This is a genomic window from Candidatus Leptofilum sp. (assembly GCF_965223525.1).
In the GTDB taxonomy this organism is placed as follows: Bacteria; Chloroflexota; Anaerolineae; order Promineifilales; family Promineifilaceae; genus Leptofilum.
Window position 1 is genome coordinate 230,687 of sequence record NZ_CBDCWX010000005.1, and the last position, 461,373, is coordinate 692,059.

A 461,373-nucleotide genomic window follows, 5' to 3' on the forward strand; every position below is an offset into this window, starting at 1 on the left:
GGACTATTTCGACCACAAGAGAAAATACGAGGAGTACAGACAAATCAGCCAAATACGATATTTCTGCACTAGCGGGACAGCAACCTCCTTCTGAAGGCATGGCGAAGTTGACACAGTTATTTGCCAGCTCTATGGAACCAATTAAAACTTCTACGGATGGATAGTAAGTAGTTCAGGAATATTGCAAACACAGCTATACAAGAGAATTTATGATGCCATACTCACAAATTGGAATCCCTCTATCAACCTTACAATTTAATAATGAAACTGGCCAGTTTGGACCACCAATTCCGCAAATTGGAGAGCCTGTTCCACCTAGCATCGAACAATATCCATTTATTCCACAGCTCGGAGAGCCCATTTCACCCGATTTTGAGTTCAATGATCATTCATGGCTAAGCCAAATTTCTCCAAGACCTCTAACACCACCTCGGCCACCTAGCGCTGGGACGGCATCATCAGGGATACCCCCGTCAGAGTCATCCAGTTTTGTGTCATCCGGTCTTGCACCGTCCTCCGCTGGGTCAGAAGCCGTAGAAGCATCGCAACAGCTTCCAGGGTGGCAAAACGCCCCTTTAGAATTGGAATCAATCGCTACAGAGGTTGGGTCGAGCGCTGGGGACATAGGGAATCTGGCGGAACTAGAGGAGTTACTTCCTCTAGCTGCTGCCTTGTAGACTTTTCTGAACAATATTTCGATCATGAGTAGGAAACGGTCAAGGGACCTCAAATAAAGGATCCAAATGGAGAAATGATGACAGATAGTGAACCAACCAGCCAAAAATTAAACGACTTTAGTAATTTGATAGCTCGCAATCTAAAAGTGGATGAGCTGCGTGAATTGATTCACCCCTTTGAGGTAAAGTATGAAGAGTTGCATGGGGATACGAAGGCAGAAAAAATGCTGCATTTCGTAATGGAACTGTACCATACAGAGGAAATGTCAATGTTGGAGGGGCTTATTGACTGGTTAAAAAAGTATCATTCAAATCACGATTGGCCTTCTCACAACTCGCTGTTGAATGATCCCACTGTGTCTGTAAAAGAACAACCACCTGCCAGTGCAAAGTACACACACGAACAAACCGGTCTGGAAATGATTCACATCCCGGCAGGAAAATTTCTGTATGGTGACGACAGCAATGATAATGCTGCCAAGCAAGAAATAGTGAAACTCAAAGAGTATTGGATCTCCAAGACACCTGTGACAAATAAGCATTACAAAAAGTTCAAGAAAACCCATTCTTATCCAGAAGATAAAGCCAACCATCCGGTCGTTTTGGTTTCCTGGCATAATGCCCAAGCTTTTGCTAAATGGGCAGGAATGGAGCTACCCACTGAACAAGAATGGGAAAAGGCCGCCTCTTGGGATTCAGATCAAAATGAGAAACTGCGTTATCCTTGGGGTAATGATTGGGATAAAGAAAACTGTAACACCGAAGAGAGTGGCATAAGGTCAACTACGCCAGTTAACCAATACGCTGGAAAAGGAGATAGCCCTTACGGCTGCCTCGACATGGTCGGCAACGTCTGGAATTGGACGAGTAGCTGGTTAGACAATAGTAAAACCCGGCAGTTGGTACGGGGGGGGTCATGGGGTCTCGATCAATACAGCGCACTTGCAGCGCATCGCAACCACGACACGCCTAACTACCGCAATCTATTTATAGGATTTCGGGTGGTATCGCGTCAGTCACCATCGAGTTAAGGAAAACGGGTTGAGAGAGGACAGAGAACTGTCCTGGCTACAATAACTTATCCCCCGAGCAAAACGACGACTTCTGAAAACGGCCGTTTCCCCGATCAGCCCGGAACCTGCATAGCAATCTGTCGTCTTTGGCTGAAACGGCCGTTTTCCACATCCCCTCCTCCAATTTTTTCCTTCCACCCACGTATCGTTTACAATTACTCATCTTTTAAAATCTGAGCCTATAACCATTATATTGGAGGGAGTTTTCATGCAAAAACCATTAGTAATCACCGCAACTGGTGACGACCGCGTTGGCATTGTAGATGACGTCACCAAAATCATTTTGGCGCATCATGGCAATGTAGATGCCAGCCGCATGGCTCGCCTGGGTGGGGTATTTGCCATGCTGATGCTCGTTTCCGTTGCAGAAGACCATCTCAACGAGTTACAAACTGCCCTAGACGGGCTTCGCAATCAGGGATTTGATCTGACCATTCGCGCCACGCAACGCGGCATCTCCCAAAAATTTAGAGGGTGGCATCGCTTTCAAATCAATGTCCGTGGTGCTGACCATGAAGGCATTATCCACGAAATCACACACCACCTAGCCCAGCAGGGTGTGAGTGTGGAAACGATAGATACCGGCACCGAAGATGCGCCCTTTGGCGGAACAAAGCTATTCGTCATGGATGCCACAGTGTTTGCCCCACCGAACTCATCTATTGAGAGTCTACAGGAAGAGCTGGATGCCGTTGGGAATGAACTGAACGTAGATATTGAGGTTGAGCCACTCGATAGTTGACCCTTTTTGACCTCACTCACGCAGATCAATCTGATGAATGTTGTACAGTTCAGACTCCTGCGTTGAGTCTACGCCAAAATTCAACACTTCTGGGCGAGCGGCTGCCACCCTCAAGCGCAAAAATAGGGGTAAGATCGGCAACTGTTCAGCAAAAATGCGTTGTGCTTCTGCATGGCCATCTCGGTAAGCGGCCGTTCCTGGAATACTCCGTATTGCTTGTAGACAGGCGTCATCAAATGCCTCATTTGTAAAGCCTGAATTATTTTGCCCAGTCCAATCATTTACCGCTGCTGGAATCTGGCTGGATAAGAAATATTGGCACGGCGGCTGTACGCCCGTGCTCCAGGCAAATTCGCTCAAGTCAAACCGTCGCCCAAACAGGGGGCCATTCGGTCCTGGCGCATATAAATCCCCAGAAAGAAAATAGCTTAACTGAACTTCGATGCCACAGGCCAATAAATCTTCTTTAAAATATTGAACCAGTTGGTTACGCATATCATTTTCCAGGGTAGTAATCAGCGTGGGTGAAAACGGTGTCTCAGTTGAGGGCGCTTCACGGATGCCATCGCCATTGTTGTCTAGAAAACCAGCTTCATCTAAGAGTGCACTGGCCGCAATGAGATCATGCGGCCATTCAGTAAGTCCATTAGCAAATAGTGGATGGCTGTTTGGAATGTACACATGCACCACCTCAGAACGGCCGAATAAAATATCATCTACCATTCGCTGCCGGTTGGTACACATAGCAATTGCCTGGCGCACCCGCACATCTTCATACCAATCTGGGCGTGTAACCGCATGAGCCGGTTCCGGGTTAATCCCAAAATCAATATGCTCCCAAACCGTCCCCGTCTGAAAGTACGGCACCAGCAGCCCATTGCTTTCTGCTTCTAACAAAAAAGGCGTGTGCTCACTGCCAAGCGCATCCTGCGTACCAATATCACATTCGCCACTTAGTAGCTGGGAAATCAATTGATTGGTTTCCGGGATAAATTTGTAGGTGAGGCTATCCAGGTGGGGCAAGCCTTCCTGATAGTAAAAGGGGTTGGGTACCAACTGAATTTGTTCTCCAGGAATCCATTCTTTAATGGCAAACGGGCCATCCCCAACAGGCAGACGGCGAGAAGCTTCTGTAACAAGCAATTCCGCAGCAGATAGTTCGCCCCAAATATGTTCCGGCAATGGTTGCCAAAAATTAGTAAAGTAGGTCGTGTCATAAAAACCAGGAACGCCCACCCAGCGTGTGGTCAAATTATCTGTTGCCACGTAACTAGCCGTGCGATTGATCGTGAACTTAGATTGTGGCGTGTTTGGATCGGCCACTAAATTGTAGCTGTACACTGAATCGTGGGCGGTGACTGGCATACCGTCGCTCCAGCGACGTTCTTTCATGGTGAAATCCACAATCAGTTGCTCCATTTCAATTGGCACACCGTCGAACATCGTCACTTCACCGTTGCTATTGGTTAGCGCAATCCCAGGCTCCACAATGACCAGATTCCCATCGGCCGCCACGGCAATATCTCCACTGTTCACTTCTATTGGCACAATTCTAGCATCTCCGTCTACCAAACTTGGTATTTTTTCCAAACCTTGTGCCTGGTAATCAAAAGACAAGGTGGTGATATTGTTTTCAAAGATGGCGTGCTGAACGGCCGTTGCTGCCAGAGTCGTGCTGCCATGCGGGTATAGGGAATCAGGCTCCTGACTCATGCAAACAACCAGCGCTTTGGGTTCGGTTGCAGGTACTGAGGTGGGTACGGCCGTAGGCACTTCAGCAATCGCTGTCACCACAATTTCGGTCACGATAGGCGTGGCTTCTTCTTCAATAGGTGGCGTTGGGGTTTGTGTCGCTGGTTCTTCTGGTGTGGTGCAAGCTATTAACAGAATGAAACAAAGCGCCACAAATGAGGGGACAGCTGCCCTTTTTTTTGCTTTTTGCATGGCAAAACCTTTCCTTTGCAGGTTATTTTACCCCCTATTGTAGGACGACCGTATCCAGAAAGAAAATTCTACGCCAAAATCAGCATCCAGCAGAAAAGGTCCTTCTATAAAATTGTGCGCCTTTCGCGTGAATTAAATCTGATTGGGGTTAATGTTGGCCGCTTGCAACACGGCCAGCACGGGGGGGGCATTCAAAAAGCATTGGCGCAGCCGCTCATCTTGCAGCGGTTCGGCCGTTTGGCGAATAAATTCAGCAGCGATATTCAAATGAACGGCCGCAATCTGCTCATTGTCAGTCACATGGCTCATGGCAGCGTGCAATTTCCAGAGAATACCTCGGTCAACGGCCGTTTGCGCTGCCAGCATTGCCAAATTCAGTTCATTCAAAGCTTCTGCTTGGCGACCCTGATGGAACAGCAATTCACCGTGGGCAAACGCCGCCAACGCCCGATAGCGGTCAGCATTCAACATTTCTGCAACGTGGGTCAGCGCCAACACAACTTGCACCGCCAACATATCATCCTCATGCTGCAAATAAGCCCGCGCCAACTGGTACAGCGTCAGCGCCTCGTGCTCCCGGTTGCCATGCTCCCGCGCCCCTTGCAGTGCAGCCTGCAAGTAAACCAGACCTTGATCGTACTGGCCAGATTCCACCAAATCTATGCCCAAATTTCGCTTTATTTCAGGGACAAGCAGTTTTGCCCCTGCCTCCGTGGCCAACTTCAGCGCATTTTGATGATGTTCATACGCTTTTTCCACATCGTACAAAGCCTGATGGCACTCACCAATATCATTCACTGCCTGAGCCACACGCCAACGGTCATTCACCGATTCCAGCAGCAGGTATGCTTCCCGATGCGCCGACAGCGCTTGCTGGTATTCGCCACGCGCCTGCCGCGTGCGTCCCAGGCTGGTTAGCACACGACCCTGCTCCCGCGTTTCGCCCCCCTGCCGGAAAATAGCCAATGCCTGCGTTAGCTGGCGCAATGCACGCTCCGTGTTCCCCTGGCGGCGATCCAGAATGCCTAAACCACGCCGTGCTCGACCAACTACCAGCAAATTTTCAGTAGAGGTGCCCTCCTGCAAAGCTGCCTTATACAAAGCAGCAGCCGCATCATATTCGCCGCGAAAATCGGCTAGCTCTCCTAACCGCACCCGTGCCCGTGCTTTTTGGCCAATGTTATCACTGGTCGTTAGCGACTCATTGTAATCTTTTTCAGCTGCCTTAAACTCGCCAATCAGCCAAAAACAAAGCCCGCGATATTCAAATACGCGGGCTCGGAACAAAGCAGGGAGGCGGTCGAACTCAAGCGCTTCCGAAAAATATTGAATCGCCTTGAGAAATTGTTGCTCGCTGGAGGCTTTGCGGCCTTCACGAAAGGCGGTTGCAGCAGCAGCCGAAACACCAGCCAGACTAAATTGACCAGAAGAGATGGTATCGGACATGAGCATATGATACCCCGGTGGCTGATTTTGACAATGAAGGTTACGTGAAACGTCTTTGGTGACCCGTAATCGGTAATCAGTGTTCGGTAAACCGTTTACCGATGACCGATTACGGATTACCGCTCGCCTCAGCGAGCAGCGCAGCAATGATCTTCCGGTCAGTGACGGCAAAGGCGTAGTTGTGGAGATCGGCAAGGGTGACCCAAGTGTGGTCGGCAACGCCGAGGTGCTGCGGACTGCCAGACAGATGGTGGGCGTGGAAGGCGTGGAGCGTGATGCGGAAGTGAGTATAGGCGTGCTTGATTTTGGTCACAAACTCTCCCACTTCAATCTGCATGGCCAGCTCTTCTTCAATTTCGCGCACCAGCGCCTGCGGCAAGGTTTCGCCATCTTCCTGCTTGCCACCGGGGAACTCCCATAAACCACCCAACAGGCCATCGAACGGCCGTTGCGCGATCAAAAACTTACTCTCAGGCTTACCCACAACCGCGTCTTTTGCCCAAATAATCCCAGCGACCACATCATAGTGGGGCGTGCGCTTGCGCGGCGGGCGGACGGGACGCTCTAGCTGAGTGCCGCGCTGCCGCGCTAAACAGTGCGCCGAAAGTGGGCAGAGCAGGCACATCGGCTTGGCAGATAGGCAAATTTTTTGTCCCAGTTCCATGAGTGCCTGGTTGAAGTCGCCGGGGCGGTCTGCGGGCACAAGCTGCTCCGCCAGTTGCCAGAGGCTGTTTTTGGTGGCGGTTTGGGTCACATCGTCGGGCAAATCGGTGAGGCGGCTGAGGACGCGGATGACGTTGCCGTCTAGCACGGGCGCTGGCTCATTGAAGGCAATCGAGGCGATGGCTCCGGCAGTGTAGCGGCCAATCCCTTTGAGCTTCATCAGGTCGGCGGCGGTTTGGGGGAGACGACCGTTCCACTCCTGAACCACCGTTTGAGCTGCCGCGTGCAAATTGCGCGCGCGACTATAGTAGCCTAGCCCCTCCCACAGCTTCAAAACGTCATCCAGCGACGCTTCGGCCAATGCTTGCACCGTAGGAAATCGTTCCAGCCATCGCTCAAAGTAGGGAATAACGGTGGCGATTTGGGTCTGCTGCAGCATAATTTCCGACACCCAAATGGCGTATGGGTCTTTGCTGCGTCGCCAGGGCAGGTCGGCATGGCCAGCATCCCACCAATCGAGCAAAGCGCCTTGAATCTGTTTTGGGTTTTCCATAGCTTGAAAAGTTAGAAAATCTGTTGATAAAAATGCTGGTTCTAGCTCATCTAGTTAAAATTATGCTTTTTGGTATTGGATAACCGGATGGTGTGTCTTTTGGATTTCGTCCAGATTGGCGGCGATGAGTTCTCCGCGCTGGTAGAGGTATTCAACGTGTGCGCCAGTTTCTTCCAGCGCTAGCAGCACATGGTAACTTTGCACATTGCCAAAGAGGTCGCGGCTGATGTCGGCCAGCGATTTTGGCTCGTTGCAAATCTCCAGGATTTTGTTGAGACGGTCATCGTGGGCGGTTTTGATGGCCTGGATACGGCCGTACACATCTTCCATCGGTTTTTCATGTCCACCCAACGCCAGCCGGACGTTCGGCACATTCTCAATTTTGGTCAGCGAATCAAGATAGTGACCTAGCCCCATGTTGTTAGTGATGCTCTCTGGAGCCTGGTGGGGCGTGGTGCGGCTGAGGACGTGATCGGCCGTTAGCAGCACATCATCCACTAACAGGCACACCTGCCCTGGACAATGCCCCGGTACGTGAAACACCTCGATGACCCCCACCGTCGGCGTGCCTTCTTCCAGTAAAAATTGCACTGGCGTAGATTGATAATATTGCTTGCCAAACAGATACACCTGCATCAACGCTTCGCGCCGCTCCTCAGAAACGCCCGCTCCTTCCAAAAAAGTATCCAGGCGGCTGGAGGCAAAGATGGCGCGTTCTTCGTGATTAGAAAGAACGCGACGCTCCAGTACATGCACACCCACGGGTGCCGCCGTGAACTGCCGAACAAAAGGCAACCCGCCAAAATGATCAATGTGGCCATGAGTGATGAGGATATGGGTGACAGCTTCCAGGCTGATGGCTTCGTTGAACTGTTGGGATACGGCCGTAACCCCCGCCAGCAGTTGGTCATTTGCCTGGGCAAAGCCAGAGCCGCAATCCACCAAAATCAGTGAATCGCCGTCGCTAATCAAATAAATATTGTTCACCAAGCTAGGGAACGACTGCACGGGAAAGGAGTAAATAATGCGCCCCGCCCCGGTTGTAAATTTTTGTGGCTGCTTCATGGGAGGATTTTATTGTGTAATTGGGTAATTGGGTAATTGGGTAATTGAGAGCTTATGTTCTCAGGTACTCAGGTTTTCAGGATAACACTTGAAAGCCTGAACACTTATTGCTCTCACCTGTAGAGATTGCGTTAAAAAATGGGGAGGGAGCGTAAATTTATGGGTTTTTGGCGGCGAGACGGCCGTTTCTGTGCCACAATCTACTTAAAAAGTGCCAGTCACGGTGCAGAACGATCCGCAGTTACCAGAACTGTCGCACCGTGACTGGCACTTAGGACATTAACTATGAAACGAAACTTTTTTTTACTAAGCGCATTTTTCATTTTGATACTGGAATTGCAAAGTGGAAAAAACGTGGAGGCTGGGGGAGAAACGGCCGTCTACCTCCCTCTCATCATAGACAGCACAGACCCACCCACCCCCGAACCCATGGCCGAATTTCGTGGCGTTTGGGTCAGCCGCTTCGACTGGACTAGCTACGGCCAGCCCGCCGACCCCGCCAAAATTGACGAAATTGTGCAAAACGTGGCCTCTGCTGGCTTTAACGCTATCTTCTTCCAGGTGCGCGGCATTGCCGACGCCTACTACCAATCTAACCTGGAACCGTGGGCCGACCGCGTCAGCGGCGTCTACGGCCAAGCACCAGACCCGCTGTGGGATCCACTAGCCACAATGATCGAAAAAGCGCATGCGGCAGGCTTGCAGGTACACGCCTACATCAACGTCTACCCAGTTTGGAACGGCGGCAGCTTTTGCGACACGCCGCCTGATGCGGAGGTGACGCCTACGCCACTCTACCACCAACTGCTCAACGAACACGGCAGCACAGACGACAAGCCCCACGGCCTACAATGGACCACCGATGATGAAGTTTACTGTGGTGCCTACATGCGCGGCACGCCCGCCTCCATCTTTTTAGATGACCATCTCATCGCTGTGGGGAAAGATTTGGTAACACGCTATGATATTGACGGATTGCATCTGGATCACATTCGCTACGGCGGTAGCAACACGTCTTGCGATCCAGTCAGCGAAGCACGATATGGTACGGACTGCTTTAGCGATGATGGCTATGCACAGTGGCAGCGCGATCAAGTCAGCGGCACGGTACGACGTTTTTACGAAGAGGTAGTGTCGCTCAAAGAAGGTCTTTGGCTTTCTGCAGCCGTTTGGCCAATACATGAGCTAGACCCCACCTGGGGCTTCCCCGGCTCGCCACAGCAGGGCAATGTTCATTATTATCAAGATTCCAAAGCGTGGCTGACCAGCGGCACCATTGACAGCATCTCGCCGATGATTTACCCCGGCAGCAGCTACAACGACTGCAACGCTGAAGGCAATTACGAGGAAGACCCCGATCCAACTTCGAATGATTATTGGATTCGTTCCCGCTGGCAGACGCTGGTAGAAGATTTTCAGATGGAGAGGAACGGCCGTTTCATCATTCCCGGCATCGGTGGTGGTTACTGCTCCTTTGCCGAAATCGAGGCCCGCATCCAAATGGCTCGTGACGCAGGCACGGCGGGGCATTCGCTATTTTCTTACAGCGGTTTATTGGCAAACGATTACTTTGATGATTTGGCAAACGGCCCTTATGCGGAAACGGCCGTTGTGCCAACCATCACTTGGCATCCCTAATAAATCTTACTCTTCGCCAATGATGGCGTCGTAGACGGCTTGTAGCTCTTCATCAGAGTAGTAGTGGATGATAACGCGCCCCTTGCTTTTGCCGCTGGTTTCGATGTTGACTTTCGTCCCCAGGCTGTCCTGAAATTGGGATTGCAGTGCTTCTAGCTCAACCGGCAAGCCAGAGCGTGGCTTTTTTGCTCTGGGCTTTTTGGCAGAGAGCAACGTGGTGACGCGTGCTTCTACCTGGCGCACACTGAGGTTGAACTTGATGATGTCATTCATGACGTTGGTTTGCATGGTGGCGTTGGGCAGGGGCAATAATGCCCGTCCGTGAGCGCCGCTAATACGGCCGTCTGCCACTGCCTGCTGAATATTGTCGGGCAAGCCCAACAATCGAATCAAATTGGTGACAGTGGTGCGCCCCCTGCCCATGCGCTGTGCAATCTGCTCATGGGTAAAGCCAAAATCTTCGGCAAGCTGCTGGTAAGCATACGCCTCTTCCAGCGGATTGAGATCAGCCCGCTGCACATTTTCAATGATGGCCAATTCCAGCATCTCTTGCGGGGTGGCTTCTTTAACAACCACTGGAACTTCTTGTAACCCTGCCAATTGGCAAGCCCGCCAGCGACGCTCCCCAGCGATGAGCGTGTAGCCACCATTGGCTGCCGTGACAATGAGTGGCTGGATGAGGCCATGTTCCAGAATGGAGTCAGCTAATTCTTGCAGCTTTTGCTCATCCATGACACTGCGGGGTTGGTGGGGGTTAGGAGATACGGCCGTTACTGGCACCATCTTTACACCACCTTCCTCAGCCGGAGCATTATGGTCGCTGGGGATGAGTGCTCCCAGGCCGCGACCTAGTCCGCGTTTTTTGCTCATGCCGCCACCCCCTGCGCCGTTGATTTCGCCGTCATGTCTCCCTTCACTAGCTCGGCGGCCAGCACTTTGTAGGCCACTGCTCCGGGAGAGTTTGGCGCATATAAATTGATTGGCTGGCCAAAGCTGGGTGCTTCGCTCAGGCGCACGTTGCGCGGCACGATGGTACGGAACACTTTGCCAGGAAAGTAAGTACGCACCTCTTCTACCACCTGGCGGCTGAGGTTGGTGCGGCTGTCGTACATGGTCATAATAAGTCCGCGTATGGCTAAATTGGGATTGAGGTATTTTTGCACCAGTTCGATAGTTTGCGTGAGTTGCGTAAGTCCTTCTAAAGCCAGATATTCACACTGAACAGGGATGATAATGCCATCTTTGGCAGCGGTGAGGGCATTTACGGTGAGCATGGAGAGGCTGGGTGGGCAATCTATGAGGATGTAATCGTAACGGCCGTCTATCTTTGCCAGCGCGTTCCGTAAACGGTACTCTCGCCCGATGGCATTAACCAGTTCCACTTCGGCACCAGCCAGGGCAGGATGTGCAGGCAGCAAGTCCAACTGGTACTCTTTGTGCTGAATGCGGATATCATCGAGTACGGCCGTTTCCAGCAAAAGGTCATACGTAGAGCTTTCCAGTTCGTACTTGTCGAAACCCAAACCAGAGGTGGCATTGGCCTGCGGATCCATATCCACCATCAGCACACGGCGTCCACTGGAGGCCAAATAAGCGCACAAATTGATCACGCTGGTGGTTTTACCCACGCCCCCTTTTTGATTGGCAATTGCGTAAATTTTTGTTGTCATCAATGAATTACCCAATTACCCAGTTACCAATTACCCAATTACAAAATGTCGTAATTGAGCAATTAAGTAATTGAGTAATTTTTCTCGTGTTGCAACGATTGAATCAAATCAATTTTGGCATCGAGGCCAATTTTTGTGACGGATTGCGCGGCAATGAAGTTAGCAAATTCGGCTGCTTGCCACGGGTTACGGCCGTTGCGAGCAAATTGAACCAAAAAAGCAGCCGCAAAAATGTCGCCTGCGCCCGTTGGTTCTACCTGGGTCACCCGCGGAGCAGGAATTTGGCGCGTTTCATCTTCGGCAAAAACGGTGCAGCCACGCAAATTTTCCGTCATGATCAGCAGCTTAGAAAGCCGCCGGTAGCGAGGCAGCATCTCATCATTCAGCAAATCTTCCTCGCTCAAAATCACCACATCGGCCAAGGGCAAATATTGCTCTGCCTCCGGCCATTCGGTAGCGTACACACGGCCGTCTACTGTCCAGCGGCGCAGCCAACCCTGCGGCGTCAGCCCGATGATGCTGTGGGGAAAGTGGCGCATGAAGGCCGGAGCAACCTCGTTGGTTAGCGGGCCAAGATGCACAACCGCAGGCTGCCGCCAGGCTAGCGGCAAATGTTCCGGGCGAATCTTGTCGGCGACGGTGTAGAGCATTTGCGTACGGCCGTCTTCCCCGTAAATATTCTCAAAGGTGCTGGTATTAGCAGCAGGAACAACCTCCACAGCCAGCGGTGCTAGCTGCTTCAGCCCTTCATACTCTGGTTCGCAGCTTGTGAGAACGGCCGTTTGGCAACCCAAAGCATCTGCCGCACGCCCAGAATAGGCCACCGTACCGCCAACAAAATCACCTGCCGGCGTCACATCTCTTGTGATATGCCCAATAACCAAATAACCCATCTGTTTCACAGGGGCGATTCTAACATAGCGTCGGATGATGGGCGAGTATGGAGCTGTTGTCGTGCCGTGCAAGAAGCGCAATTCAGAAGGGTTCTCAGACCTTTTTCAATAAAGGTCTCATGTGCTAGAAGCGCAAAAAATATATGCTGGGCTTGCATGCAAAAAAGTACTGTTTCCAGGCTCTTGTGAACTTCATGAAGAGGGACACCCCTGGGCGCGCCTGACACCTGAGCCTCCACCCTAATCTTTGGAGGTATCGGAATGTCTTTAAAAACAAAGTTGGCCCATTTGGTCGTTGCAGCGGGTTTGATGTTGGGATTTTTAGCCGCACCAACGGCACCACCCTCAACAAACGGTGATTGCTCTTCTCAAACATCTTCCTGCGGTGGTTCGTTGCCGGACTAACAAATAAAGAAATGCGCTGAACGGCCGTTACCTTTGGGCAAGCCGTTCAGCACATTTTGCTCTCTCCTCCATAAACTTTTCGGTCAGACTATTGGCCCAGGGATGGTTTGGAAAGTTTTTCAGTAGCGCCATCGCTTCATCATAACTGTCTACGGCCGCTTCCCACGCTTCATCCTTCATATAAGCTTCAGCGATAGTACCGACTGTATTTCCTTTTTGAATATCATCATTGGCCTGTTGCCAGAAAGTTTTGGCGCGGTTTAAGGTAACCTGTGCCCGCTGTATCTCACCCTTTGCCAACTGCGTATTGCCTAAGTTATGGGTCAATGAGCCCCGCAAATGGTACCAGCCAATTTTATCCCCAAATTCGCTTTCCCATTTTGCCGTCGCATCTCTAAAAACATTTTCCGCCGTATCAAAATCACCTAGCATATAGTAGACAGTGCCAAGCCCATTCATAGCCTTAAGCTTGTCTACTGCACTCGACGTATTGCCCAACGTCACTAAAGCATTCTCAAAGCACTTTTTGGCATCCTCCCAAATGTTTTGCTGAAAAAACAATACGCCCAAATTCTGATAGCTACGCGCCATATGCGTGTAATCTTTAAGGCAATCCCAAATTGCCAAAGCATCCCAAAAATAACCTTCAGCCCTCTTCAAGTCGCCCAAGCCCATAAAAACAAGCCCCAAAGAGTTATAGGCAGCAGCCAACGTTTCTGATGGTTTTCCAGAAAGGTATGTTAACGCTTGAAGTCCATGCTCCTTTGCTTTTACATGCTCTTCACGCCGCAAATATGTGTTCATGAGTCGGTGATAGGTTAACCCGGCAAGAGCCTTTAGCTGATGTTTTTCGGCAATGGTCAGGCTTAGATTCAGGTGGTGCAACGAATCATCAAAGTTGCGATTGAGCAAGTTAATGCGCCCTAAATTGGCATGCAAATAACCTTTTTGCTCTGGTGGCAAATCTAACCGTAGCGCTTCTTGCAAAATTTTTACGCAATCTGCCCAATGTCCCCATCGTTCAAAGGTCGGAAATAAATCGAGCAAAAATTGCACGGCCTCTGCCCGAATGTGGGCATGGCTCAAGCTTTCTTCAATCGTTTTCAGGATGGCCGCGTGTTGCGATTTGAGTTGGTCAGCCTGCTCCGGCGGGGCAAGTAGCTGATTTTTATAATGAGATAGCCCTCTGGTGATGGCTCCCGCAACGACTGCGTTAATATCAAAGGTCATTGTGTTCATCATTACTGCCCCCATTCATTAACGAGCGGAGGAAAAGTTCTGTGAGCCGATGAATACCATAGGTGCGATCCCACAGGGTGCTGCTTCTAATTTCTAGCAGTGAGCGACCAATCAGTTCGTTAATGGCAGGCCAAAGCCTGGCATCGGGCAGGTCGCTCAGTTTTGCGATTTGTTCGGCATCCATACCGTCTTCAGTGGCCAATGTCATCACGGCCAGGACGGTTTTGGCATCATTGCTAAGGCCAAGCCAGGTTTCCTTTAGGATGTGCTGATACATGCCGTTGCCGCTGATTAACGGCCGTTTACTTAATGAATCCAACAGCGATTTAAGGGGGCGGTGCATGGCCAAGTTTACCAAATGTTTCAGGCAAAAAGGGTTCCCGCCAACCAGCTTGTAGATTGGCAGTAGCGCTTCGTCATTTGCCTTTGCGGCCTCCTCAAAGCCAATTTCGTGAGCATAGTGCCGAATGAGTGCCAGACTGTTTGTTTCTGTTAGCTCCGGCAAGCTGATAGATTGAGAACCAGCATGGGGCGCGGGTTTGGTGCGCGAGGTCAACAAAAAGCGGCTAGGGTTAGCCAACGTCACTAATTCTGAGATTAGGTAAGCGGTATCTTCTTTTAATTCCAAATCATCAATAATGATGAGGAAGCGTTGGCTTTTGAGCAACTGTTGCAGATGGAACAGACGCTCTTGCTGCAATGTTTGGCTGGAAAGTGCTGGCAACATTTTTTGGCACAGTTGGGCAATGAGTTTGTCGAAGGTTTGCGGTGTGGGATACGGCCGTCCGCCTCTATCCACCTCAGAAATCTTCAGCCAAACCACATCGTGGTAATGCAGTTGTTCAATCACACGTCGCACGGTGAAGTTGGCTAAAGAAGTTTTGCCTATTCCCCCGATCCCTACCAAAGTAGCTACCCAGGGCGATCCTTCCGCAGTGAGCAGTTGAAAAAGATCGTCATGGAGCTTGTCAATCCCAAAAAGCTGCGTGTACCCCTTAGCCTCTAACTTGCTTTTTTGAGCAGTAATAAGCGCATTTCGGGCGGCAAACTCTAAATCCCAGATTATTTGAGCCAGCTCGCTAAATGCGTTGGACTGTTTATGTTTCACCCGATCAATCGAGGCAAACCCCAGTTCATCATTAACTTCGGCAAATGATTTTCGGTCCAAAAATCGCTTTCTGAGAATTTGCATGCCTTCAGACTGATAAATGCCTAGCTGCTTCAATCCCTTTTCCAAAACCACATTCACGCAATAACGTTTGGAACTTTGTGCTTCACTTTTTTCAGCCTCTTGCACCAACACCAGATTAGATAACATATTGTCTGGCGGGTCTTGAACGGTATGAAAATGTTTAAGCGCTTGGTGAATTTCTTTTTTTAGTTGTGCTGGAGGGATGCTTTTCTTCATAACTTTTCCTCGTGGAGTAGTGGCTAAATACATGAAAATGTGCCACGACCCCCAACTTTTTTGCACGGTTTGGCCCGTTTGAGCATATTTACAAAAAAGTTGCCTAAACTCGCCCGCTATTACGCGAAGTTGAGCGCGCTTTCTGCTACAGTGCCGGAGCGTAGCGTACCAGGTGGGGAAATTAGCGCAAGGTGGCAGGCGAAAAGCCTGCCACTTTGCCATTGTAGAGGATTCTTAATAATGAAGTCAATAAATAGCAACTGCTGCATATTAATTGCAGACGGGTTTGCTGAAAAAAGCGTTTCTCAAGCTGTAGATTTTTTCCTAAGGCAAGGCATTAAGCCCACATTTTTGAATCTTTTTGTTAGCCCTTTGGCTGATGAATTGTATACTAAATATGGTGTTGGTTCCGTACTCATCGGAGATTTTGAGAACTTGTCGCTGCCAGATGGCTTATTATTTGCTGGCGGTGCAGCTTGTGCAAAACATTTTCTTATTGATCCTCGCGTCTACCAATTGATTAGACAAATACACGAAGCAACGAAACCTGTTGGATATTTATACCCCGTTGCAACTCAGTTGGCAGAACGATTACGGCCGTTATCCTTAAACAAACCATTATTGCTGCAAGAAAGATTGCGTATTGACCAATTTTTGCATGATTTTTTGCACCGAATACAGTTATCATCCGCGATGTTTTACCAACAACCAACTTCTTTACTGGTTTTCTGAGGCTTAAATATGGGTATTCGCAGGCAAACAACTTTTGTGGCTACGCTGGGGGGGCAGCCACAAGTCATTTCGTTTGCCATAGACGCGCTACTGGCACGAGGCGTTCGTTTGGACAAGGCGTTGTTGATTCATTTAGGGATGAATGCGCCGCGATTGCAAACGGCCGTTCAAAAAATCACTGCCACCCTGAGCGAACCCCATTACAACAATATCAAATTGGCGTTTCACCCTATTGCCCACAATGGTGACCCCGTAGCAGACATCCGTGATGAAGCGGACGCCCACGCCACCTGGGAAGCGATCAGCCAACTGCTAATTGAGCTAAAAAATGAGCAGCACACGTTGCATGTGTGCATCAGCGGCGGGCGGCAGATGCTGGGCTTTATGACCATGTCGGCCGCCATGCTGCACTTTGGGCACGAAGACCGGCTGTGGCATAGCTACACGCCAGACGAATGGCTCTCCCCCACCCGCGACGGGGGCATGATGCACCTGCCACCAGATGCGGGCTTCCAGCTTATTGAGGTACCGATGATGCCCTGGGGCAGCTACTTTCCGGCACTGCGCCAGCTCACGCGCCCGGTCACGTCCGAAACGGACGTGTTGGCGGGGCCACGTCGGTTACTGGATGATTTAGAGGAAATGAAGCAAACGGCCGTTCACCAACAACTCACCCCCCGCCAAAATGAAGTGCTAGAGGCCTTTGCGAACGGTCTAACCCCCAAACAAGTTGCCGAAAAACTGTTTATCTCCTTGAAAACAGTCAACAGCCACAAAACCGTCATCCTGGCTGAATGCCGCAACGCCTGGGCCATGCCAGAAACTGCCTGGCTAGATTACCGTTTTATTGCTGAAAAGTTTATGGATGTTGAGGAGTAAAGGTATTGTTACAAAGTAACTATCCAAATATCCCTCGGCTGTCATACCCGCCTTCGCGGGTATCCATAATTGCCCAGAGTGGATGCCTGCCTTCGCAGGCATGACACTATTAGATAGTTTACCCCGTATTTTTTAGCCCGGAAGCAATCCCGTTAATCGTCAAGAAAATGGCGTGGAGAAGCTGCTGCGCTTTGGGGCTGTCCTTTTCTGGCAAGAAGCGCAGCCGCCGCAGCAGGGCCACCTGCACAAAATTTAGCGGATCCACGTAGGGGTTACGCTGCCGCACGGAACGCTGCAAAACCGGATCGTTATCCAGTAGCTCCCGCTGCCTTGTGACCCGCAAAATCCAGCTTACCGTCCGGCCAAAAGAGCTTTCAATCTCGCCAAAAATTTTGTTGCGGATTGCTTCATCCTCCACCAAATTGGCATATAGCTTGGCGATGCCCATATCTGCTTTAGCTAGGGACACTTGGGCATTGTCAATGACCACGCGGAAGAAGGGCCACTTTTTGTACATCTCTTGCAAACGCTGCAAATGCTTGGGCGATTGGTTGCCGTACGCTTCCAGTGCCTCGCCAACGCCATACCAGCCAGGCAATACGTGGCGGCTTTGCATCCAGCTAAAGCCCCAGGGAATGGCACGCAGGCTGTCAAAAGTAGCTTTGGCGGTGCGGCGCGACGGCCGACTGCCAATACGCATCTGGCTAATTTCGGTGATGGGCGTGGCCGCGCCCCAATATTCCAGCAGTTCTGGCGTTTCGTAGATGAGCTGACGGTACGTTTTGTAGGAAACGGCCGCTAATTCATCCATTGCTTCCCGCCAATCATCCTGGGGCTGAGTGGTACCGCCATGCCGGGGGTCTACACTGGCCATCAACGTGGCGTGGACCACTTGCTCCAGGTGCCGGCGTGCCACAGCGGGATGCCCGTAACGTTCATCAATCACTTCACCCTGTTCGGTAATGCGGATACGGCCGTTTACCGACCCCGGCGGTTGTGCCAAAATTGCCCGGTTGGCCGGGCCACCGCCACGCGCAATGGTGCCACCGCGCCCATGAAATAGCATGATGCTCACGTCGTGGTCGGCGCACGACCTGGCCAATGCCTCTTGCGCCTGGTACAGCTCCCAGTTTGCTGCCATGTAGCCCGCGTCCTTGTTGCTGTCTGAGTAGCCGATCATGATGGTTTGCTCACGGCGCACGCGTTCCAGATGGGGCGCATAGGCAGGGTGGTTGAACAAGTTGGCCATCACGTCCGGCGCGTTGCGTAAATCTTCACGAGTTTCAAACAGTGGCACAAAGGTTAGCCCCTCGTCCTCCCGGTTGGGATCCAGGCAAATACCGTGCCACTTCGCCAGCAGCATCGGTGCCAAAATATCTTCTGGGCCATGCGTCATGCTGACAATATAGGGGCCGATCAGTTCTGAACCGTAAAAATCGTAGGCACGGTACAAAATTTGGAAGAGCGCCAGCGTCTCCTCTGCTTCTGGCGACAAATCGGTAAGCTGACTCAATTCTGGATTGGGAGAAGCGAGTAAATTGGAGAGGATGTGGGCGCGTTCGGCTGGTTCCAGCTCGCTAAAACCGTCGTGGAGTTGGAGCTTGCGTAGGAGTTCGTCGAGAACGGCCGTATTAAAATCACTGTATTGGCGAATGTCTAAACGCGCCACATGCAGGCCAAACACCTGCGCCTGTCGCCGCATCCGGGCTAGCTGATCTGCCGCCAGGTCGCCCAGCTTGCTTTGTTTTAGCGTTTTGTCCATCAGCTTCAGCGGTTCCAGCAAATCTTTCATACTTTTCAGGCGCAGCGGTGGATTTGCTTCGCCTTTTAGCCGCGCCACCATGTTGCCAGAAGCGGCCGTTGCCAAATCTTCTGCCAATGCCGCTGCCCACAGACGATACGGTTCGTTGGGATACCGATCCTGCAAAAAGACAAGATGCTCAGACGTATTTTGTACCTCGGCCAGCGCATCCAAAAACTCTTGCTGGATGGGGGTGAGCGAATCGGAAACGGTTAGGGAGCGTTTTAGGCGCGTGGCGGCTTCTTCATGTTGCACCACAGCCAACCCGCGATGCAGCCGTAGCGTTTCGGCCGTCACATCCGCCGTCACATTGGGGTTGCCGTCCCGGTCGCCACCAATCCAGGAGCCAAAGGTGAGAAAGTTCCTGGGTGGGGTGAGGTTTGGGTAGTAGTCGGCAATGGCACGGGCCATGCTGGCGTATACCTCTGGCAAGGTGCCCCAAATCGTTGCCCCCATGTAGTAGAGCCCGGTTTTTACTTCGTCGGTGACGGTGATAACGGCCGTTCGCGTCCGGTTCGTCAGCCACAGTGCGGTCACCTCAGCCAAAACGCTGGCCATCAAATTGGCTTTTTCAGTAGGCAGTAAATCCCGTACGTGCAGGTCTGTAAGGGCAGTCGAGATGCGGCGCAGCTTGGAAAGCACCGTCCGGCGTTTGGCCTGCGTGGGATGCGCCGTGAAAACCAGCTCCACATGGAGCTTTTCCAGCAGCTTGCCCATCTCATACTCATCTACACCCATCTGGTGCAGTTGAGCAATGGCGGCGGTGATGGATTCTTTGAGCGGCTGTGGGTGTGCTTTTCTTTCGCGGTCACGCAGAACGCGCACCCGGTTTTGCTCTTCCGCCAAATTGACCAGCTCAAAGTAATTGGCAAACGCCCGCGAGAGCAGCTCTGCCTTTTCCACGCTCAGCCCATCCACAATTTGCGCCAGCCGAGCGTCAATTTCCGGGTTGTCATCCATGCGCCGCGCTTTGGAGAGTGCCCGCACGCCTTCTTCCAGCTCAAATAGCTCGACGCCCGCCTGACGACGAATGACCTGGCCTAAGATGTCACCCAGCAGGTGAATATCTTCGCTCAGCAATTTTTGGCTTTTTCTTCGTTTTGCCATGAGTTCTGCCTTTGATGGGACACTGATTAACACAGATTCACACTGATTTTTGCTTTTATCTGTGTCAATCAGTGTTTATCCATGTCCAATTTCAATCTAAGATAGTTTTCGTAATGGTAAAAGGCAGCAACGACGAGGGCGTGGGTGATACGGCCGTTTCCAATCAACCTTGCAATCTTCTCAATCGGGATTAACGCCACCGCGATATCTTCCGCTCCATCAAACTGAGGAGTTTGCTGCCAACGAGCGTTCAGCGCCAGGTAAGTATCGCAGCGGTTGTTCAAAAACGCGGGGTTGGGATGTACTGTGCCAATGTGGATGACTTCTTCGGCGACGTAGCCCGTCTCTTCCAACAACTCACGCCGAGCAGCCTTAGCCGGGTCATGTTCGTGTGGGTCTACCATGCCGCCGGGGATTTCCAGCGTGATTTCGGCCGTTCCGTGGCGGAACTGGTGAATCATCACCACTTGCTCGTCTGGCGTAAGGGCCACCACGTTCACCCAATCCGGCGATTCCAACACAAAAAAGCTGTGCTCTGCCCCGGTGCGCGGCGACCGCCGCCTATCTCGCCGCATTTTGAAGATGCGATAGTTGGCAACCTCTTCGCTGTTCAGCTTTTCCCAATCTTCTACCATAAGCAATGGTTATACGGCAATTCGCCTTCACTAACAACCGTAAAATCCAAACAAATCACGAATGCCACAAATTAACGAATTGTACGAATAAAAACGGTAAAACATTCGTGGGATTCGTTTATTCGTCTGATTCGTGATTCAAAATTTGACGAAATACCCAGCCGCGTTTAGACTGGTCAATTCGGTCAGGCACACTACACATTGCGTAAAGGAGGTGAACCATGATTGTGGGGATGGATTTCGGAACCACAAATTCGGGAATGGCTGTATATGACGGCCGTTCAGTCAATATCTTGCCCCTCGATCCAGCCAACAGCAACCCACACGTCGCCCGCACTGCCCTCTACATCACCAACGAGCAGCAAATCTACATTGGCCGCGATGCGCTCAATCGGTACTTTGAGCAAAACGTAGGGCGGCCTGTCAAAACCAAGAGGGTCTGGGTGGGCGAGATTGAAATTCGCGGGGCAGATATGCACTACGTGACTGATGTGTATGTCTACGTGGACGTTTTCTCACCTGGGCGACTGCTCCTTTCCATTAAAACCAGCCTGCGTGACAGCGACTACCCCGGCACCATCATCGGCCAGCATTATTACTCGCTGGAAAATTTAATCGCACTCTACCTCAACATCACCAAAACCCGTGCCGAGCAGCATTTAGGACAACCGCTAAACCAGGTGGTGCTAGGCCGCCCCGTCCGCTTTGCCACCGACCCTGAAAAAGATCGGTTGGCACAGGCGCGGCTGCTGCAAGCCGCGTTCCAGGCCGGGTACGAAACCGTCTACCTGCAAAAAGAACCTATTGCCGCTGCCTACAGCTACGAAGCCAGCATCAACGCACCGCAAAATGTGCTGGTGTTTGACTTTGGTGGCGGTACGCTAGACCTGACGGTGATGCGCCTGGGCGAGCGCACCAGCCAGCGCGTGTTGGCCACCGGCGGTATCCCGGTAGCAGGTGACGTATTCGACCAGAAGCTGGTGCGCGCCAAGCTGCCGCGCCACTTTGGCGAAGGCAGCTACTTTGGCCCCCGCCACAAAGCACTCACCATCCCTAGCTGGATTTACGACTCGTTTTCAAGTTGGCAAACAATTTTGGAGCTGCAAACGGCCGAAAACAAACGAATGCTGCGCGACATCGCCCAAACTGCCCAGCGCCGCTACCAAATCGAAGCACTGGAGAGTTTGGTTTCCAGCAACTACGGCCTGCAAATGTTCGATATTGTGGAGCAAGCCAAGCGGACGCTTTCTGAAAAGCGCGGCTCGACAATTACGCTTGAAGGGCCGGGCTTCAAGGTACAGGAATTTGTGACGCGCAGCGAGTTCGAGACAATCATCCGCGCCGAAATTCAGGCGATTGATGCCCACATTGAGGAAACGATGGCCGCCTCTGGCCTAAAGCCAGCACAGATTGATGCGGTGATTCGCACGGGTGGTTCCAGCCAGGTACCTGCCTTTGATGAGATGCTGCAGCGAAAATTTGGCTCAGAAAAAGTGCGGCGGGTGGATACCTTTAGCAGCGTCACTGCTGGGCTGGGCATCTTCGCACAGGGGCTGGAAGCAGGCACAGACCCTGCCCAGGCGTTTACGGCCGCCGATGTGGGCGCAGCCGAACCAGGCGAGACAAACCGGCCTCGGGTTAGCCCAGCCAACATCCAGACGCTGCGGCGGCGCATCCAGGTGCAGGAAGGCGTTGTTGAGGCAGAATCCACCCAATCGGACAGAGCGTTGGTGGTGCTGGGGGAGGGCAAAGTGGTTACGGCCGTTCCTCTACCGGAACTTTTTAGCCACAAAGAACACAGAGGAGAAAGAGATTTTGTGACTTTGGAGGAATTAGAACTGCCAACAAATGGCCAGCGTGCCATTACGGCTGATTGGGATGAGCAACTGCTGATTCTCACGTCCAAATACCGCTTTTTGCTGCTGACTCCGCGCCAGTTGGCCGAGCAGCAGGTGGCCAGGGTCACGCTCAACCAGGTGTTTCAGCTAGAAAAGCGGGAAGTGTTGAGTACGGTAGCACGCTGGCGAGAGATTAAGCAGCAGGAGAAATTGCTGCTGGTAACCTCGGCGGGGTTGGCACGGCCGTATCCCACCCGCGTCATGATTGAAAGCATCGAAGCCCCCGTGCCGCTGATGTTTGACCAGCCGCTGCCCGGCGTTCCGGTGTTTGCAGGCGGCTCAGACGAGCAGGAAACGTTGCTGCTTTTTACCCGCAGCGGCAAGAGCCTACGGAGCCAGGTGGGCAGTTTGCGGGGTTCTGGCAGCCAGCTCATGAATGTGGGCAAGGGGGACAGGGTAGAAACGGCCGTACTCAGCCAGCCCAACACCCCCATCCTGCTCATCACCAACGATGGCTACGGCCGTCAGCTCGTGGCAGACTGGCTGCACCAGCCAGAAAAAGCCAACGACAACGGCAAATCGGTCATTGCCCGGCGCAGCAACCTCATCGCCGCCATCCCCAATTCCGAGGCCCCCCCCCTTTATTTACTCACCTCACAACGACTGCTGCGGCTGGAAAACGGCCGTCCCCCCCTGGATGAAAGCAGCAAAACCACCCGCCTGCTCAAGCCGCACAAAGACGAGGCAGTTTTGACGGTAATCGGTAATCCGTAATCGCTTATCGGATCACCGATTACCGTTCACCGATTATCAAGCTTCCTCCGGTACACCCCGAATCATCATCTCCACCAACTCATCAGCCGTGAGGGAATCGCCCATCTTGGCCTGCATGCGCTCGGCAAATCTGGGTGAGACACCATGAATTTTCATGGAGATTAGGTCATCGGCTGTGAGCCCTTTACCCAAAACTCCCTGCATTCGCTCGGCAAACTGCGACCGTACACCGTGAATTCGCATTGTTACCAATGTTTCAGCAGAAAGGTCTGGCAAGTTTAGCGCCACCATGGTGGTGGCATAATGGGGGTCAACGCCATGAATTCGCATGTTAACAAGCTGCTCGGCATCTAAATCTGGCAGGCCAAAGGCACTCATTTGCTTGATGAAATCGGCCGTAACATGATGAATACCCATGTTGATGACGTTGTCCAGATCAAACGGACCCAAATTACTGTTTTGCAGTTGGTGAATAAGCTCTGGGCGAATGTTGTGGATGCCTAGCTGCACAATCTGGTCAATCGTCAGATCGGTCATGCCCATGCTGCGAATTTCTCGGACGAGAATCGGCCGTACTTTGTGAATGCCAAGCTGCACCACATCGTCCACAGTCAAATCATCCAGCCCCAATTCACGAATTTCCTGGATCATCTCCGGACGCACACGATGGATGCTTAATTGCACAATGTCATCCACGTTGAGGTCGGTGAGGCCAAGTGCCTGCACCTGCCGCAGGTAATCCGGCCGGACATTGTGAATGCCCAACTGCACTACTTCGTCTGTGTTGAGATGCGTTAAGCCCAAACTGCGAACTTCCACAATCAACTCTGGCCGAACGCGATGAATCGCCAGTTGAACAATTTCATCTACGTTCAGGTCAGTTAGCCCAGCCTCATGCAAACGGCGGATATAGCTGGGGCGAACATGATGAATTTGCAACTCCCACAGCTCATCCTCGGTTAAATCTTTTAGGCCTACCTGTGCCATCGCCTCTACAAATTGGCTGCTGATTCGTTGATGTTTGTTGTGAGAACCGCGCTCTTCCCAATAGGCTGGATTGGTAAAGGTGGGTGGCGTGACCAACTTCGGGGGCTTGACTGGCGTGGGCGGGGTGGGAGGTTTTTCGCTGATGGCCAGTGCTTCTAAAAGGGTGTTGGCTTCATCTGATGAGATTTTACCTTCGGCCAACATGGTTAAGATCATTTTGCGTTCTTCGCTCATTTTTATCTCCTTTAGCTAGTGGGTAGTGGCCAGTAACTGGTTACTTGTACCAACCACCACAACTAGCCACTATCACTACAGCAATTGAATTGTCTCTTTTAGCAGTTCTCCGTCTACGTCCTCAATGGCCATTTGGACGAAGGCATCGGCATCTAGCTCTTGTAGAAAGTCGGCCTCTTTGATTTGTTGAATGAATTCCTTTGTTACACCTTCGATGCCCATTAAGACGATGTGGTCGCCAGTGAGGGTAGGCATATGCAAATTACGAACGGCCGTTAAAAACTCAGGATGTACCCCTTCAATGCCCATCTGTACAATTTGATCACCGTTGAGAGACAAATCTTCAAGTTTGCTCACCGCTGTAATAAACTCTGGCTCTACGCCTTCAAGCGCCATGTGTACAATCTGGTCGCCAGACAGTGGGGCATCGTGCAGTTGGCGCACGGCGCGAATGAAATCTGGGTCGGCACCCTCGCGGTTAAGCTGGAGGATTTGCTCGGCGGTTAGTTTGGGGTTAGCCCTGGGCGGATTTATAGATTTCGGTGGTATGGGCGGCGTCGGAGGGACGGGTGGAACAGAGGGGGTGCTGTTGGCGGACGATACGGCCGTGTCCCCCAACGCTTCCAGCAATAAATCCGCCTCATCTACAGAGATTTTGCCATTTTTCAACATATCTAAAATGTGTGTGCGTTCTTCTTTCATTGGATTCTCCTTATTCTTCTGATTTTGCCAGGGCAACTTGTATTAGGCAGGATGCAACCTGGCTAGGCGCCCTGGACTGTACGGCCGTAGCCGATTTTCAAATTTTGTGCTGCGTTGGGTGTATTAGTATTATTCGTAATCGGTTGTCAAAGACCTTTACTGATAACCGTTTCTGACCACTGATTACCGGATCACGATTTTAGCGCTTTTAGGAGCTTCGCTGCTTCATTTACATCAATCTCGCCACTGTCTACACGAGCCAAAATTTCCTGCCGACTTTGGCGTCGCGTTTCTTCGGCAACGGCTGGCTCAACATCCTTGTTCTCGAAGCCAAGCGCATCAACTATTTCATTCAGGCGGTTGCGAATGGTCCAATAAGACATGCCAATCTCTCGCTCCATCTCCTTCACGTTGCCCTTGTTTTTGACAAACAGTTCCAAAAAGTGCAGATTTTCTGGCGAGAGTTTGGAGAAAATATTGGGGGTAAATTCCCCGACCACCATTGTGCCACAGCTGCGGCAGGTTTGTTGCGTCACAACCAGTTCACCGGCACAGGCTGGGCATGTCTCTAGCAATTTCCGCATGAATTAGTTCCTTTTATTATAGAAATACGGTTTCTTTGAGAAATTGTATTTCTGATGCTATGTAGCTAAAAAATTGAATGATGTGGGCAATATACACAAAAATTTTGGTGTTGTCAACAATATTTTTGGTTTTTTAGCAAAATTGCTCAATAATTTGCCAAAATTGTGCGTTTTTTTGCATTTGTCACCAAATTTGTGGGGTTTGGCTCTAATCTTTAGGAAGAAGTAAGCGTTCAGGTGACAGTCACTTATTCCAGAGGTGATGACAAAATCTAAACCGCTTTGAAGTGACTGTCACCTTTGGGACAATTACGGGAGGAAAAGGCTCAGTGGCAAAAAAGGGGCAATTGCTGCCAAGGGTGGACAGTCAGTTGAGGTTTGGGTTAAACTTATTTGTTCTGTTAGACGATTGTCTAACGTGTGGGGGAACGGCTGTTTCCCCGTGTATGTGTAAATCACAAAACGCATTTTGATGAAAAATGAGCCACGATATTGTGATTTACTTAGGCAAAAACCAAATGCGAGACCGCACAAATTCAAATTTCTTTTTGGTTTTTACCACATCTCTGGAGGATCAGTTATGAAACAAGATGCCGTCTACCGACGACTGCTGGGTTACCTAAAGCCATACCGCACTCAGCTATTCCTCGCCTATGCCTCGATGCTGTTTGCCACTCTGCTGAATCTATTTGTGCCCCAAATCATCAAAGATGCCATTGATAACGGGCTGGCAGCGGGCGAACCACGGGCGCTGTTTGTGGCCGGCGGCATCATTTTGGGCATTGCGGTGGTGCGCGGTTTAGCTGGGTTTGGCCAGCTATTTTTGGGTGAATGGCTCACACATCGCGTTTCTTATGATTTACGCAACCATTTTTACAACAGCGTTCAAGCCCTGCCATTTAGCTTCCATGATCGTACCCTAACAGGTGATTTAATGAGCCGCGCCACCAGCGACATCACCGAAACCGAGCGATTTGTGGGCATTGGGCTGATGGGGCTGATTTCTACCATGTTACTTTTGGTTGGGGTGATTGCCGTCATGCTGTGGGAATCTGTACAGCTTTCGCTGCTGGGGCTAATTCCCATTCCGCTGCTCATTTACGCAACCATTCGCTTTGGCAAAACCGTGCGGCCTATGTTCAAGCTAATTCAGGAGCAAATGGGCGTGCTCTCTTCCACCATGCAAGAGAGCATGACGGGCATCAAGGTGGTCAAGGCCTTTGCCCGTGAGCCGCATGAATTGGCTAAATTCGACCATGAAAATGACGAATGGTTTGATCGCCGCTACGGGCTGATTAAAACCTGGGCCGATAATTGGCCGCTGTTCACCTTTTTGGTCGCAGCTTCCATCTTTTTGCTGCTTTGGTTTGGTGGCCCACGCGCTTTGGACGGTGAGATTACGGTTGGAACTTTGTTTGCCCTAATCTCTTATATTCTTATGTTAAGTGCGCCAGTGCAGCGATTGGGCTTCCTAGTAAATTTGGCGGCGACGGCCGGAGCCAGCGCCAAGCGCGTATTCGACATCATTGATACGCCCAGCGAAATTCAGGAGCGGGACGATGCCATCGCACTTGACCGTGCAGAAGGGGCGATCACATTCAACAATGTTGATTTTGCCTATCGTGCGGATCGGCCAATTCTGGCAGACATTTCGTTCCATGCCGAGCCGGGGCAAACCATTGCGCTCATTGGGCCAACTGGCTCTGGGAAATCAACAGTTACGAATCTAATTCCTCGCTTTTACGATTCAACGGCCGGGCAAATTTTGGTGGATGGTGTGGACGTTCGTGATGTGCAGGTACAGTCGCTGCGGCAGCAGATTGGCATTGTGCTACAAGACCCGTTTTTGTTTAGCCAGACGGTAGCAGAAAATATTGCATACGGCCGTCCCGATGCCACCTTAGATGAAATTATTGCTGCCGCCAAAGCAGCCCGCGTCCACGGCTTTGTAACCGATATGCCAGATGGCTACGACACCCGCGTGGGCGAACGGGGCGTCACGCTCAGTGGTGGGCAAAAGCAGCGCGTGGCCATTGCACGGGCCTTGCTCACCGACCCGCGCATTCTCATTTTGGATGATTCTACCAGCAGCGTAGACACCGAAACGGAGCATCTGATCCAGGAAGCGTTGGCGGTGTTGATGGAGGGGCGCACAACGTTTGTGATTGCCCAGCGGCTGCTAACGCTTAAAAATGCAGATATGATTTTGGTGTTGGACAACGGCCGTATCGTCCAGCGAGGCACCCATGATGCGCTGTTGGCTGAAGGGGGCTTGTACCGTGAAATTTATGATTTGCAGCTAAAAGATCAGGAAGCGTTTGTGGCATTGGAAGCAGAAATGGGAGGGGGCGCATAATGAGTAATCAACAAAAACAACAGCAAAACGGGAGTAGCAACGGCCGTTCCCCAGAAAAAGAGTTCGATCCCAAAATGGGTATTGAGGAGCGTGAGCGGCAAGACCGTGAAGAGCGCATTCGCGCCCTGCTAAAAGAAGATGATGATGAACTGCTAGGCAAAGCGTACGACGGCCGTTTGGTGCGGCGATTGATGGGCTATATGCGGCCGTATTTGTCCCGCATGGTGGTTGCCATCGTGCTCATGATTAGCAGTTCGCTGCTGGCTGTCGCCCAGCCCACCATCGTAGGCCGCGCCATTGATGATGGCATTCGCGCTGGTGAATTTGACACGTTGCGACTGTGGACTGGCATGTTTATTGCCGCGGCCGTTGGCGAATGGATCACCAATCGGTTTCGCATTGCCATCATGGCTTACGTCGGCACCAAAGTGGTGGCCGACTACCGCAGCGAGCTGTTCCGCCACCTGCATACGCTGTCGCTCAACTTTCACAACAATTACAGCGTGGGCCGTCTAATGAGCCGCCTTATCAGCGATGTAGGCGTCCTGCAAGATTTCATCACCTGGTCCATTACCGGCCTCTTTCGCTCATTTTTTACGCTGACGGGCATTATCATTGCCATGCTGGTGCTGAACTGGCGGCTGGCGCTGGTTACCTTTGCCGTGCTGCCGTTGATGATTATTCTCACCAACTATTGGCGGGTGCGCGTGCGCGGCGCATACAGAGCCACGCGGCAGCGGCTGGCGCTCATCAACGGCTATCTCAACGAATCCATTTCTGGCATTCGTGTGACCAAAAGCTTCATCCGCGAGGCGAAAAACAGCCAATATTTTGACGATCTCAACTACTCCTACTTCAATGCCAACGTAGCTGCCAGCCGTCTCACGGCCACCTTCTTTCCTGGCGTGGATTTTATGGGCTCTTTGGCGACGGCTTTGGTAGTAGGCGTAGGCGGTTGGTTGGTGCTGGGCGATGCCCTCACCACCGGGACGCTGGTTGCTTTTGTGTTGTACATTGACCGCTTCTTTAACCCCATTCGGGAGCTGGCGCAACGGTACAACACCTTCCAGGCAACCATGGCCGCCAGTGAGCGCGTGTTTAACTTGCTGGATACCCAGCCAGACTTGTTGGATGCACAAAACGCAACCGAACTCCCCCCTGTGCAGGGGCGTGTAGCGTTTCGGGATGTAACCTTTAGCTATCAGGATGGCGTGCCAGTACTCAACGGCATCACGCTGCAAGCGGAGCCGGGGCAGCGGATTGCCTTGGTGGGCGAGACGGGCGCGGGCAAGAGCACCATCATTCGGCTCGTTGCCCGCTTCTTTGACATCACGGGTGGTTCGCTGACGATTGACGGGCATGAGGTGCGTCAGGTGACGCAGGCCAGCTTACGCAGCCAGCTAGGGATTGTGTTGCAAGATACGTTCTTGTTTACGGGCACGATTGAGGAGAATATTCGCTACGGCCGTCTCAATGCCACCGATGAAGAAGTAATTGCCGCAGCAACGGCCGTTGGTGCCGATGCCTTTATTCGCAACATGCCAGAAGGGTATCAAACGGAAGTGGGCGAAAATGGTGTGAACCTGAGTGTGGGGCAGCGGCAAATCATCTCCTTTGCTCGTGCCCTGTTGGCCGATCCGCACATTCTTATTTTGGATGAAGCCACCAGCAGCGTGGACACAACCACAGAAAAAGTGATTCAGCAGGCGTTGGATACGCTTATGGAAGGACGCACCAGCTTTGTGATTGCCCACCGACTGAGTACGATTGTCGGGGCGGATCAGATTGTGGTTTTGGATAACGGCCGTATCGTAGAACGCGGCACCCATGAAGAACTGCTAGCCCGAAAAGGACGTTACTACAACCTGTACACCATGCAGTGGGCTGCCCAAGAGGGCGAGGCCAGCCAGACCCATTTCAGCCAAAGCTAGGTTTTCAGGGGCGCGGATTAACACCGGACGGTTTGACGAAATTAAATGATTTGGACACTGATGAGCACTGATTTTCACGGATTTTTGCCCATATCAGTGTTCATCTGTGTTTATCAGTGTCCTAAATCTCCCCTTGAATTGTGATACTTTTCTCCAAACTGCGTCTTAACAGATATGAGCATCGTTCTTCCTTTTGGCAAACAACAAACGGCCGTCTCCATTGACTGGAACGCCCTGTATGCTGATCACATCGGGCGCATCTTTAACTTTTTTCGCTATCGTGTTGGCGATGAGGCAACGGCTGAAGATTTAACGGCCGTTACCTTCGAGAAAGCGTGGGTTAAACGCCAACAGTTTCGTGGAGATGCCGACTCGTTTGTCCACTGGTTGTATGCGATTGCTCGCAACGTTGCGAATGATCATTATCGGAAAAGACCCGACACAGTTGCTTTAGATGAAATTGTCACTCTAGCAACTAGCACAAATCTAAACGACGTAGTCGCCAAAAAAATAGAGTTCGCCCAGCTTGTTCACGCCATTAGCCAACTACCTGCCCGTGAGCGCGATGTTATCACCCTCAAATACGGTGCAGCCTTGAACAATCGCCAAATTGCCAGGCAGCTACGGCTAAGTGAATCAAACGTTGGCTCAATTTTACACTGCACCATTCACAAGCTGCGGCGGAAAATGGAGGATAAAGATGAATGACGATTTTTTGAAAAAGCATCGGGTTCGGCCAAACCCACACTTTGTCAGGTCGCTCTATCAATCAATTGAAAACCCAACCCGTAGGAGATTTACTATGTTTACAGATAGATTTTTCTCAAGAAATATGTTGCGCCCAGCGTTTTTGCTACCGTTGGCAATCCTCATTGTCAGCTTTCTCACCCTGGCGATTTCACCCACGGCGCGAGCGGCCGTTCAATCTTTACTCTCATTCAATGGTGTGGAAGTCACCGTTGATCCGGAAACGGGCGGCCTGCGCGCCGAAGGAAACAGCGAGGCTATCATTTACCAAGATGACAATACGGTTTTTGTGGTTAGTGAAGATGGAAGTACGGCCGTTGGTGTTAGCCATGGTGAAAGGGAACCCCAACTAATGTTATTGGACGAAGTTGCGGCTGCTTTCCCCGACTTTGAACTGCCTACCAATTTGCCCGATGGCTACACCCTTGAACCGAATGCCGACATCCTTTTTGGCAAGATTGTCACCGTTCGTTGGCGTAATGAAGCAGGAGATACCATCACTTATTGGTGGGGAACCGCACCTGCACAACCTGAACTAGCATCCTCGGCGGAGGAAGCTGCTCCTGTAGAGATTACGGCCGAAAACGCTCAACAAATGACGAGCCGTATGGAGCCGTACCAAATAATGCAAGGGCCAGACGGATCAGAAATTGCTGTCTTGCGAAGCGAGGAGGATGGTGCCCTCGTACAAGTCATCGCAACGGACACGGCACTTTCGGTTGAAACGCTTCAAGCGATCATACCTTAGCCTAAGGCTGATAGATAAAAAGTATGCGATAATGTGACAGTCACTTTGAAAGTGACTGTCACATCCAGGCAAGAAAATGAAAAAGCGCACTCTGTCTCGAGTGCGCTTTTTGCTTTTCAGGGGGGTGAATCCTCAATTTCCAACCTCTGAACTACTGACTGCCGGGAATCTCCAGGGTTTGTCCTACATAAATGATGTAAGGTGAGGTTAAATCATTGGCTTCAGCAATGGCTGGCCAAGCTACGCCATATTGCAGCGAAATGAGGAACAGCGTTTCGCCTTGTTTCACCACATGGGAGAATGCTGGCGCGGGGCCAGGTGCATCCACAGGAATTTTTAGCTCATCCCCAACCTTGATCAAGTTAGGATTTACCAGCCCGTTGGCTTCTGCAATTTGTACCCAGCTAATGCCAAACTTAAGACCTATGCGGAACAGGTTGTCGCCAGGCTGTACGATGTAGGTTGTTTCGGTTTGGGGTGAAGGTGTTGGTGTCGGCCCTGGGTCTGGCTGGGATGCACCGGGCAGCTTAAGTACCTGACCCACCGTCAACACATTGGGATTTGCCAGGTTGTTTTCATTTGCAATAGCCACCCAGGAAATGCCATATTTTAGGCCGATACGATACAAATTTTCACCAGCAGCCACTGTGTGCGTAGCTGGAGTTGTTTCGTCTGAATCGTCTTGGGCATCATCAGCTTCATTGCCGTCGCCAGTGTCTGACGCTTCTTCGTCGTTATTGCCTTCTTGCTCTGTGTTTTCTTCATCTGCGGAATCTTCTGCTGCATCATCTTCTGCAGCGTCACCCGTCTCTTCTTCATTGGCAGCATCATCACCCGCACCACCATTGTCCTCTGCAGCAGGATCTTCAGCCGTATCTTCGCTTGGGCTGTCTGTACTGTCTTCGCTGTTACCTTCTTCTGTGGCGGGGTCTTCCGTAGTGGCATCTTCTGTGGTCGCGTCTTCGGTGGAGCCAGCGCTATCATCTGTTGTTGCAGTATTGCCATCGGTACCGCCACCCTGGTTGACGTCCGTTACTTCACCAGCCGAATCGCCATCGCCGGGATCGTCTGTGCCGCCAAGCGGCCGTTCGCAAGCCACAGTAATTAAGGTAAGCAAAATGAACAATGTTATCAAACTTAGTAAACGCCGCTGGGAAACCATCTCATACCTCCACTAACATGACGATGTTCTCATTTGTCTCTACTCAAACGAGAGGGGTGGTTGTTGGCAACTTGTCTGTCAATAACCATACTTTACATTAACATAACCAATTTCAGGCTAACTATAGCACGTTATTTGCTTTACGTAAAGTTAAAATTGCCCCTTTTTGCGCCTTTACAGGGTTGCAAATCTTTAATTTGGTGAGTGCGCCTTAGGGTATGTTATAATCGCCTCAATGTGTAAAGGTGAGCACAAAGTGGGTCATTTGTTGTGCTGGTGCCGCTATACCGTATCTACCAATTTTTCTCTGGTCTGCCTGAAATGCACGTAATAGCGTGCGTAAGTTTTTTGCCCTAGTGTGGGAGCTAATTGACTGATTAGACAACTATTTGGCTAGACCTATCGGGGTGGAGGGAAACGGCCGTATCTCTAAACAGAATCAAGAAGACATTTCTATGAGCGGTGAGTTCATTCTCATAATTGACGACAGTCAAGAAATCGTGAAACATCTAACCGAAACGGTTCTGCCAAGCTTTGGGTACCATACCATGCACGCCTACGATGGCAAAACGGGTCTGGAAATTATTCGAGAGAAAGAACCCGACCTGGTAATGTTAGATTTTAACCTGCCCCAAATGACTGGGTTAGACGTGCTTCAGCAAATGGCGCAAGAGTCTTTGCGTACACCCGTTGTGTTAATGACGGGTTACGGCTCAGAACTAAGTGCCATTGAAGCCTTTAGGCTAGGTGCTAAAGATTATTTGATCAAACCGTTTACGGTTGATGAAATTGTGGGGACGATAGATCGCGCCCTGGTGGAAACGCGCCTGCTCCATGACAAAGCAAAGCTGGCAGAGCAGATTCGTTTGCTAAAGGTGGAGATGAGTCGCCAGAGCAACGAGATGCAAACGCTCTCTAACATTGGCAAGGCAATTACAACGTTGCTGAGCGTAGACGAAGTGCTACAGCGGGTTTTGGAAGCGGCAATTTATCTGACGAATGCAGAAGAAAGCACCATTTGGCTACCTGATGACGAGGGGAAACATTTACGGCCGTATGATCGGCAAACCTCTCACCGCCCCCATGCAGAAGCACCCATTCTGCCAATGGCCGACTCACCTGCCGGGGAAGTTATGCAAACAGGCCGACCCATTCGCCAATCTTCAATGAGTGGGCAGGGAATGAAGGTAAAAAGTGGCTACTTTGCCCACGCAGTGATCTATGTGCCGCTGCAACTGCGGGGCATTCCGCTAGGCGTGTTGGGCGTCAGCAATCGCTCCGCTTACCGCGCCTTTAGCAAGCAAGATGAATTTCTCCTTTCCTTCCTGGCTGATTTTGCAGCCATCGCTTTAGAGAATGCGCGTGTTTTTCAGGCTGCCGACCAAGCATTGACAGTTCGGCTAGATGAGCTAAATACGCTCATTCACATCACCCAAACCATTACCTCATCCCTTGACCTTCAAGAAGTGATTCGGTTGACAATCCAGCAGGTTCATGATAGTTGGGACATCGAGGCTTCTTCTTTGTGGCTATTGGATGAATCTACCCAAACGTTGCGCGTGCTAACAAATGTGGGAACGGCCGTTGAAGAGTTGAGCAAAATTGAGTTAAACATTGATCAGGGCATTGTGGGCCAGGTGGTTAGTACGGGCCAGCCCATTTACACCAACGACGTGTCCAACAATGAGCACCATTACCACCAAGCGGATGAAAAAACCGGTTTTGACACAGACACCTTGCTCTGTGTGCCGCTTATTTTTCGGGGCAAAGTTATTGGAGCCATGCAGCTATTGAACAAGCTGGATGGTGCGTTTGATGAGGCTGATTTGGAACGCGCCCGCGCCATTGCTGCCGCCATCGCCATTGCCGTGAACAATGCTTTGCTTTTTGATGAAGCTGAATCGCGCAAGCAGCAGCTTGAAACTGCTTTACACCAACTGGATAACGCGAATTTGCCCTGATGTGTAAATCACAATATCCCGGCTCATTTTTATCGAAATACTTTTTGTGATTTACATGTCACCTACCCACCTTTTGCTTGAACCAATCCGAAAGTTGCATGCTCGCATTCAAACGGCCGTTGTCGCCGCCTGTGAACAAACCTCCCTGGAAAATTTGTCGGCTGTGGCGCAGGAAGCAGAAGGGGATACCATCTATGCAGTGGATCGGGTGAGCGAGGCGGTGCTGATTGATTTCTTCCGGCGAGAAGTGGCCAGCCAAATACCCATTGTGCTGATTGCCGAGGGGATACCCCAGGGGCAAGTGGTTTTGCCAGAAGGCACACCAGAAGAAACGGCCGTCTGGCGCATCATTGTAGACCCCATTGACGGCACGCGGGGGTTAATGTACCAAAAACGAAGCGGCTGGATTTTAACGGCCGTTGCCCCCAACCGTGGGCCCCAGACAAACTTGCAAGATATTGAGCTGGCTGTGCAAACAGAGATTCCGCTGGTAAAACAACATTTGGCAGATTCTGTCTGGGCAGTGCGCGGCCAGGGCGCAAAGGCCGTGCGGTTCAATCGGCTCACCGGGCAAGAAGTCCCAATACGGGTACGGCCATCACGCGCCACCAGCATCGCCCACGGCTTTGCCATGATCGCCCGCTTCTTCCCAGGGGCACGGGCTGAATTAGCGGCAATTGATGAAGAAATTGTGCTAGGGGCCTTAGGGCCAGTTCAGTCCGGCAAAGCCCATTGCTTTGAAGACCAATATATTTGCACGGGGGGCCAACTTTATGAGCTAATGGCCGGGCGAGACAGATTTGTGGCAGATTTACGGCCGTACCTCGAACCCATGCTTGCCCAACAAAACCAAGCCCTGGGCATCTGCTGCCACCCATACGACATCTGCACCGCCCTCATTGCCGAAGAATTAGGTGTCATTATTACCGATCCCGCCGGACGGCCGCTCAACCAGCCGCTAAACGTAAGCACAAATGTTGGGTGGGTTGGGTATGCTAATCAACACATTCAGCGACAAATAGAACCATTACTGCAAAAAGCTTTGCGCCAACGCCAACTACTGCCAACTACCAAACCAAAGCCAGCATAAGCGCAACCAAGAAGCAGAACAGAAACCAAAACTGTGGAGGGTTACTAAAATCATGAATTTTCAAGCATTTTTAATAGGCCTGGCGATTGGCCTCGTTAGTTCCATCGTCGGTGCCGTTGTGGAATACCTTATTGTGCGGAAGCGTGGCAACCTATCAGAAGATACAGAACGGCTGCCCGGCTGCATGTTGCTTGTTTCTGGTGGGTTAGGCGGTGTGGGTATGCTGGCAATCGGCTTTTCGTTGCTCACCTCCGGGGAAGTGGTACGCATGTTAATCACCGGGTTGGGTGTTGGTGTCGGCTTTTTTGGCGGATTTGTTGTGATGATGTTGATTTGGTTTATTGCCAATCGGCCTGGTAGCGAACACGAACATAGGTAATTACAAACATAATTGCCCATTACAGCTGTTAATTTTCACTTTTTTGCCATGAATTGTTTACTTGAGCTGAGTTATCGCGTGGAGCACCCGGTCTACTTCCTCAAACGTATTGTAATGAACAAAGCCAATACGCACCAATCCCCCTTCATCTAGCAAGCCCAAACGCTCCATTACGGCTACTGCATAATAATGCCCGTGCCACACAAATATGCCCTGCTCACCCAGCTTGGTAGCCACAGCTTCGGCAGATAAGCCCTCTACACTAACTGCAAAGGTGGGCGTACGCTCTGCCAGCTGCTCTACGTCAGTTATGCCATACACGCGCAGGCCAGGCACTTGCACAGCCCCCGACAAAAAGCGTTGGCTCAATGCCATCTCATGCGCTTTGATTTGCCGCATTGCCTGCACCAATTGTTCGCGCCGCGTACTTGCTTTGCCACCAATTGAGGCTATGTAATCTACAGCGGCCGTTACCCCGGCCAAACTTTCAAAGCTCTGTGTGCCAGTTTCCCATTTGCCAGCAGGCTTGGCAGGAGCAGGGCGCACTTTGTAAGCCATTAGCTCATCCAGCAGTTCATATTTGCCATACAAAATGCCCGTATGAGGGCCAAAATATTTGTAAGCTGAAGAGATTAAAAAGTCACAATCCAAAGCCTGCACGTCAATAAGGCCATGTGGTGCAAAATGAACGGAATCTACAAGCACAATGGCACCAGCAGCGTGAGCCAATTCAACAGCTCGCCGCACATTGGTAATACTGCCCACAGCGTTGGCAGCATATGTTATGGTCAGCAGCCGCGTCTTCTCATTGAGCAAATCGGGCAACAAATCCAGGCGCAGGGTGCAGTCGGTGGGATCAAAATCAAGCCAGCGCACAACAGCACCACTGTCCTGGGCAGCAAGCAGCCAGGGGGAGATGTTTGCATCATGGTCTAAGCGTGTCACGATGATCTCATCGCCGGGTTGCCAGGTGCGGGCCAAGGCGCGGCTAAGGCTAAAGTTGAGGCTGGTCATGTTTTGGCCAAAGACAATTTCTTCCGGGCGGCGGGCGTTGTAGAAATCCATCATCGCTGCCCGGGCGGCATTGGTAATGTCATCGGTGTAGCGGCTGGTGAGGAAGGGCCCACCAGAATTACTGCCGCCGTGCTGCCAATAGCTACTCATGGCATCAATAACGCTTTGGGGAACCTGGGTGCCACCTGGGCCGTCGAGGTAAATGGCCGTTTCACCCCCAACTTCTAATTGGAGTGCAGGAAAGTGAGCTCGTAAAGGAACAGGGTCAAAAGGAGTGAGGTTTTTCATAGCGGCAGATTATACAGCAACTCAATGCACGAACGGTAAGGCATTTTCAGAAAAACAAATAGGAATTCAACCTGAAAATGCCTCAAGCCAATTCCGAAAAATAATATTATTTCACCCTCAGTATTTTTCGGAATTGGCCTAAACCGAATTGTCTACAAACCTTATTCCTGCTCAAAGTACCTACCTAATCCAGCCGGAGGATGACTACGTAAAAAGCCAGCCAATCCCCGCCGCAAATTCAACGGCAGATAGCTCAACACACGATCTAACGCACTGCTGTTAAAAATGATGAGCGTCAAGATCATCAGCGGGAACGGGAGCAAAGGAAAAACCTGTACCGGCACTGCCGGAAAGACGGGCTGCAGCGTGGTTGCCGCCGCACGGAGCAAGCCAAACAAGTATGCGCCAAACGCCACCCGCAGCGGATGCCAGCCGCCAAAAATCACAATTGCCAGGGCAATCCAGCCAAAGCCTTCTGTATGGCGATGCGCCCAACCCAATTTAACATGCAGCGAGAATGCCGCGCCCGAAAAACCAATGAGCGCGCCGCCCATCAGGGTATACATATAACGCAACCTGATTACATTCACACCGCGGGCAAAGGCAGCTTCTGGTCGTTCGCCTGTACCGCGCAGCTTAAGGCCAGGCTGTGTCTTGTAAAACCAGAGCCACATGCCAATAATCAGCAAAAAGCTGAGGTAGGTAATGATGTCGTGGTCAAACAAAAGTGGGCCGATAACGGGAATATCAACCAAACCGGGGATGGGCAACGGGCCGACGCGTGGCCCAGGCTGACGTACAAACGGTGCGCCAAGAAAAGAACTTAATTCAATACCCATGAGCGTAAGAACAAAACCAATAGCAACCTGATCTCGCTTGAGCGTAATGCTGCCAAAAGCAACAATAGCAGCCATCAGTGCGCCAACAACCATAGAAGCCAGAAAACCGACAATGACGCTGTCGCTACTTTGGGCGGCGGCAAAACCGACCATTGCGCCCAGCATCATTGAGCCTTCAACAGAGAGGTTAATAACCCCGGCGCGTTCGTTTAGCGTTTCACCCAAGCTGGCAAAGATGAGGGGAGCCGAGGCGGAAAGGACAGAGCTAATGGTGGTCACAGATAAGATAGCTAACAGTGCTTCTAACATTAGTCACCTCCCTCCGTAGCAACGGCCGTTTCCAGACCACGCCTCTCTTGCGCCCGCTGCCGCCACCCCTGTACCAACTCAAACGATAGCACAATGACTCCTTGCAACACCCCCCCTAAAGCTGAATCCAAGCCCAACCGTAGCTGGAGCGGCACAGAACCAATCCCCAGCACAGCAAAAAAGAAGGCAATCGGGGCAATCAACGCCCCACGAAAACCGGTAAGTAGGACAATTAAAATGCCTAGAAACCCGTAGCCGGAAGAGATGTTGGTGACAAGCTGATGCCGCACCCCGGTAACAAGCAAGCCGCCCACCAGCCCAGCACACAAGCCACAAACAATGTAGGCACTCATCAAAATGCGGTTGGTCGGCACACCCAACATCGCTGCGCCGCGCACATTGCGGCCAACCGCTTTAAGCTGCAGCCCCCAAACGGTGCCTCGCAAGGCAAAATAGATTGCGACGACCACTAATATCGCCAGAATGATGGAATAGACGCTAATCCGCAAACCTTCAAGCGTGGGCAACCACAGCGTGCGGGGTAGCAGCTCGCTCGTGCTGACCGAACTGCTCCCTTCCGGTTTCCACGGGCCAGCCACCAAATAAATTGTAAGACCACTAGCCACAAAGTTGGTTGCCAATCCGCCAAAAATTTCGTTGACGCCCCCATATATTTTGAGCAGCCCTACCAGAACGCCCCAAATTGCACCCAAAATAGTGCCGCCGATGAGCATCAGTGGGATGGCGATAATGCCCGGCGTATCCAGCAGCAGCCGAGACATACCCACCGCACCAATGGCACCCATCACCACCTGCCCTTCCACGCCAATGTTCCACTGCCCGGCACGGAAGGTTACGAGCAGCCCGGCGGAAACGATAGCTAGCGAGACCCAAATCACAAAGGTGTCGGCGATTTTGCTACTGCTACCAAACGCGCCAGAAATAAAGGTGTTGAATACGTCAATTGGTGATTGGCCTACGGCGATGATGATAACGGCCGTAAAAAACAGGGCAATCAGTACCGGAGTTAAAGCAAATAAAATGCGCTGAGCGGGGGATTGGGTTTGTTCATTCATGTCGGTTGCTCGTTAACGGTTCGCCCGGCAATAAGGTAGCCAAGGTCAGTAACAGAAGTGGTGGCAGTTGGTACAACGGCCGTTACCTGCCCGCCAAAACAGATGACAATGCGGTCACTATATTGCAAAATCTCATCCAAATCGGCCGAAGAATAGATAATTGCCGTGCCTTCCTCGCGGCGAGCCAACAGCTTCCCCCAAATGTACAGGGCAGATTCCACATCCAGCCCGCGCGTAGGATGCTCCATGATGAGCAGCCGCAGCTTCGGCGGCAATAGTGCCAGGAGCGTGCGCTGCTGATTACCGCCCGAAAGCGATTCAACAGTACTGTCTGGACGACCCTTGATGTTAAATTCCGCGATGTTGGCTTGCGCTTTCTGCTGGGCAACTTCAAAATCTATGGTTGCCTTGGTAGGTTGCCCCGCTTTCTTTTGCACCTGCCTCTGGGCCAAAATCATATGCTCGGCAATTGTTAAACCAGGCACCAGACCCTCGACCATGCGGTTAGCAGGCATAAAAGCGACGCCCGCGTCGGTAAAGCGCGTGTAGCCAGCATTGGTTAGCTGTTGGCCGTCAATGGCAATACGGCCGTGTGTGGTAGGCAACAAGCCCGCACAAGCCTGCATCAACAGTCGCTGCCCGGACCCTTCCAGCCCGGCAATGCCAATAACCTCTCCGGCGGCAACATCAAAATTAACATTTGCCATATCAAGCCGCTCATCACTAATGGTAAGCTCAGAGAGCCGCAACAACGGCGACCCTAGCGGCACAGACGGCCGTTCGCCCACTTCAAACACCTGACCAAACATCATTTCAATGAGGCCATCTGTATCAAAAGGCGCAGGCATACGTCCAGACACCGCCCCCTGACGCAAAACGGTTGCCTCAGCGCAAAGCTCCTGTACATCTTCCAGCTTGTGCGAGACAAAGATGATGCTTTTACCCTGGGCAGCTAGCTGTTTCAGCGTAGCAAAAAGTTTTACCTTTTGCGGGGCAGAGATGCCCGTTGTCGGTTCATCCAGAATAAGCCCCTGCACGCCCAACCACAGCAGGCGCACAATTTCTAGTTGCTGCCGTTCGCCAACGGTGATGTCGAAAACAAAGGCATTGGGATCAAGGTCAAAGTCAAATTGTTGGCACAGCTTGCGGAAATCAGCTTCGGCGGCGGCGCGACCCTGGGGTAAACCACCATCCTTCCCTGCAATGAAGTTATCCAACAAGCGCATGGGGGGGAAATCGAGCGGATCCTGATGCAGCATCCCAACGCCATTTTGGATGGCATCTGCGGGGGAGTTGAAGCTAACGGAACGGCCGTTCAATACAATCTCACCACTATCGGCACTAATAAAGCCAGATAGCACCTTCATGAGCGTACTTTTGCCCGCACCGTTTTCCCCCAGCAGCCCGTGAATCGTGCCGCCTTCCACCGTTAGGGTCACGTCATTGTTGGCGTGAACCGGACCAAATCGTTTATGAATCTGTTTGAGTTCAATTTTCACAAGAATTCACGCGGGGGAGTGACTGGTATTGGCTCCCACTTGGCCAATACCAGCCACATAAGGTTTCAATTATCGGGTTTTAGTTATTCAGATGCGCCAATGATACCTTCAAGTAGTTGTTCAGTGTACCAGATTTGCTCATCAGTGGCGGTTTCGCCGTCCGCTACATACGCAGAGCCATCCTGATAGTTCAGCGGCCCGGTAAACAGGTTAATGCTGCCATCTGCCAAACCGGCAACGAACGCATCCAGATTTGCCTGATTATCGCCCAAAGCGGGGCCGTTAACCCAACCAATCGCGCTCGTATCTTTATTGTTTAGGTCAGACCAGTCTGGGCCAACCCATTCCCAGGTTTGTTCCCAGTTGCCAGCTTGGATGCTTTGCACCTTGGCCAGATAAGAAGGTCCCCAATTAAAGAACGGCACACCCAGGCAGATTTCTTCTGCCTCGGCGCAGGCATCTTCATAGTCGTAGGGGATTGCTGTTACATTGTCGCCTGCGTCCGCACGTTGCCCGGCCACTACCAAACCTTCGGTTGTGTCAATACCAGAAATAATTACCTCAGCTCCGTTGTCTACAAAGTCGTTGGCAACCTGGGTGGGATCAAGGGTAACGCCGGGGATGTTGAACCAGAAGCCAATCCAGGTCACGTTGAAGACGATGTCGTCCGGGTTGCCATCTTTGTAGTTTTCCCAGCAGTACCGTGCGCCCAAATAGGTGCTGTTGACCAGGCGTCGGGTTTCAGCGTCGATCAGCGGCCCAAGATAGGCAATGTTGCCGCTATCACTGGACAAAGCAGCGGCGCAGCCAGCAATCATCTTGCCAAACTCCATCTGCCCCATGATGTTGCTCACATTATCGGGAGCATCGCCTGTGAGGGCATCATCACCGGAGGCGTGAATAAAGTACACATCTGGGTGAGACAGCGCAGCGTTGTTGGTGCCGTCTGCCATTTCAGCAGAATTGGTGATGATGAGTTGGGCACCTTGTTCAACCAGATCATCTGTCACCTGCTCCACGGTCAGATCGGGATTGTCGGCAGGGTTTAGCTTATCAAACCAAACCAATTCAGAGTTGGGCACGTTTTCCAAAATATATTGGGCTGCTTCCCAATGCGCCTGGTTCCAACCTCGATCTTCTCTAGGGCCAACCATGATAAGGCCAAATACAAATGGTTCCTCATCCATCGCCTCTTCGCCGTCTTCATCTGCTGAAGTGTCATCAGTAACGGCCGTATCTGCATCGTCACTGCTCGTATCGGCTGCATCCTCTCCACCACAGGCAGCCAAAACAAGAGCCAAAGCCATCATTGCTACAAAAAACAGCCAAAGGGTTTTGTTTTTCATCATTTACTCTCTCCTCAATAACAGTTTTCAGTTAAGTCGTTGGCTAAATTTCTATAAAAATTCAACCGATCACTCGTTGATAAAATATTCTGTTGTGTTTATGGGCTTGGGATCACCTCCTTGCACTACCTTGAAACAGTTAGGATGTCACAATCCTATCAGGTGTACAAAGTTTGGTCGAGTGTAAAGAGTAACTAAAGATTACCCCTGTTTGTTAGTGTGTCATTGCATCGGTATGGGGTGATAATGATCATGTTTTGGTAGGATAAGGTTCTGCCAACGGCCGTTCACCCGAATACGTAATTATTGCTCACGCACGGCCGTTTCTACTATGCAACACCTCTAATTCCCGCTGATATGCAGCCACCACCTTTTCGTCCCCGGCCGTTTGAGCCAGAGCAAGCGCCTGTTCGGCATCCTGGCGTGCCCGTTCATGCTGCTGTTGCCGCTGATGTGCCAGACTCCGCAAATGATAAAGTTGTGCTTTGTGAAGTGGGTTGCGGAATTCATCACTGACTGTAGAGGCGGCGGCGATAGCATCATCTAAATGCTGCAACGCAATCTGCGCCTTCCCGGTGTCCCCATAATATTGGCTCAACAATTGATGGGCGATCGCCCGGTGACGGGGAGCATCCAGGCCAAGATGTAACGCTTTTTCCAAATTATTGACGGCCGTTTTTGGCACATTGCGCTTGCCAGACGTTTGAAGAATTGCCAACTGCAAATATCCCTCGGCCATGTTTGGATTTTGGGCAAGAATTTGGGTAAGCACACGCTTGGCCTGCTGCGGCGCACCGCCAACACGCAACGCATCCACATATTTCAGTGCAACTTCCAGATTTTGCGGATTGAGCCGCCAATCCGCTGCCAATTGCTCAAACGTGGCCGCTCCGCTGCGATCTTTATGGCCCACCATCTCAAACCAGCCTCGTCGGTCAGCTCGCCAAAATAGTAGAAGAATGGCAATGTGAACAACGGCCGTTCCCCCACTCAGCAGCGGCGTCGTCCCAAAATCATAAATTGTGCGCCAATCACCAATGAAGGTGAAGGCAGTGAAAAGAGGGTAGTAAATGAGTGAGTAAAATAGCAGGGTACGCAGAGAACGGAAGCCAAAGTAGCGCAGGGATTGGCTTTGGTTCCGGTAAAGCAGCCCAAACAAAATGGCCGCAAACAACAAAGAACCCAGCGTACCGCCCAAACTAATAATCCATTCCTGAGCAACAGGGAAAAAGCGATCTGGCTGTACATACCCCCAATAAAAACCGTAGCCACAATTGACAACCCGCCCTCCAAACAGCCAAATAGGGATTGCATGAAACAGTTCATGCACAAATACAGAAGGCGGAATCGCTAGCAAAAACGCACCTTGCTCTACCCAAGCCATTTTTTGCTGCGTCAGCGGCGGCTGCTTAAAGCCAGACCACTCCAGCCGAATACGCTGGGCAAGCTGTACAGCACGGAACGCATACAGCAGCGACAAGCCGTAAAAAAGCAGCTCCAACGGACTGGTCAGATCAATTCGAAAACAACCCATGAGAAATAGTGGCTGGTAGGTTAGTGGCTAGTCGTCAAAAAGTAGCCACTAACCACCAAACTAGCCTGTTATCCAGGTGCCGGTTTCGTGCCGCATTGCTCTGCCGATGTTGTCTGGATTGGTGATGAGTGCCTGCTTGCCACCCTTGCCCAGGAAGTCCAGCACCGCCTCAATTTTAGGCCGCATACTCCCGGGGGCAAAATGGCCTTCATCGAGATATTGTTGCAGTTGAACGGCCGTAATCTCACCCAAATTTTCCTGCTGTGGCGTATTAAAATTGATGGCCACCTGCGGCACGCCCGTCGAAATCAGCAGCAAATCTACCTGCAGCTGCGCCGCTAGCAAACCACTGGCCCAATCCTTATCAATGACCGCCATTACCCCCTGAATTTCACGCAATTCCCCTTTGGGGTTTTGCACCACTGGGATGCCACCACCGCCAACGGCAATCACCACGCCACCAGCCGCCACTAGCTGCTGAATCGCCTCCTCTTCCACAATGCGAATCGGTTTAGGCGAAGCCACCACCCGCCGCCAGCCACGTCCAGCATCTTCCACCACGCGCCAACCCTGCTTCTCAAACAACCGTGCCTGCGCTTCTGTCATAAAGCCACCAATTGGCTTGCTTGGTGATTGAAATGCCGGATCATCTTCCTTCACCAAAACCTGTGTCACCACAGAAACCACCGGCACGCGCCGATTGCGGCTGAACAACTCATTGCTCAACGCTTGCTGCAGCATGTAGCCAATAGAGCCTTGCGTATCCGCCACAATAATATCCAGCGGCGTGGTGTGAACTTCATGGGCAGCTAGCTCATTGCGGCGCAAAATGTAGCCAACTTGTGGCCCGTTGCCATGCGTCACCACCAAACGCCAGCCATCCTCCACCATATCGGCCAAATGACGACACGTTTCACGCACAGCATCCCATTGATGCGGAAGATCGGGATTGCTTTTATCGGTAATCAAAGAGTTGCCGCCTATGGCGACCAAAGCAGTGCGGGACATGTGGGACCTCCGAATGTGCCAGTGGGATAGGCACAAAGTGAAAGACAAAAATCATACAGCAGAGGCACAGGTGCGGCAAAAAGTGGCACGAATGTTTGTTAAATCATTTCGCTTCCCTGTAAAATGGGTCTTGTGCCAGATTTTCAAAAAACTCATCACGAATGGACGAATTTTACGAATAAGGGAAAGAAGTATGAAAAAGGGGATCATTTATCCAGAGTTGTCATACAAAATTATGCAGGCTGTGTTTGCGGTTCACAATGAACTTGGCCCTGGATTTTTAGAGCGTGTGTACGAGGAAGCACTCGTCTACGAACTTCTGGATAGAGGTTTTCAGGTTGGCAGGCAGCATCCAATTCAGATTCATTATCGAGAGCAAATTGTCGGAACCCATCGTTTGGACATACTTGTTGAAGGGAAAATCATATTGGAGTTGAAAGCAGTTGCCGATCTACAGCCAATTTTCAAACAGCAAGTCCGCTCCTATCTCAAAGCGTCTGGCTTAAAGTTAGGCATTCTCATCAACTTTGGCACCAAAAGAATCCAATCTATACGCATTGCAAATTAAGAATTTTCGTCCCATTCGTTTATTCGTAAAATTCGTGTTTCGCTTCCCCTCGGCTGACGTGAGCCAGTATCCATGCTATAATGCTTTCCTACCGATAGGAACATCTGAGCTATGGCTAAGAAGAAAACAACTGCGTCTAGAAAACCCACAAAACGCAAGACACAAGCCAAATCTCGCACTACGCGGGGCGGGACGGGCAAGCGCACCCCGCGCAAAAAAAGCACCACCCGTCGCAAAACCAGCAGTCGTAAGAAAACGCGCAAACCCGTTAGCTTTAGCGTTGCTCAAAAAGCCCTCATGGTGGGCATCCTCATTATCTTTATTACCGTGATTTTGGTACTGAGCTTACTTTCGCCAAACCAGGGGCAGCTCACAACGGCGCTTGCAGGCTTGATGGGGCGCACGTTTGGCTGGGGTAGTCTACTACTGCCGATCATCACCGGGGGCATTGGCCTCTATTTAGTAATGTGGGGCATGGAACAGCCACCAGCACTGCCAGCTTATCGTTTAACCGGCGGGGGCTTGCTCTATTTTGCTTTTTTGGGGTTTGCCTCGCTGACTTTGCTCATGCTGGAAAATGATTATTTTGATCCGTGGACCATTGCCCGTGCTGAGCAAGGTGGCGGCTATGTGGGGGGGCTGCTTGCCTCGGTCTTACTAACGGCCGTTGGCAATCTAGGCGCAATCTTCACACTCACCGTGGTGGCCGTGTTGGGTACCATTTTAGTCTCTGGCGTTACGCGGGAAGATATGGGTCGCTTTTTGCAAGCGTTGTTTAGCAAACGGCCGTCCCTGCCCACCCCCGCCAGCCGCACCAATCGAGACATTCCCATCAACCCGCGCCGCCAGCCACGCACTCCCGTGACAGAAAGCGTGCAGCCTCGCCTTATTCCAGAACCACCAACGGCAGAAACTACCGCTGAACCGCCAAAGCCCAAAGCGGAACCGAAAAAGAAACCCGCACGCAAAGGACGTGGCAAACAGAAACCAGAAGTAGCCGATACCCCCACAGTGATCACACCAGTCTTCTTGGGCAATAGCAACGGCCGTTCCCAACAACACAACTGGAAGCTCCCCGCCATTGACGACATCCTGGAACCCGGCACAGACCAAGACCCCAGCGGCGCGATGATCCGCGAACAGGTCGAAATCATCGAGCACACGCTGGAAAGCTTCGGCGCACCCGCCACCGTGGTAGAAATTAACCAGGGGCCGACGATTACCCAATTTGGCGTAGAACCCAGCTTCATCACCATGCGGAACGGCAAGCGCACCAAAGTAAAGGTGGGCAAAATCGCAGGCCTGGCCGACGATTTGACGCTGGCATTGCACGCTCAATCCATCCGCATTCAGGCACCCGTGCCGGGCAAGGGGTATGTGGGCATCGAAGTACCCAATCCGGCCAAAGCATTGGTTTCATTACGCGACGTGATGGAAACCACCGCCTTTGGCAAGCTCAAATCCCCCCTCCGCATTGGGCTGGGGCAAGACGTAGCCGGGCAGCCCATCGTGGCTGATTTGGCTTCAATGCCTCACTTGCTCATTGCCGGGGCAACGGGTTCTGGTAAATCTGTCTGCGTCAATTCTATTATTGCCAGCCTGCTGCTGCTAAACACGCCTGATCAGCTCAAATTGGTGATGGTAGACCCCAAGCGGGTGGAGCTAACCGGGTACAATGGCATCCCCCACCTGGCCGCGCCCGTTGTTGTAGAAATGGACAAGGTGATTGGCGTGCTGCAATGGGCCATGCGCGAAATGGACAGTCGGTACAAAATGTTTGCCGACGTCGGCGCGCGCAACATCGTAGATTACAACAAAAAGACAAAGCGAAACAAAAAAATCGATCCGCTACCATACATTGTCATTATTGTGGATGAACTGGCAGATTTGATGATGCTCTCGCCGGAAGAAACGGAGCGGGGTGTGACCCGGCTGGCTCAGCTGGCGCGCGCTACTGGGATGCACATGGTGATTGCTACGCAACGGCCGTCTGTAGACGTCGTCACGGGTCTTATCAAGGCCAACTTCCCAGCCCGCGTCGCCTTCGCTGTGGCCTCAAGCACCGACAGCCGCGTCATTTTGGACGCCACGGGTGCAGAACGACTACTCGGCCAGGGCGACATGCTCTACCAAAGCCCGGATGCGGCGGCTCCAGTGCGTTCCCAGGGCTGCTTTGTCAGCGATGGGGAACTCAACAAGCTGATTGGCTACTGGCAAGCCGCCCGTCGTTTCAATTTGGTGTCCGCCGCCGACAGCGTGCAGCAAAAACCCGTCGAGATTCCCTCACAGCCAGTGGCTGCACTGCCGCCGCAAGCTACCCTGCCACCGCAGGCCGAACCAGAAGCTAAGGCAATGCCCCCCGCGCCACAAACCATTGAAGCCCCGGTTGTGAACATGGGCAAGTCAGAAGCCACTCCGGTAGATGATGATGCGCCAACCATTGTGAATCGGAAAACGGCCGCTTCCAAACCAAAGTCCAAGCCAAAAACCAAGCGTCCCACACCTCCGGCTCCTGCTAAAGAAGAAACCAAGCAGCAACCCCTGTGGGAAGCCCTGCAAGAGATGGAAAATGAACAGCCAAAGGTGGAAATTGACGACGAATTGATGCCCGAAGCGATTGCCATGGTGCGTAAATTGAATAAAGCATCCACCTCATTGCTTCAGCGTCGCTTCCGCATTGGCTACACCCGCGCCGCCCGCCTCATAGACGCAATGGAAGAAATGGGCATCATCGGCCCCCCCACCGGCACCAGCAAAGCCCGCACAGTTATGCCAATTGTTGGTGAAGCGGGGGATGATGGTGAAGATACGGCCGTTGACACCACAACAGATGAGCCTACCAGCTAACGTTTGTAGACAGTGCCGACACAAATTTGAGGGAACCAATGAAGCTTATCGGGCTTGATCACATTGTCCTGTGTGTAGCTAACGTTGATCGAACGATCACATTTTATGAAGATATTCTTGGCATGAAGCCGGTAGAGGAACGACCAGGAAAATGGTCGCTGCATTTCGGCGCGAACAAAATCAGTTTACAAGATGCCAGGAGTGCGCCTGACATAGCGCGCGATACAATTCCTGGCAGCGGCAACTTTTGCGTGTTGACAGAGGAGCCTGTGCAAAATGTGGCTAAAAAACTTCGAGACTTAGGAATCGCCATCGTTGCCGGGCCAGGTCAACGCGAGGGAGCGACGGGAAAACTGCTATCAATTTACTTGCAAGACCCGGACGGCAATCTGGTCGAAATAAGCAACCGATTATGATGGGGTGCATAAATGCACCCATCTAGCATGAAATCCCTATGAACTTGTCCACAACGGGCCTCACACTTGCCCCCGACGCGGCAATCGATCTGCAACTGCATACAATCTACAGCGATGGTAGCTGGACTGTGGAGGTATTGTTCGACTATCTAATGCGTGAACAGTTTGGTCTGGTGGCGATTACGGATCATGATTGTGTGGATACGGCCGTACCCATCCAACAACGCGCGCTAGAAAAACAGCTGCCCGTCCTCGTCGCCGTAGAAATGTCCACCAGTTGGCAAGGCAAGCTGATCGATCTGCTCTGCTTTGGCTTCAATCTCCACCACAGCCCCTTGAACGACCTGGCCCAAGACCTGATGCGCCGTCAACAAGAAAATATCAAAGAAATGGTCGCAAATTTGGAGCAGCAAGGATTTACTTTTTCCTCGGATACCTTGCCAACCATCTTGGCTAAACCAAGCGTTCAGCAAACAAACGCATTAGCCAGCCTGCTCAAAGAACATGGTTACGGCCAAGATAGAGCCTCAATCGGAAAACTTTTAAGAGATGCAGGTTACAAATTGATAACAAACGATCCAGCAGATGTCGTGGAAGCGACCCATAAGAGTGGCGGCGTTTGCCTGCTGGCTCATCCTGGTCGCACAGATGGCTTCATGACCTTCGATGCCCAATCGCTAGATGAATTCTGCCAGATAGCACCCATTGATGGTCTGGAAGCCTACTATCCGCTGCACACACCTGCCCAAACTACCTTATACAAAGAATACGCCCAGCAGCATAATATGCTCATCAGCGCAGGGTCAGATTCGCACACACCAGAGAAGCCACCCGTCAAATACCTGCTGAATTATGCCGAGCCTTGTTGGAACGGTTAGGCATCCAGATTGATTAAGCAACCCCCCGCAAGTTCGAGAATAAACCTGCGGGAGGATTTTCTGCAAGGAGAAAAATTATGCTTTCAGTGACACTTTATGACGGTACTCCCCTACCAGTGATAGGCTTAGGCACCTGGGCGATGGGGGGCCGCAGCTATCCCGATCCCAGCCAAGACGCCCGTGCTTTGAAAGCAATCCGGGCCGCACTGGAGATTGGCTACACGCATATTGACACGGCCGAAATGTACGCCAGCGGCCACACTGAAGAGCTCGTTGGGCAGGCAATTCAAGGCTTTGATCGAAGCAAACTGTTTCTCACCACCAAAGTGCGCCCGCCCAACCTGAGCTACCAGCGCACCCATGCCTCCATTGACGGTTCACTGCAACGGCTGGGCGTAGACACCATTGATCTCTTCCTCATTCATTGGCGCGATGGCACGCCGCTGGCCGAAACGTTTCGCGCCCTCAACGAAGCGGTTCGTGCGGGCAAAATCCGCTACCTGGGCGTCAGCAACTTTGATGTGGACGAAATGAAGGAATCCCAGGATCTTAGCGAAACGCCCATCGTTACTAATCAGGTGCCGTACAGCATCACTACTCGTCGGTACGTCACTAACGGCGTCATTCCCTACTGCCAAGCCAATAACATCGTGGTAACGGCCTACTCTCCCGTGGAAGAAGGGCGGCTCGGCGTACAAAAGATGTTGGCAGAAGTTGCAGCCACCCACGACGCTACCCCTTACCAAATTGCAATGGCCTGGCTGGTGCAGCAACCGTGGGTCATCACCATCCCCATGTCGCACAACCCGGTTCATTTGCAGCAAAATTGGGACGCTGCCAACATCACGCTCACACCGGATGAGATGGCACAATTAGAAGCGGCAGGGTAGGAACGACCGTTTCCCCTATAAAAAGCAAATCACAAATTTAACGAATAATCGAATAACACGAATTTGCATTAAAACATTCATGTTATTCGGCTATTCGTGTCATTCGTGATTATTTTTTTCACTCCGGCATTCTATGGACAAAATTCTCAAACATCCTATGATCAAGACCAAAACAACAGTAAGGTTTTGACCATGGCACACCTACAAGGACAAGAACGCGCACAATATGTGCAGAGCATGTTTGCTCGCATTGCGGGCCGCTACGATTTGATGAACCGGCTGATGACGGCTGGACAAGATATTAAATGGCGGCGGTATGTCATTCAGCAGGCGAATTTGCCAAGGAACGGCCGTATCCTCGACATCGCTACCGGCACAGGGGACATTGCCCTAGAGGGGCTGAACCAGGTACCCGGCCTGCAAGCCGTGGGGGGCGATTTTACGGTGGAAATGATGCAGGCAGGCAAGCAAATCCCAGAGCGGCAGCCAATCCAGTGGGTAGGTTCCGACACGCTGGCTCTCCCCTTCCCCGATGATTATTTTGACGCCGTCACCTCAGGCTTTCTGATGCGAAACGTCATTGACGTGCCGGGCGCATTTCGGGAGCAGATGCGGGTCACCAAACCAGGCGGGCGGGTCGTGGTGCTGGAATCCAGCCCGCCAAAGAAGAATTGGTTACGGCCGTTCATCCGCATCCACCTCAACCACATTATCCCCCTGCTGGGCAAGCTTATCACTGGCGAATCCGACGCTTACCGCTACCTGCCAGATAGCACCCAGCAATTCAAAGACCCAGAAACGCTAGCCGACATCATGCGCCAAACTGGCTTCCAAAACGTCACCTACAAGCTGTTCATGTTTGGCACGGTTGCCATCCACACCGGGCAAAAGCCGGAGATAGCCAATTTGTAAGCGACTTTCAGTAAAGTTTGCGAGTGGCAAGTGGGCGAGTAAACACGCCATTCACTCGCTACTCGCAAACTGGCACACAATAAAATGTCTAATTCACGTCTCACGCTCACCCCAATCTCCCCCCACGTCTGGATTTTGCCCCGCCATCCAGATAAAAACCGTGTGCAGGCCACCATTGGCATGGTCATAACGGGTAGTCAAACGATTATAATTGATGCAGGCAACAGCTTGCAGTTAGCACGGCAAATTCAAGCCGCACTCATGGCAATGGACGCGCCACGCATCAGCCATGTTATCTACACCCATCACCATTGGGACCACACCTTTGGCGCCTGTGTGTACGGCGTACCCGCCATTGCACACCGCCTGAGCCATCAGTTTCTAACCGAAATGCGCCAACAAAACGTAGGAGAAACCCACCTACGCACAAAAGTAGAGCGCAATCCCAAACTGATTTTGGACTGGACGGCCGAAGATTGGGCCGCCTTTGAAATTGTATTGCCAGAAATCATTTATGAAGGGCAAGAGCAATTCCAATTTGACGGTGTGACGCTGGAGTTACAGCACGTCGGCGGCGTTCACGCGGCCGATTCCACCGTGATCAAGGTGGTAGAGGATGGCGTGATGTTTCTGGGTGACTGTTACTATCCAGCCCCCCGCTACGAAAATCCCACAGACCAAATGCTGGACATGGCGATGCTAGAAAATTTGCTAGACGAAAATTACGATCATTACATTGATGGCCATAATGCGCCGATGCAAACGCGCCACGTACGGCGCATTTTGCGTTCGCAGGCATTGCTGGCCCGCCTCAACGAATCTCGTTCTTAACGCACGTTTCGCAGTGTAGATTTCAAAAGTCTCATATCTCTCTGGCAAATGGCGGGACTACCTGCAAGACTTTTGAAATCTCTTCACTGGCAATGCGTAACATCAGGTTTTAATTTTTGTGTAAGGTCTGTTACAAATTGCTGCGGTATACTTGGGGCATGAAACGATTTTTATGCCTTGCTACAATCCTGATTTTACTGATCGCCTGTACCCCAACCACAGAAACGGCCGTTACGCCCCCACCAACTTCCGCACCAGAAACAGCTGTACTGCCCACAAACACAGCCCCACCCCCTGCCGTTACCGTCGAGACGCCCCGTGTAGAACCACCGACGACCATACCCGAAACCGATTCCTCTGACAGTGAGGAAGTTACAGAAACAGCTACCTCTGCTCCAGAACCAACGGCCGAAGTTGTGGCGGAAGCAAGTATAGTAAGCGGCCGTACCGAAGAAGGTGCCTTCTTCCTGGGCGACCCCAACGCCCCCATTACCCACATTGACTACTCCGACTTCCTCTGAAGTAGCTGCCGTACCTACGTGCTAGGTACAGAGCCAGACATCATTGCCAATTACGTTGAAACCGGGCGCGTCAAGCTGGTGTTTTGGCCCGTGTTAAACCACGGCAACCCCAGCGTCTACTCAACCCTTGCGGCCGAATGTATGGGCCAGCAAGACCCGGATTTGTTCTGGGTCGCTCACCACTACCTCTTCGAGAATCAATCTGCTCTGTGGGGGGCAGACCGAGATTACTATGTGGAAACGGCCGTTGCCCTCGGCGCAGACCAAGCCACTTTTGAAGCGTGTTACGACGGCCCAACTGGTCTGGAAACCATTCTGGCACTAGACGACATTCGCCGCCAGCGCAGCGTCTTTAGCCAGCCCATCTTCGACATCAACGGCCAAATTTTTGTGGGCGCACAACCCTACGACGCTTTTGCGGCCGTTTTCGACGCCCTGCCGTAAGCGGTCATTTTGCCGGAGTAGTTGCCTTCTCACCCTTGGTGTATTAGTATTCTGCTATGCTCATAGGGAATGCAGAAGACACTACCGTCAAAATTCTAATCGTAGATGACAACATATCCATTTTACGTGCTGTGGAGACCTCTTTGCAGCGAGAGGCATATGTGGTGCATACGGCCGTTTCCGGTGAAGAAGCCCTCTCCGTCATTTCTCGTACAGGCTTGCCCCATCTGGCCATTATTGACCTAAACATGCCCGGCATGGACGGCTTTGAACTGTGCGAAGCTATCCACCAATTTTCCGACCTGCCCATCATCATGCTCACCGCCATCGACGATGAAGAGACCGTTGTTTTTGGTCTGGACAGATATGCCGAGGATTATATCGTTAAGCCATTCCGGGCGGCAGAGCTAGTGGCACGGGTACGCCGCGTGCTGCGCCGCATGGGAGATTTTGCGTACACTCTAGAGCCAATCATTAAAGTAGATGAGAATTTGCAGGTTGACTTTCCCAATCGCAAAGCATTTGTTGGTGAAAGACCCGTGCAGCTTACCCCTACAGAGGCCAAGCTGCTTTACATTCTCATGCGTAATGCGGGGCGAACCGTTACCAACGGCTTCCTGCTGCGCCGCGTCTGGCCAATGGACGATGCGTTTGAGGATCGGCTGCACACGCACATTTACCGTCTACGCCGCAAAATTGAACTTTCTCCTAAAGAGCCACATTACATCATTTCTGACTGGGGCACAGGGTACAGCTTCCTGGCACAGCCAGAAGCATAATCTCCCCCGCCCCACTTACAATCAATTGCCAAAGGCAGAAGATGAAAATTACCCGGCTAGACCATGTGCAACTGGCCATGCCCCCAGGTGGGGAAGAAGCAGCGCGGGCATTTTACGGCCGTATCCTCAACCTGCGTGAGCTAGAAAAGCCTGAACAATTGCGTGCCAAAGGCGGCTGTTGGTTCGCTGGCAGTGGGCTAGAGCTGCACTTGGGCATTCAGGCCGATTTTGTACCAGCCACCAAAGCCCACCCTGGCCTGCGCGTGGCTGATCTGGAAGTAGCACAAAGCCATTTGCAAGCTGCCGGCATTCCCATAATTGCCGATACATCTGGGGTACGCGTGCGGCGATTTTATATCAACGATCCGTTTGGCAACCGATTAGAATTTATGCAGGAAGGAGACTCATTCCAGTAAGTGGCCAATCATGAAAGCACCCAGGCTCCCCGTTCCTACCCCGCTGCATGGCACAGATACAGCATTTACCCAAGACTCCATTACCCGCCGCTTAACCAAGATTTTGCAACGCACCCTGGCAGAAAATGACTTGCCAGACACGGCCGTTGCCCAACTCACTGCCCTCCTCAACAGCATTCCACACGGCCGCATTGGCTATCTGCCCGATCACCTCGCCCCAGAACTAGACATTTGGCAAGCTGATATTCAGCCCTATTTGGGGCAAACCTGGCTAGAAGCCCCCTGGTTTTTTGTAGAAACCTATTTTTATCGGCGCATTGCCGCCGCTGTGGATCATTTTCGCAGTGGAATTGATCCCTTCGCGCATCAAAAGCGTCAAGGCCTGGCTGCAACCGTCACTCAGACTCAGGCACTACTCCGCCAAGCGGATAGGCTCATCACCAATGGTTGGCAGCCAAACGGCTTTCGGCAGATGCTTCTGGCAGCTCTTTGGGGCAACCAGGCGGACATGAGCATGTGGGCCGCTGGCGACGACGCCATGCCCAACCATGCAAAGGTGGATGATCAAACCACGCACTTACTTGTTGATGACACAACAGCCGTTGCCCAATTGCTGCAAAGCCCCGTCCGCCGGGTTGATTTCATTATGGATAATGCTGGCTTTGAGCTGATTGGAGATTTATGCCTTACCGACTATTTGCTAGCAACCAGGCAAGTTGGCACCGTATTTTATCACCTCAAACTGTTCCCCACCTTTGTCTCCGATGCCACCGCCTTCGACGTCGAAAGCACAGTTGCTTACCTCAACCATCATGAAGACCCCATTTTGCGAGAGGCCGGCCAGCGACTAATTTCTTATTTGGTAAACGGCCGTTTGCATCTGGTTACCGATCCATTCTGGACATCCCCACACCCGCTGTGGCAGCTACCCCCAACCATCAACCAACAGTTAGCCAACGCCAACCTCCTCATTAGCAAAGGCGATGCCAACTACCGCCGCGCTCTGGGGGATGCTCCCTGGCCGCACACCACCCCGTTTGCAGATATCGTCAGCTACTTGCCCACGCCCGCGCTCTTCCTACGCACCTGCAAATCTGAGGTTCTTGCAGGGTTAAGCACGGCCCAAGCTGCAAAAATGGCTCAATTGGATGAAGATTGGTTGATAAACGGCCGTTGGGGGGTCAACCAGCTAGCAAATAATAATTCAGACTAATCTGCGGCGTCAGCTTCCCAAAAAGAATCAGCCAATCGCACGCGGTACACGCCCTTAAAATCATCGGGAGGCACAGATTTACCTTTACGCAAAATCTGCACATGGCCAGCTTCAGCTAGATGCTTCACCGCCAGCCGAATGCGCTTGGTCAATGTTTGCCATTCTGGCTCATACAAAGTCATGGCAATCTCTTCAGGACGTACCGACTCATCTGGCCAAGCGGCCGTACACAGCTGAATAATTGTCTCAAAAACCGCTTCGTCACTAATGCGGAACTTTCTTGGTTTGGGCATTTAATTGATCTCGATTTCTTGATTGATACGGCAAGGGGAACGGCCGTTACTTGCCTGCAAGCGCCAATTTGCTCGCCTGAAGGTACGTGGGATTGTTTGCCGTCAACGCCAAAATCTTTTTGGCCTCATTTTCTTGCTGGTTAGCCACGAAAAGTAACCCCAACATAAAGTACGCCGCTGGCAGCTTCAAACCGCCGCGGATCGCCCGTTGATAACAGCCAATTGCATCATCAATATGGCCCCGCGTTTCAAAATCCATTGCTTGGCCTAGCAACGCATCCCGCTCCAGCTTACTCAAACTATTGGCATCTACTTCCGCCTCATCCTCATCCCGAAAAAGCTCTGCAGCCAGCTCTTCCTGAGCTAATCGGCGCGCCTTCTCAATTGGATCAGATAGCTCTTCCTGCTCTGCCACTGACTGCTCATTACGCTCCGCCTCAAAAATGGCAGCCATCTGACGCACTGTTTCAGTCAGGCTATCCGCCTCTGCCTGTTCTTCCGCCGACAGCCCGGTGGCAGGTTCAGATTCAACCGCTTCCTCCACGGGTTCCGCTAATGCCGCTTCACCATGACGGATGAGTTCAACGGCCGTTAGCACATCCTCATTTCCAGGATCCAACCGCAAAGCCGCCTGGCACATTTGCAAGGCCTTCTTATTTTCTCCACGCAGCTGCAAAATGCGGGCAATCGCCAAATACTCCCGCACTGCATCCCGCTTCCGGTTCAGCCGTTGAAACACCGTTGCCAGCCGTTTATGAGACCCTAACAAACTAGAGTCAAGCCGAATTGATCGCTCCCAATTCCCAATCGCTTCTTCCAGGTGGCGTTGCTTCAGCAAAATTTCACCAATTGCCAAATAAGTACGAGCCGCTTCTGCTAGCTGACCCTGTCTCTCCTGAATATCCGCCACGCTACGCAAATAACGAATATCCCCTCGTGAATACCGAGCCGCCAACTTAAAACAATCCAATGCCCGATCGAGCTGCTTCAACCCCAGGCAAGCCTCACCCAGCCCAGCATACGCTGCAGCATCGTGTGGAAACTCCCCAATTGCTACACGGAAGGCCGTAAACGCATCCTTCCACCGTTCTGCCTTGTTGTAAGCTAGCCCAACCTTTATTGCTTTTTGGTATTTCGCTCTATCTTTCGCCATGAACTTTCCTGCTTTTACACAAGCATCGTTAAAGCGTATATCAGTGTGATTGGATACGCAAGCAAAATCTTGAAAATTGCTGCGTCAACCAATGGGTGACTATACGTACATTTCCAATAATCCGCCGAAATAACAATCCAACTGGCAAATTAGTCCAAAAGTACCATCTATTTTTCCAAAATTTCACCCCACCTTAATTACAATCTTAAGTGTAAACATATATTATGTCACTAGGACTGAAGCAATCACAATCCACTAAATGTTTAGCCAGTTGCTTCAGTCAGCTACATTTTGTAGACACCCTGGGAGCCATTATTGAAATTGTATCAGTGAGGCGTCTAGCCAGATGACGCCAAAAGTTACACAAGCGAGGTTAACGCTGTTATGGAATCCTTTTCCTTCTACCAATGGCTAAAAACACAAACTGAACGTAAAGATGCCATTGGCGATTTTGCTTTCACAATGAGCCAATTCGATGAGCCAAAAGCCACCCGCAAGAAAGCAAACGGGCATATGATCTGGGCCACTTGGTTGGTAGACAAAAACGCTTCCCCTGCCGTCATCGAGGCCTTCAATACTGCTTGGCATGAATATCAATCCCAAGTACAGCCATCCTAAAATTATATCTCTTTCCTGAGGCAAAAATTCGGAAACAACCTTAATAAAGGCCGTAAGAAAACGGTACTACTTTATAGATACTCTTCCTATTTTACTTCTTCCCCCTTAAACTGTGGCGTCATTTAAGTTACCCGATTTAGATGGCGCCACCCTCCTTTTGACTCAACTTACTGCTGTTTTGGACGATATTGCAACGCCTCTGCCAAATGAGCAGGCTGAATGGATGTTTCTTCAGATAAATCGGCAATGGTACGCGCCACTTTTAGCACACGATGGAAAGCGCGGGCACTCAAATTCATTTGGGTCATAGCGCTTTTCATCAAGCGATTGCCCGTTTCATCGAGTTGACAAAGTTCGCGCACCTCACTAGGTCCCATGTCGGCATTGGCATATAAGGCACGCTCCCTAAAGCGATCCGCCTGAATTTGCCGCGCTTGCTCAACCCGAGCCTGAATTTGGGCAGAAGGTTCGCCTCGCTGCCGACTCGTCAGCTTGTCGTACTCGACACGGGGTACTTCTACGTGCAAATCAATCCGATCCATCAAAGGGCCAGAAAGCCGCTTTTGGTAGCGTGTAATCATCGCGTTTGAGCAGGAACAGGCATGGGTCGGATCGCCAAAATAGCCGCACGGGCAGGGGTTTTGGGCAGCTACCAGCATGAAGTTGGCTGGATAGGTTACGGTGCCAGAAGCACGAGAGATAGAAACTTCGCGGGGAATGCCTTCCAATGGTTGGCGCAACACTTCAATTAAGTTGGATCCAAATTCAGGAAGCTCGTCGAGAAATAAAACACCCCGATGGCTCAGGCTTATCTCACCTGGGCGTGGCCAAGCACCGCCACCAACCAACCCGGCATAGCTGATGGTGTGGTGCGGAGAGCGAAACGGCCGATTTCTCATCAGCGGCGTATCGGGCGGCAGCAACCCAGCGACGCTGTATATTTTGGTAACCTCTAACGCTTCCTCGACCGACATGCGCGGCAAAATACTGGGCATTGATTTAGCCAGCAAAGTCTTCCCTGCTCCTGGGGGCCCCGATAAAAGAATGTTGTGTGAGCCTGCTGCCGAAACTTCTAGCGCGCGCTTCACATGTTCCTGTCCCATGATGTCAGCGAAGTCGGCGGCATAGATGGGATCTTGGCGGAATTCAGCTTCTAAATCCACCGTGTACGGTGTAAGTGGTTTCAATCCAGTTAGATGAGCAACCAACTCACTCAGGTTGCGAATGGCAAATACCTCTACATCGGGTAGCAGGGCGGCTTCACCAGCATCATCGGCGGGCACAAAGACGCGGCTGAACCCCTGTTCGCGGGCCAGAGCCGTCATGGGCAAGATGCCTTTGGTGTGGCGGGCCGTGCCGTCTAGCGACAGTTCCCCTAAAAAGAGTGCCCCTGCCAGCTTTTCAGGCCAGATTTGTTGCGAAGCAGCCAAAACGCCCACGGCGATGGGCAAATCGTAAGCGGGGCCTTCTTTGCGTAGATCGGCTGGCGCCAGATTAACAGTGATGCGCTTGCCTGCAGGAAAGGTAAACCCACTGTTTTTGATGGCACTGTGCACGCGGTCTCGGCTCTCACGAACGGCTGCATCCGGCAAGCCAACCAGGTTAAACGCAGGCTGTCCTCGTATAATATCCACTTCTACTTCTACAACTTCTGCTTCTAACCCAACAATGGCACAGCTAAAAACTTTGGCCAGCATGGCACATCCTTCTTTCTAGTTAACAAATTCAGAAACTTCGCTTCTGGTCGGCAAATTATAACAGGGTGTCATCTTATTTACATGATTTGCACAATCTAGCATGAGAATTGACAAGCAAGTTACCGCTCATATAATGAATTGAATACCTATTCATATTACTTTGGAGAACCATGACCCAAAAACCCGCCACATCCATTGATGTCGCACAATTAGCAGGCGTATCGCAACCAACTGTCTCTCGCGCCTTTGATCCAAATGCCAGTATCGCGGCCGATACCCGCAGCCGTGTGTTGGCCGCCGCAAAAAAGCTGGGGTATCAGCCCAATGTTATCGCCCGCAGCCTCAGCACCCGCCGCACCAACATCGTCGGCCTGGTTATGGCCAATGTGGCCAACAGTCTGTTTTATCCAACCGTGCTAGAGAAAATGACAGATCGCCTACAGAAGATGGGCAAGCAAGTGTTGCTATTCAACGTGCCGCTAGAAAAGCCCGTAGATGATTTTTTGCCCCGCGTCTTGGGCTATCAGGTGGATGGACTCATTATCACTTCCACAACGCCGTCTAATGAAATTGCCGACGAATGTGCTCGCAACGGCACACCAGTTATTCTTCTAAACCGCTTTGTGGAAGGTTCCAGCGCCAACTCGGTTTGCTGCGATAACGAACAGGGAGGGCGGTTAGCGGCTGATGCCCTTTTAGATGCTGATCATGCTCAAATTGCTTATATTGGTGGGCCGCCTACAACCTTTACCAACATGATGCGAGAGGCGGGATTTGTTGGCAGATTAAAAGAGCGTGGCTATGAGAAAATTCTTCTTGAAACCGGTACGTTTACCTATGAATCTGGTCAGGCATGCGCGCGCCGCCTACTAACGTTAGCTACGCCTCCAGATGCCATCTTTTGTGCAGCCGATATCATGGCCATGGGTGTAATGGATGTGGCTCGGTATGAGTTTGACCTTCAAATTCCAGACCAACTATCCATCATCGGCTTCGACGACATCCCTATTGCTGGCTGGCCAATTTATAATTTAACCACGATTCGCCAACCCGTTGACGGGATGATTGATGCGGCTTTGGAACTGCTGGATAATCACGAAGATGGCATTCCTACGGCCGAATACAAGCTACTACTAGGCGAGCTTATCATTCGCGGCTCCACAAAAACGTAATATTTCGCCCTCCATAACCTAATGCTGATACAGCAATTCATATTGACAAAACCAGAAATATCAATAGACTTCTGAATACGTATTCAAAAGAGAAGTTGTTTGCGTTATTTAGGTTAAAGATAAACGTGGAAGTGATTGTAAAACTGGATGATTTTTATAGGCTGATCGACCTGCAAAGTACACTTGAGTTGGTCGCTGCGGGTTTTGATTTTGTAGAGGGGCCAGTTTGGCATCCCACGTATAAAAGCCTCCTTTTTAGCGATATTTTAGGGAACTCACTTTATAGTTGGCGGGCCGATGTTGGCGTAATGAAGCGCAATCGCCACAGCTACATGGCCAATGGCAATGCGTATGATCATGACGGCCGTCTACTCACCTGTGAACACGCCACCAGCCGCCTGACCCGAACCGATCTCACCAACGGCACCTATGAAGTTTTGGCAACCCATTACCAGGGTAAGCAGCTCAACAGCCCTAACGATGTGATCGTCAAACAAGATGGTACGATTTACTTTACAGACCCGCCTTCCGGGCGCAGTGCCGGGTACGGTATCCCCCGTGAACAAGAGCTTCCTTTTAACGGTGTGTACCGCCTAGACCCTGCCAACAGCGAACTTACACTACTCATTGATGATTTTGCCAAGCCCAACGGCCTGTGCTTCTCGCAGGATGAATCATTGCTCTACATTAGTGACACGACTCGGCAAAACATTCGTGTGTTTGAAATGTTGGCAGATGGTGGGTTGGGAAACAGCCGTCTCTTTGCCAATCTCGTTGGGGATAAACCGGGTGTAGCCGATGGCCTAAAAATTGACAGCCAGGGCAACGTCTATTCATGCGGGCCAGGTGGTATTCACATTTTTACTGTTAAGGGTGACTGCTTGGGCATTGTTGAAACGCCGGAACCAGCCGCCAACTTTGTTTTTGGTGATGACGATCTCTGTTCACTGTACATCACCGCCACAACCAGCCTTTACCGTTTGCGCGTCAACGTTCCTGGCGTGGCAACGTATTTACCAAAGCCTTCTGGCTAACGAAGAAATGAAAACAACCAACCTCCCGCAGGTTCCATCCGCAAACGGTATTCGAGAACAAACCTGCGGGAGGTTTATTTAGAGGAATCAAATGTCTGGCAGCAATCGTTCAATTTCAGCAGCCAATTTGCAAGATTTTTTAGGCAAGCTATTTAGCACCTCAGGAATGCCCCTTGCTGACGCAAATTTTTGCGCCAAAGCTCTGGTGCAAACTAACTTATGGGGCATTGATTCCCACGGCGTTTTACGCGCTCCCATTTACTTGCAACGGTTGCATAGTCGTGCCATGAATCCCACGCCGGCCGTTAAAAAAGTGCGCGGCAGCGGTGTTTTGGAAGTGCTGGATGGAGATGACGGCGCAGGCTTTGTGGTGGGTCGGGCAGCTATGAACCGAGCCATTGAATTAGCCCAACAGTTTAGCATGGGCGCGGTGGGGGTGATTCGTAGCAATCATTTTGGTGCGGCCGGACTGTTCGCGCGAATGGCTGTTGAACAAGGGCTAATTGGCCTGGTAATGACCAGCGTCATGCCCAACATTGTGGCGCCGGGCGGTAGTCGGCCAATCACGGGCAACAATCCCATAGCCATCGGCATTCCTACGTTTGGCGGCTTTCCTTTTGTGCTGGATATTTCATTATCCAACGTGGCTGGGGGCAAGCTGCTGTTGGCTAGCAAGAAGGGTGAGCAGATCCCTTTAGATTGGGCGACGGACAGAAACGGGCGTCCCACCTCTGATCCCGACGAAGCCTTTGCTGGTTTCCTGCTACCGCTGGGCGCACACAAAGGGTTAGGGCTTTCCTACGTGGTAGACATTCTTAGCGGTCTTATCACCGGTGGCGTTTTTCAGCACAGCCTGAAAAGCATGTACAAATATCCCGACGATCCCAGCCTGACCAGCCACTTCATGATTGTGATCAACCCGCTGGCACTCATGAGCCAGGACGAAATGCAGGCGCGAATGGCAGAATTCCAGCAAACCATCAAAGCGTCGCCCATGTGGGATGAGACGCAAGAAATGCTACTCCCGGGCGAGCTTGAACACCGCACCATGCAGCACCGTCTGGAAAATGGCATCCCCCTGCCACCTGCACTTGTAGCAGATTTGCAAAAACTTGGTGAAGAACATGGCGTTGCCTTTCCATTGACAGCGGCGGGCTAATTTTTTTACACAATCCGAATACGTATTCAGATTTTCATAATTCATCCTTCATAATTCATAATTTTCAGGGAGAAAACCGTGGAAACAGTTGTTACATCCCCAACAAAAGAAGTTGTTATCGGTGCGGGACGGCCGTTTGTCATTATTGGCGAGCGCATCAACCCCACCGGGCGTAAGCTGCTGGGCAAAGAGATGGCTGCTGGCAACTTTGACCGGGTACGCCAGGATGCCATCGCCCAGGTGCAAGCTGGGGCGCAGATGCTAGACGTCAATGCCGGCATTCCCATGGCCGATGAACCAGCCGTCTTGGCCGAAGCGATCCGCATAGTCCAATCAGTAACCGATGCCCCCATCGCCATAGATTCGTCCGTGGTTGCCGCCCTGGCCTCCGGTTTAGAAGCGTACCAGGGCAAGGCATTGGTCAACTCTGTGACGGGTGAGGAAGAGCGGCTGGAATCGGTGTTGCCGCTGGTGGCGCAGCATGGTGCGGCCGTTATTGGCATTGCCAACGACGAAACCGGCATCTCGCATGATCCCAACGTGCGCTTTGACGTGGCTAAAAGAATTGTTGAGCGTGCCGAATCATTTGGCATTCCTCGCGCCGACGTGATTATAGACCCGCTAGCAATGCCCGTGGGTGCAGTTCATGGCGCGGGGGCAACCTTTATTAAGCTGGTGCGGCGCATTCGCGGTGAGCTGGGCGTGAACACCACCTGCGGGGCTTCTAATATTTCATTTGGGCTGCCGGGACGGCCGTCGCTCAACGCCGCTTTCCTCGCCATGATCATCGGGGCAGGCATGACCTGCGCCATCACCAACCCCCTGGAAGCCGAAATGATGAAAGCCATCCTCGGTGCCGATGCCATCATGGGACATGACGAAAATTGCCAAGCCTGGATTGCCCATCATAAGACCCAAACCGCCAGCAATGGCACAGGACGACGAGTGCGACGGCCGCGTACCGCCAGCAGTGGTCAGTAAGCAGTAATCAGTTTTCGGTAAACGGTGATGAATTCTCATAATTCATCCCGCATAATTCATAATTTTCTAGTAAAGGAGAAATCAGAATGTCAGAAGGAAAAGCAGTTTGGTGGCAAGAGATGACAGCCGACGCCATTGTGGAACATGCCAAGAAGGACGACATTGCCCTCTTACCAATTGGAGCCATTGAGCAGCACGGCCCACACTGTCCCTGTGGCGACGACAGCTACAACGCCATCGGCATGGCCGAGCATATCTCCCGCAAAACCGGCGTGATGCTCCTCCCCTGCCCCATGTATGGCTCCCATCCCTTCCATCATTGGGGAATGCCGGGCAATATCCCGCTCACTTACGAAACCCACATCGGATTGATAACAGACATTGTGAAGGGCGCAACCGTTTCAGGGTTTAATAAATTCATCATCCTGTCCGCTCATGGACAAGTATCTTCAACCATCGTTGCCGTGCATAAATTGGGTCTGGAAGGCATTTTCACCCTGTCGCTGCACTGGTACGACTTTTTGCGTGACGACCAAGATGTGCTGGAGGATTGGATGTGGCACGCCGACGAAGCTGAAACCTCCGTAGCACTTTATCTCTTCCCCGAATTTGTAGATATGAGTAAAGCAGACAAAGGGGGCGGCGAACCATTGGTGGATCGCAAATTCATCATTGCCCCTGGAATGCGGCCACGCCCCGGCACAATGTACCATTTTGAAGGCACGTTTGCTCGCCCAGAGTACCGTGAGCTGAAAAACGGCATCATCGGCGATGCTACCAAAGCCACCCGAGAAAAAGGTGAGAAGCTTGTTACGCGCCTCACAGACCATGTGGCTGAACTGATTGAAGACATTCGCCAACGGTATGAGCCAGGCGTAAAGCCGCTGGAAACATGATCAATACAACTGATATGACAGTCACCTGTGAGGTGACTGTCATATTCAGTCTGGAGGGAAGCAGATGAAATTTAAGGACAAAGTAGTCATTATTACTGGCGCGACAAAGGGAATTGGTGAGGCTTGCGCCTATGAGTTTGCCAAAGAAGGGGCGAAAGTGGTTGTGACCGGCCGTTCGGTGGATTTAGGCGAGCAGGTGGTGGCTAAAATTGAAGCTGACGGCGGTGAAGCCCTCTTTGTGCGCTGTGACATCGGCCAAAAGGCGCAAATTGATGCCCTGGTTGAGGCCACCGTTGCCCATTTTGGCACGGTGGATGTGGTGGTAAACAATGCAGGGGTCAACCACAGTGCCGACTTCTTCGATATTTCCGAAGAAGATTGGGATTGGGTGATGAGCGTTGACCTGAAAGGTACGTTTTTTGTGAGCCAAGCAGCGGCCAAAGTAATGATTGAGCAGGGCAAAGGCGGCTCCATCGTCAATGTATCATCGGTGATGGCGCAGTTGGCCTTGGCGGATCAGATTCCGTACTGTGCGGCCAAGGGTGGCGTGAACCAACTGACCAAGGCGATGGCGCTTTCGCTGGTGGATCGAGGCATTCAGGTGAACTGCTGCGCCCCTGGCCCGGTGCTGACGGAGTTGATGGAGCGGGTGGTTCACAATGAAGCCAAACGGAAGCAGTTGATGGATCGGTTGCCAATCGGCCGTATTGCCACCTGCGAGGAGATTGCCCGCGTGATTGTCTTTTTGGCCAGCCCGGAAGCGGCCATGCTGGTAGGGCAGACAATCTATCCAGACGGTGGGCGCAGCATTCAGGCCTTCCCACGACGCATGGAAAAATGAGATGGTGGCTAGGTGCTAGGTGCTGGTTACCAGCCACTAACCACCAACCACTAGCCACAGGGGAAAATCATGTCACAACCTAAAATTGGTCTAATTACCTTTGGCGACCACCGCGCGCATGAGTGGGAGCATGTCTTTAAGAAGATGACGGAGCCGCGTCACCAGGAAGCGGTGGCTTACTTTGAGCAGCTTCCGGTGACGCTGGTGGCGCAGGAGGCGGTGGCGCGGGCGAAGGATGAGATTGATGCTCAGGTGGATGCGCTGCGGGCTGCCGGGGTTGAAGTGCTGGTCGCCCATACGCCCTGCTGGACATCGCCTAATTTGGTGGTGCGGGGCATTCAGCGGCTGAATATGCCGACGGTGCTGCTGGGCAATAAGCATCCGGGGACGCACAGCACGGTGGGTCTGCTGGGCGCAGGCGGTACGTTGAGCCAGATTGGCTACCCGCATATGCGTTTGCGCGAAGATTTTACTGAGGCTTTGGCGCAAAAAGTGATGCCGTATTTTATGGCAACGGCCGTAAAATCCCGGCTTCAGGGCAAAATGTTTGGTCTCTTTGGCGGCCGTTCGCTAGGCATTGACACGGGCACGTTTGACCCCATGCAGTGGAAAAAGCTGTTTGGCGTGGACACGGAGCATATTGACCAGCTAGAAATTATTCGCCGCGCCGAGCTGGTGCCAGAAGCGGACACCAAGAAGATGATGACCTGGCTGACGCGAGTGGTGGGCAGCGTTCAGTACAACGATGACAAATTTACCCCGGAGAAGTTGGCCTTTCAGGTGCGCTGTTATTTGGCAACCATGGAGATTATTGGGGAGATGGGGCTGGACTTTGTGGCGATTAAATGTATGCCTGACCTGACCACCCATTTTGTACCCCAATGTATTTCTGCCGCGCTGCTGCCCAGTCCTTATGACGCAGACGGCCGTCGTGACCCAATTATGATGGCCTGTGAAGCCGATGGGGATGCGGCCTTAACCATGGAGATTTTGAAGGAAATTTCTGGTGGTCTGCCAGTGCTGTTCATGGACGTGAGCTACATTGATGATGAGCGAGGACTGTTTTACTTCCCCAACTGCGGCGCGTTTTGCTCCTGGTATGCGGCTCGCTCGGATGATCCGGCTGAAAATATGAAGCATATTGAGCTGCGCCCGGCCAATCGGCCTGCGGGCGGGGCAATTACCTACTTCAACACCGCCCCCGGTGATATGACCCTGGCGCGACTGTATCGAGAGAACGGCCGTTACCGCATGGGCATCATCTCTGGCGAAACCGTCCACATCTCGCCAGAAGAGCATGATAACTTTGTCCAGGCCAGGGGAAGCCACCAGCTACCCACCGCCTTCCTAAAGCTGGACGTGGACATAGATAAATTGGTTAGCAATTTTGGTTCCAACCACGTCATGGGTGTGGCGGGGAAACGGGTAGAAGAACTGCTCCATTTTTGTGACCTGATGGAAATTGAACCCACATTTTTTAATTGACGATTTACGATTGACGATTTTCGATTGCTGTCTTCAATCGTAAATCTACGATCGTAAATCGTAAATCGAGTAGGATTTATGAACAGACGCGAACGATTCAAAAAAATCACCAATTTCCAAGAGGCAGACCGGGTGCCAATAGATTTGGGTAGCCATGTGGCGACCATTCACCGCTTTGCCTATGAAAAGCTGAAAGTGCATCTGCACAACGATCCTGATATTAAAAATACCGACTTGGTGTTGGACAGGATGGTGCAAAATGTGGTGCCAGACGAGAAGGTTTTGCGCCGCTACAATGTTGATTTTCGCTGGATTGCCCCCCACTGGATTGACGTGGTGGACGTGCGCGACGATATTTACCGCGATATGTGGGGCATCGAATGGCAATATATGCTGGATGCCTACAGCGTCTACTCCTCGCCCTTGAGTGAGGCCAAAACGGTAGCCGATCTGGAAAACCATCCCTGGCCAGACCCGTATGATCCCAAATTAGTCACCGGACTGGCGGAACGGGCTAAATGGCTGTATGAAAACACCGATTATGTGCTGGTGGCTGACGCGATTAAGGGCGGCATTCTCACCAAAGCCTTGCAAATTCGGGGCTACGAAATGATGTTTGCCGATCTAGCCAATAATCTGGAAATGGCCGAAGCCTTGATGGACAAGCTGCTTGATTTGTATAAAAAATTTTACAGTCATTTTCTCGACGCAGTTGGGCCGTATGTGCAGATGGTTTACTTTACCGATGATATTGGTGGACAATCGTCCATGATGATTTCGCCAGATACCTTCCGCCAGTTGGTAAAACCGCGCATTGCCAAGCTCATTGACCATATCAAGAGCGAAGCGGATGTGAAGTTTATGTACCACACCGATGGTACGGTAACGCCCGTGGTGGAGGATATTATTGAGATGGGCGTGGATATTTTGAACCCCATTCAAACCTCGGCATTGGGGATGGACACGGCCGTTCTCAAAGAGCTGTACCACGGCCGTTTGTGCTTCCATGGGGCGATTGATGTACAGCAGATGCTGCCTTTTGAATCGCCTGAGGGCGTTCGTTACGATGTCGCCCGGCGCATTTATGATTTGGGGCGCGGTGGCGGCTACATTTTGGCCCCCTGCCACAACATCGGCTCCGACGTACCCCCGGTAAATATTGAAGCAATGTATGAGGCGGCACAGGAATACGGCCGTTACCCCATCAACCTGGAACATATCCTGAAACCAGAACATCTACAAAAACCCACCGCCGAGCAAATTGCTGCCCAAGCAGCCCCGAAAAAGCTAAAACGGCGACCAAGACCAAGGAAATGATTGACGATTGAATAGTAAACCAATCGAAAATCGTCAATCGTCAATCGAAAATGGAGTTATGATGAGTAGGGCAGACGAAATCTTAGACGAACTGTACGATAACACTATTGATGGTGAGCGCGATCCGGTCGTGGCTCTGACGAATGAAGGGCTAGAATTGGAAATGGATCCGCTGGTCATCTTGTTCGACTCCTTGATTCCAGCACTGGAAGAAGTCGGCCGTCTTTTTGAGGAAGGCACCTTTTTTGTGCCGGAGATGCTGGTGGCGGCCAAGGCAATGTCTGGGGCGATGGGGGTATTACGGCCGTTGCTGGCTAACACAGATGCCAAACCCGTTGGCACCTTTGTGATGGGTACGGTCAAGGGCGACATCCATGACATCGGCAAAAATTTGTGTAACATTATGTTGGAAGGCGCAGGCTTTAACGTCATAGACCTGGGCGTAAACGTGGCCGAGGAAACCTTTGTCGAGGCCATTCGCGAACACAAGCCAGACGCGATTGGCATGAGTGCCTTCCTTACCACCACGATGCCGATGTTTATTCCCACCATCGAAGCCATCAAAAATGCTGGCTTCCGGGACGATGTCATCATTTTTGTGGGTGGCGCACCGGTAAACCAGGAATATTGCGATGCCGTCGGTGCCGATGGCTACGCGCCCAACGCCAGTGCCTTGGTGCGTGAGCTGAAAGCGAAGATGGGGATTGGGTAATGGTGGGTAGTGGGTAGTGGCTTGTGGCTGGTCATTCTACTAAAAACCAACAACTAACAACCAGCAACGAGAGACATTATGAGCAACGACACAACAACACAGCACCAACTCATCTTCATGCCGTCGGGCAGGCGGGGGAAGGTGGCGGCGGGTACGGCCGTACTCGATGCGGCCCGTCAGCTAGGGGTAGAAATTGAAAGCATCTGCGGTGGACGGCTAACCTGTAACAAATGCCGCATCCAGGTAGAGGCGGGTAACTTTGCCAAACATGGCATCACCTCCCATCCCGACCACCTTTCACCCATGACAAATGATGAAGCCTACCTGCTGGAGAAGCTAGACAGCCTCGACTGCCGCCTGTCCTGTCAGGCACAGGTGCAGGGGGATGCCCTCATCTTCGTGCCGGAAGAAAGTCGCGGCCAAAAGCAGATCATCCGCAAATCGGCCACGGAACGCGCCATTGAGATTGCTCCCGCCATTCGCCAAATTTATGTGCAGGTAGATAACGCCAAACTGGGCGAACATCGTGGCGATTGGGGCCGCTTGCAGGATGCCCTGGCCGCCCAAGAAGATTTGCACAATCTCACCATTGATTTACGGGCACTCCGCAAATTACAGCCCGCCCTGCGTAAAGAAAAGTGGGCGGTCACCGTAATTATTTGGCAAGAGCGCGAAGTGATTGACATACAACCTGGCTATGCCGAAGGCATTTATGGCCTGGCCGTAGACATCGGCAGCACGACGGTGGCTGGGCATCTGTGCGATTTGCGTACCGGCCACATTTTAGCGACCGAATCGGTCATGAATCCGCAAGTGACCTATGGCGAAGATTTGATGAGCCGCATCTCCTACGCCATCGAAAATAAAGATGGCGTGACAAAGATGCACGAGGCGGTCATTGAAGCCTTGAACAAGCTGGCCGCACGCGCCGCCAGAGAGGCTGGCGTTCAGGCGCGGCAAATCCATGAAGCCGTTTTTGTCGGTAACACCACAATGGTGCATCTGCTCCTGGGCATTCATCCGCAGGAGCTGGGCGGTGCGCCCTTTGCCCTGGCCAACCGGGACGGCATGGATATTCGCGCTCGTGAATTGGGTTTGCGCTTTCACCCAGGGGCTTACGTTCATCTGCTGCCTGCCGAAGCAGGACACGTCGGCGCAGACAACGTGGGCGTTTTGCTGGCAGAAGCCCCGCACAAGCAGGATGAGCTGATGCTGATCATTGATGTGGGTACGAATGCTGAAATCGTGCTAGGCAATCAAGAATGGCTAATGAGCGCATCCAGCCCGACTGGCCCAGCCTTTGAAGGGGCGCAAATTGAACACGGGATGCGGGCTGCACCGGGCGCCATTGAGCGGGTTCGCATCGATCCGGTAACAAAAGAGCCGCGCTTCCGGGTGATTGGTGAAGAAAAGTGGTCAGATAGCTGGAATTTGGCAGCCGATGCCCCGCCAGAAGATCAGCCGCAGCATTTGGCAGCAGGCATTTGTGGCTCTGGCATTATTGAAGCGGTTGCTGAACTGTATTTGGCACAGGTGTTGCTGCCAGACGGCCGTTTCAATCCCAACTGCCCCTCGCCACGCCTGCAATGGGAAGGCCCAAGGGGTTCCTACATCTTAGCCACAGAAGACGAGACCACGACGGAACGGCCGTTACGCATCACCCAAAACGATGTGCGGAATATTCAGCTAGGCAAAGCAGCCCTTTACGCAGGCGCCAAGCTGCTGATGAATCGGGCAAACATTACCGAGGTAGACAAGGTGATTTTAGCCGGTGCCTTTGGCAGCTACATTGATACCAAACACGCCATGGTGCTAGGGCTGATTCCCAACTGTGATTTGGCTAAAGTCCATGCGGTGGGCAACGCCGCCGGGGACGGGGCGCGGATTGCCCTGCTAAACAAGCAAAAGCGCGTTGAGGCACAGGATTTGGTAGAGTCGGTAAGGTATGTGGAAACGGCCGTAGACCCCGATTTCCAGGACGAATTTGCCAACGCTATTCACATCCCCCACGCCAGCGATTCCTTTAGCCACATCGCCGACATCTTGCCCCGGAAAACGGCCGCTTCGGCCAACGGTACAGCCCCCCAACGTAGAAGGCGACGGGCTGTCCTTAACCGAGAATAGAGTGTGTAATCTGCAAATAGTTTGATAGCATTGTAAGAATACAAAAGTCTCTTAAAGTTGAGTGAAAATCCAGAAGTAGCAAAGACTTTTGTATTCTGCGCTACGTAACATGAGCTTGCAATTGGGTAATTGACTGCTTAAATTACCCAATTACTCTAATACAAGACCCACAAATAAAGGAGACGAAAGATGGCAAAAGTAATTATTGTTGGTGATGGCCCTGGTGGTTTAAGCGCTGCCCTTCTTCTAGCCAAATTAGACACAGAGGTGACGGTTTTCGGTGTTGACGAGACCGATATGCACAAAGCAATGCTCTACAACTATCTGGGCATCCCGGAAATGACCGGCAGCGAGTTCCAGAAAGTGTCTCGCCAGCAGGTAGCCAGTTTTGGGGCCGATTTACAGAAAAAATTAGTAACTGGCATTGAAAAAACGGCCGATGGCTTTGTCGTCACCACAGAAGGCGGAGAACAGCACCAAAGTAAATATGTTATCCTGGCCGAAGGCAAAAAGGTCGCCTTGAGTATGGAATTGGGCTTAACCCAAAAGGCGCAAAATGTGCCGGTTAAGCGTGGCGGTTATACAGACATTGAGGGGCTTTTTGTCATTGGCCGCAGCGCCAACATTTTACGCAGCCAGGCCATCATCTCCGCTGGTGAAGGTGCTGCTACTGCGTTGGAGATCCTCTCGGCTGAATCTGGCAAAGATGTACGTGATTTTGATTCTGTGTAAGGATTGTTCGGGCGGTGCCAACAAAGTTTCAAGTTATTTATTGGCGGGATATTCCGGTGCAGGTGCGGGTGAAGAACGGCCGTAACCGCCACACCCTGCCTCTTTCTGACCGCTTTCAAAAGACCGTCCATCGCGCCGCTTACCGCGCCAAAGCGATTACTGGGGATGCCTATATCGAAGAGTGGCGGCCGTCTGAGTGGCAGGTGCGGGAAGGTGCGTTGGTTGAAGTGGCAACGGCCGTCGCCGCCGACCTAGAAGCAGCTTATCCAGACCAACTATTAGACACGCTGGCACGCAACAAAGGCTTCGCCGAAGGGTAAACACGGATTTTGATAGTGTCCCTAAATTTTTGCCACTCTAATTTATTTCGTATTGCGTAGCCAGAGTGAATTGACGGAATACGCAATACGAAATACGGAGCTAGTGAAAAACTTAGGATTCTACCGATTTTTCATAATTTTCAGAGGGGACAATTGATGGCAGTGAAATACCAAATCATTTATTGGCGGGATATTCCCGCGCAGGTAAAAGCCCGGGCTGGGCGTCAACGACTGTCGAAACCACTGTCCAAACGCTTTGAAGTCGCCATTGACGAGGCCGCCATGCGCGCAGGTAAAACAGAATCTGAGGCTTATTTAGCCGAATGGCGCAACGGCGAATGGCAAGAAAGTGAAGGTGAGCCAGAAACGCTGCTTGCCAAATTTGTATCCGAATTAGAAGCAGCTTATCCACCAGATAAATTGCGTACCTTGATCCGGCAAGGAGGTCTAGAGGGAAAGCAATAAAGCGGGCGGTGATGCTACTAAGTCTCGCCCACTTTTAGATAGTTCTTGACGCGGAAACGATTCCGGTATTCTTCGTGAAACTTGCGAATTTGGCCGTTATTAGACCCCTTTTCCAAATTATGCCTGTTACGATTGAAGATATTTCCAAACAGTTGGGTGTCTCCATCTCCACCGTTTCCAGAGCGTTAAACGGTAAGGCTGATGTCTCTGAAGCGACGAAAGAGCGCGTGCAGCAGGTTGCTCAAAAAATGGGCTACCAGCCCAGTGCCGCTGCCCGCAACTTGCGCCGCCAGCGTACAGAGAAGATCGGGTTTGTATTCAATGACGCTATTTCACACTTTAGTGATTACTTTGCTGAAATCATTGCGGGAGCTACAACCGAAGCCGAAGAAAATGGACACAATATTGTCCTTTATACGAATAAAGGTGATTCTGCCGACGGACTTTTGAATTTATGCAAAACCCGCGAAGTAGATGGGCTGATCCTGGTTTGGAACCATGTACCTTCGGCTATCATTGATCCCTTAATTGCCGAGGGGTTGCCTTTTGTCATTTTAGGACGGCGCGTGAATCATCCCCAAGCTTCCTATATTACTCCTGATAACTACAATGGAGCCATGGCCTTAATGCAGCATTTACTTTCATTAGGCCACACGCGAATTGGCTTTATTACACGCCCTTTAATGAAATTGACCTATGTGGATCGCTTTGCAGCATATACGGATGCACTAGAAAATGCAGGCATCCCCTTTGACTCCAGTTTAGTTGTTGAAACCGAAGGCGGTAAAGAATGCAACAGTTTAGCAACGAAGCAGCTGCTAGATTTGCCCGTCCCCCCCACGGCCGCCATTGCCTTTCATGACCTAATCGCTGTTGATGTTCTGACAGTTATTTTGGAACGTGGCCTGCGTGTACCCCAAGACATTGCCCTAGCAGGCTTCGATGGCTTAAATGCCTCCTTACTCGTGAAACCCTCGATCACGACAGTTAAGCAACCACTGCGAGAAATCGGTGAGCAATCTGTTCAGGCATTGCTCCGCTGTATTGAAAATAGCAAACAACCACCCATTCAAAAAACGTTACCTGTTCAATTAGAAATTAGGGAATCAACTAGTGGGTAGTCATCCTAATTTCCAAAGGAGACGACATGAGCGCAGGCTCAACCGTGTGAATGAAAATCGTATTGCGTATTCCGTTTTTTTACGCACCACGCAATACGCAATACGTTGAAGGAGGTGCGATGGCATAAAAACAAATAAAAAGAACCAGAAATATCGTCTTAAATAATCCTACAAGGAGAAGAATAAATGAAAAAGTTTAGCTTATTATTGATTAGCCTGTTGTTGTTTGGCATGTTGCTCGTTGCTTGTGGCGGTGGTGACGATGAAACGCCCGCTGAAGAAGATACCACAACTGAAGATAGTACCGTAGCAGAAGACAGCGGTGACGAAGAGATGGCCGAAGAAGACAGCGAAGAAGCGATGGCCGAGGAAGAGCTGCCCTATGGCCTAACCCCCGGCAAGCCATACGACGGCACAGAGATTAACTTCCTCATCTGCTGCCCCACAACGGCACAATTTGTCGCCTGGTCTGAACGCGCTGAAATGTTTACAGAAATGACGGGTATCACCGTAAACTTTGCCAATGAGCCTTGGGGTTCCTTCCAAGAGCGCATTGTCACTGAATCCATTGCCGGTACTGGTGCATATGATGCCGTTGTCTGGTTAGATGTCTGGGGTCCGGCATTCATTCAAACATTGGAGCCGCTGGAACCGTACATTGAGCGTGATGGTATTGATTATGCAGATGATTATCCACCTTCATTCATGCAAGCGGCCGTTCTTGACGGCACGCAATACGGATTCCCCGTGCGAACCCACGCTTTTGTCCTCCATTATCGAGAAGATGTTTTTGAAGAGCTAGGGTTAGAGCCACCGACAACCTGGAACGAGATGATTGAGGTCGGCCGTACCATCCAGGAAAACACCGATTTGGCCGGCCACGCCAACTATTATGGCGTGGGTACAGCCCAAAACCTGTTCATCTGGGCACTGCAGCTTTGGGGCAACGGCGGCGACATCTTTGACGAAGATTTCCGACCCATCTTTAACAATGCTGCCGGGGTCGAAGCGACCGAACTGTATGCCTCAATGGCCGAAATTGGCCCCGAAGCCCAGTTCTCTATTGGCGAAGGTGATGCGCGTCTCTCCGTCACCACGGGTGAATCGGCCATGATCATTGGCTGGTGGTGGTTTGCTCCCACCTTTAACGACCCCGAAGCGGCTGCCGAAGAGGTCGTTGGCAACGTTGGTCATGCGCCTGTACCTGCTGTTGAGGGTTCAGAACCCGTCAGCTTTGCTCTGTCAATCCCCGTTGGCATTTCTTCTTTCTCGCAAAACAAAGATGCTGCCTGGGAGTGGGTCAAATTCCTGTCTCATCCTCAATCGGATCTAGAGGTTGTTACGGATAAGAGCCGACCAGAGGTCAATACGGTTGTCGTCTCTCATTCATCGAACCTGGTTAATCCAGAGGTGAATGAAGTAAATGGTGGGCTGCATGAATCGGCCGCTCCCGGTCTGGCCAACTCGCGCATTATGCCGCTCATCCCCGAATGGGCTGAGGTCGCTTCCATCTTGGAAGTCGCTATTAACGATATTGCTCTTGGTGCTGATGTGCAGGAAACGCTTGACGAGGCTGCATCCGATGTCGAGGGCGTGATGGAACGCGCAGGCTACTACGAGTAAACAGTCGTGCACTGGTTAACGTGGCGAGCTAACGTCTCGCCTTGACAAAAGGCGCGAATAGTCACCTATTCGCGCTTTTTACACTTTTATCTTGCACTAGCTCGCCGAGCCAAGTTTAAGGATTTAAGGAAGGAGAAATCTAGCGATGGAAAGAGGAAAAGCTATGAAGTACGTCCTCATCGGGCCGACGCTGCTGATTGTGTTCGCTGTGTCACTCTACCCGATGATATTCGCCTTCGTCACGAGCTTTCGGGATTGGCGGCTGGCGCGCTCGCTGACCCCCGAAGAGTTCGTCGGTTTTGAAAATTACACCCGCGCCTTTCTGGACGAGAACTTTCTCAACAGCTTATGGGTCACAATGCGCTATGTTGTGATCTCCGTGTCCCTTTCTATCGTTTTGGGACTGCTGTTTGCCGTCATTTTACAGAGGCGGAGCGTACTGACGTCGGTGGCAAAGGTGGTGTTGGTGTTGCCGTTTGCCGTGGCGCCAGCACTGCGCGGCCTTACATGGCGCTTTATGCTCAATCCACAGTACGGTGCCTACGACAAGCTGATTGACACCCTGTTTCCCTTTATGGCTGACATTCAGTGGTTGTCCGAACCGCTCTGGGCGCTAATAATGATGGCGACGACCGAGGTTTGGGGCTGGTCGTCGCTGGTGGGTCTAATGTTTTTAGGGGCGCTAGGCACGATCAATCCGGAGGTGACGGAAGCTGCCGCCCTTGACGGCGCAAATGAGTGGCAGACGTTCTGGCGCGTAACCATTCCAATGATCTCGCCGATCATTCTGTTGGTGACGCTGCTTCGCATCATCTTCTCGCTCAAGGTATTCGATCAGGTGGTGACACTGACAGGCGGTGGCCCAGGCAACTCAACCGAGACACTCAACTACTTTGTCTACAAGGCTGGCTTCCGCTTCTTTGACTTTGGGTATGCGTCAGCACTGGGCTACATCTTGGTGGCGATCTTGTTTGTAGCGGCCTTCTTTTACGTCAGGATGCTACTGGGAGGTGAGCAAAATGCGTAAAATCAGTACCCGCAATATGGTGATGAGCCTGCTGCACACGGCAGGTGTTTTGTTCATTATCTTTTACATTCTGTTCCCTATCTTCTGGATCACGATCACGGCGTTCAAAACGCGCCGCGATGCGTTTACAACCAAGATATTTTTTACGCCAACATTCGATAATTTCTCCGTTCTGTTTGACGGTAACCCATACGACTTCACGCCGCTGATTCGCAACAGTGTCTTTATTGCGGTTACAACGGTCGCTATTGCCGTGCCGCTGGCGATTATGGCGGCCTATGCGTTTTCGCGCTACAAGTTTCGCGGTAAAAACAGCCTGTTGATCCTGGTGTTGTCTGCTCAGTTTCTGCCCGCCACCGTTGTCCTACTGCCCTACTTCATTCAGTTCCGCAACTTGGGCTTGCTTGATACGTTGCAAGGACTGCTCATCCTTAACCTGGCAGGCGCGATCCCGTTTGGCATCTGGTTGGTGAAGGGGTTTATAGATTCGTTGCCACAAGAGATTGAACAGGCGGCACTCGTTGACGGTGCCACCGAGTTTCAGGTGCTGCGCTACGTGACGATACCGCTGATCAGGCCAGGTATCATCGTGGCGGTTGTGTTTGCGTTTGTCGGCGCATGGAACGAGTTTCTATTCGCGTTTATTATGACCAGCTCAGAAAAGGCGCGGCCGATGATGGTTGGCCTGCTGTCGCTGGTGGAAGTTCAGGGCGTTCCGTGGGAGCTGATGTCGGCTGCTGGCCTGATCATTATGGTGCCGATATTCATTCTGGCTATAGCGATCCGCAAGCATTTTGTTGGCGGCTTGACAATGGGGGCTGTGAAGTGAGAGAGCGGGGGCGTATTGCGTATTGCGTGTTGCGTAAGGGGTTTCTGGGGGTTTTGCTGGGGGTGTTTGGTTGGTTGGGAACGGCCGTCCTCCAAGCCCAATCCACCACCCCAGACCCTTTTGTGGATGTGACGGCCGCTGTGGGAATTGCTGCAGAGCATACGGCCGTTTGGGATTACGAAGACGAGCAAGGCTACCTGGGCGTGGGACAAGCGTGGGGCGATTACGACAATGACGGCTGGCTAGACCTGTACGTCACGGGCAACCAGGCAGACAATGTTCTCTACCACAATCAGCAAGACGGCACCTTTGCCGAGTCGCCGCTGTCGCCCGTTTTAAGTTTGCCCCAAACCTTGAGCGGCGGTGCCATCTGGGCCGATTATGACAACGATGGCTGGCAAGATTTGTACGTGCTGGTGAAGGGAGCCAACCGCCTCTTCCACAATGATGCCGGGAGCGGCTTTACCGACGTCACGGGCACCGCAGGCGTAGGCGACACAGGCACGGGCGAATCCGCCGCCTGGGGCGATTACGACAACGACGGCTTCCTTGATCTGTACGTGGTTAACTGGACGTGCGAACCCAACTGCGACCCCATAGACTTCAATCAGCATCAAGATAAGCTGTACCGCAACAATGGCGACGGCACTTTTAGCGACGTGTCCGACAGCCTGGTTTACGACAAGCTGCTGGGGGCTGGTTTTGCCGCCAGCTTTATAGATTACGACAACGATCAGGATTTTGACATTTACGTTATCAATGACGAATACCAAAATCCCATTGGCAACGTGCTGTTTCGCAACGACGGCGCGGGCTGCGGCGGCTGGTGCTGGACGGACGTATCGGCCGTAAGTGGTGCCGATGTGGTCTTGAGCGGCATGGGCATTGCCGTGGCCGACTACGACAACGATGCTGACCTGGATATGTATTTTTCCAACATGCTCAACGCTTTTTCGCTGCTGCAAAATCAGGGGGATGGCACCTTTACCGACCAGGCCGAAGCAGCCGGGGTACATTTTGGCTGGACAAACACCGTCGGCTGGGGGACGGGCTTTTTGGATTACGACAATGATGGCTGGCAAGATTTATTCCTGGCGGCCACTGGCTTTGTGCAGCGCGATCTGAACGTTGATCCAGAAGGCATGATGTTTTCGCATCCCAACTACCTTTTTGCCAACAATCGGGACGGCTCTTTTACCGACGTGTGGGCTGGTAGCAAGATGCCCAGCATGGGCTTTGCCTACGCCGATTATGACAACGACGGCTGGATGGATTATGTAGTGGGCAACTGGAACGAAGGGTATCGCCTGTTCCGCAACAATGGCTTTGTGCTGGGCAACTGGCTCACCATTGACCTGACGGGCGGCGGGTCGGTGAACATGGATGCGGTGGGGACGCGGGTGGTGGTGACGACCACAGACGGCCGTTTCCAAACCAAAACCGTCACCTGTGGCGGCAGCTTGGGCGCAGGCCACGACATGCGGCTCCACTTTGGGCTGGGGCAGGCAGAGATTGATTCTGTTGAGATTGTGTGGCCCGATGGGGAAACGGTCGTGTTCAACGAAGTGGCGTCCAACCAACTGTGGCAAGTGACCTATGGGGATCAGGAAGCAGGCGGTTTGGGGGGAACGGCCGTAATTGTAGCTGGTGTGCTCATCGTTTTGGCAGTCGCGGGTTTGCTGCTAGCGCGGCGTTGGATGGCAAAAGTTTAAAAGTTAATTCGGAAATAGACGATTCATATTGCGTATTTCGTATTGCGTAGCGGCTTCTCATTACGCAACATGAAATACGTAATATGCTTTTGATTTATTCTCTGAGGAAGAGGAATCCATCATGGGTATGCAAAATTTTTCTCCCGAATTTGAAACACCCGAACAGTACATCATTGACATCACCTACATCATTTGGGAAGATGGCGATGTGGGACGCATCCGAGACTGGTATGCGCCCATCTGCCCGGTGCGGTCGCCGCATCGTGTTTACGATACGGTGCAGGATGTGATTGACGAAACGCTGGAAAGTATGCACGTCTTTACCAATAGACGACCTATGGCCGACGACGTGATTATTGGCGATAAGTCCAGTGGCTTCTACTCATCGCATCGGGTGCGTTCGGTGGGTTTGCACACGGGGGATGGCGCTCTAGGGTCAGCCACAGGCCGACCTTACCAGGGGTTGGGCATTGCCGACTGCCTTTGCCGTGATAATCGAATTATTGAGGAGTGGAAGCTGCGCGATCATGCCTCTTTTGTGCGCCAACTGGGGATAGACCCGGTAGAATACGGCCGCTCCCTCGGTACAAAAAACCCCAAAGCATATGCCATCGGCAATGAAGCAATGCGCCAGCGTTGGGTGGATGAGAACGGGTTAACCATTGTCGGCGATAACGACATTGCCCACAAAATTATTGACACCTACAACGCCATCTGGAACGAGAACCATTTGAACGTTTTCCATGAGCATTACTGGCGGGCTGTACGCTATGAAGGGCCAAATGGTCATTTAAGCTACGGCCAAGAGGGCGCCAAGAATCTATTGACCACTATTTTGGCTTCTGTGCCGGACGGCCGTTTTGAACCCCATCACCTCATCGTCCGCCAACGGCCGAATCGGGCTATCAATGTGGCTCTGCGCTGGTCTTACTGCTGCACGCACAGCGGCATGGGGCGATACGGCGTGCCAACTGGCTGTCCACTGACTCTGCTAGGCATCTCCCATTTTGAGCTACACGATGGGTTGATTGCCAGTGAATGGCTGGTAGTGGATGAAACGGCCGTATACGCCCAAATTGCGGCATATGAAGAGATTGGAGATTAGAGATTGGGTTGACGAATCTACAATCTCCAATTTCCAATTCAAACCAACCAAAAAAGGATACGAATCTATGGGTATGCAGAACTTCTCACCAGAATTCAAAACGCCAGAGCAGTACATCATTGACATCACCTACAAAATATGGGAAGAACAGGGCGTGGAGCGTATCCGTGAGTGGTACGCTTCTGATTGCCCCGTTCGTTCCCCCAGCGGCGTCTCCAACACCGTACAGGCGGTGATCGATGGAACCCTTTCCTCTATGAAAGTATTCCCCAACCGCGACCTGTTGGCCGAAGACATTATCATAGGCGATTTACCGGAAGGCTTCCATTCCTCCCATCGGGTACGCTCCGTTGGTGTCCATGCAGGTGACGGTTATTATGGCCCGGCCACCAACCGACCGATTACGACACTGGCTATTGCCGACTGTCTGTGCCGCGACAACAGAGTTGTTGAGGAGTGGGTTTTGGGTGATCAGACCAGAATCCTGACCCAGTTGGGCATTGATCCGGTGGCGTATAGTAAAAAAGTGGGGCAAGACTACCGAGAAGCGTACACGATTGGCAATAAGGCGATGCGCCAGCGTTGGGCCAACCCAGAAGGCTTAACAATCATCGGGGATCAGGCCATTGCGAACCGCGTGATGGATACGTATGCCGCCATCTGGAATGACAAGAACCTGACGATTATGGATGAGCGGTATGATCGAGCGGTGCGTTTTGAGGGGCCAGGGGAGCAACCATATTACGGCCGTATCCGCACCGCCAATCTTCTCACCAGCATGTTGGCTTCCATTCCAGACGGCCGTTTTGAACCGCACTATGCCATTGTCCAGCAGCAGCCAGAGCGTCCTGTGCGGGTCGCCCTGCGCTGGACGTTCTGCGGCACACATTGCGGACACGGCCGTTATGGGGAGCCAACCGGTTCACCAATTGCCATCTTAGGCATTTCCCATTTTGAGCTGCGCGACGGCAAGATTGTGAATGAATGGTTCGTGATGGATGAAGTCGCCATTTACGCCCAAATCGGGGCGCATGAAGAGGGTGAAGATTAGATCTGTCAGGTTTTCACCTCATGAAAGAAGTATCTCCAGGAAGAAACCTGACAGGTCTACGCAACAAAAGGAACCAACCACATGGGTATGCAAAACTTCTCACCAGAATTCAAAACACCCGAACAATACATCATTGACATCACCTACAGAATTTGGGAAATGCGCGGCGTGAATCTCATCAATGATTGGTACGCTGCTGACACGCCCGTCTACCGACCACACGGGGTCACCAACACCATAGAAGCAGTTATCCTGCACACCTTAGAAGCGATGTCTGAGTTCCCGGACGAAGAGGCACTGGCCGACGATGTCATCATTGGTGATAAACCCAGCGGCTTTTACTCTTCCCACCGGGTGCGCTCCCAGGCCACCCACCTGGCCGACGGCTATTTTGGGCCAGCTACCAATCGCTTCGTCAGCAATTTAACCATCGCCGACTGCCTCTGCCGCGACAACAGGGTCGTGGAGGAGTGGCTGGTGAGCGACGGCGCCAGCATGGCGCGCCAACTTGGGCATGATCCGGTGGCCTTTGGCAAAAATTTAGGGCAAGAAAATCCCGATGCGTACACCATCGGCAACGAGGCGATGCGCCAGCGTTGGTCTGATCCAGAAGGATTAACGATTGTGGGTGACAATGTCGTCGCCAACGGCATCATTGACACCTATGCTGCCATTTGGAATGACAACAACCTCACGATTATGGATGAGAAATATGATCGGGCTGTGCGTTTTGAGGGGCCAAACGGACATTTGTGTTACGGCCGTACCCGCACAGGCAACTGGTTGTACACGGTGCTGGCTTCTATTCCAGACGGCCGTTTCCAACCCCACCACATTATTGTTCGCCAGCAGCTAGAACGCCCGGTACGCATCGCGCTGCGCTGGTCATATTGCGGTACGCATAGCGGCATCGGGCGGTATGGCGACCCCACCGGAGTGCCTGTCGCCCTGTTAGGCATTTCTCAATTTGAACTGCGCGACGGCCAGATTGTGAATGAGTGGTTGGTGATGGATGAAACGGCCGTTTATGCCCAAATTGCTGCCCATCAAATGGCTGGCTGACCAAAACTTTCTGGAGGAAGAATGACAACCCAAGAAGAAATGCAGGCAAAAGAGTATTTGGATTATGAGCCTATTGACCAGGCGCAAAATATTGCCAACAAAGAGCGCATCGTGGCAATTATGGAGCAAATGCTCAACGCGCCGCTGGCCGAGATGGATGACGCCATCCGCGCCAGCTACCATGCCGCATCTCCCACCCCATCAACGAATTGGGCGATGCCCACGCCGTTGGGGAACAGTTTTGGCAGCCGCTGCGTCACGCCCTGCCTGATGTTGAACGCCGCACAGATATTTTGGCGGGCGGCCTTTATCGTGGGAAACATTTGGTGGGCTGTCTGGGGCATTATGTGGGTACGCTCCAGAACGATTGGCTGGGTATTCCGGCGACGGGCGGGGTTGTGGCGGTGCGCTATGCCGAGGGGCATATGCTGCGTGAGGGGAAGATTGCCGAGAGTTATCTCTTTGTTGATTTTCTGGACTTGATGCGGCAAGTGGGTTACTGGCCGATTGCCCCTAGTTTGGGTCGAGAAATGCAGTGGCTGTCTCCAATGACGCACGATGGCGTGATTTTGACACCACAAGACAATGCAATTTCGCAGCGAACCTTGGCGCGGATCTTCCGCATGTGGCACGGCTTGGATATTCATGAAGGTGCGGCAATGACAAACGACCTGATGGATATGATAGAAGCGGAAGATGCCCGGCATTTCCATCCTGACTTTTTGTGGTACGGGGCGGCGGGCATTGGCACAACTCGGGGGGTCAAAGGATTTGACGATTATCATGGCCATCCCTTTGTGAAGGCGTTTCCCAACCGGGGCGGCGGGGATAAAGTCCATTTCATCCAGATTGCCGATGGTAACTACGCGGTAACAGGCGGCTGGGGTTCCTTGCAGGGCACCCATACGGGCAGTGATTTTTTGGGAATGCCGCCTACGGGCAGACATATTGAAATGCGGGTGATGGATTTTTATCGCTGTGATGAGGTCACGATTTGTGAAAATTGGGTTCCCATTGACATCCCCCATATTTTGATGCAAATGGGGGTGGATGTATTCGGCCGTATGCGGCATCAGTTCCGGCAGAACGGAAAATTAAGTATAAGAAATTGGCTATTAAGGAGTGAGAGCTAACAATGGGCATGCAAAACTTTTCGCCAGAATTCAAAACACCAGAGCAGTACATTATTGACATTACCTACAAAATTTGGGAAGAGCGTGGCGTGGGGCGGCTGCACGACTGGTATGCGGCCGACTGCCCGGTTCATTCGCCACACGGCGAGGAAAACACGCTTATTGACGTGTTTAATCACACGCTAGGCACAATGCACCTCTTTCCCAACCGGGATATTTTGGCGGAGGATGTGATCATTGGTGACAAGTCCGACGGCTTTCTCTCTTCCCATCGCGCCCGGTCACCGGGCAGGCACTTGGGCGATGGCATTTACGGCCCAGCGACCAATCGCCCCATCGTCTCCCTGGCCATTGCTGACTGTCTTTGCCGGAACAACATGGTCGTGGCCGAATGGCTGCTGCGCGATCAGGCCAGTTTGGTACAGCAAATTGGGCTTGATCCGGTCGCCTTTGGGCAAGAATTAGGGCACAAAAATCCGGAAGCGTACAGCATCGGCAACGAGGCGATGCGGCAGCGTTGGTCTGACCCGGAAGGCGTACCCATCATTGGGGACGCAGCTGTCGCCAACCGCATCAACGACACGTACACCGCCTTGTGGGGCGACAAGCAGCTCAAAATCATGGATGAACAGTATGATCGGGCGATCCGCTTTGAAGGGCCTGGCGGACAGCTTTGCTACGGCCGTCCTCGCACGGGCAACGTCTTTTCCAGCATTTTGGCTTCGATTCCCGACGGCCGTTACGAGCCCCATCACATCATCGTCCGCCAGCAAGAAGCACGCCCCGTGCGCGTCGCCATCCGCTGGTCTTACTGCGGTACACAGAGTGGTGCTGGCCGTTACGGCGAAAAAACGGGCGTGCCCATTGCCATCCTGGGCATCTCCCATTTTGAGCTACGCGACGGCAAGATTGTGAATGAATGGATGGTGGTGGATGAGACGGCGATCCACGCACAAATAGCTGCTTATCAAACATCATAAAGGCAAAATGAGATGATAGCAGAACGGCTCGCGCGGTTGGAACGCGTCATGCAAGGGTATATTGACCGGCAGGAGTTGGCTGGCATTGTCACCTTGATCGCACATGATGGTCAGATTGCCCATTCAGCACAGTTTGGTTATATGGATTTGGTGATGAAACGGCCGATGCAGGCGGACACTATCCTCCGAGTTGCCTCAATGGCCAAGCCCATTACCTGTGTAGCAGCCATGATGCTGTTTGAGAGAGGTCATTTTCTATTGACTGATCCAATTTCGACCTATATTCCAGAGTTTAAGGAGCTGCCAGTTTTTGCCGGAATAAAAGATGGCAAACCAGAATGGCACAAACAAACCCAAGAAATCACGTTTTGGCATCTGTTGACGCATACATCTGGGCTGGGTTATCCTGAAAGTGACAATCAAAACGTCGCTGCTTTGTATCAAGCGGTCAAGCCCAATGCCAGTGCTTCTCTGGAAGACCTGGTTAACAAACTTGTGGCTCTGCCTCTTTTTGTTCAGCCCGGCAGCCGATGGCACTATGGTTACTCACAAGATGTGTTGGCTCGTCTGGTTGAACTGCTATCAGGGTGTGAATTTGGCGATTTCTTGGAAAAGGAGATTTTCCAACCACTAGGCATGGCTGACACAGCTTACCATGTCCCTCGGGGAAAAATCGCTCGCCTAGCATCAGCCTATACAACGAACGAATCAGGTAGATTGGAAGAGATAGACCCGATCACGGCCAAACATATGCTGCCGCCCGGTTTCAAACCGGGTGGGCATGGCCTTTTCTCTACAGCCCAAGATTATTTACGCTTCACTCAAATGATGTTAAACGGAGGTCAGCTGGATGGTATTCAACTCTTGAATCGTAAAACGGTTGCTTTGATGACGACCAACAACCTGCCGAAAAGTCTGCTTCCAATCCAATCTGCACCAACAAAACAATTGCTAAGATACGGTCACGGTTATGGTTTAGGGTTTGGTATTATTATGGATCCGGTGGCAGAACAGATTCTGGGAAGTGCGGGTAGCTTTCATTGGGGTGGTGCATATTGTTCTAATTTTTGGGTTGATCCTGAAGAGACACTCATTGGTATATTCATGTCTCAACTGCTACCGTCTGACCAGCATAAGGCACCGAAGCAGTTCAGAGCAATGGTTTATCAGGCACTTGATGATCTTTAGGTACCAGCCAGTTTCCAAATTGGAGGAAAAATGAATTACACAACCCTAAAACAAGAAGTTCCCGTTACCAAAGCCGATGTGCGCCAACTGCAAAACAGCGTGCAAGAGATTCTTAGCCGCGTGCAGGAAGAAGGGGATACGGCCGTTCGCTTTTATTCACAAAAGTTCGACAACTTTGCACCCGAATCTTTCCTGGTGACGCCGGAAGAAGCCGCCATCGCCGCCGAGGAGTTGCCCAAGCCAGTCATCGAAGAGCTGGACTACGCCATTCAGCAGGTGGGCGCCTTTGCCCAGGCGCAGCGGGAAAGCATGACTGAGTTTGAAAAAGAGATTGCTCCCGGAATGCGAATGGGTCAACGGATCATCCCCGTCGAGTCGGCTGGCTGTTACGTGCCTGCTGGGCGGTATCCTTGCCTCACGTCGGCCGTGATGTCGGTGATGCCCGCCAAAATTGCGGGCGTGAAGCGCATTGTGGCTTGCAGCCCGCCTGGGCCTGACGGCAAAATCAATCAGGGCATTCTCTACACCATGTGGAAAATGGGCGTGGATGAAATTTATTGCCTCGGCGGCATTCAGGCGATTGGCGCGATGGCCTACGGCACCGAGACGATTAAGCCGGTGGACATCGTAGTGGGGCCGGGCAACCAGTACGTGGCCGAAGCCAAACGGCAAATCTTTGGCACGGTGGGCATAGACTTTTTGGCTGGCCCCAGTGAATGCCTGGTGCTGGCGGATGAAACGGGCAATGCGGAATATATCGCCGCCGATCTTATTGCCCAATGCGAACACGATCCCCACGCCCGTGGCTGCCTGGTGACGACATCGGAAGCCGTGGCGCAGGAAACCCTCGTGGAGATTGAACGCCAGCTAAAAGAGCGCACTACGGAGGCTGTGGCGCGGGAATCCTGGGTAAACAAAGGCAGCGTTGTCGTGGTAGAAACGCTGGCCTATGCCGCCGCTTACGCCAATGAGTATGCCCCGAACATCTGGAAATCCACAGTAGCAATCCGCGAGAGGTGCTGCCGCTGCTGACCAACTACGGCTCCCTCTTCATTGGCGAAAAAACGCCAGAGGTTTACGCAGACAAGATTGCTGGGCCAAACCATATCTTGCCCACCGGGGCAGCGGCACGGTACACGGGCGGCCTGTGGGTCGGCATGTTCCTCAAGGTGATTACCCACATGGAGGTGGACGATGATGCCTCCATTGAGCTGGCGAAATATACCGTAACCCAATCCACTTATGAAGGCATGGATGCCCATCGCCACGCGGCGGCCATTCGCCTGCGGGATATGGCAGGCTCGTCATGACGCGCTTGCTGGGTATCTCTGCCGCGCAAGTCACGCCTGTGAATGGCGATCCGCAAGGCTCATTGGCGAAGCTGGAAACAGTGACGGAGGGCATTGCCGCGTCCATCGAGTGGGTAGATTTGGTTTGCTTCCCGGAACTGTTTGTGACGGGCTTGAACCAGTTTGTAGACGGCGATTCCCCAAAACAGTTGGCTGAACCCGTGCCGGGGCCGCTGACGGAGCGATTTAGTGCCCTGGCACGGCGCGTGAATCGCTGGCTGGTTCCCGGTTCCTTTTTTGAGCGAGAGGGCGAGGCGATTTACAACAGCAGCCTGGTTTTTGCCCCGGACGGCGAGATTGTGGCGCATTATCGCAAACTGTACCCTTGGGAGCCGCAGGAAAGCACGGCGGCAGGTGACAAGGGCTTTTGCGTCTGGGATATGCCTGGTGTGGGGCGGCTGGGGCTGTGCATTTGCTACGATATGTGGTTTCCTGAGGTGGCGCGTTCGCTGGCCTGGCTGGGGGCGGAGGTTATTTTGCATCCCAGCATGACTTCTACCTCTGACCGTGAGGTGGAAACGGCCGTTGCCCGCGCCAACGCCATCTTCAACCAATGTTTTTTTGTGGATGTGAATATTGTGGGGCAGTTTGGCGGCGGCCGTTCCCAAATTATTGACCCCGACGGCACGGTTTTGCAACTAGCAGGGGAACATGAATCGATCCTGACCCATCTTTTGGATTTGGATCACGTCAGCCGCACCAGAGAGTTAGGAACGCTGGGGCTAGCACCCGTTTGGCACTCGTTTCAGGAACGGCCGCTTGAATTTCCCATCTATTCTCAGCCTGCATCAGAAAGCCCTTTGCTGACAAAACTGAAAAAGTAATTTGGAGGAAACATGGCAACTGCTAAGAAAAAAACAACGGCAAAGAAAGAACAGGTTCATCTTTTACGGCCGAACGGCGAACCGCGCGTGATGCCCACAGATTACACCATCTCGCTGGGGGCAAAGGGCGGCACAGACCGACTGCTGGTGAATCCTGGCAGCGAACGGGTGCAATCCATGCGCGGCTTTGAAGAAACTTACGTAGACATTATTGATTACATCGTCCGCATCACCCACCGCATCTGGGAAGAAAAGGATATTGGCTACATCTACGACACCTATGCCCACAACTCACGGGTGGTGGATGGCTTTGGGCTGCAATACGGCCGTGACAAAATCGTCGCCGACACGGTACACACCATCAACGCCTTCCCCAACATTCGCCTCTTTGCCGATGAAATTGTGTGGGCGGGGGATGATGAGATGGGTTTCCACACCTCTCACCGCACCGTGATTAAAGGAACCAACACGGGCATGAGCCGCTTTGGCTTGCCCACGGGTCGCCCCATTGAGCTGTGGGTTATCGCCAATTGTGTCGCCTTGGATAATGAGATTTTTGAGGAGTGGGTGCTGTACGACAATGCCGACATGGTTCGACAGTTGGGCTTTGATCTGCGTGAGATGGCGCGGAAATTTGGCAACCTGCGCCTGGGCAGTGAACTGCCCCCCACTACTTTTGAGCCAGAGCGGCTGCCGGGGCAAGGCAAGCCTGTCCTTCGCGTTTATGAACCGGGTCAATCGCTAGACGTTGCCGATTTTCTAGAGACGGCCTATCACAATGCGTTGAATCGGCGCATGTTGCAGTCGCTGTACGACTCCCATGCGGCCAACGTGCGGGTGCTAAGTTCAAACGGCCGTCGCCTGTACGGCCGTGCCCAATTCCAAGCCTTCCTCCTCTCACTGCTGGCTACCTTCCCCGATCTCGCTTTCCAAATTGATGATCTCTACTGGATGGGCAACGATGACGAGGGCTACCGCACCGCCATGCGCTGGAGCATCGTAGGCAAGCACGACGGCTGGGGCATCTACGGCGCACCCACAGGCCGCCCCGTGCAGATGTGGGGCATTACGCAGCATGAGATTAAGGACGGCCGTATCACGCAAGAGTGGTTCATGTTCAACGAATTTGCGGTGATGCAGCAGATTTTTCACGATTGATCGTAGTGCGTATTGCATAAAGTAACGCAGCCACAACCAAAATCTCACGCAAAGGCGCAAAGACGCGAAGGAAGTGCAAAGGAAGAATGAAGAATTTGCATGAAAACGATGTAGCAAAAATTGTTGTTGATGTTTGTTATCACATATTTGCGTTTGACGAATAAACGCCTAGGCATTCTCGTCAACTTTAGCGGCTTTTTGCTTAAAAATAATATCAAGTGTGTTGCAAACGATCTAAAAGAGTAAACAACAAAAACCTTTGCGTCTTCGCGCCTTTGAGTGATCAGGTTTTAACGCTATTTTATTGGAGTAGATGTGCAAAAGCAGCAATTGTTAGTTGGGTTACCTCCAGAGTGGCCGGAGAGTTTGTTGGGGGAGATTCGGGTACTGGTAAAGGCGGACGGCCGTACTCTCGTTGTGCTGGATGATGATCCCACTGGGACGCAAACGGTGGCTAACATTCCGGTGCTAACGGAGTGGTCAATCGCCTCGCTTTGCGCTGAACTGAACAGCGACTTCCCCGCCTTTTACATCCTCACCAACAGCCGCAGTTTGCCAGAAGCGGAAGCCGTTCAGCTAAACCATGAAATCGGGCAAAATTTGCTGGCTGCCAGCCGCCAAACCGGGCGCGATTTTGCCGTGGTTAGCCGCAGCGACTCGACCTTGCGCGGCCACTTTCCGGCTGAACTGGATGCTTTGGAAGCTGTGCTGGAACGGCCGTTTGACGGCTGGCTGCTCATTCCCTTCTTTTTGGAAGGCGGCCGTTTCACCATCAATGACATTCATTACGTGCAAGAAGGGGAGGCGCTCATTCCGGCGGGGGAAACACCCTTTGCCCAGGATGGCACATTTGGCTACCAATCATCTAATTTGGGTGAGTGGGTGGTGGAAAAGAGTAACGGCCGTATCCAATCCCATCAAATCCATTCCATCTCCCTCACCGACATTCGTCAGGGGGGCGCAGCGCAGATTTCTCCTCAGTTGCAACAAATCTGCAATGGGGAACTGGCTGTTGTCAACGCGGTTTCTTACCGCGATTTGGAAGTTTTTACACATGGTTTGCTGTTGGCCGAAGCGGCAGGCAAACGCTTTCTTTACCGCACGGCCGCTTCCTTCGTGCCGATACGAGCAGGTTTACCGTCTGTGCCCCTGCTCACACCCGCCCAACTGAAGATGCCTGCCAGCGGCGGCGGGTTAATCATGGTTGGTTCTTATGTGCCTAAAACCACCCGCCAGCTTGAACACCTGCTGCGGCAAACGGCCGTCTACCCCATTGAACTCCTGGTTGAAGCACTGCTGGATGAAGCCGCGCAACCAGCCGAGGTGACTCGCGTAGCTGCCCTGGCCGATGAAGCCCTGGCGGCAGAGCAAGATGTGGTCATTTACACCAGCCGCACTTTGATAAAACAGCACAACGGCCATAGCGGTTTGGCCGTCGGGCAGCAAATCTCCCACAGTTTGGTGCAGATTGGGCAAGCATTGGCTCACCGTCCGCGTTACTTGGTCGCTAAAGGCGGCATTACATCAAGCGACATCGCCACCAAAGCCCTGAACGTTAAGCGAGCCATCGTCGCTGGGCAAATATTACCCGGTGTTCCCGTCTGGCAGTTGGGCAATCGCAGCCGCTGGCCGGGCTTGCCCTACATCGTCTTCCCCGGTAACGTTGGCGAAGATGATGCTCTGGCTCGGCTCATCAATCAACTCCGCTGAAAATTATGAATCATGAGGGATGCATTATGAAAATCTGCGGATTCAAAATATGAGGACAAACCTTGAGTAACGACAAAAATCAGGTGCGGTTAACGGCCGTTGAACAGTTCCAAACGGCGCGTCTCCAGGCAAAGTTGGAGCAAATCAAGGCGGCTCTCACGGGCAAATCGGCCGACCTGCTTTCTTATGAAGAGGTGCGCGAAAAAGTTCAGGCAATCGAAACTAACCGACGCGAATTAAAGGAAATTCCCTTGGATGCCATTGTGGGCAGCGTGGGGCGTTATAAAGATTTTACCCGCCACTTTTTGCCGCTTGTGGCCGAAGATGAGCATCGCTGGGCACGGGTTCACAGCCTCACCAAGAGCATGGAAGGCTTGCCCCCCATCGAGGTATACCAAATTGACGAAGTGTACTTTGTCCGAGACGGCAACCATCGCGTGTCGGTAGCGCGGGAACTGGAAGCGACGCACATCGAAGCCTACGTTACTTTGGTAAAAACGGCCGTTCCCCTGGAGCCAGACTTGCAGCCAGACGATCTCATTCTCAAAGAACGGTATGCTAATTTTTTGGAGCGCACCCGCCTGGATGAAACCTTCCCAGACTTGGACTTGAGCATGAGCGTAGCCGGTAATTATCGCGTGCTGGAGCAGCAAATTAGGGTGCATCAACATTGGGTCAAAGAACACAAAAACGAAGATATTTCCTATGCAAAAGCGGCCGTTCGCTGGTACGAATACATTTATTTGCCCGTCATCCAAATGATTCAGGAACGGGGCATGATGCGTGACTTCTCCAACCGCACCGAAACTGATTTATACGTTTGGATTGATAAGCATCGGCATGAGTTGGCCGAAAAGTTGGGCTGGACAGTGGATATGGAAACGGCCGTTTCTGACCTGGCCACAACCCAAACGCGAGACCCCAAACTGGTCGCCCAGCGTCTTAGCCAAAAGGTACGCGACGCACTTTTGCCCGCTGCCCTGGAGGCCGGCCCCATAATTGGTGAATGGCGCGAATCGTGGCTGTCTACCAAGCGAGAAGATCGCCTCTTCAACCATATCTTGGTCGCCGTAGATGGGCAAGAGTCGGGCTGGCACGCGCTGCGCCAAGCTATGCGCGTTGCCTGGCGCGAAGAAGGCAAAATCTTTGGCCTGCACGTTGTTGCCACGCCAGAAGCAGCCAAAAGCGACACCGCGCAAGCCACCAAAGCCGAATTTGAGCGTCGCTGTCAGGAAGCTGGCATTCCGGGTGAAATGACCATCACCATTGGCCCCGTAACAGGAACGATCTGCGACCGCGCCCGCTGGGCAGATTTGGTGGTAGTGAGCTTGAGTCATCCACCTGGCCCCCAGCCTGTGGATCGCCTCGGTTCTCAATTTAGCCAACTGCTGCGCCGCTGCCCGCGCCCGGTGCTGGCCGTGCCGCGTGTGCCAGCCCAGCTCAACCATTTGCTGCTTGCCTACGATGGCAGTCCTAAAGCAGACGAAGCCTTATTTGTAGCTACCTATTTGGCCGAGCAGTGGCAGGTGTCGCTCACTGTGGTGGTAGCTTTGGGCAAGAAAGTGACCCAAGCAACGGCCGATCATGTACAAAACTATTTAAACGGCCGTGCCCTGCAAGCAACCTTCGTCATCCAGGATGCCCCTCCAGCCACCCTGATCCTGGAAACCGCCAAGCAGCATGATTGCGGTTTAATTCTGATGGGTGGCTATGGCTTAACCCCCGTGATAGAAATTGTTGTTGGCAGTGCCGTTGACGAGGTGCTCCGCAGTCGCAACCGCCCCGTTCTTGTTTGCCGCTAAAAATCCTATTTGACGCGAAAACGATTTCGTAGTATTGTAGTACTATCCATCCGAAATCGTTTTCGTCATTTCAGGATTCCCATGTCCATTACCATTGAGCAGTTGTCCAAACATCTTGGTATCTCTGTTTCCACCGTCTCTAAGGCGTTGAATGGATATGCTGATGTTGCCCCCCGAACACGCGAACGTGTGGTCGCTGCTGCTCAGGAAATGGATTATCGCCCCAGCAGTGCCGCCCGCAATTTACGACGCGGCCGTACCGATAAAATTGGCTTCGTCTTCAATAACGCCTTTACCTTCATCAGAGATTATTTTGCAGAAGTGATCATAGGTGCCACCGCTGCCGCCGAGAGCCAAGGCAACAATGTTGTCCTCTACACGAATGATGGTCACTCTCCCGAAAGTTTACTGAGCCTGTTTCGCAGCCGAGATGTGGATGGTTTTGTCATTATCTGGAATCACGTTCCGGCCACTTTTATTGATGTTTTGCTAGAGGCAAATGTTCCGTTCGTCATTCTGGGTCGTCGTGTAGAGCATGAGCAAGCTTCTTTCATAGCCCCGGACAATTACAATGGTGCGCGTACCCTCATGCAGCACCTTATTTCGTTAGGCCATCGGCGGATTGGCTTCACGACGCGCCCAACGATGGGCCACACTCATGAAGATCGCTTTAATGCGTACAAAGATGCCCTCCACGAGGCAACCATCCCCTACGATCCCGATCTGGTTGTGGAAACGCAAATTGAATCCCGTAGCGGTTACCATGCTGCGAATCAATTGCTCGATCTGGCTGAACCGCCAACGGCCGTATTCGCTTTTCATGATTTTGTGGCCATAGACGCCCAGCAGGCCATTTTGGATCGGGGTCTGCGTATTCCCCAAGATATTGCCCTGGCAGGTTTTGATGGGCTGCGTACCTCTCTTTTTACCTCTCCCCCCATTACCACCGTCAGCCAGCCCTTGGCCCAAATTGGCCAGGAATCTGTTTTAACTTTGCTTCAACTCATCGAAGATGACACCCATCCCCCTATTCAAAAAACATTACCTGTAGAACTCATTATCAGACAATCAACCGTTGCTTAATCATTGTTAGGAAACAAACATTCAAATGACAAAAGAAAAAGACCAGACTCACAGTCCTGCTCTTGATGCAGACCTTACGCTGCACAGCAAAGGAAATTTAACACATCTCTTGTCCACTGATGGGCGCACCGAGCCTGCTATGCCCGGCTTTGCCCCCCAATTTCACGACATCGTTGATTACATTGTAAAAATAACGCATGAAATCTGGGAGGAGCGCGGCATCGGCCGTCTGTACGAATATTATGCCACCAACATGCGTATCCATACGTCCAATGGCGACATCTACACGCGAGATAAAGTCATCGAGGCCACCATTCAGGCATTGGCTGCCTTCCCAGATCGCCGCCTCTATGCAGATGAGGTCATTTGGGCCGGGGATGATGAACAGGGGTACTTTTCCTCGCATCGCCTAACGCATGAAGGGCACAACTGGGGGCATTCATCTTATGGGCCACCGACTGGCAAAAAAGTTAGCTACCGCGCCATTGCCGACTGTGCCGTGGTTGAGGGTGTCATCGTGGAGGAGTGGCTAGTGCGGGATGAGCTATCTTTGGTATACCAGCTTGGCTTTGATGTGCATGAAATGGCGCGTCAGTTGGCGCAGCAAGAGGCAGACGTTGGCCAACAATTTATGATTCCTTCTGAGCCAGAGCGGCTCAGAGGCCAGCTTCCACCCGAAGCCCCGCCTGCTGACTCACAAGCGTTTAACGTTGGCCGGTTTGTGGAGCGAGCCGTTCATGAAATTTGGAATTGGCGCTTATTGAACAAAGTTGATGATTACTATACTCCGCAATTTGTTTGTGAATCTGCATCGGGGCGGCGTTTGTACGGCCGTAACCAATACCGCAACTATATCCTATCCCTACTTTCACCCTTCCCAGACATGGCCGTCTCTGTAGACCACTTTTGCGCCTTGCGCGACGGTCCAAACCGCTACCGTACTGCTACCCGCTGGATCATGACAGGAACCCACACAGGCCCAGGCATTTACGGTGTGCCCACCGGCCAACAAATTCGCATTATGGGCATTAGCCACCATCTGGTGGAAGACGGCAAATTCATCCAAGAATGGACACTGTTTGACGAGTTTGCCCTGCTCAAACAGCTTTACAAGCCATCATCGTAACAATCTGTTCGCTTAAATCACAAAGGAGGTGATGCTGCTCAGAAACACCCATTTACAGAAGAGAAAGATGTTTTGCAAAAAATCCCATTTAGGAGAAGAAATTTCCATGAAAAACACACGCTTATTCAGTTTACTTTTATTGCTTTTTGTTGCTCTATTCTTTGTGGCTTGTGGTTCATCTGGCGATGAAGGCAGTGAAGACACAGCCGAAGACACCACATCAGATGCCGATGTAACAGAAGATGCTGATGAAGAAATGGACGAAGAAATGGCCGAGGATATGGGGGTTGAAGGCTGCCATATCGCTGCCCCAGCCGAAGATACCGAAATCAATATGATTGGTTGGTCCTTCCCCATTACCGATTATTATGCCGAAGAGCTAGAAAAATGTAACGGCGTCGAAAATCTTACCGTTAACACAAATCTGCTTGCCTCGGCCGATGCCCAAGAGCAGGTACGTTTGGCTCTTTCCTCCGGCGGCGATTCCCCCTTTGATATTGTCCATTCGGCCAATTCTGGTGTAGCAGAATGGGCTGGTGAAGGTTGGATGATGCCCTTGAACGATCTGGTGGATAAATATTGGGATGAATATAACTTGGGCGACATTCCTGAAAAAGCTTGGGAAGGTGCCACAATTGACGGTCAAATCTACGGTGTACCGATTGTAGGTAACACGCTTCACCTCATTTACCGTCAAGACGTATTTGATGAGCTAGGTCTGGAAGTGCCAGAAACGTATGATGAAGTAATTGAGGTATGCAACGCAATTGGTTTGGACAATACCGATTGGGATATGCCGTTTACCATTAACCTTTCTGCTGGTTGGGCTTGGGAAATTGAGTTCTTCCAAATGCTGCGAGCTTATGGTGGTGATTTCCTCAATGAAGACAGCACGCCGGCCTTTAATGGAGAAGCAGGTGTCAACGCGGTTAATAAAATCATTGAGGTTGCTGATGCCTGCATGGGTATAGATGGCTACACATTTAGCCTCAACGACCAAGAGGTTGCCTTACAGTTGGGCACCTTACCGTCCACAAACATGTGGGCCAGCCGAGCAGCCAACATGACCGATCCGGAACGTACCGATTTGGGTGATGTCATTGCTTATGCCCCGGCTCCCCGTGTTACGGCCGATAGCCCCCGTGCTGGCTCTGCCTGGAACGACTTCTACATGATTCCAGCCACAGCCACCAATGACCCCGATCTCATCTTCCGCATCATCATGGAAGCGGCTGATGAAGAAAGCCAGCAAGGTGCAGCTGCTGTGGGTATGACCACTCGCGTGGCGGTCGCCGAATTTGGCGGTCCTTATCTGCCAGCAGCCAACCAGACCCTGGCTGAAGGGATCGGCAGCTACGACAAAAATCCAGCGATCGGTATTGTGCGTGCCAAGCTAGGTGAATTCTTGCCGCTAATTGGTACGGGCGAGATGACTGTTCAAGAAGCACTTGATGCTGCCGCCGAAGCCTACATCGAAGAAGCAACAGCTCAGGGCTATATTGACGGATAACTAAGCTGAAGCATAAAGGAAGCAAGGGCTTCGCCCTTGCTTCCTATTTCTTTTAACAGAAATATCCAGCAGCTTTTCGATAATAATCTAGGAGGAGAGTATGAAACGAGATACGTTTTTCAGGTTTGCATCTCCCAGTATTCTTTTGATGACTTTGCTAATGGTTGTGCCACTGTTTATGGCCATTTGGTTGGGCATGAACTTCATGACCTTTACCAACATTACTGCGCCACAGTTTGTTGGCCTGCAAAATTATATTGACATATTGAATGATTCCCGCTTTTGGCAATCATTTCGCTTCACGGCTCTGTACGCAGCCATTGTTGTACCCGCAACTATTGTAGTGGGCTTTACCGTTGCCTTACTACTAGACCAGGTGTCGAGCTTTACCAGAGGCATTTACATGTCTATCTTTTTGCTGCCGTTCATTATTGTGCCAATTGTCGGGACGTTGATGTTTAAGCAGCTCTTTGAACCGTCGGGGCTCTTTACTTACCTTTATCAGACAATTTTGGAAACAAGATTTCGTTATACCGAAATAACTGTGAAGGTTTTGATTATTCTTTACGGTATTTGGTATGTGGCTCCCTTTGCCTTTGTGGTTTATTTTGCGGGTTTACAAACACTCTCTCAGGATCAAATTGAAGCGGCTTCAATTGATGGCGCAACCCGCTGGCAAAAAGTACGCCACATTGTCATTCCTCATTTGCGCTCGTTAACAATTCTGATTTTGCTATTTTCTATCATGGACACGTACCGCGTTTTTGATAGTGTATTTGTTCTTTCGGAGCTAAACCCAATTTATAAGGCAGATACAGTAATGACGTATACATTCCAAACGGCGATTACGGTACAGCGGCTGGGCAAGGCAAATGCAATGGCCATACTGACCGTCGTAGGAATTATGGTTGTCTTGATTCCAAACTTGATTCAAGCCTACCGTGAGCAAATTGAGGAGCGTTAAAAATGGAAAAGATAACAAACCCAATCGGCCGTACGTTTATTCATGTGGCTTTGATTCTGTTTGCCGTTTATAGCATTGTGCCTTTCTTTTGGACAACGTTACAGTCATTTAAGACGTTAAAAGACGCTAATTCGCGCACGCCACTCATCTTTTTTGAGCCAACTTGGGAAAACTATACAGAGTTATGGTTGCGCTCTGTGCCTGAGAACGGGGCAACAATTGGCTACTTTTTGTTGTTGGCTGTTGTGGTGCTAATTTGTTTACTTTTGTTTGCCCGCTACCTGCCGGTGCGTAACAGCATTGTTTACCTCTTTGTAGTAGGTGCGTTTGCTGCTTTGCTGTGGGCAATTCCGCAATTGGTGGATATGGCTAAATTTTACGACTACTTTATCAATACGATTATCGTAACGGTGGGGACGGTGGTTGTCTCGATTAGTATTGGCTGTCTGGCTGGGTATTCGTTGGCACGTTACATTGGCTTTGCCAGTGTCGTCATTTTGATTGCGGCACTTGCGTTCCGTGCCCTGCCTCGTTTGGCGTTTATTTTGCCATATTACTGGATTGGCACAGCCACGAATCTGCTGGACACGCATATTTTGGTCATCATCACGTTGGTAGCGGTTAATCAACCGTTTACCATTTGGATGCTTCGCAGTTTCTTCATGGACATTCCCAGAGAGCTTGAGGAGTCGGCTATGGTGGATGGTTGTAATCGCCTCACGGCGTTTACGCGAGTGATTATTCCTATAATGTGGCCGGGGATCATTTCAACGGCGTTGTTCTCATTGTTGCTAGCTTACAATGAGTTTTTGCTGGTGCGCTTGCTGACGCAAACAAATTGGACGCTGCCTGTGGCAATTTCGCGCTTTACCGGGGGTGAAGATCCACGCCATCTGACGCTGGCGGCGGCTTCGGCCGTTTCGGCCACGATTCCGATTGTGCTGGTCATTTTGTTCTTCCAGAAGAATTTGGTGAAGGGGTTGGCCGCTGGTGCAGTGAAAGGATAGGCACGGCCGTATCTTTGCAACGCATCTGGGTAGGTGAGGAGGTGATGCCTACAAGCAGACCCAAAGACAAATAGGTTCATGAAAGATTCGATAACTATAAACGTTTCAAGGAGAAAACAATAATGAAAATCAGACCGTTTTTTATCGTAATTGCTGCTGTTGCTGGCCTTCTTGTCTTGATAGGAATGCAGTCCAATGCGGCCGCAGGTGAAGCTATGGCTGTTCAGGCAGTAGAGCAGGCGCGTGTCCCTGATCTGGAACCGCCCGCCATTCAATCATTGCGGCAGCTTTCGATTGATGGCTTGCGGGGACGGACGTTCCGTTCATCCATAACCATTGAAGAACAGCTTGGTGATGCTAATGGCTCATCAGACTACTCTCAGTTTTATGGCGTGCCTTACTACAACACCTACATGGCCTCTTACCAATCTGATGGATTGAATGTCTATTCTCGCGTTGATATTCCCCCAACGGAAATGCCTGAAGATGGTTACCCCGTCATTGTTTTTGCTCACGGCTGGGTGGGTGCCAATGGTGCACCAGGCTACACGTTTAACTACGCCGCCAGCTCATACTATGGCGACATGCTGGATGCTTACGTGAAAGCGGGCTATGTTTTGCTCATGCCTGGCTTCCGTGGGCACGGTACGGTGAATGGTGTCCCTGCTGACGGCATTGAGTACATGCACGCCTATGACAATGGCAGCTACCTCTCGACGATGTTTTACGCCATTGATATTCTCAATTTGCTGGGTGGCGTTGATTCGCTTAATCACACAGATTGGGCAGCCTGGGGTGCGGGCGATGTTAAAATTGATACCAGCCGCATCTACCTGACAGCACATTCGCAGGGTGGCGATGCTGCCTTCACCGCGCTGACTGTATCCAGCAGCCCGAAATTGGATAATCATTTTGCCGCTGCTTCGCTTTGGGCCAGCAGCATTGAAGGACGCATTGAGCAAGGCGCATTCCTGGGGCCGCAAGAGTGGAGTTCCGATGCCTGGACAGACCCAGCTTACTTCCCGCACATGCCATCATGGTGGGATCCCGCCTGGTCTACCGCCACCATCGAGGATGGCCTTGCCAACCGCAAAAACACGATGTACGACACCGTGAATACGTACGTGGCTGATCAAGGGAATGCTGAGCCAGATACAAATTCTCTGGTAGAGATTATGGCTACGCTGGATGCGGCCAAGCATACGCAGTACATCACCGCACCGCTTGATCTTCATTATTCGGATATGGATCATTATTCAATTCCTGAGTGGAATGAGGGGATTATGCGAAAACTACGTATGATGGGCGGTTCTGGGAATACGTATCTGTATGCGGGAAATTCGCATGAATTCAGGGTGATTGATGGCTGGTCGCCTGTCGGCGCTGAGGCTGGGCGCGACCTAGCAATTGAGCGAACAATTGCACTCTTCAATGACACGCAATAACGTTCTTTACGTTTTTACAGTATGGTAAAACATGTAGAGTTAGCCAGACGGAACAAGCAGTTCACCCTGACATCCTGGCAGACCCAAAATGGCTGGCGGCCGGTTAGCATGGCGCGAGCCGACGACGTCTACTTTTGGGACGCCAACGGTAAGCGCTACCTGGATTGGTCGTCTCAACTGGTTAATGTCAATATCGGCCACAACAACCAGCAGGTAATTGAAGCCATTCAGGCTCAGGCGGCTAAGTTAACCTATGCTATGCCGTCACTCGCCACCGAACCACGTGCTCGGCTGGGTGAACTGCTGGCAGAGATTACACCGGATGGTTTAACCAAGAGCTTTTTTACGCTAGGCGGCGCGGACGCTATTGAAAATGCCATGAAAATTGCCCGGCTGGTAACGGGTCGGCAAAAAATATTGACCCGTTACCGGGCTTATCATGGGGGCACCTTTGGCGCGATGTCTGCTGGCGGCGATCCGCGCCGTCTGGCTAATGAACCGGGCGTCCCCTGGATTGTGCGTTTGCACGATCCTTATGCTTACCGCAGCCCGCTTTATGACGGCCGTACCCGCGACGAAGGCGATCAGGCTCTCATTGACCAAATGGCCGAGACAATTGAGTATGAAGGCGCAGACAATATCGCCGCCGTTTTGTTGGAAGGTTACAGCGGCACCAGCGGTATCATTCAAGGCGAGGAGGTTTATTGGCGGGGCGTGCAGCAGTTGTGTGACCAGTACGGTCTGCTGCTGATTATTGATGAGGTGATGAGTGGATACGGCCGTACCGGCAAATGGTTTGGCGTTAATCATTATCCCTGGGTCAAGCCAGACATCATAGTGATGGCCAAGGGGCTTACCAGCGGCTATGTACCGCTGGGCGCAGTAGTGGTTTCCGAGCAGATTGCGGCTCATTTCGAAGAAAATGTACTGTGGGCGGGCCTGACATACAGCGCACATGCCCTGGCCTGTGCCGCCGCCATTGCCAATATCCAGGTCTATCGCCAGCAAGATCTGATTGAGCGTTCAGCCAAAATGGGTCAGGTGCTGCGAGCGGGGCTGGTTGCTCTGGCCGAAAAACATCCCTCCGTGGGCGATATTCGCGGTACCGGGCTGCACCAGGTTATTGAACTGGTCAAAAATCGGGACAGCCGCGAGCCGTTTAGCCCCTTTAACCAGCCCATGACCGAACCGATGCAAAAGGTAGCGGCTTTGCTGCTAGCCAATGGGATGAGTACCTTTGTCAAATGGAACTGGATTTTCTGCACGCCGCCGCTCATCATCAATGAAGCTCAAATTGAAGAAGGATTAAGCATTATTGACAAGGCACTGATGCTGGCCGACGCCTATACCGAGGGCTAACTGTTCAGTTATGAACAATCAAGAAAACAAAAGAAACGTGTGGGACTTTTGGCAAAAATTGAACCATGTTGAACCTGATCCTTGAGGAGTATGAAGATTTTCATCAACGGCCGTGGCTGCATAGTTTTGGGAATCGCGGTCTCTACACCGCTGGGGGACGCTCACTTGGCATGAGCGATGTCCCATTTTCAATCCATCGGGGGAAGTTTCTGGGGATTCCGGCAACGGGGAAACTAATGACGATGCGTGATTTCGATTGGTACCGACTCCTAGAGGTGACAGTCACCCAAAAACGGCCTCGTTGCAGCAAACCCCTCTGGTCAAGGTGACTGTCACCTGAACAGTTACATTTGAGGAAAAAGCTCTTATGGCAGCAGAAAAAAACAAGCAGCTTGTTGACGATATGTACAAGGGCTTGAATGAAAATATATTGGGGCTAATGCACCGTTACTGGAAAGAAGAGATGGTTTGGGAAGGGCCAGCAGGCATTGGCACGATGAACGGCATTGATGAGTTTGAGCATGTTTATCGGAAACCCTTCATCAAGGCATTCCCAGACAAACATGCCACGGACATTGTTCGCATTGCGGAAGGGGATTGGGTGGCTGCGACTGGGTACCAAGACACGACTTTTGCCGAGGATTGGCTGGGCATTAAAGCCAGCGGCCAAAAAATTCGGATGCGTTACATGGATTTTTGGCGGGTGGAAGTAGATGAAGAAACTGGGAACCGAAAATTAGCAGAAAATCTGGTTTTAATTGATATTTTGGGTGTTCTTGAGCAATGTGGTTACGACATCAGCAAAGTTCTGCACTTCGTTGGCTCCAAACCACCAGAATTCTTTAACCAAATTGAGGAATGAGGGTCGGTTTAATGGCAGCAGAAGAAAACAAGAAAATTGTTGATGCCATGTATGAGAGTATGAACTTGAACCAAGTTGGCGCGATGAAAAAACATTGGACGCGCAATATGGTTTGGGATGGTCCGGCCGGAATTGGCAAGAAGCATGGTGTAGAACAGTTTGAGGAGGAAGTGAGACGGCCGTTTATTCACGCTTTCCCCGATAAAGTGGGCGAAGATATCGTGCGCCTCTTTGAGGGAGATTGGGTTGCTGGCACAGGATTTCAGGACGCAACTTTTGCCCATGACTGGTTAGGGATTCCAGGCACAGGGAAGCGTGTGCGCGTCCGCTATATGGATTTCTGGCGCATCGAAGAAGAAGACGGCGAACGCAAATTGGCAGAAAATTTCGTTCTGATCGACATCCTCGGCGTGCTGGAGCAGGCTGGATACGATGTGAAAAAAGTGTTGCAGTTTGTAGGGTCAAAACCCCCTGAATTTTTTGAAAATATAAGCACTCAGTCCCAGAGGTGACAGTCACCTAAAGACGGCTCCATTCTAGCAAACCCTTCTGAGCAGGGTGACTGTCACCTGAACGATTACTTGAAAATATTGAATAAATTGACATGACAGATATTCACCAACAAAACAAGCAGCTAATTGGAAAATTGAGAGCCGCCCTTTACGATATTGACAAAGGACAGCTAAAAAAACAGCTTAACGCGGTCTTTGCGCCGGATTGTGAGATTCATCTGGCCTTTCCATTTGAAGATTTGGCTGGGCCGGATGGGTTGTTTGACGTGTATCGGGGGTTGTTAACGGCCGTTCCCGACCTAGAGCGCCGCGACTTCATCTTCATGGCAGGGGAGGCGAACGGGAACAACTGGGTCGGCTGCGGTGGGCATTACCTGGGCGTGTTTGAGAATCATTGGCTCGACATTCCCCCCACCCAGCACCTCATCTTCATGCGCTACCACGAGTTTTTCCGCATCGAAGAGAACCAAATAGTCGAGATGCAAGCCCTGTGGGACATTCCCCAACTCATGATGCAGGCTAACGCCTGGCCGATGACCCCTAGCCTTGGCGTAGAGTGCGTCGTGCCCGGCCCAGCTTTGCAGGACGGCATCATCACCGCCCCCTATGACCAAGCAAAAGCAGATGCCAGCGTCAAGCTGGTGCTGGATATGGTGTCGGGCTTGAAAAACTCGCCGCAGGGCGCAGAAGCGATGGAATTGGATCGTTTCTGGCATCCAAAAATGAACTGGTACGGCCCCGCTGGTATTGGCTCTGCCCGCCGCTTATCCGGCTTCCGCAACTGGCATCAAATCCCGTTCTTAAAAGCAATGCCCGATCGCACCATCATTTTGGACAAAGGCGTTCTCTTTGGCGACGGCAATTACGTCGGCTTCACCGCCTGGCCCGTCATGTGGATGACGGTCAGCGGTGATGGCTGGCTGGGCATTGCGCCTGCCAATCAAAAGATAACGATGCGTAGTCTTGATTTTTGGCGTTGTGAAAACGGCCGTTTGCGGGAAAATTGGGTGTTGGTTGATATTTTAGACGTTTATAACCAGCTTGGCGTGGACGTATTCTCTCGAATGAAGGAATTGACCGTTGCTCGACAGCCAATTTAACCATTCAGTTTTCACACCACAAGGGGAGCACAAAAAGTTCATGAAGACCTTTAAATTTCAAGCCAGAACCAAACTTATTGCTGGCTCAGATTCCGTGCAGCAGCTTGGCACAGAAGTCAATGCTTTAGGCGTCAACCACGTTATGGTCGTAACGGATAAGGGAATTGTGGCTGCCGGGCTGTTGGATAGGGTGATACGGCCGTTGCACAAGAGTAACATCACGACAACCATCTTTGATCAAGTCGAACCAAACCCAACGGATGAGACTGCCCTGATTGGCGGCCGCCGGGCCAAAGAGGAAGGCGCACAAGCCATTGTGGCCGTAGGTGGCGGCAGTCCAATTGATGCCGCCAAAGCCATTGCCGTCATGGCAGCCAATGATGGCCCATTTGTGGATTATTGTGGCGCTGGGGGTGATCCATGGCCCAACACACCATTGCCTATCATTGCCATACCCACAACGGCCGGAACAGGTGCCGAGGTCAGTGCCGCCGGCATGATCAACCTGCCAAAACAAGGGCGAAAAGTAGACATCTTTGGCGCCTCTATTTTGCCCAAGGTCGCCATTGCCGATGCCAACCTGACGATCACGCTGCCACCCCATTTAACCGCGTGGACGGGGGTTGATGCGTTAAGCCACGCAGTCGAAGCTTACCTCTGCCTTGGTGCAAATCCTGTATCCGATGCCATAGCAGAAGGGGCAATAAGCTTGGTTGCCCAAAATATTCGTCGCGCTTATGAAGATGGCAGCGACCTGGAAGCACGACACAATATGTTGGTTGCCAGTGCCATGGCGGTCATCGCTGCCTCAGGCGCAGCGGGACTCGGCGTGATCCACTCATTGGCCCAAACCCTGGGTGGGTTTTACGACTTGCCCCACGGTCTGACTATTGCCGTCTGTTTTGCTGATGGACTGGCTTATAATCTACCTGCTTTGCCGGAAAAGTATGCCACAATCGCTCGTTTGCTAGGGGTAGATACCAGCAAAATGACAATGGAAGAGGCCGCAAAATCTGTGATTCCAGCAATCCGTCAGCTCAATGCAGACTTAAATATTACCGATACGTATGCCAGCATGAAGGTTCAGCGGGATGATATACCCCAATTAGCGGAGTATGCCTTGCTGGATGGGTGTACACCAACCAATCCCCGTCCCTTGACACACGAAGCATTTGTCGAGTTGTTTGAAGGCGGTTTTTATTAATTTGGTGAGACATATGAGCAAATATCAAACCACAAAAAAAATTGTAAGTAATTATTTTGAAGCGATGGAAAATGCTTCCTCTGAAACCGTTGGCGATGTGTTAGCTTCCTTCACCAGCGAAAACTACTATTGGCGGGGCGTATACCCCTTCCGGGAACTGCACGGAGCCGAAGCAGTCGCTAAAACCTTTTGGACACCCCTCATGCAATCGTTATCCCGAATGCAGCGTCGCCAGGATATTTTCATTGGCGGCACCAATGAAATTAGCGGCGAGCAGTGGGTGATGAGCATGGGCAACTTTATGGGGCTGTTTGATGCCGACTGGCTGGGCATTCCCCGCACTCGCAAAATCGCCAACCTGCGCTATGCCGAGTTTAACTGTGTAGAAAACGGCAAAATCAGCCAAACGGGCATTTTTATTGACATAATCAGCCTGATGGTTCAGGCAGGCGTTTATCCGCTTCCGCCCTCAACTGGCGTTTATTACAACTATCCTGGCCCACGCACCCACGATGGCCTGCTTTTTGAGGATGCGCCAGAGGGAGCGGGCGTTGTTACCTTGGCACTCGTCAACGAAATGATTCAAGATTTGAGGGATCTAAACGAAAGCGGATCAATGGGCTGCCCGCCAGAAATTTTGGAACGCACCTGGCACGACGATATGATCTGGTATGGGCCAGCCGGGATTGGCGCGACCTACACCATCCCCCGCTACCAAGAGCAGCATCAGCTCCCCTTCCGCCGCAATTTGGCCGACAAGAAGTTTCACGGCCACGTCTGCCGCTTTGCCGAGGGTAATTATGCTTGTTTTTTTGGCTGGCCGAATTTGTCTAACCGCCCGCTGGGTGGCTTTATGGGCTTGCCCCAAAGCGATGTGCAGGCCGAGATGCAGGTGGTGGATGTTTATCGGCGCGAGGGAGACAAGCTGGCTGAAAACTGGGTGTTTATTGACATTCTTTACTGGCTCAGACAGCAAGGGCTAGACGTACTTGGCCGTTCACAAAGAATAACGAACACATCGCTGTAATTATGCACCATGCACACCAAAGCCCTGCCTTACATTTTGCTGCTCAGTCTGTTTTGGGGAACCAATGTGGTTGCCAGCCGCTTTGGCATTGGCGAATTTGATCCCTATCTTTTCGTCACCCTCCGTTTAGCAATAGCCACCCTGTTTTTTGTACCCATCTTGCTCCTAAACCAGGGCCAGCTGCCGACAAACCGAGAATTATGGCAAAAAGCGGCCGTTAGTGGTGTGCTGGGGGTTGCCATTCCCATCCCCACCTTTATTTTGTCATTGCAATACCAATCAAGCGGCGTTGCCAGCATCTATGTGACCACTCTGCCCGTGATGATTGTCATTGCCGCTCATTTTCTACTGCCCGATGACCCCATAACGCGCCACAAAGCCTTGGGAGTGGCTTTGGCACTGTGCGGCGCACTCTTTTTGGCTTTGCGTGGCGAAAGCGGCTTGGCCGATGTAGGTCGTGCCAGTCCATTGGGCTTTCTTCTGGTCATGGTTGGTTTGGTTTCAGAAGTGTTCAATACGATATTTGTCCGCCTTCAGATGCAAAAGTTAGACCCGATGCAGGTAACGGCCGTTCGCCTACTGGTCGCTGCAATTATCGTTTTATTCGTCACGCTGCTGTTGGGTGATTTTTCACTTGCAAAAGTAACGTTAAATGGTTATTTCTCGTTGGCTTACGCCGCACTTATTGGTGCATTAGGTGGTCAATTTATGGCCTTCTACGTCCAGCGACGATTTGGCGCCACAGCCTTTTCTCTCACCTCCTTTATGGTGCCGGTCATCGCCACGATTTTTGGCGCACTCCTGCTTGGTGAAATTGTGACATGGGCAATGGGTCTTGGCGTTTTGCTGATTGGCAGCGGCTTGTATCTGCTCAATAGGCGTAACTTTGCTCACTAAATGCGCCTGTTAATCCTGTCTCGAGTTCCTTTTTTAACCTTGACAAGAAATCGTTTTCCGACTATATTTTTTGATGAATAGGAAATCGTTTTCCTATTTTCCTATGGAAGAGGAAGATTTATGGCTATAACAATTCAAGACATTGCCAATCACCTCAACTTAGCACCTTCGACTGTCTCTAAAGCATTAAACGACTATCCGCACATCTCACCAAATACACGAAGCCGGGTTTTGACGGCCGCACGAGAGCTGGATTATGTACCCAGTGCCGCTGCCCGTAACTTGCGCCGTCGTCGTACAGACAAGATTGGGTTTTCCTTTAGCTTTCCGTTTTCTGTAATGAGTGATTATGTTTCTGGTCTTATTGCTGGTGCGGTGACTGCCGCTGAAGAACAAGGTTACAATTTAACCTTGTACCCCCTGTTAGATGATCAAGTAAGGCAATTGACTCAAATTTGCCGTGCCCGCGAAGTGGATGGCCTGCTTCTGCTGGGTCGGCCGCAAATGGCGGAAACCACTCTGCCTTTGCTAAAGCAGGAGGGCATTCCTTTTGTTGTAGTTGGGCGCTGGGCGGAAGACCAAGACATCTCTTTTGTTAAGCCAGATGATCCCAGCGGGGCTGTAGCCGTAACCAAACATTTGATTGAGTTAGGCCATCAGCGCATTGGCTTTACTACACGGCCGTCTATGGGTATCACCAGCCGTGATCGGTTTGCAGGTTATAAGCAGGCGCTTGAGGAAGCAAATATCCCCTTTGACAAAACTTTGGTTGTAGAAACCAATTTTGAACCAGAAAGTAGCTACTTAGCCATGAATCAACTGCTTGATTTAGATGAGCCACCAACGGCCGTATTTGCCATTCATGATTTAGTTGCAGTGGACTGCTTACGAGCCGCAGTAGATCGTGGCTTACGCGTTCCCCAAGACATTGCCATTGCCGGGTTTGACGACTGGCGTATTTCCCTCACAACACAGCCACCATTAACAACTGTTCAGGCTCCGCTGGAAAAGATGGGAGCATGTGCAATGGACATTTTGTTAGCACAAATATCTGATCCCAGCCGCCCGCCTAAACGCCTGATTTTGCCCGTTGAACTGATTGTCCGTCAATCCACAAAAGTTAGCCGACTGTGAAAATTAGATATAGCTAAAGCATATTCTTGCGACGAACAACAAGATAATAGAAATACAAAGAGCCATTCTGCACCCTGGAAAAGTAAAGAATGGCTCACAAATACCAAAGGGTAGCGTTTACTACCGCTTGGCGGTTTCCAGTATAGCCCAAACAAGCCAAGAAGGATAGTTCATGTCGCCCAACGATTAGCTGAGGAGGTGATGTAACGATCCATTACATGAAGTGCTTTCCCGCAAAATTAGTTCTAAAAATATAGGAGAAGATTTATAATGAAAAACACACGCTTATTCAGTTTACTCTTATTACTAATTGCCGCCGTCTTCTTTGTGGCTTGCGGCTCATCCGGTGACGAAGGCAGTGAAGACACAGCCGAAGACACCACATCGAATGCTGAAGTAGCAGAAGACACCGATGAAGAGATGGACGAAGAAATGGCAGAAGATGCGGATGAAGACATGGCAGAAGATATGGGTGTTGAAGGATGCCATATCGCTGCCCCAGCCGAAGACACCGAAATCAACATGATTGGTTGGTCCTTCCCCATCACCGACTTCTACGCTGAAGAGTTAGAAAAGTGCAACGGTGTGGAGAACCTCACCGTCAACACTAACCTGCTGGCTGGAGCCGATGCCCAAGAGCAAGTTCGCTTGGCACTGTCCGGCGGTGGTGATTCGCCATTCGATATTGTGCATGGTGCCAATGGTCAGGTAGCTGAATGGGGCGGCCCTGGCTGGCTGATGCCACTCAACGATTTGGTTGATAAATATTGGGATGAATACAACCTCGGTGATATTCCTGAAACTGTTTGGGAAGGGGCAACAATAGATGGCAATATTGTTGGCATTCCAATGGTAGGGAATACGCTGCACTTTATCTACCGTCAAGATACCTTTGATGAGTTAGGTCTAGACGTGCCAGAAACGTATGACGATGTTATCGCCATCTGCAACACCGTCGGTCTGGATAATCCCGATTGGGATATGCCGTTTGCCATCGATTTATCGCGCTCCAGGGGTTGGGAGCTTGAGTTCTTTATGCTGCTCCGAGCCTACGGTGGTGATTACCTGGATGATGATAACATGCCAATCTTCAATGGTGAAGAGGGTGTTTTGGCAATTGAAAAAATTGTTGAGGTAGCGAATGCTTGTTTAGGTGAAGACGGCCTCTCTTTCAGCCTAAATGACCAGGAAGTTGCTATGCAGCTAGGTACGTTACCGTCTACAAAAATGTGGGCTAGCCGAGCAGCCAACATGAGCGATCCAGAAAGAACTGATCTGATGGATGTGATCGCCTACGCACCTGCCCCTCGGGTAGTTGAAGGTGGCCCACGCGCAGGGTCAGCCTGGAACGATTACTTCATGATTCCGGCCACCACAACAAACGATCCCGACCTGATCTTCCGTATCATCATGGAAGCAGCCGATGAGGCTTCTCAGCAAGAGGCGGCTACATTGGGCATGGTTACACGCACGTCTGCAGCTGAATTTGGTGGCCCTTATCTGCCAGCCGCAAATCAAACCATTGCGGAAGGTGTTGGTAACTACCAAATAAACCCAGCTGTAAACATCGCTATTACTAAACTTGAGGAGTTTTTACCATTAGTGGGCAATGGCGATATGACTGCCCAAGAAGCGCTGGATGCAGCGGCTGAAGCATACATTGAAGAAGCCACAGCTCAAGGTTTCATAGAATAGACGGCTAACATAATTAGTCATACAATTGAGTAACCAATGAGGAGAAGGCATCCTCAGATGCGTTTCTGGTAAATTAGCCATTGGCATTTGAGAATGCTCACTCCTCATTTTTTATTGGCATCTGCTTTTACAGCTTGGGCTGACAGCCCTCATTGGGTTTTTAGGTTATGAACCAACAGATTAAACAATTCGTCTGGGATTATTGGCAAACGATGGAAAATGGAGGTGATGCTCGCACTGTTTCTCACTATTTACATCTTGATGTCATTTGGCACGGCTTTCAACCGCTGCGCCATCTAAAGGGTGCATCTGAAGTATGGGCACAGTTTTGGAAACCCCTGTTTACGGCCATGCCAGATTTGGTGAGACGGCCGTATCTCTTCATCGGTGGCCCGTTTGAAGGGAATGATTGGGTGTGCGGCACGGGGGATTTCATCGGCACTTTTGCCACAGATTGGCAAGTGGGGGATATTGTCATTCCTGCCAACGGCCGTTCTGTTCATTTTCGCTTTGGCGAATTTTGTCGGGTAACAGATGGCAAAATTGCCGAAATTCGACTCATCATTGACCTAATTGATTTGCTAAGGCAGGTTGGAATACAGTTATTGCCGCCCAGCTACGGCCGTGACATTTGGATTCCAGGGCCGTTAGCAGGCGACGGCCTCTGCCTTGACCATCAAGACGAAGATGAATCACAAAAAACCTATGCGCTTGTCACCGAGATGATTTTTGGCGGACTGAACAAATACGACGGCGAAAATCAGGCCAGCCAGGGGTTAGAACGTTTTTGGCAACCAGACATGGTGTGGCACGGGCCTGTTGGCGTTGGGTCAGCCTATGGCCTGGCGGAGTTCAAACAGAACGCGCAGGGGCCAATTGTGCGAGCTTTTCCAGATCGCAAGGGGGTTGGTCACCAGGCACGTATTGCCGACGGCCGTTTCGCCGCATCAACCGGCTGGCCGAGTCTAGGCGGAACCCATCTGAACCCTTACCTGAATTGGCCACCAACTGGCGAACCCATCGGCTGGAACATTATGGATTTTTGGCGACGCGAAGGGAACAAACTGCAAGAAAATTGGGTCTTGATCGATCTGATTGACGCCGCTTTGGCCTCAAACGTTGATTTATTACAAGGGTTGCACCATGCTTGAAAATTCATTTGACCATATTTTTGTTCTCAACGACTCATGATGAGACGTTGAATGTAGCCGCAGCTTCTTACTGCGTTCCAGAAGCGCGGAAAGAATCCGCGGCTACACATCTCATTTTGCACTTGGCTTTGTGCGGGTTACCTACAGCAACGGCCGTCCGCCATCCACAGGCACAATATTGCCCGTCATAAAAGTGAGCTTCGTGGCCACAGCCCAAACCGTCTCGGCAACATCTTCTGGAGACGCGAGACGCTTGAGCGGCGTCATTTCTTCTTGCTGCCTAATGTAAGCTGGATCCATCTTTTTAGCGTACTCACCCAGCACCCAGCCCGGCGAGACGGACACAACACGAATTTTGGGCGCCAGCGCACGCGCCAAAGAGCGGGTCATTGAATCCAACGCCGCTTTTGAAGCACAATACGCCACATTGCTGCCAACCCCCGTCACCCCGGCAATGGATGATAAATTCACAATTGTGCCGCCGTCATCTGCCTGCAACAGCGCTTTGAAAGCCCGCACAGAAGCAAAAGCGCCCCGCCAGTTAGTCTGGAAAATCCGGTCAATCCATCCGTCACTCAACGCATCTAGGTCTTCATGCGGCACGGGCGTGGTGATGCCTGCATTATTAACAAGCAAATCCAGACGGCCGTACCGCCCTGCCACCTGTTCTGCCAAGCCAGCCAAAGCAGCACTGTCGGTTACCGAAGCCTGCGCCACCAAATGATCGCTTCCTGGCAATTGCGCGGCTACCGCTTCTGCCTGCTCCACGCTCTTGCGGTAGGTAATAATCACCTTTGCACCCGCCGCAGCCAGCCGCTGGCAAATGGCCGAGCCAATACCGCCCCCGCCGCCCGTAACCAGCGCAACCTGCCCCTGCATTGAACGAGCATTCATGGTTAACGGCCGTATCGTTCAACGCGCAAATCTGCCTGGGCTTTATGCGCCCAGAACCGCTCAATGGCACACAACCGCGAACAGTATTCACCAATCATTGCGCTGGCCTCATCCGTCTCTACACGTTGGTAAGTCACCGTTTTGATAAACTTGCCAACCCACAGCCCGCCCGTGTAGCGTGCCGCCAGCTTGGTGGGCAGAGTATGGTTGGTGCCAATCACCTTGTCGCCATAAGCTACGTTGGTGCGGGGGCCAATAAACAATGCGCCATAGTTGGTCATGTTGTTCAAAAAGTAATCGTCGTCGGCCGTCATAATTTGCACATGCTCACTAGCAACTTTATCCGCCTCAACACACGCTTCTTCCAGACTGTCTACTAAAATGATTTGCCCATAATCACGCCAGGAAACGCTGGCAATATCGGCCGTTTCCAGCGTTTCTAGCTGGCGACCAATTTCAACTTCGGTTTCCCGCGCCAGCTTTTCACTGGTGGTAATAAGCACGGCCGGAGAGGTAGGCCCATGTTCTGCCTGGCCCAGCAGATCGGTGGCTACCATTTCAGCATCCACCGTGTCGTCGGCCACAACCAGCACCTCTGTGGGGCCAGCCAGCAGATCAATGCCCACTTTGCCAAAAAGCTGACGCTTAGCTTCAGCTACATAGGCATTGCCGGGGCCCACAATCATATCCACTGGTTCCATCGTTTCTGTACCCAGCGCCATGCGGGCAATGGCCTGCACACCACCTAAAATGTGAATTTCATCCGCGCCACCGAAGTGCATGGCTGTAATGGTTTCAGCAGGCAGTTCGCCATTGATGGGGGGCGTACAGGCAATGATGCGCTTGACGCCAGCCACTTTGGCCGTTAGCACGCTCATGTGGGCGGAAGCCACCATGGGATATTGACCGCCGGGAATGTAGCAGCCTACGCTATTGACGGGGAGGTTTTTATGTCCCAAGATGACTCCTGGCAACGTTTCCACCTCAATATCGCGCAGAGCGTCTTTTTGATGCTGGGCGAAGTTGCGAATTTGCGTCTGAGCAAATTTAAGGTCTTCAATGGTTTGCGGATCAACAGAGGCAACAATTTCCTGGATTTTTGCATCGCTTAATTTGAAGCTGGGCGGATCCCACTTATCGAATTTAATTGAGAGGTCGCGGACGGCCGCATCCCCCCTCTGCCGAATATCATCTAAAATGCCAGCAACAATTTGCTGAACCTTCACGTCTGCGTCGTGTGCTGCTTCGGCACTAATGCCATGTTTTAATATTTTTGCCATTTTCCTTACTCCCTTTTGATGATTAAAAGGTAACTGTACAATCCCCCTCTCTAACCCTCCCCCAAACAAAAGGGGAGGGAACGGCTCTTACAGTTACATTTGTTTGATAATTTGTTCAGCGGCAGCCGCCAACAGGCGGGAATCTGCCGACAAGGTGATAAATTGATAACCAAGCTGCTTCATTTGCTGGCCGCGATCAGCGGTAGGTACCCAGATTCCAGCGATACGGCCGTTGGCTAATGTAACCTCAGCAATGTGAGCCAAGGCAGCCGCCAGGACGGGGTCACCCATGTCCATCCCCGTTTGCCCAGTGAGCGACAGTCCCAGGTCACCAGGGCCCACATAAACGCCGTCCAATCCAGGTGTGTCCAAAATGTCGGTGAGATTGTTCAGGGCTTCTTGGGTTTCTATCATGGCCAGGGTGAGGATGGAGTCATTGGCATGTTGGGCATAGTCTGGCCCGATAGAGAGGCGAGCACGGGTTGGCCCCAGGCTACGGTAACCCAGCGGCGCATAGTAACAGGCCCCCACAAACTGTTCTGCCTCTGCCCGGTTATTCACCATAGGGCAGATGATGCCCTGGAAACCAGCATCTAGCAAACGCATAATTTGGGCGGGGTCGTTCCAGGTGCTGCGTGCCAGGGCGATTGTGCTGGTTGTGTTGATGGCTTGCAGCATGGCAACGGCCGTTTCATACCCAGCCAGGCCATGCTGTAAATCAACCGTCACGGTGTCCCAGCCCGCGTGGGCCATCACCTCGGCAGACCATGTGCTGGGAATGTGCAACCATCCGTTAACGGCCGTCTTCCCCTCGGCCAAAATAGTGCGTAAATGATTCAATCGCATAGCTCTTTGTTCTCCTTACAAATAACGTAGGCTGCAATTGTATACGCATCATGAATACGTATGCAAAATTTAAACGACCAGCGCCATTTTGTCAATATGCAACTGGCAGTTTACCTACCCATTTTCCCGGTTGCCAGGTGAACGGCCGTTTGCCAGAATAGCCTCATCCGCAAAGCAAAAGGAGGCTTTATGAACAAGCAAAACAGTCCCGTTGAAGGCAAAGTGATTTATGTTCTCATTTTGGTGACGCTGGTGCAAACCATCTACCCAATTTCCATCAGTAACACGCTAGTGGCGCTCATTGGGTACCAGGTGCTGTACATGAGCTTGATGGTGGCGGGGATTTTGGTGGTGCGGGAACGGCCGTACTACACTTGGGCGCTCGTCTTTACCGGGTTGGTGTGGCTGGCGGCAGGCATCATTTACGCGCTCAATCCACTGGCGCAGTGGGCCAACATCATTAGCTACATCATCATTGCTATTTTTCAGGGATTGGTGGTGCGCGTACTGCTACACTATATCTTCACTACGCGGCGCGTCTCGCGGGATGTGTTGTACGCGGCTTGTGCCGTCTACCTGCTGCTGGGCGCTATTTTTGTGCCAATTTACGGCCTCATTGAGACGTTCACCTGGTTCCCAAAACAAACCAACCACGCTTTTGTAGATGGCCTAAACAGCTACGAAGGCGCACCGATTCCTTGGCAAACCTTTATTTACTACAGCTACGCCACGCTCACCACGCTGGGCTACGGCGACATTTTGCCCACCACCTTCTGGGCGCGGTCAGTTGCTTCGATAGAAGCGATCGTTGGCGTGCTATACATCACCATTATTATGGCACGATTAGTTGAGTTGTACGCAGCCCATGAGGGAGAGACAGAAAGGGTTTCGGCATGACGGCCGTTTCCTTTTCCACTACAATCTACCTATGACAATGATTAACCACGCACTCAAAGGGAAGAAAGTTTTGGTCACCGGGGCCACTGGCTTCATTGGTGGGCGGCTGGCCGAGCGGTTGGCCAGGGAAGAAGGAGCCATCGTCACTGGCACCGGGCGCAATCTGGACGCAGTGCCGCACGTTGCCGAAGCGGGCGTCACGCTAAAAAAAGCTGATTTGCTAGATGAAGCGTCCATGCGTGAGGCAATGCAGGGGCAGGAGATTGTGTTCCACGTTGCCGCCTGGCTGGGGCGGCACGGCGGCGAACAGCGTGCCTACGCGCTTAACGTGGCGGCCACAGCCCTGGCTGTGCGTCTGGCCGCCGAAGCAGGCGTACAGCGATTTGTACAAACAAGCTCCATTGCTGCCTACGGCCATCCGCCAAAGGCACTAAACGTGGGTGAAGATCAGCCGCTGGACACGGAGCAGGAAGTGATTTACGGCCGTACCAAAGCACTTGGTGAGATTCGGGCGTTTGAACTGGGGAAGGAGTTGGGGATTGAGGTAACGGCCGTTCGCCCCGGCCTGGTCTATGGCCCTCGCGCCCAAAGCTGGACAATCAACATGCTCAAGCTGGTGTGCAAGGGGATGCCGGTTATTTTTGGCGACGGCAAAGGACACGCCTACCCGGTGTTTATTGATAATTTGGTAGACGGGATGTTGTTGACGGCCGTTCATCCCAAAGCACCTAGCGAAGCGTACAATCTGTGCGATCCAGTGGTGAACTTCAATGAATGGTTTGGCTTTTACGGGCAGATGTGCGGCAAAAAACCGCGCCGCATTCCCTTTTGGACAGCACACGTTTTGATTGTGCTTAACCAACTGCTGAAACTCGGCCTACCGCTCAACCGCCCCCGCCTGCGAATGTATGCCCTCAAAGCAGAATTCCCCGCTACCAAAGCCCAGGAGGAACTCGGCTTTGTCTCCCGCATTCCCATTGAGAAAGGTATGAAAATTACCGAGGCGTGGCTGCGGGAAGAAGGGTATCTGCCCTAATGTCGCTTCGCGTACGGTGGTCGGTAAACGGTAATCCGTAAGCAGTAACCGATGACCGTTTACCGATTACGGATTACCGTTTACCAAAATGCACTGGATTGCAATTATTCTAACAACGGCCGTTCTCACCCTCATCCTCTACTGGTTACTCATCACCACAGAGGGGGTCTATTTGGGACGGCGGATTGTGGTGTGGCTGTACGACATCACCGCGCATAAATATGATGGCATCAAGGAGTTTGATGCAGAAGCAGAGCATTTTTTTTTGATACGGCCGTTGCTCGTCCGCCTGCGCCGTGTGCCAAACCCGCTGGTGCTGGACGTGGCTACTGGCACCGGGCGGCTGCCCCACTTCTTGCTAGAGGCGCCCACGTTTAACGGCCGTATCATTGGACTAGATGCGTCTGAGAAGATGCTGAAGCTGGCGAATGAGAAATTACGGCCGTATGGCCACCGTGCCAGTTTGGTGCAGCAGGTGGCTGACCAACTGCCCTTCCCCAACAATCAGTTTGACCTCATAACCTGCCTGGAAGCCCTTGAATTTTTCCCGTCGGATACGGCCGCTTTGCAAGAAATGATTCGCGTACTCAAACCGGGCGGCACGCTGCTCGTTACCCGTCGCAAGGGGCGGGAGGGCAAAGCATTCATCGGCCGTTACCGAACCGTGCAGCAGTTTGAAGCCCATCTGCGCCAGCTTGGGCTGGAAGATGTTCACACCAATCCCTGGCAGACAGATTACGATCAGGTTTTTAGTCGCAAACCAGCCTAAATTGCCGATTTTTGAAATTGGGGCTTGACAAATCTCATTTTCCCTAATACTATTAGGTAAATCTAATGATATTAGGATAAATATGGATAAACCCTTAACCAGACGACAGCAAATTCGACTCGACACAATTGAAACGATTCTCCGCATAGCGCGTGAGGAGATGCAGGCAAACGGAGTTGCGGCGCTGAGCTTGGGCGTTATTGCCAAGCGAATTGGGATGCGTACTCCTTCTCTCTACACCTATTTCGACAGCAAACACGCCATCTATGATGAACTGTTCCGGCGCGGCTTTTTGGAATTCGGACGGCGTATGGATGAACGGCCGTATCAAGACGGCACGTTACAAGAAAATTTAGAAAGTTCTATGGCCACCTACATGCGCTTTGCTCAGGAAAATCCTGATCTCTATCAGCTGATGTTTCAGCGGCCAGTGCCCGGATTTGTCCCATCAGAGGAGAGTATGGCAGTGAGCTTGGCACGTTTGAACATGGCCAGAAGCCAATTTGCCTACATTTGGGAAAGTGGCGAGATTGATACTGAGCTAACCTTTGAAGAAGCCCGCGATCTTTATATTGCCTTTCAGCATGGTTTAACCGAATTACATTTGGCAAACAATCCTGATTTACCGGTGGGTCAGGGGCGATTTGGCAAATTGATTACCCAGGCTGCACAAATGATTGTAGCCGCCTGGCAGAAAAAATAGTGAGCAAAATTTGGAGGTAAATAACATGACAATTTCAATTGGAGTAGATGCAATGGTGCAACAGGCAAGCGATATTCCTGCGCTGTCCCATGCCGAAGCCGGTAAGCTGTCGCAAACGGAATACGAGCAGGTGCTGGCGTTGTTGGAAACATTGGACGGTAGCGATTGGCAACAGCCCACCTACTGCACAGAATGGAATGTACGGGACATGGTTGCCCATTTGGCTGGCGCAGTAACAGGCAGCACCAGCAGAGCAGAGTTTTTACGGCAAAATGTGAAGCATCCTTATGTCAAGGAAGCGGCAAACGGAATTGATGGCACAAACAGGCTGCAACTGGAGGAGCGACTTACTAAAACCCCAGATGAACTGATCGCGGAATTTCGTCAAAACGGACAAGTGGCTGTGAATAATCGCCAAAAATTGCCCTGGCTGGTGCGCCAACTGCCTGTTCCTGGCGTGGGCAACTTCGGATATTTGATGGACATTATCTACCCGCGCGACCAATGGATGCACCGATACGATATCTGTGCCGCTACCGGCAAAAAGATGGTAGTGACGCGAGAACACGACGGCCGTCTCATAGACTTGGTTTTGCTAGACATTGCCAAAAAGCTGGTAAAACAGTTAGCCAGTCGCAACATCGTCCTGCGCCTGACTGGCGCACTTAGTAGCGATTATCAATTTGGCAACAAACATACGCCAGGTTGCACGTTGGAGATAGACTTTTTTGATTTCAATTTGCGCGCCTCTGAGCGAATTTCTGTAGCTGAAGCATTGCGTCGTACGGCCGTTACTGGTGATGAAGCCGCGGCCAAATGGTTCCTGACAAACGCTACCGTCCTGTACTAACCCTCGTTATAACCGCAAAATTGAATAGGGAAAGCACTGGCGGCAACGGCCGTATGGTTTATGCTGCCTGAAAGATAGTTGACCCCAGAGTTCACGGAGCACACAGAGAATGTTAAAAAATCTCTGTGTGCTCTGTGGTGAATTGTCATTCTCGTACCAAATGCCAGTACTTTCGGGCACACTACCTTGCGAGTTCCATCGTGGCGACGTAAGATGAAGCCGTAACTGTTGTCACAAACGGCCGTTTCCCGGTGTTTAAGGGGGCAGAAAGACAAACCAGCATGGCAAAAGGAACAGATGTGACCAGCCTCACCGACAATCTGCTGCTCGAACAAATTGGGCAGGGAGATGTGGCCTCCTTCGAGGCACTCTTCCACCAGCATTATGATCGCGTCTATGGCCTGCTGTTCCGCCTGCTGGGCAACCGGGATGAAGCGGAAGATGTGACCCAGGAAGTGTTTCTCAAGCTGCACGACCACGCCTTTAGCCACCGCTTTTTACAGCGCAACCGGGAACACAACCTCGGTGCCTGGCTATACCGCACCGCCACCAATATGGGCTACAACGCCATTCGCGGGCGGCAGCGGCGTTGGCAACGCAACACCCTACTGGTACCAGACCCACAAGGCAGCCCCGGTGCAGAAACAGAAGTGGAGCAAAAAGAGCGGGAAACGGCCGTTCGCCAAACCCTTGCCAAGCTACCAGAGCGTGACACCCAACTTCTGCTCATGCGGCAAATGGGCTTTAGCTACGCTGAATGTGCCGAGACCGTTGGCGTCGCCCCTGGCTCGGTTGGCACCCTACTCGCCCGCGCCGCCGCCGCTTTCAAACAAGCATATGAAGAGGTGGATGGTAATCGGTGAACGATTTTACAGATTACCGTAACAGGTGATGAGATGAACGAAGACAAGCAACTACAAGAGGTGATGGAGCAGCTATCGGTTTTGGAGCCGACAGCAACGGATGCGCCCCGCCCGGCGCGGCAAGCGTATGCCCGGTTGCAAACCAAGCTGCAAGCAGAGCAAACTCTGGAACGCCCCAACTGGCTGGCCCAATTGGGGCAATGGCTGTTTGGCCCACAGCGGCGTCTGGCAACGGCCGTTTCTCTTGCGATCACTCTGCTCATCATCAGCTTTAGCTTCCCCGGCGTGCGCGCTGCCGCCAGCGATTTACTCAGCCTGTTCCGCGTGCAAAAATTTGCCGCCATCTCCGTCTCGCCAGAACAGCTTGCCATTTTGCAGCAGGTGGCCGAACAAGGCATCATGCCCGGCGAATTGATCGTTGACCAGGAGCCAGGCGCATTGACACCGGCAGATTCCGTTGTGGAAGCTGCTAATCTTGCAGGGCTAACGGCCGTTTCTACCCTACCCACCCTCGGCGAACCAACAGAAATTTTTGTCGCTTCCGGCGGGAGTGGCCAATTCATCATTAACGAGGCCAACAGCCGCCAGCTAATTGAAGCCGCCAACCTCGACCCAAATTTACTGCCGTCCGGTATTGACGGGGCGCGGATCACTGTGGCGACGTTCAGCGGCGTGGAGCAACGCTGGGCCAACGGCACCACCTTGCTACAAACCGACAGCCCGATTGTGCAATACCCGGAATCGCTGGATACGGCCGTTTTAGGCGAGGCACTGCTCCAATTGCTGGGCCTAAATCCGCTGGAAGCCAGCCGCTTGGCTCAGCAAATTGATTGGACCAGTACCCTACTGTTGCCCATCCCCAGCAGTCTGGCGACTTTCCAGGAAGTGACAATCAACGGCGTCAGTGGCATTGGCCTCAACAGCATAGATGGCCAGATGAATGCGCTGGTGTGGCAAGTAAACGGCCGTCTTTATCTGCTGGCGGGTTCACAAACCGTCCCTGAACTAGCCGAACTGGCTGCTTCAGCCGAATAATTTCCATCAACAGATTTCGCAGATTAAACAGATTTTTTGTCTGCTCAAAATACTCTTTAGAAGCACCATCCCTCTGTCATTCCCGTGAAAACGGGAATCCACTACTCTCGACACAGATGGATTCCCGCCTGCGCGGGAATGACAAATGTAAGATGAGGTGGTTTCTGAAAGAATTGATTGCCTACCTAGATGAATGACCTTGCCATAAACGCCACCGGCTTGCGAAAACAGTTTGGGGAAAAAACGGCCGTTGCCAACCTCACGCTCCAGGTAAAACGCGGGGAGATTTTTGGCTTTTTGGGGCCAAACGGCGCAGGCAAAACCACCTCCGTGAAGATGCTGCTAGGATTAACTGCGCCGACGGCGGGCAGCGCCACATTGCTGGGCCAGCCGCTAGGCCACCGGGCCACGCGGGGCAAGATTGGCTTTTTGCCAGAGCATTTTCGTTTTCATGAATGGCTCAAAGCGGCCGAATTTTTGGATTTACACGGCCGTCTGCACCAGCTACCCAAGCAAATCCGCCAACAAACCATCCCGGAACTGCTGGAGTTGGTTGGTTTGCAAGGCCGGGCCCAAACGCCCCTGCGAGCCTTCTCCAAGGGGATGCTCCAGCGCATCGGGCTGGCGCAGGCGTTGCTCAACGAGCCAGAGCTGGTCTTTTTGGATGAGCCAACCTCTGGCCTAGACCCGCTGGGGCGACGGCTGGTGCGGGATGTGATCAACCAGCTGCGGCAGCGCGGAACGGCCGTTTTTCTCAACTCTCATCTACTCAGCGAAGTGGAGCAAACTTGTGACCGGGTTACCTTTATTCGCCAGGGCGAGGTGCTAGAAACGGTATCCCTGCATGAAATGAGTACGGCCGTTCCCGTCATTATTCGCGTGGGGCAGCCAAACGCCCAATTGCTGGCTGATTTGGCGCAGTTTGGTGAGGGAGCCTTCTTGGCTGGCAACGGCCGTATCCACCTCACCTTGCCCCATGAAGAAAAGTTGCCCACGCTGGCCAACTGGCTAATCAGCCAAGGCTATACGCTATACGAACTCACGCCGCAACCCATCACGCTGGAAGAACGCTTCCTGCAAATCGTCGGCGACCAATCAGAAGGATGAAATAGCCACAGAGAGCACAGAGATATAAGAGAAAACCCCTCTTTTTCCTCTGTGCTCTCTGTGGCAAAATATTATGAATACGGTTCTGATTTTTGCCGAACTAACCATCCGCGAGAGCCAGCGGCGCAAGGTGCTGTGGCTGGCGTTGCTGCTGGCAATCAGCTTTCTGACGATTTTTGGTCTGGGGCTACACTTTATTTACCGTGAAGTGGTGCGGGTGGGGATGCCAGCAGACGAAGTTGAGCTGGGGTTAGGGATTCTTCTTTCAGCGGGACTATACGTTACGAACTTCTTGGTGGTAGTGATGGCGGTGTTGATTTCGGTAACGGCCGTTTCTGGCGAAATTGATTCTCACACCATTGAAGCCTTGGTAACGAAACCAGTGCGTCGTTGGGAAATTATTTTGGGCAAATGGTTGGGCTTTGCTGCCATCCTCATGATTTACACAGTGCTGCTGGTGGGGGGCATTATTGTTCTTTACCGCTGGCGCACAGGCATCGCCGTACCCAATGTTGTTGAGGGGTTGAGCCTGCTGCTGCTCCAAGGGCTGTTAGTACTATCGGTCACGTTGCTGGGCGGCACGCGGCTTTCAACGCTGGCCAACGGCGTTTTGGCCTTTATGCTGGTCGGCATTGCCTTCATCGGTGGCTGGGTAGAGCAAATTGGTAGCCTGTTGCAAAATGAAACGGCCGTAGACGTGGGCATCGTCACCAGCCTGATTATGCCCACAGAAGTGCTGTGGAAACAGGCATTGGCACTGCTTCAGCCCCGCGTTTCAACCTCTCCCTTTGCGGCTGGTCCATTTGTCATTTTGTCACAACCGTCTGATTTGATGATTTGGTATGCGGTGGTGTACACGGCCGTTCTGCTGCTGCTGAGTTTAGTTAGCTTCTCCCGCCGCGATTTATAACAGCCTTCTTCACCCAACGTCACCCCAACAGACAGATTTTCACCATAGACTTGAATACGAAATAGGAACCGTACGTCTTTCTCAGTCGGGAGCCTCTACGGAAAGACGACCTGAATGTGACCAAAAATCATATCGCGGGTATTATATTGGATAGGAAGAGACTCCATGTATTTCAGTGATCAGGGAAAGCTTCACCGTAATGGTTTCTGCGTTTCGCACGCAAGGTATCGTTTATTGGAAGAGTTAAGAAGGGTATCTGTGAATCAATTTTCTTCAATTCATGCCCTGGAAGCGTGGTTGCAAAAACATGGCATCGGTTATGATGCTTGGGGCAAAGATAGCAACAAAAGTTTGCGTAATTTGTGGCAAGAGCTGGAAGCAGGTGAGGTTCAGCTAAAAGAATCACCGCCGCTGCGGGTAGTTGAAGTTGTGCAAATCATCATCAGACGCAATCATGAAATTTTGGTCGAAGCGGAGCAAGAATTTGCGAATGGCCAGCGCCGTTTTAGAAACCAACCCCCCTCAGAGAAAGTAAAACCGGGCGAATCTATTCAGGATGCTGCCCGCCGCTGTCTACAAGAAGAGCTTGGCTTAGAATTGGAAGCGATCACGCTGGATTTAACCACCCATCGGCAGCATCAAACCAACACTAACTCCATCTCTTATCCAGGGTTGCCTTCTCAGTACAACTTTCATCTGCTGGAAGCGACCGTTTCTGGCTTACCAGAAGGCGAATTTTGGCGTGAAAACGAGACGGAAGGCTCTGTAGACCCGGTGCTGCGGCATCGTTGGGCGTGGCGACCCAGAGAATCTATCAAATTTATTGCAAATCCGTAGCTTCCTCGCGTTGCAGCATCGCTCCAACCGACAGACCCGATTGAACCAAGCCCCACATTGCCAAGCCAATCATCCACACCATCTCCAGGATGTGCAGCAGCACCGCATAGGCGGTAAGTGCTACCTCATCAAAGCCCACTGCCGCCAGCGGCACCACGACAGACGCATGAAAGATGCCCGGTTGCGTGGGTGCAGAGGGCGGCGATAGTGCCAAGGCTCCCAGCGAAACGGCCAGCCGCTCCTCTGGCGGAAAGCCTTGCCCCAAGGCCAGCAGCGTTACGTAAAAGAAGCCCCAGAAACAACCCCAGGCCAGCAAGGAGGTTCCCATCACTCTGGCGAGTTGTTTGGGTTCAGAAACGGCCGTTAAATTATCTAGCAAATCTGTCAAGGTGCGGCGTGCCCCAGCTTCGGTAATGCGCGGCAGCTTGGCAAGCGCAGATGGCCACCGCGCCAACACGCGCTCCCGTCGCCGCACCAGCCACTGAATACCCGCAAACGCCGCCACCAGCACCGCCACCCCACCCAAAATGGAGCCGGGTGATAACGTAATGCCGGCACCTACGGCTACGGCCGTCACCAGTGCCAACAAACGCATCAACTGCTCAAACAGTCGCTCCACCACAAAGCTGGAGGTTGCCTCGGTGTAAGAGACTGCACCACCCCGCCCCAGCACCACAATTCGCATCGCTTCGCCTGCCCGAGCAGGCACAATGATGTTGCCCGCATGGCCAATGTTGCTGGCGTGGAACGTTTGCAGCAGGGTGGGCTTGTTGCCTAGCAGCAATCGCCAACGCCATGCGTAAAAGAGCAGCCCCAGGACTAGAAGTAAAGAAGCGAGGAGGAGATAGGTGGGAACGGCCGTTTGCAACACTCGTCCTACAGCCGCCAAATCCACAAACCAGACAAACAGCGCCACGATGATGCCAATCACCACCAGCAGCCCCACAATTTGCCAAATCTGCTTTCGACTCATGCTAACCGCGCATTTAAACTTTTGAAGTTTGCCCATCCCAAACTTGAACATCTTGGTCTAAAACTTCAAAAGTCTCTCAAAAAATGGATGCCCGTTTTCACGGGCATGACACAAAAAATCTCTGAAAAATCTGCGTTAATCCGCGAAATCTGCGGCTAACTCTACGGATTCATTCGGTTGAGCGTGCGAGGAAACGGGCTAGTTTGGCGAATGTGGTCAATGCCGCAAATCCAGGCCACCGTGCGTTCCAGGCCAAGGCCAAAGCCGCTATGCGGCACGCTGCCAAAGCGTCGCAAATCCACATACCATTGATAATGTTCCTGCGGCAGTTCGTGCTTTTCAATAGCCGCCACCAGCAAATCCGGGTCGCTCATCCGCTCACTGCCGCCGATAATTTCGCCGTACCCTTCTGGAGCTAGCAGATCAACGCTTTTGCACACTTCTGGCCGACCAGGCCAAGGCTCCATGTAAAATGCCTTCACTTGGGTGGGGTAGCCATACACAAACAGTGGCTTGTCAAACTGCTTCGTCAGCTCCGTCTCGTGCGGCGAGCCAAAATCATCCCCCCACTCAATAGCCAGCAACTCTTTCATCTCTGGGTCGTCAGTCGCATCGCGAATGGCATGGATGCGCTCAATCGCCTCGTCATAACTAATGCGTGGGAACGGGGCTGTCATGTTTTCTAGCGCGGTCACATCACGCTCTAACAATTCCAACTCAGGCCGACGCTTGGCCAGCGTGGTTTGCACAATGTATTCCACAAACCGCTCTTCAAAATCCATGAGATCATCCAGATCGAAGAAGGCCATCTCCGGCTCGACCATCCAAAATTCGGTCAGATGGCGGCGCGTTTTTGACTTTTCGGCGCGGAAAGTGGGGCCAAAGCAGTACACTTTGCCAAAAGCCATGATGTTGGCCTCGTTGTAAAGCTGACCAGTTTGAGCCAGGTACGCTATTTCATCAAAGTAACCCAGCTCGAAAAGGGTGCTGGTGCCTTCGGCCGCCGCCGGGGTGATGATGGGGGTATCAATGTTGAGGAAGCCTTCGTTGTCCAAAAAGTCTATGATGGCTCGCTTGATGGTGGTGCGGATTCGCATGATGGCCCACTGCTGGCTGGAGCGCAGCCAGAGGTGGCGATTGTCCATGAGGAACTCGACACCATGATCTTTGGGGGTGATGGGATAGTCAGCCACGTCTTGCACAACTTCTAGCTGCTCCACGCCAATTTCGTAACCACGCGGCAGGCCGGGAGCGCGATTATTTTCCCGAACCGTGCCGGTGATGATAACGGAAGACTCCTGCCCCAATCGTTTAAGTTCTTCAAACAGCTCATCGCCAACTTCGGGACGAAAGGCAACGCCCTGGGTCATGCCACTGCCGTCGCGCAGGCGCAGGAACATGAGCTTGCCTTTGCGGGTGCTGTTGTACAGCCATCCCTTAATTGTCACTTTTTGGTCAACGTAATTTGCTATGTTTTGGATGGAAATATGTGGTGCCATTGTTTTCTCCAGTTCTTAAATTTGGCAGCGGGGATTGTACCACAGTTAAGAATTGAATTGGGGTGATTTGTGCAACGGATACGGCCGTTGCCACGTATGGAAAGGTAGCGAAATCTGAAGTTGAACCGTGCGTGGAGGGATTATGAAACCAAAGAAACACGAGCCAACAAAGAAAAGTCGCCCATCACCGCTTGTGATTGGTATCGGCATTGGCATTGCCTTGGGTGTTGTCATTGGCATCACGATGAAAAACTTAACAATGGGTATTGGTTCAGGCGTTGCCATTGGCACAGCCTTGGGGCTGGCTTTTACATCTCAGGAGGAAAGTTAGCTTTCTTCCTGGCACTTTTTGGAGACATTGAAATGAAGCAAGAAAATCAGGACAAAGTAGGCAAAAGACTTGGTATTGGCATCGGTGTTGGCATTGCTTTGGGTGCTGGCATTGGCGCAGCTATTGGCAATGTTGGTGTTGGCATTGCTATCGGCCTGGCACTTGGCGCTGGCGTAGGCACAGCACTCTCCCAATCTCAAAAGAGCAAAGCCGATCAGGCAGACGATACCTCATCAGAAATTTAATGCTCGAGCATATCTCGCGCAAACGCTAAAATTTCTTGGGCGAGGCGCAAACGATCTGCCTGATTATGCATCATTGTGTTCAGGCAACACGTTTCCACTCCCAAATCATCACAGCTCCCCGCATCCTGCACATCGTACACAAAGCCATCAATCCGCTCGCCATAATATTCGGCGACAGTGCGGCTGGTATGCGGCAGCCCCAGCTCCTGCATCATTTTGGCGGCGGGGCCTTTTACCGCCTGCCCGCCCACAATGGGACTTACAGCAATAACCGCTTTGGGTAAATCTTCTAGCAGCGCAGTAATTGGGTAAACGTTCAAAATGGGGTCAATGCTCACAAATGGGTTGGACGGGGCGATGAGAACGAGATCGGCCGTTTCAAAAGCGCGAATGACGGAGCGGGTGGCGCGGACATCTTCTGGTAGCACCACTTGGGTAACGGGTGGCTGCCACTTTTCTTGCACAAACCAGGTTTGGAAGTCGTAAAGCGTCTCGCCGCTTTGGATTTTTGTAGGGGCAGGCTGGTTGCTCATGGGCAAGACGCTTACCTGGATACCTAGTTTTTGGCAGAGATGGTGGGTAACGGCCGTTAGCGACTCCCCCTCCCCCAATAAATGCGTCCGGGTCAGGTGTGTTGCCAAATCCAAATCACCTAGCTTGAACCAATCTGGCCCGCCCAGTGCCGCCACTTCGCCAATGGTGCGCCATGATTCGCCTGCCCGCCCCCAGCCAGTTTCATCATTGGCTACACCCGCCAATCGGTACATCACCGTGTCCAAATCAGGGCAAATAGTCAGCCCCAAATGCTCAAAATCATCCCCGGTATTGACAATGATAGTTACATCTTCCGAGGGCAAAGTGCGAGCAATGCCGTCGGCCAGCTTGGCTCCGCCGACGCCACCCGCCAAAACCACAACTTTCATTTCAACTCCCTTGCAAATAAACCTCCTGCAGGTTCCACCCGCAAACTGTGTTCGGGAACAAACCTGCGGGGGTTGCCGATTTCCATGCAAAAATAAGGGCTGCATTGTATCACATGGATACTTTGCAGCCCTGGCTGAGGGGTCTTTATTTTCTCTAATACTTTATGGCTTTCTTAGTAGCCGTTCGGTTCCAAAACCGCTAAGTTAAATCCGAACAGCTACTTTAAGCCCATTCGCCAGTTCCACATTTTATTTGCGAATGGGCACTTAGCGATGACCGTTACTATGCCCGTTGGGCATGACGTAGTTGGCAGCGGCTTCGCCCATGACGGCGACGCCGTCAATCATGGCGCGCTCATCAAAAGTGAAGCGGGGATGGTGGTGGGGGAAATTGATACCTGCTTCTTCGTTACTGGCACCGATGAAAAAGTAACAGCCGGGAACTTCATCCAGAATAAAGCCCATATCTTCGGAGGCCATCGTGCGCTTAGCGACGATATTTTCTGCCCCCATCACTTTGGAAGCGGCCTGGTAAACAACGGCCGTTGGCTCAGGTGCATTCACCACGGCTTGAACGATGGCGATGGTTTCCATGGTGGCAGTACAGTTCAGTGCTTCGGCCATACTGGTAGCCATCTCCAAAATGCGACGGTAAATCATACGGTGCAGGTCGTTATTATAGCTACGCACGGTTCCTTTCAAAATTGCTTTGTCGGGGATGACATTAAAAGTTGTACCCGCCGAAAGTTGCCCAATGGAGACGACAACGCTGTCTTGCGGGTTGACGTTGCGGCTGACAATGCTTTGCAGGGCAGCCACGATGTGCGCCGCAGCCAAAACGGGATCAATTGCCAAATGGGGTGCTGCGCCATGCCCACCTTTGCCCTGTACCGTCAGGGTAAACACGCTGGATGAAGACATGCACGGCCCATTGATGACGCGCACTTTGCCATACGGTTCGGGCGTCCACAAGTGCATCGCTAAAGCCACATCTGGTTTGGGGGTGTCTAGCACGCCATCGGCAATCATGGCGATGGCACCGCCTAACCCTTCTTCACCAGGCTGGAAGACAAATTTGAGCGTACCTGCCATCTCTTCTTGGTAGCGGGACATGATTTTGGCCAGCCCCAGCCCCATCGCCGTGTGTCCGTCATGCCCACAGGCGTGCATAACGCCTGGATTTTGCGATGCAAAGGGAAGCCCCGTTTCTTCCTGGATGGGCAGACCATCCATATCAAACCGAAGCAAAACGGTGGGGCCAGCTTTAGGCCCTTCCAAAAGGCCAACTACCCCGGTTTGTCCCACGCCGGGCTGTACCTCAAAACCGTACTCGTTGAGCCGCTCGGCAACGATGCCAGCGGTGCGGGTTTCTTCAAACCCAAGCTCAGGATGTTTGTGAAAGTCGCGCCGAGTGGCGACAAGCTCGTCAAAAATAAGTTCTGCTTCTTGTTTGAAATTTGGTGGGTTCATGGGTTTGCCAATACGTAATAATTTAATGTTTACTGTGCAGCATTATAGCTACAAAATCTGACTAATTGTGTGACGCGATCCGGCTCTTTACGGGCTGTTCACAATGGTTTCACACTCTATTTACTGAGGATACGGCCGTTTCTACTATATTCTTGTCTTACGCTTACATAAGCCATTACAGGGGTACTATAATTTTTGCAAGTTCAGTTGGAGGTAGTATCAGATGTTTGTCCCAATCGGTTTACTTGTTTCGTTGGTTATCATTTCATTTTTGTTAGGTATGGCAGCGGTACCGCTTTTAGTGCTAGTTATTCTGAAAACGCCAGTGAGAATGCAGCCCAAAACTGCCTCAGAGGCGCAAAATAATTCTGAATTGGCTCGCTTCAAATGATTGAAGTGAGCATTTTTCTTAAGGGCTAATTTCATTTAAGGCACCGAGAACGGCAATGGCCGTTTCCATTTGTTGCTGTTCCCGGCTTATTGTTGCGCTCCCATCCCCTAGTTGCGTGCCATAATAGCCAAACTGCGCGTGATTTCCCCCCACAATTTCCACATAGCTAGTCTGTTCCGGTAAAAATATTCGGTTTGCACTTACTTCTGCAACGCTGGCCAACCCATCCTCGGTGGCATAAATTTTGGTGATGGGAATTTGAGCATGAGCCAAGCTGTTTACCGCCTCTTTGGGATGGCTAGTGCCAATGAGGATTGCCCCCGTGAACGTGGTTTCATGCGCCAAAATGGTGCGGGAGGCAATGGCTGCCCCGCGCGAATGGCCCGCCAACACTCATTGTTGCACAGCATCATTTGTCGCCATGATTTCCTGGCTGGTTTGCCAAAGCTGTTCTTCGTGGCTGGCGAACGGGGCGTTGCGCCAAGGCAGTTTGACGATGACAACAAGATAGCCTGCTTCTGCCAAGTTGCGTGCAAGTGGGGCGTATGCAATCGGTTCCACCATCGCGCCGGGGTAGAAGAGCACGCCAGTAGCGGCTTGATTGCTAGTCGGCTGGAAAATGATGTGCGTGTTGACTTCGATGATGGCAACGGCCGTATCGGAATCCATCACCCCATCTGGGAGATTTTGCGCCTGAAACGATAGCCATAGCCACGCCGTAAACGATAATCCAGCCAGCGGCCACACAACGCGAATAACTTTGCGAAAACGGGACATGATTTCCTCCCAAAATAAAACACCCCTTCACCATTTTCAGGTTGAAGGGGTGTGATTGTTACCTGAAATGTTTGCTTTTAGAGCAAAGCAAATGCCAATAATCCTGCAATTAGCAGTTGTGCGATGAAAACAGCGACAACGGCTCGTCCAGCGGGGCTTAAACTTCTAAAGTTGTGCAACATGAGCTTGTCCTTTACTAATCACCGTTAACAGTACACTATACGGGAATTGTGAACGGCCGTTGCAAACCGAACATTACTTATTGGCTTCCCAACGCTCATAAAGCTGCGAGCCGAACGCCTCGTATTGCTCCTGACTGTCAAAAAATTTCTTTGGAATGGAATAAAAGCCTGTGCCTATCCAAATCATAAGATATTTTTTGTAATGCTTTATTGATCTTATTCCCTTCCATTTTGTCAAGGTCTCATTGGCCTCAGTTGCTTCAAACAAACCATCCTCTTTAAGAACAAATTTATGTTCTCCTAAAACACCTGGCAAGTAACCAACTGAGAATACCGAGACCACAAGGCCAAATAAGCAAAGAGCTAACATGATAAGCGTTGTCCCAATAGAAGCAACAATGAAGCCTGTAAGTATCGTACAAAAAGTACAGACCACATCTCCAGATTGTTCACGACTAAAATATGCTGGGAAAAACAGGGTTGCCCAAATTATAAAACCCATTACCCATACAGCTTTTGACCGTGGGATGAGGTAAAGTTGCAAATAAAGATGTTCGAGGCGCGAGTGATGTGTTGTGATTTCCAAAATAAGCCCCCTTGATGACTTGGTTGACTGGAATTTCTGCCATTTTAATCGAATAAAAATCCCTAATCAAGCGCGAATTGATTTGTACACCACATTGCTTGTGATACGATCCTGGGAATCAATCTGGTTTTAGCAGGAGGCTTTTATGAGCGCGACGATGATTTTGTATAACGGCCGTATCCACACCCTAAACCCCCAACAGCCCACGGCAACGGCCGTTGCCATCCGTGATGGAAAAGTGCTGGCAATTGGTTCTGATAATGAAATAAAGTCCCTGCTGGCTGCTGACGGAGAGTTGGTGAATTTGAACGGCCGTTGCCTCACCCCCGGCTTGGTAGATGCCCATGTCCACTTCCAACATTTCGCTCTCAGCCTCCAGCGCGTTGACCTACGCGGCAGCCAAACCCTCGACGAAGCCCTCCAGCGCATCCGCCAAAAACTTTCTACCGTTCCCCGTTCACCGAATACCGATTACTGGTTACTGGGAAGAGGCTGGCGCGTTAACGATTGGGGACAAACCATCTTCCCTACTGCCGCCCACCTGGATGCCATCAGCAGCGATGTGCCAATTTGCCTGCACGACCATAGCGGCCACGCCGCCTGGGTAAACAGCTGCGCCCTGCAACTGGCCAACATCACTGCCCAAACGGCCGATCCACCCGGCGGCCAAATTCAGCGCGATGAAAATAGCCAACCAACAGGCATCCTGTTCGAAGACGCAATGGATTTGGTTACCCAACACATCCCTGCTACCACCACTGCCCAGATTGCCGACGCCATGCGCGAAGCACAACAATATTGCTGGCGCGTCGGGCTTACCGGCCTGCATGATTTTGACGGCCGTGCCTGCTTCATCGCCCTGCAAAGCCTGCAGCAAAATGGGGAATTAGGCCTGCGCGTGGTGAAAAATGTGCCGGTCTACCGGCTGGAACACGCCATTGGCGTGGGGCTACGCAGCGGTTTCGGTAACGACTGGCTACGCATCGGCAGCGTGAAAATATTTGCCGATGGCGCGCTCGGCCCCCGCACTGCCGCCATGATTGCTCCCTACGAAGGGGAACCAGACAATTACGGCATCGTCGTCACAGACAAGGAAGAGATGCTGGAGAAGGCGAGTACCGCCAGTGCCAACGGCCTCAGCGTCACTGTCCACGCCATTGGCGACAAGGCAAATCATGACGTGCTGGATGTGTTTGAAGCTGTTCGCCAAGAAGAAACAATACGCAATACGCAATACAAATTACGTCACCGCATTGAGCATGTCCAACTTATCCACCCCGCCGACCAGCCCCGACTAGCACAGCTCAACGTCATCGCCTCTATGCAGCCCATTCACGCAACTTCGGACATGGAAACGGCCGTTCACCATTGGGGCAGCCGCACAAAAGATAGCTACGCCTGGCGCATCATGCTCAACAGCGGAGCCACACTTGTTTTTGGCTCCGATGCGCCGATTGAGAAGATTGATCCGATGTTAGGGATTCATGCGGCCGTTACCCGACAACGCCCCGACGGCAGCCCTGGGCCAGACGGCTGGCACCCTGAACAAAAGCTCACCATGGCCGAAACTATCCACGCCTTCACCACCGCCGCCGCCATTACCAGCGGGCAGGAAGCCACGCAAGGTAGCATTATCTGCGGTAAACTTGCCGATTTCACTATTTTCAGCCGGGACATCTTCACCATCCCGCCGGATGAGTTGCTGGATGTGGAAATTAGCGGCACGGTTGTGGGGGGCACCTTCAAGTACCGCACGTTTTGATCAAAAAAAACAAAACGCAGATTCACCTGGTGAAAAAGATCAGGGCGATTAGGTAAATTTGCGTCCTAATCTTGTAACCTCTCTGCGCGGAAAGAATCCGCGGCTACTGCACGGTTATTGGCCCCAAAATGTAGCGGTCACCATTCAAGTTGCCTTCGTGGTCAGAGATGTGCAGGCGACGGCCGCTTACCATTTCATACAATCCCACCTCAATAAAGTAGGTGCCGGGCGGCAGGTCGGGGGGAATCGTCAGGCGGTACGGGTCAATGAAGCGTTGGCCGGGCAGCCATTTGGGAATCCACAAATGGGTCGGCGCAGAGCCACCCAGCGGCGTGTAATCCAGAAAAACGTACGGCACATTGTTGCTGTCAATGAGATGGACAAAAATGGTGTAACTTTCTTCTGCTTTAGCCAGGGCCTCCCATTCCAGCGTCACGTTCACGATGTCGCCACGCTGGACAGTGTTTAGGTTTTCAACTGTCCAGGGGGCTGCGGCGCGGTCTCCGTTTACACGCGCAGAGGCACTTACCAAGCCCACCCGCTGCCGGAAGTTGGCCAGCAAATGCTCAGTTTCGGGCGGAGCGTCCACGGCGTTAACGCTTAGCGGCCCCAAATCTAAGTCAAGTGGAATTTCCTCGTTTTGGCTGAGGTTTTTCATATTGAGCCGCAGTGGATAAACGCCACCCGCTAAATCGTGCGGCAGCGCAAAGTCAAAACGCTCCACAATTACCTCATTTTCCCACCAGTTTGGGGTGATGAGATGGCTGTCGGTGGTAAATTCATAGCGGAGATCGCCCACGTACAGCACGGGAACGTAAAAATCTTGCGTGCCAGCAGGCGCACGCATGGCCAAAGTCAGGGGCACAAAATCACCAGTCGTGGCGTGATGTTCTGGCAAATCATAAGCTACAATTTCGATGTCGTTGGCAACGGCCGTTACCGCAATCATTCCCTCTGGCACCGTTGTGTCTCCAGGCTCTACTACTTGGTAAAAGATGCTAGACGGCCGTAACCGAAACTCAGTCCCCGCCAAAGCTCCCTGCCGAAAATTACTTAAATAAACTGGCCCAGCGGGCAAATTGGCAAAAATGGCATCCAACCACGGGTTTGCCGTACCAGCCGCTACCAACTGTGGCGTAACCACTGCCGGATTCGGCCAATTTCCATTGACATAACGCTCATGCCAAAGTGGCGTCATTCGCTCCCAATCACTCAATAGCACCGCCCCACTTTCCTGCCCATCGGCCCAATGCTCAACTGCTTCAATTACCGTCTGCCCCTCATCATAATCCCGCAACGAAACGCGCGGCATATTTTGCCACACCTGCCAAATCGGCCCCGCAATAAAGAAAAAAGCCAGCGCAAAATAAAACCCGCGTCCATCCACGTTCATCCGCGTCCCAATTACTAAAAGCCAAAGCAACCCCAGCCCCGCAAACAGCCCGACAATCAAAAATGGGCCAACCAAATACGCCATGCTGTCCTGCGCCCGCAAGCTAATGACGAAGGCATAGGTGCCGAGGAAAGTTAAGGCAAAGAGCGTAACAAGGTGGCCGGGGGACAAAGTGAAGGGGTGAGTACTCGTTTCCTTTTTACCTTGTCTCCGGCGATTGGCAATCGCATTCACCTTGTCAAAAATGGGCCAGAGGAGGCCGAACAGTGCTAACAAAATAACAGGCCAGCTAAACTGGAGACGCAGCAGACTCCAGAAAACGCGGGCGCGGTTGGGCTGGTCGGCCAGGCTAACATAGGGCAGCGAGTCGCTAAGGCCACGTGCCAGAATGTGATCCAGAAAGCCATTGAGCGTGTTCATAGTGGTGGGGCCAAAGCCGGGATCCATCGGGCTGCGAATAGGGAAGTAGAGCCAGACGGATAGCCCCAGCAGGGCAAATCCAACCATTTTTAAAACGGTTTGCCAGTTGTGCAGCGCCATGCGGCGGAGGCTAGAAATTACAGATTGGAGATTAAGGCACGTGTTCCCAGTCTCCAGTCTCCAGTCTCTAAACTCTTTGGTCAGCCAAACGCTCAGAATAAATAACGCATACGCCGGAAAGCCAAAGACGGTGAGCGGGTGGTGCGTCACGCCTAGTCCGGCGGAGAAGCAGAAGGCGCAGAGCCATTTGTTTGAAGGGGTGAGAGAATCCACCTCTTTAGCCCTTCGCCCCTTCACTCCTTCATTTTCTGCCCACCATTTTGTCAAAAAGAATAGATTGGCGGCGGTAAAGGTGGCGGTGAGGATGTGAGGGTTGGCGTGGATAGCGTGCTGCCAGTGGTTTACGGCCGTTCCCACCACAAAAGCACCAAAAAGCGCAGCCATCGTCCCCAAAAGTTGACCTTCTTGAAGAAGGTCAACTTTTCTTGCCACCGTGCGAATGATGCCAAAGACAAACCAGGCACCCAGCGAAGCAGAAACGGCCGCAAGCAAATGCATCCGCCAGGCCACCGTGCCAATGGGAATAATTGTCTGGAATAGCTTGCCCAACAGCGTGATAAACGCATAGCCTGGCGGGTGGGCAATGCCCAACATGTTAGCCACAAAAGTGTACTCACTAGGGTCGCCCAGCACGGGGGATTGTGCCAGGGTGAGGAGGTAGAGGGTGAGGAGAGTTATTAGTAAAAAGAGACTGGAGATTAGAGACTGGAGATTCGTTTTTAGTCTCCAATCTCCGGTCTCTAATCTCCTATTTTTTGAGTAATTGGTCATAGATGGCAATGGTTTCTTGCGCTGTGCGTTCCCAGCTAAATTTTTGTGCGTGAGCCAGGCCAAGCTGCTGGCGATGTTGATACTCTTCTTTGTCAGTGAGCAGGCGGTGGATTACGGCCGTCATCTTTTCCACATTTCTCGGATCAAAATAAGCGGCCGCGTTACCCCCAACTTCTGGATGTGGCCCAGCGTTGCTGGCAGCAACGACCTGCCCAGAAGCCATCTGCTCCAAAATGGGTAAGCCAAATCCTTCATACAAACTCGGTTGCACGCCTAAAGCAGCTCCGGCAAGCACGGCGGGCAAATCTTCATCTGGTACCCAGCCCAACACTTTTACAGCATCTTGCAAACCGTCAGTTTCAATTTTGGCGAAAAAGTCATCATAGAGCCATCCCTTGCCCCCAGCCAGGACGAGGGAGAGATTTGGAAGAGTTTGGCGGAGTGCCTTGAGGGCATCGAGCAAACGATTGAGATTCTTGCGTGGCTCGATGGTGCTGAGGTGAACAAGGTACCGGTCGGGTAAATCGTATGTCTGCTTAATTTGGGTTACCCTGGCCGGGGACACAGGTTGAAAATGGGAAGCCGGTGCCTCGTGCACAACATGAATCTTAGCCGGATCAATGCCAAATTGCGTGACGATGTCTTGCCGGGTTGCCTGCGAAACGGCGACGATGGCATCGGCGCGGCGGCAGTAAAGGGGCATGGCCACATTCAAATACCAGTAGTTGAGCTTTTTGTGGTAGGCAGGAAAAAGCTGCGGAATTAGATCGTGGATAGTGAGGACGGTGGGTACGCCGCGCAAGGGCAATAAAAGATGTTCTGTTGCATGAAATAGTTCTGCGTTAGGAATTAGCCGGTTAAAGCCTAACCGACCCATCTGCCCCAACAGCACGGCCATGCGCCACGGTTTGTACCCCCACTGTACCGATTTTTGGGGGATTTGGGTGGGAAGTGATGGTGGGAAACGGCCGTCCCGCCCCCGATTATAAAAAAGTCCAAACCGCTCTGGCTGTGCTTCGATGAGTGCCTGGGCCAGCTTTTCGCTGTACCGTCCCAGGCCGGCTCTGGCGTGAACGGCCGCAGAAATATCCACATAAATCATGAGCAGGATTGTAGCAGCAGGACACAGCTGTGGCTAAAGGCAGCAACCTACGCCTAAGCAACGATTGGCAGTCTCCGTTACAATGTGTGTGAGCAGAATTTGTTACGTTGGAGGCTTGATATGGAGAAAGTTCAGATACGGAGAGCCGTGCCGGATGATGCGGACAGGATGGCGCACTGTTTGGTGGCTGGGAATCGAGCGTCATTCGATGGGTTGGTTCCAGAGAAGTGCCTGGATTTTCCGGTGGAAGAGAGCAGCCGCAACTGGCGGCAAACCCTGGTTGAAAATGAAACCAGCCACATCTGGCTGCTGCTGGTGGCAGAATATGAAGCGGGGTTGGTTGTGGGCTACGCCATGTTTGGCACGGGCAGCCGCCAGTCTGAGTTTGGCAGTGAACTGCTCTCTATGGCCGTAGACCCCAATTGGCAGCAGCGCGGCATTGGGCGGCTGTTGGTGCAACGGGGGGCTGCGTTTTACCAAAAGCAGGGAATCCATTCGATGCTGGTGGGGGTCTTGGAGATCAATCCAAACGTGGCTTTTTATGAGCGGCTGGGGGCAAAGTATGTTGAGGAACGGCCGTACAATTGGGACGGCTTCGAGACGACCGAACTACTTTATGGCTGGGCCAATTTAGAGATGCTTGCAAATCTGCGAGGAAGAGGAAGGTGAGAACGGCCGTTCTTCTTGCTGCACCTCGTCAAGCCGCCTCTGCAACGCCGCAGCGACTTCCCGCACATATGGCTCTTGCAGAACCCCAAGATGATCTGTGGAGAACTGACAGAGGTACACTCCCTCAGCCGCTGCTTTGTCCCAGCCTAACGATTGATTTGTGAGGCGGCTACGTTCAACCACAAACATATCAATTTTGCCCTGAAACGTGCCACTTGGCCGATAGCGTAAGCGAGATTGGCGGGTAACAAACTTCATTAAATAATAATCTCGATGCTGCCGCAAAACGGGTGCGCCACTGGCAAGATAGAAGCTAAAAACAGACTTCTTAGCAATTTGATAAAGCCGAGCAAGCCGCTGGCGTGATTGCAAGGCAATATGCCGCACCTTGCCCACAATCAATTTTGGTAAGTTTTTGTCCAAGCCAAACGTTGGCAAACTGTCCACCTGTAGGCCAACGCCATTCTGATGCTGGATCATCAACGATTCTCTACTGTCTAGTGGCGATGGTTCGATGAGAGCCAGTAGAGCCACTTGCTGCCCAGCTTTTTGCAGCTGCCAAGCCATTTCATAGGCAACCATGCCGCCATAACAGAAACCGCCTAAATAGTAGGGACCTTCTGGCTGGAACTGCCGAATCTCCGCCACATACCGCTCAGCAAGCGCTTCAACTCTGGGTGACTCCACGCGATGCCCTGTCCAGTTAGGCGGCTGCACGCCATAAAAGGGCTGGTCATCGGCCAAATAGTCGGCCAATTTTTGATGATTGAAGACATGCCCAGCACCGCCATGTACACAATAAAATGGGGGGCGGCCGCCGCCTTCTTTAATTGGAACAAGGGCCGACCATGAATCAGACGGCCGTTGCCGTTCGATAGCTTCAGCCAACTGGGCAATCGTTGGATATTGGAACAGCAAGGTAATAGGCAAGCCTTGCATGATTCGTTTATCAATTTGGGCAAACACGAGCGTAGCCAGCAATGAGTGACCGCCTAGCGTGAAGAAATTGTCGTATATCCCAATGGGCTTTACGCCGAGAACCTCCTCCCAAATGGCTACTAAGGTCGCTTCATGCTCTGTGGTTGGGGCAGCAAACGCCTCATTTTTCTCTGTTTGGGCAAGTGGCAGTTTACTCAGAGCCAGCCGGTCTATTTTACCGTTTGCGTTTTGGGGCAATTTGTCTAAAAAGATAAATTGGGCGGGAACCATATATTCAGGCAGCGCTGTTCGCATAAAGTGAACGAGGGCTTCGGTCGTTGGCTTTTGGCCTGCATAGGGAACGACGTAGGCAATGAGTTGTTTATCGCCAACTGCTGGGGTATGGGTAATAACGGCCGTTTCCTTCACCAATTTATACTGAGCCAAAGTCGCTTCAACTTCCGCTATTTCAATGCGAAAGCCTCGAATTTTTACCCGTGAATCTTTGCGACCTAAATAAACTAAACTACCATCTGGTTGCAAACGGCCTAAATCTCCTGTGTGATAAAGTCTCATCGTAGGCTCGTTAGCGACTTGCGGGAATGCCTGCTTGGTTAAAGCAGGCCGCTGCCAATAAGCCACAGCAAGATACGGGCTTTTGACCACAATTTCGCCTACTTCGGATGGAGGGACGGTGCGGTCGTTTTCATCAACCAAAATAATCTCTTTATCTTGAACAGGGTAGCCTACAGGGACAACATTGGTTTCTAGCTCAATCTGTTTATTCACAAAAAATTGACGGTAAATAGAAACCTCTGTTGAGCTTAAATTGTTGAGTAAAATGCAGTTATCAGAAAATCGCTTTCTGTATCGCTCAACATCCGCAGTAGAAACTGCCTCGCCCCCTAAATGGATTAGGCGAATCTTCGGAAAATTTTCATCCCCCTCCAAATTGTCCACAAAATGCCGAAAAACTGTCGGGATGGAGTGAAAAATCGTTATGCCTTCCTCAATCAACCAACGTTCTAATCGTGTTAATCCCAACAGTTTTAAGTTAAAAGGAAAAATCGCTGCCCCTTTCAACATCGCCCGGAAAATATCACTGATACCCGCCGCATGGCTTAGCGAGCCAAATAAAGACAGCCGATCATCCATACAAATTTTGGTCGCATTGGTGTAGGTCATCACGTAATGAAGAATGTTTCGCTGATTTTGCAAAACTCCTTTGGGCTTGCCTGTAGAACCTGACGTGTAAATGAGATAGGCGGGCGCGTCTGGTGAGATGGGAAGGCTCAAATCTTTGGCTGATTTACCTTGCACCTCATCTTCTACATTAATAATCTGGATTTTGTCTGTCTGATAGGTTTGGGCTGTAGGGAAGTTTTTGTGATTGGTTAAAATCAACTCAGCCAGAGAGTCTTGCAATAAATATGATGCTCTGGCCTGGGGATACGATGGGTCTATGGGAACAAATGCTTTGCCTGCCTTTAGCACGCCAAATAGCGCGGTTACAAAAGCAATGGTGGGCTCAAACAGTAAAGCGACAACTTTTCCCTCCCTTCCAGCTTTTTCCAAAATGGTATGGGCGATCTGGTTGGCTCGGTCATTTAATTGCTGGTAGGTCAACGCGGCCGTTTCAGTTTTAATAGCTAAGCGGCCTGGGGTTTGCTGAACTTGGGATTCAAAACAAGCAGCAATGGATTGCTCTATGCTCTTTTTTTCAAATGGTCTAAATGTAGCAGGTGGGGGAACGGTCACCTTCATAAGCTAGCCCCTTTTGATATGAGTGATTATCAAAAATTTGGCTACTTCAAAGGTGATAATCAGCTTAACCCTAAGTAGAGAATCTTTCGGGGCGGATTAAGTTTAATCACGGTTTTACGCAATGGGGGAAATTGCTCACAAGCGTTTAATCAGCGGCTGGGACAATTTAGAATGGCTTACAAATCTGCGAGGAAGGTAAGAACGGCCGTTCTCACCTCCTCCACAGTTAATCCACTCGTATCCAAATAAAAATCACAGTGCTTGCGGGCATGGCGCAGCAGATGATGTTGCTGCACTAGCCGCTGGGGGCCACCATCAATGTGGGGGCGGCGGGCGCGTGCATTGGCGTAATCCACGTCGAGGAAGATGAGCAGATCGGGCTGGGTGACGCGCTGCCACATATTGGCGACGTAAGAATGCTCCTGAGCAGGGTGTCGCGCTTCGTAACCAGCCGCCTTGAGTGCAGTAGTGAGGGTACTCTTGCCTGAAGAACATGGGCCAACCACGGCAACGCGCAGGGTTTTACTGTCAACCAAATCAGAATCTGGCATAAATTTCCAGGGGATTGGAGACTGAAGATTAGAGATTACCAATCTTCAGTCTCTCATCTCCAATCTCCTTCAAATTGGTAAAGACACATCCATCCGGCGCACGCCATCTTTTTGCGGCGCGGCGTGTACCGAAACGACTAATACGCTAATGTCGTCACGCGGACGGCCGTTGTCCTTCTCGTTTGCCTCAGCTAGTAACATATCGGCCAGGGTTCGTGCTTCGGTAATGCCCGTGCCAATCATTTGCCGGGTGGCCGCGACGGGGTCATAGTTGCCATTACCGCTCAGGCTACCCGCGTGGCGCAGGCCATCGGTGAACACCACAATGATCGTACCTGGCAAAATGGGCAGCTCGGTAATGACTGGCTTGGTATTACGATAGATACCTACACAGCGGGAGGGCTCATCGAGCAAATAAAGGCCATCTTGCTGCGTAAAGACAACAACTGGAGATTCATTGTTGCGGGAGATGACGAAGGTTTTGGTCTCCATATCCACCGAGAGCATATTGAGCGTTGCGCTAACTTTGCCCCCGCGGTAGGTGTAAAGGTAGTCATGTGCGGCACGAGCGGCCGCGCCGTCCCGCACGCCTTCACTAAGTAGTTGGATTGCCTTGCGTGCCACCAAATTGCTAATTGCCTTGGCCGATTTGCCACTACGCTGCCCATCTACCAGCACAAACGAGAGTCCGCCATGCGGCCGTTCAATCATTTCTAGCGTATCACCACTTTCGCTGGTGGCGTATTTGCCAATTTTGGCAACAGCAAATTGCACATCCATAACAGAATTCATTATAGCCGACGGGATAAAGAAACAAAAAAAACGCTGATGACATATCACCAGCGTCCTTAGCAGGTCGTTCAGTTGGCTTAAATTTGGGTAGCCAGCTTCGCGTGTTTAGCGTGATGACGCCGCTGCCAAACCAGATAATGCGTGTGGATGTTGTCTGCTAGCCCAACCAGCGCCAGGGCGTTAAACAAAAGCGTGCCAAGGAGCCGTACATAATCGGTCGTTTCCACATAAAGCGGCAGACGGGTGGCTGTTGCCAGGGCAAAAACCATTATTACCACACAAATAAAGCTCATAAGCCAAACGTGTAGGGCACTGTGGGGAACATTTTTTGTAGACAGTTGTTGTTTCATATCACTACTCTCCAAGATTGTTTGACGAACCTAGCAATCATGCCATTTTGATCTGTCATTGAAAATTAAACGTGACATGATTGCCAGGTTAACCAGTTAACAACTGTCTCCGTTTGATGCCTACAAATTACTCTTCCACGATAAGCGTGGCAACCATGCCTGCTTCGCGGTGGCCAGGAATACCGCAGTAAACAGCATAAGTACCGGGGGGTACGGCCGTAAATTCTGCCATCACCTGTTCATTCGCGGGCATATGCACATGCCAATCCAGCTCATCAATATCAAAACTGTGAGCATACGTATCCTTGTTGTCCAGGGCAAAGGCGATGGCTTCGCCTGCCTGTACACGCAGCACATCTTGCCCAAAGCGCATATTTTCGGAGGTGTAGTGGATGGCTGAGGGGGAAACGGCCGTTTCCGAACGACCTCCCAGCAAATCATTCAGCAATCCCATCCTGGCGATAACCAAACCAAAAAGCACAATCCCCACAAGAATTCCGCCCAAAAGCACTAAATAATTCAGCCAGCTATTTTCTTTTTCCTGCACAGTTGTTGTAACTTGCATAACAATGCGTCCTTGTCTTGCTTACTAAGTCTTGCTTACTAATTGGTAGAGGCAGGTCTGAGACCTGCCTCTACTCCCCAAATTTAATCACCAGCAGCGATGGAAACGGCCGTTTCCTCATCATTGCCAACTCCACGAGACATTGTTGCCACCATGCCAGCGACGATGCCGATAAACGGCGCATTCAAAGCGTGGAAGGCAGAGACAAACGGCAACCCATTACGACGGGCTTCCATAAGGAATGGCTGTAACAAAATGAGAAAGAAGAGCAGCGCCGTGCGGCCAATAATTGCTTTTGGTAGCTTGGCAACGGCCGCTGCAATAAGTGCCAACAGCGAAGCCAGCAGCAAAGCCAAACCAAAGAAAACATGGGCATCGGGCGTACTCACCACACCGGCGTGCCAAATTCCGGCAAAGAACATCTGGGCAAAAACCCCTAGGCTAATAAAAGCGGTTAAACCTTTGTGAACAATTGCGAAAGTTTTCATGATAATTTTTCCTCCAAGTTTTGAATGATTTTTACGTTTCTGAAATTAAAATCTGCGCGTGACAACAACGTGACGCACAACTGCTTTCTTTATAGATGGGTTTCGGCTTCAGCAGGGTGAGGCTGTTGTTCTGATGCTTGCACCGATTCACCCGTTTTGTCTTCCAGCAGAGCAACCAAATCTGCCAGCGTGGCAAAACCGAGCCGTTCACCACTGTTGGGGTTTTCTAGCAAACCGCGCCAAGAGCCGTCTTGCTTTTCACGCCAGAGCCGCAGCAGGTAAGCCATGTATTCGCGTTTTGCCATCATAATTCCCCTTGCTTGATTTTTGGGTTCTCAGCTCACCAGATTTGTTGTCATTTGTTTGGTGTACCGCGTAGCAACACAATCCCGGTAGCTATCATCCAACCCATCCCAACGGGCAAAATGAGGAAGCCAAATGCCCCCATACCGGCCACATAATGGACTGCAACTGAGAACAGCCCAACCAAACCAGATAGATAACCCCATCGGATCAGCCAAACTGGCATCCAACTGCTACGGTTTGCCAGGGTGATGAAAAGGGGACCAGCCCCGAGGATGAGTGCCGTAGCCAGATCGTCGGCGCGTGTACCAACCCAGCCCAAGACATTGCCAATAGCTACGGCCGTTTCCGATGTATCCCCCGCCAACTGCACAACGAGCGAAAGCATGGCAATATACGAAACAATAACCAAAGGAACGGCTACCTGATAGCAAACCTGCGCTGCCTGGCTGAATCCGAGCCGCTGTTGGCTGAGCCCAGCCAACACATTCCCCGCCACGCCCAAAATGAGTACGCCGATTATCCAGATGCTGAGATTGGCCACGAGCTGCCCCTTTACGCCAGCAACGGCCGCTAGATATCCAGCCATGTCGCCACTGTCTAGGGCTGCCCACAAATCTGTGCCGCTTGTACCCCATAGCGCAGCGCCAATGATCATGGTGATACAGCCGCCAATCGCCGTATAGCCAGCCAGCCGCGCCGCAGGTCGCGTCACCCTATGCTCTTTAACGAAACCTTTTTGTATTTCTGTTTGTGTCACTTGCATTGTGTATGCTCCTTTTGTCACGAATCGTTACAAACTGTTTGCCTGATGGGTCGGCCCGTTTCATTTGTGGAACCGTCTGTTATAATGAAACCGCTTTGCATCCGATGGCTTGTTGAATCAATTGTTGGTAGTTTAAAAAGCCACCCTTTAGGAATCCTTTATTTTTCTTTTAACTGAAAATAAATATGCCTAGATTGACAATCTCATTGCTAGGGGGAGTGAAAATTGCGTTAGACGGTACGGCCGTATCCAACTTCGCTTCTCGCAAGGCCGATGCACTTTTTATTTACCTCGCCTGTAACCCACGTCCGCACCCCCGCGAAACATTAGCAACCCTCTTCTGGCCCAACAACGACCAAACTCGCGCCCTGGCCAATCTCAGCGTCATTCTCTCTAGCCTGCGGAAGCAGGTAGACGATTTTTTGCTCACCGACCGGCACATGGTTTCTTTCAACACCGAAGCAACATTTTGGCTAGATGTGGTGTCATTTGAGCAGGCGATTGCAGCTACCCAGAAGCAGCAGGCAGACAAAATCAGCCGAACCATTGCCGCGCAGTTGCAAACGGCCGTCTCCCATTACAAAGGCGACTTCCTGGCAGGGTTCAACGTGCGTGGCGTGCCAGAGTTTGAGGCGTGGGTGCTGCTGGAGCAAGAACGCCTGCGCCAAATGATGCTCGATGCCCTGGCTAATTTAGTCAGCTTTCACCAACAACGCAGCCAATTTTCTGAAGGCATCCAGGTTGCCCAACAACTCCTCGCGCTTGATCCCCTACAAGAAGAGATTCATCGCCAGCTTATGCGGCTCTACGCCCTCGACAACCAACGCCCCGCCGCCCTGGCGCAATATGACCAATGCACCGCCATTTTGGCTGAGGAGCTAGGCGTCGAACCGGATGAGGAAACGAAGCAGCTCTTTGAAGAGATCCGAGATGACAAGGTGACGAACCAAGAAAATGTCACCCAAGCTGCCGCAGGCAGCACACCCACGCACAATCTCCCCACCCCAACCACTAAATTTATTGGTCGCGAAAACGAATTGGCGCACATTGAGAACTGGTTGGCGGAGCCAAACGACCGTCTGCTCACCATCATTGGGCCAGGCGGCATGGGTAAAACGCGGCTGGCGCAGGAAGCGGCCCGTGGGCAAGTGAATCAATTTGCTGATGGCGTGTGGATGGTATCGTTGGTGCCACAGACAAATTTTAGTGAGATGATAACGGCCGTTTCCGAAACCATTGGTCTTACCCTATCCGGCCAAGAAGCCATTGCCACCCAGCTCCACAACCATCTCAAACCCGTCGAAATGCTGCTCATTCTCGACAATTTGGAACATTTGCTAAGCACAGAGCTGCACAATTTCCTCATCCAGCTCACGCACGATGCGCCCGAACTACGTATCATCACCACCAGTCGTGAACGGCTAAACCTGCAAGCCGAGCGGCTGCTTACTTTAGGTGGGCTACCATTTCCAACAATCGGTGAACGGTTATCGGATAACGGATTACGGCTCACCGATTACCCAGGAATTCAACTCTTTTCAAACCGAGTCCAACGGATTCGTGCCGGGTTTGAGCTGGAGAAGGAGGAAACGGCCGTAATCCAACTGTGTCAACTCGTTGGTGGGCTACCGCTGGCGCTGGAATTAGCTGCAACATGGATTCGCGTTTTATCGGTAAACGAAATTGTGGCTGAAATTAAGCGGGAACTGAGTGCGCTGGCGACCACGCTGCGCGATGTGCCAGAACGCCACCGCAGCCTGCACGCCGTCATTGAATCTTCCTGGCAAATGTTGTCTACAGATGAGCAAACATTGTTCCGCAAACTGGCCGTTTTCCGAGGTGGGTTAACGCGAACCGCCGCCCAACAAATCGCAAAGGCAACATTGCCGCAATTAATGAACTTAGTCGATCGCTCCTTTCTGCGGCTCGATGACGATCAGCGGTTTCGCCGTCACCCGCTCATGCTGCAATTTGCCCAAGAAAAGCTCGCCAGCCAACCAGGTGAGCAGCTGCAAACAGAAGCAATGCATGCCAGCTATTTTGCGAAGTTTGTCCATTCCCGTGAATCAACTTTAGCGGGTGAAGACACGCAGCAAGCGCTAGATGAGATCAACACAGAGCTAGAAAATATTCGCGCAGCCTGGCAGTGGTCCTTGCAGCAGATGAATGCACCATTACTCAATCAAGTCATCGAAAGCATTAGCCGCTTTTTTACAGATCGCAGTCGGTATTTAGAAGGGGCAGATTTATTTGAGAGTGCATTGCTGGCAATTGAGGAATGGGAGGAAACGGCCGTTTCTGAACAACTCATCGCCAAAATGCAGGTTGAACTCGGTTTTTACCTCTACCAAACTGGCCAATACGCCAAAGCGGAAAAAGTGCTGCTTGAGGCCAACACATCAACACAAAAACTTGGTCTGAACACAGCCCGTCTCAATTGCTTAAAACATTTAGGCGATGTAATTGCCGATCAAGGGGAGCGGGATCGCGCCCGAACAATTTTGGAAGAAGCGTTGCAACTGTGTCGCAAAACTGAAGCTGACGATGAAATTGTGGAAATGACCATCTTAAACACCTTGGGCAACCTGGAAGTTTCGGCAGGAAATTATGACACGGCCCAACATCATTTTGATCAGGCAATGGACATTGCCAAAGCATTAAACCATACGCTGCGCATTGCCATTTTGCACAACAACATTGCCATCATTGCCAACCGGCAAGACAATTTCGAAGAGGCGTTGCACCAATACCAATTGGCGCGTAACAAATTCGTCGAAAACAATCACGCCTGGGGTATCGCAGCCACAACCCACAACATTGGCATGATCTACGCAGACCTAGAAAGATATGAAGAAGCACTAGCAACAATTCAGGAAGCATACGCCGCCCATGAAAAAATCGGGCATCGGCGCGGCATGGTCGGGGGGCTTTCTTTCATGGGGACAATTCAGTTCAAATTAGGAAAACGACGCGAGGCGGGACGTAACTATTACGAATCGCTGAAAATGGCGCAAGAGGTGGGTGTTGCTTGGTCAGCCGTTGCCACCCTGGTTGATGTTGCCGAATTAGAGATGAGTTACGGCCGTTTTGAGAAAGCGGCGGAGCTGGTTGCGTTTGCTATTCAGCAAGAGACGGCCGAGGCAGTCACATTGGAAAAGGGGCAGGGGTTGCTTGAGGAGCTAAAAGCAGAACTTCCTTATGCCTGGTTGGAGGGGATGGAAACGGCCGTTGCCGATCTAACTCTAGATGACATCATCGCAAAACTAACAAATTAGGACTTCGCAATTATTTGATTACTTGCCGCGAATTTCCACAAATTTTTACAAGAATTCGCGTCAATTCGCGAAATTCGTGGCAAAAAACTATTTTCTGCGTAAGCCCTGTAAATAAAGGTGCAATTAACCAAACAAGCGCCCCAACAGGCCCCCATCCGACTTTTTCTCCTTAATTCTTGCTTCCATTTGCCGCGCAGCGGGGAAATCTTTCAGCCGCAACGTTTGCTGGTTGCATTTGTCTGCCTCATCCACATCCTCCAACTGCCAGTGAACAATGCTCAATTTGTGCCAAATGAGCGGATTGCTATTGTCAAAATGGAGTGCTTCCCGATAAGCGACTTTGGCTTCTTCCCACATCTTTTGGTCATAATAAAAATCGGCTAGCTGACGGCGCATGGCTAACCTCTGCGGCACCGTAGAAGCAACATCGGCCGTTTTGCCAAACCATTCAACCGTTTTTTCCAAATCATCCATCGCTTGCCAATAGTCCACCTCAATGCGGTAGAGATAGTAATCGGCGTGGCTCAAATCGTGCAGGTAATCTAAAACGAGGCGAGCGTCTTCAAGACGGCCGTTATGCACATAAAGCAGCGGCTCCAGCATATTGATTTCAACCACATCTGGCTCTAAATCTTGTGCCTTATCCAGCCACGCTTTGGCCGCTGCCAAACCATCCGGCGTATAGTTGCCATCTTTTTCCTGCGAGGCAGCGATCACTGTGTAAGCCGTGCCCGCATACGCATACGGCCGTGAGCCACCCGTGACAAATGTTTTCAAAGCGGCCGTAAGCTGGTTGGGATTTCCGCCATAAGCATCCACTTTTTCCAGGCCAACCAAAAAAGATTGCCGCCCCTGTTCCGTGGCCGCCTCCGTCGCTGGCCAATTTATTTTATCTAACAGCGGGATGAGCTTGGCAATAATTTGTTGACCCATATGCAATCCTTTTCTTGGGATAGTTCGGAACCCTATTCTTTGCCGAAAAATCTACTATTTGACAACCACAGCTTAGTGTAACTGTCCGCTACCAAAAAGAAAAGCCCTCCTCAGTGAAAATTGAGGAAGGCTTTTTTAGTAATTGGTATTCAGTTTTCAGTAATCAGTTTTCAGAAGTTTCCTACTGATTACTGTTTACTGACCCACTGATAACTGATTTAGAATCCCATACCGCCGCCGGGCATACCGCCGCCAGCAGGTGGCATTGGCATTTCCTCTTCTGGCAGGTCAGTAATGAGTGCTTCGGTGGTTAGCACCATAGAAGCGATGGAGGCCGCATTTTCCAAAGCACCACGGGTTACCTTGGCCGGGTCAATGATGCCAGCTTTTACCATGTCAATGTATTCGCCGCTCATCACGTTGTAGCCAATGCTGGTGTTGCCAGCTTTTTCCTGTGCCTGACGCACGTTCTGGATAACCACGTCGCCGTTCTGGCCAGCATTTTCAGCGATTTTACGCATGGGAGCTTCTAAAGCGCGTTGCAAAATGCCAACACCCGTCATCTGGTCGCCATCGGGCAAGGATACGCTATCCAAAGCGGGCAGTGCGTTCAGCAATGCCACGCCACCACCAGGTACGATGCCTTCTTCTACGGCTGCACGGGTGGCGCTCAGGGCATCCTCAACGCGGTGCTTCTTCTCTTTCAGCTCAACCTCGGTAGCCGCGCCTACACGGATGATAGCCACGCCACCAGCCAGCTTGGCCAGACGTTCCTGCAATTTTTCGCGGTCATAATCAGACGTGCTGCGGTCAATTTCTACTTTGATCTGCTCAACACGACCTTTGATCTGGGCTTCTTCACCACTGCCATCTACGATGGTGGTGTCATCTTTGGAGGAAACGATCTTGGCAGCGCGACCCAAGTCACTCAACTGAACGCTATCCAGCTTGCGGCCCATCTCTTCGGTGATAACCTGACCACCAGTGAGCACAGCAATGTCCTGCAACATAGCTTTACGACGGTCGCCAAAGCCGGGGGCTTTAATAGCCAGCGCATTGATCATGCCACGCAATTTGTTCAAGACCAGGGTAGCTAACGCTTCGCCATCTACATCTTCGGCGATGATAACCAGGTTTTTCTTACCAGTCTGTACCAGTTTTTCCAGGATTGGAATGATGTCTTGGGCAGAGCTAATTTTCTTGTCGTGGATGAGGATGTGAGCATCTTCAATCACGGCTTCCATGCTGTCAGAATCGGTGACGAAGTAAGGACTAATGTAGCCACGATCAAAGTTCATCCCTTCAACGTAATCAGTTTCAAATTCAAGAGAGCGAGATTCTTCTACGGTGATAACGCCGTCTTTGCCCACCTTGTCCATCACGTCGGCAATCAGTTCACCAATGCTGGTGTCCTGTGCGGAAATGGAAGCAACGGAGGCGATTTCAGCTTTGTCATCAATGGAGATTGCCATGCTGCGAATTTTGTCGGCGAGAGCGGCCGTTCCAGCCTCGATGCCGCGCTTCAGGAGCATGGGGTTGGCCCCAGCAGCAATGTTTTTCAACCCTTCGTTAACAATGTTTTGGGCTAAAACGGTGGCGGTGGTGGTGCCGTCACCAGCGATGTCGTTGGTTTTGGTGGCTGCTTCTTTGAGCAGTTGAGCACCCATATTTTCATAGGGGTCTTCCAGCTCAATCTCTTTAGCAACGGTCACACCGTCATGGGTGATGGTGGGGGCGCCAAATTTCTTGTCCAAAGCCACGTTACGACCTTTGGGGCCGAGCGTGGTGGAAACGGCCGTTGCCAATGTATCAATACCTTTTTTCAGCTTGCGCCGAGCTTCTTCAGAAAATGCAAGTTGTTTCGCCATTTTCAATAATCTCCTTTTTAGCCTTCTACAATGGCCAATACGTCAGTTTCTTTGAGGATGAGCAGCTTCTTGCCATCTATTTTTACTTCAGTGCCGCCATATTTGGCATATAGCACCTTATCGCCAACCTGCACATCCATAGCAATCCGGTCGCCATCCTCATCGCGGCGGCCAGGGCCAATGGCGATAACCTCGCCTTCCTGTGGCTTTTCTTTAGCGGTTTCTGGCAACACCAGGCCAGAGGGGGTGGTTTGTTCACGCTCCATTGGTTCAACAACCAAGCGATCACCCAGTGGTTTGAGCTTCATAACCTAACTCTCCTTATTTCTAAATTTTGTTTTCAAAGTGGGGGGCTGGCACTCTCTCTGCTAGAGTGCCAGCAATTACGATGGCATTTTAGCAGAATTTTTAGCAGTGTCAAGGCAATTCTAGCACTCTTTTTCGGTGGGTGCTAAATTCTGATGAAATTCATACATTACGGCTCAGTTTCCAGGGCGGCGCGGCGGCACTCTACCAGCCCCTGCTGGGCAACATCGGCGTATACGACGCTGACTTCGGCGGCTTGCTGGAAGTAAGGTTCCGCTAAAGGACAGTTTTGGGTACCCTGGCGCAAATAGGCATCCGCTAGCAAATAAAAGAAGCGAGCATTCAGTTCAGTAGGCTCTCCGTACAGTTCCACCGCCCGGCTAAACTCTTCAATGGCTTGTTCAAATTTGTTCAGGCGCACGTAAGCTTCACCTAAACGGCCGTGTGCCCGCGCCACATCCGGGTCCAGGGCAATTGCTTGCAGGCCATTTTCTTCTGCCAGATTGTCTTGCCCCAGTTGGAGGTACATGTGTGCCAGCCCATCGTACCCGGCGGCAAAGTTGGGGTCTATGGCAACGGCTTCCTGGAAACTCAAAATCGCTTCAGACACATTCCCATCGCCAAAAAAATTGTAGCCCAGCTCATAATAAAGCTCCGGCAATCGCTCTGCCTGCAACCCTAGCTGGAACTGCTCGCGTGCGGCCGTATAAAATCCCTGATTTGTCAACACAATACCCAGGTAGAGGCGTGCCAGGGGATTATCTGGTTCAATGGTTGTCGCTTCTTCGGCTCTAAATTGGGCATCCTGGTACAGTTCCGGCTCAAATTGCAAAACCAGCCCAGCGGCCGAGTAAGCATACGCCGTGGCATTGTCTGGATTAATGCTGATGGCGGTTTCGGCAGCGCGGTAAGCCTGGGCAAATTGCAAATCGGCTGCGGTAGGATCACCTGAATTGCTAAGTCTTTCTCCATTGGCAATGTAAGCTGAGGCAACGGCCGTCCAGATGCGATCATTTTCTGGAGCGAGAACGGCCGCTTCCTCTGCCCGTGTTAACGCTTCTTCTGCATTCCGCAACTTGATGAGCAGGTCAATATAGCGGATATAAATTTCTGGCTTGGTGGCATCAAGCTGAACCGCTTGGGCATAATAGCCTGCAGCTTCTTCCCATGCACCTTCCCGCTCGGCGATGTCTGCTAGCAAAGCGTACTCAGTAGCCGAGCGCGTTGGTTCTGGCGTGGGCGTGGGCACAATCACATCCCGCACCTCTTCCGCATTTTGGATCACAAAAATCCCTAACCCAATGCCTACCAGGATAAAAATCACCAGCAGACAAGAAGGGCCACGACGCGGATATGGGGGGTCTCGACGTTCAATAATCATGCAAAAAATATAGCCAGTTCTACAGAATGATAAAACAGCCGACTTATCTGTCGGCTGCGTGTTTGCGATCTTAACATGGCTTTGGGAAGCGTCAAGAGAGGGAAGGCGGTTCTTGCTTATTTTTAATGGTGGTTTCCAGTAAACAGTTATCAGTAGGTCAGTGGTCAGTATTCAGGACGGGTCGCTGATTACTGAATACTGTTTACCGATTACCGTTCACCAACTCACGGTGCCGCAAGCGCCAGAGCAAACCAACCGGATAGCCAATCATTTTGGCCACATCCCCCACCAAGCGAATGATGGGAATGAGGGCAAAGGCACGCAGGCGAGAGGGTGGCCGCCAGCCCCAGGTGTTGCTCCAGAGGCGCTGGGCCGGTTTTTGGCAGTAGACGCCGCTGCCCAGCAACAGCAGCACCCAGCCGGGCCACTTCTCGCGCCAGATTAGGCGCAAAATGTAAGGCAATCCAACCAGATAGGTGAAGTAGCGTACCAGATGTCGTTTGGGCCACAGGTTGGCTTTGCCATCGCCGCGAGCGTAGTGGTAATACTGCTTGAAATAACCGGTGAGATCGCTACGAGGGCGGAAGTAGGCAACGGCCGTATCCACAAAAGGAAATGCACCATACTGCTCCCGCAGGGCAAAGTCAAACACCAAATCTTCACTGTAATCTAGCCATTCCGGGTAGCCCCCCACCGCTTCCCAGGCAGACTTGAGAAAAGCGACAGAGCGGCTGGAGGGAAGGAATTTTTCTGGCACGATGTCGCGGCGGGTGGGCAACACGGTTGAGCCCATCACCACTTCGAAATCGGTATATGGGTCTGGCTCGAACCAGCCGCTGGTAACGGCCGTTTCTCCGGCCACAATTGGCCGTACCAGTTCCTCTAACCAGTAAGGGGCCAGCACCACACCGGCATCGGTGGCGGCAATAATGGGGCCAGCAGCAGCGGCGATCGCAATATTACGCCCCTGGCTGATGTTGCTGCCGGGTGCTACCAAAATATTGAGCGGCAGCCACGTTTTGTATTCCGTTAATATTTCCAGGGTGTCGTCTGTAGAACCACCATCGCAAATGACCAACTCATCTGGCGGCTGGCTTTGTTGAATGAGCGAATCGAGCAACGGCCGTATCGCTTCCCCTTCATTTTTAACTGTGACAATCACCGAAACTTTCATCAATGGGTTCCTTAGGGATTTGTTTCCAGGGCACAATTTGTTTGCAACCAAATCCCTTGTGGCGATATGCTATAATCCCGCCCTGACATGAACATGAAGTTGGTTGCTTTATGACCTACTTTAACAATAACCCCCAAAAAGCAAGCTGGTTGCACACGATGTAGCAACTGGTACCGGGGTACTACCTACCCAGATCGTTTGGAAGAGTGACAATGACAGATTTAGATTTATCCATTGTGGTTCCTGTTTATAACGAAGAAGAGAATTTACGAGAATTGTTAGCCGAAATTACGGCCGCGCTCAAAGAGGAGCCAATCCGCTACGAGGTGATTTTTATTGATGATGGCAGCAGCGACAGCAGTTTTACTGTGCTGGAACAGTTGCACCAAGCAGACGATCGCGTCATCGGCATTCAATTTCGGCGTAATCATGGGCAAACGGCCGCTTTTGCCGCCGGGTTTGAGCAGGCCAAAGGTCGCTACATCCTCACGATGGATGCCGACCGCCAAAACGACCCCGCCGACATCCCCGCCATGATTAAGAAGCTGGAAGAAGGATACGATGTGGTGAACGGCTGGCGCGAAAATCGCCAAGATGCGTTTTTGATGCGGAAGCTGCCCTCCTTCATTGCCAACCGCCTCATTGCCCGGCTCAGTGATGTGCCGCTGCGCGACCGGGGCTGCTCACTCCGCATCTTCCGCGCCGAGGTCACAGAAGAGCTAAAGCTGTACGGCGAACTCCATCGCTTCATCCCGGAAATGGTCAGTTTTGCTGGCTTCAGCATGGCAGAAGTCCCCGTGAATCATCGCCCCCGCGTGGCAGGCACCTCCAAATACGGCATCTCGCGCACCTTTCGCGTCATTGTAGATTTGATGACCGTTCTCTTTTTACGCAAATATAGCGACCGGCCCATGCACTTGTTTGGCATGTTGGGGACATTATTCGGTGGGTTAGGCACCCTGCTTGGTGTCTACCTTGTCTGGCTCAAAATTTGGGCAGGTATTCAGGATAACCGATTTTGGGATGGATTTAGAGAGTTTCAAATTGGGGAACGGCCGTTGCTCCTGTTAGCCGTTTTGCTAGTCATTCTGGGAGTGCAGTTCCTAGTAATGGGCCTCATCGCCGAGCTAATCGTGCGTACTTACTACGAGTCGCAAAACAAAACCGTCTACTACATCCGCAAAGTCGTCGGCGGCAAATAACTATCATTAGCCACAGAGGAAAAAGAGTTTTCAGAGTAAATAGCCATCACCTCGGCTGCGGTCGGCGTCTCGCCGTACCGCTTACTATTTCATGCTGAATCTATGTAAATTGGGGCTAAATGGTGTGGGAAACGGCCGTTTTCCATCCAAACTGCCCCGTTCCCCCACATTCCAGCTAGGCAAAGAAAGTGGCAAGGCGGGTTGTCTGCTACAGCACACTAAGAAGACTCGCCCCGAGCAAGGGGTGAAGGGCTAGAGTTTACTCTGGACTTGAAATTACAACTTCATTCCAAACACCCGATGCTATGTCATCGGTGTAGCGATAAAAATACTCTATGTTACGTTCGCTAAGTTTTACACTAGAGGCCACAATGTACCCTAACCCTGCGCCTTCATACAGCCATACAGGAGCCCTCGTCATAGAGACTGATAAAAGAGAGTCCTCATGCAAAAGAGAGATTGTTTGCGACTTCAAATCGAGTAAATAAATGCCGCTCCTATCTGATATTTCTGCATTGAATGCGACCATTTCAGAATCAGGTGACCAAGAATAGTATCCCGTGTAAGTATATGGAAAAGAAATTATCTCTGTATCCCACCCACCAGTCTCGCTCATTTGACTGACGCCAATTTGTCTTGTTAGCTCGAAGCCTGTTGAGTCGTACTCATTTACCTGATAAACAATCTTTTGCCCATCGGGCGAAAACACTGGATTGTAAGCACACATTGTCGGTGGAGAGACAGGCGTTTCCATGCCTATGTCGAAATCGTAAACCATTACTTGACGATACCATGCTTCATCAGTAACAACATAGACGATTTGGTTTCCTGTTGGTGACCAACTTGCAGACCAGTATGAAAGAGATGGATTGGAAAGACGCTCATAAAAATGGTCAACTTCTTTCGTTTCTGGGTCAAATAAGAAGAGCTTTTGGCCAGTGAAGGTATCGTCCTCAATAGAATATCTAGACCCTTGCATCAATACTAATCTTTGCGTATTTGACCAACTGAAGTTTGTATTTGTTTGAGGAAAAAACTCTGTGTCACCAATTGTCTGGTTCAATGGAACAAACATGCTGCTCCACCCCGTGCCAGCAGAGTGTAAAGCTAATCCAATGTAACGACGATCCCCATCCACATATTTTCTTATAATAAGTTCTGCTCTGTGGATTAGGTTGCTATCTAATTCGATAGCCTCTGTGCGTAGTAGCTCACCCGTTTCAAGCGATAAAAAGCTCAGTTTCAAAGATCTTGTTTTTGTATGCACATATGTAATTTCATTATTTTTTTCTGCAATGATAAAAGATGACCTGCCACCAAGTCTTGTTCGTACGTTTTCAATATCACATGGGGGTGGGGGGATAGTCTCAAATTCCTCCTCAATTTCGCTGTCAGGCGTATCTTCGATAGGTCTTGTATTTGAATCGCTCGCTGCTGCACTTGCTAATGGCTGATTTGTTGAAGTTGCTTGTACAGAAACGTTTTCAGCAACTCCGTTTTCTACACGACAAGCGACAAACAATAGCGCATATGCAAATAAAATAATATTAAACTGCGTAGAAGTTAATTTGTTCATATTACAAATTTCCAATTAGTAGATTGGCTCGGCTGCGGTCGGCGTCCCGCCGCACCGCTTACTATTTCATGCTGAATCTATGTAAATTGGGGCTAAATGTTGGGGGAAACGGCCGTTTCTCCCAAACAATCGACGCTCCTCAGCACAAGCCTGTGGCAAAAATTAGGGCAGTGCAGCAACAAAATCGAGGATGAGTTGCTGTACACGTTCGGTGTCATTGGGTGCCAAAATGTCCCCGGCCAGCACGTGGCTACCCTCATCTTGTGCATCGGTAATTGGAGCAATTTCTTTTGACGCTACGCCAATTTGGGCAAAGATCTCCTCTGTTTTAGCGGGACTAACCACCGTGTCGTTGGGCGAATAAATCACCAGCACCGGGCTTTGAATACCCGCTAAATCAGCACGGCGCGTGAGCTTGACCAACCCCATCATTGGCAAAATGGCGCGGGTGGGATAGCTTTCGGTCCAATATTGAGCGTGCCCTTCATTGGCAGGCTCCCAACTGCGCTCCGAGCCAATAACGAGGTTGACAATTTGCTCCGCCCAAGGCCAGGTTAGAATCTCTGAAGTCGGGTCGGTGGGGCCAAAGTTTGGCGAGATGAGGACGGTGGCCAGCAAATTGTCGGTGTTCGGTTGCGCGGCTAGCCAGGTCGCGGCCGTTCCACCCGTCGAGACGCCAATCACAATCACTTTTTCACCCAGCCGCTGCCCAATTTGGTATGCTTCCCAGGTGTCGTTGAGCCAATCATTCACAGTTGCTTCGGCCATCGCTTCGCCAGAACGGCCGTGTCCGGTAAACCGCGTATAAAACAAATTCGCCCCCAACTCTGCCACCACATTGTCCGACAACGGTGCAGTCTCCTGCCGGGTCGCGGAAAAACCATGCAGGTACACAGCTGAAATTTCTGTTTTCTGCCCCGGCTCACCCGCCCAAATGATCGTTTTTTCGGCATTAGGCACAATGTCGCTAAACTGCGCTTCGGACTCGGCCAGATAGCTATCCAAATCGTCTGGCAAATTAACCGGCGCGAGTTCAGTATCCACAACCACACGCGGCCCAGCCAGAAAAACAATGACCAATAACAAAATGATGACTAGGGGAATCCACACAATTTTTCTCTTCATTTTTCCTTCGCTTGTTTTAAGCAAATCACAAGAAGATTTTTAAAATAAGCGAACCTTCTTTGTTGTGATTTGCTCAAGTAAAAGCAGGAGAAGTGGCTCTTCTTATTTTCAAAAACTTTCCCGCTTTTACATATGGGTTTGGCAAATTTTAGCATAGAAATTGTTGGAGAACGGCCGTACCCACCCAAATTCGCCCAATCCCCACTTTCATGCTATGAATTGAGCCACTAAAACAAAGGAGCAGAAAATGATTCCAATTGGTGATGACAATTACGGCCGTACCACCACCCCCTACGTCAACTACATTTTGATCGCCCTCAACCTTCTCGTTTTCATCGTTTTTCAGGGCGCAGGCAACAATTTGGAGTTCACTTACGCCTTCTCCACCGTGCCGCAAGAAATTATTTCTGGCGAAGATTTGGTTACAGAAAACCAAGTTTACATTGAATCGACCACCGGGCAGCAGTTCATCATCCCCGGCTTGCAGCCGACGCCGATTTCCGTCTATATGACCTTGCTTACCGCCATGTTTATGCACGGCGGCTGGGCACACATCGGTGGCAACATGCTCTACCTGTGGATATTTGGGGATAATTTGGAGGATCGGTTGGGACACGGCCGTTTCCTAGCCTTCTACTTACTCACTGGTCTGTTGGCTTCCCTCTCGCACGTCGCCGCCTCTGTGCTGCTCGGCGACAATTTGCTCATCCCCAGCCTGGGGGCTTCCGGGGCAATCGCGGGCGTGTTGGGTGGCTACCTGCTGCTCTTCCCGCGCAACCGCGTGCGGGTCATCATGGTGCGAGTGGTAACGCAGGTGCGCGCCATTTTTGCGGTGGGGCTTTGGTTTGTCTTGCAGCTGGTCGGCGGATTGGGCAGCGTCACTGGCGGCAGCGACGGCGTCGCCTACGCCGCCCACATCGGCGGCTTCATCGCTGGCCTGGCCCTCATCAAACTATTTGATGCAGGTCGATCTGCTCAATATGATTTTACATAAAATCGCATCTTTACCCGTGCCAGCGGGAATGTTACAATGTAGTTCATTACATAACATTTGCCAACGTCGTACTCAATAGTTATCAACCACTGATGGCATCACCTCAGGAAGTAATTATGTAATTGGGTAATTACCTAGTTACTCAATTACCCAATTGCAAAAAAACAAACAGGTGATTGCCACGAAAATTGCAGAAGTATATGAGCAATATTTACAACCCCGCCCTGTTTGTTAACCAGGAACGCAAATTTCTGGGCTTTCAAAAACTGCTGCGGCCAGAAACACGCCAAGCGGTGATGCTAATTCAGGCTACCAAAGATATGGGCAAAACGTGGCTGGCCGGACGGATGCAGGATCATTGTATGGAAACAACAGTCAACCTACCCGCTGTCTACATTGATTTTCGCAATCCCAAGCAAGACCACCACGACTTTTTGGGGCTTATCCGCCTCATCCGGCAGCAGCTAGACCAGCCCGCTTACTTCAACCAGCTCAACGAAATCATCAACAGCCACAGCGATGCCCCAGTCGGTGCAATGTCTGGCCTCGGCCTCTTGCGGCAAAACATTGTTGCCAGCTTCAATCTAGATGAAATTCGCACCATCTGTCTGGACATTGGCATCAACTACGAAGAATTGAGCGGTGAAACGCTCTCGGCACGGGCGGTTTCCCTGGTGGCGTACTGCCAGCGTCGGCAACTACTCACGGCGCTCATCACCCGCTGCGCCGAGCTGCGAACCCGCCTCAACTGGTGGGACGGCCTGGATGCCTACCGACCAGATGCGCCAGAGGCCGCTCAGCCCAGCGACGACGCCATCACTGAAGACAGCATGGGCATCCTGCGTACCGACAGTGCCGCCGACCAAACCCGCATCGAGCGGCAAATTAATGACGCCTTTTTTACTGCCCTGGCCGAATTGCTAGTGGATCGCGCCCCGGTGGTTTTGCTCATTGACTCCTACGAAGCGGTTAAGCCGGACGCTGATCGCTGGCTGCGGCAGGAGCTACTCCCCCGGCTGCGCGATAGCCAGTTAAGCGATCTGGTCATCATCATCACCGGGCGGCAAACGCCAGACCTGAGTGACCTGAATATGAGCAGCTTGTTGGTAAAAACCCAGTTAGAGCCATTTGATGAAGCCATTGTGCGAGAATATTTCGAGGAAAAGCGCAAAGTTGAGCTGGGGCTGGATTGGCGCACCATTTTGGTAACCAGCGGCGGCGTACCCGGCGCGTTGGCCATGATGGCCGACCACGCCATGGCCACTACTAGCGCCGACGACGACTTCTTTAATGATCTTTAGCCTTCTACAAACCTGACAGGTTTTCTAAGCTAATTAGCCACAACGCTACTTCGAAGAGCTTCTCTATCTAATTATTTAAGTATCTTCGTAAACCTGTCAGGTTTTAAGTTTAAGCGCAAAAAAAATTCATGAGCAGCGACATTACCGCCACAACCACCGCATACCTGAACCGCATCCTGGATGAAATACATCCCATGATGGCGGAGGCACTCTACCTGGCGGCCGTTCCCACCTGGTTTAGTGCCAATTTATTTGCTGCCATGCGCCAGACGGAAGACGGCCGTAATTCCGGCCTCATCGAACGACTGCTGCGCTACTCCTTTGTCCGCACCCTGCCCACCGACGAGGGCGAACCCGAAACCTACTCCATCCGCCCCGATGAGCGTGTCTTTTTGCAACGCCGCTGGATTGCCCGTGACCACGAGGCCTACCGCACCGCCCACCGACGCGCCCTGGCCTATTGGCAAGCCAATCCAGACCCAAACCCCCAGCTACAGCGTCGGCTGGTGCTGTACCATCTGCTCTTTGTAGACCAGACCGCCGCCACCAACACCCTCATTGACGCCTTCCGCGCCTACCAAAAAGAGCGGCAATTTGCCGAGATTGAGCGGCTGCTAGACACCGTGACGGATGCCCGCTTTTACCTGGTGGCTCTCAAAGAAGATTTGTCCTTGCTAGATGATTTGCTGCGTCACATGTGGGCGCGGGTGAATCAGATGCGCGGCCTGTGGCAGAACAGCCTGGAAACGCTGGCCGAACTGCGTGCCAAGCCAGACCTATCGCCGCTGCTGCTGCCCTACGTGGTGCGCGCCCACGGCGAATCGCTGGCACATGCAAACCAATTTGTGGAAGCGATTGACGCTTACAACGAGACGCTCACCCTGTTTGACGAAGAAGAAGCGCGATTGGTAGGAGAGGAAACGGCCGTTGCCACTCCCCAAACCCAAGTCATCAGCGGCGTCACCGACCAGGTTCGCATCCAGATTGAACGCGCCTATACCCGCATTGCCCTGGGCGATGCCTATGTGGGACTGGCCAACGCCACCCGCGAACACAACCCGCCCGCCATACCAGAAGCTCTCAACTGGCTGCACCGATTGCGCGACGCTTTCGTCTTTTTGCTCTCATTGCCGCTGCTGTTTTACATGAGCTTCTACCTGGGTCGGCGTGTCTGGCACCCGCGCTTTTGGCCCACGCTGCTCAACCTAGACTGGATTGTCACCCGGCTGTTTGTCAGCGGCGCACACCAGTACAAGCAGGCAGACAAGCTGCTAGAGGCACACGGCGAACTGGCCGAAAGCGTGGCCGCCGATGAAAAGCTAGCTTATCTGTATTTGAGCCTGGACGACAACCAGCAGGCCGAAACGCTCTTTCGGCGGCTGCTGGCTGAAGATGAGGCACCCCTCGGCAGCTATCGTCGGCTCTCGGTCAATTTGGGGTTGGCAGAGGCAATGCTGGGTGAGGGCGAACCAGAAGCAGCACGTCATTACGCCAACGAAGCACTGCCAGAAATCGCCCAATACGAAGATGATCAGTTAGAAGCTCACGCCCGCGTGCTGCTAGCGGAAGCCCATTTAAGGCTGGCTGCTACCGATAGCAATGAAGCTGCCAATGCAATTCTCCAATTCGAGCGCGCCTTGCGACTGTATCAGCAGCAAAATGACCGCATTTGGGTTACTGAGATTGCTGACAGACTGCGCGCCATCGCTCTGGACGACTCGATTGATGAAAATCAGCAGGAAGCTGCTCGACGGATTGAAACGGCCGTTAATGACTTCACCTACCCCATACGCTACCGCCACCCCGCCACCGTACTTTTCCGCCACGCCATCTTCATCTTCCTTTCGATTGTGATCTTTTTGCTGCCGCTCTACAGCATCCAGCTAGACACTGGCAGTTTGGTTTCGCCTGCCATCACCTTCCAGGGGCGTGAATTTGTGCTGTGGCCCGCCCTCATCGTCGAGGAGCTAGACGCCACCCAGGGCAACCCAGACGCTGACCTCGGCTCTGATGCACCGGCTGTGGGCAATACGGCCGCACCGCTCCAGTTTCGCCCCGCCGTGGCCGACGCAGGTTTGGCCGTCAACGCCGTCCCCTCCACCGATACAGACGTGGCGCTCCAAGTAGGGATTGGACTATTGCTGGCGTATGTGATTTTGTCAACGGCCGTTGGCGTTGCCGCCCTCGTCTTTACCCCCCTCACCACCTTGCAGCGCGCCGGGCAGGGTCGCGTGCGGTTCAATAAACACGGTCTGCGTGTCAACCATCAAGAAATTGGCTGGTCGGGCATTACCCGCATGGTTATTGCCGATCTCGAGCTGGTGTCAGACCCGCTGGCCGATGATTCCGCCTTTGCCCTCAACACTGAGACTGCCCAACTCATCGTGCCTGGCAACACCGCCCGCTACGAAACCGTGCGCCAGCGCACGGCCAGCTACCTACCCGCCACCCTTCCCCGGCAAGATTGGAGCTACGGGCTGGTCAACAGCCGCATGGGTGTGTGGTACATCGGCACGGCAGCGGTGCTAACGGTGCTGGCCTTTTTGGGCAGCAGGTTCCCCAACCTGCTCAACTTCGACTTCCCCGGCACGCCGTACAGCCTGGCCGATTTGTATCCGTACCTTTACCTGGGCTTGTTTGTGCCGCCACTGTGGGCGTTTGTGTTACGGCCGTTGCAAATTCGCCACCAAATGTACGAAAAAAGCCGCCTCGCTGCCTGGGTGGGGCTAGCTGGGCTATTTTTGCTACTGCTCCGGCTTGGCTCCATCTTCGTCCCCTGGTTTACGCTGCCAGATATTTACCCGTCGCTGGGCATCTTGCTGATGATTTTTGGGGCAGCCCGTGCCTTTTGGCAAACGCGCATTTTAGCCAACAAGCCACGCACCTACCCCGGCTGGGTGCGGTGGGGCGGATTGGTCATCGCTCTATTTACCCTTTTTGTAATGGGCGGCCACTTGCTGCGTGAGGTGAGCAGCTACCATTTCCTTATCGTGGGCAACAGCCTGCGGGATGACTCCCTGCTGGAAGGCGAACCGGAGGCGGCTGAACAGCTCAGTTGGGATGCTCTGGCCGCCTACAATCGCGCCATCGAGATTGCCCAGCGCAAAATTTTGGGCGTGGTAGACACTCGCGCAGCGGTAGAATTGCTCTCACCTATTTTACGCCCCAACCAGGCCGTCTGGTTCCAGGCACAATCCAATCGCGCAGCCATCTACATGCAGCTTGGTGATTTTGCGGCCGCGCTCAATGATTACGATCAGCTCATCAGCATCAACAGCAGCACCGAACTGCTGGCCAGCCGCAATATGGCTCGGCTGGGCTTTAGCACCCAGGCAGACGTAGAATCCCCCGATTTCCAAACGATTTTGAAGGAGCAGGGGCAGCTCATCGCCACCCAGCCAGACAATGCCTACTACCACCTCTGGCGCGGCGTGACCTACCACATTTTGGGCGACGTGGCGGCAGCGGAAAGCAATTATCAGAATGCGTTGGCCATTTCTGGCGAGCGGGCATTGGACACCCAGAGCCAAGTGCAGGCGTGGACGGGTTTGGGCTGGTTGGCCTACGGGCAAAATCGGTATGAGGCGGCGGTGGAACGGTTTGAAACGGCCGTTTCCCTCAACAACAACTCCGACGAAGCCTACCTGGGGCTGGGCTTTAGCTACTACTCGCTACGCGAATACGACAAAGCGCTGGAAGCATGGCAGAAAACGGCCGAACTCATTCCCGACGACCCCACCATTTACCTCTCGCTGGGGACGCTGCATTGGCGGCTGGGGATGCTGCAAGACAGGCAAGGCACGCTGGCGCAAGACCGCTGCGCCGACCCCAACCTGAGTGATGAACAAAAGCTGGCCTCGGCCAGTGAACTGCTGCTAGCGATACAGAACTTTAGAACGGCCATTTCCCTGCCCGGCCGTGCGCCGGAAGACGTGGCCACCACCTACCAATCGCTGGCGCGGGTGCAATATTTGCTGCGTAACTGCCCCGGCTATGATCTGGTTGAAGTGCTGAAGGAAACGATTGACAGCTACACGGCCGCAATTGAACTAGACCCTACCAATCCAAATTATTACCATGTACGCGGCCGTACCGCCTACGGCATCTGGCTCAATTTGCCCGCAGGCACTGGCCCCTCCGCCCGCATCTGGCTGTTTGATGCCCTGGACGACACTGACGCTGCCCTCGCGCTGAATCCAGATGATTTTGGTGATTACCAGCCCAATCGCTGGCGCGAAATCATCTATCCTCGCGCCACCGACGGCTCACTGGCACAGGGCGACAGCCGCTTTGCCAATGGTGAATACGAGGTGGCGCTGGGCTACTACGATCTGGTCGCCAACCGCGCCCCTGAACGGGTGCGTGCCCCGTTCAAGGCGGGTTTAGCCTCTATCGCGCTAGGTGATTTGGCTCAGGCAGAGATTTGGTACATTGAGGGGCTACTGCGTGCCGAAATGGCCGAGGACGGTGCGGCCATTCTGCTGGCAGAGGCAGATTTGATCCAGTTTGCCGAGCGCACCAACGCAGATGTAACCTCGCTGCTCAATTTGCTGCGCGACAGCGCGGTAGAAATTGACCCGGCAGACATCACCGATGCGGCAACGGCGTTTGCTTTGGCCCAAGCTGCTTTGCTAGACGGCCGTTGGCAGCGGTCTGCGCTTTTAGGCAATCTGGGACTGGAACTTGCGGTGGCAGCAAGAGACATTGGCGTGGTGCGCGAGGCGGGGGCCAATTTGGCGGCCTTTGGCCTAAGCTACGATGAGGTGAGCCTGCGGCAGTGGTATTGGCCGTTGCTGGATGATGCGAGTGTGCGGGAAACGGCCGTTGCCCAACTAGATCGCCCCGATTTATACTGGCGTTACCGCGCCGAGTACGGCTTCCGGCTGGTGCGCGATCTGTTCCCGGCTCACCCCGGCTGGGAAAACGGTGCCAGCCTTGTTTATGCCCAACTCATTGATGACATAGAGCGCGCCTACGTCTTGAACCCAAGCGAACATCAGACATGGCGCGACTTCTTCATGGATGCCAACCTGGGCTGGCATTACCTGCGGCGTGGCGACGTGCGCTATGAAGACACCAGCTATCAACAAGCTTTGGACGATTATTTGCAGGCCATTCAGCTCATTCAACCTACTAGCGAAAACGCACTTAACGACCTCACCGAAGCGGTCTTCAAAGTGGGGCTTACCGCGCTGCGCCTGGAGCAATTTGAGCTGGCGGAAGAAGCCTATGCCGCTGGCCTCACCTTGCTAGACCAATACGACGGCAACGAAGCGCAACTCCCCCGTGCCATCACCGACCTGGAAACGCTGCTAGGCCAGCAAAATCCTGAACTGGCCCGCATCGCCGAACCCATTTTGGAAGCTCTGCAAGTCGCAGAGTAAGGTCAAATCGAACATCCCCCGTCATTAGTATGATAAAGCAAAGACGAAAGGCCGACTGTCATTAGGTGCAAGAAACCGTGCGGGAGATGTGGCCCATCGTGAAAAAGATAAAACAAGCAGCCAAAAAAGCGACCATTTGTTAGGATTGCTCCAGCTTGGTAGGCCGATGTCATTGGCAACCAGCCGCGCAGGAGCGCAGGTCACCGAGCCAAGAGATTCAGCGAGAACCCGAACAGTTGTTGGGACATTGCAGTCCGTATCATTGCTAGTGCGGGTCACAAAGGAGTACCTGATGGCAAAGCAAACCGAAGAAACCTTTTTTGGCATTGACGTTTCCAAAAACCACCTGGATTTAGCCCAGTGGGGAATCGAAGAAGTGTTGCGACACGATAATGACGCAACCGGTATCGCCACCCTGGTGGAAATAATGTCAACGAAAACGGCTGTCACCTTGATAGTGGTTGAGGCCAGCGGTGGATTCGAGCAAGTTATGGTTACAGAACTGGCCGCTGCCTCTCTGCCCATTGTCGTCGTCAACCCGACACGAGTGCGTAACTTTGCTCGTGCCAAAGGGCAAGTAGCTAAGACAGACAAGATCGATGCCCAGATGATTGCCAGCTTTGCCCAGGCGGTCCGTCCAGAGGTACGTACTTTGAAGACGCAAGACCAGCAGCTCATCAAAGCATTGGTCACGCGTCGTCGCCAACTGATCGATATGCAAACAGCCGAGAAGAATCGGCACACCACGGTCAATCCAGAATTGCGGCCTCGTTTGGAGAAGCACCTGGATTGGTTAGCTACTGAATTAGCTGAAATTGAGGAAGACCTCAATGATTGGATCAACAAAAATGCCCAATGGCGCGAAAAACGAACCAGTTTAGAAAGCGTGCCCGGCGTGGGCCAGGTCACCTCCTTTACGTTGCTGGCTGAATTGCCCGAATTGGGTACATTGTCTCGACAAAAAATCGCCGCCTTAGTTGGCCTGGCTCCCTTCAATCGGGACAGCGGCTGTTCTCGCGGACGACGCCATATTTTTGGCGGACGTTCAGATGTTCGTTCTGTTTTGTACATGGCTGCTCTTTCAGGCATTCGTTATAACCCGGTTCTCAAAGCCTTTTATGACCGTTTGATTGCGAAAGGAAAACTCCCCAAAGTCGCTCTCACGGCCTGTATGCGTAAATTGTTAACCATTTTGAATGCCATCGTCCGTGATGGCTCTGCTTGGATATCAGCTTAACGAAATGCGCTTTTTGCTCTTGACTTTTATCACAGTTGCTCCCGCGCAGGCGGGAATCCACTCCTTCACTAAAGATGGATGCCTGCCTTCGCAGGCATGACAATCACGGGTGGTCGCAAAATAAAACAATTCTACTCGTAATGGGTCCACATGCGGAGGATTTTGACTGTCTTTTCGTCTTCGTAGAGTTGGTAAACCAGCCGGTGCTGAATGTTGATGCGACGCGAGTATACCCCAGAGAGATCGCCTATCAATTTTTCGTATCTAGGGGGTGTTTGGTACGGGTTTTGTCGGAGAATGTCCAAGAGCTTTTCTGCTTTCTGGCGCAATCCGGCACGCGCTATTTTTTTTGCATCCTTTTTGGCTTGTTTGGTAAAAACGATGCGCCAGCTCACCAGCCAGCCTCTTCATCCAGCTCGTCCAGCGGCGTTTCCATGCCTTCGATAATTGATTCTCGCATTCCTGGTACGCTCAAAAGGTAAAGCGTTTCTTCAATTGCACGCCAATCATCTTCAGAGATCAAAACGGCGTTGTTCCGCTTGCCGGTAATTACGACAGGCTCGTGCGATTGTGCAACTTCATCTAGCAAACGATAAAGCGTGGCGCGTGCTTCGGTCACGGTAACTGTTGTCATCATTTTCTCCAGGAAAAAGCGGGGCACAGAGTTACACAGAGAAAAAAACTCTGCATTTTATACCTCACAGCAGTGTGCCGCATTCTAAAAATCGCAAAACAGATGGAGAAATAGTACGCTATTCCGTACGGGAGGTCAAGGGAATTGTGAATCATGAATAATTAATTGGGAATTGTAAAGTAGCTCACTCCATTCACAATTCACGATTCTCAATTCACCATTCACAATTATTCATGATGGCCGTTGGCAACGGGGATAATGAAGTGAAAGGTGGTGCCTTCGCGGTATTTGCTCTCGAACCAGATACGGCCGTCATGCAACTCCACTAAATTCTTGGTGATGTTTAGCCCCAGCCCCGTACCGGGTGATTGTAATGCCTCGTCATCGCTGCCCCGGAAGAATTTGTTGAAGATCGCTTTTTGCTCCTCTTCCTTAATGCCTAGACCCGTATCTGCTACGGAGACATGAATCATTGGCTGGATTTCAGCTTCTTCGTTAACGCTGTTCATCTCTTCGGCGCAGATGGTGATACGGCCGTTTTCTGGCGTGTATTTATACGCATTGCTGACCAAATTCGTCAGGATTTGCCCCAAGCGATTTCGATCGGCCCATACATCAGGCAAATTATCTGGCACGGTGAGTATCAATGTTTGCCGCTTCGCTTCTATTTGCGCTTTCGTGGAGGCGGCTACCTCATCCACGACCTCGGCCAACTGAATCGGCTGCGTCTCCAAATGCAGTTGGCCAGATTCCAGCCTGGAAACATCCGTTAAATCGCTAACCAGGCGGTTCATCCGGTTGACGTTGCTGCGAATGGTATCTAAAAACGTGATTTGCGCCTCGTTAATCGAGCCAAAATTTCCAGAGAGCAAAATATCTGCGTACCCTTTGATGGATGTCATTGGGATTTTTAGCTCATGCGACACAAAAGAGACAAATTCACTTTTGGCCTCGTTAGCCAACTTCAACGCTTCAACCAGTTGGGCATTGGCCACCGCGCTGGCGGCATGATTGCCTAATTGACGTAAAAAGTCTACATGTTCCGGCTGCCACTGATTGGGTTGAGTACTTTCTAGCACAAGCAGGGCAATAACGGCCGTTTCCCGGTAAAGCGGCAAGATGATCTGGCTCTGGGTACGAGCCAATAACCCTGCCCCAGCCGTCTCTGGCTCATACGCTAGCGTCCCGGTATGTAAGGCAAATTGAGCACCAGGTAGCTGATCCAACAGCACAAACGGGGAATCTTCATAAATCTCGTACGTATACCCTTGCGAGGCATAAATATGCAGTCGATCTTCATTCAGAACGCCCATTGCCCCAGCGTCCCCCCCTACCTGCCGCAACGCCCAACTAAGCGTTATCTCCATCACGCGCCGCATTTCCAGCGTTGCATTTAGCTCGGCATCTACTTGCTGTAAGATGGCTATCTCTCGCAAACGGGCTTGCTCTTTGTCATATAGTCGTTTGCGACCCAGGCTGGCGTTAATGCGCGCTTTTAGCAACGACATGTTATATGGTTTGGCAAGATAATCTTCGGCGCCCAGTTCAATGCCGCGCACAATGCTGTCTGTATCATCTGCAGCAGACAGGATAATAACAGGGATATTTTTCAGGTTTGGCTGTTCTTTAAGGGCAAGCAGCAACTCGAACCCATTCATGACGGGCATCATGACGTCCAGCAGGATTATGTCAATACAGTGCTGGGTGAGGGCCTCTAGTGCGATACGGCCGTTTTCTGCCTCAATTACCTCATGCCCCACTTTCTCCAAACGACGCGCCAACGTATCACGATTGATGTCGTTATCATCTACTACCAGAATGTGGGCGTGAGTGTCGTTCATTGGGTTCTGCGGTTAATTTAAGGGCCCTTATTTAGCAACTGGGGGGTGATCAAATGAGCGATTGAGCAGCATCTCAATCTTGGTAAATAGCTGGGCAAACTGGATTGGCTTGGTCATAAACGCATCGCAACCAGATTCAAAGCAGTATTGCAAATCTTGTGAGGTGGATTGAGCGGTGAGCACAATAATGGGAATACGCGCTGTTTTTGGTTCTAACTTTAGGCGGCGAGTGGCTTCCCAGCCGGTGATATTGGGCAAGCGAATATCCATCAGAATAATGCCGGGCTGGGCTTCTTTGGCAGTCTGCACCCCTTTCAGGCCATCTTCAGCGGCCAGCACTTGGTATCCTTGGCTGGTCAAATTTGTTTGCAGAATGTTTCGGATGATGGGGTCATCCTCAATAATCAAAACTGTTTGTGGTGTGTTGGTAGCCATCATTTCCCTTTTAACTTGTGATGATACGGCCGTTTCCTGGCCATTATGGAGCAGTATAGCACAGGGGGATACGGCCGTTTCTAACGAAAATGTAATTTTTACTGTCTGTTCACAGGGAAATTAGTCAGGGGAAACCCGTTCAGCGAACGGCCTGGAGCGCGCGCCACAGCGGCCCATCCTGTCGCACGCCTCGCCGGTCCAGGTCGCTGGTGGCTAGCAAAATGCCGTCGCTGCATCGCGCCGTCAGGCCGCGCACAATGCGGCTGAGAAGCTGGTTGCGGATTTGAAAATCATTGTCCATCGTCCACGGCTGGCCGGGATCGTAGCTTTGCGCCAGCACAAAGGCATTGCTCAGTGGCTGATTGGGAATATCCCACCAGCCGGTTGCGGCCGTTTCCAACCACACCTGCACCCGCACCGGGGAACCCGCCAGCAGGTAGCCATAAATTGTGGAAATCATGATGCCATTGGGGTCCGGGGGATCACCCAACTCTGGCGGATTGGCCGTCACCAACCCCTGGTTAATGCCGTCAATGAAAGCGTAGCCGACGGCGGCAGGCGTGGCTAGCCCAATCGCCTCGGCAGATTGGCGCAGCCGGGTGGCAGCCTGCACCAACCAATCGCAAACGGCCGCTCCGGCCACATCCGGCTCCGGCTGAAAACGCCGCTCGGAAAGTAAGGTGAAGAGGCTATGCAAAAAGAGATCAATGCTGTCGCTGCCATCTTGCCCCGCCAGCCAGAGGCGAATTTCTTCGTACAACCCCACAAAATCCATGCCTATCCGGCTCTCGATGCGTTCCGGCAATTCAGAAATAGGCAGCAGGTGGGCAGTTTCCGGCTGATAGAGCCATTCGGCCAGCAGTTCAGCGCGGGCGGGGTCCAGCCCGTGGATGCTAAGTGTGAGCGCTTCGGCCATATCGTAGCGGCTGGGGGGCAAGCCCCAGTCGGGATGGGCTAGCGCCAGCCAGGTGAGCCAGGCACGCACGCGAGGTTCATCGCGCGGGCTAGAGCGGCGGCGCAGCAAATAGTAGGGCAGCCCGGCGTCGCGCAGGGCGTTGCCTAGCATGTAGCGCAGCGCACCATCCAGGTACGGGGCAATGATGGCAATTTCGGACGAGTGTAAATCATGCTCGGCCATCATCTCAACCAGTGCCTCGGCCAGTTGGATAACCATTTCGCGCCGGTAGCGACCACCAACCGTACCCAAAACGGCCGTCTGCGCTTCGGCAAATGGTTTGTTGGTGAACATGAGCTGGTTTTCTACCAAATTGGCTAAATGGGTCAGCGGCGTGCTGGTGATGAACGACTCTTTGAAGTCAAAGGCATAGGCACTAAGGCTGCGGAATGTGTTGGCTCCTAGTGGATCGGCGGCGAGGAATCGTTTGTACCCACCAGCGGCGTCGTAGGCAACAGCCGTTGTCACTGTTTCATCCATCAGTTCAACCACAAAATTTTGCCCGGCAGGCGTTTGCTCCTCGATATTGTCCACAATGAGGTGGCGGAACCGCTCGCTGAAATATTTGTGGAATTCGGGATGCTGCACCACTTGCGTGTCGAACACTTCAATTGCCAAAGACAAATCGAGCAAACTGTCACGCAGGCAGGTAGCGCGGAACTGGCGGGCTGCGTCTGCCGCTTCATTCAGGTGGCGGATGCGTTCTGGCTCGCCCGCCCAAGTACGTACTTGCCGCTCGATAGCGTCACCCAAACTCAGGCTGTTGAGCGCAGCACGATTGAGCGTGTCTAGCAGCTGGCTCACAATCTGCTGGGGGCGCAAGCGCAGGTCGGCAAAAGCCCCCTCGTTGAGCATGGGGGTGATGATGTGCCACATGAGCAGTTGGGCGAGATCGTAACTGAGGAAGGTTGGGGGATGATACGGCCGTTCAAACCCCGCCGATCGCGCCACCAACGGCCAAAACAGCTTCACCATCTCCATCGCCATCTGGTTGTAGGTGCTAATCTTCAAATCCGCATATGACCCCAAGCCAGATTGGTGTACTGCATCCAAATATCCTTGCGCCTGATCCGGCTCAGCCACGATGACCAGCAACGTGTAAGCCGGTTCACCCGCTTGCAGAAGGCGAAGCAACCGTTGTTGCAGGGCAAATGTCTTGCCGGTTCCGGCCGAACCCAGCAAAAAGCTGGTCTGCTCCGCCGCAATTGCGGCTTCTTGGGCTGGGGTCAATTCGACGAGCACATCTGTCATGGGGAAAGTATAGCTTCGGGGCGGTGGGTTGCAAGCACAAAGGCTATGCTAAACGATCAATTTGCTTCGACTCATATGATTGTAACAATAATTGTAATAGTACTCTGCTACTATGTTCCCGATATTAGGTAGCGGTTTTTGTAAAAGGTGTGCCATTACATTACCCTCACACAACACATTCCATAGTAAGTTGTTTGTAATTTTTCAGGTTTGCTAAATTGTTTCATACATAAAATAGGTTGTTTGGTCTTTTAATTGTTCCAGTCAATTATCTCAGGCTACCCCAAACCATGTAAGGAAGGGAAAAGATGAAAACACTTCTCCATACTCGTGCTATTTACCTATTAAACATTGTTGTTGTCCTGAGCTTGTTAACGGGGCCATTTTTAACGCCAATGGTAACGGCCGTTTCTGCCAATACCACATCACCTTTATCTGAACAGGAGTGGCCGGTGCCATCTCCTGTTCAGCCTTTTTCGGCCTTTGCCAATGCCGATTTGCAGGCATTGGCAGGACAGCAGATGATGGATACGGTCGTTTCTCCGCCACCGCCTGATGCAGCCAACTTCATATCGCCCAGGCAGCAAAACCGATTGAACGCCGATCCCTTAGATAATTTCGCGCAAAGTGGTTTTGTTGGCGATCTGCAAAATGGTGTGTTTATTCCTCAAAATCCTTTAGATTTTTTGTCGGCGGCGGCGCAAAGCAATGATGCCCAGCCTTATAACGCAGTTACATTTGCGAATGTGCCTGCTCCTGCCAGAATTTATGTACCGACGCAATCAATGGAAGCGTTTACCGATTCGGCTCTCAAGTTGGCACAGGAGCCAACTCAAATTTTCCTACCGTCGATTGCCACCTCTGGTTCTACTCCTGTTATTACGCCTGATGCCGGGGGGCAGGTGACTGGGCCAGGCAACGGCAGTATGACTGTTCGGTTTAATTTTGCCACTGGTGCAGTGGAACGACCAGCCACAGGCCAGTATTTGACTGCTCGCCCACTGAACACGCCACCCAGTTTAACTGTTGTCGGTTCTGGCTTTGCATTATCTGTGAAGGATGTGACAACCCAAGACGCGGTTTCATATTTTCCGCCACAGGTTGTGACAGAAACGGCCGTTCTCGACCCCGAATTTAATCGCACCATTTATACATATACGATCATACCAACGGCAAAAGTAACGGTACAGTACCATGATGCTGATGTTTTAGGGTTACAAGAAGACCGATTACGGATTTACCAGCAAAATCCCCTCACGGGCGTTTGGGAGGGTCTGGGTTCAACAGTAGACCCGGATGCTAATATGGTCACGGCCGACATTGCGCAAGACGGCCGTTTCGTTCTACTTGCCCCGCACACCCTTGAGCCAAACTTAACGCAGTCCATTACGCTGGCAAGTACACAATTTGCGGCCGCAGCTACGCCACTGGTCATTCTTGATCCAGATCATGGCGGTGGCGACCTCAGCGGTGGACATGTTAGCTACCCGCTCCCATTTGCCGCTTTCGAAGAAGAATACAATCTGCAAGTCGCCAATCTGGTTAGAGATCGTCTCACTGCCTGCGGCGTAGACGTGATTATGACCCGCGATGGTGATTATTATGTCACACTGCCCGCTCGTACCAACCAAATCAATAGTACCAATCCGGATGCGGCCATTACGTTAGCCTTTGATATTGTCAATCCTTACATGAGCCACACCTATGAAAATCTGACCGGTACAGGTGTTGCCGCCTGGGTTGATTACAGCGAACCATTGCAAACTGCATTTGGTGAAATAGGCATGAGCCGCGTCAACGAATATACCGGCTTACGCAATCGCGATTTGAAAAATGGCGACTATATGGACGTTGTCATAGGAGTGGACAGCAACATTAACTATACTCACCTCGAACTTGCCTTTATGGATAACTACTTTGATCGCGCCATCATGGATGATCCGGTAGGTATGGGAAAGATTGCCGACGGCGTCTTTGCAGCAATTACAGATATCTTGGGTGGAGCAAGCACATGTACCAACCCTGATTTTGAGTTTCCAGAACCGCTAATTGCCGCAGAACGTGAACGCCTGTGGCAATTAGGCTATCAAAACTGGATGCGCTACCGCTGGGACCCGGTAAACACCACCACCGGAAACCTAATTCAACGCTTCACCGACCTAGCTGTGCCTGGGATAAATGGTTTTGACTTGGTTATCGAACGTTTCTACAACGGTTTTGATGATCGACCCGGCGCTTTTGGCCACAACTGGTCCTCATTCCTGGACATGAGCCTGCGTTTAGCCAATGATGGCAGCGTAGACGTGCGGCTTGCCGATGGTTCTGGTGTCTATTTTGAGGGTGACGGGACTACCTTCACGCCTGGACAAGATGGCGTCTTTATGGATTTGCTGCGCAACGGCCCTGATTTTATGCTCACCACACCAGAGCAAGTTACATACCACTTTATACAAAATGGCTACATGGCCTATTTAGTCGCAGTCAATGATCGCTGGGGAAACAGCATCACGATTGAACGAGACAGCAACGGCAATCCAACGCAAATCACGGATTCGGCCGGCCGTATTTACGATATTGAGCTGACGAGTATCAACAACAACGCCGATTTCATCAGCCGCATCACCGACCCCAGCGGACGCACTGTCCAATATGCGTATGATAACGGCACACAAGATTTACTCACCGTTACCGATCCGAATGGGGGCGACTATCAATTCACTTATGATGGTGACCACAACCTGCACACCATCACCGATCCGGCTGATATCCTTTATCTGCAAAACAGTTACGACGGACAGGGACGTGTTATTGAACAACTGGATGCCAGCGGCTCACAAGGCTCTGGCAGTTACGACGCCAGTTCAACGACCGTTACAGACAATCTAAGCAACAACACAATTGATGAATATGACGCCTTAGGTCGCGTCACAGCCACGACCGATGCCTTAGGCAACACAGAATATTTTGCCTACGATGATGATTACAATGTCGTTTCTTACACCGACAAACGAGGCAATACCTGGACGTACAGCTATGACGCTCAGGGAAATCTGCTCACCAAAACCGATCCGTTGGGGCACGTCACCAGCTACACTTACAACAGTGATAACGACCTTACCAGCGTCACCGACGAAGGTGGCCCCGGTGGGTCAGCGCGGACAACCAGCTATGTTTATGACGCCGACGGTAATCTCGTCCGCATTGAAAATGCAGATGGCAGCGTCATCACCGCCCATTATGACGCAGCAGGGCAAATGATTTTCCTGCAAGACGCCAACGGCAATCTCACTTTTTATCAATATGACGATGATGGCAATTTGGTGCGGATCACTGATGCTTTAGGCAACGTGACGGTATATGGGTATGATGCAGTTGGTCGCCAAACCAGCATTACCGATGCCAATGGCAACACGGCCCATTTCATCTATGACAATAATGACAATATTGTGGAAATCGTTGACCCTAAAGGCGCATCAACTTACTTTACGTATGATGTGAACGATAACTTAATCCAGATGGTTGACCGGCGCGGTGGGGTAACAACTTATGCCTATGATGAAAATTTGAAGTTAATTAGCGAAACGGACCCCGAAGGGCATACGACAACTTACAGTTACGATGCCATGTACAATCGGGTGAGTATGACGGACCCCAGCGGCAACCAGACGCTGTACCGGTACGATGTGCTGTACCAGTTGATTGAAGTTGAAAATGCGCTGGGTGCGGTGACGGCGTTTACCTATGATGAAAACGGAAATATCACGGTCGTGGTTGATGCGCTGCTGAATGCGACAACGTTTGATTATGATGTGCTCAACCGCCTGGAAACGCAAACCGATGCGCTCGGTTACACAACCCGCTACACGTATGATGCAGTAGGGCGGCAAAGCAGCATGACCAATCCTATTGGGGCTGTTACCCAATATGAATACGATCTAATGGATCGCATGGTTGAAATGACCGACGGTTTGGGCGGCGTGTGGACGATGGCATATGATGCCAATGGCAATTTGACGGCGCAGACGGACGCCAATGGGCATACCACACAGATGGCGTATGACGCAGTAGACCGTCTGATTGCGTTGATGGATGCGGGTGGCCATACAACAACTTTTGCCTATGACGGCGTGGGTAATCTGCTGACAGAAACGGATGCGCTGGGCCGGGTGACGACATACACCTATGACGAGAATGATAATGCAGCCACGATTACTGACGCGCTGGGTGGCGTAACGACGTTTGCCTATGATGCGGAGGATAATCTAATCAGCGTGACTGATGCCAACGGGCATACGACCCAATTTGAGTACGATTTGGATGGGTTGATGACGCTGCTGATTGAAGCGGGGGGGCAGGAAACGACTTACGAATATGACGCCGCGCACAATCTTAACGTTTTGACCAATGCGAAGGGAAATGCGTGGACGTATGGCTATGATGCTCTGAACCGGCGTATCAGCGAGGTTGATCCGTTGGGTCATGCCACGCTTTATGATTATGATTTGTCGAATCGACTGACAACTTTGACGGATGCGCTTGGGGTGGTGACAGCGTATCAATATGATGCGTTAGACAGGTTAACGGCCGTTATCCAAAACCACATCCCCGCTCAACCCACCGATCACGAAACCAACGTGTACACTCATTACACTTACGACGGAATGGGCAATTTACTGACCATCACCGACGGCAACAGCGAGACAACAACCTTTGCCTATGATTTGTTAAGCCGCCTGACGCAAGAAACGAATCCTATTGGCAACGTCTGGCAGTATCAGTATGACGCGGTGGGCAATCTCATTCGCCGCGTGGATGCCAAAGGCGATACCACCGATTACACTTACGATGCAGATGATTTGCTGGTAGAGGCAGCCTATCCCGATGGCAGCAGCATTAGCTACGCCTATGATCCGGTGCATAACCAGACGGCAATGACCGATGCGCTGGGGCTGACGGTGAATGAATATGACGCCCTTAACCGGCTGATAGCCACAACCAATCATGTGGGGCAAACGGTGCGCTACACGTATGACGCGGTGGGGAACCGGTTAAGCATGGTTTATCCTGACGGCCGTACGGTGACGTATGCGTATGATGCGACGAATTATCAAAACGGCGTGACCGATCCCGATGGCAATCATTTTGCCGTCGTGCGGGATGCGACGCACAACATTACAACGATCAACTATCCGAACGAAACAACGGCCGTTTACACCTTCGATGCCGCCGACCGCCTGACCAGTGTTTACAATCACGAAACCAATGGCAACCTGATCAGCACATTTGACTATACGCTGGACGCAGTGGGCAACCGCACGCGCACAGAAGGGGCGTATGAATGGCGGCAGCCCACCAATCTGGATTACGATTACCAATATGATCCGCTGTATCGGCTGATTCGTTCTGACGACAGCGACGGGCATTTTACCGCCTACGATTATGATGCGGTGGGCAACCGGCTGCATAAGCTGACGAACGATGACCCGACGCTAACGCGGACGGTGGACGAGTTGGCGACGACGTATACGTACAATGGGGCGAATCAGTTGTTAACGGCCGTTGACGACCTCACCCCTCGCGCCAATCCTGACCGCCTGCGCCAGGTAGGGCAGATGGTACGCGCTTTTGTTCACGAAGTGGAAGCGCAAGAGGGACATCACATCACGCCTTCCACCGCCGCCACATTGCTCGATTGGGCCAACACCCTGTTGGATGACCTGGAGGGTGCGCCGCCGCCCGATGCAACCGAGGTGGCTGCCGCTTTGACCAATTTGGAAAATGAGGTCATCAGCGCGGGTAATAACGGCTGGATTGACAATGCCGGTATTGTCAACAGCCTGCTGGCAAAACTGAGCCGGGCGCATCAGGCAAACCAGGAAACTGGTGGTGAGCTGATGACCACCTTCTTCACCTACGACGCGAATGGCAACCGGATCGAACGCCTGGCTCCTGTTGCCGATACAGCCAATGACAATGATTGGCTGCGTACCGACTACGTCTACGATTATGAAAACCGAATGGAGCAAGTGCAGGATTTCCATGATCCGAACGGGAACGGCAACTGGCTGGCGCTAGATGAGACGGTGTTGACGTTTGATGGATACGGCCGTGTCTTCCGCCGCCTGCATGACCAACATATCGGCGGGGGCGGGCAGTCGTGGGTGGATTACGTCTATGATGGCCTCGACCCGATTGCCGAATACCTGGAACCCAGCCCGCAATACACCAATTACTATCGCGGTCTAGGGCGCATCCTCAGCCAGAATGACGGGCAAGGGGGTGGACAGGGTTCGCTGTACTACTATCATTATGATGGCCTGGGCAGCGTCAGCGCCATGACCAAGCACCAGGGGCAAGGGGGGCACACCTACCGCTACAATGATTTCGGCATCATCCTGGACAATAACGGCCACGCCGCCGACGCCAGCAACTTTACTGACCCGCACAACCATTACACTTACACCGGCCAGGAGTGGGACGAATACACCGAACTCTTCCACTTTTATGCCCGCGAGTATGATCCGCAAACAGGAACATGGCTGCAACAAGATCCATATCGAGGGCGTTTGCAATTTACAACTACCTTGCATAGATATGGATATGTTGAGAATGACCCAGTAAATAATGTTGATGCTTATGGTTTTTCCCGAGTATCCGTCGGCCTAACTGAAATTTTGCAAACACTAATTGAGAATAATTTATTAGAAGAATTTCTGTTAGATAATCAACTGGAGATAAGCCATTACAGTTACGATTCCTCTTGGTCGGTTTCAGATTCTCTTCGTGATCAATTCGACAGATTGGGACTCTCTCTGGATTTAATTGGAGATGGGTATATACCTCTTGCAAGGCATCTGATTTTAGAAATGGCACGTAATCGTATATCCTTAACCAGTCTAAAACCATACCTTGTAGGTCGAACACGCCTTCTCAAAATTGGAGACTTTTTGGACGGAGCAGGGGAAGTATTAAATTTGGTTGAATTAGCTTTCAATGGCCTCGATTCTATAGAAAGGGCCAGACAAGGAGAAATAGATAGCCCTGAAGTTTACTTTGGAGAGGTGTTTGCACTTAGTGCTAATACTATTAACGGAATAATAACGGGACCAGGGCGCACTCTAGCCAAAGTGATTTTTGGACAAGAGGCCGTTGATCGAACACCAGTAGTTGCCCAGTTGGATCAATCCATTTCAGGAAGACAAGTAGTGGATAACATCGAAACTCTATTTGAGGTAGGGCCAAAAAGGTATTTTGGATGTGCATGGAACGCTCTTCAAGGAAAAACATGTCAATAAAAATATGAGAAGCTAATGAACTACCCCGCTGCAAGCAGACGGGGTATCAAAACCGGGAATCGGAATTTCTCTCGCAGCAAGCTGCGGGGAATTCGACCCAATCTGTGAATTAAAATCAACTTGAATTTAGCTTAAGATTTTGATTAAGAACGGCCGTTTCCCCTTAATGTGGCAACAACGGATGGGGGTAACGGCCGTTCCGCCCCTTCATCACCTTACCCCCTTTAACATTGGCACCAGCTTGTATTTACGGCCGTGTTGGGCCAACAAACCGTCCAGATAGCTGTACCACTCAGCCTGGCGTGGTGGTGGAGGTAAATTTCTTTGGCGCGGCGCAGCCAGGCAACGGCCGTATCATAATCCTTCGCTCTGCCCGCATCCATAATCGCTTCGGCTAAATTTTTGCATTTTTGAATGCCCCAATCGGGATATTTGTCTTTAGTGGGCGCCAGCATCCGCAACAGGTCGCCTGTGTGGTAATGATAATTTTTATCAATGGCTCGCAGAACGGCCGTTAGCCGCCCCGCCTGCACCAAAATATCAAACTTTGCCGACGAATATTTGCTGGTTTCAATTTGATCTAACAATTGGGGCTGGAGTGTATCCCATTGATTACCAGCCAGTTGCTGAACGGCCGTATAATCGGCTAGCTCATGCGTAGACAAGACGGCTACCTGGGCTGCTTCCAATGCAAGTTCTCTGTCCCCTGCGACCACAGCCACGTCGCGCAGCCATTGCCCTAATTTCCCTTTATCATGCTGCCAATCATCCTCTAGGGTTAAACCGTGCTTACCTACAGCCCAAACGGCCGTCTGCTCCCCCATATCCTGTAACCGTTTGGCCAAAGCCAAAGCCTGCCCTGCCCGGCGGAAATATTGTTTGGCTTCCTGAACCGCTTTTTCAATTTGGCCTGTTTGCACCAACAAGTGAATGAATCGTTCTATCTGCCCTTCTGCCTCGGCCAAATAGATGGCTTCCTGGATGCGCCCTTGCCGCTCCAGCACATTGAGCCGAATATTGGCCAACTCATCAGCAAACCAGGGGGATTCATCTTCCCAGGCTCCTTTATTGGTGATATTGCCCTGCAAGACCGAGACCAATGGTGCATAATCCCAACCCTGGGTAACGGCCGTTTCCACCATCTTCAATTCACCCAAAACCTTTTTCCAATCGTGTGCTTTACGTCGCCAATCTTGTCGCGTTTTATCTGTCAACTCGTGGCTCAAAATCACCTCTGTCAACGCTTTGCTCAGGTCAGCATCCCCTTCATATATACCCTCAGTATATTCGTAAAATTCTTCAATCAAATCCAAATTGTTGCAAAAGGCGTCCATAACGGCCGTTATCAACACCCTCGCTTCATCTAATCCACCCGCTGCTAATAAAGCTAATGTTTGTTCCAAATAGGGTGCCAACAGGTTATGCAGCTCCTCATCAGCTCCCCCTTCTTCATAATAGTAATAATCGTCATATCCTTTGGGGCCAATATCACGCATCCCCAGCCGAATGTTGCATTTAACGGCCGTTACATCAATCTGGCTCACAGTTGGCACATGAACCTCATCCTTACGTTGGCAACACTTTCGTCCATTGCCGTTCCCGCTCAATGGCTCGCACAAAATCCAAATTTTCCGCAGCCACCTGAATAATGAGCTGCTTCAACTGTTCAGCAGTTAGATCAGCCAGTAAAGTTGTCAACGGTGTTTGTCGTTCTATCGTGCTTGGTTCGTGGATGTAATGCAGCAATGTGGCCACAATGTGCTTGCAATAACCACCCCAATCATAGGGGCAACTACAGTTGGCACTGACAATTTTGCCCGATTGCACTGTAACCTGTACTTGATATGGCCGATAGCCACTCCCTTCCACTTCGGCCGTAAGCTGCTCACCCCGCTGGGTAATTTCCAGTACATAACCGTCCTGGTAATAGCTGTATCCCCTTTCAAAAGAGCTGCTATTGGCTTCCCTGGCAATATTTGCTTCCGTTAACTTCGCCATCTTTTCAACTCCATAGCATTTCGTGATTCGAGGAGTAGGCATCCTCAGATGCCGATCTCATTCGAGAATACTCCCGTCTCGGCCAAGCTAATCGCGGGTGAGCTTACGGTAAGTGATGCGATGCGGGCGATCCGCCATGTCGCCCAGGCGCTGGCGGCGATCTTCTTCGTATTCGCTGTAGCTGCCGATGAACCAATGTGCTTGGCTCTCACCCTCAAACGCCAAAATGTGCGTGGCTACGCGATCCAAAAACCAGCGATCATGGGAAATAATAACGGCCGATCCAGCAAAATTCTCCAGCCCCAGCTCCAACGCCCGCAGCGTGTTTACATCCAAATCATTGGTCGGCTCATCTAGCAGCAGCAGGTTGCAGCCAGATTTGAGCAGCTTGGCCAAATGCACGCGGTTCCGCTCACCGCCAGACAGCGTACCCATTTTCTTCTGCTGATCGCTGCCCGCAAAGTTGAACCGGGAGACATAAGCGCGGGAGTTCATACGGCGCGGCCCCAATTGCAGTGTATCTTCCCCCTCAGAAATTTCTTGCCAGACCGTTTTATCTGCGTCCAAATCGTCGCGACTTTGGTCTACGTAGGCTAGCTGCACCGTTTCGCCCACGCGGAACGAACCGCCATCGGGCTGCTCATCCCCCACAATCATGCGGAAGAGCGTGGTTTTACCCGCCCCGTTTGGCCCGATGATGCCCACAATGGCCCCCGGCGGAATCTCAAAGGTGAGGTCATCGTACAGTAGGGTGTTGCCATAACTTTTTTGCAAGCCTTTGGCCTCTACCACAATATCGCCCAGGCGTGGCCCCGGCGGAATGTAGATTTCACGGTCTTCATTGGCGCGCTGTTGCTCAGTAGAAAGTAGCTCGTTGTAACGGTTGATGCGGGCTTTAGCTTTGGTTTGCTTGCCCTTGGGCGTCATGTTGATCCACTCAAGCTCGCGCTGAAGGGTACGCTGGCGGGCGGATTCGGCTTTTTCTTCCTGCGCCAGCCGCTCTTGTTTTTGCTTGAGCCAGGAGGAGTAATTGCCCTTCCAGGGGATGCCGTAGCCGCGATCCAGCTCCAAAATCCAACCGGCTACATTGTCCAAGAAGTAGCGGTCATGCGTGACGGCGATGACGGTGCCGGGATATTGCTTGAGGTGCTTTTCTAGCCAAGCCACCGATTCGGCGTCCAGGTGGTTGGTTGGCTCGTCTAGCAGCAGGATGTCTGGCTGCTTGAGCAGCAGGCGGCACAGAGCCACGCGCCGCCGTTCACCACCAGATAAGATGGAGATGGAGGTATCGCCGGGCGGAGTGCGGAGGGCGTCCATGGCCAGCTCCAGACGGCTGTCCAGGTTCCAGGCATCCATGTGATCCAGCTTGTCTTGCAACGCGCCCTGCTTCTCGATAAGCTCGTTCATTTCGTCGTCGCTCATCGGCTCAGCAAATTTCATGTTGATTTCATCAAATTCGCGCAGGGCATCCACCACTTCCTGTGCGCCCTCTTCCACGATGTCGCGCACGGTTTTGCTGTCGTCTAGCTGGGGTTCTTGTTCCAGGTAGCCAACGGTGTAACCGGGGGAGATGGCAACTTCGCCGACAAAGTCGGTATCCACCCCGGCCATGATGCGTAGCAGGGTGCTCTTGCCTGCGCCGTTCAGACCCAAAACGCCAATTTTTGCGCCGTAAAAGTAGGAGAGGGAGATGTCGCGCAGGATTTGTTTGTTAGGGGGCACAATTTTGCCTACGCCCATCATTGAGTAGATTACTTTTTTATCGTCGGTTGTCATCGGTTGGGTCTCGCTTTTGAGATTATTTGCTGGTGATTAGTTGCTGGTTGCTGATAGTTTACTGGTTGTGGAGCCAAGCGACGGCCGTTTCTTCATCTGTAAAGAGGCGAAAGTGGCCACCCGGCTGTACAGACAGGGCGACGTTTACCATCCGCACCACGACAGCACTGTTGGCCAGCACAGCCACCCGGGCTAGCCGCGCATTGGGGTGCGCCTTGATCCTAATGGCACTCCGCAGCGCATAAATAGAAACGCGCTTAAGCCGACGCAGATCGTAAAGTCGCTTTTGCGGCCCGCTGTAGGCAGCAATTTTGGCCAGCGCATCTTGCTCCCAATCTTGCACGGTTTCCAGCGAAGTGTCTTCGGCCGTATTGACGCGGATACCATCATCCCGCCAATACGCCCTAAAGGTGCTTGTCATGATTTTGTAAAAGCCATAGCCAACCCATCAACCACCTAGCCGGGACAGTTCATCTTCCACAACGGCCGCATCCAGCTTTTTGAAGAGCGGCTTCGGTTTTGGCAATCTGCGGCCAACGGGGATTTCTGTACGAGTCCACTGGCCAACGGCCGTATCGCCATTATAGGTAAGCGCTGTATGGCTGCGGCTGCTTTCAGCATATTCCTGAACCATCTGCTCACCAAACAGTTGCCCATCTTCACCTAACAGCTCGTGCAGCTTTTGGCTGGTGAAGGGCAAAATGGGTGCCCATAAAATCTTCAAGCCGCTGATGGCCTGGATGGTGGTGTAGAGCGAGCGCGCCGTTGCTTGCAGCTCGGTCTTGGCCGTTGTCCACGGGCTAGTGTCTTCCAAATATTGGTTCACCAGGCTAGAGAGGCGCAAATTTTCTTGCACCACCGCGCGGAACTTGCAGCCATCGTACAGTTTGGCCACCGTTTCAAAGCCAGCATCCACAGCCGCCAGCAGGTTCTTGTCCTTGTCGGTTAGTTCGCCAGGATCGGGCAGTTCGCCCTTGAAGTAGCGCTTGGTCATGTTGAGCACGCGGTTGACAAGGTTGCCCCAGTTGCCCACCAGCTCTGAATTGTTGCGCTCCACGTACCCTTGCCAACTCCAATCACTATCGCGGGTTTCGGGCATAACGGCCGTTAAATAGTACCGCAACGGGTCTGGATCATGTCGCTCCAGCGCGTCCAGCATCCAGACACCCCAATTACGACTGCCGCTGATCCGTTGCCCTTCCATATTCATAAATTCATTGGCTGGCACATCATACGGCAGATTAAGCTGTGCATTCGGATCTTCATTGTAAAGCCCTTTGGAACCAAATAGCTGCGCGGGCCAAAATATTGCGTGGAAGGGAATATTATCCTTGCCAACAAAGTAAGCTGTTCGTGCCCTGGGATTTTGCCACCACTTCTTCCATGCGTCAGGCTCACCACTGTTTTTAGCCCACTCAATCGAGGCTGAAAGATAGCCAATGACGGCTTCAAACCAGACGTAGAGTACTTTGTGTTCATACCCTTCTACGGGTACGGGAATGCCCCAATCCATGTCGCGGGTCACAGCCCGGCCAATAAGCCCCTCATCCACAAAGTTGCGGGCAAAGTTGATAACTTGCGGCCGCCAAAATGCTTTGTCTTCACTATGTAGCCACGCTTGTAAGCCATCTTCAGCAATGGCAGGCAGGTCAATGAAAAAATGTTCGGTATCACGCAGTTCCAAGGCCGAATCATCCGTGCGACTCCGTGGGTTCAGCAGTTCGGCAGCACTTTCAAAAAGGGTATTGCAATTATCACATTGGTCGCCACGAGCAGTGCCGTAGCCGCAGTTGGGGCAAGTACCTTCCACGTACCGGTCAGGCAAAAATTTATTGGCTGTGGGCGAATACATCTGCTTGGTGACTTTAGGGTACATGTATTCATTTTCCAGCAAAGACAAGAACATATCTTGCGATACTTTGAAATGGTTTTCAGTATCAGTGTGGGTGAACAGATCGTAAGTTAGCCCTAATTTTTGGAACAGTGTGAGGAAACGGCCGTGGTAATAATCAAACACCTCCGCCACCGATTTACCCATCTCTTCTGCTCTTACCGTGACTGGCGTGCCGTGGCTATCGGAGCCAGACACCATGAGCACATGGTTGCCCCGCAGGCGATGGTAGCGGGCATAAATATCGGCTGGCAAATAGGAGCCAGTCACGTTGCCCTGGTGAATATCGGCATTGGCGTAGGGCCAGGCTACGCTGACTAAAATATATTCTTTATCCATTATTTACTCAATTTGTTATTGCAAAACAAAGAGGCTGAACTTTTCAGAAAAGTTCAACTTCTCTTTTATTCTTCTTCCTCGTCGTACTCATCGTCGTCTTCGGCTTCATCTTCTTCATCTTCGGCAACTTCAGTGAGTGCTTCTGCTAATAGTTCAAAATCATCTTCATTAATTGGATAAAATGCTTCCGCTTCAAGGCGCAACCGCTTAAAGCGTGGTTGGCTTTCCAGCTCCACCGAATCAATATCGGCTCCTTTGTCTAGCTTGCTAGAAACAGCGTCAATATCCAGCGGGAAAAAGTCGGCCGATTCTATGGGCACCGTGAAGAAATATTCTTTGGGATTGGCTGTGGTGGGTTCACTCGTAATGGTGGCCACCGCAAAGAATGTTTGCGTTTCCAACGCATAAAAGATAAGTCGGTCACTAGATTGGAGCTTGATGCCGCTCTCAGCAGATGGGGCCATCACAACACGTTCTGGCCAGCCAGGGAAGTTCATCTCGTCTACCGTTGGTACACTGATGACTTTGATGTAATGGTTGGCAGTGGGTACGGCCGTTCGCTTGACAGCGCGGGCATTGCGGCTAGCGACTTTGGCCTCGTACTCTACGGCAATATTTTCCCAAATGCGTGCCTGGAGTTCAATTTTCAGCTCCGCTTCAGAGCCATCCTCGGTGTAACGAACACGCATTTTGGGTGGATTGATTGCCAAAACTGTATATTCACCTTTGCGGTTAGCATAAGTGCCATTGACCTCAAACATGCTTCAATCTCCCATCACGATTCAGTGCAGAAATATTTGGGGCGCATGGTATCTTTTTCGCCCGCTCTTGGCAAGTCTTTGGGGGGATGATAGGAAAAGTTTCAGGGTAGGATGACGAATTCGCTGTTGTTCCATTGGGTGGTGAGGCGGCCGTTTTTACCATCACACCTATCGCGCACTACCTCAAGCAGCCCATCCTCGTTCACATCCATGAGCGCCAAACTGCCCTGGCAGCTATCTGGCAACGGCAGCAGGCGCATCACACCATCCTGGTTTGATAGCATAAAGCTACGGCCGCTGGCATCGTCCCACAACACCACATCGGGCAGGCCATTTTGGGTGAGGTCGCCCATTGCAGCAATTTCTGGGCGCAAGATGGGTTGGCTGCGGCTGGAAAGCGTTTGGCTGTGGAGCAAGCTAAGCGCACCGCTGTCATCTGGCGTAAGCACAGTCAGATCGGTGAGATAGGAATGTTGGGCCGTACTGCCCCGCAGCAGCAGCAGTTCATCCAAGCCGTCACCCGTCAGATCGAACCACTCCCAGCGGGCGCTGACTGGTGGCTCCTGATTGAGCCAGCGGGTGTGCATGGCAGGCAAAGCGGCTGGCCCCTGCAAATTGAGCTGATCGAGCAAATCGGACACGTCCCCTTTGGTATAAGTTTGAGGGGAAAAGGTGGCGGGAGTGAGAATACCCACTTCGGCATCGCTCAGTGCAAGCGTTTCCAAGCCAATATCTCCGTTTGCCTCTTCTGGTTCAGCAAAGCGAATGCGGCTGGCGTTGGCTACGACGGGCTGATTGCAGCCAAATTGCAGTGCCAATCCTTGTGCCTCACTCTGAATGCCAATGGTGGCGCTGCTGCCATTGTTACCTTCCAGCATGGTCACATCTTCATACAAAAAGAGGATGTCCTGGCTTTCTTCAAAAAGCTGTACGGCAAAGGTTACGCGGTCATCGGGGTCGCCATAGCGGGGAATGTTGTCCCATTCCAGCACAAAGATGCGGTTAGGCATTTCCCCCACCACATCGTATTGCAGAAAGCCAAAACTGGTTAAATCCAGATCGTCCCAGTAAGGGGCAATCATATCACCCATGCCCGCTACCGGGGCATCATCCATGCAGCTATTGGCGTAGAATGGGTTGCCGTTGCCAAATTGCAGGTTGCCGTTGCTGCTAGCTTGAAGCTGGGTGTAGGTAGTGCCGTAAAATGTAAAGGGAAAGGGCAATTCAAGCGTGGTTACACCATCATCACTGTAGAGGAAGGTGTCGGTGGTGGCATCAATGTAGGCAAAAGCGGTGCCGCTATCGCAAGTGTAGCCATATAAATCTGGGCCGGGGCAGAGGGCAACGGCCGTACCATAAGCCGCTTGCGTGTCACGACGGAACACAAAAAAGAGCACCACAATGACCGCAATGAGCAACAATATCCAGGGTAAAAATCGCCGAAGAGCACGCATGGGCAAAGTTTAGCGCAGCTAGGGTTGGCTGACAAGCATCGGCTTGGCCAGGATTAGTCAGGTATTGGCTGGCAAGCGGATAGTGCAGCTACCAGATCCTTCACGGCAATTGGTTTGCTAATATAATCATCCATGCCTAAAGAGATATATCGTTCCCGATCCCCTTTAAGTGCATATGCTGTCATGGCAACAATGGCGGGCTGCTGTGCGTGGGGCCATCGCTCATGAATAAGACGGGTAGCTTCTACGCCATCCAGGTTTGGCATCTGAATGTCCATCAGCACCACGTCATACAGCTGCCGTTCCAGCGCAAGCAATACTTCCTGGCCGTCACCCACAATGTCGGCGCGGTAGCCTAACCGCTCTAACATGCGCTGCAGCACAATCTGGTTGATTTTGTTATCTTCGGCCACCAAAACTCGTAAGGGATGGCGGGCGCCCATTGCTTTATCAAATTCAGCCGATTCGCCATCTGCTTGTTCATACTTGTACTCAGAGCCACCAAATATGTTCAAGAGCGCATCATACAAACTGGCAGGATGAATTGGTTTTTTGAGATAAGAAGCAGCGTCAAATTGAGGAGGCAAAGACGGCCGTTTTACCAAAGTAGACATCAAAATAAGCGATGTTGGAGCAAAAGCAGGTAGCGGGATTAGCGTGCCGTCACCCAATGTAGCCGCTCGTAAATCCACAATCAGCGCATCAGCCTCGTGCGTAACCAACCAATCGCTTGCTTCAGCAACGTTGGTAAACAGATACGCTTCTGCCTCCCAATACAGCAGTTGATCACGCAGGATGTTTAAGGACGTGGTGTTATCATCCACAATGACTACCGACTTACCCCGCAGCATTGACTGGTTTGGAGAAAGATGCGGCTGGTCTGGGCTGGATTCTGCCTGCAACTGCACCGTAAAATGAAAATTCGAGCCAACATCTGCTTTACTTTCTACCCAAAGCGTACCGCCCATTAGTTCCGCCAGCCGCTTGCTTATGGCCAACCCCAAACCAGTGCCACCAAATAGTCGCGTTGTCGAAACATCCACCTGGGTAAAGGATTCAAATAAATTGTCGAGGCGAGCTTCAGGGATACCTATGCCTGTATCGCAAATCGTAAAATGCACCAAATGTTGAGCGTCCGAATCATCATAAGCGGTTACGTACACGACAATCTCGCCATCCAACGTAAATTTGACAGCATTGTTGATAAGGTTCACCAATATTTGGCGCACACGGGAGACATCCCCAATAAACATGGCAGGCAAGCCTGGGTCTACTTGATACAGCAGTTCCAAGTTTTTCTCAATGGCATTGGGAGCGATGAGTTCTAAGGCATCCTGTAAGCAAGCCCGCAGGTAAAATGGCTGCTCTTCCAGCATCAGTTTGCCTGCCTCAATTTTGGAAAAATCGAGAATATCGTTGATGATGCTGAGTAAGCTGCTGCTACCGCTGCGAATGGTCTTGGCAAATTCTTGCTGCTCATCTGTTAAATCCGTGTCTAACATCAGGCCAGCCATGCCAATGACGGCGTTGAGCGGGGTGCGAATTTCATGGCTCATGTTGGCTAAAAATTCGCTTTTAGCCAGATTCGCCGCTTCCGCAGCATCTTTGGCAGCGGTTAATTCGGCCGTGCGGGCTTTTACGTCTTCCTCCAGCTGAATTCGGATTGTTTCAAGTTCACGGTTGCGCTGGGCAAGCACCTGGCTAGATTCCGAAGCAACCTGGTTGGCCCGTTGCAAATATTGGCGCACATAGCTGAAAATCAACGTTGTGGCACCCAGCAGCGTGGCCTGCACCAGCCAGAGCATGTTGGCGGAAGGCTCTATTATGGGCAGGTTGGTTTGCCCGTTTAGCTGTAGCTGCCAGCTTACAAACCCAACAATAAAGCTGGCAAGTGCCAGAGCATATCCTTGTACGTTGCTAAAAAGCAAAAGCGCCAGCAAAACAAGAATGTAGTAAACATTAAATATTGGGGAGTTGGCATCGCCAAAAACAAAAATGGCGAAAGTGACTAAAACCCAGTGAAGCACAACTAAGGCGTAGCTGGCAACACGTATTTTATTGAGCCGAATCAAATAGAGAACAAGCAGGTAGATACAGCCTGATGCTAAAAAGCCTTCGGCTATATATTGTGCCATTGGGAAAATGAGCAGCAAACCGCCGATAACGGCCGTAATAAGCAACCCACTACGCGAAACAACAGTCAGCAACGTGCTATTGTCTTGTATACCCGCTGGAAACCATTTTCGGAATAATGTGGCAAGTTGTTCAATCATTCCAAATTTATTTGCCCTTGCATACTGTCTGTAGATTGAACCATACGGCCGATTTGGAACAAGACGCGTAGCAAAATGACGAGACTCACAATTTGCAAAACGCGGTAACCATCTCCTATCGTTACCGGGTTGTCTCGAAAGGCATCAACAAACAGACGACCCGCGCTGTACACGGCCGTACTCAACATGAACGGTCGCCCTACCTCATAAAAGCCTGGCCGAGTGGCTCGCCACCAAGTAAGAAGCGCCAAGCCACCGACAAGTAATTCATACAGCTGCACCGGATGCCGCCGCACGCCAAACTGCGCCACCCCCCAGGGAACGGCCGTTAGCGTGCCATAACCAGGGCCACCTGCAAAATCTGCCAGGCTCACCACCATGAGGCCAAAAATGATGCCCGGCAGCAAGGCATCTAACGTGGGCATGGGGCGCAGCCGTTTGGCACGCGCATAGAAAAAGCCGCCAATCAACCCCAAAATTAGCCCACCCCACACGTTGTACCCCGTATTGAGCGGCCAAATAATGCTCAGTAGATTTTGGCTAAACGCAAACCAATATTCCAGCACAAACGTTAATCTGGCTCCGACAAACCCCACAAAAACGGCCGTTGCCGCCACGCCATACATAAACACTTTATTTTGTTGAACGCGAACGGCCGTGCGCTCCACCAACGTTAGCCCTAGCCACGCACCAAGAATAATGAGCAGGCCAGCCGTGGGAAACACAAGGCCACCAATGTTTAAAGTTGGAAACATATTGGAAACATAAATGAAAAGAAAGCTAATTTAATTGCTGGTTACCGGTCACCGATTACTGGTCACTGACAACGGAAGCCTTGCCTCGGACAACATTGCTTCAACACGGCTTTGCAACACAGCCTCGCTCAAGATACCAATAACTACTTCTCGCACCACGCCATGTTGGTCAATAAAAACAGTTGTGGGCAGGCTGTTTACCTCATACAACCGCGAGACTCGATTATCCGGGTCAAAAAGTAGCGGGTAAGACACATTGTACTCATTACCAAACTCAGTAATGGTTGACCAATCTTCGCCCTGATTGATGCCAATGAACGCCGCACGGCCGTTGTACCGAACGCTGGCTTGCTGCAAACTAGGCATCTCTACCCGGCAAGGCGCACACCAACTGGCCCAAAAATTAAGCACAACTGGTTGCCCAACCCCGCCTGCCTGATCAACAATTTCTGACAAAACGACGGACTGACCAACGGCCGTTTCCAAGCTGAAATCCGGTGCTAAATGCCCCACAATAGGGGCTTCGGTAAGCGTAATGGGGCCGCCGGCTGTTGTCACGGGTTCCCGCGACACAATAATCCAGGAAATTCCTAACATCGCTGCTAACAGTAAAAGAATTGTCCATTCAAAACGTGTCTTCAACATGCGCTCATTTTACCACGAAACAATTGAGGCAAGGTGAGCTGGCTCACAACCTACCCTTCTTCAAAATCCTGGAAAGTGCCAAACCGGATGGGTCGCGGTATGATAGCTGAAATTTCTGCAGTCCTTTGGAGACCGGAGAAGGAGCAATACCGAATGGGTACAAAACAGACCAAACCAGCTTATGAAACCGGAGAAACGTTGGTAAGCACATTGTCAGTTTTGGGGGATGTGAACGGCCGTAAAATGTTTGGCGGCTACGGCATTTTTATTGAAGGCGCCATGTTTGCCCTCGTCAGCAGCGATAACGTGATTCATTTCAAAGTCGGTGGCAGCAATCGCGCCAAATATGAAGCTGCTGGCGCATCACAGTTTCACAAGATGCCCTACTACCAACTGCCAGATGCCGTTTACCAGAATGATGATGATCTGTTTGCTTGGGCAAAAGAGTCTATGACCATCGCTCGTGCCACTCAGAAGAAGAAAAAATGACGGCCCAAAACCGCAAATACCACCTTGCTCAAATCAACATCGCGCGGATGAAAGCCCCGCTGGATGATCCGCAAATGCAAGCATTTATGGATGGTCTGGAGCCCATCAACGCCCTGGCCGATGACGCCCCTGGCTTTGTATGGCGGCTACAAACAGGTGATGGGGATGCGACTGGGTTACGGCCGTATCCCGACGATTTTATGATTGTCAATATGTCTGTTTGGGATTCTGTAGAAAGTTTACGCGAGTACACTTACAAGACAGTACACGTAGAGTTTGTACGGCGGCGCAAAGAATGGTTTGAAAAGCTCGAACAGCCAATTTACGCGCTTTGGTGGCAGCCCGCCGGGCAGCTTCCCACCGTTGCCGAAGCCAAAACCCGGCTAGATCATCTCATCCAGCATGGCGATAGCCCCACCGCCTTCACCTTTGGCAAGCCTTTCCCCCCTCCAAAGTAACCGTGTGTCACGCTGGAGACTTTTGAAGTTTTGCCCCAAATTGCTCCCAGAGTGAAAAACTTCAAAAGTCTGAACGCTTCCTTTCCTACACTCGCTCACTTTGTGGGAAAACGGCCGTTTGCCAACCAAATTATGCTAAAATTCGAGAGTTCAAGCGTACAAAGTAGACGGGCAAGGCTTCACACCCGCTGGAGACCGTGCCAGATCAAGAGGAAATAAAATATTTCAATGTCAATAAAACAATTAACTTTTTTTATGTACCCCTGGAATTTTGGGCCTCCTTCAGGAAACGCAGACATTCCAGATGAGATACTTACTCTACCTTATAATCTTGAGCATTTCATCACAGCCTTTCAAGAAAACACAGATGCTGAGATTGTCGTGAAAACAGAGGAAAGGACGATCACAGAACCAATTTTGAGGGGATTTATAATGCTAGAGGAAGGTTGGCCTCTAAATGGTTTTTTCGGGAGGTATGATCTAAAAAGTGACAATTCACTATTTAGACAAGTTTTTGCTTTTGACAATATAGAATATGGGGACGATCTCGATAATATCTGGCCTGTTGCAGGTTTCATGCCTTCGCTTTTTTATAAAATTTGGTGTTCAAGTTTGCGGCATCGCATACTCTCAGAAGCATTAGGAAATAACTGGGTTGATTATGACCCAAGAGGCATGCACGAGCTTGTGGGGCACAAAGTAGTTATCGAGAAGTTGAGAAAAGGGGCGAAACAATTTCGTCCAATTTCAAAAAAATATGCACTACTATTAAGTTTAGAAAACCAAACCTTTCCGCAACTTATATTAGAGTATTTTGAAGCCTATAATGCGTTTTATCAACTTAATTTGTAGTTATTTCAGTTCAAGATTTCTGTAATTCGGCGCACCGATTACTGTTTACTGCTTACCGATAACTGGATAGTTTGGGAAGCGGCCGTTTCCTGTAATCGGCCAGAAGTATCTAAATTGAACAAACCATTGTTTTGGCCGATTACCTGAGTAAAAGCGGGAGAAATGGCTCTTCTTACTGGCAAAAATTTTCCCGCTTTTACACCACCACGCCCGTCAAATCATACACCATCGCCCCATCAATACGCACCGGCACCAACTCGCCAATGGGCAGCTCGCCCGGCACAAACACCATGCCATCAATCTCTGGTGCGTCCCGGTAAGAGCGCCCCACGCTCACGCCGTCCCCATGCCCTTCCACAAAGATGGGCAGCGTTTGCCCCACCAGCTGTTGGTTTTTAGTCAGCGAAATCGGCTGCTGCAACGCCATCAGCTCTTCGAGCCGCGCTTCCTTCACATCCTCCGGCACCTGCCAAGCCACCGTCGCCGATGGGGTAGACGCCTCGTAAGAGTAGGTAAACGCGCCAAAACGGTCGAACTGCAAATCCTGCACAAACTGCTTCAGGCCGTCGAACTCCTCGTCTGTTTCGCCAGGGTAGCCCACAATAAACGTCGTGCGGATGGCAATGTCTGGCATGGCAACGCGCAGCTTTTCCACCGTTTTGTACACCCACTCAATGTTCGCCGGACGGCGCATGCGCTTGAGCGTCTCGCGGTGGCCGTGCTGCAAGGGAATATCCAAATAGTTCACAATTTGCGGCGTGGTGGCCATCGTCTCGATCAGCTCATCCGTCACGTAGCCGGGGTAAGCGTACATCAGCCGAATCCAGGGAATGTCCGGTGCAGCCTTAGTCACCTGCTTTAGCAGATGGGATAGGCCGTTTTTAAGGCCCAAATCATGGCCGTAATCCGTGCTGTCCTGAGCGATGATGACCAATTCTTGCAGCCCAGCGGATTGCAAAGCCATCGCCTCGGCCACGATTGATTCGACGGGGCGGCTCACATGGGTGCCTTTAATTTGGGGGATGGCACAAAAGGCGCAGGGGCGACGGCAGCCATCAGATATTTTGAGGTACGCGGAACGGCCGTGTACGGCCGTTCTTAGCACCCCTTTTTCATCTTGCCCCACCGTCGTTGCCTCATCTGGCAAATGGTAAAGTGGCTGGGGATGCTTTTTGCGGCGCAGTTGGCGCACAAATGGCACAATGTCCATCCAGCGGCGCGTGCCAATCACGCCATCAATACCCGGCACCCACGCCACCACTTCGCTACCGTATCGCTGCGCCATGCAGCCCGCCGCAATTAGCAGTTGATTTTTGCTTTTCAGATCTGCCAGCTCCCGCAACGCCCCGATGGACTCCTGCCGCGCCCCTTCAATAAAGCCACAGGTATTTACAATCAGCACGCTGGCATCATCCGGGTCGGCCACGCCGCTAAAGCCAGCCTTGTGCAGCAAAGCCGCCATGCTCTCCGAGTCAACCGTATTTTTGCTACAGCCCAGGCTGAGCATGTAGAACTGCTTCTTTTGCTTTTGCTTACTCATTTTTTCCAGTATTCAGTAAGCAGTAAACAGTAATCAGTATACGCTCAGAAAAAACTGAATACTGATTGACTGAACACTGATTACTGTCAGTTCGTGGTTGTCCAGACTTCTTCTTTGGCTTCGCCCCGCCCACCAAGCGGCCCTAGCGGCACATTATTTATAGTGACAGACACGCCGATGGCATTACCCGTGTTGATACGCACCTCATCGTTGGCGACCCATTCATAGGGCGGGTCGGTGGGGCGAGCAATGCCAGTGAACAGTACATTGCCATCAACCGTCACTTCCATCCAGGCGCGCTCCAAAATGATGATTTCCAGCTCAATTGTTTCCATTGTGGCGGGCAGCGGTGGGCGCGTGGCGGTTGGGGTCGGGTCTTCAACTGGCGTTTCATTGCGGCTAGTTGGCAGCAAGACACTTGAAGCACCTGCCTCTTCCGTCGCTGTTGCCTCAGGCGTTGCTGTTTCTCGATTCAGAATGCTTTGTACAGCATCGTTAATTGTTTCAGTAAGTTCAGTTGTGCCAGCGTCCTGACCTAAAATTAGAGGGAGGAAGTTTTGCCCAGCCAGATAGAGCGCACCGAGCAAAGCAATGATAATCACAATCCGCAAAATAGATTCGCCACCACCACCAGAGCCTCCGCCCTGGTAGGCAGTATCCACTTCCATATTTACGGGGTCAAAAAAGGGATGATTCTCTGGGGGGGCTTCCAGGGCTGGGCCAACAGGTTGGGTAGTATCTACAATTACAGATTGCTGACGCCGTTTAGGACGTTGCGACTGGCTTAACTCGTATCTTTCTAACAGCGGCTCAGGGTCTAAACCAAGATAGCGAGCGTAATTGCGTAAAAAGCCTCGCGCATGTGTTGGCGTCGGCAAGCGATCAAAGTCGCCCATTTCCAACGCTTCCAGGAACCTGCTGTTGATGCGTGTTTTTTCCTGCACCTCGCGCAGCGTGTACCCTTTGGTTTCGCGGGCTTCCCGCAGAATATGACCAAGCTCGTCTATCATTATGAAAAAAAGTCACTGACTTTGGCAGGTACCAACCATTTTACGGTTTCGGTTACGCTGCCGAGTCAGTGACTGAGCCAAGAGGAGACAGTTTATTCGTCTGCTTCGTCTGTTTCTTCTTCAACTTCAGCTTCTGGCTGAACGTCTTCTTCAACCTCTGCTTCTGCTTCTTCTGCAACTTCGCTGGCGGGAACAATGTCAGCGTCTTCGTTTTCAATCACAACGGTTAGTTCTGGCTGGAAATCACCGCTGAGGCGAACCACGACTTTGTGCTCACCGAGCTGGCGCAGCGGCTCAACACCCACTTTGCGACGGTCAATGTCGGTACCAAGCAGTTCGTTCATCTCGTCGGCAATCTGTGAGGTGGTGATTGAACCATATAGCTTACCAGTTTCACCAGCGCGGGCGGTAAAGGTGAGATGCACATCTGCAATTTTGACAGACAGTGCTTCATACTCAGCGCGTAGTTCGGCGCGGCGGGCTTCTGCTTTTTTGCGCCAAGCTTCAGCTTGTTTCATCATGCCTGGGGAAGCAACGACGGCTAATCCTTGCGGTAACAGATAGTTACGGCCGTATCCATTCGCCACCTTATGCACTTCACCGGCCAGTCCAATATTTTCTATGTCTTCTTTTAACAGCACCTTCATAGCTGTACGCTCTCCATCTCTCTAAAAATTATTTTTGTATTGCTGACCCACGCGGGCAAACTCCGGAAGATTTGCTTAAATGTCTTTCATTTTCAACGGTTCTGCTGGGTCATTATGCAGCAGGAAATGTTATCAGAGGGGGCATGATTTGGCAAGGTATGGAGCCGCAATTTTTGTAGAGGCCAGGTGGTAGGAACGGCCGTTTCCCACCCAGACACCCGCCAACCAGCCCGAAGCCCAATCATCACAAACCGAATTGTAAAGCACGCTTGACAAAAAGGATGGTTTCATTTACACTGTTTGTCAAGTTTACTTTACACAACATCAAGCAAACACGACATATCAAACAATTAGGAGCGTATGATGAAAAATAAAAACAGTCAATTATTGGAACTCAATGCAGGTACCGGAGCGGCTCTTGGCGTTATCGGTGGGGCCTTGGTTGCGCTGATTGTTCAGCTAATTACAGGCGACGTCTCCGTTTGGAGTTGGGCTATTTCCGTAGGGGTAGCTTGTGGCGGGGCAATTGGTGCAGGTAAAAGCAACGCTTCAGCTAAAAAGGAATCACAATGAAAAACTGGCAGCGAAAATACCTGGTTCGTTTTATTATAGGCATGGCAGGCTACTCAATTTTGTTGCCAATCTCACTCATTGTGGTGGGTGGTGGGCGCGTACAGCAGCCCTGGCTTGCCATCTTGATTGCCCTACTGCCCATCGCCCCTTTTTTGATTGCAATGACGGCCACAGTGCAAAATGTACGGCACCAGGATGAGATGCAACATCGCATCCACCTGGAAGCCATTTTGGTAACAACCCTGCTCACTGGTGCTATTACATTTAGCTACGGTCTGCTGGAAGCGCTGGAATTGGTGCCTGCCTTGCCCACGGTGCTTATCGCCCCCTTCATGATTGTTGTTTGGGGGATTGCAAATCGGGTTATCACCCGACGGTACGATTAGGTAGGTGAACGCATGAATAACCGACTCAAAGTACTCCGAGCCGAACGTAGTTGGTCTCAAGAGGTGTTGGCACAAAAAGTGGGCGTCTCGCGGCAAACAATCAATGCCATCGAGCGCGGCAAATACGACCCCAGCCTGCCGCTAGCGTTTAAGTTTTCCAGATTGTTTACCTTGCCAATTGAGGAAATTTTTGAACCAACGGAGTCAGATTTAGTTTGAGGTGTACGGCCGTTTACCCAACAGATTCGGCCGTATACACCTCATCCATCGAGTGCAGCAAATCGTTTAGCTCCGTCACTTCTTCGGCAATCTCATGCCGCAGCCGCCGCGCACTCCCCCGATCAATATCTTTGGCATCTACCAACATTGTTTGTGAATAAATAGTACCCAAATGGGTCAGTGAGTTTTCTAGCTGAAGCCGCGCCCGCTGAATGGTCGCTTCCAGCGTTTGCAATGTTTGTAGCTGCCGCTCAATGCTGTTCAGCGTTGCCTGAATTTGCTCCTTAATGGCTGGATCGTTGGCACGCGCAAAATCAGCCTGCAACTGCTTCATGCGCGATTCAGCCCGCACGCGGTCTCGGTGCAAAATCTCTCTTTCCTGCTGATACCGATCAATCCGCCGCGCCAAATCGTAAATATTCTCCAGCCAATCATCAATCTGCCCAGCCGTTTGCATCAGTTCATCTTTCAGCACAGAGTCTGAACGCTCCCGAATCCCTTTTTCAATCCGGCTGCGATAATCCAGCGCCTCATTTATTTGCCGCTGTAGCCGTTTGTCTTTCAGGCGCTCTGGCTTGAATTCATTTTTGAGCATTTTGGAAACCACCTGGCGACCAAACTCTGGGTCTCTCACGCTGCTGTACACCAAGCCAGCTTCTGCCACCAGCCCCCCCAGCAGCCAGCCCCAATACGGCACAAATTCCACAAGAGGCAAACCCAATGCCGAAAATGTGGTTAGCATTGCTGTCAGAGCCAACACCACTGCGCTTTCCCAACGCATGATTGATTCTTGCCAGATGGCACTTTGGACTCGTTCTTCTAATGCTTCGCGGGCTCTCGACATTGGTTTAGCTTATGGTCTGCGTTTCGTCTGACTGCATTTTAGCCTGAACTGCCTCAATTTGCTGCTGAATGGTTGCTTGGCGTTCCGGGTTACCAGTGCGCTGCTTAGCTGCCTGCAACACGTCCAGGCTACGTTTGTAATAACCCAGGGTAGCATAAGCGCGCCCTAATGATTCCTGGTAAGCAACGTGCTGGGGTGCTTTTGCCGCTGCCCGTTGCCAATGCAAAACGGCCGTTGCCCATAACCCTTGCTGTGCCAACCGCCGCGCCGCCGCATTAAAGTCGGTTGCGCTCTTGGGACCTTTGGTAAGCCCAGCTACCTGCCGCACCGTTACCCGATCAAAATCTGGCCCGGCCATAAAAATCGCGTAAAACAAAGCCAATACAGCTCCAGCCACAATTGCAATGCGAACTGCCTCACCCAGGCCAGAGGTAAGCGGTAAAATAAATTGCTGTATGGCAGGATCCATATTTTCCACTCCCAGCATTGCTAAATCTGGGGGCAACACCCAGCGCAGCAAAGAAAACAAAATGACCCCAATTAAAAGATAAATGGCCGTGAGATGTGCCCACGTTTGCCGCCAGGCCACGCCTAATGCTAACCCCATAAATATTGCCACCATAATGCCGCTACCCACGGCCGCAACCAAATTACCTTGTGCCAAAATATGGTACAGTAACTGGAGCAAAAAGAATTGACCAACGCCCAGCAACAGCACCCATAGGGTTGTTAGATTGGTGCTGGCTTTGGCATAGCGAAAACTTCGGATGAGCAATTTTTTCTTGCAATTTGGACATCGCTCATCTTCAGACGCTAGTTCGTGGGCACAGTAGCCGCACATGGGTGTATCTTTTGTCCAGATGTCGTAGTAGCTTTCTTGAGCCTGGTAGTTGGGAGTAGCGCCTTGCTTTTGTACGGCCGTTGGGTCTCGCCACTCCCATGTTTTCACCTGACTTTCCGGGTACAGCAGCGCAGCCGCTGTGGAAACAGGTTCGTACTCACGCTTCACCACCTGCACATGGCCGGTTTCCAATTCAGATGAAGTAGCTTGTGCCAGTTTTGCCAATCCTTTTTGAGCTAGTTGATTATCCGGGTTTAGGGCGAGCACATTCTCCAGGCATATTTGGCGTTCTTTGGCCGTTTTTACCGCCCCACTCATCCATAGCCATGCTGATTCATTTCGCTCGTCTGCGGCCAGCACTTTTTCCAGAAGCTCACGCCCCAGCACACGGTCGCCATTTTTTACGGCCGTAATCCCCGCCTTTAACCATGCTTGCACAGACTGTTCTGACTCAGACATTGGCACATGCGTTGGCTAACTGGCACAGTGGTGCTAGTTAGCCAACAGGATGATTACTCCATCGTTGCTTCGGCTTCCTCGCTGTCATCCACCGTCAGCGCAGGCGCTTCAGACAAACCGAGACGCCGCTTACGCTCTTCAAGCTGCAAATCCAGCTCGGCGCTGCCCAAGGCTGCATCCATCTGGTTATCCAGCCGGTCAGCATACATTTCGCTATGCGCGCTTGCTTTATCCAACCGATTGCGAATGGATTCACCCAGGCGAGCAATATCTGCATCCCCAACACCCATCAAATCATCCAGGCTCTTAATTGCCTTTACGGTGGTTTCTTTGGATTTGGCTAAACGCATCAGCGCTTCCAGCTCTTTCTGCTCTTGGCGGATGGTTTGCAGCTTTGCTTGCAGCTTCAGGCGCGCATTTAGCAGCGACTCATATTCACGCTGCTGCCGCACCCACTGCTCATGGTATTGTTCCTGCAAGCGGCGGGCGCTGTTCAGTTCATTTTGGGCGGCGCGGGCTAAATCGGCCTTGCCCTGCATCAGCAGCGCATCAATATTGCGATCCAGTTGATCGGCCTTCTTCTTGTACTCTTTGTACTTGCGCTCCATGCTTTTAACTTCGCCACCTACCGTGGCGGCAGCATCTTCCAACTCATCTAGGTTTTTCTCAGCGTCGCGGATATATTGCTTCATTACCGCCACGGAGTTGGTTTCTAGCGCCTTATCAACCATCTCGTGCATGTTTGCCGAGATTAAAGTTTGTACTTTTTCAAGTAAGGTTGCCATCTAAGTTGCTCCTTATGCTCAATTGGGAGGGTTTATAGGTTTATAGTCCGAAAACTTGTTGCCGATTGCACGATACGCAAAAGGCTCATTTTGGTTGTTGCCGGGTCGTTCCAATGATGAAAATTTTGCTCATGGGAAATGTCTCTAGTGTGAGGCCACTGGAGACCCAAAGACATTGTAAACAAAGTCGGCCGTTTTTCAAACAGAAATTTATAAAACCAAGATATTATCGGCCAACGGCCGTTTCATACAAAATGATGAGACTCGCAAATTACCACTTCAGGGGCGCTTTGTCTTGCCTATTCCTCGTAGGCAGGCAGTTTGATAGCAAAATGAAAATTACCATCTTTACCCTCGCTAAATGAAAGCTGCCCCCGATGCAACCCAACATACCCTTTTGCAATATACAGGCTCGGCCCAATCTCAGGATTTTTAAGCAGGTCTGGCTCCTCATTGGTTAAAATCTCGCGAAACTGAGCCATTATCTCTGCATCCAAACTAGCCGAAACCGTAATGATTATTTTTACATTGCTAGATTTGCCATTGTAAAGTGAGGCGATCAGTTCGTCTTTGCGTTGCGAAGATTTTGCATATTGCAGGCTGATTTGCATCAAACGCTCAATTGCTTCTTGCAATGTAGACCAATCGGCTTCCACCTTAGGCATTTCTGTGAGGGTGGTCATATCTACGTGCCAACCAGCCGCTTCGGGACGATGCTTAAAAGATTGCACAGTTTCAAAGAGAAGCCCCCCTAAATTTGGTAGAGGATATGCTTTCAGGCTGTGCGCCGTCCATGCTTCACCCGTTTTTAGCTCGGCCAGCGTAATGAAATCTTCAATAAGGTTCGTCAGACGCAGACTGTTGTCTTGAATGCCATGCAACGAATGCTTTAAATCTCTGTCTGTATTGGCATCTTGCAACGCTCTGGACAATTCATCTGAATGCTCAGTTACAGAAGCCAGTGGGGTGCGAAAATCTGGCGAAATGAGGTTGATAATGCTTCGTTTTAGATCATCAAAGCTTTGAGCCACCAAACTTTGGTTGTGAAAATGTTTGTCTAGCTGCTTTTCTACAAAGCGCAATACATCATCGCTATCGTACGGTTTTGTAATATATTCATCCACGCCGCGACGGAACCCTTCATATTCATCTCGCTTTTCTCCCTTTGCGGTGAGGAAAATAAAGGGTATATGCAACCATTGTGGATTTTCGCGGACGTTGGTCAATAATTCATACCCGCCCATTTGGGGCATCATAATGTCTGAAATGATGAGGTCGGGAATTTGCTTTTTAATTTCGTTGAGCGCGGCGACGCCATTGAGTGCGGTGAGAACATTCAGTTTGTATTTGCCTTCAAAGATGGTGAGCAAATCTTCTAGTCCATTTAGCAGATTGAGGTCATCTTCTACGACGAGGACAGTAGCTGTGAGTGTGCCATCTTTAGCAGTAGAGCCACTTGCTGTTGCGTGCTTTTTGCGCTGGTACACAGGTAAAATGACTTTAAACTTGCTTCCTTTACCTTCTTGGCTCTCTGCTTCGATACGGCCGTTGTGTAGCTGCACCAGCCCTTGAACAATTGCCAACCCGGTACCCGCCCCTTGCTGCTCCAGAATCCCCCGATTGTATTGCACAAAAGGTTCAAATATTTGGCTAGACATATGTGCAGGAAACCCCATGCCCTGGTCAACAACCTCAATTTGGATACTTTTATCCTGCGCTGAAACAGTAACTGTTATTTGATTGATGTCCGTTGCGTTTGGATCAGTAAATTTTGTGGCATTGCTCAGTAGCCGTTCCAGTATGTTTTTTATGCTGCTAGCAACACCCCAAACCAGCGGCAGCTTATCCGGAATGTTGCTTTTAATTTGGAAGCGAGCCTCATCTGACGTGTCTTGGAAGGCAGCCACTACTTCCTGCAAAAGATCAGCCACGTTGGACAATGGTTTTGCTTCAGCCAGGTATCTTGTCTGAGCTTCACCGCTACGCAGCTCCATAACGCAGATGAAATCATCTACCAGGCGAGTCAGCCGCAAGCAGCCTGCCTGAATTCCGCGCAAATATTCCCGGTAATTACGGCCGTCAGTAAACTCTTTCAAACTGTCAGCCAACATTTCATAGTAGGCGGTTACATACGTTAGCGGTGTGCGGAACTCATGGTTCAATATTTGCAGAATGTTCTTTTTGAGCGAATCAATATTCCGCTGGCGTGCCTCTTTGCGCTCGTAAGCATTGTCTAGCTGGGCATGGATCAGCGACAGCAGTTCCGTAATAACAAACGGTTTGGTGATGTATAAATCGGCATCACTCAGCCGACCTTTGCGAATATCTGGCTCCTCACCTTTGGCTGTCACAAAAATAAACGGTATTTGAATCCAATCTGGATTGGCACGCACATGATTCAGAAACTCATACCCACCCATTTGGGGCATCATCACATCAGAAATAATGAGGTCTGGTTCATGATTGGCCATGACATCCAGCGCCATTCGGCCATCATTGGCCTGGAGTATGTCAATATCGTAGCCAAGATCGGCAATTTCCAGCAGATCATTCATGCCGTCCAGCATGGATTGATCGTCTTCGACTATTAAAATGGTTGCAATACGGTCACTATTTTCGTTGGCAGGTTGCATATCTTGCTCAGATGGTATGATACTGTTTTCTGGAAGAGTTTGAATCGCTGAGCCCACATTGTTCATCATGATTATCCTAAATACAAAATAAATTGACTCTACTCTACCTTGATTCTCAGAGCTTACGCGATAAACAAACAATTGGCCGCGAATTTCCACGAACTCTCAATCATTTTGCGCTAATTCGTGAAATTCGCGGCAAAAAAGCTTTCTCTGTATAAGCCCTAATCTTGAAAACATTTTTCAACAGTCGGGAAATTATACAGCATATAAACTTTGGGCTATGATATGAATTTTGTACTGCATTTCTGACAGCTCATCTAATCATTCAATTGAAACAAAAACAACCGGCACCAGACTTGGCACCGGCTGTTTAGCACAAAATGTAACTGTTAGCAGATAGAGGCTTTTAGCCAGACGTGCGTAGGCGGCGGGCAAAGATGAGTAACCCAACCAAGCCCAGGGCCGCCACAATAATTCCCCAAGTATCGAATCCGGTATCTGGCAAAGCATCGTCGCCGCCGGCCTCGCTACCAGTGCCAGCTTCGCTCATCGCTGATTCGTTGCCGTCTGTAGCATCATCCTCAACGGCATCGGTTTCCTCTCCGTCATCCGTGCCGTCTGCATTATCAGCCGTTTCGTTAGCATTGGCATCTTCGTCTTCTTCACCATCTACGGCCGTATCACCTTTATCACCGCTCGTATCACCATCTTCATCTTCAATGACAGCTTCCTCTTCTTCAACCACAGGGGTAGTGGTGGGTGTGGGGGTCGCTGGTTCCGGCGTTTCGGTTGGCGCGTCGGTGGGTACGGGCGTTTCGGTAGGCATTGCCTCAGTTGTGGCCGTGGCGGCAACGGCCGTTGCTGCATTCGAGGCCAATGTTTCTGCATTTCGGGTTTCAATAGCAGACCGTTCTGCATTTTGTGCATCTGCCGCCCGATTTTGCACCAGGAAAACGGCCGTGCAGATACCCATCAAAATAAACAACGTTACCAAAACACCAACGGCTATTAAAAATGGACGGCGATTAGAAGAACCCTCTTCTTCCTCAATAAAATCGTCCTCAATATAATCTTCCATCATTTCCTCCGTTCAAAAACGTTCAAGCGTGAAGGAGTGCCAATCCTTTTTATACAATAACATCCAAATTTGCCGATGGGACAAACACAATTTGTCCATCGGCCAGCGCCACATCAACACCGGGTACTTTTAAGCCAATGGCCAACGGTTGCAAACGCGCGTAAATATGTTTCACAGTGCCAACCTGGCCAGCATGTTCCGTGCCCAAAATACGAACGGGCTGTCCCGGTTCTATCGTTTTCTTCACCGTGGCGGCATCCAGGCCAATAGAGGCTGCCTGGGGCAAAATTATCTCCGGGCGTTGCCCGGCCGTTGCCCTATACTTGCCAAATAACGATACGGAACGGCCGTCTGCTTGCTGCAATAGCTGGAAAATCGGTTCAGCCATACCGCTGCTGCCAACGCCATCGGTAACAATGAGGGGCAGTGGCGAACTTTGACTGGTGCGGCAAATTTCGGCCGTTGTACTGCCAACAATCAAGCCACGTACCCCCAAATCCTCTGCCCGATGAAACAACGCCAAATCATTCAAGACACCAATTGTAACAATCTGTCCAGTTACATCATCATTAAGGTGTTCAGGTGTGAGCACCATGTTAGGCCCATTACCCATCATCTTCAGCCGCCCCACGCCTTCTTGCCCGGACCCCCAGGCAGCTTGAATGAGACTGCCGCTCGTTTCTAACATCACGCCCCGATTGCCCACGTAGCTCACCACACGCCCGGCAACCAACGCCCGTAATTCTAGCCAGTCAGATGTGGGTTGGATGGCAATACGGCCGTTCACCACATCAAACAGCACCCCATCTACCGGTGAGGCCACTTGCCGCTCGCCCAGCAGCCGCTTGCGCGAAGCCAAAACCGCTCCTACTTCCACCGGAGCTCCTTTTTCCACACGCAAATAGTCACCCAGCGCGTCAGGCTCAACATCTAGCTTTTCTGCAGCAGCCAAAATGGCAAAATCAGAAGCTATCGTTGTGCGGGCTACAACTTGAATGGGGCTTACCTCTTGCCCCACGCGCACCACAATCTCGCCCCCCTTAGGCAGTACCCGCTCACGCCGAATTTTTGTTTGCGCCTGTATGACCGTGGCGCGATAAAACTCTTTCATCGCCTAGCCCCCCATGTCCCACAGCCATTTACGCATCAAGCTGCGTCGGTCGGCTTCATCACGCGGCAAGCTGAACGGCCGTCCCCGTGCATCAATCACCAAACCACCAGCCAAGCCACCCGTCAAGGTCATCGTCTTCCCCTGGCCTGCGCCAAAGCCAATATCAAACCGGCCCGTTGGCTTTACCGTCACCTTGGCCTGCTTACCCGGCGCAATCGGGAAAATTTCAATCTTGCCAAACTCAATCTCCCCCTCAAAACGAATCTCGTCTGATTCAATTGACACGTCCAATGCCTTGCGCCCCAACTGCCCCCTGCCAGTGGGCGCAATCACCCAGCCCAGGTCAGACAGCACACCTGCTTCCAACGTTTGAATAACTGCCAACGGCTGATGGGAAGCCAACGCCCCCAGCGCAGGCAACACACCATACCTGTCTAGCGCCATCGCAAAAATGCCCGTCGGCTGCAGCGCGTCTAGCAACATCAGCATAATTTGGCCAGGGCGGGGTGCATTGGCCAATGTGCTGCCCCGCGCCAGCAGCAAACCAAACGGTGGGGGGGTAAGCTGCTCGCCCATGAGTGGCCAACGGCCGTCTCGCCCAGTCTCGGCAGCAGCACAACGAATGAGGGTACGAGCCACCGCTTGCTCTAGCTGCAACATTTTTTCATTGGTAGAAATAGCAAAGGGGTGGAGCGATTTGTTAAAAATGTAATCGGCCGTTTCCTCCGCCGAAACTTCTGTCGGAATCCACTGACGCACATCATCCACCGCGACCCTTTCCAGCAAAGTGGCTGCCGAATGCCCCATGCCCATATCTGAATGAACAGAAACGTGAGCCTGCTCTGGCGTGGCCATAATCAAGGAAACGCTGTCGCTGCCCAAATCTACACCCAAAACAGATTGTTGATGCAGAGCTGCCAAATAGTGACAAACGCCACCAAAAGCCTGGGCCGTTGGCAAAATGGGGCCGTTGCTCCAATCTTGCAGCTCCTGTACTCCAGACATGGCGTTGATCTTCAAATCTTCATACAGTTCACGAACGACGCGGATGGCATCATCCAAATGTTCAGTTTCTAGTGTGGGGCGCAAATTATTAGCTATCTGCACATTTGCATATTCGCTCAACATTGTTTGCACACGTTCGCGCAGTTTTATATTACCTGCAAAAACAACTTGGGGTTCCTGACTATCGCTCATCACGCTAAGACCCAGCCCCACCGATTCCACAACCTGAAGCAGTCGATCTTCGGCACCTCCATCGGTGCCGCCAGTGATGAAGATGAGATCGGGCTGGGATTGAACCACTGCGCCTACCTGCTCATGCGTTGGCCGTTGGTCAGAGAGGGTGAGGCGATCTTTTTCGTGGTGGTAAACTGAGCGCAACGCCTTGCGTGCCGAGGTGATGCTAACTTCATCAAATAGCCCAACCAGCAGCACATCCAGCGGCTGGGCAGCGCTGGTTACGGCCGTAAAATGGTCTACACCTGAACCATCGGTACGTACAGGCCGAATGAGTCTGCCCTGTTCGTTGAGCAGTTTGCGCCCGGTGATTTCTGTGATGCGGCTGATAGCTTGCTGTACGCCTTGAGCCACATCAAACCAGGGTGCATGGGCGGTGGTCGGTACGGCCGTTCGGGCAATTAGTCGGTAAGCACCGGCCACCATATCGAACAGCGCCACGGTAGTGTGGGTGCTGCCGCAATCGGCCACCAAAAATGATTCGTATCGTTCTACTTCCTGCGGCTCTTCAGTCGTCATTTAGCAAATCACAAAAGATATTGGTTTCAGTACTAGAATCGTTGTACCAGTTCTGCAATGAAATAGTTAAGCCGTTCGGCCAATAAAATGAGCCCTGTGCTGAGCAAGGTTGCAAACAAAGCCCCAAATGTTACGGTAAGCACGATGCGGCCAACGGCCGTAACGCTGCGCTGCCACATGGCAGGCTGCCAAATACCGCTACTGCGCGACCGTAGCAAGGTAAATTGGAACGCCAGCAAGGTGCAGATGGTTAAAATGGCAACCACAACGCCCTGTAGCGGGCTGGCTGGCTGTACGCTAACAATTTGCGGCCAGAGTGTACCGGTTAAACTGCCTAATAACGCAATTGCAGCACCTACGCCTACCAACAGTGCGAGCGTTGTGTTGCCCAGCCAGCTTACGCTGGGCAGGCGTCGCGCCAGCAACATCAGCAAAAACAAAATCGGTACCAGCCAAATAACAGAATCGGCACTGGCAGGGTTGGCTTGAACTTGCCGCCAAATGGGTAACAAAACCTGTTGCACAACCACCACAACCGCATAAGCCGCGCTTACACCCACCAGCAAATGGACAGAAATCCGATAAAGCGGATTATCGCCAATAAGATAGCTATAAATAAATAATGTCAGCAAAATGCCGATGATCAGTCCTACAAGTTCAATCATTTTTAACTATTTTTTTGGCGACGACGCTGCATGAGGCCAGTTGTGCCATAGGCTAGCAAGCCAATGAGCAGCAGCCCGCCAGCAAGTAACTGCCCGTAAAGTTGGGCGTTTAGCTGGGTTTGGGCAGCACCATCGGTGGCATTTATTAACCGTTCGTAGGCGGCCAAATCGGGCGTACCGCCCAACAAGCCGTTTAGCTGGCCTGTGCTGGTATAGCTATTTGCCAGCGGTGCCAGTGATTGCGTAACGCCCGCAACCAGCGGCACGTTGGTTGCCACTGCGCCAACTTGTTCTACCCAGTTAACCAAATTATCACGGTCGCTGGTAACCACAATGACCAGCCCAATTTGGTTGAGGCTGGCTTGTAAATCTGCATTTAAAGCACGGCCGTTTAGCTGCGTACAATCATTACGGCCACCCAAACAATCACCCAACTGCCGCAAACCGATCCCGTCGCCGGGCAGGTAGCCAATGGTCTGGGTTGGATTGTTGGCGGTTAGGCTGGTGGCAACGGCCGTTCCTGCAGCGTATTGGCTGGTAACAACCACCGGGCTATTGTTGGCAGCTAACTGCGCCAGTAACAGCTCTACCTGTGGCGACAGCTCACCAGCCATAGCAGGCGTGTACTCAAAAGCAACCAAAACGGGCTGGCCCGCAGCGGCGGTTACGACCGTATCAATCGCCTGTACATTTGCCGGAGCGTCACCGCCAGTGGCCAGCAAACTAGGCCCCAATAAGCCTGCCAATAGTGCCAAAATCAACAACAGTGCCAAAGAAAGCCGTAGCCAAACGGCCGTATCGTAGGCCAGTTTGGTGGAAAGCGTTGTTACCGTTTCAGGCATCTCGTGAGTAAGCTGTTGCAGCAGTGCCACCTGCTGCTGCTGTTCTGGCGTTGTCACATATGGCGTGGGCAATGTGGCCACGCGTGGCCGAGCAATGGCCGGTTCAATGGTCACAACGCCGCGCATTCCCTTCAATGGACCAACCGTCTCTTCTGGCCCTTCAGGTTCACTAACTGGCTCGCCAGTCAGCTCTGGCGGTTTGAGTTGCTGTACCCACTCTGGAATATCCGCTTTGGGTAACGACTCAGCCAGCGGGGTTAGTGGGGGCAGCTCATCCAGCAACGAGCGCCATTCGCTGCGGCTGCTGCTCGGCTCAATTGGCTCTAGCTCGCGAACGCTTGGCGTCGCTTCAGTCGGTGATTCCTCACCCGACTGCGGCTGAAGCCAATCGGGGATGTCCAACGCCTCTTCTGGCTCTTTTTCAGCCGCAGGCAGCGAGGATGGGCTATCCAGCGGGGTATCTTGCAGCCAATCGGGTAGCTCTGCCCCAGCCAACTCTTCCGGGATGCCTTCTAGCGTATCACGCAAATCCACCTCGGAGAAAACACCGGGCAGTTCGCTGCCAACAAAGCCTTCGCTGGGCCGCATACTGGCAATCCAGTCGGGGAGTTCTTCATTTTCTGGATCAGCCGCCTCTGGTTGTGGCGGCTGGCCTGTCTCTTCGAGCCGATCTAACCAATCGGGCAAATCGTCGCTGACGGCCGTTTCCTCTAAAAACGCGTCGCTGCTCCAGCTATCTTCTTCTGGTTCCGGCTCTGGTTCTTCTTCGGGCAAGGCAGATTCGGCGGGATCGGCCGTTTCCTCTGGGGCTGGCTCCGGTTCTGGCTCTGGTTCGACGATTAGTTCGCCCGTCTGAATAGCCTCCATATCTGAAAGCCAATCAAAATCATCATCTTCTTCCGCACCAGCCTCTTCATCAGCCAGATCAAAATCCGCAGGCTCATCTGCCTCGAACGTATCTTGGATTTCAGGCGTTAGCGGTGCAGACTCATCCAGCGCATCTGTGTCGGCCATCTTCTCCAAATTGCCGGTTTCTTCCAGCCAATCCAGATCTGTTTCGGCCACAATCTGGTCCGCAGTAAACCAGTCGCTGCTCGGCTCAGAGACCACCTCTGAAAGCTCGTCCTCTGTTAATTCTGCTGGCGGTTCAGACCAGAACGTTTCCCCTTCCTCAACTGCAGAGTCTAGCCAATCTGGCAAGCGCTCTGTGGCATCACCGGCCGTTTCAAACAGATCGGTAAACGTCACGTCGGCCCCAGCTTCTTCATCGTCAATCAGGTCGTCCTCATTGGCCATGCCGGTGAGGGGGCCAGTGAGTTCGGCAATTTGGCTGGGGTCTAACAGATTGGTTTGCACCGGGCCGAGTTCGTCTATCCACCCCGGCATCTCATCACTTTCCAGCTCTGGTATCTCTTCAACCTGCCCTGGGAATACATCGGTTTGGGCGGGGCCTAGCTCTTGCAGCCAATCTGAGTCGTCGGCTGCCTCATTAGCTTGTGCAGAGTCGGCCGTTTCGTCGAGCATGTTTTCCAGAGCGGCAGCATTGATGTCTTCGTGCTCATCCCCAGTGCCGCCAAGATCGTCTAGCTCTTCCAGCCAGTCGGTTAGCCCGCTGCTTACATCTTCGGGTTCGTCGTGAGGAACGGCCGTTTCCTCCGCCTCACTGTCATCACTCAGGCCACTCAGCCAATCCGTCAGGCCAGAACGCACATCTGGCTCCTCGTCCGGCAAGGCAGCATCAGACAACCAATCTGGCAAATTGGCATCTTCCTCATCGGCAAAAAGATCGTCTGGCTGTGGTAAATCCTCCGCCTTGTCCACCAAATCCTGGTAAAACTCGGTAGAAATGGTCGTGGGCGCGTTAATAATCGGTTCCGGGTCGCTATCGTGAACCAACCATTCGGGCAAATCGCCGGTATTTTTCTTTTCGGGCGGCGTGTCGGCTGGCTCGTCTGATTGGGGTTTGGCTGCGCCAGTATCGCCAGTACGCAGCCAGTCCGGTACGGCCATTGGGTCTAGCTCGCCTGTGTCGCCAGGGGGGCGCACTGGCAAAGAAAAAGGTTGGCTGGCAGGGGGTGGGCTAGATTCTGGCTCTTCAGGAGGCGCTGAGCTAGTTTCAGGCACAAGCCGAGTGCCGCAAGTATCACAAAAAACGCGGTCGCGGGTGTTGGGCGTTTCGCAGTTGGGGCAGATGATATGCGTACTCAGCGGCAATTTTGCGCCACAATTGTTGCAAAACTTACTGCTGTGTGGATTTTGGTATCCACATTCCTTGCACTGAATCTCTTTACTCATTGTTATACGGCCGTTCTACACCCATTAACAAACGCAAACTCAATAGCAATGTTCCCAACGCCACCCCAATGAGCAAACCGCGCATCCCTGAAGCGACCACCACATTTTGCACAAATTCATACAGCTGGTTCACCGGCCGTAGCAACGTGGCGGGCAGTAGGCGGCTAGCCAACAAGGCTTGCCCTAGCAACATCACCGTCGCGGTGAGACCAAACAAAAAGGCCCACCGGGTACGCTGCCGTTTGAGCAACTGTACGCCAGCCAGCAGCAAGAACACGGCCAGCAACGAGGCAAGTGCGGCTTCCAGTGGCACCTGCACCCAGTTAAACAGCAGCGTCACGTTTTCACTACCGCTTAAGCCATCCAAAACGGCCGCACCAAATACCACCACCATGCCCAGCACCAACACACCGCTATAAAAATTTCGCTCTTTGAAGAGGCGATTCAAATGCACCATGAACAAATTGAGCACGCCCAAAATGAGTGCCATCGCTGCCAAAAAGGACGCCCAGCCTAAAATAATAGCACTAAGACCACTCACGTTAAACAGCAAGGCGATGAGGGTCGTTAATCCAAAAAATACGGCAATAAAAACGGCGATGCGTTGCTTGAGCTTCATCTAATAGTACTATTCCGGCTAAATTAGCTGGTAAACGGCCGTTCCCAAAATAAAGAGAACCACAATCCAACGCAAAATGTCCTGCAATTGCAGGCTGGCTATCTGGCTCGCCTTACCCTCTAGGTAAGCATTGGTAGCAAATAGCTCTTCACCAATTAGCACGTCTTCTGTGGCCGCCACAGCCACGGCCAGAGCCGTGGGATCATCTGTACCGATGACCTGATCAATATTTTGCCGATTGGCAGCCTCGGCAATGATGGCTAGTTCCGGGCCAAATCGCCCCATCATGATGTTGCTAGCAACCCGCTGCTGCTGCAACAGAGTAGCAACACCACCGCCGTAGGCAAACGGATCGGTGTTGTGAGCTACAAACTGAGTCAGAGATAGATCAAAATCGCCAGGACGGCGCACCTGCGCCAGCGCGTGTTGCAAGCTACCTTGTGCTAGTGGCAGTAAGGTACCGTCCCCAACCGTCACAAGCGAGGGCGTGCCGTTGGCACAACCATCTTTGGCCAGGTTGTCTAAAACGGCCGCTGCGCTGACGCTGGTGGGATTCGCACGCCCAACCAAGCTGCCTTGCCCTAATGTAAGGTGTAGCTGCCGTCCAGATTCAATGGCGCGGCCAATTTGCTCGGTTAACCCCTGAAAGCTGATGAGGGGACGCAATACGGCCGTGCGCCCAGCCCGCACGCTGCGCGTGAGCAAAAAGAGCAGCAGCCCTAAAACCAGAATGACAGCCAGGATAATAATTGGGGTCATACAGACGCCTCATCTGCGGCTAAGACATTCATAAGAGAACGAACAGCCGCCGGGTCTTCCATAAACTGGGCGATGTGTCGCACCCGCGCCTGTGGCCAAAGCAAGCGCATTGCTGGTTGCGCCAACCAGATTAGCTGCCCACCAATAAAGGCAAGCGGTTGCCCAACTTCTAAAAATGCCAGCGCTACAGAAGCAAGCCCGCGCTGCTTGAGAGCAGTTGCTATTTGGTCTAGGAGCAAGTCGTGATTGGGTGATTGCGTCATGGTGTTGCGGTTTTTGAAATAGATTTGGCGCAAATTTGGCTTTTACTTGAGCAAACTCCAGAAAAATTGCCCTTTGGTTTTAGTATGCTTCCTGCGGTTTGCTCACTTCCAACTAATAAAATTTATGGCTACAATATACGGTTGGCGTAGACCAATTTTGGTAGCAAACCTTCTGTAAAAAGCGTCGGTTTTAACAAGAAAGTTTTAGCCAAAATCAACTTGACGTAACATAAAGTTATCGGTCGGAGTATAGCACGTTTGTTTGAGGGTGTAAAGCAATGAGGAGCCTGCTAGGGCTTTGGTACTATGACGCCCACACCGCCTAAAATCAGCGTGCAAGTGCCCCGTTTGGGCAACGGCCGTGCTGCTCATTACCCAGGCTCTTCACTTATGGAAAACGGCCGTTTGTTACTCCCCTTTTGGTACAGAAACGGCCGTATCGTATAATTGCCTTCTTCCACTGTTTGCTAGCCAACCTGTTAGCAATGTTACAAAATTTTGGAGAGGCAACATGCGCGTACAAGTCATCTTAAATCCGTGGGCAGATCGGGGGCGTGGGGCAACACAGGCAGCGGTGATTCAGCGTGTGGGGCATCAGTATGGCGGTGTTGATCTGGTGCAAACAGAACGCCCCGGCCACGCCATTGAACTGGCGCGGCAAGCTGCCGATGACGGCTACGACTTGGTGGTTGCGGCGGGCGGCGATGGCACCATCAGCGACGTGGTGAACGGGCTGATGCGCGGCGGCAAGGCGATTGCCAAATTGGGCATCATCCCCATCGGTTCTGGCAATGATTTGGCCTGGAGCTTGAAGATTTCCACAGATGTGGAAACGGCCGTCCACCAACTGTTCACCGGCCAACCCAAAACGATTGACCTGGCTCGTATCGAAGACGACCAGGGTCGTTTTCGCATCGTAGACAATAACATCGGCATTGGTTTTGATGCGGTGGTGGTGATTGCCACCGAAAACATTACCCGCATCCACGGTTTTTTGATGTATTTAACGGCCGTTTTGCGAACCATCGCCACCTATTCCCAAATGCCCAAAGTCACCGCCTACTTTGACGATGAAAAAATTGAGCAAACCATCATGATGATTTCGTTTGGCGTGGGGCCGCGCGGCGGCGGCGGCTTTTTGCTAACCCCAGACGCCAAGCAGCACGACGATCTCGTGGACACCCTCACCGCCAATAAAATGGGTCGCCTCAGCATGATCAGTCTGCTGCTCAAAGTGTTCAGCGGAAGCCATGTGCATTCCAAACTGGTGACGATGCGGCAGAGCAAGCAAATCCGCGTGCGGGCTGACCGCCCCCTACCCATCCACACCGACGGCGAAATGTTTGCCTACCCACAAGACAACGTGCGCGAAGTCACCGTTACCAGCCTGCCCGCCGCCATTGAGGTGATTGTAAAAGAGGAGACTGGGGATTAGAGATTGGAGATTATGAGCAATGAAGCTGGAATATTTTGCTGAGGGTAGCCAGGATTGCCCGCTTATTTTGATTTACGGCGACGAGAAAACCGGGGCTTTGAATCTCAGTCTGGCACTGAATCGGGTTGCAATAGGTGCAGTTGATTTCGTTGATGTTCAAAATATTGCTAACTTTGATGCCGTCAACGGCTGCCAACTGCGTATCCAATTCAGCAAACATGAAGCAAAAGGCGTCCAAATGACAGATGACAACCAATTCGTTTGGACATTGTCCTCTGACGAATGTGAAGATGTGATTGGCTTGCTTGAGCCATTTTCAAAGAAAAACGATGGCGAAGCCAACAAACAAAGTCATCAGTTTTTGGAGCAAAATGGAGAAATAAGGGTCATTTTTTCAACTGAACGACGATGGTGAATTTTGAACGGCCGTTTTATCAGCCCAAAATCGCTATGGCACAGCACCAGAAAGGCAAAAGTAATCAAGAAAATGATAAGCAAAGATGAATTGGACAATATTTTAGCCCTTTACAAAGCTCAACCAGTTGGCAATGGGTACATAGAGGTCATTGTAAAGCGAGAAAATGTCCGTCAATTAATCGCAGCACTCATCCTCGGTGGCATTCACATCAACTTCATAGCTTGGTGGGAATATGTTAAGCCAAACACCAAAAGTAAGGGCTACGGCATGGGTGGTCCACCAAGCCGCTACTATGATGGTTGGTTCTCCGAACTTTGTATTGCAGATGATGAACTTGAAACAACTGTGGTAGAAGACATTATGAAAGTCATTGAAAATAAAGAGATTACGCTCGGTGATGGGAGAAAAATCAACTATAAACAAGAAGAAAGTCTTACGCCAGCGTTATGGCTGGTTGTTCCAAAAAATTGGAAGTCGCAATAATCAAGTCAAGTGGAGAATGTATGCGACCATTGAAGAAAGCGTTACAGGAACATGAGCTCATCGTCCTGCGGGTGATGGGGGAGTGGTACGACCTGGATTTAACCGGAGACGACAAAGCCGCCTGCGTCGAAGCGTTGGCCGAGGCGTTGGCGCAGCTTAATTTTGAGCAGGAAATCAATTATCTGGCTCCCGAAGAGGCAGCCGCTATCCAAACGTTGGTGCAGGGAAACGGCCGTTCCCCCGTCGCCACCTTTGAACGCATACACGGAGAGGTTCGCATGATGGGGCCAGGCGCTTTGGAGCGGGACGAGCCGTGGTTTGACCCAGCCAGCCCCGCAGAGGCGCTTTGGTATCGCGGCTTTATCTATCGCGGCTTCGATGAAACGGCCGAAGGCATGATTGAGTTCTACTTTTTGCCCGATGAACTGCTGGCCAAGCTGCCAAAGCCAGAAAAACCAACAGTGGTGAAGGAAACGGCCGTTTCCACCCTCACCCCTGTCCCAGAACCGAACAAATTCACCTCCGCCAGTAGCAGTGCCGTGGACGATCTCACCACCCTGCTGGCCCTGGCACAGCGCACAAGCCTGCGCCGCGAAGCCCTCGATTTGCTCAACCAGCTTCTGCTGGATGCCGATGCCGACCGCCGCTCACTGCTCATCAACTTGGCGCGCGAAATGGAGATGCTGCGCGAGACCAATGGCGGCATTCGTCCTACAAGGACGGCCGTTTCCTGGCTTACCAAATCCCGCGAAGCGCAGCTACGCGACCTGATGGATGCCTGGAGCAACAGCGGCTGGAACGATTTGTGCCACACGCCTGGCCTGCGCTGCGAAGGCGACCAGTGGCAAAACGATCCCATCCTGGCGCGCACCGCCCTGCTGGATGCCCTGCCTCGCACCCCAGATTGGTACCAACTGAGTGACCTCATCAGCCAAATCAAGCAAGACGACCCCGATTTTCAACGCCCCGACGGCAATTACGACACCTGGTACGTGCGCGATGTGGCGCAGGACAACTACCTCTCTGGTATTGAAAATTGGGATTTGGTGGAGGGACGTTTGCTGGCTTTTTTGGTGCAGGGGCCGCTGGTGTGGCTGGGCTTGGCTGAGACGGCCAAAATTGGTTCCCAAACGCTCTTCCGCCTCACAGACCGCGCTCTGGAATGGCTAGCCAGCACGCCACCCGCCGCACAGGAAGTCACCACGCCCATCATTGTGCAGCCAGACGCAACGATTTTGGCGGCGCACAACGCCAGCCGCCATCACCGCTTTCAGGTAGCTCGCATCAGCGAGCCGCAGCCTGTTGAACCGGGCAAACCGTATGCTTACCAAATTACCCCCGCCTCGCTCAAGCAAGCCCGCGCCGAGGGGATTGAGCCAGACCGCATTTTGACTTTTTTGCAAGAAGCCAGCGAACGGCCGTTACCCACGGCAACCAAGCGAGGCATCGAGCGGTGGCGGGAGCGGGGGGTAGAAGGAAGATTGGAAACGGCCGTCATCCTGCGGGTGCGTGAAGCAGGCATTTTGCAAACGCTGCGTACCAATCCCAAAACCCGCACCTTCATTGATGAAAGCCTAGGTGAATTGGCCGCCACCGTCCGGCTAGAAAATTGGCAAAAGCTACGCGACGCCGCCGCCCAGCTCGGCCTGCTGCTAGACAACGCCGTGCAAAACTGAAAAATCCAATTTATTCTTCTTGCCTGTGGTAAAATTGCGATTGCATGACGGAGACAAACAGTTTTGTAAAAATGTTATGACTTACCGTAAAAATCAGCGCATCAAAGCCGTGCTTTTTGACATGGACGACACCCTCATTGACTGGTCGGAGTTTGAAGGGGATATTGCGGGTCTTGAATCGAATGGTTTGCACAATTTATACCGTTACTTTGTTGATTCAGGCCACTCCTTAATTCCCTTTCCAGAATTTCGGTTAGCGTATCGTGAAACGGCCGTTCATGCTTGGCAAGAAGCAAAAAAGAGTTGGGCGGGCGTCTCCTTTGTCAACATTCTGCAAACCTTGCTGGCTCAATGTGGTCTGGACATTGCCAACATTGATATGGATGCCGCCTTACGCGCCTACAAGTGGGGGCCGCTGCCCGGCGTAGAACTTTTTGCAGACACATTGCCCGTGCTGGGCAAGCTCAAAAGCGATGGCTACAAAATCGGGCTAATTACAAATGCCATGCAGCCGATGTGGATGCGCGACATTGAGCTACGCGCCTACGGCATTCTGGAATACCTGGATGCCCGACTTACCTCTGGCGATGTGGGCTTCATGAAGCCGCATCCGTTCATTTACTGGCGGGCTTTGGAACTGCTGGAGGTACAGCCAGAAGCGGCCGTTTTTGTGGGCGACCGCCCTGCCAACGACATTGCCGGGGCTAATGAAGCAGGCCTTACCAGCGTGCTCATGTCGCCCCCCCACCTGAACCGTGAACTTGGCAGCATACGGCCGAATTACACCATCTCTACCCTCTCAGAACTTCTACCCATCCTCACAGAATTGGAAAACAACCATGACTAAACCCGGAAGAAATGATCCCTGCCACTGCGGCAGCGGCCAGAAATACAAAAAATGCCACATGAAGGAAGACCGCGCCGCTGAAAAAGAGCGCGTTCAGGTGCAGCATGCCGCCAACTACATCCGGCGCGATCTGCTCACCTTTGCCCGCGACGAGCGCTTTGCTGAACTCTTTGCCCTGGGTTTGCCGCTTTATTGGAACGATTATTATGATGCCTCGAATGCCGAGCAGATGAGCCAACCAGAAGCCCTCCGCTTTTTTGATTGGTTCGTGTTTGATCACGCTCCGGCAGACGGCCGTCGCCTCATCGAACTATACGCCGAAGAGAAAATGGAAGATTTGTCCAGCCACCAGCAAGAAATTGCCGCCAACTGGGTAAATGCCGGGGCAGGTGGCCTGTACGAACTCACCGCATACGAAGGGCAAACATTATTTTTGCAAGATTACTTCACGGGTGAGGAATTTACCGTTTATGAAGGCGGCGGGCGCGGCAATGTGGAACTGGGTGATGCAATTATTACCCGGCTGGTGCCAGTGGCAGACCGCCTGGAACTCAGCACTACTGCCGCCTACCTGCCCGCTGCTGAAATCACCAACATCAAAGCGAAAATTGAGGCGGCTAAAGAAGCGTATCTAGCCGAACATTCAGAGGCCAGCCACACCGAATTTATGCGACAGCACAGCCACCTACTGGTTCACCATGCCCTGCAAGAAGCTAAAAATCAAGGTCGTCCGCCAGTTGCCCGCCTAGATGCCAACCGCACAGATGCCAAAATGCAAAAGGTTGCGCGGGGGATGGCTCGCTTCAAACGATGAGCAAGCAACTACTCATTCGCCCCCAAAAGACGCCGCTCAAAGGCATTATTTCTGTACCTGGTGATAAGTCAATTAGCCATCGCGCCGTCATGCTGGCTTCGCTGGCGGAGGGCACCAGCGTCATTCGTCGCTGGCTGCCAGCCGGTGACACGCTGGCCACGCTGCAAATCGCCCAGGATTTAGGCGTGCAGATTAACATTGACAAACGCTCAGACATCGCCTGGGATTTAACGATTGAAGGGCGCGGCTTGCACGGATGGCAAGCACCTCAGCCGCCGCTAGATTGTCGCAACGCGGGTACGGGAATGCGCCTGCTGGCGGGGCTGCTGGCTGGGCAATCATTTCCCTCGGTGCTGGACGGCACCGAGCAGCTACGCAAACGTCCCATGCGGCGCATTACCGACCCCCTCAGTGAGATGGGAGCTAAAATTTCGTCGGAAAACGGCCGTGCCCCCCTCACCATCTCCCCCAGCCAGCTACAGGGCATTGCGTACCGCATGAACGTCGCCAGCGCCCAGGTGAAAAGTGCCATCCTGCTGGCCGGGCTGTACGCCGCTGGCGAAACGCGCGTTTACCAACCCGGCCCCGCCCGTGACCATACAGAGCGGATGCTGCAAGCGATGGGCGTGCCAGTGCGTACCGAAGGCAGCTGGATTACTTTGCCAGAGTCACCAGAAGGTGGGTGGCGGTTACGGCCGTTAGACCTTACCGTCCCCGCCGACCCATCCTCTGCTGCCTTTCCGCTGGTAGCGGCCGCCATCGTGCCCCATTCCGAAATTACGATTGCCGGGGTGGGTCTGAATGAGACGCGCACCGGCATTTTGGACATGCTGCAAGCGATGGGTGCGGAGCTAACTGTACACAATGAACACGTTAGCGGCGGTGAGCAGTTGGGCGACCTCACCGTCTCTTTTAGCGAGCTGCACAGTGCCAACGTAAGCGGGAACACGGTGGTGCGCGGCATTGACGAGCTGCCCGTTTGGGCCATAGCCACCACGCAGGCTGCTGGCGTGAGCCAGGTGAGCGATGCCGCCGAGCTGCGCGTGAAGGAAGTGGATCGCATCTCCGTGCTGGCAGGCGAGCTGCAAAAACTGGGCGTTGAAATTGCGGAAAGTGCCGACGGCTTCTCGGTAGCGGGGCCGATGCGACTGTTTGGCGGCGAGGTAGATAGCCACGATGACCATCGGCTGGGCATGTCTCTGGCGGTGGCAGGCCTGGTAACGCATGGCCTGACGCTGGTTCACGACGCCGGCTGCATCGCCGACAGCTTCCCCGGCTTTGTGGAAATGATGCAGTCGCTGGGGGCGAATATGGCGTGGGTGGAACAGTAATCGGTGAACGGTAATGAGTAATCAGTTTTTTACCGATTACCGAATCACGGGTAGTTTACAGGTTGGTTACACTTTGTTCATGACGGGTTAAGAACGGCCGTTTACAATCTAGCTAATCTGTAAAATATAAACAACACAGACTTACCCTCTCCCCAACCCTCTCCCAGTCGGAGAGGGAGCGAGTTCTCTCCCCCAAAAGGGGAGGGCTAGGGAGGGGGAAAGAACAACCAAACCAAACCCGATGTTCAAATCTTTACGCAGCCGACTGCTGGTTTCCTACTCGCTTATTATCCTCGTGACCCTGTTTGTGGTTTCATTGGCGCTGCTGGCGTTGGGAGCGCAACCCCGCTTGCGCTTTCAGCCTGCTCTGCAGCGGCTAGACATTATCAGCCGCACCAGCCGCACTGAACTGATTCGCCTGCAGGCCGACAATGCCAGCCGAGATACCTTTTTGCAAGCACTGGCGGAAACGGCCGCATCCAACAACGTTCGCATCCTCATTGCCAATGCCGAAAACGCCCAAATCATCTTCGATACCGATCCCAGCCAAAGCTGGATCGGCGTGGCCATTGAGGGCGAAGAAATTCGACGTGACTATTTGCCCACAACAGACCCCAATACCATTGCTGTTCAATTTACCGCTCCAGAAGGCAATCCTTGGCTGCTCTACACCAGAGCCATTTCCAGCAGCGGCTTTGGGCGGCAGGTGGTGGTGTATGCCGTGCCAGAGCCGGGGCGGTTTTCCCTGCTGCGTGAGCTGGATTTTGGCTCTGCTTTTTTGCGGGCAGGGCTGGCTGGGCTGCTGGCTGCTGTGCTGCTGGCCTGGCTCATTGCTCGCTCGGTGGCACGGCCGTTGCAGCGAATGGCGGGGGCGGCCGAAGCGATCGCCCAAGGAGAATATGAGCAGCAGCTGCCCTTGGAAGGGCCAGAAGAGGTGGTTCGAGTGGCAGAGAGCTTCAACAGCATGTCATCACAGGTGGCAGCGACGCGGCAGGCACAGCGGGATTTTGTGGCCAATGTCTCGCATGATTTGAAAACGCCCGTCACGTCGATTCAGGGATGGAGCCAAGCACTTTTGGACGGAACGGCCGTTTCCCCCGAAGATCAATCCCAAGCAGCCAACATCATCTATGGCGAGGCGGAGCGTATGGGGCGGATGGTGGCGCAACTGCTGGATTTAGCCAAGATTGAGTCGGGGCAGCTTAAGTTGAATCGCACCTTGTTAAATTTGGCTGATGTGGCAACGGCCGTTCAACAAAATCTGCTCCCCCGCGCCCAGGCACACCGCATTCACCTAACCCTGGAAGTAGACCCCGCCCCGCCCATCTGGGGCGATTACGACCGATTGATGCAGGTGATGTCTAACCTGGTAGAGAATGGACTGAACCACACGCCGTCTGGCGGGCGAGTACATTTGGCGATACGGCCGTACGGCGACAAGGCGGTGGAGTTAACGGTGCAAGATACGGGCAAGGGAATGCCGCCAGCGCAGCTAGAGCGCATTTTTGAACGCTTTTACCAGGTAGATAAATCACGGGTGCGGGAAGGGGGGCGCACTAGCTCCGGCTTGGGGCTTTCGATTGTGCAGGAGCTGGTGTTGCTGCATAACGGCCGTATTTTCGCAAAAAGCAAAGAAGGCGAAGGTAGTTTATTTGTCGTTCGCCTGCCTATCCAGGCAAATACAGAACCTTCAACAATTCTCCAGAGGCAATAAAAAAGGGTGCTCGTAAATTGAGCACCCTTTGTATTTCACAAGCTAATTCCTAAACTTTAGTTCAGCGGACAACCCATTTCGTTCTGTTCTTCAAACAAATCCTTGGTGTCGTTAAATTCACCGCTAGCAAAGGCATCTTGAACCATGCTAATAACTTCGGCCGTGCTGTAGAGGTAATCTACGTCTGGATTGGTAGAGTTGAGCAGTGCTGCAACAGCATGACGAGCCAGTGCGTTCTCTTTGCCACCTTTCGCATCAGCACCTTCTAGCAGCGTACCGCCATAAGATACGCCAAATATCGCATCAAAGGAATCGCTAGGGCTGTAGCCAACCCAAGAATCAAAATGTTGATCCTGCTTCCAGTAGCCGGGGGTGCAACCATCACCGCCGCCTGGAGGTGGTGGGGGCGGCTCTTCACCGTAGTAATGACTTGGGTCACAGTCAGTGAGAATAACCTCGCCGTTGCGAATAACGTCTACGCAGCCGATGTTGGCATATTGACCAGCTTCAGCAATACCGTTTCCGGTACAAATCATTGTTTCACCTACTACTAGGCTGGTTTGGGGGCAGCTAACAGCCACACCCTGGTCGTCATAAACAACAAGGTTGTTCAAATCGAGGTTGCCAGTGTTGGTGACGATATACTCCCATAAAACGGGATCGCCAACCGGAATTACGGGGCCGGTCGGGTCGTCGGCATCTTCGCCATTGGTATGTTTTTCAATGTCGATGCCGGGGTTGGCGGCTGCGGGAGCCACATTCAGGGTTAAAAAGATGAAGGTGGCCAGTAGCAAAGTTGCTGCGGCCATTAAGCGAGAACGGGACAATGTAAGCATATTATGTGTTCCTCCTGCAGTCTTCTGCAATAAAATGGGTTGTCTAGGAAATTTGTACTAATCAGAATATAGTTTTCCACTTACGAAAACTATTACAAAAATATCTCATTGCAGAGGGTATCAAACGTTAAATTGGGAAAAGGCTATGCTTAATCGGCCATTTGTCGTAGCCGTTCTAAAAATTCACTGAGGATGATGGCCGTTGCTCCCCACACTTTATGGCCGCCGACGCTGTAGTAGGGCACGGTATAGGTTGCGCCGCGCACAGGGATGGGGCCAACCTCGCGGGTAGTGGGATTGAGCAGATGGCCGAGAGGCACTTCCAGAATTTCTGCTACTTCGCGCACTTCTGGCACAAAAGACGGCCGTTCCCCACCATTCACCCAGCCCACAAACGGATGCACTTCATAATCAGTCGGTGGAATGTAGATGCTGGTTAGCTCACCCAAAACGGCAAGTTGGCGGCTGGGCACCCCAATCTCCTCTTCTGTTTCACGCAGGGCGGCTTGCACGGCCGTTTCGCCAGGCTCTTGCCGCCCGCCAGGGAATGAAATTTGCCCGGCATGGGCATTCAAATCGTCGCGGCGGCGGGTGAGTACCAGGTAGGTTCTTTGTTGATGTGGGTAGAGCAGGAGCAGCACGCCGCCTACGCGTGGCTGGCCAGTTAAGTCTGGCGGGCGCTGGCGGTTGCGGTCGGTGGGCAGCATATGGTAATGGGCTGCGCGGGCATCGAAGTTGGGCAAGGAGAGGGCGCGTTGAATAACGGCCGTTGTCAGTTCCATTGTTAGCGTTCCAAACCGTAAACGCTACGCATCGGTGATGCGCCGGAAGGTATAGCCCACGCCCCGCTCAGAGGAGATGTAGCGCGGGCGTGACTTATCTTGTTTGTCTTCGATTTTGCGGCGCAGGCGGTGCATATGCACATGCAGCCGATCCTCGTAGGCAGGCTCCAACGGCCACAAGCGGCGCAAGATGAAGTCGGTATTTACCGTGTGGCCCGCACTCCGCATGAGGATGTAAAGCAGTTTGGTTTCCGTCGGCGTTAGGCTAACCGGTTTGTCGTTGACCAATGCTTGCCGGCTAGGAAAATCTATCACCAAGCGCTCATCCACGCGCGTGAGGGATTGCAGCTCATAGGCAAAGTCTCCCATCCGCTGCAAAACGCGCCGCACGCGTGCGGTCAGTTCGCCGGGGTTAAATGGCTTAATGATGTAATCTTCAGCATGTTCTTCCAGCCCTTCAACGACGGTGGATTCTTCGTTTACGGCCGTTAGCATAATCACGGGCAAATCGCTAAATTGATGGATCGAACGGCAAAACTCAAAGCCACTCATGCCGGGCGGCATGTGAATGTCTACGATGGCCAGGTGGGGCAAGCCATACTGGGTTATCACCGATAACGCTTCCTCGCCAGAACCAGCCGTCATCACCCTGTAGCCAGATTGTTCCAGCGCATGGCCCACAATCCGTAGGTTAAATGGATCGTCATCAACGGCAAGAATTCGGTAGTTGTTGATGTCTGAATCACTCATAAAAATGCCTCAATTATCAAATATTTGTCGAATAACGGCAGAAATTTCGGGTTGATTATAGGAATCTTCAGGCAATCCAACATGCTCTGCTTAACAATTTTGCAAAATTAGTACTAATGGTTGGGATGTTGGCAAGGATATTGTACTGAACTCAATCATCCTCCGGCAGAAATACGTACCCTTTGCGCCGTTTGGAAAAGATGTAGCGAATTCCACTCTTTTTGCGCTCAATTTTACTTCGTAGGCGATGCACGTATACGCGCAACCGATCTTCGTCGGCAAAATCATCTTCAGAAGGCCAGAGGCGGCGAAGGATAAATTCTGTAGCGACAACTTTCCCTTTTTGGCGCATGAGAATGTACAGTAGCTTGGCTTCGGTGGGGGTGAGATTGACTTCCTCGCCCTGCACAACGGCCGTTAACGTGGCAAAGTTCACGCTCAAATTCTCATCCACTTCTACAAACTGGGTCAGTGGATAGGCAAAGTAACCAATGGTACGCAAAACCCGGCGCACTCTAGCCAAAAGCTCTCCAGTTCTAACCGGCTTGGTCATATAATCTTCAGCAAAGCGGTCAATGGCTTCAACGATAGTGCTGCTTCCGTCAACGGCCGTTAGCATAATGATGGGCAAGTCTGAAAATTGCAGCACCCTCTCGCATAGTTCCAACCCGTCTATCCCCAGCGGCATGTTTATGTCGAAAATACCTAGGTGGGGCAGCCCCTCATTCTCCATAATTTCCAGCGCCCGCTCACCAGATTCGGCCGTCATCACCTGAAAACCCTGCAAGGCAAGGGTAACACGTACAATTTCCAGAATTGAGTGACTGTCATCCACTACCAAGATGCGGTACGATTCTGCGGGTAGGTCGTTCATAAGTTTGCCCAGTGGTTGGAATTTGGTAAAAAGGTATTGTATTGTAACAAACAGGCATTCTTAATTCCAGACGCTTGTTCAAAGTAAATCGCAGGAAAAATCGCATATGCTTCTCGTTTATTTGGGAATTGCTTGGTTTTTGGGGCTATGGTTGGGATCAATTCTGGCGCTTGATTGGCTGGTTTGGCTGTCGGTGGCAGGCGTAGGGGTGGTTGTGCTGGCACTGAGCGCAGCCAAAGGAGCCGTTTTCCTCCCCAGAAATCAATCCATCCGCTGGGGAGCCGCGTGTTTGGTCGTGTTGGCATTGGGGGCAATTCGGTATGGAACGGCCGTGCCTACCATAGACCAAAACCACATCGCGTTCTACAACGGCACGCGCAATGTCACCATCACCGGGCTGGTGGTAGATGAACCCAACGTGCGTGACCGCTTTGTGAATTTGCGCGTCGAAGTAGACAGCATTCAGGTTAGCGGCGGTGCCCAGTTACCCATGCAGGGCGTGGTGCAGGTGCAAACTTACCGCTTCCCTATCATCAACTACGGCAGTCGCCTGCGCGTAACTGGTATTCTGGAAATCCCACCCGAAGGCGAAACCTTCAGCTACCGCACTTACCTGGCACGGCAAGGCATCCACAGCCTCATGGCACTGCCCAATGTCACCGTCATTGCTGAAAATGCGGGCAATCCGCTGTACCAAGCCATTTTTGCTTTCAAAAGCCGCGCCCAGGCCACCATTGCCCAACTCATCCCAGAGCCGCAGGCTGCACTGCTCACTGGCATCTTGCTAGGCAACGACAACGGCCTGCCGCCCGACCTGGATGAAGCGTTCCGCATCACCGGAATGACACATATTATCGCCATCTCAGGCTAGATAATAACCCAAAATTAGGGCTTGCTCCGCTCCCAATCGGGGGTGGGGAATCGGTAACGTCATCATTATCAATTTCAAACGTCCCATTAAGCTCCCCTTCAATCGTAAATGTTTGAGAGTTAGAATCAACCCAAATCACATCAACAATTAGGGTCAATATTTTTCGTTTGAGATCAAAGGGAATCTCTATTGAAGATGAAGAACTATTGCGAACATCTTCGATTTTTCTTCTTAGCTTTTCAAGAGATTGCAGAGCGATTTGCTTTTGTTCTTCAATAGATAGAGCCTCCGTTATCTTCGCCTCTATCTTTGACCTTGCTATCACTAGATTATTGCGTCGAAACTTCAAGTCATTCATCTTTTCTTCAAATTCATCTAATGAATAAATATCGCGCTGATAAGCAGCTTCGTATTTTTCCTGTTCTTTGTCTAATTTGCCAGATTCTCGGTCTATGAAACTCAGCTGTTCCTCGTAACCCAACACAGCTTCTTCCTCTGTACGCTGTTCTAAACGGCGAATAATGGCGGAGGGGTCGTAAATAAGATTCTCAATTTCTTCCCATACTCGTTTCTCTAGGACATCTGCATACACAACAGGGGAGAGACAAGCAATTTTTAATCCTCGTGCCTTCTCTGAGTTTCGTGAATTGCACTTATAATAGCGAACACGGTTTTTTGAGCCGCCAATATCAGTGACAAAAGCATACCCATCACACAAAGCGCATTTAGTGAGTCCAGAAAGCAACCAGTTGCGTTTTTTAGAGTTCTTCATAGACCTTTTGGCATTGCGCTTCATAACCTGTTGGGCTTTGTCCCATTCCTCTGGGGTAACAATGGCTGGCACGGGAACGTGAATCCATTCCTCTTTCGGACGCTCCTTCATTCTTATTTTTGGCTTTCCATTTGGCCGATATTCCCCAGTGGGTACACCGTAATGACGGTTGGCGTAAAAGTCCCCTTTATAAACTGTTGATTTTACTAATTGGTGTAGTGTTCCTGCTGTCCAAAACTTTGTCTTAAAACGGGCAGGGATCCCCCATTGATTGAGAGCCTTCGCAATTTTGTATAAGGACAGTTCGTAATAGATAATCTTTTCATATACCCATCTCATTACTTTGGATTCTTCGGGATGAAATTCATATTGGCTTTCTTTCGTGAGGATATAGCCATAGCGGGGACGTTTGGCAGTTACCTTGCCCGACATTGCTTTATAAATATTGCCCATTCGCATACGTTCTTTAGCTTTCCGCATTTCTTCCTGAGCCATAAATCCACGAATGTAGCGTTCCAATGAGGAACCTGGGTCTATATAAAAGTGGGTTTGAATTTTGGCGCGGTAGAATTCTTCCAAGAGAAAACCCTGTTGCCAATCAGCATTGCGTGATAGTCGATCAATGTCTTCAAAAACAACATGATTTGCTTGACGATCGTTGCGGATGTTGTAACGCAAATTCAATAGGGCGGGGCGATGTTCAAAATCGAAGCCTGAGTAGCCATCATCAAAGTAAATGTTATCAAAGACAATCCGCAAATTGTTACGGATCGCCGCTGTGTGGATATTCTGTAATTGCCTTGTGAAGCTAGACCCCTCTTCGACTTGACGTTCCGAAGAAGCACGCAAATAAGCGTATGCGTCTTCACCTGCTGGATTTCCTAAATAACCATCTTGAGAAAGCGATTCAAACTCTACCCGTAAATCATTCATTACTTTTCTCCAATACAATACAAGCCAGCCTCAATGTATGAGGCTAGTAAAAACCGTTGGTTTCCTTTAGGTGTTTGGCAGTGGTCGAGGTCAAAGATAGAATCAGGTAATCAAGGAGAAAATTAGTTTGATAGACCTCAAAATCTACAGTGTAACATAGTGTAATATAATGTCACATAATGATACATCAGATGCAGATTTCAGGCAAGAATGGTTCACGGTTAATGAAGCCGCGAACTACCTTCGTGTCACGCGACAAACCATTTATAGATATATGGATAATGACTTACTGCCCTACTATGAACTCAAATCTGGTCGGGGAAGACGAATACGTCGCTCAGACCTAGAATCCTTGTTGGAACCGCCCCAAAAAAGAGATTAGCCCCTGCTCCAATTTAGGGAGCAGTCAGTTCTTCATTTTCTAAATTGTCAATGCCGTTTGGAACATTCGCTTTTGTTTGGCTCTGTTTGGGGCTTTTTTCGATACGATGCAATTCATACAAGTATTCAATAAAAAGATCCAAAGCAACATCTAGCTTGCTAACATCTTCTCGTGTTCTAGGAAAGTTGGGTAAGCTGAAAGATTCTGAAAGCATTGTGTTTACCTCTGTGACTTCTAGCCCTGTAAATAAGATAATCATAGAAAATAAAAAGCCATTTTAGAATGATGTATCTATGCAGAATAGATGCGAATTATGCGAATAATAGAGAGCAATGACTCAAGATTCATCTAGCAAAGTAACGGATCAGCAGTATAAAGATATGTTACAGGCGTTGAAGGATTTGGGAGATAGTAGCAAGCTAGCAGATTCTCCACTTATATCGAGCTGCTTAGTAGAAAATCACACTAAAGAAAATCCTCACATCTTTTCCTCAGAGGCTCTACGCAACGTTCTGACCGAATTGTTGAACTTGCTAGGGGTAGGTTCAAAAAACCATGCAAATCTACTCCACACTAGATTCTGGAAGGGCAAAGAATTAACAGAAATCTGGGATAGTGAAACCCATAATCCAAAAATGTTAGCTTACCGAACAATTCAGCTACATCAGCGGACGGGCATCCATAAACTAGCCGCATGGTTTCAAGAAAAAGAAACAGCCTGCCAGCAACATGCCTCGTCTTTAGATACAAGCAGCAAACGACGGAATGAGGAAATCGGAGCATCAGAGTTGGTTGAAAATGCCTCAGAATTTGTTTATACACAACCCACATTCTTGACTAAAATCATTGAGGATTTTCATCAAACTACTATTGGTCAAACGCCTGAATCATGGGGGGCTTATGGTGGTGCGAACATCACGCCTACCGTCCAGGCCATCGAAGAAAAGAGGCCGACAAAGCACGGCCTAAGTTTTCCCAGCATTGCCAATCAACAGGTCAACAAAGACCTAATTTACAAACCCGTTCAGGTATCCGCACCTTATGAGATCAAAACGCAGTTGACCTTTCAAAACGAACCCGCTGATCGGGCAGGCATTGTCATTGGCTGGCAAAATCGCAGCCAGCTCATTCGTATCCAGGCAAATTTGTATTGGAACCATCTTAGCTATTGGGAAAAAGTAAGCAATCTACCCATGCAACGCCATATGGTTCAGATTCCCGATGTTATTGAAGTTGGTACGCCGTATTGGTTGACCATGCAGGCTGATATTGATAAGAGCCAAAAACGCTTTGTTATCGTCTCTTGGGCCACAAGTGAACAAGATTTTGTGCCAATATTGGCAATTCAGAATGTGCAGCACCCCCTTACTGGCTACGTCGGCCTGTCTACCTCTGGCCCTAATCTACCCTATGTCCATTTCCATACCTTCCAGATCGCAACCTAAGCCGAGCGCGTAAAGCCCCATCTGGGGAGCCTGCGAGGTCATTGCCTCACAAATAATGCCGCACGCTCTGAGCCATTCATGCTACCATTTTTGTAAGTAGGTCTTGGAGCCAAACCCAATGAGTGGTTAATCAATCGAATAGCAGCAAAGCCCGAATCATTTTCGGTGTCTTCGGCTGCACCTGAAACCAAAAGGAGCGTGTGGAATGTGTCAATTAGGGCAAACCCCTATCCCGATTCTGTGTATTACCATGAGTGACCTGCAAGCCGCTGCTCAAACAAAACAGCAGCAGCTTTTGACAACCGAACAAATCGAGCAAGTCATTTACCGTCTGCGGCAAACGTTACAAAACAACCCTTTGTGGCAAGCGCAGCTAAAAAACTGCATTGAGGAAATCATATTGCAAAGTGCCTATGAGCGTTGGCTACAAACTGTAGGTGACAACCTCTGGACAAAGGCAAATATAGGCGTAGCGGATGTGACTGTGCCGATAGCAGATTTCTATGCCTTGTTTGTAAATGGAACCGAACCAGAACAGGCAGCAACGGCCGTCTTACAGGAGGTTTGCTGTGAGCAATCATAATAAACCACTGTTCCCGCTCGGTCATACCATTTTTACAATGGGGGCGTTAGACGCATTTATAAGAGCTGGACAGACGGCCGAACAGTTTTTGCAACGGCATCAGATGGGTGATTGGGGTGACATGGTAGAAGCGGATAAAGAGCAAAACAATCTTGCTGCAGAAGAAGGGCTACGGATTTTTTCAGCCTACAAGTTGGCTACCGGAGTCGAAATTTGGGTGATTACTGAATGGAATAGAAGTGCAACAACAATTTTGCTGCCGGAGGAATATTGACGAAAAAGGGGGCAGAGAATAGCCAAATATCAAATTTTGATGGCCTTCTCTGCCTTTTTTTGCAAGGTTTACTTACACCTTTAACCGACGCGGATTGGCCTGTTGGCAAGCACGCCGCCATTGGTACCGAATCTCTTTCTCCTCAATTCCCATATGGTGGCAAGCGACCTCAATTTCCGAAAATACGGCTTGGGGCGATTTGTAACCGCCGTTCACAATACCTGCAATTTTGAACAAGCTTTGCCAATATGGATTGCCTGGAACATAGATATTGGTTTCTGCAGGCAAGCTGCGTATTTTGTCTAGCTCTCTTTCTACTGCCGTTTTTGCCCAACGTTCTGGTCGATTAACATTATTCATTTCACCCTCCGTCTATGTTAGAAACTTATCCCAATTTCACTATACAGATCAGCTGCGTCATGTGGAACAACCCATTGCAAACATTGCTACCGCTCTTCTCGGTTTGCTATCATTTAAATAAGTCGTTTTATGAGCAGTCTAAGTCCGCTAAACAACACAGCCTTTCTCCAACAAATAATCATCGCCGTATTGGGCTGGTCATGGATTGAATATCTGGCCGTGGGTTTGAGGCTAGCACGAAAGCTGTGGCGTGGAATGGCCGACGAGGGTATGTATGAAGTGCTTGAATATGAAACGACGTTGGAATTAAAGAACAAGTTGGGAAACAAGGCCGTTTTCAGCAAACGCCAAAAGGTGAAGTATCTGCAAAATAATATTATTGCCTATCAAGATCAGGCATGGGGTGACGGGGAAATATTGCTGGATTACAGCTGTTCTCCAGGCATCGAGGCTGACCGTTACCGACCCGACCAAAAAACCTATATCCTAATCTCTCTGCGTGAGGAGAAACAAAAAGGGGATATGGATGAGTTTCATATTGAGTGGGGCATCAAGGATGGATTCCTACGCAGTGATGAGCAATGGGGTGCCACAATCAGCCACCGAACTCATTTTTTGAAATCACAAATCATTTTCCCGAAATCTCGTCCACCTATTCAGGCTTGGGCAGTTGAGCAACTGTCGAACAAGAAGCATCTGCTAGACCAAAACACAACGCAACTTCCTGACGGCCGTTGGCTAGTTCAGTGGGAAACGAAAAGGCCACGATTGCACGAAAACTACATTATCAAGTGGGAATGGTAATGAAAAAACGACAGACCCGCGCCGTCTGCCGTTTCTCTGAACTACCTAACTTCTATGTGCCAGAACCACCAGACATGCGTGACGCTCCTTTTGCAATTGCAGTAAACAAATGCGGCCGCAATCAGTAAACGATAAAGCTGACTATGGAATTGGGTAAAGAAGTTGGGCTGAATTATAAGCGATACCGCCAAGATTAGCCAATATTATCAGATTTAGGCGGGGTCTTGGGTTTTGGCCCCGGCCGAATGTCGCGGGCAAGATATTCTCTGACTACCTCTTCTGTCGTGTACCAATTTCGTCCTGGCTTTATGCCCCAAATCTCGCCACTGCTTACCAATAATCGCAGATGACTTGGGGACAGCCCGCTTAGTTCAGCAGCCTCTCTCAAAGGGATAAGTGCGTTCAGCTTTGGCTGATCGTCATTTCCCTCATTTTTGCTGCTTCCCATGAGGCGATCAGAGATTCAAAATGTAAATCTTGTTAATTTCTACCTCCATTGATGTTTGAGAGATTATATAAGGCAAATAGGGGACATGCTATAATCTATTCACTATGTCGTTCGCGCCAAACAAAAACCGAATACCCACCGTACATTTTCTTGAAGCTCAAGAGAGGCTAGGGGAATTGGTAGAACTTAGCCAAACGCAAGGACAGCCTTTTCGTATCGTCAATGAAAATAAGCCTGTTGCTTGGCTGATTAGTCCCCAACATATGTATGAACTCAATCTAATGATTAGCCTCATTTTGCAAAAGGATGCTGGGCTTGCTGATACATTGGCGATTTTGGCGAATGATGAAATTCAGCAGCAGCTAGAAGAAAGCACCACTGACATTGAGGCAGGAAAAGGGACACCATTAGAAAGTCTCCTTGAATAATATGGCAAGGGGACAAACCTATGAAATTATCATATCCCCACGCGCTAGAAAGCGATTTAAGAAGCTCCCAAAAGATTCACAAAAGAAAATATATTCGTCCTTACAAGCCTTGAAGGAGGAACCTCTTACAGGGTATCCGCTTGAGAAACCGTTTACCCAATACCGCTCCCTAAAAGTCAAAGCAAATCGCGTTGAATACAGAATCATTCATCAAGTGAAAGCAACATCTGGTGAGGTGTGGATCAACTTGATTGAGCCAAGAGAAGAGGTTTACAAGAAGCTAAAAAACCTACTAAGACAGTAACTTAACCTTTTTAGCCACCGTGCCAAATTCCGAGAAAGCACGCACAAACTTCGCCTCACTCGCCCCCATATAGACAAAAGCATTGCTGTGGGTTGGTTGTTCTGCGGTAGCGGCGTCTCTGTAAAACTTGATGCGATGGTCGGTAAAGCAAATGGGGAACGCCCAAAGGGGTGAAAACCATTTATTGCTCGGCACGGCATTGACCAGCAAGATAGCCTGTTCAACCTTTCCACTTTGATATTGCTTGATGAGGTAATCACTCCACTTGGCCTGGTTACTCACCCCCTTCTCTGCGCCATAGGGCGGATTCAGAAAAACACGCCCCCACCATTGACGGCTCAAGCCATCATCGACGATAGAAAAATAAGTGGCTGCCCTAACAACTTTATTCGCAATTTCATTGCTGGCTGGGTCTAAATCTATACCCCTCATGACCTCACGAACGGCCGCTATATATTGGGGCGGTGTGTACCATTCATTCGAGGTGCTTAATACGACTGCACAATGGAAACGGCTTGCCCATAGGTGATTTTCTCGCCATCATTGGCACGGTCCACTGCCTCGATTCGGGCTTCATTAGGCGTGCTAGGTGCAGCTAATAGATACAGTGCAGACGGAGCTAGGTGTAAATCCGCAAAATTTGTGGTTTTGAATGCTTTGGCCACCCGCATGAAGTTGAGGGCTGTAGTTTCTGTCCAATCAAATTCGGAGCGTAACCATTTGCCGAAAGCTCCATGTGGTAGACAGGTTTTGACTTCTATCAGCTTTAAGCCAATGATGACAATATCCTCGGCCGACCGCTTCATGAGCTGACGGATTTCTTGTGTACGCTTCAGAATAAAGCTTTGTCCATTGTTTTCTAGCTGGTTGTAATCAAAGGTGGCTTCTAGCTGCATACGCGACTGGCTAAGCTATTTCCCACCAAGAAAACAGCTCAACATCATTCTACACTTTTGGGAAAGTAGAGGGAGATTCTAAGTGAGGCTTGGCCACTAAATGTGGCCACTTCTTTTAAGCGGCAAAAGAACCAAAGCCGATGCTACGCATCAAGATTCTGACGAATTACTTGATTGTTGCTGATAGCACCTTTAGAAAGCAAAACGAACGGAGCATCTGGCCAGAGGCGGAGCGTGCACTTAGCCTGGCGAGTGCGCGGATGCCGAACGCACGCATGGAGTTCTGAGCATAGCGAAGAATGCGGAATGCGCTGTGTTGGGCAGGAGCGAAATAACGAGCCAAATAGGGCTATGTGTACAGCGAAGATGGCGGGTCAGGATGCGGAGTGGGGTCGGATGGAAACGGCCGTTCATCATAAGGCTAAAAATGTGTAGTAGGCAAGACTATGTAGATATTACTTCTCTTTAGAGGCCGCTGCGCCTCCCCCGTTTGGGGTTTAAGAGATGAACAGGGGTATCTTTGCTTATCATGGACAATCTTGGGTTGAGCCAGTAAACAACCACTTTATTGTCTCCTTTCTCTTTGAATTCATCATCAGACAGATAGTTTTGAGGCGGGTTACCTACATCAATTAGCCGACCCTGTTTTCGTAGCTGCCGCAGTCGTCGCCGTAAACTCACGAGGTGCTTGTAACCAAAGTATCGTGCTGCTGATTCGATTGTCATCCATTGATTTTCTTGCATATATTTAGTTGACATAATTATATCAAAATGCAATAATGTTTTCACATAGAAACATTATGTAAATTATTTAATCTTGTGACTTTTTTATCACGAGAAAAGGAGGATAAATGAGTTTCAATTGCTTCACTATGTTGACAATAAAAGGGGACCCAACATCTTTAAAAGAGTTTAAGGTAAAAGCCCAAGGACAAGATACCAACCTATCCCTTGTTAAATTACATGACAAGCCCAAGCATCTGGACACAGAATGGTGGCTAGAGAAACAATTCGGTCTAACCCATGAACTTTTCACTGTTGAAGAGGAACATACAGAGAAAGAGTTAAATTACGGGTTCGAGACCTATGATGAACCGCCATTTACATGGTTGAAAGAGATATCAAAAGCATATCCTCATTTGGAGTTTGCCATTCGCTACTATGATGACAATGAGGATGAAGACAACGAAGAGGACAGAGTTTGCGAGGTTCAAGCAAGAAACGGAGTTTTAGGTCAGCCTATTGAGGTTGATATAAATAAAGATAACGAACCTAGAAATTAGCCAATTCCGTACCTTTGCAGAGCAAAATGAACGGAGCATCTGGCCAGAGGCGGAGCGTACAATTAGCCCGGCGAGTGCGCGGATGCCGGACGCACGCATGACGTTCTGGGTGTAGCGAAGAAAGCGGAATGCGCTGTGTCGGGTAGGAGCGGGGACACGAGCCAAATAGGGCTATGTGTGCAGCGGAGATGGAGGTACAGGATGCGGAGTGGGGTTGGATGAAAACTGCCGTTTTCCTCGTTGAAAAATGTTGTGCGGCATGATTTAATGCACTTATGGCATTAACAAAAGAAGATTTACAGGCGATACAAAATTTGCTTGGCGACTTAGAAAACAGGATTGATGAAAAGTTTGAAGCTCATCGAGATTGGGTGGGGTTTGAATTAGACAAACGAATTAAGCCACTTGAAGAAAAAATATCCCATCTACCAACGAAAGCAGAATATTTCGACAGTATGGATGCCCTTATGAAAGAAATTCAAGAGTACCGTATGGAGCGGGTAACATTGGGTAGCCAAGTAAAACGATTAGAAAAACGTGTGGAAACGGTTGAAGCGAAAGTCGGAATCAAAAACAGCTAACAGGCACTTCATAATAAGCAAACCCACACTTAAATCTTCGGCAACCTCCCCCTTTGGCTCAAGTAGGCATAGAGCGTCGATTTAGAAATATTCATCATTTCACAAATAGCCTTAATGGGATACTTCTTACCGCCATTGGCATCATTTTCATCATACAGTTGGTAAAGTCGCTGGACTTTTTCACGGTCCAGACTTTTTGGCCGCCCCCCTTTTTTACCGCGTGCCCTTGCTGCCGTTAATCCTGCCTTAGTTCGTTCACGAATCAAGTTTCTCTCAAATTCTGCCAATGCCCCGAAGATATGAAAAATCAGCTTGCCCCCACTGGTCGTTGTGTTGATGGATTCTTGTAAGCTCTGAAATCCAATTGAACGATTTTCAAGCAGGGACATCATTTCGATGAGATTTTTTAGTGAACGGCCGAGACGATCCAATCGCCAAACAACTAAGGTGTCCTCACCATCCCGCAGGTAAGTTAATGCTTCCTGCAATCCAGGGCGAGCAGATTTTGCCCCGCTCATTTTGTCAGAAAATATTTTTTTGCAGCCAACTTTTTTGAGAGCATCTTCTTGAAGGGCTAAATTTTGGTCGTCCGTCGAAACGCGAGCATAGCCAATAAGCATGATGAAATTGTAACGTGCGGAAACTCATTATTTCAAGCACTTTTTAGACGATGATTTCTGGAATGAGTTACTGGACTGGTTAAACTAGATTTGGGGGAATTTTGAATCAGAAGATTAAGGAGTCCGAAAAACGGGGATTTTTAGTCATCGGTTATGATACATGTGTATTCTGAAATGAATTATTTGTAAATCATACAAAGAAAACGTCCATGCTATCATCGGCTGAGTTTTCCTAAACGTTTACAATCTTCACAACGGGCTAACCTTACAAAGGCAAGGTTAAGGTTAAGAAGAAAAGATATAATTGTTTAACACTTTCTTTCATCTTAAATAAAATGAAATTATTATTGTAATTTCAACATATTTATGTCCAATCGTAAGGGGAAATTATCATGCCGTTTGAAACTTGGTTAAATAGTTTATCACAACCGACAAGAGAAATTCTTTTAGGTGCTGCGGGGGATTATTTAGGTGGAATAGCGAGCGAAATAACATTTCGGTTATTGGGAAATGCAAACTATCATATTCGTAAACGATTCAAAACAGAGCCGATGCAAGCTGCATTAAATTGTGCTATGTCTCAAGCCTTATATAAATCCATTAATTTACTAACAGAAGAAGATGAATTGATCATTCATTATATTGATATTTTGGGCGAATGGATGAAGCAAGAGGTAGTTTCTGGTGAGTTGGCTCAATTAATAGATCCTAGATCAAGCTACCAATTAGATTTGACTAGATTAGAACGAACATTTCGACTACTAGATTATGCTCCAGAGTATCTTGATATTGATTTTTTTGATTTTGTGTATCATTTTGCACACTATTTTCAATTGGCATGTGATGAACAAAAAGAGTTAAGAGAAATAGTTAATATTCGTCTTGTACGAGTAATCACATCACAGTTAGAAGAAATTACTCGGCTAGACAGTAGAACTGCGGTCGCGTCTGAACGTACTGCCTTGGCAACAGAAAGCATAGCGAGTGCACTTGTACCATCAAACCAGCAAACAAAATTTACACTCCCAAATCTTAAACATAACCTGCCACAAAGAGTATATAATTATTTTGTTGGACGAAAAGGAGAAATTGATCAGTTATTTACATTACTTTCCCCAAACCATCAAGCATGGGTTATTGTAATAGATGGAATTGGAGGTATTGGAAAAACAGCTATAGCATTGGAAGCTGCTTATTATTATTTCGAACATGTGAATGAAATATCGCCTTCTGAAAGATTTGAAGCCATTATTTGGGTATCAGCTCAAAACACAGTTCTTACAGGAGAGGGGATAGTTTCTCGCGTTCAGGTTATCAGATCCTTAGATGACATTTATACAACTATATCTGTAGTTTTAGGCCATGAAGAAATTTTTAATAGAGCTTCAAGTGAAGAACGCCATGAATTGGTGCGGCGGTTCCTAACTGATCAAAGAACTCTTTTGATAATTGATAATTTGGAAAGTATAGATAATAGTAATATTCTCAATTTTTTGCAGGAATTACCAAAACCTACTAAATGTATTGTCACAACTCGACACCGCATTAACGTTGCTTTACCTCTTAGATTAGCTCCCATGGATGAGCAAGATGCCAAATCTTTAATTCTCAGAGAGTGTGAAGAAAGAAAAATTAGACTTGAAGATCAAGAAGTGGACCAGATTTATCAGCGAACTGAAGGAGTTCCCCTTGCAATGGTCTGGAGCATTTCACAAATTGCCCATAATGATGATGTAGCTGCAGTTTTAAGACAGGTAAGACAGCCTTCTGGAGATGTACTGCACTACATACTAAAGGACACATTTACTCTAGTTGAAAACAAACCTGCGAACACACTACTCCTAGCAATTGCCCTTTTCCCTCAACATGCTACAAGGGAAGCTTTGAAAAATGTTACTGGTATGTCTATCTCCATTCGCGATAACGGATTGGAAGAACTGGAAAAACTGTCTTTGATTAATAACTCGAAAGGCAGATTCAGTATGCTGTCCATTACTAGAAGTTTTGTAACACATTTGTTAAATGAAGAGACTATTGTTGATATACAAAAGAGAATTTTAGAATATTACCAAGATATGATCGCAAAAGGCAATCCAGAGCTTCTCACTTTAGAAAGGCAAAACATAGTAGGCATAATAACTGTAGAACCAGCAGGGGATTCCATATCTTTAAGCAAATTAATAATAGAGGTCATCAAGCAATTCATAGGATATCTCCTAAATTTTGGTTTCTGGGATGATGTATTAAAATGTAGTGCAGCAGGTGGAAGACTCGCCAATGAACTCGGTGATTCTATTCAACATATAGATTTCATACTGGATCATGAAGAGTTTATCCATTACTTACGCAATGATTTCGATAAAGCTGAAAAAGTTACAAAGGAAGCATTAAACCTATCATTGAGTATTGGTTATTCTAATGGAAAAGCTAAAGCACTCAGAAATTTGGGAGTTTTGTCCAGAAGACGTGGAGATGTGCCTCAAGCCAAAACGTATCTTTTAGAGGCTCAAGATAGCGTCGATGGAGTGGGGGAGTTATATCGACAAATATCTGGCACTCTGGCATCTGTCTATCGTCGATTAGGCGAGTTTGAAACCGCTAAAGAAATATTAGAAAAGGAAATTGAAGTTTGTCGTCATAACAAAGAAGATGAAAGAGACAGGTTATCTATAGCCCTTGGAAGATATGGAACGTGCCTTTTAGAATCTGGACAACCACAAGATGCAATTCAATATTTTGAAGAGAGTAAGTTAGTTGACATAGAGTTAGGTAGAAATTCAAGCATTGGTTTTAATTTCTTTAAGCTTGCCAAGTGCTATAATCTATTAGGGAAACAAAATATAGCGAAGAAAAATGCTCAACAAGCGTTAGATGTTTTTGTTGCGATCGGCGACCAGCACAATATGCAAAAAACGCATTCTTTTCTAAAATATATCGAGGGCGAAGTTTCTGATCTTGTGGAGTAGACTATGATAGATACATGGGAAAATATTATTGAACAATTAAATAAGACAAAAAATGCCTTAGTGTGCTGTCATTATCAGGTCGATGGTGACGCCTACAATTCTTCAGTTGCTGCAGGAATGTTTTTAAGAGGCAAAGGAATAAATTTTAAAATTGGTTGTCAAGATCGTTTAACAACAGTGATCCGTAACTTAAATAGAGAGTTCAAGTTTGAGCAATTTAATGCGAGAGTTGAGACCGTTTGTGATTATGATATTCTCATCATCCTTGACACCGCCATAGTTGACCAACTAGGCGAGTTAGAAAAGGTTTACCACGAAGCACTCTCTAATAACATTCCTATAATCAATATTGATCACCATGAAATAAACCCACTTTTCGGCAATTATAATATTGTACTACCCGAAGCCGCAGCAACCTGCGAGATTCTATTCGAATTATTTGATAATACTTTGGAAATCGAACCAGATCTAGCCCAAATACTTCTCAAAGGAATAATTGAAGACACAGATGGTCTGCGAACTAGCAATGTCACACCCAAGACTTTGCGAACAGTGGCATCCCTTATGGAATGTGGAGCAGATCAATTTGCTCTGACAAAAAAGACAAAGAGCTTAAATTATTTTCAGGCGGTTGCTTGGGGAAAAATTCTAAGCAAAATAAAAACAACAGGAAAAAACCGAAATATTGGTTATGCAGTAGCTGATGCATCAATTGTTGGGCCAGACGCAAAGTATGAAAGCAACCTTGTAGGAGTAGCAAACTTTATTCGTGACCGTCTACAGGGAATTGAGGTTGTAGCAATATTTGTTGAAAGGGGAGATGAAGTTAAAGTGAGTTTTAGATCAAAGCCGAGTGTTGATGTGGGAGCTATTGCTGCACAATTCGGTGGTGGGGGACACTCGACAGCAGCTGGATGTGAGTTTTCTAATTCTTCAATCGCAGAAGTTAGAAACTTGATTTTACAAGCTATAGAGCTGGAGTTAGAGAGATAGTGTACAAAAGCCACTTATAAACATGTTGTAACAATACTGTATGAAAGGCTTCCCAAATAGTTGTTTAAAAATATGCTTAGGCTACATATGAATGAGCAAATCCCCTCATACATAAAACAATTCTAATTTAAATGTTGATCCAATGAGAATGGGTCTGCCCATATGGACAGACCCAAACGTATGGAGGTACATATTAACCTTCTGGCTTGACTAACCAAAAGAGTAATATCAAGTTATTAACGGCTTCCCGCTACCCTACTCTATCAATCCGCTGTTCATTGGCAGGCTGCCAGCCCATCATGTATGGAACTGAGGTGTCGTAAAATCGTTTTTCTTCCAAATATGCCAGCAACTGCCCCTTTTGTCTGCGCTTCACCACAAACTCATCTGCTGCATAATCAGCCGCCCTAAAATACTTTGCCCAAAACCAAGAGGTTAGCCAAACCCCTAGCCCACCGCCAGTAATAGAAAACAGAAAGAAAATGAGCTGGTTTAGCATGTTGTAAAAAATATCAGCAGGCGACAGCTTGTATTCGTCTCCCTTGCTGTTTGGCTTGCTTGTAGAAAAATCCCTCACATTGCGAATGAAAACGTAAAAGAGAGGAAATATGAACCTTCTAAGGGCTAATATTGTCGCCCCATCCCCATGCTGTAGATGTCCCATCTCATGAGTAACACTGGCTTGAAAATGACGTGACCCAATGGCACCAGACGACACATAAAGCGTTGTGCCAATCAGATAAGAATACTCTAGGGGCGAATCCACCACATAAATACCAGAAAATCCCTTAAGCTTCGTCTTGCCCGAAGATTTCACTGCCCGTTTTACAACCACCATTATCTTTTTCTGTTCTCGTTGACTAGGCTCTCTAGCTCCAAGAGAAAAGCGGGTCAACGTGTGACCAGAGCCAAAACCCAAGTAAGCCAAAATAGACAATACGATTGGGCCATACCCTACAATCATCCCGATAAGCCAAATCAGAAACAGAACGGCTGTAAATATACGCTGCCAATCATAGGATGGCACAAAAAGTAGCCCTGCTATTAGTAAACTCACTGGCACCAAAACAAACAGACCGTAAAGCGTCAATCTGGCAATTGCAGAAATGAAAAACTCAATCAGTAGCGTTGCAATGTATAGTTCATTAGGTTTCTTTGGTGTTGTCATTTGCATCCTCCAAAACAATATCTCGTTGCTATTCCAATACAGTTCTTGCCTTGTTCACGTTTTCACGGTTTTTCTCAATTCAACGGCCGTGGTCGCTTTCGTGTTTTGCTGCGAGCATATTTCTTGACTGGTTTTTGCTGTCGTCTTTCCTCTGCCTGTGGCTCTATCTGCACGACTTCGGGAATCTGACGTATTTGGATTTTTGCCGCATGGCGTTGTCGAATCAGAAAGGCTTGCCCTGGCTGTAGTTTGGCGGCTTCGTTCATATCAATCTTGAACGCATGTTGAATCCTGACATTGCCCATTCCAGTTGTATCCCCTTCATAAAGCTGAGCACTCGATTCAGGCTGATAGATGGTGCCTGCGAGTAGTGCCACATCTTCGGGAAAGTCAGTTGCCATCAATAGTTTTGTTCTGGTGTTGGCTAAGATTAACTTTTTGGTCTTTTCGTCATTGAGGCTAGCAACATCTTGGGTTGCCAGGATGACAGCCAATTTGGAACTTCTAGCTAAACTCAACAATGCGGTAATGTTTTTGTTGCTAAACTGGCCAAACTCATCAATGATCAGAACCGACGGATGGGTTTGCCTTTTGCCAATGAAATCCTTCAAATCCTCAACGAGAAAGTCTAAGAATCGTTGGGCTGTATCCCCGACACTTTGCACGCGCATTGAAAAAATGGCGCAACGTGTTTCCTCTAAGGCAAAGCCATCTTCACCAACACAAGGCATAAACTCTCTTGCCATTGGCCGTATTCGGTGAACCAATCCTTGTATATGACTGCGTTCCAATCTCTCAATGGCCTCAAGTTCAGATTCATTGTCTTTGAAAGCGTCACTCAACCATTTCTTAGAGATTCTGCTTAACACCTGTTCAAAGTTTCTCGGCGCGCCAATTGGTGCATAGCAAATGAGCTGCAATAAATCGCGATTCAAATCTGCAAACCATTGGGCGTTTCCTTCGACCTCTGTGGTGCCAATTAAGGCACAAAGCCGATTGTAAATATCTGTTGGATGGCCTTTGAATCCGTTATAGGTCGCCCCAAATTTGTCAAACCCTAACTTAAAAACAGGGGCAATTCCCCGATTGTGATGGTAGGCTAACGAGCGAATATCATTTGCCAACTGTTCATCCCCTTTGCCATCAACCAGATAAATATTTCGGTTTGTTGCTTGCAAAATCTCGTAGACCAACCGTTTTATCGTTTCGCTTTTTCCTGCACCAGTTGTGCCTAAGACAAAGAGATGCTGGTCTAAAACGCCTTCGTTGATGGTTAGCCAACCTTCTTTTTCGCCTATGCCAAGATGGTCTGGAAAGTAATCACCCACTTCAATTGCTCCTAGACGTAGCTCTGCCTTAGAACTCTTTATCTCGGTGCGTTTTTTTGTTTTCTTGGCTAACAGAACCCGTTGGGCTTCTTGTAACCGTTCCCATTCGGCAAGCTGTTCTTGCTGAGATTTAGGCTTTAAGAATCGAGAAAACATCACAACTCCAGGAATCAAAAGCGTAACAAGTGGAAAAGCAGGGATTGAAAACCACCACAATCTGGGCGGAATAAGCCAAAACGAGAGCCCATGTTGATAGAAAATAAATGTGACAGTGTAGAGCAGTATTGAAACAATACTGAGGCTAGCAATCAGCCATTTACTTGGCTTGAATTTATTGAATAGGAAGGCAACAGTTAGAGTAAATATGCCCAAGTACGCAACTAACAGAAGAAGGGCTATACCAGTGAATAAAAGCCACTCTAATTCTTTCTCATGGTTTCTGTTCTGATAAGACGGAATACTCACTGTCTTTGATGATAGAGGACAGTCGGTAGAGAATAAATATCTCCTCGTGGTTTGATACTTTTTCTATGGCTTTTTTGACGGCCCCATAACAATCTTCAGAGGCAAAGTACCAAATGGTGTCATAATCTCGTTTCAGTTCGCGCACGATGTTGTTCAGTCGAATTTTGCGCTTTTGTGTTAGCTCTACTTCAATGCCGACCACATGACCATCACTGTACTCTAGCTCGCCATCTACCAAATGCTTTTTCTTGGCGAGCTTACGCAGAGCGTTTGCTTCACGCTCCCCGATCCAGCGGGCCGACTCCCCTACTCTGCCTTCAATGTGAAGCCTCACGCTGTTTACAGTATGGATATGAGCCAGACGGGAAATTGCTGGTGTGTGAAATGGAACATCTAGCCCGACGGCTTTTAACCCTTTGGCTGTCAACCATAACCACATCGGCTGCCTAAAAAATATCTTTCGCCGAATGACGTAACCTGCTTTGACCCAGCGTGTAGATAATCGGTGAGCGGCTTTGTAGCTCAAGCCACCAGCTAAAGTTTGTAGATGGTCAAAACGAATAGCGTATTGTTCCCCCATCCAGAGGAAAATGTTAATGTCCCGATTGGTCAAAATAACGGTGCCAAAATCGCTGCGTCGCTTCATGTTTTGTGTTACATCTAGTTGGGGGCTAACTTGCACCTTTTCATCATAGCCCGAATCTAACCCGCAAATCAACCAACTACATTGTTTCTTATTTTGGTGAACAGTTTACTAAAAGGCTTTCGGCAGCGGAATGAAATATTGATGCAAATTCTATGCAGGTTGGATGCAAAAGCATCATAAGAAATGGCCTTGTATCCAAAATACTCAAAAATGGGCAACATCAATATGTTGCCCCAGCCATGCGACACGTTCCGTGTCGCATTACAACAGCAATCCAAATAGGCAAAAAAATGAGCCCCGCCGTAGCGGGGCTAAACACCTATGACTTGATTGACCGCACCACAGATGTTATAAGGAATACAAGCGACGTTTCGACAACGTTCTCAAAGCCTTGTATCCCCTCAGATATGAGGCTTTCTAATATCTTCATTTTCATCACCCCCTTCAAGTGAACTATTTACTGAACCCATCAATAAAATGCCAAGTCAAGATGCAGGGCAACAGCACTGCATTCATCTTGGTCTTGACGGCATGGTAAAATCTCGTAGACGAATAGTTCACTAGCTTCTCCCCCTTCTCTCTCATTTTTGCCTATTTGGATTTCCTTTTAAAACAATGGGTTGTTGGAGCCTCGCTATCTTTTATCCAATCCAAAACATGCTTACTCAGACCCACTTTTCCTAACCCCCTAACCAATCCCTCCATACCATTTACCTTCCTTACTCTCATCACTCCATTCTTCTTTTCTTTCATCTATCTTCTTCTACTCTCCCACCTCTACTACCCTCCTCACTCTCACTACCGTACCCACCACCTACCACCACACTCTACCTACCCCTTCCTCCCTTCTCTTCTCTCTCTACTCCCTACTCCTACAACTTTCACACACCACCCCCTCCCGCCTACCCACACACCTTCCTGACCACTGTCCCATAGTAAAGCGGTGGGGGAGTGGTCAGGAAGATTAAGTGTGTGCGGTTGGCGGGCTTTTAGGAGTGGTGAAGGGGAAAACGGCCGTTATTTGTTCGGAGCGATGTAGATACAAACCTACAGAGCTTCTACATTGTTTCTTTGGGGATATTCTACAAAATAGATTCTTTGAATCCTCGATGCGCCAGCATCGGCTTTGGTTCTTTTGCCGTCTAAAAGAACATTGCAACTATGCTAAATTTTGACTCATGGCTGCGAAGTTATCCACAATCTGCTTGATTTCGCCGCCGATTTATGGAGAATAGAATCTACAAAATGTTCTTTAATTTGCCTGCGGCAAATTCGATAATTTAAAAAATTTGTGCCAAAATTCGTTAAACTTCGAACATTTTTCACAGCATCTTGGAGCTTCCGAGGTGCTTTTTTCTTGCTCCAGTTCTTCTTTTTCTCAAACGACACTGTCTGCTGCCTCTTTCGTTCGGATTTCTCCTGGGTCATGTTTAAGACTTTCGTCCCTGCTCAATGGCAGGTGATGACATCCCTACTTCAGCAGCAGATAGCCCAGGATGAATTATGGTTGGATTGCTATTCATCACGAATTATCTATTGCTGAAACATTCTGAAATTTATCTTAGCCAGGCGAAAAAGTCGTTGTCAAATTTGTCCGTTCGTGCCTTCGTTCGGTCGTTGGTTGGTTCGTTCGAACGTTCGTTTTTTACTCTGGAAGATTTTTCAAGTAGCTGTCTATGGCTTCCTGCACCATTGTGCCTAATTTCGGTTTGCGCTTGCCTTGCTGCACGGCTTTGAGTTGGAGGGTATGCAACGCTTGTAGCTGGTCTTCATAGATGTCAAAGGTGTGGCGCACTTTGCGGCGAGCAAGTTGTTCACTGTTGTTTTTCTCAATTTGTTCGGTCGTTCGGTCGTTGGTTGGTTCGTTCGAACGTTCGAACGTTCGTTTTTCTGTTTTGTGTTGTGTTTTGAAAAATGAGGAGCCTTGCTTGAGTTCGTTTAGGATTGCTTTTTCATTGAGGTCTTTGGTCATGATTAATCAGTTCCCGAATTAAACTTTGATACGCCATTGCGCCTTTGGATTTAGGGGCATAGGCAAAGATGTCCATCTTTTTGAAATGGGCATCTCTAAGGTCTGTGTTTCGCGGAATGACGGTGTTAAACACGTCATTGGTATAGGTTTGCCGCAGCACTTTTAGGCTGGTTCGGCTGTTGACGGTTGTATCACTCATCGTGAATAGGTAGCCTGCTAACTGTAAATTTGGATTGAAAATTTCAATCACTTCTGCAATTGTCTTGCTGATTTGCACAATGGAGTCCAGTTCGAAGTAGCCAGGAGAAACGACTATTAAAACCTTGTCGCTGGCGGTGAAAGCATTAACTGTTAGCCAGCCCAGAGCAGGTGGGCAATCTATAAAGACATAGTCATAGTGGCCTTTGACCTTTTCAAGCCCGTTATTCAGTCGCGCTTCACGGTGGTCTTTGGCCGTGGTTAGCTCCACATCTGTATTTGAGAGCAAGATGTGTGAGGGGACAATATCGACATTGGGGATTGTCGTTGGATGTATGGGCAGCGGCTTGCGCTCTAAGATGGTATTGTAGACGGTTTGTTCGCTTCTGAGATCAATGTAGTGGGGAAGTAATACTTTTGAGGAGTTGGCCTGTGAATCTACATCAATGATTAAGACTTTCTTGCCGATTCTACCGAGTCCAGCAGCTAATGATATTGAGGTTGTGCTTTTGCCTGTGCCACCTTTTTGTGAGGCAATTGATATAACCATAGATGTTTAATCATCCCGCAAGTCCATTGGAGTTTTGCAAATGACTAATTTGTTACTTCGTTCAGTCTACATGGTAGGGGAGTGGTTAGCAAGGATGGCAATACTGTAAACTATAAAAATTGTTGATTTACCTTATACTAAACGGTAGAATATTTATAGATTCTCTCATCGGAGACCAGTATATTCTATTGCCCAAAGCTGCGCTTTATCTACTGCAACTATCTCAAAGACAATAAGATAAACTATGTGGACAGATAATGAAACTAATATCGATTTCTTAGGCTTTCAGGTTCATACAGACCTGATCAAATCAGTTGTCACAGACAAATCTTTGTTGCCTATCACTGTAGGTGTTTTTGGCGATTGGGGTAGCGGCAAATCCAGCGTCATGAAAATGCTGGAGCACGGTTTGCAGGAGAATGAACAGATTGCCACTATCTATTTCAATGGCTGGCAGTTTGAAGGATATGACGAAGCTAAATCTGCCCTCATCTACTCAATACTTATCGAGTTAGCAGAACATAGACGATTAGCTCCAGCAATAAAAACTCGTGTCAAAGAGTTAATTAAGAAAGTAGATTGGGTACGGTTAGCAAGTACAAGCTATCAAGTCGCCGTTCCTTTTTTAACATCCTGGGCCGCCGCACAAACTGGCACACCCATCATACCTCCTCTATTGCCTCAGCCGCAGTCCCCATCACCTCCTGCTGAAGCCCAGGAACAATTAGCAGAAAACCTAGCAGATGTTGACCTAGCTGAATTGCTCAAGAGCAATCCAGCTAATCAAGCAATGCTAGGGGTAAGGCAGTTTCGCAAAGAGTTTAGCAATTTAATAGAGGACACAGACTTAGAGGCAGTCATTATTCTAGTTGATGATCTAGACCGATGTGAACCAAAACGCCTCGTTGAAACATTAGAAGCCATCAAGCTGTTCCTGACTGTTCCTCATGTTGCTTTTGTCATTGGTGCTGATGAACGCATCGTTCGCCATGCCATTGCCAAACGCTATGAAACTGAAGATGTAACTCAAGATACCCCAGCTACTGAGCGTCAAACTGACTTGGTTACTGACTACGTTGAGAAATTGATCCAGGTACCGTATTACTTGCCACGGTTATCCCAAAGTGAAATTGAAACATATATGAGCCTGCTTTTTTGCAAGCAGCATCTTGAACAACAGAATTTTAAAGTCATCCACCAAGCGTTCATAACATCACGTTCTCAGGATATAACGGGTACTTTTTCTCTCCAACAGATTCAGGATACAGCTACCAACAATACTATAACATTACCAGAAATCCTTATTCAGGAATTGACTTGGTGCAGCGTTATTGCCCCTACACTAGGGGAATTCCTCAAGGGAAATCCACGTCAAACAAAGCGCCTGTTGAATGCTCTTGTTTTGCGTCGAAAGTTGGCAGAAGCTGCCCACCTAGAAAACCTTTCTAACCAGGTCTTGGTCAAACTGATGTTGCTCCAATATCTTCGACCTCGCTTGTTTGCTCAACTTTATAAATGGCAAGCCTCACAAAATGGCCTACCACAAGAAATCAACACCCTTGAAGAGTGGGTACATGGTAACGAGGCGGAAGTGCCAGAAACGATTGAGCAAGGTTCAAACTGGAACAATTCTAGTATTCGTCGTTGGCTGGCAATGGATCCACCATTAACCAGTGTGGATTTGCGTAGTTACTTCTGGATAACACGAGATCGCGTTGAGGGCATTTTGTCTGGTGTATCTGCCATTCCTAGGTACATGCGTCAAATCATTCTTGACCTGATGAAATTAGAAGCTAACGGCATCTTCCCCAAGGAGCTTAAACTACAAATTGAGCAGTTGCCAACAGATGAACAAAATATCCTTCTGGATGAACTGGAAGATAAATTAAAGCGTGCTGAAGAGAAACGAAACCTGATTTGGGTATGGGATGAAATGCTGCCGATTATGCCATCGGCATCGGAACGTTTGATTGATATTTTGAACGGTATCCCATCCAGTAATTTACCTAGTGCAGTGCCAGCGAAAGTAAACGCTATTGCAACCGAGTATCCAGCTATTAGGGACAAATCAACAGAGTTGTTACGAAAGTGGGCAAATGAAAAGCAGGGAACTGTGGCCAGAGCAGCTCAAGAGATGTTGACCCAAGCGATAGGGGGAAACAACTAATGGGAACTTCAACTGGTTATAGTTTGCCTAAAACAGGGAATTGGCCTGAAGCCAAACGAGAAGTGACGGCTTGGGGGAGCTCTGGAACATCATCTCCTTCTCAAATGAGGCGGGTAATGGGCGATTATATTCAAGCCCATGGTGGCGCAACGATGGCTGCACAACAAATGGCTGCTGCTAGTCGGGCGGGAGCTAGATTTGGTGGTTTACTATCAGGAATCAGAGGAGAGGGCTTAGGTTCTGCCTTAGAGAATCGCGGACTTGGTCATTTGATTGGCAGACCTGCTTCTGAAGTTTGGCAGGGTATAAAAGATTACTTATCTGGTGATGGCAGTAGTTTGGATGATGAATTAGTACGGGAGGCTTTTGATGATTTTCAAGAAGAAGTCATTGGCCAATATGAAACCTACGATGAACTTGATGCAGCACTCACTCGTTTAGCAGCTATGGATATAGTCGGCGAAAACATGGAAAGATTATTCGGACATGTGGTTTACAAAAAGTTTACGCGTGATTTTTCTGAACGAATTTACAAAGCGGCTGCAAACCTGAGGCAGGCAAATCGTCGGCTTCGAGAAATTAAGGATTACATTTTTGACACAATTCGCGCCAATTTATACGGTCGTGATGTCAATCAATTTGATTGGCGAGGGCAAGCTGGTTTGCAAATGGCTGAAGAAATACAAGCCAGTGTTTGGCGAGTATTTGTGGAGGGCTAATGGACATTCAAGTTGCGATCCTACCACCTGGAGAACAGTTATTGACCAATAAAACGGCCGTTTTTGAAATAACTATTCCTGAACTCAATGTACGTCAATATCTTCATTTGCCCTTCGATGAGTTTCACCGCTTTTTTAATGCCCCTGAAGGAATTGAAGCTGATCTATTGGTTGTGGCTGGTATCGTTTACGTCGTTGATCAACTTGTATCGAGAAACTATTTTCCTGATAACTGGACACGAGATTTATCACTTGCAATCCCTGTACAAGATCCAACTCTTTGGGGTAGCGTTTCCGAATTATTAGCAGATGCGTTGCAATTTTTAACTGGTGACAGTTGGCAATTTGATTTTAGCAGCCGTGATGGGGCAATCTATCATGGCAGAGAAAGGCAGCTTCGCGTCAAACATCTTTACCCTGCTTCAACAGCTTGTTTATTCTCAGGTGGGTTGGATTCACTGGTGGGAGCTATTGATCTACTAGAAGAGCAAGATGCTCCCGTAACCTTGGTCAGCCACTATGATCTTGGCTCAACTGCACGAAGAGCACAAAAACTCCTCGTAAATTTGTTGGAACAACAATTTCCCTGGCGTATAAATCTGGTTCAGGCCAGAGTTGGAACCATGCCTTATGTAGCTGAAAGTCAAGGAGTTGCTGGAAAGGTACAAAAACCGCAAATCAGAGAAACAACATTTCGTAGTCGCTCAGTTGTTTTCCTCGCTCTGGGGCTTTATACAGCTAGCCAGCATAATACTCAAGAAAGGATTATACCCTTATTAGTTCCTGAAAACGGCTTTATTGCCCTCAATCCCCCTTTAACAGATGCGCGTATGGGATCATGCAGCACAAAAACAACTCATCCGATTTTCTTGGATAAGTTCCAAAATGTTGTAAGGCAGCTTGGTATTCTCAATAAGATTCGTAACCCACTAGTTACTAGATCCAAAGGGGAAGTACTGACACAAACTCTGAATGAAACCCTAGTAAGAGAATTGGCACCTTATTCTATTTCATGTGCGCATCCAACCAGGCGGAAAGGTTGGTATAGACGTGATGTATCACATTGCGGATACTGCGTTCCTTGTCTTATTCGTCGAGCATCCTTGCATCAAGTTGGATTGGATCAGGGCACAGATTATGGTTTTGATGTATGGGGCGGAGAATTAGGTATAAAGGAAGATATAGCCGTTGATTTTAGGGCAATTTTAGGGTGGGTGTATGACGCATTGTATAACGGCCGTTCAGTCCAATCTATTGTCAAAAAAATGAATTTACCTGGGCCTGCTCGAGATTCAGCTCTGCAAGTCATTCAATCTGGTTTTGATGAAATGATTCAGATTATGTCTGAGAAAGCAGAAGATCACATAAAACAGTGGGCAGGGTTAGAAAGATTATGATACATGACACTCATTGCCATCTTGATTTATACCCCGATCCTTATCAGGTTGCCTCAGCCACTGAAAAAGCAAAAATAAAAACTATTGCTGTCACAAATCTGCCATCTGCGTATTTTGCTGCAAAACCTCATATGGGGCGTTTTAGGTTTTTGAATCTGGCAATTGGTCTACATCCTCTACTTGCAGATCATCATTCATCCCGAGAAAAACAACTTTTTCGGAATGCTTTGCAAGAAACTCGTTATATTGGTGAGATTGGACTTGATTTTTCTAAGCATGGAGTAGCATCTAAAGAAAAGCAACTAACATCTTTCCGTTTTGTTCTCAACCTTTTACGAAATGCAAAGCGTTTTGTAACTCTTCATTCCAGACGAGCAGAGTCAACTGTACTTCAAATGTTAACTGAATATCAAATAGGGCCTGTGGTTTTTCACTGGTATAGTGGCTCCTTGAAAACGCTAGATGCTATTGTGAATGCGGGGCATTACTTTTCAGTGAACACGGCTATGATTCAAAGCATACATGGGAAAAGAATTATCAATCACATCCCCAAGCAGCTGATGCTAACAGAGACAGATGGGCCTTTTATAAAACTTTCAGGAAATCCTGTTTATCCACAACATGTTCAAATTATTCATGATTATGTATCTCAGTGTTGGAACAAATCTGTTTCTGAAGTTACGGTACAATTAAGTAATAATTTAGAATCCTATTTGTCGAAATCTCAGCATGTGCCCTAAATGCAATTGCTATCATTAAGGAATTAATTATGGATAATCAACCAATCTCCATTGAAGAGCTTCTGAAATTAGCAAAGATGTCAGCAACACCAATTGATTTTGAAGATTTAAACACGAAAGAGATCTTAGAGAGGAAAGGCAATTGGTATGTTATCAAAGATATGGATAAATTGCCTGAACATGCTAAGCGTAAGATTAAGCGTATTAAGTCTCCAAATCTTGTTCAGTTTTCCAATCACAAAAAAATCCTATAATAGGGCTCACTTGGGGCTAGGTGTGTTTTTGGATTTTTGTTCATAAGAATACCACATGGCTCGTGAGGAAACGCGATAAACTCTTGAACCATGTGGCTTCTTTTTATTGTTAGCCCTAAGCTCCTTACTTAATGCTTACTCAACAAAAACTCCGCCAAACCAATCATCCTGGTTGAGCCCACCAGAAATCCCATTACTATTTTGATGCCAGAGTTGGTTGAGGTTTAAAGCTAATCCAACAGTTGAGCCTTGAATTGAGGCAACAGCACCAGCATTGCTGATAGAGCTAATATCTTCACCAGGTATCCCAATAATGGCATCTATGAATCCATCCCCATTGAAATCGGCCGATTGAACGGCAGCACCAAACCAATCATTCTCCTCGGATTCATCAGATAATGCAGCGTTATCTTGGCGAATAAATTGGTCTCCGTTGAGGGAAAGTCCCGTTGCTGAACCATAAAGAACATTTATGGCTCCTGCATCTGCTTTGCTATTGATGTCCTCACCAGGGACTCCAACAATTAAGTCATCATACCCATCGCCATTTAGGTCGTTAACTGACAACGCTGAACCAAATAACTCATTGGTATCCGACAAATCTAAAATACCAGCATTATCTTGACGTAGAAACTCATCATTGTTGAGTGAAATTCCTGTTATCGAGCCATACAGGATATTTATTGCACCTGCATCTTCCTTTCCGTTAATGTCCTCTCCAGGAACGCCAATTATTAAGTCATCATACCCATCACCATTTAGATCACCTGTCGCAAGTGCCGAACCAAACAGATCATCGGCATGGGATACGTTGAGAATGCCTGCATTGTCCTGACGCAGAAATTCATCACCATTCAGCGATAAACCGTTAGCAGACCCATACAGGATATTTATTGCACCTGCATCTTCCTTGCCGTTGATGTCCTCTCCAGGAACGCCAATTATTAAGTCATCATACCCATCGCCATTTAGGTCACCTGTTGCAAGTGATGAGCCAAATAAATCATTGGAATTCGAGACATTTAGCATGCCTGCATTGTCCTGACGCAGAAATTCATCGCCATTGAGTGAAATTCCAGTTGTCGAGCCATATAGGATATTTATTGCACCTGCATCTTCCTTTCCGTTAATGTCCTCTCCAGGAACGCCAATTATTAAGTCATCATACCCATCACCATTTAGATCACCTGTCGCAAGTGCCGAACCAAACAGATCATCAGCATGTGAACTATTGAGCATACCTGCATTGTCCTGACGCAAGAACTCATCACCATTTAGTGATAGCCCAGATACTGAGCCATACAGGATATTGATAGCACCTGCATCTTCCTTGCCGTTGATGTCCTCTCCTGGTACACCAATTATCAAGTCATCATGCCCATCACCATTTAGGTCACCTGTCGCAAGTGCCGAACCAAACAGATCATCAGCATGTGAACTATTGAGCATGCCTGCGTTATCTTGTCGGAGATATTGGTTTCCAGATTCATTAAGTCCCTGACTAGAGCCATAAATTACATTTATCGCACCAGCATTTTCCTTACCGTTAATATCTTCACCAGAAACTCCGATTACTAAGTCAAAATACCCGTCATTGTTAAAGTCTCCACTCGCTAATCCTTCATTAGACAAGCTAGCAAAATTTGGAGTTCCTGTGTTGTATGGGATGGATTCATTACAAGGAGATATATTTTGGCCCGTGTACTGCCCTGTTACGTTATCGCCAAGATAAGGGTAAGCGTCACCACACAGACTCAGGAAAGGTACAGGTTCCCAATTGCTCTGATAGGGAAATTCTCTAGGAGGTTCATTAGTCCCTGTCCATCTATTGAGTAAGAAGTGAACATGAGCTCCAATCGTAATCCCACCACATAACTGCATAGTTCCGATTACCTCTCCCACTGAAATCGGTTGATCAATAACAAGACCTTGAACTGGCTGAACATGTAGATAGGAGGTAAAAAGATCGCCATGTCGAATGACGATTTGACAGTTAGGGTAGTCTTCTACATGCCATAATATACCTTCAGCCGCCGCAATTACATTTTCTCCTGTTACGTTGGCTCCTGAAATATCTAATGCCATTAGGTCAGCATTGTTATTATCATTGCCTCCGTGGTATTCTGTGTTGTATCCTTGCGTTATTGTCCATTGATTCCCATTCTCCTGAACAGGGTAAATCATTGTGATAATATCTTCGGATGTCGCATATGCAGAACTGTTATACAGATTTAGACCGAGCATTACGCCAGTCACCAACAATATTGCTAGCAAAATGTACCTATAATTTTGAGAACGATTCATCCTTCTCTCCTTTTGCTTTCAGAGCACTATTTAAGAAATTAAACACACATAATTGACTCAACTTTCAATTATGAGTTCGTCGTTTCCAAAAAGAAGTCCAAAAATGGACCAAAGTAAGTCGAATTCTCATGCTTGGTGGTCAAAATGATAGAAAAATCATTTTCGGAGTTCCTTGAAGAATTATTTTCAAGTCGTGGTGTAAAACTCTCCTGGCTTGTAGAGAAAACAAGGTTGCCCCGAAGTACAATAAAAAACTGGCTGAGTGGATCAGTCCAAAAACCACGTCATTGGCAAGATGTCATTCTGATAGCTAAGGCATTACGTTTAAACAAAAATGAAACAAACCAATTGCTGGCCCTTGCAGCTCATCTGCCAATTGATGAATTGTTGATCACCTCAAATAGAGAGGAGCAAGAAATTCTCGCTTTTTGGATCGACGAGAAATTATTGAAAGAGCAAAATGCCCCTTTTCAAGCCATACCTGATATTTCTTTTTTTGTTGGCCGGAAGGAATTAATCGAAACGCTCAAGATTTCTCTAACTCAAAAATATCATCGCACATTTTATTCTCTGGAAGGCATGGGCGGAGTAGGAAAGACAACTTTGGCGGCGCGGGTAGCATATCAATTCCGTTCATATTTTCCTGATGGCATTTTATGGGTACAAATGAGTGCGAGCGATAAAATGTCCTTGTTAGGCAATCTGGCAAGCGCCTTTGGGGAGGACGATATTTGGCGTAACATCGACCTGATAAGTCGAAGTCAAAAAACTCGTGAGGTTCTGGCAAATAAGAGAGCACTTCTTATTCTTGACGATGTAAGAAGCCGAAACGACCTAGAACTATTCTTGCCCCCCAGTGGTCCTTGTGCAGCGCTTATTACTACAAGAAACAAGGATTTGTCTATTTCATTTCGTGCAAAAAGCTATTCCGTTTCTTCATTCCTTCAAGAATCAGGCAATTCTTTTCAGCTTTTTAGTCATTTTCTTGGCAAAACATTGGTACAAAAGAACAGAAATTTGATTAGCAAATTAGCAAATGCATTGGGTCACCATCCGCTTGCAATCACATTATCTGCTGGAAGATTAGTAAATGAGTCAATAAGCTCAGTTGAGGAATTTGTCAATCAAATTTTGGAAGAAGAATCTAATTTGCAGCATTTAGAATTTGCTGAAAGATCTGTTAAGTCGTCGTTCAATGTAACAACAAAATCTCTACCTGAGGCTGTAAAAGCGGTCTTTTTTAAGTTGAGTGTATTTGGAGAAGTTGATTTTGAGGAAAAAGCGGTTGCTTATGTTATTGATCAGGCAGTAACAAATACATCTCACATTCTCCAACAATTATACAAACGTTCCCTTCTCCAGCGGCTATCTCAAGAACGTTATCGGCTTCATCCCCTTATTCTGTCCTATGTAAGGGAAAGAAAAGAAATTGCTGATTCTCAGAAGAGATTAATTCAGTATTATGTAAAATTTGCAGAAAAAAATACCGACAATGTAGTTGAACTATCCGAAGAAGGTAACAATATTCTTTATGCAATAAACTTATCTAAAAGCCTACAAGACTGGGACTCTTATCTTCAAGGAATTCTAGCGTTGCAACGGCACCTCTTTACAAAGGGACTCTATACATCAGCTTTGGAATATTATCGTCATGGAATTGCATTAGATGAGACTCATATAAATCCAGTAACAAGAATAAGACTCTACGCTAATTTAGGCACCGCTTATTACCATCGAGCTTATTTTGAAGACGCATTACAAATATACAAAGATGGGTTGGCATTAGCCCGGGAGATAAATGATGAATCCCGCATAAGTTTATTGCTAACAAATATAAGCGCGTGTGTTGCACGTCAAGGAAATCTTGAGCAGTCAGCTGAGTACCTATTTGAAAGTCTAGAATTAGCAAAAAAAATTGATGATCAAAAACTGATCATGAATGCCTTAAATAACTTGGCTGAAAAAGAGAAAGCAATTGGACAGTATGAAAATGCGGAACAATATTATCTTCAAGCACTAGAAGCTGCTCGTAAAGATAATACTCAACACTTTAGTACTATCTTATTAAATTTATCTGCATTAAAATTGGAGCTTGATAAACCGAATGATGCCGAAAAGTATCTTTTTATGGCTCGCAAAATTGCACGCAAGATGGATTATAAAAAAGACTTAAGCGTTGTTTATACAAACCTTGGGGAAGTATATTTAAAAAAAGGAGAGATGAAAAAATCAAGGAGATATTATGAAAGAGGTGTAAAAATTGCTATTGAATTAAATAATCCTTTTTTAACTGCGGGAATACGGATTGAGCGTGGAAAACTATACCTAGAGTTGGGCGAGTGGGATAATGCCCATGAAGATTTTGCTCATGCCTTAGACATAGCTGTTAATATCAAGGAAAAAGAGTCAGAAGGGCTTGCCTATTTTGGGCTTGCGAGAGCCTGTTTTCAACTAAAGAATTTAGAAAAAGCAAAAAAATTTGGTTTAACGAGCTTAAGAATTTTAGAGACATTACATCATCCAAAAGCCAATAATGTCTCGGACTGGATGTCCAATACATTTGATATGGACGAAATCAAATAATTTTCAGTTTATAGTTTTTGAGCAAGTCTGAACAATAGTGGGGTAGGTTATATTCGCTGCCCAAATCATTGCTTCATTCCTTATGATGGGCTAAGAATTAGATTGTCTGGCCTGTTGGTCTTGTGCAGGAGGTTTCCCTTTAAATTTTTCAATGTATATGTCAATAATGTGAGTGCCGAGAATTATTATCAAGGTTACGGCAAACCAAAAAGGCCAGTACAATCTGTTTTGTCCTAAAGACGTGTGTATTTCAACGAATTGCCCTATTTCTATACAGAGCCATGAGATAGTAGCCACAGTTAGGAGTTTTTTAGAAATCATTACCATTACACCTGTTATCCATCAGTTTGCGCTATTCATAAATAGATTTGTGACTATACACCTAAATCCTCCCACCGATCTGAGTTGCCAGTATTTTCAATTACGTCTCGAACTGTCTGCCACTTTTCGATATTCCAAAGCTCAAAATAGTTAAACAAGCCAGCGATTACGACCTCGTTGTTAATGTCGGCAAAGTCGCGCAGGTACTCTGGTATTAATATGCGCCCCTGTCGGTCAAGGAAAAGATCAGCTGCCCCAGAAAAAACACGGCGGCGAAACATGCGCATGTCTTCATCGGCTAATGGTTGCCCTGCAATTCGGTAAGCCAAATCCATCCAACCATCAATGGGAAAAACCATTAGGTTTTGGTCAAACCCACGCGTTACAACCAATCCTGTTGCAATTAGTGCACGGAATTTTGAAGGGATGGTCAAACGACCCTTACTATCAATTGTGTGCGTGAACTCACCTAAAAACATGCAATAACCTTAATATTGTTAAACCTGTAAATTCCTACATCTACATCTTATAGAAGCCCATCATCCCATTACAATAAGCTTTCGCCCCACGATGCCCCACAAAAGGCCACAATCGGACACGCTTTACACCCACTGCATAAAATCTCCTACCCCTACATTGAATTACTCTGGAAAAGTCACAAATTGCATGATAATGAGCATGGCAAAGAAAGTTAGAGAGGCACTAAAAACACCTCCTTTGTCTATAGGAAAGTCTCAAAATTAAATTCTTAGGGATATGACTATTAGATTAATGGCGGTTTCCCTCCAATAAGACGAATTTTTAGGCTGTCTATTTGAGGGAGAATTGAAAAATCTCTTCTTCATCTGCCCATGTGTTTTTCACTACCCTCCTCCTTCACTGAGGAGAAGCTGGCCTTTCACGATGTGCTCGTGAAGGACACATAATAGTTACTCACAGTGAGGTTTGCCGTACAAGGGGAAGTGAGTTATTTTTAATTCATTCTTGTCAGTCTGCCAGATTCAATTACAGCAATTTGGAGTACGAAATGACCATCAGCAGTAACGAAGGGAATGAATCGGGAAATCCGGGTAGATTGTTGTACCTACTTGACGAATATTTTAATCGGTCAGAACTTGAAAGTTTATGCTTTAACCTTGATGTTGAATTTGAGAATCTTAAAGGAGAAATTCGAATAGATAAGGCGCGAGAGCTTATCTTACATATGTATCGAAAGGGTGAGCTTGAACGGTTACTAAGTGCGCTTCAGAATGAAAGGCCTAACGTGGAATGGCCAAAAATTTCAATGATATACCCAGAAGCAAGACGGTACTCGTTTATTTGGATTCTTAAATCCGCTAGTAAACTAACATTCGCATTTGTCCTTCTTTTAACGATTTTCATGATGCAAGGAGATGAGATTACTATATTCATTGTAAATATTTTTAATGAGTCTCCAGCTAGTGAATTTGTGAATGCTACGCCTGAGTCAACTACCCAATCGGCGGCGTTGCTTTCGGATGGCGAAAGTGCATTAACAACTGTAGTTACGATTGCCCCTTCTCCAATTTCAGAAGGCACTGTTTCGTCACAAAGCACAGAAAATCCACAAGCGACAAGTTCCGAGATTGAAAATATTCCATTAGAAACGGACTCGCTAGCTCCTGTTCTAGAGCGGAGCACATCAGAATTTCCGACTGATACTCCCTTTGCAACCAGTACACTTGAAGCACCCATCGTTGCATCTATAGCTGCAACCCCGACAGTAACCTTACCTAAAACAGGGGAACCAACAAATACACCTTCACCTAATTCCACTGCCACCCTTACACCATCATCTACACCAACTGAAACATATACGCCAACCCCAACGTCAAATCCCACTAATACGCCGACGCTACCTTCAACACCGACCCCTTTACCAACGCCAACTTCCACTCATACGCCATCTCCAACGCCAACACTTACGCACACACCGACGATAACTCCGTCTTCTACTCCTGAATATCTTTCACTTGATGGTTTTGAAAATTGGCCAGCAAGTAATGAAGAATGCTATACCGTCACCCGTGAAGAGGGCTATGTTCATATCAATGAAGACAAATCTTGTCCAAATAGCGCCCCTTATATTGCAATTCAACCTCCTGGCTTAGCACCACAATTTGTTGGCATACAAGTTACCGTTCAACTTGATGCTTCGTTAACTGAAATAGAGACTATTGGTCTCAGTACCCAATGGGTTGATGGAGGGGAAGAAATATCATATGTATACATCATTGGAAATTCAACGACGCCTCAGCAAGGCACTATATCAATTATTCCCTGGCAAGGAGGTTCTGGAGGAACTGAATCAACATATTCTGTTCCATTTTCTTTGGGAACACCGTATGTCATGCGGGTAGAAAAAAGTGGTCTGAATTTGAATTTTTATTTTGATGGAAACTTGATTACAACCAGACCAATTTCTAGTGATGGTTACGGAAACTACTTGCAGTTTCCAGCCCAATCTCAGGAGACTGTCAATTTAATTGGTTCATGGAGAGACCCGCAGATATTAATACGGTAACATGGCCAACAGATTCTCAATTTGAAGCTCACTTAAATCCTTCAATGCAAACCAAAAACCGCCGCCTTTTGAAATAAGCAACGGCCGTTTACACTTTTTCAAGAAAGTGATTTCAATAGGGCTGGATTTACAACTAAATGACACTATCAAGATTCAATTTGCATTCGCATTATACGAAATTGAACCAGCTAGCTTGAAATTTACTTCTGGTTTGGGTTTATATTTGCGGCTTTAATGTGGCTATTCTTGTGGCGATTTTGGTGCGGCTGGCGGAACCTTTCTTTTCTAGACGCGGCGCGGTTATCTTTGCCCTGGTGGGCATCTCACTGTACACCGTACTGGTAGGGGCCGATGCTTCAGTGGTGCGGGCGGCACTAATGGGTGGCATTTACCTCATTGCCAACCGCTGGCTAGGACGGCCGAATTTTGCCTTCGCTTCCTTGTTTTTAGCAGGGATTGCAATGACGTTGGTACGGCCGTTCACGCTGTGGGATGTTGGTTTTCAGCTCAGTTTTGCCGCCACGCTCAGCCTCATGCTGTACGCCGACCCGCTCACCCAGTGGACACGGCGCATCCTGCGGCGTTGGCTGGTGCGCGACTGGGTAGAAAATGTGATGGGCGTCCTGTCGGAGGCTGTCATTCTCACCATCGCTGCCCAAATTTTGACCTTGCCGCTCATCATTGCTTACTTTGACCAGCTTTCACTGATCAGCTTTCTGGCCAACGCCCTCATCCTGCCAGTGCAGCCCGCCGTCATGATTTGGGGCGGATTGGCCACGCTGGTGGGCTTGGCGCTGCCGGCGGTTGGGCAGCTCTTGGGGTGGGTGGCCTGGATTTTTCTGGGCTACACCATCTGGATGGTGCGACTGTTTGCCGCCGTGCCGGGTGCGGCCGTTCCGTTGGTAATTCCCACCAGCGGTGTCATTGCCATTTTTGGGGTGATTGGCGGACTTACCTGGCTGGGTAAACAACCCCTAGAACGACGCAGCCAGATTTTTACGGCCGTTCGCCAAAACATCACGCAGCGGTTGGCGGTAGGGGCTTCTGGAGTAACGGTCGTCCTCATTTTAAGCTGGGGCATGAGCCAGCCAGACGGCCAGCTACACATTGCCTTTTTGAATGTGGGGCAAGGGGATGCCACCTTCATCCAAACCCCCAGCGGACGACAAATTTTGGTGGATGGCGGACTATACCCCAGCATTTTGAACGATCAGCTAGGGCGGCAGATGCCCTTTTGGGACAAAGAAATTGATATCCTCATAGCCACCCACCCCGACGCCGACCACGTTTCCGGGCTGGTGGGCGTGTTCGACCGTTATCGCGTCAACACCCTCATCACCAACGGGCAAAGCTTTGGCGAATCGCCCATCTACGACGAAGTGCTAGCCGCTGCCGAAAAGCAACAAACGGAGATTCGCCCCGTGCAGGCTGGCGAAATCATCGAAGTTGAGGATGGCGTGCGGCTAGAGGTGGTGCATCCTGGCCCAATGCTCATCGCGGACAATCGCAACGAAAATTCGGTCTCGATGCGGCTGGTGTATGAAGATTTCACTTTTTTGTTTACGGGAGATGCGGAGCAACAGGGTGAGGCGGAAATGTTGGCGGCGGAACGGCCGTTAACCGCCCTCGTATTCAAAGCAGGACATCACGGCTCCAATTCCTCTAGCAGTTTGCCTTTTTTACAAGCCATCCAGCCTCAAATCATCATCGTCTCGTCAGGCGTAGACAACCGATTTGGTCATCCCGCCCCGGAGATGCTGGAACGGGCAACGGCCGTCGGTGCGGCCGTCTTGCGAACTGATAAACTCGGCACCATCACCGTCACCACCGATGGCTCAACAATGTGGTGGCAAGCTAAATCTACTCGTTGAGATCAAGAGATTCCAGAAGTCTGTCAAACTTTTGCAACCTAACGCCTGTTGATTCCAAAATGAACTTTGTATATACTATTATCTAATTTATATACCCTAAACGGAGTATGTGACCATGCCGTCTGCAATTGTATCCAACAAAGGCTGGGTTGTTATTCCCAAGGCTTATCGCCAAAAGTATAAAATAAAACCCGGTGATCGTGTTCGCATTATAGATTATGGTGGCGGCTTGTCTGTTGTTCCTTTGCCAGAAGACCCTATCGCTGCCTTACGGGGATTGCTAGCTTCCGAGCCGTCTTTAACGGCCGCTCTCCTCGCTGAACGAGCGCAAGAAAAAGCAATTGAGGAAGGTCGAATTGAATAATCGCTACGTCTTGGATAGTTATGCACTCCTGGCTTTGCTGAATGATGAGCCTGGCGCAGCCCGTGTTGAAACTTTGCTGCAAGACGCCAAGAAAGACAAGGCTGCGCTGACCATGAGCCTTATAAATCTGGGGGAATTAGCTTACATTATTGAACGTCGTTGGGGTCAGGAAAGATTGCGAACCATTTTAGCCTACATGGAAGAAATCCCTGTAGAAATATTGCCAGCAACGAGGGAAAGAGTGTTCGCTGCAGCTGCTATCAAGGCTCAATATCCCATAGCCTACGCTGATGCCTTTGCCGCAGGACTAACTGAGGAGCTTTCTGCCACATTGCTTACCGGCGACCCAGAGTTTCAAAAAATGAGCAACCACATAAAGATTGAATGGTTAGGCAACTAATAAAAACAACAAAAAGCCGGACGGTAGCGTCCGGCTTTTTTGTTTATCTGGCTATTTGAATAAAAATGTCTAAAAATAGATTGTATTTGGCAAAAAGGTTACGCCTTTTTCAAAGAACCTTCGGCTTTGCCCCCGTTCCACATGCTTTCTAGCAAACCAGTTATCGCTTTTTTCTGTTCTTTTACTTCATGCAGCTCCATCAAAGTGTGCTCTAACGCTTCTTCACACGTCTTCAAATGCGCTCTGGCAGATTGTAATCGGCGGGTATCATTTGTTAGTCGTTCATGCAGCATCTTTTCCCGCTTTTCTAACTCAATACGCTTTGCAATTTCATTACCCATTATCATCCCTTCCTTCAGGTTCATTTTTCCAACGCAAGGATTACTTAACGAACCTTTACTGCCAACCACCTGCTCCAATATATGATACGACACACATTAACATGAAAAAGTCACAATACTTTACGTGCTAATTTGTGTGTGTGGAAAATATCGCCAGGTAGCATATCATATAGTATTACAGTACTGTTGATATTATAGCGCAATCTTAAGGTAGAAGATAGATTCTGAGTGTAAACCAAGTAACAATTTGAGATTTTTCACAACTATTCTACAATCTCGCTCGCGTTAAATTTGTAGGCGCAGGAACAACTTATAAGGCAATGGCTGTATCCCTAAAGTACATTATTTATGATTTATGAAGAAACTGATCAAGTTGATAGCAATTTACTGGTGGTTGGGGCTATTTCTTGGCATTGCAGTCGCTTGTGCAAATGAGGGGGCAGCTACGTCTTCTCCTACTTTGGTAGCAGATGGCGTAGCGGAAACAGCCACTTCGGCTGCGCTTGGTGCAGGCGTTGCCACCGCCCCAACCGACACGCCACGCCCCACCGCCACCGACACTCCCGTCCCTACCCCAGCCGCGCCGCACATTAGCGCTTCTGGCCAAACATTAACCGACGAGGGCGTTTTGGCAATCGCCAGCGTAGTCTCGCCGGAAGATGGCTGGCTGGTGGTGTACGCCATGCGCGATGGTCAACTGGGGGACGTGTTGGGTTTTACGGCCGTTTCCACCGGACTCAACCAAAATTTAGCACTTACCATCGATCCACAGCTTGCTACCCCCAATTTGGTAACCTTGCTGCACGCAGACGTGGGCGAGGCGGGCGAATTTGAGTTCCCGGATGGCCCCGATGAACCGCTGCTGTGGGAATCTGCACAGATTGCCACGACCTTTGCGTTGGAATTTCAGCTTTCCAAGCCAGTTATTGAGGTCAGCGAGCAAGCCATCGGCGAAGATGGCGTTTTGCAGATTGATTCTGTTTTGCTGCCCCAAGATGGTTGGTTGGCGATTCATACGGAGGCAAACGGCCGTCCCGCAACGCTGCTGGGTGTCGTTCCGCTCACGGCGGGCCTGCATGAAGATGTTATGCTCACCATCCCCTGGCGGCAAGGTACACCCACACTGGTCGCCGCGCTTTACGCCGACGGTGGCAAGCCGCTCCATTTTGAGTACGAGGCTGAGGATGAACCGCTGCTGGCAGAGGGGGACCCGGTTGAGGCGGCATTCAGCGCTACCTACCCACCAGACATTTTTGTGCTGGACCAGCCGCTGATAGACAGCATGTTTGAGGTAGAGCGCGTCATCTCCAACGGCCCCGGCTGGCTGGTGGCCTATTTTGATGATGACGGGGAGCCGGGGCTGATCATCGGCTCTGCGCCGCTGGCAGATGGGCTGAATGAGCGAGTGATGGTGGAGGTGCTGGAAACGGCCGCAACCTCCATCCTTCATTTGCGCCTGCACGAAGACAGTGAGCCGGGCGATGATTTTGATTTCCCTCGCGTGGATCAACCCATTTTGTATGAAGAGCGGCTGCCCAATACCGTTACGTTTAGCCTGACGCCAGGCAACTATTTGGTGATTGAAGACCAGCCGCTACCAGATACTGGCACGGCTTCGGCCGTTTTAACAGTGGATTTGGTGGTGGTGGACGTGCCGTCCTGGGTAGCTATCGAGGCGGATGATGACGGGGAGCGAGGGGAGGTTTTGGGATTTACGGCCGTTTCCCCCGGCGTCAATCATGACATTGCCATTTCCATTGACCCCACGCTGGCAACTGAAACGCTCTACGTCACCCTCTACCTCAACGCAGGCGAGCCAGACGAATTTGACCCTGACGGAGCCGATGTACCCCTACAGCGCAACCGCAGCCCCATTTCGGTGCCGTTCTTCCTCCTTGAGGAGGAGCCGTAATCGGTAACCTGTTATCGGTGATCGGTAACTACTCAAGGTAACCGATTACTGATTACCGAACACAGACTCACTGTTCACGGACTAACCCAATCATATCCCCCAGCACGCCAGCGGCCGTCATCTCTACGCCTGCGCCTTTGCCGCCGATGAGCAGTGGCTCGTCGTTGTAAAAGCCCGTGCGGAAGCTAATGTACTTCATGTTGGCCAGTGGGCTGTCAGCGGGAATTGGTTTGAGGCCGACGGTTCCGCTTCCCTCAGATAGTTCGGCCACGTAGCGCAGCACCTGGCCGTTTTCGCGGGCTTCGGCCACGCGCTGCGCCATCGCGGCATCCAGTTGGCTGGCAGCTTCCAAAAATTGTGGCACCGTGAGATCGGCCAAATCTGGCGTGTAGAGTGATTCCACTTCGATGTCGTTCGCTTCCAGCGGCCAACCGGCCATCCGTCCCAAAATCATTACTTTTCGCATGACGTCCTGCCCGCCCAAATCTTCACGGGGGTCGGGTTCGGTGTACCCTTTCGCTTTGGCCTCGGCGATGGCCTGTGAGAGGGGAACCCCGGTATCAAGCTGGGTGCAGATGAAGCCGAGCGTGCCGCTGAGCTGCCCTTCAATTTGGTAAATTGGATCGTTCACATCCAGCAGATAACGCAGCGTAGCGATAACGGGCTGCCCGCCACCCACGGTGGATTCGTGGCGGAGGCGGGGATGGTTGAAAAATTCCTGTGAGGATGCCCAAGCACCTGCCAACGCTTTTTTATTCGCCAAAACGACGCTGTGGCCTTGCGACAGTGCTTTACTCAACGTTGGCTCCAGCCCGTCGGCGGCGGTGACGTCCACAAAAATGGCGGGGCCAAGATTGGCCTGGGTGACCTGCTGCACAATTTCCATCTCGCTGGGACGCACGCGGTGGTTGGGTTTGATGGTGCGGTGGGCGGGGTCAACTGCTAGCCCCTGCCTTTTGGCTGCGACCGCTTCCAAAAGCTGCACGTCGCTCAGGCCAGTGCGCTCCCAGAGCATCGTTTTTCTGTCGGTGATGGCCACGATGTTGAACTGGATTTGATTGCGGGTTTTGAGGTGTGAACGGCCGTTCACCACCTGCCGAATCAACGCCGAACCAACCCCGCCCACGCCAAACAAAATTACAGGAACTTCTTTCATTTTCTACCCTTCTTCGTTTGAAGACTTTTGAAGTTTTCACTTCTAGAGACCACATCAATTCGTCACAAAACTTCAAAAGTCTAAATGCTTACCCTAAAACAAACAAGGGCCCTGTCCGAAAACAGGGCCCTTGCGTGCACCGTAGCGCTACTGAGTCTTCAGAGAAGGTAGCGCTACGGTGCGTTTAGATAAATTACTATCCATTAGCACCACCTCCTCATCATAAAGATAGCTTCGCCAAATGTAAAAGCAAAAAACACTTTTACTTAGGCAATCAATTGGAAATGATGGGCGCATTATGGCATACATGATCCGGTGTGTCAACCAAACCAGGGAATCGTGAGGAAATGTTTATGAAACGGCCGTCCTACATCTTCTGCCCTAACTTAGCTCAAATAAACCACCCAATTGACACGGAGCTCGCTTGCATCGCTGCTACTTTGGTACCAAAACAGAATTTTTTAACAATTTACGTAAGCCAAGTTTATTAATTTCTTGTTAGGTGGAAATGGCATTTACAACACAGCTTACAAAACCGCATCTATAACAAAGGGAACCAGATGAACATTTATCGAAAAATCAAATATTTATTTGTCGGGTTACTCACAATGAGTTTCATAACCACACCGGTTTGGAGTGCACCGAGTGTGGTTATTACAGAAGGCGAGGAAGCATATGAAGAAGCACTTATCGGCTTACGGTTTCGCTCATTTAACAACACAGGTGGTTCCGAACTGTTTTTGGGTGTTCCAGACCTAGGTGTTGGTGCGAATAGGAATGAACGGAATATTCAGTGGGCAGAGACAAACAGCATATCTTGGACTTATACTCCAGTTTCTGACATGATGAATGTTACTGTCTCGAACACAAATGGTGACTACTCATTAGAGTACCCGGATGTTTCGCTTCAGTTGGAGGCACTGGGCAAAACATATAGTGAAAACGACCTTAACATCATGCAAATCACGCTGGTGGATCGGGATCAAGGGTCCGTATTCCTTCAAAACGTCATGTTAGATGATCAGGCACTTGGAAATTTCACTGGCGAAGATTGGAATCACTGGATGGTGAAAGATTTTGATTTTAGCCAGGGGTTTGAACTAACAGGAACGCTATCATTGGTTGGCACATTCAGCAACAGCCAGGAAAGAAGCAAAGTTGAATTTCATGTTGGCTATCAGATCATCCCTGATACAACGCCACCTACCACATTAATAGATAGTGCTGTTTTAACAGCAGAAGTGGTTGCACCCCAACGAGGCACGGCCGTTTTTGAATTTTCTGGGGCCGATGAAACAACAGCACAAGACGCTTTGCAGTTTGAATGCCAGTTAAACGACAGTAGCTGGACAGCCTGCACCTCGCCAATCACCTATAATGATTTGGTGCCAGGCTCTTACAGCTTTACCGTACGGGCAGTTGATGAGGCCGGCAACACAGATACGGCCCCACCTTCTCAACAGTGGACACTCGAAGAAAGCTACGTACTCTTTTTACCTATCGTGATGGATCAGTAGGCTAAATTTGAACTAACGAAAAAAACGGCCGCTTCCAAATGGAAACGGCCGTTCACCAATTACTGTCTACTGCTTACCAATTACTGAATAACCGTGAGCGGAATCCCCGCCACCTCCGGCATCCGATCCTGGCGCGGCTTGTGGTGTGGGCGCGTCGGCACAGGCGGACATTCCCAAGCAGCATCTTCCGTTTCGCGGCGCAAATCTTTCAGTTTGGGCAAAATGCCGCAGGCAAAACATTGGTGGCGACAGTCGATCCGCGTCTCCTGCACCTGGCTCATCAAATAATCCTGCGTCAGGAACTTCTTCGTCACCGCAATGTCAATATGCTCCCACGGGAAAATTTCGTCGATGGTACGCTTACGGTGGGTGTAAAAACGGGGGTCTAACCCCACTTCCGCCAACGCCTCATTCCACGCCTCTTCCGCATGATGCTCATGCCAGGCATCGAACTTGGCACCCTTACGCCAGGCCAGTTCCACCACCTCCGCCAGACGCCGGTCGCCTCGGCTCAGATACCCTTCAAACAGCGACTCTTTGGGATTATTCCAGCGCAGCCGAATGCCCCTACCGCGCATTTTGTCTTTCAGCAAGTTGATTTTGTCATACACCTGATCAACTTCGTCCATCGGTTCCCACTGGAACGGCGTTTGCGGCTTGGGGATGAAGGTGCTCACACCCACATTCACGCTGGCTTTGTTGTTGTGGAACTTGCGCCCCTCAGCCAGCACCTGGTGCGCCAAATCTGCAATGGCCTCCACATCTTCCATCGTTTCCATCGGATGCCCAATCATGAAGTACAGCTTGATAGTGCGCCAGTCGCGCCGGTAAATTTCGCGGGCTGTCTCCAAAAGCTCATCATGCGTCACGTATTTGTTGATGATGTTCCGCATCTTTTCGGTAGCTGCTTCTGGAGCCAGGGTGAATCCACCGCGACGGCCGTCTCCCAAATTGTCCATTAGCTGCGTAGAAACTGACTCGATACGCAAAGAAGGCAGCGAAATATTCAGCCCCAAATGGCCAAACCGCTGCCCAATCTGCTCTGTAAGCTCCAGAACGTGCGTGTAATCGCTGGAGGAAAGTGACAGCAGGGCAATCTCCTCGTAGCCAGTGCTTTCCAGAATTTGCTCCATCGCCGTCAGCACTTCCTCAACGGGGCGTTCCCGCACTGGGCGGGTGACCATGCCCGCGTGGCAAAAGCGACAGCCCCGCGTGCAGCCACGCATAATCTCGATAGGGGCACGATTATGCACGAGCTCTACAAAAGGAATGATGAAATCAGTCACGGGCGGCGGCATCACCGGCACGATGGTTTTCATCACTTTGGCGGGGGCTTCCGGCATGTTGGGCGTGATGGCTTTTACCGTGCCGCTGTCATGGTAGGTCACATCGTAAAAGCGGGGGACGTAGCAGCCTTCAATCTGGGCAATGTAGCGTAACTGCGTCTCACGATCCAGATGGGCAGCCGCGCGCATCACGCCGATGATCTTCAAAATCGCTTCTTCCCCCTCGCCAATGACAAACACGTCTATGAAGGGAGTCATCGGTTCTGGATTGTAACAGGCGTGGCCGCCAGCAATCACCAGCGGGTAGCTGGCATCGCGGTCTTCGGCACGCACGGGCATTCCGGCCAAATCCATCAGGTTGAGGGCGTTGGTGTAGAGTTGCTCATAAGGCAAGCTAATCGCCAGCAGGTCAAAGTTACGAATCGGCTGCTTGGTTTCCAGTGAAAAGAGGGGAATCTCCTGCTCACGCATCACTGCTTCCATATCGTCCCACGGCGAGTAAACGCGCTCGGCCAGCAGGTTGCGGTGCCTGTTGATGATATCGTACATGATCATCAAGCCCAGGTTAGACATGCCCAAATCATAAATATCAGGGAAGGCCAAAGCGACTTTATAATCAACTTCTGCCCAATCCTTGACGATCTGGTTATATTCGCCGCCAGTGTAGCGGCCTGGTTTGCTTACCCGAGGCAGGATGCGCTCTAGTAAGGTTTCAATTTGTGCGGCTGTTTTCATAAATGGTTATCGTACAGTCAAGTGTTGATTTTGGTTCTTCCAATTATTACACTCATTATAGCAAAATTTGTTAGGCTTGTTTGGGTGCCTAACGAAAATCCAGATGAAACTTGTTCGTGTTTAGAGGGATTTCTACTGTTGGTTGAAATGACAGTTTCAGGCTAGCTCCACTTCACCCCAATATCCATCACAATATCGGCAGCCATATCGCCTTGATCGGCGGCGTTGGAGAGGTGGCGCAGCACTTCGCGGCATTTGAGCATGTGCATGATGTGTTCGCTGTCTTCTGGCACATGAAACAGGTCGGCCAAGGCATGACGGTAAGCGTATTCTACCCGGTTTTCTAGCTTCTTGACGCGCCGGGCATGTTCATTGGCTACGCGAGGATGATCAATGAGGCGCTGCATGGTGAGATGAATTTCCCGCGCCATTTCCAGGAGCAGATCGGCCATTTCAGAAACGGCCGTAAATGGCTTCAGCTCAAAAATCTCCATCTCTTCAATAGTACCGTACACATAATCAATAAAGTTATCCAAAGCGCGTGCTAACGCAAAAATATCCTCTCGATCCAGCGGAGTTACAAAGCTGTCCTCTAATTCATGCACCAAAATGCGGTGAACCTCGTCGGCATCTTTTTCTACCTGCCGCGCCTGAACGCTGCGCTTTTCGTTTGGCTTTTTCAGGTAAGCCTGCAAAGATTCCACACTGACAACGGCGTATTCCCCCTGCTGGATGAGCAGCTTCAAAAAGTTACTTTGTCTCGGTTTGAAGAATCGTTTTACCCACTCCATACCATTTACCTCCGAAAAAGCGAGTCAGTTTTGCAAAATTGACCGGCGGATTCTCTATAAAACGGCCGTTAAGGGAAAATAAAATATTGCGGCTAGCAAACCAGAAACCGGAATCGTCAGCACCCAGGCAACTACCATCTCGTACCCCACCTGCCAGCGCACTTTGGTAAACCGCTGCGCCGAGCCAGCCCCCATAATGCTGGAACTCATCACCTGGGTGGTGCTTACCGGGCCGCCCAGCAGTGCCGCCCCCAATATGATTGACGCGCCTGAAATTTGGGAAACGAAACCGTCTACTGGACGAATCTTGTAAATACGGCCGCCCAGCGTGCGAATCAGCCGCCATCCTCCCATTGCCGTGCCCAACGCAATGGCGGCTGCACTCACGGTTATCACCCATAGCGGCACTTCAAAGCTATCAATCATTCCTTCTACAAGCAGTCCCAACGTGATAATGCCCATCGTTTTTTGGGCATCATTGGCACCGTGGCTTAACGCTAGGCCAACGGCCGTAACCACTTGTGCCTGCTTAAAAAAGATGTTGATCCGAGGCGTAGCCCCGCGCACTAAGAATAGCGTCAGCTTCATCAAAAAATAGCCAATGGCAATACCCAAAATCGGCGACAAAAAAAGAGCAACCAGCACGATTGTTAGGCCGCTAGACTGAATAGCCCCAAAGCCAGCGGCCACAATCACCGCCCCCACCACGCCCCCCACCAGCGCGTGTGATGAGCTGGCCGGGATGCCCAAATACCAAGTCGCCACATTCCAAACCACCGCTGCCAACATCGCCGCGATCACAACCGGCATCGTCACATTGATTGGGTCTGTTAATCCTTTGCCAATCGTTTCAGCCACGGCCACGCCAAACAAAAACGGCCCCACAAAGTGGGCAGCAGCAGCCAACCATAGCACCTTCTGCGGGGCCATTGCCCGCGAAGCGATTGGTGTCGCCACGATATTGGCGCTATCGTGAAATCCGTTTAAAAAATCGAAAAGGAGGGCTGTAAAAAGAAGTAGTAAAAACGAAAAACTCATAGAAATGTTGGGAGCGAGTGTCTTCAACAAATTGTTAACAATTTGTTAACAGTATAGAGGGTTCCCAAAATTTTGCAAAAGAAGAGGCTCAATGAGCAGGGGATTCCAGTTTGTGGAGCAGCTCATTGCTGGGGTGCTGGCAAAGGGCAAGCACTTTTGGGGCGATTTGTGAGGGTGGCAACGGCCGTTTCTCATCTGGCAGCAAGGTGTGAACGCGAATGCCATACTGGGCATACTCCCGCGCACATTCACGCGAAAAGCCAACAACGCCAGCCTTGCTGGCACAGTACGCCGCCCGATTTTCCAATGGCAAGTTGACACCAGCCGTGGAGGCAACGTTAACAATCACCCCACCTCGTTCCTGATTTTCATCCGCCATCACGCGCCCGCATAGCTGGCTCATAAAAAAGGTGCCTTTCAGGTTCACTTCCAGGCAGCGATTCCACTCCCACTCATCCAGCTTCAAAATGGTGGATTGGGGCATAATAGCCGCATTATTCACCAAAATGTCTAGCTGACCCCACTCCGCTCGCACCGTTTCAATCAGATGGACGCATTGGAACTTGTTGGCCACGTCTGCCGCTACGCCGATTGCTTCGCCACCTGCCTTCTGAATGGCAACGGCCGTTCGCTCTGCCCGGTCTGGATTTATATCATTAACCGCCACCCGCACCCCAGCAGCAGCCAGCGTTTGGGCAATGTGTGCCCCCAATCCTTGTCCGGCTCCGGTAACAATACCAACTGTTTGTTTGAGGTTCATCTTCATCTGCCCAGTATAGTTTATGGCACAAAGTTTTCAACTTATGGAAGCAGTAGCTTGTCTGGCAAAGTGTATCTTGCAAAAGCAAAACGGATGCGCCTTCTGACGAGAAGCATCCGCTTGCAAGGAGATTTACATGAAACCTTTGGATTAGCCGCAGCCACCACTGGCGGGGGCGCGTTTAAGCTCTAAAACCACTTTAGGAACGTAAGCAAATTCATATTTATGCGGATCAGGTTCGGCCGGGAATTGCCGATCCCCCAAAGCTGCCGGAAAAGCAAAAGCCAATTGATCGTCTCCACGCTCAACGGGCGGATTGACCGCCAGAAATTCGTCATTGGCAAAGAGGGACAGCCAGTTGTTAACACCACCCTCCAAAATATAAACATTTGGCACGCTTTCTGCTTGTAGCGTTTTCCAAGCGGCCGTTGCGGCCGTTTCATCATTACTCATCACAAAAAAGACTGTATTGGCAGCCTCCATGTGCAGCATCGGAATCCGTTCTGGCAATTCAGCCAGCGGCACATGCTCAGCGTCCAAAATGTGGAACTGATTGTAATCAGCCTCGCTACGCACATCCAGCAACACGGCTTTAATATTTGGATCATGAACATGTTCTAGCATCTCCCCCGGATGCACTTGCACAGCACGTTCTTCCAGCACGGCCGTCTTTTCATCGGCAATGCGGTTCCATCGATCCAAAGTTGTTGGCTGGCCGATAAAAATCAAGCCAACAGCGGCCAACGCCAAGCCGCCACCAGCCCCAATGCGCCACTTCGGCTCATCGGCAGCCTCTTTGCCGCCAAAATATTGTTCCAACTTTTCCGCTCCCCAAAACATGAACAGGGCCATCAACACAACCAGCAGAACCACAGTGCCTGTAGGTAACCCCAGCCATTCAGGCAAGGTGTAACGCCCCATGTTGGATGAGTTCCAAAATTCGCTAAACCCACCAACCGTTTCGCCAAACAAAAAGATGCCAAAGAAAACGCCCAGCACAAAGAAAATACCATCAAGCTTCAGCGTGGCCGCCGCCACCAGCGAAGTTCCAGGGCAGAAGCCACCAACGATAAAGCCGACGCCCATGATCAGCCCGCCAACAATGCCGGGCCACAGGTAGGTGGGGTTCACCCAAATCAAGTTGTAATCTAGCAGGCCCAAGCCAGAAGCCAGGAAGATGAGAACCATCGCCACGACAATGGCACTGAACATCACCTTGAGCACAGTCATTTCTTTGAAGTAAAACTGTGCCGCCAGCTTTTTAGAGTTGCCAAAACCGGCAATCTCTAGCACGTAACCAAAGGCAAACCCAACAATTAAATAAACAACGTACGAACCCCAATGTCCGAGGAGTTCCGTGAGTGGTAAAGGAAAAGGAGCCATCATTCACCTCAAATTTTGCCACAGAGGGCACAGAGAAAAAGAGATTTCTGTTAATTCCACAGTTTGCGGACGAAATATGCCAGGGCGTAGCCGCCGCCGAAGACGGCAAACATGAACGCCCAGCTACCAACGGAAAGTACCGCACCACCAGACAGTGCCTGCCCAGAGGTACAGCCACGCGCAAACCGTGCCCCGTACCCCATCAGGCTGCCGCCGACGAAGGCCATCAGCCAACGTTGGCGGGTAGAGATTTGGGGGCCTTTGTTGGTTTCTAGCTTGATACGGCCGTTTCGCCAGCCAGCAAAAAATCCGCCAAAAATCGTGCCTACAGTCAGGAACACAATCCAACTATCCAGCGGGTTTCGTTCGCCGCCAGCCATCGTTAGCAGGTATACCGTGCGGTCTACATGCTCCGGGGCGATGGCATCTTGCACCACCAGCAGCAGCCGGTTCAGGCCGCCAGACGCGCCCAACCCGCTGCCCGTGATGAAAAAGGCAAGGAACAAAACCACACCAAGCAAAATGCCCGCATAATATGGATTTACATAATCCTTTGCCACGCGCGAGGTCAATGTTCGCAATCCCTGGCGCGGTTCCGATTTTGGTGAACTAAGCGTTGTCATATTTAAGCTCTCCTCGTTTGTCAGATTCAAGCAGATTTCGCAAATAAAAATCTGTGTTAATCTGCGAAATCTGCGGATAAACAATTAATCATGCGATGCTGCTGGGTGCTCATGTACTTCAACCTCGTCCCAGCCCAGCATCATTGACTTAATGCCTGCCAGCGGCGTATGGCCAGTGGTGGTCAGATAAACATGCATCACAATAAAGGTGGCAAACAGCCACGCAATCAACGTGTGAAACGGTGCCAGGAAGAGCAAGCCGCCCAAACTTGTGGCAATATCGGGCCAGCGCTGCGCCCCCCACATCAAAATGCCAGTCAAGATTTGCAGCGGCAGCAGCACATTCAAAATGCCAAAATAAGTGATCTGCTGTAGTGGATTGAGCTTATGCTCAGGGTCTTTCTCAAAAGGATGCGGATCGTTGCGGAAGATGCCGCGCACGTAATACAAACTTTGCTCAATGGCCTGATTAAAGAAGCCACGCGGCTGGGGCAAATATTGCTTAATCTCCCCGCTAACCAGGTGGTAAAACAGCGACAGGAAGGCATTGATGACCAAAATCGCGGCCAAAATGTTGTGAATTTGCACCATGTAGGCAAAGCTAAACGCGCCAAACTTATCTGGCTTGTGAATAATCAGACCCGTGATGATGAGCAGCAGGATGGCGACGGTTTGCAGCCAGTGCCACAACCGCTCATAGACGGTGTACATGTACATTTCACGCAGTTGCGGCTCACCGGGCGGTTGGCGACGCAAAGCCATGTAGCGCAGGCCACTATGCAAAATAACCCCGGCAAACACGCCCACAAAGAGGATGATGCCAATCCAGTCAATCACCTCCACAGCGTCGTGACCGAGGATGTAAAGACCTGCTTTGCTGGTTACCAGCGCATATTCCAATGCGCCACTTTCTTCATTGATGGAGAGGATGCCGTTGAAGCTGCTGCCGTTATCGTTGATGAAGGTAGGCTGCACGCCGCCAGGCAAGTAGTTGGCTAATTCCAGCGGTTGGCTAATGCGGGATTCTGCGCCGTGGCAGGTGGCGCAGTCGCGGATGGCCCAATCGGCCCCGCTTACGTTATGGTTGATGCTGTAAGGCTGAATCTCGCCGCTGATGCGTGGGTTTTCTAGCCCTTGTGTAGCTAATCGGTCAGCAATAAGCTCTACTTTGGCATCATTGTTGAGGATGAGTTCATTAGTAGTGAGACGGTCGTTTCCATCTTCATCAAACAGCGCAACAATCTCATCTGCATACCCATCTCCATCAAACCAGGCCGTTTGCAACTCCTGCTCCCGCACGAGGCGTTCTGGCTCACCATACACCCAGAACCAGGTGGAAACCAAATTGTGCGGAGCCAACGTCGTGCTGCCGTCGGCGTTTTCGCGGGGGAGCAGCACTGGCTCGTAGCCTGTGATTAGACTTCCAGGCTCACCAATCAGCCCGTCAATACCCCGATATTGATTCAACGGTGTGCCGTCAGCTTCCAGCACCGTCCAATCCACAAACTGCTGGACAGGCGCATAAATTTCAGCAATGTGGCACGATTCACAGCTGACGGCATCCATGTGGCGCTTTTTGTAGGGCAGCCAGTTATGGGTCACCTCGATGCTGTGGCAATTGTCGCAGCGGCGCAGGCTGTTGTCGTACTGGGGCGCAAGCGTGCTTTGGATGCTAGACCCTTTGGCAAACTCATGCAGCGGTCGGTACAAATATTCGCCAAAATCCAGGCGGCGGGGGTCAAAAATTAGATGATCAAGCTGGTCTTCGTCTGATTCTTGGTAATAAACGGGGTTATTCAGGGCGTAATGACAATCCACACAATCAACGACGCGCTCCATGTGAATGTCCCAGGAGCGGGAAAGCGTTTCTTTTTCAGACAAATTCAGGCCGGAGTTGAGCAATCGCTGCGGGGACATGATCTGCCCGGTGGTGAGGGTGCTCCAGTCGCCAGTTTGCAGTTCATCCAGCGTGAGCGGGGTGTTCAAATCGGTATGAACAACGCCGTGGCAGTTGCCGCAGTTGGCGTTGGTGGGATCCTGCACATTGAGTGCGCCGTTTAGGAGTAGCCCATCTTCATCGAAGGCGGCGGGATTGTATTGGAAACGGCCGTTTACCTCTCCCACAACTTCTGTTCCTAGCAAAGTTGCTGTGCTGGCCCAGGCAAAATCGCCAGCTTCCATGGCGGCAATGCGGGCGGCGTTGTCAGCCTCAGGCAAATGGCAGAGGAAGCAGTTCATCTCCGTCACGCCAGACTGTTCCCAATCCCAGCCAACCAGTTCGCCCGTGGTCGGATCAATCACGCTGGCATCTAAATCATTCGCATCTGGGGCCAGATTCAGCAGCGACTCACCGCCCCGGCTGGTAATGGCTGGGCCACCACCCACATGCCGGTCACTGAACATCATCAGCCAGCCGGGGGTGGTTAGGTCAACCAGTTCGTCACCATCGGGGGAAAGATAATGGTAAACAAGCGGATTCCATTTACCGAATGCACCCGTGCTGATGTCCCAGGAACGGCCGTTGCCCGTTTCCCCTGGTGCGCTCATCTCACTCAAACCCGCATCTACATGAGAACTGTGTTCAGCAATAAACGCTGTATCGTGGCAAACCCCGCAGGTGCTCATTGTAGAAATAGGTTCGCCACTGTCTAGCACATTCTCACCAGCCGCATCCAGCAGTTCAAAGGTGGGATGCAATGGTGATCCCGTCGGCGCGGGTTCAGCGGGGGTGTCATCCTGAGCCAATGTTTGTTGGGCAACCAGCATCAGCGCAGCTAACCCCAGCAAGGCGATTAACCAATATTTTTTAGACGGTAGTTTAAATTTTCTAAAACTTTTCATCGAAAATCCAAAAAAGCGTGACACAGAGTTTCACAGAGATTACACGGAGCTTCACAGAGATTTCTAAGATTTTCTCGTTTTCTCTGTGTACTTCTGTGGCTCCTCCGTGAAACTCTGTGTTCCATGTTACTAATCCTGAGAAGCCGTATTGAACTGATCTCGGCCGCCCCATTCCATCGGATCGCCGTAATAACCGAGTGCTTTCCAATCCATACGGCCGTTTTCACCGTGGCAGTCCGCACATTGCAGTGCATTCTCTTTGGGCTGTACCATGTGAGACAAATTCCAATACATCAACGTCGGCGCAAAATCGTAAGAGCCGCTGAAAATCATGCCCGTCTCTTGTGCACCCAATTCAGCCGCCAACGCCCAATCAAACTCAGTCCAATAGCCGCCTTCGCCCACCGTCTTCGGCTGGATTAAGTAGTTGTGCTCTGTGTCGTAAATCTGGTTGCCCACATGCACCTTAAACGGCCAGATGAGCGCATTGGGATCATCAATATTGCCCAGAGGCTCGTTGATAAGCGTTGGTTGGGTTGGATCCATCACATCGCCTAGCAGGTAGCGATCGGCCGTGCCGTTGTACCAGATGTAGTCGGGCATAAAGCCTCGTTCGTAAACAAAACTGCCCTTGATTCGCAGATAAACATGCGGGTCTTCAGGAATGGCTTCGTTCCCGGCGGTAGACCAGTCCCAGTCCATCTTGGTCGGTTCACGCAGCGCACCTTCGGGAATGTGGCAGGTTTGGCAAGCAATCGCGTCAACGTGGTCGTTAATGCGGGCATCCTCGTGCAAATTGGTGCTGTGGCAGTCAGCGCAGGCAATCTGGTTTTCATTATCCACGCTCACAGAGATGGCACGGCCAGAAATTTGATGATCGTCAGTTTTGTGGCAGGTGACACATTGGAAATCATACCGCCCCATATGTACGTCAATATCTTCTGAGGGGAAGTAGAGACTCTCGTCCAGATCGCCATGCTTCACGGCGTTGCCGCCGCCACCGTTGAAGTGGCAGCTACCGCAATTTTGGCGCGTGGGTGAACCAACGCTTTGCGCTGCAGCGACCAAATCTATACCCTCAGTCGGCCGTCCAGCCGTGCTTTTGCTATACAAACCCGTGTCGGCGTGGCAAACGAGGCAATCCACGTTTAGCTCGTTGCTAAAATCGTAGGTCTCATCTTCCCAGCCATAACCCGCGTGGCAGCGGGTGCAGCCTGGCTCATTCCCCTGAATGCCGATGCAGTAGTTGTTGATCTGGTTGGCTTTGCCGATGGTGACGGGTTCGTCTCGACCCGGCAGCAGCACCGGGTCACTTTCCCAGGTGAAGTGAACGGTTTGCAGCATTTGGTGACCCGCATCTTCATGACATTCCAGGCAAACGGCCGTTACCTCCGGCCCACTCTCCAATGACTCTGTAATCAAATCAATATGATCCGTGTGGGGAATAGGATCATCCACATTTGCCCAGGGATCATCCCGTTGGGGTGGCTCATTGGGAATCCAAATGATCACTGGAATAGCCACAAGGAGGAGCGTTACCACTAATCCAACAATCCAAACATATTTGAACGTTTTCATTGATTCTCTACTCTTCTGGGGTAGGTCAAGCAATGCCAAAACGACCCGATAAAGCGAACTTCACCACGCTGGGCAATTGACTGATTTGATTGATAAACGCCGCAGGAAGCCCCCCATCATCTGGCTTGGTGCGGAATCAGGCTAATACGTTGGCCTGACGATCCAAAGAATCCCGTAAAATAAGACGCATGGTATTGAGTACGTCAATGATGCGCGTATCTGTCAAGCTGTAAACAACTGTCTGCCCATCCCGCTCGGTTTGCACCAATGCACGCTGCCGCAGCACCTGAAGGTGACGTGAGACCGTCGGCTGGGGCATCCTCAAATCATCGGCCAAGGCAGACACATAACGCGGTTCGCCATGCAGGGCATATAAAATCTGAATTCGCTTGGGATCGCCCAAGGCTTGGCAAATATTAGCGTGAAGCAAATCTAATTCTTCTAGTTGTGGGACGGCCATAAGTTTACCTTATCGTATTTACAAGCATTTGCTTATGCACTTATTCGCTTATGCGAATACATCAAAAGTATAAAAAATGAACTTTTGGGGCGTTAGCGATGGGTGTCATGTAGTTGTGGTGACAAATGTCACAACGGGGTTCTAGCTCTGCCTAAAGCGCAGATGGACTGCACCGAGGTGAATTTCGTCGCCGTCGTTAAGCTGGATGCCGTACTCCGGCACCTGCCGCTCATTCACCCAGGTGCCGCTGGTGCTTTGCTCGTCGAAGATGCGGTAATGGTTGCCTTCCAGCATCAGGCTGGCGTGCAGGCGAGACATGGTAACGTCTTCTTCAAAGGCAATGTTGGCCTGATTGGGTGAACGGCCGATTCGCACCACGGCCAAGCTCAACGGAATGGGGGAGGAAAGCTGCGAAACCGCTTCCAGCACTTCTAGATAGGCGACGGTGTGGGTTGGCGTGTAGTTGGCTTGCTGCTGTTCAGCAAAAGGTTCGCGGGGGCGTTTCGGGCCGCGCGGGATGAGGTTGCCCAGGTTAGACAGCCCTCCATTACGCCATATCCAAAATAGCACTGCCAACACCACAATCAGGGCAAAAACCACCAGCAAGAAGCGCAAAACCAGCCCCAACAGGCCGCTGCCCGCATCCAGCTCTTCGGGAATTTCACGGGGGCCTTCATTGACGGTGAGTACCACAATCGGGCTGTTGGCGCGAATGCCCTGGTCATCCATTATGACCATTTCTACACTGTTGTTGCCATAGGTCAGGCTGGTGATGTCAGCCTGGAAGTTGGCCACATCGTCAACCGCTACGTCATAAGAAACATCGTTCACTTTGAGCTGCACGGCGGTGAGTTCACGTTCGGTGTCATCTAGCCAGGAAACGGCCGTACTAAACTGCAGACGCACCGCTTCATCCAAATTGGGCAAAGAGAGGGTGCGGCTCTCTGTTGGCAGATTGATCACCACGCTGGGCAAATTGTTGGGAATATCTACAGTAGTTTCAGCAGAGATGCTGGAATTGGTAGCCAGGCTAACCGTAACAGGAAAATTACCCGCTTCCAATGCGGTTACCGTGTAGCGGATGCGTGCCTGATCACGAAAGCTGCTGATGCGGTTCCAGACGAGGGGGAGATCGGCCGTGTCATCTAACTGTACGGCAATGCCACCCGTCTGCGCCGCTATGCTTGCCAGAAAATCCTGGCCAAAGCCGGGTGTGGAAATATTTTCATTTGCTAGCCAGATGGTGTGGATGGGTATGCCCAATTCCAGAGCGCGTTCTACCAAATCATCCTCTTCAAAGCGCGTGCTCACCACGTCGGTGCCGTCCGTCATCAGAACCAGCGAGGCAGCCATGGCGGGGTCTGGCTTGAGAGCAACCATGTCGTCTAGCAGGCTGGTGCTGCTGTCAATGAGTGCCGTCGCCCCGGTTTCTGGCGTGAGCGGCGTGGCAAACAGATTGCGTACACTGTTAAAAAAGCTGGTTGGTGCCAGAAGCTGCTCGGCTTCAGACGCCCCCACCTGGTACACGGCCACCGAATCAACCTGTTCGCTCATATTGCCCGCCGTGGCGTACGTTTCGATGGCTTGCTGCAGCAGCGGGAGTTCGTCCACCACGCCTGGCGGAATATCAATAAGGAAGACGGTAAAGGTGCCAGCCGTGTGTGCCCCCTGGTACTCAATGGGGCCAACCGTGCTGCCATTTTGCTGAATGGTGAGGGTTTCCTGGGAGAAATCGAGCGCATTGCCTTGGGCATCGCGCCCATACACATGCAGTTCTACGCTGGGCAGACTGCTTACGTCGCTGTTGGTAATGAATAGTTGGGCAACAGTGGGGGAATCTTGGGCGAGTACGGCCGTACTCGTCAGCAGCAGCGTCAGCAGCAGCGCCAGCAGCAAAAATAATCGCATCAACCCGCTTTTTCTTGTTCGCATCATGTGAGCCTATCTCCCTGGATTTACCGTGCTATAATAACAAACCGAGCCCAGAAAGTAAACATAAAACTGCCTACGCACACCTTGCGGGAAGCCTGCGGAAACATGGAGAAAATAAGCCAATTTAGAGAACAATTTAGCTGGATACCATGCAGCATGAAGATGTTGATGACTCATGTTGCGTATTGCGTATTGCGTAGCCAAAAAGGAATACGCAATACGCAATACGCAATAGGTCTATCCATTTTTTCTGTAATCTGCGGATTATTTATCTTAACGCCCGCTGCTGCACAGGGGGATGTGCTGTTGCGGCTGAGCCAGCCCGATTTGTCCAATTTCCCAGAGGTGCGGCTAAATATTTTGAGCAGCGACGGCCGTGGTGCGCCACTGCCAGAATCTGACCTGACGCGGCTGGCCCTGCGGGAAAATGGCGTGCCGATTGCCGATGCCGAGGTGCAGTTTGTGCCCGTCGGCGTGGACATCATTTTTGTGCTGGATGCTGACCAATCGCTAAATATCATTGACGAAGGGCGCAGCGTAACCCGGCTGGTAACGGTGCAGGAAACGCTAGAACGATACGCCAGCCGCTTTATGAACCCGTCTGGCTTTGACCGTATCTCCCTGCTGGTGCCAGATGCCAATGGGGAGGCTGGCCAATTTTTGGTGCAAGATAGCCGCTCACCAGAAGCACTGACAATCGCCATGCAAACTTACGCGCCGGATTTACCTGAAGACGCGCCCATCAATGCCATGATGCTGCAAGCCATTGCCCACGCCGCCGACATTAAGGAAAACGGCCGTTACCAAGCTATCCTCCTCCTGAGTGAAGCGCGCCGCCTACCCCAGTTCCTCGATTTCCAAACGTTGGTGGCTGAGGCGCAAGCGATTGAGCTGCCGCTGTTTACCGCCATTTTAGGCGCACAGGCCAGCTTCGATGAGGTGGACGCTGCTGCTGCGCTCTACCAGCCCACCCGCGCCTTTTATGCCCACGTTCCCCGCCCCGAAGAAGCAGATTCGCTCTTTTTAATTTGGCAGCGGCAGGGCAACCAAGCACAGATTCGATATCGTTCATTGTTGCGAGAAAGTGGCAGCTACCCCATTACGGTCAACATTGGCAATCTCACCGCCAGCACGGAGCTAGCACTGGCGGTTTTGCCACCGCAAATTGAACTGGCGTTGCCAACAACGGCCGTTCAGCGGCAAGGCAATGCACCAGATTCACCCCTACTGGAACTGGAACCCACCAATCTGCAAATTCCCCTCCAGCTTACCTGGCCTGATGAGTTGCCGCGTGAAATTACGGCCGTTTCCCTCTTCGTTGATGATGTTTTGCAGCCGCAAATCAGCCTGCCGCAGCCAGATGATTTTGGGCAACTGACCCTAAACTGGAATGTGCAAGCGGTAGACACCAGCGCGTACCGCCTGCGCGCCGAACTGACCGATGTGCTGGGGTACACGGCCGAAACAGAGACAGTGGTAATGACGATTACGGCCGTTCGCCCTGCCCCCCCTACGCCCACACCCGCACCCACCGCCACGCTCCGCCCCACCGAGCGCGTCACAGAAGTGACAAATACGCTCAGCCGCGATGATTGGCTGCTCATTTTGGTTGGCTTAAGTTTGTTGGGGCTGGTCCTCTTTTTAATCCGCTGGTGGCGACGGCGGCCGCCCAGACTGACCCTGCGCCCTCGTCGCGGGCGGGGCGTTCGCGACGAGGAAGCGCAGGATGAAGTGGATGAGACGCTGATCGCCTCGCTGCAACTGGTGGAAGATGCGCCTGGCAACCAGACGGATATCCTCATCGAGCAGGACAACATGGCCATTGGCCGCGATTTGGAAGTAGCGCAAATTGTGTTTGGCGACAGCTCGGTGGCTCGGTTACATGCGCGAATTAGGAAAAGAAACGGCCGTTACTACCTTTACGACGAAGGCAGTGCCAACGGCACCTTCCTGAACCATGACCGCCTCGGTCTCAGTCCCCGCCAACTGCAAGACGGCGACGAAATCCGCCTGGGCCGCATCCTGCTACGTTTTCAGCTACGCCCACCTACTGCAAATACACCCGCTGAACCTGAGGCCGAACCAAACAGTGCCGAAGAACCCTATACATCAGACAGCAACAACGAGGATGCTATTGATTGAACTTCTACAAGCCAATCCGCTGCTTTTGCTCTTTTTTGTGGTGGCGATTGGCTACCTGCTGGGTCAGATTCGGATTGGGGGCAATAGCATGGGGGTTGCGGCCGTTTTGTTTGTGGGTCTAGCCTTTGGTGCGCTAGACCCCGCGCTGCACATGCCCCAAATTGTTCTCGATCTGGGGCTAGTGCTATTCGTGTACACCATTGGCTTGGCCAACGGCCCCGGCTTCTTCAGCAAATTCCGCCGCGAAGGGCTGCGCGAAGTGCTGTTCATCATCGGCATCATGACGCTGCCTGCCCTGCTGCTTTTGGGCATCCACTTTGCGCTAGACTTCACCCCGGCCACAACGGTGGGCATCTTCACGGGGATGTCTAATAACACGCCAGCCCTCGCCAGCGTGTTAGATTTGATTGGGCAGCGCGGCGGAGCCGAAACGGCCGCTTCTGATGCTGTCGTTGGGTTTTCTGTGGTTTATCCACTGGGGGTGCTGGGGCGCATGTTAGTGCTGGCGATTGTGCTGCGCCTCTGGCCTGTTGATTTTGCTGCTGAAGCGCACCGGCTACGCCACCAATACCCCATTGCCCGCAATTTACAGTACCGAACAATTGAGATTACCCAAAACGGTGTGATGGAACGGCCGTTGCGCCAGCTACGCCGAGAAAATGAGTGGGATGTGTTATTCGGCCGTTTGTATCGGGGAAACGAAACCAGCCTCATCAGCAATGACACCCAATTCCTGCCCTGTGACAGAATTATCGTGGCGGGGACGCCAGAAGCGCTAGATGAGCTAGAAGCAGCCTTTGGCCAACGTGCTGCCGAAGATTTGCGGCACGACCACAACGTTTACGACAGCCGTCGCCTCTTTGTCTCTAACCCAGACATTGCAGGCAAATCGCTAGCCGCACTGAACCTGCGCGAAGCGTATGGTGCTATCGTCTCACATGTGCGGCGTGGCGATGTTGAACTGCTGGCACGCGGCGACACCGTGCTAGAGTGGGGCGACCGCATCCGCGTGCTGGCCCCCCGCGAAGAAATTCCACAGCTTGTAGCCCTGTTTGGCGACTCATTTGCCCAGCTTAGCCATGTAAATTTGCTCACCGTCGGCTTGGGCATTGCCATTGGCTGGCTGCTGGGCCTCATTCCCATCACGCTGCCAGGTGGCATCACCCTTCAACTGGGGTTGGCCGGTGGGCCGCTACTGGTGGCGCTGGTGCTGGGAGCCTTGCGCCGCACTGGGCCCATCCTGTGGAAGATGCCCTACAGCGCCAACCTGACCCTGCGCCAGTTTGGCTTGATTTTGCTGCTAGCGGCCGTTGGCGTGCGCTCTGGCACCGCCTTTTTGAACGCCTTCAGCAGCGGCGCAGGCTGGCTTATCTTCGGCTTGGGCTTTGGGCTCATTGTGATGATAACCTTGCTCGCGCTGTGGCTGGGCCACAAACTACTTCGCATTCCATTCAGTCTGCTGCTGGGCATGATCTCCCCCCAACCAGCCGTGCTGGACTATGCCGAGGATCAGGCGCAAAACCCGCTGCCCGGCATTGGCTACACGCTCATGTTTCCCTTCGCCATCATCATCAATGTGATTTTGGCGCAGGTGCTGCTGATTGTTTTGCAGAATTATTTTTCTGGCTAATTTGACCTTGAAGTTTCACTAATAAAAATGCTAAACTGCATCCAAATTCTCAGGACTTACGCGATTGTCGGCTACAGTCCGAAAAATGCGTAAGTCCTATTCCCAAAACTTTTTAAAACAGGAGAGTGGTATGCAAACAGTCATGTTACGCAGCAATGCACGCAAAGGCAGCGGCGGCAATAGCTTTACAATTGAAGTATTAGGCGAAAGTGCCATAAAAGATGACGTGCGGGAAGCGATTCGGGCTTTAGAACATCATCCAGCCAAAGCATCCCGGCGCACACTCATTGACATGCTGGGCTTAATTGAGAAATTCAATTTCCAAATTCGTCACGCGGAACGTTCCGTTGATGAAAACGGTTTGGAGGAGTGGTCCTTTATTTTGCAAGGGTAAAATCTGGGGGAGCCAACTCAATTTGCCACAAGAAATACGTACAAGCCAAAGCCCATCGTATTTTGGCCCCACTGCCAGTAAGCATTTTTCCATTTTCGGCGGCGGTTGACCTTTTCTGCAATTTGCGGGTCTTCCGGCTGTTGCAGCCGTTCACGCTCGGCAGCCATCCAAAAGGCTCCTTCAAAATGATCCCATTCCTCGTGGGATGCTGTGATTGCGTAAATACATTCCAAGCCAATTTTCTCACCAGCTGCGATGTTTTCATGATGCGCTCGGAGCTCTTTCTTGTCGATGCCGGTCATTTGGAGGTAGGCGGGGTCTGGTTCTTTGCGCCAGTAGCCATCGCCTATGATGATGAGTCCACTGGGTTTGGTGATTACTTTTAAGCTCGCCAGGGCGTTATCGAGTGCTTCACCGACTTCGCCAAAAGCGTGGGTGGCTCCCAAGCTAAAGCTGGCGTCGAAATGGTTGTTGGGGAAGGTGACTTCTGCGAATGATTTGGTGTGGAAGGTTGCTTTTTGGGCATATTTTGCAACTTTTTGCTGGGCGATTTTTACGGCCGTTTCATCCACATCAACCCCCACTGCAAAACAGTTAAACCGCTGCAAAAGCCGTAAAATGAGTTCGCCTTCACCACAGCCAACGTCCAGGATTTTGGATGAATTGGTTAGCCAAAGTTCGTCTAGCAAGCCGTCAATTCGTTCTGGTTTGAATGGATTATTGAATAGCACCTTTTACTCTCTTTGAACCATTGGCAAAACTATAAACTCCCCATTTTCTGTTTGTAAACGATGCCCCGTTGCCGGGTCGTAGAGGCCAATTCGCAGATTGGCATCTGGTGGCAAATCCGGGGGCAGGATGAGAATGTGCTCATCAAGGATGTATTCGCCGGGCACCCAGCCAGTGGTGGGGCGCGTCCAGTTGGCGGGTTCGCCATCTGCCTGGGCTAATATTTGGCCATCGGCGTTGACGAGGTGGATGAAAACGCGGTAGCTGGTGGGCATTTCAACTTCGGCACGCCAGAGGAGGGAGGTTGGTAATTGGGTTAAGCCAACTAGCGTGATGAGTGGCTCGTTATTTTGGGAGAAGGTGGCGTTGACGGCCGTACGCATCTCCACTGCCTCAAACACCCGTTCAGGAGCCGTTACCTCTATCTCACCCAAAACTAAGCCATCCGCTACGAATTTGTAGCTGCCAGACTCTAAATCTGCGGGTAGGCGCAGCAGGTGTTGGCCGCGAACCATTTGAGGCGGCCATTCAGACGGCGGATAGCTGGACAAAGTAAACGGTAAATCCCATTGGAAAATTTGTTCATCATTACTGTTTAGCAACTGCAACTGAAAACGCTCAACAGACACTGTTTGTAAGTGTGCGCGACTCCAAAAGAAGGTTAAAAGAACTTGCTCACCCGGCATTGTCGCTGTTCTGTCCTGACGATAATCATGCAGTCGTATATTTTTCACCATCCCACTAATGGCATCGGAGATAAAGGCTAGCACTTCTGGTTCTGTAACAGTGATTTGGCCAAGTACGGCCGTTGGCCCCAGCACTGCCCCACTTTCATCCAGCAGCGTGATTGGTTGCAAGGTGGCAAAGTCAAACAGGGTTAACACAACATCGTACTGGCCGGGTGGCGTGCCGCGGAGGATGGTCACTTCGCGGCTATCCCAAGCCCACTGGCCGGGCTGCCAGGCGCGGGTGTCTGGTGCGTCTTCGTAGAGGCGCGGGCGGAAGGTGTCCAGATCGCTCCAGGTAAGGCCGTCTGGCCCCACCAGCCAGACGTTGGATTGGTAGCGTGCTTGCGGAAAATCGGTAGCTTCCCAGGCGAGATCAATATCAAAATGATCGCCAGAGGGCACGGCCGTTCGGCTCAAATTGTATCCTTCTAATCGTAACTCGGCGGCTTGCAAGACGGCCGTATGCGCCACGTCCGGCTCCGCCACCCGCCGCAGCGGCGTTTTGGTATTGTCGAGAACCAGTTTGCCAACGATGAGCAGCGCGGCAACAGTAACCAGTGGCCAGTAATCAGTAATCAGTGACTGTTTACCGATTACTGAATACTGATTACTGAATACCGATGACTGGTTTTTAGACAGTACCAATCCCGCCACAAAAACCCCGGCCAACGAGAACAAACTCAGCCCCAGCAGAGCCGTGCGGGTGGGGGTGGATTGCCACTGGACGGCAATTTTGTGATTGCCTGCCGGGACGGGGAAGGTGATGAGGCCGGTTGGGTCTTCCGGGATGATGGGCACAGGTTCCCCGTCTACCGTCGCCACCCAGCCGGGAAAATCGAACGAGAGATAGCGGGCCGTGAACGGTTCCGGGCTGTTGATTTGGGCCGTTACGCTGCGATTATCATATTCAATAAACTCAACACTAGTGCCTAGGGGAAAGACGACCGTATCCAGCCGATGCAAGGTTTCGTTAGCCTGGTAGTTGGCTTCGAGGGGGGATGCGGACGGCCGTTCCTCCACCGTGCGCGGGAAGTAGCTGCCTTCCGGGTCTACTCCCACCAGCCCCGTCTCCCGCTCGTACTGGTGCACCGTGTTAATTGTGGGATACGATTCCTCGGCACAAATATTTGGGTATACCGTCGGAATTGCTTCCAAAACCAGTAGCCCGATTGCTAAAGCAACCCCCACCCTAACCCTCCCCCTGATAGGGGGAGGGAAGTTGCCCCCTCTCCCTTTGAGGGAGAGGGCTGGGGTGAGGGTGAAAAATGAAAACGGCACGCCTGCCAAAAAAGCCAGCGGCAACGCCGCCCGCCCCACAAAGCGCCAGGGAAACTGCACAAAATCAATCAGCGGCAGCCCCTCCCAGATAAATTGGGAGGCGGGTAGGGAGATGAAGAGGAAGACGGCCGTCCCCGCCATCATTAGCCAAACGTGAAAGTGAACTTCACCAGGGGATTGGGTTGGATCTCCAGTCTCTAGTCTCCAATCTCTAATCTCCTTCCTTTTCCAAATAGCAAGACTAACACCTAAGATCGCCAACCCAAGCGGCACCCAACCCAATCTAAACGGAAGCGGCGGGTTCAGCAGCGAGGGGTCTTCTGGCGAGACGGGGGCTAAAATTTCGGCGGGAGTGGTGAAGTTGAAGCGAAAATCGTTGTTGCGGGTGGTGGTGGACTGCTCCAGGGTGACGCTGTTCAGCTCTAGCAATGCCCCACCGGTGTAAAAAATCGTCGTGCCGAGGCCGAGGCCAAACAGCAACAACAATCGCGCCACCCAGACCCGCCACTTTAGGCGATGATGCCACGCCAATGCCAACAGATAAACCCCAAGCGTAGGCACAAAAATGAGCATGGAGATGTTGTGGCTAAACCCGAGGAGGATGAGACCGAGTACGGCCGTTCCAAACCACCGCGCCCCACCACCCAGCAACCAACGCCGCCCCGCCCACAGCAGCAGCGGAAACAGCGGCAGTGCAGCCGACTCTGGCGAATTGCCGCGAATCAGCGCATCTACCAGCACATAGGGCGCAGCCATGTACGCTACCCCGGCCGCCAGCCCAGCCCATTTGCCCAAAATATCTTGCACCCACAAAAACATGAACCAGCCACAGGCCAAAATTGTGATTATGTAAAATAAATTAGTCGCTGCTGGCAAAGGCAAGCCCAGCAAGTGCGGCCCCAGCACAGCGTACAGCGGCAGCGGCTCACGATACACAAAAAAGGGATAGCCGTAGCCAAACGCCAGATCGGGCAGCCAGCGGGTGAAGAGGAGGCCATTTTCCCAGGCGTAGCGCATGGCAGCGACGCGATGGTAATGTAAGTGGCCGTCGTGGGTGCAGGGTACGGCCGTCCACCTCAGCAGCGGCATAATGAGCGGGAAGCCCCACTTAGTTAGCAATAAAAATGGCCACCAGCCAGTGACACGTTGACGAAAATTCTTCATAAAAATAAATGGTTACGGTAGGGGCAGCACCCCGTGGCTATTCGATTTGGTCAGTCACAGGGAACTGCCCCTACCCGGCGATTTTAATGAAACCTACCCAAGTGTAATCTACAACAGTTTGACTGCCGAATGTGCCGAATCTTGTTATACTTTTTGCATCCATAACATCCATTATTTGGAGGAAATCCATCATGGCAGTGATGAATCGGCAAGACGGCCGTCGTCCCCACATCCTCATTTGCGATCCCATACACAAAGCTGGCGTCAGTATGCTCCAGGAGCAAATGTATGTAGATGTGAAAACCAACCTCAGCCACCAGGAGCTGCTAAACATTGTTCATGAATATGATGGTCTGGTCGTCGAAAATCAAACCTCCGTAACGGCCGATCTCATTGACCACGCGCTTAATTTGCGACTGATTGGCCGTGCCGGGTCTGGCTTTGACCAAATTGATGTCATCCACGCTCAAGAAAAAGAGATCGCCGTGATCAACTGTCCTGATGCCAACACACTGGCCGTAGCGGAACACACGATGGGGCTGCTCCTTTCGCTGGCGCGCCGCCTACCCCGCGCTTACACCAGCCTGAAAGCAGGGCAGTGGGACAGCAGCCAGCTCATCGGCACGGGCTTGTCAGGCAAAACGTTGGGCATTGTGGGATTCGGCCGTATTGGGCGCGAGGTGGCCATCCGTGCCGAAGCCTTTGGCATGAATCTGCTGGTTAATGAGCCGTCACTCACCCCCGAACTGCGCCTGCAAGATAAAATCCAGCGGATTGATCTGTACGAGCTTTTGGAGAAAGCAGATTTTATCAGTCTGCATGTACCGCTTCGCCCAGAAACGCGCCACATGGTCAGCACCCGCGAGCTTAACCAGATGAAAAAGACAGCCTACCTCATCAACACGGCACGCGGCGGCCTCATAGACGAGGCTGCATTGCTCACGGCATTGGATGAGGGGGGCATTGCCGGGGCTGCGCTGGACGTGTTCCAAACTGCACCACAGCCAAACCGGGCACTCATCGAACATCCAAGTGTGATTACCACGCCGCGCATTGCTGCCAGCACCGACGATGCCCATTTAGCGGCATCCATCACGCTAGCGGAGCAGATTATCGAGTTCTTTCAAGAGGTGGAAGTGAGTTCGGTGCTGCCGCTGCGGGTGGTGCCAATGGACAAGGTAATGCCCCATGAGCATTTTGACCAAAAGCGGGTAGATCGCCTGGCGGGGCGGCTGGAGGAAGATGGTGTGCTGGGTAATCCACCAGTGGTAATTGAGAGTGAAGACGGCCGTTACATCGTCCTCGATGGCGCAACCCGAACCACTGCCATGAAGCAACTCGGCTACAAACACGGCATCGTCCAGGTCATCTCCACAGAGGATGGACTGGGGCTGCACACTTGGTACCACGTCATCTGCAAAATTCGGGTAAACGAGCTGCTGGCCTTGCTGCAAACCTTGCCAGACATCACCATGCAAGAAACAGACATCGAACGTGCCACTGACGAAATGTTTGAATACGGCGGCCTTTGCTACGTTCAGCTCATAGACAACCGCGTCTTTTTAATTTACCCAGCACATGGGGTCAATCGGCTGGAAGCACTGAACCAGTTCACCGAGGCGTACATTGACGCCGCCGGGCACGTAGATCGCACGCTCAACGACAATATCCTCAGCCTAAAAAATGAGTATGAGGAGTTAGCTGGTGTGGTGATCTTCCCCGAATATACGGTAACTCAGGTGATGGCAGCGACATTGTCAAGCGGCCGTTTATTCCCGGCTGGCATTACGCGCTTCATCATCCCCGGCCGCATTCTGCGTCTCAATGCAGAGCTGTCCGTTTTGAAATCTGATATGTCTTTGCGCGAGAAAAACCGCTGGCTGCACGAGCTACTCGTAGAAAAACAAGGCAAAGGCGGCATCCGCTTCTACGGCGAGCCGGTTTACTTGCTCGATGAATAGGAATTTGCCAACATAGGGTCAAAAATTGGACGCGGACGAGCGCAGATGAACGCGGAATAAACTTGTTCAAATCCGCGCTTGACCGCGCTCGTCCGCGTCCCATCATTTTGAATTACTTGTATAATTGGGCGGATTGCAAAATAAATAGTCGCGCAGGGGAAAAGATGGAATCGAATATTAGGCTGAAGCATAGAGATATAACCGGGGCGATCCTGCATGCATTTTATAAGCGCGTGTACGCTAAATTAGGGTATGGTTTCCTGGAGAAAGTTTATGAAAATGCGCTGGCTTATGAGCTGGAAAAAAGTGGATTAGCTGTTGTGCAGCAGCAAAAGATTGAAGTGTTTTACGCTGGGCAAGTGGTGGGTGAATATTTTGCAGATCTCGTTGTCAGCGATAAGGTTCTTGTGGAAATAAAAGCGGCCGAACAATTGAACCAGAGACATGAAGCACAATTGCTCAACTATTTGCGTTCCACTCAGTATGAAGTTGGCTTGCTGCTCAACTTTGGTCCCAAAGCTGCCCATACTCGCAAAGCCTTCGACAATAAGCGGAAAAATCCCACCTGGAAGAAATAAACTTCTCCGCGTCCAATTTCTTATGAACCTTCATCAAGCTGGGTGAGGAAGATAGCGTTGACTTGAGCCATATAAGTTAAATCTACATTTGGGGGTGGGAGGATGCTTTGCGGCACAAATTGTCTGAAATGCTCAGTGGCAAAGTGGATTTGCTCGTGCATGTATGGTGCCTGGAAAGCAATGCGGCGGTTAATTTTCTTCTCGATGGGGTTCATCGGTTCCACGTCAAACTGCTCAGACCGCACCAACTTTAAGCCGCTCATTTTCAGGCTTTTCACCAGAGCATGATGCACCTCTTTAATGGTAGGGGGTTGCTCGTTGACAATGTTGAACAGGTTGGTTTGCTGGGGGTCTAGCTGGGTGCAATGTGCCAAATAGACCATGCCATCCACTACAAAATCTATCGGCACCAGGTTAAGCGGGGTGTGCGGGTTGCCCAGCAACCGGGTCTGCACATTGCCATTGAACTGTGCGCCCTGGCTACGGGCTAAAACCGTCCGCAGGCGGCGACATTCGGTGAGTACCTGATAGTAACCGGAGTTGCACAGCACTTCGGTTTCTGGCGTGCCGATCACAATCGAAGGGCGAAAAATGTTGGCGTCCAGCTGCCCAGCCCGCTGGTATTCATCCACCAGCCGCTCGGCATTGTGCTTGGACCATTCGTAAATGGAGCGGAAGCCAGTCACGTTTTCCGGGATGCGTTCAGGAACGGGGCTGTTGAATTCGCTGCCCAGGCAGTACGCCGTGCTAATGTAAAAAAAGCGGGGTGGAGCTTCTGCGTTGATCTGGCAGGCGAGGTTGAGCTGGTTGCGGGTGCCTTCAATGTTGGTAGCTTGGACTAACGGCCGTTCCCGTTCCTTGAAGTTGAAAATGGCAGCACTGTGCCACAGTTCGTCAATTGGGCTGCTAAAGTGGGCGCGAAGGCTGCTGGCTAGCGTCTCCGCCGAATCTTCTACCGTGCCGGGAATGGCGATGAGGTTGGTGAGGGTTTCTGGGGAAAGGGGGCCAACTTCGGTAACGGCCGTTTCTATCCGCGCCTGTACCGATTGGTCATTTTTAGGCCGCACCAGTGCCAAAACAATATATCCATCTTCCAAGAATCGGTGCGCCAAATGGCAGCCCACATAGCCCGTTGCCCCGGTCAAAAAAATCGTTTTCGCCATAACCTTCTTCCCAATAATTGACTTTTGCAGCGTATTGTTGTGCGCTTTATGATAAGCACAACCTATCATAAACGCCTCTTTAGAATTCAGCCACTTATCAGAAATAGTGCAAGCGGTCAGCATTCCATGTACAAAAATGCCAAACAAGATAAAAAGTTACGAAAATCACAAAAGTTAGGGAAGCAACGGCCGTTCATCCCCCAAAAGAGCCCCAGCCCTGTCTGTCTAGCCGCTCACGCTGCCCAAATTTCAACGACCACTTGGCCATCGCTGCTGCCGCGTAAACGCCCCATCAGTTGGAACAAACGAGCCATCAGGCCATATTTTTTTACCAACCGCTGTTGCATCTTCTTCTTTTCCTCTGGCGAATCCAAAATGCGCGCCTGAGCCGTGAGCCAGTCGCCAGAAACGTTGCCTCGCGCATCGCTTTTGGCTAAGCGTACCTGACTGTTGTTGTGAATCCGCTTAACCTTCCAGCTATCACCTTGTGTCCAAACGTATAGCTTGTGCCCCTCGCTCACGACCCAGACGGGCGTTTTGACCCCTTGTCCGTTTTTGCGGAAGGTTTCCAGCGAAATATATTGCTCTTTTCTTAAATCCAATAGTGCAGCCACAATTGCTCCTTCTTGATGAAATTTGATACAAAATGAGTTTTGGCCTAATTTTTTGCTGGGGTGAGCAAAATAACGGGGATGTGACGACTGGTGCGTTGTTTGTAGGCGGCGTAGCCTGGGTAGGTTTCTACGGCCGTTTGCCAGCAGGCGGCACGTTCATCGCCGTCGGTTTCACGGGCCAGGTAGGGTTGGGAACGGCCGTCTCGCGTCACCGTCACTTCGGGGTTTGCCAAAATATTGTAATACCAGGCCGGGTTTTTCTGCTGCCCCCAATTGGAGGCGATGATAACCAACTGATTGTCGGCGAAGGGAATGGCTAGCAGTGGCACCGTGCGTGGCTGGCCGCTTTTGGCACCCATAGTGGTGAGATTGAGAATTTGTAATCCAGCAAGCAAGGTAGTGGCAGTGGAACGGCCGTTGCTCACCTTTAACACCAGCTTGTCCAAATGGTGCATTGTCCGTGCCATAATTTGGGCGCCCACAGATGACATGGCAATGCGCGTATTGATCTTTTGCAGTAAGTTCTTATTCGAGGACATGTGCCAATTTTACGCCAGATGCCGCAAAAACACAGAAACGGTACAATCCCAGCCCGCAAGAGGAATCGTATTTCCAGGTAGTCAATCCAAGCAAATTGAACTGGGCGAAGAAATACGATTTCTGAAACACAAACTTAAGGAAAAACAATGAACCAGTTACAAGCAATTGTTTTTGATATGGATGGCCTGATGGTGGACAGTGAACCACTCTCTCAGCAAGCGTGGGATGAATATTTACGGCCGTATGGCCACAAACTCACCGAAGAAATCGTCAGCAGCATCATTGGCCTGCGCGCCGACATGAGCACCCCTACCATCAAAGCAATGTTCAACTTGCCGGAGCCAGTGCCTGTCATCATCCAGAAGCGCGCCGCCATCTATAGCCAAATTCGCGCCAGTGGTGTGCCCACCATGCCCGGTCTACATGAACTCCACACCGAAATTGCGCGTCGCCAGATTGCCTGGGCAGTTGCCACCTCCAGCCCACGCCACCACGCCGAAGAGATTTTGCAGCAGCTTGGCCTGCACAACCGCTGCCAAGCCATCGCCGCTGGGGATGAAGTGACGCATGGCAAACCGAACCCTGCCATTTACTTGCTCGCTGCCGAGCGTCTTGGCATCCCGCCAAAACAGTGCTTGGCGCTGGAAGATTCTGGCCCCGGCAGTCTGGCCGCTGTTCGAGCAGGCATGACGACTATTGCCATCCCCAACGCCCAAACCAAAACGGCCGATTTCAGCCACGCCCACCACCGTTACAACTCCCTGCACGACATGTTAGCAAATTTAGATACTTTCTTTGGAAATTGAATTTGAGAGTTTAACCGCAGAGTACGCGGAGAACGCAGGGGAAATCTAAAAGACCTGCCTAAACCAGTTCAGCAGAAAAAATACGATCCAGACGAAATGTGCGCTGATCTTCTGCCTGGTGGCAGTACGCAATGAGATACTCCACGCCCCGGTGCTGGCTGGGATACAGTGGCGTCACTACGCGGTTGGATTCCCCGCTTTTGCCCAGGTAGAGCAGACGTAGGTTACGGCCGTTCACCAACGCTTCACTTATCACGTTCGGCAGTTGAGCCGCAAAAGAAGGCGCATAAATCGGGCTGCCCTGCGCGTACAGCAAATCATCCACTGTTTCCAGCCGCCGCTGCGCTAACGTTCGTACCATTCGCTTGAGGATTTCGGCCGTCATGTACACATCACTCAACGCCCGGTGCGCCTGCCCCATCCGCACACCCAACTGACGGGCAATATGGCTCAGATTGTTCCGGCCAAAGTGAAAATATTGCCGCGCCAGCAGCAATGTACACAGCCACGGGTTCGGCAACGTGGCCGCCTGCCCGTCGGTTTGCAAACTATGAATCAGCAGCTCCTGCCCCAGAAAGCCCGCATCGAACTCGGCATTGTGGGCCACGATTACCGCGCTATCCAGCAACGCTAGCAACTCATCTGCCACCTCGCCAAAGGTGGGTTGCCCTACCAAATCATCATTGTAAATGCCGTTGACGCTGCTGGCTTTGGGGTCCATTTTGCGCCCTGGCTGAATGAGGCTGCTCACCTGTCCCACCTCGCGCCAATTTTCCAGCCGCACCGCCCCAATTTCCACAATGCGATGCCCCAGCCCTGGGAACAAGCCGGTGGTTTCGGTGTCTAGCACCACGAGGGGGATTTCAGACGGCCGTTTTGCCAATAGTTGTGAATCCATACCCAAATTGTAATCAACTCTGCCCCTTGTTGCGAACCCTCGAAAATTTTTGCCAACTGGAAAAACTCATGCTATACTTTTTGCACATTTGACGAGCACTCTGCGGAAAGTGGGAATCCCCCACTTTTTTTGTTTCCTGGCTCAGTCATGGAAATTTGTAACTAAAAAATTTATCCGCAAAAGTCACAGGCTTACACTGAACAAAATCAAAGTAGAAAAAAGAGAAACTTGAGAAATAAGCCTCAAAGCCCTCTGTGGCTGATATTTAGATAGATAGGTATTTTGCCCAATGAAAAGCGAATTTATTCTAGCCTTTAACGAAATCTGTGAACAGCGCGGCTTGCCCAAAGATGAAGTCTTCGAAGCCCTCAAAACGGCGCTCGTTTCTGCCTACCGACGCGACACCAACATTAGTGCCCAGCAAGATGTGTCCGTAGATATTGACCCGCGCACGGGTGAACCGACCATCTACACCGAAAAAGAGGTCGTGGATTCCATCATTGACAACCGCACCGAGGTGCTGCTGGAACAAGCCAAGAAGGAAGGCCATACCGAGGCGCAATATGGTGATTTGGTGATGGTGGACAGCACGACGGCTGGATTTGGCCGTATTGCTGCCCAAACCGCCAAGCAAGTGTTGCTGCAGCGTGTGCGTGAAGCCGAGCGTGAACAGTTGTACGAAGATTTCTCCGGTCGTGAAGGCGAGTTGGTGAACGGCACGGTGCAAAGTGTGAGCGGCCAACACCTAACGATTGGCCTGGGCCGCACCGAGGCAATTTTGCCCAAGAGCCAACAGGTTCAAGGGGAACGGTACCGTGCCCACGACAAAATTCGTGTTTACGTTCTAGAAGTGCGCCGCACCAATCGCGGCCCGCAAATTTTTGTGAGCCGAAACCATCGCAATCTGCTGCGCCGTTTGCTGGAGCTGGAAGTACCAGAAATTTACAATGGGCAGGTAGAGATCAAAAGCATCGCCCGCGAGGCGGGGCAGCGATCCAAAGTGGCGGTGCTGGCCTTGCAGCCAGGTGTAGACCCGGTTGGCGCCTGCGTGGGTATGCGCGGCGTGCGTATTCAAAGTATTGTGCGTGAGTTGAATGATGAAAAGATTGATGTCATCGAATGGGATCCAAACCAGCAGGCGTTTATTGCCAAAGCACTGAGCCCGGCACGGGTTTCTCACGTATTTTTAGAAGAAAGCTTTGCCGATGGGAAAACGGCCGTTGTCATCGTCCCGGATGATCAACTCTCGTTGGCGATTGGCCGTGAAGGGCAAAATGCGCGCTTGGGTGCCAAGCTCACCGGCTGGCGCATAGACATCAAGAGCCTCACCGAAGCTGCTACCGAATCGCTGGACAATTTAGATCACCCAGCCGCTGAGCCAGCCGTGGTAGGCAACGAGAAACTGATCGAGTCTGTTCAGCAAGTTCTGGCGAAGAAAGAAGCTGGACGGCCAATTACATCTGAGGATTATTACAATCTGGATCGTTTGGTAGGTGGGGTTGAAGGCAAAATTATTGCTGCGCGTGCGGCCGTGTTTGAAGAAGAGCGCAAAGCTCGCGCCGAAGCGCGTAAAGCCATTCCAGAACAGGCATGGGAACTGGATTTGGAAGAATTGGATTTGCCAGGTCGTGTCCACAACCTGCTGCTGGATGCTGAAATTGAAACCGTTGGCGCTTTGATGATGGTGCTTTCCATTGGTGAAGACGAGTTCTTGAGTATCAAGGGGCTGGGCGAGAAAGCACTGGAAACAGTGCAAGAACATTTGGTCAACTTCGATGGCTGGATTGAGGTTGAAGAACCAGAAGAGGCAGAGGCAGAAGCTGAGGTTGCCGAGGCTGAGGAAGCCGTTGCTGAGGCTGAAACAGAGGCCGAGGGCGAGGAAGTAGTTGAACCTGTAGCGGAGGCTGAAGAAGCGTTAGTTGAAGCTGAAACCGAAGTTGAGGAACCGGTCGAAGTGGAAGAAGAAACGGCCGTTGCCGAAGACGCCGAAACTGAAGCTGAAATGGAACCGTTGATTGACGATCTATCGCAATCCCTCATTGAAGCGGCGCCAATCGAAGTACCAAAGAAGAAAAAGAAAGAAAAGAAAAAGCCGGCAGTGGTTATTGCTCGCCCAACAACGGCACCTGCCCAAGAGACAGAAGACGATCGTCGCCGCAGCCGCAAGGGCAAGCAATTGGTCTTGGATGAAGAGTCTGGTGAAGTTGTGGTAAAACGGAAGCGTAAAGGTAGCCGCCGTCGTCCCGAGTGGGAAGAGTACGACATGGATGATTTCTAGAAAACGGCCGTCCTACCTGTATCTGATGTCAATTGTGAATTTGCAGATTGCTGGAGACAGTAATGTAAACATTTATTAATGCGCGGCTGGCGTTTACACGCTGGCCCAAGCTGATGTACCTAAACAATTTTGAACTTTAGCCACGCAGGAAACGGCCGTACTTTGCCCACCTGCGTGGCTTCGTACTTTTTAAATAGCCACAGAGAACACAGAGTTAATAGAGAATTTTCTCCTAACCCTCTGTGAACTCTGTGGCAAAAAATCATGAGTAAAAAAAAGAAGCAGCCCGCCCGCCCCAAGCATGTGCCTCAGCGCACCTGCTTTGTTTGCCGAGAAAAACGTGACAAACGGCAGCTTACCCGACTGGTGCGTACGCCCGAAGGCCCGGTTGTGGTAGACCCCACAGGCAAGCAAAACGGCCGTGGCGCTTACCTGTGTGAGAATTTGGCCTGTTGGGAGAAGGTGGCAGCAAACGGCCGTTTGCTCAACCAGGCGTTAAAAACAGAAGTTTCCGCCGAGGATTTGGCAGCCATCGCCACCCATCGGCCAGAGGAAGGGAAAAGATGACGACGACAAAAACACCAATACAAATACCAAACTTTATCTCAGTCCGAGAGCTATCAGAGCTAATGGGGGTTAGCCCCATCAACGTCATCAAAGAGTTGATGAACAACGGCATCATGGCCAACATCAACCAGGAAATTGATTTCGACACTGCCGCCATCGTCGCCGAAGAGATGGGGTATGAAATTGTCTCTGACACCGTGGAAGAAGAGGAAGAAGCGATAGATGTTGCCGAACAGCCCAAATGGCGACAAGTGCTGGCTGGCGAAAAAGAAGCCGATCTGGAAGCACGCCCACCGGTTATTACCATGTTGGGGCATGTAGACCACGGCAAAACCTCCTTGCTAGACGTCATCCGCGAGGCCAACGTGCAAGAGGGCGAAGCTGGCGGTATCACCCAACATATTGGCGCATACCAGGCCGAGAAGAACAATCAGCTCATCACCTTCCTGGATACGCCTGGCCATGAGGCATTCACCGCCATGCGCGCCCGCGGGGCGCAAGCCACAGACATCGCCATTTTGGTGGTGGCCGCAGACGATGGCGTGATGCCCCAAACCCGCGAAGCGGCTGACCATGCCCGCGCGGCTCGCGTACCGATCATTGTTGCCATGAACAAGATTGATTTGCCAACGGCCAACCCCAGTAAAGTGTACCAGCAGCTCAGTGAAATTGACTTGGTGCCGGACGAATGGGACGGCGACACAATGGTGGTTCCGGTCTCGGCCAAAGAAAAGCTGGGCATTGATGATTTGTTAGAAGGCATTTTGCTGGTTGCTGAAGACATTGAACCCCGTGCCAACCACAACGCTTCGGCCACAGGCACCGTACTGGAAGCACGCGTAGAGCGGGGGCGGGGCATTATGGCCACGGTGCTGGTGCAAAATGGCACCCTAAAACATGGGGATACGCTGCTGATTGGTGAGAATTACGGCCGTATCAAAGCCATGTTCGATTTCCGTGGTAAAAAGAGTAAAAAAGCTGGCCCCTCCACCCCCGTCTCGGTAGCTGGGCTAAACGGTATGCCCCAGGCTGGCGACCAGTTTCGCGTCGTAAAATCAGAGAAAGCAGCCCGTAAAATCGTGGCTGATCTGGCAGAACAAGGGCGCACCGGGCAAATTGGCACTGGCCGCAAAGTGAGCCTGGAAGATTTCTTCAACCGCCTGCAAGAAGGGGAAAGCAAAACGCTCAACCTTATTGTCAAGGCAGATGTGCAAGGCTCGTTGGAACCAATTGTCAACAGCCTGAAAAAAATCGGGGCTGATAATGAAGAAGTCACGCTGGAAATTTTGCTCTCCAGCACAGGCAACATTACCGAATTTGATGTGATGCTCGCCTCCGCATCCGACGCGGTGATTTTGGGCTTCAATGTAGACGCAGACCCCATCGCCCGCAATGCTGCCAACAGCGAGCAGGTGCAAATCAACACCTACAGCATCATCTACAAACTGTTTGAAGATGTAGAAAAAGCCATGAAAGGTATGCTGGCACCCGTCTTTGCCGACCGCGTCATTGGCCGTGCCGAAATACGCGAGGTTTTCCGCATTCGTAGCGTTGGCGCCATTGCCGGCTCTTACATGCGTACCGGCGACGCGCGACGCAATGCCAAAGCCCGCCTTATTCGCCAAAACACGCTTATTTTCGATGGCAGAGTGGGTAGCCTCAAGCACCATCAGGACAACGTGCGCGAGGTGCGTACAGGCTTTGAGTTTGGCGTCAGCTTGGACGGCTGGAGCGATTACCAAAAAGGTGACATCATTGAGTTTTACGTCACTGAACGAGTAGAAAATGAGTAAAATTCGTCAACAAAGAACGGCCGAACAGCTAAGAACCGTGCTGAGCGAACTGTTTTTGCGCGAACTGAGCGACCCGCGCCTGCACGGTCTCACCGTAACGGGTGTGGAGATTGACCGGGAGCTGGAACATGCTGATGTGTACGTGAGCGCCTTGGGAGACGAATCCCGCGAAAGAGAAGTGATGACCGCTTTGGGCAGCGCCGTTGGCTTTTTGCGCCGTGAGTTGGCTAGCCGCGTTCGTATGCGAAAGGTGCCACAGCTTCATCTGCATTGGGACCCCACGTTGGCGCATGTGCAGGAAGTGGAATCCATTCTGGACAATTTGGATATTCCCCCGGCAGATGACAACACATCTGAATAACGGCAACAAAAGGATTTCCCTTGCACCCAACAGAAAAAGCGATCTTTACGGCCGTTCAGCAGGCTAACAAAATATTGGTCATTACCCATGTGGGGCCAGATGGAGATGCGCTAGGGTCGTTAACGGCCGTGGGCGTGGCCCTGCGCCAAATGGGCAAAGATGCTACCCTGCTTTGTGACGACTCCGTGCCCGAACGGTTTAGCTACCTGCCCCTGGCCAATCAAATTCAGCCGCCCAATGAAAATCGCGCAACCAGGTACGATCTACTCATTGCCGTGGACTGCGGCGACGAAACACGCATGGGGCAAAGCTATGCCAGCTTGCCGCATGCCGTTCCCACTATCATCAACATAGATCACCACGTTACCAACACCTACTTTGGCGACATTCAGCATGTGGTGCCGGACGCCGTCTCTGCTACCGAGATTCTGTACGATCTCTTCAAGCACAACGGCCTCACCATCACCACAGATTTGGCAATGTGCTTGCTTACAGGTGTAGTTACGGATACGCTGGGCTTCCGCACCGTCGGGGTCACTTCCAAAACGTTGCGTATTGCCAGCGAACTGATGGATGCCGGTGCAGATCTGCCGCTCATTACCATGCAAGGATTGAGCATCAAACCATTTTCTACGGTCCAGCTTTGGCAAATTGGTCTCAACAACATGCGTCTGGAAGATGGCCTTATCTGGACAAAAATTAACAACGCTCAACGGGAAGCGATTGGTTATAACAATACAAGCACCGGTGGCCTAGTCAACTTTTTGGGTAACGTGAACCGGGCAGCAATTAGCGCCGTGTTGCTAGAGATGGGGGATGGCACGGTGCGCGTTGGCTTCCGCTGCAATCCGCCCTACAGCGTTTCTGAACTGGCGCTGAATTTAGGCGGCGGTGGGCATCCACTGGCCTCTGGTTGCTCACTGGAAGGCCCGCTGGACAAGGTGGAGACACTGGTGGTGGGTATGGCCAAAGAGACGATTCAGCAGCAACAGGCCAACTTCTCTCAAGATTGATCCCTACGCAACAAACAAATGCAGATTAAGGTATACTACTGTTCATGAGTGATGCTGTTCCCCAGGTATCGGAATCGAGAAACCAACCATCCACCCCGCCCAAGAAAAAGCGGCGGCCCATGCGCGTGGCTGGCTTGCTGCTCATTATCTTTTCGGTGCTGGTGGGCTGGTTTTTGCTCATTGCCTTTTTGGGTTGGCAAAGTGGCCAGCGTGAGCTGCAAAATAAGCAATTTGCCCAGCTAGACCGCCAGGTGACGTTAGCTGAAGAGAACATTGCCCAGGGCAATTACCAACTCGCGCTAACGCGGCTGGAGTGGGTGCTGGAACGAGATGCTAATAATGCCCAAGCGCAAACCTTGCGCGAACAGGCATTTACGGGTTTGGGTGCCACACCAGAACCGACACCGGTAACGGCCGTTACCGTCACCCCTGCCCCCACTCGTCTGCCCACCGCCACGCCAGGCGCTATTGATAGCCCCAGCGAGGAGCTGCTACGCATCCAGCGGCTGGTAGCTACCAAATTCTGGGAGGAGGCCCTGCCTGCCCTGCTCGCCTTCCAGCAGCAGTTTCCCAGCTTTGAGCGGGAAGAAACAGACCAACTGCTGTACGATGTCTATTTGAACTACGGGCTGGATTTAATTGAAAGCGAGCAGGTAGAGTTGGGCATGTTTTATCTGTCGCAAGCACAGCAGTTGGGTGACTTGCCCCAATATGTGATTGATTACCAAACGTGGGCAGAACTGTACACGCAGGGCATCTCATTTTATGGGGTCAATTGGGAAGCGTCTGCCTACTATTTCCGTGATTTGTGTTTGGCAGCACCGTTTTACCAATCGTCGTGCGAGCAGTTGTTTGCGGTGCTGGTATCCTTAGGCGACCAGTATGCGTTTAGCCAGGATTGGTGTCCGGCAGAGCAGTTGTATATTGAGGCGAGTTCTTATGAGACAACCGCCACTCTCACGCAGAAGCGCATCGAGGCAGAAGAAAATTGCCTACTGGCTACGCCCACCCCTTCAGAACCCCTTACCGATACAGTGCCAATTAGCGATACCGCACCTGTTGAGGGTTCTCCCTTTGTTTTGCCAACAGAGACACCAGCGTCTCCCTGATACTCCTTTGATAAATAGTGCGTATTGCCTAGAAGTTGACGGAATACGCAACACGCAATACGATTTTTGCTCATGGCTGAAAAAGGTGATGCGCTAAGTGACCGGGAACTGGAAGTCTTACAATGTGTTGTTAACGGTGCCGGTAATAAAGAAATTGCTGCAACGTTAACCATTAGTCAAAATACGGTTAAAGTCCATCTACGCAATATTTACACCAAGCTGGATGTAAGTTCCCGCACTGAGGCCGCCACTGTTGCCCTACAGCAAGGGATTGTCGTTTTAGAAGGGATTAACACCGAGCCAGAACCAACAACCCTCGAATCATCCTCAGAAGAAAAAACCCAAGAAACCATTGTAGAAACGGCCGTTTCCACCCCGCAACTAACCCCCGATGCCACGCCATCCCGCCCGGCTTTCTTTCCCCGATGGGTTGGTTTTGCCGGTCTCACGTTGATTTTGCTGGTCGTTGTCGTTTTAGCCATTCAAGCATTTACCACAGAAGGTGCCGTAACACCCACACCAACTCCGCAGCGCTTTACAGAAACTCCAATTACGGACGATTGGCTGCAAAGTCGCCCGCTGCCTAGCCCCAGGAGCAACATGGCGCTTGTGGGCAGTGGCCTCAATTTGTACCTCATTGGCGGCGAAGGTGAAGAGGGTGTCACCAACGATGTCTCTATTTTGGACACGTCTGAACTGGTTTGGCGACCCGGCGCACCCAAGCCAACGGCCGTTTCCGACATTACCGGGGCAGAGCTGTTTGGCGAAATTTACGTACCCGGTGGCCGCCTGCCAGATGGCCAACCCACCAACATTGTGGAGGTGTACAGCCCGGCCAACGATAGCTGGCGCGTGACCACGCCGTTGCCAACGGCCGTTTCTGGCGGCTTAACGCTCTCAGATGGCAGCTTCATTTATCTGTTTGGTGGCTGGGATGGGCAAAACTATCTGGCAGATGCGTACCGCTTCGACCCAGCCAACAGCAGTTGGCAAATTTTGCCCACCATGCCCACGGCGCGTGCCTTTGTGGCGGGAGGCGTAATCAAGGGACAGCTTTATGTGGTTGGCGGGTACGATGGAGAACGGCCGTTGACCGCATGCGCCTATTTTGACCCCGCAACCCCCAGCGATGAGGGCAGCGAAATTGACGGCCGTTGGCATACCTGTGCCGACACGCTCCTCCCGCGCGCTGGAGCCAGTGCGGCGGGACTGTTCAACAAACTGTACCTTTTCGGTGGGGGTGCGTTTGGTGAGGAGCCAATACCCTACAGCGAATCCTACAACCCAGATACTGATCAATGGTCTGTGGTAAACACACCGCAGCTAACTGACCTACCTAGCTGGGCCCATTTAGGCATCACTTACATCGAGACAAACATTTATGCAGTAGGGGGAATGCGCGGCGACACAGCCTCGGCCGAATTATTTGTCTACCGACCACTCGCCTACCAAACCTTTATTCCTATCGCCCCTGTCGAAAGCGGAGGGGGTCAGTGACCGATAGAGCAGTAATCGGTAATCAGTGGGTCAGTAATCAGTGGAAAAGCGTACCAAACTAATTACCGATAACCGTTTACTGTTCACTGTCTTCCGTAAAGGCGTCGGCAAAAAACCAGGTGATGATTTTGGCCTCTGCCCACGGCTTCAGATCCTCGATGAGCTGGATGCCGATGGGGGTAGCCATCGCCGCCTCAAAACTCAGCTTCGATTTGAAGTACAGCTCAAACATGAGGTGGAAGCGGGATTCGCCGCCGGGCTTGTGGGAAATGCGGCTTACTTCACGCCGCACCAGCCCCGGTAGCTGCTCCGCCAGTGGCAGGTGGGTCTGGTTGAAGAATTGCTCCAGCATCAGCTCATCGTCTACGCGGCGGTAAATGGTGACAAATTTGTACATAGTTTGCGCTCATGTGACAGTCACTTTGAAAGTGACTGTCACATTTCAGTAAATTTTTACGATTGCCAAACGGCCGTTAACCGAGATTTCAACGCCTGCCGTTGAGTTTGATACGCAGCTTCGTCCAGCTCCCCAGCATCGTAAGCATCGTCCAAATCTGCAATCGCTTCCAGCAAATCGTGCTTTTGCGACCTATTTGCGCTGACCGGGCGCGGCGGAGCGGCAGCAGGCTGGCTTACGGAACCTGCGCTGCCCTGCCCCACGGGCGCCGTGCGCCAACGCTGCACCAGAAAGAAGCCCACAGCCAGCATCCCGGCCAGCGCCGCGCCGCCTACAATCAGCTCGTTGGTTTCGTTGCGTACCGGCAGGGCATTCCCTTGCGCGTCAAAGATTTGGGAGGGACGGCCGTCTAGCGTCAGGCTAATGGCATCGGCGTTGGCCAGATCGTTGTTGACATAACTTACAAACGAGCCGCCTGCCGTGGCCTGCTCCCCTTGCGATACCCAACGCTCATCCGCAATTTGCACGCCCGCATCGGCCATAATGACCGTTGCACCGCTAGTAACCTGGTACGCCAGTGGATGCGCCAGCAACATGCCATCGTTGTAGGGCAAATCATAATTTACTATCAGGTTCAAGCTGCCAGCACCGGGTTGCAGCGGGTTAACATCCGCCCAGCCTGTCTCTGTGCGGATGAAATCGGTGGCGGGGATGAAGCTATCTAGCGAGGTGCCAAAGCCGCGCTGGAAGCTAATATTTTCAGCCCCTGTTGGCAAGCCAATCTCTACCGTACCCTGGTTAAAATCGCCGCTTTCTCCCACGAAAACGGCCGCTTCCCGATTGCTAAACACATACAGTTCCGACACAATCAGCCGCTCTTCGCCAAAGGTGAAAATCATGTGCAGCCGATCAATGGTGATGGCAGCGGGGTCGGCGGTTGTCTCAAATACAAAAAGCGGCATTTGGGCTTCTGGCTGGGCATTAGAAAGTTGCACCGCATTGCTGTTGAAGGTGAGATCGCCATAGGTCACATCGGCCAAAAAGACCCAATCGGCGGGTACATCTTCTAGCTGAAATTCAAAGCTGCCATCTTCGTTGATGGACACTGTTTCTGTGTACATCTCTTCTAGCTGGGTGGTGAAGGCACGCAGCCGCACTTCGCCTTCAGTGAGTGCCTCATTGGTGGTGCCGTTGATCACTTGTCCGTTAATAATGCCTAGCGGCACGGGGGCAAAGGCAGCCAGCGGGTCGGTGTAGCTATAGTTGAGGGAACGGCCGTAATCAATCAACCACAATTTTTCTTCATCACTCAGGCCACTCACGTCTATGCTCAAAATATTTTCGCTTTCCAGCTCTGCCAAAATCGCTTCGTTGCTGCGGCCAAACCAGTAATCCAGCCCGGGCCAGGTCGTTGTATCGGCTTCTAATTCGGCAGCGAGTGCCTCGCCAGCAGCAATATCATCAGGTCGGGTGCTAAAGCTGTAAGCCAACGCTACCAAATTCCAGATGTCGGCGTCGTTAAGCGGGCTGCTGCTGGCGCTGCCAAAAGGCGGCATCCCGGCACTAATGTTGCCGTTGTTGATCACATCGAACATGGTGGCGGGTACGGCCGTTACCCGGTAGCTGGGATTAGAAAATGCGGCTGGCTCTAACCCTGCCTGAACAGCCTGAACGCCTAAACCATCCCCCAATTCACCATGACAAACCGAACAGCGTTCATTGTAGATGGCCAGGCCAGCCGCCGCATCGGGCGGAGCAATGGGCAGCGGGACATCTTGCGCTGCCGTAGTTGCCGTTGGCCGCAGCATAAACCCAATGGCAGCCAGCGCAACGGCAACTAAAATCAGCAGCAAACTAATGTTTGCTGAATTCGTCAATTTATTATTCTTCATCATCACTCACGCAGTTTGTGTTGAATTTTTGAGCGTCAGGTTGTGGCCGCAGTTGGCACAAAATCGGTCACCGAGGTCGGTTGGCGTGCCGCACTGCGGGCAAAAGCGGGTCTGGCCATTGGTAGCGGGCACAGCCGGCGCGGGTGCGGCACCCTTTTGGCGACGCTGCTGCCGAATCCGGGCAATGGCAGCCTCAATTTCGATGTCTACATCTACGCTGTCTGTAACGGCCGTTGCCGGAACAGCCTCACCACTGGCCTCATCAATTGCTTTGAGTACGGCCGTTGCCGCTTCCACCAACCGGGTACGCTGAATTTCATGCACTTCAGTAGGGATTTTGCCCGTCTCGTGGTCAAAATCGAGCGCATGAATCTGATCCAGCAACAGTTCCTTCTCTTCCAAAAGAAGCTGATATGCCGTTAGCTCTCGTTCCTCATCTTGAGGGCGTAAAAAGGGGCGGGCAATGAACAAACCCGTCAGCACCAGCAGGGCAATCCCCAACAAAATTGAACCAGTCGCCAACGCCTATCCTCCCTGGGCCAAAAGCTGGCCAATGACGGAATCGAGCGTGCTGCTGCTGATGGGGCCAATCTGCACGTAAGCAATCTCGCCATTTTGATCAATAATAAATGTTTCCGGCACGCCGGTAATTTCGTAATCATTAGAAATGCGTGTACCAAGATCAGGGGCGTGGGGGAAGGTGACGGCAAACTCTTCCATGTAGGCAATGGAGTTTGGCTCTACGTCGGAGTAGGCTACGCCCACAAAAACGACGCCTTGGTCGGCGTATTTCAGCCAGGCGGCTTCCAGTTCATCTGTCTCCACGCGGCACTCTACGCACCAGGATGCCCAAAAGTTCATCACCACAATTTGGCCGTTCATGTCATCAAGCGAAGCGGCCGTTTTGCCGTTCCACTCATACCCTTCAAAAAATTCCACTTCAAAGGCGGGTGCTTGTTCCCCAGCTTCGGGTCGGGGAGCGCTGCTTTGCACCAGACCCCAACCTAGCACTGCCAGCAGGCCAATCACTAGCACCCAAACAATAATGCTGGTCAGGCTGCGAGAACTTTTTGGGGCATCAGATTTTTCAACTGAATCTGCTGAATCTGTCGTTAGATCGCTCATAATATTTCTTTTACCTGTTGCGTAATTCCGCCTCTAATCTGGCCTTGTAATCGTCCTGGGCAATGGGTGGCTGAACGGCTTCTGCACCTTCGGCTTCCAAATCTTCTGCCACGCCAGCCGCCGAGGTACGCAATGTTCGCATGTAGCGGCTAAAAAAGAAACCGCCCAGAACGATTGCCACCACGGGCAACAACCACAAAATCAAATTAAACCCTTGCTTGGGCGGGTTGGCCAAAACGCCATCTCCATATTGCCGGGCAAAGTAAGCCTGTACTTCTTCGGGCGATTGCCCTTCTGCCAACTGCTCCCGAATAAGCTCGCGCCAATCGGCACATGCCTGGGTGGGGCAGACGTCGAGCGGCGTACTTTCACACACGGGGCAGAACAGATCTTTGGCAACTTCATTCACTTCGTTATCGGTAACAACGGTATCCTGAGCCAGCACGGGTGTTGCTAGCAACAACGCACCTAGCAGCAGCAAGACGGCCGTTCCCCAATAACGTTTATGCAAAATTTTGAACACAATTAACCTCTAATCGTCACTACTAAGCCTCTTCGGATGTCATACCCGCGAAGGCGGGTATCCATAATTGGATTCCTGCCTTCACAGGAACGACAGGGTTAATAGTTGCCTCTAAGCACTCTAACTTAGTCCGTCGGTGCAGTCGCTACGCGCGGCCGTCTGGCCAAAGCACGCTGGGCCGACGGGTCTGGCCAGGCAGCAATGAGTGTCCCCAACACAAAAATGAAGCCACCCGCCCACACCCAGTTAATCAACGGATTCAAATAGATACGGAAAGTTGCTTCATCGGCCGAGGTGGGTTCCCAGTTGATCATCAGCACATAAAAATCTTCAGCCACTGTTGAACGGGCATTGGGAATGGTCATGGGTTGGTTGGTGCGGGTGTACAGTTCGGTACGCGGATTTAGTTGGCCTACGAAACGGCCGTTGTCATACACATCCACCGTCGCCTCAGTAATCAGCAAATCATCCGGCCCCGGATAGCGCGTTGCGCCCAGGAACGTCATCTCATAGCGACCTAACGTTGCCGTTTCACCCACCGACAGCCGAATCTGCGTCTGCTCTTGGAAAATCTCCACGCCAATGATGCCAAAGGCCATCACGATCACGCCCAGATGAATCCAGTAGCCCCCATACCGCCGCCGATTCCGCGCCATCAAATTGGAAAAGGCGGCAAACACATTTTCGCCGCGCTTCATGCGGGCTCGCGTTCCCTTCCAAAACTCCAGCAGCGTTAGGAAAAGCGAGAAAGAAACCACCCAAAAGCCCAACAAGGCTCCCCAGCCGCGAATATTAAAGGCAAACAGCACCACCACAACCAGCAACGCCGCCAGCGCAGGCCAGCGCAACGACATGCCAATGCGCTGGGCGCTAGAGCGATACCACATTGTTAACGGCGCCACGCCCATCAGCAGCACCAGCAGCAAAAAGAGCGGCCCCAGCGCTTGCTCATACACAGGTGGCCCCACAAACCCCTTCTCACCAGTGAACAGTTCAGAAATAATGGGGTAATTGGTGAACAAGAACACAATCACCAAAATCGCCAGGAAGAGGAAATTGTTATACAAAAAGGCCGCCTCACGCGAGAGCAGCGAATTCAATTTGTTTACAGATTTCAAATCACCTCGCCGATTGAGCATCCAGTAGACTGAAAAAACAAACATAATGGCCATGAAGCCAAAAAACAGCGGCCCAATCGCCGACTGTGCAAAAGAATGCACCGAGGAGATAACGCCGCTACGCACAATAAACGTGCCGAAGATCACCAAACAGTATGTCAAAACAATCAGGAACATATTCCACATTTTGAACATATTCCGCTTTTCCTGAATCATGACTGAATGGAGGAAGGCCGTGCCTGCCAACCAGGGCATAAAGGAGGCATTTTCCACCGGGTCCCACGCCCAGTAGCCACCCCAGCCCAGCACGTCGTAAGCCCAACGGCCGCCCAGAATCAGCCCCAGGCTCAAAAATAGCCAGGCCACCAGCGTCCAGCGGCGCGTAATCTTGATCCACACATCATCCAGCTTGCCCGTAATCAGTGCCGACATGGCAAAGGCGTAAGGAATAGTAAAACCCACAAAGCCCAAATAGAGCATCGGCGGGTGAATAATCATGCCGGGATGACGCAGCAGCGGGTTCAGGCCGTTGCCGTCTGGCGGTATCACAGCAATGCGGGCAAATGGATTCTCTATAAATACAGAAATGGCAATGAAGAAGATTTGGGTAAAGCTAGCCACCATAATGGCATAGGGCATCAGCTCTTGATGCTTAACCCAATTTCTAGCCATGGCAGAAGCCGTAAAGGCGGCCAGAAGCAGATTCCAAAACAGCAAGGAACCTGCCTGCCCTCCCCACAAGGCGGTCACTTTCAGGTAGGTGGGCATTTCAATACTGCTCACGCGCCAAACGTACTCCACAGAGAAATCGTCGGTGAGCAATGAGTAAATCAAAAGCCCGCAAGCAATAGTTATGAGGGGTAAGGTAGAGATGGTGGCATTGCGGGCACTTTCTGTCCAGCGGGGTTGGTTAGTGGAACGGCCGTAATAAGCCGCCCCTGCTGCAAAAACGGCCGCTGCCAAAGCAAAAATCAGCGCAAGATAACCAAGATCAGGAATCATTTCTCTCTTCCAAAGAAATAGTGCGTATTGCGTAGAAAAACGGAATACGCAACACGCAATACGAGTCTAATTCACAGGACGTTCAACATTATCAGGATGCTCAGACGGGTCTAGCTCTTCGTAGCGCGTGGGGCATTTGAGCAACAAGCCACCAGAGTTGGTGATAAACTCCCCATTTTCGTTGGCGCTGCCTTCAACCAGCGCCTGCGCTTCGTGCTGTAAAAGGTCGGGCATTGGCTCATTCATGGCCACAATGTGCAGCCGCTGACCGGGATTATTGAGATCATCCACAATATCGAACTCCAGCCGAGTGGTGGTCGCATCAATCTGGGTAAACTCAATCGAATCCCCAATCACAAAACCCGCCACGCGCAAATCGCGCCCCACGAGCCGATCTTGCTCGGCGTAAAATTCGCCAACCGTTTTGTAAAGCTGGGTGTTGCCGCTCATGGCATTCACCACCAAATAAACAATGGCCGCAACCAGAAGCACGCCGCCTACCACAAACTTGAGTCGGTTGCTTTTGGTTGAAAAAAGTTCCTCTTCGCCTGTGTTTGTCCAGGTCGTATCTGCCATAACTCAATGCTCCTTTTTAGGATTTATGCAGTTCATCAGAAGTTCAACTTTTGGTAAAAGTTGAACTTCTTCTCTAGAATTCAGCTTCGTCAAAATCGTCAAACTGTTCATCAAGTGCGTCCGAAGCGTCTTCTTCAAGGATCGTCAGCGCACGCTCAGCAAACTGTTCAGGCACAGCTACGTAGCCTGTGCCTAGCAGCCCCACCGTTAAGCCCAACGCTTGCCCAGCCCCTTCTTGCCAAACGCGCACCGGAATTCCTTCCGCTTTTAGCCGTCCGGCCACGATGGTTGCAGGAGTAATGCCTGGCATCCTGGCCACGACTTCCCACTTCACTTCCTGGTATCCGCCAGGGGAATTACTATTTTCATGGGAAGGTAGAGGCAATGCCGATGAATTGCTGTCACTCATTCAATTAGATTTCCAAATTATCTGTTTTGCGTGTTGTATAACGGTTTTCTCGTGCCACATTATACTGAGTTCACACATAATTGGACAGATTTTTTTATCTTCTTGTAAGTTTGCAACTTTTAGTTTAGCGGATAACTCTACAATGAGAGACAGTGGAGTATCACAGATATAAGGTGATAGATGTCACAGGTGGGTCGCAGATACGGCCGTCTTCACATGAAGGTTTTCATATGAACTACGTTAATCCTGCACCAAATTGCCGCAATTTTCTGCAAATTCAATGCGGCTCATGTTAAAATGCACCCGATTTTTGCAAGAGCAGGGAATAATTATGAGTACAAAAATGGAGCAGCTTTTAGATGCGCTGGACAGTTCTCGGGAACGATTGCTCGTTGCCCTGGACGAACTGCCGGATGAAGCACTTTTAGAACCAAACACGGTTGGTGATTGGTCCGTTGCGGATTTATTGGTGCAGCAAACGGTCTGGGAATCTGAGCTAGTTACCGGGTTGCTGCGAATTTCGCAGGGTAAAAAACCGGGGCGATTGCTAGCTGCCCTGAACAACGCGGAGGAATACGGCCGTCTGCGCTACCAAGAAAACAAAGATCGTGATCTGGATCGCGTTTTTGATGATTTACCCCAGGTGCGGGTGCAGGTGGAAGAGTGGCTAGAGGAATTCTCTGAAAAGCAGCTAAGCAAAAAAGGACACTTTTCCTGGCTTAAAAACCGTTCCCTGGCCGATCTCATTGCCCAACTCACCTACGAACATGAACTGCGCTACCTGCCACAGGTGGAAGCACTGGCCGCAAAATGGCAAGCGCCTACCAACGATGTGATGATTTCGCTTATGCCTAAGGATGAACCGAATGACAACTTCGCAAATTGAATTAAATGTGTATCAGGCGGCGCGGGAAACGGCCGTACTCACCAACCGCAGCGATCTCGGCGTACTTATTTTCAGCGGCGAAACCCGCTTTGACCTGATCAACCGCATGTCTACCCAAAAAGTGCTAACGATGGCCAAAGGAGAAGGCACGGCTACCATTCTCACCACCGACATCGGCCGTATCATAGACCGGCTGCTACTGTACGCCACCAACAGCAAAGTTTATGCCCTCACCAGCGAGAACAACAGCGACAACATCGCCCGCTACCTGATGCGCTTCGTCTTCTTTCAGGATGATTTTCATATTCAGGACGTGAGCAATGATACCGTGATTTTTGGTGTTTATGGCCCACAGGCGCGGCAAAAAGTGGTCGCCGCAGGCTTCCCCGATGAAGATTTGCCGCTGCACCATTGGCGGCAGGTTAAGTTTGGCAACATGACGGCTTACCTGCACCGCACCGACCCCATTCACGGCGACGGCTACTTTGTGATGGGTGAGCGTAAAGACAAAGATGCGCTGTGGCAGCGACTACTGGACGCTGGTTTGACAGTGGCAGACACGGCCGCTTTTGACTATTTACGCATTGAGGCAGGACTACCCCGCTTTGGCCGTGAACTGACCGCCGATTACATTCCGCTGGAGGCCAATTTGTGGGGAGATGTATCGTTCAACAAAGGATGTTACATCGGGCAAGAGATCATCGCCCGCATGGAAAGCCGGGGCAAGCTGGCCAAAAAGCTGGTGCAGCTCACCGCCGATGAACCATTGGAAGCTGGCAGCGACCTTCAGGCGAATGGTAAAAATGCAGGGACGGTCACATCGGCGGCCGTTGGGCCTCACGGCACAGTTGGACTAGGCTATGTAAAAACCTCTGTGCTGGATTCTGGGAGTGAGTTGAGCGTGGGGGAAACGGCCGTCAAAATCATAAAAGAAATGACAGCGTAATGCCCACCGCCAAAATGAGCAAAAAGCCAGGCAGCAACGCCCGCCGCAATGCCTGTGAGCCGCTAGCCAGCACGATACCCCCCTTCACCACGGTGTTAGACATTGCAGCCAGCACGATAGCGCGTGCGGCTGTGGGCAGTTCCAAATTGCCGCTGTTACTTAGCTCCGCCATAGACAAGGTAATGGCATCAACATCTGCCAACCCCGATAAAATGCTGGAAAGATAAACGCCCGTATCGCCGAAATAATGCTGTGCCGCTCGCGCTGCCAGCAAAATCACCCCATACAGCAAACCAAACGTAATAGCTGGTCCTAGCTCAAAGGGATTGGAAACCGCCACGCCACCCGCTTCTGCATTACGCGGCGCAAAATAAAGATAGGCACCATGGGCTAAACCTGCAAGCCCAGCCGCCGCAACGGGTAACCACACAACGCCTAATAAAGGCATATTGGTAACGGCAACCTCCACTAAAACACGGACAAACATCACTGTCCAGGCAATGAGAATTGCCAACGCAAATGGCTTGGCCAACTGTGCTTCCTTTTGGCTGCGCTGTGCGAAACTGAGGGTAACGGCCGTACTCGAAACCAATCCTCCCAAAAAGCCCGTTAACCCAATGCCCTGGCGCGACCCAACCAGCTTGATCAGCACATATCCCAAAAAGCTAATGCCAGAGATAAGCACCACCATTAGCCAAATTTTGTACGGATTTAGCACATCCAGCGGCGGTGGGCCAAACGATTGATTGGGCAAAACAGGCAAGATAATGGCCGTAATGATGGCAAACTTCAGCGTAGCCACAATATCTTCGCGGGTAAGGCGTGCCGCAAAGCCATGAAGCTCCAATTTAAACGAGAGCAGTGCCGTGGTTACCACGCCCAAGGCCACTGCGATTTCCAATTGATCCCAAAAGCAGAGCGCACCGGCCAGCACCACAATGACGGCCGCTACTTCTGTGGTCATGCCCACGCTGCCGCGCGTTCCGGTGATGACGTAAGCGGCCGTAATGAGCATCCCCAGCAACAGGAAGATGCCAATAAATGCCCACGGCTGCCCTAACTCATTTGCCACAAAAGCGGCCGTACAGCCAGCCAAACTTAGCAAGGCAAAGGTGCGTATCCCGGCAAATATCTTGCGCGAGCGATCAGCCTCATCGTCTGCATCGGCTTCGCGCTGGAGACCCACCAAAACACCAATAAAAAGTGCCACTCCAAATCGGTAAAAAAGCGTGTGAACCATAATCCTCCTTGGTGATTAAATTAGCGGGTCGTGAAGCGTGAAACGTGACAAAACTTGAATCACGTTTCACGCATCAATCTAAATACGGCCGAATTCCCTTGCCAACTGCGCCACCGAAAGATAAATAAAGGTTGGCTTCCCGTGGAGATCCGTGAAGGGATCGGCACATTTTTCCAGATTGCGGATGAGCTGCTCCATCTGTGCCAGCGTCAGCGATTGGCCCGGACGTAGGGAGATGGTTTGGCAAACGGCCGTTACCAACCCCGCCTCTTCCACAACACCCTTACTTTGCTCTAGCTCCGTTGCCACAGAAATGAGCAGCCGAGCCGGATCGGCACTGGCGGCAATTTTAGGCACCGCCCGCACCATGAACGTGTTGGGCCCAAACGCCTCAAACTGTACCCCCACCCGCGCCACGGCTTCCTGAAATTGTTCCACTAATTTGGCTTGCGTTTCTGAGAGGGTAACGGCCGTTCCCGTCGAAAGCGTCTGCACCGTCACATTGTCTGCTGCCCACTCTGTCTGTAGCTGCTCAAACAGTGCCCGCTGGTGCGCCGCCTGCTGGTCAATCAAAAACATCCCCTCCGGCCCCTCGGTGATGATGTAAGAGGCACCGACCTGCCCCACCACGCGCATAATCGGCAGTTGGGATTCAGTTTCGCCTTCCGGTTCGGGCAGCGGCAAAGTGCCATCCATGCCATCTTGCGAATCTGTCTCGTCTAGCCAACTCAAGGCCAAATCCGCCTGCTCACCACCGCCGCCGATGAACGCCTCCGGGTTGAGCGCACCCATCCAGCCAGGCGAGTCGCCATCGTTGCTGCCCAACGCCCAGGCCGACATTTGCCGCGTGGGGGCATCGGCCACTAGCGTTTGGCGCACGGCTCGCTGCACGGTGCCAAATGGCGCTTTGCCCTGCCGGAAGCGCACCTCCGTCTTGGTGGGATGCACATTCACATCTACATCTTCCGGCGGCAGCTGCATAAAAATAAGCCCCAGCGGATACCGCCCCGACGGCAGCAGCGTGTGGTACGCCTGGATGACAGCGTAGGTGAGCTGCGTATCTTTGATCCAACGGCCGTTCACAAACAGTGTAATCTGCCCCCGGTTGGCAAAATGAACACCGGGCGAGCCAACAAAACCGGTGACTTGAATGGATGACCGTGAATCGGAGGCTGGAGACTGGAGACTAGAACTCTCGCTTTCAGCCTCTAATCTCTGGTCTCCAATCTCCAAAAGTTGCCGGGCTATTTCTGGCCCATAAATCGCCACCAGCACATCCCGCACCTGGCCACTGCCGCTGCTTTGGAAAGTGATACGGCCGTTGTGCGTCAGCCGAAAGCGAATCTGTGGATAAGCCAGCGCATACCTGGTAACGAATTCATCAATAAGCCGCTTTTCGGTAGCGGCCGTTTTTAGGAATTTCAGGCGAGCAGGCACGTTGTAAAAAAGGTTTTCTACGACAATAACCGTGCCTTGCGGCGCACCAACCCTCTCTCGATTCACCACCACCCCCGCTTCCAGGACAAGGCGGGTTCCGGCATCGGCGCCTTCAGCGCGAGAAACAATCGTCACTTGGCTTACGGCCGAAATCGCCGCCAACGCCTCGCCACGAAAGCCCAGCGTGCGAATGGCGTTCAAATCTTCGATTGAGGATAATTTGGAAGTGGCGTGACGTAAAAAGGCGGTCTCGATCTCCTCAGTAGCGATCCCCATCCCATTGTCGGCAATTTGGATGCTCTCCCGCCCACCCTGGCGCACGTCAATGTTGATACTGGTGGCACCAGCATCAATGGCATTTTCCACCAGTTCCTTCACGACTGAGGACGGCCGTTCCACCACTTCTCCGGCAGCAATCTGCGAGGCAAGTTGGTCTGACAACTGCTGAATCTTCATGCCCCAATTGTACCACAGCGGCATTGCGAGGAGTGAGCATCCTCAGATGCGAACGGTTGGGGATCTGAGGATGCCTACTCCTCTAGTTGAGATTATTTTTGCATAATTTGGGCTTTGAGTTGATTGATGGCGGCGCGGGTGGAAGCAAAAGCGATTTCGGGCAAGTCGTCCGGGGCAAAGAAAGCCGCCGCATCCGCGTCATCCCCCGCCTGAATCTCCCCACCCAGCAGCCGCGCTTTGTACATGATGAAAATGGATGCACCCCCCTGCTCTGGGGGATTTTGGTACACGCCCACCAACTCCTCGATGGCAACGTGCAAATTCGTTTCTTCAAGGGCTTCGCGCACGGCCGTTTCCTCCGGATTCTCCCCTGCATCCAAAAAACCGGCCGGAATGCTCCATTTGCCAATTGCCGGGTACATGGTGCGGCGCACCAGCAGGATTTTGCCCTCATGCACCACAAACACGCCCACCCCCACCTTGGGGTCGGTGAAATGAATAAAGCCGCAGCCAGGGCAAACCCGGCGCGGCTTGTCGGCAACGGTGCGCGTTTCCATCGGTGTGGCGCAGCGGCTGCAAAATTTCACATTTTCGGGAGCAGAGGTGGGCGTCATGTCGATTGTGGTAAGGACGACCCGGCGGTTCGCCCTTACATATCATCTTTGGCGGCGAGCGTAGAAAGTGAGGCCAAGCAGCAGGAGCAACAGCCCGCCCAGGCCAATTTGCAACCATGGCAGAGGGTTAGCTGGCGTGTTGTCGGTGACGTTTTGCAAATCTTCTTCAGGGGGAACGGCCGTACTCTCAACAGCTTCTGCCTCATCCTCAACCACAGACTCAGGTGCATCGGCCACCGCATTATCGGCAACATCGCTGTCTTCTGTAACGCGGTCTGGCAGGGGCGTGGGCGGCGTGACGCGCGGCAAGGTTGAAACAGTGGCCGTTGGTGCTGGCGTGGAAGATGCAGAGGCAACGGCCGTTGCCTCCGACCCAGGCAGTTCGCCATCTTCAGCCGCATTTCCTTGCAAAGCATCGGCAGCAGGCACTTCTGTCGCCGCAGTCTCCTCTGCCGTTTCATCCCCTGTATCGTCTGCCGACTCCTCGGCAAATTCTTCGGCAGTGACTTCCGTCATCGCTTCATCTTCCATCATCTCTGCCTCGGCGGGCATTTCTTCATCGGCCGCCTCCGCACTATCCTCTTCAGCCATCTCCATTTCTTCGGCCTCTTCCACCACTTCGGCCTCAAACGCCAAAGATTCTACAGCTTCATCAACAGCACTCTCTTCAACTTGGGCCATATCTGCCGCCGGTGCCAATGCAGGCTCGGCACTCATACCAAAGTTGGTAAAGGCACCTGCCGCCAGCGCAAAAATGAAGAAGAAAGCGGCCATCGCCGTCGCTGCACGTAACACGGGGTACGCCTGCACCCACGGCTGGCGGGCTGGCGGACGGCTAAATTCAGCCGGATCCAAAATGAAGTTTCGCGGTACCTCTCGCTGTGGCAACTGGCGCAAGCTCTGCTTGATGAGCTGAAGCTGCGCCACTTCCTGGCGCAGCCCGTCATCTTGAGCCATTTCTTGCTCAAACTGCTGCCGGGAACGGCCGTCCAGCAACCCATCCACATACGCTGTGATGGTTTCCTGCCGCTTCTCCTCGGCCGATTTCGTTAAGTTCCGCAAAAAATCAAACATTTCATTTTAGGTGGCAAGTTTGCAAGTGTGCGAGTTTGCAAGTCATTGATTTCACTTGCTACTCGCATACTTGCCACTTGCATACTCTTAAACTGTTATTCACCCTGTAAACGATAGTTCGCCGGCAAAAGTTCCCTAAACCCCTGCAAACAGTCGCGCAGCTTGGATCGGGCGCGGCTAACGCGAGATTTGACGGTGCCGAGTGATACTTCTGTCATCTCTGCAATCGAACCGTAATCGTACCCTTCAACGTCGCATAGAACGGCCGTTACCCGCTGATCGTCCGGTAAATTTTGCAAACACTCCTCGATAGCTTGTACCAGTTCCAACTGCTGCTGCCGCTGCTCTGGCCCAATAGCTGGGTCACGCAAAAAGGCAAACGATTCGGTATTATCTTCTGTAATGCCTTCCAAAGAAGATTGGGGACGACGCTTGCGACGACGAAGCTCATCGTAGCAACCATTGGTGGTAATACGCAGCAACCATGCCTTGAAGTTCCCCCCCTGAAACTTGTTCAGCGACTTGTACGCCCGGATGAACGCCTCTTGCGCTGCATCCTCTGCCGACTGCGGCTCACCCATAATACGATAGGCAACGTTGTACACAATCTGCTGGTAATGCAAAACCAGCCCATTGTACGCCTGCACGTCCCCTTTTTTCGCCTGCGCGATTAGCTTCTCTTCATCCATATTGACAGAAAAAACAGCCTGATTTATACTCCCGCACGTCCTGAAAATTGGCCGAAGTGGCGGAACTGGCAGACGCGCACGACTCAAACTCGTGTTCCTTCGGGAGTGTGGGTTCGATTCCCACCTTCGGCACTGGTCATCCCGCAAAAGGATGAGTTTCCAGCAAAGTCGCTGGATTATAAGCTCCGCACAGGGGCAGGGCAAATTCAGAGGGCTGCACCAGTACGGGCAGCCCTCTTTTTATGTGAATTTATGAACCGTCTACCCACCCCCATCTTCATTTTGCTCGGATTGGCCATTGGCGTTGGCCTGGGGTTGGCGATTGGCTGGGTTTTCTGGCCAACTGAGTTCACCGATGCCAATCCTACCGTGCTGGAAGATCGATACCGACGCGATTACGTGCAGCTTATTGCCGATGGATATGCCCTAGACAACAATCTGGCGCTAGCCCAGGAACGCATTGCGGACTTGGGGGAAGATGGCGAAGCCTATTTGCTCCAGGTGCTGATCGAAATGATTTTGCGGCAGGAGGATGAAGCAGCCATCCGGCGGCTGACACGGCTCGCTAATGACATCGGCCAATACACACCTGCGATGGATCCATATTTGCCCACTGAGCCGGAGGCAACGCCATGACGCCCCAACCTCGCAGGCAGCCAGGTCGCAGACCGCCACCCATCTGGCGACGTCTCAGCAGCACGGGCTGGCTGCTGTTGAGCCTGGTCATCGGGCTGGTTGGTGGCTTGTATTACGCCTGGGTGGTTGACCCAGTCGTGTTTACCGATGCTAGCCCAGCCCGGTTCAATGATCGCTATCAGGAAGAGTACATCATTTTGGTGAGCCAGAGCTACGCCGTGAACCAAAATTGGCCGCTGGCGCAGCAGCGTTTGGCTGCTCTGGAAGACCCGAATATAGCTGAGACGGTGAATGGTTTGCTGGAAACGGCCGTTCGCCAAAACCGCCCCGCTCCCCTGCTGGAACAACTGGCCGTGGTCGCTCGACAACTAGGCGCACAGGGGCAGGCGATTGCCCTCTTTGCCCCCACGCTGCCCGCTGGCACTGTCCAGCCCACACCCACACCTGCTATTGTGACAACCCCAACCAATACCCCCCCACCGGCAGCAACGGCGACGTATACGGCAGTTCCCACCCTCACGCCCACCGCGACCAGTCCAGCAACAGCTACGCCGCAGCCCAACTACCGCCTCACCGAGCAAACCCGCCTGTGTAGCGACAACGAAGCGATCACGCGAATCGAGGTCATCGTGCTGGATGCACTTTTGAATGATTTGCCGGGGATTGAGATTGAAGTGACGTGGCAAAACGGCCGTGATCGCTTTTTTACTGGATTCAAACCCGAAAACGGCCGTGGCTACGCCGATTTTGAAATGTCGCCAGATATTTCTTACACGGTGCGCTTGCCAGACGGTAGTCCAGAAGTGAGCGGGCTGCGAATTGAGAAATGCGCCAGCGGCTTCAGCGGCGGCTGGCAGCTCACCTTCCAAAACCTCCGCAATGATAGTTCTCTTAATGAAGAGGAATAACCAGTTGACAGTCACTTTTGGAAGTGACTGTCAACTTTCACTTATTCAATGATGGGGTCGTCGTAGTAGAAGGGGACGACCTGGAACCAGGTGTTGCCTACTTGCAGCGGCACAGGATTGCCGGCACTATCAATGAAAGTGAACATATCGCTGCGGTTTTGGCGCAGCCAGGTGACGTCGTACTTTTGGCCGTCGCGGATGAGCATGGCGTAGCCACGCCCCCAAATCTGGATTTCGGTGGTGTGCAGGTCACAGCCGCCGTCATCACGGGGATAAACGCAAATCTCGCGGTCAAAGTGGTGCGGCGCATAGAGAATGATGACGTTGGCAGCACTGACTTGCTCGCCATTGTTGTCATCTATGAAGATTTCGTCATCTACCGTGCGGTAGTAACGGCCGTCCGCCTCATCATACTCCCAGACCACCTTAGACCAGGTTGAGTAGTGCAGTTCCACGTAGCTGGCGGGTTCACCGTCAGGTGGCGGGGTGGTGTCAAAAGCCATTGTGGCGGTAAAACGGGGCGGGCGATTGTCGTTGCCCCACTCAACCGCCTCCCACAAGCCAGCCGGATCAGCAAAAAGCGTGTGCTCAAATGGAATCGAATCGTCATCTTCCTTGCGGTAGAAGCCGGTGGCCGTCTCCCGGTAGATACGGTCGCCAATGTCACTTTGGGCAATGGCATCCAAAATGAGCGGGTGCGAACCAGACATGAAGATAGCAGCGTCGTACATGGCGGGCAGCTCTTTGTCAATGAGGCGCGCGCTGCGAATGGGGCCCACGTCGGGCGGCGTTTGGCCGTAAAAAATGGCGGTGAAGCGAGTGATATTGGTCTCGGTGACATGCTCGAACACAATGTCTGCCTGGCCAATGCCGTGCTGCGGCCGCGTGTAGCTGGCCGGATTGTTGGAGATTTTGATGGCAATCGGCCGTCTTTCCAACACGGATGGATCTTCGACGCGTTCGCCAGTCAGCGGATTGCGATCCGGGCCAAAATCCTCGGCGGAGTAGATGGCAACGGGTTCTAGTGTAGCTGTGGGTTCCGGCGTATTTGTTGGTGTGGGGTCTTCGTTTACCACTGCCGGAGGTGGCAGGGTGACGGTGGGGACAACAGGTGGCGGTAGGGTGGGTGTGGCGGCTTGTGTGGGAGGAACGGCCGTTTCCACCGCAACAACTTCAGTCGGCGATGTCGAATCCGCACTACCGGCCGGAGCCGATGTGGTCTCACCTCCACAAGCAACCAAAGCAGCTATCAGAATGAACAAAGCTATAAGCAGGAATGAATGTTGAATTGTCTTAACCATCCGGTTATTTTATTCACTGTCGGGGATTGAAGCCAGATATTAACGGAACCAAAAGTAGGCGATTTTCACCTCGACTTTAGAAAATCTGTGCTATAATTTTTTCTTTTTCAAGCTAAACTGGATTTTTTATGAGTGCAACCACCTACGTAGCCATTGATGTAGAAACAACCGGACTAGACCCCAAAACTGACAGCATCATCGAAGTTGCCGCCATCACCTTTCGCGGTAACGATATTTTGGATGAATTTTCCTCGCTGGTGAATCCGCATCGGGCAGTGCCGCCGTTCATTACCCAGCTTACAGGTATCACCCAAGACATGGTAGATGAAGCACCCACCATGTTTACCCTGCGCTCCAACCTGCGCCCCAAGTTGGGTGACCATGTGCTGGTGGGGCACAACGTCGGCTTCGATTTGGGCTTTTTGGAAGCTGAACAACTCGGCGTAGGCAACCACCGGCTGGATACCGTTACCCTCGCTTCCATTTTATTCCCAGACGCGGGGCGGTTTAATTTGGAATCGCTGGTGAACTATTTGGGGCTGCCCAATCCGCATGGCGCCCAAACCCATCGCGCCTTGGACGACGCAGAGCAGACGGTGGAGCTATTTTTGGCACTGCGTGAACGCGCTATGCAGCTTCAGCTGAGCCAAATTGATGAGTTGGTGGAAGCCGGGCAGCGGCTGGGCTGGCCAGAAACGATCTTTTTTGAAGATATTTTGGCCGAGCGGGTACGCACCGCCTTTGCGGGCAAGGAACTGCGCCATCGCGGGCGGCTACCACGCCTGTTTGTTCCGGGCAAGCTGGAAGGGCGCGCAGCCGTTCCGGCTGAAAACCCCAACATGTTAGACTCAGATTTGGTGGCCAGCATGATCCAGCCGGGAGGCAATTTTAGCCAGCTTTTTGACGCATTTGAGTACCGGCCGCAGCAGGTAGAAATGCTGGATGCGGTCGTGGGCGCATTCAACGATGGGGCGCACGTGATGGTGGAGGCTGGCACGGGGACGGGCAAAAGTATTGCTTACCTCATTCCGGCTGCGTTTTGGTCGGTGGAAAACGGCCGTCGCGTCGTCATCTCCACCAACACTATCAATTTGCAAGATCAGCTCATCGGCAAAGATATTCCTGAACTACAAAAAGTGCTGCCTTTTGAGTTGCGTGCGGCCGTTCGCAAAGGGAAGCGCAACTATGTTTGTACCCGCCTCTTCCAGCAGATGCGCCACAGCGGCCCCAGCAATGGTGACGAGATGGCTCTGTATGCCCGCATTTTGCTTTGGCTACCCACCACCCAAACGGGCGACGTGGCCGAATTGAATCTGCGAACGCCAGGGGAGCGGCTGGCCTGGGGGCGGCTGAACGGAGAAAACGCCTCTTGCTCCTCAGACCATTGCGCGGCCGAAAATTGCCCGCTGCACATAGCCAAACGCCGGGCAGAGCTGGCAAATTTGGTGATTGTCAACCATTCGCTGCTGCTTTCTGATTTAGCCAACGAACATATGGTGCTGCCCCAATTTTACGATCTGATTGTGGACGAGGCGCATCATTTGGAATCGGCCGTTACCGATGGCCTCAGTTTCCGCGCCGACAAACGCTTTTTAGAAGCCATTCTGGACGACGTGACCAAGCAACGCGGCGGGCTGCTAGCCGATTTGCAAAGTCGGTTAGAGGCCACGCTGCCACCCGACTTCGCCACTAAATTTGCTGAAATGATCAACCGCATTCGCCGTGAGGGGCAGTCGGCAATGATTCGGCTGGATGAATTTTTTACCACGCTTACCTATTTTTTGTCGGAAGCGCAAAACAAGCGTAGCCAGTTTGCCCAGCAAATTCGTCTGACGCCTGCAGTGCGGGTGCAGCCCGGTTTTGATGAGGTGGAACTCAGTTGGGACAACCTGAGCCGCCACCTGCACAGTATTGTGGACGGCTTTGCCAAGCTGGCCGGAGGACTGGACGACATCGCCGAGCAGTTTGATGTGGAAGATGGTGAGGATTTGAAGCTGGCTTTGTTGAGCAACGGCCGTTCCCTTGAAGAAACCCGCCTCAACCTGGATGGCATCATCTTAGAACCAGACAACCAGATGATCTACTGGGTAGAGATATTCAAAACGCGCATCTCACTGCACGCCGCGCCGCTGCATGTGGGGCCACTGGTGCAAAACAACATCTTCGAGGCATTGGAAACAGTCGTGCTCACCTCTGCCACTATGCGAACAGCCGGACCAGACGCCCGTGAAGAGGCCAACTTCGCCTACATCCGAGAGCGGCTGCACGCCTACGATGTGGACGAACTGGCCGTCGGCTCCCCGTTCGATTACAAAAACCAGACACTACTTTACCTAGTCACAGACATCCCCGAACCCAACCAACCCGGCTACCAGCGCATGTTGGAAGATGCCATTGTAGACGTGGCTACCTCGCTGGGCGGGCGCACGATGGTGCTTTTTACCGCCTACAGCCAGCTTAACCAGACGGCCAAAGCAATTGAAGGACCATTGGCAGATGCGGACATCACCACCCTGGCCCAAACGTCCGGCGGGTCGCGTCAACAGTTGCTGGAGCAGTTCAAGCGGCCAGACGGCCGTACCGTGCTGCTGGGTACGCGCTCCTTCTGGGAAGGTGTGGATGTGCCGGGCGATGCGCTGCAAGCGGTTCTCATTGCCAAGCTACCGTTCGACGTGCCCTCAGACCCCGTTTTTTCGGCTCGTTCAGAGACGTTTGACAACGCCTTCTTTGAATATTCTGTGCCAGAGGCGGTGCTGCGTTTTCGGCAAGGATTCGGCCGTCTTAATCGGCGCACCACAGACGAAGGGGTAGTCATCATCCTGGACAAGCGCGTCATCACCAAGCGATACGGCCAAATGTTTGTAGATGCCCTGCCAGAATGTACGGTGCTGCGCCAGCGGCTAGACCGCGTCGGCGAACTCACGCTCCGCTGGCTCAATCGGGAGCAGTAACAAGCCTCTTTTTCATAAAATGCAATTTCTTGAAGATATCGCATTTTTTATAGCGCACAAATTGGATCGTTTTCGGATCGGCGCGTTTATATACTGCTTTACAGTGTGGTGGATAGTTTACCTGTATTCTGTGCGCGGAGAGCAAAATTTGGCTAGAAACGGCCGTTCAGATTAACAGAAAGAAAGTCGTACATAATGTGGTATTGATTGTTCTAGACCAATTACCTATGGCTATGCTAGCAACCTCCTTTATTATTGGCTACTTACTCAACAAAACTGTCCCAACGTTGACTCTTTACTGACTTGATCCGACTTGCCTGTTTTATTCCCTACTTGCCGTCGAGTCAGCCGATAAAAACCCATCTTAATTCTAGGAGAGATTTTATGAAAAATTTGAACAAGCACCTCATATTCTTGCTGTTGGCAGCCTTCCTGTTTGGCACCGTGCTAGCAGCCTGCGGTGGTGAAGACCCAACGCCAACACCTCGCGCCTCTAACGACGATGATGACGATGGCGATCCGCCACCAGATGAAGATCCAGAAGAAGAACCAACGGAAGAACCAGAAGAAGAACCGACAGATGAGCCGGAACCAACCCCAGAGCCAACCGAAGAACCAACCCCTGAACCAACGGCCACGCCAGACCCGACCGCTGGTTTTACCCAGTTTTCCAACGCTGCATTGGGGTTAGACTTCTCTTATCCAGCAGATTGGGCCATCGAATTCGATGAATTGGGCAGCTCTATTGATTTGGCCTCCAGCCAGGAAATTTTAGATAGCGCTGACGATAACATAGCGGGTGCTATCATGAATATCGTTCTCTTTAACCGAGCTGACCTAGATTTCTTGGCAACTGAAGAGTTAGATATGAGCAATCCGGTTGATGTATTGAGCATTTTCACTGACCAAATTGCCCTGGCAGGTGGTGATGAAACATTTGAAATGGTCATTACCCAGGAACCAATGGCCACGACGATCAACGGCCAGGAGGCGGCTGTAGCCCTGGCAAGTGCAACCTCCACCACGGACAATGAAGAAGCTAACGTTCGTCTTTCTCTCATCTTGGGCGAAGCGCGCGCAGCCTTCATCTTCTCTGGCACCGAAGTTTCCTCTGCTTCAGAGTACCAACCAATTATAGATGCGATTGAAAACTCGATGGTGATCTCTACACCAGAAGGGACACCGCCAATTGGTACAGGCGATGGCACAGGTGAACTGCCCGTTAGCCAGGGCCTCCTGCTGTACGGTGATTCCATAAGTGCTGCTGTAGACGCCACAGGACCTTCTGTTTGGGATTTTGTTGGTATAGAAGGCGAATCTGTAGACATCATCATTGAGCCCGAAGGCGATTTTGATGTGGTATTCGACGTATTGAATGATAGTGGTGCTTCTATTTTGCCAAACGGTGAAATTGATGCTGCTTTTGGAACCGAAGAAATCCGCAATCTGGTCATTCCGACCTCTGGCTTGTATTTTATCTCTGTTCGGGGCTTTGCTGATGCAACCGGTAACTACACTTTGACACTTGTTGAATCTGGTAGTGAAGATACTGGTGATACTGGCTTTGCCTACGGCGACTTAGTTACTGGCGTCATTGATGCCGCTAACCCCACACTTTCCTATTCTTTCACTGGCTCTGCAGACGATATCGCAGGCGTCGTTGTCACCCCCGTTGGCGATTTTGATGTTGTCATTGATTTATTTGATTCCGCTGGCAACTCACTATTGAATGCTGAACGTGATGCTTCCTACTCTATCGAGAACATTCTTTTTGCCCTGCCAGCGGACGGCGTTTACACCATCCAGGTGTCTGGCTTCGGTGGCGCTGCTGGCAGCTTCGACTTGAAGTTGAGCGAGCCGTTCACCAATGTTGTTTTTGCCAACCCTAGCACGCTGGAGGCAGATGATGAGGGAGCAGGTCATGCCTTCCCCTTCAGACCATTGCGCGCCGGTGATGTGATTGGTATCTACGCCGAGCCAGTAGATGGCCTGGATATTGCCGTGCAAGTTCGCAAAGGCGACCAGCTGCAAGGCGCAGAAGTCGGTATTGACAACACGCTTGAAGATGACTCTGAGCGTGGTTGGGATGTTGAGATAGGTGCAGAAGAGTTTGCCATGGTTGCTACAGAGGCGACTTGGTATGCTTTCCGCGTTCTCAATTCGCAAGATGAAGATTTTGGCGGCAATACAGGCGACTACGAAGTGACCCTGTTTGGCAATCCATATATTGTCTTTGAGCTAGCTTATGGGGATCTTGTGGATGCACGTACCAACCAAGAGGGTCAGATTGAATACGTCATCAGCGGTGCCGTGGGTGACTCTATGGTGATCAGTGTTCTTTCTGATGATGATTCCGTAGACATGGTAATTGAAGTGCTAGACCTGGATGAAAACGTGCTGGCTTCTGTTGATGATGGCTTCTCTGGCGAACCAGAAGAGCTGGTTTACACCTTTGAGAGTGAAGATTTGGTCATCATTCGCGTGCGCGATTTCTTCGGGAACGAAGGTGACTTCGTGATGTCGGTTGAATCACAGTAACCGTAAGCAGTATTCAGTTATCGATAATCAGTAAACGGTAAGTGGCAACTGATTAACGTTTACTGATTACGGACGACCTGAAAGAGAGGCTGGCAGAAATGTCAGCCTCTTTTGTTTAGGTGGGCGGGAACTTGTGCTGAGCGAAGTCGAAGTAACGGCCGTATCTTTCCCTCACAGCTTGGGTTATAGCTCGTTGAAGATACGAAGATTGTGGAGGCAGCATGAACCAACAAAAACGACGGGTGGTCGTAACCGGGCTCGGTACACTCAACCCGCTAGGAAACGATGTAACCGCCACCTGGCAAAAAATATGCCAGGGTGAATCTGGCATTGATACCATTACCGGCTTTGACGCCAGCGAATACAAAACCACCTTTGCTGGCGAAGTCAAGAATTTTGACCCGCGTGACCATTTTGACCGCAAGGAAGTGCGACGCATGTCGCGCATGACCCAATTTGCCTTGTTTGCCGCTCAGCAAGCCATTGATGATTCTGGGCTAACCGTCACGGCCGAAAACAAAAATCGCATCGGCGTGGTGGTAGGCAGCGGTATGGGCAGCCTGGATCCGATTATTGATAATGTAAACATGCTCAACGAGCGGGGGCCATACCGTGTCAGCCCGTTTTTTGTGCCGATGATGCTGGCAGATACACCGGCGGCTACCGTCTCTATCCAGCATGGTCTGGGCGGACCCAATATGTCTGTAGCCACCGCTTGCGCTACGGGTAACGACGCTATCGGCCAAGCTGCCCGCGTCGTTCAGCACGGCGCAGCGGATGTGATGATTGCCGGTGGCTCGGAAGCGTGCCTGATGCCCCTGGCCTTTGCCGGCTTCAGCGTCATGAAGGCAATGTCTACTCGAAATGATACGCCGCAAGAAGCGTCACGGCCGTTTGACCAAACGCGTGACGGCTTTGTGGTAAGTGAAGGGGCTGCTATCGTGGTTTTGGAAGAGTTGGAACACGCCTTGGCGCGTGGGGCGCATATCTATGGCGAGTTTTTAGGGTATGGTGCCAGCGCCGATGCCTATCACATCTCTATGCCCGCAGAAGATGGTTCTGGCGCGATTGCGGCCATGCAAGCTGCTTTGGATGATGCAGCTATCGAACCTGCTTCGGTGGATTACATCAGCGCCCACGGCACCAGCACACCGCTCAACGACAAAGCAGAAACCGGCGCTATCAAGAAACTGTTTGGCGAAGCCGCCTACGACACGCCCGTTAGCTCCACGAAATCCATGCACGGCCATCTGCTGGGCGCGTCTGGCTCATTGGAAGCACTCATTTGCCTAAAAGCAATTGGGGATAATTTGCTGCCGCCCACCATCAATTACAACATACCAGACCCGGTTTGCGACCTGGATTATGTGCCCAACACCGCTCGTCCCGCTCAAGTGGACATCACTATGTCCAACGGCTTTGGCCTCGGCGGGCATAATGCGACTTTGGTATTGGGACGGTATAGTGGGTAATTAAATTACCCAATTACCAATTTCTTACGAAGGGAGTTCGCCAATGCGGGTGAGCTTGCGCTCCAGATCGGCTGCGGTGCGACCCATGTTGTGGTCCAGGTAGGGGTAAGCCAGCCAAACCAGCATGAAGCCAAATAACGCGCCTGTGAAGGTACGTAAGAAAGGGGTGCTTTCTCGCAAAGGGAAGATGCTGCCTAGCAACGCCTGGATTCCAGCCGGGTCGCCCCCATCTAGCGGCGTGGCGTAGTAGCCAAATAGCTGGCTAAAACCATCTAGCCCAATGGGCCCCATGCCAATGATGAGGAAGAGGAGGAGGGGTAACGGCCGTATCCGCCAATACTTCCGCACAACACCATAAATTAGCCCCCCAATCAGCACAAATCCATAAATGGCAATATCCCGCTCACACAGTGCCATCTTGTATCCAAGCTGCTCATTCCCCACAAATTCGCGTGCAGAGATGAAAAACTCTGCCCAATTCTCATCACTTACGCCAGCAAATTCAGGCAGCGTGTCCACATAGCTTTCTAAGGAGTTTAGCGATGTGCCAGCCAATTCCCGTGGGTAAGCTACCTGCTCGCCAAACAGAAAAAAACTGCGCGAGGCCATCTGGTGGCACATGGGACTGTACATGGTGTAAATGACCCGCGCTGGACCCGTTGCGCCTACGTTCATCAATACCGGTGCCAAAATAGGCAGCGCCACGTAGATGGCAATGATGGTGTTAAGAACGCCCAGCCAATGCTTACTAAATCGGTAAATTAGCTTGTCTGCGCCGATGACAAGATCACGGGTGCGTCCGGTTACTTTTTTCTTGGGGGGCGTCGTCATATCAGGTTCCTAATTCGTCAGAAGTTCAACTTTGGGAAAAGTTGAATTTCCCCAAGTATAGCCAAGATACCGCAATCGTGCTGGTTAGTTGGCAGCAGGCGGAATGGTATCCGCCAAATAGCCATCAATTTGGGATTGCACCATCGGACCACGATGGATAGCAGTCACTTCTCCAGACCCATTGATGAAAAAGGTAGTGGGCAAGATGCTTGCTACACCATAGAGTTCTGAAATAGTGCCTTCGTTGTCGAGTACGGCCGTAAAACTCAATCCCAACTCCGTAAAAAAGTCAGACACGTCCGCCGCCGATTCCTGCTGATCCAGTGCTAAAATGACCAAGTTGTCATCCTGATAAGTCTGGAAGGCCGCTTCCAGCTCAGGCATTTCAATGCGGCAGGGCGCGCACCACGTTGCCCAAAAATTGATGATGACAGGCTGCCCGGCAAAGCTGCTCAACTGCACCTCGTTGCCCTCAATATCGTTTAGCGCAAAATCATAAGCCAGCGATCCTACCTCTAATGGGCCGCCACCTGTGGGCAGATTGTTTGTCGTTACCTCGGCGGCTTCAAAAGCAGGCACTTGCTCTAAAATGGAGCCTTCTTCGTCAGCAGCCGCAGGCTCGTTTGCGCTCCCAAACAGGTTGCCACCAAAAATGATTAGCGTGAGTGCCAATCCCAGCACCACAAACCCGCCGATGATGAGCAAAGGATTACGGCCGTTCCCATCAGAGTCATTTGACATAATAATACTCCATTAAAAATAAAAAACCTCCCACAGAATTAAACTTTCTTGGGAGGTAGAAATGTAATCTGCAAAAATTATGGCTGGAAAAACTCAATAAACCGATCTTCCAATATGACAAACCATTCAGAAAATTCGTACTGCCCCACCAAGGCGTTAATGCTAGTCAGCGTACCGTTGAGCATCAAGACAGCCAGCAAAATAAACAACGCGCCGCTAATCAACTGTGTCGAGTGCAAATGCACCGTCACACGCCGCTCCTCAGAGCTGGTGAAAACCCATAACGCTGCGCCAATCAAAGTAACAGCCAACAACCCAATCTCATGGCCCAATGTCACTGTTTGGCCATCAAAGAATCTAAAGTTGAAGAAAATATAGTCCAGCACAGCAACCAGCACCCGCCAGATAGCCAATGCCCAAACCAACGCCACCACAAAGGTGTGCGTATCCAGCTCCCAGCCCTTGCCACGCAGAAAGCGCCAGAAAAAGCTTTGGCGGCTCATCCGCCCAAAAAATGTAGAAACCACCAGCAACGGCAGCCCCAAACCCAATGTGTAAATGAACAGCAGCATCATGCCATTCCACACCGACGTGGTTTGCGCCGCCAATGTCAGTACCACACCCAAAATGGGGCCGATACAGCTTGTCCACCCCACAGCAAAGCTTAAACCAAAAAAGTACGAGCCCCTCAGCGTTGTGTTCTTAGGTTGGACACCGCCGGTACCACTAACATCTACACCACCAAACCCTTTGCCCAACAAGCTAAGGACGCCAAATCCCATCACCACAGCCCCCCCAATCAGGATGAGCAACTGTTGATTGCCTACCAAAACCTTACCGATCTCAAAGCCTACAGCCCCCAACACGGTAAATGTGGTTGCTAGCCCTAACATAAAGGCAATGGTGTTGGCCGCAATTTGCTTACGGCCGCTTTGGAAGGCAAAGGCAAAGTAAGCTGTCAGCACAGGCAAGGTGCAAGGGGAAGCAAAACTAAGCAGGCCGCCGCCAAAAGCCAGCAGCGCCAGCACAGCAAAGGGCTGGGTTTGTAGCCCAACGGCAAATTCGGGCGTACTGCTGTCTTGAGAAAATGTTCCGAAGATAAGAAACAGGAGGACGGCCGTACCGATACCGATCAGCAATTTCTGACCAGTAGAAAGCGAGCGAATCGGTTCGGGAAGGGTTAACGATTTGAGCATAATGCAGTCTCCAAATCAAAAGTTTATTTGGTCAGTTAGACGTGAAGCTGTGGCTGAATCTTACGTATCTTTTACTTTCCCGCTTTTACACAGCAGCACAGACACACAATATCCCACCCAGCAACAAAATAAGTAACGCTCCCTACACAAAAGCAGCTACCCAGCCGCCTCCTCATCATCTTGTAATAAACGTTCCATCAGCTGAATATCTTGCTGCAAATTTCGCTGCCGCAAAACCAGGCTCACAATATAAAACAGACCAATCACACCCATCACTATGTAGCCAAGAATTAGATAGTTGTTAAAGGTGTTGGGATTCACCGATGATTGCAATGCAATATTCAAGAAAACAGATAATGCAAACATTAGGCGTTCCCTCCCTGCAAATGTGCCGCTACGCGCATCTTCAACGAATCTACATTATCCATCAAAAACTGGAGCCGAATGCGGTTGAACATCCAGGCAATGTACATGATTGAAAATGAAATTGTGTTCACCGTTAGCGTAATGCCCATCCGCATAGATTCCAGGCCAGGCTCAAACTCCTGCAGCCCTTCCGATGCCCCCTGTGCCGCCTCGATGGTGCCGCCAAACACTACTGGGTGAATATCACGAAAAATGCGAATGCTTATGTATGCCATAATGATAGTAACAAAGGCAACAATTACGTACACGGCTCCAAAGCGTGCGCGTTTTTCTCGCTCCTCGATTGCTCCCCGCAGCATAAAGTAGGCCGCATAAGTTAACCAGGCCACTGTAATCAGCGTCAGGCGCGGACTCCACAGCCACCACGTATTCCATGCTGGTTTCCCCCACACAGAACCTGCGGCCGTTGTAATGGTTAAAAACACCAAACCAACTTCCACCGAAGACAACGCAATGGTGTCCCATTTGCGATTCGGGTTTTTTAGTTTGATAATGCCCCAAATGGACGTCATTGTGTCGTTATTTGGCACTTTTAGACTCCCAAAGTCTATTCGAGCCAAGTAAAATGAGCCAGCTAAAAGTGCTACAAAAAAGGCAACGGCTCCAACCCAAGCTGTCCCCACATGAAAGTAAAAAATTCGCTGCACGTTCCCCATTGTGCGTTCCGTAGGGGCGTAAAAAAAGGTCAACACCAAACTCACCACCAGCGTCACTGCTGCAAGCCAATTTAGTGTAGGAATCCAGCGGTTCAAACGAGACAAACTCATCTATTACTCCTCTCAAAAATTATGAATTATGAAAATCTTGCTCTTCTAGAATAACAAACCTTCGGCGTTTGGGCGTAAGATTATCACAATTTTTTTAGCAAGCGGAAATCTGCAATTAAGATTCTACAACCAGATGATAGGTAAACAGGCCCGTTGCTAAAATGGCCAGATCGTAGGCAGCCACTAATGAAACCATGCTGCGAATAATCATCATATCCGGCTCGGCGGTCATCATTTCGCCAACGGCCGTTGCCGCGGGCAAAATCAGGGGCAGCACCAAAGGCATCAACAAAATCGGCAGCAACACCTCCCGCGCCCGGGTTTGCATGGTCATCGAGGTGATCAACACTCCAGCCGCCACGTAGCCAATCGTACCCAAAAACAGAACCAGCAGCACAACCGGCTGCCAAAACGGTTTATTGAAAAAAATAATAAATACAAAAACCAGCACTACTTCCAGCAACAGCGTAAAAATCGTGACGCTAATCACCTTCGCCACATAAACCGCTCGGCGATCAATCGGGGCAATTAAAATGGCGTCTATATTCTGGTTTTCGCGCTCGATGGCTAATGAACGATTCAGCCCCAGCGTGCCGGCCAGCAAAATCGTCGCCCACAACAATCCGGTAGAGACATTTCGGGCTGCATCCAGCTCTGTTTCCAAGGCAAAATTAAACATCACCACCGTTACCAAAGAAAACATCACCATCAAACTCACGGTTTGGCGCGTCTGTTTTTCAATTTGCAAATCTTTCCAAACGATGGCCCAAACGGCCGTTACAAATTGGTTGCTGCCGGAAGGATTCGCCGTTACTGTGGTGGGTGCATTATCCATGCGGTTTGCTCATGCCTGCTTTGCGGCCTGTGTGCGCCGCATAAATGTCCAAAAATTCGTTCCCCGTTACCTCTCCATTGGCAATTTCCTGCACAATTTTGCCCCGGCTCAAAATAGCCACCCGATCACACAAATTGAGTCCATGTACCAAATCATGGGTGATCATGAGGATAGTACGGCCGTTGGTCGACTCCTGGCGCAATAAATCATCCAGCAGGGCAGACGCATCCTGATCTAAGCCCGTGTACGGCTCATCCAGCAACAAAACGTCCGGCTCATGAATCGTTGCCCGTGCCAACGTCAGCCGCTGCATCATCCCGCGTGAAAATGTGCGTACCGCGTCCCGCTGTCGCGCTGCCAAACCCACACGCTTCAACGCCTCAGCCACCCGCGCTTCACCATCATTCAAACGATACAGCTTGGCAAAAAACAGCAGATTCTCCGCCGCCGTTAAATCACCATAAAGCAACGTTTGATGAGACACCAAACCAATATGCTGCCGCACCCGGCCGCTAAATTGCGGCATGAGCCATCCCCCTATTTTCACCTCACCGCTTGTCGGCTGAAGCAGCGTGGCGACAATTCGCATCAACGTGGATTTGCCCGCACCGTTTGGCCCTACCAACGTTACAAAACGACCCGCCTGTATGTGCAAATTCACACCGCGCAGTACTGAGTTTACGCCATATTGTTTTACAAGCCCGCTAATTTGGATCATCGGCTCAATTTTAGATTCTCTTGCACTTTCGGCAAGTGCCGATTGTCACGCTTGGTTTTGTGACACATGCCACTTAAAATCATGCTTTTTTTCTGACAATTGGGCAAAATCCCCTTAAGGAAGCCGTATAAATCCAGAAAATGTGCAATTTTTCACGTTTTGTTAACGGAACAGGCTCATTTAAACTTTTTGAAGGCAAAATGAGCAAAAAACGTCAGGGAAATAGTACCAGGGTAAGGGTCAACAAAGCGGCAGATTAGTGACAATTTGCTAAAATAACCACTTATGTAAATAAAAAGGTTGCACAACTTGAGGATTTTTCTCTATAATATTGGCCGACTCTTGGGAAGAGGGTACTTAATTTGCTATTGAACTTGTCTGGAACAATAACTCCCTGGATATTGGGGACGCTCATTTTACTACTACTGCTTGCACTCGCCGTTGTGTTTAAATCTTGGCGAGAAATGAAGCGATCTCCCTATTTCTTCATGCGTTTGCAAGCCGAAAAGCGCCTCCAAACATACTCCTTTGCGAGCTTAGGTTTGTTGGCAGCAGCTACTTTATTTGCGTTCTACGCTTTGCAACCAACTACTGATACCACCCCACTGGTGGCTGTACTTACCAATGCAAAGCCAGTTTCTGAAGAGGTGGCCGCTTTAGCTGCCCAAGAGCGCACCGCCGTTGAATTTATCCCCGAAACGGCCGTTACCTCCCAAATCGTCTCCACCAACAACCAACTATTTTTAACTGACCCCGACGCGCTGGTTCAAGCAACGCTAGAACTGCCTGAACAGTTTAACCGCTTTGAGCCAAAAGCTGAGCTAAACGAAGCCACAACCCTCGGCGATATTAGTTTCTCCACCAAGATTGACAACGCTTACGAAGCAGTTGATCCCACCAGCATTTTTGCTGTCGGCTCCTACACCGTTTACGCCACCTTCTCTTACGATGGCATGGCAGACGGCATGGTTTGGTCTTGGGTATGGCGACACGATGGCGAAGTGGTTGACGGCGGCAACGAATATTGGGAATATGGCGCAGACGGCCCAGGCTACATTTTCTACAACCCCGAAGATGGCTTTCGCGCTGGCGAATATACGTTGGAAGTGTGGGTTAACGGTGAGCAGCTCACCCGCTCTAATTTACGCATGACTGGCTCTGCCTTGTCATCCGGTAATTAAATTTTGCAATCAACAGGGTACGGCCGTTTGGCCGTATCGTTGTTTTAGGAAGAGAAGAGGAAGAAGTGAGCCCGACCAAATAATGGTCGGGCTTTTGGTTTTTTACCAATTTAGGCGGCGACGGCCGTATTGCCACAAGCCATTCAGCTCCTCCAGCCGCAAACCAGCGCACACCAGCACATAAATCAATCCGCCAGCAACGCTAACTAACATGAGATGGAGTAGGACGGCCGTTTCCACCAACCAACCCTGTACCAGCCACATCCCCCCAGCCATCAGCAGCGTGGCCACACCCATGCGCCATAGCCCATTCAGCAGCGCGTACCCCTGAATGCCGCCCAGCTTGCGCCGCAGCAGCCAAAGCAACAGCAGCACTTCGATAACATTAGACAAGCTAAATCCCAGTGCCAAACCACCCAGCGGCAACCAGCCTAGCTGCGGAAACACCGTCTGGCTAAACCACAAACTCAACAGCCACATAATCACAATCTGCACGCCGCCTGCCAAAACGGGCGTTAGCGTATCGCTTAGAGCGTAAAACGTGCGGGCCACGACTTCCAGCGCCAATAAAGGCACCAAACCAAGCGCATAAAACAGCAGCGCCCAACTCACAAACAGCGTCCCTTCATCCCCCAAAATACCCCGCTCAAACAAAAACGAGACGATTGGCTGCCCCAAAATGGCAAAAACCACCGAAAATGGCAAACCCAAAAAGAGCAAAATTCGTAGTGAGTCTGCAAAAATCTGGCGCATTTCTGCTTTCTCGCCCCGCGCAGCCAGCGAAGAAAGCGTGGGGAAGGCGGCAATGCCCAACGCCTGCCCGATAATCCCCTGCGGCATGATGATCAGCCGAAAAGCGGTGTTGAGTGCGGGCAAGCTACCCGTCGCCATTGGATCGGTGAGCAAAATGATGAGGAATTTGTTGATCTCGCTAAAGGATAAACCTAACACGCGAGGGGCCATGAGGCGCATTACCTGACGCACACCGGGGTCATGCAAGTTGAGAACGGCCGTATATCGCGCCTCCTTCCGCCATAAACCGGGCAACTGCACCAAAAAATGCCCCGCTGCTCCCACGACCGCACCCCCAGCAAAACCAAATGCCACTTCCTCTGGCTGACTGCCCGGCCAAAGTAAGCCCCCGGCAATGATGCCCACATTGTAAATGGTCGGAGCCAGAGCAGGTAGCAAAAAATGCTGCCGCGCATTTAGCGCCCCCATGATGACGCCGCTCGCCCCAAAAATGATAGGCGAGATCAACATGATCCGCATCAGGCGCACCGTTAGCGGCAGCAGTTCCGGATTGTTAGCTACCTTTTCACCGGCCAGCCAGGTAACAAGCTGTGGGGCAAACAAAATGCTGAGGAGAGAAACGGCCGTTACCACTACCGTCAGCAAATTAATCACGTTGGAAAAAAGTCGCCACCCGCCTTCGCTGTCACCCTGCTCAAAATAGGCGGCAAATGTGGGGATAAAAGCAGAACCAATTGCCCCACCCGCAATGATCAAAAAGATAGTTTCCGGGAAGCGCACGGCAATTTCATACGCTTCGGCCGGCAAGGTAGTGATGCCCAAATTGGCGCGAATCACAATCTCGCGCACCAGGCCCACAATACGGCTGAGTAGCACTGCCACCCCCACCAAACCAGCAGCCCGCATGACCAAAGAGCGACTGTTGGCAACGGCCGTTTCAGACCCTGCTTCCTTGTTATTTTCATCAATAGACATAGATGGGAATTATACGTGAGGCAACTGTGGAAATAAAATCGGGCTGGCAAGTTTGCCAGCCCGGTTATTGTTTTGAGAGTCAGGAACGCCGAAACCTGACCCTCGTTAAAAGGAGGAGAAGAAGAAGAGATTTTTACCCTTCGTGAAAGATTCTATACTAATTACCTACGTAGGGCTGTACGTCGCGCCTACGCCGAACCTACGCAAAACCTACGCAAGTTTAAATGTTCACAATTCAGAAGCCTTGCAGCACCATAATATTAGACACACCTGCCTCGATAGACGAACCGACCCGTCGGCGATAAAATCAGCCCATGCGACGCCTCCAACACAGTCATGCCCTGCTCTTCATGCTCTTCTGCCTGCTTACGGCCGCTACGCTTCGCCTGAGCAATTTAGAGCAAGTACCAGCAGGGGTCCACTTTGATGAAGCGGCCAACGGCATCCTGGCAGCGGAAATTGGGCTTAAGGGGGAACGGCCGATTTTTATCACCAGCTACACGGGCAAAGAGGTGCTTTTTTTCTACCTGGCAGGCGGGCTAATCAGGCTGGTTGGCGATTCTGTGTTCACATTGCGGCTAACGGCCGGGCTGGTAGGGATTCTGACGGTAGCGGCCGTTTATTGGCTGGGGCTGGAACTGTTCCGAGACCGGCGTGTAGCGCTGGTTGCAGCCGCACTGTTGGCCATTAGCTTTTGGCATTTGCTGTTCAGCCATCTCGGTTTTAGAGCCATTACCCAGCCGCTGCTGCAAACGCTCACTTTGGCCGCGCTGCTGCGCGGCGTACGGCTAGAGCAACGCAAATGGCTAATAATCAGCGGCATCTTCCTGGGGTTAACAGCCTACACCTACCTGGCAGCGAGATTATTCCCGGTTTTATTGCTGCTGGGCGGCCTGCCGCTACTGTTTGGGCAGAACTGGCGGCAGCGGTGGTTACAGTTGCTGCTGGTTGGTGGCGTGGCGCTGATTGTGCTGGCTCCTTTACTGGGCTTTTTCATTGCTAACCCGGATGCCTTTTGGGTACGCATTGGTCAGGTTGCACCTGGCGAATCTGCCCTGAGCCTAGGGGAAAGCTTGTTGCGTTCGCTGCAAATGTTTTTCCTGCTGGGGGATGAGTATGTGCGCTTTAATTTACCGGGACGGCCGTTATTCGGCTGGTTCTGGGGTGGCTTGCTACTGGTGGGCTGGATGGCACTGATTTGGCGTTGGCAAGCGTTGCGGACCGATTGGCAGCGAGCAAGTGTACTGTTGCTGCTGCTGGCGCCTTTTATCATGCTGCTGCCCACCACCCTGGCCGTAAACGAAATCGTACCCAGCAACCTCCGCGCCATTGGCCTGATTCCCTTCGTTTTTTACCTGCCCGGCGCGGGGTTAATGCTGTTCGTTAGCGATTTGGGCAATCAGTTCAAGCGCATTCAGCTTACACAAACGGTGCTTGTCATCGGTATGCTGGCCTTGATGGTCGGCGGGCTGGCAACGGAGCGGTTGTATTTTCGGGTGTGGGGGCAAGAAGCGGCCGTTTTCTATGAAACAGATGGTGATTTAACCGCTGCCGCCAACTTCTTGAATACGCTAGACACCGAGGGCAAAACGATTTATGTTTCGGCACTGCATTATCAGCACCCCACGCTTGCTTACCTGAGCGACAAATACGAGCAAGTAAAGTGGCTGCCAGAAAGCCAGGCAGTTGTTTTCCCAGCCAACGATGAAGAAGCGATCTATATTTTCCCAGAAAAAAGCCCGCTGCCGCAGTGGGCAATCCCCTATTTTGAGAACGCCACGCTGCTCAAAAGCCCGCTTGCACCAGACGGCAGTTTGCCCTTTTTGGCTTATGAGATGCACGGTACGCCAGCTATTGCGCCACCCTACCCTGTCGAGGCCAATTTTGGCAATGCGATTACTTTGCTAGGCTACGATGTAGGTGAGGTTGCCGCCGGCGAAAAGCTGACTGTGTTCCTCTATTGGCAAGTCAACTTTCCGCAAACGGCCGATTTCACACCATTCATCCATTTTGAGGACGCCTGGGGGCATCGCTGGAGCCAGGAAGAGACTTTTGCCTATCCGTCGGCGCAATGGGCACGGGGGGAGACGATTGTGCAACGAGCAGAAATTGACGTGCCGTTGGGCGCACCGCTGGGCAGCAATTACCGGCTGCGCGTGGGGCTGTTCTCTGGCAACAGTGGGGAGCGTTTGCCCAGATTGGATGAAAACGGCCGTTACGCTGGCGACACCTATCTCATCGAAAACGTGACGGTACTAACCGCAGAGCCGCCGCGTGATTTGCCGCAGCCACCCATTGTGCTCAACCGCACCGTACGCGCCCAGCTAAAATTGCTGGGAGTCGAGCGGGAGGCAATGGAGGCAACCACCGGTGAAACAATCAGGTTGGCGTTGTGGTGGCATGCAACTGGTTTTGTACCAGATACGACGATTCGGCTGGAGCTGTTGGGGGGCAACAATGTGGGGCGCATTCTCATTGGCAACACACAGCCGGTGCATGATACCTACCCTTTTTACAGTTGGGAAACGCCTCAATTCCTGATTGATTGGCAAACGTTACGAATACCAGACAATATCCCCACAGGCGAGTATCGGCTGCTCGCCCGGTTCCGGGACGGAGCCGAAGCAAACCTGGCTGTTGCGGATTTGGGAACGCTTCGAGTAACACAAACTGAGCGGAATTATACGGTACCGGAGGTGGAACGGCCGTATCCCGCCACCTTTGGCAACGAAATCAATCTGCTTGGTTACAACCTCACCCCGCAAGACACACCGGGCCAATACCAACTAGACTTCGTCTGGCAAGCGCAAGCTACCCCCAGCCGCGACTACACCGTCTTTGTCCATCTGCTGCAGCAGGACGGCACCTGCGCCCCCTGCGTTTGGCAGCAAGACGTGATGCCCCAGCAAAACCAATATTCCACCAGCCGCTGGCTACCCGATGAAGTCGTCACCGACAGCTATCAGATTCAAATTCCGCCAGACACGCCGCCTGGCAGCTACCGCCTGGAAATCGGCCTCTACATTGCCGAAACGGGTCAACGGCTGCAAGTGCAGCAGCCAAATCGCCCTGAGGCTGATGCACTTTTTTTAGAACCAATTGCTGTGGAAAACTAATGGCTCATGAGTAAAAAGTGTGCATCAATGTAACAGTCACTTCAGAAGTGACTGTCACATAAAGGCAATTCGCACACATCTCATAGACGAGCCAAACTGATTAGTAGGAGGGCATTTTGGCCAGGGGGTAGGAGCCAAGCACTTGCAAGAATGAAGATTGCTTGAGAATGCCTAGCATTGCCTCCTGCACGGCATCGTCATCTTCATGGCCCTCAAAATCAACAAAAAAGCGATAGTGCCAGGGGCGGTTGCGCCGAGGGCGAGATTCAATTTTGGTGAGGTTGATGCCCCTGCCTGCCAGTTCACCCAGTACGATATGCAGCGCACCGGGTACGTGACGCGTGGTGAAGATGATGGAAGTTTTGCAGGGGTCTTGTCGGGGGGGATCTAGCTTACCCAAAACAAAAAAGCGCGTGAAATTGAAATCCATATCTTCAAAATTGTTAGATAGAATTTCCAGATTGTACGTTTCGGCGGCCAGGGCACTGGCAATAGCGGCCAGACCCTGCTTGGGATTGTTGGCCAGCTCGCGGGCGGCTCCGGCTGTATCGTAATGGTCTACGGGGATGAGGCCCTGGCGTTTTATGTTGTTCTCGCATTGAGCCAGGGCTTGATGATGAGACATGACGTGCGTCACTTCGTTAATTAGCGTACCCATAGGAGCCATAAGGCAATGCTCTACGCGAACGATTACCTCGGCCTGTACGCGCAAATCATGGTCTACCAGCATGTCGTAGGCGGGGATGACCATGCCTGCCAGGGAGTTTTCGACGGGGAGCATGGCCTGGGTGGCACGGCCGTTATGCACGGCGGCAAACATCTCAGAAAAAGTGCGGCAGGGCAGGGTTGATGAATTGTTACCAAAATGTTCGTGGATAGCCTGCTCTGAGTAAGCACCCGGTTCACCCTGGAAGGCCACGATGGTTGGCGGTTGGCTCATCGTTTGCCTACTCCAACTCATAAGGTTGCCCAATGGCAGCGGGCGGAATGGGTCGGCGAATGGTGGCAACGACAATGGTTAAAACGTAGGGCAACATCTGTAAAAATTCAGCCGGGATGTCTGGGTTTAGGGTTTGGGTACGAATTTGAATGGCATTGGCCAGGCCAAACAAGAGCGCAGCACCAAACGCGCCAAACGGTGTCCAGCGACCAAAGATCAGGGCAGCCAGGGCAATAAAGCCACGGCCGTTTGTCATATTGATGTTAAAGGTGCCAACCCATTCCAGCGACAGCCAAACCCCGGCCAGGCCAGCTAACAACCCGCCAATAATGACATTTGCGTAGCGGGTAAAGTGAACGTTGATCCCCAATGTATCTGCTGCCTTTGGATGTTCACCGACAGCCCGCATACGCAACCCCCAGGGTGTGTAAAACAAGATGTAATGAATCACAAACGTGAGAATGAGCATGAGATATACAACTGGCTGATGCGAGAAGAGCACCGTACCGATAAAGGGAATTTCAGACAATACCGGGATGGGTAGCTCAGGAAACGTTCCGGCCGATCCTGGCCAGCGTGGAGGCACCAGGAATACTTGGTAAATGTGCGCCGTTAAGCCAGCCGCCAAGATGTTGATAACGGTTCCACTAATAATTTGGTCTGTTTTGAAGCGAATAGAAACAACGGCATGCAGGGCTGCCATCAACCCGCCACTGAGCAACCCGGCCAGGATGCCAAGCGCCAAACTACCCGTGTAGCCTGACACAAAGGCTCCCATCATGGCAGCCATTAGCATCATGCCCTCAATGGCGATATTCACAACGCCTGAGCGTTCACAAAACAAACCGCCATACGCACCTAGAGCTATAGGCGTGGCTGTAGCAATCGTTAACTGAAGTAAACCGGCAATAATCACCAAATCCATGATTAACCTCCCCACCCGCGTGACAAGGGAGCTGTTTCAAGCTCGTCTCCTGTGCTTTTTAGCCTGAACAAGTAGCGAACAATGGCCGGAGCAGAGACAAAGAGTAAAATAAGGGCTTGCAAAATGGAAACAATATGCACAGAAAGCCCCGCTCGTATTTGCAAAAAGTCGCCCCCAATTCGCAGAATGCCAAAGATAAAGGCCGCCGGTATGATGGCTAGTGGATTGTTGAGTGCCAGCAGACTCACGGCAATGGCATCAAAACCATATCCCGCTGCAAAGCTTTCGGTTAACACTCTGGTAAGCCCTTGCACTTCCAGGATTCCAGCTACTCCGGCCAATCCCCCGGCCAGGGACATGCTCAAAATGAACTGGTTTTTGGAATGAATGCCCGCGTATTCGGCCGCGTCTGGGTTTTGGCCTGTGGTTCGCAATGAAAATCCCCACGTTGTGCGAAACAGGAAGTAGTAGGTAACGCCAGCTAGCAGCAGCGCAATAAAAAATCCCAGGTGCAGACGCCCGGAAATGCGGAGGAGTTCGGCCGTTTCTTGAATCGGCAGGGTCTGTACATTTGAGGGGTTGGGGTCTTTGAATGGGCCACGAACAGCATAATTAACAAAGAGAATGGCAATAAAGTTGAGCATGATGGTGTTGATGACTTCATGCGATCCTAGCCGGGCACGCAAGAAGCCGGGAATGTAGCCCCAAATTGCGCCACCAATAAAGCCAGCTATGACAACCGCAATGGCATGGATGACGGGTGGCAGGGGTACGTAAATAGCGACCAGGGTTCCAGTAAAGGCTCCCATAACAAACTGCCCTTCTGCCCCAATGTTGAACAAGCCCGCCCGGAAAGGAATGGCAACGGCTAGCCCCGTTAAAATGAGCGGTGAAGTGGCCACCAAGGTATTTGTGATGCCGTTGCGCCCGAAAATGGCCCCATCTATGATGCCCCAATAGCCTTCTCCTACTTTTTGCAAGCCAATCAGAGGGGTTTCGGCAGTGAAGATGATGACCAGCGCACCAATGAATAGGGAGGTGATGATGGCTAATAGCGGGATGGTCAGTGATTTGAGTAGTCGCCTGGGAAGTGAAGCTGATTCTGGAGAGTTTGATTGCATTGGTTGTGTCTCCTATGGGCTGACAATGGAATAATATACGGAAATACATTGTCAGCTTGAAGGAGCGGTAAGGAAACGACTTCGTCGTCCTATTTAATTTCCGCTCCTAAAAGTCGGAACCGGCCATGAGCAAGCCCACTCGTTCACGGGTGGCTTCTGCCGCTGGGAGAATTTTCATGATACGGCCGTCGAACATGACAGCAACGCGGTCTGCCAAACTGAGGACTTCATCTAACTCGGCGGAAACCAGCAGGACGGCCGTTCCCGCATCTCGCTGTGCCACAATTTGGTTGTGAATAAATTCGATGGAGCCGACATCAACACCGCGCGTGGGTTGGTTGGTGATAAGCAATTTAATGTCATGAGAAAATTCACGAGCAATGACAACTTTTTGTTTATTGCCCCCAGACAGGCTGCCCGCCGTTGTGTAAATGCTGGGAGTTCGCACATCATATTTTTCTACAAGTCGTTTCGCTTCTTGCTCAATTGCTTCCTGATTGATGATAGGGCCATTGGCAAAGGGCGGCTGATAATATTGGTTAAGAACCAAATTGTCGGCAATGGGGTAGCTGGAGACCAGCCCGTGTTTTTCACGGTCTTCAGGTACGTGGGCGACGCCCATTTCTGTGATTTTGCGAGGGGAAACATGGGTTGCATTTTGCCCCAATATAGTGACAGAGCCACTCTGCACGGGGCGCAGCCCGGTTAACCCTTCTACGAGTTCTCGCTGGCCATTGCCCTGCACGCCAGCAATGCCCAAAACTTCACCAGCTTTAACCTCGAAGCTCACGTTGGAAACGGCCGTATGCCCACGGCTATCGTTTACCACCAGGTTTTCAACTTGCAGTACCGTTTCCCCAGGCCGTGCCTTTTCTTTCTCCACCTGCAGAATAACCTTTCGTCCAACCATCATTTCTGCCAAGCTGGTTTCTGTAGCGTCTGCCGGGGATGCGGTGCCCACCATTTTGCCCCGACGCAAAACGGCAATGCGGTTGGCAACAGCCAGCACTTCTTTTAGTTTGTGGGTAATAAAGATGATGGAGACGCCCTGAGCCGTAAGGTTTCGCATGATGGCAAACAGTTCGTCAGCCTCTTGTGGGGTTAATACGGCCGTTGGCTCATCTAAAATCAAAATATCTGCTTTACGGTACAGGGCTTTAATAATTTCGGCGCGCTGCTGAATGCCAACAGACAAATCTTTAATTTTGTCATCGGGGTTGATGGCTAAATTATATTGCTCTGACAGTTCCTGAATGCGGCTGGCCACCAAACGACGATTTAAGCGGCCCAGCAAAGGCACCTTGGACAAAAACCCCCGAATTTCTTCAACGCCGAGCATAATATTTTCGGTTACGCTCATAACCGGGACGAGCATGAAATGTTGATGCACCATGCCAATGCCTGCCGCAATCGCGTCGTTGGGTGAATTCATGGTGAGGGAACGGCCGTTCACCAAAATCTCGCCCTCATCAGGGTGATACAGGCCGTACAGCATGTTCATCAACGTTGTTTTGCCAGCACCATTTTCCCCAAGCATAGCCAAAATTTCACCCTTCATCAGGGTCAAATCAACGGCATCGTTGGCCAATACACCAGGGAATCGCTTCGTAAGGCCCCTGGCTTCCAGAACGGGCGTATCGCTCACATCACCACCTCCACAAAATTTTAACGAATAACAAAGAAGGCCACCCACAAAGCGAGTGACCTTCTTGAAAATTCAACAAATCAAACGAAGCAGCAAAATCAATTACTGCTCATAGCCAGTGTCAATTGAACCGTCTGCCAGACCAGATTCTGCTTCTTCCACCGCCGCCTTACATTCATCTGGGATATTGCCGTCCTGGTCGTGGTAATCGGCCAGGCCAACGCCGCCATTGGCTACGGTTGCTAGCTGAATACCAGCCTGCAGATTGCCCTCGGCATAGGCACGAACGGCATCACCAGTTGCTACGTCCATGTTCTTGGCTGCACTAGTCAGCAAAGAGGCTGCAACTTCAGGGTAGGTATTGTATTGATCAACATCTACGCCAATACCCAACAGACCGGCTTCATGAGCCGCCAACAAACCACCATTACCCGTGTTACCACCGACACCAAAGATAATGTCGGCACCTTCGGCAATCTGGGTTTCACCAGCTTGTTTACCGGTGGCCGGGTCGTTGAAGTCTGGAATATAAACGTTGAGGGTTTCAATATCCGAGTTTTGCGCCCTGGCACCATTCTGGTAGCCAACCACAAAGCGCACAACTGGCGGAATTTCCATGCCGGAAACAGAGCCAATAACGCCAGAATCGCTCACGCAGCCAGCCAGGGTACCGGCCAAATAACCAACTTCGTCCTCAGCAAATAGCAGACTGGTCACATTGCTCAAACCACCTTCCTCGGTGTAGCAATCGTCTACGTCTTCATCACAGCCAGCGCCTGGGAAATAGCCATTATCAATGATGGCAAAATTAACGTCTGGATTTGCCCGGGCAGCAGCAGCGGTGGCATCACCCATCAAGAAACCAACGGTAACAATCAAGCCGCAGCCTTCGTTGACGAAGTTGTCAATGTTCTTCTCAAAATCCGTAGGGGCTTCAGAAACGATGTGGCTAAATTCAATCCCCACCTCTTCGGCTGCGTCACGGGCACCTTTCAGCGTAAACTCGTTAAAGCTTTTATCATTCTCGCCACCTGTGTCTAACACAACACAAACAGGGTCGAGGTCCCCGGTCTCGTCGCCACCACAGGCAACCACCGCCAGTGCCAAAATCAGCAGCAAACTCAACAACCAAAACTTACTATTTTTCATATTTTCATTCTCCTTCCTTCTAAGAAACGTTTCATTGATAGCTTTAGATTGTCCTATCAATCTCCAGTAAAAGGTGAAGGGATTATAGTGGGAAGCGATTAAAGCAGCAACCGTCAGGGACGGCCGTTTCTGCCCCTTTTTCGTGATTTTCTGCTCTTTTTACGATGCGGCGCTGTTTTCTTGGGTAGTTTGCGGGTAGACGGCTGTTTTCGTCCCAACTTAGCCTGCGGCGGCGGCGAAATGATACCCAGAAATTCATTGATCTTTCGCAGCAACCCGCGCAGCTTGCGGTTGCTTTGCAGCAGAGGCTGGGCTTGCAACATCTCCCGGTACAGGTTGAACCACAGTTGGAAGTCGGCGCGATGGCCGTAGCGATTCATTGACCCTGTGCGGCGAAACTGCCACGGCTTGAAGCCCGTGTAATGAATGCCGTACAGAACGTCCAGATTTGGATAGCCGTTGAGGCTGTGGAAGCGTAAATCTACGTTTGTCCAGCGACCAGAGTAGCGCATTGTGAGATATTGCATCTCTGGCCAGTCAAAGGCGTCGCCGACGAGCGGCCGGACATCTGGGGATTGAATATCCTGCATGATTGCCTGAAATTCTGCCAAAGAGGGTTCTAGCACCAACAATGAGCTAATCACGCCCATGTTGGTCGGGTCGCTGGCAAAACGGTCAGTGATTTTGGCTGGGATTGGTTGCCCATGTGGGCAATCGGCGTAGATTTGGTGCCAGTTCCAGATGCCATCCTGCGCCACGCTGTCGGGAATGATGAAGTTGCCGTCGTCGCCCCACTCCATCACATGGGTTTTGTGCTCGTTGATGGTTCCGGCAGGTGTGGGGAGCGTGAACAAATGATCGTAATGGCGCAGCGGCAGCAAATCGGCATCCAGCAGAACAATCTTGTCGTAAGCGTGACCTAAATTGCCATCCCCACCCAAGCGCAGGGCGTGTAGGCGGGTGAAGACGTAGGGAAGATACGGCCGTTTCTTCACGCGCACATGCGGCACAAAAATCTTCTCCACATCAATCACCTCATCATACAAATGGCTCAACGCCTGTCGCGCCGGGCGGCTAATTTCCTCGGTGACCATGCAAATGAGATCGGCCTGGCTCTTTTGGCGGCGCAGGCCATGTGCCAGCAGCATCACCCCCGGCAGATAACTGTCGTTGAGCATGAGGAAGGTGACAAAAGCGTAGCGGGAACGGCCGTTTGGCTGGCGCATCGTTTTCGGCGTGGCGTATCTCATTTGGAAATTGGAGATTGGAGATTGGAGATTTTTTTCATGAGTAGCGTCTATTCCTCATAAAGATGGTGAACCATTTGTTCATCGATGAAAATGACGGCCTCATTGAACATTTCTAGCGTCATCTCTCGGTCGATTATGGAATGCAAATTAACCACATACTCCTCATATCTTGCAGCCATATTGCACTTATAACCAAAATGACGCCTGAATCCGCAGCCTACCGCAAACTCATCAGCAATTGAACTGTTATAAAAGTCATAGATATTTTCATTGTAAAAGGAGCCGCCTGATTCAGCTAGAAAAGTTCGCGAAGCCTCTTCTTCTTTTCGAAACCGCCAAACATCGTAACCTGCAAGACGGTTTCCTAACTGCCAAAAGAATGACATAGAGGCAGATTCAAAGGCTCCTTGTGATTCCGACGGGCGGTGAATTGGTGTAACGTTGGCTCCGGCAGGAAACAAATCTGACGGTATTTCCAGATCTAACGCATTAAAAGATCGCTCTTCGACGTAGTTTAGAAAAAAACAACTCTCCAGAATCAGCAGGTAGGTAACCAACCCGCACACAAATGCGCTGCCTAAAATTATGATGGCAATAATTCGTGTGGGAGATAACTCACGTTCGTTCATAGGGTTTAATGTACGACTTGCGTCGGAGATTCACCTCTAAATATTGTTTGCAGCAGGTCGGGCGCGTATTTTTGGGCTTGTTGGCTGGTGAGGCTACGGCTGTGGCAAATTTCCTGGTACAAACGGCCGCTTCTCCGCAATCTCCTCTCTTGTGTTTCAACATCCAATTCAATGAGGCCAAACCGCTGCGTCCAGCCACGATCCCACTCAAAGTTGTCTACCAAGCTCCAATGATAGTAACCCATCACCGGATAGTTAAAGCTGATAGCCCGCCACACCTCGCGCAAATGGGTCATGATGAAAGACGACCGTAACCGATCCTCTTTATCTGGCACACCGTTTTCTGTAATGTAGATGGGCTTTTTGTATGGTAGCAACGCCTCAATCATCTGGAATAGCCCGATGGGGTACACCTCGCCGTAATTACCGTCGCTCACCACGGCACCCGGTTCCCACTCTTGTGAAATCAAATCACCAACAGGTGGGAGGTTTACATAAAAGCGCGTGTAGTAGTTCAAACCCAAAAAATCATAGCTGCCCGCCAGATTGGGTATTTTGCGACGGCCAACTGGAAAGTAAAGACGGCCGTTCATCACCGAATCCAGCCACATATTGTTAAACAACCAGCTCAACCGCCCCGCCCCCCAGCGGCTCAGTGCCGAACTGCCAGGCCGTGCCTGCAAGACAACCATATTTTTAGCCACGCCCACCTGCGCCTCCGGCAGCTTTTCTTTAATAGTGTGGTAAGCGGCCGCATGGCAGCACAGCAAGTTGGGGATGGCTCTCAAAGCGCCAGACCAGCCGCCTTGCTTGCCTGCCGGGAATACCCCGGCCAAATAGCGCATAAAGACGTACACCATCGGCTCATTGATGGTGATCCATTTGGGAATCAAATCACCCAGTTTGTCCACTACTTTGGCTGTGTATCGCTGAAAATAATCAACCACCACCTGGCTGCTAAAATCCCCCTTCTCCACCAGCCAAAGCGGATTGCTAAAGTGGTGTAGCGTCACCATCGGCTCAATATCCCGGTCGTGCATGGCTTGCAAGATTTCACGGTAGCGGGCAATGGCAGCAGCATCAAAAACGCTTGGTTCTGGCTCGATGCGGCTCCACTCTAGCGATAGGCGATGGGCGTTGGTACCCATCTCGGTGGCAGCGTCTAAATCTTGCTCCGCATCGGCCCACCAGTTGCTAGCTAATCCAGATTTATGATTGTGCAGAATACGGCCGTCTTCCTGCTCCCACGCCCACCAATCACTGTTTGTATTGTTGCCCTCTACCTGAAAAGCGGCCGTTGCCGTCCCCCACAAAAAATCTGGTGGAAACAATAGCTGTGCCTTTGCCATAGGTTACTCCGTAATGGTTGATAGTTTGTTAGTGGTTAGTTTATTCACCACTTGCCACCAGCCACTAACCACTCGTCCCAAACATTATCACATGAGCCTCCCACCACGCCAAATTCATCCACAGCAAGCATGATCGTAATCCTCACGTAGAAAATACTCCTATTTCATGCGCTGCACGGCGCATAAACTTTGTGCAATAAATAGCAGCTTGCTATACTAAAGAAACGTGCAGCACGCATCAATTTACTATCATAAGGCAGCTTCGGAGGCTTTTGTGAGAGATTTGGTCCCAGAGAGTAACTTCTACTACCCCAACAAAATGGGACGCATTATGTTAACGTCGCTAGAAGAAGTTATGGGCCGCAATGGCTTAAACGCCTTGCTGAATCTTGTTGATCTGCGCCAATATATCCAAAACATGCCCCCCGACAATTTAGAACGCGAATTTGATTTTGCCAACATCAGCAATATCAATCACGGTTTAGAAGAGATTTATGGCCCACGCGGGGGTCGTGGGCTGGCGTTACGCAGCGGGCGCGCCATCTTCTCACGCGGGCTGCGCCAATTTGGTGCTCTGGCTGGCGTAAGTGATCTGGCCTTCAAGGTGCTGCCGCTAAAAACCAAGCTCAAAATTGGCATTCCTGCCGTTGCCCGCATTTTCACTCAATTTAGCGACCAAACCAGCCATGTTGAAGAGGTAGATGACCATTTTCTTTACACGATAGATCGCTGCTCGATGTGTTGGGGACAACAAGCGGAGCGGGCCATTTGCTACATTGCTGTGGGCATTTTGCAAGAAGCGTTGCGCTGGGTGAGTGGCGGACTAGAGTTTCGGGTAGATGAAATTGCTTGCCACGCGGCGGGAGCCGAAGCGTGTGTTTTTAAAATTGACAAAGAACCTATCAAATAGCCAGCTTATGTGGGAGGGATACGGCCGTTTCCCCAAAATGCCGAACCCTGCCAAAAGTACTTTCAGATTGTAGTTATGAATGAAGTAGATAAGAAGAGTAAACGTATCTTTATTGTGGAAGATGATAACGATTTGGCCGAGATGCTTCGCGCCTATTTTCGGGTACAAGGCTACACGGTGGAGGTGGCACCGCGTGGACAAGATGCCGTAGCAGGCATCTCCAAAGAAGTGCCAGATGTAGTGGTGCTAGACATTCGTCTGCCAGATATTGACGGCTACGAAGTGTGTCGTCAGCTACGCAAGGCACGCAAAACGCAAAATATCCCCGTCATCTTTCTGACCGAAAAGCGAGAACGTGAAGACAAGCTAGCAGGCCTGGAGCTCGGCGCTGTGGATTACATCACCAAGCCATTCGACATTCAGGAATTGCGGCTGCGGGTGCGTAACGCCCTGCGTCGTTCGCAAATGAGCACGCTGCTGAATCCGGTAACTGGCTTGCCGGAAGGCACGTTAGTGCGCGAGCAGCTCACGCAAATGCTCGCCCAATCTAATTGGGGCGTGGTGTTGGCTGGCATTCGCGGCCTGAACAAGTTCCGCGACAAATTTGGCTTTGTGGCCGCCGATGATGTCTCGCGGGCGGTGACGTTGATGATTGCCAACGCCGTGCAGGAAAGCGGCAACGGCAACAATTTTGTGGGTCATGCCGATTCGGGTGACTTTGTTATTTTGACTTCCACCAAACATTACCAGAAGCTGGCGGAACGCTGCATGGTGCGGCTGCATCCGTCCATCCAATATTTTTACCCGGCTTTGGAGCGGCAGCGACTGCATGAGCTACCTGAATCTGAGCGACTGACGGTTCACGTAGCGGCCGTTTCATCTGATCAATTCCAGGGCAGCAGCATTGAAGATTTGTTCAAATCGTTGGCAAAACATCGGCTTTAGGTGGTACGGTCGTTTTTGATCCCCCTCACATTTTGATACAATCTGCAATAATTATTGCTAGAAGTTCAACTTCTCTAAGAAGTTGAACTTCTTTTTAGTTATGAAACGATTCCGCACTGATTTATTGTTTTTGCTGGGCTTTTTGCTGCTACCCCTGATGCTGTTTGGTAGTGTAACGCTAGGTGGCCAGACGATGCTGCCGGTGGACAACCTGTATCAGTGGGCACCCTGGTCTGCTTACGCCAGCGACTTCGGCCTCACACAGCCCCAAAACCCGCTTATCAGCGATCTCATCATCCAAAACTATGCCTGGAAGCAATTTGTGCGGGACACTGTTTTTGCCCGCGATATTCCTCTGTGGAATCCAAATTTGTTTGCGGGCGTGCCGTTTTTGGCGGCAGGGCAGCATGGCGCTTACTATCCATTTAGCATCCTGTTCCTCATTTTGCCGCTAGCCAAAGCGTATGGTTGGTACACCGTTAGCCAGATTTGGCTGGCCGGGGCGTTGATGTATGTTTACGGCCGTATCCTCAACCTGCGCCGCCCTTCTGCTTTTATCGCTGGATTGGTTTTCCAGGGTGGCGCGTATTTGGCGATTAGTGCGGCCGTTTTTCCCATGATTAGCGGGGCGGTGGTGTGGCTGCCGCTGTTGCTTGGGTGTGTGGAAAAGGTAATTGGAGATTTGAGATTGGAGATTAGAGACTCACCCAATCTCCAATCTCCAGCCTCCAGTCTCCAGTCATCTACAAAAACCTTGTGGATTGGCCTCGGAGCGATTGCACTTGGCTTCCAAATCCTGGCCGGGCACATCGAATTCACCATTTACACCCTGCTCGTCATGGCCGCTTACGCTGCTTGGCGACTTCTGAGCCAAACCTGGTATTTACGCAATACGCAGTATGCAATACGCAATTTGGTACGGCCGTTCCTTTCCCTCGCCGCCATGATCCTCCTCGGCCTGTTGCTAGGGGCAGTCCAACTTGTGCCGCTATACGAATTGGGTCAGGTAAACTTCCGTGAGGCGGCAACGAGTTATGAAGAAGTGGCCGATTTCGCCTTTAAGCCACGCCGCGTGCTGACGCTGGCACTGCCCAACTTCTTTGGCAACCCCACCCACCACAGCTACACAGACGTGTTCAGCGGCGAAGAAGTGATGTTGAGCCAAAATTATTATGGCGAAGCCAAAACAAACAGCGAATGGGGCATCAAAAATTATGTGGAAGGGGCGATTTATCTAGGCATCTTGCCGCTATTTTTAGCTGTGATTGGGGTAGTTGGCAGCTGGCGAAAACGTAAAGTGCACGTTGGCTTTTTTGCCACACTTAGCTTTTTCTCGTTAGCGTTCATTTTTGGCACGCCGCTCTATGCCATTTTGTATTATGGCCTGCCCTTTGTGAACCAACTACACACGCCGTTCCGCTGGGTATTCCCGCTGTCGCTGGCGGTGGCAGTGCTGGCGGGGTTTGGGGTGGACTACTTGAGCAGCACGCGCAAATGGCAAAGCGTAGAGGAATGGCGAGAGAAACGTGGTGCTAATTTCGATGTCTGGGCGAGCGATTCGACTGTTTCTTGGTGGAAACGGCCGTTCTTCCTCTGGTCTTCAGTTTCTTTAATTACGGGCCTGGCGGGGCTTGCCTTTTGGTCCGGCTTGCTGCTGCTGGGTGGGTTATTTGCTTCTCGTATTTTATATGAACAGTTGCAGCCGATCATTGAACGTCTCTTTTTGGGTTTGGCTGGTGCGCCAGGGGCTTTTCCAAATACGGCCGCCTTTTACAGTTACGAATATCGCCAACTGTTTTTTCTCGCGCTCATGCTCATTGGGGTGGGAACGGTTTTACGTGTAAGTCGTTGTCCGATTTTTGTGGGACGCTGGGGCGGCAGGCAGCCAATCTGGCTGTTTATGGCAGTGGTTTTGCTCATTCTAGATGTGTTTGTAGCCAACTCTGGCTTCCACGCCAGCAACGATCCGACACTGCTCGACTTCAAGCCGGAGATGGTGCAGTGGCTGGAGGCACAGCCCGGCTACTGGCGCATAACCAGCTTTGCGCCGAATGGCGACAAACCGTTCAACGCCAATTCCGGCTGGCTGTTCAACCTGCCAGACGTGCGCGGCTACGATTCAATCATCCCCAAGCAGTACACGGAGTACATGGCGGCCATCGAACCACAAAATGAACTCCAGTTCAACCGCATCCAGCCCATCATTAACTGGGAGTCGCTCAACTCGCCGCTGCTGGACGTGCTGGGCGTGAAGTACGTCATCACCAGCGAGACGATTGACCTGCCCAAGTTCACCGAGGTGTGGCAGGGAGAAGGCGTGCGGATTTATGAAAATACGGCCGTAGTTCCTCGTGCCTACACGCAAGACGGCGGAAAAATTGTCGAGGACACACTCGCTGCGATGAGAGAGCTTGACCCACGCCAATATGTCATCATTGATGAGGCTGACTGGTCATCCGACAGGGTTATCATTGACCAGCTCAACCCAACTACATTGACCCCAGCAACGATTGAGGCTTACAGCAACAGAGAGGTGATCGTCTCCGCGTATACCTTTGACTCCACTTGGCTCATCCTTAACGACAGCTATTTTCCAGGTTGGCGGGCATATAAATCGTTATATGTCCCACCGGAAGCACCAGAGGCAGTTAAGAGATCTGTCGCCCAAACGGAAGTTGAGGGACCGATTCTACGTGTTAACGGCAACTTTCGAGCTGTTGGCCTAGCCCCCTGGGGGGCTACGACACAAGAGTCAGAGCAGTTAAATATGATCATTGAAAAGTATCCAGAGTGGCTGGATATTGAACATTGGCAAGTGCGCTTCCGCTACAGCCCGACGAGCTTCCAGCTTGGCGCGTTGGGCAGCTTCATGGCCGGAATCATTCTGCTGTTTGGCACAATAGTGTGGGGCTGGCGGCGCTTCTACAAGCAGGAAGACGAGCAAAGCGTCACCCGCTCCCTCGCCAAAAACAGCCTAGCCCCCATCGCCCTGAATCTGTTCAACAAATTGATTGATTTTGGCTTTGCCGCCTTTTACCTGCGGCTGCTCGGCCCCGCTGGCTCCGGCAGCTTCCAAACCGCCATCGTCACCGCCGGAATTTTCGACATCATTGCCAACTTCGGCCTGGACATCCTGCTCATCCGCGACGTAGCCAATGACCGCGACAAAGCCCCCAACTACCTGCTCAACACCACCGTCCTCCGCCTTGGTGCAGGCGTCATTGCCGCCCTGCCCGTCGTGGCCATCATTGCTACCACCAACTTGTTTGACCAAGCCAACGCCCTCACCCAGCCAGAGATTTTGGCGACGGCTCTCATCATGATTGGCATGGTCTTTTCCGGCATGTCCAAAGGGGTGACGGGGCTGTTCTACGTGCACGAAGAGGCGGAAGTGCCCAACGCGATGACCACGGTAACAACGATCCTCAAGGTGGGCTTTGGCGTGACGGTGTTGTTGATGGGCTTTGGTTTTGTGGGGCTTGCGGCCGTTTCCATTCTCACCAACGTCATCACCCTAGGGCTGCTGCTGGCGATTGCCCTACGCCGCTACACGCTGCGCGGCCCCTGGCGGCTCGACTGGCAGCTTCAGCGGCAGATGCTGCGAGCTGGCTTCCCGCTCATGCTCATCCATCTGCTACAAACCGTCTTCATCTCGATTGATACGTATTTGCTGCGGGTGTTGCTGGACAACGGGCAAGAGGTAGCGGGCTGGTACAGCAGCGCCTACAAATGGTTCAATGCCCTGCAAATTGTGCCCTCGTTTTTTACGCTGGCACTCTTCCCCATCATCTCGCGGTGCATTGGCGAATCGCTTGATGCAGCACGGCAGATGTATGCCATGTCGCTCAAGCTGATGCTGCTGCTGGCACTGCCCATCGCCGCCGTGACCCATTATTTGGCGGTACCGCTGGTGCAAATCGTGGCTGGGGAAGAATTTTTGCCTGCTGGAGCGGTTGCGCTACAAATCGTCATCTGGTCCATCCCGCTGGGCTGGCTGAACAGCGTCACCAATTACGTACTCATCAGCCTGGGGCTGGAGAGCAAGCAGCCGCGTGCCTTCACGGTGGCGGTGCTGTTCAATCTCATCGCCAACTTCATTTTTATTCCGCGCTTTAGCTACGTGGCGGCTGGCGTCACTACCATTTTGTCTGAGTTGGTGCTGCTAATTTTATTTGATTATTATTTGCGGCAGAAGATGGAGGGGATTAAGTCGCTAGGGTTGTTGGGACGGCCGTTTCTCCTTACAGCAATTATGTTTGGTGGTATGTGGCTGGGTGGGCAACTGCATCTCGTCGTCGGGCTGCTCATCGGCGCAATCATCTATCCGGCAGGATTATTTCTGCTTGGCATCATCGGTGCAGAAGAGAGAAAAGTGCTGGGCAACATCCTGCCCAACGCCATTGCTTACCGCCTGAAACTCATTGAAAAGGACGCTGATGAACACAGATGACGCTGATTATTCCGCGCTCGCCTGCGCTCGTCCGCGTCCCTAAAAAATATGGATATCCATCGAACGAACCAAATTGAACTGTATGCTGAGAAGATGATGACCGGTCCATTTGTAGTTGAGGCGTTCCGCATTGCCCATGAGATGCCGCACATCCGCCGCGTTTACGCTAACGCGCTGCGGCTGGCAAAAGCAGAGGGCTATTATCACCAAGATCGCGTTGCCGCCGCTGCCCTGCTGCACGACATCGGCTTGCCTGTTGTGCAAAAACGCGGCGATCACCCCACAGTTGGTGCCGAACTGGCGGGTCAATTTTTGCTAGCAAATGGTTTGTTTACTTCGGATGAGATTGCGGAAATTTGTCAAGCGATTGTGGATCACGGCCGTTTAGACGGCACTGCCCCACTCAGCCACATTTTATGCGATGCTGACAGGCTCGAGATGCTGGGGAATATTGGCATCATGCGTGCCTTCACCTCCAAAGCGCATCTGCCCGTGTATGATCCAGCCCATCCACGAGGCGAAACGTGGGACATCACAGCCGATGGTATCACAGAGCGGTTTCGGGCAGGTCTTGGAATCGGCCCCACCATTTTGGATCAGATCAATTTCCAGATTAGCTGCTATGAAAATTTGAGCACAGAGACAGCGCGGAGTTGGGGACGGCCGTTGCGCGACACAATGCGCCAATTTGTCATCCAATTTGCCAAGGAAGTGACGAGATGAGCCAGTCAGGAAACCGGCAGCCCGTCTGGGTCATGACCACACTGCTGCTTGCTGGAGCAGCACTGCGACTGTTTGGGCTCAACAACCTTTCCCCACCCGGCATTACCCACGACGAGGTGGCCAACTGGCTCATTGACCGCTCCATTTTGGCGGGTGAACACGCCATCTACTTCACCCGTGCTTACGGACATGAAGCGGGTTTCCATTATTTGCAAAGTGGCCTTGTCGCTTTGCTTGGGGACAACATTTTGGCGCTGCGTCTGCCCGCCGCGTTTTGTGGCCTGCTTGGCATGGCCGTCACCTTTGCCCTCTCACGTAAATTATTTGGCAAAAATGTCGCCCTCATGGCGGCAGGATTGTTGGCGGTGCTGTTTTGGCCCGTGTTTTACGGCCGTCTCGCCCTCCGTGCTATTTCCCTGCCACTGACTTCTGGGCTATCCGCTTACTTTTGGTGGCAAGGATGGGAGTGGCGCGGTGAGGACACCGGCCACAGCCAAAGACGATTTACTCTAGCAGGCTTTTTCGCGGGCCTCAGCCTGCACACCTACCTGGCTGCCCGCGCCGTGCCAATTTTCTACGCGCTGTGGCTGGCATACCTGGCGATTTTTCATTGGCGTGACTTTAAGCAGCGGTGGCGAGGGATTGTGATCTTTTTACTGATGTTCGCCGCCGTTGCCGCGCCGCTCATCATCTTCTTGCAAACCAATCCCGGCGCAGAGTTTCGCATTAGCGAGGTGGATGCACCATTGCAGGCGTTGCGATCTGGCAATTGGCAGCCGGTGCTGGAAAATGGCCTCAAGTTGCTGGGGATGTTTGGCTTTGTGGGGACGCCGCTGTGGCGCGAGGGCGTATCGTCGGCTCCCGTTTTTGAGCCGATTGTGGCTGTGTTGTTTTACATAGGATTGCTGCTTTGCCTGTGGCGTTGGCGACGGCCGCGCTATGCCTTTTTGCTGATTTGGTTGGGAACGGCCGTTTCCCCCAGTCTCGTCACCATCAATGCCCCTAGCCACATTCGCAGCATCCTCGTTTTGCCCGTCCTCACCCTGATTCCGGCCATAGTTATGCACAGTTCAGGGCAGTTATCCACACTTTTCCGCCACTTATCCACAAGAAGTTCCCGAATATTGCTCTTGACGATCTTTTTGTTTTATGCTGCCCGAACATCTGTTTTACAGTTTCAGACGTGGCCCAACGGCGGCGACGTGCCGTTTGTGTGGCAAGCCGCGTTTACAGAGATGGCCGATTATTTGGACGGCCATACCGACCTCACTGCTGCCGCCATTGCTGGTTGGTCACCCAGCACGATGGACAGCCCCACGATGACCCTCCTGCGCCAAAACGATGACCTCCCTCTGAGCCACTTTGACCCGCAGGAAGGCACCCTCATTTTGCCTGACGCAGAGCCAGTGGTGGTGATACGACCGTCTGACCTACCGCTTGATCCAGTTTGGGAGAAACAGTTACAACTGTGGGGAGCGGAGATTGAGCAGGACGGCCGTTTCACTCGCTACGCCTTACCCAAACAGCCTGCCATCGAATTAGCAAATCCGGTGGACGTTACGTTTGGGGAGGAAATCAAATTGCTAGGGTATGAATGGGTAAATGAGAGAGCGTTGTTATTGGTTTGGCGGGTAACGGCCGTTCCCACCGCCTCCCGCCAACAGTTCATCCACAGCCTCGCCGCCGACGGCAGCCAACTAGCCGACACCTACCGCTTCGACGCCCCGGACCCGCAAGGCATCTGGTTCCCCCACTGGCAACCCGACGACCTAATTTTGCAGCACCTCACCCCACCCGCACTGGACGAGGCCACCCAACTGCGCCTAGGCTGGTTTGACCCCGCCACCTGCACGCCGGAGCCTTGCCAAAATCTACGCACTGGGGATGGAGCAAAATTTGTGTTGCTGCCAATGGAGTAATTGGGTAATTTGGTAACTAGGGAACATTTGAACCCTGCAAGCTACGTTGCAAGAATTTTTTGTGAGGATGAGTGAATGTTACGTAAAATCCGAGATTTCTTTCGCAGAAAACCCGCAACGCCACCAATAACTGAGGGAGTGTTAGCAGTGAAATTTGCTAACTTCTTCATCAACTACGCCCAAAATCTGCCACCCGATCAAGAATATGAAACTGTAGGCTGGGGAGAAGATCAGCGCGAACGAATGTTTCAGAAGTCCAGCCATCTTCATTACAAGGAAAAGCGTGAATTTGAGACAAAATGCTGCAAAATTTTTCAATTGGATTATCGGACAGTCGAAGCAATCTTGGCACATTGTGCTAACAACGATGAAATTCTCTGGCTGGATAATCACCTGAATAACCAAGATTTCGAGAAATTTCTACTGCTTGAAGAGTTTCTAAAGCGACTGCCAACACAACCCACAGAATTTGCAACCTTATTTACTAAGTTAAAGTTGAGTTATCTTGGCAGGCCTAAGCTGATTTCAAAAGCCTCACAAATAGCTCCCTCAAAAGAACGGTATGAGAAACTTTGGTCATATTCAGAAGCATGGCAGGAAAAACTTTTAGCAGATGCCAAGCTCATCGAAGAGCTTGATACTCGCATTTTCCTACCCCGTTGCATTCAAGCGAGGGAAGGATATTCTCTTACGTTTTTTGTTTGGACAAAAATTTTAGGTCGTCTATTTCAAGTTGAGTGTGAAATCAATCATTCAGGAGCAGTTCAATATTCCTTAACGCTGCTTGTGAACGGGATAGGTGATGCTTTTACACCACGTTAATTGATTGGGTTTGGGGAGCTATTGGCCCATCATCCAAGGATTAACCACTATCAATCCTGAAATACCCGTGAAATCTTTCTCATTTCGGGTGGCTAGGCGTAAGCCACCTGCCAGGGCAATGGCGGCAATTTGGGCATCTTCAACGGTGATGGGACGGCCGTTTCTTGTACGCGCTGCCACTAATTGACCATATTGAACTGCGGCCATTTCCCCAAAGACCAAGCATCTCCCCAAAAACTGGTCAAACATCTGTTGTGCGGCAAAGGCAATTTGCTGTTTACGTTGACCATTTGGCAACAGGGCAATGCCTAACTCAATTTCTGCTCGCGTGATGGCGCTGATGTAGAGCGTGTTCACCAGTTGATCATCCATCCAGCGCACCACATTTACCTCTGGTGTAGGCTTCATTAACTCAGACAGAACATTCGTATCTAGCAAAATCATGCTGGTTCTTCAAAGTTTGGTGCGGGGCGTGTTGGAGAGCGGGCTGGTAATTCGAACTCCACGCCACCGATAGCTGCAAATTCCTCAACGATTCGTGTACCTAGCCCTTTTTCCTCGGCCTGCTGCACAGCACGAGCCAAGATTCGGCGTACTTCTTCCTCCATTGAGTGTCCTCGTGTGGCCGCCAATTGGCGCAATTTTTGTTTTGTTTGGTTGTCCAAATTCCGAATTGTTAGCGTTGCCATATCTTACCTCATAGTTGCTATCATTGACTGCAATGCAGTCAATGATAGCACATCGTTCCGTGATTGTAAATCGCTGTGCATCAAGGAGTGAGGCGCTTCTGGTCGCGGGGGAAGAGCGTGGCTAGACGCAAGTTGGACAAGCCAAGAAGCTGCATCAGCAGCCGCTCTAGCCCGATGGCAAAGCCACCGTGCGGCGGCATCCCGTAGCGGAACGCTTCCAGGTACGTCTCGAATGGCGCTGTGGGCAGATTGGCTTTTTCCAAAGCCGCCAAATAGTCTGCGTAGACGTGCAGCCGCTGTCCGCCGGTGATCAGTTCTGTACCGCGAAACAGCAGGTCGAAGGAGTTTGAGTAGGAGGGATTTTGCGGGTCTGGATGGGTGTAGAACGGCCGTTTCCCCATCGGGTAGCCCACCACAAATAAAAAGTCGCTGCTGTGTTCTTGCTGCGCCCACTCACCTAGCCAGCGCTCATCCTGCGGCGAGAGGTCTGGCTCGCCACGCACATCCACGCCATGCCGCTGCCAGATCAACTCCTGCGCTTCAGCAAAATGAATGTGTGGGATATCCACAGGCACTTCCGGCAAGTTTGCTTTGAGTAGTTCCAACTCTGCCGCATACCCTTCAGCCAACGTTTGGAAAATGCCTGCTAGCACCGTTCGCACCATCGCCATCACCGAAAAATGATTCTTGATGAAGCCAAACTCCACATCTAGGCTCACATATTCGTTTACATGGCGCGACGTGTCGTGCGGCTCAGCACGGAACACCGGACCAACCTCAAAGACGCGCTCAAACACGCCAACCATAATCTGCTTATAAAATTGTGGGCTTTGGGCTAAAAATGCTTCGCTATCAAAATAGTTGAGCTTGAACACGTTCGCCCCACTTTCCGTAGCTGAGGCCACCAGCTTGGGCGTTTGCACTTCGGTAAAATGGTTGGCCCCTAACGTTGCCCGGAAGCTCGCCATTGCCCCAGCCGCCAAGCGAAACACCGCCCGCCGCTGCGGATGTCGGTTCGCCACCACTGCATGGTCTAGCAACGTAGGCAACCCCGCCTTCAGCCGCTTTTGTTGCAGCGGCACAGGGGCAAGTTCCATCACCGGGGTGATGACCTCAATTTGCGGCTGGTGCAGCTCCACGCCGCCCGACGCTTGCGGCGTGGCCACAACCGTGCCCATCAGGGCAATGACACTTTCCAAATTTAGCTCGGCAATGGGTGCCAAGTCGGTCTCACTTTCGGTAACGGCCTGAATCATTCCCCAGCCGTCGCGCAGCACCACAAAACTCACGCCACCCAGGCGGCGCACGTTGTGCATCCAACCCGTCAGGCGCACCTGCCGCCCAACATGGCTGCTCGCTTCTACAGTCCTGATTGTGTTCATAAAAATCTCCTTTTGGTTGCTGGTGGTTAGTGTGTTAGTAGCCAGTCGCTCTACCAGCCACAAACAAACTAGCCACTAAAACAAAAACTCGCCCTCAACTTGGAGGACGAGTTCAGCGAACAGCAAGCCATTGCTTGCCGATAACAAAAAACGCCCGTCCCCTTTCGGGGGACGAGTGTCTGTTTGTGTACTCGTGGTGCCACCACCAATTTGCCGTTGCCAGTATGCCTAGCGCGGGCCTCTTGCGACCTGATATTTGCTTTTGCAAATCACCTAAGTCTGGGCGCTGTAACGGGCGCACCCGGTTGCGGTTACTCAGTAATCAGTTACAAAACTGATCACTGCATACTGTTTACTGAATACTGTTCACCGATTCAGCTCATGGGTGTCATTAACCGGGTTTGCTGGCGATCCTTGCAGCAGATGGGTCGCTCTCTGGGCAGCAAAGGGGCCGATTAACCTGTCCCTTTCATTGCTTTTGGGTTATGGGTTGTTTGGTGGCGCATCATAGCAAATGAGCAAGCGGGTTGTCAATGCTCATTTTGCCAAAGATTGTAAAATACCCTGAACCCGAACACAATTTCACACCTTAAGGACAGGCAAACATGGCAAACGGCCGTTCAAATTCAACAACTGATCTCATCTGGTGCACCGGGCAAAAGCTGCGCCAGCACCTTGACCATGTACAACCACCAGATACTCTGGTCATGGTCCTTGTTGCTTTGATTGTGGGTGTTGGCACTGGGCTAGGTGCCGTGTTATTTGTCTGGTTGCTGCGCTAAATCGGTCAATTCACAGCACAAACTCAACAGTGGGTCGGCGACGTGTGGGGGCTGCTGCTGGCGATGAGTATTGCGGGGTTGCTGGTTGGGTACAGCGTCAATCGTTGGGCAAAAGAAGCAAAAGGGCACGGCGTGCCAGAAGTAATGGAGGCAATTGCCTTGCACGGCGGCCGAATACGGCCGCGTATCGCCATGATCAAGGTACTGGCTTCATCCCTCACCATTGGTACAGGTGGTTCGGCTGGGCGTGAAGGGCCGATTGTGCAGGTTGGCTCTGCGCTAGGTTCTACCATTGGCCAACTGTTTCACTTTTCCGGCGAGCGGATTCGGACTCTGGTGGCTTGTGGGTCAGCGGCGGGAATCGCCGCGACGTTTAACGCACCCATTGCTGGAGCTATCTTTGCCTTAGAGGTCATCTTGGGCAAATTTACGGTGAACTATTTTGGGGCGGTGGTCATTAGCTCCGTGGCGGCTGGCATTATTGGCCGGGCATTTCTAAGTGATAAGCCTGCTTTTGAAGTGCCTGCTTATTCGGCTCAGTTGAGCGAGCTGCCGATTTATATATTGCTGGGCATACTGGCGGCTGTTGTCGCAGTTTTGTTTATACGCTTGCTTTACTTTATGGAAGAGATATTTGAGAAGTGGCGTTGGCACCCGGCATTGAAAGCAGCAGTAGGCATGGTGCTCGCGTTGGCGGTAGCTTTGCTGCTGCCAGGGCGCGAGGCACTTGGCCCTGGGTTAGAATTTATTGGCGAAGCGATTGCTGATGATTTCAGCTTGCCATTGAGCTTAATGGCAGCGCTGTTAATAACAAAGATGTTAGCCACTGGCTTTACCTTGGGAGCGGGCAATCCAGGTGGTGTGTTTGCCCCTAGCTTGTTTATGGGGGCGATTGTAGGCGGCATGGTAGGGTCAGTGGCGCATTCCATTTGGCCAGAGGTGGCAGTAAATCCGGGAGCCTATGCTATTGTGGGTATGGCAGCCGTGCTTTCTGGCGCGGCGCGGGCACCGATTACGGCCGTACTCATCGTGTTTGAAATGTCTAATGATTACAAATTGATCTTACCCTTGATGCTGGCAACGGTGCTTTCTACTTTGCTAGCAGAGCACCTATTCAGCGAATCTATTTACACGCTCAAGCTAAAGCTCAAAGGCATTACCTTGCAGCGCGGGCGCGATTTGGACGTGATGCAAAGTTTGCTGGCCAAAGAAGCCATGACGCCTGATCCATACCTGGTGCAGGAAAACATGTCGCTTGCAGAGTTAGGCGATTTGCTCCAGCGCACCCATCATCACAGCTTCCCGGTGGTGGATGAGGTACTCAATTTAATGGGCATGGTAAGCTTGCGCGACTATGAACGTGCGGTTAACCAGGAAAACGGCATCGAACTGCGGGTGCGAGATATTGCGACAATGGGGCGGCTGCTCATTGCCTATGATGACGAGCCACTAAGCGAGGTCGTGCGGCGGCTGGCCGTGCGAGGCATTAACAAGTTGCCAGTGGTATCGCATGCGAATCCAAAGCGCGTCGTGGGGGCAATTCGGCGCGAGGATATTGTGAAAGCGTACAATATTGCCCTGGCGCGGCGCACAGAAGATGAACCCAATATTGAAAAGTTGGCGGCACTACCAAACTCGCAGATGTTTTTTCTGGACATTGAAATTACGCTAATGAGTCACGCAGCCCACAAAACGGTGGCAGAGATCGCGCCAGAGTTGCCGTATGAATGTGTGGTGGTTTCGGTGCGGCGTGAAGAAGGGCTGCTGGTGCCGCATGGCAACACGGTTTTACAGCCGGGGGATGTGCTGAATGTGTTTGTACGTCGTGCAGATGAAAAGCAGCTGCTGGATTGTTTCTTCGCTTAGAGGGATATAAAAAAACGGCCGTCCTCGTGAAAGATGGCAGTTTCAAATCGTAAAAATTTGCGCTCAACCTATTTAATCGTCTGAACACGTAGCTGAATCTGCCCGCTGGGGGTCTGTACAGCAACCGTTTGTCCTTTTTTAGCACCTAACAAAGCACGGCCAAAGGGGGATTCATTGGAGATACGGCCGTTGCTGGGGTCAGCCTCATGTGCCCCAACAATCGTGTACGTTGCTTCGTATTCTTCACCTTCATCAAACTCCACAACTGTCACCGTATGCCCTACCCGCACCTTATCGGCTGGGCCCACATCCTCAATAATTTTGGCGCGGCGTAGCGAATCTTCCAGGTCTTTAATACGACCCTCAACAAATCCTTGCTCTTCTTTGGCAGCATGATAATCAGCATTTTCCTTTAAGTCACCTTGTGCAATTGCTGCCTGCAACTTATTCGCAAGCTCTTCCTGCTTTTCACCTTTCAGGAATGCCAATTCATCTTTAATTTTTTGTAACCCTTCTTCGGTTAAATAGACAACACCTGTTAAATCTTGCGTCATTGCCATTTCTCCATATACAAACCACTCAGCAACGAGCCGTTCGTAAACAGTACACGGTTCTATAAACTTGGTTAATTTCTGTGGAAACTCGTGCTATACCTGGGTGCTTCCCAAGCAGTTAATCAGGCAGTTAGCCTAATTCTGAAGCAATTGCCAAATAAGTTGCCTGGCAAATACAGGTTGCTCCAGTACAAGTACACATCTGTTAATTTGCGGATAACGTTGTGATGTTTGCCACAACGTTACATCTAACGAAGCTGCGTCACGATTACAGTGAACCAAAGAACCCCGCTCTTTGCGGGGCAAATTACCTGTTTGTAGATGACGTTTGCTATACGCTGAACGGCAGGTAGTATAGCCGAGCGATTTTGTTCTGTCTAGCAATTTCCGTTTTGCAAATTGCACATTCATTCATTTTTCAGGTATTGGCCTTTCTTGGGAAAAGAGAAATTGCGTCAAATAGTCAGATTGGCACATTGAAATATAATGGCTTTCCATCTACATTAACATGCTAAAGACGAGCAACTGGGGCGGGATGCCAAATCTGTATAATTGCCACCGACTGTTCGAACTGATTTCATAAATTCATGGGAGCAAACCCTCTGCAAATGACCAACCGTCTGGCTGCTTATTTTGCAGGTCATCAACGGTATGAAACATGCACAGCAGGCAATCTTAAACTCGCTTCATGACTTCCCAAAAACATGTGCCGACTATATTTATGCCCTGGTTCTCAATGAGATTGGGGACGCATTGGTTTTTGAGTTGCCTCGTGAAGGGGGCAGCGGTGTTCATTGGCAAATGCTCAGTGTGCCATTCAGTGCCAGTAGTGACCCATTTACGGCCGTTCAAACCGCCCTCCTGCATAAAACCGGCTACAAAACCAGCCACTGGTCTTATTTGGGCACCCACATCATGACACAAGATGAATCAACTGCTGTTGGCTACTATTTTTGCGCCAAGCAAGCACATCAAATTGCAGACCCGCGGCCAAATGGCAGTTCTCCCAGCGTAGCCAAGTGGGTGCCACTTACTGATTTACGGTACGCGCTTTTAGACGGCCGTATCCTCCTTACCAGTCACGCACTCACCGCCTCACTCGCCCTGTTAACGCTCCATAAATAAACAATCAGGATTTTTCAATTGTCGCAGTTTTAGGACGCGAACAAGCGCGGGCGACGCGGAAAATTGCTTATCATCTGCGCTCGTCCGCGTTCATCCGCGTCCCATTGGGTTGTGAGTCGGACTTCTGAATAACCTTGAACAAACGTTAGCCTCTGTTTGCCGCCATGATTGCTTCTTTATATACTTTGCCAATCAACGTTGCGGCAAAAGCCGTTCTGTTGTCAAGAGCAGAATTTAGCGAAACCCATTACCACTTCAGACAACTTGTTGTTGCATTTTCCGCAGCAAAAAGGACAGGTCAAAATGCCATTTGCGCCCACGTATGATGTGCCAGCCGAGCGCAGAGCTTACATTGAACCAGCAAGAGTTGAAAATGAGAACGGCCGTATCGGCCTACTCATGCTGCACGGATTTATGGGCAGTCCATTAAGCTCGCACCCGATGGCCAACTACCTGGCCGAGCATGGCGTGAGCGTGCATTGCCCGCTGCTGCCAGGGCATGGCCATCACCCAGACAAGCTACGGAAAATCCCTCGACAAGCGTGGCTGGATGAAGCGGAAGAAGCGTTTGAGGCCGTGCAAGGTTTGTACGACGAGCTATTTTTGATGGGGCATTCGATGGGAACCATTTTGGGCGCGCATTTGTGTTTACAAAATCCAGACCCGCGCGGCTTGATTATGTTAACTCCCTTTTATGATGTGCCGGATGATCGGCTGAATCTGGTGAAATATTTGCGCTACGTGATGACCTGGTTTTACCCGCACAAAATGCGCTCGATGCGAAAGTTGGTGCGTGAGCGGGTGCTGGATTTTGATCCCACCATCAATTTTGATGATCCAGAGTTCCAAAAAAACGATCTGCCGAAAGTAAGCCGGGTACCGATAGATGCTTTGGTGGAGATGGTGAAAATGGCAGCGTACGGCCGTACCCTCTGGCCAAAGTTCACAACGCCTTCTATCATCTTTCGCGGCGGGCACGACCCAGCCGTGAAGCCTGGCACCATAGACGCCCTGTATGCCGTCCTGCCAGGGCCAGACAAAAAGCTGGTAACGTTTGAGGAAGCGGGGCATGAACCGATGCGGCCGTTTGATCCCGCCCACAAAGAACTATGGTCACAAGCCCTGGAATTTATCCGCCAGCATTCCAAAATTGGCCTCCCCGCCGTTTCCGCAACTTAACCACCTAAAACGCACAAATGCACAAAACTTTCCAAGCGACCATAAACTACACAGCACCTCCACCCGGGCAAACCAGAAATTCCCGCCTACAAATCATCAACGGACTGCACAACAATTACATCTGGGCGGCTACCGAGCAACTAAACAAATCGCAATTGTTCAACAAGCTCGCCACATCGAGCCTTCTGCCCGATCTCGATAGCTCTGGCGTACAAGGCCGCCTGCCAACATTGCCCATCCCCCCGCTGGAGGCAAGCTGGGAACCGACTAATCCCGCAGATGTGACCTTGCCGCCAGGAAAATCTTGTACTCTGGCGCAACGCTTGGTGAGCCTGCTTGTCCATGCCAAACCACCCAAAACAGGGGCATCCAGCCAGCCTAAAGCCAAAAATATTGCGTTCGGCAGCAGCTTTTACCCTGGCATCCCTGATCTCGATCTGTACATGCTGGCTTGGGCAACGGTGGACAGAGCGGTAAGCTCCATTGTCGCCGCAGGCGCAGATCCGGATCAGATCGCCATTTTGGCAGATTTCAGCGTGGGTGAGCTAAACACGCCAGAACAGCTAGGCGGTTTGGTGCGATCTGTACAAGGGTGCCACGATGCGGCCGTTTCCCTCCAAACCCCGTTCGCTGCCAGCAAATACCGTCTCAATGAGGACGCCCCCGGTGGCAATGGATTTGCTCTCCACATCACTGCGCTAGGCATTGTGCCAGATAAAACCAAAGCGGTAACGGCCGATTTGAAGCAGGCGGGCAACTTCATCTTTGTGGTGGGCGACACCCGCGCCGAGTTGGGTGGCAGCCACTTTAACCAGGCTGGTGGCCGCGCCGAGGGCAGCCGCACCGTGCCAAAACCGGTCGCCGACAGCCGAACCCGAATGCAGCGGCTGCACCAAGCCATCCAGGAAGGGATAGTCCAAGCTTGCCACCTCTGCGGCGAAGGGGGCGTGGCGGCAACTTTAGCCCAGATGTGCATTGCTGGGCGCATGGGTGCAGAGCTACAGCTCATCCACGTACCGCGCGACTGGCACGCAGCTTACTCCACCGATGAGGTGATCCTGTTTGCCGAATCGTTGAGTCGCTTTTTGGTAGAAGTGCGCCCGGAAGATGCACCCCGCTTCCGCACGCTGATGGCTGATGTGCCACATGAATGCGTGGCGGTAATCGGTGGAGAGCAGTTGCTGGTAAACGGCCGTACCGGCACCCCAATCCTGAACCTGACTGTTGAAGAGTTAACCCAAACATGAGCAAAATCAACGGCAAAACCCAACTCACCGGCCTGATGGGTTGGCCAGTTTCCCACAGCTTTAGCCCGGCAATGCACAATGCCGCCGCTGAGTCGCTGGGGCTCAACTGGGCTTACGTGCCGCTGCCCGTGCCGCCAGACGGGGTGGCAGCGGCCGTTTCTGGCCTGGCCGCGCTGGGGTTTCGGGGGGTCAACGTCACCGTGCCGCACAAGCAAGCCGTCATACCCTTGATGGATGATCTGGAACCAGGCGCAGAGGCCATCGGCGCAGTGAATACAATTGTGGTGGGGGAAAACGGCCGTTTTACCGGGCACAATACCGACTGGTCTGGCTTTTTGGCTGATTTGCGGACACACGATGTGCAAATTGCCAATCGAGACTGTTTGTTGCTAGGCGCAGGCGGCTCGGCACGAGCGGCAGCTTACGGACTGGCCAAATCCGGGGCGCGGGTACACGTTTTGGCGCGACGGGTTGCCCAAGCAAATAAGTTGGTGGCAGATTTACGGCCGTACCTATCCCACAGATTGCTCACCAGCTTACCGCTAGCCCAACTGCCAGAAGCTGCCGCCAGTACCACCGCCCCTCTCATCATCAACAGCACCCCGCTGGGCATGACCCCCAACGAAACCACCACACCCTGGCCAGATGAACTGTCTTTCCCCCCAAATGCCGTCGTCTACGACCTGGTGTACACGCCCCGCCACACCCGCCTGATGCAGCAAGCCGAAGCGGCAGGTTGCCAAGCCATCAATGGATTAGGCATGTTGGTGCAGCAAGGAGCCAAAGCATTTGCTTTATGGACGGACCAACAGCCAGATACGGCGGTCATGCGCCGCGCCATCGAGCAGTTTCATCCATAAAGGATTTTCCATGCCATTAAAACGACTTTTGGTGATAACGGCCGTCTTCTTTGCCACCCTTCTTAGCCTTACCAGGCTACTGCACACCGCTTCCGCCACGCCGCTGGTCACCACCTTGCTTTACGACAGCAGCCAAAGCAACACCCCCAGCGACCAAAATTTCAGCTACCAGGCTCTCAACCCGCAGCCCCCGTTCACAACCCAAGCGACTCAAATCTACAGTGCCCCCATCACGGTACTCAACACTGCCAGTCAGCTAAATGATTACGCAGGCTACACCGTGAACCAACCAGCCATGCCCGCCCTTGACCGAGATGCCGGCTACCAACTCCGCTTTGATATGCGCCTGATTTCCGAAGATCATTCTGGAAACAATAATCGGGCAGGTTTCAACGTTATTTTGCTAAGCGAGGATGTGTACGGTGTCGAAATGGCCTTCTGGGAAAATGAAATTTGGGTGCAGGAAGGCAACGGTGCCGACCTGTTTACTCAGGCCGAAGGAACTTTGTTTAACACGACCAACACCCTCACCAACTATGCACTGACGGTGATCAGCAACACCTACCTGCTGGCAGCCAACGGCATGCCGCTACTCAGTGGCAACTTACGCCAATACACCGATTGGGAGCCGCCTTCCATGATTTTGCCAGACCCATATGAACAGCCAAACCAACTCTTTTTGGGAGATGATACGTCATCGGCAGGGGCAGAAGTGTGGCTGGGAGATGTGGCTATTGAAACAGAGATCGCCCCGACCATTAGCGTGGAGCAAACGGCCGTTTCCCTACCAGAAGCCACTACCCAAACTACTTTCATCATTGACCTGAATACACAATCACCCATTACCGCCACGGTGCAGTATAGCCTCACGAGCGGAACGGCCGTTGCCGGAGAAGATTTCGTCGCCAGCAGCGGCACGCTCACCTTTACGCCCGGCAGCCTCAGTGAAAACGTTCAAATCACCCTGCTGCCAGATGACCTACCGGAACCAAACGAGACATTCAGTTTGCAGTTGTTCAATGCGGTAAATGGGGTCTTGGGGGTGGATACGGCCGTGTTCACCATTCAGGATGATGACGCCGCAGATTTCCTGCTTTTTCTGCCAGCAATTAGTAAACCGTAGTTACACTGGCGCCACCCGCAGATGCCATTGCCCTCGCGTGGCAAGCGCCACGTCTCGTGCCAGCGCCTGCGTACTTTCGTAACGATCTTCCGGCAGCTTGGCCAGTGCGCGGCCAATAATTTCATCCCACATGGCGGGCAATTCGGGAATTATGGCGCGAACGCTGGGAATAGGGGCATGGACATGTGCCGATGCGGTGCGCGCTGGCGAAGAGGCTCGGTATGGATGCCGCCCTGTCAAGATGAGGTACAAGATAACCCCAAGTGCGTAAATATCGGAACGGCCGTCTACTTGCAAACGTTGGGCTTGCTCCGGGCTCATATATTTCGGCGTTCCTACCAACAATGTCCCCGTCATTCCCGTTTTGCGCTGCGTAAATTTAGCCAAGCCAAAATCTGTCAAAAACGCATCGTTTGTTTGGTTAAACATGATGTTGGAAGGCTTCACATCCCGATGCACAATCCCCAAAGCATGTGCCTCGTCTAAACCTTCGGCCAACCGCCCCATTAAGTCACACAACTCCTGACGATTCAGTCCGCGTCGCTTCAGGCGGCGTTTCAGCGAACCATTGGACATGTAGCGCATTACAATGTAAGGCTGAACGCCATGCAAACCAAAATCATAAATGGGCACAATGGTGGGATGCTCCAGCGAAGCGATTGCCTCGGCTTCCTGATAGAAAAATTTTATAAACAGGGGGTCTTGTGTCAATTCATAAGCAAGAACTTTAATGGCAACTTCTCGCTTGATAAACGGGTCACGAGCCAGATAAACAGATGCCATCTCGCCTTTGCCCAACTCCTCAATGATTTTGTAGCGGCCAATTTTCGCCATTACTTTCTCTTCAACTGAATCAACCATGTCATCCTACCAAATCAACACACTTACCGATATAGGACATTCTTCCAAAAACAGCGGCTGTTGTTACTTTGTCAGATCATTATCAGCTATCTGGCAGGTTTGCCGATGCAACATCTTGTATGCTAGCGGTGGAGCAATGTCTGAACGCGTTTTGTTTCTTGACAAACCCGGAGGTGCGTGATGAACTTAACCCTAAACACCATGTTGGTTCTGTGGGGCGCAGGCATCATGATGAGCGTCTTGCTTTTTTGGGGTGCCTTACGCTTGGCTTTATCCACCTGTGATGCCGATAATATGACGCGCGGATTGGCAGCGTTGTTTTGTCTTCTTCTGCTGCTAGCGGGTCTGGCCTTAGGCGTTATGTTCACTGTGTAAAAGCGGGAAATCTTTTGAAAATAAGTAGAGCCATTTTTCCCGCTTTTACCCAAGTAATCGGCCAAAATCACTATATGCTAATTTTAAAACCTTTTTGCCGATTACACAGCATCCCTGCATAAAAAATGCGTGTATACTGCTTAAGCTACAGGCAGTAGCTTTTATTCTTTGTTACAATTGCATTTGTCTGCGAATTCGAGCGCTTACGTCCAGTATGCCCGTATCTCTAAAGGCGATTTGTCTTTTTCATGAGCTTATCGAATCCCGAATCTCTACCTAGCAAGATTGGCCGGTATGAAATTGAATCATTGCTAGGCCGTGGTGGTATGGCGGTGGTTTATCTGGCCTTCGATCCATTTATGGATCGACCAGTTGCGATAAAGGTATTGCTCAAAGATCGCAGTTTTGATGAAAACCTGCGCTCTCGCTTTAAGCGAGAAAGCCGCATGGTGGCCTCGCTGAATCACCCTGCCATTGTGCCAGTGTATGATTTTGGCGAAGAAGATGAGCAGCCCTATTTGGTAATGCGCTATATGGAAGGTGGCTCCTTGCGTGAAAAGCTGCGCGACGCCCCACTTACGCTCCAGGAAGTGGCCACCATTCTAAGCCAAATTGCCCCTGCACTAGACACAACCCACGCCCACAACATCATTCACCGCGACCTGAAACCGTCCAACATATTATTTGACGCGCAAGGCAAAGCATATTTGGCTGACTTTGGGCTGGCTAAGTTTGCTGAGGGTACCTACACCACACTCACCCGCAACGACGGTATGGTGGGTACGCCAGCCTACATGAGCCCAGAGCAGATTCGCGCCCAACCGCACCTGGACGGCCGTACCGACGTTTACGCTCTCGGTGTCATTTTGTTTGAGATGCTGGCCGGGCAGCTGCCATTTTCAGCGAACGGCCGTCTCCCTATCGCCCTCATGCACCTGTCTGACCCCGTCCCGGCTGTGCATACGCTGAATCTTAGCCTGCCTGAATCAATCAGCCCCATTATTGCCCGCGCCATGGCCAAAAAGCGAGAAGACCGCTTTGCCAAAGCGTCTGACCTCACGGCACCCTTTGCAGAAGCAGCTCAGGTTGAGGCACCATCGCCAATCCAGTTTGCCAACGCCCCACCCATCATTTTGCAGCCAGACTCAGAAAGTGGTAGCTCCACCTGGAGCAGCTTTGCTGACAGCAGCGAAAACCAGCCCGCCATGCCAGAGTGGCTACAGCGGTGGCTAGCAGATTACGGTGCCAAGCAAGATATTGGCCGGTCGCGTACGCGCGGCACGTTGGAAGATCGGATGCGGGTGGGGGAGGTGCAGACGGCTGGTGGTTTGCATCTGCTGCTGGCCATTGTGTCTGATGGCGGCAGCAGCCAGCAACATGGGCATTTAGCGGCAGAGCTGGTTGTCAATGAACTATTTAGCCAGATTGAGCAGGCGGAAACGGCCGTTTCCAGCGACATCCCAGAGATGCTGCACCACGCTTTACAGCAAACCAATCGTATCCTCTTTTCAATGGCCTGGCAGCACCGGGAATCGCTGGTGATGCAATCCATGGTGGCGTTGGTTGCCATCTATGAAAACCGCTTGTTTATGGCCCATGTGGGCAATGGCCGTATTTTCTTGCTGAGAAACCGGAAACTGCATCAGCTAAATCGCCCCGCACCGCCAGCCACGCTACCCGCCAATGGGCAAATTGGTAATGGCAATGGTCAGACCAGCCACAGCAGCGCTATCGGTTTGCAGCCAGAACTCACGGTTGATTTATGCTTGTACCTAAAAAGCAGCGAAAGCGAAGTAGATGCGCGCCAAAATCAGGGCTTGCCGCTGCAGGCCAATGACCGCCTGCTGCTTTGCTCCGATGGCTTACTGCCGCCCCATCAGCGGCGGTGGCGGCGGCGGTTCCGGCGCGTGCTGGCTGAAAACCCGCCAGCCGAGGCCGCTAAAATTTTGGTGCAGGACGCCGTGAATCGGCAGGTGGCCGACAATGTAACGGCCGTTGTGTTACAAGCACCCGGCACACAACTGCACATCCCCATCCACCTGAGACGGCCGTTCCAAATGGCGACGGCCACTGTGGGCACCATTGCGTTGATCGCGCTGCTGCTCATCATGTCTAGCCGCCCACAGCCCGCAGGCGTATTTGTACCGCCCGGCACAGCCACCCAAATTGCCCAAATTATTAGCGGCCTGACGGCAACGGCCGTTAGTAACCCGGCTCAGGCAGCCATCCCGACCCAAATACCACCCCTCATTGCCCCAGAACAAGTACCTGATCCTGGCTTTGCCGTCATCTTTGCCGCCGGGGAAGGGGCGCAGTTTCGGCCCAGCGGCAGCGCAGAATGGCAAGCAGCCCGCGCAGGCGATCTGGTGCAAATTGGGGCCGATGCCGCCATCCGCTCCGGGGGCGACCGCATGGGCGTAGTGCTTTCGGATGGGGCAGAGCTTTATTTGGCCTCAGAAGCGGAGCTGATGCTTAACGGCGTTTACCAAAATGAGAGTGATAATGCGACAACCCAGGTTGCTTTGGCAAACGGCCGTTTGCTCATCCATTATAAAAATGCAGACCCGCATGATTTTGAACTACTGGTTCCCACGGAAGCAATGGCCTTACTGTCCACTGATCACAATGTCGCTGGGGTGATTTATGATGCGGAAACGGCCGTGCTAGAGTTAGATTGCTTCACTGGCAGTTGCCTGCTACGGAACAACCAGAACCGCCAGGTGCGCCTCTCGGCTGGGCGGTTTGGCTCCACAGAAGGAACAGAACTCACCGTGTTTAGCTCGGCTCGCCAAACGCTTTATTGCGATTTGGCACCTACTTTGCTGGCCTGCCCTACGCCCACGCCAGCGCCAACCCAAACGCTGCCCCCCATTGTGGAAACAGTCATTGCCGCCACGGAAACAGCCAATGCCCAAACTGCCACACCGCTGCCTAGCCTAACGCCATCCATCACGCCCACGCCATCGCCCACCTCATCGGTCACGCCGCTGCCAACCATCACCCCACAGCCTGGTGCCACCAATTCACAACCAGGTGCCACCAGCAGCGCCACACCGCCACCAAATCCAACCAGTGCGCCCACAGTCAGCGCAACGCCGCTGCCACCTACAGCAACACCTGTGCCCAGCAGTACACCAAGTAACACACCGCTACCCACCGACACAAAAACACCATTGCCGTCTCCAACTGCAACGGTCAAATTTACGGCCAGCCCGCCGCCAACCTTTACCCCAACCAAAGACCCAAATACGTAATGACTCATGTTACGCAGCGAGATTTCAAAAGTCTCGTATCTCTCTGGCAAATAGCGGGACTACCTGCAAGACTTTTGAAATCTTTTCACTTTCTCATTTGAGGCGCAAAATGGTAACAAAACCAATCCTAACTGGGGAACGCATTGTTTTGCGCCCGATCACCGTTGATGATGCAGCCGCTATGTTTGCCAGCTTATCGGATGAAGAAAGCATGCGTCTGACGGGTACGCAACAAACATTTAGTTTTGAGCAGGTGCAGCAGCATTGCCAGCGCGTGTCGCAAGCGGATGACCGAGTAGATTATGCGATTACGTTGAAGGATGATCCAGCTTACTTGGGTGAAGTGGTACTTAACGAGATTGATTGGCAAAATCGTTCGGCCAGCTTTCGCATTGCGCTGGCCAGCGAAACTTTGTTTGGCAAAGGATATGGCACAGAAGCGACCCAACTCATTGTCACCTTTGGCTTTCACACGCTCAGGCTGCATCGCATTGAGCTGGAAGTATACGATTTCAATCCTAGAGCGCAGCACGTTTACGAAAAAGTGGGCTTTGTGCGCGAGGGAATGCGGCGAGATGTGTTATTGTGGAACGGCCGTTACCAAAGCGCTATCATCATGAGCATCCTGGAAGATGAATACGCCGACAAAGAAATGTGTTGAGGACTGGCAGTCCTCCGCCGCATAAGAGCTAGACTATTCAGAAAGTTGCTGGCACAACTGCTCACCTCTGGCAACCAGGGCAGTGGCATGAATGCTTTCGGCTAATTCCGTACCTTCCGTGGCCAAGGATTGTGCTTCAGACGGCCGTTCCAAATCCAGCAAAAGCTCCCCGTTGACAATGAGTAAGTAAGCCAGCGTGTATTTTGCCTTAAGCCGACGCGCCAGCGGAATGGCACGTTCAAAGATGGGTATCGCTGCCTGCCAATCGCCACGCACCTTGTACAAAACAGCCAAATTGCCCAGATGCCCCACAAGCCCTTCGGGATGGTTGATTGCCTCAGCAATTTGCACCGCTTCTCTGAAGCTGGATTCAGCTAAATCATATTGCTTCTGATGGACATAGACATTGCCCAAGTTGCTCAAATTGTTGGCAATTTCCGCCTGAACCCCTAGCTCTCGATTGATTTTTAGCGCTCGTTGATAATAGTCGGTAGCTTTAGCGTAGCGCGACTGTCGTTTATACACAATGCCAATGCTGTTCAGGCTTAAACTGACGGCGCGGCGCAGCCCCATCTTTTCAGTCAGGGTCAATGCTTCTTGAAAACAGCTCAACGCATCGTCATTTTTGCCTTGCTGCAAGTAGATACGCCCCATGCTGTGTAAGGTGCGGGCAGTCCCGTCCCGATGATTGATTTTCTGGTTGATGTCCAGGGCTTGCTGGAAATGATCCAACGCCTGATTGGCATCACTTTGGGCAGTGTAAATATTGCCCATGTCCAGCAGCACCTTGGCTTGCTGCACAATGTTGCCCAATTCGCGGCTAAGCACCAGGGCTTGCTGATGCTGTGCCAGAGCTAGATCAAAGTTGCCCTGTAGATATTCTAGATGACCTAGCAGGTTGCTGAGCTGGGCTTGTCGGGCTGTATTGCCCGTGTCGGTGAAATAGGCAACGGCCGTTTCATACGCAGCCATCGCCGCTTCATACTCTCCCTTAAGCAGATGCAGTTCACCCAAAATGATCTGCGCCCGCATGGCTAACGCTTGGGTTGGCTGCTGGCTGCCCAGTGCCAGCAATTTTTGGGCAGTGGCGGTGGCTTCTGGATATCGTGCCTGGCGCGTATAAATGATGGCGAGCTTTTCCAGCAAAGCACCATGAAAATCGGGCTTTGCGTCCGCCACGGGGATTTGTTTTAAGGTTTGGTTGAGCAGCGTTTCCAACTCTGGCAGGTTGCCTGTTAAGCTGTAGTAGGTAGCTAAACTTTCCAGACTATTTTGCAGGCTGTCCCAAGCGCGATGAGCCACGGCCGTATGCCATGCCAGATGAATATTATCTACTTCATGCCTGATTTGGGCGACGGCCGTTGGCGACTGTTCACCAACAAGCATCACTTCCTGGCTTGCGAGAAAAGATAAATAGTAGTGGCTGTGCTGCTGGGCAATGGAGCGTGGAGCATTGGTTAGCTGTTGGGTAGTAAATTGGCGTAAGAGCTCGTGCAGGGTGTAACGGCCGTTTGGCTGCCACTGAAGCAAGGATCGATCCAGCAAAGTGGCTAAATCCAGCATCGAGAGATCCGGCACAATGATCAGGGCTGCATCCAACGAAAAGCTGCCGGCAAAGTGGGTAAGCTGCGCCAGGATGGTTTGTAGACGGGTGGGCAACATTTGCCACGATTGGTTTAGCACGGCGCGAATGCTCTGGTGCCGCTCTGGAAAATCGTCCAGCGGCGAGGCTAAAAAGTCGAGGCTTTTTTGCGTTTCACGCAGGATAGTGGGGCAGTCCATCAGGCGCGTCCAAGCGGCGGCCAGCTCCAAAGCCAGCGGCAGCCCATCCACCAGACGACACAGTTCCAGAACGGCCGTTAAATCCTCGTCCCGCCACTGAAAATAGGGGGCAACGCGCCGCGCACTGCGCTGGAAAAAGCGCACCGCTTCTGACGATTCGCCCTGACTATAATCGAGTCCGCCGATGATTTGTCGCCATTCGGCATGCAGATTTAGCGGCTGCCGCGAGGTGACCAATAGCTGCACCTGTGGTGCCTGGGCAACGATCTCGCCCAGCAAAGCTGCACCAGGCAAAATCTGCTCAAAATTGTCACAGACCAATAAAATTGCTTTGTCTTGCAAATAAGTGAGCAACTGCTGCTTGGGCGGCATCTGCTCGGTTAGCCGGATGCCCAGGCTTTGGGTAATCATCGTCACCAGCATGGCCTCGTCGGTTACGGCTGCCAGCGGAATGAAGTAGGCACCATCTTTGAACCGCTGCGGAGCGTGGGCTAAAACCTGCCCTACCTGAATGCTCAAGCGGGTTTTCCCCACGCCACCAGAACCAATGAGCGTTAGCAGCCGACAGCTGGCGTCGGCTAGCTGGGTCATGATTTGGGCAACTATTTCCTGACGACCTATGAAAGGGGTAAGCTGAGCGGGGAAGCCGTAGATGATGGTGCTGGGGGATACGGCCGTTTGAAAGCGATCCTCTTTTATTTGCTGCCAAAGCTGGGTGGTTTCGGCCGATGGCTCCACAGCCAACTCCTGCATTAACAAAGTACGGCAGCTTTCATACTGAGCCAGGGCTTTGCTGCGCTGATCTTGCAGCATGTACAGCTGCATCAATTGTCGGTGCGCCGATTCACGCCAGGGAGCTAGACTCACCTGCTGGTTGGCATACCGCTGTGCCTGCCCATAGTCGCCTTGCTGGGTAAAAGTCAGGGCCAGTTTGTCTAGCAGTTCCAACATCTGCTGCTGGTGCTGCTCTCGCTGCATGATGAGCCATTCTTCAAAAGGAAAAGCATCTTTAACGTTAAACCCTGCCAGCAGATCGCCCTGGTAAAGCGCGGCAGCCTGCTGCATCTGCGCCAGGCAGTGGGTGCAGCTTTGCAAACTGGTGTGGGCATGGGTTTCGATGGCCTGCAGATGGTGCTGAAAGTGGGTTACGTCGAGAGAAACGGCCGTTCCGTTTAGCTGAACAGTCTGACGCGTCGTTGTGAATAAATCTTTGCCCAGATCAGGAGCCAGCTTATCCAGCATTTGCCGCAGCCGGTGCAATGTTTGGCGCAGGTTGCGGCGGGCATCTTCGTCTGACCAATCTGGCCAGAGCAGGGTAGCCAGCAGTTCACGGCGAAACGGCCGTCCCCCATTCATTGCTAAATAAGCCAGCAATGCCCGCATCTTATCTGTGCGAAATTGGGTCACGGCTTCGCCAGCAACAGACGCTGCAAAGCCACCAAACAACCTTAAATCAAGCTGGATCATGCCCCCATTATACGAACAAAATGCTCGTTTTACTCTCCAAAATCATTTGGGAACGATTTGGCTACGCAAGCTGATTAAAGTGGTGACCATGTCTGGTAATGAAGGTGAGAAGAAAAAGGTGTCGAACTGGGCAGTGAACAATAAAGCGTTTTTAGTCCGGCTATGGCGTGATAGTGAAACAGCCCCCTGGCGCACTTCTATTACCCATGTGCAAACCAAAGAAACACAAACCTTTAGCACGGTTCCGGCACTTTTCCTTTACCTGCATGAGCAGATCAGTAAACAATAAGCAATATTCAGTAACTGCCAACTGCTTACTGACCCACCGATTACCAGCAAACCTTATTGGCTTATTTCATTGAATGGAAGGTGCATATGAATGTGAAGAAAAAGTTATCGTACCTGTTGGCTGCGTTGGGACTGTTGCCCTTATTGATAGTTGGGTTATGGCAACGGCCGTTCCCAACTGCATCTGCAGAAACGGCAGCAACCAACTGTTACAACGTTTATTTGCCTATGATTATTAGCGGCAGCAACAACGCCAAGCCTGCTGCGCCAGATGGCGACATCCTCCCCCCGCAGCCCACAGGGAACGAATGCCCAACAGGCGATGCCTTCCCCGACTTCAACGGCGACGGCTACGGGGATTTGGCAATTGGTGTACCCGATGAAGACGTGCAGCAAGGGCTAAATTACGAAAATGCCGGGGCTGTCCACGTCATCTACGGCAGCGCCACGGGGCTAGAAGCCAATGTTGCTCTGGCCGTGGTAAATGACCAACTGTGGCATCGCGCCGTAGACGGCCTAGACGACATTGCGGTAGACACCGACGACGCCTTTGGTGCAGCGTTAGCCCTGGGCGACTTCAACAACGATGGCTTCGACGATTTGGCAATTGGCGTTCCCGGTTCAACAGTTAGTGGCGAAACGGCCGCAGGTGCGGTGCAGGTTCTATATGGCACCGCCGATGGCCTCACAACAGCAGACAGCCAAACCTGGACGCAAGATTCGGTTTTGATCATCGACGAAGCCAATCAGGATGACAATTTTGGCGCGGCGCTCACCGCTGGCGACTATAACGGCGATGGTTTCAGCGATTTGGCTGTTGGTATTCCGAATGAAATGGTTGGTGGCGATGCCAACGCAGGTGCCGTGGCTATCATTTATGGTTCTGATGATGGTCTGCAAAGCACATGGATAACCGCCAACCCCGATGATTTCCTAACGCAAGATACCCCCGGCTTTTTGGCCTCACCTGCCGAAGCAAACGACCGCTTTGGCACGACGCTAACGACTGGCGACTTTAACGGCGACAACGTGGATGACCTGGCCGTAGGCACGCCCTTTGAAGAAAACGGGGCTGGCTTTTCTAATGCCGGTGCTGTGCAAATCTTCCTGGGCAGTAGCGACTATGGCATTGTGGACGAGTTCAACGGGGTGGTGAATGCCATGCACATCCGTGCCGATACGGCAGGCGTAGACAACACTATGGAAGCTGGTGAATTCTTTGGCTACAGTCTATCTGCCGGAAACTTTGATGGCGATGCCTACGACGATCTGGCTATCGGCACGCCCCATGAAACGCATGGAGCAGGTGCTGATGCGCTTCAGTTTGCTGGGGCAGTGAACATTGTTTATGGCTCAGCCAGTGGGCTAGACCCCGCAGCAGGTGCGCCCATCTTCCACCAGGATGTTGCCGGTATTAAGGGTGAAGCCGCCGAATTTGAGCTATTTGGCTTTCGCTTAACGGCCGCAGATTTTAACAATGATGGCTACACCGACCTGGCCGCAGGCGTGCCCTATGACAACGACCCAGCGGCTGGCATCATCCCAATTGGCTCAGTTCACATCCTGCGCGGCAGTGAAAATGGTCTCACTGAAGCGTTTGATCAGCAAATTTTTGACCCGGACAATCCAGAGGAAGATGACGCTTTTGGCTTTGCCGTAACGGCCGTAGATGCCAACGGCGATGGCTACCCGGAACTGGTCGTTGGCGCCTACTTAGATGACCCGGCTGGCGTAGCGGCAGACAATATCGGCTCCATTTTCATCTTTACCAGCGATGGCGACGGCGTTGCACAATCCGACAACCAAACCTTTTACCAAGGGTATGGCGGGGTTGCTGGCGCACAAGAGAGTGATGATCATATGGGTGAGAGTTTACCATAATTAGGAACTAAGTAATTGGGTAATTGAGTAATTTAGGCAGTGTCCAATTACCCAATTACTCAATTACAAAATCATATAAACAGGAATGAATCATGAAACGCATTTTTCTTTTATTACTCACTTTGGGATTTCTAGCCTTGGCAGCCTGTTCCCCAGATTATGAGGCAGTGGCAGATTTACCGACAGCAACAGCAGCACCCAGCCAAACCAGCACGGTGTTGCCAACAGAAACGGCCGTACCCACCCAAACCAGCACCGCAGCTCCAACGTTTACACCTCAGCCAACAGAAACGGCCGTGCCGCCAACAGCTACAGCCACACCCACGCCGACGATGGTTCCGGTAACGGCCGTATATCAAGACAACGGCACCGTCACCCTGGATGGCAAAGTGATTTTTGACATTGAAGCCGAAAGCATCCCGTGCTTCCCAGACATCCCCACCGAGATAATATACGCACCCACCAATGAGCATTTCCTGGTCATCCCAGCGTGCATTGAGGGAGATAACTTTCTCTACCTCTTCAAGGCAGATGGCACAGAAAAACAGCTCATCACCGAACCGTGGGATTTTCTCAACTTCAACAATGTCACCTGGGCTGAGGATGGGCAATCATTTGTCTACGAACGCATCAACTCTTGCTGCCTCACCCCACCCGACGATGCCCCACCACCTGGGTTAGTGCGATATGATTTAGCCACGGGAGAAAAACAGCTTGTAGATGAAAATGGTTTCGCCATTTACAACGATATAAGTGGCATTTGGCTATTGCCATTAGACAATAGCCAATCTCCCCCGGTTGCCAGTGCGCCCAGACAAATTGTTGCCGCTGCAGGCATCACCCGCATGTCGGTTTCGCCGGATGGGCAGCATATTGCCTATGTTGTCAGCGACGGTGCAGAAAATAAGTTAGGTGTTGTTACCCCATCTGGCGATGGCAAGATTTTGGTTGATTTAGCCACATTGCCTTACCCTACCGAATTCCGATATGCCAACGTCATTTACCAATTTACCTGGTTACCGGATAGCCAAACGATCGCCTTTAACACGCTAAAAAGAAGTTTAGATTCAGGATTTGTTGAAGACCGGGCAGATTTATGGCTGATAACCACAGATGGCGCGTTAACAGAGAAATTTCCTACCGGTACAGCAGGCTACACGTTTGCCCTTTCCCCAGATGGGACACAGCTCCTTTTTGGCAATCTGGAAAATATTATTCGTATCAATCTTGATGGCAGTCAGGCAGAAGAGGTGCTGACTTTCCCGTATGTTATCACCTACAGCGAGTTTGAATGGGCCCCTTTAGCCCAATGGTCACCCGATGGCGCGCAAGCGTATGTAGACATTGCACCGATCAACAGTGTGCTAGAAGAGGCAGCCAGCACACTGTACCAAATTCCGGCAACGGGTACGGCCGTTGCGCTAGGTTCCATCAACAATCCCAGTCTATACCCGCCTCCCAGTTGGAACCACGACGCAAGCTATTTAGGCTATGTCCTGGAAGAACGCGTAGAGCACACGGTAACGGAACACCTGGTTCTGACCGACGGAGATGGCAGCAATCCAACAACATTTGGGGCTGCCGACTCCATATCAGTGGCTGGCTGGAATGAAGCCGGGACTCATTTTTTGTACAGTGGGGCTTTGTACGTCAGCGACAATCTGAATTTTCTGGGCATTGCCCAACCAAACCAATCCGGCCTAGAGGCCTTGCTAGACGGCAAAGTAGGCAGATTAATGTGGCTAAACAACAGTTCGTACATGATCGCAATTGGCAGCATGGGCGAGTGGGAGTTGTTTATTGGTGATTTGGCGGGGAATCTAAATCGTGTGGGTGAAACGGCCGTAGACCGCGTTTGGTTTGCCAGATGGTCTTCATAAATGAGATGTTACGTAAATCGATCTCGGAAGTCCGGCACCTCATCCGCATCTGGCATGGTGGTAATCACTTCCCGGCAATGTTCCAACCAGCTTACGTAGGCTTGCTCCAGTGCCAGACCAAAATCTAGCGTCAGGTGCTGCAACGCCAGCCAGCGGTCATCCGGGCGGGATTCCACAGGCGGAATAGGAATCTGGCTAAAGACGGCGAACTTAGTCTGGTGAACTTCTAGCCGTTGCTCAACAACCCGCAGCAAATCGTCGCGCGGTAACTCTTGCCCAAAAAAGAGCTGCACCAGCAGCGGGTCGCGCAGCGTTGGCACAGCTTGATCTGACTTTAACCATTCCATTAGTGCCGCCTGCCCTGCTGGCGTGATGGCATACACTTTGCGATCCGGCCGTTCTACTTGCGCCTGCACCGTTACCGTGACCAATCCATCTTCGGCCAATTTGTTCAGCGTGCGGTAGATTTGGCTCTGGTCGGCTGGCCAAAAGCGGTACACCGTGGCGTCAAACGCCTGGTGCTTCAAATCGTAGCCCGTCATGGGCATCACGTTCAAAATCCCTAAAATTGCAAATCGCAAAGACATTGATTACGCTTCCTCGGAAATTATTTTGCCACAGAGAACACAGAGGAAAAAGAGAGCTGTTGGTTTTCATTCATGGCGTTGAGCTTGTCGTCGTTTCAGGATTAACTGCTGTTTGATTGCCAGGCTCATTGTGACATAGTTCTAGCCCATACCAAAGATAGGCAATGGCAAACATTATGCGTTGCAGCAACCCATCCCAATCGGGCAACAAGCTCATGGACAAGGGGATGACCACCGATGCGGCTACGGCCACCATATCCAACAGTCGCATCTTAGATTGCCACGGCCGTTTCCACCATCTTAGCGTAATCCCCAAAGCAAAGGCAAAACCCATCGCCGAGGCAGCAAAAGAGTGCAACCAATCTTCAACCGGGTCAAAAGGTAGCTCTGGCAACCACGGTTTCGATGAAAATACGGCCGCGCCCACTATCAACACCCCAAAGGCAAGGTGCGGTAAGCGAACCGGTTGAGACCACTGCTCCCGCAGCAGCACCGAGAGCCAAATCACTGTCAGCCCCAAAATCATGAAGCCCAGCCGAGCCAGCCACGCCCCCTCTACCCCCTGCGCCGCCGATTCACTGGTGGTGTGCTGCAGCCAATCGTAGCTGGGTGGCATTTGGCGCGGCGCCAGCAGCAGGGTCAAAGCAGAGAAAATGAGGAGGGAAACGGCCGTTTCTCGCTGCCAGGATAGGTAATTCATTACAAAACTCCCCCTTCATAAATAGTTCGTATTGCGTATTCCGTCAACTTCTACGGAATACGCAATACAAATATATAAGACAAGTCCAGTACTATTTTGTGTAGGATATGTTTCAACTGTAGTGAGGAATGTCATATAGCGGGGGGTGGTTTGTCATTTGGGGTGGAGGAGGTGGGAAACGGCCGTATCGCCAGCCATGCTATAATCCTCCCACTATGGTTAAACTCGATTTACATTACGTTGAACCCCGCCTGGTAGATTTGTACGACATTGAAAATCCGCGCGGGGCTGATACTGATTTTTACGTCCAGCTTGCGGCCGAACTGGATGCCCGCACCATCCTGGATTTAGGCTGTGGCACGGGTTTGTTTACCAGGGAATTGGCGATGGTAGACGGCCGTACCGTATTAGGCGTAGACCCAGCCAGCGCCATGCTCGCTTACGCCCGCCGCCAGCCGGGTGCCGAGCAAGTACGATGGGTCGAAGGCACGTCCAAAAGGTTAGGTACACCCCAAGCAGACCTGCTCATTATGACCAGCCACGTCGCCCAAGTCTTCTTGGATGATGCGAAGTGGGACGACACCCTGCGCGACATTTACAAGGCACTCCGCCCCGGCGGCACTCTGGCCTTCGAGAGCCGCAATCCAGTCTATGAAGGATGGAAGCGGTGGAACCGCGAGGACTCATTTTTCCGGTATGAATCGCCGCATGGGTTGATGGAAACGTGGGTGGAGGTAGTTGGGGTTGGAAACGGCCGTGTCCACTTCCAGGGACACAACATTTTCACAGCCACAGGGGAGAAGCTGGTGGTAGACAGCAAACTGCGCTTCCGTACCCAAGCAGAGCTAACCAGTTCGCTGCAAAATGCCGGTTTCACCATTGAACATCTCTATGGCAATTGGGATCGCAGCCCATTCCTCCCCACCAGCCCGGAGATGATTTTTGTCGCTCGGCGTAACTAATGGTTTTCTCGCTGTTGACTTTGCCAAACAGTAATGATACATTGCTTATATTGTACAAAACGTACAGAATACCAACATTTTGAGTTTATAGAGGTATCAACTATGGAAAAGTCAATCGGTGTTACAAAAGCGCGTGACCTGTTTCGGTCAATTATTGATGAAGTCCAATATCGAGGAGACAAGTATGTCATCAATCGTCATGGCAAACCGGCTGTGGCTGTTGTGCCTGTTGAAATTTACGAAAATTGGAAAAAACAGCGTTCGCGGTTATTGGCACTTATCAACGAGGTACAGTCTGCCAATCCTGATGCCGAGCCTGACGAAGTAATGCAGGACGTGCTTGAAGCACAGCAAGCAATTCGGAACCAACAAAGCCACACTGAATAATCTTAGTTATGCGTATCGTCCTTGATGCCAACATCTATATCAGTTCATTGATCACTCGACGGGGAAATCCGACAACGATCATCCAAAAATGGTTAGCAGGCGAGTTTGATGTGCTTCTTTCTCAGCCGATTGTAGATGAGGTGTTGCGAGTTACCGCCTACGAGCGTCTACAGAAGAAGTACGAGAAAATTCGTGAAAACCGTCTTGAATTTGTAGAACTAATTTCTGAACAAGGAATCTGGACAGAGCCAGTAGAAAAATTGACCGTTATCACCGCAGACGAGTCGGACAACCGCTACCTTGAATGTGCCGTTGCGGGGAGTGCTGCTTATATTGTTTCTGGAGACAATCATTTATTGAATATTGGCAGCTACAGAGGAATAAATATCCTGACCCTGCTGCATTTTTGGCTTTGTTGGAGATGGAAGGCGGTTAGATACGGCCGTTTACTAATTTACTTCCAGGTTTGCTTGCAAAGGGGGCTTTTGCCAAAACCAGGCCATCCATTGATGGTAGGAAACGCCCTTTTGCTTTTGATAAGACCAAATGCCCGCCTCAAGGCGATGGCGATCCCAAAAGCGTCGGCGTACCCACTGGATTTTGCCTGACCAGAGCGCCGTACCATCCCCATCGAGAATGGTTAAGCGATCCCCATTTTTCAGAAAGATTGGTGTGTTCGTATCATCTGGCTGAAAGACGAAATCTATTCGGCCTTCCCAGCCCTGCTCCCAGTATGCGACCAATTCACCCTTCAATACAGACATTTCAATTTCCTGGCCAGGGAATGACATTTCCATGGCGATCAACTAACTCAATGCCATGTTCATGGCACCAACGGCCGATCCCCCGTTCCATTTGCTCAAACAGTGTATCTAAAGAATCGAATGGGTCTTGTGTTTCCCAAACCACGCCGCCTGCATCCATCGCAGCAGCCATTGGTTCATACGAATAGGATGAATCAGCTTGGCCAATTTGAATCTGGCCATCAACCACCCAACTGGCAATGAACGGATATTTCTCTTCTATGGTCATATTTTTCCTGCCTGAATTAAACTGTTTGGATAATTAAGCCGCAATTATAAACCAACAATTGGCAAGAAAAATGGATCGTTACACTTCGCCTTTCATTGAGCGCCTACACAACCAAAACTTGCCCGTGCTGGCCGTTTCCCCCACCCACGAAAACGCCCACCATTCCCGGCTGGCAGGAGCCGAACCCGAACTAAATGCTTGGGAAGCATTTGTGATACCGTTTCACTTTACTCCTGACTCCTGATAATAGCTTTCCAAGCGCTTGTCACACCCCTGAATCCTTCATGCCCACGCAGATGGAATCCAACTTCCACGCTTGCTCAGAGAACAGTCACTTCTGCGCCCACCTGCATCTTGCCACGCAAGTTTTGATTTGCTATGATGTTGCGGTAAATCCAGGGTAGCTTGGCGGCCAGGAAGTACCTGTTTTTTCTAGAATTGAATATATGAATTGTGACCACACACCCTTAATTGATTCTATAGTCCAAAGGTCGTCAATTCCTCAGACTCGTTACACAAAAAATTTACATAACAATGTACTAGGTATCAAATGCAATCATGAAATTGAGTGATATTAAGGACAATCTAATGCCAATGCTTGAAGATGCTCATTGGGCAGAAGAAGCTTTGGACAAAGAAGACAGCCAGTTTACGCGAAGGGCATATGTTAGAAGCCTTTTTGCAATGATTGAGGGATCTATTTGGGTTCTTAAGCAAACTGTGTTGCATGCACCGATGCCAGAAGGTCAAGTTCAAATATTGTCTCCGGCAGAATACGCATTACTGTCTGATAAAACATATAACCTCAGAAGTAATGGTCAACCAAAAGAACAAACAAAATATTTAAAACTACCAGACAATCTTAGATTTACATTTAGCGTGCTGGAAAAATTCTTGAAAACAGATTTTGATTTAGGAGTTGGTACAGTTGCATGGGACAATTTTCTCGAAGCTCAAGCAATAAGAAACCGTATCACACATCCAAAAATACCAGAAGATTTTGAAGTCTTGGATGGTGAGATAGCCACTTGTAAAGAAACATGCTCATGGTTTAATCAGTTGATATTGTTCTTTTTCAACACACTCGTATTAAACGCCAACCATGATGTTAACTAAACACTTTGCAATCGAAATCGGCCAAATAAAGGGAACAATCTATGAAGACAGTAGACTTGCTTGAAAGATTAAATGATAAAGAACAAGAAGAAAAATTTAAACGTGCTGAAACGTCTGCAAAAAAAGAATTTCTCAATTTAATCCAGCATGAGCAATATGTTGGGGATGTATTTTCAATTGGTTACGAACTCGCACTTGTTATTATTCACGATTTTCAAAGAAAACAGGTTGGTGGAATTCCAAGTCTCAGCTTTCTGCTGGCAACTCGAATTTCATCGGAGCAAGACCCTAACCACTTTGATTATACTCAAGAAGATGCTTCGATTGTTCTCTTGCGGGTTATGGATGCCGCACCACTGCCAAACGATCCCGAAGCGTTACGAGTTCGAGTTGAAACCGCACAAAGAGTAAGCGGTGAAGTAAATTCTCATTGGGATAGCGAAAAGGCAATGGATCAGAATACGCATCACCTTCTTTCCTTTGCTGGAATTCGTTGTCGGGTGATCGGAACATTTTATTTACAAAGCAATCCAGATAGTGATGACTTAGAAGAACGAATCCCTGTCATGCGTTTTGGTAGCGACATATCCAATTACTATCCAAACCGCGGCTTAACCGTGTTTAAACCAAACGCTGAAGCCTTAGAAGCGATTGTTAATTTCCGTGATAAATCACGCCCTGACTTGCTTAATAAAGCGCAAGTAACGATTGGTGAAGTCCGTTACGCATCTACAAATCGTGCCTTTCAAGGAGTGGCTGATGTAAGTGTAAATATCAGCCCGGCCGATTTACTCGATCAAAAAACAGCTTTATTTGGCATGACACGCACAGGAAAATCAAACAGCACGAAAGTAATGCTGCAATCGGTGTATGATTTACGTTATGCCGAGGAACCGCTTCGGATTGGTCAAATTGTTTTCGACCCCAATGGTGAATACGCCAACGAAAATGATCAAAACGCAGCGCTTACAAATATTCATCTTGCCCATCCCGACGGAACATCAGATGATGTTGTCGTATATGGTCTGACAAAACTTCCTCCAGATAGAGATGACGGACGAGAGTTAATGCTTCTAAATTTCTATGAAGATGATAATCTTCAAATTGGAAAAGAAATCATTAATGTGGCTCTTGCCAGTGATGGATCGAAATATATCCAGAATTTCAGGCAAGTAATGTTTATACCCCCGTCAAATATGTATGGTAGTGCAGGAACACGCTATAAACGTCGAGTATTAGCCTATCGCACTCTACTTCATAAAGGAAACTTTTCATCGTCAAACAAAGCGACTATGAGAAGAACCGACAAACTTTTCAATCCCAAACTTCTTGACGCAATGGAAAATAGCACAGCCGATGATGCCAACGATTACCAATCCGCTGCAAAACATTTTAGAAAACCGACCCCTACTTGGGCTCAATTAGCAACAGCGTTTGAAGCTCTCTATCGTTTTATGAAGGATAAAAACAGCGGCTATAAAGAATTTGAAGATTGGTATATCAATGACCGCCCCAAAGCGTCTGGTGATAAATGGGCCGATACTGACCTAGAGAAGATATTGGAAATGTTCTACTATCCAAACGGAGCGAGACAAATTGGTGTCGTGAATGAGCAACATACTGACAGTACCTCAACCGATTATGCAGAGGATATTTATGAACATCTTGCTAATGGGCGACTTGTAATTATTGATCAATCAACAGGCGATCCCATCTTAAACAAATCTGCTGCTGATCGTATTATGTGGGCTATTTTTAGAGGTAATCAACGAAAGTTTGTAGCAGGCACGAGCGGAAGCGAATTTCCGCGCATTCTGGTTTATGTTGAGGAAGCGCATAATATCCTGCCAGCAGGAACTGACTTGGATTTACAAGATGTTTGGGTTCGGTCGGCCAAAGAGGGTGCCAAATACCATATCGGCATGGTGTACATAACTCAAGAAGTAAGCAGCATACAACGAAACATCCTCAAAAATACGGCTAATTGGTTTATCGGACACCTCAACAATACTGATGAAACGAGGGAACTCCGCAAATATTACGACTTTGCTGATTTTGAAGGATCAATCTTACGCGCCCAGGATAGGGGGTTTTTGCGCGTAAAAACATTAAGCAACTTGTTTGTTGTTCCGGTACAAGTAAAGAAATTTGAGCTAGGAGTATCAACCGATGCCGTATGAAGGTGAGCTAGCAGGTTATGAGCCTCTCCGGCGGGTAGCGAATACGGAACGCATCAAAACGCTGTTGGGCCGTTCTAAAGTGCGAGATAACAAACAATCGGTAACACATTTGCCAAAAATTGAACGTGCTTCAATTGAACCAAGCAAATATGAACCATCTATGGTGATTGCAATTGATGGCAGCACCATTCCTGTTGAGGTGGAGACAGGCTATCCCGGCGCAGAAATGGGATACGTGACCGTTGCTTCTGTTTTCATTGACTTGGAAAAAGCAAGGAAATTGGATGAGCAACGGCCTGTCAATCCGGTTGAGTTTCGTAAAACTCAAAGCCCAGAGTCTATAGATAGTGCGTTTCCCGGTTGTAACGTCATCGTCGATAAAGAAATCTCTGCCAAAAGCTCACTTCGAAAAGTTCTTTACGAGTTAATGGAAAGCGTTCGCATTTTTGAAGATGGCGAGTCGCTTTTGGATACTTACGAAGCTTTGCTGGCTTTCAAGCCTGACAGGAATGAGGATAAACAGAAATGCCCTTACTATGGTCAATATGACAACAACTGCATAGATGAGAAACAGAAATTCCGTAACCAGAAAAGGGCTTATTATTGCCATTGCATGTACGGCCGTCCCCTTTATTCGACCGATGCTTTGCGTATACATGAAGGAATGCACCCTGATAGCACCAATCAATCCGTATTCACTGAAATCATGCAGATTTTAGAACGGCTGTGGATTGTGCATATTCTCCGCAATTTAGAAGCAAAGGGATGGATGGCTATTTTACGCAAAGTTGCTATGGTGGTGGATGGGCCATTAGCCGTTTTTGGGCATCCTGCATGGCTTAGTCATGCTATCAAGATGGAATTGAACCGTCTGAACGAAGCGGCAAAGGAATTCACTGATGAGCAGGATATATTGATAATCGGCATTGAAAAAACCGGGGCTTTTGTCAATCATTTAACTCAAATAGATTATTTCGTGCCAGAAAAAAAACGTAATATCATACCTGAACAAACTGCTTACTTGTTAACGGATGATTACATCAAGCGCAACATTGTGTATTCAGAAAGCAAACGGCCGTATGGCCGACAGACATACTTTGGCAGAAAATTCTTTTATAAGACTCGCTCAGGGGCATTATTGGTAGCTACATTGCCTTTCCTCAATGAAGCGCACGAAGATTTGGCGCAAGCACACCCTTCACAATTCCCTCGGTTGGCCGATGCAATGGCTTTGCTTGACCAGCTTGTATCTGTTCAACATCCTAATTCATTATCGCCAATTATTACCGCCCATGCAGAAGCTTCCATACCGCTTAATTTAGGCAAACGTGTTTTAGAAAAAATGGCGCGGGAACTCATGCGGAAAATGTAGCCATGATAAAAGTTGATGGTTGCTTCAAACGATCATATCAGAATGCAACTGGTAGATGGTCAGCCGTAGGCCCCTACTATGCAATGTTCCCCACCGAATTTGCCTTTGATGTGGTGGAACGACATTCTCAAAAGGGAGATTGGATTCTCGATCCGTTTGCAGGCCGATATTCTAGCGTGTATGCGGCTGCCACTCAGGAACGATATGGGCTAGGTATAGAAATTCATCCTGTTGGTTGGGTATACGGGCAAGCAAAATTACATACCGCGTCAAAAGGTGATATAGAAGGCCGGTTGAAGGAAATAATTCATCGCTCGCGTTGGTTTGGTGAACGTTCACGACGTGTTTTGCCAGAATTTTTTGAACATTGTTATTCCCCAAAAATTTTGTCCTTCCTTCTAACGGCACGTAATGATTTGAATTGGCGTGAAGATGAAGTAGATGCAACATTAATGGCACTTATTCTAATAGATCTTCACGCTAAAGAAGGTAGTGGCCTTTCTAATCAGATGCGACAATCAAAGGCAATGGCTCCAGATTATTCAATCCGGTGGTGGAAAGACCATAATAAAATACCTCCTGACCTTGATCCTGTTGAATTTATTCAAAAAAAAATTGATTGGCGATATAAGAAAGGAATGCCTCAGACCAATACTTGCAATGTGATTTTAGGGGATAGTACACACCATTTGGAAATAGTAGCTCAGAAAGTTATCGCGGGGGAACAGAAACCTTTCTCCCTACTTTTAACTTCTCCACCATACTACGATGTTACCCATTATCATTACGATCAATGGCTTCGTCTTTGGATGTTAGGCAGTGAATCTTGGCCAACGAAGAAAGAAGATGAAAATCGAGGAAGATTTAGCTCTAAACTTCATTACGAACAACTTCTTGACACAGTATTCGAGCATTCAGCCAAATTGATGGCAGAACAAGCTGTAGTTTATGTTCGTACTGGAGCGCGTGAATTTACACTTAATACAACTCGGGAAGTCTTAAAAAGACATTTTCCAACGGGCGAATGGGAACTGTATGAAACCGCACGCCCTTTTGAAAATAAAACTCAAACAACTTTGTTTGGTGATTTTGCTCCTAAACCGGGGGAAGTTGATTTGATTTTACAGCGCACATAATTCGAATTATCAAGCAATTTGAAAATGGCATGGCTTTTAAGGAACTAACCCAAGTCGAAAATTTGCTCGCCCTACACAATCCAGTTAACCAGCCATCAAATAAGTATCAACGGCCGTTCCCACACCCCTACCCTCATTAATCGCCCACACAACCAAGCTTTGCCCGCGCCGGGCATCCCCCGCTGCAAAGACGCCAGGTACGTTTGTGGCATAGCTGCCATTTTGGGTAGCAATATTTGTCCGCGGGCCAGTTTCCACGCCAAACTGCTGCGCCAGCGTCTGCTCCGGCCCGCGAAAGCCGAGGGCCAGCAGGACAAGCTGGGCCGCCCAGGTTTGCTCGGTGCCGGGGATTTCTTCTAGCTGTGGACGGCTACCATTTTCTGCCGGAAGCCAGCGCACGTTCACTGTTTCCACCGCCTGCAAATTGCCCTGCTCATCCCCGATGAACCGCTTGGTCATGATGGCATATTCGCGGGGGTCTTCACCAAATACGGCCGTGGCCTCCTCCTGTCCGTAATCCATCTTGTACACGCGCGGCCACTGCGGCCACGGATTGTCAGCCGCCCGATGGACAGGTGGCTGATCCATAATCTCAAACTGCACCAGGCTGTCGCAGCCGTGCCGCAGCGCGGTTGCCACGCAATCTGTGCCTGTGTCACCGCCGCCAATCACAATCACATCCTTGCCGCCAGCAAAGACGGCGGGCGTTTCTGCCGCACCATCCAGCAGCTTTTGGGTGTTCCCCTGCAAAAATTCCATCGCAAAATGAATGCCGTTTAGCTCACGCCCCGGCACGGGCAGATTGTTGGGCTGGGTAGCACCCGTGCAAAGCACAATGGCGTCGAACTGATTTTGGAGTTGAACGGCCGTTACGTCCCGCCCCACCTCACAATTGGTTACAAACTGAATACCCGCCTCGGCCAGCAAATCAATGCGCCGCTGCACCAGCTTCTTGTCAAGCTTCATGTTGGGAATGCCGTACATCAGCAACCCACCAATGCGGTCGGCCCGTTCATAGACGGTGACGGTGTGGCCTGCCTTGTTGAGTTCGTCGGCGGCAGCCAGCCCCGCCGGGCCAGAGCCAATGATGGCCACGGTTTTGCCCGTGCGCTGGGCAGGCGTGTTAGGCAACACCCAGCCCTCATCAAAGGCGCGCTCAATGATGGCAAACTCAATTTGCTTGATCGTCACCGCCGGATCGTGGATGCCCAGCGTGCAGGCGGCTTCACATGGCGCGGGGCAGACCAGCCCGGTAAATTCGGGGAAGTTGTTGGTGCGGCTGAGTCGCTCATACGCCTCGCGCCACAGCCCCCGGTACACCAAATCGTTCCACTCCGGGATGAGGTTGTTGAGCGGGCAGCCAGAGGTCATCCCGTTCAAAATAGTGCCTTTGTGGCAAAACGGAATGCCGCAATCCATGCAGCGCGCCGCCTGCTGGTTTAGCCGTTCCTCTGGCAAATGCAGGTGAATCGGCTCCCAATCGTGAACGCGCTCGGTCAACGGCCGTTCCCCCGCTGCCTCTCGTCCAAATTCCAAAAATCCAGTTGGCTTAGCCATGATCTCTTCCCCTAATTCCCACCCTCACCCCAGCCCTCTCCCTCAGAGGGAGAGGGAGCCAATTCCCTCCCCTTGGCAGGGCTGAGGGGAGGACATGTTTAGAGGGTTGAAAAAAGAATAGCTCATCAAGGACAATTCTGATGTGTTCCAAAACGTCAGAAGGAGGCCAAAATGAGCTATCCAGTACTTTATCAATGGAATCAAACAATCGCCAGCCAATTGCCTTGTCTCAATAGCTGGCAAGTCGATAACGTCGGCTTGTTTAGCCTGGGCATCATGCGAGCAGAAAGCTGCCAACAGCAACAGATTGCCCGCCAGGTTGCTACAGGCGAGAGGGTCGAAAGTTGTGCCCGTCGCTTGCGACGTTTTCTGGACAACAAACGTTTTCCTCTGCAAGCCTTCTTCAGCCAATGGACAGCCTGGATTGTCAGCCAGTTGCCACCAGGCAAGCTTTATCTGCTGGTGGATGAGACAAAGTTGCAAGACCGCTTGGCTGCCATGGTGGTTGGCGCTGCCTGGGAAGGACGTTGTATCCCTCTGGCCTGGCGTTGTTATATTGCCAACAATCATGACCAGTACCCAGCCGAGGGGCAAGTTGGCATGGTCACAGCCCTGTTGCAAACTGTCAAGAAGGGCATTGCAGCAGACAGAAACGTCGTGGTGTTGGCTGACCGAGGGATTGGGACATCTCCTGATTTGTGTCAGGCTGTGGCCAGCTTGGGTTGGTGCTATCTGTTTCGCGTTACCAGCATGACCAAAATCTGCACCGAGGCAGGCGATTTTGCCATTGCCAACATGGTACAGGCTGGTCAACAGTGGTCGGCTGATGGACTCGCTTTCAAGCAGCGCGGCCGGTTGCCAGCAACCGCACATGCGATTTGGAGCGCAGGCTATGACCAAGCATGGGCGTTGGTAACCAATGACACTACGCTGACTGGCTTTGAGTATGCCAACCGCAATTGGCAGGAGCAAAGTTTCCGCGACCTCAAAAGCGGTGGCTGGCATTGGGCAGACAGTCGGATTAGTCATCCAGACCATATGGATCGTCTGCTTGTTCTCCTGGTGGTCGCCTATGCTTGGTCGCTTGCTTTGGGAAGCGTTGCGGTTTCGCAAGGTCTTGCTCAACCAATGCAGCGTCATGCAGACGGCCGTATACGTCGTCATTGGAGTTTGTTCAAAGAGGGGCTTCAATTCTTCTTTGAGTTTGTTTTGAGACATAACCATTTTATCAATTTACAATTTACAATTCTTGCCCGACCCTAGGCTTGCCTGAAAAGGTGTCCTCCCCTCAGCCCCCGCAAGGGGAGGGCTAGGGAAGGGGTCAATAATTACATCTTCACAAGCTGCCGCTGGCGCACCTCGAAGGCTTCCATCGCCAATTCATCCCCGACCAGATTGCCGTTTTGGGCTACCTGATTGAAGGCTTGCAGCATGAGCTTGTAGTCGCGCGGCATGACTTTTACAAAGTGGCGTACGACGTTGTCCCACATGCACAGGATTTTCCAGGCCAGATCGCTGCGGGTGGCTTCCATGTGGGCGTAGATCAACGCTTCTAGCTCCTCAATGTCGGCGTCGCTGCTCACTGGTTCCAGATCAACCATCTTCCGATTACATCGTTCGTGGAAACGGCCGTCCCAATCCAGCACGTAAGCCACCCCGCCAGACATCCCGGCGGCAAAGTTGCGCCCCGTCTGCCCCAGGATGACCACGCGGCCACCCGTCATGTATTCGCAGCCGTGATCGCCCACGCCTTCGACAACGGCCGTTGCTCCTGAATTCCGCACGGCAAAGCGTTCACCCGCCACGCCGCGAATGTAGGCCGTACCGCCCGTTGCGCCGTACAGCGCCACGTTGCCAATGATGATATTTTGTTCAGCAGCAAAAGTGGCCTGCTTTGGCGGATAGATGACCAGCTTGCCGCCAGACAGCCCCTTGCCCACGTAATCGTTGGCGTCGCCCGCCAGTTCAAGCGTCAGCCCTTGCGGAATAAACGCGCCAAAGCTCTGCCCGGCCGAGCCGTTAAACGTCAGCCAAACCGTATCTTCTGCCAGGCCATTCATGCCGTGCCGACGGGTAATGGCGCTGCCCAGCGTGGTGCCGACGGCGCGGTGCTGGTTGCCGATGGTGAACTCCCCCTCCACCGGTTCGCCACGTTCGAGTGCAGGGCGACAATAGTCGAGCAGCATCAGGTTGTCCAGCGTTTCTGCCAGGCCGTGCTGTTGGGGTCGTTTACGGCCGTTTGGCAGCAAATGCCCCACGTTTTCTGTTTTATTCGGACGGTACAGCACCGGCGTCAAATCAATCCCTTGCAATTTCCAATGTTCAATCGCTTCACTCACCTCCAGCCGGTCGGTGCGCCCCACCATTTCATCGATGGTGCGGAAGCCCATCTCCGCCATAATTTCCCGCATGTCCTGGGCAATAAACTCCATAAAGTTGACCACATGCTGTGGATCGCCAGAGAAATTTTTGCGCAGTTCAGGATTTTGCGTGGCCACGCCTACCGGGCAAGTATCCAGATGGCAAACGCGCATCATGATGCAGCCCAGCGCCACCAGCGGCGCGGTGGCAAAGCCATACTCTTCCGCGCCCAGCAAAGCCGCCATCACCACATCGCGCCCGGTTTTTAGCTGGCCGTCGGTTTCGACGACGACGCGGTCGCGCAGACTGTTGAGCAGCAGCGTCTGGTGCGTCTCTGCCACGCCCAGCTCCCAGGGCAACCCGGCGTGCTTGATGCTGGTTTGGGGCGATGCCCCGGTGCCGCCATCGTGCCCGCTGATTAAGATAACATCAGCATGGCCTTTGGCGACACCGGCAGCAATCGTCCCAACCCCCACTTCAGACACGAGCTTCACGTTGATGCGCGCTTGCGGATTGGCATTCTTCAAATCGAAAATTAGCTGCGCTAAATCTTCGATGGAGTAAATATCGTGGTGTGGCGGCGGCGAAATCAGTCCCACGCCGGGGGTGGAGTGCCGCACGCGGGCAATCCAGGGATACACTTTGCGTCCGGGCAAATGTCCTCCTTCACCCGGCTTGGCCCCCTGCGCCATTTTGATCTGAATTTCCTCCGCTTCGGTGAGATATTGGCTGGTCACCCCGAAACGGCCGCTCGCCACTTGTTTAATTGCAGAATTCCGGGAGTCGCCGTTTTTGTCTGGCGTGTAGCGGGCGGGGTCTTCACCCCCTTCACCTGTATTGCTCCTGCCACCAATACGGTTCATACCGATGGCCAGCGACTCGTGCGCCTCTTTGCTAATCGAGCCATAAGACATCGCCCCGGTTTTGAAGCGGCGGCAAATCGCCTCAACCGACTCCACTTCGTCCAGCGGGATGGGTTCAGCCACTTTCTTGAGTTTAAGCAGGCCGCGCAGGGTGGCAAATTGGTGGGAACGGCCGTTTACATCCGCCGCATATTTTTTGTATGTCTCATAATCGTTGGTGCGCACGGCATGTTGCAGCCGATGAACCGTGACTGGGTTAAACAGGTGGTACTCACCTTTTTCGCGGTATTGATATTTGCCCCCAGCCGGTAGCGCATTGCTGCCAGACGGCCGTTCCGGAAACGCCTGCTCATGCCGCATCTGCACCTCTTTGGCCACCAGATGAATATCTGAGCCCTGAATGCGGCTGGGCGTGCCGGTGAAATATTTAGCTACCAAATCGGAATGTAGCCCCAACGCCTCAAAAATCTGCGCGCCCCGGTAGCTTTGGATGGTAGAGATCCCCATCTTGGACAAAATTTTGATGATGCCCTTCACCACCGCCTTGATGTACTGCTTTTCAGCCTGATGGTACGGCACATCCACCAAAAGCTGCTTGCGGATAAGGTCACGCAGCGTGGCAAATGCCAGATACGGGTTGATCGCGTCTGCACCATAACCGAGCAGCACGGCAAAATGGTGCACCTCACGCGGTTCACCAGACTCGACAATGAGGCTCACCTGGGTGCGCGTGCCCTGCCGGATGAGGTGATGGTGCAGCCCCGCCGTCGCCAGCAGCGCCGGCATCCCGGCGCAGTCGCGGCTAATACCCAAGTCGGACAAAATCAACAAATTTACCTCGTTACGGATCGCTTCGTCCCCGGCCATAAATAGCCGGGCTAATGCGGTTTCTAATCCGTCGCCGCCTTCAGCCACATCGTACAACATGGGGAGGACGGCCGTCTTAAACGCCCCCTTGCTGTGGCCGGTTTCCTCACCGCGCCACTTGCTGGCACGGTCAGGAAACCGGCCAGAGCGCGAACTACTTATTTCCAAGTGCCGCAGTCGCCCCAGCTCCTCATCGGTGAGGATGGGATGCGGCAGGCTGATTTGGCGACAGCTTGCCGCCTGTGGGTTCAGCAGATTGCCCTCGCTGCCCAACAGCGTTTCCGTGCTCGTCACCAGCTCTTCACGGATGGCATCCAGCGGCGGGTTGGTCACCTGGGCAAACAGCTGCTTAAAGTAGCTGTAGAGCGGCTGCGGCTTGTCAGACAGCACCGCCAGCGGCGTGTCGTCGCCCATTGAGCCGAGAGCTTCTTTGCCATCTCTTGCCATCGGGGCGATGAGCATCCGCAAATCTTCAAAGGTGTAGCCAAACGCTTTTTGGTGCTCCAAAACGGCATCTTCGGTGTGCAGATGGATGTCTGCTTCTGACTGCTCCAAATTAGCCACTGAGGGAATGTCAGCCAGCCGGATTCGGTTTTCGTCGAGCCAGTTTTGGTACGGCCGTTCCCCAGCAATCTGCCCCTTCAGTTCCTCATCCCCCACAATTCGCCCTTGCTGCGTATCCACCAGCAGCATCCGGCCTGGCTCCAGCCGCCCTTTGTAAGCCACGTTGGCCGGATCAATCTCCAAAACGCCCACCTCCGAAGCCATCACTACGAGGCCATCTTTGGTGACGAGGTAGCGAGACGGCCGTAACCCATTCCGATCCAGCACCGCGCCCACCACCGTGCCATCGGTAAAGCCAATCGCTGCCGGGCCATCCCACGGCTCCATCAGGTGGCTGTGGTATTCATAAAAGGCCCGCTTTTCTGGCGGCATTTGGGCGTGCTTGTCCCACGGCTCTGGAATCATCATCATCACCGTTTCCGGCAGCGAACGGCCAGCCAGTACCAAGAATTCCAGCACGTTGTCCAGCCGCCCGGTATCGCTGCCCGTTTCATCCACGATGGGCAGCACTTTGTCCAGCTCGTCGCCGAACAACGGCGAGGCAAAGTGGGCTTCACGCGCCTTGAACCAGTTGACGTTGCCGCGAATGGTGTTGATTTCGCCGTTGTGAATGACGGTACGATATGGATGCGCCCGCGCCCAGCTGGGAAAGGTGTTGGTGCTAAAGCGAGAATGGACAAGTGCCAGCGCACTTTCCATCGTGGGGTCGCTGAGGTCTGGATAATATTCGGGGAGCTGTTCGGAGAGGAACTGCCCTTTATAGACAATGGTGCGCCCGGAAAGGCTGGGAATATAAAACGGGGCGTCGCCTACCAGCGGGGCAATCTCTTTTTCGGCGCGGCGGCGAATGATAAACAGCTTACGCTCCCAGGCCAGCGGATCGGTTTGAATGAGATATTGCTTTTGGATAAACAGTTGACGAATGAATGGTTCCCCGGAAACGGCCGTTTCCCCCAAAGAGTTGTTACACGTCGGCACGGTACGCCAGCCCAGCACTGCTTGCCCTTCTTCGGCGATGATCCGCGCCATCACCTGCTCACACCGCTTTCGCAAAACAGGCTCGTGCGGCAAGAAGAGCATCCCCACGCCGTATTCGCCAAGCTCAGGGAGGTGAATACCGAGCTGAGCAGCTTGCTGTTGCAAAAATTGATGAGGAAGCTGGAGCATGATGCCCGCGCCGTCGCCAGAGTTGGCTTCGGCGCCTTTGGCTCCGCGATGGGTGAGCCGTTCTAAAACGGTGAGGGCTTGCTGAACGATGCTGTGAGACGGCCGTCCCTGTACATCTACCACAAAGCCCATACCGCAGGCATCTCGCTCAAACTGCGGATCATACATGCCTTGCTTTTGGGGAAATCCAGTTAGAAAACGCTGGTCTGCCTCCCAGGAATCGGTTTTGCCTAATTGCTCTGATGCTTGAACCTTTTTCATCTTTCTCCTCCTCATCGGCGATATCAATTTGTAAAGGAGCCAATCTCTGTCAGAACACAGAGATGCCTATTGCCCACCAAAAGATGGGCCGTTGCTGCCAAGATGTCGGTTCAATTTGTGGGGACTTCGTTTTTTAATAAGAGGTCTTCCCTACCTCTCATTCGATAAATTTTTGTGGGTAAAAAAAGTATACAAAACCAGCATCCTCGCTGTGATCGGTAAGTTTGCACGATTTTTGAGGAACGTTGCTTATGAAGAATTGTGAATTTTTACGTATTGTTATGCGTTATGTCAAATTACACTTTGCGGTTGTGCACAATTACCAAAAAGGCTAAAAAATCTTTCTGCTAATTTGGGGGAGTGACGAACGGCCGTTGCCTGCGCTAGAGTTGATCACAACAAAATATTTTTGGCCACGACGCCTCTCGCACAAGAGCCATCTTGCTGCGGAGGCGTTTTTTGTTTATCTGGGAGCGGCCATCCCCAAACGAAGGAGAAGAAAAATGATGAAGCATCATAAAAAACGTTTGTTGAAAATTGGAATCATTGCGGCAATGTTGGGCATTCTGTTTGTGATGAGCAGCAAACCAACCTATGCCCAGGATGAAACGGCCGTAGACGCCCTGATCATTCAAATTGATACCATCTGGCTCTTTTTAGGCTCAGTGCTGGTGTTCTGGATGCAAGCAGGCTTTGCCATGGTGGAAAGCGGCTTTTCCCGCGCCAAAAACGCTGCCAACTTGCTCATGAAAAACCTGATTGACTTCGCCGGTGGCGCGCTACTCTTTTTTGCGGTGGGCTTTGGCCTGATGTACGGGGCATCGGCAGGCGGAATCATTGGCACGTCCAACTTCTTCCTGACAGAACTAGACCCGGCGGCGCTTGATGCCTACAGTTGGGTTGATTTTCTCTTCCAGCTCATGTTTGCTGCTGCCGCCGCAACCATCGTTTCTGGCGCAGTCGCTGAACGCCTTAAATTCAAGGCCTACCTCATCTACAGTATGGTCATCACGGGCTTGATCTATCCAATTTCTGGCCATTGGCATTGGGGGGGCGGCTGGCTAGCCGAACTGGGTTTTATTGATTTTGCTGGCTCAACGATTGTTCACGCCGTGGGTGGCTTTGCTGCCCTGGCAGCCGCCAAAGTTTTAGGGCCGCGTATTGGCAAGTTCAACAAAGACGGCAGCAGCAACAGTATTCCCGGCCACAGCCTGACGCTGGCTGCGCTCGGCGTCTTTATTTTATGGATGGGTTGGTTTGGCTTTAATGCAGGCAGCACGCTTTCTGGCATGAATCCCGGCATTGCTTTCGTGGCCGTCACCACAACGCTGGCCGCTTCCGCAGGTACAGTATCGGCACTGCTAGTAAATTGGCACAAAGCGGGTCACCCCTCTACCGAAATGGCGCTCAACGGCGCACTGGCTGGCCTGGTTGCCATCACCGCAGGCACGGCCAATGTAACGCCCATTGGGGCCATTGTCATTGGCTTAATCGCGGGGCCGGTGTTGGTTTATGGCATTAATTTTGTAGAGCGGGTGCTAAAGGTGGACGATCCCGTCGGCGCGGTGGCCGTTCATGGCTTCAACGGCCTTTGGGGCACAGTGGCTGTTGGTCTGTTTGCCTACCCAGCAGCCGGAACGTTAACTAACATGGGCGCGGTGGCTGGTCTGTTCTACGGAGGCGGCGTGGCGCAGCTGGGTATTCAGTTGTTAGGGACAGCCGTAATCTCTGCCTGGGCTTTTGGCACAATGGGTGCGCTCTTTTACCTAATGAAAATCACAATCGGGATTCGCGTTTCTGCTGAGGAAGAGATGGAAGGTTTAGATATTTCGGAACACTTCACCACCAGCTATCCTGAATTTGGTCCGGCAGCAAAGGAAGCCATTGCCCTGGCTGGTGATTGATATTGGCATGGGCAATTTGTCCAAACAAAGACCACTGTTCTTCTAGCAAATTCGCGGTTGACGAACGGCCGTTTGCTCGCTAGAATAGCCGACTTGTAAACAAAATATTGTTATAGGCCAAGATGCCACCACAGAATTTCTTCTCGAAGCTCTGTGCGTAGGCATCTTTTTTATTGGCAACTACCTGTTCACAACCTCCCGCAGGTTCTTGCCAAAACGGAATTATCTATCAAACCTGCGGGGGTTTTTTGAGAGAAGAGGAGAAACAAAAATGAGTGGAAACAAAGCCCGGCTGGACGCCATTTCGGCCGTCATCAACTACAAGCCAATTTCAGAACCGCTGAACTTTGCCGAAACGCCGACAAAGCAATTATTTGCCTCGAACGTGTTTAGTACGGCCGTTATGAAGCAACGCTTGCCCAAACCCGTCTACAAATCCATCATGGCCACCATCGAGCAAGGCGCAGCACTGGACACCTCCACCGCCGATATCGTGGCCTCGGCCATGAAAGATTGGGCCATTGAAAAAGGGGCTACCCATTACGCCCACGTCTTTTACCCCCTTACTGGGCTAACGGCCGAAAAGCACGACAGCTTCCTTACCCCCAACGGCAACGGCACTGCCATTGCTGAATTCAGCGGTGAGCAGCTCATTCAGGGTGAGCCAGACGGCTCCAGCTTCCCCACAGGTGGCATTCGTCCCACCTTTGAAGCCCGCGGCTACACCGCCTGGGACGCCACCAGCCCCGCTTACATCTTGGAAAACCCAAACGGCACAACTTTGTGCATTCCTACCGCCTTCGTCTCCTGGACGGGCGAGGCGCTAGACAAAAAGACACCGCTGCTGCGCTCTATGAAGGCGCTCAATACCCAAGCGCAGCGCATCCTCAAGCTGTTTGGTCATGACGATGGCAGTCTGGTCTTTTCCACAGCCGGCCCAGAGCAGGAATATTTCCTCATAGACCGCAACTTCTTCCTGGCGCGGCCAGATTTAATGACGGCTGGACGCACTTTATTTGGCGCAGCCCCAGCCAAAGGCCAGGAGTTCGATGATCATTATTTTGGCGCCATCCCAGAGCGCGTGCTGGCCTGTATGCTGGAAACAGAGCGTGAACTGTACAAATTAGGCGTTCCCGTCAAAACTAGACATAACGAAGTTGCGCCCGGCCAGTACGAAGTCGCACCCGTCTTTGAAAACGCCAACGTCGCCACCGATCATCAACAATTGCTCATCACCACGCTCAAGCGCGTGGCAGAGAAGTACGGTATGGCCTGCATCACCCACGAGAAGCCGTTTGCCGGGGTGAATGGCTCTGGTAAGCATGTGAACTTCTCCTTTGGCAGCACCACGCTGGGCAATTTGCTCGATCCGGGTGATACGCCCCATGAAAATGCCCGCTTTTTGGTGTTCTGTGCGGCCGTTATCCGCGCAGTGGATAAATATGCACCCCTCCTGCGAGCAGTCATTGCCACGGCAGGCAACGATCATCGCCTAGGTGCAAACGAAGCGCCACCAGCCATCATTTCTATCTTCTTGGGCGATCAGCTTACGGACGTCTTCGAGCAGATCAAGGCAGGCGGCGCCAAAAGCTCCAAGGCCAAATCAACGCTGCACATCGGCGTAGACACGCTGCCGCTGCTGCCGCAGCATTCCGGTGACCGTAACCGGACGAGCCCGTTTGCCTTTACGGGCAACAAGTTTGAGTTCCGCGCCGTTGGCTCCAACCAATCCATTGCCACCCCGCTAATGGCTTTGAACACCATCGTATCTGAATCGCTCGACTATATTGCCTCCCGGATAGAAGAGGAAACAGCAGGCGATCCAGAGAAGCTGGATGGGGCAATTCAGGCATTGCTGCATGAGATTGTGGTGGCACACGGCCGTATAATCTTCAACGGTGATGGCTACTCTGAAGCGTGGCACAGAGAGGCGGAAGAAGAGCGGGGGTTGCCTAATTTAAGGACGGCCGTAGACGCCATCCCCCATTTTGGCAGCGAAGAATCTGCAGAGCTGTTCAAAAAGTACAAGGTGATGTCCTCCCGCGAGGTGGCCAGCCGGGTCGAGGTGAAGTTGGAGCAGTATGCGATGGCTGTCGGGGTAGAAGCAAAGTTAACAGCCAAAATCGCCAAAACGATGATCTTCCCCGCTGCAATCCGCTACCAAAGCGAACTAGCCACCACCTGCGCCAACCTCAAAGCTGTCGGCTACAGCTTCGACACCAACACACTGGATCGCGTGACGGAGTTGGTGCGCTGCCTGCAAGACAGCACCGCCGAACTGGACGTAGCACTGGCACACGAGGCCAGCACGGTAGAAGAAGAGGCCGAGCACGCCCAGCAAAAGCTCATCCCAGCGATGAGCGTGGTGCGCGGCTATGCCGACACGCTGGAAACAATGGTGGCTGATGACCTCTGGCCGCTGCCGACTTACCAGGAAATGCTCTTCATCAAATAATCTACATTGGGGCGACCCGATGGGTCGCCCCACGCCCAAGCCGCCAATCACACATATTGTTGGTCGCTCCCTTCGCGCACTGCCAATCGTAAATTCGGTATAATTCCCCCATGTTCAACACGCCGTCTGCCCGCCCGCAAGCCATGAGCGCCCTGCGGGAAATTGCCCGCGCCCTTAGCACTGCCTGGGATTTAGATACCGCGCATGACCTCATCGTGCGTAAAACCACCGAGGTCATGCACGTTGATTCTTGCACTATTTATTTGCTAGACCCAGACGGCCGTACGCTGCGGCTGCGCGCCAGCACGGGGCTAGCCCAGCGTGCTCTGGGGCGGGCGACGCTGGCAGTGGGCGAAGGGATGACTGGCTACGCAGTACAGAGCAACCAGCCTGTCTTTGCCCGCAACGCCCAGCTTGACCCCCATTTCAAGTGGGTGGATGAGGCGGAAGAAAGTCCGTTTGCCTCTTTGCTGGCCGTGCCTTTGCAGATTGAGGCTGATGTAATTGGCGCGATGAATGTACAAACCTTACGGCCGCACGAATTCAGTACGGACGAGGTTGCCTTGCTCTCTTTAATTGGGGATATTGCGGCTGGGACGTTGGCCAAAGCTCAACTTTATGACAAGCAAAGTCGCCAAATTGAGGAGATGCGCGCGCTGGCGCAAGTGAGCGAAGTTGTTACGTCGCCACAATATCTAGATGATATTTTGGATGTTGTCACGGAAATGGCAGGGCAAATGATGGATACGGCTGTCTGTTCCATCTTTCTCCTCAACGAAAACGGCACGCACCTAGAACTGCGCTCTGCCCGGCGTGCCCAAACCCCCTACCAGCACCGTCCCCCCTTGCCGATGGATAGCGACAGCGTCATCGGCAGCGTCTTGAAAACAGGCCAACCACTTTACATTGCTGATGTGCAAACTGACCCACGCTACAAAGGCAAGGCGTTGGCTCGGCAAGAAGGGCTGGTTTCGCTGCTGGCCGTGCCGCTCAGCGTGCGTGACCGAGTCATTGGCGTGTTTACTTGTTATACCATTGAGCCACGCCAATTCACCACTGAGCAACAAACCTTGTTTGCCACGCTGGCCAACCAGACGGCGTTAGCCATTGAAAATGCACGACTGGTAACAAATACGGCCGTCGTCCGAGAAATGCACCACCGTATCAAAAACAATCTACAAACGGTGGCCATGCTCATGCAACTTCAGCTTGGCGACGCCGACCAGCTAACCGCCCACGAGGTGCTGCAAACCAATATTCACCGCATCCGCAGCATCGCCGCCGTGCATGAGATTCTGTCTGAAAAAGGGTTCCGCTTAGTGGATGTGAAGGATGTGCTGGAGCGCATCTGCCGCATGACGGCCGAAACGATGACGCGCCCAAACCAAAATGTCCACATTCGCGTTTTTGGGGATGCCCTGAGCCTGCCCAGCAAACCAGCAACGGCCGTTGCGCTTGTTGTGAATGAGCTGGTGCAAAACAGTCTGGAACACGCCTTCAACAGCTCCTCAACAGATGGTCAAATTGACGTCTCGTTGGGACGCTCCCTGCAGGAAGTCATCATCATTGTACGCGACAACGGCCGCGGCCTACCGCCAGATTTTACGCGTGGCCTGGGCCTGGAAATTGTGGAAACGTTGGTGCAAGAGGATTTGAACGGCCGTCTCAAATTCAACCATCCGACTCAAGGCGGTACCGAAATCAGCCTCCGCCTCCCCCGCAGCATCGAACTCAATCAGTAAAAACTCGCATACTTGCAAACTCGCACACTTGCAAACTAAAATCCCCCTATGCGTATTTTAATCGCCGATGATGAATCAATCATTCGCATGGGGCTAAAGTCTATCCTGCAAGGATTGGGTCATGAGGTGTTGGCAGCAGTAAACGGCCGTGAAGCATTAGAGATGGCTCGCCGTCATCGCCCTGATCTGGCCATTTTGGACATCAAAATGCCGTACACGGATGGTTTACAGGCGGCTAAAACGTTAGCCCGCACCCAGCCAATGCCCATTCTGCTGCTCACCGCCTTCAGCGAGCAAGACCTCATCGAAAAAGCTAGCAACCTGCCCATTCAGGGGTATCTCATCAAGCCAGTGGAACCAGAGGCACTTTCTGCCGCTATTTCAGTAGCCACTAAACGGTTTCAGGATAGCCAGGCACTCAAAGCGGAAGCTGGCAAACTTGCCGATGCGCTAGAAACGCGCAAGCTGCTGGACAAAGCCAAGGCGCGGCTCATGGCAACTGGCCTCAGTGAAGAAGAAGCTTACAAAACAATACAAAAGCAAGCGCGAGACGGCCGTATCAGCCTCCGCGCTGCCGCTACTGCCATCCTCAAACAAAAACCCAGCTAACTGGAAGTGACAGTCACTTGGACATAGCTCCACTTAGCAGCGCTCATTAGAAAAGTGACTGTCACATAAATGCAGCTAGAACAAAAAAACGCCCTCCCCAAACCTGGAGAGGGCGTGTCAATTGTCTCTATCTGATGCTACACATCAAGTGACTCTTCAACCAAATGCGAACTTTCTACAGATGCACCGCCTGCTTTCTGGAACACAAGTTTGTCATCCACTTCATCAATGTGAACAACATCACCCGTCGCAAATTCACCTTTCAGCAGCTTCACCGAAAGCGGACTCTCGACAAAACGCTGCAAAGCGCGCCGCAACGGCCGTGCGCCGAAATCTTCATCAAAACCCTGCTTGGCTAGCCAGCGCTGGGCCGCTTCTGTGAGAATGATGGACAGACCACCCTGCTCAGATAAGCGCTCCTGCACCTCTTTCATTTGCAGCGTCACAATTTCTACCACATGTTCTTCGCTCAGTGGCTCAAAGATGATGATCTCGTCAATCCGGTTGATAAACTCTGGCCGGAACGTCTTCTTGAGCGCGTCCTCGATGCGCTTGTGGTCAGCCGCTTCGTCAGAGTCACGAGTACCCGTAAAGCCGAGCGCGCCGGAGCTTTTCACGAAGGAAGTGCCGACGTTGCTGGTCATCACAATCACAGCATTGCGGAAGTTTACCAGACGACCCTGACCATCGGTGAGACGGCCGTCATCCAGCAATTGCAGTAGCGCATTCCATACATCCGGGTGCGCCTTTTCAATTTCATCGAATAGGACGACGGAATACGGCCGTCTACGCACCTGCTCCGTCAACTGACCACCCTGATCGTAACCAACATACCCAGGAGGCGCACCAAATAGGCGGCTCACCGTATGCTGCTCGCGGTACTCACTCATATCTACACGAATCAGCGCATCCTCATCATCAAACAAGAACTCTGCCAGCGCTTTGGCCAACTCCGTTTTTCCCACACCAGAGCTACCCAAAAAGATAAAGGAACCAATCGGGCGGCGCGGGTCGGCCAGGCCAGAACGACTGCGGCGAATAGCGTCTGACAAAGCCACAATTGCTTTGTCTTGCCCCACAATACGCTCGTGAAGCCGCGCTTCCATATGCAGTAGTTTTTCTGCTTCCGTTTCCATCATTTGCGTCACCGGGATGCCCGTCCAAGACGCAACAACCCCAGCAATATCATCTTCAGTTACAACTTCGTCAAGCTCATTTTCTGACTGCCACTTTTCACGGGCGGTCGCAAACTCACCTTCCAAACGCAGACGCTCGGCGCGCACCGTTGCCGCCCGCTCATAATCACGGACAGTGTGAGCTTCTTCTTCAGCAGCAGTCAGCTTGTCAACTTCAATTTTTAACGTTTTCAGCTCCGCAGGCAGGGTGTGCAGCGCAACGCGCAGCTTGGCAGCGGCTTCATCCATCAAATCAATGGCCTTGTCCGGCAACCGCCGATCCATCACATACCGTTGAGACAATTTTACGGCCGCAATTAACGCATCATCGGCGTAAGTCACTTTGTGATGCTGTTCATATTGGCCACGCAAGCCACGCAACATCTCAATTGTGTCGTCCACCGACGGCTCATCTACAAACACTGGGGCAAACCGCCGCTCCAATGCGCTATCTTTTTCAATGTATTGACGGTACTCATCCAGCGTGGTGGCTCCCACGCATTGCAGTTCACCACGCGCCAGAGCTGGCTTTAGCATGTTGCTGGCATCCATTGCACCCTGTGCCGAACCCGCGCCCACAACTGTATGTAATTCATCAATGAAGAGGATAATTTCACCTTGGGCTCGCTGAATCTCCTCCATAGACGCTTTCAGGCGTTCTTCAAACTCGCCCCGGAAGCGGCTGCCTGCAATCATTGCACCCAAATCTAGCGAAACAACCTTTTTATTGAGCAAATTTTCTGGCACATCGCTCTTGTTAATTTTCTGCGCCAAACCCTCCACAATGGCGGTTTTACCTACGCCTGCCTCACCAATGAGTACGGGATTGTTTTTGGTGCGACGGCTCAATACTTGCACCACACGCAAAATCTCATCATCTCGCCCAATGACTGGGTCCAGCTTGCCTTCACGGGCTAGCTGGGTAAGGTCACGGCTGTATTTATCCAGGGTGCGGTAGCGGCTTTCTGCCTGTCGATCTGTTACCCGCTGACCGCCGCGTAGCTCTTGGATGCTGTTAAGTATGCGTTCGCGGGTTACACCAAACTCTTGCAAAATACGGGACGAGGGGGTATTACGCTCGCTTAAAATTGCCAAAAAGAGGTGCTCGGTAGAGATAAACTCATCTTTTAACCGGTTGGCTTCACCCTGAGCCAGTTCCAATACGGTGCGAATGCGGGGCGTGTAAAAAATTTGCCCCACGCCACCGCCATACACGGAGACTTTGGGGCTGTTGCGTAACTCTTCTTCCAAACGTTGCTGAATAGCAGGCCCGTCAATTTTCAGTTGCTCAAGTAGTTGGGGAACGGCTCCGTCATCCTGCTTCATAAGCGCGAGGAAAAGGTGTTCTGTATCCACCTGAGTGTGACCATACTCCTGAGTTAACTCATAAGCTCTGGCGGCCGCATCCTGGGCACGTTCCGTAAATCTGTCAAATCGCATGTTTATTTCCTTGTTTTCATTACCAGGCCGCGGATTGCGCGGATTGTCACAGATTTTTGTGGGTTTATCTGGATTGTTATGCACATTGCGGCAAATTACGGTCGTTACTTTACCCCTAAATAATTGGATTCACGTAAGAATCCAGGGTTGTTTCATTAACAAACCTTAAAGCACCCGAATGCCGTCTATTTCATCATAGCCGTCGCCCCATACTAGAATTTTGAATGGCGTCACCTCGATGAGTCGCCAATTGGTGCTGTCATCGTACCGAAAATCCCACTCATACTTATGGTAAAAGTAATCTGCCAAAACGTCCACGGTTTGATGATCGGCAACGTGGGCTTCACCTTCAATAATTAACACGTTGAGCGGATCAGGCAGTGAGAGCGTAACCGATTGGTTGCGGTACATATTGGTGAATTTTTGGGTGTCGCTGCCAGTGGCAAAGTAGAGCTTTTTATCGAGCCAAACAAACCAGACGGGCACCAGGTGGGGACGGCCGTCGAAGCGCACCGTAGCCAGCCAGATGTTCATCTCGCGCCCCAAACGTCCTTCAATTGCTCGCCAGCGGTCTGGATTTTGTCGTCTCACAGGGGAATTATACGGAAAAATGCGGTAAACGGTATTCGGTAATAAGTGTTCAGTGGCTGGTTTACTGTACGCGAAGCGACATTACTGAGCTACTGATAACTGATCACCGTCCCAAACGGCCGTTTCCACCTCAGCCTCAGCCAATCCCAACAACTGTTCAACTTGCTGGGCAAACGAGGCAGCTTTGCCAGTAGTGATGAAGCGTACGCTACCTACACTCGCGGCATCTGCCAGCAAATTGCGTTGGCGCAGCACTACGCTGGTTTGGCGGGCAATGGCCGGCGCAGGATCAATGATGGGAACGGCCGTGCCCACAATCTCTTTTACCACTGGCAACACGAACGGATAATGGGTGCAGCCCAACACAATTGTATCCACCCCCGCCGCCAGCATGGGAGCCAATGCCTGTTGCAAAATGTAGCACACCTCCGGGCCATCCAACCGTCCCGCCTCAATTTCAGACACCAAGCCAACGCACGGGTCTTCCCAAACCGAGATGCCTTGTGCGTATTGAGCTGTTAAACGAGCATATCGCTTGCTAGCAAAAGTGCCACTCGTTGCCAAGATACCGACCTTGCCGCTTTGCGTTTGCTCGGCAGCGGGCTTCACGGCTGGCTCCATGCCCACAAATGGCAAGGCAAACTGCTGGCGCAACAGGCTCAACGCCGCCGAAGCAGTGTTGCAAGCCACCACAATGAGCTTCACATTCAATTGCAGAAAAAATTGGGAAATCCCCTGGCTAAACTGGATGATTTCTGCGGCAGAGCGGGAACCGTAAGGCACATGCCCTTGATCAGCAAGATAAATCAACTGCTCTGCGGGCAGCAACGCCTGCAAATGACGCAGCACAGACAAGCCACCTACGCCAGAATCAAATACGCCGATCGGTTTCTGAGCCATTTGGGGTAATCGGTAAACGGTAATCAGTGCAACGCCGTTTACTGATTACTGACCTACTGGTAACTGATTACTGGTTGAGAAGCAGCTTCTACCAACCCTCGGAACAGCCCCAGCATGTGTGGTGCGTTGTGGATGATGTTTTCTGGATGCCACTGCACGCCCACGGCGTAGGGATGGTCTATCACTTCGACACCTTCAACGAGGCCATCGGGGGCAAAGGCCGTTGCCCGCAAATCATCTGCCAGACGGCGAATGCCCTGGTGGTGAAGGCTGTTTACGGCCGTTTCCGTGCCTCCCAACTGCCGCGCCAGCAGCGAATCTGGCTCAATGGTAACGTCATGGGCCAGATAGTTACGGGGATGGGTGTTCACAAATTCGTGGTGCATTGCCTGGGGCATGAGCAGCTCCACATCCTCCCAAAGCGTACCGCCCAAAGCCACATTTAGCACCTGCATTCCTCGGCAGATGGCCAAAAGCGGTTTTTGTTGGGAAATGGCCGTTCGCGCCACCGTTAATTCCACCCGATCCCGATCTTCATCAATGCCAGAGACAGTTGGGTGTCCGTTCCCTTGATACACGCTTGGCTTGATATCGCCACCACCAGGCAACAAAATCCCATCCATCTGCTGAATAATTTCACGCAAATCATCCGCACTCAATCCCAGCGGAATCATCACTGGCACGCCACCTGCGGCCACAATTGCATCCAGGTAAGCTGGCATCAATCCTAGCAGATCAATAGGCGGTGTTTGGTCAGAAATTTTGCGATAGGTGGTGCATCCAATGAGCGGTTTGCGGGTGATTACTGTCATGCGTTACTCCAAAATGTGGGATGAATAAATTGTTTTATCTGCCAGGATAGCTGCGCTGGCTGTCATTTCATATTAACCTGCCAAGCAAACCACAGAAGGTAACAAAAAAGGGTGAAAGCGACGTGGCTTTCACCCAGTTTTTGGTGCCAGATAAACTATCTGGGTTGGCGGCACCAGTTTAACCGTTCAGCAGCCGATCAAATAAAATGCAGACGGCCGTTGCCCGGTAAAGTATCTATCCTTAGAAAACCCGACGTTCACGCAGCCGCGCCGACTTACCGGTACGCTCGCGCAAAAAGTACAGATTTGACTGACGAACAACGGCATGACGATGCACATCAATTTTTTCAATACGGGGAGAGTTGAGCAAAAAGGTACGTTCCACGCCAATGCCATTGGAGGCGATGCGGCGCACCGTAAAGTTGCGATTATTCCCGTCGCGGCGCAGGCGAATAATAGTGCCACGCACAATCTGGGAACGCTCATTCCGCTCACCGACGTTAATACGCACGTGCACTGTTACATCATCGCCAACATGCAGTTCTGGCAAATCCTCTTTTAGTTGATCAAACGCTTTTAATAATAGATCAGACATTGTTCCATCTCCAGCGGCAAAATCCGCGCAATAATTCAAGTTTTAGGCAATGCTTGGGCTGTTTGCACACCCTATAGCATAAAGATAGCCCGCCAAGCGGGCCAGAGAGCAAAATATAACACGACAACCGCTGGTTAGCAAGAAATTTTCACAAATAACGTGCCGAAAATTGGCAACAAAAAAGCCCCAACAAATGGTTGGAGCTTTCTTTAAATCTGGTACGGCCGTTTCTTAGGCGGCTTTCTTCAGCACGGGCAGCCCGTTGCGGCTTTCGGATACCATGTATCCGTCCGGCACTGCGTCCAGGGCGCCGTCTTTAATTTCTTTGGCGAAGAAGTAGATTGTTTGGGTACGGCCGTTTTTCAACGTTGTGTCTTTGCGATGGAGATAGTAGGTGCGATCTTTTGAGTTTGTAAAACTAAATGCCATTTTTTCCTTCCTTATACAAATAGAATTTCTATGCTGAATGGTAAAAAGGGGTCAACATAGATTACTTCATACCTCTGTAACATTGCCACCAGAGGCAGCGGCTGAACATGTTAGAACAAATTTGCGTATTTGGCAAGGATTTGAACCTTAAAAACGGCCTTTTTTCTCCTGTAATCATCAAAATCTAAGGCAATTTCACCGCTTTGACGCCCCATTTGTTGACTGTTATACTTCACCGTTGCCATCCTAAAAGAAAGGACAACTGCAAAAATTTACAATTAACTCAGGAATATTTATGCGTTTATCACAAGCATTTGGCAAAACATTACGAGAAGCCCCGGCAGACGCCGAAATGATCAGCCATCAACTGCTGATCCGAGCTAATTTCGTACGGCCGTTAGGTGCCGGCATCTACACCTACATGCCCTTTGGCTACCGCGTTTTACGCAAAATCTGGAACATTCTGGCTGAAGAGATGGATGCTATCGGGGGCCAGGAAATGTGGATGCCCAACATCCACCCCGCCGCTACTTGGCAAGCCACTGGCCGTTGGGACACCGTAGACGTGCTCATGAAAGTAAAAGCTGGCGGCGGGCGCGAATACGCCCTCTCTGCCACGCATGAAGAGGTGGTCGTTGACCTGGCACTGCGCGAGATTGAAAGCTACCGCGACCTGCCCAAGCTGGTTTACCACATCAGCAAAAAGTTCCGCGATGAACCCCGCGCTCGTGGAGGCCTGATGCGGATGCGTGAATTCATCATGAAGGATGCTTACAGTCTGGACACCAGCGAAGAAGCCCTCGACGACTTTTATCCCAGGATGCTCCAAGCATATTACAACGTTTTTGAACGCGCTGGCACGCCAGCCGTGGCCATTAACGCCGATACAGGCGCAATGGGCGGCAAAACGTCCCACGAATTTGTGGTGCCCCACGAAGGCGGCGAAGACACTTATATCACCTCCGAAGACGGCAGCTACTCGGCCAATGTGGAAGCGGCCGAATTCATCCGTGAAGGTGAAAAACCCGCTGAACTGGCCCCGCTGACCAAGGTAGCCACCCCCAACTGCAAAACCATCGCTCAAGTGGCTGAATTTATTGGCGTGCCAACCAGCCAAACGCTAAAGGCAGTCTTTTATTGGTGGTCGCCAGCGGTGGGTCGTGAGGAAGACGGCCGTTTCATTTTTGGCCTGGTGCGCGGCGATTTAGATGTCAACGAAGTCAAAGTAGTCAACGCGTTGGGCGGCGGCGTCCTGCGCCCCGCCACCGATGAGGAAATTGTCGCTGCTGGCGCAACGCCTGGCTACGCCTCACCCATTGGCCTGGAAATTGCACCTGATTTGCAATCCCCCGGCGTTTACGTGCTGGCCGATCCTTCAATTGAAGCTGGGGGCAACTTTGTGGTGGGGGCCAACGAGGACGAAGCCCATTTTACCGGAGCCAACTACCCCCGCGATCATGCCATCAGCCAAATGGCCGACATTGCCCAGGCAGACACGGGGCACAAAGCGCCCAACGGCAGCCGTCTGGTGGCTCGCCGCTGCATCGAAGCGGGGCACTGCTTTAAGCTAGGCACGCGCTACAGCAAGGCCACCAACGCCACCTACCTGGACGAAAACGGCAAGCCCCAGCTCATCTTCATGGGCTCCTACGGCATCGGCCTGGATCGGCTGATGGCGACCATCGTAGAACTGCATCACGACGATTACGGCATCATCTGGCCCGACAGCGTGGCTCCTTACCAAATTCATCTGCTGCACCTGGGCAAGGGCAACGATGTACGCGAAGCGGCCAACAAACTGTACACCGACCTCACCCGCGCGGGCTACGACGTGCTGTACGACGACCGGGAGGGGAGCGCAGGCGTCAAGTTCAACGACGCGGACTTAATTGGCATCCCCTGGCGCATCGCCGTGGGCGGACGTGGCCTGAAAGAAGGCAAGGTTGAGGTTAAGCGCCGCAGCGAAAAGGATCGGATGGATGTGCCGCTGGATGGGTTATTGGCGTTTTTGCAGGAAAATATTTGAGATTAGGGAGTGGAGACTTGAGGTTGGGACGGCCGTTTTCCTGAGGAAAGCGGTTAGCTTATGCTATAATTAACCTATGCAGAAATTAAAAATGGAGCGTAGAGGTCGGCTTCAAGACTTGGATCGTTCATTCGATTATTTGTTTTGGCAAAGCCAATCGTCCCAAGCTAGATTTGATGCTACTTGGGAATTGATTGTTCACGCTTACAGGGTAAAAGGTCACGATGTTCGTCAACAACGACTTCAGCGATCTGTTGAATCTTTTCAAAACCAACAACGTTAAATACATGGTCATTGGCGGATACGCTGTTGTTCAGTATACCGAACCCCGCTTTACCAAAGATTTAGATCTCTGGATCAGCACCCACCCAGAAAATGCAGACGCTGTCTTCAACGCCTTAAAAGAATTTGGTGCGCCCCTCGAAGGCATGTCCCCTAAAGATTTCTCAGAAGAAGGTTATTTCTACCAAATGGGTGTCCCACCCGTGCGGGTAGATATTTTAATGGGTATCCCTGGCGTTCAGTTTGATGAAGCATGGGAGCGCAGGGTAGAAGTTCAATTCGACGATGTTTCGGTCACAATTATTTCCAGAGAAGACCTCATTCGTGCCAAACGAGCCGCAGGGCGACCACAAGATTTGCTTGATGCTGACTCACTTGAAAAATCTTCTGATCAAGAGTAAATGCTGGTAAACGGCCGTTTTTCATTTCAGGAGCAAAATGCAAAATGCCTAAACAGGTGCTGGCTATTTGTGGCTCAATGCAGTTTATTGATGAAATGGAAGCGGTTGCCGCCGAGCTAATCGCTTCTGGCTGGACAGTTCACACACCCCAGCGAGCAGAAGCTGACTTTCGCTGGGATAGTTTAACGGCGCAAGAGCGTCTTCAGGTTAAAAAAGCATACATTGATGATCATTTGGAGAAGATTCGGCAGGCAACGGCCGTTCTCATTGCCAACTATCCCAAAAACGGTATCAACGGCTACATCGGAGCCAATTCGTTAATGGAAGCTGCCTTTGCCTACGCGCTGGGGCTGCCCGTCTATTTTCTCTTTCCCATCGGCGAACAAAGTTGCCAGTTAGAGGCTGAAAGTATTGCGAGTGGGGTATGGAACGGCCGTATCCCCAAATGAGGTAATCTTTCTTTTTATGACAAAGGAGCGAAGAAACCAAGAAATAAAGGTTTTCTTTGTTCCTTCCGTCTTTCGTGCCTTCATATAAAATTCATGCCCAAAATTAGTCATTTTTCCTGCTATAATACCCGCCAATTCTCACTAAAAACTGAACCAAATTGTGGAGGGCGCGATGATGAGCAGACAACCGTGGCATGCAGTGGCAACCAATCTGGTAGATGTGGCAATGGGACGGCAACCTGCCGATCTTGTGATCAATAACGGCCGTTGGGTCAACGTCCACAGCGGCGAAATCATTCCAAATACAGATGTGGCGATGAAAGACGGCCGTATCGCCTTCGTAGGCGAGGATGCCAGCCACACTGTTGGGGAAGGGACTGAGATTATTGAGGCGAACGGCCGTTACCTCATCCCCGGCCTGTGCGACGCCCACATGCACGTCGAGAGCGGCATGGTTACTGTCACTGAGTTTGCCCGCGCCGTCATCCCTCACGGCACCACCAGCATGTTCATCGACCCCCACGAAATCGCCAACGTTCTCGGTCTGCCCGGTGTCAAGCTGATGCACGACGAAGCCCAAACGCTACCCGTCAACGTTTATGTGCAGATGCCCAGCTGCGTCCCCAGTGCCCCCGGCCTGGAAACGCCCGGCGCATCCATCGGCCCGGCTGAAGTGGCCGAGGCGATGCAGTGGCCCGGCACCATCGGCCTGGGCGAGATGATGAACTTCCCCGGTGTCTTCATGGGCGATGGCAAGATGCACGCCGAGATGGCTGAAACCATGAAGGCGGGCAAGACGATCGGCGGGCATTATGCCTCGCTTGACCTTGGCCTCCCCTTCCACGGCTACGTAGCGGGTGGCCCAGCCGATGACCACGAAGGCACGCGCGTCGAGGATGCCATCGCTCGCGTGCGGCAAGGCATGAAAGCGATGCTGCGCCTCGGCTCCGCCTGGTATGACGTCGCCAGCCAAGTGAAAGCGATCACGGAGCAGGGTCTGGACAACCGCAGCTTCATCCTCTGCACCGACGACAGCCACTCCGGCACGCTCGTCCACGATGGCCACATGAACCGCGTCGTGCGCCACGCCATCGCCCAAGGGCTCAAACCGATCACGGCTATCCAAATGGCCACGCTTAACACTGCCGAACATTTCGGCGTGGAAAAAGATGTCGGTTCGATCACCCCCGGTCGCTATGCCGACATCATTCTTAGCAGCGATTTGGTGAGCCTGCCCATTGAGTTGGTGATTGCCAATGGGGAGGTTTTGGCGGAAGACGGCCGTCTCACTACCGATCTCCCTGCCTACACCTACCCCGACTTTGCCAAAGGCACTGTGAAGCTAGGCAAACAGCTCACCGCCGAATCATTTGATATTCACGCCCCAACAAACCAAAAAAGTGCCAAAGTTCGCACCATTGGGGTCGTGGAAAACCAAGCCCCCACCCGTGCCGAGGAGCGCGTTTTGCCCATCGAAGATGGCTTGGTGCAGCTAGACACCCGCATTGACGTAGCCCAAATTGCCCTCGTCGAGCGGCATCGCGGTACGGGCGGCGTGGTCAACGGCTTTGTCACTGGTTTTGGCTTTGATGCCCGCTGCGCCGTTGCCAGCACCGTCGCCCACGATAGCCACCACATGATTGTGGTGGGAACCAGCAAAAGCAACATGGCGCTGGCCGCCAATCGGCTGGGCGAAATGGGGGGCGGCGTGGTCGTCTTCAAGGATGATGCCGAAATCGCCCTGGTGGAGCTGCCAATTGCTGGGTTGATGTCTAACGAGCGGGCGGAAGTTGTAGCCGAAAAAGCAGCCCGCATGGTGGCAGCCATGGCCGAATGCGGCTGCACGCTCAACAACGCCTACATGCAGCTTAGTCTTCTGGCCCTCGTCGTCATCCCCGACCTACGCATCTCCGATTTGGGGCTGGTGGACGTAAACAAATTTGAGATTGTACCGCTTTTTGTGGGGTGAAAATATACGAAAAACGTCGGATGGTGACTTGGAAAGATTTCAGGAGGGTTTGAATGGCGGACAAAATTCATTGTGACTTACTAGAGATATATGGACCTGATTGGGTAAATATCCAGCCCAGTCAGATCGAGTGTCTTGTTAGAAATATTCATCAAATGGATGAACTTTTAGGAACCGAACCAGAATTGTATGGCTTTGTTGGAACCCAAAGAATAGGTAGCATAATCGGTGGTTACTTTGCTATACAATATGAAGAAGATGAATGGCATTATGATAAGAAAAAACGGCTAGATATTCGCCGCAGTACGCCGTTCGCCAGGCTGTTTTTTATCGTGTTCGCCAACTCAGGAAAATTGCTTTTACAAAACACGAAGTTTGTCAATAATCCTGCTTTGAACATGACTATAGCCTCTCGTTTATTTCGTAATGCACTTGATGCAGTATTGGCTAAATGTAATCTTCGCACGACAATTGATTTATATAATGCTCCAAGCAAATATGAACATAGTGATTTTTTAAATGCATTTAGAGATAGTTCAAGGGTCATAAAATTGCGGGTAACAAACCTAAATGCAGATCACGTACCAACCAATCTAGACTACTACAATCCGCAAAGAGAAAAGAACTCTATAATTCGCGAGAGTCACAAACATGATTACTCTCATTTGAAAAAAGTTGATCTTGAAGCAGATTCAGATGGGGATTTAAGGGAAACCCATTTGGCGAAAGACTTAATTCACGCCAGTCAACCTCAATCAATGACCTATGTTATCGATCTGGAAGAATACATCATGCGCCGAGAAATTACCCATAAATTTGAGTTCTATGTAGACATGAATGCCAAAGTGTTACCAGAACGAGAGTTAGAAGAAATCATAAACAAGTTAAGAAAAGAACAGGCCATATTTTTGGATACACCAACCTCGACCCAAGCAAAAAGTGGTCAAATGAGCTTATTTGAAAGTCAGAAGTTGGAGGGGAAAGAAGGTCAAAGTGACGACTAGAAATTCAAATCAGATTCAAAGCATTTGCCGAAAGCTCCTGAATAATGAATATAGCCCTGTTGCCTTGCAGCTCAGTTCAATAGACGAGTTTCAGAGATTTTATTCAACATTTGTAAACCTAACGAAGAACATTCCAAATGTGGCTTTCGTTAATTTGGAAACTATTGTTAAAGCACAATTCTCAGATATTTCCCCTCAACACTTCGATATTTTGACAGACAAACCTCTGTCAGAAAAAGATTTTTCATTTGCTGAGAAAAAAACTTGGTATGGAGCAAATAGCAATCTTCAAGGTTTTGGACAGTTTTTAGTTTCAGAAATTAGAGAAAATTGGCAAAAAATTGCCCCTATCTTCCTTTTAAGTTTCCTCCTTCTGGCTCTCGCAAACTCTGATACTCTTTATGACATTGTGGCAACTCTTTTGATTCAAAGTGGCACAGTCTTTTTGAGCGTGTTTCTGATTTTTACTGTTTCACAAAGCCATATTTTGCATAGGGATAAATCGCTTTTTCAGTCTGGGATTCTGCAGAAATACTATAGTGATGATCGTAATGTTATATTGATGGGGATTTTGACAATCGCATTAACCTTTTTTAGTCAAATGTTGATTGAAAACATATCCAACTTTACATCATCGACCAATATTGATTGGGTTATTATTTTTGGAAGATTGTTAAAAGGGTTATCTGCAAGTTTAGTAATTTCTCTTCTTTTCAATACATTTTTCATTGTTGCAAATTACTATCTTGACAGAACAAGAGATGTTCTTGAAAGAGATTTAGCCTCAGAATTGCTTCATGAAGATTATCAGCGATTTTCTAAAACAACATGAAAGCTGGCCATATTTAAGTATGAGTTACTTACATCCTCATTCCTTTTAGAAGGCATTTCACTCATTTTGCTGCTGGCCGGAGAACGGCCGTTCTCCGGCATCTTGTAAAAAATCGACCAGAAGAGAACTGCATGATAAATCAATCCATTTTTGACAACAAGAAATTAGTGCAAGAAAAAGTCGCCCAGGCCACCCAAATCCTCAACGAGCTGGATGTGGATTTGTGGCTCACCTTTGTGCGCGAAACCACCCTCTCGCCCGACCCCACGCTGGAACTGATCGCCGATGTGGATGTGACCTGGGAGTCTGCCTTCATCCTCTGCCGGGACGGAGCGCACGTATCCATTGTGGGACGATTTGACCGGGAAAATGTGGAACAGTTGGGCGTTTACCCGCAAATCATCAGCTATGACCAGGGCATCGCCAAACATCTGCGAAGCGTGCTGGCGGAGAAAAATCCGCGCACCATCGCCCTCAACTACTCCGAAAATGACGTGGCCGCCGATGGCCTGAGCCACGGCCTCTTTCTGAGCCTGCAAAGCTATCTGGCCGACACGCTGTATGCCAATCGGTCCATCTCGGCGGAAAAGCTCATCGCTGCGCTGCGGGGGCGGAAAAGTCCTGAGGAGATTGCGCGGATAAGAACGGCCGTCCTCACCACAGAAGCCCTCTTTGATGAAGTAGAACAGTTTGCCAAACCGGGCATGACCCAGCGCCAAATTGCTGAATTTGTACGCGGCCGTATTGACGAGATGGGTCTGGGCTATGCCTGGCCCAAGCCATTCAACCCCATCGTCACCTGCGGACCAGACTCGCCCGTGGGCCACGCCGCCGCCGGGGATGTGGTGCTAGAAAAAGGACACACGCTGCACCTTGATTTGGGCATCAAGCAAAATGATTATTGCTCCGACATTCAGCGGATGTGGTACGTGCTGGACGATGGCGAAACAGAAGCCCCGGCCGACGTGCAGCGTGCCTTCAACGTGGTGTACGGGGCCATCAAGGCGGGCGAATCTATGCTCACTCCCGGCACCCCCGGCTGGCAGGTAGATGAAGCCGCCCGCGACTTCATCGTGGACAATGGCTACCCAGAATATATGCACGCCTTTGGCCACCTGCTGGGCCGCGTAGCCCACGATGGGGCCACTGTGTTGGGGCCACGCTGGGAGCGGTACGCAGGCATCTGCGAACTGCCGGTGGAGGTAGGCAACATCTTCACGCTGGAACTACACGTCAAGGTTCCCAACCGAGGCATTATGAGCCTGGAGGAGGACGTCTTGGTTACTGAATACGGTGTCGAGTACCTCAGCAATGCCCAAACTGCCCTGAGGTACATCAAAAGCTAAAATTGTGTCTTCTTTCGATACTATTTTTCTCTTGGAAAATCCAATTGTTTGGATATGTGTAGGTAGCTTTTTTCTGCTTGGATTACTCAGTTCTATTGCTTGGTTTTGGCAGGTCACCTTAAGCAGACTTGGTCTAAGAAAGCATAAGGATGATCCTACTGCATTGATTAGGGAAGAAGTTGCAATACAAACTGGATTGGAAAGAAAAACTTCTTTCCGGTATCCAGACCCTTTGGCTGTTTGGGGCTATCACAGAAACCGATTAGTCGGAATTTATACAGCTTATAAGAGGTTTGGCAAAAAGATTATAATGTACGAAATTGAAGTTAACAATCCAAATCAGATAAAAATATTATTTCGTTCTGGTTTGATTACATCTGCATTTGCCAAATCATCAAGCCGGGATGATTCTCAGATAGAGGATGAAGAATTTGCCTTTTTTGACCACTTCAAGATAAGTGGCAAATCTGCTCGCCTAGCGCCTCTTTTTGTAGAAAATGAACATATCAGGAATGGCCTTATCCAGTTAACCAAACGCACCGGAGGAATAAAGCTTTCTATTTGCAGAAACCGAATCGTGTGCCATGAGACAGGCTTTCGATCGATGTCAAGAGTAGCTGATGAAGTAACCATTGCCTGTTTGATTTTTGAGATTCTCACAGAAATGGCAAGCCTTGTTGATTCATTTCTACCTGAAACAATCTAATGGCTGTTTGGACTTCTGATGATACTGCTGTTATTCGCTACATTGCGCGCTCTGATGGGAGCGTGGCTATGGCTATTCCGGCCATTGTCATTCGTGATGACGATTTGCTAGCCACCTACGTACCTGCGGGAACCCGGTTTATGGACAATTGGGTGGTGACAGAGGATGAGCGGGTAACGGCCGTTTCCACCATAAAACCGTCAGCACGCCGCCAACATCAAGAACGAATTTGGCATACAAACACAATCCGGCTTTATTTGCCAGGCAAAGCGTTCTCCGTCTGGCTCTTTTTTGCAGAGAATGGGCAACTTTCTGCCTGGTATGGCAACCTGGAAGCCCCGTTCGTGCGGACGCCTTTGGGAATTGATACACGCGATCACGGACTAGATGTAGTGGCCAGCCCTGACGGTTCTTGGCGCTGGAAAGATGAAGCGGAGTTTGCCTGGCGTTTGGAACTTGGGATTGATTCAGTGGCGCATCAAACGGCCGTGCGTGCCGCTAGTGAAGAATTTATTCATCGTTTACAAAATCGATCCTTTCCATTCGATCAGGGCTGGGAAAGTTGGCAACCCCCAGACGAGTGGCAGCCGCGCCAACTTCCTCTGAATTGGGCTGCCGATTTTGGCACTGATGCCACCCTCTCCTAGCACCCAGTGCCTGCACTTACTCGTGCCGTAATGCCGCCACCGGGTCTAACCGAGCAGCGCGGGCGGCAGGATATAAACCGGCCACAATGCCGATAAAGGTGGCAAAGGCCATCGCGCCGACGGCTAACCACCACGGCACGACAGAAAGCTGACCAATCCCCGTAATTCCCTCAGCAATAAGAAAACGGTGACCAATCCAATCCACCAATCGCCCCAGCAGCGTGCCAAAAATGAGGCCAAAGAAGCCCCCCAGCAGCCCTAGCATAGCCGCTTCCACGGTAAACAAGGCGCGAATTTCTCGCGCCGACGCACCCAACGCCTTCAGCACGCCAATCTCGCGGGTGCGTTCATAGATGGCCATCATCATCGTGTTGGCAACACCGAGGGCGGCGACCAGCAGCGCCAACCCGCCGACAGAACCCAGCAGTGCCTGCATCAGCCCCAACACCTGGTTGGCCACATTCAGGATTGCTTCCAATGATTGCGTTTCCAGGTCTAGCTCTTCGATTTGGGAGGATACGGCCGTAATCGCCCCCAAATCCGTCGTCTGCACAATCAAGCCATCATACCCGTCCGTCTGCAAAATATCTGGCTCGTTGAACCACCAGGCCAGAATGGCTTCCCGCTCTGCCAAACCTAGCTCAATGATGCTGCCGCCAAAGCCGTCGCGCACACCGACGATCTGGCTAGGGAACGATTCCGTTTCGCCACGCGGCAGTTGCACTGTCAACAAAATTTCCTCGCCAATTAGGTTGTCGTATGATTCGCCCTCTGCCAACAGCGAATCGGCCAGGCCATTCACCAGCACCGTTCCCTCAGAAACGCGAGTATCCAAAAAAGAGCCAGCCAGTGGTTCTGGCTCGGTACCAAAGCTGAACTCTGGCTCATTGCCATCGGTCACACGAATGGGCAGGGAAGTGTCGCCGTAAGTCAGGGCAATATCAATGCTGAAAGGCAGCCTTAGCTCTGGCGTCACGCTGACAACATCGGGGATTTGCTCAATTTGCGCCACCATTTCCGGCGTGATGGGCGTTTGTGGTTCTGGTTCGGCAAAGGGATCGAAGGCGTCTGGCTCGTCGTAGATGGGGCGGACAAAGAGGTTTTCCAGGCCAATGCTCTCAAAATTGCGCTGCACTTCGCGCTGGACACCTACGCCAAAAGAGACCATTGCCACCAACGTGACAATGCCAATGAGGACGCCGCCAGCGGTAAGGACGTTACGCACCGGGCGGCGACGCAAATTGCTCAACGCCTGGCGAATGATGTCGCTCATTTGCAACCCGCCGGATTTTACCCCCTCCCTAGCCCTCCCCCTGACAGGGGGAGGGGACATTGGCTCCCTCTCCCTTAATGGAGAGGGCTGGGGTGAGGGTGGGTTGTCCGCCTTAACTTCCTCAACAATGTCGCCGTCGCGGAGCTTGACGATGCGGTCGGCGTAGGCAGCCACGTCTTCATCGTGGGTAACGACGATGAGGGTGATGCCCTGCTCGCGGTTGAGTTCTTGTAGCAGCGCCATCACTTCTTCACCCGTTTTGGTGTCGAGGTTGCCCGTCGGTTCATCGGCGAGGATGAGGCTGGGGTTGTGGATGAGGGCGCGGGCTACGGCCGTTCGCTGTTGTTCGCCTCCCGAAAGTTCAGTTGGATAATGGCTCAGACGATGCCCCAAACCAACCTTTTCCAGCAAATTTTTGGCGCGTGCTTCCCGCTCGGCCACGCCAACGCCAGAAAGCATCAGGGGGATAGCCACATTCTCCAGGGCGGTAAGGCGGGGCAGCAGGTTGAAGCTCTGGAAGATAAAGCCAATGCGCTGGCGGCGGTGCAGCGTGCGATCCGCTTCGGTGGCACTGTGCAAAGCCGTGCCGTTGAGCCACAGTTCGCCCGCCGTGGCGCGGTCTAGCCCGCCCAGCAGGTTCAGCAAGGTAGATTTACCCGACCCGGAGGGGCCAACAAGCGCTACAAATTCGCCCGGTTCAATTGAAAGATCAACGCCGCGCAGTGCTTGCACATCCATGCCGCCGCGCTCAAAGTGGCGGGTGAGGTTTGTTAGTTTGATTGGGTCTGTCATGGGGATCGGTTATCGGTAATCAGTAATCGGTCTGGCAGCAACCAAACTGATTACCGATTACCGTTTACGGATTACTGTAAGGACTCTGCGATGGCTAACGCTTCTTCCCCTGTCAGATCGCCGCCAATCCAGTATTGGATGTCGCCTTCGGACCAGTTGAGCAGCGTGCGGCCGTTTGCCGCATCGGTGTACAGCGTTCCGGTGACGCCGCGTACGGTGACACTTTCGCCGCCTTCATCGGGGGTTAGGTTTACGTCGGTGCGACCTTGGGCAATGGTGAAGGAACGGCCGTTTGGCAAACCATATCGCTCTACAATAGCCCCACCCACATTGGTGGTTTCGCGCAGCGTGGCTTCGTTTGGCAAGCTGGTGGGAGCCAGCAGGTCAAAATCTGGTTCAACGGCAGCAGCCTCTTCAAGCTCATCGTAATCTGGCAATTCCAGATCGGCCGCATCAATTACCGTTGCGCCTTCAGGAATGGTGAAGGTGAAAACAGCGTCGTCAATGCCTTGGTTGATTTCCAGGAAGGTGGCGCGAGCCACGCCGGAACCAAGCGCCCCGCCAACATACTCGATGCCCACAGGCGCACTGTCGCCGTCGCGCAGCCAGACGTTGAGCAGCCCACCCGCCGCCCGCACCTCTTCAGGCATTTGCTCCGGGATGGGGATGAGGCGAACGGTGTTGACATCCGTGTTGCCAATTACGTCAGAGCCTGCCCGCTCGGCGGTGAAATATTCCAGCAGCTTGGCAACGGCTTCTTCCGGGGTTTCAGGGATGTCGGCTTCATCAAATTCGCTTTCATACTCGTCCAGGTCGTGATCAAACTCATGGCCCGCAAATTCCTCCGCGCCAGCCATCTCTTCGGCAAGTCGAGCATACATTTCTTCAAACTGGCCTGTCAGCACCACGTTTTCGGTGGGGTTCCACAGCCAAAACTGCGTGCCGTCGCTCACGGCAATGGTGCCAATTAGCTCTGCTTCGTTGGCCGTTAGCACCTCAACACGGAAGGCAGGTTCGCCGTTGGGGCCAGCGTTCAGGCGACCCCACGCTTCTACCGTGCCGCTCATCGCCTGCTCTGGTATATCTACCGACAGTTCTACAATGGCATGGCCATCGGTGATGGTTTGGCTGGTTTCTAGTGACTGCACCAGCAAATCTTCGGCTGTAGGAATGACAAACGCGCCAATGGCAACGGCCGTAACTGCCAGCACCACCAGAGCCAGTAAAATACTCAACAATCGTCTACGTTTTTGCATAAGGTTAACTCCCGAATAAGGTCATGGTTTTTGCTTAATCATCACACTAAACACCATGATTGCTTTGATTGTGACATGGAATACGGCCGTTGTGACTCTGGTTACGGCCGTTCTCATCCACCACTCAGAAAAATCTACAGATTGACTAACTGTATGATGGTTGCCTTTGCTTAATGCCTGCGCCACAATTGCGGCAACATTACTTGGGAGAATTTCAATATGGACGTTTTAGACAGTATTAACCAACATCGCTCCATCCGTGCCTACAAACCAGACCCAGTGCCTGACGACCTGCTCAACGAAATTCTAGCCGCTGGCATTCGCGCCTCGTCATCGGGCAATATGCAAACGTACTCGATTATTGTTACCCGTGACCGAGCCTTGCGGGAACGATTGTACAAGCCGCACATGGAGCAAAATATGGTACTGGATGCGCCCGTCCTGCTCACCTTTTGCGCCGATTTTCATCGGATGCGTCGCTGGCTCAAGCTGAACGATGCCCCCGACAACTTTGACAACTTCATGAGCTTCATGATTGCCACCATTGATGCTGTGCTGGTGTCGCAAAATGTGGCGCTGGCGGCCGAGGCGCGGGGCTTGGGCATTTGCTATATGGGCAGTACATTGGCGAACTGTGACCAAATTGGCGAGATTCTGCAGGTGCCGCCCAACGTGGTGCCCGTGGCGGGCTTCTCGCTGGGTTATCCGGCGGAAGACCCAGCCCCGCGTGACCGTCTGCCGCTGGACGGGCTGGTTCATCGGGAAACGTATCGCGCCGACAACGATGCAGACATTGCCCGAATTTATGCCGAACGGAACGTCAAAGGGTGGGAACGGTACATGACTTTTCCGCGCTTGCGCCAACTGGTGGAAGAATCGGGCGTAGAAAATTTGGCACAGATTTATACGGCCGTTAAATACACAAAAGCGTCGCACCAGGAATTTTCGCAGCGAGTGTTAGACTACCTGCAAACCCAATCGTTTATGAACAACGGGTGACTTAATTTTTTCGGACACGGATGGAACGAACAAGGCGGATTTTTTTGTGCAAGAAGAAGAATTAGCTATTTGGCAGGAAATTGAAAAAACGGCCGTGTCTGCCGGACTCGATCCCACAAAATTCACAGACACCCACCGTGAAATCGTCGCCCAGATTGTCACTTTTTTGCAGACGCCACAAGCACCACCACCTGAACAGAAGCCAGCTAGCTGGGTCAAATGGTTGCCGCTGGGCAAAAATGGGAATGGAAAACGGCCGTCTGCACCACCGCCGACGCCCCTTATCATTTGTGGCGAACCGGGCACGGGCAAAACCACCTTCCTCAACGTGCTAGACGTGGTGCTGCGCCAGGTCTTCGAGCTACCAGACAACATTCAGCCGGTAATGAACAAGGGGAAGCATGAATATTTTGTGACCAAGCGACTGCTAAACGGCCGTCCCATCAGCCTGCTCTCTGTAAAAAAGTGGGATGATTTGCTCCATTTTTATACCTGGAGCCGCGAGACGCACGGGCTGGTTGAGGCAGACCGCACCCGGTTTGTGCAGGAAACCTTGCTGCCCATGCGAATCATTTTTGCCGATGAGGTGGAGATGACTGGCTACTCGCCGACGCTGCCCATTTTGGCGCAGCATGGCTTATTGGTGATCGGCACATCGAACCAAAGCCGCTTTGCCCAGCTTGAGGAGCGGCAAGTGCCACCCTACATCTACACGTTTGCGGGCATTGATTTGCGGGCGGGCAGCCCTGCCGATGCAGTGGTGCAGCCAGATGACCCGGCCTGGATCATTTTTGACCAGCTACAGGCGTCGCCCGTTGCCCAGTATGAGCAGCTTGCGTACCAAATGCAGAAAATGGGGGATGTGCTGTTTGTTCGGCTGGATTTTGATACGGCCGTTCGCGCCCCGCTGCTAGAAAATGAGTGGGCTAACTTTTTACAAACGTTGCCCCGCCAACCAGACATGCCGCTCATCTTCTTGCTAGATGATTTTTCGCTACAGAGTTTACGTACCGATTACAACGCCATCATCCGCTTTGTGTCGCTGTTTGATCTGATTGAGCAGCAGGGGATTGGCGTACTGGTACGCAACCGGGTTAATCAGGCAGAGCTATCCCGCGAGGCACTCAGCCATATGAAGGTTACGATCCATGCGGCGCGTAGCGTACCCGAGGCGATTAAGGTGAAAACGGCCGTTGGCATTGATCGCGCCACCTCTCGCATCGGCCAAGCAGGGCATAAAGCGCATCAATATTTGCCTACTTAAGAATAGAGAAATGTTCCTCAAAGTATTGCGTATTTCATAAAGTGACAAAACCACAACCACAATCTCACGCAAAGGCGCAAAGGCGCAAAGGCGCAAAGACGCGAAGAAAGAAACTTTGTACCTTTGCGTCTTTGCGTGATCGATCTTTCTACTCTTTTAGAGCCGCCCAATCCGACGGCACATTGCCCCACACAATTTGCTTCGCGCCTACAAATTTGGCTAAAGAGGTAATGGCTCGGCCAATTTCGCGTACCGTCTTTTTGAATTTTGGCGCATTTGGTTCTGCATAGACATTGTGGATGTGCAGCGTGTTACTTTTGCGATCCATTTTGGGGTCAATACGGCCGATGAGCTTGTCGCCGTAGAGGATGGGCAGGACGTAGTAGCCATACTCCCGTTTGGCGGCTGGCACGTAAATCTCAATGCGAAAGTAAAAGTCCCACAGCGCTTCGGTGCGGTCGCGGTCACAGATGAGGTTGTCGAAAGGGGAAAGCAGGGTGGTGCGGGGTTGCCAATCGCCATTTTGAATTTGGCGCAGCAGGGGAAGGTCTTCGGCGTGGAGGTAGTAGTCGTCAGAGAGGCCATCCACGGTTGCCGGGATCAAGATTTCTTCTTGGACGAGCTGTTTGAGTACGGCCGTTAATCCCGGATACATTCCTCGCGTGTAATGCACTTTAATTTGCTTGGCCGTGGCTGCACCCAGTGCCCGGATTGCCTTTTGGGCGGCAAAGCGGCACGTCTGTTCGTCTGTCCACATCTCTTGCGGTGTTCCCGCTGGTAGCCATTCTGGCAGCAAGCCCCACCGCCGCTGGTTGCCCACCCGCTCGGTCACCGTGATTGCCCCGTTTGTCCACAAATAGTCGAGGATGAAGCCCACGAAACGGCCGCTTGACCAGTTCGACTCGTAGCGCAAATCGTCCCCAGTTTCTATGTCCCGCGAAAACAGAGGTCCTTCCTGCTGTAGTCTGTTGAGAATGTGGTCTTTAAGTTCAATGAGTCCCGCATGTTTATCGAACCATTTTTGGTATTTCGCCGCGCGGCGCGGGCTTTCCCGTCGTTGGCGCATTCCCCAGCTAAACAGTGGGTACTCTTCCGTGAGAACCATTGAAGCAGCGTGTGCCCAATACTCAAACAGGGCTTTCTCTTCCCAGCGTAGCCGCTCTAGCTCAGCCTCGTCAAAGTTGCCCAGGCGGCTCCACAGCACCAGCAGATGGGTGCGCTCCACGGCGCGAATGGGGTCTAGCTGCACGCAGCCCAAATCACGGATCACGTCTAGCTTAGCGGGTGGCTTTTGCTTGGTGAGGTGTTGGCGCGTGATGGCCAATCGGCGCAAATCTTGGCGGGTGAGGGTGAGTTGGGTAGTCATTGGTTTCTCCTGATTTTCACCGCGAAGAACGCGGAGGACGCTGAGAAAAAAGAGTAGTGGATTATACGCGGCGAAGTGTTTTGGAACAAACGTTCGTAGGGAAAAGCGAAGCACGAATCATCACGAATCGGACGAATTTCACAAATATTTTGAATATTCATTCGAGACATTGGTCTATTCGTGCCATTCGTGTTTGAAAAATGGAACCGATTGGCGCAAACGGTGTATTGTAGGTAGATGGCACGTTCTGGAACGAGTGAAATCGCCACCACAGAGGCAAATTTGATTCGGCAAGCTCAGCAAGGGGAGACGGCCGCTTGGGAAACGTTGGTACGCCAACACCAAGAGGCTGTGTTCCGGCTGGCCTATTTGCTGCTGCGTGATGCCCATGAGGCGGAAGATGTGGCGCAGGAAGCATTTGTGCGGGCGTTTGTGGCACTGGATAAGTTTGATGGAGAACGGCCGTTCAAACCGTGGCTGCTGCAAATTACTCGGAATCTGGCCAAAAACAGGCTCCGTAGCCTCTCCCGCTACTGGGCAATGATAAAGCAGTATTGGCAGCAGGAACCTGTCCCTGAGCCAGATTCAATGACTCAGGATGAATCGGTTCAGCTTTGGCAGGCAGTGCAGCGGCTGCGCCCCAACGCGCAGGAAGTGATTTACCTGCGCTACTTTTTAGAGATGTCTGAACAGGAAACGGCCGTTGCGCTCAACATCCCCGCCGGAACCGTGAAATCGCGCCTGCACCGGGCGTTAAAGCAGTTGAAGGTTGTGATTGAGGCGGATTTTGTGGAGTTGAGAGAGGTAATTGGGTAATTGATGGACGGGATAAATAGTTCTTACGAAAAGCAGATTGCGGAGTGGGCGGCGGGGTTTGATTATCCGCCAACGCCGAACATTGCCGGGAAGATACGGCCGTTGCTCACTGCATCGCCTAAAAAGCCGATTCAGACGACCCGCCGATTGGCTTGGGCATTGGCGTTGCTGCTGCTGGCTGCCAGTTTGCTGGCCGTGCCCAGCGTCCGTGCCGCGCTAGTGCAGATTTTGCGGGCGGGTGGCATCATCATTTTTGTGGGCGAGGAAGCGGCTGTGGATGAGATTCCGCCGCTGCTGAGCGAGCAGCTCCCCGCCTTTACGGAACCGATTGCGCTGGCAGATGCTGTGACACGGTTCCCAAATTTGCAACTGCCCACTGAGCTGCCGCCCCCAGATGATGTGTTGCTGCACGAGGAGCCGGTGTGGGATACGGCCGTTATCTTCCTTTGGCGAGGCGCGGCAGACCCACAACAAATTGGGCTGAGCCTCTACCAAATTCAGGTGCCGGATTATGCCTATAAAGGCAGCGAGATGCTGGAAATGACGGCCGTAAATGGCAACCAGGCATTTTGGCTGGTCGGTTCACATTATTTCCGCTTGCAAGATAGTGCGCTGGCGGCTGGCGCGGTTGAAGAATGGCTGTTTGTGGAAGGCAGCGTACTCATTTGGTGGGAGGATGACGTAACTTACCGCTTAGAGGGAGCAATGTCGCTGGAAGATGCTTTGCGAATCGCTGAATCGTTGGAAGAAATTGAGCAATAAATGGTAGCCGCAGATTCTTTCTGCGTCACCAAAACGCGGAAAGAATCCGCGGCTACATGAAGGAGTATCGTAATGCGTAAGAAATTGGTATTGATGGTTGGATTGGTTTTGCTGATTGGTGTGTTTGCTTGGCCTGGTTTGGCGCGGGCTGGTGGCTGGGCAACGTTGACGCTGTCTGAATTGCCAACAGAGGTGGTGGCGGAACGGCCGTTCACCATTGAGTTTCTACTATTACAACACGGCCAAACGCCGCTGTTTGGTGGGGATCTTTTTACGCAGGTAACGGCCGTTCATACAGTAAGTGGCGAACAAATCACAGTTGAGGCGCAGGCAGCCAAGAATGCGGGTTATTATGAAGCAACGATAACGTTTCCCCGAGCAGGAGAATGGCAGTGGGAGATTGAGGCGTTTACGGCCGTTTACCCCATGCCCTCGCTGATGGTGAATGAGGCGGCTGCGGCTGCGAGTGATATTGTTGGAGGAGAAACATCGGTGGCTTGGCAGCTTGTCGTTGGCTGGACGGCTGCACTGGGTACAGGGCTGCTCTTTGTCTTATGGGCACGACAAAAAAGCCGACCTCGTTTGGTGGTGGCCGTCCTGTTAGGCATTGTTAGTTTGGTTAGTTTTGGGCTGTATTGGCAAATGCCAGCGGCCGTTCAGGCCGAAACTAAGAATGCAATCGTGCCAGCCATCGCGCCGGAAGCAGTGGGCGAAGCGTTGTTTGTGGCCAAAGGGTGCATTCAATGCCACACGAATGAAAACGTAACAATGGCTGACAATATACTCCAAATTGGGCCAGACCTCTCCTTTGTTAAACGGCCGCCCGAATATGTGGCACTCTGGCTGGCCAATCCCGATGACTTAAAAACTGGCACCCTGATGCCAAACCTGCACTTGAGCGAAGCAGAAATTGATACGCTTGTCACCTTTTTACAGCAAGATTGATTTATTGCGTATTTCATAAAGTGGTAAAGTCACAACCAAAATTTCACGCCAAGGCGCAAAGACGCGAAGGAAGAAAAAAAAGTTTGCGCCTTTGCGTGATCGATCTTTTTACGCTCATGACGCACATTTTGCGCTGGTACGGTGTATTGCGTAGCCAGAGTGAGTTGACGGAATATGCAATATGACATACGGAGATGGCGAAAAACTAAGGACGCTACCCAGATGACACAGATAAAAAAAATCTGCGAAATCTGCGTGAATCTGTGGATGCTATAATTCTTCTGGCCAGTCGGCGTGGGGGCGTTGCTTCCGACAAATTTCCAGCAGTTTATCCAGCCTGCCGTGCCGCTCGCAGTAGAGGATGATTTCCTGCGCCAATTCTGATTTGGTGGCGTTGGGCAGCTCGTCTTGGTCAATGCCCAAGTCGGCGCAGAGGATTTTTAGCTCAGATTTGTTGAAGTAGCGCACCATCAGCTCGCGCAGGCGGATGCGGTTTTGCAGCAAGATTTCGGCCTGGCTTTCCTGGAGAACGGCCGTATAAAATTCAGCCACCGCCAGCTTCCGCGTCGAGATATTGTTGCGCTGCTCCATGCCCATTTCGGCCAGGGTGCGCTTATGCCCGTTGGGAATGAAGATGGTGTCCCAGCCAAAAATCTGATGGCCGCGTGACTTGGCGGCAATAGTTCCCTTGAGGGTGCCGGCATAAACGTGAACACGGCCGTCTGGGGCATGGTAGGCAAGTTTGGTAACGGCCGTGGCAGCCCGATCATCAAATGGTTCTAGCATCTTACAAATGCCCGCCGCGCCGACACCATTCATAAACAACCCTGCCACATTGCCCGGTAAATTACCCCAAGCGTGAATAATCAGATTGGTTTGCTCAACCAAAAAGGGTAAATGCGGCAACATTGGCTTAATTGATTCCACTTTGCGCCGAATGAGAATGTCTAAATCGGTTGTGACGACATCCTCAATGTTAAAGCGAAACCAGAACAGGTCAGCAAACTTGCCCAGTAAAAATTGGTAATCGTTAAATTTGTTTTGTGAAGCGGTGACAAAGTAAAGGCGGTCAATGCGATTTTTGGTCATGGGGGTATTGTAAACAGGTTTTGGGGGAATTGGAAGGGGGTGCGAGTGGAGATGGGGGACTAGAGACTAGAGACTAATAATCTCCAATCTCCAGCCTCTTCTTTACGGCAAAGCCAAGGTTGGTTGTCCAGCATTGCTAAGAATAGTTATTGGCTCACCCCCAGCAGCAGGCAGCAGCATGATGTGGCGTTGGGGAAAGTAGGCTTGAAGCTGTTCTTCTGTTAGACTGTCAAATTGGGCAGCCTCAAACAACGGCCGTTCGTTTTCTACCAGCACAAAGATAAGATCGCCAACGGCCGTTTCCTCAACTTGAGCATACGCCTGCACGTCTGCACCAAACAGCAGCCGTTCCTCGCCAGTTCCGTCCGGCTGAATGCGCCACAGAGCTGATTCGTAGTAGGCAAAATACAGTCCCCGGTCATCGTAGGATTCACGCCCCAGCGGATTGCGCTCAGTGTAAAAAAGTGTGCCGCTGGTCTGACCAACAAAGACCAGTTCTGCCTGGGCAGTGGTGGGGATGACGGTGATTTCCGTAGAATCTGGTGTACCAGTGACTAGCAAATTGCTTTCAGGATTGTCGCGCACCCAGGCATTGCCAGTAACCGCATACCAGCGGTCGCCGCTGGCGTTTAGCACCAGGTTGCGAAGCGGTCGCTCGAAGCTGGGCAGTTCCATTCCGCTGGTCATATCAAACCGACCAATCCCGATATTGCTACAGTCCCTGGTATACAGCAGAATGTTTTGGACAGTCCATTCCAACACGCCCATGCGGTAGCCATACGGCGTGCCGCCTTCGTTTTCATACAGCACTTCACTGAGCGAACGTCCGCCGCCGCCACAACCACCGCCAGGCTGTCGCCATGTGCCAGCCAACTGCGGGGTAGCCAGGTTGCCATTTTCGGCTACAGTTACAGTCCATACCTCAAAGAGCCACTCCCCTAGAACGTTGTCGCCTTCTGGCTCGAAATACGTGTCTGTTTCTTTGAAGTAGACAATCGTACGGCCGTCTGGCGACCAGGCTCCAGGGCGAATAAAAGCAATCTCTTCAATGATCTGCACAGTTCCCTGTTTATTGCTCATCCGTAAGCTGCTGGTTTGCCCATCATAGTAAACGTACAGTAGATGTTGCCCATCTGGAACCCATTTTGGATATGCCAAAAAACAGAAACGCTCTTCTGGGCATGGCTCGGTGTGGACGGGTATCGTCTCGCCATTGAGCAAGGTGCGGATGAAAAGCTGGTCGTTTTGCACGTAGGCGATGGCATTGGCGGAAACGGCCGTTAAATTGTCTACCTGTTCTCGCTTTGGGGGTGGTGGCAAGATGGCTTCGGTGGGTATAGCCTGTCCTGAGCTGCTCAACGCCGTTGAGCTTGCCGAAGGAGCCGTTGGCGATGGCAGCGGCGTAAGCGTTGGGAGGTGTTCAGTGGGTAGCGGAACGGCCGTTACTGTTTTAGTCACTGTTGCTGTGGACGATGACTGCTCACGCGTAACGGCCACCGTTATCTGGTTGGTACTTTCTGGCAGGCAGCCAGCCAATCCCGCACAAAGCAAAAAAAGATAAGCAAAAATTTTCAGACGTGACATCAAAAGTAGTCCTCTCTTGACAAACTGTATTCGTCTGAGAAGTATACTTGAGGTAACACACCGTATTTCGACGATGCGACTACGAAGAAGATACAGTTGGTAGGTGATGCGGGGAGCCAAATCTTTACGGCTTACAATTTCCCTGGCAAGCTGTCCCAATCCAGATGCGGCCGTTCTTTTTTTGCTTCTAGAAGTAATTCTGAGAGACGGTCTTCACCAGCTAGCTGCTCAATTAGCGCTTTAATCTTGTTCACCTTGCCCATCGCTGGCAATGAGTCGTAATCAAGCCCAAGATTAAAATAGCAGAACCTTTTGAGTTCATTTTCACTGAAAGAAGCCATTAGAAACTGAATGAGCTTTTGATGATGGGGGGAGTCCAAGTTCTGTTCCATAATCATACCTCGCAATCTTTCCTGAAATTATGTGAATTGTAACTAATGGTTTAGTCGCCAATCGAGGGCGGTGTGGCGCTGGGTGGTTTTGTCGTTTTGCACAGCAATGCGGATGGCTTTGCGGGTGCCGACGAGGATGACCAGCTTTTTGGCGCGGGTAACGGCCGTATACAACAAATTCCGCTGCAACATCAAATAGTGCTGGGTGGCCACCGGGATCACCACGCATGGATACTCTGCGCCCTGGCTTTTGTGTACCGAAATTGCAAACGCATGAACCAGCTCGTCCGCCTCCAAAAAGTCGTACACCACTGGCGCACCGTCAATGCTGACGGTTAGATTTTGCTGGAGTAAATCCATCTCGGTCACGCGGCCAATGTCGCCATTGTAGACGTTTTTGTCATAATTATTCACCGTTTGCATCACCTTGTCGCCGACGCGGAACAGCCGCCCGCCTAGCTTGCGCTCTGTTTTGCGCTTGGCTCCGGGATTGAGTGCCGATTGCAGCAGCAGATTCAAATTGTTCACGCCGACTGCGCCATTGTACATCGGAGCCAGCACCTGAATATCGTCCAGCGGATCGAGTCTAAATTTAAGGGGGATGCGCGTTTTGACCACGTCCACCAGCAATTCAGCCGCTTCGCTAGGGTCTTCCTTTACAAAGATGAAAAAGTCGTTGGCGTCTGGGCTGGTTTGGGGCATTTTGCCTTCGTTTATCAGGTGGGCATTGCTGATGATGAGGGAGTTGGACGCCTGACGAAAGATGGTTTGCAGGCGCACAACGGCCGTTTTCCCCGAATCAATCAAATCCCCCAGTACGTCCCCTGCACCCACGCTGGGCAGCTGATCCACGTCCCCCACCAGCAGCAAATGGCTGTCTGGCGAGACCGCTTTGAGCAAGTTGAAGGTCAGCATCAAATCCAGCATGGAGGCTTCGTCAATAATCACCATGTCGGCATTGAGCGGATTGTTTTCGGAACGGCCGAATCCTTCCCCCGGCTTAAATTCCAACAGGCGATGCACCGTTTTGGCTTCGCGCCCTGTTGCCTCCGCCAGCCGCTTGGCAGCCCGCCCCGTGGGGGAGGCCAGCGCATAAGTTAGCCGATGCCTGTCCAGCAAATCCAACAAAGCGCGCATGGTGGTGGTTTTGCCTGTGCCGGGCCCGCCAGTGAGAATGGTGACTTTGTGGGTAACGGCCGTTTGGATGGCGTGGAGCTGTTGAGGAGCCAGCTTGATTGGCGATTGACGATTTTCGATTGACGACTGGTGGTTGGCTTTTTGATTTTTGAGGATAGCCAGGCGGCTGGTGGGATGGTTGATCAGCCGCTGAATGCGCTGGGTAACGCCGATTTCGGAGTAATAAAACGGTGTCAAATAAACCGCGCGCTCCTCCCGCACTTCTGGTGTTCCCACATTATAAATTGGCTTCTCCTCACCAATTACTGAAAACTGGCCACTGTTTACTGATAACTGTTTACTGATTACTGGATGCCGTAACGTCTCCCGTTTTATAAAGTCGCTCGTTTCCAGATGGTCAATAACGGCCGTAATCTTTTCCGTCTCTAAGCCTAAAATTTCGGCCGCTTCCGGCTCTAGCTCTTCCTGTGGCATGTACACATGGCCATCCTCTGCCATGCGGTTGAGGGTGTAGGCTACCCCAGCCTCGATACGCCCCGGATCGTCGGCGGCTAGACCTAACGCCTGGGCAATTTTATCGGCCGTTTTGAAGCCAATGCCGTACACATCCTGCACCAGCTTGTACGGCGTATTTTGCACAATAGCCAGCGACGTGTCGCCATACTTTTTGTAGATTTTGGTCGCCAAATTTGTAGAAACGCCGTGCGATTGCAAAAAGATCATCACGTCTTTGATGGCACGTTGCTCCTCCCACGCCTTCATAATTTGACCCACGCGCTTTTTGCCGATGCCCAAGACGGTTTGCAACCGCTCTGGCTCATACTCGATTACGTCCAGCGTCTCTTCGCCAAACCGTGCCACGATGCGCTCAGCCATCACCTTGCCCACGCCGCGAATCATGCCAGAGCCGAGATACCGCTTGATGCCCTCGGTGGTGGCGGGTAGCGACTGTTCACAAAATTCTGCCAAAAATTGACGGCCGTGTTTGGCATGATTGCCCCACTTGCCCGTCAGCTTGAGCCATTCACCAGGTTGCACCTCTGGCAAATTGCCCACGACGGTGATCAGCGCGTCTCGTCCACTTGCATAGCGAAACGGCAGCATCCCCCGCGAATCTGGCTTAAGCCGCAGCACGGTGTATCCATTTTCTTCGTTGTAGTAGGTGATGCGCTCAACAGAGCCAGCGATCTGAACTTGCTCGGACATGCCGTTATTGTACCTGTTTTTCAAAACCAACTCACAATTGTCATGCTGAATGGGAGTGAATCATCCTACTGATCAAACAATTGCAAACGACGTGATTTTTGCGGGATAACCTTGGGCGGGATTCTTCGTTTCACTCAAAAAACAATTGAAGGTCGATCTTGTTTGACAAAATTGAAAATATTCTGTACTATTTTGATTAGATAAAACTTGAATCAAAATAAGCGAAATTGGTTTAGTGAATATCAAAGCAAGAGGTTTGCTATGTCTATGAAAGCGTATGAGGAAATATTTACGTCAGATTTGTCTGAAGCGGACAAAATCGCCAAAGGGTTTCACCATATCATCAACTCCATTGTCACCCACAGCCAAAACGAGATTGAACTGCTCAAGGCGATGAACGACCGAGAAAATCTAATCAAAGAACAGATCAAATTGAGCACCATCCAACACGCTAGGGGCATTTTTGACATGGCCTACCAGCGAGCCACGGGCAAAAGGAGCTGGAACAATGAGTAAATCAACAGCCGAATTCAACCTAGAAGAACGCGCTCAACTGTTCAAAGCATTGGGGCATCCGGCGCGGCTGCTCATGCTCAACCTTATCCAGCAAAAGCCGCGCCACGGCGAAGAGTTAGCCGCCATTCTCAACTTGAAGCCCGCTACCGTGTCGCATCATTTGGGCAAATTGGCAGAGGCAGGGCTGCTTACGTCCACCAAAGACCAGTATTACCAAATTTATTCACTGGTGGCGGGTGTGCTTAAAAAGCCGCTGGGCGAAGTGATTCGGCTGCCCCAGCCCAGCCTGAAGGCCGAAGTGCAAACAGATGCCTACAGACAAAAAGTACTCAACACCTTCGTCAAACATGGTCGCGTGGTGCGGCTGCCCGCCCAGCTTAAAAAGCTCCAGGTCATTTTGGAGCTGATTGTGCAGGAGTTTGAGCCAGAGCGGGAATACACCGAAAAAGAGGTCAATTTCACTCTGCTCGACTTTCATGAAGACGTGGCCACGCTGCGTCGTTCGCTCATTGAACACAACCTGATGACCCGCAATCGGGGCATTTACCGTCGGTTATCTGGCTAGCAAAGAAGTTCAACTTTTGCCAAAAGTTGAACTTCTCTACTTGGAAAATCAAAATGTGTTACGAACTTGAACTCACAAAAATTAATCGTCTCAAAATTGCCGACGCTTTTCAGAACGTGCCTCGGGTTGATATGTCGATTCCGTGCGTGGTTGAGGGGCAAATGGGTCAGGCGTTTGTGGATGATTTGGCACAGCCAACCATCCACCACGTGGTAATTGGCCCATTTCACTACTTTGCTGGGTGCAGCGACACGCCTCAAGCGCAAGCGATGATGGCTGAGTTTCCGGCTTACAACTTGCTCATGCCCTCTTCACCTGGCTGGGCGGAATTGGCTCGCCAGCAGTTTGGGGACGCGCTGCGAACCAACAATCGGCATAGCTTTTCATCGGAATCGCTGGCCGCCGACCATTTGAATAAACTGGTGAACGGAAGTTCATTTGAAGGGAAGGTGGTGCGGATTGATACGGCCGTTGCTCATAAACTCAGCACCAAAAACCAGATCCACTTTGGCCTGGCCGACTTTGATTCTGCCGAAGATTTTGCCACACGCGGTTTGGGATTTGTGGCTATGGTGGGGGAACAACCTGTGGGGATTGCCTACTCCTCGCTGGTGTGCAGCCAGGGCATTGAAGTGAGCATTTTTGTAGATGAGGCTCATCGGTGGCAGGGCATCGCCACCTTGGTTGGGGCAAACCTGCTGCTAGCTTGCCTAAACCGCAACCTGCACCCCAACTGGGACGCCGCCAATCCAGAATCTGTCAAGCTGGCTGAAAAACTTGGCTATCGTTCAACTGGTTCCTACAAGGCACATTTTCATACCCAAAAAAGCTGATGTTTAATCTACAGATTTCGCAGATTAAGCAGATAAAATCTTTTCAATCTGCGAAATCTTTGATTATTCTTGTATCGTGCCAAACTCAGTTGGCTGCGGCTTCTGCCTGGGGCGGACTTGAGCAATGATACCTGCGCCCAGGCTAATAAGTAGCAGGACGGGGGCGACGACGAGCCAGCCCAGTAGGGGGACTAATCCACCCGCGAGGAGGATGACGGCCGTTTTCAACCCCACCCTCACCCCAGCACCTTTTGGATACAGTCGTGCCTGCACAATTTGATTGATAGCGGCCAAACCAACGGCCGTCATTGCCATAATTACCATCAAAATGATAAGCGCAATCAGGCCGCCTGCCTCACCACCTTGGGCAAAGATCGTTGCCACCAGCCCAAAAAAGAGGAAGTTCACCAACCCAATGACAAACGAGCGACCCGGGCTGTTTTGAGCCACCTGCTGCGCCCGCGCCACGCGATTGGGCAGCAACGCCGGCAGCAGCACCAGAAGCGCAGCCAGCGTTCCCCAGCTAAACAAAATGAGTATGATGATTTGTAATCCTTCAGCCATGTGAACCTCCGGTTGGACGGTAATGTCGCAGAGCGACCGCTACGCGACCAGTAATCGGTAATCAGTGTGTCCGTAATCAGTAAAATCTCTTAATTCTCTGTGGCCTCTGTGGCTAATCCGTTGTAAACAGCAAACGGTTGCCTGCGAGCCAGACGACCAATGCCAGACCAAGCAGCAGTCCCCACTGCGCGGTGGGCAACTCAATGGTAAATGTTGGTAGCGTGGGCGATTGCCAAACGGCCGTTACCTCCGCCCAAAATTCTGTTAATAACGCCGATGTGGATAGCTGAACCGTGGCCAACCAATCGGTAGCCATAGCACGGCCGTTGTCCAGCCAAGCCAGCAACGATGGCCACACATTCCCCAACAGCAGCAGGGCAATTGCCATCTGACCCAGCAGCAAGCCCCACACCCAGCGCGGCAGTCGCGTAACGGCCGTTTCCTGCCCAACCGCTGCCACCACCCTCGCCGACAAATCAGTGCCGAGCGGCAGTTCCGGCAGGGCGTCCAGGCTGCTAAACAACCCCTCCAACTCTGCCAACTGCGCCCGCGCTCCTGGAGATTGCGCTAAATGGGCTTCAACAGCCTGCCGGGTTTGCTCATCCAGCGTGCCGTCTAAATATTCGTGCAGGTAATCTTCGTTAAACTCGTTCATGGTTATGCACTCTCTTTCATCTTCTCTGCCAACATTTTCCGCGCCCGAAACAGATCGCTTTTCACGCTGCTGAGCGGCCGTTCCATAACCTCAACCATCTCATCATAACTTAGCTCCTGAAAGTGGCGCAGCTCAATGGCGACCCGATAGCGGGGTGGCAAGGCCAAGAGCGCCCGGTGAAGCTGGGTCGCTTGCTCCTCACGCACCAACGTTTGCTCCGGCGACGGGGCGGCCTGCGCCCAATCATCCATGCTCACGGGCTGGTCATTCTGCGACATATCGGCGGCCAAAAGCTGCGTTTTGGCTCTGGCTGATTCCAGCCAGTTTAAGCACAAATTGGTGGTGATGCGCTTGATCCAGGGGGCAAACGGCCGTCCCATCTCAAACCTGTCCAATGCCCGGTACGCTCGCAAAAACGCCTCTTGTGCCGCATCTTCCGCTTCTACTCGCCGCCCCAACAGACGATAGGCTACGTTGAAGACGGCCGTTTGGTAACGACGCACCAGTTCGCCATACGCGGCGGCGCTGGTCTCGTCTCCTAGCCTGGCCTGGTGCAGCAACTGCTGCTCGTCTGTCAGCGTCATGGTTTGCGTCCTACCAAAGTGTACCGGAAAGTGCGCCAAAAGTTGCAAAATGATTTGGTCACAGAGGACACAGAGAAATAAGAGAAAATAATCTGCGAAATCTGTGTAATCTGTGGATGATTTTTCGTCAAACGGCCGTTCCCCGGTACAATTCTGGCATGTTCAATTATTTAAACCCAATGCCTCGCACCTTGCTCATTGCCTTACTTGTTTTGTGGGCAATTTTGCTATTTGGCGGCTTCATCTTTGGCTCCGCCGACCCTAGCCAGCGGATGCCCAAATGGACGCGACTCACTTCCTCTGCCGTGCTGGTGTTGGCGGGCTGGAGCTGGTTCTTCATCACCCGCCAAAACGAAGCCAATAGCTTTGTGCTGTGGCTGGCCATCGGTATGAGCTTTGGCTTTTTAGGCGATCTGTTCATGGCTGGCGTGATGCCCGGTGGACGAAACATACTGGGCGGCATGGCCACCTTTGGCCTCGGCCACGTCGCTTACATTATTGGCATTTGGCGCGTGGGCAGCCAGATTGGGTTAACGGACGGCACGGCTCGCTGGAGTAGCTTAATTGCTTGGTGGGTGATTGGCGCGATTGCCTGGTATTTTGTGGTTTATCGCGGTCAGCAGCCGACGACGCTGCACCGGGCGGCATTGCCGTACGCACTGCTGCTGGCCAGCACCGCTGGCGTAGCAACTGGCTTGGCCATCCAGCAAGGCCAATTCACCTGGCTGGCCGTTGGTGCGGCGCTCTTCCTCATTAGCGACTTGATTATTGCTACCCAACTGTTTAACGACACCAGCTTCTACCTGATTGGGGATGTGATTTGGCTCACGTATGGCCCTGGGCAGATGTTGATTGTGTTTAGTGCGGCAACGGCCGTTGCCCTCTTCGGAAAATAGAACGCTGCTCAACCTGATTCACCTGATTATGGGGATGTCGCCAAGCGACCGCTTCGCGTACAGGAAAATCTGCGTCCCATTTTATTCCCGTAAGAAATTCCCTACACACTGAATCCAACAAATATGCGGGAAAAAGTGACGCGAGTCCGTTTATCTTACTCTAACTTGACGCGCTGAATCACTTTGCTATACTCGCAACTGATTCAGCAATAAGCAAGCTGCACGTTACTCACTCAATTCCCAATTGTGATGCAGTTTGCCCTAACAAAAGTGTGAAAATGATGATTGGACAATATTGCAGGTGTATCGAGCGGGGGCGCTAACCACCGTTTGAGAACCTGAGAAAGTTTCTAAAAGCACTCAATTTGGGTGCAACGACGGTGGTGGCTACCCTCGCGGAACAACAATGAGCATCTTTTTGCTCTCCTTGTTGTCTCGCCAGCGAAATGCTGCGACCGTTTTTTGTTGGGTAGCGTGCCTGCTGCCTCTGTTTAGAAAACAATCTCAGGAACACCTACAATTATGTTGTCAACAATCGAAAATACACGTCTTCACGAATCTGTCCCTACGTCCGCCAATAGCTTAGAAGCCCAAGTTGGGAACACGCCGCTGCTCCGTTTGTGGCATACGGCCGTTGCCCACCAAATCCCAGATACCGTTGCCATTTACGCCAAAGCCGAATGGTTTAACCCTAGCGGTTCTGTCAAAGATCGCGCCGCTCTCAACATCATCCGCACTGCCGAGGAAAATGGGCAACTTCAATCTGGCATGACCCTGCTGGATTCTACCTCTGGCAACATGGGCATTGCCTACGCCATGCTGGGTGCCGCCCGTGGTTACAACGTCAGGCTTACCCTGCCCAGCAACGCCAGTCCAGAGCGTATCGCCATCCTCAAAGCCTATGGCGCAGAACTCATCCTCACCGATCCGCTGGAAGGCTCCGACGGGGCGATTGTGGCGGCGCGAGAGTTAGCCGCTGCTGATCCCACCCTGTTTTACGCCAATCAGTACAACAATTCGGCCAACTGGCAGGCGCACACCAAAAGCACTGCGCCAGAAATTTGGCGGCAAACCGACGGGCAAATCACCCACTTTGTGGCTGGTTTGGGCACGAGCGGCACGTTTACCGGCACAACGCGCCGCCTGAAGCAGTTCAATCCCCACATTCAAACCATCGCCATGCAGCCCGATGAGCCGTTTCATGGTTTAGAGGGGCTGAAACATATGCCCTCGGCACTAAAGCCAGGTATTTATGATGAACAGTTGGCCGATGGGGAAACGGCCGTTCGCACCGAGGACGCTCGAGCTATGGCACATTTCTTGGTGCGTCACGAGGGGTTGTTTGTGGGCATTTCGGCCGCAGCGGCCGTGGTTGCCAGCCTGAACGTGGCTAAAAAGCTAGATAAGGGCGTTGTCGTGACCATCTTGCCAGACAACGGCTTTAAATATTTGAGTGACACATTATGGCAATAGGATGATGGTCGTTTTTGGGCAATCTGCCCATTGACGCTGCACTGTGGCTTTGGTAAGATGGCAACCGCTGTACAAAAAATCATAAATTTGCCAATCTTATCCAGAGAGGTTGAGGGAACGGCCCGATGACACCTCAGCAACCGCGACAGCCCAGGCTGACGAAATGGTGCTAAGTCCGTCAAGTGCAGAAGCAGATACTGCACCTGAAAGATAAGAAGATGGTTCTGAATTGCAGACACCTTCCTTATCTTTCAGGAAGGTGTTTTTTGTTGAAATCTGCCATGAAAAATCAAGAATAGCTTAGATGTTGGTATTGACAAAAGAGATTCACGAAGCGATTAAGGCACACGGGCAGGCATCGTATCCGTTTGAGGGATGCGGGCTGTTGCTGGGGCAGGTAGAACCGGGCAAGAATATGGTTCAGCAGATTCGCCCTATGGAAAATGTGTGGCCCAATGAAGCTGAAAAACCGATTCGCTTCAGCATTGACCCAAATGCGTGGCAACAGGTAGAGCTAGAAGCAATGGTGGCGGGCTTGGATGTGATTGGCATTTTTCACAGCCACCCAGACGATGTGCCAGTGGCCTCCCCGCGCGATTTGGCATGGGCAAGCTGGCCAGGCTACTCTTACCTCATTACCCAGGTGCTGAACAGCCAACCAACCTACAGCCAGTCGTGGCAATTATCTGCTGATCGGTCTGGTTTTATTGAAGAAGAGATTGTTGAAACAGACTAAAATCTGTAACTACGTAATTACAAAACAACAAGGAGAAAAATTTATGCCAACGATTCGTATTCCAACGCCATTACGGCCGTATTCTGGCAACAACGCCTCGGTCACGGTAAGTGGTGACAACGTAAATAGTGCCTTAGATGATCTGACGCAACAGTTCCCAGACCTGCGCCAGCACCTGTTTGAAAACGACGAGCTACGAAGCTTTGTCAACATCTATCTGAACCAGGAGGATGTGCGCTACCTGGATGGGTCGGAGACGGCCGTTGCCGAAAATGACACACTGATGATTATCCCCTCCATAGCCGGAGGATAAGACCCGTAATCGGTAATCAGTATTCGGATTACCGTTCACCGATTACTGGTAACGGTTTACTGGGTGGAGGGCTGGAGAAAAAGATGAGTACTCTGAAAGAACGAAAAGTGGATCACGCCGCGTTGCGGGTAAACCAGGCATTTATTATTGGTTTGAGCATTGGGGCATTTTTGCTGGATGCTGTGTGGTTGGTGGCGTTTGTGGGCATGGTGATGTTGCTTGGAACGGCCGTTCCCACCCTTGCCCTCTTCAAACGCATCTACCAACATATTTTGCGTCCTGCTGGGCTAGTTAAGCCAGATGTGATTGTAGACAATCCCGAACCGCACCGCTTTGCCCAAGGTTTTGGTGGCGTGGTGGTGGCGCTGGCAATTCTGGCTCTGGTAGCTGGGTTACCCGTTCTCGCCTGGGGATTGGTCTGGCTCGTCATTGCCCTGGCAGCCCTGAACTTGTTCTTGGGCTTTTGCGCGGGCTGCTTTGTCTATTATCAGCTCAACAAGCTGGGCTTGCCCGGCTTTCGCGTGAAACCGATTCGGTAAACGGTAATCGGTTATCCGTAATCGGCAAACCGATCACCGATTACGGATTACGAAAATATGATAGAGCGACTAATTATTACAACTATTCTTATCCTGCTGGGCACGTCCGCTTATGCTACGTTTAAGCGACGGCATGTGCGAGTGTTGGGAGATTTGGAAACGGTCGTTTCGTCAAGCTCAACGGCGTTGAGCAGTTCAGCACAGGCTATGTCCCAAACGCCTACCATCCTCTACTTTGCCAGCGATAGCTGTGCCGCTTGCCCTAGCCAAGCACGTTATCTAGAGCAGTTGTTGGGCAAATGGGAGGACGGACTGATGATACAGAAAATTGATGCTGAACTAGAACCAGAAACGGCCGTAAAATATGGCGTCTTCACCTTACCAACAACAATTCTCATAGACCAGCAAGGCGACGTGCGCGAAATCAATTACGGCCTCACGCATACGCAAAAGCTCACGCAGCAAGTCGCTAGCTTGGCCTAGATGGGACGGAGGTGACAATCACTTCCAAAAGTGACTGTTACCTGAAACTTGAAAACCTATGGAGAAACCCTATGAGCAGTAAAACCTTAATTAACCGGGCGGCAGTGGCAGATGTGAACCTGTCGCATGAAGAAGTGCAGCGTTATAGTCGTCACCTGATCATGCCGGAAGTAGGCATGGAGGGGCAGAAAAAGCTCAAAGCCGCTAGTGTACTGCTGATTGGCGCGGGTGGGCTTGGCTCACCATTAGCCATGTATTTGGCGGCGGCAGGCATCGGGCGCATTGGCCTCGTGGATTATGACGTGGTGGATTACACTAACTTGCAACGCCAAATTATTCACGGCACTAAAGATGTAGGGCGACCCAAGCTGCACAGCGCCAAAGACCGTATCCTGGACATTAATCCACACATTCAGGTAGATACCTACGAGGTGCCACTGACCTCTGACAATGCGCTGGAACTGTTTGAGCCATATGATATTATCATTGACGGCACGGACAACTTCCCCACCCGTTATCTCACCAACGATGCCTGTGTGCTGCTGGGCAAGCCCAACGTCTACGGCAGCATCTTCCGCTTTGAGGGGCAAGCGTCTGTTTTTTACGCCAAAGAAGGGCCGTGTTACCGTTGCCTCTTCCCCGAACCGCCGCCCCCCGGACTGGTGCCGAGCTGCGCCGAAGGTGGCGTGCTAGGCATATTACCCGGCACAATTGGCGCAATTCAGGCAACGGAAGCTGTGAAGTTGATTTTGGGAGAAGGGGAGCCGCTAATCGGCCGTTTGCTGCTGTACGATGCCCTCAACATGGAATTTGACCAGGTGAATCTGCGTAAAAACCCTGACTGCCCCGTGTGCAGCGAAAACCCTACGCTCACCAGGCTCATTGATTATGAGCAGTTTTGTGGAATGCCTGCCCATGACCGCAGCCATTTTTCGGCCGTAGAGCAGAGCAATGGCGATAGCGTACCGCAAATGGTTCCAGTGCAGCTAAAAGCACGGCTAGATGCTGGTGATAATTTGTACATTTTGGATGTACGCGAACCGCACGAATGGGACATCTCTAACTTGAGCCATTTAGGGGCAAACCTCATTCCCAAGGGGCAGGTGGTGAATCGGCTAAATGAGCTAGATACGGCGCAGGAAATTGTGGTGCAGTGCCGCTCTGGGGCGCGCAGTGCCGACATCGTGCGTGAGCTGCAAAGGCATGGCTTCAAGAAGCTGTGGAACCTGGATGGTGGTATCAACCGTTGGGCAAAAGAGATAGAGCCACAACTGCCGACTTATTAGTGCCCATTCGCAGAATAATGGCTGTTCCATAGCTTGGAAAGCTTGGAATTGGCGAATGGGCTTAAAGTAATCGTTCGGTACGAAAACTGCTATCTTATTTCCGAACGATTACTTAGATCAAGCGTGGTTCAGAAGTGCAACTTTTTGCAAAGTTGCACTTCTGAATAAATCTGGATTAGGAAATCCACATCTCTGTTATTTCACCATCCCAGCCATCAGCGGTACGGCCGTAGCTGATGGTAAAGCCACCGCCACTCAGGTAAATCATGTCGGAATCGGCACTTACTGCCCAACTGTTGCCCAGAGATACGCGTACCTCTTCTTGGGAAACGGCCGTAAACCCCTGAAACCGCAAGTAAGGAAAATCACCTTCTGCATCAGCTTTGGCTTGAATCTCCTCAGGCGACATTGTTACCAAATCTACGCCATCCAGTTCGGGCAACAACGCCGGATCAATATTTTCTGTGGACAAGACGATTTCTGGCTGATCGGCCAACAGCGCGTAGTCGGGAATTTCTTGCGCTACCAAAGCCCGTTCCAGCGTCAGTCGCAGCAGTTCAGCCACATCCCCGTCCGGCAAATCCAACTCAGAGGTTGGTTCACTGTCCGTACCGGGCAGCGGCTGCACTGAGTTATCCATATCCAGAGTAAACGTGTCGGTCACGCCGTTGACGTTTACTGTGTAAATACCAGCAGGCAAGCCCAGCACGTCTAGCGCAATATTCTCATCAAAACCAACAAGCTGCTGGGTGCAAAGTGCATCGGCAGGCCGCTCGGTGGGGATGGTGACCGTGAACGTATTGCTTTCGCGGCTGGTTTCTATTTCGCCCAGCGTGGTGCAGCCATCGCCCAGGTAGCCCGTGGCGTTTACATGCACCTGCACTGGGAACGACTCCAAAATCACAATGCCGATGGATTCCACAGTTGCTTCCCCTTCAATTATCTTGGTAGGAATGTCTACATCGGGATTTTCATCCGCCATGGGCGTAGGTTCCGTTACGGGATCGTCTGGAACAGTGGGTTCGCCCCCTGCTGGGCTGCAAGCCACTATCAAAACAAGAATTAGTATTGTTAAAATTGTTTTTAGTTTCATCACTGAAACCTCCTTTTATAGTTACAAAGTAAAAGGCCGAGGCTGTCCCGACCTTCATCCCTATAACGTCAAAAGGAGCCATTTTGTTCCGTGTAGGTTTGCCTAGACCATTTTGTTGGTTTTGTGGAATTTCCCCGGAAGAGTTGCATTTCTGAGGAGACTTTACCGACCACCATGAATGAAAACAGAACACGGAGTAGGAAAGAACACTGATTTTATCCCTGTGAGCCGTTCAATTCGTGTCCTATTTCTAAGGAGATAGATTATCGCTCCACAAAACTCACCCGCATCATTTCACCCGTGGTTGTGTCGTAGCGGAAGATGTCGCTGACGGCGTTGGTGTCGTTGGGGACGAGGTTGCTGGCGTCTGAGGCGAAAGTGATGATACGGCCGTCTGCTGAGATACGAGGATGACCACTGCCACCGTTGCCCCACTCGCCGCTTGTGGTCTGGCTGATAAGCTGCAGCTCGCTCGTTTGGGTGTCCAGCAGGTAAATCTGGCCGCAAACAGTCAGAGTGGGCGTGTCGCAGGTGGGGGCGTTGGGCAGCAGGTTTTGGGCGAGTGAAGCGAAGGTGAGGTAACGGCCGTCTGCCGACAGAGCAGGCTGAATGCTGTCCCCGTTGCTATTGACGACCAGACAGGTTTCGCCCGTTTGCCGATCGTGCAGGTAGATGGTGTAGCAGGTGCGGCTGAACCCGCGATAGTCGTCGCACTGGCTCAATTCGTTGCTGGTGAGGCTGGTTCCTAGCGAGGTGAAGGCAATGAAACGGCCGTCTGCCGACAGTGAAATGGTGTAAGACTTGCCCAAACCGGAGGAACGCCCCACCGGAATGCGCTCAATTTGCCCAGTTTGGCGGTCGTAGATGAACAAATCTTCACACGGTTCCGCCCAGTCTCCGTCGGTGCAAAGGTCTGGGTCGTCTGGAGTGATTTGGCCGTCGAAAGAGTAATAGGCGGCGAAACGGCCGTCTGACGACAAGGCCACCGCGTAGATGGGATCATAGGCAGGCTGACCATCGTGCCGAATGCTTAGTAGTTCAATTTGGTTGGTGTTAGGGTCTTAGGCGTAGGCCGTCCAGTCGGGGCGAGCGTTGGGCGTGAGCGCACCCATCGAGGTGAAGGCGATGACGCTGCCATCGGCCGATATGGCGGGCTGGTTGCTGAAGCTACTGCTTTGGGTAGAAACGGGTATGGTGCCTTGCGCGGGTTCAGCCATGCCCTCTAGCACAATTGGTTCGGTAAGTGGCAGGGTAAATTCAAAACAGATGGCTCCACGTTGATGGATGACCTGGCCATGCCATTCCGTAATGTCATTTTCGCCCAAGTGATAACTGTCTTGGTAACGGCCGTCTGCCCCAACTGGATTGGCTAATGCAAATTCGATGGCACTGCTATGGTCGGCAGAACGGCCGTTCAAGAGCACAATCGGTTTATCTTCTGGCAGCAAGCCTTCGGCATCCAACAAAAGGGTACGTCCTTGTTCGGCCATGCTTATGGTGAGGCGCATTCCTGTTGGTAGCGGCGTACATGGGGCTGGCGTAGCGGTGGGTTCGGCCGTAACTACCTCTCTGACTACTTCAACTTCGTGGCCTTCAGGGGTATTGGTAGGAAGAACTTCCGTTGCCACTGGCCCTGGCAAGCTATTAGCTGATCTACACGCGGCTAGCCACAGCATAATCAAACAAAATAAAATGGTTTTACTAAATTTCATAATTTTCCCCTCTGGACACCTCCCAAAGATTTGGGCCAAGATTTCACTTTAGATGAAATCTCCAGGAGGCTGAGACAAATTACTCGATTGAGACGGTTAGGGTGTAGGTGTTGGGTTCTTCTGTGCCGATGGCCCGGATAGTGTAATCCTGCGTGGCGGGCAGTTCGCCTTGCCAGTTGGTGGCGCCAGACATGTTGCCGTTTACCAGCGGAATACCGTCTGCGCCCACAATTGTCAGGATGACATTGGCGTTGGGCGAAGTGATGGCAACCCGCATGGTTTGCCCTGCCTGAGCTGTCAGAATGTAATCATCCGCTTCATAGGCTGCCACATTCCCTTCGATAATGGCCGAGGTGGCTCCCGGTGCAAAGGTGATGCGTTGGGGGATGATGACCTGTAGCGTGTAATTTACGGCCGTTTCTCCACCAATCACCCGAATAACGTAATCGCCTGACTCCGCCAGCTCGCCTTGCCAAAGCGTTGAGGCAACCTGCCCGTACAGGTAATTGCCAGCACCATCCTGCACAGAGACGCGTGTTTGCTCATCTGGCACGGTGAGCGTCACCACCATCTGCTGGCCCGCCAGCGCTGTTAGCACATGAATATCAACACCTTGTGTATCTAGCTGGCCAGTGATGGTTGCAGATGTTTCGCCAGGGCCAAACTGGATGCGGTTGGCGGCGGGCAGTGCGACCTGGCTAAATAGGGGTTCGTTAGGATTTAGCGCGGCTGCCTGCTGCAAATCCGCCTCAATTTGCGGATTGGTAGGATTGTGAAACGTGGCAGCCCAGGCGCGGAAGTAGTAGGCGGCGGCTAAATCGGGCTGCACATTGATGGCGGCGTTGGTTTGTTGCAAAACGTATTCAGCCAACCATTGCTCGTTAAATTCAGCTACCGTGCCTTGAATGAGTGGAGAGGTACTGCTGAAAATTTGTTCATTGGGCGTGCCGCGCATGATATCTAGCGCAGCGGCGTAATCGCCGTAGAAGATGTTGGTGAGCAGCGGGTATGGCGTCCACTCTAATTCATCGCGGTACGCCTGTTCATACAGGCGGATGATTGAGGCGTTCCATTGCAGGGTGGGGGTTTGGGTGGGAACGGCCGTTTCTGCTGCCAGCCGCTCTGCTTCTTCAATTTGGGTCAAGGCATCGAGCCACAGCCCCGCATTGGCAAGCTCGACGGCGCGGTTATTGGGTTGGTAGGCGGGATGATCTTGCAAGTCGGCTGGCAGAGGCTGGAGCGTGTGTTCGGTGAGCTGCTGGGCGGCATCGTCCCAACTGTACACGCCAAAGCCCAGGTAGCGCACGCCACAGGCGTAGCAAAAGACGTAGTAATCGTGGCGCAGGGTGATTAGTTCCAGGTTGCCATCGTCATTCAAATCTTCAAAGGTGCTGACACCGGGGCTGGCGTTGCCCGCTTCTTGCTCGATAAGGAAGTTCGCGCCATCAAAGCGGAGTAGCTGAAACGTGCCACCGTGTGCCCCTATGCCGCCATCCACGGCAAGCCAAAGGTTGTCTGGGGCTAAGTCTACTTGAATAACGCTTTGCTCAAACAGATAGTCTGGGCCGAAGCTACCAATTCCCTGGTCAGTGGATGATTCGTTATTTAGCTCTTGGTAGGCTAGCTCATACCAGCTATCATCTTGCCAGGTGTACAGTGCCACAAAATGGCTGGGAACGGGGTCATAATCGTAGTTGCGGAATCCCTGACTGTACACGACCCATAACGGCCGTTCCCCCTGCGGTACGTTCAACATTAAAACATCCAAGCCTTCAAACGCATAGGTCGGTAATTTTGTCTGGACGAGCTCGCGCAGGCTGTTGCTGTCTGGCGTAGTGGTTGGCTGGGCGGAAACGGCCGTAGGCGCAGGATCACTCGTGGCGGTTGCCGTCGCGGACATTGTGGTTTCTGTGACGACGGATGCCAGGGTGGGTGTGGGAAGCGGTGTGTTGGCAACGGTTGTTGCCGTTGGAATGATGTGTACTGTTTGTGTGCAGGCGGCTAAGGCCAGCCAAAGCATGGAAATCGTGAAAATAGATAAAGATCGTTTCATCTCAAAATCCTCAGAGTTGCATAACGCTTAAAAGGGTATCTTAGCAGGTAGGCGCGTAGGATTCTGGATGGCTGGTAAATGGTTTGGCTACGCTGATGTGAGGGGAGCGTGAACTGTTCAGCTTACAGCTCGAGGATTTTGGCTGCCAGGGAACGGCCGTCTTTCTTGTTTTTCTGCTGGCGGGCATCGTGCCATTTGCTGCGGGCTTCTTCGATATCCCGGTTGAGCGTCATCCAGTTGGGCGTTACCAGCAGCAGCCCTTCGCGGCGCACGCCAAACAGCAGGCGCGGGAACCAAAGCGTGCGCTGATTTTGTAGGGCTTTAGGCCAGCTATTCAGGCCGACAAAGGTGCAGGTTGCCCCAAACATGGGCTTCACCAGGCTGCGCTCCCGCGCTTTTAGCTCTTTCAGGGTGAAATGCTGGCTCATTTGGGTAGAGGTAACGGTGGCGATACGGCCGTAGCTAATCTTCACGTCTCGTAGGGGGGCGCGGAGCAGCAAATAGTTGGGGGCAATAAACAACCCTGCCCGGCGCAGCAGGATGGCGTAGTAGACCCATAGCAAAGCAACCAATCCTACCACCAGCCAGAGTAAGTAGAAGGTAGAGCCGAGGAACGGCCGTACCAAATCCACCACGGCTAAAACAAGCAAAATCAAACCCAGCCAGAGCAGTTTGCCCCGCATCCGTCGGCTTATTTGGTCAAACAGGAGCAATTTGTGCTTTTTCATGAGGGAGAGTTTGCAAGTCTGTAAGTTTGCAGGTTTGCACGTAACAAAGAGGACTTGTTACGTGCCCGCCCGCATACTTGCTTACATTTGGAAAACGCCCCGCTGGTAGGGGACCAATTTATAGGAGAAGTCAGTAACGTATTCTTCTAGCTGGCTGTTGAGGGTGAGCCACATTTCGTTATCCAGCAAATCATCTACCGTTTGGCGGTCACGGCAGACAAAGCCGACGAGGCGATTGGGCGCATCACCGTAAGCAGTGTGCCATACTTCGCTCACCTGAAAGCCCATCATTTGCATGGCAGGGACGTATTGCTGGATGACAAATTGCTGGTACGCTTGCAATTTTCCATCTGATACTTCATAGCTTAGCAACAACTTCAAGCCAGTTGATTTGTCTTCCACAATTCACCTTCCTCATGTTGGCTGGGTAGCCATATTAATGCACTACTCCATATTAGCCAAAGGAATGGTAAAAGTAAATGTACTGCCCTCCCCTAAGATGCTTTCGAAGGTAATTTCGCCGTTTTGGGCCTCGACCATGCGGCGCACGATGGAAAGCCCTAGCCCCCAGCCGGCTTGTTCGCGCACTTCTTTGTCTTCGGCGCGGAAAAATTGGGTAAACAGTTTTTCCTGATTTTCTTCGGAGATGCCCAACCCGTTGTCTTGGATGCTGACGTGGGCGTAACGGCCGTTTGGCCAAGCCCTCAGCACAATTTCCCCACCATCCTGCGTATATTTGTTGGCATTGCTCATCAAATTAGAGACAACCTGAGCCATACGGGTGGAATCTGCAAAAATCAATGGTAAATCATCTTCAATTTCAATGTGCAGCGTTTGTTGGCGGTTTGCAATGCGCTCGCGCAGGCTGTCGGCTACGTCTGCCACCACTTCGCGCAGGTCAAATGGCTGCAAATCGAACTTCATACGGCCGCTTTCAATATGGTTGATGTCCGACAAGTCGCTAATCAGCGAGGTCATCCGGGTGAGGTTGCGGCGAATCACTTCCAGGAACTGCTTTTGCTGGTCACTGAGTGGCCCAGCCAGTCCGGCGTTCATGAGATCGGTATACCCCTTGATGGAGGTCATTGGCACGCGCAGTTCATGCGCTACCAGCGAGATAAATTCACTTTTGGCTTTGTTAGCGTCCTGGATCGCCTCATACAGCTTGGCATTTTTAATGGCTACGGCCGCTCGATCAGACAATCGCTCTACAAAGGCAATGTCTTCCCGATTGATTTCGATGTTTTGCTGCGTTTCCAGAGTGATCAGCCCGGTGATGATGCCATCTTGCTGAATGGGAACGGCCAACTGCATACTGGCGGGGGTGCCATCTACAGACTCTTCTTCAGAAACGTCGTTGGTGAGGATAGAACGGCCGTCTGCCATGATTTTTTGCACGATTGGATGGTCAAGCGAAACCAACCGGCTTTCGCTATGCTCCTCCTCGCCCCGGAAAACCATTAACCGTAAAATGCGAATCGGTGAACCGTCCAACATGCCAGTGTCCTCATTCTCTATATCTTCAAACAGACCAATCGAGCCACCTGCTGCGTTAGTAAGGGCAATGGCCCAATTGAGCGACAGGCTGAGAACCTGGTTTAGCTCCAACGATCGGTTTAGCTGCTGGTCAATCCGCTGAAAGAGCGAGAGCTCCTCCACGCGCCGCGCCAAAGCCTGGTCGGTTTGGGTAAAGAGGCGAGCATTTTCGATGGCGATAGCCGCCTGGTTCGCAAACGTGACCAGCAGACCCAGGTCGTCCTTCTCAAAAACACCGCTGAAAAGGCGGTTGTCTACGTAAACAGCCCCCAGCGTGTGCCCGCGCACCTGTAGTGGTGCACACATGATGGAGCGCAGTTGGTAGCCAATCACGCTTTCGCGACCAGAGAAGCGATCATCTTCCTGAGCGTTGCTAGACAAGATGCCTTCGCCCGTGTTAATGGCCCGCTCAATAACGGTACGGCTAATATTGGTAGCATCGGCTTCAATGGTTTCCTGATCGAAGTTACGAGCCGCACGGGTTTGTAAATCGCCGTTTTCTGAGTCGTACAGCATTAAAAAGCCGCGTTCCGCCCCGGTTAGCTGGATGATAGAATCCATTACTTGGTTAAGCACTTCCCCTAAATCGAGCGATTTGCCTAACTGAGAACTCACTTCGTAAAGGGCGGCAAGTCGGGCTTCGTGTCTTTCAATAAGTTGATTGGACATGGTTTTTTCCTGAAAATTTAGGATTTACACAAACCAAATTGCGTAAGCCCTGAAATTCTTAACTGCTTTCATCCTTGTAGGCCGCAACGGTGTGCATCAATTTGATTTAGCAAGAAGAACTGACATTGTTCATCACAACGCAGAGCCAACGGAGTTCATTGTAATCAATTCTGGGGAGCTGCTACGCATAAATTGCGTGAAAAAGTGGGGTCACTGTTGTTGGAGATTCTCAGGATTTTTCGCGTTAGACTGCTTGCACGAATTGGATACTAAACCCTGAGGGTCTGGATAGTGCAGGGTGGTTTTACGGCCGTATTCCAAATAAACTGTCGCCAATAAAAACGAGAAAACAATGTAGCAGAACCAGACAAGGTAGCGCAAACTGCTACCACTCCGTCATCTTCCAAATCCCGGGTTCCCAATTGTTAAGGGTTGTGATTGTCAAACCGAGATGTTGGGAGGAGACGGCCGTTTCATAACTCCACTCCAAATAAGCCCGCGCAGCCTCGTGCCGGTTTTGGTTTCTGGCAATGAGCCCTTGAATGTTTAAAGCGCGAGCCAGTGTAAAAGGGTCTTCTTTTTGGATAAGGGCAAGGCTTTCATTAATTTGCTCAATCGCTTGGTCAAGGTCGCTGTTCTTAAATGTTTTATGCCTCCTAACTTCTTTCAACCTTTAGGGTACTCTTATGTCTCTTGGTGCAACTGCTTAATTTCCTCAATGGTCGTTACCCCAAGTTGTGCCATGTTTGTCTTTAGGTCTGCCAGCAGAATTTCGGCCACATGTGCGCCACCTTGCTCTCCAAATGCCGCCACGCCAAACATAAACGCCCGCCCCAACAGCACAAAGTCTGCCCCCAATGCCAGGGCGCGAATCACATCAAGACCAGAGCGCATACCGCTGTCGAAGACAATCGCTGCCCGACCGGCCACCTGCTGCATAATGCCAGGAAGCGCATCAATCGCGGCGGGTGCGCCATCGAACTGTCGGCCCCCGTGATTTGACACGCCAATCCCGTCAATGCCCATTCCTATTGCCTTCTCCGTATCATTAGGATGGAGCAACCCTTTAAGAACAATCGGCCCATTCCACAAATCACGCACGCGCTGCAAGTATGCCCAGGATAGCGTGCCGCCAAACCGTTCGCCAACAAATTGTGACGCATTGGTCAGTGATGCGCTATTGAGAGTCCCTTCGCTATTTACGTACTTTTCGACCATGCGAAGCCGAGGCAAACCATGACGCAGCGTGGCAATCGCCCACGCTGGACGACGCACGGCCTGCCACACAAAGCGTGGCGTAATGCGCGGCGGCAATCGCAGTCCGGCGCGTGAAGCGCGTTCGCGGCGGCTGGCGGCTGGCACATCGGCTGTCACCACCAGTGTATGAAACCCACTGTCGCGCGCCCGCTTGAGGAGATCATCACAAATCGCTTCATCACGCGGCGGATACAGCTGGAACCAGCCCATATTGCCGACGACCGTGCCAATCGTTTCGGGCGTTTGCGTAGCGGCCGTGCTGAGGCAGTAGGGAAAGCTGTAATGCGCCGCTGCCTTTGCCAAGATAATTTCAGCATTCGGCCACATTAGCCCTGTCAAGCCGATGGGCGCGACACCGAAAGGGAAAGCGTAGGTTCGGCCAAAAAGCTTTGTCTCTGTATTTTGCGTCTGCTCCCCCTTGAGAAATTGTGGTAATAGCGTTACGTTGTCAAGCCCTGTGCGATTGCGCGAGACAGCGACATCATCCCCTGTACCCATGTCGAGATACTCCCACGCAACGAGCGGCAGTCTGCGTTTGGCTCGCTTTCTCAGGTCGCTAATAGCTGGATATTTGGCGAGTTGGTCGGGTAATATTGTTGACATAATCCTACTTTACAGGTAATAGATCACTATCATTTTCATAATGCGCCATCTTGTATTAGGATGGGCGTACCCATATATATTGGCTCATCTATGAAATGTGTGCAAAGACCTCCGTTTAGTACAACTCGGCGCAGTAGGTTTTGATGGTCATAAATCTTTTGATCCGTCTATAAGGTGATGATATGATACTGACAAGCGATGGCGAAACTCTCCCAAACCCAATTTCTCAAAACACTCCCCGAACTGGTTATAACTCGCTTGCCTGAACCCCTACGAGGGATTCAGGTACGGCAGCCGTGGCGTTGGCTTATCCAGTTTCATTTTGGTGAGGCACGTTTGCATTATGAACTGTCGCGGGTGGCACGACGCGAAGCTTGGGAGATTGGCTTTCACTTTGAATCTGGCGACAAGCAGCTCAATCGCTTCTTGCTTAAAGGGTTCCGCCGTCACTTGTTTGAGATTAAAGACGCGCTGGGAGAATCGTTTGAAGCCGAAATGTGGGACAAGGGCTGGGCCAAAGTGTATGAAGTGGTGCCCGCCGAACCGTACACTACCGACCACCAAGCCCAACTTAGCCATCGGCTGGCAGAGGTGATCACTTGCCTGCACCCCATTTTTGTAGATTTACGGGGTCAGGCGGCACGCATAAAACGATAAAGAGTTTGTCATCACTTCCCGGCCAATGAATTTGCGGCAACTTAAACAAAGACCGTTTGCTCGGTCTGGCTGCTAGTCGGCGAAGCTGCGGTTTTTAACCGCTCTTGAGAATGTTAGTTAGAAAGCAAGTTTATTTAGCGCCGCCTCGGTTAAAAAGCCTGCGGCTGCGCCTTCTGTGCCGATTTTGTAGGAGGCGAAGAGAATTGCTTTTTGCAGGGCGGTGTATGGGTCACCACTCTTGCGGTAGAAGTGGTTGAACGAGGAGAACAGCGAATCCCCTGCGCCGATGGTGTTGACAACGGCGCGGGTTTGCACAGCGGGGAACCGTTCGCAGAAGTTGTCTGATTTCACAGCCAGCAGCGCCCCTTTCGCACCTAAACCAATCACTATAATCTCAGTGCCAAATGTTTGCTGCACCTTTTTGGCCCACTGCTCCGGCGGCAGGGGCAGCCGCTCGTCGCTCATGAAGAGGATGGTGGCGGCGGCCATGTAGTCGCGGTTGTAATCATCGTCCAGGTCGGTAATGGTGTGTACGTCTGTGGCGATGGGGATGTTTGCTTGCTGAGCCAGGGCTAGAAACGGCCGTGTGTAGTTAATGTTGCACAAAATCGCTAAATCGCTGTCTTGCAGGGCTTGCTGGAAAAGGTCGGGAGGATACGGCCGTTCCTGAATATCCTTCAAATCGGTGTGCCCCTGCCGCTTGCCCTGCTTATCGTACAAAATGACCGATTGCGCCGTCTGGGGCATGTTGGCCACGATGTAGTTGCCGGAAATGCCATCTGCTTTCGCCTGATGCTTAACCTGTTCCCCGAAAAAATCATCTCCTACCATTGTTAGGAAATTGACCCGGCTGCCCAGCGTCGTGAGCGCTTTGGCAATGTTGTAACCTACCCCGGCAACGGCCGTCTGAATGCCAAAAAATGGGTAGCGCATGGGCACATATTCAACCGGAAACTGTTCCACGGCTAACGTCGTTTCAATATTGGTGTGTCCACAAACTAAAATTTGAGCCATAATACCTCTTGATGATGGGGCAGATGTCACATTGACGCTAAATCATACCCTTTTAAACTATACCCTCAACAAAAAGAGCGTTTTTGCAACAAATAATTATGTCTGAAGAGAAAAAAACAGACCAAGCGGCAAAACAGACAAAAGATGCAGCGTACGGCCGTATATCCTTGCATGAAAATGGTATCATCTATGTGGCGATGAAAGATTTCACGCCCCTTAATCTTGAAAATGCCAAACAGTTGGTTGCCGATGTGCAATCTATTGATAGCTCTGGCCAGGCTCTTTTGCTCATTGAATCGGGTCAAGATATTGAAGCAACGTTTGAAGCCCAACGCTATTTGGGTACGGTGGGTGGGCTCAGTCACTTGGCTTTAGTTGTTCACAACAAGATGCAGTCGCAGATTGCCACATTTTTTCTTTCTATGATGCGCGCTTTCCGTTCTCCCTATGAAATGAAGGTATTTTACCAAACTGAACATGCTGAAATTTGGTTGCTGAACACCAAACGGCCGTCCACGTCTGGCGCGTAGATGGCAGCATCACGCTCGGTCAATCCTCCTTTTTACCCCTACCCTTGCCAAACAATTAGGCCGTTTTCTCTGGTAGTAAGCGCAGCCGCTGAATGAATAGTCCTGTTCAATCTGGAAATGCTTTTACAAAGCTGGAACATTTGTGAGCTTTTTGCCCACGATTGCGGCCACCTGGTCTTGTATAATGAAATCAGATAGCTGGCAGAACGGCCGTATCCCCGCAAGTCTAAAGCTATTTTGTCCACAATTCCACTAAATTAGCATAAGGAGTTTAGAATGTTATACAAGCAGCGTGATCACAAATGGGTCTACCTCTTCACCGAAGGGCGCACCGAGATGAAATCTTTGCTTGGCGGCAAGGGAGCCAACGTCGCCGAAATGACGCAGGCAGGTCTGCCTGTTCCCCCCGGATTTACCATCACAACCGAAGCGTGCAACGCCTATGCCCAATACGAACAACAATTTCCAGAGGGCATGTGGTCGCAGGCACAAACCTCCCTGGCCCAAGTGGAATCTGACACAAACAAGCAATTTGGCGGCCAGGCAAATCCGTTGCTAGTCTCCGTACGTTCTGGCGCAGCTGTCTCTATGCCGGGCATGATGGACACGGTGCTCAATCTGGGTCTGAACGATGAAACTGTGGAAGGGCTGGCCAAACTTACCCAAAACCGCCGCTTTGCTTTGGATGCGTATCGTCGTTTCATCAGCATGTTTGGCAACATCGTGATGAAGGTGCCGCACGAAAAATTCAGCCGCGCTCTGGAACGATTCAAAACGCAAACCGCCTCTGGCCGCGACACCGACCTGAGCGAAGAGCAGCTAGATGAGTTGATTGCCGTCTACAAGCGCATTGTTTTCACCGACAGGCACGGGGATGAATTCCCGCAAGACCCGTATGAGCAGCTCCGTATGGCAATTGCGGCCGTTTTCGACTCCTGGAATACGCGCCGCGCCATTGAGTACCGTCGCATTCACCGCATACCGGATGACTTGGGAACGGCCGTAAATGTGCAAGCAATGGTCTTCGGCAATATGGGCTGGGATAGCGGCACGGGCGTTGCCTTCACCCGCAATCCCTCCACGGGCGAGAAGAAGGTCTTTGGCGAATATCTGCTCAACGCCCAGGGGGAGGACGTGGTCGCAGGCATCCGCACGCCCAATTCCATCCACAAAATGGCTGGTGAGTTGCCGAAATCATATGACCAGCTCATGCAGATCACCCAGCGGCTAGAGTCTCACTACCGCGACATGCAGGACATTGAATTTACGATTGAGCAGGGCAAGTTGTGGATTTTGCAAACCCGCACCGGCAAGCGCACCGGGGCAGCGGCCGTTGCCATTGCGGTGGATATGGTGGCTGAGGGGGTGATTGATCGGGAAACGGCCGTTCTCCGCGTAGAAGCCAATCAGCTAGACCAACTCCTCCATCCCACCGTGGATCCAGACGCCGATGCCACTATCGTGGCCATGGGGCTGCCCGCCAGCCCAGGGGCGGCCTCTGGCCGAGTGGTGCTCACGCCCGATGAGGCCGTCACCTACAGTGAGCAAGGCCATCCCGTCATCCTGGTGCGGCACGAAACCAGCCCCGACGACTTTCATGGCATGGCGGCTGCCGAAGCCATTCTCACAGCACGGGGCGGCATGACTTCCCATGCGGCCGTTGTGGCGCGCGGCATGGGAACCCCCTGCATTGTTGGGGCCGGTGACATAGAGATTGGCGAAGAAAAAGGCTACTTTTACACCCACGAACACAAAGTTGGGCGTGGTGATTGGATCACGATTGACGGCTCGACAGGTGCCGTGCTGCTGGGGCAGGTAGAAACCAAGCAGCCAGAGCTAGGTGAACATTACCAAACCCTCATGGGCTGGGCAGATGCGTTACGCCAGCTAAACGTTCGCGCCAATGCTGACACAGGGCATGATGCGGCCGTTGCCCGCAATTTTGGCGCAGAAGGCATTGGCCTTTGCCGCACAGAGCATATGTTTTTTGGCGAGGAGCGGCTGGCCATCATGCGAGAAATGATTTTGGCAACCGATCTGGCCTCTCGGCAAGCGGCATTAGACAAGCTGCTGCCTATCCAGCGCCACGACTTTTTAGAGATTTTCCAGGCAATGGATGGCCTGGCCGTTACCGTTCGCCTGTTAGACCCACCGCTGCATGAGTTTTTGCCTAACTTCGAAGAGCTGCAAGCGGAGCTGTATGAGCTCAAGCTCAAAACGCAGCAGGTAGATACTTTTGCCAACATGGACCAGCTTTTGCGCCAGATTTGGGAAAAAGAGCAGCTTTTGCACCGCGTAGAGCAGCTCCGAGAAGCCAATCCAATGCTGGGGCATCGTGGCTGCCGCCTGGGATTGGTCTATCCTGAAGTGACCGAGATGCAGACGCGAGCCATTATGGAAGCCGCTTGTGAAGCCCAGGCCAAAGGGATAAACGTTTACCCAGAAATCATGATTCCATTGGTCTCTGTGCAAACTGAGTTGGGGCATCAAAGGGCCGTTGTAGAGCAAGTGGCAGAGGCCGTGTTGGGAGCCTACGGCATGAAGATGGACTATCACATTGGCACGATGATTGAGCTACCCCGCGCTGCGCTCACGGCCGACCGCATTGCCGAACACGCCGACTTTTTCAGTTTTGGCACCAATGACTTAACCCAAACGACCTTTGGACTGAGCCGGGATGACAGCGGCCGTTTCCTCTCCCATTACGTCAGCGAAAAGCTACTCACTGACGATCCGTTCCAGGTGCTGGATCAAAATGGTGTGGGGCAATTGGTGCAGTTGGGCGTGGAGCGAGGTCGCCAGACCAAGCCAGAATTGAAGGTGGGCATTTGTGGTGAGCACGGCGGCGAACCACGCAGCATCGCTTTTTGCCAGGAAGTGGGGCTGAATTACGTGAGCTGCTCCCCTTACCGTGTGCCCATCGCCCGCCTAGCCGCTGCCCAAGCTGCCCTGAAATTGTAAACGGAGTTGGATGCTCAATTATCCTGGACTTCCACAAACCTAACAGGTTTCCTCTTGAGGCAACTAGAATTTTTGCCCAAACTTGTTAGGTTTTTTGCAATATACAAGTCCTGGAATTAAAGAATCCCTTTTACCAGCCGTTTTACATCTGGAGATATATTTTCTTGCGTCAATATTCGGTTCCCCAAAATATCGAAGACTGAGGGAGAAATTGATTTAATATAGCGAAAGAAAAAATTGAGCAAACCGCTATTAGAACCATCATGCAAACTGATATTCTCCTGAATTTGGGTGATACCAGCGATTAGATTTTCTTTATCTTCAGGTGGCAAGTTTTCTTGATCGATAAATTGTTGCATATAATCAGTAAGGTTAATTTTCGAAGTGTCATTACCATGATGAACAACCACATAGGCACCGCTACCGATTGCTAAGCCAGAGGAGCCAGAAATATTTCCCACAGAAATTTTATCGCCACTTATTGAGTCGCCTTGAATTTGGATTCCGTCGCCAACATTAACCTTTTTTGATGGGCTAAGTTTCTTTATTTCTTCTTTTGGATTGAGAGTTTTTTCGGGTTCACTCATCTTACTCACCGTCAAATATAATTATAAGCCTACTTTTCCCATTACACTTTCTTCAAAGAATGACACACCTGTATAGCCTACTAAAAAGCCAATAACGATGCCGCCCCAGAAGTCCTCAACTGTTACCAAAGCTTGTGTTTCAGATTTTCTTGCCAGAAAGACAACGGATATTGCACTTAAAATAACAGCTATTAGCAATAGTATCATAAAACTCTTGCTAAATGCTATCTCCTCAGGGTCTTGCAACAATGTTCTAACAAATGATCCTGCCAATCCACCGAGAATAGCTCCGCTCATGACCGATATAATCGGCGCTCTGATTGTCATTTGTTGTGTAGCCATATTTGTTTGTTGAGGCCCTGTAAATCCCTCAAATGAATAGTTTACTGAATATTGAAGTGTATATTGAATAGGTCTGAATAAGATAGTTCTTCTCGTTGTTAGGGCAAGGCTGTAAACAACTGTGTTCCCAGGTTGCAAGGGAGTTCCCGGCTCTAGAGAGCTTTCAAGACTGACGAGTTGTGGTGATGCTAATGAAATCTCTACATCTCCTAATGCTTGCACAAACAACCTTGAAGCAGGATTTAAATTTTCAATTTTCAGATCACCATTTGCCACTATCACAGTACTATCCGTTAAGGTTACAATTTGTGTTGTGAGGTTTGATATTTCTTCACGCAAGATTTCTGTTTTTCGAGTTAAATCAGCCTCACGTTCTGATGATTGCCTCAGAGTTTCATCGTTCTTAATCATATCCAAACGCTCTGACCATGATTTTCCGCTTGTTATTTGCTCAATTTCCAGTTGTATTTGATGAATATCTTCTTCCACTTCTTGCAATTCTTTTTCTAAATTAAGAATGCGTTCTGCTAAAGCTTGCACGATATGTTTGGTTTTTGACCTCTTTCGTTCGAAGAAGCGACCTAAACGTGAGCGAGATGCGGTCGGAATCGAAACACTTCCTGTAGCAATATGCTCAAGTAAATTTGATAAGCTCTTTACCGAATCTTCCAAAACCCTTTGAGCAGAAACTGGTCTCATTTCACTCGGAAGAAACACCTTTGGTGGAATTGGCCAAATTGGCACATCGAACAGGTTCGTCACCAATACATAAACAGTAAATTCACTTCCTGCCATTGGGTCGGGATTGGATAGAGTTGTTTTGATATCTAACAAACCCCGGCTACCAACCTTAGGTTGGACGTCTTGTGATTCTGTAAATTCAGTGGAATCGTTCATAAATTCAACTCCTTATCAAAATGTTTGCGAAACAGCGGATAATCTGGCAAAGAGAAAAGTAACTTTGTACATGATACTTTAAATATATGAGTTCGCAACTTTGTCCAAACACTTTTTTCAGTTCATAATCTTAACCTTGAAATCTTTTCACAGAAGCCCAATCTTGCGGTAAACTGTTAGCGGAGGCGAAATGATGATAGACACCAACGGAAAATTTTATTTAGGCCGCGTGGTAGACGCGCAAACGAACGAGAAAACCAACACTCCCCTACTGTACGATCCAGATGATTTAGTTACCCACGCCGTCGTCGTGGGCATGACTGGCTCTGGCAAGACAGGGCTTTGCCTGGATTTGCTGGAAGAGGCGGCGCTGAACAACGTCCCGGCACTGATGATCGATCCGAAGGGGGACATCACCAATGCGCTGATGCACTTCCCCAATTTAGCCCCGGTAGACTTCCAGCCGTGGATTAACGCCAACGAAGCGCGACGCGAGGGAAAAACAGCAGAGCAGGCGGCAGAAGAAACGGCCGCTCTCTGGCGCAACGGTCTGGCAGGGTGGGACATCCAGCCGGAGCGCATTCAAAAGCTCAAAGATTCCGCGCAATTTGCCATTTACACCCCCGGCTCAGATGCGGGACTACCGGTCTCTATTTTGGCCTCGCTAAAGGCACCAGACATCTCTTGGAATGATAACCGGGAACTGCTGCGCGAGAAGATTTCCGGCACCGTCACCGCTTTGCTGGGGCTGGTGGGGCTTAAGGATATTGATCCGGTACGAGCGCGTGAGCACATTTTGCTGTCCAATATTTTTGAGCACGCCTGGAGCCAGGGGCAAGACCTCGATCTGGCTTCGCTCATCATGCAAACGCAGTCGCCGCCGTTTACCAAGCTGGGCGTGTTTGACGTGAACACCTTCTTCCCGGAAAAAGACCGCTTTGAACTAGCGATGATGCTGAACAACATTTTGGCTTCGCCCGCGTTCCAGGCCTGGATTGAGGGTGAACCGCTGGATGTGGCCAGCTTACTTTACCAGCCAGACGGCCGTCCCCGCCACACCATCTTCTACATCGCCCACCTCTCCGAGGCCGAGCGCATGTTTTTTGTGACGCTGTTGTATTCGGCCGTGGAATCTTGGATGCGAGCGCAGAAGGGCAGCACGACGCTGCGCGCCCTCGTTTACTTTGATGAGATTTTTGGCTACCTGCCTCCCACTGCCAATCCGCCTTCCAAAGAGCCGATGCTGCGGATGCTAAAGCAGGCGCGCGCTTTCGGCGTGGGGATGGTTTTAGCCACGCAAAATCCGGTGGATGTGGATTACAAGGCGCTGTCCAACGCGGGGACATGGTTTATCGGCAAGCTGGGCACGGAGCAAGACAAGGCGCGGCTGCTGGATGGCCTGACGACGGCCGCCAGCGGTGGCTTCGACCGGCGTGTTTACGATGATTTGATTTCTGCGTTGGGCAAGCGGGTTTTTTTGCTGCGGAACGTCCACGACAAACAGCCATCCCTCTTCCAAACCCGCTGGGCAATGAATTATTTGGCTGGGCCGGTCACGCGGGATCAGATTCCGGCGTTGAATGCGCTTGCCGGAGTCGGTAATCAGTTGCCAGTAATCGGTAATGTCGCTTCGCGACCGCTTAGCGAACAGTCAGTGGGTGGTGAGCAGTTGGCGGCGACGACGCCTGCTATTCATGATACGAAACCTTCGATGGCGATACGTGAGGCTGCGCCCGAAGCTGACCTGCCAGGCGAGGCGGCCAAACCGGGCATTCCTGGGCGGACGGAAGAGTTTTTCCTGCCCCAAAATTTGACCCTTAGCGAAGCAGCGAAGCGAGACGGCCGTTCCCTGCCCACATCGGCTAAATCAGCAGGCATTCTGTACCAACCCGTGTTATTAGCTCAGGCGACGGTGCGTTTTAGCAACCGTCGCTACAATTTGGATCATGAAGTGTGGCAAACGGCCGTTGTGCCAGAACCAGATCGGCGCGGGGTGGTGCGTTGGCAAGATTATGAATCCGAGGCCATTGATGATCGCCAACTGGATCGCGCCCCAGCGCTGGATGCCCGCTTCCAAATGTTAGAAGCGCCGCTTGATGATGCCAAAGCGTTGAGTGCCCTCAAAAAAGATTTTGCTGACTGGATTTATCGAGGGCTAGAAGTGGAAGTAAAGGCCAACGAAGGACTCAAAATCTACGGCGGGCCAAACGTTTCTGAACGTGACTTCGCGGAACAGTGTGCCGATGCCGCCAAAGAAAAATCGGACGCCGAAAGCAAGAAGGTGGCGGCGCAGTACGAAAAGAAAATTGATTCGCTGGAAAACAAGCTAAAAAAGGAAGAGCGGGAACTGGCGGAAGACGAGGCCGAATATTCCCAGCGCAAGCGCGAGGAAGCTGTGACCCATGCCGAGACGCTGTTCAGCCTGTTCAGCAAGCGGCGGCGCAGCGTTTCCTCCTCCATGACCAAGCGGCGCATGACGGCCAAGGCCAAAGCCGATATCGAAGAGTCGAAAGACCAGATTGAGGAGTACCAGAAGGACATTGTTGAGCTAGAAGAAGAAGCGGAAGATGCCTTACAAGAAATTAAGCAAAAGTGGGAGGAGATTGCTCAGGACACGACGACCCTTCCCGTCACGCCTGCCAAGAGCAATATCAACACCACGCTCTTTGGCGTCGCCTGGCTGCCTCACCATATCGTCCAAACCGACGATGATTTCATTCTGCTGCCTGGCTTTGCCCAAGAATAAATCGTGGCCGCGGATTCTTTCCGCGCAAAAAACGCGCTAAGAAAGCGCGGCTACAGAGAGATGACACAATGTCTGCAACCCTCGGAATCCAAACTCAAACGGTGGTAACCGACCTTTGGCAAGCTATTGAAGCGCATTTAACGCAGGAAAAACAGCGGATTTTTGATGAGATTGTGAATTACCCGCCGCCGATTCCGGCTTGCGATGTGCAGTTCAACT

400 protein-coding genes, 1 tRNA gene, 3 pseudogenes and 1 riboswitch (2 of these 405 only partly in view) are annotated in these 461,373 nt (G+C 51.3%); of the genes and pseudogenes, 219 read left to right on the forward strand and 185 right to left on the reverse strand.

The window, feature by feature from the left end:
* From ACOQPM_RS06475 to ACOQPM_RS06485, 3 genes are all read left to right on the forward strand, one after another.
* Nucleotides 1–164: the end of a DUF2589 domain-containing protein gene (locus ACOQPM_RS06475; RefSeq protein ID WP_420628426.1), read on the forward strand. It extends 418 nt beyond the left edge of the window; 164 of the gene's 582 nt are visible here — the last part of the coding sequence; its start codon lies off the left edge, out of view; it ends in the stop codon at nucleotides 162–164.
* A gap of 587 nt (nucleotides 165–751) precedes the next feature.
* Nucleotides 752–1,708: a formylglycine-generating enzyme family protein gene (locus tag ACOQPM_RS06480; protein WP_420628427.1), complete on the forward strand. Its 957-nt coding sequence runs from the start codon at nucleotides 752–754 to the stop codon at nucleotides 1,706–1,708.
* Between the two features lie 250 nt (nucleotides 1,709–1,958).
* Nucleotides 1,959–2,492 carry a glycine cleavage system protein R gene (locus ACOQPM_RS06485; protein ID WP_420628428.1) on the forward strand — a complete coding sequence of 178 codons (534 nt, stop codon included), beginning with the start codon at nucleotides 1,959–1,961 and terminating at the stop codon, nucleotides 2,490–2,492.
* Nucleotides 2,493–2,504: 12 nt separating this feature from the next.
* Here ACOQPM_RS06485 and ACOQPM_RS06490 read toward each other — a convergent pair whose 3' ends face one another.
* From ACOQPM_RS06490 to ACOQPM_RS06505, 4 genes are all read right to left on the reverse strand, one after another.
* Nucleotides 2,505–4,436, reverse strand: a complete 1,932-nt coding sequence (locus ACOQPM_RS06490) for a peptide ABC transporter substrate-binding protein (protein WP_420628429.1) — start codon at nucleotides 4,434–4,436, stop codon at nucleotides 2,505–2,507.
* A gap of 132 nt (nucleotides 4,437–4,568) precedes the next feature.
* Nucleotides 4,569–5,882: a tetratricopeptide repeat protein gene (locus ACOQPM_RS06495; protein WP_420628430.1), complete on the reverse strand. Its 1,314-nt coding sequence runs from the start codon at nucleotides 5,880–5,882 to the stop codon at nucleotides 4,569–4,571.
* A gap of 109 nt (nucleotides 5,883–5,991) precedes the next feature.
* Complete coding sequence (gene mutY / locus ACOQPM_RS06500) at nucleotides 5,992–7,098, reverse strand: A/G-specific adenine glycosylase (protein ID WP_420628431.1); 1,107 nt, start codon at nucleotides 7,096–7,098, stop codon at nucleotides 5,992–5,994.
* 60 nt (nucleotides 7,099–7,158) lie between these two features.
* Nucleotides 7,159–8,163, reverse strand: coding sequence for an MBL fold metallo-hydrolase (locus tag ACOQPM_RS06505; RefSeq protein WP_420628432.1), 1,005 nt, complete (start codon nucleotides 8,161–8,163; stop codon nucleotides 7,159–7,161).
* A gap of 285 nt (nucleotides 8,164–8,448) precedes the next feature.
* On the opposite strand from ACOQPM_RS06505, the gene ACOQPM_RS06510 reads away from it, so the two are divergent.
* On the forward strand, nucleotides 8,449–9,801 hold the full coding sequence (locus ACOQPM_RS06510) for a glycoside hydrolase family 10 protein (protein ID WP_420628433.1): 1,353 nt from the start codon (nucleotides 8,449–8,451) through the stop codon (nucleotides 9,799–9,801).
* Between the two features lie 6 nt (nucleotides 9,802–9,807).
* Here ACOQPM_RS06510 and ACOQPM_RS06515 read toward each other — a convergent pair whose 3' ends face one another.
* The 3 genes from ACOQPM_RS06515 to ACOQPM_RS06525 all read right to left on the reverse strand — a co-directional run bounded on the left by ACOQPM_RS06515 (nucleotide 9,808) and on the right by ACOQPM_RS06525 (nucleotide 12,364).
* Nucleotides 9,808–10,671, reverse strand: coding sequence for a ParB/RepB/Spo0J family partition protein (locus tag ACOQPM_RS06515; RefSeq protein ID WP_420628434.1), 864 nt, complete (start codon nucleotides 10,669–10,671; stop codon nucleotides 9,808–9,810).
* Nucleotides 10,668–11,471 (reverse strand): ParA family protein, encoded by an 804-nt coding sequence (locus ACOQPM_RS06520; RefSeq protein ID WP_420628435.1) that lies wholly within the window; start codon nucleotides 11,469–11,471, stop codon nucleotides 10,668–10,670. Before ACOQPM_RS06520 ends, ACOQPM_RS06515 begins: the two co-directional genes overlap by 4 nt.
* Nucleotides 11,472–11,533: 62 nt before the next feature.
* Complete coding sequence (locus tag ACOQPM_RS06525) at nucleotides 11,534–12,364, reverse strand: PfkB family carbohydrate kinase (protein WP_420628436.1); 831 nt, start codon at nucleotides 12,362–12,364, stop codon at nucleotides 11,534–11,536.
* Nucleotides 12,365–12,625: 261 nt separating this feature from the next.
* Here ACOQPM_RS06525 and ACOQPM_RS06530 point away from each other — a divergent pair, with 261 nt between their 5' ends.
* Entirely contained in the window at nucleotides 12,626–12,769 is a 144-nt protein-coding gene (locus ACOQPM_RS06530; RefSeq protein ID WP_420628437.1) for a hypothetical protein, read from the forward strand.
* A gap of 27 nt (nucleotides 12,770–12,796) precedes the next feature.
* Here the strand turns inward: ACOQPM_RS06530 and ACOQPM_RS06535 are convergent, their stop codons facing one another.
* Together ACOQPM_RS06535 and ACOQPM_RS06540 are read right to left on the reverse strand one after the other, a co-directional pair.
* On the reverse strand, nucleotides 12,797–13,825 hold the full coding sequence (locus ACOQPM_RS06535) for a tetratricopeptide repeat protein (RefSeq protein WP_420628438.1): 1,029 nt from the start codon (nucleotides 13,823–13,825) through the stop codon (nucleotides 12,797–12,799).
* Between the two features lie 163 nt (nucleotides 13,826–13,988).
* Entirely contained in the window at nucleotides 13,989–15,416 is a 1,428-nt protein-coding gene (locus tag ACOQPM_RS06540) for an NB-ARC domain-containing protein (RefSeq protein WP_420628439.1), read from the reverse strand.
* A gap of 240 nt (nucleotides 15,417–15,656) precedes the next feature.
* Between ACOQPM_RS06540 and ACOQPM_RS06545 the strand changes: the two genes are divergently transcribed.
* Nucleotides 15,657–16,148, forward strand: coding sequence for a hypothetical protein (locus tag ACOQPM_RS06545; RefSeq protein ID WP_420628440.1), 492 nt, complete (start codon nucleotides 15,657–15,659; stop codon nucleotides 16,146–16,148).
* Between the two features lie 9 nt (nucleotides 16,149–16,157).
* Entirely contained in the window at nucleotides 16,158–17,027 is an 870-nt protein-coding gene (locus ACOQPM_RS06550) for a CRISPR-associated ring nuclease (RefSeq protein WP_420628441.1), read from the forward strand.
* 118 nt (nucleotides 17,028–17,145) lie between these two features.
* Here the strand turns inward: ACOQPM_RS06550 and ppc are convergent, their stop codons facing one another.
* Entirely contained in the window at nucleotides 17,146–19,935 is a 2,790-nt protein-coding gene (ppc, locus tag ACOQPM_RS06555) for a phosphoenolpyruvate carboxylase (protein WP_420628442.1), read from the reverse strand.
* Between the two features lie 68 nt (nucleotides 19,936–20,003).
* Nucleotides 20,004–20,570 carry an NUDIX hydrolase gene (locus ACOQPM_RS06560; RefSeq protein WP_420628443.1) on the reverse strand — a complete coding sequence of 189 codons (567 nt, stop codon included), beginning with the start codon at nucleotides 20,568–20,570 and terminating at the stop codon, nucleotides 20,004–20,006.
* A 221-nt stretch (nucleotides 20,571–20,791) separates the two neighbouring features.
* Here ACOQPM_RS06560 and ACOQPM_RS06565 point away from each other — a divergent pair, with 221 nt between their 5' ends.
* Entirely contained in the window at nucleotides 20,792–23,182 is a 2,391-nt protein-coding gene (locus tag ACOQPM_RS06565; protein WP_420628444.1) for an Hsp70 family protein, read from the forward strand.
* 36 nt (nucleotides 23,183–23,218) lie between these two features.
* On the opposite strand, the gene ACOQPM_RS06570 is transcribed toward ACOQPM_RS06565, so the two are convergent.
* From ACOQPM_RS06570 to ACOQPM_RS06580, 3 genes are all read right to left on the reverse strand, one after another.
* Nucleotides 23,219–24,403, reverse strand: a complete 1,185-nt coding sequence (locus ACOQPM_RS06570; protein ID WP_420628445.1) for an SHOCT-like domain-containing protein — start codon at nucleotides 24,401–24,403, stop codon at nucleotides 23,219–23,221.
* 75 nt (nucleotides 24,404–24,478) lie between these two features.
* A complete protein-coding gene (locus tag ACOQPM_RS06575; RefSeq protein WP_420628446.1) occupies nucleotides 24,479–25,105 on the reverse strand; it encodes an SHOCT-like domain-containing protein in 627 nt (208 codons plus the stop codon).
* 191 nt (nucleotides 25,106–25,296) lie between these two features.
* Nucleotides 25,297–25,689, reverse strand: a complete 393-nt coding sequence (locus ACOQPM_RS06580) for a DUF2089 domain-containing protein (protein ID WP_420628447.1) — start codon at nucleotides 25,687–25,689, stop codon at nucleotides 25,297–25,299.
* 580 nt (nucleotides 25,690–26,269) lie between these two features.
* On the opposite strand from ACOQPM_RS06580, the gene ACOQPM_RS06585 reads away from it, so the two are divergent.
* The 4 genes from ACOQPM_RS06585 to ACOQPM_RS06600 all read left to right on the forward strand — a co-directional run bounded on the left by ACOQPM_RS06585 (nucleotide 26,270) and on the right by ACOQPM_RS06600 (nucleotide 31,471).
* The gene (locus tag ACOQPM_RS06585; RefSeq protein WP_420628448.1) at nucleotides 26,270–28,045 is read left to right on the forward strand and encodes an ABC transporter ATP-binding protein; all 1,776 of its coding nucleotides are present in this window, start codon (nucleotides 26,270–26,272) and stop codon (nucleotides 28,043–28,045) included.
* On the forward strand, nucleotides 28,045–29,976 hold the full coding sequence (locus ACOQPM_RS06590; protein ID WP_420628449.1) for an ABC transporter ATP-binding protein: 1,932 nt from the start codon (nucleotides 28,045–28,047) through the stop codon (nucleotides 29,974–29,976). Before ACOQPM_RS06585 ends, ACOQPM_RS06590 begins: the two co-directional genes overlap by 1 nt.
* 174 nt (nucleotides 29,977–30,150) lie before the next feature.
* Nucleotides 30,151–30,684, forward strand: a complete 534-nt coding sequence (locus ACOQPM_RS06595) for an RNA polymerase sigma factor (RefSeq protein ID WP_420628450.1) — start codon at nucleotides 30,151–30,153, stop codon at nucleotides 30,682–30,684.
* Between the two features lie 94 nt (nucleotides 30,685–30,778).
* Nucleotides 30,779–31,471 carry a hypothetical protein gene (locus ACOQPM_RS06600; protein WP_420628451.1) on the forward strand — a complete coding sequence of 231 codons (693 nt, stop codon included), beginning with the start codon at nucleotides 30,779–30,781 and terminating at the stop codon, nucleotides 31,469–31,471.
* Nucleotides 31,472–31,622: 151 nt separating this feature from the next.
* Here ACOQPM_RS06600 and ACOQPM_RS06605 read toward each other — a convergent pair whose 3' ends face one another.
* On the reverse strand, nucleotides 31,623–32,633 hold the full coding sequence (locus tag ACOQPM_RS06605) for a LysM peptidoglycan-binding domain-containing protein (RefSeq protein WP_420628452.1): 1,011 nt from the start codon (nucleotides 32,631–32,633) through the stop codon (nucleotides 31,623–31,625).
* A 389-nt stretch (nucleotides 32,634–33,022) separates the two neighbouring features.
* On the opposite strand from ACOQPM_RS06605, the gene ACOQPM_RS06610 reads away from it, so the two are divergent.
* From ACOQPM_RS06610 to ACOQPM_RS06620, 3 genes are read left to right on the forward strand one after another with little or no spacing between them, the layout of a single operon-like run.
* A complete protein-coding gene (locus ACOQPM_RS06610; protein ID WP_420628453.1) occupies nucleotides 33,023–34,594 on the forward strand; it encodes a GAF domain-containing protein in 1,572 nt (523 codons plus the stop codon).
* Nucleotides 34,595–34,649: 55 nt separating this feature from the next.
* On the forward strand, nucleotides 34,650–35,684 hold the full coding sequence (locus ACOQPM_RS06615) for an inositol monophosphatase (protein ID WP_420628454.1): 1,035 nt from the start codon (nucleotides 34,650–34,652) through the stop codon (nucleotides 35,682–35,684).
* 52 nt (nucleotides 35,685–35,736) lie between these two features.
* Nucleotides 35,737–36,063 carry a hypothetical protein gene (locus tag ACOQPM_RS06620; protein WP_420628455.1) on the forward strand — a complete coding sequence of 109 codons (327 nt, stop codon included), beginning with the start codon at nucleotides 35,737–35,739 and terminating at the stop codon, nucleotides 36,061–36,063.
* A 57-nt stretch (nucleotides 36,064–36,120) separates the two neighbouring features.
* Here the strand turns inward: ACOQPM_RS06620 and ACOQPM_RS06625 are convergent, their stop codons facing one another.
* The 7 genes from ACOQPM_RS06625 to ACOQPM_RS06655 all read right to left on the reverse strand — a co-directional run bounded on the left by ACOQPM_RS06625 (nucleotide 36,121) and on the right by ACOQPM_RS06655 (nucleotide 44,976).
* Nucleotides 36,121–37,365 (reverse strand): cysteine desulfurase-like protein, encoded by a 1,245-nt coding sequence (locus tag ACOQPM_RS06625; RefSeq protein ID WP_420628456.1) that lies wholly within the window; start codon nucleotides 37,363–37,365, stop codon nucleotides 36,121–36,123.
* A 161-nt stretch (nucleotides 37,366–37,526) separates the two neighbouring features.
* Entirely contained in the window at nucleotides 37,527–38,513 is a 987-nt protein-coding gene (locus tag ACOQPM_RS06630; RefSeq protein WP_420628457.1) for an ABC transporter permease, read from the reverse strand.
* Nucleotides 38,513–39,589, reverse strand: coding sequence for an ABC transporter permease (locus tag ACOQPM_RS06635; RefSeq protein WP_420628458.1), 1,077 nt, complete (start codon nucleotides 39,587–39,589; stop codon nucleotides 38,513–38,515). Before ACOQPM_RS06635 ends, ACOQPM_RS06630 begins: the two co-directional genes overlap by 1 nt.
* On the reverse strand, nucleotides 39,586–41,088 hold the full coding sequence (locus tag ACOQPM_RS06640; protein ID WP_420628459.1) for an ABC transporter ATP-binding protein: 1,503 nt from the start codon (nucleotides 41,086–41,088) through the stop codon (nucleotides 39,586–39,588). The genes ACOQPM_RS06635 and ACOQPM_RS06640 overlap by 4 nt, the downstream gene beginning before the upstream one ends.
* Before the next feature lie 83 nt (nucleotides 41,089–41,171).
* Complete coding sequence (locus tag ACOQPM_RS06645) at nucleotides 41,172–42,437, reverse strand: BMP family lipoprotein (protein ID WP_420628460.1); 1,266 nt, start codon at nucleotides 42,435–42,437, stop codon at nucleotides 41,172–41,174.
* 307 nt (nucleotides 42,438–42,744) lie between these two features.
* The gene (locus ACOQPM_RS06650) at nucleotides 42,745–43,968 is read right to left on the reverse strand and encodes a hypothetical protein (protein ID WP_420628461.1); all 1,224 of its coding nucleotides are present in this window, start codon (nucleotides 43,966–43,968) and stop codon (nucleotides 42,745–42,747) included.
* A gap of 60 nt (nucleotides 43,969–44,028) precedes the next feature.
* Nucleotides 44,029–44,976, reverse strand: coding sequence for a carbamate kinase (locus ACOQPM_RS06655; protein WP_420628462.1), 948 nt, complete (start codon nucleotides 44,974–44,976; stop codon nucleotides 44,029–44,031).
* 37 nt (nucleotides 44,977–45,013) lie between these two features.
* Between ACOQPM_RS06655 and ACOQPM_RS06660 the strand changes: the two genes are divergently transcribed.
* The 11 genes from ACOQPM_RS06660 (at nucleotide 45,014) to ACOQPM_RS06710 (ending at nucleotide 55,691) form a co-directional block, all read left to right on the forward strand.
* The gene (locus tag ACOQPM_RS06660) at nucleotides 45,014–45,544 is read left to right on the forward strand and encodes a GxxExxY protein (RefSeq protein ID WP_420628463.1); all 531 of its coding nucleotides are present in this window, start codon (nucleotides 45,014–45,016) and stop codon (nucleotides 45,542–45,544) included.
* A gap of 111 nt (nucleotides 45,545–45,655) precedes the next feature.
* Nucleotides 45,656–48,391 (forward strand): DNA translocase FtsK 4TM domain-containing protein, encoded by a 2,736-nt coding sequence (locus ACOQPM_RS06665; protein ID WP_420628464.1) that lies wholly within the window; start codon nucleotides 45,656–45,658, stop codon nucleotides 48,389–48,391.
* A gap of 38 nt (nucleotides 48,392–48,429) precedes the next feature.
* Nucleotides 48,430–48,807 (forward strand): VOC family protein, encoded by a 378-nt coding sequence (locus ACOQPM_RS06670; protein WP_420628465.1) that lies wholly within the window; start codon nucleotides 48,430–48,432, stop codon nucleotides 48,805–48,807.
* A gap of 38 nt (nucleotides 48,808–48,845) precedes the next feature.
* On the forward strand, nucleotides 48,846–49,685 hold the full coding sequence (locus tag ACOQPM_RS06675; protein WP_420628466.1) for a PHP domain-containing protein: 840 nt from the start codon (nucleotides 48,846–48,848) through the stop codon (nucleotides 49,683–49,685).
* 77 nt (nucleotides 49,686–49,762) lie between these two features.
* The gene (locus ACOQPM_RS06680; RefSeq protein ID WP_420628467.1) at nucleotides 49,763–50,575 is read left to right on the forward strand and encodes an aldo/keto reductase; all 813 of its coding nucleotides are present in this window, start codon (nucleotides 49,763–49,765) and stop codon (nucleotides 50,573–50,575) included.
* 192 nt (nucleotides 50,576–50,767) lie between these two features.
* Complete coding sequence (locus ACOQPM_RS06685) at nucleotides 50,768–51,487, forward strand: class I SAM-dependent methyltransferase (RefSeq protein WP_420628468.1); 720 nt, start codon at nucleotides 50,768–50,770, stop codon at nucleotides 51,485–51,487.
* A gap of 84 nt (nucleotides 51,488–51,571) precedes the next feature.
* The gene (locus ACOQPM_RS06690; protein ID WP_420628469.1) at nucleotides 51,572–52,318 is read left to right on the forward strand and encodes an MBL fold metallo-hydrolase; all 747 of its coding nucleotides are present in this window, start codon (nucleotides 51,572–51,574) and stop codon (nucleotides 52,316–52,318) included.
* A gap of 158 nt (nucleotides 52,319–52,476) precedes the next feature.
* A complete protein-coding gene (locus ACOQPM_RS06695) occupies nucleotides 52,477–53,283 on the forward strand; it encodes an Rcas_1661 family thioredoxin-like (seleno)lipoprotein (protein WP_420628470.1) in 807 nt (268 codons plus the stop codon).
* Nucleotides 53,284–53,339: 56 nt separating this feature from the next.
* A complete protein-coding gene (locus ACOQPM_RS06700) occupies nucleotides 53,340–54,062 on the forward strand; it encodes a response regulator transcription factor (RefSeq protein WP_420628471.1) in 723 nt (240 codons plus the stop codon).
* Between the two features lie 41 nt (nucleotides 54,063–54,103).
* A complete protein-coding gene (locus ACOQPM_RS06705) occupies nucleotides 54,104–54,478 on the forward strand; it encodes a VOC family protein (protein ID WP_420628472.1) in 375 nt (124 codons plus the stop codon).
* Nucleotides 54,479–54,488: 10 nt separating this feature from the next.
* On the forward strand, nucleotides 54,489–55,691 hold the full coding sequence (locus tag ACOQPM_RS06710; RefSeq protein ID WP_420628473.1) for a damage-control phosphatase ARMT1 family protein: 1,203 nt from the start codon (nucleotides 54,489–54,491) through the stop codon (nucleotides 55,689–55,691).
* Here the strand turns inward: ACOQPM_RS06710 and ACOQPM_RS06715 are convergent.
* Nucleotides 55,688–55,984, reverse strand: a complete 297-nt coding sequence (locus ACOQPM_RS06715) for a DUF3253 domain-containing protein (RefSeq protein WP_420628474.1) — start codon at nucleotides 55,982–55,984, stop codon at nucleotides 55,688–55,690. The two genes, ACOQPM_RS06710 and ACOQPM_RS06715, sit on opposite strands and share 4 nt — an antisense overlap.
* 46 nt (nucleotides 55,985–56,030) lie before the next feature.
* Nucleotides 56,031–57,137: a tetratricopeptide repeat protein gene (locus ACOQPM_RS06720; protein WP_420628475.1), complete on the reverse strand. Its 1,107-nt coding sequence runs from the start codon at nucleotides 57,135–57,137 to the stop codon at nucleotides 56,031–56,033.
* Nucleotides 57,138–57,521: 384 nt separating this feature from the next.
* On the opposite strand from ACOQPM_RS06720, the gene ACOQPM_RS06725 reads away from it, so the two are divergent.
* Entirely contained in the window at nucleotides 57,522–57,755 is a 234-nt protein-coding gene (locus ACOQPM_RS06725) for a YozE family protein (RefSeq protein WP_420628476.1), read from the forward strand.
* A gap of 167 nt (nucleotides 57,756–57,922) precedes the next feature.
* On the opposite strand, the gene ACOQPM_RS06730 is transcribed toward ACOQPM_RS06725, so the two are convergent.
* Nucleotides 57,923–59,452, reverse strand: coding sequence for a YifB family Mg chelatase-like AAA ATPase (locus tag ACOQPM_RS06730; RefSeq protein WP_420628477.1), 1,530 nt, complete (start codon nucleotides 59,450–59,452; stop codon nucleotides 57,923–57,925).
* A 170-nt stretch (nucleotides 59,453–59,622) separates the two neighbouring features.
* Between ACOQPM_RS06730 and ACOQPM_RS06735 the strand changes: the two genes are divergently transcribed.
* The 47 genes and pseudogenes from ACOQPM_RS06735 to ACOQPM_RS06965 all read left to right on the forward strand — a co-directional run bounded on the left by ACOQPM_RS06735 (nucleotide 59,623) and on the right by ACOQPM_RS06965 (nucleotide 110,440).
* Entirely contained in the window at nucleotides 59,623–60,624 is a 1,002-nt protein-coding gene (locus ACOQPM_RS06735; protein ID WP_420628478.1) for a LacI family DNA-binding transcriptional regulator, read from the forward strand.
* Nucleotides 60,625–60,749: 125 nt separating this feature from the next.
* Nucleotides 60,750–61,658, forward strand: coding sequence for an SMP-30/gluconolactonase/LRE family protein (locus tag ACOQPM_RS06740; RefSeq protein ID WP_420628479.1), 909 nt, complete (start codon nucleotides 60,750–60,752; stop codon nucleotides 61,656–61,658).
* A 91-nt stretch (nucleotides 61,659–61,749) separates the two neighbouring features.
* Nucleotides 61,750–62,817, forward strand: a complete 1,068-nt coding sequence (locus ACOQPM_RS06745; RefSeq protein WP_420628480.1) for an Ldh family oxidoreductase — start codon at nucleotides 61,750–61,752, stop codon at nucleotides 62,815–62,817.
* A 78-nt stretch (nucleotides 62,818–62,895) separates the two neighbouring features.
* Nucleotides 62,896–63,798, forward strand: a complete 903-nt coding sequence (locus ACOQPM_RS06750) for a dihydropteroate synthase (protein WP_420628481.1) — start codon at nucleotides 62,896–62,898, stop codon at nucleotides 63,796–63,798.
* 86 nt (nucleotides 63,799–63,884) lie between these two features.
* Complete coding sequence (locus ACOQPM_RS06755; protein WP_420628482.1) at nucleotides 63,885–64,694, forward strand: creatininase family protein; 810 nt, start codon at nucleotides 63,885–63,887, stop codon at nucleotides 64,692–64,694.
* A gap of 64 nt (nucleotides 64,695–64,758) precedes the next feature.
* Complete coding sequence (locus ACOQPM_RS06760; protein WP_420628483.1) at nucleotides 64,759–65,535, forward strand: SDR family NAD(P)-dependent oxidoreductase; 777 nt, start codon at nucleotides 64,759–64,761, stop codon at nucleotides 65,533–65,535.
* Nucleotides 65,536–65,604: 69 nt separating this feature from the next.
* Nucleotides 65,605–67,020, forward strand: coding sequence for an L-fucose/L-arabinose isomerase family protein (locus ACOQPM_RS06765; protein WP_420628484.1), 1,416 nt, complete (start codon nucleotides 65,605–65,607; stop codon nucleotides 67,018–67,020).
* A gap of 78 nt (nucleotides 67,021–67,098) precedes the next feature.
* Entirely contained in the window at nucleotides 67,099–68,337 is a 1,239-nt protein-coding gene (locus ACOQPM_RS06770) for a uroporphyrinogen decarboxylase family protein (RefSeq protein WP_420628485.1), read from the forward strand.
* 58 nt (nucleotides 68,338–68,395) lie between these two features.
* Complete coding sequence (locus ACOQPM_RS06775; protein WP_420628486.1) at nucleotides 68,396–69,049, forward strand: corrinoid protein; 654 nt, start codon at nucleotides 68,396–68,398, stop codon at nucleotides 69,047–69,049.
* A gap of 78 nt (nucleotides 69,050–69,127) precedes the next feature.
* Complete coding sequence (locus ACOQPM_RS06780; protein ID WP_420628487.1) at nucleotides 69,128–71,173, forward strand: ASKHA domain-containing protein; 2,046 nt, start codon at nucleotides 69,128–69,130, stop codon at nucleotides 71,171–71,173.
* Nucleotides 71,174–71,362: 189 nt separating this feature from the next.
* The gene (locus ACOQPM_RS06785) at nucleotides 71,363–71,905 is read left to right on the forward strand and encodes an FAD-dependent oxidoreductase (RefSeq protein ID WP_420628488.1); all 543 of its coding nucleotides are present in this window, start codon (nucleotides 71,363–71,365) and stop codon (nucleotides 71,903–71,905) included.
* A gap of 14 nt (nucleotides 71,906–71,919) precedes the next feature.
* On the forward strand, nucleotides 71,920–72,225 hold the full coding sequence (locus tag ACOQPM_RS06790; RefSeq protein ID WP_420628489.1) for a virulence factor: 306 nt from the start codon (nucleotides 71,920–71,922) through the stop codon (nucleotides 72,223–72,225).
* 156 nt (nucleotides 72,226–72,381) lie between these two features.
* The gene (locus ACOQPM_RS06795; protein WP_420628490.1) at nucleotides 72,382–72,690 is read left to right on the forward strand and encodes a virulence factor; all 309 of its coding nucleotides are present in this window, start codon (nucleotides 72,382–72,384) and stop codon (nucleotides 72,688–72,690) included.
* Nucleotides 72,691–72,809: 119 nt separating this feature from the next.
* A complete protein-coding gene (locus ACOQPM_RS06800) occupies nucleotides 72,810–73,811 on the forward strand; it encodes a LacI family DNA-binding transcriptional regulator (RefSeq protein WP_420628491.1) in 1,002 nt (333 codons plus the stop codon).
* A 186-nt stretch (nucleotides 73,812–73,997) separates the two neighbouring features.
* Nucleotides 73,998–75,434 carry an ABC transporter substrate-binding protein gene (locus ACOQPM_RS06805; RefSeq protein WP_420628492.1) on the forward strand — a complete coding sequence of 479 codons (1,437 nt, stop codon included), beginning with the start codon at nucleotides 73,998–74,000 and terminating at the stop codon, nucleotides 75,432–75,434.
* A gap of 163 nt (nucleotides 75,435–75,597) precedes the next feature.
* A complete protein-coding gene (locus ACOQPM_RS06810) occupies nucleotides 75,598–76,461 on the forward strand; it encodes a carbohydrate ABC transporter permease (protein WP_420628493.1) in 864 nt (287 codons plus the stop codon).
* A complete protein-coding gene (locus tag ACOQPM_RS06815) occupies nucleotides 76,454–77,290 on the forward strand; it encodes a carbohydrate ABC transporter permease (protein WP_420628494.1) in 837 nt (278 codons plus the stop codon). Before ACOQPM_RS06810 ends, ACOQPM_RS06815 begins: the two co-directional genes overlap by 8 nt.
* Complete coding sequence (locus tag ACOQPM_RS06820) at nucleotides 77,179–79,002, forward strand: CRTAC1 family protein (protein WP_420628495.1); 1,824 nt, start codon at nucleotides 77,179–77,181, stop codon at nucleotides 79,000–79,002. The genes ACOQPM_RS06815 and ACOQPM_RS06820 overlap by 112 nt, the downstream gene beginning before the upstream one ends.
* A gap of 121 nt (nucleotides 79,003–79,123) precedes the next feature.
* Complete coding sequence (locus tag ACOQPM_RS06825) at nucleotides 79,124–80,107, forward strand: ester cyclase (protein ID WP_420628496.1); 984 nt, start codon at nucleotides 79,124–79,126, stop codon at nucleotides 80,105–80,107.
* 67 nt (nucleotides 80,108–80,174) lie between these two features.
* The gene (locus ACOQPM_RS06830) at nucleotides 80,175–81,158 is read left to right on the forward strand and encodes an ester cyclase (protein ID WP_420628497.1); all 984 of its coding nucleotides are present in this window, start codon (nucleotides 80,175–80,177) and stop codon (nucleotides 81,156–81,158) included.
* Between the two features lie 81 nt (nucleotides 81,159–81,239).
* A complete protein-coding gene (locus ACOQPM_RS06835; RefSeq protein WP_420628498.1) occupies nucleotides 81,240–82,220 on the forward strand; it encodes an ester cyclase in 981 nt (326 codons plus the stop codon).
* 21 nt (nucleotides 82,221–82,241) lie between these two features.
* A complete protein-coding gene (locus tag ACOQPM_RS06840) occupies nucleotides 82,242–82,703 on the forward strand; it encodes a hypothetical protein (protein ID WP_420628499.1) in 462 nt (153 codons plus the stop codon).
* 197 nt (nucleotides 82,704–82,900) lie between these two features.
* Nucleotides 82,901–83,353, forward strand: coding sequence for an ester cyclase (locus tag ACOQPM_RS06845; RefSeq protein WP_420630515.1), 453 nt, complete (start codon nucleotides 82,901–82,903; stop codon nucleotides 83,351–83,353).
* 2 nt (nucleotides 83,354–83,355) lie between these two features.
* On the forward strand, nucleotides 83,356–84,333 hold the full coding sequence (locus tag ACOQPM_RS06850) for an ester cyclase (RefSeq protein ID WP_420628500.1): 978 nt from the start codon (nucleotides 83,356–83,358) through the stop codon (nucleotides 84,331–84,333).
* 12 nt (nucleotides 84,334–84,345) lie between these two features.
* Nucleotides 84,346–85,521: a serine hydrolase domain-containing protein gene (locus tag ACOQPM_RS06855; protein ID WP_420628501.1), complete on the forward strand. Its 1,176-nt coding sequence runs from the start codon at nucleotides 84,346–84,348 to the stop codon at nucleotides 85,519–85,521.
* Between the two features lie 30 nt (nucleotides 85,522–85,551).
* Nucleotides 85,552–86,831: pseudogene (hisD, locus tag ACOQPM_RS06860) on the forward strand (histidinol dehydrogenase).
* Nucleotides 86,828–87,694 carry a carbon-nitrogen hydrolase family protein gene (locus ACOQPM_RS06865; protein ID WP_420628502.1) on the forward strand — a complete coding sequence of 289 codons (867 nt, stop codon included), beginning with the start codon at nucleotides 86,828–86,830 and terminating at the stop codon, nucleotides 87,692–87,694. The pseudogene hisD (ACOQPM_RS06860) and the gene ACOQPM_RS06865 overlap by 4 nt, the downstream one beginning before the upstream one ends.
* A 12-nt stretch (nucleotides 87,695–87,706) precedes the next feature.
* Nucleotides 87,707–88,852, forward strand: coding sequence for an ester cyclase (locus ACOQPM_RS06870; protein ID WP_420628503.1), 1,146 nt, complete (start codon nucleotides 87,707–87,709; stop codon nucleotides 88,850–88,852).
* A gap of 315 nt (nucleotides 88,853–89,167) precedes the next feature.
* Complete coding sequence (locus tag ACOQPM_RS06875; RefSeq protein ID WP_420628504.1) at nucleotides 89,168–90,562, forward strand: four-carbon acid sugar kinase family protein; 1,395 nt, start codon at nucleotides 89,168–89,170, stop codon at nucleotides 90,560–90,562.
* A 62-nt stretch (nucleotides 90,563–90,624) separates the two neighbouring features.
* Complete coding sequence (locus ACOQPM_RS06880; protein ID WP_420628505.1) at nucleotides 90,625–92,364, forward strand: universal stress protein; 1,740 nt, start codon at nucleotides 90,625–90,627, stop codon at nucleotides 92,362–92,364.
* 81 nt (nucleotides 92,365–92,445) lie between these two features.
* On the forward strand, nucleotides 92,446–93,447 hold the full coding sequence (locus ACOQPM_RS06885) for a LacI family DNA-binding transcriptional regulator (RefSeq protein ID WP_420628506.1): 1,002 nt from the start codon (nucleotides 92,446–92,448) through the stop codon (nucleotides 93,445–93,447).
* Between the two features lie 25 nt (nucleotides 93,448–93,472).
* The gene (locus tag ACOQPM_RS06890) at nucleotides 93,473–94,573 is read left to right on the forward strand and encodes an ester cyclase (RefSeq protein WP_420628507.1); all 1,101 of its coding nucleotides are present in this window, start codon (nucleotides 93,473–93,475) and stop codon (nucleotides 94,571–94,573) included.
* Nucleotides 94,574–94,679: 106 nt separating this feature from the next.
* Nucleotides 94,680–96,083 (forward strand): ABC transporter substrate-binding protein, encoded by a 1,404-nt coding sequence (locus tag ACOQPM_RS06895; protein WP_420628508.1) that lies wholly within the window; start codon nucleotides 94,680–94,682, stop codon nucleotides 96,081–96,083.
* Between the two features lie 100 nt (nucleotides 96,084–96,183).
* Nucleotides 96,184–97,047 carry a carbohydrate ABC transporter permease gene (locus ACOQPM_RS06900; protein WP_420628509.1) on the forward strand — a complete coding sequence of 288 codons (864 nt, stop codon included), beginning with the start codon at nucleotides 96,184–96,186 and terminating at the stop codon, nucleotides 97,045–97,047.
* Nucleotides 97,048–97,049: 2 nt separating this feature from the next.
* A complete protein-coding gene (locus ACOQPM_RS06905) occupies nucleotides 97,050–98,054 on the forward strand; it encodes a carbohydrate ABC transporter permease (protein WP_420628510.1) in 1,005 nt (334 codons plus the stop codon).
* Between the two features lie 122 nt (nucleotides 98,055–98,176).
* Nucleotides 98,177–99,499 carry an alpha/beta hydrolase family protein gene (locus ACOQPM_RS06910; protein WP_420628511.1) on the forward strand — a complete coding sequence of 441 codons (1,323 nt, stop codon included), beginning with the start codon at nucleotides 98,177–98,179 and terminating at the stop codon, nucleotides 99,497–99,499.
* 21 nt (nucleotides 99,500–99,520) lie between these two features.
* Nucleotides 99,521–100,858, forward strand: a complete 1,338-nt coding sequence (locus ACOQPM_RS06915) for an aminotransferase class III-fold pyridoxal phosphate-dependent enzyme (protein WP_420628512.1) — start codon at nucleotides 99,521–99,523, stop codon at nucleotides 100,856–100,858.
* A 65-nt stretch (nucleotides 100,859–100,923) separates the two neighbouring features.
* Nucleotides 100,924–101,187, forward strand: coding sequence for a hypothetical protein (locus tag ACOQPM_RS06920; RefSeq protein WP_420628513.1), 264 nt, complete (start codon nucleotides 100,924–100,926; stop codon nucleotides 101,185–101,187).
* A gap of 38 nt (nucleotides 101,188–101,225) precedes the next feature.
* Nucleotides 101,226–101,720 (forward strand): ester cyclase, encoded by a 495-nt coding sequence (locus ACOQPM_RS06925; protein ID WP_420628514.1) that lies wholly within the window; start codon nucleotides 101,226–101,228, stop codon nucleotides 101,718–101,720.
* Nucleotides 101,721–101,731: 11 nt separating this feature from the next.
* Nucleotides 101,732–102,232 carry an ester cyclase gene (locus tag ACOQPM_RS06930; RefSeq protein WP_420628515.1) on the forward strand — a complete coding sequence of 167 codons (501 nt, stop codon included), beginning with the start codon at nucleotides 101,732–101,734 and terminating at the stop codon, nucleotides 102,230–102,232.
* Between the two features lie 92 nt (nucleotides 102,233–102,324).
* The gene (locus ACOQPM_RS06935) at nucleotides 102,325–103,332 is read left to right on the forward strand and encodes an ester cyclase (RefSeq protein ID WP_420628516.1); all 1,008 of its coding nucleotides are present in this window, start codon (nucleotides 102,325–102,327) and stop codon (nucleotides 103,330–103,332) included.
* 40 nt (nucleotides 103,333–103,372) lie between these two features.
* A complete protein-coding gene (locus tag ACOQPM_RS06940) occupies nucleotides 103,373–104,536 on the forward strand; it encodes an iron-containing alcohol dehydrogenase family protein (RefSeq protein ID WP_420628517.1) in 1,164 nt (387 codons plus the stop codon).
* A 13-nt stretch (nucleotides 104,537–104,549) separates the two neighbouring features.
* Nucleotides 104,550–105,563, forward strand: a complete 1,014-nt coding sequence (locus tag ACOQPM_RS06945; RefSeq protein WP_420628518.1) for a nuclear transport factor 2 family protein — start codon at nucleotides 104,550–104,552, stop codon at nucleotides 105,561–105,563.
* Nucleotides 105,564–105,572: 9 nt separating this feature from the next.
* Nucleotides 105,573–106,460: a DMT family transporter gene (locus ACOQPM_RS06950; protein WP_420628519.1), complete on the forward strand. Its 888-nt coding sequence runs from the start codon at nucleotides 105,573–105,575 to the stop codon at nucleotides 106,458–106,460.
* 120 nt (nucleotides 106,461–106,580) lie between these two features.
* On the forward strand, nucleotides 106,581–107,594 hold the full coding sequence (locus ACOQPM_RS06955) for a LacI family DNA-binding transcriptional regulator (protein WP_420628520.1): 1,014 nt from the start codon (nucleotides 106,581–106,583) through the stop codon (nucleotides 107,592–107,594).
* 270 nt (nucleotides 107,595–107,864) lie between these two features.
* Nucleotides 107,865–109,289: an ABC transporter substrate-binding protein gene (locus tag ACOQPM_RS06960; protein ID WP_420628521.1), complete on the forward strand. Its 1,425-nt coding sequence runs from the start codon at nucleotides 107,865–107,867 to the stop codon at nucleotides 109,287–109,289.
* A 167-nt stretch (nucleotides 109,290–109,456) separates the two neighbouring features.
* A complete protein-coding gene (locus ACOQPM_RS06965) occupies nucleotides 109,457–110,440 on the forward strand; it encodes an ester cyclase (RefSeq protein WP_420628522.1) in 984 nt (327 codons plus the stop codon).
* Nucleotides 110,441–110,581: 141 nt separating this feature from the next.
* Here the strand turns inward: ACOQPM_RS06965 and ACOQPM_RS06970 are convergent, their stop codons facing one another.
* The 3 genes from ACOQPM_RS06970 to ACOQPM_RS06980 form a co-directional block, all read right to left on the reverse strand.
* The gene (locus tag ACOQPM_RS06970) at nucleotides 110,582–111,334 is read right to left on the reverse strand and encodes an SDR family NAD(P)-dependent oxidoreductase (protein WP_420628523.1); all 753 of its coding nucleotides are present in this window, start codon (nucleotides 111,332–111,334) and stop codon (nucleotides 110,582–110,584) included.
* Nucleotides 111,335–111,336: 2 nt separating this feature from the next.
* Nucleotides 111,337–112,614 carry a histidinol dehydrogenase gene (gene hisD, locus ACOQPM_RS06975; protein WP_420628524.1) on the reverse strand — a complete coding sequence of 426 codons (1,278 nt, stop codon included), beginning with the start codon at nucleotides 112,612–112,614 and terminating at the stop codon, nucleotides 111,337–111,339.
* Between the two features lie 93 nt (nucleotides 112,615–112,707).
* Complete coding sequence (locus ACOQPM_RS06980) at nucleotides 112,708–113,460, reverse strand: HpcH/HpaI aldolase family protein (protein ID WP_420628525.1); 753 nt, start codon at nucleotides 113,458–113,460, stop codon at nucleotides 112,708–112,710.
* A gap of 189 nt (nucleotides 113,461–113,649) precedes the next feature.
* Between ACOQPM_RS06980 and ACOQPM_RS06985 the strand changes: the two genes are divergently transcribed.
* The 10 genes from ACOQPM_RS06985 (at nucleotide 113,650) to ACOQPM_RS07030 (ending at nucleotide 122,467) form a co-directional block, all read left to right on the forward strand.
* A complete protein-coding gene (locus ACOQPM_RS06985) occupies nucleotides 113,650–114,357 on the forward strand; it encodes a potassium channel family protein (protein ID WP_420628526.1) in 708 nt (235 codons plus the stop codon).
* On the forward strand, nucleotides 114,326–115,393 hold the full coding sequence (locus ACOQPM_RS06990) for an NAD-dependent epimerase/dehydratase family protein (protein WP_420628527.1): 1,068 nt from the start codon (nucleotides 114,326–114,328) through the stop codon (nucleotides 115,391–115,393). The genes ACOQPM_RS06985 and ACOQPM_RS06990 overlap by 32 nt, the downstream gene beginning before the upstream one ends.
* Nucleotides 115,394–115,481: 88 nt before the next feature.
* On the forward strand, nucleotides 115,482–116,162 hold the full coding sequence (locus tag ACOQPM_RS06995; protein WP_420628528.1) for a class I SAM-dependent methyltransferase: 681 nt from the start codon (nucleotides 115,482–115,484) through the stop codon (nucleotides 116,160–116,162).
* An 82-nt stretch (nucleotides 116,163–116,244) separates the two neighbouring features.
* Nucleotides 116,245–116,865, forward strand: a complete 621-nt coding sequence (locus ACOQPM_RS07000; RefSeq protein ID WP_420628529.1) for a TetR/AcrR family transcriptional regulator — start codon at nucleotides 116,245–116,247, stop codon at nucleotides 116,863–116,865.
* A 25-nt stretch (nucleotides 116,866–116,890) separates the two neighbouring features.
* Complete coding sequence (locus tag ACOQPM_RS07005; protein ID WP_420628530.1) at nucleotides 116,891–117,715, forward strand: maleylpyruvate isomerase family mycothiol-dependent enzyme; 825 nt, start codon at nucleotides 116,891–116,893, stop codon at nucleotides 117,713–117,715.
* 281 nt (nucleotides 117,716–117,996) lie between these two features.
* Nucleotides 117,997–118,578 carry an RNA polymerase sigma factor gene (locus ACOQPM_RS07010; protein WP_420628531.1) on the forward strand — a complete coding sequence of 194 codons (582 nt, stop codon included), beginning with the start codon at nucleotides 117,997–117,999 and terminating at the stop codon, nucleotides 118,576–118,578.
* A 33-nt stretch (nucleotides 118,579–118,611) separates the two neighbouring features.
* The gene (locus ACOQPM_RS07015; protein ID WP_420628532.1) at nucleotides 118,612–119,613 is read left to right on the forward strand and encodes a hypothetical protein; all 1,002 of its coding nucleotides are present in this window, start codon (nucleotides 118,612–118,614) and stop codon (nucleotides 119,611–119,613) included.
* 189 nt (nucleotides 119,614–119,802) lie between these two features.
* Nucleotides 119,803–120,720, forward strand: coding sequence for an ABC transporter ATP-binding protein (locus ACOQPM_RS07020; RefSeq protein WP_420628533.1), 918 nt, complete (start codon nucleotides 119,803–119,805; stop codon nucleotides 120,718–120,720).
* Nucleotides 120,721–120,793: 73 nt separating this feature from the next.
* Nucleotides 120,794–121,630 (forward strand): ABC transporter permease, encoded by an 837-nt coding sequence (locus ACOQPM_RS07025; RefSeq protein WP_420628534.1) that lies wholly within the window; start codon nucleotides 120,794–120,796, stop codon nucleotides 121,628–121,630.
* Nucleotides 121,631–121,888: 258 nt separating this feature from the next.
* Nucleotides 121,889–122,467, forward strand: coding sequence for an NUDIX domain-containing protein (locus ACOQPM_RS07030; protein WP_420628535.1), 579 nt, complete (start codon nucleotides 121,889–121,891; stop codon nucleotides 122,465–122,467).
* Here the strand turns inward: ACOQPM_RS07030 and ACOQPM_RS07035 are convergent.
* Together ACOQPM_RS07035 and asnS are read right to left on the reverse strand one after the other, a co-directional pair.
* A complete protein-coding gene (locus tag ACOQPM_RS07035) occupies nucleotides 122,451–123,440 on the reverse strand; it encodes a lysylphosphatidylglycerol synthase transmembrane domain-containing protein (RefSeq protein WP_420628536.1) in 990 nt (329 codons plus the stop codon). The genes ACOQPM_RS07030 and ACOQPM_RS07035 overlap by 17 nt on opposite strands.
* Before the next feature lie 161 nt (nucleotides 123,441–123,601).
* Entirely contained in the window at nucleotides 123,602–124,939 is a 1,338-nt protein-coding gene (gene asnS, locus ACOQPM_RS07040; protein WP_420628537.1) for an asparagine--tRNA ligase, read from the reverse strand.
* Between the two features lie 142 nt (nucleotides 124,940–125,081).
* On the opposite strand from asnS, the gene ACOQPM_RS07045 reads away from it, so the two are divergent.
* Both ACOQPM_RS07045 and ACOQPM_RS07050 read left to right on the forward strand, forming a co-directional pair.
* The gene (locus ACOQPM_RS07045; protein ID WP_420628538.1) at nucleotides 125,082–125,270 is read left to right on the forward strand and encodes a hypothetical protein; all 189 of its coding nucleotides are present in this window, start codon (nucleotides 125,082–125,084) and stop codon (nucleotides 125,268–125,270) included.
* Nucleotides 125,271–125,302: 32 nt separating this feature from the next.
* The gene (locus ACOQPM_RS07050) at nucleotides 125,303–125,515 is read left to right on the forward strand and encodes a hypothetical protein (RefSeq protein WP_420628539.1); all 213 of its coding nucleotides are present in this window, start codon (nucleotides 125,303–125,305) and stop codon (nucleotides 125,513–125,515) included.
* Here the strand turns inward: ACOQPM_RS07050 and cofD are convergent.
* The 4 genes and pseudogenes from cofD to ACOQPM_RS07070 form a co-directional block, all read right to left on the reverse strand.
* Nucleotides 125,512–126,438 (reverse strand): 2-phospho-L-lactate transferase, encoded by a 927-nt coding sequence (cofD, locus tag ACOQPM_RS07055; protein WP_420628540.1) that lies wholly within the window; start codon nucleotides 126,436–126,438, stop codon nucleotides 125,512–125,514. The two genes, ACOQPM_RS07050 and cofD, sit on opposite strands and share 4 nt — an antisense overlap.
* A 267-nt stretch (nucleotides 126,439–126,705) precedes the next feature.
* Complete coding sequence (locus ACOQPM_RS07060) at nucleotides 126,706–127,908, reverse strand: M20 metallopeptidase family protein (RefSeq protein ID WP_420628541.1); 1,203 nt, start codon at nucleotides 127,906–127,908, stop codon at nucleotides 126,706–126,708.
* Nucleotides 127,909–128,317: 409 nt separating this feature from the next.
* A pseudogene (locus ACOQPM_RS07065) lies at nucleotides 128,318–129,076 on the reverse strand (alpha/beta hydrolase).
* Between the two features lie 255 nt (nucleotides 129,077–129,331).
* Nucleotides 129,332–129,844 carry a YcxB family protein gene (locus ACOQPM_RS07070; protein ID WP_420628542.1) on the reverse strand — a complete coding sequence of 171 codons (513 nt, stop codon included), beginning with the start codon at nucleotides 129,842–129,844 and terminating at the stop codon, nucleotides 129,332–129,334.
* 145 nt (nucleotides 129,845–129,989) lie between these two features.
* Between ACOQPM_RS07070 and ACOQPM_RS07075 the strand changes: the two genes are divergently transcribed.
* Nucleotides 129,990–131,606 carry an amidohydrolase gene (locus tag ACOQPM_RS07075; protein ID WP_420628543.1) on the forward strand — a complete coding sequence of 539 codons (1,617 nt, stop codon included), beginning with the start codon at nucleotides 129,990–129,992 and terminating at the stop codon, nucleotides 131,604–131,606.
* 103 nt (nucleotides 131,607–131,709) lie between these two features.
* Here ACOQPM_RS07075 and ACOQPM_RS07080 read toward each other — a convergent pair whose 3' ends face one another.
* Together ACOQPM_RS07080 and ACOQPM_RS07085 are read right to left on the reverse strand one after the other, a co-directional pair.
* Nucleotides 131,710–134,310 (reverse strand): protein O-mannosyl-transferase family, encoded by a 2,601-nt coding sequence (locus ACOQPM_RS07080; RefSeq protein WP_420628544.1) that lies wholly within the window; start codon nucleotides 134,308–134,310, stop codon nucleotides 131,710–131,712.
* Nucleotides 134,288–135,412: a glycosyltransferase family 4 protein gene (locus ACOQPM_RS07085; RefSeq protein ID WP_420628545.1), complete on the reverse strand. Its 1,125-nt coding sequence runs from the start codon at nucleotides 135,410–135,412 to the stop codon at nucleotides 134,288–134,290. The genes ACOQPM_RS07080 and ACOQPM_RS07085 overlap by 23 nt, the downstream gene beginning before the upstream one ends.
* Nucleotides 135,413–135,532: 120 nt before the next feature.
* Here ACOQPM_RS07085 and ACOQPM_RS07090 point away from each other — a divergent pair, with 120 nt between their 5' ends.
* The gene (locus ACOQPM_RS07090) at nucleotides 135,533–136,081 is read left to right on the forward strand and encodes a GNAT family N-acetyltransferase (RefSeq protein ID WP_420628546.1); all 549 of its coding nucleotides are present in this window, start codon (nucleotides 135,533–135,535) and stop codon (nucleotides 136,079–136,081) included.
* Here the strand turns inward: ACOQPM_RS07090 and ACOQPM_RS07095 are convergent.
* The 8 genes from ACOQPM_RS07095 to ACOQPM_RS07130 all read right to left on the reverse strand — a co-directional run bounded on the left by ACOQPM_RS07095 (nucleotide 136,043) and on the right by ACOQPM_RS07130 (nucleotide 142,578).
* Nucleotides 136,043–138,763, reverse strand: a complete 2,721-nt coding sequence (locus ACOQPM_RS07095; protein ID WP_420628547.1) for an amino acid adenylation domain-containing protein — start codon at nucleotides 138,761–138,763, stop codon at nucleotides 136,043–136,045. The genes ACOQPM_RS07090 and ACOQPM_RS07095 overlap by 39 nt on opposite strands.
* 176 nt (nucleotides 138,764–138,939) lie before the next feature.
* Entirely contained in the window at nucleotides 138,940–139,314 is a 375-nt protein-coding gene (locus ACOQPM_RS07100) for a hypothetical protein (protein WP_420628548.1), read from the reverse strand.
* Between the two features lie 69 nt (nucleotides 139,315–139,383).
* Nucleotides 139,384–140,094: a SpoIIE family protein phosphatase gene (locus ACOQPM_RS07105; RefSeq protein ID WP_420628549.1), complete on the reverse strand. Its 711-nt coding sequence runs from the start codon at nucleotides 140,092–140,094 to the stop codon at nucleotides 139,384–139,386.
* A gap of 89 nt (nucleotides 140,095–140,183) precedes the next feature.
* Nucleotides 140,184–140,456: a hypothetical protein gene (locus tag ACOQPM_RS07110; RefSeq protein WP_420628550.1), complete on the reverse strand. Its 273-nt coding sequence runs from the start codon at nucleotides 140,454–140,456 to the stop codon at nucleotides 140,184–140,186.
* A 127-nt stretch (nucleotides 140,457–140,583) separates the two neighbouring features.
* Nucleotides 140,584–141,021, reverse strand: a complete 438-nt coding sequence (locus ACOQPM_RS07115) for a cupredoxin domain-containing protein (protein ID WP_420628551.1) — start codon at nucleotides 141,019–141,021, stop codon at nucleotides 140,584–140,586.
* Nucleotides 141,022–141,104: 83 nt separating this feature from the next.
* The gene (locus ACOQPM_RS07120; protein ID WP_420628552.1) at nucleotides 141,105–141,509 is read right to left on the reverse strand and encodes a hypothetical protein; all 405 of its coding nucleotides are present in this window, start codon (nucleotides 141,507–141,509) and stop codon (nucleotides 141,105–141,107) included.
* Nucleotides 141,510–141,598: 89 nt separating this feature from the next.
* On the reverse strand, nucleotides 141,599–141,817 hold the full coding sequence (locus tag ACOQPM_RS07125) for a hypothetical protein (protein WP_420628553.1): 219 nt from the start codon (nucleotides 141,815–141,817) through the stop codon (nucleotides 141,599–141,601).
* Between the two features lie 47 nt (nucleotides 141,818–141,864).
* Complete coding sequence (locus ACOQPM_RS07130; protein ID WP_420628554.1) at nucleotides 141,865–142,578, reverse strand: hypothetical protein; 714 nt, start codon at nucleotides 142,576–142,578, stop codon at nucleotides 141,865–141,867.
* Nucleotides 142,579–142,763: 185 nt separating this feature from the next.
* Here ACOQPM_RS07130 and ACOQPM_RS07135 point away from each other — a divergent pair, with 185 nt between their 5' ends.
* Nucleotides 142,764–145,853, forward strand: a complete 3,090-nt coding sequence (locus tag ACOQPM_RS07135) for an AfsR/SARP family transcriptional regulator (protein ID WP_420628555.1) — start codon at nucleotides 142,764–142,766, stop codon at nucleotides 145,851–145,853.
* Nucleotides 145,854–145,976: 123 nt separating this feature from the next.
* On the opposite strand, the gene ACOQPM_RS07140 is transcribed toward ACOQPM_RS07135, so the two are convergent.
* From ACOQPM_RS07140 to ACOQPM_RS07160, 5 genes are all read right to left on the reverse strand, one after another.
* Nucleotides 145,977–146,786: a tetratricopeptide repeat protein gene (locus tag ACOQPM_RS07140; protein ID WP_420628556.1), complete on the reverse strand. Its 810-nt coding sequence runs from the start codon at nucleotides 146,784–146,786 to the stop codon at nucleotides 145,977–145,979.
* Nucleotides 146,787–147,004: 218 nt separating this feature from the next.
* Nucleotides 147,005–148,654, reverse strand: coding sequence for a chaperonin GroEL (groL, locus tag ACOQPM_RS07145; RefSeq protein ID WP_420628557.1), 1,650 nt, complete (start codon nucleotides 148,652–148,654; stop codon nucleotides 147,005–147,007).
* Nucleotides 148,655–148,671: 17 nt separating this feature from the next.
* Complete coding sequence (gene groES / locus ACOQPM_RS07150) at nucleotides 148,672–148,962, reverse strand: co-chaperone GroES (RefSeq protein WP_420628558.1); 291 nt, start codon at nucleotides 148,960–148,962, stop codon at nucleotides 148,672–148,674.
* A 167-nt stretch (nucleotides 148,963–149,129) separates the two neighbouring features.
* Nucleotides 149,130–150,341 (reverse strand): tetratricopeptide repeat protein, encoded by a 1,212-nt coding sequence (locus ACOQPM_RS07155; RefSeq protein WP_420628559.1) that lies wholly within the window; start codon nucleotides 150,339–150,341, stop codon nucleotides 149,130–149,132.
* Between the two features lie 202 nt (nucleotides 150,342–150,543).
* On the reverse strand, nucleotides 150,544–151,515 hold the full coding sequence (locus ACOQPM_RS07160) for a glycosyltransferase (RefSeq protein WP_420628560.1): 972 nt from the start codon (nucleotides 151,513–151,515) through the stop codon (nucleotides 150,544–150,546).
* A 212-nt stretch (nucleotides 151,516–151,727) separates the two neighbouring features.
* Here ACOQPM_RS07160 and ACOQPM_RS07165 point away from each other — a divergent pair, with 212 nt between their 5' ends.
* Entirely contained in the window at nucleotides 151,728–152,717 is a 990-nt protein-coding gene (locus ACOQPM_RS07165) for a glycosyltransferase family 2 protein (protein WP_420628561.1), read from the forward strand.
* A 259-nt stretch (nucleotides 152,718–152,976) separates the two neighbouring features.
* Here ACOQPM_RS07165 and ACOQPM_RS07170 read toward each other — a convergent pair whose 3' ends face one another.
* Nucleotides 152,977–154,293: a TolB family protein gene (locus ACOQPM_RS07170; protein ID WP_420628562.1), complete on the reverse strand. Its 1,317-nt coding sequence runs from the start codon at nucleotides 154,291–154,293 to the stop codon at nucleotides 152,977–152,979.
* A 162-nt stretch (nucleotides 154,294–154,455) separates the two neighbouring features.
* The gene (locus tag ACOQPM_RS07175) at nucleotides 154,456–155,418 is read right to left on the reverse strand and encodes an alpha/beta hydrolase (RefSeq protein WP_420628563.1); all 963 of its coding nucleotides are present in this window, start codon (nucleotides 155,416–155,418) and stop codon (nucleotides 154,456–154,458) included.
* A gap of 247 nt (nucleotides 155,419–155,665) precedes the next feature.
* On the opposite strand from ACOQPM_RS07175, the gene ACOQPM_RS07180 reads away from it, so the two are divergent.
* From ACOQPM_RS07180 to ACOQPM_RS07195, 4 genes are all read left to right on the forward strand, one after another.
* Nucleotides 155,666–156,412 carry a rhomboid family intramembrane serine protease gene (locus tag ACOQPM_RS07180; protein WP_420628564.1) on the forward strand — a complete coding sequence of 249 codons (747 nt, stop codon included), beginning with the start codon at nucleotides 155,666–155,668 and terminating at the stop codon, nucleotides 156,410–156,412.
* Nucleotides 156,413–156,612: 200 nt separating this feature from the next.
* Nucleotides 156,613–157,713 carry a hypothetical protein gene (locus ACOQPM_RS07185; protein ID WP_420628565.1) on the forward strand — a complete coding sequence of 367 codons (1,101 nt, stop codon included), beginning with the start codon at nucleotides 156,613–156,615 and terminating at the stop codon, nucleotides 157,711–157,713.
* 128 nt (nucleotides 157,714–157,841) lie between these two features.
* On the forward strand, nucleotides 157,842–163,097 hold the full coding sequence (locus tag ACOQPM_RS07190) for a tetratricopeptide repeat protein (protein ID WP_420628566.1): 5,256 nt from the start codon (nucleotides 157,842–157,844) through the stop codon (nucleotides 163,095–163,097).
* Between the two features lie 292 nt (nucleotides 163,098–163,389).
* Nucleotides 163,390–164,334 carry an IS110 family transposase gene (locus tag ACOQPM_RS07195; protein WP_420627234.1) on the forward strand — a complete coding sequence of 315 codons (945 nt, stop codon included), beginning with the start codon at nucleotides 163,390–163,392 and terminating at the stop codon, nucleotides 164,332–164,334.
* Between the two features lie 131 nt (nucleotides 164,335–164,465).
* Here the strand turns inward: ACOQPM_RS07195 and ACOQPM_RS07200 are convergent, their stop codons facing one another.
* The 5 genes from ACOQPM_RS07200 to ACOQPM_RS07220 form a co-directional block, all read right to left on the reverse strand.
* Nucleotides 164,466–164,732: a Txe/YoeB family addiction module toxin gene (locus ACOQPM_RS07200; protein ID WP_420630516.1), complete on the reverse strand. Its 267-nt coding sequence runs from the start codon at nucleotides 164,730–164,732 to the stop codon at nucleotides 164,466–164,468.
* The gene (locus ACOQPM_RS07205) at nucleotides 164,726–164,968 is read right to left on the reverse strand and encodes a type II toxin-antitoxin system Phd/YefM family antitoxin (protein WP_420630517.1); all 243 of its coding nucleotides are present in this window, start codon (nucleotides 164,966–164,968) and stop codon (nucleotides 164,726–164,728) included. The genes ACOQPM_RS07200 and ACOQPM_RS07205 overlap by 7 nt, the downstream gene beginning before the upstream one ends.
* 227 nt (nucleotides 164,969–165,195) lie before the next feature.
* Nucleotides 165,196–166,809 carry a response regulator gene (locus tag ACOQPM_RS07210; protein WP_420628567.1) on the reverse strand — a complete coding sequence of 538 codons (1,614 nt, stop codon included), beginning with the start codon at nucleotides 166,807–166,809 and terminating at the stop codon, nucleotides 165,196–165,198.
* A gap of 27 nt (nucleotides 166,810–166,836) precedes the next feature.
* Nucleotides 166,837–167,247, reverse strand: a complete 411-nt coding sequence (locus ACOQPM_RS07215; protein ID WP_420628568.1) for a response regulator — start codon at nucleotides 167,245–167,247, stop codon at nucleotides 166,837–166,839.
* 136 nt (nucleotides 167,248–167,383) lie between these two features.
* Entirely contained in the window at nucleotides 167,384–169,450 is a 2,067-nt protein-coding gene (locus ACOQPM_RS07220) for a UvrD-helicase domain-containing protein (RefSeq protein WP_420628569.1), read from the reverse strand.
* A gap of 308 nt (nucleotides 169,451–169,758) precedes the next feature.
* Between ACOQPM_RS07220 and ACOQPM_RS07225 the strand changes: the two genes are divergently transcribed.
* On the forward strand, nucleotides 169,759–176,745 hold the full coding sequence (locus ACOQPM_RS07225) for an N-acetylmuramoyl-L-alanine amidase (RefSeq protein WP_420628570.1): 6,987 nt from the start codon (nucleotides 169,759–169,761) through the stop codon (nucleotides 176,743–176,745).
* 224 nt (nucleotides 176,746–176,969) lie between these two features.
* Here the strand turns inward: ACOQPM_RS07225 and ACOQPM_RS07230 are convergent, their stop codons facing one another.
* From ACOQPM_RS07230 to ACOQPM_RS07275, 10 genes are all read right to left on the reverse strand, one after another.
* Nucleotides 176,970–178,298, reverse strand: a complete 1,329-nt coding sequence (locus ACOQPM_RS07230) for a hypothetical protein (protein ID WP_420628571.1) — start codon at nucleotides 178,296–178,298, stop codon at nucleotides 176,970–176,972.
* A gap of 13 nt (nucleotides 178,299–178,311) precedes the next feature.
* Nucleotides 178,312–178,743, reverse strand: a complete 432-nt coding sequence (locus ACOQPM_RS07235; protein WP_420628572.1) for an SWIM zinc finger family protein — start codon at nucleotides 178,741–178,743, stop codon at nucleotides 178,312–178,314.
* Nucleotides 178,744–178,830: 87 nt separating this feature from the next.
* Entirely contained in the window at nucleotides 178,831–180,519 is a 1,689-nt protein-coding gene (ettA, locus tag ACOQPM_RS07240) for an energy-dependent translational throttle protein EttA (protein WP_420628573.1), read from the reverse strand.
* A 58-nt stretch (nucleotides 180,520–180,577) separates the two neighbouring features.
* On the reverse strand, nucleotides 180,578–180,940 hold the full coding sequence (locus ACOQPM_RS07245; protein WP_420628574.1) for an STAS/SEC14 domain-containing protein: 363 nt from the start codon (nucleotides 180,938–180,940) through the stop codon (nucleotides 180,578–180,580).
* Nucleotides 180,941–180,967: 27 nt separating this feature from the next.
* Nucleotides 180,968–182,749: a methionine--tRNA ligase gene (gene metG, locus ACOQPM_RS07250; protein WP_420628575.1), complete on the reverse strand. Its 1,782-nt coding sequence runs from the start codon at nucleotides 182,747–182,749 to the stop codon at nucleotides 180,968–180,970.
* Between the two features lie 65 nt (nucleotides 182,750–182,814).
* A complete protein-coding gene (locus tag ACOQPM_RS07255) occupies nucleotides 182,815–183,510 on the reverse strand; it encodes a hypothetical protein (protein ID WP_420628576.1) in 696 nt (231 codons plus the stop codon).
* A 101-nt stretch (nucleotides 183,511–183,611) separates the two neighbouring features.
* Nucleotides 183,612–184,964, reverse strand: a complete 1,353-nt coding sequence (locus ACOQPM_RS07260) for a hypothetical protein (RefSeq protein ID WP_420628577.1) — start codon at nucleotides 184,962–184,964, stop codon at nucleotides 183,612–183,614.
* A 53-nt stretch (nucleotides 184,965–185,017) separates the two neighbouring features.
* Nucleotides 185,018–187,237: a response regulator gene (locus tag ACOQPM_RS07265; RefSeq protein ID WP_420628578.1), complete on the reverse strand. Its 2,220-nt coding sequence runs from the start codon at nucleotides 187,235–187,237 to the stop codon at nucleotides 185,018–185,020.
* On the reverse strand, nucleotides 187,234–187,992 hold the full coding sequence (locus ACOQPM_RS07270) for a prolipoprotein diacylglyceryl transferase (RefSeq protein ID WP_420628579.1): 759 nt from the start codon (nucleotides 187,990–187,992) through the stop codon (nucleotides 187,234–187,236). Before ACOQPM_RS07270 ends, ACOQPM_RS07265 begins: the two co-directional genes overlap by 4 nt.
* Before the next feature lie 48 nt (nucleotides 187,993–188,040).
* A complete protein-coding gene (locus tag ACOQPM_RS07275) occupies nucleotides 188,041–188,637 on the reverse strand; it encodes a TlpA family protein disulfide reductase (protein WP_420628580.1) in 597 nt (198 codons plus the stop codon).
* 153 nt (nucleotides 188,638–188,790) lie between these two features.
* Here ACOQPM_RS07275 and ACOQPM_RS07280 point away from each other — a divergent pair, with 153 nt between their 5' ends.
* The 3 genes from ACOQPM_RS07280 to ACOQPM_RS07290 all read left to right on the forward strand — a co-directional run bounded on the left by ACOQPM_RS07280 (nucleotide 188,791) and on the right by ACOQPM_RS07290 (nucleotide 190,436).
* Entirely contained in the window at nucleotides 188,791–189,126 is a 336-nt protein-coding gene (locus ACOQPM_RS07280; RefSeq protein WP_420628581.1) for a TfoX/Sxy family protein, read from the forward strand.
* Complete coding sequence (locus tag ACOQPM_RS07285; protein ID WP_420628582.1) at nucleotides 189,123–189,584, forward strand: DUF3291 domain-containing protein; 462 nt, start codon at nucleotides 189,123–189,125, stop codon at nucleotides 189,582–189,584. The genes ACOQPM_RS07280 and ACOQPM_RS07285 overlap by 4 nt, the downstream gene beginning before the upstream one ends.
* Nucleotides 189,585–189,812: 228 nt before the next feature.
* Nucleotides 189,813–190,436: a hypothetical protein gene (locus ACOQPM_RS07290; RefSeq protein WP_420628583.1), complete on the forward strand. Its 624-nt coding sequence runs from the start codon at nucleotides 189,813–189,815 to the stop codon at nucleotides 190,434–190,436.
* Nucleotides 190,437–190,632: 196 nt separating this feature from the next.
* Here ACOQPM_RS07290 and rimO read toward each other — a convergent pair whose 3' ends face one another.
* The 3 genes from rimO to rplI form a co-directional block, all read right to left on the reverse strand.
* Complete coding sequence (gene rimO, locus ACOQPM_RS07295) at nucleotides 190,633–191,976, reverse strand: 30S ribosomal protein S12 methylthiotransferase RimO (protein ID WP_420628584.1); 1,344 nt, start codon at nucleotides 191,974–191,976, stop codon at nucleotides 190,633–190,635.
* An 86-nt stretch (nucleotides 191,977–192,062) separates the two neighbouring features.
* Nucleotides 192,063–192,986 (reverse strand): helix-turn-helix domain-containing protein, encoded by a 924-nt coding sequence (locus ACOQPM_RS07300; RefSeq protein WP_420628585.1) that lies wholly within the window; start codon nucleotides 192,984–192,986, stop codon nucleotides 192,063–192,065.
* Between the two features lie 92 nt (nucleotides 192,987–193,078).
* Nucleotides 193,079–193,633, reverse strand: coding sequence for a 50S ribosomal protein L9 (gene rplI, locus ACOQPM_RS07305; protein ID WP_420628586.1), 555 nt, complete (start codon nucleotides 193,631–193,633; stop codon nucleotides 193,079–193,081).
* Between the two features lie 360 nt (nucleotides 193,634–193,993).
* On the opposite strand from rplI, the gene ACOQPM_RS07310 reads away from it, so the two are divergent.
* Genes ACOQPM_RS07310 through ACOQPM_RS07320 form a run of 3 tightly spaced genes read left to right on the forward strand, consistent with a single transcriptional unit; the run spans nucleotide 193,994 to nucleotide 194,811 of the window.
* Nucleotides 193,994–194,206 carry a hypothetical protein gene (locus ACOQPM_RS07310; RefSeq protein WP_420628587.1) on the forward strand — a complete coding sequence of 71 codons (213 nt, stop codon included), beginning with the start codon at nucleotides 193,994–193,996 and terminating at the stop codon, nucleotides 194,204–194,206.
* Nucleotides 194,203–194,592 (forward strand): hypothetical protein, encoded by a 390-nt coding sequence (locus ACOQPM_RS07315; protein ID WP_420628588.1) that lies wholly within the window; start codon nucleotides 194,203–194,205, stop codon nucleotides 194,590–194,592. Before ACOQPM_RS07310 ends, ACOQPM_RS07315 begins: the two co-directional genes overlap by 4 nt.
* A 12-nt stretch (nucleotides 194,593–194,604) precedes the next feature.
* The gene (locus tag ACOQPM_RS07320) at nucleotides 194,605–194,811 is read left to right on the forward strand and encodes a helix-turn-helix transcriptional regulator (protein WP_420628589.1); all 207 of its coding nucleotides are present in this window, start codon (nucleotides 194,605–194,607) and stop codon (nucleotides 194,809–194,811) included.
* 13 nt (nucleotides 194,812–194,824) lie between these two features.
* On the opposite strand, the gene ACOQPM_RS07325 is transcribed toward ACOQPM_RS07320, so the two are convergent.
* The 12 genes from ACOQPM_RS07325 to ACOQPM_RS07380 all read right to left on the reverse strand — a co-directional run bounded on the left by ACOQPM_RS07325 (nucleotide 194,825) and on the right by ACOQPM_RS07380 (nucleotide 209,766).
* Nucleotides 194,825–195,655, reverse strand: coding sequence for a hypothetical protein (locus ACOQPM_RS07325; protein WP_420628590.1), 831 nt, complete (start codon nucleotides 195,653–195,655; stop codon nucleotides 194,825–194,827).
* Between the two features lie 4 nt (nucleotides 195,656–195,659).
* Complete coding sequence (locus ACOQPM_RS07330; protein WP_420628591.1) at nucleotides 195,660–196,955, reverse strand: hypothetical protein; 1,296 nt, start codon at nucleotides 196,953–196,955, stop codon at nucleotides 195,660–195,662.
* Between the two features lie 53 nt (nucleotides 196,956–197,008).
* Nucleotides 197,009–197,740: a PspA/IM30 family protein gene (locus tag ACOQPM_RS07335; protein ID WP_420628592.1), complete on the reverse strand. Its 732-nt coding sequence runs from the start codon at nucleotides 197,738–197,740 to the stop codon at nucleotides 197,009–197,011.
* Nucleotides 197,741–198,039: 299 nt separating this feature from the next.
* Nucleotides 198,040–200,442 carry a response regulator gene (locus tag ACOQPM_RS07340; RefSeq protein ID WP_420628593.1) on the reverse strand — a complete coding sequence of 801 codons (2,403 nt, stop codon included), beginning with the start codon at nucleotides 200,440–200,442 and terminating at the stop codon, nucleotides 198,040–198,042.
* Nucleotides 200,443–200,782: 340 nt separating this feature from the next.
* A complete protein-coding gene (locus tag ACOQPM_RS07345; RefSeq protein WP_420628594.1) occupies nucleotides 200,783–201,457 on the reverse strand; it encodes a hypothetical protein in 675 nt (224 codons plus the stop codon).
* A 46-nt stretch (nucleotides 201,458–201,503) separates the two neighbouring features.
* Nucleotides 201,504–202,565 (reverse strand): hypothetical protein, encoded by a 1,062-nt coding sequence (locus ACOQPM_RS07350; RefSeq protein ID WP_420628595.1) that lies wholly within the window; start codon nucleotides 202,563–202,565, stop codon nucleotides 201,504–201,506.
* 3 nt (nucleotides 202,566–202,568) lie between these two features.
* Nucleotides 202,569–204,323 carry a glutamate mutase L gene (locus ACOQPM_RS07355; RefSeq protein WP_420628596.1) on the reverse strand — a complete coding sequence of 585 codons (1,755 nt, stop codon included), beginning with the start codon at nucleotides 204,321–204,323 and terminating at the stop codon, nucleotides 202,569–202,571.
* Nucleotides 204,324–204,355: 32 nt separating this feature from the next.
* On the reverse strand, nucleotides 204,356–204,988 hold the full coding sequence (locus tag ACOQPM_RS07360) for a hypothetical protein (RefSeq protein ID WP_420628597.1): 633 nt from the start codon (nucleotides 204,986–204,988) through the stop codon (nucleotides 204,356–204,358).
* A gap of 2 nt (nucleotides 204,989–204,990) precedes the next feature.
* Nucleotides 204,991–208,125 (reverse strand): zinc ribbon domain-containing protein, encoded by a 3,135-nt coding sequence (locus ACOQPM_RS07365; protein ID WP_420628598.1) that lies wholly within the window; start codon nucleotides 208,123–208,125, stop codon nucleotides 204,991–204,993.
* Nucleotides 208,118–208,744: a hypothetical protein gene (locus ACOQPM_RS07370; RefSeq protein ID WP_420628599.1), complete on the reverse strand. Its 627-nt coding sequence runs from the start codon at nucleotides 208,742–208,744 to the stop codon at nucleotides 208,118–208,120. Before ACOQPM_RS07370 ends, ACOQPM_RS07365 begins: the two co-directional genes overlap by 8 nt.
* Nucleotides 208,745–208,762: 18 nt before the next feature.
* Nucleotides 208,763–209,503, reverse strand: a complete 741-nt coding sequence (locus tag ACOQPM_RS07375) for a DUF6754 domain-containing protein (protein ID WP_420628600.1) — start codon at nucleotides 209,501–209,503, stop codon at nucleotides 208,763–208,765.
* Nucleotides 209,500–209,766 carry a hypothetical protein gene (locus tag ACOQPM_RS07380; RefSeq protein ID WP_420628601.1) on the reverse strand — a complete coding sequence of 89 codons (267 nt, stop codon included), beginning with the start codon at nucleotides 209,764–209,766 and terminating at the stop codon, nucleotides 209,500–209,502. Before ACOQPM_RS07380 ends, ACOQPM_RS07375 begins: the two co-directional genes overlap by 4 nt.
* A gap of 306 nt (nucleotides 209,767–210,072) precedes the next feature.
* Between ACOQPM_RS07380 and ACOQPM_RS07385 the strand changes: the two genes are divergently transcribed.
* From ACOQPM_RS07385 to ACOQPM_RS07425, 9 genes are all read left to right on the forward strand, one after another.
* Nucleotides 210,073–210,213 carry a hypothetical protein gene (locus ACOQPM_RS07385; protein ID WP_420628602.1) on the forward strand — a complete coding sequence of 47 codons (141 nt, stop codon included), beginning with the start codon at nucleotides 210,073–210,075 and terminating at the stop codon, nucleotides 210,211–210,213.
* 64 nt (nucleotides 210,214–210,277) lie between these two features.
* The gene (locus ACOQPM_RS07390; RefSeq protein WP_420628603.1) at nucleotides 210,278–211,201 is read left to right on the forward strand and encodes a diacylglycerol/lipid kinase family protein; all 924 of its coding nucleotides are present in this window, start codon (nucleotides 210,278–210,280) and stop codon (nucleotides 211,199–211,201) included.
* A gap of 19 nt (nucleotides 211,202–211,220) precedes the next feature.
* Nucleotides 211,221–211,616, forward strand: coding sequence for a hypothetical protein (locus tag ACOQPM_RS07395; RefSeq protein ID WP_420628604.1), 396 nt, complete (start codon nucleotides 211,221–211,223; stop codon nucleotides 211,614–211,616).
* A gap of 72 nt (nucleotides 211,617–211,688) precedes the next feature.
* Nucleotides 211,689–212,102, forward strand: a complete 414-nt coding sequence (locus tag ACOQPM_RS07400) for a hypothetical protein (RefSeq protein ID WP_420628605.1) — start codon at nucleotides 211,689–211,691, stop codon at nucleotides 212,100–212,102.
* A gap of 20 nt (nucleotides 212,103–212,122) precedes the next feature.
* A complete protein-coding gene (locus ACOQPM_RS07405; RefSeq protein WP_420628606.1) occupies nucleotides 212,123–213,778 on the forward strand; it encodes a helicase-associated domain-containing protein in 1,656 nt (551 codons plus the stop codon).
* 76 nt (nucleotides 213,779–213,854) lie between these two features.
* Nucleotides 213,855–214,625 carry an HAD family hydrolase gene (locus ACOQPM_RS07410; RefSeq protein ID WP_420628607.1) on the forward strand — a complete coding sequence of 257 codons (771 nt, stop codon included), beginning with the start codon at nucleotides 213,855–213,857 and terminating at the stop codon, nucleotides 214,623–214,625.
* Nucleotides 214,618–215,439 (forward strand): YecA family protein, encoded by an 822-nt coding sequence (locus ACOQPM_RS07415; protein WP_420628608.1) that lies wholly within the window; start codon nucleotides 214,618–214,620, stop codon nucleotides 215,437–215,439. Before ACOQPM_RS07410 ends, ACOQPM_RS07415 begins: the two co-directional genes overlap by 8 nt.
* Nucleotides 215,436–216,770 (forward strand): 3-phosphoshikimate 1-carboxyvinyltransferase, encoded by a 1,335-nt coding sequence (gene aroA / locus ACOQPM_RS07420; RefSeq protein ID WP_420628609.1) that lies wholly within the window; start codon nucleotides 215,436–215,438, stop codon nucleotides 216,768–216,770. The genes ACOQPM_RS07415 and aroA overlap by 4 nt, the downstream gene beginning before the upstream one ends.
* A gap of 241 nt (nucleotides 216,771–217,011) precedes the next feature.
* On the forward strand, nucleotides 217,012–218,484 hold the full coding sequence (locus ACOQPM_RS07425; RefSeq protein WP_420628610.1) for a sensor histidine kinase: 1,473 nt from the start codon (nucleotides 217,012–217,014) through the stop codon (nucleotides 218,482–218,484).
* A gap of 56 nt (nucleotides 218,485–218,540) precedes the next feature.
* Here the strand turns inward: ACOQPM_RS07425 and ACOQPM_RS07430 are convergent, their stop codons facing one another.
* The 4 genes from ACOQPM_RS07430 to ACOQPM_RS07445 all read right to left on the reverse strand — a co-directional run bounded on the left by ACOQPM_RS07430 (nucleotide 218,541) and on the right by ACOQPM_RS07445 (nucleotide 221,726).
* Nucleotides 218,541–219,320 (reverse strand): DUF7507 domain-containing protein, encoded by a 780-nt coding sequence (locus tag ACOQPM_RS07430; protein WP_420628611.1) that lies wholly within the window; start codon nucleotides 219,318–219,320, stop codon nucleotides 218,541–218,543.
* 149 nt (nucleotides 219,321–219,469) lie between these two features.
* Nucleotides 219,470–220,102, reverse strand: coding sequence for an NUDIX hydrolase (locus ACOQPM_RS07435; RefSeq protein WP_420628612.1), 633 nt, complete (start codon nucleotides 220,100–220,102; stop codon nucleotides 219,470–219,472).
* A gap of 24 nt (nucleotides 220,103–220,126) precedes the next feature.
* Complete coding sequence (locus ACOQPM_RS07440; RefSeq protein WP_420628613.1) at nucleotides 220,127–220,852, reverse strand: response regulator transcription factor; 726 nt, start codon at nucleotides 220,850–220,852, stop codon at nucleotides 220,127–220,129.
* A 151-nt stretch (nucleotides 220,853–221,003) separates the two neighbouring features.
* The gene (locus tag ACOQPM_RS07445; protein WP_420628614.1) at nucleotides 221,004–221,726 is read right to left on the reverse strand and encodes a response regulator transcription factor; all 723 of its coding nucleotides are present in this window, start codon (nucleotides 221,724–221,726) and stop codon (nucleotides 221,004–221,006) included.
* Between the two features lie 106 nt (nucleotides 221,727–221,832).
* Between ACOQPM_RS07445 and ACOQPM_RS07450 the strand changes: the two genes are divergently transcribed.
* Entirely contained in the window at nucleotides 221,833–222,597 is a 765-nt protein-coding gene (locus ACOQPM_RS07450) for a DUF4131 domain-containing protein (protein ID WP_420628615.1), read from the forward strand.
* Here ACOQPM_RS07450 and ACOQPM_RS07455 read toward each other — a convergent pair.
* Entirely contained in the window at nucleotides 222,578–224,302 is a 1,725-nt protein-coding gene (locus ACOQPM_RS07455) for a recombinase family protein (RefSeq protein WP_420628616.1), read from the reverse strand. The genes ACOQPM_RS07450 and ACOQPM_RS07455 overlap by 20 nt on opposite strands.
* 169 nt (nucleotides 224,303–224,471) lie before the next feature.
* Between ACOQPM_RS07455 and ACOQPM_RS07460 the strand changes: the two genes are divergently transcribed.
* On the forward strand, nucleotides 224,472–224,684 hold the full coding sequence (locus ACOQPM_RS07460) for a helix-turn-helix domain-containing protein (protein WP_420628617.1): 213 nt from the start codon (nucleotides 224,472–224,474) through the stop codon (nucleotides 224,682–224,684).
* A gap of 13 nt (nucleotides 224,685–224,697) precedes the next feature.
* Here ACOQPM_RS07460 and ACOQPM_RS07465 read toward each other — a convergent pair whose 3' ends face one another.
* A complete protein-coding gene (locus ACOQPM_RS07465; protein ID WP_420628618.1) occupies nucleotides 224,698–224,898 on the reverse strand; it encodes a hypothetical protein in 201 nt (66 codons plus the stop codon).
* Between the two features lie 118 nt (nucleotides 224,899–225,016).
* Between ACOQPM_RS07465 and ACOQPM_RS07470 the strand changes: the two genes are divergently transcribed.
* The 3 genes from ACOQPM_RS07470 to ACOQPM_RS07480 all read left to right on the forward strand — a co-directional run bounded on the left by ACOQPM_RS07470 (nucleotide 225,017) and on the right by ACOQPM_RS07480 (nucleotide 226,986).
* Nucleotides 225,017–226,129, forward strand: coding sequence for a hypothetical protein (locus ACOQPM_RS07470; protein ID WP_420628619.1), 1,113 nt, complete (start codon nucleotides 225,017–225,019; stop codon nucleotides 226,127–226,129).
* Nucleotides 226,130–226,379: 250 nt separating this feature from the next.
* The gene (locus ACOQPM_RS07475; RefSeq protein ID WP_420628620.1) at nucleotides 226,380–226,712 is read left to right on the forward strand and encodes a hypothetical protein; all 333 of its coding nucleotides are present in this window, start codon (nucleotides 226,380–226,382) and stop codon (nucleotides 226,710–226,712) included.
* Nucleotides 226,699–226,986, forward strand: a complete 288-nt coding sequence (locus ACOQPM_RS07480; RefSeq protein WP_420628621.1) for a hypothetical protein — start codon at nucleotides 226,699–226,701, stop codon at nucleotides 226,984–226,986. Before ACOQPM_RS07475 ends, ACOQPM_RS07480 begins: the two co-directional genes overlap by 14 nt.
* 72 nt (nucleotides 226,987–227,058) lie before the next feature.
* Here ACOQPM_RS07480 and ACOQPM_RS07485 read toward each other — a convergent pair whose 3' ends face one another.
* Nucleotides 227,059–227,346, reverse strand: coding sequence for a hypothetical protein (locus ACOQPM_RS07485; protein WP_420628622.1), 288 nt, complete (start codon nucleotides 227,344–227,346; stop codon nucleotides 227,059–227,061).
* 129 nt (nucleotides 227,347–227,475) lie between these two features.
* Between ACOQPM_RS07485 and ACOQPM_RS07490 the strand changes: the two genes are divergently transcribed.
* The 4 genes from ACOQPM_RS07490 to ACOQPM_RS07505 all read left to right on the forward strand — a co-directional run bounded on the left by ACOQPM_RS07490 (nucleotide 227,476) and on the right by ACOQPM_RS07505 (nucleotide 229,330).
* Complete coding sequence (locus tag ACOQPM_RS07490; RefSeq protein WP_420628623.1) at nucleotides 227,476–228,150, forward strand: hypothetical protein; 675 nt, start codon at nucleotides 227,476–227,478, stop codon at nucleotides 228,148–228,150.
* Nucleotides 228,150–228,278, forward strand: coding sequence for a hypothetical protein (locus ACOQPM_RS07495; protein ID WP_420628624.1), 129 nt, complete (start codon nucleotides 228,150–228,152; stop codon nucleotides 228,276–228,278). The genes ACOQPM_RS07490 and ACOQPM_RS07495 overlap by 1 nt, the downstream gene beginning before the upstream one ends.
* 496 nt (nucleotides 228,279–228,774) lie before the next feature.
* Nucleotides 228,775–229,026 (forward strand): hypothetical protein, encoded by a 252-nt coding sequence (locus tag ACOQPM_RS07500; protein ID WP_420628625.1) that lies wholly within the window; start codon nucleotides 228,775–228,777, stop codon nucleotides 229,024–229,026.
* 1 nt (nucleotide 229,027) lies between these two features.
* Entirely contained in the window at nucleotides 229,028–229,330 is a 303-nt protein-coding gene (locus tag ACOQPM_RS07505; protein ID WP_420630518.1) for a type II toxin-antitoxin system RelE family toxin, read from the forward strand.
* Here ACOQPM_RS07505 and ACOQPM_RS07510 read toward each other — a convergent pair.
* From ACOQPM_RS07510 to ACOQPM_RS07520, 3 genes and pseudogenes are all read right to left on the reverse strand, one after another.
* A pseudogene (locus ACOQPM_RS07510) lies at nucleotides 229,319–229,801 on the reverse strand (DNA N-6-adenine-methyltransferase); the annotation flags it as partial. The gene ACOQPM_RS07505 and the pseudogene ACOQPM_RS07510 sit on opposite strands and share 12 nt — an antisense overlap.
* A gap of 17 nt (nucleotides 229,802–229,818) precedes the next feature.
* The gene (locus ACOQPM_RS07515; protein ID WP_420628626.1) at nucleotides 229,819–230,226 is read right to left on the reverse strand and encodes a DUF3102 domain-containing protein; all 408 of its coding nucleotides are present in this window, start codon (nucleotides 230,224–230,226) and stop codon (nucleotides 229,819–229,821) included.
* Between the two features lie 465 nt (nucleotides 230,227–230,691).
* Nucleotides 230,692–230,985, reverse strand: a complete 294-nt coding sequence (locus ACOQPM_RS07520) for a hypothetical protein (protein ID WP_420628627.1) — start codon at nucleotides 230,983–230,985, stop codon at nucleotides 230,692–230,694.
* Nucleotides 230,986–231,077: 92 nt separating this feature from the next.
* Between ACOQPM_RS07520 and ACOQPM_RS07525 the strand changes: the two genes are divergently transcribed.
* Nucleotides 231,078–231,509, forward strand: a complete 432-nt coding sequence (locus tag ACOQPM_RS07525) for a hypothetical protein (protein WP_420628628.1) — start codon at nucleotides 231,078–231,080, stop codon at nucleotides 231,507–231,509.
* Between the two features lie 275 nt (nucleotides 231,510–231,784).
* Nucleotides 231,785–232,090 (forward strand): hypothetical protein, encoded by a 306-nt coding sequence (locus ACOQPM_RS07530; protein ID WP_420628629.1) that lies wholly within the window; start codon nucleotides 231,785–231,787, stop codon nucleotides 232,088–232,090.
* 29 nt (nucleotides 232,091–232,119) lie between these two features.
* On the opposite strand, the gene ACOQPM_RS07535 is transcribed toward ACOQPM_RS07530, so the two are convergent.
* Nucleotides 232,120–232,710 (reverse strand): recombinase family protein, encoded by a 591-nt coding sequence (locus ACOQPM_RS07535; RefSeq protein WP_420628630.1) that lies wholly within the window; start codon nucleotides 232,708–232,710, stop codon nucleotides 232,120–232,122.
* Between the two features lie 392 nt (nucleotides 232,711–233,102).
* On the opposite strand from ACOQPM_RS07535, the gene ACOQPM_RS07540 reads away from it, so the two are divergent.
* Complete coding sequence (locus tag ACOQPM_RS07540; RefSeq protein ID WP_420628631.1) at nucleotides 233,103–235,676, forward strand: tetratricopeptide repeat protein; 2,574 nt, start codon at nucleotides 233,103–233,105, stop codon at nucleotides 235,674–235,676.
* Between the two features lie 3 nt (nucleotides 235,677–235,679).
* Nucleotides 235,680–236,669, forward strand: a complete 990-nt coding sequence (locus ACOQPM_RS07545) for a DHH family phosphoesterase (RefSeq protein WP_420628632.1) — start codon at nucleotides 235,680–235,682, stop codon at nucleotides 236,667–236,669.
* A 250-nt stretch (nucleotides 236,670–236,919) separates the two neighbouring features.
* Here the strand turns inward: ACOQPM_RS07545 and ACOQPM_RS07550 are convergent, their stop codons facing one another.
* The 5 genes from ACOQPM_RS07550 to ACOQPM_RS07570 all read right to left on the reverse strand — a co-directional run bounded on the left by ACOQPM_RS07550 (nucleotide 236,920) and on the right by ACOQPM_RS07570 (nucleotide 242,996).
* The gene (locus ACOQPM_RS07550) at nucleotides 236,920–237,837 is read right to left on the reverse strand and encodes a hypothetical protein (protein WP_420628633.1); all 918 of its coding nucleotides are present in this window, start codon (nucleotides 237,835–237,837) and stop codon (nucleotides 236,920–236,922) included.
* A 74-nt stretch (nucleotides 237,838–237,911) separates the two neighbouring features.
* Nucleotides 237,912–239,630, reverse strand: a complete 1,719-nt coding sequence (locus ACOQPM_RS07555; RefSeq protein ID WP_420628634.1) for a TraM recognition domain-containing protein — start codon at nucleotides 239,628–239,630, stop codon at nucleotides 237,912–237,914.
* On the reverse strand, nucleotides 239,596–240,312 hold the full coding sequence (locus ACOQPM_RS07560) for a hypothetical protein (RefSeq protein WP_420628635.1): 717 nt from the start codon (nucleotides 240,310–240,312) through the stop codon (nucleotides 239,596–239,598). Before ACOQPM_RS07560 ends, ACOQPM_RS07555 begins: the two co-directional genes overlap by 35 nt.
* Nucleotides 240,313–241,921: 1,609 nt before the next feature.
* A complete protein-coding gene (locus tag ACOQPM_RS07565) occupies nucleotides 241,922–242,248 on the reverse strand; it encodes a hypothetical protein (protein WP_420628636.1) in 327 nt (108 codons plus the stop codon).
* Nucleotides 242,229–242,996 carry a ParA family protein gene (locus ACOQPM_RS07570; RefSeq protein WP_420628637.1) on the reverse strand — a complete coding sequence of 256 codons (768 nt, stop codon included), beginning with the start codon at nucleotides 242,994–242,996 and terminating at the stop codon, nucleotides 242,229–242,231. Before ACOQPM_RS07570 ends, ACOQPM_RS07565 begins: the two co-directional genes overlap by 20 nt.
* Nucleotides 242,997–243,240: 244 nt before the next feature.
* Between ACOQPM_RS07570 and ACOQPM_RS07575 the strand changes: the two genes are divergently transcribed.
* The 5 genes from ACOQPM_RS07575 to ACOQPM_RS07595 are packed head-to-tail and all read left to right on the forward strand — an operon-like array spanning nucleotide 243,241 to nucleotide 248,273.
* The gene (locus ACOQPM_RS07575; protein ID WP_420628638.1) at nucleotides 243,241–245,163 is read left to right on the forward strand and encodes a KAP family P-loop NTPase fold protein; all 1,923 of its coding nucleotides are present in this window, start codon (nucleotides 243,241–243,243) and stop codon (nucleotides 245,161–245,163) included.
* Nucleotides 245,163–245,882: a hypothetical protein gene (locus tag ACOQPM_RS07580; protein ID WP_420628639.1), complete on the forward strand. Its 720-nt coding sequence runs from the start codon at nucleotides 245,163–245,165 to the stop codon at nucleotides 245,880–245,882. Before ACOQPM_RS07575 ends, ACOQPM_RS07580 begins: the two co-directional genes overlap by 1 nt.
* Nucleotides 245,882–247,279, forward strand: coding sequence for a Qat anti-phage system QueC-like protein QatC (gene qatC, locus ACOQPM_RS07585; RefSeq protein WP_420628640.1), 1,398 nt, complete (start codon nucleotides 245,882–245,884; stop codon nucleotides 247,277–247,279). The genes ACOQPM_RS07580 and qatC overlap by 1 nt, the downstream gene beginning before the upstream one ends.
* Nucleotides 247,276–248,019 (forward strand): Qat anti-phage system TatD family nuclease QatD, encoded by a 744-nt coding sequence (qatD, locus tag ACOQPM_RS07590; RefSeq protein WP_420628641.1) that lies wholly within the window; start codon nucleotides 247,276–247,278, stop codon nucleotides 248,017–248,019. The genes qatC and qatD overlap by 4 nt, the downstream gene beginning before the upstream one ends.
* Before the next feature lie 29 nt (nucleotides 248,020–248,048).
* Complete coding sequence (locus ACOQPM_RS07595) at nucleotides 248,049–248,273, forward strand: hypothetical protein (RefSeq protein ID WP_420628642.1); 225 nt, start codon at nucleotides 248,049–248,051, stop codon at nucleotides 248,271–248,273.
* A 135-nt stretch (nucleotides 248,274–248,408) separates the two neighbouring features.
* Here ACOQPM_RS07595 and ACOQPM_RS07600 read toward each other — a convergent pair whose 3' ends face one another.
* The gene (locus ACOQPM_RS07600; RefSeq protein WP_420628643.1) at nucleotides 248,409–250,577 is read right to left on the reverse strand and encodes a peptidoglycan DD-metalloendopeptidase family protein; all 2,169 of its coding nucleotides are present in this window, start codon (nucleotides 250,575–250,577) and stop codon (nucleotides 248,409–248,411) included.
* A gap of 144 nt (nucleotides 250,578–250,721) precedes the next feature.
* Here ACOQPM_RS07600 and ACOQPM_RS07605 point away from each other — a divergent pair, with 144 nt between their 5' ends.
* Nucleotides 250,722–253,160: a tetratricopeptide repeat protein gene (locus ACOQPM_RS07605; RefSeq protein ID WP_420628644.1), complete on the forward strand. Its 2,439-nt coding sequence runs from the start codon at nucleotides 250,722–250,724 to the stop codon at nucleotides 253,158–253,160.
* Between the two features lie 374 nt (nucleotides 253,161–253,534).
* Here ACOQPM_RS07605 and mraZ read toward each other — a convergent pair whose 3' ends face one another.
* Entirely contained in the window at nucleotides 253,535–253,960 is a 426-nt protein-coding gene (gene mraZ / locus ACOQPM_RS07610; RefSeq protein ID WP_420628645.1) for a division/cell wall cluster transcriptional repressor MraZ, read from the reverse strand.
* Nucleotides 253,961–254,508: 548 nt separating this feature from the next.
* Between mraZ and ACOQPM_RS07615 the strand changes: the two genes are divergently transcribed.
* From ACOQPM_RS07615 to ACOQPM_RS07630, 4 genes are all read left to right on the forward strand, one after another.
* Entirely contained in the window at nucleotides 254,509–256,026 is a 1,518-nt protein-coding gene (locus ACOQPM_RS07615) for a hypothetical protein (protein WP_420628646.1), read from the forward strand.
* A 221-nt stretch (nucleotides 256,027–256,247) separates the two neighbouring features.
* Nucleotides 256,248–257,897 carry a DNA internalization-related competence protein ComEC/Rec2 gene (locus ACOQPM_RS07620; protein ID WP_420630519.1) on the forward strand — a complete coding sequence of 550 codons (1,650 nt, stop codon included), beginning with the start codon at nucleotides 256,248–256,250 and terminating at the stop codon, nucleotides 257,895–257,897.
* Between the two features lie 115 nt (nucleotides 257,898–258,012).
* Nucleotides 258,013–258,261 (forward strand): AbrB/MazE/SpoVT family DNA-binding domain-containing protein, encoded by a 249-nt coding sequence (locus tag ACOQPM_RS07625; protein ID WP_420628647.1) that lies wholly within the window; start codon nucleotides 258,013–258,015, stop codon nucleotides 258,259–258,261.
* On the forward strand, nucleotides 258,254–258,661 hold the full coding sequence (locus ACOQPM_RS07630; protein ID WP_420628648.1) for a type II toxin-antitoxin system VapC family toxin: 408 nt from the start codon (nucleotides 258,254–258,256) through the stop codon (nucleotides 258,659–258,661). The genes ACOQPM_RS07625 and ACOQPM_RS07630 overlap by 8 nt, the downstream gene beginning before the upstream one ends.
* Before the next feature lie 98 nt (nucleotides 258,662–258,759).
* Here ACOQPM_RS07630 and ACOQPM_RS07635 read toward each other — a convergent pair whose 3' ends face one another.
* On the reverse strand, nucleotides 258,760–259,002 hold the full coding sequence (locus ACOQPM_RS07635; RefSeq protein WP_420628649.1) for a hypothetical protein: 243 nt from the start codon (nucleotides 259,000–259,002) through the stop codon (nucleotides 258,760–258,762).
* A 355-nt stretch (nucleotides 259,003–259,357) separates the two neighbouring features.
* Between ACOQPM_RS07635 and ACOQPM_RS07640 the strand changes: the two genes are divergently transcribed.
* Nucleotides 259,358–260,914: a DUF7282 domain-containing protein gene (locus ACOQPM_RS07640; RefSeq protein ID WP_420628650.1), complete on the forward strand. Its 1,557-nt coding sequence runs from the start codon at nucleotides 259,358–259,360 to the stop codon at nucleotides 260,912–260,914.
* A 67-nt stretch (nucleotides 260,915–260,981) separates the two neighbouring features.
* On the opposite strand, the gene ACOQPM_RS07645 is transcribed toward ACOQPM_RS07640, so the two are convergent.
* Nucleotides 260,982–262,070 carry a homoserine dehydrogenase gene (locus ACOQPM_RS07645; protein WP_420628651.1) on the reverse strand — a complete coding sequence of 363 codons (1,089 nt, stop codon included), beginning with the start codon at nucleotides 262,068–262,070 and terminating at the stop codon, nucleotides 260,982–260,984.
* Between the two features lie 560 nt (nucleotides 262,071–262,630).
* Between ACOQPM_RS07645 and ACOQPM_RS07650 the strand changes: the two genes are divergently transcribed.
* Nucleotides 262,631–263,587 carry a hypothetical protein gene (locus tag ACOQPM_RS07650; protein ID WP_420628652.1) on the forward strand — a complete coding sequence of 319 codons (957 nt, stop codon included), beginning with the start codon at nucleotides 262,631–262,633 and terminating at the stop codon, nucleotides 263,585–263,587.
* 80 nt (nucleotides 263,588–263,667) lie between these two features.
* Here the strand turns inward: ACOQPM_RS07650 and ACOQPM_RS07655 are convergent, their stop codons facing one another.
* The 10 genes from ACOQPM_RS07655 to ACOQPM_RS07700 all read right to left on the reverse strand — a co-directional run bounded on the left by ACOQPM_RS07655 (nucleotide 263,668) and on the right by ACOQPM_RS07700 (nucleotide 277,017).
* Nucleotides 263,668–265,608 (reverse strand): TIGR03960 family B12-binding radical SAM protein, encoded by a 1,941-nt coding sequence (locus ACOQPM_RS07655; protein ID WP_420628653.1) that lies wholly within the window; start codon nucleotides 265,606–265,608, stop codon nucleotides 263,668–263,670.
* 161 nt (nucleotides 265,609–265,769) lie between these two features.
* A complete protein-coding gene (locus ACOQPM_RS07660) occupies nucleotides 265,770–266,399 on the reverse strand; it encodes a DUF47 domain-containing protein (RefSeq protein ID WP_420628654.1) in 630 nt (209 codons plus the stop codon).
* A 54-nt stretch (nucleotides 266,400–266,453) separates the two neighbouring features.
* The gene (locus ACOQPM_RS07665; protein ID WP_420628655.1) at nucleotides 266,454–267,437 is read right to left on the reverse strand and encodes an inorganic phosphate transporter; all 984 of its coding nucleotides are present in this window, start codon (nucleotides 267,435–267,437) and stop codon (nucleotides 266,454–266,456) included.
* 88 nt (nucleotides 267,438–267,525) lie between these two features.
* The gene (locus ACOQPM_RS07670; protein ID WP_420628656.1) at nucleotides 267,526–268,197 is read right to left on the reverse strand and encodes an SDR family NAD(P)-dependent oxidoreductase; all 672 of its coding nucleotides are present in this window, start codon (nucleotides 268,195–268,197) and stop codon (nucleotides 267,526–267,528) included.
* Between the two features lie 150 nt (nucleotides 268,198–268,347).
* Nucleotides 268,348–269,583 (reverse strand): YeeE/YedE thiosulfate transporter family protein, encoded by a 1,236-nt coding sequence (locus tag ACOQPM_RS07675; RefSeq protein ID WP_420628657.1) that lies wholly within the window; start codon nucleotides 269,581–269,583, stop codon nucleotides 268,348–268,350.
* Between the two features lie 47 nt (nucleotides 269,584–269,630).
* Nucleotides 269,631–270,203 (reverse strand): YeeE/YedE thiosulfate transporter family protein, encoded by a 573-nt coding sequence (locus tag ACOQPM_RS07680; protein ID WP_420628658.1) that lies wholly within the window; start codon nucleotides 270,201–270,203, stop codon nucleotides 269,631–269,633.
* An 84-nt stretch (nucleotides 270,204–270,287) separates the two neighbouring features.
* Complete coding sequence (locus tag ACOQPM_RS07685) at nucleotides 270,288–273,044, reverse strand: cytochrome b/b6 domain-containing protein (protein ID WP_420628659.1); 2,757 nt, start codon at nucleotides 273,042–273,044, stop codon at nucleotides 270,288–270,290.
* A 129-nt stretch (nucleotides 273,045–273,173) separates the two neighbouring features.
* A complete protein-coding gene (locus tag ACOQPM_RS07690; RefSeq protein WP_420628660.1) occupies nucleotides 273,174–274,622 on the reverse strand; it encodes a tetrathionate reductase family octaheme c-type cytochrome in 1,449 nt (482 codons plus the stop codon).
* A 136-nt stretch (nucleotides 274,623–274,758) separates the two neighbouring features.
* Nucleotides 274,759–275,082 carry an ArsR/SmtB family transcription factor gene (locus tag ACOQPM_RS07695; RefSeq protein WP_420628661.1) on the reverse strand — a complete coding sequence of 108 codons (324 nt, stop codon included), beginning with the start codon at nucleotides 275,080–275,082 and terminating at the stop codon, nucleotides 274,759–274,761.
* A gap of 141 nt (nucleotides 275,083–275,223) precedes the next feature.
* Entirely contained in the window at nucleotides 275,224–277,017 is a 1,794-nt protein-coding gene (locus tag ACOQPM_RS07700) for an FHA domain-containing protein (RefSeq protein WP_420628662.1), read from the reverse strand.
* A 165-nt stretch (nucleotides 277,018–277,182) separates the two neighbouring features.
* Between ACOQPM_RS07700 and ACOQPM_RS07705 the strand changes: the two genes are divergently transcribed.
* From ACOQPM_RS07705 to ACOQPM_RS07715, 3 genes are all read left to right on the forward strand, one after another.
* Nucleotides 277,183–279,156, forward strand: a complete 1,974-nt coding sequence (locus tag ACOQPM_RS07705; RefSeq protein WP_420628663.1) for an FHA domain-containing protein — start codon at nucleotides 277,183–277,185, stop codon at nucleotides 279,154–279,156.
* Nucleotides 279,149–280,786 carry an aspartate:alanine exchanger family transporter gene (locus tag ACOQPM_RS07710; protein WP_420628664.1) on the forward strand — a complete coding sequence of 546 codons (1,638 nt, stop codon included), beginning with the start codon at nucleotides 279,149–279,151 and terminating at the stop codon, nucleotides 280,784–280,786. The genes ACOQPM_RS07705 and ACOQPM_RS07710 overlap by 8 nt, the downstream gene beginning before the upstream one ends.
* A 130-nt stretch (nucleotides 280,787–280,916) precedes the next feature.
* Complete coding sequence (locus ACOQPM_RS07715; protein ID WP_420628665.1) at nucleotides 280,917–281,180, forward strand: hypothetical protein; 264 nt, start codon at nucleotides 280,917–280,919, stop codon at nucleotides 281,178–281,180.
* A 17-nt stretch (nucleotides 281,181–281,197) separates the two neighbouring features.
* On the opposite strand, the gene ACOQPM_RS07720 is transcribed toward ACOQPM_RS07715, so the two are convergent.
* Nucleotides 281,198–281,911 carry a class I SAM-dependent methyltransferase gene (locus tag ACOQPM_RS07720; RefSeq protein ID WP_420628666.1) on the reverse strand — a complete coding sequence of 238 codons (714 nt, stop codon included), beginning with the start codon at nucleotides 281,909–281,911 and terminating at the stop codon, nucleotides 281,198–281,200.
* Nucleotides 281,912–281,914: 3 nt separating this feature from the next.
* Complete coding sequence (locus tag ACOQPM_RS07725) at nucleotides 281,915–285,079, reverse strand: hypothetical protein (protein ID WP_420628667.1); 3,165 nt, start codon at nucleotides 285,077–285,079, stop codon at nucleotides 281,915–281,917.
* A gap of 191 nt (nucleotides 285,080–285,270) precedes the next feature.
* On the opposite strand from ACOQPM_RS07725, the gene ACOQPM_RS07730 reads away from it, so the two are divergent.
* On the forward strand, nucleotides 285,271–287,040 hold the full coding sequence (locus tag ACOQPM_RS07730) for an NAD(P)-dependent oxidoreductase (RefSeq protein ID WP_420628668.1): 1,770 nt from the start codon (nucleotides 285,271–285,273) through the stop codon (nucleotides 287,038–287,040).
* Between the two features lie 164 nt (nucleotides 287,041–287,204).
* Entirely contained in the window at nucleotides 287,205–287,618 is a 414-nt protein-coding gene (locus ACOQPM_RS07735) for a GxxExxY protein (protein WP_420628669.1), read from the forward strand.
* A gap of 20 nt (nucleotides 287,619–287,638) precedes the next feature.
* On the opposite strand, the gene ACOQPM_RS07740 is transcribed toward ACOQPM_RS07735, so the two are convergent.
* The 3 genes from ACOQPM_RS07740 to ACOQPM_RS07750 form a co-directional block, all read right to left on the reverse strand.
* The gene (locus tag ACOQPM_RS07740) at nucleotides 287,639–288,781 is read right to left on the reverse strand and encodes an SDR family oxidoreductase (RefSeq protein WP_420628670.1); all 1,143 of its coding nucleotides are present in this window, start codon (nucleotides 288,779–288,781) and stop codon (nucleotides 287,639–287,641) included.
* A gap of 233 nt (nucleotides 288,782–289,014) precedes the next feature.
* The gene (locus tag ACOQPM_RS07745) at nucleotides 289,015–289,395 is read right to left on the reverse strand and encodes a PPOX class F420-dependent oxidoreductase (protein WP_420628671.1); all 381 of its coding nucleotides are present in this window, start codon (nucleotides 289,393–289,395) and stop codon (nucleotides 289,015–289,017) included.
* Between the two features lie 44 nt (nucleotides 289,396–289,439).
* Nucleotides 289,440–289,934, reverse strand: a complete 495-nt coding sequence (locus ACOQPM_RS07750) for a nitroreductase family deazaflavin-dependent oxidoreductase (RefSeq protein ID WP_420628672.1) — start codon at nucleotides 289,932–289,934, stop codon at nucleotides 289,440–289,442.
* A gap of 147 nt (nucleotides 289,935–290,081) precedes the next feature.
* Here ACOQPM_RS07750 and ACOQPM_RS07755 point away from each other — a divergent pair, with 147 nt between their 5' ends.
* The gene (locus tag ACOQPM_RS07755) at nucleotides 290,082–290,741 is read left to right on the forward strand and encodes an HAD family hydrolase (protein WP_420628673.1); all 660 of its coding nucleotides are present in this window, start codon (nucleotides 290,082–290,084) and stop codon (nucleotides 290,739–290,741) included.
* A 58-nt stretch (nucleotides 290,742–290,799) separates the two neighbouring features.
* Here the strand turns inward: ACOQPM_RS07755 and ACOQPM_RS07760 are convergent, their stop codons facing one another.
* Nucleotides 290,800–291,639: an exonuclease domain-containing protein gene (locus tag ACOQPM_RS07760; RefSeq protein ID WP_420628674.1), complete on the reverse strand. Its 840-nt coding sequence runs from the start codon at nucleotides 291,637–291,639 to the stop codon at nucleotides 290,800–290,802.
* A gap of 289 nt (nucleotides 291,640–291,928) precedes the next feature.
* Here ACOQPM_RS07760 and nusA point away from each other — a divergent pair, with 289 nt between their 5' ends.
* The 7 genes from nusA to ACOQPM_RS07795 all read left to right on the forward strand — a co-directional run bounded on the left by nusA (nucleotide 291,929) and on the right by ACOQPM_RS07795 (nucleotide 300,257).
* Entirely contained in the window at nucleotides 291,929–293,917 is a 1,989-nt protein-coding gene (gene nusA, locus ACOQPM_RS07765) for a transcription termination factor NusA (protein WP_420628675.1), read from the forward strand.
* 264 nt (nucleotides 293,918–294,181) lie between these two features.
* The gene (gene rnpM / locus ACOQPM_RS07770) at nucleotides 294,182–294,484 is read left to right on the forward strand and encodes an RNase P modulator RnpM (protein ID WP_420628676.1); all 303 of its coding nucleotides are present in this window, start codon (nucleotides 294,182–294,184) and stop codon (nucleotides 294,482–294,484) included.
* A complete protein-coding gene (gene infB, locus ACOQPM_RS07775) occupies nucleotides 294,481–296,277 on the forward strand; it encodes a translation initiation factor IF-2 (protein WP_420628677.1) in 1,797 nt (598 codons plus the stop codon). The genes rnpM and infB overlap by 4 nt, the downstream gene beginning before the upstream one ends.
* Nucleotides 296,270–296,638: a 30S ribosome-binding factor RbfA gene (gene rbfA / locus ACOQPM_RS07780; protein ID WP_420628678.1), complete on the forward strand. Its 369-nt coding sequence runs from the start codon at nucleotides 296,270–296,272 to the stop codon at nucleotides 296,636–296,638. Before infB ends, rbfA begins: the two co-directional genes overlap by 8 nt.
* Nucleotides 296,639–296,658: 20 nt before the next feature.
* On the forward strand, nucleotides 296,659–297,651 hold the full coding sequence (locus ACOQPM_RS07785; protein ID WP_420628679.1) for a DHH family phosphoesterase: 993 nt from the start codon (nucleotides 296,659–296,661) through the stop codon (nucleotides 297,649–297,651).
* Between the two features lie 44 nt (nucleotides 297,652–297,695).
* Nucleotides 297,696–298,760, forward strand: coding sequence for a hypothetical protein (locus tag ACOQPM_RS07790; protein WP_420628680.1), 1,065 nt, complete (start codon nucleotides 297,696–297,698; stop codon nucleotides 298,758–298,760).
* Between the two features lie 72 nt (nucleotides 298,761–298,832).
* Nucleotides 298,833–300,257, forward strand: coding sequence for a Kelch repeat-containing protein (locus ACOQPM_RS07795; protein ID WP_420628681.1), 1,425 nt, complete (start codon nucleotides 298,833–298,835; stop codon nucleotides 300,255–300,257).
* Between the two features lie 76 nt (nucleotides 300,258–300,333).
* Here ACOQPM_RS07795 and ACOQPM_RS07800 read toward each other — a convergent pair whose 3' ends face one another.
* From ACOQPM_RS07800 to ACOQPM_RS07835, 8 genes are all read right to left on the reverse strand, one after another.
* A complete protein-coding gene (locus ACOQPM_RS07800; RefSeq protein WP_420628682.1) occupies nucleotides 300,334–300,654 on the reverse strand; it encodes an EthD family reductase in 321 nt (106 codons plus the stop codon).
* Between the two features lie 56 nt (nucleotides 300,655–300,710).
* Nucleotides 300,711–302,531: a c-type cytochrome gene (locus ACOQPM_RS07805; RefSeq protein ID WP_420628683.1), complete on the reverse strand. Its 1,821-nt coding sequence runs from the start codon at nucleotides 302,529–302,531 to the stop codon at nucleotides 300,711–300,713.
* A 21-nt stretch (nucleotides 302,532–302,552) separates the two neighbouring features.
* The gene (locus ACOQPM_RS07810) at nucleotides 302,553–303,068 is read right to left on the reverse strand and encodes a zinc ribbon domain-containing protein (RefSeq protein ID WP_420628684.1); all 516 of its coding nucleotides are present in this window, start codon (nucleotides 303,066–303,068) and stop codon (nucleotides 302,553–302,555) included.
* A gap of 3 nt (nucleotides 303,069–303,071) precedes the next feature.
* Nucleotides 303,072–303,671 (reverse strand): TlpA family protein disulfide reductase, encoded by a 600-nt coding sequence (locus tag ACOQPM_RS07815; protein ID WP_420628685.1) that lies wholly within the window; start codon nucleotides 303,669–303,671, stop codon nucleotides 303,072–303,074.
* Between the two features lie 10 nt (nucleotides 303,672–303,681).
* A complete protein-coding gene (locus tag ACOQPM_RS07820) occupies nucleotides 303,682–304,194 on the reverse strand; it encodes a cytochrome c-type biogenesis protein (RefSeq protein ID WP_420628686.1) in 513 nt (170 codons plus the stop codon).
* Between the two features lie 125 nt (nucleotides 304,195–304,319).
* Complete coding sequence (locus ACOQPM_RS07825) at nucleotides 304,320–306,314, reverse strand: heme lyase CcmF/NrfE family subunit (protein WP_420628687.1); 1,995 nt, start codon at nucleotides 306,312–306,314, stop codon at nucleotides 304,320–304,322.
* 66 nt (nucleotides 306,315–306,380) lie between these two features.
* Nucleotides 306,381–306,890, reverse strand: a complete 510-nt coding sequence (locus ACOQPM_RS07830) for a cytochrome c maturation protein CcmE (protein ID WP_420628688.1) — start codon at nucleotides 306,888–306,890, stop codon at nucleotides 306,381–306,383.
* 73 nt (nucleotides 306,891–306,963) lie between these two features.
* Entirely contained in the window at nucleotides 306,964–307,299 is a 336-nt protein-coding gene (locus ACOQPM_RS07835; RefSeq protein ID WP_420628689.1) for a putative signal transducing protein, read from the reverse strand.
* Between the two features lie 331 nt (nucleotides 307,300–307,630).
* Here ACOQPM_RS07835 and ACOQPM_RS07840 point away from each other — a divergent pair, with 331 nt between their 5' ends.
* Both ACOQPM_RS07840 and ACOQPM_RS07845 read left to right on the forward strand, forming a co-directional pair.
* Entirely contained in the window at nucleotides 307,631–308,185 is a 555-nt protein-coding gene (locus ACOQPM_RS07840; protein ID WP_420628690.1) for a ClbS/DfsB family four-helix bundle protein, read from the forward strand.
* Nucleotides 308,166–309,131 carry a YgfZ/GcvT domain-containing protein gene (locus tag ACOQPM_RS07845; RefSeq protein WP_420628691.1) on the forward strand — a complete coding sequence of 322 codons (966 nt, stop codon included), beginning with the start codon at nucleotides 308,166–308,168 and terminating at the stop codon, nucleotides 309,129–309,131. Before ACOQPM_RS07840 ends, ACOQPM_RS07845 begins: the two co-directional genes overlap by 20 nt.
* On the opposite strand, the gene ACOQPM_RS07850 is transcribed toward ACOQPM_RS07845, so the two are convergent.
* The 5 genes from ACOQPM_RS07850 to ACOQPM_RS07870 form a co-directional block, all read right to left on the reverse strand.
* A complete protein-coding gene (locus ACOQPM_RS07850) occupies nucleotides 309,109–310,371 on the reverse strand; it encodes an MgtC/SapB family protein (protein ID WP_420628692.1) in 1,263 nt (420 codons plus the stop codon). The two genes, ACOQPM_RS07845 and ACOQPM_RS07850, sit on opposite strands and share 23 nt — an antisense overlap.
* Before the next feature lie 78 nt (nucleotides 310,372–310,449).
* Complete coding sequence (mutL, locus tag ACOQPM_RS07855) at nucleotides 310,450–312,288, reverse strand: DNA mismatch repair endonuclease MutL (RefSeq protein ID WP_420628693.1); 1,839 nt, start codon at nucleotides 312,286–312,288, stop codon at nucleotides 310,450–310,452.
* Between the two features lie 68 nt (nucleotides 312,289–312,356).
* Entirely contained in the window at nucleotides 312,357–312,878 is a 522-nt protein-coding gene (locus ACOQPM_RS07860; RefSeq protein ID WP_420628694.1) for an NUDIX hydrolase, read from the reverse strand.
* Nucleotides 312,879–312,920: 42 nt separating this feature from the next.
* Nucleotides 312,921–313,952: an anti-sigma factor family protein gene (locus ACOQPM_RS07865; RefSeq protein WP_420628695.1), complete on the reverse strand. Its 1,032-nt coding sequence runs from the start codon at nucleotides 313,950–313,952 to the stop codon at nucleotides 312,921–312,923.
* Nucleotides 313,953–314,047: 95 nt separating this feature from the next.
* Nucleotides 314,048–314,641, reverse strand: coding sequence for an RNA polymerase sigma factor (locus tag ACOQPM_RS07870; RefSeq protein WP_420628696.1), 594 nt, complete (start codon nucleotides 314,639–314,641; stop codon nucleotides 314,048–314,050).
* Between the two features lie 50 nt (nucleotides 314,642–314,691).
* On the opposite strand from ACOQPM_RS07870, the gene ACOQPM_RS07875 reads away from it, so the two are divergent.
* The 3 genes from ACOQPM_RS07875 to ACOQPM_RS07885 all read left to right on the forward strand — a co-directional run bounded on the left by ACOQPM_RS07875 (nucleotide 314,692) and on the right by ACOQPM_RS07885 (nucleotide 316,185).
* Nucleotides 314,692–314,773, forward strand: a tRNA-Leu gene (locus tag ACOQPM_RS07875).
* A gap of 120 nt (nucleotides 314,774–314,893) precedes the next feature.
* Entirely contained in the window at nucleotides 314,894–315,277 is a 384-nt protein-coding gene (locus ACOQPM_RS07880; protein WP_420628697.1) for a hypothetical protein, read from the forward strand.
* Nucleotides 315,274–316,185, forward strand: coding sequence for a hypothetical protein (locus ACOQPM_RS07885; RefSeq protein WP_420628698.1), 912 nt, complete (start codon nucleotides 315,274–315,276; stop codon nucleotides 316,183–316,185). Before ACOQPM_RS07880 ends, ACOQPM_RS07885 begins: the two co-directional genes overlap by 4 nt.
* Nucleotides 316,186–316,226: 41 nt before the next feature.
* Here the strand turns inward: ACOQPM_RS07885 and ACOQPM_RS07890 are convergent, their stop codons facing one another.
* Nucleotides 316,227–317,486, reverse strand: coding sequence for a DUF3048 domain-containing protein (locus ACOQPM_RS07890; protein ID WP_420628699.1), 1,260 nt, complete (start codon nucleotides 317,484–317,486; stop codon nucleotides 316,227–316,229).
* A gap of 128 nt (nucleotides 317,487–317,614) precedes the next feature.
* On the opposite strand from ACOQPM_RS07890, the gene ACOQPM_RS07895 reads away from it, so the two are divergent.
* The 3 genes from ACOQPM_RS07895 (at nucleotide 317,615) to fabF (ending at nucleotide 324,447) form a co-directional block, all read left to right on the forward strand.
* On the forward strand, nucleotides 317,615–320,437 hold the full coding sequence (locus ACOQPM_RS07895) for a helicase C-terminal domain-containing protein (protein WP_420628700.1): 2,823 nt from the start codon (nucleotides 317,615–317,617) through the stop codon (nucleotides 320,435–320,437).
* 384 nt (nucleotides 320,438–320,821) lie between these two features.
* A complete protein-coding gene (locus ACOQPM_RS07900) occupies nucleotides 320,822–322,975 on the forward strand; it encodes a hypothetical protein (protein ID WP_420628701.1) in 2,154 nt (717 codons plus the stop codon).
* 221 nt (nucleotides 322,976–323,196) lie between these two features.
* Nucleotides 323,197–324,447, forward strand: coding sequence for a beta-ketoacyl-ACP synthase II (fabF, locus tag ACOQPM_RS07905; protein WP_420628702.1), 1,251 nt, complete (start codon nucleotides 323,197–323,199; stop codon nucleotides 324,445–324,447).
* A 24-nt stretch (nucleotides 324,448–324,471) separates the two neighbouring features.
* On the opposite strand, the gene ACOQPM_RS07910 is transcribed toward fabF, so the two are convergent.
* The 7 genes from ACOQPM_RS07910 to ccmA form a co-directional block, all read right to left on the reverse strand.
* Nucleotides 324,472–325,278, reverse strand: coding sequence for a DUF2085 domain-containing protein (locus ACOQPM_RS07910; protein WP_420628703.1), 807 nt, complete (start codon nucleotides 325,276–325,278; stop codon nucleotides 324,472–324,474).
* 84 nt (nucleotides 325,279–325,362) lie between these two features.
* Complete coding sequence (locus ACOQPM_RS07915; protein ID WP_420628704.1) at nucleotides 325,363–326,019, reverse strand: TlpA family protein disulfide reductase; 657 nt, start codon at nucleotides 326,017–326,019, stop codon at nucleotides 325,363–325,365.
* 77 nt (nucleotides 326,020–326,096) lie between these two features.
* Entirely contained in the window at nucleotides 326,097–327,215 is a 1,119-nt protein-coding gene (locus ACOQPM_RS07920; RefSeq protein ID WP_420628705.1) for a cytochrome c biogenesis CcdA family protein, read from the reverse strand.
* A gap of 156 nt (nucleotides 327,216–327,371) precedes the next feature.
* Nucleotides 327,372–327,581: a hypothetical protein gene (locus ACOQPM_RS07925; RefSeq protein WP_420628706.1), complete on the reverse strand. Its 210-nt coding sequence runs from the start codon at nucleotides 327,579–327,581 to the stop codon at nucleotides 327,372–327,374.
* On the reverse strand, nucleotides 327,581–328,408 hold the full coding sequence (locus ACOQPM_RS07930; RefSeq protein ID WP_420628707.1) for a cytochrome c biogenesis protein: 828 nt from the start codon (nucleotides 328,406–328,408) through the stop codon (nucleotides 327,581–327,583). Before ACOQPM_RS07930 ends, ACOQPM_RS07925 begins: the two co-directional genes overlap by 1 nt.
* Nucleotides 328,409–328,523: 115 nt before the next feature.
* Nucleotides 328,524–329,243 carry a heme exporter protein CcmB gene (locus tag ACOQPM_RS07935; protein WP_420628708.1) on the reverse strand — a complete coding sequence of 240 codons (720 nt, stop codon included), beginning with the start codon at nucleotides 329,241–329,243 and terminating at the stop codon, nucleotides 328,524–328,526.
* Complete coding sequence (gene ccmA, locus ACOQPM_RS07940; RefSeq protein ID WP_420628709.1) at nucleotides 329,236–329,961, reverse strand: heme ABC exporter ATP-binding protein CcmA; 726 nt, start codon at nucleotides 329,959–329,961, stop codon at nucleotides 329,236–329,238. Before ccmA ends, ACOQPM_RS07935 begins: the two co-directional genes overlap by 8 nt.
* Nucleotides 329,962–330,425: 464 nt before the next feature.
* On the opposite strand from ccmA, the gene ACOQPM_RS07945 reads away from it, so the two are divergent.
* On the forward strand, nucleotides 330,426–331,142 hold the full coding sequence (locus ACOQPM_RS07945) for a hypothetical protein (protein WP_420628710.1): 717 nt from the start codon (nucleotides 330,426–330,428) through the stop codon (nucleotides 331,140–331,142).
* 102 nt (nucleotides 331,143–331,244) lie between these two features.
* Here ACOQPM_RS07945 and murJ read toward each other — a convergent pair whose 3' ends face one another.
* Nucleotides 331,245–332,870 carry a murein biosynthesis integral membrane protein MurJ gene (murJ, locus tag ACOQPM_RS07950; protein WP_420628711.1) on the reverse strand — a complete coding sequence of 542 codons (1,626 nt, stop codon included), beginning with the start codon at nucleotides 332,868–332,870 and terminating at the stop codon, nucleotides 331,245–331,247.
* Nucleotides 332,871–333,184: 314 nt separating this feature from the next.
* Here murJ and ACOQPM_RS07955 point away from each other — a divergent pair, with 314 nt between their 5' ends.
* A complete protein-coding gene (locus tag ACOQPM_RS07955) occupies nucleotides 333,185–335,986 on the forward strand; it encodes a glycosyltransferase family 39 protein (RefSeq protein WP_420628712.1) in 2,802 nt (933 codons plus the stop codon).
* Nucleotides 335,987–336,086: 100 nt separating this feature from the next.
* Here ACOQPM_RS07955 and pheA read toward each other — a convergent pair whose 3' ends face one another.
* From pheA to ACOQPM_RS07995, 8 genes are all read right to left on the reverse strand, one after another.
* Nucleotides 336,087–336,926 (reverse strand): prephenate dehydratase, encoded by an 840-nt coding sequence (gene pheA, locus ACOQPM_RS07960; RefSeq protein ID WP_420628713.1) that lies wholly within the window; start codon nucleotides 336,924–336,926, stop codon nucleotides 336,087–336,089.
* Between the two features lie 7 nt (nucleotides 336,927–336,933).
* A complete protein-coding gene (locus tag ACOQPM_RS07965) occupies nucleotides 336,934–337,851 on the reverse strand; it encodes an ABC transporter permease (protein ID WP_420628714.1) in 918 nt (305 codons plus the stop codon).
* A gap of 2 nt (nucleotides 337,852–337,853) precedes the next feature.
* Nucleotides 337,854–338,972 (reverse strand): ABC transporter permease, encoded by a 1,119-nt coding sequence (locus ACOQPM_RS07970; RefSeq protein WP_420628715.1) that lies wholly within the window; start codon nucleotides 338,970–338,972, stop codon nucleotides 337,854–337,856.
* Between the two features lie 106 nt (nucleotides 338,973–339,078).
* Nucleotides 339,079–340,617: an ABC transporter ATP-binding protein gene (locus ACOQPM_RS07975; protein ID WP_420628716.1), complete on the reverse strand. Its 1,539-nt coding sequence runs from the start codon at nucleotides 340,615–340,617 to the stop codon at nucleotides 339,079–339,081.
* Nucleotides 340,618–340,719: 102 nt separating this feature from the next.
* A complete protein-coding gene (locus ACOQPM_RS07980) occupies nucleotides 340,720–341,766 on the reverse strand; it encodes a BMP family lipoprotein (protein ID WP_420628717.1) in 1,047 nt (348 codons plus the stop codon).
* Nucleotides 341,767–341,879: 113 nt separating this feature from the next.
* The gene (locus tag ACOQPM_RS07985; RefSeq protein WP_420628718.1) at nucleotides 341,880–343,016 is read right to left on the reverse strand and encodes a hypothetical protein; all 1,137 of its coding nucleotides are present in this window, start codon (nucleotides 343,014–343,016) and stop codon (nucleotides 341,880–341,882) included.
* A gap of 47 nt (nucleotides 343,017–343,063) precedes the next feature.
* A complete protein-coding gene (locus tag ACOQPM_RS07990) occupies nucleotides 343,064–343,645 on the reverse strand; it encodes a hypothetical protein (protein WP_420628719.1) in 582 nt (193 codons plus the stop codon).
* A gap of 5 nt (nucleotides 343,646–343,650) precedes the next feature.
* Complete coding sequence (locus ACOQPM_RS07995) at nucleotides 343,651–344,994, reverse strand: glycoside hydrolase family 1 protein (protein WP_420628720.1); 1,344 nt, start codon at nucleotides 344,992–344,994, stop codon at nucleotides 343,651–343,653.
* Between the two features lie 274 nt (nucleotides 344,995–345,268).
* Here ACOQPM_RS07995 and ACOQPM_RS08000 point away from each other — a divergent pair, with 274 nt between their 5' ends.
* The 6 genes from ACOQPM_RS08000 to ACOQPM_RS08025 all read left to right on the forward strand — a co-directional run bounded on the left by ACOQPM_RS08000 (nucleotide 345,269) and on the right by ACOQPM_RS08025 (nucleotide 354,763).
* The gene (locus tag ACOQPM_RS08000; protein ID WP_420628721.1) at nucleotides 345,269–345,904 is read left to right on the forward strand and encodes a V4R domain-containing protein; all 636 of its coding nucleotides are present in this window, start codon (nucleotides 345,269–345,271) and stop codon (nucleotides 345,902–345,904) included.
* 75 nt (nucleotides 345,905–345,979) lie between these two features.
* Nucleotides 345,980–346,849: a response regulator transcription factor gene (locus ACOQPM_RS08005; RefSeq protein WP_420628722.1), complete on the forward strand. Its 870-nt coding sequence runs from the start codon at nucleotides 345,980–345,982 to the stop codon at nucleotides 346,847–346,849.
* A 100-nt stretch (nucleotides 346,850–346,949) separates the two neighbouring features.
* Nucleotides 346,950–351,299, forward strand: a complete 4,350-nt coding sequence (locus ACOQPM_RS08010) for an oligosaccharide flippase family protein (protein WP_420628723.1) — start codon at nucleotides 346,950–346,952, stop codon at nucleotides 351,297–351,299.
* A 48-nt stretch (nucleotides 351,300–351,347) separates the two neighbouring features.
* Nucleotides 351,348–352,022, forward strand: coding sequence for an HD domain-containing protein (locus ACOQPM_RS08015; RefSeq protein WP_420628724.1), 675 nt, complete (start codon nucleotides 351,348–351,350; stop codon nucleotides 352,020–352,022).
* The gene (locus ACOQPM_RS08020) at nucleotides 352,019–353,941 is read left to right on the forward strand and encodes an ArnT family glycosyltransferase (protein WP_420628725.1); all 1,923 of its coding nucleotides are present in this window, start codon (nucleotides 352,019–352,021) and stop codon (nucleotides 353,939–353,941) included. The genes ACOQPM_RS08015 and ACOQPM_RS08020 overlap by 4 nt, the downstream gene beginning before the upstream one ends.
* A gap of 75 nt (nucleotides 353,942–354,016) precedes the next feature.
* A complete protein-coding gene (locus tag ACOQPM_RS08025; RefSeq protein ID WP_420628726.1) occupies nucleotides 354,017–354,763 on the forward strand; it encodes a hypothetical protein in 747 nt (248 codons plus the stop codon).
* 18 nt (nucleotides 354,764–354,781) lie between these two features.
* Here the strand turns inward: ACOQPM_RS08025 and ACOQPM_RS08030 are convergent, their stop codons facing one another.
* The 3 genes from ACOQPM_RS08030 to aspS form a co-directional block, all read right to left on the reverse strand.
* Nucleotides 354,782–355,207 carry a type II toxin-antitoxin system VapC family toxin gene (locus tag ACOQPM_RS08030; RefSeq protein ID WP_420628727.1) on the reverse strand — a complete coding sequence of 142 codons (426 nt, stop codon included), beginning with the start codon at nucleotides 355,205–355,207 and terminating at the stop codon, nucleotides 354,782–354,784.
* Nucleotides 355,204–355,452: a FitA-like ribbon-helix-helix domain-containing protein gene (locus tag ACOQPM_RS08035; RefSeq protein WP_420628728.1), complete on the reverse strand. Its 249-nt coding sequence runs from the start codon at nucleotides 355,450–355,452 to the stop codon at nucleotides 355,204–355,206. Before ACOQPM_RS08035 ends, ACOQPM_RS08030 begins: the two co-directional genes overlap by 4 nt.
* Nucleotides 355,453–355,532: 80 nt before the next feature.
* A complete protein-coding gene (aspS, locus tag ACOQPM_RS08040; protein ID WP_420628729.1) occupies nucleotides 355,533–356,834 on the reverse strand; it encodes an aspartate--tRNA(Asn) ligase in 1,302 nt (433 codons plus the stop codon).
* A gap of 605 nt (nucleotides 356,835–357,439) precedes the next feature.
* On the opposite strand from aspS, the gene ACOQPM_RS08045 reads away from it, so the two are divergent.
* Together ACOQPM_RS08045 and ACOQPM_RS08050 are read left to right on the forward strand one after the other, a co-directional pair.
* Nucleotides 357,440–357,616 (forward strand): hypothetical protein, encoded by a 177-nt coding sequence (locus ACOQPM_RS08045; RefSeq protein WP_420628730.1) that lies wholly within the window; start codon nucleotides 357,440–357,442, stop codon nucleotides 357,614–357,616.
* Between the two features lie 63 nt (nucleotides 357,617–357,679).
* Complete coding sequence (locus tag ACOQPM_RS08050; RefSeq protein ID WP_420628731.1) at nucleotides 357,680–359,482, forward strand: chloride channel protein; 1,803 nt, start codon at nucleotides 357,680–357,682, stop codon at nucleotides 359,480–359,482.
* A gap of 68 nt (nucleotides 359,483–359,550) precedes the next feature.
* On the opposite strand, the gene greA is transcribed toward ACOQPM_RS08050, so the two are convergent.
* Entirely contained in the window at nucleotides 359,551–360,036 is a 486-nt protein-coding gene (gene greA, locus ACOQPM_RS08055; protein WP_420628732.1) for a transcription elongation factor GreA, read from the reverse strand.
* 651 nt (nucleotides 360,037–360,687) lie between these two features.
* Between greA and ACOQPM_RS08060 the strand changes: the two genes are divergently transcribed.
* From ACOQPM_RS08060 to ACOQPM_RS08080, 5 genes are all read left to right on the forward strand, one after another.
* Complete coding sequence (locus ACOQPM_RS08060; RefSeq protein WP_420628733.1) at nucleotides 360,688–361,161, forward strand: hypothetical protein; 474 nt, start codon at nucleotides 360,688–360,690, stop codon at nucleotides 361,159–361,161.
* A 303-nt stretch (nucleotides 361,162–361,464) separates the two neighbouring features.
* Entirely contained in the window at nucleotides 361,465–362,340 is an 876-nt protein-coding gene (locus ACOQPM_RS08065) for an alpha/beta hydrolase (RefSeq protein WP_420628734.1), read from the forward strand.
* 17 nt (nucleotides 362,341–362,357) lie between these two features.
* Nucleotides 362,358–363,587, forward strand: a complete 1,230-nt coding sequence (locus tag ACOQPM_RS08070; RefSeq protein ID WP_420628735.1) for an AIR synthase-related protein — start codon at nucleotides 362,358–362,360, stop codon at nucleotides 363,585–363,587.
* On the forward strand, nucleotides 363,584–364,447 hold the full coding sequence (locus tag ACOQPM_RS08075; RefSeq protein ID WP_420628736.1) for a shikimate dehydrogenase: 864 nt from the start codon (nucleotides 363,584–363,586) through the stop codon (nucleotides 364,445–364,447). Before ACOQPM_RS08070 ends, ACOQPM_RS08075 begins: the two co-directional genes overlap by 4 nt.
* 10 nt (nucleotides 364,448–364,457) lie before the next feature.
* Nucleotides 364,458–365,570: a Calx-beta domain-containing protein gene (locus ACOQPM_RS08080; RefSeq protein WP_420628737.1), complete on the forward strand. Its 1,113-nt coding sequence runs from the start codon at nucleotides 364,458–364,460 to the stop codon at nucleotides 365,568–365,570.
* On the opposite strand, the gene ACOQPM_RS08085 is transcribed toward ACOQPM_RS08080, so the two are convergent.
* Nucleotides 365,571–366,404, reverse strand: a complete 834-nt coding sequence (locus tag ACOQPM_RS08085) for a serine/threonine-protein kinase (protein WP_420628738.1) — start codon at nucleotides 366,402–366,404, stop codon at nucleotides 365,571–365,573.
* A gap of 207 nt (nucleotides 366,405–366,611) precedes the next feature.
* Between ACOQPM_RS08085 and ACOQPM_RS08090 the strand changes: the two genes are divergently transcribed.
* From ACOQPM_RS08090 to ACOQPM_RS08100, 3 genes are all read left to right on the forward strand, one after another.
* Nucleotides 366,612–366,806 carry a hypothetical protein gene (locus tag ACOQPM_RS08090; RefSeq protein ID WP_420628739.1) on the forward strand — a complete coding sequence of 65 codons (195 nt, stop codon included), beginning with the start codon at nucleotides 366,612–366,614 and terminating at the stop codon, nucleotides 366,804–366,806.
* A gap of 248 nt (nucleotides 366,807–367,054) precedes the next feature.
* The gene (locus ACOQPM_RS08095; protein ID WP_420628740.1) at nucleotides 367,055–370,060 is read left to right on the forward strand and encodes a protein kinase domain-containing protein; all 3,006 of its coding nucleotides are present in this window, start codon (nucleotides 367,055–367,057) and stop codon (nucleotides 370,058–370,060) included.
* 109 nt (nucleotides 370,061–370,169) lie between these two features.
* Entirely contained in the window at nucleotides 370,170–370,721 is a 552-nt protein-coding gene (locus tag ACOQPM_RS08100; RefSeq protein WP_420628741.1) for a GNAT family N-acetyltransferase, read from the forward strand.
* A 33-nt stretch (nucleotides 370,722–370,754) separates the two neighbouring features.
* Here the strand turns inward: ACOQPM_RS08100 and ACOQPM_RS08105 are convergent, their stop codons facing one another.
* Nucleotides 370,755–373,970, reverse strand: a complete 3,216-nt coding sequence (locus tag ACOQPM_RS08105; RefSeq protein WP_420628742.1) for an AfsR/SARP family transcriptional regulator — start codon at nucleotides 373,968–373,970, stop codon at nucleotides 370,755–370,757.
* Between ACOQPM_RS08105 and ACOQPM_RS08110 the strand changes: the two genes are divergently transcribed.
* From ACOQPM_RS08110 to ACOQPM_RS08120, 3 genes are all read left to right on the forward strand, one after another.
* A complete protein-coding gene (locus ACOQPM_RS08110) occupies nucleotides 373,969–374,259 on the forward strand; it encodes a hypothetical protein (protein ID WP_420628743.1) in 291 nt (96 codons plus the stop codon). The genes ACOQPM_RS08105 and ACOQPM_RS08110 overlap by 2 nt on opposite strands.
* Before the next feature lie 86 nt (nucleotides 374,260–374,345).
* On the forward strand, nucleotides 374,346–376,139 hold the full coding sequence (locus tag ACOQPM_RS08115) for an FG-GAP-like repeat-containing protein (RefSeq protein WP_420628744.1): 1,794 nt from the start codon (nucleotides 374,346–374,348) through the stop codon (nucleotides 376,137–376,139).
* A gap of 92 nt (nucleotides 376,140–376,231) precedes the next feature.
* A complete protein-coding gene (locus tag ACOQPM_RS08120) occupies nucleotides 376,232–378,019 on the forward strand; it encodes a hypothetical protein (protein ID WP_420628745.1) in 1,788 nt (595 codons plus the stop codon).
* Nucleotides 378,020–378,027: 8 nt separating this feature from the next.
* On the opposite strand, the gene ACOQPM_RS08125 is transcribed toward ACOQPM_RS08120, so the two are convergent.
* Together ACOQPM_RS08125 and ACOQPM_RS08130 are read right to left on the reverse strand one after the other, a co-directional pair.
* The gene (locus tag ACOQPM_RS08125) at nucleotides 378,028–378,606 is read right to left on the reverse strand and encodes a PadR family transcriptional regulator (protein ID WP_420628746.1); all 579 of its coding nucleotides are present in this window, start codon (nucleotides 378,604–378,606) and stop codon (nucleotides 378,028–378,030) included.
* Between the two features lie 70 nt (nucleotides 378,607–378,676).
* Complete coding sequence (locus ACOQPM_RS08130; protein WP_420628747.1) at nucleotides 378,677–379,306, reverse strand: DUF998 domain-containing protein; 630 nt, start codon at nucleotides 379,304–379,306, stop codon at nucleotides 378,677–378,679.
* 128 nt (nucleotides 379,307–379,434) lie between these two features.
* Here ACOQPM_RS08130 and ACOQPM_RS08135 point away from each other — a divergent pair, with 128 nt between their 5' ends.
* The 3 genes from ACOQPM_RS08135 to ACOQPM_RS08145 all read left to right on the forward strand — a co-directional run bounded on the left by ACOQPM_RS08135 (nucleotide 379,435) and on the right by ACOQPM_RS08145 (nucleotide 381,263).
* On the forward strand, nucleotides 379,435–380,268 hold the full coding sequence (locus ACOQPM_RS08135; protein WP_420628748.1) for a class I SAM-dependent methyltransferase: 834 nt from the start codon (nucleotides 379,435–379,437) through the stop codon (nucleotides 380,266–380,268).
* 102 nt (nucleotides 380,269–380,370) lie between these two features.
* Nucleotides 380,371–380,655: a type II toxin-antitoxin system Phd/YefM family antitoxin gene (locus ACOQPM_RS08140; protein WP_420628749.1), complete on the forward strand. Its 285-nt coding sequence runs from the start codon at nucleotides 380,371–380,373 to the stop codon at nucleotides 380,653–380,655.
* An 8-nt stretch (nucleotides 380,656–380,663) separates the two neighbouring features.
* Nucleotides 380,664–381,263, forward strand: a complete 600-nt coding sequence (locus tag ACOQPM_RS08145; protein WP_420628750.1) for a putative toxin-antitoxin system toxin component, PIN family — start codon at nucleotides 380,664–380,666, stop codon at nucleotides 381,261–381,263.
* A 157-nt stretch (nucleotides 381,264–381,420) separates the two neighbouring features.
* Here the strand turns inward: ACOQPM_RS08145 and ACOQPM_RS08150 are convergent, their stop codons facing one another.
* Complete coding sequence (locus tag ACOQPM_RS08150) at nucleotides 381,421–381,687, reverse strand: hypothetical protein (RefSeq protein ID WP_420628751.1); 267 nt, start codon at nucleotides 381,685–381,687, stop codon at nucleotides 381,421–381,423.
* Between the two features lie 70 nt (nucleotides 381,688–381,757).
* Here ACOQPM_RS08150 and ACOQPM_RS08155 point away from each other — a divergent pair, with 70 nt between their 5' ends.
* From ACOQPM_RS08155 to ACOQPM_RS08175, 5 genes are all read left to right on the forward strand, one after another.
* The gene (locus tag ACOQPM_RS08155) at nucleotides 381,758–381,931 is read left to right on the forward strand and encodes a hypothetical protein (protein ID WP_420628752.1); all 174 of its coding nucleotides are present in this window, start codon (nucleotides 381,758–381,760) and stop codon (nucleotides 381,929–381,931) included.
* 344 nt (nucleotides 381,932–382,275) lie between these two features.
* Nucleotides 382,276–382,803 (forward strand): hypothetical protein, encoded by a 528-nt coding sequence (locus tag ACOQPM_RS08160; RefSeq protein WP_420628753.1) that lies wholly within the window; start codon nucleotides 382,276–382,278, stop codon nucleotides 382,801–382,803.
* Between the two features lie 41 nt (nucleotides 382,804–382,844).
* On the forward strand, nucleotides 382,845–384,983 hold the full coding sequence (locus tag ACOQPM_RS08165; protein ID WP_420628754.1) for a helicase HerA domain-containing protein: 2,139 nt from the start codon (nucleotides 382,845–382,847) through the stop codon (nucleotides 384,981–384,983).
* Nucleotides 384,973–386,355, forward strand: coding sequence for a DNA double-strand break repair nuclease NurA (locus tag ACOQPM_RS08170; RefSeq protein WP_420628755.1), 1,383 nt, complete (start codon nucleotides 384,973–384,975; stop codon nucleotides 386,353–386,355). The genes ACOQPM_RS08165 and ACOQPM_RS08170 overlap by 11 nt, the downstream gene beginning before the upstream one ends.
* A 2-nt stretch (nucleotides 386,356–386,357) precedes the next feature.
* A complete protein-coding gene (locus ACOQPM_RS08175) occupies nucleotides 386,358–387,491 on the forward strand; it encodes a DNA methyltransferase (protein ID WP_420628756.1) in 1,134 nt (377 codons plus the stop codon).
* 84 nt (nucleotides 387,492–387,575) lie between these two features.
* Here the strand turns inward: ACOQPM_RS08175 and ACOQPM_RS08180 are convergent, their stop codons facing one another.
* A complete protein-coding gene (locus ACOQPM_RS08180) occupies nucleotides 387,576–389,048 on the reverse strand; it encodes a glutamate synthase subunit beta (RefSeq protein ID WP_420628757.1) in 1,473 nt (490 codons plus the stop codon).
* A gap of 171 nt (nucleotides 389,049–389,219) precedes the next feature.
* Between ACOQPM_RS08180 and ACOQPM_RS08185 the strand changes: the two genes are divergently transcribed.
* Nucleotides 389,220–390,311 (forward strand): transposase, encoded by a 1,092-nt coding sequence (locus ACOQPM_RS08185; RefSeq protein ID WP_420628758.1) that lies wholly within the window; start codon nucleotides 389,220–389,222, stop codon nucleotides 390,309–390,311.
* Between the two features lie 65 nt (nucleotides 390,312–390,376).
* Here ACOQPM_RS08185 and gltB read toward each other — a convergent pair whose 3' ends face one another.
* Entirely contained in the window at nucleotides 390,377–395,038 is a 4,662-nt protein-coding gene (gltB, locus tag ACOQPM_RS08190) for a glutamate synthase large subunit (protein ID WP_420630520.1), read from the reverse strand.
* Between the two features lie 596 nt (nucleotides 395,039–395,634).
* On the opposite strand from gltB, the gene ACOQPM_RS08195 reads away from it, so the two are divergent.
* The 4 genes from ACOQPM_RS08195 (at nucleotide 395,635) to ACOQPM_RS08210 (ending at nucleotide 401,841) form a co-directional block, all read left to right on the forward strand.
* Entirely contained in the window at nucleotides 395,635–397,035 is a 1,401-nt protein-coding gene (locus tag ACOQPM_RS08195; protein WP_420628759.1) for an ammonium transporter, read from the forward strand.
* Between the two features lie 271 nt (nucleotides 397,036–397,306).
* Complete coding sequence (locus tag ACOQPM_RS08200; RefSeq protein ID WP_420628760.1) at nucleotides 397,307–399,490, forward strand: glutamine synthetase III; 2,184 nt, start codon at nucleotides 397,307–397,309, stop codon at nucleotides 399,488–399,490.
* 110 nt (nucleotides 399,491–399,600) lie between these two features.
* Nucleotides 399,601–401,232 carry a GAF domain-containing protein gene (locus ACOQPM_RS08205; RefSeq protein ID WP_420628761.1) on the forward strand — a complete coding sequence of 544 codons (1,632 nt, stop codon included), beginning with the start codon at nucleotides 399,601–399,603 and terminating at the stop codon, nucleotides 401,230–401,232.
* 48 nt (nucleotides 401,233–401,280) lie between these two features.
* Complete coding sequence (locus tag ACOQPM_RS08210) at nucleotides 401,281–401,841, forward strand: ANTAR domain-containing response regulator (RefSeq protein ID WP_420628762.1); 561 nt, start codon at nucleotides 401,281–401,283, stop codon at nucleotides 401,839–401,841.
* Nucleotides 401,842–401,978: 137 nt separating this feature from the next.
* On the opposite strand, the gene ACOQPM_RS08215 is transcribed toward ACOQPM_RS08210, so the two are convergent.
* The 6 genes from ACOQPM_RS08215 to ACOQPM_RS08240 form a co-directional block, all read right to left on the reverse strand.
* Nucleotides 401,979–404,456, reverse strand: a complete 2,478-nt coding sequence (locus ACOQPM_RS08215) for an ATP-dependent Clp protease ATP-binding subunit (RefSeq protein WP_420628763.1) — start codon at nucleotides 404,454–404,456, stop codon at nucleotides 401,979–401,981.
* 165 nt (nucleotides 404,457–404,621) lie between these two features.
* Entirely contained in the window at nucleotides 404,622–405,047 is a 426-nt protein-coding gene (locus tag ACOQPM_RS08220) for a pyridoxamine 5'-phosphate oxidase family protein (protein WP_420628764.1), read from the reverse strand.
* Nucleotides 405,048–405,128: 81 nt separating this feature from the next.
* The gene (gene murI / locus ACOQPM_RS08225; RefSeq protein ID WP_420628765.1) at nucleotides 405,129–405,947 is read right to left on the reverse strand and encodes a glutamate racemase; all 819 of its coding nucleotides are present in this window, start codon (nucleotides 405,945–405,947) and stop codon (nucleotides 405,129–405,131) included.
* Nucleotides 405,948–406,000: 53 nt separating this feature from the next.
* Nucleotides 406,001–406,759, reverse strand: coding sequence for a gamma-glutamyl-gamma-aminobutyrate hydrolase family protein (locus ACOQPM_RS08230; protein WP_420628766.1), 759 nt, complete (start codon nucleotides 406,757–406,759; stop codon nucleotides 406,001–406,003).
* A gap of 241 nt (nucleotides 406,760–407,000) precedes the next feature.
* On the reverse strand, nucleotides 407,001–407,354 hold the full coding sequence (gene rplS / locus ACOQPM_RS08235) for a 50S ribosomal protein L19 (RefSeq protein ID WP_420628767.1): 354 nt from the start codon (nucleotides 407,352–407,354) through the stop codon (nucleotides 407,001–407,003).
* A gap of 231 nt (nucleotides 407,355–407,585) precedes the next feature.
* Nucleotides 407,586–407,783, reverse strand: a complete 198-nt coding sequence (locus tag ACOQPM_RS08240; RefSeq protein ID WP_420628768.1) for a hypothetical protein — start codon at nucleotides 407,781–407,783, stop codon at nucleotides 407,586–407,588.
* A 295-nt stretch (nucleotides 407,784–408,078) separates the two neighbouring features.
* Between ACOQPM_RS08240 and ACOQPM_RS08245 the strand changes: the two genes are divergently transcribed.
* The 9 genes from ACOQPM_RS08245 to ACOQPM_RS08285 all read left to right on the forward strand — a co-directional run bounded on the left by ACOQPM_RS08245 (nucleotide 408,079) and on the right by ACOQPM_RS08285 (nucleotide 417,445).
* On the forward strand, nucleotides 408,079–409,809 hold the full coding sequence (locus ACOQPM_RS08245; protein ID WP_420628769.1) for a proline--tRNA ligase: 1,731 nt from the start codon (nucleotides 408,079–408,081) through the stop codon (nucleotides 409,807–409,809).
* A gap of 224 nt (nucleotides 409,810–410,033) precedes the next feature.
* Nucleotides 410,034–410,492, forward strand: coding sequence for a nucleotidyltransferase (locus ACOQPM_RS08250; protein ID WP_420628770.1), 459 nt, complete (start codon nucleotides 410,034–410,036; stop codon nucleotides 410,490–410,492).
* Between the two features lie 44 nt (nucleotides 410,493–410,536).
* A complete protein-coding gene (locus tag ACOQPM_RS08255) occupies nucleotides 410,537–410,941 on the forward strand; it encodes a hypothetical protein (RefSeq protein WP_420628771.1) in 405 nt (134 codons plus the stop codon).
* Between the two features lie 172 nt (nucleotides 410,942–411,113).
* Nucleotides 411,114–412,910: an adenine deaminase gene (gene ade, locus ACOQPM_RS08260; protein ID WP_420628772.1), complete on the forward strand. Its 1,797-nt coding sequence runs from the start codon at nucleotides 411,114–411,116 to the stop codon at nucleotides 412,908–412,910.
* A 53-nt stretch (nucleotides 412,911–412,963) separates the two neighbouring features.
* Nucleotides 412,964–413,914, forward strand: a complete 951-nt coding sequence (locus ACOQPM_RS08265) for a hypothetical protein (RefSeq protein WP_420628773.1) — start codon at nucleotides 412,964–412,966, stop codon at nucleotides 413,912–413,914.
* Nucleotides 413,904–414,746, forward strand: coding sequence for a hypothetical protein (locus ACOQPM_RS08270; protein ID WP_420628774.1), 843 nt, complete (start codon nucleotides 413,904–413,906; stop codon nucleotides 414,744–414,746). The genes ACOQPM_RS08265 and ACOQPM_RS08270 overlap by 11 nt, the downstream gene beginning before the upstream one ends.
* 131 nt (nucleotides 414,747–414,877) lie before the next feature.
* Nucleotides 414,878–416,092 carry a M24 family metallopeptidase gene (locus ACOQPM_RS08275; RefSeq protein ID WP_420628775.1) on the forward strand — a complete coding sequence of 405 codons (1,215 nt, stop codon included), beginning with the start codon at nucleotides 414,878–414,880 and terminating at the stop codon, nucleotides 416,090–416,092.
* A gap of 4 nt (nucleotides 416,093–416,096) precedes the next feature.
* Nucleotides 416,097–416,798, forward strand: coding sequence for a hypothetical protein (locus ACOQPM_RS08280; RefSeq protein ID WP_420628776.1), 702 nt, complete (start codon nucleotides 416,097–416,099; stop codon nucleotides 416,796–416,798).
* Nucleotides 416,798–417,445 (forward strand): DUF402 domain-containing protein, encoded by a 648-nt coding sequence (locus ACOQPM_RS08285; RefSeq protein ID WP_420628777.1) that lies wholly within the window; start codon nucleotides 416,798–416,800, stop codon nucleotides 417,443–417,445. Before ACOQPM_RS08280 ends, ACOQPM_RS08285 begins: the two co-directional genes overlap by 1 nt.
* Before the next feature lie 16 nt (nucleotides 417,446–417,461).
* Here ACOQPM_RS08285 and ACOQPM_RS08290 read toward each other — a convergent pair whose 3' ends face one another.
* Together ACOQPM_RS08290 and ACOQPM_RS08295 are read right to left on the reverse strand one after the other, a co-directional pair.
* Entirely contained in the window at nucleotides 417,462–419,510 is a 2,049-nt protein-coding gene (locus ACOQPM_RS08290; protein WP_420628778.1) for an ATP-binding cassette domain-containing protein, read from the reverse strand.
* A gap of 71 nt (nucleotides 419,511–419,581) precedes the next feature.
* On the reverse strand, nucleotides 419,582–420,766 hold the full coding sequence (locus ACOQPM_RS08295) for a DUF4367 domain-containing protein (RefSeq protein ID WP_420628779.1): 1,185 nt from the start codon (nucleotides 420,764–420,766) through the stop codon (nucleotides 419,582–419,584).
* A gap of 219 nt (nucleotides 420,767–420,985) precedes the next feature.
* Between ACOQPM_RS08295 and ACOQPM_RS08300 the strand changes: the two genes are divergently transcribed.
* Together ACOQPM_RS08300 and ACOQPM_RS08305 are read left to right on the forward strand one after the other, a co-directional pair.
* Nucleotides 420,986–421,765: a nitroreductase family protein gene (locus ACOQPM_RS08300; protein ID WP_420628780.1), complete on the forward strand. Its 780-nt coding sequence runs from the start codon at nucleotides 420,986–420,988 to the stop codon at nucleotides 421,763–421,765.
* Between the two features lie 46 nt (nucleotides 421,766–421,811).
* Nucleotides 421,812–423,029 carry a hypothetical protein gene (locus ACOQPM_RS08305; RefSeq protein ID WP_420628781.1) on the forward strand — a complete coding sequence of 406 codons (1,218 nt, stop codon included), beginning with the start codon at nucleotides 421,812–421,814 and terminating at the stop codon, nucleotides 423,027–423,029.
* 148 nt (nucleotides 423,030–423,177) lie between these two features.
* On the opposite strand, the gene ACOQPM_RS08310 is transcribed toward ACOQPM_RS08305, so the two are convergent.
* On the reverse strand, nucleotides 423,178–424,395 hold the full coding sequence (locus ACOQPM_RS08310) for a winged helix-turn-helix domain-containing protein (protein ID WP_420628782.1): 1,218 nt from the start codon (nucleotides 424,393–424,395) through the stop codon (nucleotides 423,178–423,180).
* A gap of 237 nt (nucleotides 424,396–424,632) precedes the next feature.
* Between ACOQPM_RS08310 and ACOQPM_RS08315 the strand changes: the two genes are divergently transcribed.
* The 3 genes from ACOQPM_RS08315 to ACOQPM_RS08325 all read left to right on the forward strand — a co-directional run bounded on the left by ACOQPM_RS08315 (nucleotide 424,633) and on the right by ACOQPM_RS08325 (nucleotide 426,918).
* Nucleotides 424,633–425,211 carry an RNA polymerase sigma factor gene (locus tag ACOQPM_RS08315; protein ID WP_420628783.1) on the forward strand — a complete coding sequence of 193 codons (579 nt, stop codon included), beginning with the start codon at nucleotides 424,633–424,635 and terminating at the stop codon, nucleotides 425,209–425,211.
* Between the two features lie 3 nt (nucleotides 425,212–425,214).
* On the forward strand, nucleotides 425,215–425,973 hold the full coding sequence (locus ACOQPM_RS08320; RefSeq protein WP_420628784.1) for a hypothetical protein: 759 nt from the start codon (nucleotides 425,215–425,217) through the stop codon (nucleotides 425,971–425,973).
* Between the two features lie 72 nt (nucleotides 425,974–426,045).
* Nucleotides 426,046–426,918, forward strand: coding sequence for a c-type cytochrome (locus tag ACOQPM_RS08325; RefSeq protein WP_420628785.1), 873 nt, complete (start codon nucleotides 426,046–426,048; stop codon nucleotides 426,916–426,918).
* A gap of 270 nt (nucleotides 426,919–427,188) precedes the next feature.
* On the opposite strand, the gene ACOQPM_RS08330 is transcribed toward ACOQPM_RS08325, so the two are convergent.
* The 4 genes from ACOQPM_RS08330 to ACOQPM_RS08345 form a co-directional block, all read right to left on the reverse strand.
* A complete protein-coding gene (locus tag ACOQPM_RS08330) occupies nucleotides 427,189–428,007 on the reverse strand; it encodes a non-canonical purine NTP pyrophosphatase (protein WP_420628786.1) in 819 nt (272 codons plus the stop codon).
* A gap of 102 nt (nucleotides 428,008–428,109) precedes the next feature.
* Nucleotides 428,110–429,591 carry a TolB family protein gene (locus tag ACOQPM_RS08335; protein WP_420628787.1) on the reverse strand — a complete coding sequence of 494 codons (1,482 nt, stop codon included), beginning with the start codon at nucleotides 429,589–429,591 and terminating at the stop codon, nucleotides 428,110–428,112.
* 131 nt (nucleotides 429,592–429,722) lie between these two features.
* The gene (locus ACOQPM_RS08340; RefSeq protein ID WP_420628788.1) at nucleotides 429,723–429,983 is read right to left on the reverse strand and encodes an effector-associated domain EAD1-containing protein; all 261 of its coding nucleotides are present in this window, start codon (nucleotides 429,981–429,983) and stop codon (nucleotides 429,723–429,725) included.
* Nucleotides 429,984–430,025: 42 nt separating this feature from the next.
* A complete protein-coding gene (locus ACOQPM_RS08345) occupies nucleotides 430,026–432,326 on the reverse strand; it encodes an ATP-dependent RecD-like DNA helicase (RefSeq protein WP_420628789.1) in 2,301 nt (766 codons plus the stop codon).
* Nucleotides 432,327–432,587: 261 nt separating this feature from the next.
* Between ACOQPM_RS08345 and ACOQPM_RS08350 the strand changes: the two genes are divergently transcribed.
* The 3 genes from ACOQPM_RS08350 to ACOQPM_RS08360 are packed head-to-tail and all read left to right on the forward strand — an operon-like array spanning nucleotide 432,588 to nucleotide 434,240.
* Nucleotides 432,588–432,842 (forward strand): hypothetical protein, encoded by a 255-nt coding sequence (locus ACOQPM_RS08350; RefSeq protein ID WP_420628790.1) that lies wholly within the window; start codon nucleotides 432,588–432,590, stop codon nucleotides 432,840–432,842.
* The gene (locus ACOQPM_RS08355; RefSeq protein ID WP_420628791.1) at nucleotides 432,835–433,407 is read left to right on the forward strand and encodes a metalloregulator ArsR/SmtB family transcription factor; all 573 of its coding nucleotides are present in this window, start codon (nucleotides 432,835–432,837) and stop codon (nucleotides 433,405–433,407) included. Before ACOQPM_RS08350 ends, ACOQPM_RS08355 begins: the two co-directional genes overlap by 8 nt.
* Before the next feature lie 53 nt (nucleotides 433,408–433,460).
* Nucleotides 433,461–434,240, forward strand: coding sequence for a GNAT family N-acetyltransferase (locus ACOQPM_RS08360; protein ID WP_420628792.1), 780 nt, complete (start codon nucleotides 433,461–433,463; stop codon nucleotides 434,238–434,240).
* Nucleotides 434,241–434,303: 63 nt separating this feature from the next.
* On the opposite strand, the gene ACOQPM_RS08365 is transcribed toward ACOQPM_RS08360, so the two are convergent.
* The 3 genes from ACOQPM_RS08365 to ACOQPM_RS08375 all read right to left on the reverse strand — a co-directional run bounded on the left by ACOQPM_RS08365 (nucleotide 434,304) and on the right by ACOQPM_RS08375 (nucleotide 436,043).
* The gene (locus ACOQPM_RS08365; protein ID WP_420628793.1) at nucleotides 434,304–434,804 is read right to left on the reverse strand and encodes a hypothetical protein; all 501 of its coding nucleotides are present in this window, start codon (nucleotides 434,802–434,804) and stop codon (nucleotides 434,304–434,306) included.
* Between the two features lie 112 nt (nucleotides 434,805–434,916).
* Nucleotides 434,917–435,459, reverse strand: a complete 543-nt coding sequence (locus ACOQPM_RS08370; protein ID WP_420628794.1) for an anti-sigma factor family protein — start codon at nucleotides 435,457–435,459, stop codon at nucleotides 434,917–434,919.
* 2 nt (nucleotides 435,460–435,461) lie between these two features.
* Nucleotides 435,462–436,043 (reverse strand): RNA polymerase sigma factor, encoded by a 582-nt coding sequence (locus tag ACOQPM_RS08375; RefSeq protein ID WP_420628795.1) that lies wholly within the window; start codon nucleotides 436,041–436,043, stop codon nucleotides 435,462–435,464.
* Between the two features lie 116 nt (nucleotides 436,044–436,159).
* On the opposite strand from ACOQPM_RS08375, the gene ACOQPM_RS08380 reads away from it, so the two are divergent.
* From ACOQPM_RS08380 to moeB, 7 genes are all read left to right on the forward strand, one after another.
* Nucleotides 436,160–436,939 carry a lysoplasmalogenase gene (locus ACOQPM_RS08380; protein WP_420628796.1) on the forward strand — a complete coding sequence of 260 codons (780 nt, stop codon included), beginning with the start codon at nucleotides 436,160–436,162 and terminating at the stop codon, nucleotides 436,937–436,939.
* A gap of 522 nt (nucleotides 436,940–437,461) precedes the next feature.
* Entirely contained in the window at nucleotides 437,462–438,412 is a 951-nt protein-coding gene (locus ACOQPM_RS08385) for a PLP-dependent cysteine synthase family protein (protein ID WP_420628797.1), read from the forward strand.
* A gap of 93 nt (nucleotides 438,413–438,505) precedes the next feature.
* A riboswitch (SAM riboswitch) is annotated at nucleotides 438,506–438,629 on the forward strand.
* 87 nt (nucleotides 438,630–438,716) lie between these two features.
* Nucleotides 438,717–439,148, forward strand: a complete 432-nt coding sequence (locus tag ACOQPM_RS08390) for a Mov34/MPN/PAD-1 family protein (RefSeq protein ID WP_420628798.1) — start codon at nucleotides 438,717–438,719, stop codon at nucleotides 439,146–439,148.
* Nucleotides 439,149–439,191: 43 nt separating this feature from the next.
* Entirely contained in the window at nucleotides 439,192–439,461 is a 270-nt protein-coding gene (locus ACOQPM_RS08395; protein WP_420628799.1) for a MoaD/ThiS family protein, read from the forward strand.
* Between the two features lie 83 nt (nucleotides 439,462–439,544).
* Nucleotides 439,545–440,000 (forward strand): DUF4395 domain-containing protein, encoded by a 456-nt coding sequence (locus tag ACOQPM_RS08400; protein ID WP_420628800.1) that lies wholly within the window; start codon nucleotides 439,545–439,547, stop codon nucleotides 439,998–440,000.
* A 57-nt stretch (nucleotides 440,001–440,057) separates the two neighbouring features.
* Nucleotides 440,058–440,483 (forward strand): thioredoxin family protein, encoded by a 426-nt coding sequence (locus tag ACOQPM_RS08405; protein WP_420628801.1) that lies wholly within the window; start codon nucleotides 440,058–440,060, stop codon nucleotides 440,481–440,483.
* A gap of 71 nt (nucleotides 440,484–440,554) precedes the next feature.
* The gene (gene moeB / locus ACOQPM_RS08410; RefSeq protein ID WP_420628802.1) at nucleotides 440,555–441,769 is read left to right on the forward strand and encodes a molybdopterin-synthase adenylyltransferase MoeB; all 1,215 of its coding nucleotides are present in this window, start codon (nucleotides 440,555–440,557) and stop codon (nucleotides 441,767–441,769) included.
* Between the two features lie 175 nt (nucleotides 441,770–441,944).
* Here moeB and ACOQPM_RS08415 read toward each other — a convergent pair whose 3' ends face one another.
* From ACOQPM_RS08415 to ACOQPM_RS08450, 8 genes are all read right to left on the reverse strand, one after another.
* On the reverse strand, nucleotides 441,945–442,862 hold the full coding sequence (locus tag ACOQPM_RS08415) for a hypothetical protein (RefSeq protein WP_420628803.1): 918 nt from the start codon (nucleotides 442,860–442,862) through the stop codon (nucleotides 441,945–441,947).
* Nucleotides 442,863–443,125: 263 nt separating this feature from the next.
* A complete protein-coding gene (locus tag ACOQPM_RS08420) occupies nucleotides 443,126–443,848 on the reverse strand; it encodes a TolB family protein (protein WP_420628804.1) in 723 nt (240 codons plus the stop codon).
* A 75-nt stretch (nucleotides 443,849–443,923) separates the two neighbouring features.
* Nucleotides 443,924–444,574 (reverse strand): hypothetical protein, encoded by a 651-nt coding sequence (locus ACOQPM_RS08425; RefSeq protein WP_420628805.1) that lies wholly within the window; start codon nucleotides 444,572–444,574, stop codon nucleotides 443,924–443,926.
* 79 nt (nucleotides 444,575–444,653) lie between these two features.
* The gene (locus tag ACOQPM_RS08430) at nucleotides 444,654–446,627 is read right to left on the reverse strand and encodes a hypothetical protein (RefSeq protein WP_420628806.1); all 1,974 of its coding nucleotides are present in this window, start codon (nucleotides 446,625–446,627) and stop codon (nucleotides 444,654–444,656) included.
* Nucleotides 446,628–446,749: 122 nt separating this feature from the next.
* The gene (locus ACOQPM_RS08435; RefSeq protein ID WP_420628807.1) at nucleotides 446,750–447,355 is read right to left on the reverse strand and encodes a hypothetical protein; all 606 of its coding nucleotides are present in this window, start codon (nucleotides 447,353–447,355) and stop codon (nucleotides 446,750–446,752) included.
* A gap of 81 nt (nucleotides 447,356–447,436) precedes the next feature.
* Nucleotides 447,437–447,757 (reverse strand): hypothetical protein, encoded by a 321-nt coding sequence (locus ACOQPM_RS08440; RefSeq protein WP_420628808.1) that lies wholly within the window; start codon nucleotides 447,755–447,757, stop codon nucleotides 447,437–447,439.
* A gap of 42 nt (nucleotides 447,758–447,799) precedes the next feature.
* Complete coding sequence (locus ACOQPM_RS08445) at nucleotides 447,800–449,560, reverse strand: GAF domain-containing protein (protein WP_420628809.1); 1,761 nt, start codon at nucleotides 449,558–449,560, stop codon at nucleotides 447,800–447,802.
* A gap of 684 nt (nucleotides 449,561–450,244) precedes the next feature.
* Nucleotides 450,245–451,420: an alpha-hydroxy acid oxidase gene (locus ACOQPM_RS08450; protein WP_420628810.1), complete on the reverse strand. Its 1,176-nt coding sequence runs from the start codon at nucleotides 451,418–451,420 to the stop codon at nucleotides 450,245–450,247.
* Between the two features lie 198 nt (nucleotides 451,421–451,618).
* Here ACOQPM_RS08450 and ACOQPM_RS08455 point away from each other — a divergent pair, with 198 nt between their 5' ends.
* Nucleotides 451,619–452,077, forward strand: coding sequence for a hypothetical protein (locus ACOQPM_RS08455; protein WP_420628811.1), 459 nt, complete (start codon nucleotides 451,619–451,621; stop codon nucleotides 452,075–452,077).
* 117 nt (nucleotides 452,078–452,194) lie between these two features.
* On the opposite strand, the gene ACOQPM_RS08460 is transcribed toward ACOQPM_RS08455, so the two are convergent.
* Complete coding sequence (locus ACOQPM_RS08460; protein ID WP_420628812.1) at nucleotides 452,195–453,091, reverse strand: carbohydrate kinase family protein; 897 nt, start codon at nucleotides 453,089–453,091, stop codon at nucleotides 452,195–452,197.
* A gap of 98 nt (nucleotides 453,092–453,189) precedes the next feature.
* On the opposite strand from ACOQPM_RS08460, the gene ACOQPM_RS08465 reads away from it, so the two are divergent.
* Together ACOQPM_RS08465 and ppdK are read left to right on the forward strand one after the other, a co-directional pair.
* Nucleotides 453,190–453,621, forward strand: a complete 432-nt coding sequence (locus tag ACOQPM_RS08465; protein ID WP_420628813.1) for a hypothetical protein — start codon at nucleotides 453,190–453,192, stop codon at nucleotides 453,619–453,621.
* Between the two features lie 276 nt (nucleotides 453,622–453,897).
* Nucleotides 453,898–456,582: a pyruvate, phosphate dikinase gene (ppdK, locus tag ACOQPM_RS08470; RefSeq protein ID WP_420628814.1), complete on the forward strand. Its 2,685-nt coding sequence runs from the start codon at nucleotides 453,898–453,900 to the stop codon at nucleotides 456,580–456,582.
* Nucleotides 456,583–456,698: 116 nt separating this feature from the next.
* Here the strand turns inward: ppdK and ACOQPM_RS08475 are convergent, their stop codons facing one another.
* Nucleotides 456,699–457,169: a hypothetical protein gene (locus ACOQPM_RS08475; RefSeq protein ID WP_420628815.1), complete on the reverse strand. Its 471-nt coding sequence runs from the start codon at nucleotides 457,167–457,169 to the stop codon at nucleotides 456,699–456,701.
* Nucleotides 457,170–457,190: 21 nt separating this feature from the next.
* Entirely contained in the window at nucleotides 457,191–458,408 is a 1,218-nt protein-coding gene (locus tag ACOQPM_RS08480) for a hypothetical protein (RefSeq protein WP_420628816.1), read from the reverse strand.
* A gap of 190 nt (nucleotides 458,409–458,598) precedes the next feature.
* On the opposite strand from ACOQPM_RS08480, the gene ACOQPM_RS08485 reads away from it, so the two are divergent.
* Together ACOQPM_RS08485 and ACOQPM_RS08490 are read left to right on the forward strand one after the other, a co-directional pair.
* Complete coding sequence (locus ACOQPM_RS08485) at nucleotides 458,599–461,154, forward strand: helicase HerA domain-containing protein (protein ID WP_420628817.1); 2,556 nt, start codon at nucleotides 458,599–458,601, stop codon at nucleotides 461,152–461,154.
* A gap of 68 nt (nucleotides 461,155–461,222) precedes the next feature.
* Nucleotides 461,223–461,373: the 5' portion of a hypothetical protein gene (locus tag ACOQPM_RS08490; protein WP_420628818.1), read on the forward strand. It continues 197 nt past the right edge of the window; the window shows 151 of its 348 coding nt (coding positions 1–151); the start codon lies at nucleotides 461,223–461,225; the stop codon falls past the right edge of the window.

Excerpts from the sequence above, each read along its gene's own strand:
- ACOQPM_RS07700 (WP_420628662.1), bottom strand. The coding sequence starts at position 277,017 with ATGATGCGAACAAGAAAAAGCGGGTTGATGCGATTATTTTTGCTGCTG.
- ACOQPM_RS07955 (WP_420628712.1), top strand. The coding sequence starts at position 333,185 with ATGCGACGCCTCCAACACAGTCATGCCCTGCTCTTCATGCTCTTCTGC.
- rbfA (WP_420628678.1), top strand. The coding sequence starts at position 296,270 with ATGAGTAAAATTCGTCAACAAAGAACGGCCGAACAGCTAAGAACCGTG.
- ACOQPM_RS08320 (WP_420628784.1), top strand. The coding sequence starts at position 425,215 with ATGGACGGGATAAATAGTTCTTACGAAAAGCAGATTGCGGAGTGGGCG.
- aspS (WP_420628729.1), bottom strand. The coding sequence starts at position 356,834 with ATGAACACAATCAGGACTGTAGAAGCGAGCAGCCATGTTGGGCGGCAG.
- ACOQPM_RS08120 (WP_420628745.1), top strand. The coding sequence starts at position 376,232 with ATGAAACGCATTTTTCTTTTATTACTCACTTTGGGATTTCTAGCCTTG.
- ACOQPM_RS06545 (WP_420628440.1), top strand. The coding sequence starts at position 15,657 with ATGAAGTCAATAAATAGCAACTGCTGCATATTAATTGCAGACGGGTTT.
- ACOQPM_RS06850 (WP_420628500.1), top strand. The coding sequence starts at position 83,356 with ATGGGCATGCAAAACTTTTCGCCAGAATTCAAAACACCAGAGCAGTAC.
- ACOQPM_RS07735 (WP_420628669.1), top strand. The coding sequence starts at position 287,205 with ATGGAATCGAATATTAGGCTGAAGCATAGAGATATAACCGGGGCGATC.
- ACOQPM_RS08050 (WP_420628731.1), top strand. The coding sequence starts at position 357,680 with ATGAGTATTGCGGGGTTGCTGGTTGGGTACAGCGTCAATCGTTGGGCA.
- ACOQPM_RS07565 (WP_420628636.1), bottom strand. The coding sequence starts at position 242,248 with ATGACCAAAGACCTCAATGAAAAAGCAATCCTAAACGAACTCAAGCAA.
- ACOQPM_RS08350 (WP_420628790.1), top strand. The coding sequence starts at position 432,588 with ATGTCTATGAAAGCGTATGAGGAAATATTTACGTCAGATTTGTCTGAA.
- ACOQPM_RS06950 (WP_420628519.1), top strand. The coding sequence starts at position 105,573 with ATGCACACCAAAGCCCTGCCTTACATTTTGCTGCTCAGTCTGTTTTGG.
- infB (WP_420628677.1), top strand. The coding sequence starts at position 294,481 with ATGACGACGACAAAAACACCAATACAAATACCAAACTTTATCTCAGTC.
- ACOQPM_RS06830 (WP_420628497.1), top strand. The coding sequence starts at position 80,175 with ATGGGTATGCAGAACTTCTCACCAGAATTCAAAACGCCAGAGCAGTAC.
- ACOQPM_RS06765 (WP_420628484.1), top strand. The coding sequence starts at position 65,605 with ATGTCACAACCTAAAATTGGTCTAATTACCTTTGGCGACCACCGCGCG.
- ACOQPM_RS07075 (WP_420628543.1), top strand. The coding sequence starts at position 129,990 with ATGAGCGCGACGATGATTTTGTATAACGGCCGTATCCACACCCTAAAC.
- ACOQPM_RS07980 (WP_420628717.1), bottom strand. The coding sequence starts at position 341,766 with ATGAAAAATAGTAAGTTTTGGTTGTTGAGTTTGCTGCTGATTTTGGCA.
- ACOQPM_RS08370 (WP_420628794.1), bottom strand. The coding sequence starts at position 435,459 with ATGAACGAGTTTAACGAAGATTACCTGCACGAATATTTAGACGGCACG.
- ACOQPM_RS06935 (WP_420628516.1), top strand. The coding sequence starts at position 102,325 with ATGACAGATATTCACCAACAAAACAAGCAGCTAATTGGAAAATTGAGA.
- ACOQPM_RS07120 (WP_420628552.1), bottom strand. The coding sequence starts at position 141,509 with ATGAAAACTTTCGCAATTGTTCACAAAGGTTTAACCGCTTTTATTAGC.
- ACOQPM_RS07100 (WP_420628548.1), bottom strand. The coding sequence starts at position 139,314 with ATGCCAGATTCTGATTTGGTTGACAGTAAAACCCTGCGCGTTGCCGTG.
- ACOQPM_RS08140 (WP_420628749.1), top strand. The coding sequence starts at position 380,371 with ATGGAAAAGTCAATCGGTGTTACAAAAGCGCGTGACCTGTTTCGGTCA.
- ACOQPM_RS06900 (WP_420628509.1), top strand. The coding sequence starts at position 96,184 with ATGAAACGAGATACGTTTTTCAGGTTTGCATCTCCCAGTATTCTTTTG.
- ACOQPM_RS08230 (WP_420628766.1), bottom strand. The coding sequence starts at position 406,759 with ATGACAGTAATCACCCGCAAACCGCTCATTGGATGCACCACCTATCGC.
- ACOQPM_RS07235 (WP_420628572.1), bottom strand. The coding sequence starts at position 178,743 with ATGGCGAAGTTAACGGAAGCAAATATTGCCAGGGAAGCCAATAGCAGC.
- ACOQPM_RS08450 (WP_420628810.1), bottom strand. The coding sequence starts at position 451,420 with ATGTCAACAATATTACCCGACCAACTCGCCAAATATCCAGCTATTAGC.
- ACOQPM_RS07135 (WP_420628555.1), top strand. The coding sequence starts at position 142,764 with ATGCCTAGATTGACAATCTCATTGCTAGGGGGAGTGAAAATTGCGTTA.
- ACOQPM_RS07650 (WP_420628652.1), top strand. The coding sequence starts at position 262,631 with ATGAACATTTATCGAAAAATCAAATATTTATTTGTCGGGTTACTCACA.
- ACOQPM_RS08460 (WP_420628812.1), bottom strand. The coding sequence starts at position 453,091 with ATGGCTCAAATTTTAGTTTGTGGACACACCAATATTGAAACGACGTTA.
- cofD (WP_420628540.1), bottom strand. The coding sequence starts at position 126,438 with ATGAAAGTTGTGGTTTTGGCGGGTGGCGTCGGCGGAGCCAAGCTGGCC.
- ACOQPM_RS08100 (WP_420628741.1), top strand. The coding sequence starts at position 370,170 with ATGGTAACAAAACCAATCCTAACTGGGGAACGCATTGTTTTGCGCCCG.
- nusA (WP_420628675.1), top strand. The coding sequence starts at position 291,929 with ATGAAAAGCGAATTTATTCTAGCCTTTAACGAAATCTGTGAACAGCGC.
- ACOQPM_RS07430 (WP_420628611.1), bottom strand. The coding sequence starts at position 219,320 with ATGCTTACATTGTCCCGTTCTCGCTTAATGGCCGCAGCAACTTTGCTA.
- ACOQPM_RS07335 (WP_420628592.1), bottom strand. The coding sequence starts at position 197,740 with ATGGCAACCTTACTTGAAAAAGTACAAACTTTAATCTCGGCAAACATG.
- ACOQPM_RS07435 (WP_420628612.1), bottom strand. The coding sequence starts at position 220,102 with ATGGAACTGACAACGGCCGTTATTCAACGCGCCCTCTCCTTGCCCAAC.
- ACOQPM_RS08075 (WP_420628736.1), top strand. The coding sequence starts at position 363,584 with ATGAGCAAAATCAACGGCAAAACCCAACTCACCGGCCTGATGGGTTGG.
- ACOQPM_RS08355 (WP_420628791.1), top strand. The coding sequence starts at position 432,835 with ATGAGTAAATCAACAGCCGAATTCAACCTAGAAGAACGCGCTCAACTG.
- ACOQPM_RS08160 (WP_420628753.1), top strand. The coding sequence starts at position 382,276 with ATGCCAATGCTTGAAGATGCTCATTGGGCAGAAGAAGCTTTGGACAAA.
- mutL (WP_420628693.1), bottom strand. The coding sequence starts at position 312,288 with ATGCCGCTGTGGTACAATTGGGGCATGAAGATTCAGCAGTTGTCAGAC.
- ACOQPM_RS07090 (WP_420628546.1), top strand. The coding sequence starts at position 135,533 with ATGGAGAAAGTTCAGATACGGAGAGCCGTGCCGGATGATGCGGACAGG.
- ACOQPM_RS07850 (WP_420628692.1), bottom strand. The coding sequence starts at position 310,371 with ATGGTTCACACGCTTTTTTACCGATTTGGAGTGGCACTTTTTATTGGT.
- ACOQPM_RS07365 (WP_420628598.1), bottom strand. The coding sequence starts at position 208,125 with ATGAGTAAAGAGATTCAGTGCAAGGAATGTGGATACCAAAATCCACAC.
- ACOQPM_RS07190 (WP_420628566.1), top strand. The coding sequence starts at position 157,842 with ATGAGCAGCGACATTACCGCCACAACCACCGCATACCTGAACCGCATC.
- ettA (WP_420628573.1), bottom strand. The coding sequence starts at position 180,519 with ATGACAACCGACGATAAAAAAGTAATCTACTCAATGATGGGCGTAGGC.
- ACOQPM_RS06590 (WP_420628449.1), top strand. The coding sequence starts at position 28,045 with ATGAGTAATCAACAAAAACAACAGCAAAACGGGAGTAGCAACGGCCGT.
- ACOQPM_RS06580 (WP_420628447.1), bottom strand. The coding sequence starts at position 25,689 with ATGCGGAAATTGCTAGAGACATGCCCAGCCTGTGCCGGTGAACTGGTT.
- ACOQPM_RS06510 (WP_420628433.1), top strand. The coding sequence starts at position 8,449 with ATGAAACGAAACTTTTTTTTACTAAGCGCATTTTTCATTTTGATACTG.
- ACOQPM_RS06920 (WP_420628513.1), top strand. The coding sequence starts at position 100,924 with ATGTTGAACCTGATCCTTGAGGAGTATGAAGATTTTCATCAACGGCCG.
- ACOQPM_RS08360 (WP_420628792.1), top strand. The coding sequence starts at position 433,461 with ATGTGTTACGAACTTGAACTCACAAAAATTAATCGTCTCAAAATTGCC.
- ACOQPM_RS08455 (WP_420628811.1), top strand. The coding sequence starts at position 451,619 with ATGGCGAAACTCTCCCAAACCCAATTTCTCAAAACACTCCCCGAACTG.
- groES (WP_420628558.1), bottom strand. The coding sequence starts at position 148,962 with ATGAAGCTCAAACCACTGGGTGATCGCTTGGTTGTTGAACCAATGGAG.
- ACOQPM_RS07900 (WP_420628701.1), top strand. The coding sequence starts at position 320,822 with ATGAAAAATTTGAACAAGCACCTCATATTCTTGCTGTTGGCAGCCTTC.
- ACOQPM_RS07255 (WP_420628576.1), bottom strand. The coding sequence starts at position 183,510 with ATGTTTGAGGTCAATGGCACTTATGCTAACCGCAAAGGTGAATATACA.
- ACOQPM_RS08080 (WP_420628737.1), top strand. The coding sequence starts at position 364,458 with ATGCCATTAAAACGACTTTTGGTGATAACGGCCGTCTTCTTTGCCACC.
- ACOQPM_RS07380 (WP_420628601.1), bottom strand. The coding sequence starts at position 209,766 with ATGACGCAATCACCCAATCACGACTTGCTCCTAGACCAAATAGCAACT.
- ACOQPM_RS08065 (WP_420628734.1), top strand. The coding sequence starts at position 361,465 with ATGCCATTTGCGCCCACGTATGATGTGCCAGCCGAGCGCAGAGCTTAC.
- ACOQPM_RS08030 (WP_420628727.1), bottom strand. The coding sequence starts at position 355,207 with ATGATTTTGCTAGATACGAATGTTCTGTCTGAGTTAATGAAGCCTACA.
- ACOQPM_RS07690 (WP_420628660.1), bottom strand. The coding sequence starts at position 274,622 with ATGAAAACGTTCAAATATGTTTGGATTGTTGGATTAGTGGTAACGCTC.
- ACOQPM_RS06895 (WP_420628508.1), top strand. The coding sequence starts at position 94,680 with ATGAAAAACACACGCTTATTCAGTTTACTTTTATTGCTTTTTGTTGCT.
- ACOQPM_RS06490 (WP_420628429.1), bottom strand. The coding sequence starts at position 4,436 with ATGCAAAAAGCAAAAAAAAGGGCAGCTGTCCCCTCATTTGTGGCGCTT.
- ACOQPM_RS08395 (WP_420628799.1), top strand. The coding sequence starts at position 439,192 with ATGCCAACGATTCGTATTCCAACGCCATTACGGCCGTATTCTGGCAAC.
- ACOQPM_RS07750 (WP_420628672.1), bottom strand. The coding sequence starts at position 289,934 with ATGTCCTCGAATAAGAACTTACTGCAAAAGATCAATACGCGCATTGCC.
- ACOQPM_RS06515 (WP_420628434.1), bottom strand. The coding sequence starts at position 10,671 with ATGAGCAAAAAACGCGGACTAGGTCGCGGCCTGGGAGCACTCATCCCC.
- ACOQPM_RS07995 (WP_420628720.1), bottom strand. The coding sequence starts at position 344,994 with ATGGCAAAGGCACAGCTATTGTTTCCACCAGATTTTTTGTGGGGGACG.
- ACOQPM_RS07400 (WP_420628605.1), top strand. The coding sequence starts at position 211,689 with ATGATAAGCAAAGATGAATTGGACAATATTTTAGCCCTTTACAAAGCT.
- ACOQPM_RS07645 (WP_420628651.1), bottom strand. The coding sequence starts at position 262,070 with ATGAAAGAAGTTCCTGTAATTTTGTTTGGCGTGGGCGGGGTTGGTTCG.
- ACOQPM_RS07060 (WP_420628541.1), bottom strand. The coding sequence starts at position 127,908 with ATGAACCCACCAAATTTCAAACAAGAAGCAGAACTTATTTTTGACGAG.
- ACOQPM_RS07395 (WP_420628604.1), top strand. The coding sequence starts at position 211,221 with ATGAAGCTGGAATATTTTGCTGAGGGTAGCCAGGATTGCCCGCTTATT.
- ACOQPM_RS07885 (WP_420628698.1), top strand. The coding sequence starts at position 315,274 with ATGACGCCCCAACCTCGCAGGCAGCCAGGTCGCAGACCGCCACCCATC.
- ACOQPM_RS08250 (WP_420628770.1), top strand. The coding sequence starts at position 410,034 with ATGTTCGTCAACAACGACTTCAGCGATCTGTTGAATCTTTTCAAAACC.
- ACOQPM_RS07635 (WP_420628649.1), bottom strand. The coding sequence starts at position 259,002 with ATGGGTAATGAAATTGCAAAGCGTATTGAGTTAGAAAAGCGGGAAAAG.
- ACOQPM_RS07800 (WP_420628682.1), bottom strand. The coding sequence starts at position 300,654 with ATGTACAAATTTGTCACCATTTACCGCCGCGTAGACGATGAGCTGATG.
- ACOQPM_RS07465 (WP_420628618.1), bottom strand. The coding sequence starts at position 224,898 with ATGCTTTCAGAATCTTTCAGCTTACCCAACTTTCCTAGAACACGAGAA.
- ACOQPM_RS07265 (WP_420628578.1), bottom strand. The coding sequence starts at position 187,237 with ATGATTGAACAACTTGCCACATTATTCCGAAAATGGTTTCCAGCGGGT.
- mraZ (WP_420628645.1), bottom strand. The coding sequence starts at position 253,960 with ATGTTTTTAGGTGAGTTCACGCACACAATTGATAGTAAGGGTCGTTTG.
- ACOQPM_RS07725 (WP_420628667.1), bottom strand. The coding sequence starts at position 285,079 with ATGAAGAATTTTCGTCAACGTGTCACTGGCTGGTGGCCATTTTTATTG.
- ACOQPM_RS06540 (WP_420628439.1), bottom strand. The coding sequence starts at position 15,416 with ATGAAGAAAAGCATCCCTCCAGCACAACTAAAAAAAGAAATTCACCAA.
- ACOQPM_RS06700 (WP_420628471.1), top strand. The coding sequence starts at position 53,340 with ATGCTCATAGGGAATGCAGAAGACACTACCGTCAAAATTCTAATCGTA.
- ACOQPM_RS07830 (WP_420628688.1), bottom strand. The coding sequence starts at position 306,890 with ATGGCAGATACGACCTGGACAAACACAGGCGAAGAGGAACTTTTTTCA.
- ACOQPM_RS08180 (WP_420628757.1), bottom strand. The coding sequence starts at position 389,048 with ATGGCTAAGCCAACTGGATTTTTGGAATTTGGACGAGAGGCAGCGGGG.
- ACOQPM_RS07460 (WP_420628617.1), top strand. The coding sequence starts at position 224,472 with ATGTCACATAATGATACATCAGATGCAGATTTCAGGCAAGAATGGTTC.
- ACOQPM_RS06560 (WP_420628443.1), bottom strand. The coding sequence starts at position 20,570 with ATGGTAGAAGATTGGGAAAAGCTGAACAGCGAAGAGGTTGCCAACTAT.
- ACOQPM_RS07000 (WP_420628529.1), top strand. The coding sequence starts at position 116,245 with ATGGATAAACCCTTAACCAGACGACAGCAAATTCGACTCGACACAATT.
- ACOQPM_RS07840 (WP_420628690.1), top strand. The coding sequence starts at position 307,631 with ATGAGTACAAAAATGGAGCAGCTTTTAGATGCGCTGGACAGTTCTCGG.
- ACOQPM_RS06690 (WP_420628469.1), top strand. The coding sequence starts at position 51,572 with ATGTCTAATTCACGTCTCACGCTCACCCCAATCTCCCCCCACGTCTGG.
- ACOQPM_RS07935 (WP_420628708.1), bottom strand. The coding sequence starts at position 329,243 with ATGGATAATGCACCCACCACAGTAACGGCGAATCCTTCCGGCAGCAAC.
- ACOQPM_RS06520 (WP_420628435.1), bottom strand. The coding sequence starts at position 11,471 with ATGACAACAAAAATTTACGCAATTGCCAATCAAAAAGGGGGCGTGGGT.
- ACOQPM_RS06550 (WP_420628441.1), top strand. The coding sequence starts at position 16,158 with ATGGGTATTCGCAGGCAAACAACTTTTGTGGCTACGCTGGGGGGGCAG.
- ACOQPM_RS07245 (WP_420628574.1), bottom strand. The coding sequence starts at position 180,940 with ATGACAAGCACCTTTAGGGCGTATTGGCGGGATGATGGTATCCGCGTC.
- ACOQPM_RS07130 (WP_420628554.1), bottom strand. The coding sequence starts at position 142,578 with ATGCAAGTGACACAAACAGAAATACAAAAAGGTTTCGTTAAAGAGCAT.
- ACOQPM_RS07730 (WP_420628668.1), top strand. The coding sequence starts at position 285,271 with ATGGCAGTGATGAATCGGCAAGACGGCCGTCGTCCCCACATCCTCATT.
- ACOQPM_RS07195 (WP_420627234.1), top strand. The coding sequence starts at position 163,390 with ATGGCAAAGCAAACCGAAGAAACCTTTTTTGGCATTGACGTTTCCAAA.
- ACOQPM_RS06960 (WP_420628521.1), top strand. The coding sequence starts at position 107,865 with ATGAAAAACACACGCTTATTCAGTTTACTCTTATTACTAATTGCCGCC.
- ppdK (WP_420628814.1), top strand. The coding sequence starts at position 453,898 with ATGTTATACAAGCAGCGTGATCACAAATGGGTCTACCTCTTCACCGAA.
- ACOQPM_RS07520 (WP_420628627.1), bottom strand. The coding sequence starts at position 230,985 with ATGTCAACTAAATATATGCAAGAAAATCAATGGATGACAATCGAATCA.
- ACOQPM_RS07865 (WP_420628695.1), bottom strand. The coding sequence starts at position 313,952 with ATGTTTGATTTTTTGCGGAACTTAACGAAATCGGCCGAGGAGAAGCGG.
- ACOQPM_RS08015 (WP_420628724.1), top strand. The coding sequence starts at position 351,348 with ATGGATATCCATCGAACGAACCAAATTGAACTGTATGCTGAGAAGATG.
- ACOQPM_RS07715 (WP_420628665.1), top strand. The coding sequence starts at position 280,917 with ATGCAAACAGTCATGTTACGCAGCAATGCACGCAAAGGCAGCGGCGGC.
- ACOQPM_RS07310 (WP_420628587.1), top strand. The coding sequence starts at position 193,994 with ATGATGAAAAATAAAAACAGTCAATTATTGGAACTCAATGCAGGTACC.
- ACOQPM_RS07455 (WP_420628616.1), bottom strand. The coding sequence starts at position 224,302 with ATGAATGATTTACGGGTAGAGTTTGAATCGCTTTCTCAAGATGGTTAT.
- ACOQPM_RS07160 (WP_420628560.1), bottom strand. The coding sequence starts at position 151,515 with ATGAAAGTTTCGGTGATTGTCACAGTTAAAAATGAAGGGGAAGCGATA.
- ACOQPM_RS06600 (WP_420628451.1), top strand. The coding sequence starts at position 30,779 with ATGTTTACAGATAGATTTTTCTCAAGAAATATGTTGCGCCCAGCGTTT.
- ACOQPM_RS07870 (WP_420628696.1), bottom strand. The coding sequence starts at position 314,641 with ATGGATGAAGAGAAGCTAATCGCGCAGGCGAAAAAAGGGGACGTGCAG.
- ACOQPM_RS08295 (WP_420628779.1), bottom strand. The coding sequence starts at position 420,766 with ATGCAAAAACGTAGACGATTGTTGAGTATTTTACTGGCTCTGGTGGTG.
- ACOQPM_RS08195 (WP_420628759.1), top strand. The coding sequence starts at position 395,635 with ATGATGAAGCATCATAAAAAACGTTTGTTGAAAATTGGAATCATTGCG.
- ACOQPM_RS07965 (WP_420628714.1), bottom strand. The coding sequence starts at position 337,851 with ATGGATTTGGTGATTATTGCCGGTTTACTTCAGTTAACGATTGCTACA.
- ACOQPM_RS07350 (WP_420628595.1), bottom strand. The coding sequence starts at position 202,565 with ATGAAAGAGTTTTATCGCGCCACGGTCATACAGGCGCAAACAAAAATT.
- ACOQPM_RS07755 (WP_420628673.1), top strand. The coding sequence starts at position 290,082 with ATGAACCAGTTACAAGCAATTGTTTTTGATATGGATGGCCTGATGGTG.
- groL (WP_420628557.1), bottom strand. The coding sequence starts at position 148,654 with ATGGCGAAACAACTTGCATTTTCTGAAGAAGCTCGGCGCAAGCTGAAA.
- ACOQPM_RS07170 (WP_420628562.1), bottom strand. The coding sequence starts at position 154,293 with ATGAACAAATTAACTTCTACGCAGTTTAATATTATTTTATTTGCATAT.
- ACOQPM_RS07685 (WP_420628659.1), bottom strand. The coding sequence starts at position 273,044 with ATGAAAAGTTTTAGAAAATTTAAACTACCGTCTAAAAAATATTGGTTA.
- ACOQPM_RS07540 (WP_420628631.1), top strand. The coding sequence starts at position 233,103 with ATGCCGTTTGAAACTTGGTTAAATAGTTTATCACAACCGACAAGAGAA.
- ACOQPM_RS08425 (WP_420628805.1), bottom strand. The coding sequence starts at position 444,574 with ATGAAATTTAGTAAAACCATTTTATTTTGTTTGATTATGCTGTGGCTA.
- ACOQPM_RS06990 (WP_420628527.1), top strand. The coding sequence starts at position 114,326 with ATGAGGGAGAGACAGAAAGGGTTTCGGCATGACGGCCGTTTCCTTTTC.
- ACOQPM_RS08240 (WP_420628768.1), bottom strand. The coding sequence starts at position 407,783 with ATGGCATTTAGTTTTACAAACTCAAAAGATCGCACCTACTATCTCCAT.
- ACOQPM_RS06885 (WP_420628506.1), top strand. The coding sequence starts at position 92,446 with ATGTCCATTACCATTGAGCAGTTGTCCAAACATCTTGGTATCTCTGTT.
- ACOQPM_RS07740 (WP_420628670.1), bottom strand. The coding sequence starts at position 288,781 with ATGGCGAAAACGATTTTTTTGACCGGGGCAACGGGCTATGTGGGCTGC.
- ACOQPM_RS06800 (WP_420628491.1), top strand. The coding sequence starts at position 72,810 with ATGCCTGTTACGATTGAAGATATTTCCAAACAGTTGGGTGTCTCCATC.
- ACOQPM_RS07085 (WP_420628545.1), bottom strand. The coding sequence starts at position 135,412 with ATGATTTATGTGGATATTTCTGCGGCCGTTCACGCCAGAGCCGGCCTG.
- ACOQPM_RS07970 (WP_420628715.1), bottom strand. The coding sequence starts at position 338,972 with ATGCAATCAAACTCTCCAGAATCAGCTTCACTTCCCAGGCGACTACTC.
- ACOQPM_RS08255 (WP_420628771.1), top strand. The coding sequence starts at position 410,537 with ATGCCTAAACAGGTGCTGGCTATTTGTGGCTCAATGCAGTTTATTGAT.
- ACOQPM_RS07485 (WP_420628622.1), bottom strand. The coding sequence starts at position 227,346 with ATGAATAATGTTAATCGACCAGAACGTTGGGCAAAAACGGCAGTAGAA.
- ACOQPM_RS07545 (WP_420628632.1), top strand. The coding sequence starts at position 235,680 with ATGATAGATACATGGGAAAATATTATTGAACAATTAAATAAGACAAAA.
- ACOQPM_RS06855 (WP_420628501.1), top strand. The coding sequence starts at position 84,346 with ATGATAGCAGAACGGCTCGCGCGGTTGGAACGCGTCATGCAAGGGTAT.
- ACOQPM_RS08115 (WP_420628744.1), top strand. The coding sequence starts at position 374,346 with ATGAATGTGAAGAAAAAGTTATCGTACCTGTTGGCTGCGTTGGGACTG.
- ACOQPM_RS07300 (WP_420628585.1), bottom strand. The coding sequence starts at position 192,986 with ATGATAGACGAGCTTGGTCATATTCTGCGGGAAGCCCGCGAAACCAAA.
- murJ (WP_420628711.1), bottom strand. The coding sequence starts at position 332,870 with ATGTCTATTGATGAAAATAACAAGGAAGCAGGGTCTGAAACGGCCGTT.
- ACOQPM_RS07225 (WP_420628570.1), top strand. The coding sequence starts at position 169,759 with ATGAAAACACTTCTCCATACTCGTGCTATTTACCTATTAAACATTGTT.
- ACOQPM_RS06485 (WP_420628428.1), top strand. The coding sequence starts at position 1,959 with ATGCAAAAACCATTAGTAATCACCGCAACTGGTGACGACCGCGTTGGC.
- ACOQPM_RS07680 (WP_420628658.1), bottom strand. The coding sequence starts at position 270,203 with ATGACAACGCTTAGTTCACCAAAATCGGAACCGCGCCAGGGATTGCGA.
- ACOQPM_RS06575 (WP_420628446.1), bottom strand. The coding sequence starts at position 25,105 with ATGAAAGAAGAACGCACACACATTTTAGATATGTTGAAAAATGGCAAA.
- ACOQPM_RS06685 (WP_420628468.1), top strand. The coding sequence starts at position 50,768 with ATGGCACACCTACAAGGACAAGAACGCGCACAATATGTGCAGAGCATG.
- ACOQPM_RS07360 (WP_420628597.1), bottom strand. The coding sequence starts at position 204,988 with ATGATTGAACTTGTAGGACTGATCATCGGCATTTTGCTGACATTATTT.
- ACOQPM_RS06635 (WP_420628458.1), bottom strand. The coding sequence starts at position 39,589 with ATGAATGAACAAACCCAATCCCCCGCTCAGCGCATTTTATTTGCTTTA.
- rplI (WP_420628586.1), bottom strand. The coding sequence starts at position 193,633 with ATGAAGGTGCTGTTAAAAGAAGACATAGAAAATATTGGACTGGCCGGT.
- ACOQPM_RS07125 (WP_420628553.1), bottom strand. The coding sequence starts at position 141,817 with ATGATGGCAAAACGCGAATACATGGCTTACCTGCTGCGGCTCTGGCGT.
- ACOQPM_RS08285 (WP_420628777.1), top strand. The coding sequence starts at position 416,798 with ATGGCTGTTTGGACTTCTGATGATACTGCTGTTATTCGCTACATTGCG.
- ACOQPM_RS07425 (WP_420628610.1), top strand. The coding sequence starts at position 217,012 with ATGTTCAAATCTTTACGCAGCCGACTGCTGGTTTCCTACTCGCTTATT.
- ACOQPM_RS06760 (WP_420628483.1), top strand. The coding sequence starts at position 64,759 with ATGAAATTTAAGGACAAAGTAGTCATTATTACTGGCGCGACAAAGGGA.
- ACOQPM_RS08430 (WP_420628806.1), bottom strand. The coding sequence starts at position 446,627 with ATGAAACGATCTTTATCTATTTTCACGATTTCCATGCTTTGGCTGGCC.
- aroA (WP_420628609.1), top strand. The coding sequence starts at position 215,436 with ATGAGCAAGCAACTACTCATTCGCCCCCAAAAGACGCCGCTCAAAGGC.
- hisD (WP_420628524.1), bottom strand. The coding sequence starts at position 112,614 with ATGGCAAAAATATTAAAACATGGCATTAGTGCCGAAGCAGCACACGAC.
- ACOQPM_RS07595 (WP_420628642.1), top strand. The coding sequence starts at position 248,049 with ATGGATAATCAACCAATCTCCATTGAAGAGCTTCTGAAATTAGCAAAG.
- ACOQPM_RS07530 (WP_420628629.1), top strand. The coding sequence starts at position 231,785 with ATGGCATTAACAAAAGAAGATTTACAGGCGATACAAAATTTGCTTGGC.
- ACOQPM_RS06785 (WP_420628488.1), top strand. The coding sequence starts at position 71,363 with ATGGCAAAAGTAATTATTGTTGGTGATGGCCCTGGTGGTTTAAGCGCT.
- asnS (WP_420628537.1), bottom strand. The coding sequence starts at position 124,939 with ATGGCACCACATATTTCCATCCAAAACATAGCAAATTACGTTGACCAA.
- ACOQPM_RS08105 (WP_420628742.1), bottom strand. The coding sequence starts at position 373,970 with ATGATCCAGCTTGATTTAAGGTTGTTTGGTGGCTTTGCAGCGTCTGTT.
- fabF (WP_420628702.1), top strand. The coding sequence starts at position 323,197 with ATGAACCAACAAAAACGACGGGTGGTCGTAACCGGGCTCGGTACACTC.
- ACOQPM_RS07475 (WP_420628620.1), top strand. The coding sequence starts at position 226,380 with ATGAGTGACCTGCAAGCCGCTGCTCAAACAAAACAGCAGCAGCTTTTG.
- ACOQPM_RS06730 (WP_420628477.1), bottom strand. The coding sequence starts at position 59,452 with ATGCTGGCCAAAGTTTTTAGCTGTGCCATTGTTGGGTTAGAAGCAGAA.
- ACOQPM_RS07605 (WP_420628644.1), top strand. The coding sequence starts at position 250,722 with ATGATAGAAAAATCATTTTCGGAGTTCCTTGAAGAATTATTTTCAAGT.
- ACOQPM_RS08175 (WP_420628756.1), top strand. The coding sequence starts at position 386,358 with ATGATAAAAGTTGATGGTTGCTTCAAACGATCATATCAGAATGCAACT.
- ACOQPM_RS07410 (WP_420628607.1), top strand. The coding sequence starts at position 213,855 with ATGACTTACCGTAAAAATCAGCGCATCAAAGCCGTGCTTTTTGACATG.
- ACOQPM_RS07045 (WP_420628538.1), top strand. The coding sequence starts at position 125,082 with ATGAAACCAAAGAAACACGAGCCAACAAAGAAAAGTCGCCCATCACCG.
- ACOQPM_RS07525 (WP_420628628.1), top strand. The coding sequence starts at position 231,078 with ATGAGTTTCAATTGCTTCACTATGTTGACAATAAAAGGGGACCCAACA.
- ACOQPM_RS07470 (WP_420628619.1), top strand. The coding sequence starts at position 225,017 with ATGACTCAAGATTCATCTAGCAAAGTAACGGATCAGCAGTATAAAGAT.
- ACOQPM_RS08090 (WP_420628739.1), top strand. The coding sequence starts at position 366,612 with ATGAACTTAACCCTAAACACCATGTTGGTTCTGTGGGGCGCAGGCATC.
- ACOQPM_RS06605 (WP_420628452.1), bottom strand. The coding sequence starts at position 32,633 with ATGGTTTCCCAGCGGCGTTTACTAAGTTTGATAACATTGTTCATTTTG.
- ACOQPM_RS08045 (WP_420628730.1), top strand. The coding sequence starts at position 357,440 with ATGGCAAACGGCCGTTCAAATTCAACAACTGATCTCATCTGGTGCACC.
- ACOQPM_RS07210 (WP_420628567.1), bottom strand. The coding sequence starts at position 166,809 with ATGAACGACACTCACGCCCACATTCTGGTAGTAGATGATAACGACATC.
- ACOQPM_RS08085 (WP_420628738.1), bottom strand. The coding sequence starts at position 366,404 with ATGGCGAAAATTGGCCGCTACAAAATCATTGAGGAGTTGGGCAAAGGC.
- ACOQPM_RS06710 (WP_420628473.1), top strand. The coding sequence starts at position 54,489 with ATGAAAGCACCCAGGCTCCCCGTTCCTACCCCGCTGCATGGCACAGAT.
- gltB (WP_420630520.1), bottom strand. The coding sequence starts at position 395,038 with ATGTATGATCCGCAGTTTGAGCGAGATGCCTGCGGTATGGGCTTTGTG.
- ACOQPM_RS07990 (WP_420628719.1), bottom strand. The coding sequence starts at position 343,645 with ATGAACGAACGTGAGTTATCTCCCACACGAATTATTGCCATCATAATT.
- ACOQPM_RS08375 (WP_420628795.1), bottom strand. The coding sequence starts at position 436,043 with ATGACGCTGACAGACGAGCAGCAGTTGCTGCACCAGGCCAGGCTAGGA.
- ACOQPM_RS06655 (WP_420628462.1), bottom strand. The coding sequence starts at position 44,976 with ATGTCCCGCACTGCTTTGGTCGCCATAGGCGGCAACTCTTTGATTACC.
- ACOQPM_RS06735 (WP_420628478.1), top strand. The coding sequence starts at position 59,623 with ATGACCCAAAAACCCGCCACATCCATTGATGTCGCACAATTAGCAGGC.
- ACOQPM_RS07165 (WP_420628561.1), top strand. The coding sequence starts at position 151,728 with ATGACAGATTTAGATTTATCCATTGTGGTTCCTGTTTATAACGAAGAA.
- ACOQPM_RS07025 (WP_420628534.1), top strand. The coding sequence starts at position 120,794 with ATGAATACGGTTCTGATTTTTGCCGAACTAACCATCCGCGAGAGCCAG.
- ACOQPM_RS08125 (WP_420628746.1), bottom strand. The coding sequence starts at position 378,606 with ATGTCTTTGCGATTTGCAATTTTAGGGATTTTGAACGTGATGCCCATG.
- ACOQPM_RS06755 (WP_420628482.1), top strand. The coding sequence starts at position 63,885 with ATGTCAGAAGGAAAAGCAGTTTGGTGGCAAGAGATGACAGCCGACGCC.
- ACOQPM_RS08390 (WP_420628798.1), top strand. The coding sequence starts at position 438,717 with ATGTTGGTATTGACAAAAGAGATTCACGAAGCGATTAAGGCACACGGG.
- ACOQPM_RS07985 (WP_420628718.1), bottom strand. The coding sequence starts at position 343,016 with ATGAGATACGCCACGCCGAAAACGATGCGCCAGCCAAACGGCCGTTCC.
- ACOQPM_RS07445 (WP_420628614.1), bottom strand. The coding sequence starts at position 221,726 with ATGAACGACCTACCCGCAGAATCGTACCGCATCTTGGTAGTGGATGAC.
- ACOQPM_RS07760 (WP_420628674.1), bottom strand. The coding sequence starts at position 291,639 with ATGGATTCACAACTATTGGCAAAACGGCCGTCTGAAATCCCCCTCGTG.
- mutY (WP_420628431.1), bottom strand. The coding sequence starts at position 7,098 with ATGGAAAACCCAAAACAGATTCAAGGCGCTTTGCTCGATTGGTGGGAT.
- ACOQPM_RS08475 (WP_420628815.1), bottom strand. The coding sequence starts at position 457,169 with ATGAGTGAACCCGAAAAAACTCTCAATCCAAAAGAAGAAATAAAGAAA.
- ACOQPM_RS07320 (WP_420628589.1), top strand. The coding sequence starts at position 194,605 with ATGAATAACCGACTCAAAGTACTCCGAGCCGAACGTAGTTGGTCTCAA.
- rnpM (WP_420628676.1), top strand. The coding sequence starts at position 294,182 with ATGAGTAAAAAAAAGAAGCAGCCCGCCCGCCCCAAGCATGTGCCTCAG.
- ACOQPM_RS07270 (WP_420628579.1), bottom strand. The coding sequence starts at position 187,992 with ATGTTTCCAACTTTAAACATTGGTGGCCTTGTGTTTCCCACGGCTGGC.
- ACOQPM_RS06835 (WP_420628498.1), top strand. The coding sequence starts at position 81,240 with ATGGGTATGCAAAACTTCTCACCAGAATTCAAAACACCCGAACAATAC.
- ACOQPM_RS07260 (WP_420628577.1), bottom strand. The coding sequence starts at position 184,964 with ATGCGTGCTCTTCGGCGATTTTTACCCTGGATATTGTTGCTCATTGCG.
- ACOQPM_RS07790 (WP_420628680.1), top strand. The coding sequence starts at position 297,696 with ATGAGTGATGCTGTTCCCCAGGTATCGGAATCGAGAAACCAACCATCC.
- ACOQPM_RS06525 (WP_420628436.1), bottom strand. The coding sequence starts at position 12,364 with ATGGGTTATTTGGTTATTGGGCATATCACAAGAGATGTGACGCCGGCA.
- ACOQPM_RS06840 (WP_420628499.1), top strand. The coding sequence starts at position 82,242 with ATGACAACCCAAGAAGAAATGCAGGCAAAAGAGTATTTGGATTATGAG.
- ACOQPM_RS06995 (WP_420628528.1), top strand. The coding sequence starts at position 115,482 with ATGCACTGGATTGCAATTATTCTAACAACGGCCGTTCTCACCCTCATC.
- ACOQPM_RS07615 (WP_420628646.1), top strand. The coding sequence starts at position 254,509 with ATGACCATCAGCAGTAACGAAGGGAATGAATCGGGAAATCCGGGTAGA.
- ACOQPM_RS07450 (WP_420628615.1), top strand. The coding sequence starts at position 221,833 with ATGCTTCTCGTTTATTTGGGAATTGCTTGGTTTTTGGGGCTATGGTTG.
- ACOQPM_RS06670 (WP_420628465.1), top strand. The coding sequence starts at position 48,430 with ATGAAGCTTATCGGGCTTGATCACATTGTCCTGTGTGTAGCTAACGTT.
- ACOQPM_RS07220 (WP_420628569.1), bottom strand. The coding sequence starts at position 169,450 with ATGACAGATGTGCTCGTCGAATTGACCCCAGCCCAAGAAGCCGCAATT.
- ACOQPM_RS06905 (WP_420628510.1), top strand. The coding sequence starts at position 97,050 with ATGGAAAAGATAACAAACCCAATCGGCCGTACGTTTATTCATGTGGCT.
- ACOQPM_RS08315 (WP_420628783.1), top strand. The coding sequence starts at position 424,633 with ATGGCACGTTCTGGAACGAGTGAAATCGCCACCACAGAGGCAAATTTG.
- ACOQPM_RS07280 (WP_420628581.1), top strand. The coding sequence starts at position 188,791 with ATGGGTACAAAACAGACCAAACCAGCTTATGAAACCGGAGAAACGTTG.
- ACOQPM_RS06645 (WP_420628460.1), bottom strand. The coding sequence starts at position 42,437 with ATGATGAAAAACAAAACCCTTTGGCTGTTTTTTGTAGCAATGATGGCT.
- ACOQPM_RS08210 (WP_420628762.1), top strand. The coding sequence starts at position 401,281 with ATGCGTATTTTAATCGCCGATGATGAATCAATCATTCGCATGGGGCTA.
- ACOQPM_RS08245 (WP_420628769.1), top strand. The coding sequence starts at position 408,079 with ATGCGTTTATCACAAGCATTTGGCAAAACATTACGAGAAGCCCCGGCA.
- ACOQPM_RS07625 (WP_420628647.1), top strand. The coding sequence starts at position 258,013 with ATGCCGTCTGCAATTGTATCCAACAAAGGCTGGGTTGTTATTCCCAAG.
- ACOQPM_RS06795 (WP_420628490.1), top strand. The coding sequence starts at position 72,382 with ATGGCAGTGAAATACCAAATCATTTATTGGCGGGATATTCCCGCGCAG.
- ACOQPM_RS06565 (WP_420628444.1), top strand. The coding sequence starts at position 20,792 with ATGATTGTGGGGATGGATTTCGGAACCACAAATTCGGGAATGGCTGTA.
- ACOQPM_RS08025 (WP_420628726.1), top strand. The coding sequence starts at position 354,017 with ATGTTACGTAAAATCCGAGATTTCTTTCGCAGAAAACCCGCAACGCCA.
- ACOQPM_RS07845 (WP_420628691.1), top strand. The coding sequence starts at position 308,166 with ATGACAACTTCGCAAATTGAATTAAATGTGTATCAGGCGGCGCGGGAA.
- ACOQPM_RS07385 (WP_420628602.1), top strand. The coding sequence starts at position 210,073 with ATGACGCCCACACCGCCTAAAATCAGCGTGCAAGTGCCCCGTTTGGGC.
- ACOQPM_RS06570 (WP_420628445.1), bottom strand. The coding sequence starts at position 24,403 with ATGAGCGAAGAACGCAAAATGATCTTAACCATGTTGGCCGAAGGTAAA.
- ACOQPM_RS08215 (WP_420628763.1), bottom strand. The coding sequence starts at position 404,456 with ATGCGATTTGACAGATTTACGGAACGTGCCCAGGATGCGGCCGCCAGA.
- greA (WP_420628732.1), bottom strand. The coding sequence starts at position 360,036 with ATGACGCAAGATTTAACAGGTGTTGTCTATTTAACCGAAGAAGGGTTA.
- ACOQPM_RS08165 (WP_420628754.1), top strand. The coding sequence starts at position 382,845 with ATGAAGACAGTAGACTTGCTTGAAAGATTAAATGATAAAGAACAAGAA.
- ACOQPM_RS06530 (WP_420628437.1), top strand. The coding sequence starts at position 12,626 with ATGTCTTTAAAAACAAAGTTGGCCCATTTGGTCGTTGCAGCGGGTTTG.
- ACOQPM_RS08170 (WP_420628755.1), top strand. The coding sequence starts at position 384,973 with ATGCCGTATGAAGGTGAGCTAGCAGGTTATGAGCCTCTCCGGCGGGTA.
- ACOQPM_RS06665 (WP_420628464.1), top strand. The coding sequence starts at position 45,656 with ATGGCTAAGAAGAAAACAACTGCGTCTAGAAAACCCACAAAACGCAAG.
- ACOQPM_RS07665 (WP_420628655.1), bottom strand. The coding sequence starts at position 267,437 with ATGAGTTTTTCGTTTTTACTACTTCTTTTTACAGCCCTCCTTTTCGAT.
- ACOQPM_RS06480 (WP_420628427.1), top strand. The coding sequence starts at position 752 with ATGATGACAGATAGTGAACCAACCAGCCAAAAATTAAACGACTTTAGT.
- ACOQPM_RS07550 (WP_420628633.1), bottom strand. The coding sequence starts at position 237,837 with ATGACAACACCAAAGAAACCTAATGAACTATACATTGCAACGCTACTG.
- ACOQPM_RS07535 (WP_420628630.1), bottom strand. The coding sequence starts at position 232,710 with ATGCTTATTGGCTATGCTCGCGTTTCGACGGACGACCAAAATTTAGCC.
- ACOQPM_RS08385 (WP_420628797.1), top strand. The coding sequence starts at position 437,462 with ATGTTGTCAACAATCGAAAATACACGTCTTCACGAATCTGTCCCTACG.
- ACOQPM_RS07570 (WP_420628637.1), bottom strand. The coding sequence starts at position 242,996 with ATGGTTATATCAATTGCCTCACAAAAAGGTGGCACAGGCAAAAGCACA.
- ACOQPM_RS06770 (WP_420628485.1), top strand. The coding sequence starts at position 67,099 with ATGAACAGACGCGAACGATTCAAAAAAATCACCAATTTCCAAGAGGCA.
- ACOQPM_RS08480 (WP_420628816.1), bottom strand. The coding sequence starts at position 458,408 with ATGAACGATTCCACTGAATTTACAGAATCACAAGACGTCCAACCTAAG.
- ACOQPM_RS07180 (WP_420628564.1), top strand. The coding sequence starts at position 155,666 with ATGATTCCAATTGGTGATGACAATTACGGCCGTACCACCACCCCCTAC.
- ACOQPM_RS06945 (WP_420628518.1), top strand. The coding sequence starts at position 104,550 with ATGAGCAAATATCAAACCACAAAAAAAATTGTAAGTAATTATTTTGAA.
- ACOQPM_RS06775 (WP_420628486.1), top strand. The coding sequence starts at position 68,396 with ATGATGAGTAGGGCAGACGAAATCTTAGACGAACTGTACGATAACACT.
- ACOQPM_RS07860 (WP_420628694.1), bottom strand. The coding sequence starts at position 312,878 with ATGACGCCCACCTCTGCTCCCGAAAATGTGAAATTTTGCAGCCGCTGC.
- ACOQPM_RS08340 (WP_420628788.1), bottom strand. The coding sequence starts at position 429,983 with ATGGAACAGAACTTGGACTCCCCCCATCATCAAAAGCTCATTCAGTTT.
- ACOQPM_RS06925 (WP_420628514.1), top strand. The coding sequence starts at position 101,226 with ATGGCAGCAGAAAAAAACAAGCAGCTTGTTGACGATATGTACAAGGGC.
- ACOQPM_RS07825 (WP_420628687.1), bottom strand. The coding sequence starts at position 306,314 with ATGATTCCTGATCTTGGTTATCTTGCGCTGATTTTTGCTTTGGCAGCG.
- murI (WP_420628765.1), bottom strand. The coding sequence starts at position 405,947 with ATGGCTCAGAAACCGATCGGCGTATTTGATTCTGGCGTAGGTGGCTTG.
- ACOQPM_RS06680 (WP_420628467.1), top strand. The coding sequence starts at position 49,763 with ATGCTTTCAGTGACACTTTATGACGGTACTCCCCTACCAGTGATAGGC.
- ACOQPM_RS08400 (WP_420628800.1), top strand. The coding sequence starts at position 439,545 with ATGAGTACTCTGAAAGAACGAAAAGTGGATCACGCCGCGTTGCGGGTA.
- ACOQPM_RS08010 (WP_420628723.1), top strand. The coding sequence starts at position 346,950 with ATGAAACGATTCCGCACTGATTTATTGTTTTTGCTGGGCTTTTTGCTG.
- ACOQPM_RS08135 (WP_420628748.1), top strand. The coding sequence starts at position 379,435 with ATGTCATATAGCGGGGGGTGGTTTGTCATTTGGGGTGGAGGAGGTGGG.
- ACOQPM_RS07080 (WP_420628544.1), bottom strand. The coding sequence starts at position 134,310 with ATGACCAATTACTCAAAAAATAGGAGATTAGAGACCGGAGATTGGAGA.
- ACOQPM_RS08155 (WP_420628752.1), top strand. The coding sequence starts at position 381,758 with ATGGATCGTTACACTTCGCCTTTCATTGAGCGCCTACACAACCAAAAC.
- ACOQPM_RS06495 (WP_420628430.1), bottom strand. The coding sequence starts at position 5,882 with ATGTCCGATACCATCTCTTCTGGTCAATTTAGTCTGGCTGGTGTTTCG.
- ACOQPM_RS07185 (WP_420628565.1), top strand. The coding sequence starts at position 156,613 with ATGAGCAATATTTACAACCCCGCCCTGTTTGTTAACCAGGAACGCAAA.
- ACOQPM_RS08290 (WP_420628778.1), bottom strand. The coding sequence starts at position 419,510 with ATGACAGACCCAATCAAACTAACAAACCTCACCCGCCACTTTGAGCGC.
- ACOQPM_RS06970 (WP_420628523.1), bottom strand. The coding sequence starts at position 111,334 with ATGAATGCTCGTTCAATGCAGGGGCAGGTTGCGCTGGTTACGGGCGGC.
- ACOQPM_RS08310 (WP_420628782.1), bottom strand. The coding sequence starts at position 424,395 with ATGACTACCCAACTCACCCTCACCCGCCAAGATTTGCGCCGATTGGCC.
- ACOQPM_RS07675 (WP_420628657.1), bottom strand. The coding sequence starts at position 269,583 with ATGATGGCTCCTTTTCCTTTACCACTCACGGAACTCCTCGGACATTGG.
- ACOQPM_RS06810 (WP_420628493.1), top strand. The coding sequence starts at position 75,598 with ATGAAGTACGTCCTCATCGGGCCGACGCTGCTGATTGTGTTCGCTGTG.
- ACOQPM_RS08275 (WP_420628775.1), top strand. The coding sequence starts at position 414,878 with ATGATAAATCAATCCATTTTTGACAACAAGAAATTAGTGCAAGAAAAA.
- ACOQPM_RS07325 (WP_420628590.1), bottom strand. The coding sequence starts at position 195,655 with ATGTCGAGAGCCCGCGAAGCATTAGAAGAACGAGTCCAAAGTGCCATC.
- ACOQPM_RS08485 (WP_420628817.1), top strand. The coding sequence starts at position 458,599 with ATGATGATAGACACCAACGGAAAATTTTATTTAGGCCGCGTGGTAGAC.
- ACOQPM_RS08110 (WP_420628743.1), top strand. The coding sequence starts at position 373,969 with ATGCCCCCATTATACGAACAAAATGCTCGTTTTACTCTCCAAAATCAT.
- ACOQPM_RS06620 (WP_420628455.1), top strand. The coding sequence starts at position 35,737 with ATGAATTTTCAAGCATTTTTAATAGGCCTGGCGATTGGCCTCGTTAGT.
- ACOQPM_RS08435 (WP_420628807.1), bottom strand. The coding sequence starts at position 447,355 with ATGAAAAAGCACAAATTGCTCCTGTTTGACCAAATAAGCCGACGGATG.
- ACOQPM_RS07890 (WP_420628699.1), bottom strand. The coding sequence starts at position 317,486 with ATGGTTAAGACAATTCAACATTCATTCCTGCTTATAGCTTTGTTCATT.
- ACOQPM_RS07005 (WP_420628530.1), top strand. The coding sequence starts at position 116,891 with ATGACAATTTCAATTGGAGTAGATGCAATGGTGCAACAGGCAAGCGAT.
- ACOQPM_RS06675 (WP_420628466.1), top strand. The coding sequence starts at position 48,846 with ATGAACTTGTCCACAACGGGCCTCACACTTGCCCCCGACGCGGCAATC.
- ACOQPM_RS06985 (WP_420628526.1), top strand. The coding sequence starts at position 113,650 with ATGAACAAGCAAAACAGTCCCGTTGAAGGCAAAGTGATTTATGTTCTC.
- ACOQPM_RS07285 (WP_420628582.1), top strand. The coding sequence starts at position 189,123 with ATGACGGCCCAAAACCGCAAATACCACCTTGCTCAAATCAACATCGCG.
- ACOQPM_RS07340 (WP_420628593.1), bottom strand. The coding sequence starts at position 200,442 with ATGATGAACAATGTGGGCTCAGCGATTCAAACTCTTCCAGAAAACAGT.
- ACOQPM_RS08365 (WP_420628793.1), bottom strand. The coding sequence starts at position 434,804 with ATGGCTGAAGGATTACAAATCATCATACTCATTTTGTTTAGCTGGGGA.
- ACOQPM_RS06980 (WP_420628525.1), bottom strand. The coding sequence starts at position 113,460 with ATGCGATTGAATCATTTACGCACTATTTTGGCCGAGGGGAAGACGGCC.
- ACOQPM_RS08185 (WP_420628758.1), top strand. The coding sequence starts at position 389,220 with ATGAGCTATCCAGTACTTTATCAATGGAATCAAACAATCGCCAGCCAA.
- ACOQPM_RS07390 (WP_420628603.1), top strand. The coding sequence starts at position 210,278 with ATGCGCGTACAAGTCATCTTAAATCCGTGGGCAGATCGGGGGCGTGGG.
- ACOQPM_RS06955 (WP_420628520.1), top strand. The coding sequence starts at position 106,581 with ATGGCTATAACAATTCAAGACATTGCCAATCACCTCAACTTAGCACCT.
- ACOQPM_RS07660 (WP_420628654.1), bottom strand. The coding sequence starts at position 266,399 with ATGGAGTGGGTAAAACGATTCTTCAAACCGAGACAAAGTAACTTTTTG.
- ACOQPM_RS07920 (WP_420628705.1), bottom strand. The coding sequence starts at position 327,215 with ATGCTCAAATCGTTAACCCTTCCCGAACCGATTCGCTCGCTTTCTACT.
- ACOQPM_RS08205 (WP_420628761.1), top strand. The coding sequence starts at position 399,601 with ATGTTCAACACGCCGTCTGCCCGCCCGCAAGCCATGAGCGCCCTGCGG.
- ACOQPM_RS06630 (WP_420628457.1), bottom strand. The coding sequence starts at position 38,513 with ATGTTAGAAGCACTGTTAGCTATCTTATCTGTGACCACCATTAGCTCT.
- metG (WP_420628575.1), bottom strand. The coding sequence starts at position 182,749 with ATGGATAAAGAATATATTTTAGTCAGCGTAGCCTGGCCCTACGCCAAT.
- ACOQPM_RS07880 (WP_420628697.1), top strand. The coding sequence starts at position 314,894 with ATGAACCGTCTACCCACCCCCATCTTCATTTTGCTCGGATTGGCCATT.
- ACOQPM_RS07895 (WP_420628700.1), top strand. The coding sequence starts at position 317,615 with ATGAGTGCAACCACCTACGTAGCCATTGATGTAGAAACAACCGGACTA.
- ACOQPM_RS07670 (WP_420628656.1), bottom strand. The coding sequence starts at position 268,197 with ATGAACCTCAAACAAACAGTTGGTATTGTTACCGGAGCCGGACAAGGA.
- ACOQPM_RS08335 (WP_420628787.1), bottom strand. The coding sequence starts at position 429,591 with ATGTCACGTCTGAAAATTTTTGCTTATCTTTTTTTGCTTTGTGCGGGA.
- ACOQPM_RS07175 (WP_420628563.1), bottom strand. The coding sequence starts at position 155,418 with ATGAAGAGAAAAATTGTGTGGATTCCCCTAGTCATCATTTTGTTATTG.
- ACOQPM_RS07050 (WP_420628539.1), top strand. The coding sequence starts at position 125,303 with ATGAAGCAAGAAAATCAGGACAAAGTAGGCAAAAGACTTGGTATTGGC.
- ACOQPM_RS07275 (WP_420628580.1), bottom strand. The coding sequence starts at position 188,637 with ATGTTGAAGACACGTTTTGAATGGACAATTCTTTTACTGTTAGCAGCG.
- ACOQPM_RS06930 (WP_420628515.1), top strand. The coding sequence starts at position 101,732 with ATGGCAGCAGAAGAAAACAAGAAAATTGTTGATGCCATGTATGAGAGT.
- rplS (WP_420628767.1), bottom strand. The coding sequence starts at position 407,354 with ATGTCTGATCTATTATTAAAAGCGTTTGATCAACTAAAAGAGGATTTG.
- ACOQPM_RS06725 (WP_420628476.1), top strand. The coding sequence starts at position 57,522 with ATGGAATCCTTTTCCTTCTACCAATGGCTAAAAACACAAACTGAACGT.
- ACOQPM_RS07290 (WP_420628583.1), top strand. The coding sequence starts at position 189,813 with ATGTCAATAAAACAATTAACTTTTTTTATGTACCCCTGGAATTTTGGG.
- ade (WP_420628772.1), top strand. The coding sequence starts at position 411,114 with ATGATGAGCAGACAACCGTGGCATGCAGTGGCAACCAATCTGGTAGAT.
- ACOQPM_RS07515 (WP_420628626.1), bottom strand. The coding sequence starts at position 230,226 with ATGCAGCTAGAAGCCACCTTTGATTACAACCAGCTAGAAAACAATGGA.
- ACOQPM_RS06615 (WP_420628454.1), top strand. The coding sequence starts at position 34,650 with ATGTCACCTACCCACCTTTTGCTTGAACCAATCCGAAAGTTGCATGCT.
- moeB (WP_420628802.1), top strand. The coding sequence starts at position 440,555 with ATGAGCAGTAAAACCTTAATTAACCGGGCGGCAGTGGCAGATGTGAAC.
- ACOQPM_RS07495 (WP_420628624.1), top strand. The coding sequence starts at position 228,150 with ATGAAAAAACGACAGACCCGCGCCGTCTGCCGTTTCTCTGAACTACCT.
- ACOQPM_RS07575 (WP_420628638.1), top strand. The coding sequence starts at position 243,241 with ATGTGGACAGATAATGAAACTAATATCGATTTCTTAGGCTTTCAGGTT.
- ACOQPM_RS06595 (WP_420628450.1), top strand. The coding sequence starts at position 30,151 with ATGAGCATCGTTCTTCCTTTTGGCAAACAACAAACGGCCGTCTCCATT.
- qatD (WP_420628641.1), top strand. The coding sequence starts at position 247,276 with ATGATACATGACACTCATTGCCATCTTGATTTATACCCCGATCCTTAT.
- ACOQPM_RS06845 (WP_420630515.1), top strand. The coding sequence starts at position 82,901 with ATGATAGAAGCGGAAGATGCCCGGCATTTCCATCCTGACTTTTTGTGG.
- ACOQPM_RS07115 (WP_420628551.1), bottom strand. The coding sequence starts at position 141,021 with ATGCAAGTTACAACAACTGTGCAGGAAAAAGAAAATAGCTGGCTGAAT.
- ACOQPM_RS07815 (WP_420628685.1), bottom strand. The coding sequence starts at position 303,671 with ATGAGCGATCTAACGACAGATTCAGCAGATTCAGTTGAAAAATCTGAT.
- ACOQPM_RS08465 (WP_420628813.1), top strand. The coding sequence starts at position 453,190 with ATGTCTGAAGAGAAAAAAACAGACCAAGCGGCAAAACAGACAAAAGAT.
- ACOQPM_RS07925 (WP_420628706.1), bottom strand. The coding sequence starts at position 327,581 with ATGTTTGCATTATCTGTTTTCTTGAATATTGCATTGCAATCATCGGTG.
- ACOQPM_RS07375 (WP_420628600.1), bottom strand. The coding sequence starts at position 209,503 with ATGACCCCAATTATTATCCTGGCTGTCATTCTGGTTTTAGGGCTGCTG.
- ACOQPM_RS08020 (WP_420628725.1), top strand. The coding sequence starts at position 352,019 with ATGAGCCAGTCAGGAAACCGGCAGCCCGTCTGGGTCATGACCACACTG.
- ACOQPM_RS06815 (WP_420628494.1), top strand. The coding sequence starts at position 76,454 with ATGCGTAAAATCAGTACCCGCAATATGGTGATGAGCCTGCTGCACACG.
- ACOQPM_RS08345 (WP_420628789.1), bottom strand. The coding sequence starts at position 432,326 with ATGTCCGAGCAAGTTCAGATCGCTGGCTCTGTTGAGCGCATCACCTAC.
- ACOQPM_RS06915 (WP_420628512.1), top strand. The coding sequence starts at position 99,521 with ATGGTAAAACATGTAGAGTTAGCCAGACGGAACAAGCAGTTCACCCTG.
- ACOQPM_RS08035 (WP_420628728.1), bottom strand. The coding sequence starts at position 355,452 with ATGGCAACGCTAACAATTCGGAATTTGGACAACCAAACAAAACAAAAA.
- ACOQPM_RS08330 (WP_420628786.1), bottom strand. The coding sequence starts at position 428,007 with ATGACCAAAAATCGCATTGACCGCCTTTACTTTGTCACCGCTTCACAA.
- ACOQPM_RS07015 (WP_420628532.1), top strand. The coding sequence starts at position 118,612 with ATGAACGAAGACAAGCAACTACAAGAGGTGATGGAGCAGCTATCGGTT.
- ACOQPM_RS07405 (WP_420628606.1), top strand. The coding sequence starts at position 212,123 with ATGCGACCATTGAAGAAAGCGTTACAGGAACATGAGCTCATCGTCCTG.
- ACOQPM_RS07640 (WP_420628650.1), top strand. The coding sequence starts at position 259,358 with ATGAAGAAACTGATCAAGTTGATAGCAATTTACTGGTGGTTGGGGCTA.
- ACOQPM_RS07695 (WP_420628661.1), bottom strand. The coding sequence starts at position 275,082 with ATGGCCGTCCCACAACTAGAAGAATTAGATTTGCTTCACGCTAATATT.
- ACOQPM_RS07910 (WP_420628703.1), bottom strand. The coding sequence starts at position 325,278 with ATGACGACGCCCCCCAAGAAAAAAGTAACCGGACGCACCCGTGATCTT.
- ACOQPM_RS08150 (WP_420628751.1), bottom strand. The coding sequence starts at position 381,687 with ATGACCATAGAAGAGAAATATCCGTTCATTGCCAGTTGGGTGGTTGAT.
- ACOQPM_RS07095 (WP_420628547.1), bottom strand. The coding sequence starts at position 138,763 with ATGAAGGTGACCGTTCCCCCACCTGCTACATTTAGACCATTTGAAAAA.
- ACOQPM_RS07915 (WP_420628704.1), bottom strand. The coding sequence starts at position 326,019 with ATGTCAAATGACTCTGATGGGAACGGCCGTAATCCTTTGCTCATCATC.
- ACOQPM_RS06780 (WP_420628487.1), top strand. The coding sequence starts at position 69,128 with ATGAGCAACGACACAACAACACAGCACCAACTCATCTTCATGCCGTCG.
- ACOQPM_RS08445 (WP_420628809.1), bottom strand. The coding sequence starts at position 449,560 with ATGTCCAATCAACTTATTGAAAGACACGAAGCCCGACTTGCCGCCCTT.
- rimO (WP_420628584.1), bottom strand. The coding sequence starts at position 191,976 with ATGAGTAAGCAAAAGCAAAAGAAGCAGTTCTACATGCTCAGCCTGGGC.
- ACOQPM_RS07105 (WP_420628549.1), bottom strand. The coding sequence starts at position 140,094 with ATGGATGTGCAATTTGCTGTTGCCAAAATTGGCAAATACGCCACCAGC.
- ACOQPM_RS07110 (WP_420628550.1), bottom strand. The coding sequence starts at position 140,456 with ATGAAACAACAACTGTCTACAAAAAATGTTCCCCACAGTGCCCTACAC.
- ACOQPM_RS06745 (WP_420628480.1), top strand. The coding sequence starts at position 61,750 with ATGTCTGGCAGCAATCGTTCAATTTCAGCAGCCAATTTGCAAGATTTT.
- ccmA (WP_420628709.1), bottom strand. The coding sequence starts at position 329,961 with ATGATCCAAATTAGCGGGCTTGTAAAACAATATGGCGTAAACTCAGTA.
- ACOQPM_RS08005 (WP_420628722.1), top strand. The coding sequence starts at position 345,980 with ATGAATGAAGTAGATAAGAAGAGTAAACGTATCTTTATTGTGGAAGAT.
- ACOQPM_RS06870 (WP_420628503.1), top strand. The coding sequence starts at position 87,707 with ATGGCAACTGCTAAGAAAAAAACAACGGCAAAGAAAGAACAGGTTCAT.
- ACOQPM_RS07440 (WP_420628613.1), bottom strand. The coding sequence starts at position 220,852 with ATGAGTGATTCAGACATCAACAACTACCGAATTCTTGCCGTTGATGAC.
- ACOQPM_RS07600 (WP_420628643.1), bottom strand. The coding sequence starts at position 250,577 with ATGAATCGTTCTCAAAATTATAGGTACATTTTGCTAGCAATATTGTTG.
- ACOQPM_RS07355 (WP_420628596.1), bottom strand. The coding sequence starts at position 204,323 with ATGACGACTGAAGAGCCGCAGGAAGTAGAACGATACGAATCATTTTTG.
- ACOQPM_RS08415 (WP_420628803.1), bottom strand. The coding sequence starts at position 442,862 with ATGAAACTAAAAACAATTTTAACAATACTAATTCTTGTTTTGATAGTG.
- ACOQPM_RS08405 (WP_420628801.1), top strand. The coding sequence starts at position 440,058 with ATGATAGAGCGACTAATTATTACAACTATTCTTATCCTGCTGGGCACG.
- ACOQPM_RS06705 (WP_420628472.1), top strand. The coding sequence starts at position 54,104 with ATGAAAATTACCCGGCTAGACCATGTGCAACTGGCCATGCCCCCAGGT.
- ACOQPM_RS06890 (WP_420628507.1), top strand. The coding sequence starts at position 93,473 with ATGACAAAAGAAAAAGACCAGACTCACAGTCCTGCTCTTGATGCAGAC.
- ACOQPM_RS07580 (WP_420628639.1), top strand. The coding sequence starts at position 245,163 with ATGGGAACTTCAACTGGTTATAGTTTGCCTAAAACAGGGAATTGGCCT.
- ACOQPM_RS07155 (WP_420628559.1), bottom strand. The coding sequence starts at position 150,341 with ATGATTATTGAACGTCGAGACCCCCCATATCCGCGTCGTGGCCCTTCT.
- ACOQPM_RS06650 (WP_420628461.1), bottom strand. The coding sequence starts at position 43,968 with ATGGGTTGTTTTCGAATTGATCTGACCAGTCCGTTGGAGCTGCTTTTT.
- ACOQPM_RS06825 (WP_420628496.1), top strand. The coding sequence starts at position 79,124 with ATGGGTATGCAAAATTTTTCTCCCGAATTTGAAACACCCGAACAGTAC.
- ACOQPM_RS06625 (WP_420628456.1), bottom strand. The coding sequence starts at position 37,365 with ATGAAAAACCTCACTCCTTTTGACCCTGTTCCTTTACGAGCTCACTTT.
- ACOQPM_RS07705 (WP_420628663.1), top strand. The coding sequence starts at position 277,183 with ATGACTCATGTTGCGTATTGCGTATTGCGTAGCCAAAAAGGAATACGC.
- ACOQPM_RS07215 (WP_420628568.1), bottom strand. The coding sequence starts at position 167,247 with ATGATGGCTACCAACACACCACAAACAGTTTTGATTATTGAGGATGAC.
- ACOQPM_RS07205 (WP_420630517.1), bottom strand. The coding sequence starts at position 164,968 with ATGACAACAGTTACCGTGACCGAAGCACGCGCCACGCTTTATCGTTTG.
- ACOQPM_RS08300 (WP_420628780.1), top strand. The coding sequence starts at position 420,986 with ATGGACGTTTTAGACAGTATTAACCAACATCGCTCCATCCGTGCCTAC.
- ppc (WP_420628442.1), bottom strand. The coding sequence starts at position 19,935 with ATGGCAAAACGAAGAAAAAGCCAAAAATTGCTGAGCGAAGATATTCAC.
- ACOQPM_RS07330 (WP_420628591.1), bottom strand. The coding sequence starts at position 196,955 with ATGTCTGAGTCAGAACAGTCTGTGCAAGCATGGTTAAAGGCGGGGATT.
- ACOQPM_RS06720 (WP_420628475.1), bottom strand. The coding sequence starts at position 57,137 with ATGGCGAAAGATAGAGCGAAATACCAAAAAGCAATAAAGGTTGGGCTA.
- pheA (WP_420628713.1), bottom strand. The coding sequence starts at position 336,926 with ATGAGCCAACCGCCAACCATCGTGGCCTTCCAGGGTGAACCGGGTGCT.
- ACOQPM_RS07505 (WP_420630518.1), top strand. The coding sequence starts at position 229,028 with ATGGCAAGGGGACAAACCTATGAAATTATCATATCCCCACGCGCTAGA.
- ACOQPM_RS07930 (WP_420628707.1), bottom strand. The coding sequence starts at position 328,408 with ATGAGTTTGTCTCGTTTGAACCGCTGGATTCCTACACTAAATTGGCTT.
- ACOQPM_RS08070 (WP_420628735.1), top strand. The coding sequence starts at position 362,358 with ATGCACAAAACTTTCCAAGCGACCATAAACTACACAGCACCTCCACCC.
- ACOQPM_RS07010 (WP_420628531.1), top strand. The coding sequence starts at position 117,997 with ATGGCAAAAGGAACAGATGTGACCAGCCTCACCGACAATCTGCTGCTC.
- ACOQPM_RS07945 (WP_420628710.1), top strand. The coding sequence starts at position 330,426 with ATGAAGCGATCTCCCTATTTCTTCATGCGTTTGCAAGCCGAAAAGCGC.
- ACOQPM_RS08060 (WP_420628733.1), top strand. The coding sequence starts at position 360,688 with ATGAAACATGCACAGCAGGCAATCTTAAACTCGCTTCATGACTTCCCA.
- ACOQPM_RS07035 (WP_420628536.1), bottom strand. The coding sequence starts at position 123,440 with ATGAGTCGAAAGCAGATTTGGCAAATTGTGGGGCTGCTGGTGGTGATT.
- ACOQPM_RS08130 (WP_420628747.1), bottom strand. The coding sequence starts at position 379,306 with ATGAATTACCTATCCTGGCAGCGAGAAACGGCCGTTTCCCTCCTCATT.
- ACOQPM_RS06965 (WP_420628522.1), top strand. The coding sequence starts at position 109,457 with ATGAACCAACAGATTAAACAATTCGTCTGGGATTATTGGCAAACGATG.
- ACOQPM_RS07490 (WP_420628623.1), top strand. The coding sequence starts at position 227,476 with ATGAGCAGTCTAAGTCCGCTAAACAACACAGCCTTTCTCCAACAAATA.
- ACOQPM_RS08200 (WP_420628760.1), top strand. The coding sequence starts at position 397,307 with ATGAGTGGAAACAAAGCCCGGCTGGACGCCATTTCGGCCGTCATCAAC.
- ACOQPM_RS06910 (WP_420628511.1), top strand. The coding sequence starts at position 98,177 with ATGAAAATCAGACCGTTTTTTATCGTAATTGCTGCTGTTGCTGGCCTT.
- ACOQPM_RS06865 (WP_420628502.1), top strand. The coding sequence starts at position 86,828 with ATGACGCGCTTGCTGGGTATCTCTGCCGCGCAAGTCACGCCTGTGAAT.
- ACOQPM_RS08380 (WP_420628796.1), top strand. The coding sequence starts at position 436,160 with ATGATTTTTCGTCAAACGGCCGTTCCCCGGTACAATTCTGGCATGTTC.
- ACOQPM_RS06585 (WP_420628448.1), top strand. The coding sequence starts at position 26,270 with ATGAAACAAGATGCCGTCTACCGACGACTGCTGGGTTACCTAAAGCCA.
- ACOQPM_RS06505 (WP_420628432.1), bottom strand. The coding sequence starts at position 8,163 with ATGAAGCAGCCACAAAAATTTACAACCGGGGCGGGGCGCATTATTTAC.
- ACOQPM_RS07655 (WP_420628653.1), bottom strand. The coding sequence starts at position 265,608 with ATGAAAACAGCCGCACAAATTGAAACCTTACTAGAGCGCATCCTGCCT.
- ACOQPM_RS08265 (WP_420628773.1), top strand. The coding sequence starts at position 412,964 with ATGGCGGACAAAATTCATTGTGACTTACTAGAGATATATGGACCTGAT.
- ACOQPM_RS07370 (WP_420628599.1), bottom strand. The coding sequence starts at position 208,744 with ATGAAGCTCAAGCAACGCATCGCCGTTTTTATTGCCGTATTTTTTGGA.
- ACOQPM_RS06940 (WP_420628517.1), top strand. The coding sequence starts at position 103,373 with ATGAAGACCTTTAAATTTCAAGCCAGAACCAAACTTATTGCTGGCTCA.
- ACOQPM_RS08325 (WP_420628785.1), top strand. The coding sequence starts at position 426,046 with ATGCGTAAGAAATTGGTATTGATGGTTGGATTGGTTTTGCTGATTGGT.
- ACOQPM_RS06715 (WP_420628474.1), bottom strand. The coding sequence starts at position 55,984 with ATGCCCAAACCAAGAAAGTTCCGCATTAGTGACGAAGCGGTTTTTGAG.
- ACOQPM_RS06805 (WP_420628492.1), top strand. The coding sequence starts at position 73,998 with ATGAAAAAGTTTAGCTTATTATTGATTAGCCTGTTGTTGTTTGGCATG.
- ACOQPM_RS07835 (WP_420628689.1), bottom strand. The coding sequence starts at position 307,299 with ATGAGTGACAGCAATTCATCGGCATTGCCTCTACCTTCCCATGAAAAT.
- ACOQPM_RS08145 (WP_420628750.1), top strand. The coding sequence starts at position 380,664 with ATGCGTATCGTCCTTGATGCCAACATCTATATCAGTTCATTGATCACT.
- ACOQPM_RS07795 (WP_420628681.1), top strand. The coding sequence starts at position 298,833 with ATGGCTGAAAAAGGTGATGCGCTAAGTGACCGGGAACTGGAAGTCTTA.
- ACOQPM_RS07415 (WP_420628608.1), top strand. The coding sequence starts at position 214,618 with ATGACTAAACCCGGAAGAAATGATCCCTGCCACTGCGGCAGCGGCCAG.
- ACOQPM_RS07020 (WP_420628533.1), top strand. The coding sequence starts at position 119,803 with ATGAATGACCTTGCCATAAACGCCACCGGCTTGCGAAAACAGTTTGGG.
- ACOQPM_RS07140 (WP_420628556.1), bottom strand. The coding sequence starts at position 146,786 with ATGGGTCAACAAATTATTGCCAAGCTCATCCCGCTGTTAGATAAAATA.
- ACOQPM_RS08095 (WP_420628740.1), top strand. The coding sequence starts at position 367,055 with ATGAGCTTATCGAATCCCGAATCTCTACCTAGCAAGATTGGCCGGTAT.
- qatC (WP_420628640.1), top strand. The coding sequence starts at position 245,882 with ATGGACATTCAAGTTGCGATCCTACCACCTGGAGAACAGTTATTGACC.
- ACOQPM_RS07315 (WP_420628588.1), top strand. The coding sequence starts at position 194,203 with ATGAAAAACTGGCAGCGAAAATACCTGGTTCGTTTTATTATAGGCATG.
- ACOQPM_RS07345 (WP_420628594.1), bottom strand. The coding sequence starts at position 201,457 with ATGATGGAAGATTATATTGAGGACGATTTTATTGAGGAAGAAGAGGGT.